The 456,162-nt window shown below is 72.7% G+C and carries 419 protein-coding genes, 5 pseudogenes and 1 riboswitch (2 of these 425 only partly in view); of the genes and pseudogenes, 219 read left to right on the top strand and 205 right to left on the bottom strand.

The window, feature by feature from the left end:
* Positions 1-739 carry the 3' portion of a hypothetical protein gene (locus HD597_RS29065; protein ID WP_253746034.1) on the top strand. 713 nt of this gene lie to the left of the window's left edge, so the window shows 739 of its 1,452 coding nt (coding positions 714-1,452); its start codon lies off the left edge, out of view; its stop codon occupies positions 737-739.
* On the opposite strand, the gene HD597_RS29060 is transcribed toward HD597_RS29065, so the two are convergent.
* From HD597_RS29060 to HD597_RS29035, 6 genes are all read right to left on the bottom strand, one after another.
* Positions 660-1,487, bottom strand: a complete 828-nt coding sequence (locus HD597_RS29060) for an amino acid ABC transporter permease (RefSeq protein ID WP_253746033.1) — start codon at positions 1,485-1,487, stop codon at positions 660-662. The genes HD597_RS29065 and HD597_RS29060 overlap by 80 nt on opposite strands.
* Positions 1,484-2,152, bottom strand: a complete 669-nt coding sequence (locus HD597_RS29055) for an amino acid ABC transporter permease (protein WP_253746032.1) — start codon at positions 2,150-2,152, stop codon at positions 1,484-1,486. Before HD597_RS29055 ends, HD597_RS29060 begins: the two co-directional genes overlap by 4 nt.
* Positions 2,152-2,979: a glutamate ABC transporter substrate-binding protein gene (locus tag HD597_RS29050; protein ID WP_253746031.1), complete on the bottom strand. Its 828-nt coding sequence runs from the start codon at positions 2,977-2,979 to the stop codon at positions 2,152-2,154. The genes HD597_RS29055 and HD597_RS29050 overlap by 1 nt, the downstream gene beginning before the upstream one ends.
* A gap of 9 nt (positions 2,980-2,988) precedes the next feature.
* Positions 2,989-3,732 carry an amino acid ABC transporter ATP-binding protein gene (locus HD597_RS29045; RefSeq protein WP_276083043.1) on the bottom strand — a complete coding sequence of 248 codons (744 nt, stop codon included), beginning with the start codon at positions 3,730-3,732 and terminating at the stop codon, positions 2,989-2,991.
* A gap of 81 nt (positions 3,733-3,813) precedes the next feature.
* The gene (locus tag HD597_RS29040) at positions 3,814-4,656 is read right to left on the bottom strand and encodes a glutamate ABC transporter substrate-binding protein (protein WP_253746030.1); all 843 of its coding nucleotides are present in this window, start codon (positions 4,654-4,656) and stop codon (positions 3,814-3,816) included.
* On the bottom strand, positions 4,653-5,336 hold the full coding sequence (locus HD597_RS29035) for a response regulator (protein WP_253746029.1): 684 nt from the start codon (positions 5,334-5,336) through the stop codon (positions 4,653-4,655). Before HD597_RS29035 ends, HD597_RS29040 begins: the two co-directional genes overlap by 4 nt.
* Before the next feature lie 155 nt (positions 5,337-5,491).
* Here HD597_RS29035 and HD597_RS29030 point away from each other — a divergent pair, with 155 nt between their 5' ends.
* The 8 genes from HD597_RS29030 to HD597_RS28995 all read left to right on the top strand — a co-directional run bounded on the left by HD597_RS29030 (position 5,492) and on the right by HD597_RS28995 (position 13,993).
* Entirely contained in the window at positions 5,492-8,383 is a 2,892-nt protein-coding gene (locus HD597_RS29030; RefSeq protein WP_253746028.1) for a hybrid sensor histidine kinase/response regulator, read from the top strand.
* A gap of 79 nt (positions 8,384-8,462) precedes the next feature.
* Positions 8,463-8,858 (top strand): hypothetical protein, encoded by a 396-nt coding sequence (locus HD597_RS29025; RefSeq protein WP_253746027.1) that lies wholly within the window; start codon positions 8,463-8,465, stop codon positions 8,856-8,858.
* Positions 8,858-9,736, top strand: coding sequence for a WXG100-like domain-containing protein (locus HD597_RS29020; RefSeq protein WP_253746026.1), 879 nt, complete (start codon positions 8,858-8,860; stop codon positions 9,734-9,736). The genes HD597_RS29025 and HD597_RS29020 overlap by 1 nt, the downstream gene beginning before the upstream one ends.
* Positions 9,737-9,753: 17 nt before the next feature.
* Entirely contained in the window at positions 9,754-10,065 is a 312-nt protein-coding gene (locus HD597_RS29015) for a YbaB/EbfC family nucleoid-associated protein (RefSeq protein WP_253746025.1), read from the top strand.
* 166 nt (positions 10,066-10,231) lie between these two features.
* Positions 10,232-11,137: an ATP-binding cassette domain-containing protein gene (locus HD597_RS29010; protein WP_253746024.1), complete on the top strand. Its 906-nt coding sequence runs from the start codon at positions 10,232-10,234 to the stop codon at positions 11,135-11,137.
* Positions 11,134-11,925 carry an ABC transporter permease gene (locus HD597_RS29005; RefSeq protein ID WP_253746023.1) on the top strand — a complete coding sequence of 264 codons (792 nt, stop codon included), beginning with the start codon at positions 11,134-11,136 and terminating at the stop codon, positions 11,923-11,925. The genes HD597_RS29010 and HD597_RS29005 overlap by 4 nt, the downstream gene beginning before the upstream one ends.
* A gap of 167 nt (positions 11,926-12,092) precedes the next feature.
* Positions 12,093-13,358, top strand: coding sequence for a sensor histidine kinase (locus HD597_RS29000; protein ID WP_253746022.1), 1,266 nt, complete (start codon positions 12,093-12,095; stop codon positions 13,356-13,358).
* Entirely contained in the window at positions 13,349-13,993 is a 645-nt protein-coding gene (locus HD597_RS28995) for a response regulator (protein ID WP_253746021.1), read from the top strand. Before HD597_RS29000 ends, HD597_RS28995 begins: the two co-directional genes overlap by 10 nt.
* 7 nt (positions 13,994-14,000) lie before the next feature.
* On the opposite strand, the gene HD597_RS28990 is transcribed toward HD597_RS28995, so the two are convergent.
* A complete protein-coding gene (locus HD597_RS28990) occupies positions 14,001-14,717 on the bottom strand; it encodes a sulfotransferase family protein (protein WP_308210712.1) in 717 nt (238 codons plus the stop codon).
* Positions 14,718-14,845: 128 nt separating this feature from the next.
* Here HD597_RS28990 and HD597_RS28985 point away from each other — a divergent pair, with 128 nt between their 5' ends.
* Entirely contained in the window at positions 14,846-15,667 is an 822-nt protein-coding gene (locus tag HD597_RS28985; protein WP_276083041.1) for an aldo/keto reductase, read from the top strand.
* An 82-nt stretch (positions 15,668-15,749) separates the two neighbouring features.
* Positions 15,750-16,874, top strand: coding sequence for an acyl-CoA dehydrogenase family protein (locus HD597_RS28980; protein ID WP_253746020.1), 1,125 nt, complete (start codon positions 15,750-15,752; stop codon positions 16,872-16,874).
* Positions 16,875-16,882: 8 nt separating this feature from the next.
* On the opposite strand, the gene HD597_RS28975 is transcribed toward HD597_RS28980, so the two are convergent.
* The gene (locus HD597_RS28975; protein ID WP_253746019.1) at positions 16,883-17,629 is read right to left on the bottom strand and encodes a maleylpyruvate isomerase family mycothiol-dependent enzyme; all 747 of its coding nucleotides are present in this window, start codon (positions 17,627-17,629) and stop codon (positions 16,883-16,885) included.
* A gap of 65 nt (positions 17,630-17,694) precedes the next feature.
* Here HD597_RS28975 and HD597_RS28970 point away from each other — a divergent pair, with 65 nt between their 5' ends.
* Positions 17,695-18,606, top strand: a complete 912-nt coding sequence (locus tag HD597_RS28970) for a helix-turn-helix domain-containing protein (RefSeq protein ID WP_253746018.1) — start codon at positions 17,695-17,697, stop codon at positions 18,604-18,606.
* Positions 18,607-18,670: 64 nt separating this feature from the next.
* Here HD597_RS28970 and HD597_RS28965 read toward each other — a convergent pair whose 3' ends face one another.
* Positions 18,671-19,936: an MFS transporter gene (locus HD597_RS28965; RefSeq protein WP_253746017.1), complete on the bottom strand. Its 1,266-nt coding sequence runs from the start codon at positions 19,934-19,936 to the stop codon at positions 18,671-18,673.
* Positions 19,937-20,002: 66 nt separating this feature from the next.
* Here HD597_RS28965 and HD597_RS28960 point away from each other — a divergent pair, with 66 nt between their 5' ends.
* The 3 genes from HD597_RS28960 (at position 20,003) to HD597_RS28950 (ending at position 22,929) form a co-directional block, all read left to right on the top strand.
* The gene (locus HD597_RS28960) at positions 20,003-20,959 is read left to right on the top strand and encodes a LysR family transcriptional regulator (protein WP_253759517.1); all 957 of its coding nucleotides are present in this window, start codon (positions 20,003-20,005) and stop codon (positions 20,957-20,959) included.
* A gap of 21 nt (positions 20,960-20,980) precedes the next feature.
* Complete coding sequence (locus tag HD597_RS28955; protein ID WP_253746016.1) at positions 20,981-21,325, top strand: hypothetical protein; 345 nt, start codon at positions 20,981-20,983, stop codon at positions 21,323-21,325.
* 62 nt (positions 21,326-21,387) lie between these two features.
* Entirely contained in the window at positions 21,388-22,929 is a 1,542-nt protein-coding gene (locus HD597_RS28950) for a benzoate-CoA ligase family protein (protein ID WP_253746015.1), read from the top strand.
* A 2-nt stretch (positions 22,930-22,931) separates the two neighbouring features.
* Here the strand turns inward: HD597_RS28950 and HD597_RS28945 are convergent, their stop codons facing one another.
* From HD597_RS28945 to HD597_RS28910, 8 genes are all read right to left on the bottom strand, one after another.
* On the bottom strand, positions 22,932-23,576 hold the full coding sequence (locus HD597_RS28945; RefSeq protein ID WP_253746014.1) for a class I SAM-dependent methyltransferase: 645 nt from the start codon (positions 23,574-23,576) through the stop codon (positions 22,932-22,934).
* Between the two features lie 123 nt (positions 23,577-23,699).
* On the bottom strand, positions 23,700-25,220 hold the full coding sequence (locus HD597_RS28940; RefSeq protein ID WP_253746013.1) for an acyl-CoA synthetase: 1,521 nt from the start codon (positions 25,218-25,220) through the stop codon (positions 23,700-23,702).
* Between the two features lie 33 nt (positions 25,221-25,253).
* Positions 25,254-26,231: an MsnO8 family LLM class oxidoreductase gene (locus HD597_RS28935; RefSeq protein ID WP_253746012.1), complete on the bottom strand. Its 978-nt coding sequence runs from the start codon at positions 26,229-26,231 to the stop codon at positions 25,254-25,256.
* A 29-nt stretch (positions 26,232-26,260) separates the two neighbouring features.
* Positions 26,261-27,019: an aminotransferase class IV gene (locus HD597_RS28930; RefSeq protein ID WP_253746011.1), complete on the bottom strand. Its 759-nt coding sequence runs from the start codon at positions 27,017-27,019 to the stop codon at positions 26,261-26,263.
* 6 nt (positions 27,020-27,025) lie between these two features.
* Entirely contained in the window at positions 27,026-28,012 is a 987-nt protein-coding gene (locus HD597_RS28925) for a hypothetical protein (RefSeq protein ID WP_253746010.1), read from the bottom strand.
* Positions 28,012-28,491 (bottom strand): SigE family RNA polymerase sigma factor, encoded by a 480-nt coding sequence (locus HD597_RS28920; RefSeq protein ID WP_253746009.1) that lies wholly within the window; start codon positions 28,489-28,491, stop codon positions 28,012-28,014. Before HD597_RS28920 ends, HD597_RS28925 begins: the two co-directional genes overlap by 1 nt.
* A gap of 81 nt (positions 28,492-28,572) precedes the next feature.
* Positions 28,573-29,538: an adenylate/guanylate cyclase domain-containing protein gene (locus HD597_RS28915; protein ID WP_253746008.1), complete on the bottom strand. Its 966-nt coding sequence runs from the start codon at positions 29,536-29,538 to the stop codon at positions 28,573-28,575.
* A gap of 29 nt (positions 29,539-29,567) precedes the next feature.
* Complete coding sequence (locus HD597_RS28910) at positions 29,568-30,320, bottom strand: FadR/GntR family transcriptional regulator (protein ID WP_253746007.1); 753 nt, start codon at positions 30,318-30,320, stop codon at positions 29,568-29,570.
* A gap of 88 nt (positions 30,321-30,408) precedes the next feature.
* Here HD597_RS28910 and HD597_RS28905 point away from each other — a divergent pair, with 88 nt between their 5' ends.
* The 8 genes from HD597_RS28905 to HD597_RS28870 are packed head-to-tail and all read left to right on the top strand — an operon-like array spanning position 30,409 to position 39,078.
* Positions 30,409-31,905: an ABC transporter substrate-binding protein gene (locus HD597_RS28905; RefSeq protein ID WP_253746006.1), complete on the top strand. Its 1,497-nt coding sequence runs from the start codon at positions 30,409-30,411 to the stop codon at positions 31,903-31,905.
* The gene (locus HD597_RS28900) at positions 31,902-32,840 is read left to right on the top strand and encodes an ABC transporter permease (protein ID WP_253746005.1); all 939 of its coding nucleotides are present in this window, start codon (positions 31,902-31,904) and stop codon (positions 32,838-32,840) included. Before HD597_RS28905 ends, HD597_RS28900 begins: the two co-directional genes overlap by 4 nt.
* Positions 32,837-33,670, top strand: a complete 834-nt coding sequence (locus HD597_RS28895; protein ID WP_253746004.1) for an ABC transporter permease — start codon at positions 32,837-32,839, stop codon at positions 33,668-33,670. The genes HD597_RS28900 and HD597_RS28895 overlap by 4 nt, the downstream gene beginning before the upstream one ends.
* Complete coding sequence (locus tag HD597_RS28890) at positions 33,657-34,571, top strand: ABC transporter ATP-binding protein (RefSeq protein WP_253746003.1); 915 nt, start codon at positions 33,657-33,659, stop codon at positions 34,569-34,571. The genes HD597_RS28895 and HD597_RS28890 overlap by 14 nt, the downstream gene beginning before the upstream one ends.
* Positions 34,540-35,340 carry an ATP-binding cassette domain-containing protein gene (locus tag HD597_RS28885; RefSeq protein ID WP_253746002.1) on the top strand — a complete coding sequence of 267 codons (801 nt, stop codon included), beginning with the start codon at positions 34,540-34,542 and terminating at the stop codon, positions 35,338-35,340. Before HD597_RS28890 ends, HD597_RS28885 begins: the two co-directional genes overlap by 32 nt.
* The gene (locus HD597_RS28880) at positions 35,337-36,515 is read left to right on the top strand and encodes a M20 family metallopeptidase (RefSeq protein WP_253746001.1); all 1,179 of its coding nucleotides are present in this window, start codon (positions 35,337-35,339) and stop codon (positions 36,513-36,515) included. The genes HD597_RS28885 and HD597_RS28880 overlap by 4 nt, the downstream gene beginning before the upstream one ends.
* Positions 36,515-37,636, top strand: coding sequence for a P1 family peptidase (locus tag HD597_RS28875; protein WP_253746000.1), 1,122 nt, complete (start codon positions 36,515-36,517; stop codon positions 37,634-37,636). Before HD597_RS28880 ends, HD597_RS28875 begins: the two co-directional genes overlap by 1 nt.
* Positions 37,633-39,078, top strand: coding sequence for an aldehyde dehydrogenase family protein (locus tag HD597_RS28870; RefSeq protein ID WP_253745999.1), 1,446 nt, complete (start codon positions 37,633-37,635; stop codon positions 39,076-39,078). Before HD597_RS28875 ends, HD597_RS28870 begins: the two co-directional genes overlap by 4 nt.
* Before the next feature lie 164 nt (positions 39,079-39,242).
* Here the strand turns inward: HD597_RS28870 and HD597_RS28865 are convergent, their stop codons facing one another.
* From HD597_RS28865 to HD597_RS28855, 3 genes are read right to left on the bottom strand one after another with little or no spacing between them, the layout of a single operon-like run.
* Complete coding sequence (locus tag HD597_RS28865) at positions 39,243-39,830, bottom strand: DUF4142 domain-containing protein (protein ID WP_253745998.1); 588 nt, start codon at positions 39,828-39,830, stop codon at positions 39,243-39,245.
* Positions 39,831-39,888: 58 nt separating this feature from the next.
* Positions 39,889-40,650 (bottom strand): SDR family NAD(P)-dependent oxidoreductase, encoded by a 762-nt coding sequence (locus HD597_RS28860; protein ID WP_253745997.1) that lies wholly within the window; start codon positions 40,648-40,650, stop codon positions 39,889-39,891.
* A 40-nt stretch (positions 40,651-40,690) separates the two neighbouring features.
* Complete coding sequence (locus tag HD597_RS28855) at positions 40,691-41,236, bottom strand: GNAT family N-acetyltransferase (RefSeq protein ID WP_253745996.1); 546 nt, start codon at positions 41,234-41,236, stop codon at positions 40,691-40,693.
* Between the two features lie 104 nt (positions 41,237-41,340).
* Here HD597_RS28855 and HD597_RS28850 point away from each other — a divergent pair, with 104 nt between their 5' ends.
* Entirely contained in the window at positions 41,341-41,865 is a 525-nt protein-coding gene (locus tag HD597_RS28850; protein ID WP_253745995.1) for a type II toxin-antitoxin system prevent-host-death family antitoxin, read from the top strand.
* A 13-nt stretch (positions 41,866-41,878) separates the two neighbouring features.
* Here HD597_RS28850 and HD597_RS28845 read toward each other — a convergent pair whose 3' ends face one another.
* A complete protein-coding gene (locus HD597_RS28845; RefSeq protein WP_253745994.1) occupies positions 41,879-42,070 on the bottom strand; it encodes a DUF1918 domain-containing protein in 192 nt (63 codons plus the stop codon).
* Positions 42,071-42,182: 112 nt separating this feature from the next.
* Between HD597_RS28845 and HD597_RS28840 the strand changes: the two genes are divergently transcribed.
* Complete coding sequence (locus HD597_RS28840; protein WP_253745993.1) at positions 42,183-43,196, top strand: zinc-dependent alcohol dehydrogenase; 1,014 nt, start codon at positions 42,183-42,185, stop codon at positions 43,194-43,196.
* Here HD597_RS28840 and HD597_RS28835 read toward each other — a convergent pair.
* A complete protein-coding gene (locus tag HD597_RS28835; RefSeq protein WP_253745992.1) occupies positions 43,193-43,846 on the bottom strand; it encodes a TetR/AcrR family transcriptional regulator in 654 nt (217 codons plus the stop codon). The genes HD597_RS28840 and HD597_RS28835 overlap by 4 nt on opposite strands.
* A 59-nt stretch (positions 43,847-43,905) precedes the next feature.
* On the opposite strand from HD597_RS28835, the gene HD597_RS28830 reads away from it, so the two are divergent.
* The 4 genes from HD597_RS28830 to HD597_RS28815 all read left to right on the top strand — a co-directional run bounded on the left by HD597_RS28830 (position 43,906) and on the right by HD597_RS28815 (position 50,113).
* On the top strand, positions 43,906-44,874 hold the full coding sequence (locus HD597_RS28830; RefSeq protein ID WP_253745991.1) for an NAD(P)-dependent alcohol dehydrogenase: 969 nt from the start codon (positions 43,906-43,908) through the stop codon (positions 44,872-44,874).
* Positions 44,875-44,946: 72 nt separating this feature from the next.
* Positions 44,947-45,453, top strand: coding sequence for a methyltransferase family protein (locus HD597_RS28825; protein ID WP_253745990.1), 507 nt, complete (start codon positions 44,947-44,949; stop codon positions 45,451-45,453).
* A 115-nt stretch (positions 45,454-45,568) separates the two neighbouring features.
* Positions 45,569-49,567, top strand: a complete 3,999-nt coding sequence (locus HD597_RS28820; RefSeq protein ID WP_253745989.1) for a hypothetical protein — start codon at positions 45,569-45,571, stop codon at positions 49,565-49,567.
* A 90-nt stretch (positions 49,568-49,657) separates the two neighbouring features.
* Complete coding sequence (locus HD597_RS28815; RefSeq protein WP_253745988.1) at positions 49,658-50,113, top strand: pyridoxamine 5'-phosphate oxidase family protein; 456 nt, start codon at positions 49,658-49,660, stop codon at positions 50,111-50,113.
* On the opposite strand, the gene HD597_RS28810 is transcribed toward HD597_RS28815, so the two are convergent.
* The gene (locus tag HD597_RS28810) at positions 50,110-51,318 is read right to left on the bottom strand and encodes a methyltransferase domain-containing protein (protein ID WP_253745987.1); all 1,209 of its coding nucleotides are present in this window, start codon (positions 51,316-51,318) and stop codon (positions 50,110-50,112) included. The two genes, HD597_RS28815 and HD597_RS28810, sit on opposite strands and share 4 nt — an antisense overlap.
* A gap of 139 nt (positions 51,319-51,457) precedes the next feature.
* On the opposite strand from HD597_RS28810, the gene HD597_RS28805 reads away from it, so the two are divergent.
* Complete coding sequence (locus HD597_RS28805) at positions 51,458-51,745, top strand: HesB/IscA family protein (RefSeq protein ID WP_253745986.1); 288 nt, start codon at positions 51,458-51,460, stop codon at positions 51,743-51,745.
* Between the two features lie 69 nt (positions 51,746-51,814).
* On the opposite strand, the gene HD597_RS28800 is transcribed toward HD597_RS28805, so the two are convergent.
* Entirely contained in the window at positions 51,815-52,801 is a 987-nt protein-coding gene (locus tag HD597_RS28800) for an acetylxylan esterase (protein ID WP_253745985.1), read from the bottom strand.
* 113 nt (positions 52,802-52,914) lie between these two features.
* Between HD597_RS28800 and HD597_RS28795 the strand changes: the two genes are divergently transcribed.
* The 4 genes from HD597_RS28795 to HD597_RS28780 all read left to right on the top strand — a co-directional run bounded on the left by HD597_RS28795 (position 52,915) and on the right by HD597_RS28780 (position 56,374).
* Entirely contained in the window at positions 52,915-53,190 is a 276-nt protein-coding gene (locus tag HD597_RS28795; protein WP_253745984.1) for a hypothetical protein, read from the top strand.
* Positions 53,191-53,223: 33 nt separating this feature from the next.
* Complete coding sequence (locus HD597_RS28790; RefSeq protein ID WP_253745983.1) at positions 53,224-54,642, top strand: alpha/beta fold hydrolase; 1,419 nt, start codon at positions 53,224-53,226, stop codon at positions 54,640-54,642.
* 134 nt (positions 54,643-54,776) lie between these two features.
* On the top strand, positions 54,777-55,319 hold the full coding sequence (locus HD597_RS28785) for a DUF4142 domain-containing protein (RefSeq protein WP_253745982.1): 543 nt from the start codon (positions 54,777-54,779) through the stop codon (positions 55,317-55,319).
* Positions 55,320-55,450: 131 nt separating this feature from the next.
* Positions 55,451-56,374 carry a DUF2382 domain-containing protein gene (locus HD597_RS28780; protein WP_253745981.1) on the top strand — a complete coding sequence of 308 codons (924 nt, stop codon included), beginning with the start codon at positions 55,451-55,453 and terminating at the stop codon, positions 56,372-56,374.
* A 119-nt stretch (positions 56,375-56,493) separates the two neighbouring features.
* Here the strand turns inward: HD597_RS28780 and HD597_RS28775 are convergent, their stop codons facing one another.
* Positions 56,494-58,191, bottom strand: coding sequence for an exo-alpha-sialidase (locus HD597_RS28775; RefSeq protein ID WP_253745980.1), 1,698 nt, complete (start codon positions 58,189-58,191; stop codon positions 56,494-56,496).
* A gap of 242 nt (positions 58,192-58,433) precedes the next feature.
* Here HD597_RS28775 and HD597_RS28770 point away from each other — a divergent pair, with 242 nt between their 5' ends.
* From HD597_RS28770 to HD597_RS28745, 6 genes are all read left to right on the top strand, one after another.
* Positions 58,434-59,339, top strand: a complete 906-nt coding sequence (locus HD597_RS28770) for a hypothetical protein (RefSeq protein WP_253745979.1) — start codon at positions 58,434-58,436, stop codon at positions 59,337-59,339.
* A gap of 69 nt (positions 59,340-59,408) precedes the next feature.
* Complete coding sequence (locus HD597_RS28765) at positions 59,409-59,663, top strand: hypothetical protein (RefSeq protein WP_253745978.1); 255 nt, start codon at positions 59,409-59,411, stop codon at positions 59,661-59,663.
* A gap of 67 nt (positions 59,664-59,730) precedes the next feature.
* On the top strand, positions 59,731-61,131 hold the full coding sequence (locus HD597_RS28760) for an FAD-binding oxidoreductase (protein ID WP_253745977.1): 1,401 nt from the start codon (positions 59,731-59,733) through the stop codon (positions 61,129-61,131).
* Between the two features lie 87 nt (positions 61,132-61,218).
* Positions 61,219-62,811 carry an MFS transporter gene (locus HD597_RS28755; protein ID WP_253745976.1) on the top strand — a complete coding sequence of 531 codons (1,593 nt, stop codon included), beginning with the start codon at positions 61,219-61,221 and terminating at the stop codon, positions 62,809-62,811.
* Between the two features lie 25 nt (positions 62,812-62,836).
* Complete coding sequence (locus tag HD597_RS28750) at positions 62,837-63,976, top strand: FAD-dependent monooxygenase (protein WP_253745975.1); 1,140 nt, start codon at positions 62,837-62,839, stop codon at positions 63,974-63,976.
* 230 nt (positions 63,977-64,206) lie between these two features.
* Entirely contained in the window at positions 64,207-65,256 is a 1,050-nt protein-coding gene (locus HD597_RS28745) for a fatty acid desaturase family protein (protein WP_253745974.1), read from the top strand.
* Positions 65,257-65,284: 28 nt separating this feature from the next.
* Here the strand turns inward: HD597_RS28745 and HD597_RS28740 are convergent, their stop codons facing one another.
* A complete protein-coding gene (locus HD597_RS28740) occupies positions 65,285-65,575 on the bottom strand; it encodes a hypothetical protein (RefSeq protein WP_253745973.1) in 291 nt (96 codons plus the stop codon).
* Positions 65,576-65,646: 71 nt separating this feature from the next.
* On the opposite strand from HD597_RS28740, the gene HD597_RS28735 reads away from it, so the two are divergent.
* The 3 genes from HD597_RS28735 to HD597_RS28725 are packed head-to-tail and all read left to right on the top strand — an operon-like array spanning position 65,647 to position 68,097.
* Positions 65,647-66,276 carry a hypothetical protein gene (locus HD597_RS28735; protein ID WP_253745972.1) on the top strand — a complete coding sequence of 210 codons (630 nt, stop codon included), beginning with the start codon at positions 65,647-65,649 and terminating at the stop codon, positions 66,274-66,276.
* Positions 66,180-67,115: a copper resistance CopC family protein gene (locus HD597_RS66005; RefSeq protein ID WP_253745971.1), complete on the top strand. Its 936-nt coding sequence runs from the start codon at positions 66,180-66,182 to the stop codon at positions 67,113-67,115. The genes HD597_RS28735 and HD597_RS66005 overlap by 97 nt, the downstream gene beginning before the upstream one ends.
* Positions 67,105-68,097: a hypothetical protein gene (locus HD597_RS28725; RefSeq protein ID WP_253745970.1), complete on the top strand. Its 993-nt coding sequence runs from the start codon at positions 67,105-67,107 to the stop codon at positions 68,095-68,097. The genes HD597_RS66005 and HD597_RS28725 overlap by 11 nt, the downstream gene beginning before the upstream one ends.
* A gap of 16 nt (positions 68,098-68,113) precedes the next feature.
* On the opposite strand, the gene HD597_RS28720 is transcribed toward HD597_RS28725, so the two are convergent.
* Together HD597_RS28720 and HD597_RS28715 are read right to left on the bottom strand one after the other, a co-directional pair.
* Positions 68,114-69,106, bottom strand: a complete 993-nt coding sequence (locus tag HD597_RS28720) for an aldo/keto reductase (protein WP_253759515.1) — start codon at positions 69,104-69,106, stop codon at positions 68,114-68,116.
* On the bottom strand, positions 69,106-69,705 hold the full coding sequence (locus tag HD597_RS28715; RefSeq protein WP_253745969.1) for an NADPH-dependent FMN reductase: 600 nt from the start codon (positions 69,703-69,705) through the stop codon (positions 69,106-69,108). Before HD597_RS28715 ends, HD597_RS28720 begins: the two co-directional genes overlap by 1 nt.
* Before the next feature lie 102 nt (positions 69,706-69,807).
* Between HD597_RS28715 and HD597_RS28710 the strand changes: the two genes are divergently transcribed.
* Complete coding sequence (locus HD597_RS28710; RefSeq protein ID WP_253745968.1) at positions 69,808-70,668, top strand: helix-turn-helix domain-containing protein; 861 nt, start codon at positions 69,808-69,810, stop codon at positions 70,666-70,668.
* Positions 70,665-70,766, top strand: coding sequence for a pentapeptide repeat-containing protein (locus HD597_RS67340; protein WP_486348742.1), 102 nt, complete (start codon positions 70,665-70,667; stop codon positions 70,764-70,766). The genes HD597_RS28710 and HD597_RS67340 overlap by 4 nt, the downstream gene beginning before the upstream one ends.
* Positions 70,767-70,910: 144 nt before the next feature.
* Here the strand turns inward: HD597_RS67340 and HD597_RS28705 are convergent, their stop codons facing one another.
* The 4 genes from HD597_RS28705 to HD597_RS28690 all read right to left on the bottom strand — a co-directional run bounded on the left by HD597_RS28705 (position 70,911) and on the right by HD597_RS28690 (position 75,183).
* On the bottom strand, positions 70,911-72,815 hold the full coding sequence (locus HD597_RS28705) for a hypothetical protein (protein ID WP_253745967.1): 1,905 nt from the start codon (positions 72,813-72,815) through the stop codon (positions 70,911-70,913).
* Between the two features lie 66 nt (positions 72,816-72,881).
* On the bottom strand, positions 72,882-73,499 hold the full coding sequence (locus tag HD597_RS28700; protein ID WP_253745966.1) for a pentapeptide repeat-containing protein: 618 nt from the start codon (positions 73,497-73,499) through the stop codon (positions 72,882-72,884).
* A 29-nt stretch (positions 73,500-73,528) separates the two neighbouring features.
* Entirely contained in the window at positions 73,529-74,692 is a 1,164-nt protein-coding gene (locus HD597_RS28695; RefSeq protein WP_253745965.1) for a cation:proton antiporter, read from the bottom strand.
* 8 nt (positions 74,693-74,700) lie between these two features.
* Positions 74,701-75,183, bottom strand: coding sequence for a cation:proton antiporter regulatory subunit (locus HD597_RS28690; RefSeq protein WP_253745964.1), 483 nt, complete (start codon positions 75,181-75,183; stop codon positions 74,701-74,703).
* A gap of 252 nt (positions 75,184-75,435) precedes the next feature.
* Between HD597_RS28690 and HD597_RS28685 the strand changes: the two genes are divergently transcribed.
* The 3 genes from HD597_RS28685 to HD597_RS28675 all read left to right on the top strand — a co-directional run bounded on the left by HD597_RS28685 (position 75,436) and on the right by HD597_RS28675 (position 77,713).
* Entirely contained in the window at positions 75,436-76,080 is a 645-nt protein-coding gene (locus tag HD597_RS28685) for a response regulator transcription factor (protein WP_253745963.1), read from the top strand.
* 94 nt (positions 76,081-76,174) lie between these two features.
* Positions 76,175-76,594, top strand: coding sequence for an ATP-binding protein (locus tag HD597_RS28680; RefSeq protein ID WP_253745962.1), 420 nt, complete (start codon positions 76,175-76,177; stop codon positions 76,592-76,594).
* Between the two features lie 120 nt (positions 76,595-76,714).
* Positions 76,715-77,713, top strand: a complete 999-nt coding sequence (locus HD597_RS28675; RefSeq protein WP_253745961.1) for a PAS domain-containing sensor histidine kinase — start codon at positions 76,715-76,717, stop codon at positions 77,711-77,713.
* Between the two features lie 9 nt (positions 77,714-77,722).
* Here the strand turns inward: HD597_RS28675 and HD597_RS28670 are convergent, their stop codons facing one another.
* Positions 77,723-80,020: a phosphoketolase family protein gene (locus HD597_RS28670; RefSeq protein ID WP_253745960.1), complete on the bottom strand. Its 2,298-nt coding sequence runs from the start codon at positions 80,018-80,020 to the stop codon at positions 77,723-77,725.
* Between the two features lie 53 nt (positions 80,021-80,073).
* On the opposite strand from HD597_RS28670, the gene HD597_RS28665 reads away from it, so the two are divergent.
* The 6 genes from HD597_RS28665 to HD597_RS28640 all read left to right on the top strand — a co-directional run bounded on the left by HD597_RS28665 (position 80,074) and on the right by HD597_RS28640 (position 86,460).
* Entirely contained in the window at positions 80,074-81,780 is a 1,707-nt protein-coding gene (locus HD597_RS28665) for an IlvD/Edd family dehydratase (RefSeq protein WP_253745959.1), read from the top strand.
* Positions 81,781-81,856: 76 nt separating this feature from the next.
* Positions 81,857-83,521, top strand: coding sequence for a glucose-6-phosphate isomerase (gene pgi, locus HD597_RS28660; protein WP_372513413.1), 1,665 nt, complete (start codon positions 81,857-81,859; stop codon positions 83,519-83,521).
* 1 nt (position 83,522) lies between these two features.
* Entirely contained in the window at positions 83,523-84,890 is a 1,368-nt protein-coding gene (zwf, locus tag HD597_RS28655; protein ID WP_253759513.1) for a glucose-6-phosphate dehydrogenase, read from the top strand.
* 67 nt (positions 84,891-84,957) lie between these two features.
* Positions 84,958-85,302 (top strand): spore germination protein GerW family protein, encoded by a 345-nt coding sequence (locus HD597_RS28650; protein ID WP_253745957.1) that lies wholly within the window; start codon positions 84,958-84,960, stop codon positions 85,300-85,302.
* Between the two features lie 7 nt (positions 85,303-85,309).
* Positions 85,310-85,849: a cupin domain-containing protein gene (locus HD597_RS28645; RefSeq protein WP_253745956.1), complete on the top strand. Its 540-nt coding sequence runs from the start codon at positions 85,310-85,312 to the stop codon at positions 85,847-85,849.
* A 5-nt stretch (positions 85,850-85,854) separates the two neighbouring features.
* Entirely contained in the window at positions 85,855-86,460 is a 606-nt protein-coding gene (locus HD597_RS28640; RefSeq protein ID WP_253745955.1) for a LysE family translocator, read from the top strand.
* On the opposite strand, the gene HD597_RS28635 is transcribed toward HD597_RS28640, so the two are convergent.
* The 3 genes from HD597_RS28635 to pulA form a co-directional block, all read right to left on the bottom strand.
* Positions 86,461-87,183: a VIT1/CCC1 transporter family protein gene (locus HD597_RS28635; RefSeq protein ID WP_253745954.1), complete on the bottom strand. Its 723-nt coding sequence runs from the start codon at positions 87,181-87,183 to the stop codon at positions 86,461-86,463.
* 652 nt (positions 87,184-87,835) lie between these two features.
* Complete coding sequence (locus HD597_RS28630; protein ID WP_253745953.1) at positions 87,836-88,483, bottom strand: hypothetical protein; 648 nt, start codon at positions 88,481-88,483, stop codon at positions 87,836-87,838.
* A gap of 151 nt (positions 88,484-88,634) precedes the next feature.
* Positions 88,635-91,808, bottom strand: coding sequence for a pullulanase-type alpha-1,6-glucosidase (pulA, locus tag HD597_RS28625; RefSeq protein ID WP_308210978.1), 3,174 nt, complete (start codon positions 91,806-91,808; stop codon positions 88,635-88,637).
* 317 nt (positions 91,809-92,125) lie between these two features.
* On the opposite strand from pulA, the gene HD597_RS28620 reads away from it, so the two are divergent.
* From HD597_RS28620 to HD597_RS28600, 5 genes are all read left to right on the top strand, one after another.
* Complete coding sequence (locus HD597_RS28620) at positions 92,126-93,415, top strand: extracellular solute-binding protein (RefSeq protein ID WP_253745952.1); 1,290 nt, start codon at positions 92,126-92,128, stop codon at positions 93,413-93,415.
* Between the two features lie 3 nt (positions 93,416-93,418).
* Positions 93,419-94,408: a carbohydrate ABC transporter permease gene (locus HD597_RS28615; RefSeq protein ID WP_253745951.1), complete on the top strand. Its 990-nt coding sequence runs from the start codon at positions 93,419-93,421 to the stop codon at positions 94,406-94,408.
* Positions 94,405-95,268, top strand: coding sequence for a sugar ABC transporter permease (locus tag HD597_RS28610; protein ID WP_253745950.1), 864 nt, complete (start codon positions 94,405-94,407; stop codon positions 95,266-95,268). Before HD597_RS28615 ends, HD597_RS28610 begins: the two co-directional genes overlap by 4 nt.
* A 63-nt stretch (positions 95,269-95,331) precedes the next feature.
* Complete coding sequence (locus tag HD597_RS28605; protein WP_253745949.1) at positions 95,332-97,572, top strand: hypothetical protein; 2,241 nt, start codon at positions 95,332-95,334, stop codon at positions 97,570-97,572.
* Between the two features lie 66 nt (positions 97,573-97,638).
* Positions 97,639-100,005, top strand: a complete 2,367-nt coding sequence (locus tag HD597_RS28600; protein WP_253745948.1) for a hypothetical protein — start codon at positions 97,639-97,641, stop codon at positions 100,003-100,005.
* Here HD597_RS28600 and HD597_RS66000 read toward each other — a convergent pair.
* Positions 99,925-101,088, bottom strand: coding sequence for a cytochrome P450 (locus HD597_RS66000; RefSeq protein WP_253745947.1), 1,164 nt, complete (start codon positions 101,086-101,088; stop codon positions 99,925-99,927). The genes HD597_RS28600 and HD597_RS66000 overlap by 81 nt on opposite strands.
* 106 nt (positions 101,089-101,194) lie before the next feature.
* Here HD597_RS66000 and HD597_RS28590 point away from each other — a divergent pair, with 106 nt between their 5' ends.
* The 4 genes from HD597_RS28590 to HD597_RS28575 all read left to right on the top strand — a co-directional run bounded on the left by HD597_RS28590 (position 101,195) and on the right by HD597_RS28575 (position 110,182).
* Positions 101,195-104,593, top strand: a complete 3,399-nt coding sequence (locus HD597_RS28590; protein ID WP_253745946.1) for a phosphodiester glycosidase family protein — start codon at positions 101,195-101,197, stop codon at positions 104,591-104,593.
* Positions 104,594-104,692: 99 nt separating this feature from the next.
* On the top strand, positions 104,693-105,838 hold the full coding sequence (locus tag HD597_RS28585; RefSeq protein WP_253745945.1) for an amidohydrolase family protein: 1,146 nt from the start codon (positions 104,693-104,695) through the stop codon (positions 105,836-105,838).
* A gap of 49 nt (positions 105,839-105,887) precedes the next feature.
* Positions 105,888-107,276, top strand: coding sequence for a M20 metallopeptidase family protein (locus HD597_RS28580; protein WP_253745944.1), 1,389 nt, complete (start codon positions 105,888-105,890; stop codon positions 107,274-107,276).
* Between the two features lie 95 nt (positions 107,277-107,371).
* Entirely contained in the window at positions 107,372-110,182 is a 2,811-nt protein-coding gene (locus tag HD597_RS28575) for a glycoside hydrolase family 2 TIM barrel-domain containing protein (protein ID WP_253745943.1), read from the top strand.
* A 213-nt stretch (positions 110,183-110,395) separates the two neighbouring features.
* Here HD597_RS28575 and tuf read toward each other — a convergent pair whose 3' ends face one another.
* Positions 110,396-111,571 (bottom strand): elongation factor Tu, encoded by a 1,176-nt coding sequence (gene tuf, locus HD597_RS28570; protein ID WP_253745942.1) that lies wholly within the window; start codon positions 111,569-111,571, stop codon positions 110,396-110,398.
* 224 nt (positions 111,572-111,795) lie between these two features.
* Positions 111,796-113,091: a UDP-glucose dehydrogenase family protein gene (locus HD597_RS28565; RefSeq protein WP_253745941.1), complete on the bottom strand. Its 1,296-nt coding sequence runs from the start codon at positions 113,089-113,091 to the stop codon at positions 111,796-111,798.
* A 204-nt stretch (positions 113,092-113,295) separates the two neighbouring features.
* On the opposite strand from HD597_RS28565, the gene HD597_RS28560 reads away from it, so the two are divergent.
* Together HD597_RS28560 and HD597_RS28555 are read left to right on the top strand one after the other, a co-directional pair.
* Entirely contained in the window at positions 113,296-115,161 is a 1,866-nt protein-coding gene (locus tag HD597_RS28560) for a S9 family peptidase (protein ID WP_253745940.1), read from the top strand.
* A gap of 116 nt (positions 115,162-115,277) precedes the next feature.
* A complete protein-coding gene (locus HD597_RS28555; protein ID WP_253745939.1) occupies positions 115,278-116,927 on the top strand; it encodes a PucR family transcriptional regulator in 1,650 nt (549 codons plus the stop codon).
* A 25-nt stretch (positions 116,928-116,952) separates the two neighbouring features.
* Here the strand turns inward: HD597_RS28555 and menC are convergent, their stop codons facing one another.
* From menC to HD597_RS28535, 4 genes are all read right to left on the bottom strand, one after another.
* Entirely contained in the window at positions 116,953-118,053 is a 1,101-nt protein-coding gene (menC, locus tag HD597_RS28550; RefSeq protein WP_253745938.1) for an o-succinylbenzoate synthase, read from the bottom strand.
* Positions 118,050-118,808, bottom strand: a complete 759-nt coding sequence (locus HD597_RS28545) for a GNAT family N-acetyltransferase (RefSeq protein WP_253759509.1) — start codon at positions 118,806-118,808, stop codon at positions 118,050-118,052. Before HD597_RS28545 ends, menC begins: the two co-directional genes overlap by 4 nt.
* 148 nt (positions 118,809-118,956) lie before the next feature.
* A complete protein-coding gene (locus HD597_RS28540; protein WP_253745937.1) occupies positions 118,957-119,520 on the bottom strand; it encodes an acyclic terpene utilization AtuA family protein in 564 nt (187 codons plus the stop codon).
* A gap of 89 nt (positions 119,521-119,609) precedes the next feature.
* A complete protein-coding gene (locus HD597_RS28535) occupies positions 119,610-121,190 on the bottom strand; it encodes a Na+/H+ antiporter (protein WP_253745936.1) in 1,581 nt (526 codons plus the stop codon).
* Positions 121,191-121,533: 343 nt separating this feature from the next.
* Here HD597_RS28535 and HD597_RS28530 point away from each other — a divergent pair, with 343 nt between their 5' ends.
* The 3 genes from HD597_RS28530 to HD597_RS28520 all read left to right on the top strand — a co-directional run bounded on the left by HD597_RS28530 (position 121,534) and on the right by HD597_RS28520 (position 124,041).
* On the top strand, positions 121,534-122,301 hold the full coding sequence (locus tag HD597_RS28530) for a bestrophin-like domain (protein ID WP_253745935.1): 768 nt from the start codon (positions 121,534-121,536) through the stop codon (positions 122,299-122,301).
* 2 nt (positions 122,302-122,303) lie between these two features.
* Positions 122,304-123,128: a hypothetical protein gene (locus HD597_RS28525; RefSeq protein WP_253745934.1), complete on the top strand. Its 825-nt coding sequence runs from the start codon at positions 122,304-122,306 to the stop codon at positions 123,126-123,128.
* A gap of 151 nt (positions 123,129-123,279) precedes the next feature.
* Complete coding sequence (locus HD597_RS28520) at positions 123,280-124,041, top strand: phosphotransferase (RefSeq protein WP_253745933.1); 762 nt, start codon at positions 123,280-123,282, stop codon at positions 124,039-124,041.
* Here HD597_RS28520 and HD597_RS28515 read toward each other — a convergent pair.
* Genes HD597_RS28515 through HD597_RS28505 form a run of 3 tightly spaced genes read right to left on the bottom strand, consistent with a single transcriptional unit; the run spans position 124,031 to position 127,164 of the window.
* On the bottom strand, positions 124,031-124,933 hold the full coding sequence (locus HD597_RS28515) for a carbohydrate ABC transporter permease (RefSeq protein ID WP_253745932.1): 903 nt from the start codon (positions 124,931-124,933) through the stop codon (positions 124,031-124,033). The genes HD597_RS28520 and HD597_RS28515 overlap by 11 nt on opposite strands.
* 3 nt (positions 124,934-124,936) lie before the next feature.
* Positions 124,937-125,848, bottom strand: a complete 912-nt coding sequence (locus HD597_RS28510; protein WP_372513412.1) for a carbohydrate ABC transporter permease — start codon at positions 125,846-125,848, stop codon at positions 124,937-124,939.
* Entirely contained in the window at positions 125,845-127,164 is a 1,320-nt protein-coding gene (locus HD597_RS28505; RefSeq protein ID WP_253745931.1) for an extracellular solute-binding protein, read from the bottom strand. The genes HD597_RS28510 and HD597_RS28505 overlap by 4 nt, the downstream gene beginning before the upstream one ends.
* Before the next feature lie 410 nt (positions 127,165-127,574).
* Between HD597_RS28505 and HD597_RS28500 the strand changes: the two genes are divergently transcribed.
* From HD597_RS28500 to HD597_RS28475, 6 genes are all read left to right on the top strand, one after another.
* Entirely contained in the window at positions 127,575-130,079 is a 2,505-nt protein-coding gene (locus tag HD597_RS28500; RefSeq protein WP_253745930.1) for a glycoside hydrolase family 3 N-terminal domain-containing protein, read from the top strand.
* The gene (locus HD597_RS28495) at positions 130,063-131,085 is read left to right on the top strand and encodes a LacI family DNA-binding transcriptional regulator (protein ID WP_253745929.1); all 1,023 of its coding nucleotides are present in this window, start codon (positions 130,063-130,065) and stop codon (positions 131,083-131,085) included. Before HD597_RS28500 ends, HD597_RS28495 begins: the two co-directional genes overlap by 17 nt.
* An 88-nt stretch (positions 131,086-131,173) precedes the next feature.
* Positions 131,174-132,232 carry an NAD(P)-binding domain-containing protein gene (locus HD597_RS28490; protein WP_253745928.1) on the top strand — a complete coding sequence of 353 codons (1,059 nt, stop codon included), beginning with the start codon at positions 131,174-131,176 and terminating at the stop codon, positions 132,230-132,232.
* 161 nt (positions 132,233-132,393) lie between these two features.
* Complete coding sequence (locus HD597_RS28485; protein WP_253745927.1) at positions 132,394-134,112, top strand: serine/threonine-protein kinase; 1,719 nt, start codon at positions 132,394-132,396, stop codon at positions 134,110-134,112.
* 92 nt (positions 134,113-134,204) lie between these two features.
* Positions 134,205-135,221, top strand: coding sequence for a coiled-coil domain-containing protein (locus HD597_RS28480; protein WP_253745926.1), 1,017 nt, complete (start codon positions 134,205-134,207; stop codon positions 135,219-135,221).
* A gap of 143 nt (positions 135,222-135,364) precedes the next feature.
* Positions 135,365-136,621 carry an iron-containing redox enzyme family protein gene (locus HD597_RS28475; RefSeq protein WP_253745925.1) on the top strand — a complete coding sequence of 419 codons (1,257 nt, stop codon included), beginning with the start codon at positions 135,365-135,367 and terminating at the stop codon, positions 136,619-136,621.
* A gap of 49 nt (positions 136,622-136,670) precedes the next feature.
* Here HD597_RS28475 and HD597_RS28470 read toward each other — a convergent pair whose 3' ends face one another.
* The gene (locus HD597_RS28470) at positions 136,671-137,411 is read right to left on the bottom strand and encodes a class I SAM-dependent DNA methyltransferase (protein ID WP_253745924.1); all 741 of its coding nucleotides are present in this window, start codon (positions 137,409-137,411) and stop codon (positions 136,671-136,673) included.
* Between the two features lie 153 nt (positions 137,412-137,564).
* On the opposite strand from HD597_RS28470, the pseudogene HD597_RS66960 reads away from it, so the two are divergent.
* Positions 137,565-137,687, top strand: a pseudogene (locus HD597_RS66960) (hypothetical protein); the annotation flags it as partial.
* On the opposite strand, the gene HD597_RS28465 reads toward HD597_RS66960, so the two are convergent.
* Positions 137,651-138,715, bottom strand: a complete 1,065-nt coding sequence (locus tag HD597_RS28465; protein WP_253745923.1) for a glycosyltransferase family 2 protein — start codon at positions 138,713-138,715, stop codon at positions 137,651-137,653. The pseudogene HD597_RS66960 and the gene HD597_RS28465 overlap by 37 nt on opposite strands.
* Positions 138,716-138,866: 151 nt before the next feature.
* On the opposite strand from HD597_RS28465, the gene HD597_RS28460 reads away from it, so the two are divergent.
* The gene (locus HD597_RS28460) at positions 138,867-139,406 is read left to right on the top strand and encodes a hypothetical protein (protein ID WP_253745922.1); all 540 of its coding nucleotides are present in this window, start codon (positions 138,867-138,869) and stop codon (positions 139,404-139,406) included.
* A gap of 68 nt (positions 139,407-139,474) precedes the next feature.
* Here the strand turns inward: HD597_RS28460 and HD597_RS28455 are convergent, their stop codons facing one another.
* Both HD597_RS28455 and HD597_RS28450 read right to left on the bottom strand, forming a co-directional pair.
* A complete protein-coding gene (locus tag HD597_RS28455) occupies positions 139,475-140,974 on the bottom strand; it encodes a sugar ABC transporter ATP-binding protein (protein ID WP_253745921.1) in 1,500 nt (499 codons plus the stop codon).
* A gap of 65 nt (positions 140,975-141,039) precedes the next feature.
* On the bottom strand, positions 141,040-141,840 hold the full coding sequence (locus tag HD597_RS28450; RefSeq protein ID WP_253745920.1) for a DeoR/GlpR family DNA-binding transcription regulator: 801 nt from the start codon (positions 141,838-141,840) through the stop codon (positions 141,040-141,042).
* 204 nt (positions 141,841-142,044) lie between these two features.
* Between HD597_RS28450 and HD597_RS28445 the strand changes: the two genes are divergently transcribed.
* Positions 142,045-143,967, top strand: a complete 1,923-nt coding sequence (locus tag HD597_RS28445) for a ligand-binding sensor domain-containing protein (RefSeq protein WP_253745919.1) — start codon at positions 142,045-142,047, stop codon at positions 143,965-143,967.
* A 64-nt stretch (positions 143,968-144,031) separates the two neighbouring features.
* Here HD597_RS28445 and HD597_RS28440 read toward each other — a convergent pair whose 3' ends face one another.
* Positions 144,032-146,038, bottom strand: coding sequence for an outer membrane protein assembly factor BamB family protein (locus tag HD597_RS28440; RefSeq protein ID WP_253745918.1), 2,007 nt, complete (start codon positions 146,036-146,038; stop codon positions 144,032-144,034).
* Positions 146,039-146,303: 265 nt separating this feature from the next.
* Here HD597_RS28440 and HD597_RS28435 point away from each other — a divergent pair, with 265 nt between their 5' ends.
* From HD597_RS28435 to HD597_RS28415, 5 genes are all read left to right on the top strand, one after another.
* Positions 146,304-148,820 (top strand): PA14 domain-containing protein, encoded by a 2,517-nt coding sequence (locus HD597_RS28435; protein WP_253745917.1) that lies wholly within the window; start codon positions 146,304-146,306, stop codon positions 148,818-148,820.
* Positions 148,821-148,881: 61 nt separating this feature from the next.
* Positions 148,882-149,949 (top strand): ABC transporter substrate-binding protein, encoded by a 1,068-nt coding sequence (locus tag HD597_RS28430; RefSeq protein ID WP_253745916.1) that lies wholly within the window; start codon positions 148,882-148,884, stop codon positions 149,947-149,949.
* A gap of 1 nt (position 149,950) precedes the next feature.
* Positions 149,951-151,600 (top strand): sugar ABC transporter ATP-binding protein, encoded by a 1,650-nt coding sequence (locus tag HD597_RS28425; protein WP_253745915.1) that lies wholly within the window; start codon positions 149,951-149,953, stop codon positions 151,598-151,600.
* The gene (locus HD597_RS28420) at positions 151,593-152,567 is read left to right on the top strand and encodes an ABC transporter permease (protein WP_253745914.1); all 975 of its coding nucleotides are present in this window, start codon (positions 151,593-151,595) and stop codon (positions 152,565-152,567) included. Before HD597_RS28425 ends, HD597_RS28420 begins: the two co-directional genes overlap by 8 nt.
* Positions 152,564-153,517, top strand: a complete 954-nt coding sequence (locus HD597_RS28415; protein ID WP_253745913.1) for an ABC transporter permease — start codon at positions 152,564-152,566, stop codon at positions 153,515-153,517. Before HD597_RS28420 ends, HD597_RS28415 begins: the two co-directional genes overlap by 4 nt.
* Positions 153,518-153,530: 13 nt before the next feature.
* Here the strand turns inward: HD597_RS28415 and HD597_RS28410 are convergent, their stop codons facing one another.
* The 3 genes from HD597_RS28410 to HD597_RS28400 all read right to left on the bottom strand — a co-directional run bounded on the left by HD597_RS28410 (position 153,531) and on the right by HD597_RS28400 (position 156,471).
* The gene (locus HD597_RS28410) at positions 153,531-154,445 is read right to left on the bottom strand and encodes a pirin family protein (RefSeq protein WP_253745912.1); all 915 of its coding nucleotides are present in this window, start codon (positions 154,443-154,445) and stop codon (positions 153,531-153,533) included.
* A 26-nt stretch (positions 154,446-154,471) separates the two neighbouring features.
* Positions 154,472-155,593 carry an MBL fold metallo-hydrolase gene (locus tag HD597_RS28405; RefSeq protein WP_253745911.1) on the bottom strand — a complete coding sequence of 374 codons (1,122 nt, stop codon included), beginning with the start codon at positions 155,591-155,593 and terminating at the stop codon, positions 154,472-154,474.
* A gap of 89 nt (positions 155,594-155,682) precedes the next feature.
* Positions 155,683-156,471 (bottom strand): oxidoreductase, encoded by a 789-nt coding sequence (locus HD597_RS28400; RefSeq protein WP_253745910.1) that lies wholly within the window; start codon positions 156,469-156,471, stop codon positions 155,683-155,685.
* Positions 156,472-156,582: 111 nt separating this feature from the next.
* Here HD597_RS28400 and HD597_RS28395 point away from each other — a divergent pair, with 111 nt between their 5' ends.
* Positions 156,583-157,158, top strand: a complete 576-nt coding sequence (locus tag HD597_RS28395; protein ID WP_253745909.1) for a TetR/AcrR family transcriptional regulator — start codon at positions 156,583-156,585, stop codon at positions 157,156-157,158.
* Between the two features lie 7 nt (positions 157,159-157,165).
* On the opposite strand, the gene HD597_RS28390 is transcribed toward HD597_RS28395, so the two are convergent.
* Positions 157,166-157,855, bottom strand: a complete 690-nt coding sequence (locus HD597_RS28390; protein ID WP_253745908.1) for a DUF3152 domain-containing protein — start codon at positions 157,853-157,855, stop codon at positions 157,166-157,168.
* Positions 157,856-157,934: 79 nt separating this feature from the next.
* Entirely contained in the window at positions 157,935-159,170 is a 1,236-nt protein-coding gene (locus HD597_RS28385; protein WP_253745907.1) for an NAD(P)/FAD-dependent oxidoreductase, read from the bottom strand.
* A gap of 150 nt (positions 159,171-159,320) precedes the next feature.
* Between HD597_RS28385 and HD597_RS28380 the strand changes: the two genes are divergently transcribed.
* The gene (locus HD597_RS28380) at positions 159,321-160,205 is read left to right on the top strand and encodes a hypothetical protein (RefSeq protein WP_253745906.1); all 885 of its coding nucleotides are present in this window, start codon (positions 159,321-159,323) and stop codon (positions 160,203-160,205) included.
* A gap of 11 nt (positions 160,206-160,216) precedes the next feature.
* On the opposite strand, the gene HD597_RS28375 is transcribed toward HD597_RS28380, so the two are convergent.
* The 4 genes from HD597_RS28375 to HD597_RS28360 form a co-directional block, all read right to left on the bottom strand.
* The gene (locus HD597_RS28375; protein WP_253745905.1) at positions 160,217-160,666 is read right to left on the bottom strand and encodes a hypothetical protein; all 450 of its coding nucleotides are present in this window, start codon (positions 160,664-160,666) and stop codon (positions 160,217-160,219) included.
* Positions 160,667-160,743: 77 nt separating this feature from the next.
* Positions 160,744-161,673, bottom strand: coding sequence for an AfsR/SARP family transcriptional regulator (locus HD597_RS28370; protein ID WP_253745904.1), 930 nt, complete (start codon positions 161,671-161,673; stop codon positions 160,744-160,746).
* A gap of 177 nt (positions 161,674-161,850) precedes the next feature.
* Positions 161,851-162,522 (bottom strand): TetR/AcrR family transcriptional regulator, encoded by a 672-nt coding sequence (locus tag HD597_RS28365; RefSeq protein WP_253745903.1) that lies wholly within the window; start codon positions 162,520-162,522, stop codon positions 161,851-161,853.
* Positions 162,523-162,737: 215 nt separating this feature from the next.
* The gene (locus tag HD597_RS28360; RefSeq protein WP_253745902.1) at positions 162,738-163,670 is read right to left on the bottom strand and encodes a zinc metalloprotease; all 933 of its coding nucleotides are present in this window, start codon (positions 163,668-163,670) and stop codon (positions 162,738-162,740) included.
* A 169-nt stretch (positions 163,671-163,839) separates the two neighbouring features.
* Between HD597_RS28360 and HD597_RS28355 the strand changes: the two genes are divergently transcribed.
* The 5 genes from HD597_RS28355 (at position 163,840) to HD597_RS28335 (ending at position 168,461) form a co-directional block, all read left to right on the top strand.
* On the top strand, positions 163,840-164,673 hold the full coding sequence (locus HD597_RS28355) for a MerR family transcriptional regulator (RefSeq protein WP_253745901.1): 834 nt from the start codon (positions 163,840-163,842) through the stop codon (positions 164,671-164,673).
* The gene (locus HD597_RS28350; protein WP_253745900.1) at positions 164,670-166,853 is read left to right on the top strand and encodes a prolyl oligopeptidase family serine peptidase; all 2,184 of its coding nucleotides are present in this window, start codon (positions 164,670-164,672) and stop codon (positions 166,851-166,853) included. Before HD597_RS28355 ends, HD597_RS28350 begins: the two co-directional genes overlap by 4 nt.
* A gap of 90 nt (positions 166,854-166,943) precedes the next feature.
* Positions 166,944-167,228, top strand: coding sequence for a hypothetical protein (locus tag HD597_RS28345; RefSeq protein ID WP_253745899.1), 285 nt, complete (start codon positions 166,944-166,946; stop codon positions 167,226-167,228).
* 67 nt (positions 167,229-167,295) lie between these two features.
* Positions 167,296-167,577: a hypothetical protein gene (locus HD597_RS28340; RefSeq protein WP_253745898.1), complete on the top strand. Its 282-nt coding sequence runs from the start codon at positions 167,296-167,298 to the stop codon at positions 167,575-167,577.
* Positions 167,578-167,696: 119 nt separating this feature from the next.
* Positions 167,697-168,461 carry a CAP domain-containing protein gene (locus HD597_RS28335; RefSeq protein ID WP_253745897.1) on the top strand — a complete coding sequence of 255 codons (765 nt, stop codon included), beginning with the start codon at positions 167,697-167,699 and terminating at the stop codon, positions 168,459-168,461.
* A gap of 358 nt (positions 168,462-168,819) precedes the next feature.
* Here HD597_RS28335 and HD597_RS28330 read toward each other — a convergent pair whose 3' ends face one another.
* The 5 genes from HD597_RS28330 to HD597_RS28310 form a co-directional block, all read right to left on the bottom strand.
* The gene (locus tag HD597_RS28330; RefSeq protein ID WP_253745896.1) at positions 168,820-171,804 is read right to left on the bottom strand and encodes a sugar-binding protein; all 2,985 of its coding nucleotides are present in this window, start codon (positions 171,802-171,804) and stop codon (positions 168,820-168,822) included.
* A gap of 14 nt (positions 171,805-171,818) precedes the next feature.
* Positions 171,819-172,619 (bottom strand): carbohydrate ABC transporter permease, encoded by an 801-nt coding sequence (locus tag HD597_RS28325; protein ID WP_253745895.1) that lies wholly within the window; start codon positions 172,617-172,619, stop codon positions 171,819-171,821.
* Between the two features lie 133 nt (positions 172,620-172,752).
* On the bottom strand, positions 172,753-173,631 hold the full coding sequence (locus tag HD597_RS28320) for a carbohydrate ABC transporter permease (protein WP_253745894.1): 879 nt from the start codon (positions 173,629-173,631) through the stop codon (positions 172,753-172,755).
* A 2-nt stretch (positions 173,632-173,633) separates the two neighbouring features.
* Positions 173,634-175,112: an extracellular solute-binding protein gene (locus HD597_RS28315; RefSeq protein ID WP_253745893.1), complete on the bottom strand. Its 1,479-nt coding sequence runs from the start codon at positions 175,110-175,112 to the stop codon at positions 173,634-173,636.
* A gap of 4 nt (positions 175,113-175,116) precedes the next feature.
* A complete protein-coding gene (locus tag HD597_RS28310) occupies positions 175,117-176,349 on the bottom strand; it encodes a PfkB family carbohydrate kinase (protein ID WP_253745892.1) in 1,233 nt (410 codons plus the stop codon).
* A 114-nt stretch (positions 176,350-176,463) separates the two neighbouring features.
* On the opposite strand from HD597_RS28310, the gene HD597_RS28305 reads away from it, so the two are divergent.
* Positions 176,464-177,237, top strand: coding sequence for a DeoR/GlpR family DNA-binding transcription regulator (locus HD597_RS28305; protein ID WP_253745891.1), 774 nt, complete (start codon positions 176,464-176,466; stop codon positions 177,235-177,237).
* A gap of 10 nt (positions 177,238-177,247) precedes the next feature.
* On the top strand, positions 177,248-178,588 hold the full coding sequence (locus HD597_RS28300; RefSeq protein WP_253745890.1) for a 6-phospho-beta-glucosidase: 1,341 nt from the start codon (positions 177,248-177,250) through the stop codon (positions 178,586-178,588).
* 10 nt (positions 178,589-178,598) lie between these two features.
* Here the strand turns inward: HD597_RS28300 and HD597_RS28295 are convergent, their stop codons facing one another.
* Both HD597_RS28295 and HD597_RS28290 read right to left on the bottom strand, forming a co-directional pair.
* Positions 178,599-179,360: an SDR family oxidoreductase gene (locus HD597_RS28295; RefSeq protein ID WP_253745889.1), complete on the bottom strand. Its 762-nt coding sequence runs from the start codon at positions 179,358-179,360 to the stop codon at positions 178,599-178,601.
* Positions 179,357-179,830 carry a MarR family winged helix-turn-helix transcriptional regulator gene (locus HD597_RS28290; RefSeq protein WP_253745888.1) on the bottom strand — a complete coding sequence of 158 codons (474 nt, stop codon included), beginning with the start codon at positions 179,828-179,830 and terminating at the stop codon, positions 179,357-179,359. Before HD597_RS28290 ends, HD597_RS28295 begins: the two co-directional genes overlap by 4 nt.
* A gap of 61 nt (positions 179,831-179,891) precedes the next feature.
* Here HD597_RS28290 and HD597_RS28285 point away from each other — a divergent pair, with 61 nt between their 5' ends.
* Entirely contained in the window at positions 179,892-180,953 is a 1,062-nt protein-coding gene (locus HD597_RS28285) for a hypothetical protein (RefSeq protein WP_253745887.1), read from the top strand.
* On the opposite strand, the gene HD597_RS28280 is transcribed toward HD597_RS28285, so the two are convergent.
* From HD597_RS28280 to HD597_RS28265, 4 genes are all read right to left on the bottom strand, one after another.
* Positions 180,877-181,836, bottom strand: a complete 960-nt coding sequence (locus HD597_RS28280) for an aminoglycoside phosphotransferase family protein (protein WP_253745886.1) — start codon at positions 181,834-181,836, stop codon at positions 180,877-180,879. The genes HD597_RS28285 and HD597_RS28280 overlap by 77 nt on opposite strands.
* Positions 181,833-182,387, bottom strand: a complete 555-nt coding sequence (locus HD597_RS28275; RefSeq protein WP_253745885.1) for an SMI1/KNR4 family protein — start codon at positions 182,385-182,387, stop codon at positions 181,833-181,835. Before HD597_RS28275 ends, HD597_RS28280 begins: the two co-directional genes overlap by 4 nt.
* Before the next feature lie 2 nt (positions 182,388-182,389).
* Positions 182,390-182,815, bottom strand: a complete 426-nt coding sequence (locus HD597_RS28270; protein ID WP_253745884.1) for a VOC family protein — start codon at positions 182,813-182,815, stop codon at positions 182,390-182,392.
* Positions 182,816-182,931: 116 nt separating this feature from the next.
* The gene (locus HD597_RS28265) at positions 182,932-183,357 is read right to left on the bottom strand and encodes a type II toxin-antitoxin system PemK/MazF family toxin (RefSeq protein ID WP_253745883.1); all 426 of its coding nucleotides are present in this window, start codon (positions 183,355-183,357) and stop codon (positions 182,932-182,934) included.
* 146 nt (positions 183,358-183,503) lie between these two features.
* Between HD597_RS28265 and HD597_RS28260 the strand changes: the two genes are divergently transcribed.
* Complete coding sequence (locus tag HD597_RS28260; RefSeq protein ID WP_253745882.1) at positions 183,504-184,283, top strand: acyl-CoA thioesterase domain-containing protein; 780 nt, start codon at positions 183,504-183,506, stop codon at positions 184,281-184,283.
* Positions 184,284-184,286: 3 nt separating this feature from the next.
* On the opposite strand, the gene gnd is transcribed toward HD597_RS28260, so the two are convergent.
* Both gnd and HD597_RS28250 read right to left on the bottom strand, forming a co-directional pair.
* Entirely contained in the window at positions 184,287-185,711 is a 1,425-nt protein-coding gene (gene gnd, locus HD597_RS28255) for an NADP-dependent phosphogluconate dehydrogenase (protein ID WP_253745881.1), read from the bottom strand.
* 62 nt (positions 185,712-185,773) lie between these two features.
* Positions 185,774-186,466 (bottom strand): HAD family hydrolase, encoded by a 693-nt coding sequence (locus HD597_RS28250; RefSeq protein WP_253745880.1) that lies wholly within the window; start codon positions 186,464-186,466, stop codon positions 185,774-185,776.
* Between the two features lie 23 nt (positions 186,467-186,489).
* On the opposite strand from HD597_RS28250, the gene HD597_RS28245 reads away from it, so the two are divergent.
* Together HD597_RS28245 and HD597_RS28240 are read left to right on the top strand one after the other, a co-directional pair.
* On the top strand, positions 186,490-187,134 hold the full coding sequence (locus HD597_RS28245; protein WP_253745879.1) for an SDR family oxidoreductase: 645 nt from the start codon (positions 186,490-186,492) through the stop codon (positions 187,132-187,134).
* An 88-nt stretch (positions 187,135-187,222) separates the two neighbouring features.
* Positions 187,223-189,733 carry an ATP-dependent Clp protease ATP-binding subunit gene (locus tag HD597_RS28240; RefSeq protein ID WP_253745878.1) on the top strand — a complete coding sequence of 837 codons (2,511 nt, stop codon included), beginning with the start codon at positions 187,223-187,225 and terminating at the stop codon, positions 189,731-189,733.
* 129 nt (positions 189,734-189,862) lie between these two features.
* Here the strand turns inward: HD597_RS28240 and HD597_RS28235 are convergent, their stop codons facing one another.
* The 8 genes from HD597_RS28235 to HD597_RS28200 are packed head-to-tail and all read right to left on the bottom strand — an operon-like array spanning position 189,863 to position 196,562.
* Entirely contained in the window at positions 189,863-191,686 is a 1,824-nt protein-coding gene (locus tag HD597_RS28235; RefSeq protein WP_253745877.1) for a phosphoenolpyruvate--protein phosphotransferase, read from the bottom strand.
* Positions 191,679-191,960: an HPr family phosphocarrier protein gene (locus HD597_RS28230; protein WP_253745876.1), complete on the bottom strand. Its 282-nt coding sequence runs from the start codon at positions 191,958-191,960 to the stop codon at positions 191,679-191,681. Before HD597_RS28230 ends, HD597_RS28235 begins: the two co-directional genes overlap by 8 nt.
* Positions 191,961-191,972: 12 nt before the next feature.
* Positions 191,973-192,977: a zinc-dependent dehydrogenase gene (locus HD597_RS28225; protein ID WP_253745875.1), complete on the bottom strand. Its 1,005-nt coding sequence runs from the start codon at positions 192,975-192,977 to the stop codon at positions 191,973-191,975.
* Complete coding sequence (locus tag HD597_RS28220; RefSeq protein WP_253745874.1) at positions 192,974-193,402, bottom strand: PTS mannitol transporter subunit IIA; 429 nt, start codon at positions 193,400-193,402, stop codon at positions 192,974-192,976. The genes HD597_RS28225 and HD597_RS28220 overlap by 4 nt, the downstream gene beginning before the upstream one ends.
* The gene (locus HD597_RS28215; protein ID WP_253745873.1) at positions 193,395-193,703 is read right to left on the bottom strand and encodes a PTS sugar transporter subunit IIBC family protein; all 309 of its coding nucleotides are present in this window, start codon (positions 193,701-193,703) and stop codon (positions 193,395-193,397) included. Before HD597_RS28215 ends, HD597_RS28220 begins: the two co-directional genes overlap by 8 nt.
* 3 nt (positions 193,704-193,706) lie before the next feature.
* Positions 193,707-194,807, bottom strand: a complete 1,101-nt coding sequence (gene mtlA / locus HD597_RS28210) for a mannitol-specific PTS transporter subunit IIC (RefSeq protein WP_253745872.1) — start codon at positions 194,805-194,807, stop codon at positions 193,707-193,709.
* A gap of 37 nt (positions 194,808-194,844) precedes the next feature.
* Positions 194,845-195,804 (bottom strand): 1-phosphofructokinase, encoded by a 960-nt coding sequence (gene pfkB / locus HD597_RS28205; RefSeq protein WP_253745871.1) that lies wholly within the window; start codon positions 195,802-195,804, stop codon positions 194,845-194,847.
* On the bottom strand, positions 195,801-196,562 hold the full coding sequence (locus tag HD597_RS28200) for a DeoR/GlpR family DNA-binding transcription regulator (protein WP_253745870.1): 762 nt from the start codon (positions 196,560-196,562) through the stop codon (positions 195,801-195,803). Before HD597_RS28200 ends, pfkB begins: the two co-directional genes overlap by 4 nt.
* Before the next feature lie 102 nt (positions 196,563-196,664).
* Between HD597_RS28200 and HD597_RS28195 the strand changes: the two genes are divergently transcribed.
* Complete coding sequence (locus HD597_RS28195) at positions 196,665-197,558, top strand: D-alanyl-D-alanine carboxypeptidase family protein (protein ID WP_253745869.1); 894 nt, start codon at positions 196,665-196,667, stop codon at positions 197,556-197,558.
* 6 nt (positions 197,559-197,564) lie between these two features.
* Here the strand turns inward: HD597_RS28195 and HD597_RS28190 are convergent, their stop codons facing one another.
* Genes HD597_RS28190 through HD597_RS28180 form a run of 3 tightly spaced genes read right to left on the bottom strand, consistent with a single transcriptional unit; the run spans position 197,565 to position 199,001 of the window.
* The gene (locus HD597_RS28190) at positions 197,565-198,176 is read right to left on the bottom strand and encodes a class I SAM-dependent methyltransferase (RefSeq protein WP_253745868.1); all 612 of its coding nucleotides are present in this window, start codon (positions 198,174-198,176) and stop codon (positions 197,565-197,567) included.
* A gap of 41 nt (positions 198,177-198,217) precedes the next feature.
* Positions 198,218-198,571, bottom strand: a complete 354-nt coding sequence (locus tag HD597_RS28185; RefSeq protein WP_253745867.1) for an MmcQ/YjbR family DNA-binding protein — start codon at positions 198,569-198,571, stop codon at positions 198,218-198,220.
* A gap of 13 nt (positions 198,572-198,584) precedes the next feature.
* Positions 198,585-199,001, bottom strand: coding sequence for a CBS domain-containing protein (locus tag HD597_RS28180; protein WP_253745866.1), 417 nt, complete (start codon positions 198,999-199,001; stop codon positions 198,585-198,587).
* Positions 199,002-199,167: 166 nt separating this feature from the next.
* Between HD597_RS28180 and HD597_RS28175 the strand changes: the two genes are divergently transcribed.
* Positions 199,168-199,380, top strand: coding sequence for a PNPOx family protein (locus HD597_RS28175; protein WP_253745865.1), 213 nt, complete (start codon positions 199,168-199,170; stop codon positions 199,378-199,380).
* Positions 199,381-199,458: 78 nt separating this feature from the next.
* On the opposite strand, the gene HD597_RS28170 is transcribed toward HD597_RS28175, so the two are convergent.
* The 3 genes from HD597_RS28170 to def are packed head-to-tail and all read right to left on the bottom strand — an operon-like array spanning position 199,459 to position 202,052.
* Positions 199,459-200,862, bottom strand: coding sequence for a pyridoxal phosphate-dependent decarboxylase family protein (locus tag HD597_RS28170; RefSeq protein ID WP_253745864.1), 1,404 nt, complete (start codon positions 200,860-200,862; stop codon positions 199,459-199,461).
* The gene (locus HD597_RS28165; protein ID WP_253745863.1) at positions 200,855-201,475 is read right to left on the bottom strand and encodes a helix-turn-helix domain-containing protein; all 621 of its coding nucleotides are present in this window, start codon (positions 201,473-201,475) and stop codon (positions 200,855-200,857) included. Before HD597_RS28165 ends, HD597_RS28170 begins: the two co-directional genes overlap by 8 nt.
* A gap of 7 nt (positions 201,476-201,482) precedes the next feature.
* The gene (def, locus tag HD597_RS28160) at positions 201,483-202,052 is read right to left on the bottom strand and encodes a peptide deformylase (protein ID WP_253745862.1); all 570 of its coding nucleotides are present in this window, start codon (positions 202,050-202,052) and stop codon (positions 201,483-201,485) included.
* A 140-nt stretch (positions 202,053-202,192) separates the two neighbouring features.
* Here def and HD597_RS28155 point away from each other — a divergent pair, with 140 nt between their 5' ends.
* Entirely contained in the window at positions 202,193-202,999 is an 807-nt protein-coding gene (locus tag HD597_RS28155; protein ID WP_253745861.1) for a methyltransferase domain-containing protein, read from the top strand.
* Positions 203,000-203,137: 138 nt separating this feature from the next.
* Here HD597_RS28155 and HD597_RS28150 read toward each other — a convergent pair whose 3' ends face one another.
* A complete protein-coding gene (locus HD597_RS28150) occupies positions 203,138-203,653 on the bottom strand; it encodes a hypothetical protein (RefSeq protein WP_253745860.1) in 516 nt (171 codons plus the stop codon).
* 84 nt (positions 203,654-203,737) lie between these two features.
* Complete coding sequence (locus tag HD597_RS28145) at positions 203,738-204,667, bottom strand: hypothetical protein (RefSeq protein ID WP_253745859.1); 930 nt, start codon at positions 204,665-204,667, stop codon at positions 203,738-203,740.
* Positions 204,668-204,799: 132 nt separating this feature from the next.
* On the opposite strand from HD597_RS28145, the gene HD597_RS28140 reads away from it, so the two are divergent.
* Positions 204,800-205,744 carry a GNAT family N-acetyltransferase gene (locus HD597_RS28140; protein ID WP_253745858.1) on the top strand — a complete coding sequence of 315 codons (945 nt, stop codon included), beginning with the start codon at positions 204,800-204,802 and terminating at the stop codon, positions 205,742-205,744.
* A 168-nt stretch (positions 205,745-205,912) separates the two neighbouring features.
* Entirely contained in the window at positions 205,913-206,218 is a 306-nt protein-coding gene (locus tag HD597_RS65995) for an arylamine N-acetyltransferase (RefSeq protein WP_308210709.1), read from the top strand.
* 358 nt (positions 206,219-206,576) lie between these two features.
* Here the strand turns inward: HD597_RS65995 and HD597_RS28130 are convergent, their stop codons facing one another.
* On the bottom strand, positions 206,577-207,218 hold the full coding sequence (locus HD597_RS28130) for a nucleotidyltransferase domain-containing protein (protein ID WP_372513411.1): 642 nt from the start codon (positions 207,216-207,218) through the stop codon (positions 206,577-206,579).
* Positions 207,219-207,263: 45 nt separating this feature from the next.
* On the opposite strand from HD597_RS28130, the gene HD597_RS28125 reads away from it, so the two are divergent.
* Positions 207,264-209,129: a propionyl-CoA synthetase gene (locus HD597_RS28125; RefSeq protein WP_253745857.1), complete on the top strand. Its 1,866-nt coding sequence runs from the start codon at positions 207,264-207,266 to the stop codon at positions 209,127-209,129.
* Positions 209,130-209,224: 95 nt separating this feature from the next.
* On the top strand, positions 209,225-212,053 hold the full coding sequence (locus HD597_RS28120) for an NACHT domain-containing protein (RefSeq protein WP_253745856.1): 2,829 nt from the start codon (positions 209,225-209,227) through the stop codon (positions 212,051-212,053).
* Here the strand turns inward: HD597_RS28120 and HD597_RS28115 are convergent, their stop codons facing one another.
* The 6 genes from HD597_RS28115 to HD597_RS28090 all read right to left on the bottom strand — a co-directional run bounded on the left by HD597_RS28115 (position 212,054) and on the right by HD597_RS28090 (position 217,297).
* Positions 212,054-213,214 (bottom strand): sensor histidine kinase, encoded by a 1,161-nt coding sequence (locus tag HD597_RS28115; RefSeq protein WP_253745855.1) that lies wholly within the window; start codon positions 213,212-213,214, stop codon positions 212,054-212,056. It lies immediately after the preceding gene.
* Between the two features lie 8 nt (positions 213,215-213,222).
* Positions 213,223-213,879: a response regulator transcription factor gene (locus HD597_RS28110; RefSeq protein WP_253745854.1), complete on the bottom strand. Its 657-nt coding sequence runs from the start codon at positions 213,877-213,879 to the stop codon at positions 213,223-213,225.
* A 94-nt stretch (positions 213,880-213,973) separates the two neighbouring features.
* Positions 213,974-214,567 (bottom strand): response regulator transcription factor, encoded by a 594-nt coding sequence (locus HD597_RS28105; protein WP_253745853.1) that lies wholly within the window; start codon positions 214,565-214,567, stop codon positions 213,974-213,976.
* A complete protein-coding gene (locus HD597_RS28100) occupies positions 214,564-215,691 on the bottom strand; it encodes a sensor histidine kinase (RefSeq protein ID WP_253745852.1) in 1,128 nt (375 codons plus the stop codon). The genes HD597_RS28105 and HD597_RS28100 overlap by 4 nt, the downstream gene beginning before the upstream one ends.
* Positions 215,688-216,407 (bottom strand): ABC transporter permease, encoded by a 720-nt coding sequence (locus HD597_RS28095; RefSeq protein WP_253745851.1) that lies wholly within the window; start codon positions 216,405-216,407, stop codon positions 215,688-215,690. The genes HD597_RS28100 and HD597_RS28095 overlap by 4 nt, the downstream gene beginning before the upstream one ends.
* On the bottom strand, positions 216,407-217,297 hold the full coding sequence (locus HD597_RS28090; protein ID WP_253745849.1) for an ABC transporter ATP-binding protein: 891 nt from the start codon (positions 217,295-217,297) through the stop codon (positions 216,407-216,409). The genes HD597_RS28095 and HD597_RS28090 overlap by 1 nt, the downstream gene beginning before the upstream one ends.
* 152 nt (positions 217,298-217,449) lie before the next feature.
* Here HD597_RS28090 and HD597_RS28085 point away from each other — a divergent pair, with 152 nt between their 5' ends.
* From HD597_RS28085 to HD597_RS28060, 6 genes are all read left to right on the top strand, one after another.
* Positions 217,450-218,598 (top strand): sensor histidine kinase, encoded by a 1,149-nt coding sequence (locus HD597_RS28085; protein ID WP_253745848.1) that lies wholly within the window; start codon positions 217,450-217,452, stop codon positions 218,596-218,598.
* Positions 218,595-219,245: a response regulator transcription factor gene (locus tag HD597_RS28080; protein WP_253745846.1), complete on the top strand. Its 651-nt coding sequence runs from the start codon at positions 218,595-218,597 to the stop codon at positions 219,243-219,245. The genes HD597_RS28085 and HD597_RS28080 overlap by 4 nt, the downstream gene beginning before the upstream one ends.
* 229 nt (positions 219,246-219,474) lie before the next feature.
* The gene (locus HD597_RS28075; protein WP_253745844.1) at positions 219,475-221,592 is read left to right on the top strand and encodes an MMPL family transporter; all 2,118 of its coding nucleotides are present in this window, start codon (positions 219,475-219,477) and stop codon (positions 221,590-221,592) included.
* Positions 221,593-221,718: 126 nt separating this feature from the next.
* Entirely contained in the window at positions 221,719-222,528 is an 810-nt protein-coding gene (locus tag HD597_RS28070) for a hypothetical protein (RefSeq protein ID WP_253745842.1), read from the top strand.
* A gap of 55 nt (positions 222,529-222,583) precedes the next feature.
* Positions 222,584-223,471, top strand: coding sequence for an arsenical pump-driving ATPase (locus tag HD597_RS28065; RefSeq protein WP_253745841.1), 888 nt, complete (start codon positions 222,584-222,586; stop codon positions 223,469-223,471).
* 21 nt (positions 223,472-223,492) lie between these two features.
* On the top strand, positions 223,493-224,377 hold the full coding sequence (locus HD597_RS28060; protein WP_253745840.1) for a hypothetical protein: 885 nt from the start codon (positions 223,493-223,495) through the stop codon (positions 224,375-224,377).
* Between the two features lie 75 nt (positions 224,378-224,452).
* Here the strand turns inward: HD597_RS28060 and HD597_RS28055 are convergent, their stop codons facing one another.
* Both HD597_RS28055 and HD597_RS28050 read right to left on the bottom strand, forming a co-directional pair.
* Positions 224,453-225,583 carry a UDP-N-acetylglucosamine--N-acetylmuramyl-(pentapeptide) pyrophosphoryl-undecaprenol N-acetylglucosamine transferase gene (locus HD597_RS28055; RefSeq protein WP_253745839.1) on the bottom strand — a complete coding sequence of 377 codons (1,131 nt, stop codon included), beginning with the start codon at positions 225,581-225,583 and terminating at the stop codon, positions 224,453-224,455.
* A 4-nt stretch (positions 225,584-225,587) separates the two neighbouring features.
* Positions 225,588-226,403 (bottom strand): formylglycine-generating enzyme family protein, encoded by an 816-nt coding sequence (locus HD597_RS28050; protein WP_253759503.1) that lies wholly within the window; start codon positions 226,401-226,403, stop codon positions 225,588-225,590.
* Positions 226,404-226,816: 413 nt separating this feature from the next.
* Between HD597_RS28050 and HD597_RS28045 the strand changes: the two genes are divergently transcribed.
* Entirely contained in the window at positions 226,817-227,779 is a 963-nt protein-coding gene (locus HD597_RS28045) for a Ppx/GppA family phosphatase (protein WP_253745838.1), read from the top strand.
* A 69-nt stretch (positions 227,780-227,848) separates the two neighbouring features.
* Positions 227,849-228,205, top strand: coding sequence for a hypothetical protein (locus HD597_RS28040; RefSeq protein WP_253745837.1), 357 nt, complete (start codon positions 227,849-227,851; stop codon positions 228,203-228,205).
* Positions 228,206-228,348: 143 nt separating this feature from the next.
* On the opposite strand, the gene HD597_RS28035 is transcribed toward HD597_RS28040, so the two are convergent.
* Both HD597_RS28035 and HD597_RS28030 read right to left on the bottom strand, forming a co-directional pair.
* A complete protein-coding gene (locus HD597_RS28035) occupies positions 228,349-228,768 on the bottom strand; it encodes an ATP-binding protein (RefSeq protein ID WP_253745836.1) in 420 nt (139 codons plus the stop codon).
* Positions 228,769-228,870: 102 nt separating this feature from the next.
* Positions 228,871-229,416, bottom strand: a complete 546-nt coding sequence (locus HD597_RS28030) for a TetR/AcrR family transcriptional regulator (RefSeq protein ID WP_253745835.1) — start codon at positions 229,414-229,416, stop codon at positions 228,871-228,873.
* A gap of 100 nt (positions 229,417-229,516) precedes the next feature.
* Here HD597_RS28030 and HD597_RS28025 point away from each other — a divergent pair, with 100 nt between their 5' ends.
* The gene (locus HD597_RS28025) at positions 229,517-231,082 is read left to right on the top strand and encodes an MDR family MFS transporter (protein WP_253745834.1); all 1,566 of its coding nucleotides are present in this window, start codon (positions 229,517-229,519) and stop codon (positions 231,080-231,082) included.
* A gap of 44 nt (positions 231,083-231,126) precedes the next feature.
* On the top strand, positions 231,127-232,059 hold the full coding sequence (locus tag HD597_RS28020; protein ID WP_253745833.1) for a GNAT family N-acetyltransferase: 933 nt from the start codon (positions 231,127-231,129) through the stop codon (positions 232,057-232,059).
* 4 nt (positions 232,060-232,063) lie between these two features.
* Here the strand turns inward: HD597_RS28020 and HD597_RS28015 are convergent, their stop codons facing one another.
* The 6 genes from HD597_RS28015 to HD597_RS27990 form a co-directional block, all read right to left on the bottom strand.
* Positions 232,064-233,362 carry an AAA family ATPase gene (locus HD597_RS28015; RefSeq protein WP_253745832.1) on the bottom strand — a complete coding sequence of 433 codons (1,299 nt, stop codon included), beginning with the start codon at positions 233,360-233,362 and terminating at the stop codon, positions 232,064-232,066.
* Entirely contained in the window at positions 233,353-234,792 is a 1,440-nt protein-coding gene (locus HD597_RS28010) for a hypothetical protein (RefSeq protein ID WP_253745831.1), read from the bottom strand. Before HD597_RS28010 ends, HD597_RS28015 begins: the two co-directional genes overlap by 10 nt.
* An 88-nt stretch (positions 234,793-234,880) precedes the next feature.
* Positions 234,881-236,011 (bottom strand): hypothetical protein, encoded by a 1,131-nt coding sequence (locus HD597_RS28005; protein ID WP_253745830.1) that lies wholly within the window; start codon positions 236,009-236,011, stop codon positions 234,881-234,883.
* Positions 236,008-236,790: a hypothetical protein gene (locus HD597_RS28000; RefSeq protein ID WP_253745829.1), complete on the bottom strand. Its 783-nt coding sequence runs from the start codon at positions 236,788-236,790 to the stop codon at positions 236,008-236,010. The genes HD597_RS28005 and HD597_RS28000 overlap by 4 nt, the downstream gene beginning before the upstream one ends.
* 84 nt (positions 236,791-236,874) lie before the next feature.
* Positions 236,875-237,561, bottom strand: coding sequence for a class I SAM-dependent methyltransferase (locus HD597_RS27995; RefSeq protein WP_253745828.1), 687 nt, complete (start codon positions 237,559-237,561; stop codon positions 236,875-236,877).
* 36 nt (positions 237,562-237,597) lie between these two features.
* On the bottom strand, positions 237,598-238,086 hold the full coding sequence (locus HD597_RS27990; protein WP_253745827.1) for an ATP-binding protein: 489 nt from the start codon (positions 238,084-238,086) through the stop codon (positions 237,598-237,600).
* Between HD597_RS27990 and HD597_RS27985 the strand changes: the two genes are divergently transcribed.
* The 3 genes from HD597_RS27985 (at position 238,085) to HD597_RS64810 (ending at position 241,552) form a co-directional block, all read left to right on the top strand.
* Positions 238,085-238,321, top strand: coding sequence for a hypothetical protein (locus HD597_RS27985; RefSeq protein WP_253745826.1), 237 nt, complete (start codon positions 238,085-238,087; stop codon positions 238,319-238,321). The genes HD597_RS27990 and HD597_RS27985 overlap by 2 nt on opposite strands.
* 176 nt (positions 238,322-238,497) lie before the next feature.
* Positions 238,498-239,166 (top strand): slipin family protein, encoded by a 669-nt coding sequence (locus HD597_RS27980; RefSeq protein ID WP_253745825.1) that lies wholly within the window; start codon positions 238,498-238,500, stop codon positions 239,164-239,166.
* Between the two features lie 223 nt (positions 239,167-239,389).
* Positions 239,390-241,552 carry a SpoIIE family protein phosphatase gene (locus HD597_RS64810; RefSeq protein ID WP_276083036.1) on the top strand — a complete coding sequence of 721 codons (2,163 nt, stop codon included), beginning with the start codon at positions 239,390-239,392 and terminating at the stop codon, positions 241,550-241,552.
* A gap of 3 nt (positions 241,553-241,555) precedes the next feature.
* On the opposite strand, the gene manD is transcribed toward HD597_RS64810, so the two are convergent.
* From manD to HD597_RS27955, 3 genes are read right to left on the bottom strand one after another with little or no spacing between them, the layout of a single operon-like run.
* Positions 241,556-242,764, bottom strand: a complete 1,209-nt coding sequence (gene manD / locus HD597_RS27965; RefSeq protein WP_253745824.1) for a D-mannonate dehydratase ManD — start codon at positions 242,762-242,764, stop codon at positions 241,556-241,558.
* Positions 242,761-244,686, bottom strand: a complete 1,926-nt coding sequence (locus tag HD597_RS27960; RefSeq protein WP_253745823.1) for a cellulase family glycosylhydrolase — start codon at positions 244,684-244,686, stop codon at positions 242,761-242,763. Before HD597_RS27960 ends, manD begins: the two co-directional genes overlap by 4 nt.
* A 14-nt stretch (positions 244,687-244,700) precedes the next feature.
* On the bottom strand, positions 244,701-245,837 hold the full coding sequence (locus tag HD597_RS27955) for an ROK family transcriptional regulator (RefSeq protein WP_253745822.1): 1,137 nt from the start codon (positions 245,835-245,837) through the stop codon (positions 244,701-244,703).
* 195 nt (positions 245,838-246,032) lie between these two features.
* Between HD597_RS27955 and HD597_RS27950 the strand changes: the two genes are divergently transcribed.
* The 10 genes from HD597_RS27950 (at position 246,033) to HD597_RS27905 (ending at position 256,556) form a co-directional block, all read left to right on the top strand.
* Positions 246,033-247,358: an ABC transporter substrate-binding protein gene (locus HD597_RS27950; RefSeq protein WP_253745821.1), complete on the top strand. Its 1,326-nt coding sequence runs from the start codon at positions 246,033-246,035 to the stop codon at positions 247,356-247,358.
* Positions 247,355-248,269, top strand: coding sequence for a carbohydrate ABC transporter permease (locus HD597_RS27945; protein ID WP_253745820.1), 915 nt, complete (start codon positions 247,355-247,357; stop codon positions 248,267-248,269). Before HD597_RS27950 ends, HD597_RS27945 begins: the two co-directional genes overlap by 4 nt.
* Positions 248,266-249,123 carry a carbohydrate ABC transporter permease gene (locus HD597_RS27940; protein WP_253745819.1) on the top strand — a complete coding sequence of 286 codons (858 nt, stop codon included), beginning with the start codon at positions 248,266-248,268 and terminating at the stop codon, positions 249,121-249,123. The genes HD597_RS27945 and HD597_RS27940 overlap by 4 nt, the downstream gene beginning before the upstream one ends.
* A 276-nt stretch (positions 249,124-249,399) precedes the next feature.
* Entirely contained in the window at positions 249,400-250,644 is a 1,245-nt protein-coding gene (locus tag HD597_RS27935) for an inositol-3-phosphate synthase (protein ID WP_253745818.1), read from the top strand.
* Positions 250,645-250,807: 163 nt separating this feature from the next.
* Complete coding sequence (locus HD597_RS27930) at positions 250,808-251,719, top strand: SCO3242 family prenyltransferase (protein WP_253745817.1); 912 nt, start codon at positions 250,808-250,810, stop codon at positions 251,717-251,719.
* Positions 251,716-252,582, top strand: coding sequence for a sugar phosphate isomerase/epimerase family protein (locus tag HD597_RS27925; protein WP_253745816.1), 867 nt, complete (start codon positions 251,716-251,718; stop codon positions 252,580-252,582). The genes HD597_RS27930 and HD597_RS27925 overlap by 4 nt, the downstream gene beginning before the upstream one ends.
* Positions 252,582-253,196 carry an EboA domain-containing protein gene (locus tag HD597_RS27920; protein WP_253759501.1) on the top strand — a complete coding sequence of 205 codons (615 nt, stop codon included), beginning with the start codon at positions 252,582-252,584 and terminating at the stop codon, positions 253,194-253,196. Before HD597_RS27925 ends, HD597_RS27920 begins: the two co-directional genes overlap by 1 nt.
* Entirely contained in the window at positions 253,196-254,050 is an 855-nt protein-coding gene (locus HD597_RS27915; protein ID WP_253745815.1) for a TatD family hydrolase, read from the top strand. Before HD597_RS27920 ends, HD597_RS27915 begins: the two co-directional genes overlap by 1 nt.
* Positions 254,050-255,177, top strand: coding sequence for a metabolite traffic protein EboE (eboE, locus tag HD597_RS27910; protein WP_253745814.1), 1,128 nt, complete (start codon positions 254,050-254,052; stop codon positions 255,175-255,177). The genes HD597_RS27915 and eboE overlap by 1 nt, the downstream gene beginning before the upstream one ends.
* Positions 255,174-256,556 (top strand): alkaline phosphatase family protein, encoded by a 1,383-nt coding sequence (locus HD597_RS27905; protein WP_253745813.1) that lies wholly within the window; start codon positions 255,174-255,176, stop codon positions 256,554-256,556. The genes eboE and HD597_RS27905 overlap by 4 nt, the downstream gene beginning before the upstream one ends.
* Here the strand turns inward: HD597_RS27905 and HD597_RS66955 are convergent.
* Complete coding sequence (locus HD597_RS66955; RefSeq protein ID WP_372513627.1) at positions 256,547-256,807, bottom strand: oligopeptide/dipeptide ABC transporter ATP-binding protein; 261 nt, start codon at positions 256,805-256,807, stop codon at positions 256,547-256,549. The two genes, HD597_RS27905 and HD597_RS66955, sit on opposite strands and share 10 nt — an antisense overlap.
* A 188-nt stretch (positions 256,808-256,995) precedes the next feature.
* Positions 256,996-257,133, bottom strand: a pseudogene (locus HD597_RS66950) (ATP-binding cassette domain-containing protein); the annotation flags it as partial.
* 76 nt (positions 257,134-257,209) lie between these two features.
* Between HD597_RS66950 and HD597_RS27900 the strand changes: the two are divergent.
* Both HD597_RS27900 and HD597_RS27895 read left to right on the top strand, forming a co-directional pair.
* Positions 257,210-257,674 (top strand): hypothetical protein, encoded by a 465-nt coding sequence (locus tag HD597_RS27900; protein WP_253745812.1) that lies wholly within the window; start codon positions 257,210-257,212, stop codon positions 257,672-257,674.
* Entirely contained in the window at positions 257,671-258,267 is a 597-nt protein-coding gene (locus HD597_RS27895; RefSeq protein ID WP_253745811.1) for a TetR/AcrR family transcriptional regulator, read from the top strand. Before HD597_RS27900 ends, HD597_RS27895 begins: the two co-directional genes overlap by 4 nt.
* A gap of 55 nt (positions 258,268-258,322) precedes the next feature.
* Here HD597_RS27895 and HD597_RS27890 read toward each other — a convergent pair whose 3' ends face one another.
* The 4 genes from HD597_RS27890 to HD597_RS27875 all read right to left on the bottom strand — a co-directional run bounded on the left by HD597_RS27890 (position 258,323) and on the right by HD597_RS27875 (position 263,533).
* Positions 258,323-259,318: a phosphotransferase family protein gene (locus HD597_RS27890; RefSeq protein WP_253745810.1), complete on the bottom strand. Its 996-nt coding sequence runs from the start codon at positions 259,316-259,318 to the stop codon at positions 258,323-258,325.
* A gap of 49 nt (positions 259,319-259,367) precedes the next feature.
* Positions 259,368-260,558 (bottom strand): acyl-CoA dehydrogenase family protein, encoded by a 1,191-nt coding sequence (locus tag HD597_RS27885; RefSeq protein WP_253745809.1) that lies wholly within the window; start codon positions 260,556-260,558, stop codon positions 259,368-259,370.
* Between the two features lie 40 nt (positions 260,559-260,598).
* Positions 260,599-261,381, bottom strand: coding sequence for a CPBP family intramembrane glutamic endopeptidase (locus HD597_RS27880; protein WP_253745808.1), 783 nt, complete (start codon positions 261,379-261,381; stop codon positions 260,599-260,601).
* Between the two features lie 184 nt (positions 261,382-261,565).
* The gene (locus HD597_RS27875; RefSeq protein ID WP_253745807.1) at positions 261,566-263,533 is read right to left on the bottom strand and encodes an alpha/beta fold hydrolase; all 1,968 of its coding nucleotides are present in this window, start codon (positions 263,531-263,533) and stop codon (positions 261,566-261,568) included.
* Between the two features lie 92 nt (positions 263,534-263,625).
* Between HD597_RS27875 and HD597_RS27870 the strand changes: the two genes are divergently transcribed.
* Complete coding sequence (locus HD597_RS27870; RefSeq protein WP_253745806.1) at positions 263,626-263,970, top strand: DUF6285 domain-containing protein; 345 nt, start codon at positions 263,626-263,628, stop codon at positions 263,968-263,970.
* 47 nt (positions 263,971-264,017) lie between these two features.
* Here the strand turns inward: HD597_RS27870 and mctP are convergent, their stop codons facing one another.
* The 4 genes from mctP to HD597_RS27850 form a co-directional block, all read right to left on the bottom strand.
* On the bottom strand, positions 264,018-265,625 hold the full coding sequence (mctP, locus tag HD597_RS27865) for a monocarboxylate uptake permease MctP (RefSeq protein ID WP_308210706.1): 1,608 nt from the start codon (positions 265,623-265,625) through the stop codon (positions 264,018-264,020).
* Complete coding sequence (locus HD597_RS27860; protein ID WP_185105968.1) at positions 265,622-265,831, bottom strand: DUF3311 domain-containing protein; 210 nt, start codon at positions 265,829-265,831, stop codon at positions 265,622-265,624. The genes mctP and HD597_RS27860 overlap by 4 nt, the downstream gene beginning before the upstream one ends.
* A 230-nt stretch (positions 265,832-266,061) precedes the next feature.
* Complete coding sequence (locus HD597_RS27855) at positions 266,062-266,691, bottom strand: carboxymuconolactone decarboxylase family protein (RefSeq protein ID WP_253745805.1); 630 nt, start codon at positions 266,689-266,691, stop codon at positions 266,062-266,064.
* Positions 266,691-267,239: a VOC family protein gene (locus HD597_RS27850; RefSeq protein ID WP_253745804.1), complete on the bottom strand. Its 549-nt coding sequence runs from the start codon at positions 267,237-267,239 to the stop codon at positions 266,691-266,693. Before HD597_RS27850 ends, HD597_RS27855 begins: the two co-directional genes overlap by 1 nt.
* 78 nt (positions 267,240-267,317) lie before the next feature.
* Between HD597_RS27850 and HD597_RS27845 the strand changes: the two genes are divergently transcribed.
* Positions 267,318-268,208 carry an SDR family oxidoreductase gene (locus tag HD597_RS27845; RefSeq protein WP_253745803.1) on the top strand — a complete coding sequence of 297 codons (891 nt, stop codon included), beginning with the start codon at positions 267,318-267,320 and terminating at the stop codon, positions 268,206-268,208.
* Here the strand turns inward: HD597_RS27845 and HD597_RS27840 are convergent.
* The 6 genes from HD597_RS27840 to HD597_RS27815 form a co-directional block, all read right to left on the bottom strand.
* Positions 268,199-269,140: a helix-turn-helix transcriptional regulator gene (locus HD597_RS27840; RefSeq protein ID WP_253745802.1), complete on the bottom strand. Its 942-nt coding sequence runs from the start codon at positions 269,138-269,140 to the stop codon at positions 268,199-268,201. The genes HD597_RS27845 and HD597_RS27840 overlap by 10 nt on opposite strands.
* A complete protein-coding gene (locus tag HD597_RS27835; protein ID WP_253745801.1) occupies positions 269,122-270,702 on the bottom strand; it encodes a CocE/NonD family hydrolase in 1,581 nt (526 codons plus the stop codon). The genes HD597_RS27840 and HD597_RS27835 overlap by 19 nt, the downstream gene beginning before the upstream one ends.
* A 58-nt stretch (positions 270,703-270,760) precedes the next feature.
* Positions 270,761-271,624 carry a DUF4394 domain-containing protein gene (locus HD597_RS27830; protein ID WP_253745800.1) on the bottom strand — a complete coding sequence of 288 codons (864 nt, stop codon included), beginning with the start codon at positions 271,622-271,624 and terminating at the stop codon, positions 270,761-270,763.
* A gap of 100 nt (positions 271,625-271,724) precedes the next feature.
* Complete coding sequence (locus HD597_RS27825; RefSeq protein ID WP_253745799.1) at positions 271,725-275,216, bottom strand: S8 family serine peptidase; 3,492 nt, start codon at positions 275,214-275,216, stop codon at positions 271,725-271,727.
* 136 nt (positions 275,217-275,352) lie between these two features.
* Positions 275,353-275,985: a TetR/AcrR family transcriptional regulator gene (locus HD597_RS27820; RefSeq protein WP_253745798.1), complete on the bottom strand. Its 633-nt coding sequence runs from the start codon at positions 275,983-275,985 to the stop codon at positions 275,353-275,355.
* Between the two features lie 118 nt (positions 275,986-276,103).
* Entirely contained in the window at positions 276,104-277,297 is a 1,194-nt protein-coding gene (locus tag HD597_RS27815; protein ID WP_253745797.1) for a cytochrome P450, read from the bottom strand.
* 260 nt (positions 277,298-277,557) lie between these two features.
* Here HD597_RS27815 and HD597_RS27810 point away from each other — a divergent pair, with 260 nt between their 5' ends.
* From HD597_RS27810 to thyX, 4 genes are all read left to right on the top strand, one after another.
* Complete coding sequence (locus HD597_RS27810) at positions 277,558-279,684, top strand: anthranilate synthase component I (RefSeq protein WP_253745796.1); 2,127 nt, start codon at positions 277,558-277,560, stop codon at positions 279,682-279,684.
* 46 nt (positions 279,685-279,730) lie between these two features.
* The gene (locus HD597_RS27805) at positions 279,731-280,909 is read left to right on the top strand and encodes an amidohydrolase family protein (RefSeq protein WP_253745795.1); all 1,179 of its coding nucleotides are present in this window, start codon (positions 279,731-279,733) and stop codon (positions 280,907-280,909) included.
* A 279-nt stretch (positions 280,910-281,188) separates the two neighbouring features.
* On the top strand, positions 281,189-283,762 hold the full coding sequence (locus HD597_RS27800) for a M4 family metallopeptidase (RefSeq protein ID WP_253745794.1): 2,574 nt from the start codon (positions 281,189-281,191) through the stop codon (positions 283,760-283,762).
* A gap of 138 nt (positions 283,763-283,900) precedes the next feature.
* The gene (gene thyX, locus HD597_RS27795) at positions 283,901-284,683 is read left to right on the top strand and encodes an FAD-dependent thymidylate synthase (protein WP_253745793.1); all 783 of its coding nucleotides are present in this window, start codon (positions 283,901-283,903) and stop codon (positions 284,681-284,683) included.
* Positions 284,684-284,782: 99 nt separating this feature from the next.
* Here the strand turns inward: thyX and HD597_RS27790 are convergent, their stop codons facing one another.
* Positions 284,783-285,094 carry a ubiquitin family protein gene (locus HD597_RS27790; RefSeq protein WP_253745792.1) on the bottom strand — a complete coding sequence of 104 codons (312 nt, stop codon included), beginning with the start codon at positions 285,092-285,094 and terminating at the stop codon, positions 284,783-284,785.
* A 3-nt stretch (positions 285,095-285,097) separates the two neighbouring features.
* A complete protein-coding gene (locus tag HD597_RS27785) occupies positions 285,098-286,177 on the bottom strand; it encodes a WD40/YVTN/BNR-like repeat-containing protein (RefSeq protein WP_253745791.1) in 1,080 nt (359 codons plus the stop codon).
* Positions 286,178-286,352: 175 nt separating this feature from the next.
* Between HD597_RS27785 and HD597_RS27780 the strand changes: the two genes are divergently transcribed.
* On the top strand, positions 286,353-287,153 hold the full coding sequence (locus HD597_RS27780) for a helix-turn-helix domain-containing protein (protein WP_253745790.1): 801 nt from the start codon (positions 286,353-286,355) through the stop codon (positions 287,151-287,153).
* Positions 287,154-287,279: 126 nt separating this feature from the next.
* Here the strand turns inward: HD597_RS27780 and HD597_RS27775 are convergent, their stop codons facing one another.
* Positions 287,280-288,734 carry a sialidase family protein gene (locus HD597_RS27775; RefSeq protein WP_253745789.1) on the bottom strand — a complete coding sequence of 485 codons (1,455 nt, stop codon included), beginning with the start codon at positions 288,732-288,734 and terminating at the stop codon, positions 287,280-287,282.
* Between the two features lie 95 nt (positions 288,735-288,829).
* Positions 288,830-289,948, bottom strand: a complete 1,119-nt coding sequence (locus HD597_RS27770; RefSeq protein ID WP_253745788.1) for a globin domain-containing protein — start codon at positions 289,946-289,948, stop codon at positions 288,830-288,832.
* 418 nt (positions 289,949-290,366) lie between these two features.
* Between HD597_RS27770 and HD597_RS27765 the strand changes: the two genes are divergently transcribed.
* Genes HD597_RS27765 through HD597_RS27755 form a run of 3 tightly spaced genes read left to right on the top strand, consistent with a single transcriptional unit; the run spans position 290,367 to position 292,759 of the window.
* Positions 290,367-291,053, top strand: a complete 687-nt coding sequence (locus HD597_RS27765; protein ID WP_253745787.1) for a gamma-glutamyl-gamma-aminobutyrate hydrolase family protein — start codon at positions 290,367-290,369, stop codon at positions 291,051-291,053.
* 9 nt (positions 291,054-291,062) lie between these two features.
* Complete coding sequence (locus HD597_RS27760; protein ID WP_253745786.1) at positions 291,063-291,977, top strand: alpha/beta hydrolase; 915 nt, start codon at positions 291,063-291,065, stop codon at positions 291,975-291,977.
* The gene (locus tag HD597_RS27755) at positions 291,977-292,759 is read left to right on the top strand and encodes an enoyl-CoA hydratase/isomerase family protein (protein WP_253745785.1); all 783 of its coding nucleotides are present in this window, start codon (positions 291,977-291,979) and stop codon (positions 292,757-292,759) included. Before HD597_RS27760 ends, HD597_RS27755 begins: the two co-directional genes overlap by 1 nt.
* Positions 292,760-293,163: 404 nt before the next feature.
* Here the strand turns inward: HD597_RS27755 and HD597_RS27750 are convergent, their stop codons facing one another.
* On the bottom strand, positions 293,164-293,751 hold the full coding sequence (locus HD597_RS27750) for a class I SAM-dependent methyltransferase (protein ID WP_253745784.1): 588 nt from the start codon (positions 293,749-293,751) through the stop codon (positions 293,164-293,166).
* Positions 293,752-293,879: 128 nt separating this feature from the next.
* Between HD597_RS27750 and HD597_RS27745 the strand changes: the two genes are divergently transcribed.
* The 13 genes from HD597_RS27745 (at position 293,880) to HD597_RS27685 (ending at position 308,691) form a co-directional block, all read left to right on the top strand.
* Positions 293,880-295,490 carry a sensor histidine kinase gene (locus HD597_RS27745; RefSeq protein WP_253745783.1) on the top strand — a complete coding sequence of 537 codons (1,611 nt, stop codon included), beginning with the start codon at positions 293,880-293,882 and terminating at the stop codon, positions 295,488-295,490.
* Positions 295,487-296,164 carry a response regulator gene (locus tag HD597_RS27740; protein WP_253745782.1) on the top strand — a complete coding sequence of 226 codons (678 nt, stop codon included), beginning with the start codon at positions 295,487-295,489 and terminating at the stop codon, positions 296,162-296,164. The genes HD597_RS27745 and HD597_RS27740 overlap by 4 nt, the downstream gene beginning before the upstream one ends.
* Before the next feature lie 138 nt (positions 296,165-296,302).
* Positions 296,303-296,716, top strand: a complete 414-nt coding sequence (locus tag HD597_RS27735) for a hypothetical protein (RefSeq protein WP_253745781.1) — start codon at positions 296,303-296,305, stop codon at positions 296,714-296,716.
* Positions 296,717-296,726: 10 nt separating this feature from the next.
* Entirely contained in the window at positions 296,727-297,314 is a 588-nt protein-coding gene (locus HD597_RS27730) for a phosphoribosylanthranilate isomerase (protein WP_253745780.1), read from the top strand.
* Positions 297,307-298,245: a GNAT family N-acetyltransferase gene (locus HD597_RS65990; protein WP_253745779.1), complete on the top strand. Its 939-nt coding sequence runs from the start codon at positions 297,307-297,309 to the stop codon at positions 298,243-298,245. Before HD597_RS27730 ends, HD597_RS65990 begins: the two co-directional genes overlap by 8 nt.
* 88 nt (positions 298,246-298,333) lie before the next feature.
* Positions 298,334-298,915, top strand: a complete 582-nt coding sequence (gene clsA, locus HD597_RS27720) for a cardiolipin synthase ClsA (RefSeq protein ID WP_253745778.1) — start codon at positions 298,334-298,336, stop codon at positions 298,913-298,915.
* Positions 298,916-298,919: 4 nt separating this feature from the next.
* A complete protein-coding gene (locus HD597_RS27715; RefSeq protein ID WP_253745777.1) occupies positions 298,920-301,424 on the top strand; it encodes a mannose-1-phosphate guanyltransferase in 2,505 nt (834 codons plus the stop codon).
* Positions 301,425-301,691: 267 nt separating this feature from the next.
* Positions 301,692-302,204: a double zinc ribbon and FHA domain-containing protein gene (locus HD597_RS27710; RefSeq protein WP_185105942.1), complete on the top strand. Its 513-nt coding sequence runs from the start codon at positions 301,692-301,694 to the stop codon at positions 302,202-302,204.
* Positions 302,205-302,256: 52 nt separating this feature from the next.
* Entirely contained in the window at positions 302,257-302,910 is a 654-nt protein-coding gene (gene ftsR, locus HD597_RS27705) for a transcriptional regulator FtsR (protein WP_253745776.1), read from the top strand.
* 132 nt (positions 302,911-303,042) lie between these two features.
* Complete coding sequence (locus HD597_RS27700) at positions 303,043-303,513, top strand: bifunctional nuclease family protein (protein WP_185105941.1); 471 nt, start codon at positions 303,043-303,045, stop codon at positions 303,511-303,513.
* A gap of 147 nt (positions 303,514-303,660) precedes the next feature.
* The gene (locus HD597_RS27695) at positions 303,661-304,281 is read left to right on the top strand and encodes a MerR family transcriptional regulator (protein ID WP_148432158.1); all 621 of its coding nucleotides are present in this window, start codon (positions 303,661-303,663) and stop codon (positions 304,279-304,281) included.
* Between the two features lie 224 nt (positions 304,282-304,505).
* A riboswitch (glycine riboswitch) is annotated at positions 304,506-304,603 on the top strand.
* 182 nt (positions 304,604-304,785) lie between these two features.
* Positions 304,786-307,614 carry an aminomethyl-transferring glycine dehydrogenase gene (gene gcvP, locus HD597_RS27690; protein WP_253745775.1) on the top strand — a complete coding sequence of 943 codons (2,829 nt, stop codon included), beginning with the start codon at positions 304,786-304,788 and terminating at the stop codon, positions 307,612-307,614.
* A gap of 267 nt (positions 307,615-307,881) precedes the next feature.
* Positions 307,882-308,691 (top strand): tetratricopeptide repeat protein, encoded by an 810-nt coding sequence (locus HD597_RS27685; protein ID WP_253745774.1) that lies wholly within the window; start codon positions 307,882-307,884, stop codon positions 308,689-308,691.
* A gap of 132 nt (positions 308,692-308,823) precedes the next feature.
* Here the strand turns inward: HD597_RS27685 and HD597_RS27680 are convergent, their stop codons facing one another.
* On the bottom strand, positions 308,824-309,165 hold the full coding sequence (locus tag HD597_RS27680) for a hypothetical protein (RefSeq protein WP_253745773.1): 342 nt from the start codon (positions 309,163-309,165) through the stop codon (positions 308,824-308,826).
* An 81-nt stretch (positions 309,166-309,246) separates the two neighbouring features.
* Here HD597_RS27680 and HD597_RS27675 point away from each other — a divergent pair, with 81 nt between their 5' ends.
* Complete coding sequence (locus HD597_RS27675; RefSeq protein WP_253745772.1) at positions 309,247-309,837, top strand: alpha/beta hydrolase family protein; 591 nt, start codon at positions 309,247-309,249, stop codon at positions 309,835-309,837.
* A 42-nt stretch (positions 309,838-309,879) separates the two neighbouring features.
* On the opposite strand, the gene HD597_RS27670 is transcribed toward HD597_RS27675, so the two are convergent.
* Positions 309,880-310,071 (bottom strand): DUF5999 family protein, encoded by a 192-nt coding sequence (locus HD597_RS27670; protein WP_080040273.1) that lies wholly within the window; start codon positions 310,069-310,071, stop codon positions 309,880-309,882.
* A 201-nt stretch (positions 310,072-310,272) separates the two neighbouring features.
* Positions 310,273-310,833, bottom strand: coding sequence for a TetR/AcrR family transcriptional regulator C-terminal domain-containing protein (locus HD597_RS27665; RefSeq protein ID WP_253745771.1), 561 nt, complete (start codon positions 310,831-310,833; stop codon positions 310,273-310,275).
* A gap of 116 nt (positions 310,834-310,949) precedes the next feature.
* Here HD597_RS27665 and HD597_RS27660 point away from each other — a divergent pair, with 116 nt between their 5' ends.
* Positions 310,950-311,348, top strand: coding sequence for a hypothetical protein (locus tag HD597_RS27660; protein WP_253745770.1), 399 nt, complete (start codon positions 310,950-310,952; stop codon positions 311,346-311,348).
* 56 nt (positions 311,349-311,404) lie between these two features.
* Here the strand turns inward: HD597_RS27660 and HD597_RS27655 are convergent, their stop codons facing one another.
* From HD597_RS27655 to HD597_RS27645, 3 genes are all read right to left on the bottom strand, one after another.
* Positions 311,405-312,754 (bottom strand): RNA polymerase sigma factor, encoded by a 1,350-nt coding sequence (locus tag HD597_RS27655; protein ID WP_253745769.1) that lies wholly within the window; start codon positions 312,752-312,754, stop codon positions 311,405-311,407.
* A gap of 177 nt (positions 312,755-312,931) precedes the next feature.
* Entirely contained in the window at positions 312,932-313,321 is a 390-nt protein-coding gene (locus tag HD597_RS27650) for a hypothetical protein (RefSeq protein WP_253745768.1), read from the bottom strand.
* Positions 313,322-313,364: 43 nt separating this feature from the next.
* Positions 313,365-314,513: an AMP-binding protein gene (locus HD597_RS27645; protein WP_253745767.1), complete on the bottom strand. Its 1,149-nt coding sequence runs from the start codon at positions 314,511-314,513 to the stop codon at positions 313,365-313,367.
* 49 nt (positions 314,514-314,562) lie between these two features.
* Here HD597_RS27645 and HD597_RS27640 point away from each other — a divergent pair, with 49 nt between their 5' ends.
* Together HD597_RS27640 and menD are read left to right on the top strand one after the other, a co-directional pair.
* Complete coding sequence (locus HD597_RS27640) at positions 314,563-315,507, top strand: o-succinylbenzoate synthase (RefSeq protein ID WP_308210705.1); 945 nt, start codon at positions 314,563-314,565, stop codon at positions 315,505-315,507.
* Positions 315,504-317,165, top strand: coding sequence for a 2-succinyl-5-enolpyruvyl-6-hydroxy-3-cyclohexene-1-carboxylic-acid synthase (menD, locus tag HD597_RS27635; RefSeq protein WP_253745766.1), 1,662 nt, complete (start codon positions 315,504-315,506; stop codon positions 317,163-317,165). The genes HD597_RS27640 and menD overlap by 4 nt, the downstream gene beginning before the upstream one ends.
* Before the next feature lie 31 nt (positions 317,166-317,196).
* Here the strand turns inward: menD and HD597_RS27630 are convergent, their stop codons facing one another.
* The gene (locus HD597_RS27630; protein ID WP_253759494.1) at positions 317,197-318,093 is read right to left on the bottom strand and encodes a 5'-3' exonuclease; all 897 of its coding nucleotides are present in this window, start codon (positions 318,091-318,093) and stop codon (positions 317,197-317,199) included.
* A gap of 142 nt (positions 318,094-318,235) precedes the next feature.
* The gene (locus HD597_RS27625; RefSeq protein ID WP_253745765.1) at positions 318,236-319,444 is read right to left on the bottom strand and encodes a PP2C family protein-serine/threonine phosphatase; all 1,209 of its coding nucleotides are present in this window, start codon (positions 319,442-319,444) and stop codon (positions 318,236-318,238) included.
* 157 nt (positions 319,445-319,601) lie between these two features.
* On the opposite strand from HD597_RS27625, the gene HD597_RS27620 reads away from it, so the two are divergent.
* The 6 genes from HD597_RS27620 (at position 319,602) to HD597_RS27595 (ending at position 327,179) form a co-directional block, all read left to right on the top strand.
* A complete protein-coding gene (locus HD597_RS27620) occupies positions 319,602-320,711 on the top strand; it encodes a M24 family metallopeptidase (protein ID WP_253745764.1) in 1,110 nt (369 codons plus the stop codon).
* A 179-nt stretch (positions 320,712-320,890) separates the two neighbouring features.
* A complete protein-coding gene (locus HD597_RS27615; protein WP_253745763.1) occupies positions 320,891-321,649 on the top strand; it encodes a protein phosphatase 2C domain-containing protein in 759 nt (252 codons plus the stop codon).
* A 78-nt stretch (positions 321,650-321,727) separates the two neighbouring features.
* Complete coding sequence (locus tag HD597_RS27610) at positions 321,728-324,826, top strand: helix-turn-helix transcriptional regulator (protein ID WP_253745762.1); 3,099 nt, start codon at positions 321,728-321,730, stop codon at positions 324,824-324,826.
* Between the two features lie 122 nt (positions 324,827-324,948).
* A complete protein-coding gene (locus HD597_RS27605; RefSeq protein ID WP_253745761.1) occupies positions 324,949-325,815 on the top strand; it encodes a terpene synthase family protein in 867 nt (288 codons plus the stop codon).
* A 257-nt stretch (positions 325,816-326,072) separates the two neighbouring features.
* The gene (locus HD597_RS27600; protein ID WP_253745760.1) at positions 326,073-326,666 is read left to right on the top strand and encodes a GTP-binding protein; all 594 of its coding nucleotides are present in this window, start codon (positions 326,073-326,075) and stop codon (positions 326,664-326,666) included.
* A gap of 24 nt (positions 326,667-326,690) precedes the next feature.
* A complete protein-coding gene (locus tag HD597_RS27595; RefSeq protein ID WP_253745759.1) occupies positions 326,691-327,179 on the top strand; it encodes an Lrp/AsnC family transcriptional regulator in 489 nt (162 codons plus the stop codon).
* Between the two features lie 157 nt (positions 327,180-327,336).
* Here the strand turns inward: HD597_RS27595 and HD597_RS27590 are convergent, their stop codons facing one another.
* Positions 327,337-328,533, bottom strand: coding sequence for an ROK family transcriptional regulator (locus tag HD597_RS27590; RefSeq protein ID WP_253745758.1), 1,197 nt, complete (start codon positions 328,531-328,533; stop codon positions 327,337-327,339).
* A 194-nt stretch (positions 328,534-328,727) separates the two neighbouring features.
* On the opposite strand from HD597_RS27590, the gene HD597_RS27585 reads away from it, so the two are divergent.
* From HD597_RS27585 to HD597_RS27570, 4 genes are all read left to right on the top strand, one after another.
* Positions 328,728-331,037 (top strand): HelD family protein, encoded by a 2,310-nt coding sequence (locus HD597_RS27585; RefSeq protein ID WP_504928501.1) that lies wholly within the window; start codon positions 328,728-328,730, stop codon positions 331,035-331,037.
* An 876-nt stretch (positions 331,038-331,913) separates the two neighbouring features.
* On the top strand, positions 331,914-333,827 hold the full coding sequence (gene lnt / locus HD597_RS27580; RefSeq protein WP_253745757.1) for an apolipoprotein N-acyltransferase: 1,914 nt from the start codon (positions 331,914-331,916) through the stop codon (positions 333,825-333,827).
* Positions 333,824-334,573: a polyprenol monophosphomannose synthase gene (locus HD597_RS27575; protein WP_253745756.1), complete on the top strand. Its 750-nt coding sequence runs from the start codon at positions 333,824-333,826 to the stop codon at positions 334,571-334,573. Before lnt ends, HD597_RS27575 begins: the two co-directional genes overlap by 4 nt.
* Positions 334,574-334,766: 193 nt before the next feature.
* Positions 334,767-335,276 (top strand): FxsA family protein, encoded by a 510-nt coding sequence (locus HD597_RS27570; protein WP_253745755.1) that lies wholly within the window; start codon positions 334,767-334,769, stop codon positions 335,274-335,276.
* A 417-nt stretch (positions 335,277-335,693) separates the two neighbouring features.
* Here the strand turns inward: HD597_RS27570 and HD597_RS27565 are convergent, their stop codons facing one another.
* From HD597_RS27565 to HD597_RS27540, 5 genes are all read right to left on the bottom strand, one after another.
* On the bottom strand, positions 335,694-336,038 hold the full coding sequence (locus HD597_RS27565; protein ID WP_043625492.1) for an RNA polymerase-binding protein RbpA: 345 nt from the start codon (positions 336,036-336,038) through the stop codon (positions 335,694-335,696).
* A 227-nt stretch (positions 336,039-336,265) separates the two neighbouring features.
* Positions 336,266-336,658: a VOC family protein gene (locus HD597_RS27560; RefSeq protein WP_253745754.1), complete on the bottom strand. Its 393-nt coding sequence runs from the start codon at positions 336,656-336,658 to the stop codon at positions 336,266-336,268.
* Complete coding sequence (locus HD597_RS64800; RefSeq protein ID WP_276083034.1) at positions 336,655-337,668, bottom strand: arsenate reductase/protein-tyrosine-phosphatase family protein; 1,014 nt, start codon at positions 337,666-337,668, stop codon at positions 336,655-336,657. Before HD597_RS64800 ends, HD597_RS27560 begins: the two co-directional genes overlap by 4 nt.
* A 32-nt stretch (positions 337,669-337,700) precedes the next feature.
* A complete protein-coding gene (locus HD597_RS27545) occupies positions 337,701-338,363 on the bottom strand; it encodes a response regulator (protein WP_253745753.1) in 663 nt (220 codons plus the stop codon).
* A complete protein-coding gene (locus tag HD597_RS27540) occupies positions 338,360-339,487 on the bottom strand; it encodes a sensor histidine kinase (RefSeq protein ID WP_253745752.1) in 1,128 nt (375 codons plus the stop codon). The genes HD597_RS27545 and HD597_RS27540 overlap by 4 nt, the downstream gene beginning before the upstream one ends.
* Positions 339,488-339,700: 213 nt before the next feature.
* On the opposite strand from HD597_RS27540, the gene HD597_RS27535 reads away from it, so the two are divergent.
* Positions 339,701-340,075 (top strand): DUF6223 family protein, encoded by a 375-nt coding sequence (locus HD597_RS27535; protein WP_253745751.1) that lies wholly within the window; start codon positions 339,701-339,703, stop codon positions 340,073-340,075.
* Positions 340,076-340,113: 38 nt separating this feature from the next.
* Here the strand turns inward: HD597_RS27535 and HD597_RS27530 are convergent, their stop codons facing one another.
* Both HD597_RS27530 and HD597_RS27525 read right to left on the bottom strand, forming a co-directional pair.
* Complete coding sequence (locus HD597_RS27530) at positions 340,114-341,157, bottom strand: LacI family DNA-binding transcriptional regulator (protein WP_253745750.1); 1,044 nt, start codon at positions 341,155-341,157, stop codon at positions 340,114-340,116.
* Positions 341,158-341,196: 39 nt separating this feature from the next.
* The gene (locus HD597_RS27525; RefSeq protein WP_253745749.1) at positions 341,197-342,543 is read right to left on the bottom strand and encodes a DUF1996 domain-containing protein; all 1,347 of its coding nucleotides are present in this window, start codon (positions 342,541-342,543) and stop codon (positions 341,197-341,199) included.
* A gap of 221 nt (positions 342,544-342,764) precedes the next feature.
* Between HD597_RS27525 and HD597_RS27520 the strand changes: the two genes are divergently transcribed.
* Positions 342,765-345,725, top strand: coding sequence for a discoidin domain-containing protein (locus HD597_RS27520; RefSeq protein ID WP_253745748.1), 2,961 nt, complete (start codon positions 342,765-342,767; stop codon positions 345,723-345,725).
* Between the two features lie 124 nt (positions 345,726-345,849).
* Here the strand turns inward: HD597_RS27520 and HD597_RS27515 are convergent, their stop codons facing one another.
* On the bottom strand, positions 345,850-348,657 hold the full coding sequence (locus HD597_RS27515) for an AfsR/SARP family transcriptional regulator (protein WP_253745747.1): 2,808 nt from the start codon (positions 348,655-348,657) through the stop codon (positions 345,850-345,852).
* Between the two features lie 200 nt (positions 348,658-348,857).
* Between HD597_RS27515 and HD597_RS27510 the strand changes: the two genes are divergently transcribed.
* Together HD597_RS27510 and HD597_RS27505 are read left to right on the top strand one after the other, a co-directional pair.
* Positions 348,858-349,397 carry a hypothetical protein gene (locus HD597_RS27510; RefSeq protein WP_253745746.1) on the top strand — a complete coding sequence of 180 codons (540 nt, stop codon included), beginning with the start codon at positions 348,858-348,860 and terminating at the stop codon, positions 349,395-349,397.
* A gap of 3 nt (positions 349,398-349,400) precedes the next feature.
* On the top strand, positions 349,401-349,862 hold the full coding sequence (locus tag HD597_RS27505; RefSeq protein WP_253745745.1) for a hypothetical protein: 462 nt from the start codon (positions 349,401-349,403) through the stop codon (positions 349,860-349,862).
* Here the strand turns inward: HD597_RS27505 and HD597_RS27500 are convergent.
* Both HD597_RS27500 and HD597_RS27495 read right to left on the bottom strand, forming a co-directional pair.
* The gene (locus tag HD597_RS27500; RefSeq protein WP_253745744.1) at positions 349,836-350,471 is read right to left on the bottom strand and encodes a hypothetical protein; all 636 of its coding nucleotides are present in this window, start codon (positions 350,469-350,471) and stop codon (positions 349,836-349,838) included. The two genes, HD597_RS27505 and HD597_RS27500, sit on opposite strands and share 27 nt — an antisense overlap.
* Positions 350,472-350,560: 89 nt before the next feature.
* On the bottom strand, positions 350,561-351,064 hold the full coding sequence (locus tag HD597_RS27495; protein WP_253745743.1) for a nuclear transport factor 2 family protein: 504 nt from the start codon (positions 351,062-351,064) through the stop codon (positions 350,561-350,563).
* 33 nt (positions 351,065-351,097) lie between these two features.
* On the opposite strand from HD597_RS27495, the gene HD597_RS27490 reads away from it, so the two are divergent.
* On the top strand, positions 351,098-351,577 hold the full coding sequence (locus HD597_RS27490) for a winged helix-turn-helix transcriptional regulator (protein WP_253745742.1): 480 nt from the start codon (positions 351,098-351,100) through the stop codon (positions 351,575-351,577).
* On the opposite strand, the gene HD597_RS27485 is transcribed toward HD597_RS27490, so the two are convergent.
* The 7 genes from HD597_RS27485 to HD597_RS27455 are packed head-to-tail and all read right to left on the bottom strand — an operon-like array spanning position 351,574 to position 357,906.
* Positions 351,574-353,007 (bottom strand): MFS transporter, encoded by a 1,434-nt coding sequence (locus HD597_RS27485; protein ID WP_253745741.1) that lies wholly within the window; start codon positions 353,005-353,007, stop codon positions 351,574-351,576. The genes HD597_RS27490 and HD597_RS27485 overlap by 4 nt on opposite strands.
* Positions 353,008-353,047: 40 nt before the next feature.
* A complete protein-coding gene (locus HD597_RS27480) occupies positions 353,048-353,845 on the bottom strand; it encodes a glycerophosphodiester phosphodiesterase family protein (RefSeq protein ID WP_253759490.1) in 798 nt (265 codons plus the stop codon).
* A 39-nt stretch (positions 353,846-353,884) separates the two neighbouring features.
* Positions 353,885-354,424: a TrmH family RNA methyltransferase gene (locus tag HD597_RS27475; RefSeq protein ID WP_253745740.1), complete on the bottom strand. Its 540-nt coding sequence runs from the start codon at positions 354,422-354,424 to the stop codon at positions 353,885-353,887.
* A complete protein-coding gene (locus tag HD597_RS27470; RefSeq protein WP_253745739.1) occupies positions 354,421-355,011 on the bottom strand; it encodes a class I SAM-dependent methyltransferase in 591 nt (196 codons plus the stop codon). Before HD597_RS27470 ends, HD597_RS27475 begins: the two co-directional genes overlap by 4 nt.
* 11 nt (positions 355,012-355,022) lie before the next feature.
* Positions 355,023-355,970 carry a VWA domain-containing protein gene (locus HD597_RS27465; RefSeq protein WP_253745738.1) on the bottom strand — a complete coding sequence of 316 codons (948 nt, stop codon included), beginning with the start codon at positions 355,968-355,970 and terminating at the stop codon, positions 355,023-355,025.
* On the bottom strand, positions 355,967-356,908 hold the full coding sequence (locus HD597_RS27460) for a DUF58 domain-containing protein (RefSeq protein WP_253745737.1): 942 nt from the start codon (positions 356,906-356,908) through the stop codon (positions 355,967-355,969). The genes HD597_RS27465 and HD597_RS27460 overlap by 4 nt, the downstream gene beginning before the upstream one ends.
* The gene (locus tag HD597_RS27455) at positions 356,905-357,906 is read right to left on the bottom strand and encodes an AAA family ATPase (protein WP_253745736.1); all 1,002 of its coding nucleotides are present in this window, start codon (positions 357,904-357,906) and stop codon (positions 356,905-356,907) included. The genes HD597_RS27460 and HD597_RS27455 overlap by 4 nt, the downstream gene beginning before the upstream one ends.
* 55 nt (positions 357,907-357,961) lie before the next feature.
* Between HD597_RS27455 and HD597_RS27450 the strand changes: the two genes are divergently transcribed.
* Positions 357,962-358,735, top strand: coding sequence for a hypothetical protein (locus tag HD597_RS27450; RefSeq protein WP_253745735.1), 774 nt, complete (start codon positions 357,962-357,964; stop codon positions 358,733-358,735).
* 50 nt (positions 358,736-358,785) lie between these two features.
* Positions 358,786-359,649: a DUF2268 domain-containing putative Zn-dependent protease gene (locus tag HD597_RS27445; RefSeq protein WP_253745734.1), complete on the top strand. Its 864-nt coding sequence runs from the start codon at positions 358,786-358,788 to the stop codon at positions 359,647-359,649.
* A 4-nt stretch (positions 359,650-359,653) separates the two neighbouring features.
* Here the strand turns inward: HD597_RS27445 and HD597_RS27440 are convergent, their stop codons facing one another.
* Both HD597_RS27440 and HD597_RS27435 read right to left on the bottom strand, forming a co-directional pair.
* Positions 359,654-360,298: a response regulator transcription factor gene (locus tag HD597_RS27440; RefSeq protein WP_253745733.1), complete on the bottom strand. Its 645-nt coding sequence runs from the start codon at positions 360,296-360,298 to the stop codon at positions 359,654-359,656.
* Entirely contained in the window at positions 360,295-361,656 is a 1,362-nt protein-coding gene (locus HD597_RS27435; RefSeq protein ID WP_253745732.1) for a sensor histidine kinase, read from the bottom strand. The genes HD597_RS27440 and HD597_RS27435 overlap by 4 nt, the downstream gene beginning before the upstream one ends.
* Positions 361,657-361,800: 144 nt before the next feature.
* On the opposite strand from HD597_RS27435, the gene HD597_RS27430 reads away from it, so the two are divergent.
* Together HD597_RS27430 and HD597_RS27425 are read left to right on the top strand one after the other, a co-directional pair.
* Entirely contained in the window at positions 361,801-362,364 is a 564-nt protein-coding gene (locus tag HD597_RS27430) for a ClpP family protease (RefSeq protein WP_253745731.1), read from the top strand.
* Between the two features lies 1 nt (position 362,365).
* The gene (locus HD597_RS27425; protein ID WP_253745730.1) at positions 362,366-362,983 is read left to right on the top strand and encodes an ATP-dependent Clp protease proteolytic subunit; all 618 of its coding nucleotides are present in this window, start codon (positions 362,366-362,368) and stop codon (positions 362,981-362,983) included.
* Positions 362,984-363,099: 116 nt separating this feature from the next.
* Here HD597_RS27425 and HD597_RS27420 read toward each other — a convergent pair whose 3' ends face one another.
* Positions 363,100-364,659, bottom strand: a complete 1,560-nt coding sequence (locus HD597_RS27420) for a pectate lyase family protein (RefSeq protein ID WP_253745729.1) — start codon at positions 364,657-364,659, stop codon at positions 363,100-363,102.
* A gap of 208 nt (positions 364,660-364,867) precedes the next feature.
* A complete protein-coding gene (locus HD597_RS27415; RefSeq protein WP_253745728.1) occupies positions 364,868-365,296 on the bottom strand; it encodes an SRPBCC family protein in 429 nt (142 codons plus the stop codon).
* Between the two features lie 222 nt (positions 365,297-365,518).
* On the opposite strand from HD597_RS27415, the gene HD597_RS27410 reads away from it, so the two are divergent.
* The 3 genes from HD597_RS27410 (at position 365,519) to HD597_RS27400 (ending at position 367,656) form a co-directional block, all read left to right on the top strand.
* Positions 365,519-366,556, top strand: a complete 1,038-nt coding sequence (locus HD597_RS27410; protein WP_253745727.1) for a helix-turn-helix transcriptional regulator — start codon at positions 365,519-365,521, stop codon at positions 366,554-366,556.
* 105 nt (positions 366,557-366,661) lie between these two features.
* The gene (locus HD597_RS27405) at positions 366,662-367,036 is read left to right on the top strand and encodes an STAS domain-containing protein (RefSeq protein ID WP_253745726.1); all 375 of its coding nucleotides are present in this window, start codon (positions 366,662-366,664) and stop codon (positions 367,034-367,036) included.
* Between the two features lie 143 nt (positions 367,037-367,179).
* Positions 367,180-367,656 carry a hypothetical protein gene (locus tag HD597_RS27400; protein ID WP_253745725.1) on the top strand — a complete coding sequence of 159 codons (477 nt, stop codon included), beginning with the start codon at positions 367,180-367,182 and terminating at the stop codon, positions 367,654-367,656.
* Between the two features lie 695 nt (positions 367,657-368,351).
* On the opposite strand, the gene HD597_RS27395 is transcribed toward HD597_RS27400, so the two are convergent.
* The 6 genes from HD597_RS27395 to HD597_RS27370 form a co-directional block, all read right to left on the bottom strand.
* The gene (locus tag HD597_RS27395) at positions 368,352-369,116 is read right to left on the bottom strand and encodes an SDR family oxidoreductase (protein WP_253745724.1); all 765 of its coding nucleotides are present in this window, start codon (positions 369,114-369,116) and stop codon (positions 368,352-368,354) included.
* Positions 369,113-370,087, bottom strand: coding sequence for a tyrosine-type recombinase/integrase (locus HD597_RS27390; protein WP_253745723.1), 975 nt, complete (start codon positions 370,085-370,087; stop codon positions 369,113-369,115). The genes HD597_RS27395 and HD597_RS27390 overlap by 4 nt, the downstream gene beginning before the upstream one ends.
* Positions 370,088-370,280: 193 nt before the next feature.
* Complete coding sequence (locus tag HD597_RS27385) at positions 370,281-370,484, bottom strand: hypothetical protein (protein WP_253745722.1); 204 nt, start codon at positions 370,482-370,484, stop codon at positions 370,281-370,283.
* Complete coding sequence (locus HD597_RS27380) at positions 370,481-370,765, bottom strand: hypothetical protein (protein WP_253745721.1); 285 nt, start codon at positions 370,763-370,765, stop codon at positions 370,481-370,483. The genes HD597_RS27385 and HD597_RS27380 overlap by 4 nt, the downstream gene beginning before the upstream one ends.
* Positions 370,766-370,863: 98 nt before the next feature.
* On the bottom strand, positions 370,864-371,799 hold the full coding sequence (locus HD597_RS27375) for a helix-turn-helix domain-containing protein (RefSeq protein WP_276083033.1): 936 nt from the start codon (positions 371,797-371,799) through the stop codon (positions 370,864-370,866).
* Between the two features lie 255 nt (positions 371,800-372,054).
* Positions 372,055-372,837: an IclR family transcriptional regulator gene (locus tag HD597_RS27370; protein ID WP_253745719.1), complete on the bottom strand. Its 783-nt coding sequence runs from the start codon at positions 372,835-372,837 to the stop codon at positions 372,055-372,057.
* A gap of 174 nt (positions 372,838-373,011) precedes the next feature.
* Between HD597_RS27370 and HD597_RS27365 the strand changes: the two genes are divergently transcribed.
* From HD597_RS27365 to HD597_RS27345, 5 genes and pseudogenes are all read left to right on the top strand, one after another.
* A complete protein-coding gene (locus HD597_RS27365; protein WP_253745718.1) occupies positions 373,012-374,286 on the top strand; it encodes an MFS transporter in 1,275 nt (424 codons plus the stop codon).
* Positions 374,283-375,218, top strand: coding sequence for a PDR/VanB family oxidoreductase (locus HD597_RS27360; protein WP_253745717.1), 936 nt, complete (start codon positions 374,283-374,285; stop codon positions 375,216-375,218). Before HD597_RS27365 ends, HD597_RS27360 begins: the two co-directional genes overlap by 4 nt.
* Before the next feature lie 12 nt (positions 375,219-375,230).
* Entirely contained in the window at positions 375,231-376,421 is a 1,191-nt protein-coding gene (locus HD597_RS27355; RefSeq protein WP_253745716.1) for a cytochrome P450, read from the top strand.
* Positions 376,418-377,503, top strand: a complete 1,086-nt coding sequence (locus tag HD597_RS27350; protein ID WP_253745715.1) for an S-(hydroxymethyl)mycothiol dehydrogenase — start codon at positions 376,418-376,420, stop codon at positions 377,501-377,503. The genes HD597_RS27355 and HD597_RS27350 overlap by 4 nt, the downstream gene beginning before the upstream one ends.
* Positions 377,503-378,121 (top strand): annotated as a pseudogene (locus HD597_RS27345) (MBL fold metallo-hydrolase). The gene HD597_RS27350 and the pseudogene HD597_RS27345 overlap by 1 nt, the downstream one beginning before the upstream one ends.
* A 1,168-nt stretch (positions 378,122-379,289) precedes the next feature.
* On the opposite strand, the gene HD597_RS27340 reads toward HD597_RS27345, so the two are convergent.
* Positions 379,290-380,219 (bottom strand): NADP-dependent oxidoreductase, encoded by a 930-nt coding sequence (locus tag HD597_RS27340; RefSeq protein WP_253745713.1) that lies wholly within the window; start codon positions 380,217-380,219, stop codon positions 379,290-379,292.
* Between the two features lie 94 nt (positions 380,220-380,313).
* Here HD597_RS27340 and HD597_RS27335 point away from each other — a divergent pair, with 94 nt between their 5' ends.
* Positions 380,314-381,270: a GlxA family transcriptional regulator gene (locus tag HD597_RS27335; protein WP_253745712.1), complete on the top strand. Its 957-nt coding sequence runs from the start codon at positions 380,314-380,316 to the stop codon at positions 381,268-381,270.
* Between the two features lie 99 nt (positions 381,271-381,369).
* A complete protein-coding gene (locus HD597_RS27330) occupies positions 381,370-381,576 on the top strand; it encodes a hypothetical protein (RefSeq protein ID WP_253745711.1) in 207 nt (68 codons plus the stop codon).
* 682 nt (positions 381,577-382,258) lie between these two features.
* On the opposite strand, the gene HD597_RS27325 is transcribed toward HD597_RS27330, so the two are convergent.
* A complete protein-coding gene (locus tag HD597_RS27325) occupies positions 382,259-384,496 on the bottom strand; it encodes an alpha/beta fold hydrolase (protein WP_253745710.1) in 2,238 nt (745 codons plus the stop codon).
* Positions 384,493-385,407, bottom strand: coding sequence for an ABC transporter ATP-binding protein (locus HD597_RS27320; protein WP_253745709.1), 915 nt, complete (start codon positions 385,405-385,407; stop codon positions 384,493-384,495). Before HD597_RS27320 ends, HD597_RS27325 begins: the two co-directional genes overlap by 4 nt.
* A gap of 169 nt (positions 385,408-385,576) precedes the next feature.
* Here HD597_RS27320 and HD597_RS27315 point away from each other — a divergent pair, with 169 nt between their 5' ends.
* Positions 385,577-386,803, top strand: a complete 1,227-nt coding sequence (locus HD597_RS27315; RefSeq protein ID WP_253745708.1) for a sensor histidine kinase — start codon at positions 385,577-385,579, stop codon at positions 386,801-386,803.
* Complete coding sequence (locus tag HD597_RS27310) at positions 386,767-387,438, top strand: response regulator transcription factor (RefSeq protein WP_253745707.1); 672 nt, start codon at positions 386,767-386,769, stop codon at positions 387,436-387,438. The genes HD597_RS27315 and HD597_RS27310 overlap by 37 nt, the downstream gene beginning before the upstream one ends.
* A gap of 1,358 nt (positions 387,439-388,796) precedes the next feature.
* Here HD597_RS27310 and HD597_RS27305 read toward each other — a convergent pair.
* Positions 388,797-388,943, bottom strand: a complete 147-nt coding sequence (locus tag HD597_RS27305) for a hypothetical protein (protein WP_253745706.1) — start codon at positions 388,941-388,943, stop codon at positions 388,797-388,799.
* A gap of 196 nt (positions 388,944-389,139) precedes the next feature.
* On the bottom strand, positions 389,140-390,090 hold the full coding sequence (locus HD597_RS27300; RefSeq protein ID WP_253745705.1) for a helix-turn-helix transcriptional regulator: 951 nt from the start codon (positions 390,088-390,090) through the stop codon (positions 389,140-389,142).
* 177 nt (positions 390,091-390,267) lie between these two features.
* On the opposite strand from HD597_RS27300, the gene HD597_RS27295 reads away from it, so the two are divergent.
* Positions 390,268-390,717, top strand: a complete 450-nt coding sequence (locus HD597_RS27295) for a carboxymuconolactone decarboxylase family protein (RefSeq protein ID WP_253745704.1) — start codon at positions 390,268-390,270, stop codon at positions 390,715-390,717.
* A gap of 30 nt (positions 390,718-390,747) precedes the next feature.
* Positions 390,748-391,482 carry a YdeI/OmpD-associated family protein gene (locus HD597_RS65985; protein WP_253745703.1) on the top strand — a complete coding sequence of 245 codons (735 nt, stop codon included), beginning with the start codon at positions 390,748-390,750 and terminating at the stop codon, positions 391,480-391,482.
* Positions 391,483-391,579: 97 nt separating this feature from the next.
* Here HD597_RS65985 and HD597_RS27285 read toward each other — a convergent pair whose 3' ends face one another.
* From HD597_RS27285 to HD597_RS67335, 5 genes and pseudogenes are all read right to left on the bottom strand, one after another.
* The gene (locus tag HD597_RS27285) at positions 391,580-391,942 is read right to left on the bottom strand and encodes an integrase core domain-containing protein (protein ID WP_308210704.1); all 363 of its coding nucleotides are present in this window, start codon (positions 391,940-391,942) and stop codon (positions 391,580-391,582) included.
* Between the two features lie 61 nt (positions 391,943-392,003).
* A pseudogene (locus HD597_RS66945) lies at positions 392,004-392,198 on the bottom strand (DDE-type integrase/transposase/recombinase); the annotation flags it as partial.
* Positions 392,199-392,342: 144 nt separating this feature from the next.
* On the bottom strand, positions 392,343-392,825 hold the full coding sequence (locus HD597_RS27280) for a hypothetical protein (protein ID WP_253745701.1): 483 nt from the start codon (positions 392,823-392,825) through the stop codon (positions 392,343-392,345).
* Positions 392,826-393,061: 236 nt separating this feature from the next.
* Positions 393,062-393,829, bottom strand: a complete 768-nt coding sequence (locus HD597_RS27275) for a glycosyltransferase (protein WP_253745700.1) — start codon at positions 393,827-393,829, stop codon at positions 393,062-393,064.
* Entirely contained in the window at positions 393,826-393,897 is a 72-nt protein-coding gene (locus tag HD597_RS67335; protein WP_504928500.1) for a hypothetical protein, read from the bottom strand. The genes HD597_RS27275 and HD597_RS67335 overlap by 4 nt, the downstream gene beginning before the upstream one ends.
* Positions 393,898-393,926: 29 nt before the next feature.
* Between HD597_RS67335 and HD597_RS27270 the strand changes: the two genes are divergently transcribed.
* The 5 genes from HD597_RS27270 (at position 393,927) to HD597_RS27250 (ending at position 399,274) form a co-directional block, all read left to right on the top strand.
* Positions 393,927-394,556 (top strand): TetR/AcrR family transcriptional regulator, encoded by a 630-nt coding sequence (locus HD597_RS27270; protein WP_253745699.1) that lies wholly within the window; start codon positions 393,927-393,929, stop codon positions 394,554-394,556.
* Positions 394,549-395,445 carry an ABC transporter ATP-binding protein gene (locus tag HD597_RS27265; RefSeq protein WP_253745698.1) on the top strand — a complete coding sequence of 299 codons (897 nt, stop codon included), beginning with the start codon at positions 394,549-394,551 and terminating at the stop codon, positions 395,443-395,445. Before HD597_RS27270 ends, HD597_RS27265 begins: the two co-directional genes overlap by 8 nt.
* Before the next feature lies 1 nt (position 395,446).
* Complete coding sequence (locus HD597_RS27260; RefSeq protein WP_253745697.1) at positions 395,447-397,006, top strand: ABC transporter permease; 1,560 nt, start codon at positions 395,447-395,449, stop codon at positions 397,004-397,006.
* Positions 397,007-397,175: 169 nt separating this feature from the next.
* Positions 397,176-398,402: a cation:proton antiporter gene (locus HD597_RS27255; protein WP_253745696.1), complete on the top strand. Its 1,227-nt coding sequence runs from the start codon at positions 397,176-397,178 to the stop codon at positions 398,400-398,402.
* A gap of 14 nt (positions 398,403-398,416) precedes the next feature.
* The gene (locus HD597_RS27250; RefSeq protein ID WP_253745695.1) at positions 398,417-399,274 is read left to right on the top strand and encodes an alpha/beta hydrolase; all 858 of its coding nucleotides are present in this window, start codon (positions 398,417-398,419) and stop codon (positions 399,272-399,274) included.
* 97 nt (positions 399,275-399,371) lie between these two features.
* On the opposite strand, the gene HD597_RS27245 is transcribed toward HD597_RS27250, so the two are convergent.
* Positions 399,372-399,776, bottom strand: coding sequence for an FAD-dependent monooxygenase (locus HD597_RS27245; protein ID WP_253745694.1), 405 nt, complete (start codon positions 399,774-399,776; stop codon positions 399,372-399,374).
* On the opposite strand from HD597_RS27245, the gene HD597_RS27240 reads away from it, so the two are divergent.
* Positions 399,768-400,169, top strand: a complete 402-nt coding sequence (locus HD597_RS27240; RefSeq protein WP_253745693.1) for a sensor histidine kinase — start codon at positions 399,768-399,770, stop codon at positions 400,167-400,169. The two genes, HD597_RS27245 and HD597_RS27240, sit on opposite strands and share 9 nt — an antisense overlap.
* A gap of 696 nt (positions 400,170-400,865) precedes the next feature.
* On the opposite strand, the gene HD597_RS27235 is transcribed toward HD597_RS27240, so the two are convergent.
* The gene (locus tag HD597_RS27235; protein WP_253745692.1) at positions 400,866-401,630 is read right to left on the bottom strand and encodes an SDR family oxidoreductase; all 765 of its coding nucleotides are present in this window, start codon (positions 401,628-401,630) and stop codon (positions 400,866-400,868) included.
* An 84-nt stretch (positions 401,631-401,714) separates the two neighbouring features.
* Here HD597_RS27235 and HD597_RS64790 point away from each other — a divergent pair, with 84 nt between their 5' ends.
* The gene (locus tag HD597_RS64790; RefSeq protein WP_276083032.1) at positions 401,715-402,371 is read left to right on the top strand and encodes a TetR/AcrR family transcriptional regulator; all 657 of its coding nucleotides are present in this window, start codon (positions 401,715-401,717) and stop codon (positions 402,369-402,371) included.
* Between the two features lie 424 nt (positions 402,372-402,795).
* Here the strand turns inward: HD597_RS64790 and HD597_RS27225 are convergent, their stop codons facing one another.
* Positions 402,796-403,635 (bottom strand): helix-turn-helix transcriptional regulator, encoded by an 840-nt coding sequence (locus tag HD597_RS27225; RefSeq protein ID WP_253745691.1) that lies wholly within the window; start codon positions 403,633-403,635, stop codon positions 402,796-402,798.
* Between the two features lie 133 nt (positions 403,636-403,768).
* Between HD597_RS27225 and HD597_RS27220 the strand changes: the two genes are divergently transcribed.
* Together HD597_RS27220 and HD597_RS27215 are read left to right on the top strand one after the other, a co-directional pair.
* Positions 403,769-404,212, top strand: a complete 444-nt coding sequence (locus HD597_RS27220; protein WP_253745690.1) for a nuclear transport factor 2 family protein — start codon at positions 403,769-403,771, stop codon at positions 404,210-404,212.
* A complete protein-coding gene (locus HD597_RS27215; RefSeq protein ID WP_253745689.1) occupies positions 404,209-405,144 on the top strand; it encodes an NAD(P)H-binding protein in 936 nt (311 codons plus the stop codon). Before HD597_RS27220 ends, HD597_RS27215 begins: the two co-directional genes overlap by 4 nt.
* A 211-nt stretch (positions 405,145-405,355) precedes the next feature.
* Here HD597_RS27215 and HD597_RS27210 read toward each other — a convergent pair whose 3' ends face one another.
* Positions 405,356-406,951 (bottom strand): carboxylesterase/lipase family protein, encoded by a 1,596-nt coding sequence (locus tag HD597_RS27210; protein WP_253745688.1) that lies wholly within the window; start codon positions 406,949-406,951, stop codon positions 405,356-405,358.
* A gap of 146 nt (positions 406,952-407,097) precedes the next feature.
* Between HD597_RS27210 and HD597_RS27205 the strand changes: the two genes are divergently transcribed.
* Entirely contained in the window at positions 407,098-407,679 is a 582-nt protein-coding gene (locus HD597_RS27205) for a TetR/AcrR family transcriptional regulator (RefSeq protein ID WP_253745687.1), read from the top strand.
* Positions 407,680-408,072: 393 nt separating this feature from the next.
* On the opposite strand, the gene HD597_RS27200 is transcribed toward HD597_RS27205, so the two are convergent.
* The 4 genes from HD597_RS27200 to HD597_RS27190 form a co-directional block, all read right to left on the bottom strand.
* Positions 408,073-408,705 (bottom strand): hypothetical protein, encoded by a 633-nt coding sequence (locus HD597_RS27200; protein WP_253745686.1) that lies wholly within the window; start codon positions 408,703-408,705, stop codon positions 408,073-408,075.
* On the bottom strand, positions 408,702-409,400 hold the full coding sequence (locus HD597_RS66940; protein WP_372513404.1) for an RNA polymerase sigma factor: 699 nt from the start codon (positions 409,398-409,400) through the stop codon (positions 408,702-408,704). Before HD597_RS66940 ends, HD597_RS27200 begins: the two co-directional genes overlap by 4 nt.
* A gap of 373 nt (positions 409,401-409,773) precedes the next feature.
* Positions 409,774-410,046 carry a hypothetical protein gene (locus tag HD597_RS27195; RefSeq protein WP_253745685.1) on the bottom strand — a complete coding sequence of 91 codons (273 nt, stop codon included), beginning with the start codon at positions 410,044-410,046 and terminating at the stop codon, positions 409,774-409,776.
* A gap of 251 nt (positions 410,047-410,297) precedes the next feature.
* Positions 410,298-410,831, bottom strand: a complete 534-nt coding sequence (locus HD597_RS27190) for a PadR family transcriptional regulator (RefSeq protein WP_253745684.1) — start codon at positions 410,829-410,831, stop codon at positions 410,298-410,300.
* 56 nt (positions 410,832-410,887) lie between these two features.
* On the opposite strand from HD597_RS27190, the gene HD597_RS27185 reads away from it, so the two are divergent.
* Positions 410,888-412,339, top strand: coding sequence for an MDR family MFS transporter (locus tag HD597_RS27185; protein ID WP_253745683.1), 1,452 nt, complete (start codon positions 410,888-410,890; stop codon positions 412,337-412,339).
* Positions 412,340-412,800: 461 nt separating this feature from the next.
* Here HD597_RS27185 and HD597_RS27180 read toward each other — a convergent pair whose 3' ends face one another.
* The 6 genes from HD597_RS27180 to HD597_RS27155 form a co-directional block, all read right to left on the bottom strand.
* Positions 412,801-413,148: a hypothetical protein gene (locus HD597_RS27180; RefSeq protein ID WP_253745682.1), complete on the bottom strand. Its 348-nt coding sequence runs from the start codon at positions 413,146-413,148 to the stop codon at positions 412,801-412,803.
* A 313-nt stretch (positions 413,149-413,461) separates the two neighbouring features.
* Positions 413,462-416,548, bottom strand: coding sequence for a DUF5722 domain-containing protein (locus HD597_RS27175; protein WP_253745681.1), 3,087 nt, complete (start codon positions 416,546-416,548; stop codon positions 413,462-413,464).
* Between the two features lie 6 nt (positions 416,549-416,554).
* Entirely contained in the window at positions 416,555-417,997 is a 1,443-nt protein-coding gene (locus tag HD597_RS27170; protein ID WP_253745680.1) for an ABC transporter substrate-binding protein, read from the bottom strand.
* Between the two features lie 35 nt (positions 417,998-418,032).
* The gene (locus HD597_RS27165) at positions 418,033-418,857 is read right to left on the bottom strand and encodes a carbohydrate ABC transporter permease (protein WP_253745679.1); all 825 of its coding nucleotides are present in this window, start codon (positions 418,855-418,857) and stop codon (positions 418,033-418,035) included.
* On the bottom strand, positions 418,854-419,744 hold the full coding sequence (locus HD597_RS27160; RefSeq protein ID WP_253745678.1) for a carbohydrate ABC transporter permease: 891 nt from the start codon (positions 419,742-419,744) through the stop codon (positions 418,854-418,856). Before HD597_RS27160 ends, HD597_RS27165 begins: the two co-directional genes overlap by 4 nt.
* A 13-nt stretch (positions 419,745-419,757) precedes the next feature.
* Positions 419,758-422,961, bottom strand: a complete 3,204-nt coding sequence (locus HD597_RS27155; protein WP_253745677.1) for a family 78 glycoside hydrolase catalytic domain — start codon at positions 422,959-422,961, stop codon at positions 419,758-419,760.
* 173 nt (positions 422,962-423,134) lie between these two features.
* Here HD597_RS27155 and HD597_RS27150 point away from each other — a divergent pair, with 173 nt between their 5' ends.
* Together HD597_RS27150 and HD597_RS27145 are read left to right on the top strand one after the other, a co-directional pair.
* Positions 423,135-424,175, top strand: a complete 1,041-nt coding sequence (locus HD597_RS27150; protein ID WP_253745676.1) for a LacI family DNA-binding transcriptional regulator — start codon at positions 423,135-423,137, stop codon at positions 424,173-424,175.
* A gap of 93 nt (positions 424,176-424,268) precedes the next feature.
* Positions 424,269-425,822, top strand: coding sequence for a DUF5722 domain-containing protein (locus HD597_RS27145; RefSeq protein ID WP_253745675.1), 1,554 nt, complete (start codon positions 424,269-424,271; stop codon positions 425,820-425,822).
* A 410-nt stretch (positions 425,823-426,232) separates the two neighbouring features.
* Here HD597_RS27145 and HD597_RS27140 read toward each other — a convergent pair whose 3' ends face one another.
* The gene (locus tag HD597_RS27140) at positions 426,233-426,733 is read right to left on the bottom strand and encodes an ArsI/CadI family heavy metal resistance metalloenzyme (RefSeq protein WP_253745674.1); all 501 of its coding nucleotides are present in this window, start codon (positions 426,731-426,733) and stop codon (positions 426,233-426,235) included.
* 82 nt (positions 426,734-426,815) lie between these two features.
* Between HD597_RS27140 and HD597_RS27135 the strand changes: the two genes are divergently transcribed.
* From HD597_RS27135 to HD597_RS27110, 6 genes are all read left to right on the top strand, one after another.
* Positions 426,816-427,235, top strand: a complete 420-nt coding sequence (locus HD597_RS27135; RefSeq protein ID WP_253745672.1) for an ArsR/SmtB family transcription factor — start codon at positions 426,816-426,818, stop codon at positions 427,233-427,235.
* Entirely contained in the window at positions 427,232-427,999 is a 768-nt protein-coding gene (locus tag HD597_RS27130; RefSeq protein ID WP_253745670.1) for an aquaporin, read from the top strand. Before HD597_RS27135 ends, HD597_RS27130 begins: the two co-directional genes overlap by 4 nt.
* A 93-nt stretch (positions 428,000-428,092) precedes the next feature.
* On the top strand, positions 428,093-428,494 hold the full coding sequence (locus HD597_RS27125; RefSeq protein WP_276084153.1) for an arsenate reductase ArsC: 402 nt from the start codon (positions 428,093-428,095) through the stop codon (positions 428,492-428,494).
* 4 nt (positions 428,495-428,498) lie between these two features.
* Positions 428,499-428,726, top strand: coding sequence for a GNAT family N-acetyltransferase (locus HD597_RS27120; protein ID WP_308210703.1), 228 nt, complete (start codon positions 428,499-428,501; stop codon positions 428,724-428,726).
* Positions 428,727-428,800: 74 nt separating this feature from the next.
* Positions 428,801-429,157, top strand: a complete 357-nt coding sequence (locus HD597_RS27115; RefSeq protein ID WP_253745668.1) for an ArsR/SmtB family transcription factor — start codon at positions 428,801-428,803, stop codon at positions 429,155-429,157.
* Positions 429,154-429,939 (top strand): methyltransferase domain-containing protein, encoded by a 786-nt coding sequence (locus tag HD597_RS27110; RefSeq protein ID WP_253745666.1) that lies wholly within the window; start codon positions 429,154-429,156, stop codon positions 429,937-429,939. Before HD597_RS27115 ends, HD597_RS27110 begins: the two co-directional genes overlap by 4 nt.
* A 188-nt stretch (positions 429,940-430,127) precedes the next feature.
* Here the strand turns inward: HD597_RS27110 and HD597_RS27105 are convergent, their stop codons facing one another.
* Positions 430,128-430,508 carry a MerR family transcriptional regulator gene (locus tag HD597_RS27105; protein WP_253745665.1) on the bottom strand — a complete coding sequence of 127 codons (381 nt, stop codon included), beginning with the start codon at positions 430,506-430,508 and terminating at the stop codon, positions 430,128-430,130.
* Positions 430,509-430,605: 97 nt separating this feature from the next.
* Between HD597_RS27105 and HD597_RS27100 the strand changes: the two genes are divergently transcribed.
* Positions 430,606-431,034 carry a hypothetical protein gene (locus HD597_RS27100; RefSeq protein ID WP_253745658.1) on the top strand — a complete coding sequence of 143 codons (429 nt, stop codon included), beginning with the start codon at positions 430,606-430,608 and terminating at the stop codon, positions 431,032-431,034.
* 167 nt (positions 431,035-431,201) lie between these two features.
* Positions 431,202-432,695, top strand: coding sequence for a multicopper oxidase family protein (locus HD597_RS27095; protein ID WP_253745656.1), 1,494 nt, complete (start codon positions 431,202-431,204; stop codon positions 432,693-432,695).
* 158 nt (positions 432,696-432,853) lie between these two features.
* On the opposite strand, the gene HD597_RS27090 is transcribed toward HD597_RS27095, so the two are convergent.
* Both HD597_RS27090 and HD597_RS27085 read right to left on the bottom strand, forming a co-directional pair.
* Complete coding sequence (locus HD597_RS27090) at positions 432,854-433,288, bottom strand: hypothetical protein (protein WP_253745655.1); 435 nt, start codon at positions 433,286-433,288, stop codon at positions 432,854-432,856.
* A gap of 337 nt (positions 433,289-433,625) precedes the next feature.
* On the bottom strand, positions 433,626-434,021 hold the full coding sequence (locus HD597_RS27085) for a hypothetical protein (RefSeq protein ID WP_253745654.1): 396 nt from the start codon (positions 434,019-434,021) through the stop codon (positions 433,626-433,628).
* 770 nt (positions 434,022-434,791) lie between these two features.
* On the opposite strand from HD597_RS27085, the gene HD597_RS27080 reads away from it, so the two are divergent.
* Positions 434,792-435,688: a CPBP family intramembrane glutamic endopeptidase gene (locus tag HD597_RS27080; protein WP_253745652.1), complete on the top strand. Its 897-nt coding sequence runs from the start codon at positions 434,792-434,794 to the stop codon at positions 435,686-435,688.
* Between the two features lie 35 nt (positions 435,689-435,723).
* Here the strand turns inward: HD597_RS27080 and HD597_RS27075 are convergent, their stop codons facing one another.
* Both HD597_RS27075 and HD597_RS65980 read right to left on the bottom strand, forming a co-directional pair.
* Positions 435,724-436,413, bottom strand: a complete 690-nt coding sequence (locus HD597_RS27075; RefSeq protein ID WP_253745651.1) for a response regulator — start codon at positions 436,411-436,413, stop codon at positions 435,724-435,726.
* Entirely contained in the window at positions 436,410-437,594 is a 1,185-nt protein-coding gene (locus HD597_RS65980) for a sensor histidine kinase (RefSeq protein WP_253745650.1), read from the bottom strand. The genes HD597_RS27075 and HD597_RS65980 overlap by 4 nt, the downstream gene beginning before the upstream one ends.
* Before the next feature lie 338 nt (positions 437,595-437,932).
* Here HD597_RS65980 and HD597_RS27065 point away from each other — a divergent pair, with 338 nt between their 5' ends.
* Positions 437,933-438,469 carry an RNA polymerase sigma factor gene (locus HD597_RS27065; protein WP_253745643.1) on the top strand — a complete coding sequence of 179 codons (537 nt, stop codon included), beginning with the start codon at positions 437,933-437,935 and terminating at the stop codon, positions 438,467-438,469.
* Positions 438,462-439,193 (top strand): hypothetical protein, encoded by a 732-nt coding sequence (locus HD597_RS27060; protein ID WP_253745641.1) that lies wholly within the window; start codon positions 438,462-438,464, stop codon positions 439,191-439,193. Before HD597_RS27065 ends, HD597_RS27060 begins: the two co-directional genes overlap by 8 nt.
* A gap of 245 nt (positions 439,194-439,438) precedes the next feature.
* Here the strand turns inward: HD597_RS27060 and HD597_RS27055 are convergent, their stop codons facing one another.
* From HD597_RS27055 to HD597_RS66935, 7 genes and pseudogenes are all read right to left on the bottom strand, one after another.
* Positions 439,439-440,335 carry a hypothetical protein gene (locus HD597_RS27055; RefSeq protein ID WP_253745639.1) on the bottom strand — a complete coding sequence of 299 codons (897 nt, stop codon included), beginning with the start codon at positions 440,333-440,335 and terminating at the stop codon, positions 439,439-439,441.
* A gap of 214 nt (positions 440,336-440,549) precedes the next feature.
* The gene (locus HD597_RS27050) at positions 440,550-440,732 is read right to left on the bottom strand and encodes a hypothetical protein (protein WP_253745637.1); all 183 of its coding nucleotides are present in this window, start codon (positions 440,730-440,732) and stop codon (positions 440,550-440,552) included.
* Between the two features lie 204 nt (positions 440,733-440,936).
* Complete coding sequence (locus tag HD597_RS27045; protein ID WP_253745635.1) at positions 440,937-441,647, bottom strand: class I SAM-dependent methyltransferase; 711 nt, start codon at positions 441,645-441,647, stop codon at positions 440,937-440,939.
* 629 nt (positions 441,648-442,276) lie between these two features.
* Positions 442,277-445,051, bottom strand: coding sequence for an AfsR/SARP family transcriptional regulator (locus HD597_RS27040; RefSeq protein WP_253745633.1), 2,775 nt, complete (start codon positions 445,049-445,051; stop codon positions 442,277-442,279).
* A 406-nt stretch (positions 445,052-445,457) separates the two neighbouring features.
* Positions 445,458-446,852 (bottom strand): ABC transporter permease, encoded by a 1,395-nt coding sequence (locus HD597_RS27035; protein ID WP_253745631.1) that lies wholly within the window; start codon positions 446,850-446,852, stop codon positions 445,458-445,460.
* Positions 446,849-447,745 carry an ABC transporter ATP-binding protein gene (locus HD597_RS27030; RefSeq protein WP_253745624.1) on the bottom strand — a complete coding sequence of 299 codons (897 nt, stop codon included), beginning with the start codon at positions 447,743-447,745 and terminating at the stop codon, positions 446,849-446,851. The genes HD597_RS27035 and HD597_RS27030 overlap by 4 nt, the downstream gene beginning before the upstream one ends.
* Positions 447,746-447,874: 129 nt before the next feature.
* Positions 447,875-448,258, bottom strand: a pseudogene (locus HD597_RS66935) (helix-turn-helix transcriptional regulator); the annotation flags it as partial.
* A gap of 7 nt (positions 448,259-448,265) precedes the next feature.
* Between HD597_RS66935 and HD597_RS27025 the strand changes: the two are divergent.
* Positions 448,266-448,541, top strand: coding sequence for a hypothetical protein (locus tag HD597_RS27025; protein ID WP_253745622.1), 276 nt, complete (start codon positions 448,266-448,268; stop codon positions 448,539-448,541).
* A gap of 79 nt (positions 448,542-448,620) precedes the next feature.
* Here HD597_RS27025 and HD597_RS27020 read toward each other — a convergent pair whose 3' ends face one another.
* Positions 448,621-448,905 (bottom strand): hypothetical protein, encoded by a 285-nt coding sequence (locus tag HD597_RS27020; protein ID WP_253745620.1) that lies wholly within the window; start codon positions 448,903-448,905, stop codon positions 448,621-448,623.
* Between the two features lie 356 nt (positions 448,906-449,261).
* On the bottom strand, positions 449,262-450,443 hold the full coding sequence (locus HD597_RS27015) for an NAD(P)/FAD-dependent oxidoreductase (RefSeq protein WP_253745618.1): 1,182 nt from the start codon (positions 450,441-450,443) through the stop codon (positions 449,262-449,264).
* Positions 450,444-450,721: 278 nt separating this feature from the next.
* Between HD597_RS27015 and HD597_RS27010 the strand changes: the two genes are divergently transcribed.
* The 7 genes from HD597_RS27010 to HD597_RS26980 all read left to right on the top strand — a co-directional run.
* The gene (locus tag HD597_RS27010) at positions 450,722-451,090 is read left to right on the top strand and encodes an RICIN domain-containing protein (RefSeq protein WP_253745616.1); all 369 of its coding nucleotides are present in this window, start codon (positions 450,722-450,724) and stop codon (positions 451,088-451,090) included.
* A gap of 141 nt (positions 451,091-451,231) precedes the next feature.
* Positions 451,232-451,531 carry a hypothetical protein gene (locus HD597_RS27005; RefSeq protein WP_253745614.1) on the top strand — a complete coding sequence of 100 codons (300 nt, stop codon included), beginning with the start codon at positions 451,232-451,234 and terminating at the stop codon, positions 451,529-451,531.
* Between the two features lie 119 nt (positions 451,532-451,650).
* The gene (locus HD597_RS27000) at positions 451,651-452,682 is read left to right on the top strand and encodes a LacI family DNA-binding transcriptional regulator (RefSeq protein WP_253745612.1); all 1,032 of its coding nucleotides are present in this window, start codon (positions 451,651-451,653) and stop codon (positions 452,680-452,682) included.
* A 134-nt stretch (positions 452,683-452,816) separates the two neighbouring features.
* Positions 452,817-453,737: a carbohydrate ABC transporter permease gene (locus HD597_RS26995; RefSeq protein WP_253745610.1), complete on the top strand. Its 921-nt coding sequence runs from the start codon at positions 452,817-452,819 to the stop codon at positions 453,735-453,737.
* Positions 453,734-454,642 carry a carbohydrate ABC transporter permease gene (locus HD597_RS26990; RefSeq protein ID WP_253745608.1) on the top strand — a complete coding sequence of 303 codons (909 nt, stop codon included), beginning with the start codon at positions 453,734-453,736 and terminating at the stop codon, positions 454,640-454,642. Before HD597_RS26995 ends, HD597_RS26990 begins: the two co-directional genes overlap by 4 nt.
* Positions 454,639-455,307 (top strand): hypothetical protein, encoded by a 669-nt coding sequence (locus HD597_RS26985; RefSeq protein ID WP_253745606.1) that lies wholly within the window; start codon positions 454,639-454,641, stop codon positions 455,305-455,307. Before HD597_RS26990 ends, HD597_RS26985 begins: the two co-directional genes overlap by 4 nt.
* Positions 455,304-456,162: the 5' portion of an ABC transporter substrate-binding protein gene (locus HD597_RS26980; RefSeq protein WP_253745604.1), read on the top strand. It continues 503 nt past the right edge of the window; only the first 859 of its 1,362 coding nucleotides appear in the window; its start codon is at positions 455,304-455,306; its stop codon lies off the right edge, out of view. Before HD597_RS26985 ends, HD597_RS26980 begins: the two co-directional genes overlap by 4 nt.

Here is a 456,162-nt window from a genome sequence, read left to right as displayed (position 1 = left end):
GGCCTACCCCGGTCAGTCCTGGCCCGTCGACTCGACGGTGGCGGTGGCCTCGCTGCGCCTGCACGACACGCTGCGGCCACCCCGGTACGTCGGCACGGTGGACCGCTGGCTGCGCGAGACCCGCGAGCGCCTCGACCCGCGCACCGGCCTGATCCCGCACCGGTCCGAGCCGGGCACCGGCGAGCCGGCCGAGGTGGCCAGGGGCACCTCGCAGAGCATGATCCAGCGTTTCCTGGTGGACATCGACCCGGCCTTCGCCGCCGGGCAGTACCTGCGCTTCCGCGACCGCTACGTGGTCACCCCGCTCGGCCTCGGCCCGGCCGTGCGCGAGTACCCGTCGGGGATGGACGGGCCGGGCGACGTCGACTCGGGGCCGCTGCCGCTGGGGGTGAGCCTGTCGGCCACCGCGGTCACCCTGGGCGCCGCCCAGGTGCGGGGGGACGCCCCGCTCGCCGGCGCCCTGGCGAACTACGGCGAGCTGGCCGGGGTGCCCGCCGGCACCCCGTGGACCAAGCGGTACGCCTTCGGCCTGCTGCCCGTCGGCGACGCCTTCCTCGCCTGGTCCAAGACGGCCCGCCCCTGGGTGTCGCGGCCCGGCGACCCGCCGCCGGCGACCGTCCCGTGGTGGTGGCGCGGGCCGCTGCTGCTCGCGCTGGCCGTCATCGGGACCGCACCCTGGGCGCCCGCGCTGTGGAGGAGGCGCCGAGGCGGCTCGCCAGCCGGTCCAGCCCCATGTTGATCACGATGAAGATGGCCGCGATGAGGATGGCCGCCGGGATGACGTTGGAGAAGTTCGCCGCGATCCCGTTCAGCCCCCTGTCCACCAGCTCGTCGTAACCCACGATCAGGCCCAGCGCCGAGTCCTTCAGCAGCACCACGAACTGGCTGATCAGCGCGGGCAGCATGGCCTTGACGGCCTGCGGCAGCAGGACGAGCCGCATCACCTGCCCCTTGCGCATGCCGACCGCGTACGCCGCCTCCCGCTGCCCCTTGGGCAGGCTCAGCACCCCGGCCCGGACGATCTCGGCGATGACCGACCCGTTGTAGAGGGTCAGCCCGAACACGACGGCGGCGAACGCCGAGACGTTCACGCCGATGAGCACGTACGACCCGAAGAAGGCGAAGAAGATCAGCAGCAGCAGCGGCACGGACCGGAAGAACTCCACCACCATGGCCGCCGGCACCCGGATCCAGCGGTGCTCCGACATCCGGGCGACGGCGAACACCAGCCCGAACAGCGCCGCCAGCACCACCCCGGCGACGGCCGCCGCCAGCGTGCCGGCCAGGCCGGGCAGGATGAACGTGGCCCAGACGTCGCCGCGCAGCAGCGGCGTCCACTTCTCCGCCGCCCACTGGTCCTTCTCGTCGAAGCGCACGTAGACGATGTACGCCACCGCCAGCAGCGCCGCCGCGACGAGGGCCGTCAGCACCCGGTTGCGGCGCACCCCGCGCGGGCCGGGCCGCTCGTACAGGTTCGCGTACGTCATCGCGCCACCGCCATCCGCTTGGACAACCAGCCGAACAGCAGCCCCATCGGCAGGCACAGCAGCACGAAGCCGGCGGCGAAGCCGAGGAAGATCTCGATGACCTGGTCACCGTAGGTCTCGATCAGCTCGCGCATCCGCACCGACGCCTCCGCGACGCCCACGACCAGGGCGATCGTGGTGTTCTTGGTCAGCGCGATGAGGATGCTGCCCAGCGGCGCCACCACCGCGCGGAACGCCTGCGGCAGCGTGATCAGCGCCAGCGTCCTGACGAAGCCGAGCCCCAGCGAGCGGGCCGCCTCCGCCTGCCCGACGGGCACCGTGTTGAGCCCGGAGCGCAGCGCCTCGCACACGAACGCCGAGGTGTAGGCGGTCAGCCCGATGACGGCGAGCCAGAAGTTGTTGGTCGCGATGTCGTCGGACAGCTCAAGGCCCAGGTTCGCGCCGATGCCGAGGCCGGTGAACAGCAGCACCAGCGTGAGCGGCGTGTTGCGGGCCACGGTCACGTACACGGTGGCGGTGGCCCGCAGGGAGCCCAGCGGGGCCACCCGCATGGCGGTCAGCAGCGTGCCCAGCACCAGCGAGCCGAGCGCGCTGACCGCCGTCAGCCGCACCGTCATCCAGAAGGCGGCCAGGATGGTGCCGCCTTCGGTCACCAGTGCTTCCATCAGTACCGCTCGAGCTGCGGGGCCTGCGGCAGGGTGAAGCCGGAGGCGCCCACGCTGGTCTGCAGCGCCTTGGTCCAGCTCCCGTCGGAGAACATCTTCTCCAGGGCGTCGTTGATCGCCTTGCGCCCGGCCGTGTCGTCCTTCTTCAGCCCGATGCCGTACTTCTCGGTGCTGAACGTCTTGCCGACCACCTTGAGCTTGCCGGAGTGCTGCGCGGCGTAGCCGGCCAGGATGACGTTGTCGGTGGTGATGGCGTCGAGCTGGCCGCCGAGCACGCGGTCCACGCACGCCGAGTAGGTGCGCTCCTCCTGGAGCTGCACCTCCTTGGCGTACTCCGACTTGACCTTCTGCGCGGGCGTGGAGCCGGCGACCGAGCACAGCTTCTTGCCGTTGAGCGCCTCGGGCCCGGTCAGCGCCGCCTCCTCGGCGCGGACCAGCAGGTCCTGCCCGGCCACGAAGTAGGGCCCGGCGAAGGACACCTTCTGCTTGCGGGCGTCGGTGATGGAGTAGGTGGCCACGACCATGTCCACCTGGCCCTGCTCGATGAACGCCTCCCGGTTGGCGGAGACGGTCTCCTTGAACGTGATGCCGCTCGGCTCGACCCCGAGCTGCTTGGCCACGTACGTGGCCACCTCGATGTCGAAGCCGGTGAAGGCGCCGTCAGGCGTGCGCAGGCCGAGGCCGGGCTGGTCGGCCTTGACGCCGATCACCAGCTTCTTGTCGTTCTTGGCCTTGTCCACGATGGAGGCGTGGCTGTCGGAGCCGCCCCCGCATCCGGAGGCGACGGCCACGACGGCGAACACGGCGAAGAGAGATCTGCCGAACATGACGGCTCCTTAGTGGGTCAGGATCTTGGCGAGGAAGGACTGGGCGCGGTCGCTGCTGGGCGCGCCGAAGAAGGTGTCAGGGGTGTTCTGCTCGACGATCTCGCCGTCGGCCATGAACACGACCCGGTCGGCCGCCCTGCGGGCGAAGCCCATCTCGTGGGTGACGACGACCATGGTCATGCCCTCACGGGCCAGGCCCGTCATGACGTCCAGCACCTCGTTGACCATCTCCGGGTCCAGCGCCGAGGTGGGCTCGTCGAACAGGATCGCCTTCGGGTCCATGGCCAGCGCCCTGGCGATGGCGACCCGCTGCTGCTGGCCGCCGGAGAGCTGGGCGGGGAACTTGGCGGCCTGGCCGCCGATGCCGACCCGGTCGAGCAGCTCCTGGGCCTTGCGCACGGCCTGGTCCTTGGGCCGCTTGAGCACGTGGACCTGCCCGAGGACGACGTTGTCCAGGACGGTCTTGTGCGCGAAGAGGTTGAACGACTGGAACACCATGCCGACCTCGGCGCGGAGCCTGGCCAGCTCCTTGCCCTCAGCCGGCAGCGGCGTCCCGTCGAGGCTGATCGTGCCGGAGTCGATCGTCTCCAGCCGGTTGATCGCGCGGCACAGGGTGGACTTGCCCGCCCCGGACGGGCCGATGATCACTACGACCTCGCCCTGCCGCACGGTCAGGTCGACGTCCTTCAGCACATGGTGATCGCCAAAGCGCTTGTTGACCTGGTCCAGGACGATCAGGTCCGCCTGGGTCATGCGTCACGCTCCTTGTCTCGGTCAGCGTTGGCGTAACCGTAGGAGCCGCATGTTCCGCGGAAAGGCTTGTGATCGTTCTGCTCAGCAATTGGCCGGGCGAGGCGCCGGCTTCGCCGATTCGGAGGTGGTGCCGGAGACCCCGACGGTGGCCATGTAGGCGCGGTCCCACTCGCCGTTGCACAGCCAGCGGGCGATCAGCCCGTTGAGGTAGTCGCGGAAGGCGGTGTCCTGCTTGCGCATGCCCATCCCGTACGGCTCGCGCGCGAACGGCTTGCCGACCAGCCGCAGCGTGTCGGGGTGCTGGGCGTACAGGCCGAGCAGGATGGTGTCGTCGGTGCTGACCGCGTCCACCCGCCCGGCGATCAGTGCGGGCACGCAGATGCTGTACGCGTCCACGACCTCCAGGTGGATGCCGGGTACCGTGGCGCGCAGCCGCTCGACCGAGGTGGAGCCGCGGGCCGTGCAGACGCTCTTGCCCTTCAGGTCGGAGACCTGGTTGATGGTGGAGTCGCCGACGCGTACCAGCAGGTCCTGCCCGGCGTAGTAGTACGGGTCGGTGAACGTGACCCGCCGGGCGCGCGTCTGCGTGATCGAGTAGGTGGCGATGACGAGGTCCACCACGCCCTGCTCGATGAAGTTCTCCCGCTCGCTCGACACCGTCTCGACGAAGCGGATGTTGCGCTCGCTGCCCGTCAGGTCCCTGGCGACCAGCCGGGCCATCTCCGCGTCGAACCCGGTGATCCGCCCGCTGGCGGGATCCTTGTAGCCGAAGATCGGCTGGTCGAACTTGATGCCCACGGTGAGGATGCCGCGCTCCCTGATGCGGGACATCGTGGTGTCCTCGGGGAAGGCGCTCGCCTCGCCGCAGGCGGCGGGCAGCAGGCCGACCAGCACGGCCGCGACCAACGCGCGCAGCGCCCTCATCGGATGCGGTACCGGTGCTGGGGCCGCCCCGTGGTCCCGTACTTCGGCCGCCCCTCGACCAGCCCCCGCTCGGACAGGTGCTCCAGGTAGCGGCGGGCGGTGGCCCGGCTGACGCCGACCTTGGCCGCCAGCTCGTCGGCCGAGGCGTCCTCGACCTCCGAGAGCGCGTCCAGCACCGCCTGCTCGGTGGAGGCGGAGATGCTCTTGGGGCGGGTGCCCACGTCGAGGTGGAGCGAGCGGAAGAGGTTGTCGATCTCCTGCTGGTCGGTGAAGCGGGACTCGGACTCGAGCTGCTTGACGGTGGCGGCGTAACGCAGCAGGGCCTGCTCCAGCGTGCCCGCCCGGGTCGGCTTGACCAGGTAGTTGAGCGCGCCGCGCTGGATGGCGGCGCGTACCGTCGCCGACTCCTTGCGCCCGGAGATCACGATGATGTCGGCGGGCGGCTGGTCCGGGCGGCGCAGCCGGTGCGCCACCTCCAGACCGGGCATATCAGGGAGGTGCAGATCGAGCAGGACCAGGCGGGGCGCGAAGCGTCCGGCCGCGGCCAGCGCCGCGTGCCCGGTGTGCGCGATGCCCACGACCCTGAACCCGAGCACCCGGTTGACCTGCGCGTGCAGGGCCGCCGTGACGACCGGGTCGTCGTCCACGATGAGAACGGTGATGTCCCTGAGCTCAGGCACCGCCACGCTCCTCGTCATTCAGGTAGATCACTGCAGCTTAAGCGGGTTTTATTAAAAAAGATCACCTTTTGCTCGTTCTGCTCACTGAGAACCGGCGCGCGCGCCGGTTTCCTCCTAATCTGTACCCGAGCGAGTGGGGGGAGGGACGGACGCCCGTGCGATGGTTGCTCGCGGTGACGGCCCTGTGGACGCTCCTCGGCCTGCTGCCCCTGGCGCTGCTCACCTCGTCCAGCATCTCGCTGTCGGAGAACGCGATGAGCGACGAGGTCCGCGAGCGCGTCAGGACCACCGCGTCCGTCAGCCGGGTCGTGGTCGAGCAGCAGATGGACTCCCTCAAGCAGCTCGTCACCGCCTTCGCCCAGCGGCCCCACGTGCGCGAGGCGGTGGACGAGGTCACCAGCGCCACGATGCAGGACTGGCTCGGCGAGCTGAAGGAGCTGCGCGACGGCGTCAGCGGCCTGATCGTGAACTCTCCCGAGGGCAAGATCAGGGGCGCGGAGCCGCCCACCGTGCTGCCGCAGGACATCACGACCACCGACTGGTACCGCGCGGTGCGCGACCGGCGCCAGGCCCACGTCTCGCAGGCGTACACACCGACCATGTTAGGGGTGTCCAGGGCCGTCGCGGTGGCCGCGCCCATCCCCAGCGCCGACGGCACCCGCATGCTCGGCATGCTCACCGTCGTCTACAGCCTCGACGCCATCCAGGAGTTCGCCGAGGACGCCGCCGAGGCGCAGGACATCCGGCTGCTCATCACCGACAGGGCCGGCGTGCTGGTCGCCGACCCCGGCAGGAAGCTGTTCGCGCTCACCTCCCTGCGCGAGGACCCCCGCGTGGACGCCGCGCTGGCCGGGCGGGCGTGGAGCGGCGAGTTCCGCGGCATCGACGGCACGGTCCTGTCGGCGTCCGAGCCGATCCCCGGCATCGGCTGGACGGTCACCGCCGAGGTCTCGGTCGCCGAGGCCCTGGCCTCCGCCGAGAAGCTGCGCACGAACGTGCTCACCGTCGCGCTCCTGCTCGCCCTGCTCATCCTCATCGGCCTCGGCCTGCAGATCCACAGCACCCGCGGCCGCCGCCGGGCGCAGGCCCAGCTCTCCACCTACGCCACCGAGCTGGCCGCAGCCAGGGACGAGGCACTCAGCGCCTCCAGCGCCAAGTCGGAGTTCGTGGCCAAGATCAGCCACGAGATCCGCACCCCCATCAACGGCGTGCTCGGCATGAACTCCCTGCTCATGGGCACCCGCCTGGACGAGGAGCAGCGCTACTACGCCAGCACCGCCCAGGAGTCGGCGCAGAACGTGCTGCGCCTGCTCGACGACTTCCTCGACCTGTCCAGGATCGAGGCCGGGCACCTCCAGGTCGAGGCCGCGCCGTTCGACCTGCCGCGACTGTGCGACGAGGTCGTGGCGCCGTTCGCGCCGCACGCGTACGAGCAGGGGCTCTGGCTCACGCTGCGGCTCGACGAGAACGTGCCCCGCCAGGTGGCGGGCGACCCGGCGCGGCTGCGCCAGGTGCTGACGAACCTGGTCGGCAACGCGCTGAAGTTCACCGTCCAGGGCGGCGTGGACCTGCACGTGGCGCTCGACGAGGGAGAGCCGGGCCAGGAGCGGGTGGTGCTCAGGTTCGCGGTGGCCGACACGGGCATCGGGGTCGGGCCGCGGGACCGGGAGCGGGTCTTCGGCGTCTTCCGCCAGGTGGACTCGCCCATCACGCGCAGGACCGGCGGCAGCGGGCTCGGGCTGGCCATCAGCAGGCAGCTCGTCGAGCTCATGGGCGGGCAGATCGGGCTCGACAGCGTGGAGGGCGTGGGCAGCCGGTTCTGGGCCACGCTGCCGGTGGACGTGCTCACCTGGTCGGAGCCGGGCGCCGGAGCGCTGGAGGGGCGGCGCGCGCTGGTCGCCGACGCGCGGCCCGAGGACCGCACGCTGGCCGCGCGCTGCCTGGAGCAGGCCGGGGCCGAGGTGGAGGAGACCAGGGACGAGGTGGCGGCGCTGGCCCGCCTGCGTGCCGCCGCCGCGGACGGGCGGCCGTACGAGCTGGCCGTCGTCGCCCTCGACCTCGGCACGGGACTCGGCACGGGACTCGGCACGGGACTCGGCCCGGGTGACCCCGGCGACCCCGGTGCGCCGCGCTCGCTCGCCGACTCCATCCTCAACGACCCGGCGCTCCAGGCCACCAGCGTCATCGTGGTCGTCACCCCCGGCCGGGCCGGCTTCGCCTGGCCGGGCGCGGCGGGGGAGCGGGCCGTGCAGTCGATCACCCGGCCGCTCAGCCGCCGCCGCCTGCTCGCCGCCGCGGAGAACGCCCTGGGCCTCGCGGAGTGCGACGGCGAGCCGCGCGACGGCGCGCCGGCCACCGGCCTGACCGAGGGCGCCCGCATCCTGGTGGCCGAGGACGACGAGGTGAGCCGCCAGGTGGCGATGCTCGTGCTGACCCAGGCCGGGCACGAGGTCGACGTGGTCGACGACGGCAGGCAGGCCGTGCGCGCCGTGCTGGCCGGCCGGTACGACCTGGTGTTCATGGACTGCCAGCTCCCCGTGCTCGACGGCCTGGCCGCGACCGAGGAGATCAGGGAGGGCGAGGAGGCCCACACCCCGATCATCGCGATGACCGCCGCGGCCATGCCGGACGACCGGATCCGGTGCCTGGAGGCCGGTATGGACGACCACCTGGCCAAGCCGGTCGACTGGCCGCGCGTGCTGGCCAGGATCCCGGAGTGGACGGCCTCCGCCGGGCTGCCGCCCGAGCTGGCGGGGCTGTCGCAGGAGGCGCTGGCCGACGTGGCGCGGGCGTACCTGGCGACCGCCACCCGCACGTTCGAGGAGCTGAGGCAGGCCGTGCGGGACGGCGACCTGGCCGCGGCGGCCGGGCTCGCGCACCGGCTCAAGGGGTCCTGCGCGACGGTCGGCGCGACCCGCGAGGCGGAGCTGTGCCGGCGCGTCGAGGACCAGGCCAGCGCGGGCGAGGCCGTGGACGGCGACGTCATGGAGGAGCTGGGCGGGATGCTCAGCGACCTGCCCGAGTGGATGAACGCCGCTTATTCCTGAGTTAACGCGGCGATTAACTCGCGGAAATTTATAGTCGTTAGCGTGCCTAAGTAGTCATTAATGCACGCTTGGAGGGTTGATGGCGGATTCGTCCGGCGAATCGGTCGCCGCGAGCGGCGACGGGGTCCTCATCGACTGGACGTCGATCCGCAGGCTCGCCCGGCGCTTCGACCGGACCGGCGACGACGTGACGGCCCTGCTGCGCGCCTCCTCGCCCCTGGCCACCACCTCCGGCCTGGTCGGCGGCGACGAGGAGGGCCGCGCGTTCGCCGAGTGGTACGCCGACGGCTACGACTCCCTCGCCGACGCCATGCGCCGCATCGCCGACAAGAGCTTCACCTCCGCCGCGGGCCTGCGCGACTTCGACGCCCTGTGGGACTACCTGGAGCTGCACATCATCAGCACCCTGCCCGCGATCCCCGACCTCCCCGGGCCGCCGGTCCCCGAGGCTCCGCCCCGGCAGGAGGGCGCCTGATGTTCGACCCCTTCCAGGCGCTGGCCTGGTTCGCCGGCGTGCACGTGCCGGCGGCCGACGCCGGCAACCTCCGGGCCAGGGCCGGCGCGCTGCGCGAGCTGGCCACCGGCATCGGCGCGCTCGCCCGCGACACCGCCACCGCCGTCGCCGAGGCCCGCGAGGCCAACGACAGCCGGACGGTCTCCCGCTTCGCCGACGTGTGGCCGCACGAGCTGGGCCCCCGCTACGCCGCCCTCCAGGAGGAGCTGGAGGATCTGGCGGCCGGCTGCGACGAGTACGCCGAGGCCGTCGAGCAGCACCGCGAGCAGCTTCTGATCATCGGCACCCAGCTCGCCGCCATGGCCTTCACCATGCTCTTCGGCTACCTCTACCCGGCCGCCAGGATCGTGGCCGAGCGGGCGTTCAAGTGGCTCGTGGCCCGGGCCAGGCTGGAACGCACGATCTTCCAGAAGATCACCAAGGCGATCCTGGAGCAGCGCGCGGGCAAGCGGCGCGTCGGCACGTACGTGGTGCGCGAGGGGCTCGACGCGCTGGCGGACTCCGTCCTGTGGGCGGGGCTCAAGACCGGCGTGCACGCGGCGAGCTCGGCCGCCACCGGGCAGCCCATGGGCAACCTCTGGGAGTACGCGGGCCGGCACTTCGTCGCCGAGATGGCCTACAACGGCGGCATCAAGGGCCTCAGCGACGCCCGAAGGTTCTTCCCCCCGGCGCGGCTCACCGAGACGGTGCTCGGCACCGGGCCCGCCGGCAGGTTCTTCCGCCGCACCCTGTCGGCGGCCACCGTCTACCCCCTGGTCGCCGGCGGGGGCCTGTCCGACGAAGGCGCCCTGCGCTCGGCGCTGGCCCACGCGCCCAGGGCGTTCCTGTTCAAACGCTGACACCTCCAGGAGCCCCCATGACGACACCGCCGCGTACCGGAGACCCCGAGCTCGACCGCGCCCTGGCCGAGCTGGCCGGCGGCGCCGCCCGCCTGGAGGAGGTGAGCCGCCTGCTGCGGGAGACGACCGGGCGCGGGGAGAGCGCCGGCGGCCAGGTCGCCGTCGAGCTGTCGGCCACGGGCTCGCTGGCCGGGCTGCACCTCGACCCCCGCGCGCTGCGGCTCGGCTCGCAGGCGCTGGCCGAGGCCATCACGGAGGCGTTCGGGCGGGCGGAGGAGGACCTCGCGAGCCGCTCCCACGACCTCGCCAGGACCGCCTTCGAGACGTGACGCCCGCCGGATCCCCTGACGCCTGCCGGATCCCCTGACGCCTGCGGGTCCGCTGAGGCCGGTCGGATCCCGGGGAAACGGCCGGCCGATTTACGGTTTCCCGCCATCGAGGTCGGCGGGCCGCCCCCATGGCCGCCCCGCCCGCGGGCACCTAGCGTGAGGGAACGTGATCAGTCTCAAGGGCTTGACCAAGCGGTACGGCGACCGGCTCGCGGTCGACGACCTCACGCTGGACCTGAAACCGGGCACCGTCACCGGATTCCTCGGGCCGAACGGCGCCGGCAAATCGACCACGATGCGCCTGATCCTCGGCCTCGACCACGCCACCTCCGGCACCGCCCTCGTCGGCGGCGTGCCGTACCGGCGCATCGCGAACCCGCTGCGCACCGTCGGCGCGCTCCTCGACGCGCGCGCCGTGCACCCCGGCCGCAGCGGCCGCGCCCACCTGACCGCGCTGGCCCGCAGCAACGGCATCCCGCGGCGGCGCGTGGAGGAGGTGCTGGAGACCGTGGGCATGGCGGGCGCGGCGCGCAAGCGGGCCGGGACGCTGTCGCTCGGGATGAGCCAGCGGCTCGGGATCGCGGCGGCGCTGCTGGGCGACCCCGAGGTGCTGATGTTCGACGAGCCCGTCAACGGGCTCGACCCCGACGGCGTGCGGTGGGTGCGCGGGTTCATGCGGTCGCTGGCCGCCGAGGGGCGGACGGTGTTCGTCTCCAGCCACCTGATGAGCGAGATGCAGCTCACCGCCGACCACCTCGTGGTGATCGGCAAGGGGCGGCTCATCATGGACGCGCCGCTCGCGGACGTCCTGGCGGGCAGCTCGCTGACGGCCGTGCTGATCCGCACCCCGCACGCGGGCGACCTCGCGGCGCTGCTGCGCGGGGCCGGGATGACGGTGGACCGGGTCGGCGAGAACGAGCTGGAGGTCACCGGCGCCGCGATCGAGCGGGTCGGCGACGTGGCGTTCGAGGCCGGGATCCGGCTGCACGAGCTGCGCGCCAAGGAGGCCTCGCTGGAGCAGGCCTATCAGGAGCTGACCTCGGGCAGCGTGGAGTACGGGGTGAGCCGGTGAGGATGTTGTGGCAGGCCGTCGGAGCCGAGTGGGCGAAGCTGTGGTCGGTCAGGTCCACGTGGTGGTGCCTGGCCTGCGCGTTCGCGCTCACCGTGCTGACCTCCATCACCCTGGCCGGGGGCGCCGCCACCGAGGCGCTGCGCGAGGGCGCGCACGGCGTGCGGATCGTGGCGAGCGAGGCCGTGATCTCCGGCACGTCGTTCGTGCAGTTCGCGCTGGTGGCCCTGGCCATGCTGGTGATCACCTCCGAGTACGCCTCCGGCGGCATCCGGATCACGCTGCAGGCCACGCCCGTGCGCGGGATGGTGCTGGCGGCCAAGGCGCTGGTGGTCGGGCCGGTGATGTTCGCGGTGGGGGTCCTCGCGGGCGCGGTGGCGGCGGTGGCCGTGTACCTGGTGCTGTCGATCGACGCGTTCGGCGGGCTCGTGGTGCTGCCCGCCGGCGAGGTCGTGGTGGACCTGCTGGGCACGGGGGTGTTCTACGCGCTGGTGTCCGTGACGACCGTGGGGGTCGGCGCGGCGATGCGCAGCGCGGCGGGCACGCTGACCGTGATGTTCATGCTGCTCATGGGGCTGCCGCTGGCGATCCTCATGACCGGGGTGCCGGCGCTGCTGGACGCCTCGCTGCGGATGCCGATGTTCGCCGGGCTGGCGTTCATGGGCAGCACGGAGAACCTCACCGGCGGGCCGATGCCGTACTCGCCGGGGGAGGGTCTGGTGTGGCTGCTCGCCTGGACGGCGGCCGCCGTGGTGGCGGGCCACGCCGTCCTGCGCCGCCGCGACGCCTGATGGGCGGCCGGGCGGCGGGACGCGGCGGGCGCGGCCGGGCGGGGGCGGACCGCGGCGCGCGTGGCCCGGCGGCGGCGGGGCGTGGCGGGCGTGGCCCGGTGGCGGCGGAGTATGGCGGAGGTGGCCGGTCGTTCCGCGGTGGCGCGGGGCGCCTAGACTTTCCGCCCGTGTCAGGCACCCGCATCGCCCGCCTCCTGACCGGAGCCCTGCTCGGGACGGCTCTCGGCCTGGCCGAGCTGGTCTTCCTGGCCGTGGCGGCGCCCGCCGCGCTGATCCCCGCGCTGCGGCCCGCCGCCGCGCGCGGGCTGGCCCGGCTGACCGCCCTCGAACGTGCCCGCCTGTCGAGCTGGCTCGGGCACGAGCCGGCGCGGCGCGACGGCGGGTACGCCTACCTCGCGGCCCGCGCCGCCCTGGGCGTCCTCGGCGGGTACGTCTGCGCCAGCACCCTGTTCCTCACCGTCCTGCTGCTGGCCGGCGGCGCGTGGGACCTGATCTGGGGCGAGTCCGAGCCGGTCCCGCTGGAGCTGCCCGGTGTGAAGATCGTCACCAGCGGCGGCGCGCTCGGCGTCACCGCCGGCCTGGCGCTGCTGGCCGCGCTGGTGCTCATGGTCGCGGCCGTCGCCGCGCTCGACCGCCGCCTGGCCGCGCACTTCCTGGGCCCGACCGGCGAGGAGCTGATGCGCCGGCGCATCGCCGAGCTCACCGAGACCCGTTCCGGCATCGTCAGGGCCGTGGACGACGAGCGGCGCAGGATCGAGCGCGACCTGCACGACGGCGTGCAGCAGCGCGGCGTCGCCCTGGCCATGCTGCTCGGCCGCGCCCGGCACGCCATTGACCTCGCCGCCAGGGCCCGCCGCGACACCACCGGCCGCGACACCACCGGCCGCGACACCACCGGCCACGAGGCCGCCGAGGCTGCCGGTCGCGAGGCCGCCGGTCACGACGTCACCGGCCATGACGCGATCGCCGGCCTGGTCGCCCAGGCGTACACCGAGTCCCGCCAGCTCCTCGACGAGCTGCGCAGCGTCGCCTGGCGGATCTACCCGACCGCGCTCGACGAGCTCGGCCTGCGCGCAGCGCTGGCCGGCGTCGCCGAGCGCGCGGGCGTGCCCGTCACCGTGCACCACGGCCTGGCCGCCCGCCCCGCCTCCGAGATCGAGACCGCCCTGTACTTCGTGGCCCGCGAGGCCATCACCAACGCGGTCAAGCACGCCGGCGCGCATGACATCCTGGTGGTCCTGAGCGAGGACGAGCGGACGGTGAGCGTGGCGATCTCCGACAACGGCAGGGGCGGCGCCGACCCGTCGGGCGGCGGCCTGTCCGGGCTGGCCCGGCGGGTCCTGGCACTCGACGGCACGTTCACCGTCGACAGCCCGCCCGGCGGCCCCACCAGGATCGCCGCCACGCTGCCGAAGGCGCCGCCGTGCGGGTGATCCTGGCCGACGACTCCGTGCTGCTGCGCGAGGGCCTGACCCGGCTGCTCGAAGACGCCGGCCACGAGGTCGTCGCCGCCGTCGGCGACGCGCCCGCGCTGCTCGACGCGGCCGCCCGGCACCGCCCCGACGTGGCCGTCGTCGACGTGCGCATGCCGCCCGGGCACAAGGACGACGGGCTGCGCGCCGCGCTGGAGATCCGCGAGCGGCTGCCGGGCGTCGGCGTGCTCGTCCTGTCGCAGTACGTCGAGCAGCACTACGCCGCCAGGCTCCTGGCCGGATCCACCGAAGGGCTCGGCTACCTGCTGAAGGACCGGGTCTCGGAGGTGGCGGAGTTCCTGGAGTCGCTGGAGAGGGTGCGGGCGGGCGGCACGGCGTTCGACCCCGAGGTGGTGCGCCAGCTCCTGGCCCGCACCACCCGTACGGACCCGCTGAGCAGGCTCAGCCCCCGCGAGGGCGAGGTGCTGCGCCACCTCGCCCAGGGCTTCGTCAACGCCGCCATCGCCGAGCGCCTGCACGTGTCGCTCAGCACGGTCGAGAAGCACGTCAACGCCATCATGGACAAGCTCGACCTGCCGCGCGACCCCGGCTACAGCCGGCGCGTGCTGGCGATCCTGCGCTACCTGGAGAGCTGAGCGGCGCCTACGCGTCGGGGACGAACGACGGGTGGGAGACGTCGCCCTTCATCAGCCGCCCGAGGAACTCCTGCATGGACCTGCCGTCGTTGAGATGCGGGAACGGCTCGGCCGGCACCTCCACGCCGAGGAAGCGGCACAGCGGCTCCCACCCCTGCCGCACGTCGAAGACCAGCAGCCGCTCCGGCGGCAGGCTCGCCCGCACCTCGGCCGTGTGCCGCTCGAACGCCGCCACGGCGCTCTCCTCGTCGACCGGCCCGTCGGCCATCGTCCTGCCGGCGCCGAACGTGCCGGCGGCCATGCGGTCGAGCACCGGCCCCATCCGCCGCATCCCCTCGAAGACGGCGCGCGCCGCCGGGGGCAGCTCCGCCTGCGTCTCCTGGGCCATGAGGGTGCGGGGCCCGTTGTCGATCAGCGTCATCATGCTCGCGTACCAGGCGCGCGGGTCGCGTACGGTCAGCACGACCTTGGCCTCCGGGTACGCCTGCGCCAGCTCCCGCCAGAAGTAGGAGGCCGGCCAGTCCTGAGTCGAGCGGAACCCGTCGAACAGCTTCTCCCAGTCGGGCCGCGCGCCCTCCGCCAGCGGCGCCCAGCCGGCGGCGCGGGCCGGCTCGGTCAGGATGTTGAACATGTGAAAGCAGGGCCCGAATCCGAGCCGCTCCAGTGCGGCCTTCATGGAGCTGGTCCCGGTGCGCGGGAACCCCGCGCCTATCACGGTCAGCACATCGCACCTCCACGAGTTGTCTACCGTACTAGTCGGAAACCCGGGCGCCAGTGTGACAGGGTGCGGCGGATTGGCCGGTGTGACCCGCGGGTAAGGGGCAGTGTCAACGTCACCAAGGGGGAACGATCATGACCGTCATGCTCGCCGACGGCCGCCCGATGCCGCGGCTGGGCCTGGGCACCTGGCCGATGAACGACGAGGAGGCCCGCCAGGCCGTCACCCACGCCGTCTCGCTCGGCTACCGGCTCATCGACACGGCCGCGAGCTACGGCAACGAGGCCGGCGTCGGCGCCGCCGTGGCGCGGGCGCCGGTGGCCCGCGAGGAGCTGTTCGTCACCACGAAGCTGCGCGGCTCCCACCACGGCTACGACGCGGCCATGCGCGGCTTCGAGGAGAGCCGGGCCCGGCTCGGCCTCGACTACGTCGACCTCTACCTCATCCACTGGCCGCTGCCCGGCCGCGGGCTCTACCTCGACACCTGGCGCGCGTTCGTGCGCCTGCGCGAGCAGGGCCTGGCACGCTCGATCGGCGTCTCCAACTTCACCCCGGAGCAGATCGGGCGGCTGGTGGCGGAGACCGGCGTCCCGCCGGCGGTGAACCAGGTGGAGATGCACCCCGGCTTCCCCCAGCGCGAGCTGCGCGACTGGCACGCGGGGCACGACATCGTGACCGAGTCGTGGAGCCCGCTCGGCCGCGGCTCCAAGCTGCTCGACGACCCCGTCGTCACCGACCTGGCCGCCGCGCACGGCCGTACGCCGGCCCAGGTGGTGCTGCGCTGGCACGTGCAGCTCGGCGCCGTGCCCATCCCCAAGTCGGCCGACCCCGAGCGCATGCGGCAGAACCTCGAGGTGTTCGACTTCAGCCTGTCGCCGGAGGACCTGGCCCGCCTCGACAACCTCGGCACCGGCGACCGCCTCGGCGGCGACCCCGACACCCATGTCGAGCTCTGAGCCCCTGTGCGCTTAGGCTGGGATGGCGCTCGCCACAACGGGAACGCCCTTCCTGCCGGACGGAGCACGAGGAGCGGCGCAGATGCGCGACGAGGACTCGTTCGAGGAGATGCTCACGGAGCTGGCCCGCCGCCGCGAGGAGTTCCGCGAGCTGCGCTACGTCCCCAAGGACTTCGTCGACCGGCTCAAACGGCTCGGCCTCTACCGGGTCTCCACGCCGCGGCGCTTCGGCGGCGAGCCGATGCCGCCGGCGGAGTTCCTGCGGATGATCGAGCGCGTCTCCGCCGTCGACGGCTCCACCGGCTGGGTCGCGAGCTTCGGCTCCCAGCTCGTCTACCTGGGCTCGCTGCCGCTGGAGACCCAGGCCGCCCTGTACGCGGACGGCCCCGACGTCGTCCTGGCCGGCGGCCTGTTCCCCGTCCAGGAGGCCGTCCCCACCGAGCGGGGCTTCCGGCTCAACGGCCGCTGGAAGTTCGCCAGCGGCTGCATGGCCGCCGACGTGCTCGTCGTCGGCATCCCCGGCGACGACTCCACCTCCGGCAAGCCGCGCGGGGCGCTGGTGCGGCCGGAGCGCCTGGAGATCGTGCGAGAGTGGGACGTCGTCGGCATGCAGGGCACCGGCTCCTTCGACCTGGTCGCCCGCGACGTCGAGATCGGCAGGGAGTGGACGTTCATCCGCGGCGGCGCCCCGGTGATCGACGAGCCGCTCTACCGTTACCCCGCCATCACCTACGCCGCCCAGTCGCTGTCGGTCGTCTCCGCCGGCGTCGCCCGAGCCGCCCTCGACCTGGCCGAGGGGGAGGGCAGCGGCCGGGGCAGCATCACCGGCGCGCCGCGCCTGGCCGACCGCCCCTACTACCGCGCCGGCATCGCCGGGGCCGAGGCCGCGCTCCGCTCCGCCCGCGCCTACTTCTACGAGGCCGCGCAGGAGGCGTGGCAGGCGCTCGCGGACGGCGGCGAGGTCGGCGACGAGCAGAACGCCCACCTGCGCCTGTCCGCCGCCCACCTGGCCAGGACCGCGGCGGAGGTGGTCGGCAAGGTCGTCTCGCTGTCGGGCACCGCCGCGATCTACCGCGACCACCCGCTGCAGGCCCTGCTCGGCGACGCGCTGGTGCCGCAGGAGCACGCCTTCCTCAGCCCGGCGATGTACGACGCCGCCGGCGCCGTCCTCATGGGCCTGCCGCCCACGGTGCCGGCCTTCCGCTGAGTCGGTGATCAGAAGGCGCTGTGCGCCAGCCAGTGCTCCAGCAGCGCCCGGTCCCCGCTGACGGCGGCGGGCGGGATCCGCCGCGAGAGCACCAGCATGATGTCGGTCACCGTTCCCGGCACCACCACGTCGCCCGGCCCGTTCCCGCGCTCCCAGCGCAGCCCCTCGGGCAGCCGGCTGATCACCCACCCGTCCATCCCGCGCGGCCGGAACGCCAGCCGCTCGCCCGCGCCCCGCATCAGCGCCAGCTCCGGCTTGAACGTCTCCGCCCGCGGATGCGACATCAGCTCCATGCCCTCGGTGACGACGTCCGCCGCGAGATCATCGGCGATCCCGTACGCGGCGCCGGTCGCCAGCGCCGCGTCGTAGCCGTGCACGGCGGCCTCGCAGCACATCCTGCGCAACCAGAACGCCGCGGGCGCCGGCCCCAGGAACGACCACACCTCGGCGTCCTCGCCGACCTTGCGCACGGCCTCGGCCAGCTCCTCCGCCCCCGCCCGCAGCCACTCGCCCCACCCTCCGGGCGCGCCGGGATCGACGCCGGACGGATCGGGCAGCGGCGCCGGCAGGCCCGTGCGGACGAGCCCGGCCCCCCACCGGCAGGCCTGCCCCAGGTGCGCGACCAGCGTGCGCAACCGCCACTCGGGGCAGGTCGGCACGACGGCCTCCGGATCACCGCCGGCCACCGCCGCGGCGAACACCTCCGTCTGCTCCCGCAGCCCCGTCACGAGCCGCGCGAAATCGAGAGCCGGCATCGGCCTCACTCCTCTTCATCGGGATACGCCGCTACCGTAGGAACTCCAGTCGGGTGGAGGTTCAAGTGCCGCTGCGGGAAGAAACGCTCGGGATCGGGGAGCTGGCCCGGCTGACGGGCGTCCCGGTGCGCACCATCCGCTTCTACTGCGACGAGGGCATCATCACGTCGGTGCGCAGCACGGGGAACCACCGCAGGTTCGACCGGGCGGCCGTGGAGCGGCTGGCCCTGATCAGGCGGCTGCGGGGGCTGGGCCTCGGCCTGACGCCGATCGCGCACGTGCTCAGCGGCGAACGCTCGATGGCCGAGGCGGTGTCCGCCGAGCGGGCCGCGCTCGACGTGCGGCTGGCGGAGCTGGCCTGGCGGCGCGCCTCGCTGCGGGCCGTCGAGGAGGCCGATCCGGCCGAGCGGGCCGGCAGGCTGGAGCTGCTGGCCGCCGTGGAGGACGCGAGCGCCGCGCGGGACCGGCTGGAGCGGTTCTGGCGGCGGCTCATGGTCTCGCCCGTCTCCGACGGGATCTACGCCTCGTTCCTGTCCATGGCCGTGCCCCAGCCGCCCGCCGACCCCAGCCCGCTTCAGGTGGTGGCGTACGCCGAGCTCGTCCACCTGGCCGGCGACCGCTCGCTGACGGCCGGCCTGCGTGCCAGGGCGCTGGCCAACGCCCGCACGATCGGCGACGAGGACCTGCTGATGCACGGCGTCGGCGAGGCGGTCACGCTGGCCCAGCCGTGCGTGGTCGCGGGCGAGCCGCCGCGCGAGGGGCCCGAGCTGGACCGGTTCGTGGCCGCGCACGCCACGGTCCGCGGCCGCGGCGACACCCCGGCCTTCCGCCGGGAGCTGATGGGCATCGTGGAGTCCGACCGCGATCCGCGCGTGCGCCGCTACTGGCGGCTGGTGGGAGAGGTGAGCGGGGAGCGGGCCACGATCGGCGCCATGGTCGGCTGGCTGACCGACTCCCTCGAACGCTCCGTCACGTGACGCGGCGTGCCCGGCCGGGCCGCGCCGGTGCGTCACCGCCGTGCGGGCCGGGCTCGGCGTGCTGTCAGGGAGCGGTGCGCCGGCGGCGCGTCACGAGGACGGCGAGGGCGGCCAGCAGCAGCCAGGCCGACGTCATGACGATCAGCCACGTCCAGCCCGCGTGGCCGTACACGACGGCGCCCGCCGTGCCGCCCGCGCCGCTGCCCAGGTAGTAGCAGAGCGTGTAGACGCCGGCGGCCCTGCCCCGGGCGGGCGGGGGCGCGTCGGCGGTCACCCAGGCGTTGGCGATGGCGTGCGCGGCGAAGAACCCGGCGGTCAGGACGGCGAAGCCGGCCGCGATGACGGGCAGCGACGGGTGCGCGGTCAGCGCGGCCCCCGCCACGGTCACGACCAGCGCAGCCACCAGCGCCGGGGTCCGGCCCAGGCGCGTGGCCAGCCGGCCGGCTGCGGCCGAGGACGCGGTCCCCATCGCGTAGGAGAGGAACACCAGCGAGGCGGCGGCCGGGGTCAGCGAGAGCGGCGGCGCGGCCAGCCGGAACCCGGCCGCGTTGTACAACGCCACGAACGCCCCCATGGCCAGCGCCCCCACGGCGAACGGCGCCACCAGCCCCACACCCAGCCGCACCCCGCCCCCCGGCGTTCCGGCGCCGTCCCGCGTTCCGGCGCCGTCCTGCGTTCGCGCCCGGTCCTGTGTCGGGGTCCCGTCCTGCGCGCCCGCTTCGCGGGAGGGCGTCCGGTGACCGCCGGCCGCCCCCCGGGGCAGGGTCGCGGCCGTGAACAGCGCGCACACCAGCGCCACTCCCGCCACCGCGACCAGGGCGCCGTGCCACCCCAGCGGGTCCGCGGCGAACCCGGCCCCGAGCCGTCCCAGCATCCCGCCGACCGAGTTGCCCGCGATCATCGCGCCCACCGCCCCGGCCAGCCGCGCCGTGCCCACCTGGTCGGCCAGGTACGCCGCCGCCACCCCCGCGAAACCGGCGATCGCCACTCCCTGCACCCCGCGCATCACGAGGAACACCGGGAAGGACGGCGCGAGTGGCAGCAGCAGGCCGATCACCGCCGACACCACCACCGACCAGAGGATCACCCGCCGCCGCCCGGCCACCCCCGCCAGCCACGCCAGCGGCAGCACCGCGACGGCCAGGGAGGCCGTCGCCACCCCGATGGCCAGCGAGGCGCTGCCCGGGTCCAGCCCGTACGCCGCCGCGAGCTGGGGCAGCACCGGCTGGGGCGCGTACAGCAGGGCGAAGGACGACAGCCCCGCCGCGGCCACGGCCGCGCTCACCCGCCGCGTGTCGACGATCGGCTCGGAAGCCTGGAGAACCACCACCCCCCAAACGCTAAGCAAGGCTAATAAATACGTCTAATACGCTGATGGGCGATAATTCATACCGTGATGGATGACTCCGACGATCGCCTGGCCGCCCGCCTGGCCCCGGCCCTCGCGCTGCTGGCCGCCGTGGGCGAGACCGGGCACGTGACGCGCGCGGCCGAGCTGCTCGGCATCCCCCAGCCCACCGCCAGCCGCCGCCTCGGCGCCCTGGCCGAGCTCGTGGGCGCCCCGCTCGTCCTGCCGTCCGGCCGTGGCATCCGCCTGACCAGGGCGGGCCGCACGCTGGCCGCCGCCTCCGCCCGCGCGCTGACGACCATGACCGCCGCCGCCCGCGAGGTGCGCGAGGAGATCGACCCGGGCAGCGGGCGCATCGTGCTCGGCTTCCTGCACCTGCTCGGGCGCACGCTGGTGCCCTCGCTCATCGGCGGGTTCCGTGAGCGCAACCCCGGCATCCGCTTCAGCCTGGCGCAGGGGTCGCGGCAGGACATGCTCGACGCCCTGCACGAGGGCGAGATCGACCTGGTGTTCGTCGCCCCCATGCCGCTCGACGACCCCGGCCTGGTCAGCCGGCCGCTCGCCGACCAGGAGCTCGTGCTGTGCGCGCCGCCGTCCCACCGCCTCGCCGCCAGGAAGCGGGTGCGGGCGGCCGAGCTGGAGGGGGAGGAGCTCGTGACGCTGGAGCACGGGTACGGGCTGCGGCAGATCACCGACGACCTGTGCGCGGCGGCGGGGTTCGAGCCGCGGATCGCCTTCGAGGGGCAGGAGTCCGAGACCGTGCGCGGCCTGGTGGCGGCGGGGCTGGGGGTGGCCGTCCTGCCGCGATCGGATCAGCCGCCGGCGGGAGGCGCGGTGGAGATCCCGCTGTCGCCGCCCGTGTTCAGGACGGTCGGGGCGAGCTGGCCCGCGGGGGAACGCCTCACGCCGGCCGCCCGCGCCTTCCGCGACCACGTCTGCTCCCACCCCACCGACCTCGGCCCCGCCTTCCGCCCGCCCCGCGCGATGCCGTCCGAGCTGCCGTGAGGTTGCGCGAGACTGAGCGCCATGACACATGACGGCGATGCGGGAGTGCCGGGGTCACTGGCGCGGGTCCTGACGGAGGTGGCGGCCGAGCGGGCGGCGCAGGACGCCCGGTTCGGCATGCAGCTGCTGCCCGACGGCACCGGCGGCGAGGGCGCGGTGGCCGCGTCCGACCTGGCCAGGGACGCGACGGACAGCGCGGCCAGGGGCGGGGCGCTGACCTGGCGGCACATCCTGGCGGAGGAGGTGATGGAGGCGTTCGCCGAATCGGACCCGGGCCGGCTCAGGGCGGAGCTCATCCAGGTGGCGGCCGTGGCGGTCAAGTGGACCCAGGCCCTCGACCGCCGCCCATACTCTACAGAACCTTGACGAGAGATCCATTCTGCGTAGAGGATTTGGCCACGATCGCCCGCCTGCGGATGGGGACGGCCATGACGTCAGAGTCGTTCAACGCCAGCGTCCAGCTCACCGACCGCCAGGTGGAGGCGGGCCGGGGCGACCACGTCGCGATCACCGGCCCCGCCGGCACCCTCACCTACGCCCAGCTCGCCGCGCGCGTCGCGGAGCTGGCCACCGGCCTGCGGGAGCTGGGCGTCAGGCCGGAGGAACGGGTCCTGCTCGTCATGTCCGACCGCCCCGAGACCGTGATCACCATCCTGGCCGTCATGCGGCTGGGCGCGATCGCGGTGCCGGTCTCCACCATGTACAACGGGGCCGAGCTGGGCGACCTCGTCAGGGACTGCAGGGCGCGGCTGGTCGTGGCCACCCCCGAGTTCGAGCCCGTCGTCCGCGAGGCCGTGGCCGGCGCGCCCGAGGTGACCCGGCTCCTGCTCACCGGCCCCGACTGGGACGCGGTGATGGCGGCGGGCAGGCCGGTCGCGCCGCCGTACGGCACCTGGCGCGACTCGCCCGCCCTGTGGCTCTACACCTCCGGCACCACCGGCGCGCCCAAGGCCGCCATGCACCGGCACGGCGCGATCAGCGACGTCTACGAGACCTACGGCCGCCAGGTGCTCGGCATCCGGCCCGACGACCGGTGCCTGTCGGTGGCGCGGCTGTTCTTCGCGTACGGCATCGGCAACTCGATGTTCTTCCCCCTGGCCGCCGGCGCCACCGCGATCCTCGACCCGGCCAGGCCCACCCCCGCGGGCGTGCTCGCGCGCGTGGCGCGGGAGCGGCCCACCCTCTTCTTCGCCGGCCCCACGTTCTTCGCGGCCCTGCTCGCCACAGACGCCCACGCGGGCGCGCCCGATGACGCCTTCGCCTCCGTACGGCTGGCCGTCTCGGCGGGCGAGGCGCTGCCCGCCGAGATCTACCGCCGTTTCACCGGCCGGTTCGGGGTGGACATCATCGACGGCCTCGGCTCGACCGAGGCGCTGCACATCTTCATCTCCAACCGCCCCGGCCAGGTGCGCCCCGGCACGTCCGGCACCGTCGTCCCCGGCTACGAGGCCCGGTTGCTCGACGAGCGCGGCGTCCCCGTCGAGACCGGCCGGCCCGGCCACCTGTACGTGCGCGGCGACTCGATCGCGACCGGCTACTGGTGCCGCACGGCCACCACGCGGCAGGTCTTCCAGGGGGAGTGGCTGCGCACGGGCGACACGTACGTACGGGAGGAGGACGGCTCCTACCGGTGCCTCGGCCGCTCCAACGACATGATCAAGGCGGGCGGGATCTGGGTGTCGCCGATGGAGGTCGAGGCCCGGCTGCTCCAGCACGAGTCGGTGGGCGAGTGCGCGGTCGTGGCCTACCTCGACGGCGAGGGGCTGGAGAAGCCGGTGGCCTGCGTGGTGCCCGCCCCCGGCCGGACGGTGGACCCGCAGGAGCTGATCACGTTCTGCCGGGACGGGCTGGCCTCGTTCAAGCGGCCGCGCGAGGTGCTGGTGCTCGACGAGCTGCCGAAGACGGCGACCGGCAAGATCCAGCGCGTGGTGGTCCGCCGCCTGGCCGCCGACCGCCTGGACAAGGACTGACCTCAGGAGGGTTTCGCGCCGTAGACGGTGACCGCGAACGGCCGGGGCGAGGCCGTGTGGACCTCCTCGCCGAGCCGCTTCAGCGACTCGTGCGCGTCCAGATAGCCGTGCAGCCGGTCGGCCTCCGGCCACGGATGCACGGCCACCAGCACCCCGTCGGGCACGAGCAGGGCGCTGAGCTGCTCGGCGGCCCGCTGCAGCCGCTCGTGCCGCCCCAGGTAGTAGAGCGTCTCGGAGCAGAACGCCAGGTCGTAGTGCCGCTCCGCCGGATGGGTGAGCAGGTCGGCCTGGACGAACCGCACGCGCCCGCCCTCCTCCGGCACGCGCTGCCTGGCCCGCCCCAGCGCCCGCCCCGAGACGTCCATCCCGGTGATCTCGGCGTCGGGGTAGGTGGTGGCGAGGGCGTGGGTGAAGACCCCCTCCGCGCAGCCGACCTCGACGATGCGCCGGTACGGCCGGGCCGGCACCTGCTCGAGCGTGGCGCGGTACTTGTCCTGCTCGTAGCCGTCGGACGCCAGCTTCCACGGGTCGGGGGTGCGGTGCCACCAGTCGAAGTAGCGGCGCAGGATCACGCCCTGACCCTTGGGGGACAGCAGGGAAAGCGTCCGGAAGAGCGTACGATGCGCGAGCTCGGGCAGATTGGGCACGGGCGGACTCTCTCGGTCGGGGACAAGGGGGTCGTCCGGGACTTGAGGTGCGGTCGTCGTCGAAAGGGAATGCCCGCTAAACGAGCGGGCAATGCCCAATCGTGCCCGTAACCATGAATGAAATTAGGAAATGTTGCTTCTCAACTCGCGCTTGAGTACTTTTCCGGAGGCATTTTTAGGAAGCGATTCTAGGAAAACAACTCGTTTGGGCGTTTTGAACGGCGCCAGCCGCTCCCGCAGGAACGCGAGCAGTTCCTGCTCCGTCACCCCGGCCCCCTCGCGCCGCACGACCGCGGCCGTCACCGCCTCGATCCACTTCGTGTCCGGCACCCCGAACACCGCCGCCTCCGCCACCGCCGGATGCTGGTAGAGGGCCTCCTCGACCTCCCGGCTGGCCACGTTCTCGCCACCCGTCTTGATCATGTCCTTCTTCCTGTCGACCACCGACAGGTAGCCGTCCTCGTCCAGCACGCCCAGGTCGCCGCTGTGGAACCAGCCGCCGCGGAACGCCTCCGCGGTCTTCTCCGGGTCGTTCCAGTACCCGAGCATGGCGTGCGGGCTGCGGTGCACGATCTCGCCCACCACGCCGGGCGGCACCGGCTCCCCGGCGTCGTCCACGATCCTCGTCTCGACGTTCAGCGCGGGCCGCCCCGCCGAGCCGAGCCGGGTGAGCTGCTCCTCGGGGCCGAGGATGGTGGCCACGGGCGCCATCTCGGTCTGGCCGTAGAAGTTGAACAGGCGCACGTCCGGCAGCCGCGCGGCGATCTCCTTCAGCACCTCCACCGGCATGATCGAGGCGCCGTAGTATCCCTTGCGCAGCGACGACAGGTCGCGGCGGCCGAAGTCGGGGTGGCGCAGCAGCGAGATCCACACCGTGGGCGGGCAGAACAGCTTGGTGGCCCGCTCGCCCTCGATCGTGGCCAGGATCGCCGCCGCGCTGGGCCCCGGCAGGATGATGTTGGTGGCGCCCAGGTAGACGCCCGGCGTCAGGAAGCAGTGGAGCTGCGCGCAGTGGTAGAGGGGCAGGGCGTGCACCTCGACGTCGTCGGCGCTCATCTCGCCGTCCACCACGCACGTCACGTACTGCGCGAGCAGGCTCCTGCTCGACAGCGTGGCCCCCTTGGGGCGGGACTCCGTGCCGCTGGTGTACATGAGCTGGATCGGGTCGTCGTCGGCGATCTCCACCTGGGGCTCGGAGTCGTCCTCGAAGGCCGACCACGCGGCGAACGGCTCCCACCCGTCCCGGCCCGCGCCGATCACGCCGCGCACCGCGACGGCGGGCGTGACCGCCTCCTCGGCCACCGGCAGCAGCGCCTCCTCGGCCAGGATCCCGGTGGCGCCGCAATGCCGGAGGATGTACGCCACCTCCTCGGCCCCCAGCATGAAGTTCACCGGCACGGAGATCGCCCCCAGCCGCGCCAGCGCGAAGTACGCCACGACGTACGCGTGGTTGTTGTGGCTGAAGACGGCGAACCGGTCGCCCTTGCCCACGCCTCGCGCGGCCAGGGCGTTGGCCGTCCTGTTCACCGCCCGGTCCAGATCGGCGTAGCTCTGGCGCAGGTCGCCGTAGACGACGGCGGTCTTGGAGGGATGCCGGGCGGCCGTGCGCCGCAGGAGGTCGCCGATGGCGTGCTGACGGATCATGCGAACACCCTTCAGAACGATGTTCGGGTGATCCTAACCCGTGAAGACGGCGGCGAGCCGCCGGTAGGAGTCCAGCCGCCGGTCCAGGTCGTAGGTGTTCATCGTGACCAGCACCTCGTCGGCGCCGCTCGTCTCCACCAGCGAGCCGAGCGCCACCGCGACCTCGCGCTCCGTGCCGTGGATCCTGCTCTTGAGCGCCTCGTCCAGGTACGCCCGCTCCCGGCCGCTCAGCTCCATCTCCGCGATCTCCGCGGCGGGCACGAGCGGCGGGAAGGACCCGCCGGTGCGCGAGCGCACGGTGGCCCACGCCTCCGGGAGGTGCAGGAGCGCCGCCTCCTGCGCGCTCGCGCCGACCGCGACGTCCGCGGCGACGATCACGTACGGCCGCGCCGCCCACGCCGACGGCCGGAACGCGGCCCGGTAGCGCGCCACCGCGTCGGGCATCCGCGCCCCGCCGCCGATCACCATCGGCAGCCCGTGCTCCGCCGCGATGTCCGCCCCCGCCCCCATGGCCAGCACGAACACCTGCGGCCGTAGCCCCTCCGCGGGCAGCGCGTGCACCCCCGGATGCGCGCTCTGCGTGCCGGTGAAGTAACCGAGCAGCTCGGCGAGCCGGTCGCCGAACCGGTCCGCGTCGTCCTTGCCGTGCCCGAGCGCCCGGCGGATGCCCCCGGTGAAACCCACGGAACGCCCCAGCCCCATGTCCACACGGCCGGGATGCAGCGACTCCAGCACGCCGAACTGCTCGGCCACGACCAGCGGCCGATGGTTGGGCAGCATCACGCCGCCCGTGCCCACCCGGATCCGCGAGGTGGCCGCGGCCACCGCCGCCGCCAGCACGGTCGGCGCGGACCCCGCCACCCCGGGCACGCTGTGGTGCTCCGACACCCAGAACCGGTGGTAGCCCAGCTCCTCGGCGCGCCGCGCGAACTCCACGGTCTCGCGCAGCGCGGCGGCCGGGGCCGAGCCGCGGCGGACGAGTGAGCGGTCGAGAATCGAGTAGGCGGTCATGTACGGGTGCAACACGCCCGCCCGCCGGATCAATCCACCGGATCGCCCGGCACGCTCTCGTAGTGCCCGACCAGCCGCGCCAGCAGCCCGGCGTCCTGGCGCAGCGGCACGCCGCCGACGCTGCCGACCGGCGTCACCCCCCACGAGTTGCAGAGGAACACCTGGTCGAAGCTCGTCAGGTCGGCCACCTTGACCGGCCGCCGCTCCTGCGGCACGTCCAGGTCCTGCAGCAGGCTCATCGTGATCCCGCGCAACATCGGCGCGTCCGGCCACACCAGCCGGCCGTCCGCGAAGGCACCCAGGTTCGTGATCGCGCCCTCGCTGATCAGGCCGTCCTCAGTGGTGAGCAGCGCCTCGTCGAAGCCCTCGCGGGCGGCCAGGCGCAGGATGTGGAGCTGCTGGAAGCCGAAGGCCTGCTTGATGTGCGGCAGATACCGCTGGTAGACCACCGGTTTGACGTGCAACGGGCCGCTCAGCGGCGGATGCGGCGGGTACGCGGCGGCCACGACGCGCGGCCGGCCGCCCGACTCCACGACGTTCACCCGCAGCCCGGCGTCCCGCACGCCGCCGTCCAGCACGGCCCTGATCGAGGCCAGCACCGCCGCCCGGTCGAGCTCCGCCCCGAACAGCTCCCTGTTGGCCGCTTCGAGCCGCTCGAAGTGCCGGTCGAGCCCGCGCACGCGGCGGTCCCTGACCTGCATGGCGGTGAAGTGCCCGTAGCGGGCGTCCAGCATGAGGCGCGCCTCGGCGCCGACCGGCTCGCCGTCCACGGCGGTGCGTTCCGTCACGCCGATCTACCTTACGTACAGGCCGGCGGACCAGCGAACCGGGCGGTTGGTGTACTCGCCCCACATGCCCGTTCGCACGGTCACGGTGATCCGCTCGCCCGGCGGCACCTCCAGCTCCGTGCTCGCCTTGGGGAACGGCCCCCGCGTCCAGGAGGGGCAGCCCATCCTCGCCCGGCCCTCCTCGCCGTTGACCCAGAACTTGAACCACATCCGCTGGGCCAGGTCGCCCGAGCAGAGCAGGTCGACGGTGACCGTGCCCGCGCCGCTGCCCGTCAGCGTGAAGGACGTGGCTCCCGGCCACGTACCCGACGCGCTGTCCGCCAGCCGGCGGCCGTCGAGGTGCGGGGGCAGGGCCTTGATCCGCGGGGGCTCGATGGTCATGGCCGGTGGCGTCCACTCGTAGACGGCGACGTCGCGGACCGCGGTGTCGGGCGGCTCCGGCACGCACGGCCCGTCCGCGGTCAGGCTGACGCAGCCTTCGGGGGTCCTGTCGAAGGTCAGCCTGGCCACGGTGGATCCCCGCGGCACGTCCACGGGCAGCAGGGGCGGGAGGCCGTCGCCGCAGCCGAACCCGAGGGCGTGGACCCGGCGGGAGTTCACGTAGACCACCGGCATGCGGTTGCGGCCGCCGTCGCACGGGGTGACCACCTCCAGCGGCTTCCCCGAGACCGGGACGTCGATCGACGCCTCGGCCCCCGTGAGGGTGACCAGGCCCACCCGGCGGTACTCGGTGCCGTCGGGGGAGGTGAACCGCTCGGGCAGCCCCTGAAGCGCCCCGGCGGGCGGCGTCCCCCGGGGAACGAGCCCGGAGGGGCCGGGGATCAGGTGGGCCGCCACGGCCACGACCGCCAGCGCCGCCGCGCCCGTGGCCGCCCTCCTGCGCAGGCGGGTGCGGCGGATGCGCGCGCGTACCTGGTCGTGGCGGTGCGGGTTGACGGGCGACGGGCCCTCGGCCCGCTCCCGCAGGACGTCACGCAGCTCCCGCACGCTCATCAGCGCCTCTCCTTCACGATCGACTCGTCCACTCGCAGCTTGGCCAGCGCCTTGGCGGTCTGGCTCTTGACCGTGCCCTCCTGGCAGCCCAGCAGCCTGGCCACCTCGCCGACCGGCAGGTCCTCGTAGAAGCGCAGCACGATCACCGCGCGCTGCCTGGCCGGCAGGCGCCCCACCGCCCGCCACAGCTCCTCGCCCTCCCCGGCCGCGTCGTGGGCCGGCCTGTCCGGCAGGTCGTCGCCGCTGGGCACCTCGCCGCGCCAGCGCCGCCGCCACCAGGAGATGTAGGTGGTGACCAGCACCTTGCGCACGTACGCCTCGGGCTCCTCGACGCCCGGCCACGCGAACCAGGCCTTGGCCAGCGACTCCTGCAACAGGTCCTCCGCGAGGCCCCAGTCGCGGGCCAGCAGGTACGCCGTGCGTAACAGCCGGTCCGACCTCGTCACCACGAAGTCCTGAAATATCGCCCTGTCCGCCAACTCGGCGCTCCTTCTGTGAGAGCGGCTAGCTGACGCTAGTGACGCGTCGTCGTCCCGGTCAGGTTGCCCGGGGGTGAGAACTCAGGCGCCCCCGGCCCGCATGACCGTGTACGGCGCCAGCTCGCCGAGCCCCCGCACCGACAGCCGGTTGACCTCGCGCAGCCGGAAGGCCCGATCGCCCTCCAGCTCCTCGGCGAGCTGCGGATCGGCCAGGATCGTTCCCGGCAGGGACAACGCGGTCAGCCTGCTGGCCAGATTCACCGTGGTGCCGAACACGTCGCCCATGCGCCAGATCACCGGCCCGGAGGCCAGCCCCACCCGCAGCTCGGGCATGTCCTTGCCGCGCGCGTGCGTCTCCACCAGCCGCAGCGCGATCTCCGCCGCCACGTGCGCCTTGTCGCTGACGAACAGCACCGAGTCGCCCAGCGTCTTGACCACCCGCCCGCCGGAGGACGTCACGACGTCGGCCGAGCGCCCCTCGAACCTGTCGATCAGCCTGGCCAGCTCCCCGCCGGTGATCTGCCGGCTCAGCCGGGTGAAGGCGACCAGGTCGGCGAAGCCGACGGCCAGGCGCACGGCGCTCATGTCCTGCTCGGCGATGCGCCCGGCCGCGGCGGCGAGCTGGCGCTGCCAGGCGTAGACCAGCAGCTTCGCCAGGTCGGGCACGACCCGCTCGGCCCGCCTGCGCCAGGCCCGGGGCCGCTCGGCCAGCGGCACGCCCGCGTTGTCCAGCGCCTCGGCGCCCAGCTCCGCCTGCGACTCGGCCAGCCTGGTCGTGGCCCGGCCCAGCGAGCGGGCGATGAGCAGCACGTGCTCCTCGTCGTAGACGCCCGAGGTCACCATGCCGATCAGCGTCCTGAGCGCCTCGACGTCGGAGTCGGTGAACTCCACGGCGTCGTCGGGCACGTTGGCGAACCCCAGGGCACGCCAGAAGCGCCGCGCGCGATAGACCGGCACCCCCGCCATCTCGGCGACCTGGTGACTGGTGTATCGGCGCGGCTCGCGCAGAAAGGCTTCCGCCAGCCCGTCCCCGTCCACCCGCGCCACCTCGGCAACATAACACCCTGTGGGCCAGATCACTCCAACAGTGCCCTCAGGGCACTCCGCTCACCTTCATCTACATACCCGGCGTAGTAGTCATACATTGCTTTTCTGGACAACCGGGCGGCCAGCGGCCCGTCGCCGGCCCGGACGGCGGCGATGACCTCCTCGTGGTGGCGGATGCTCCGCCGCATCAGCTCCTCCCGGTCCGGCGCCGCGGCGATCCGGTCCGCGATCAGCTTCAGCACGATCGAGCGCACCACGTCGGTGCAGACCTGGATCAGCTTGTTGCCGCCGGCCCGCGCCACCGCGTCGTGGAAGGCCACGTCCGCGGCCCCGAACGCCTCCTCGTCCTGATCGGCGGCGGCCCGCATGGCGGCGACCGCCTCGCCCATCTCGGCCAGCTGCTCCTCGGTGCGCAGGCGCGCGGCCAGCAGCACGGCCGACCCGTCCAGCACCATCCTGAACTGCACCAGCTCGCCGAGCGACAGCTCCGCCACCCTGGCCAGGGTGGTCATCGACTTGTGCAGCGCGGCGGGCGAGAACGGCAGCACCTCCGCCCCGTTCGGATCGCCGGGCCGCGAGCGCACCAGCCCACGGGCCTGCAGCACCCGCAGCGCCTCGCGCACGGTGGACCGGCTGACGGAGAACTGCACCATCAGCTCGCGCTCGCTCGGCAGCCGCCCGCCCGGTGCCAGGGCACCGCTCTCGACGGCCTCCTCGATCTGCTCCACGATCCGCTCGTAAGCGCGCACGGCACGCACCGGCTCGAAGCGCGGACCACCCATGCAAGCCCCCTTGACCCGAGCCGTCACCGGCTGGCAATGTGCGTAGCCTACTGGTCCGACCAGTACACTAGCCAGGAGGCTGTAGGACATGAGGCGAATCGGGATCTGGATCGCCGCGGGCGGTCTCCTGCTGGCCACCGCAGCCTGCGGGGGCGGCTCCGGCGGCGGAGGCGGCGACGGCGCGACGCCGGAGAGCCGGTCACTGTCGGTCGGCGCGGTGGCCGAGCCCGCCAACCTCGACTTCACCTCCACCGAAGGCGCCGCCATCCCGCAGGCCCTGCTCGTCAACGTCTACGAGGGCCTGGTCAAGCTCGACCAGAACGGGCAGATCGTGCCGCTGCTCGCCGAGAAGTGGGACGTCTCCGGCGACCGGAAGACCTACACCTTCACGCTGCGCCAGAACGTCAAGTTCAGCAGCGGCGCGCCGTTCACGGCCGACGACGTGGTCTTCTCGCTCGACCGGGTCAAGAGCGACTGGAAGCTCAAGATCAAGACCCAGCTCGACGTCGTCGACAAGGTCGAGAAGAAGGACGACTCGACCGCCGTCGTCACGCTCAAGCGGCCCAGCAACGGCTTCCTGTACGCGATGACCAGCAGGCTCGGCGCCATGTTCAGCCGCACCGGCGTGGCCGACCTGGCCAGCAAGCCCGTCGGCACCGGCCCGTACGTGCTGGGCTCCTGGCGGCGCGGCGACTCGCTCAAGCTCGACGCCAACCCCTCCTACTGGGGCGCCAGGCCCGCGCTGTCGTCGGTCACGCTGAAGTACTTCAAGGACGCCACGGCGATGAACAACGCGCTGCTGACCGGCGGCATCGACGTCATCTCCAGCGTGCAGGCGCCCGAGTCGCTGCAGCAGTTCGCCGACCCCAACCGGTTCGAGACCATCGAGGGCACCACCAACGGCGAGGTCGTGCTGTCGATGAACAACGGGCGCCCGCCGTTCGACGACAAGAAGGTCAGGCAGGCCGTGCGGCACGCCATCGACCACAAGGCGCTGCTCGACACCGCCTGGGCCGGGCGCGGGCAGCTCATCGGCTCGATGGTGCCGCCCACCGACCCCTGGTACGAGGACCGCACCGGCGACTACCCGTACGACCCGGCCAAGGCCAAGGAACTGCTCGGCGGCAGGACGTACGACGTCAAGATGCGCATCCCCAACCTGCCGTACGCGGTCAACAGCGCGCAGGTCGTCAAGTCGCAGCTCGCCCAGGTGGGCATCAACGCCGAGATCGAGCCGCTGGAGTTCCCCGCGCGCTGGCTGGACCAGGTGTTCACCAAGGGAGACTACGATCTGTCGATCATCAACCACGTCGAGCCCCGCGACATGGGCATATTCGCCGACAAGTCGTACTACTTCCGATACGACAACCCCGAGTTCGGCGAGCTGCTCGCCTCCGCCGACGAGGGCACCGAGCAGGAGCAGGCCGGCGACCTCAAGCAGGCCGCCAAGCTGCTGTCCGAGGACGCCGCGGCCGACTGGCTCTTCCTGTTCCCCAACCTGATCGTGGCGAAGAAGGGCGTCACCGGGCTGCCGAAGAACGCCATCGCGGAGTCCTTCGACTTCACCGGGCTCGCCAAGCAGTGATCCTGTACCTCGTCAAGCGGCTGGCGGTGCTGCTCGCGAGCACCGCCGTGGCCGCCGTGGCGGTGTTCGCGTTCATGGCGCTGCTGCCCGGCGACCCGGCCGAGATCGCGCTGGGCGTCAACGCCACCCCCGAGGCGGTGGCCGAGCTGCGCCGCCAGTTCGGCACCGACCGGCCGCCCGGCGTGCAGTTCCTCGACTGGTTCGGCGGGCTGGCGCAGGGCGACTTCGGCACCTCGTACGTGACCAGCGCCCCCATCGGCCCGCAGATCTCCGACCGGCTCGGCGTCACGGCCGTGCTCGTGCTCGGCGGCATGGTCGTGGCCCTGGTGCTGGCCGTGCCGCTGGGCACGTTCGCCGCCGTGCACCACCGCGACCCGCTCGGCGCGGCGATCAGCGCGGCCAGCCAGCTCGGCATCGCGATCCCCGCGTTCCTGGCCGGGATCCTGCTGGTGTTCGTGTTCGCGGTGCGGGCCCAGGTGCTGCCGTCCGGCGGTTACGTGCCCATCGCCGACGACCCGGGGGAGTGGCTGCGGAGCCTGCTGCTGCCGTGGCTGTCGCTCGGCCTGGTGCAGGGCGCCGTGCTCACCCGCTACGTGCGCAGCGCCGTGCTCGACGTCATGCGCGAGGACTACCTGCGCACCGCCCGCGCCAAGGGCCGCGGCAGCACCGGCGCGCTGTGGCGGCACGGGCTGCGCAACGCCTCCGTCCCCGTCGTCACCGTGCTCGGCCTGCAACTGGCCACGCTGCTCATCGGCGCGGTCGTGGTCGAGCGGGTCTTCGTCATCCCCGGGCTCGGCGACCTGCTGCTCAACGGCGTCGCCGGGCGTGACCTGCTGCTCGTCCAAGGCGTGGTGATGGTGCTGGTGGCCGCCGTGCTGCTGATCAACTTCGTGGTGGACGTGACCTACCACCTGCTCGACCCGAGGCTGCGATGAGAGGCAGGCCGAACGCCGCGCTGCTGGCCGGCGGCACGCTCGTCGGGCTCGTCGCCCTCGCCGCCGTCGTCTCGTTCTTCTGGACGCCGCACGACCCCACGCTCGTGGACGCCGCCCGCAAGCTGCGCGAGCCCGGCGGCGGCTACCTGCTCGGCGCCGACAAGTTCGGCCGCGACACCTTCAGCCAGCTCATGGTGGGCGCCCGCACCACCCTCTACGTCGGCATCGTCGCCGTCGGCATCGCCGCCGTCATCGGCACCCCGCTCGGCGTGGTCGCCGGGATGACGCCGCGCGGCTGGCTGTCCGAGCTGATCATGCGGGTCAACGACCTGGTGTTCGCCTTCCCCGCGCTGCTGCTGGCCGTCATGCTCGGCGCGGTGTACGGGCCCGGCACGCTCACCGCGATGATCGCGATCGGGGTGGCCACCGTGCCCGCGTTCGCCCGCGTGGCCCGCGCCGCCACCCTCCAGGTCATGGTGACCGACTACATCCTGGCCGCCCGGGCCGCCGGGCGGCGCCGGCCCGCCATCGCCGTACGGCACGTGCTGCCCAACATCGGCTCCGTGCTGATCGTGCAGGCGTCGGTGTCGTTCGCGATCGCGATCCTGGCCGAGGCGGCGCTGTCGTTCCTCGGCTTCGGCACCCGCCCGCCGATCCCGTCGTGGGGGCGCATGCTGCAGGAGTCGCAGGAGCTGCTCTTCTCCACGCCCCGCCTGGCGCTGTGGCCGGGGATCGCGATCGCCGTGGCCGTGCTCGGCTTCAACCTCCTCGGCGACGGCCTGCGCGACCACCTCGACCCCAAGCTCAGGAGGATCCGTGCTGAAGGTTGACGGCCTGACCGTCCGCGCGGGCGCCGTCGAGCTGGTGCACGACGTCTCCTTCGCCATCGCGCCCGGCGAGCGGGTCGGGCTGATCGGCGAGTCCGGCTCCGGCAAGTCGCTCACCGCGCTGTCGCTCATGGGCCTGCTCCCCGAGGGCGTCACCGCCTCAGGGCAGGCCAGGCTCGGCGACCACGACCTCGTCGGCGTGCCCGAGAGCCGGCTGAAGAGCCTGCGAGGCCGCGAGCTGTCCATGGTCTTCCAGGAGCCCATGACCGCGCTCAACCCGCTCATGCGGATCGGCGCCCAGGTCGCCGAGGTCATGACCCTGCACGGCAGCTCCCGCCGGCAGGCCCGCGAGCGCTCGGCCGAGCTGCTGGAACGCGTACGGCTGCCCGAGCCCGCCCAGCTCGCCCGCGCCTACCCGCACCAGCTCTCCGGCGGCCAGCGCCAGCGCGTCATGCTCGCCATCGCCCTGGCCAACAGCCCCGGGCTGCTCATCTGCGACGAGCCCACCACCGCGCTCGACGTCACCGTGCAGAAGCAGATGCTCGACCTGATCGCCGAGGTCGCGCCCGCGCTGCTGTTCATCACCCACGACCTGGCCGTGGTCGCCTCCATGTGCGAGAGGGTCCTGGTCATGTACGGCGGCCGCGTCGTCGAGTCCGGCCCGCTGCGCGAGGTCTTCACCCGGCCCCGCCACCGCTACACGCAGGGCCTGCTGGCCGCCTCCAGGCTCACCCCGCGCGGCACCCGCCTGCCCACCATCGCCGGCAGCGTGCCACCGGCGGGCGGCTTCCCCGGCGGATGCGTCTTCCGCAACCGCTGCCCGCACGCCACCCCCGCCTGCGAGACGACTCCGGCGCTGACAGGAGACGGCCATGCCTACGCATGCTGGCACCCCGCTGATTGAGGCGCAGGGGCTGAACCGGGTCTACCGCCGCCCCCGCACCTCGCTCACCAGGCCGGGAGCCGCCGTGCACGCCCTGCGCGACGTCTCCCTGACCGTGCGCCGCGGCGAGCGCCACGGCATCGTCGGCGAGTCCGGCTCCGGCAAGTCCACGCTGCTGCGCCTGCTCTGCGCCCTCGACCAGCCCACCAGCGGCACCATCCGCTTCGACGGCCAGGAGATCACCGGCAGGCCGGAGCGCCGGCTGCGCTTCCTGCGCGAGAACCTCCAGATCGTCTTCCAGGACCCGATGAGCTCGCTCGACCCGCGCATGCGCGTGCGCGACCTCGTCGCCGAGCCGCTGGCCGCCCTCGGCCTGCCCGCCGGCGACCGGGTCGCCGAGCTGCTCGACGCGGTCGGGCTGCCCGCCACGGCCGCCGACCGGTACCCGCACCAGTTCTCCGGCGGGCAGCGGCAGCGCATCGCCATCGCCCGCGCGCTCGCGCCCCGGCCGAAGGTGCTGGTCGCCGACGAGCCCGTCAGCGCTCTGGACGTCTCCGTGCGAGGGCAGATACTCAACCTGCTGGCAGACCTCGTGGACGAGCTGGGGCTCACCCTCGTGTTCGTCTCGCACGACCTGTCCGTGGTGCGGCACGTGTGCGAGACGGTCGCGGTCATGAGCCAGGGCGAGATCGTGGAGACCGGGCCCGTGGACGACGTCTGGGCCTCGCCCGCCCACCCGTACACGCAGGCGCTGCTTGCGGCCGTACCGACTCTGGAGGGACTGCTGTGATCGAAGTCGACGCCGATGGAGTGGTGGAGTTCACGCAGGCGCTGGTCCGCATCCCCAGCACCAACGACCCGGCGCGCGGCCGCTGCGAGCAGCCCGCCGCCGACCTCGTCGAGGCGCGGATGCGGGAGTGGGGCTGGGACCCCGTCGTGTACGAGGCCGCGCCCGGCCGCCCGAACGTGGTCGCCGTCGTCGAGGGCGGCGGCGGGCCCGGGCCGACCCTCATGTTCGAGGGCCACACGGACGTCGTCACCGAGGGCGACCTGTCCTCGTGGACCGTGGACCCGTTCGGCGGCGAGATCCGCGACGGCAGGCTGTGGGGGCGGGGCAGCGCCGACATGAAGTCGGGCCTGGCCGCCACCCTCTACGCCACCCGCGCCCTGCAGCTCGCGGGAACGTTCCCGGGCCGGATCAAGGTGTGCGCGCTGGCCGACGAGGAGGGCCTCATGCTCGGCGCGCACCACTTCGTCTCCTCCGGCCTGGCCGCGGACGTGGACGGGGCGATCGTCGCCGAGCCCGAGGCGGGCGAGATCTGCGCCGTGGCCAAGGGCGCGCTGCGGCTGCGCGTGGACCTGCACGGCCGGATGGCGCACGGCGCGATGCCCCAGCACGGCCGCAACCCCATCGCCGCCGCCGGCACCCTGCTGACCGGGCTGCGGTCGCTGCAGGATGAGCTCCAGCGGCGCCATCCGGCGCACGAGCACCTCGGCGAGGTGTACGTGACGCCGACCGTCCTGGCCGCCGGCTCCGAGGAGCAGGTCAACGTGATCCCGGCCGTCGCCTCCGTCTTCGTGGACGTGCGCACCGTGCCGGGCGCCGAGCACAAGGAGATCGCCGACCGGGTGGCAGCCCTGGCCGCCGCGGACGGGATCTCGGTGGAGGTGTCGGTGCTGGTGGACCGGCCGCCCGTGGACGTGCCCCGGTCCGACCCCGTGGTCGCCGCGCTGGCCGCCGCCCACCGCGCCGTGACGGGCGAGGAGCCGGTGTACGGCGGGGTGCCGGGCACGACCGACGGGACCGTGCTGACGCACTGGGGCGGGGTGCCGTCCGTGGTGTACGGGCCCGGCGGGAAGTGGATCGCGCACCAGGCCGACGAGTTCGTGGAGGTGGCGGAGATCGTGCGGTGCACGCGGGTGTTCGCCGAGGCCGCCAGGCGGTTCCTGACCAGGGAGTACTGATGGTGCCCGGCGTTCTGCCGCGGGCCGGGGCGACGAACTCGCTGGTGGACGTGGCGGGGCTGCGGGTGGGGCACGCCCGGCGCGTCGGAGGCGGCTTCCGTACCGGCACCACCGTCGTCCTGGCGCCCGCCGGCGGCGCGGTGGCGGGGGTGGACGTGCGCGGCGCCGCCCCCGGGACACGGGAGACGGAGCTGCTGGACCCGCGCAACCTGGTCGAGCGGGTGCACGCCGTGGTGCTGTCGGGCGGGAGCGCGTTCGGGCTGGGGGCCGCCTGCGGGGTGATGTCGCGCCTGGCGGACGCGGGCGTGGGGTTCCCGGTGGAGGGCGGGGTGGTGCCGATCGTGCCGGCGGCGGTCATCTTCGACCTCGGCCGCGGCGGCGCCTTCCGCGCCGTCCCTGACGCCGCCCTGGGCGCCGCCGCCTACGACGCCGCCCTCGGCCCGCACGCCGCCGCCTCTCCCGTCCCTTCCCCCAGAAGGACCCCGGCCCCGGACGGCGAGGCGGCCGCGGGCGGCGGGGACGGCGCCGTCGCGTGTCACGCGGGACCGGCGAGAGGATCGGTCGGAGCCGGGACCGGCGCCATGGCGGGCGGCCTGGCCGGCGGGACGGGCACCGCGAGCGCCGTGCTCCCCGACGGCACCACCGTGGCCGCCCTCGCCGTGGTGAACGCCGTCGGCTCCGTCCTCGACCACCGCGACGCCACCCTCGCCGGCGCCGCATACGGCCTGCCGGGCGAGTTCGACCACCTCGTCCCCCCGGCCCCGGAGGAGGCCGCCGCCTGGGAACCGGCCGACGCGCCCTCCTTCAACACCACGATCGGCGTCGTGGCCACCGACCGCACCCTCACCAAGGCCCAGTGCGGCAAGCTGGCCGCCGTCGCCCACGACGGCCTGGCCAGGGCCATCAGGCCGGCCCACACCATGACCGACGGCGACACGATCTTCGGCCTGGCCACCTGCGCCCGCCCCGCCCCCGGCCAGGACACGTTCCAGGACGTCCTCGCCGCGGCGGCCGACGTGTTCAGCCGCGCCGTGGCGCAGGCCGTCCTGGCCGCCACCGGGCGCGCGGGCGCGCCCGCCTACCTCGACGTCTTCCCCAGCGCACTGCGGAGCCGAGCATGACCTTCGACCAGATCTGGCCCACGGGCCTGCCCACCGGCCTGCCCACTGGCCTGCCCATCGGCGCCGGCTGGGTGGAGAGCGCCGGCACCACCGACGTGATCTTCCCCTACGACGGCTCCACGGTGGCCGCCGCTCCGCTCGGGACGGCCGCACACGCCGCCAGGGCCGTGGACGAGGCCCTCGCCGCGGCCCCCGCCATGGCCGCGCTGCCCTCGCACGCCCGCCGCGCCGCCCTCATGGGCGGCCACGACGCGCTGCGCGACAACCGGGAGGAGTTCGAGCGGCTGCTCGTGCTCGAGACCGGCAAGCCGCTGGTGGACTGCCGGGTCGAGGTCGCCAGGACCCTCCTGACGCTCGCCACCGCCGCCGAGGAGGTGGCCAGGCTGCACGGCGAGACCGTGCCGCTCGACCTGCTGCCGTCCGGCGAGGGTCTGATCGGGTTCTGGACGCGCCGGCCGATCGGCGTCGTCGTCGGCATCACCGGCTTCAACTATCCGCTCCTCCTGGCCGCCCACAAGATCGCCCCGGCGGTGGCGGCCGGCTGCCCGGTGATCGTCAAGCCCGCGCCCGCGACCCCGCTGGCCACGCTCTGGCTCGTCCACCTGCTGAGGGACGCGCTGCCCCCCGCCGCCGTGCAGGTCGTCACCGGCGGCGTCGAGGTCGGCCGCACGCTGGTGGAGGACCGGCGGATCGGCGCGGTGTCGTTCACCGGCTCCGCCGCCGCGGGCCACGCCATCGCGCGGGCCGCCGCCCCCACGAAGGTGCTGCTGGAGCTGGGCTCGAACGCGGCCCTCGTGGTCGCGGCCGACGCCGACCTGGAGGCCGCCGCCGACGCGGTCGTGCGCGGCGGCTACTACGCCTCCGGCCAGGCGTGCATCTCCGTGCAGCGGGTGCTGGTCGAGGAGCCGGCGGCGGCGGAGTTCCTGCCGCTGCTGGCCGACCGCGTCAAGAGCGTCGCCGTCGGCGACCCCCGGCTGCCGCAGACGCGGGTCGCCCCGCTGATCGACCAGGCCGCCGCGGACCGCGTGCTGGAGTGGATCGCCGCCTCCGGGGCCGACGTGGTCACGGGCGGGCACCGCGACGGGCGCGCCATCGCGCCGACGGTGCTGGCCGGCGTGCCGGACGGAGCCGCGGCCTGGGACGAGGAGATCTTCGGCCCCGTCGTGTGCGTACGCCAGGTGGCGGATCTCGACGCCGCCGTCACCGCGGTCAACAGGTCCAGGTACGGCCTGCACGCGGCGGTGTTCACGCGCTCGCTGGCCACGGCCTTCGCGGCGATCGAGCGGATCGAGGCGGGCGGGGTGGTGGTCAACGACGTGCCGGGGTTCAGGGCCGACAACATGCCGTACGGAGGGGTGAAGGACTCGGGGGCGGGACGTGAGGGGCCGCGCTTCGCGATCGAGGAGCTGACCGTCACGAGGATGGCGATCATCCGCCCGTAGAGCCGATGCCCGGAGAGCCCGATGCCCGTCGGGTCCGATGCCCGGAGCGGTAGAGCGCCGGTGCCCGGAGCCCGGGCCGCCTCGCGGGAGGAGAACTCCCGAGGCGGCGCCGGGTCCGGGCACGGCTGCCGACCGGCCGGGCCGGTCGGATCAGGGAACGCGGGCTACATCTCCGCGCGAACCATGCGGAGATGGTGGCGGATCACCGGGGCGCTGTCGCGCGCCAGGTCCTTCACCCAGTTGGAGTGCCCGCGCCGCAGCTCCCGCTGCCCCAGCCAGAGCGCACGCTCGTGCGCGTCCTCCTGGAGCCGCAGCCAGGCGCGGTCGAAGCGGTGACCGGACCTGGAGAGCACCGCGCGAAGGTCCCGGCGCTGCTCGGCGGTGGGGGAACTCGGGATACGGACGTCGAGCCGGTCGGCGACCCCGCGCAGGCGCGCGTCCAGCCTGCGATGGTCGCGGATCAGCCGCCAGGCGATGCCGCGGACGTCCCGGTCACGGGACTTGCGCAGTGCGGCCTTGCCCGCCTCGATCTCGGCGAGGTGGCCACGGTGCGCCGCCCGCAGGTACGCGACGTCCTGGGGTGCGGCGTGCAACGCCGCGCTCCACGCGCCGGTGCCGGCGACGGTACGCCCGGTCGTCTGGGAGACGCCCTGGGGTGCCGCCTGGGCCTGGGCCTGGGCGGCGGTCGGGGTCATGGTCAGTGCCAGCACGGCCGCGAGGCCCGCGGGTGCTAACTTCCGTGCTGTTCTCATGGGTCCCTCCTTTCCTGGGACCCGTGCCCGCTGCCCTATTCGGTCGGAAGTATTCGCCTCAATTCGGCGGATCGAAACGGCCGTCCACGGCGGTCCAGCCGCCGTCCACGTACAACACGGAGCCGGTCACGAAGCTCGCCGCGTCTCCTGCCAGGTAGACCACGGCTCCGGCGAGCTCGTCCGCCGTGGCCCACCGGCCGAGCGCGCTCTTGGCGGCGTAGGCGGCGTACCAGCCGGGATCTTCCTTGATCTGTCTCGTCAGCGGCGTCTCCACCACGCCGGGCGCGATGGCGTTCACCCGCACCCCGTGCGGCCCGAACTCGGCGGCGGCCGTGCGCAGGAGCTGCACCAGCCCGGCCTTCGTGGCCGAGTACACGCTCTGCCCCGGCTCGGTGACCGAGGCCCTGATGGAGGCGAAGCCGATGATCGAGCCGCGGCCCCGCTCGACCATGCCCGCGCCGAACGCGCGCACCACGTCGAAGGAGGCCCGCAGGTTCAGCCCCACCACCCGGTCGAACTCCTCGCCCGAGTAGTCGAGCAGCCGCTTGCGCACGTTCGTGGCCGCGGTGAACACCAGCACGTCGGCCGGCTCTTCCCCGGCCAGCGCGCGCACCGCGCCGGCGTCCAGCACGTCGAGCAGCCGGGCGTCGCCGCCGCAGCCCGTGGCGGTCTCCCGGGCGGCGGGCAGGTCGCGGTCGGCGCACACGACCGAGGCGCCGTGCGCGGCCAGCGCCAGCGCCGCCTCCCTGCCGATCCCGCTTCCTGCGCCGATCACCACGGCCCGCCGCCCGTCCAGGCGGAACAGCGCGTCATATCCCATACGACGCACCCTAACCACTGGTCCGACCAGTGCACCAGGCTCAGCGCCTGCGGGCGGCCTCCCAATCGGCGCGCAGCAGCTCGTACTCGACCTCGCCGTGCTCGGAGCCCTCGATCGGCTCGGGCCAGTCCAGGCGGAAGGGGCGTACGAACCGGAGCCCGCACTTCTCCATCACCCGCCGCGAGCCGACGTTCACCGCCATCGTCTGGGCGAACACGCGCCGGGCGCCCAGCTCGGCGAACGCCTTGTCGATCAGCGCGAGGGAGCCCTCGGTGGCGTACCCCCGGCCCCAGGCCGCCTTGTGCAGCCGGTAGCCCAGCTCGGGCTCCTCCTCGGGCCCGCCCTCGGCCGGGCGCAGGTGGAACCAGCCGAGGAACTCGCCGGACCGCCGCTCCTGGGCGGCGAAGAAGCCGCCGCTCACGAACCTGGGCACGGTCCGCTCCAGGATCACCTCGCGCGGGGTCGGCTTGCCCCCGTTGAGGTACCGCATCACCTCGGGGTCGTTGTGCAGGTGGAACAGGTCGTCCGCGTCGGACTCGGCGAAGCGGCGCAGGATCAGCCGGTCGGTCTCCAGGTAGCTGTGCACCAGGAAACCCTATTCGGTGCCTCTGAGGCCGTTCGACCGGTTTTCGGCCGCCGAGAAGGCGGGACGGGTTGCCGAAGTTTTGTAAGGCGGCTTACGATTCTGGCATGATCAACACGGATCCGGCCGCCTACGAAGCGCTGCGTGACCGTTTCGGCGCGCCCGTCGGAGTGGAGGAGGCACGCGCCCAGTGGGGCTCCCTCATCCGGGCGGCCAGGAGCGGCACCACCACGCTGATCACCCGCGAGCGATACGAGTGGGCCGCGCTCATCCCGCTGTCGGAGGTGTACGGCCTGCTCAGCGGCCTGCCGGTGGTCTCGCTCTCGACGGCCCGCGGCAGGCTCGGCGACCTGGTGCGCCAGACCGCCGGCCCGTACGACGAGGGCCCCGTGCTGCTCACCCGCCACCGCACCCCGGTCGCCGCCCTGATCGCGGCCCCGCGCCTGCTGGAGCGGCCCGCCGCCCGGCGCGGCCCCGACGCGGACACGCTGCTGGCGCGGGGGCACACGATCACGCTGGCCAGGGGCCCGGTGGACGGGATCACCGCCATCGCCCGCGACGGGGACGGCAACGAGGTCGCGGCCGGATCAGGCCGGGACGCCGCCACGGCGCTGCGGTCGCTGGCGCACTGAGCCCGCCCGGGGCCTACTGCGGCCCGGCCGGCTCGACGAAGGAGTCGGGCCCGGGGTAGACGAGCTGCTCGTGGCCGTCGTCGTAACGCACGAGGTACGGGGGCGTGCCGCCAGGGCCCCGGACCTCGACGATCTCGGCCTTCCTGTCTCCCTGGCCGACCACGTGACCGTGGATGATCAGCAGGTCACCGACGTTCGCGTGCATGTGGATTCCTCTCCGGCCGGTTCTGGCAACCACGAGGTTCCCTCCCACCTTGCACCAGACGGGCCGCCGCGGGAAGCGCGGCGGGCACGGGGGAGAGGGTAACGTCGCGATCATGCGTGCCTTCGTCATCACGGGTCCTGGACGTGCGGAGGTCCAGGAGGTCGAGCCGCCCGTGCCCGGCCCCGGCGAGGTGGTCGTCGAGGTCGAGCGGGCCGGCGTGTGCGGGACGGACATGGAGTTCTACTCGGGCGCGATGACGTACCTGCGCACCGGCGAGGCCCGCTACCCCGTGCGCATCGGGCACGAGTGGGCCGGGGTGGTGCGCGAGGCCGGCGACGGGGTCGACCCGGCCTGGCTCGGCCGCCGCGTCACCGGCGACACCATGCTCGGCTGCGGGGGCTGCGCGCGCTGCCTCGGCGGCAGGCAGCACCTGTGCGCCGGCCGGTACGAGATCGGCATCCGCAACGGCTGGCCGGGCGCGCTCGCCGAGCGGCTTCCCGTGCCCGTCCGCGCCTTGCAGCCCCTGCCCGGCGCCGTCGATCCCGTGCTGGGCGCGCTGGTGGAGCCCGGCGGGAACGCGCTGCGGGCCGTGGACGCCGCCGCCCTCGGCCCGGGGGAGCGGCTGCTGGTGATCGGGCCGGGCACGATCGGCCTGCTGGCGGCGCTGACGGCGGCGGCGCGCGGCGTCGAGGTGCACCTGCTCGGCCTGCCCGGGCCCGCGCTGGACTTCGCCCGTTCCCTCGGCTTCACCCGCACCTGGACCGGCCGCCCCGAGCTGACGTTCGACGGGGTCATCGACGCCTCGAACGGGCGCGGCTCACCCGCGCTCGCCGTGGAGGCCGTCGAGCCGGGCCGCCGCGTCGTCCTCATCGGCCTGTCCGCCGAGCGCAGCGACATCGACACGCGCGGGCTCGTGCTCGGCGACATCACCGCCGTCGGGATACTCAGCGCCTCCGGCGGCCTGGCGGGCGCCGCCGAGCTGTACGCCTCGGGCCTGGTCGATCCGCGGCCGCTCGTCGCGGCGACGGTCCCGCTGGAGGAGGCGGCCCTGGTGCTGGCGGGGCGGAGGCGGCCGGAGTGGGGGAGTGCCCCCAAGATCCACGTCGATCCGCGCCCGCGCGGTTAGCGCGCGGCCGGGGCGTGCAGGTGGCCGAGGGTGAGGGGCGGCGCGGGCGGCAGCGGCTCGGTGTGCTCGGCGCGGAACGACTGCAGCAGGTACGCCACCAGCCGTCGTGAGGCCGCACCCGCGACCTCCGCCGTGCCGGTGGCGGCGCCGCAGTTGGCCTTGAGCAGCAGGGTCAGATCGGCCAGGTCGAAGTCGGCGCGCAGCCGCCCGGCGGCCTTGGCCCGCCGCACCACCTCGGCGAAGCCCTGCTCGGCCCGCGCCCGCGTCCGCTCGTAGTCGATCGCGTCAGGGAAGGCCGTCAGGAACGCGTCGGTGAACCCCCGGTCGGCGACCTGCATCGCGCACACCTTCTCGATCGCCGCGCAGAACCCCCGCCACGGATCCGGGTCGGCCAGCGCCTCGTCCACGACCGACGCGCACGCGGCCAGCTCGTCGCCGAACACCTCCGTGATCAGCGACTCGCGGGAGGGGAAGCGCCGGTAGAGCGTGGCCACGCCCACCCCGGCGCGCCGCGCGACGGCGGCCATCGGCACGTCCAGCCCCCGCGCGGCGAAGGCCTCGCGGGCGGCGTCCAGGATGCGCGCGCGGTTGTGCCGGGCGTCGGCGCGCATCGCCCCGGCGGGCTCGATCTGAGAGGGATGGGCAGGCATGTCTCTCACCTTAACGTAAGTGGACGGTGCCATCCGTTTGGCGCGCTAGCTTCGATCGCATGGAGAAGAACGAGATGCGCGCGGCCCTGTTCGACCGGTACGGCCCCCCGGAGGTCCTGTACGTGGGCACGGTGCCCAGGCCGGTCCCCGCGCCCGGCGAGGTGCTGGTCCGCGTGCACGCCGCCAGCGTCAACGGCGGCGAGCTGCACGGCCGGGCCGGGAGGGTGCGGCCGGTGACGGGGCTGGCGCAGTGGGGCTGGCCCAAGCGCATGGGCCTGGACTTCACCGGCGAGGTCGCCGCCCTCGGCCCGGGGACGGCGGGCCCGCGGGTCGGCGACCGGGTGTGGGGCGTGCTGGGCCGCACCTTCGGCAGCAACGCGGAGTACCTGACGGTCCGGCCCCGCCACCTGTCCCTGGCTCCGGCGGGGCTCGACCTGGTGGAGGCCGCCGCGCTGCCCGTGGGCACGACGGCGATCACGGCGCTGCGCGACAAGGCGCGGCTGCGGCCCGGCGAGCGGCTGCTGGTGCGGGGCGGCAGTGGCGGCGTGGGCGTCGTGGCGGTGCAGCTCGGCAGGGCGCTCGGCGCCCACGTCACCGCGCTCGCCGGCGCGCGCAACCTCGACCTGGTACGCGACCTCGGCGCCGACGAGGCCTACGACTACGCCACCACCTCCCCGGCGGACCTCGGGCCCTTCGACGTGGTGATGGACACCGCCGGCACCGATCTCGCCGCCTACCGCCGCCTCCTGACGCCGTCCGGCCGCATGGTGGCGATCGCCTTCGACATCGGCAGGGTCGCCGCGTCCCTGGCGTACATCGCCGGCTCCGCCGTGCACGGCGGGCGCCGCGTGCGCTTCTTCAGCGGCAACCCCGGCCACAGGCTGTTCGCCGATCTCGCCGGGTACGTCGGGAGCGGCGCCCTGCGCCCGGTCGTGGACACGGTGTTCCCCCTGGACGACGTCGCCGGGGCGCACCGGGCGCTGGAGGCGGGCGGGGTCCGGGGCAAGATCGTCATCCGGATCGCCTGAAGTGCCAACAGGCGTTGACATGGCCGCGTCCCGCTTCCTAAACTCATCACATAGTGAAATAGGAGCGATGCCATGCGCAGAACGCCCGCCGCCGCCGTCAGCGCCACCTTCTTCGCCGCCGGTCCAGGAGTCGTCGCCGTGCTCGTCCCGTACTGGATCGGCGGGTGGCGCTTCCACGCCCCCTTCCCTGATCCGGTCATGATCCCGCTCAGGGCGCTCGGCGCGCTCCTGGCACTCGCGGGGCTGGCCATGGTGGCCGGCGCCTTCGTCAGGTTCGTGGTCGAGGGGTTCGGCACGCCGATCCCGGTCGCGCCGCCCGACCGGCTGGTCGTCGGCGGGTTCTACCGCTACGTCCGCAACCCCATGTACGTCGCGATCTTCGCCGCCGTCATCGGCCAGGCCCTGCTCTTCGGGGATCCCCGGCTGCTGCTCTACGTCGCCGTCCTGGCGATCCCGGTCTGCTCCTTCGTGCACTGGTACGAGGAGCCGCACCTGCACAGGACGTTCGGTGCCGAGTACGACGCCTATCGCGCCCACGTGCCGGGGTGGTGGCCGCGGCTGCGCCCGTACCGGCCTTGACAGAAAATTGGGGTCCCACGTCGGATCCTGTTTGACGCCCAGTGAGGAAATATGGTCATCTCGTGACCTATGTTTCTGATGGGATGAAATAGACAGGTCCGGGGGAGAACGTTTCATGCCGCACGCCCTCATGCGCGTGCTCACTTCGACGGCCATCGCCTGCACGGTCCTCGCCGGCGTGCCGTCCGCGGCCGAGGCCCAGATCCAGCCCGTTCACCCGCGCGTCGAGGTGCGGCCCGTGCCGGCGGTGCAGGAGCCGCCGGCCGCCACCGTCACCGTGCCGCAGCGGGCCTCGCTGGCCCTGCGGCCCGCGGGGAACGAGCGGGTCGGGCCGGAGGCGCCCGAGGTCACCACGCCGGCGGGCCCGGAGCTGAGCAACGAGATCACCTCCGCGGCCACCGCCGTCCAGGAGGCGCAGGGCTTCGGCAGGCAGGCGCCCGACGTGCGGGACGTGCTGCCGGACACCTCGCGCGCCGAGCCGCTCAACCTGAGCAAGCCGCTCGCCGCGATCGCCAGGACGTTCGAAGGGCTCGGCAAGGCCGTGCCCGGGCTGACGTACCGGCTGTGCGTGCGGAGCGAGGCCGTGCCGGTCGCCTGCTCGATCCGGCAGCCGGTCGGCGTGCCGGTGGCGGCCGACGTGACCGGCGACGGCAAGCCCGACCTGGCCGCCGACCTGGTGCCCGTCGCCGACCCGGGCGAGGGCTCGGCCGGGATCTCGTTCGCGGTCAGGCGGCTGTCCGGGCAGAGCGTCAGGGCGCAGGTCTGGGCCGAGTACGACGACAAGGTCTCGGTCGGCTTCGACGGCCTGCGCCGCGGCTCGTCGCTGTCGGCCGCCGACCGGGGCACGTTCACCGTGGACCTGGCGGGAAAGCGGATCAAGGCCGTCGTCGACCGGAAGGAACCGGGGCCCAGCGCCGCCGTCGTGGCCGGGCTGACCGGGCGCAGCGCCGTGAGCCTGCGCCAGACGCCGGCCACCGGCGAGCTCACCGTCGACGCCGCGCTCGGCACCCCCACCCTGAACGTCACCGCCTCCGCGCCCGCCGTGGTCGAGGCGGTGGCCGTCACCGGCCGCCGGTTCACCCGGGCCGTGCTCGACCGCATGCCCACCAGCGCCGAGGTGCGGCTGTCGGGAGGCGAGGTGCGCTTCTCCAGCCCGTCCTCCGTCGCCCGCGCCCAGGTGCACGACCTGTCCTACCGCGACGGCGGCCTGTCGAGGGTGACCGAGGTCGAGCTCCGGCGCCTGCCGCCGTCCTTCACCGCCAGGTACGGCACCGCGAACGGCAAGCAGACCCTCTCCGTCGCCACCGGCTCGGGCCGGGCGGGCGCGGCGAGCCTGCGCTACTTCGACCGGGCCGAGGCCAGGACCGTGCTGAAGGCCGAGCTCAGCGCGCTGCCCGCCAGGGTCCGCCTGGTCCACGACCTGTCCGCGCACCGCGTCACGCACACGACCAGCTCGCCCATCGGCAGGTTCGCCGTCGTGCTGCAACGCGGCGAGGGAGCCGTCTCCACCCCGCGCGGCGGCCACGTCACCATGATCAGGGACGGCGCCGCCGTGGGGGTCTCCGGGCTGCTGACGGGGCTGTCCGGGTTCGACGTCACGTACGGGGCCGCGCCGCACGTCCACCTGGCCACCGCCGCGAGCGGGCGCTCGTTCGTGGGCGCCGCCAGCATCGACCGCACCCACGTCGCCCGCATGGAGATCTCCAACACGCCCGCCACCGTGGACGTCACGCTCGACCCCGCCGCCAGGAAGGCCGTCTACCAGGCCAGCGGCGTGATCGAGAAGCTGCGGGCCGCCTACACCGACCTCAGGTCCGGCCCGACCATCGACGGCACCGTGCTCGGCGTGCACGACGACGTGAAGGCGTCGTGGGAGCTGGGCGAGCGCTCGACGGTCAAGGTCACGACGTCCTCGACGGTGGAGGAGGTGCGGATTTATGCCAATAAAGCGCACGTCACCCGGGCGACCGGCGAGGACCTGCGCGCCACCGTCGAGGGCGTGCGCGAGCGGGCCGAGCTCGTCGCCGACACCGGGGCCAGGACCCTGAGCTGGGTCTCCGACGGGCCGGTCGAGCGGGTCTCCGCGCTGGCCAGGGCCAGGCTCGGCGACCGGTACGCCAGGGCCGCCGCCGAGGTCACCGGCGTGCCCGCCCGCTTCGACGCCTCATGGAACGCGGCCTCCTACCGCTTCCGCGGACTGTCGGGCCCCGTGCGGACGGCCGCGCTGGCCTTCACCAACCACGACGGCGCCAAGGCCCCCGCGGGGCCGCACCTGGCGGCCCACTACGACCAGGCCACCGGCGACCTGGACGCCAGCGTGCTGGTCAACAGGCTCTCGCACGTCGAGTTCACCCCCGCCGCGCAGGGCTTCACCGCCGACTTCCGCTCGGCCACGCAGACCCTCGCCGTGGACGCCGACGTCCGGCAGGGCGACACCCGTTTCGGGATCGCCGGCACCGTCGGGCCCGTGCCGGGCCGGCTGGCCGTCACCTCGGCCGGCGGCAAGCTCACCTACTCCGGCTCCCGCCTGGACGTGCGCGCCCGCGCCTGGCTCGGCGCCGCCGCCGCGCTGGACCGCATGCGGGCCGCGCCCGCGATCCCCGGAGGCGTGTCGCTGGTGGACGGCGGCTGCGCGGCCGGCTCGCCCGGCTGCGCGCCCGGCCCCTTCTGCGTGCCGCAGCGCGGCTGCTTCGGCCTGCAGGGGTACCTCGACGTGACGGGCCTGCCCGACCAGGTGACGGTGGACCTGACCGGAAAGACGTTCGCGTTCTCCGGGTTCCGCCCGAAGCGCCGCAGCCTCGGCGTGTACCTGGCCAGCAGCGTCCTGTCGCCCGTGCCGATCAGGGCCAGGGCCACCCTGACCGGCCTGCCCTCCCGGATCACCAGCATGTCGGTCGGGCCGTTCGGGGTGGGGCAGGGGAACGCGGTGCAGGCCTCGTACCGGATCGAACCGGCCGCCACGCTGGGCGCGCTCGACGTGCGGGCCGAGGCGGGCGGGCTGCGCGGGCACGTCGCGATCGACCCGGTGCCCGCCGCGGTGACCGTCCAGGGCACGTATGGGGCCAGGACCCGCATCCGCGTGAACAACTCCGCGGCCGTCAAGCACCTCACCGCCAAGGTCACGCTGCCGGGCAAGGGCACCGGCGAGCTGCGCTTCTCCGACGTGCCCGCCGTCTTCGGCGTGGACGCCGACGCCTCGGCCGCCGGGCTGAGCGTGCCGGCCGTCACGTACAGGGCGGAGGGCGGCGCCAGCACGCTCGACGGGCACCTCGGCGTGGAGGGCGGCCTGGTGGACCCGTCGGGGCGGCTCGGGGACGTGTCGCTGACGGTCAGGGACCTGGCCGCCGACACCACCATCCGGCTGAACCCCGACCAGTCGCTCGACCTGGTCTCCCGGCCGGTCCCCACGGGCCGCATCGCGCTGCGCGCCGGGCTCAGGGTGGACCCCGTGGCCGCCCAGCGGCTGGCGGTGAGCAAGGAGGTGCCGTACACGAACGGCTTCCTCACCTACCACGTCGGCGGGCGGTTCGGGCTCGGGCGGAGCTCGATCGAGCGGCTCTCCCTGTCCGTCGCCCGCATGTCGTGGCTGCGGATCAGGCCCGGCAGGGCGCCGTTCGGCATGAAGGCGCCCCCGGCGCTCGGCTACGTCGCGCCGGGCTTCGAGGGCGACTACGGCACCGTGAAGGTCGCCGCCAAGGGCGTGAACCTGCGGCCCGACGTCGCGCTCGACGTCAGGCTGAGCAGGGAGATCGGAGAGGACGTCTTCCGCGAGTCGGTCAGGATCGGCCCGGCCACCTCGCTCGCCCTGCGCCGCTACGACCAGCGCATGCGCCGGATCGGGGCCGCCCAGGAGATCAGAGCGGCCGGCATCGGCCTGGCCTGCGTCACGGTGGACGCCAAGCCCGGCTTCGCCGCCGGCGCCGAGCGCGGCACCATCACGCTGCGCGGCGCCGACGGGCCGCAGATGCTCTCCCTGCTGGATCCCGGCGGGCAGGTGCCCGACTACGCAGTGGACCTGCTGACCCACTTCATGAGCCCGTTCGCCGGAGCGGAGTGGAAGGTGGCCGGCGCCAAGGCGGGCTCCTGCCGGTCATCGCGCCCCGACGAGCGTTAGATCCGTGCTCCGTGTCACATTCGTCCCCTGATCATCCTCAATAATGACGAGGGCGATCAGAGCCCTGTGACCGTTCGAAAGTGAGGCCCGATGTCCCAGCCCACCCCGCGCACCGCCGAGCAGCGCAAGCGGGACACCCTGCACCGCCTGGAGCACGACGTGGACGCCTGGGTGGCCACCGCGGGGGCGGACGGGGTGCCGTACATGGTGCCGCTGTCGTTCCTGTGGGACGGCGCCGCGCTGGTCATCTCCACGGCCAGCGCCAGCCCCACCGCCCGCAACCTGCTGGCCGGCGGCCGGACGCGGGTGGCGATCGGGCTGGTGCGCGACGTCGTGCTCATCGAGGGCACGGCCACGGCGACGCCCGCGACCGAGGTCTCCGACGAGCTCGGTGACGCGTTCGCGGAGAAGGCGGGCTTCGACCCGCGCAAGGAGGCCGGCGCCTACCACTACTTCCACATCGCGCCGCGGCGGCTGCAGGCCTGGCGGGAGGCGAACGAGCTGGCCGGGCGCGACCTCATCCGCGACGGGGCCTGGACCGTCTAACCGAAGCCCACCACCAGGGTGGTGTGCCGCTTCTCGATGACCACCGCGCCGGGCCCGCGCCCGGCGGCCGGCGCCGTGTCGCAGGCGCCCGGGTCACCCGCCGTGCCGCCCGTCGCCCGGCGCGAGGCCGGGTCGGCCGGGTAGGCCTCGATGCGCAGGGCGCTCGCCTCGGGGCGGCCGGCCGCGTCCCAGGCCCGGACGTGCGCGGCCAGCTCCGCCGCCAGCCCGGCCCCGCCCGCGCCGTGGCCGCGCGCGACCAGCGAGCCATCGGCGGCGAGCACCGCGACGCCGTCGGGCCGCACGATGCCGGGCCCCCCGCCGGGCCCGCCGCCGAGGTCGCCGTTCACGACGCACCAGTGCGGCTCGTGCAGCGCCAGCCACAGCGCCACCCCCGTGGCGACCGTCAACGGCGGCGCCGGCTCCTCGCGCCGCACCGTGATCTCGGTGGGCGCCGCCTCCAGCGCCGACCGCACGTCGCCGACCTCGCGCGGCTCGGGCAGCAGCAGCATCAGGCCGGGATCCCGGCGCACCACCACGATCGTCTCGGTCCCCGTCAGCGACCCGCGCATCCGCATGAACCCGCACGGCGCCACCGACCGGCTCACCCACCGCTCGCCGTCGCGCTCCATGGCCGCCGACACCTGCACGCCCCGCAGGTCGAGCGGCACCACCAGCCGCCCGCCCGGCCCGAGCTGCGCCAGCCAGGCGGGCGCGAGGTCCCACACGCCGACGGTGGCGATCAGCCGGTCGTACGGGGCCCGCTCCGGATGCCCGCCGGCCCCGTCGCGGCACACCACCTCGACCCCCGCCACCCCGGCCGCGTCCAGATGCCGCCTGGCCTCCTCCGCGGTGTCCTCGTCGAGGTCCAGGGCCACCACGTGACCGCCGGGCCCCACCAGGTAGGCCAGGAGCGCAGCGTTGTAACCGGTGCCCGCGCCGATCTCCAGCACCCGGTGCCCCGGCTCCACGCCGAGCTGGCCGAGCATGGTCGCCATGATGGCCGGCTGCGAGGACGAGCTGATCGGCAGCCCCCCGGCGTCGAGCTTGGTCACGATCGGCTCGTCGCGGTAGGCGGCCTCCGGCTCGACGCCGGGCACGAACAGGTGGCGCGGCACCGCCAGCATGGCCCGGGCCACGGGCTCGCCGACCTCCTGGGCCGTCCTGAGCCGCGCCACCAGGGCCTGCCTCTGCGCCGCGAAGTCCATGCGCCCATTGTTCCCGCGTGCGCGGGCCGGAGGCAGGCGGCCGGGAATTCTGGGTAAAGAAAACACCAAGGAGGGTTGAGGCCGAAAGAGGGGGGAAGGGCAGCCAACTCCTGAACGTCGACCGTGAGGAGGAGCCGTAGTGCTCACCCTGACAGCCAACGCAGCCCAGGCCATTCGTGACCTGACCTCGAATGCGCCCGAGCCGACCCAGAGCGGGATTCGCATCTCGTCTCAGGGGGAGGGCGCCAGCGCGCTCACCCTCACCCTGGCCACCGCCCCCGAACCGGCGGACGCCGTGGTGGAGGCCGAAGGGGCGCGGGTCTACCTCGACCCGGTGGCTGCGACTGTGCTGGACGACAAGTCCCTGGACGCCGGAGCCGATGACCAGGGAAGCGTGTCGTTCCTGGTCACCGAGCAGACCGCTTGACGCGCACCGCCGCGCCGGAGCGGATGGGCACTCCGGCGCGGCGGCCCCGCCCTCGTCCGGCCCTGCGGCCTATCCCTCGTTCTCGCTCAGCAGCTTGTGCAGGTAACGCACCTGCTCCTCCGACTGGTAGCCGCCGCCGCCCTCGTGGTTGTTCCAGGGCCAGACGGTGATCTCCTTCGGCCCCTGCCAGTGGTTGTAGGCGGCGAACACCGTGGACGGCGGGCAGACGTCGTCCATCAGCGCCACCGAGTAGAGCGCGGGCGCCGTGGCACGGGCCGCGAAGTTCATCCCGTCGAAGTACGCCAGCGTGCGGAACACCTGCTCGGCCGCGTCCCGGCGGGTGGCCAGGAACCTGACCAGCTCCTGGTACGGATCCCGCCCGGTGATCTCCACGGCCCGCCGGAAGTGCGACAGGAACGGCACGTCGATCAGCGCCGCCCGCACGCCCGGGTGCAGCGCCGCCGTGGCCTGGGCGATGGCGCCGCCCTGGCTGCCGCCCGAGACCACCACGCGCCCGGCGTCCACGGCCGGATGCGCGGCCGCCGCGTCCACCGCCCGGACGGCGTCGGTGAACACGCGCCGGTAGTAGTAGTCGGCGGGGTCGAGGATGCCCCGGGTCATCATGCCGGGCGCCTGCGGCCCCGAGCTGCCGTGCGGGTCGCCGGTGGTGCCGGGGCTGCCGACGTTCGCACCGCCGTGGCCGCGCGTCTCCATCACGAACACCGCGTACCCCGCGGCGGGCCACAGCAGGTGGTCCTTGGGGAACCCGCGCCCGCCGCTGTAGCCGATGTAGTGCACCACGCACGGCACCGGCCCGTCGGCACCGCGCGGCAGCAGGAACCAGCCGTTGATCCGGTGCCCGCCCCACCCGGCGAACGACACGTCGAACACGTCCACGCCCGTCAGCGGCAGGTCGTAGGGGACGTACTCGGCCGCGAGGTCGAACTCCCCGGCCTCGGCCAGGGTGGCGGCCCAGAACGCGTCGAAGTCGGCGGGCTCGTCACGGTCGGGGCGGTACGCGCGGAGTTGATCGAGCGGCAGGTCGAACAGTGGCACAGTGGTACTCCAGCCTGTAGAAAGGATGCTGATATTTCACCTCATGTCCATGGAAAGCGCTATCCCGGCCCCGGCTTAAGCTTGAAGCGTGAAATCTGGGTAGACGTTGACGCGTGAGCATGCATGTCATCGAGGTTCCCCATTCGCACCTGTATCCCGGTCTGATCCTCGACGCCCCCGCCGGCACCCATGACTTCCTCGTGCTGTTCGGCGACGACTCCGAGTCGCGGGCGCAACTGCTGCGCGACGACAGGGGGCGGCCGGTGCTCAGGATGGGCGGCTACATGACGGCCAGGGGCACGGTCATCGACGAGCGCGTGTGGACCGTGCGCGAGTCCGTGCAGCGGGGCGACCGCATCCGGTTGCGCCTGGGTCGGTCACTTCCCTGACCCGGGCGGGGAGTGTGCACTAACGTCCCTTTCGTGGCTTCCAACGCCGAACGCAGGACCGAACACAGGGCCGACGGCGGGGCCGGGCATCCGGCCGTGCGGCCCCCTGCCGGGCGCAAAACCGGGCACGGGGCCGGGCACGGGACAGGGCACGGGGCCGGGCACGGGACAGGGCACGGGACAGGGCACGGGACAGGGCACGGGACAGGGCGGAGGCTTGGACGCCGACTCCGGCGGCTGGCCGGGCGGGTGGTGGCGGGCGGGCTGGTGGTGGCGCTGTCGCCGGTCGCGGGGCTGGCCGCGCTGGCCGGGATGGCCCTGGTGGGCGCCGGTCCGAACGTGTTCGCCGTGGTGGGGCTGGCGGTGTTCGCGTCGGTGCTCTTCCTCGGGCTGCTCCTGTGCGTGCCCAGGCCACAGGTGGCGTGGGGGCGCTGGTCACGGGCGGCTGTGGTGCTGGGGGTGGAGGCGCTGGTGGTCTGGCAGGTCTCCGTGGCCACGCTCAGCCCTCTCGCGGAGCCGCCCGCCCCTGCCGAGGTGAAGGGGCAGCGCGAGTGGCGGTTGTCCACGGGGTCGCGGCTGGCGTACGTGCGGATCGCGCCCGAGCGGGTCACCCGGGCCCAGCCGGTCGTCTTCCTGCACGGCGGCCCGGGGGTGGGGGACCTGGAGGGGGACGCGGCGTTCTACGGGCGGCTCGCGTCCGCGGGCTTCCAGGTGTACGTGTACGACCAGCTCGGGGCCGGGCGTTCGGACCGGCTGGACGATCCCCGGGGCTACGGCCTGGCGCGGGACGTGGCGGACCTGGAGGCGATCCGGCGGACCGTACGCGCCGAGCGCCTCAACCTCGTGGCCCGCGACCACGGGGCGCAGCTCGCCGCCGCGTACCTGGCGGCGCACCCCGACCGGGTGGCCAGAGCGGTCCTGTACTCGCCGGCCGGCCTCACCTCCGCACGCGCCTCGTCCCGCCTGGCCGCCTCGGCCGTGCCCCTGGGTCCCGCCGCGCTGCCGCACCCCCGCACGCTGGCGGTCTCGGCGCTGCTGCGCGTGGACCCGGCCACCGCCCGCACGTTCGCCGGCGACCGCGAACTCGACGCGCACCTCGCGCTGCTCCTCCGCCGCCAGGCCGCACCGGCGTGCCCCGCCTCCCCGCCCGCTCCCGGCCTCGGGGGGTACGTCGCCCTGGCGGGGCGCGCCACGCCCGCCTCGCTCAGGAACGACCTGGTGCGGATCGCCGTGCCCGTGCTGATCGTCAAGGGCGCCTGCGACGCCGAGCCCTGGTCGGAGGCCACCGCCTACCGCCGCGCGCTCCCGAACACCCGCCTCGCCTACGTCGGCGACGGCGCCCCTCCCGGCCGCACCGACGCCTACCTCGAGGTGCTGCGCACGTTCCTCACGGGCCGCGAGCCGAACGCCTACGCGGCCGACGAGCCACCGCCCGGCTACCGCGGCCCGTGAAACCGCTCCCGGCGGCCCGGCAGGGGCTGGCGGCCGGTGGTCTGACGCGCCTGAGCAGGGCGAATGCCGGGCCATCGACTCCATGATGGTTACGCTCTGTATCGGAGACGTATCACCTTGTCCTAGGAATCCTCATGCGCACGAGTCTGACCCTGCCGCTGGCCGCCGCGACGCTGGCCCTCCTCACCGGCTGCTCCACCGACGTGGCGCCGAACACCGCGGCGGTGCCCGCGCGGACCGACACCGAGCCGTCCGAACAGGACAGGACCTGGATGCGGACCATCCACCAGGGCAACCTGTCCGAGGTGCAGGCGGGCCGGCTGGCGATGGGCAAGGGCACCACCAAACAGGTCAAGGCCGTCGGCAAGATGCTCGTCCAGGACCACACCAAGCTGGGCTCCAAGGTCACCCAGGCGGCCACGCAACTGGGCATCCAGTTGCCCACCTCCCCGAGCAAGGCGCAGCGGGCCGAGGTGGTGCGGCTGCGCAACTCCTCGGGGCAGGACTTCGACGAGGACTTCCTGTCCGGCATGATCAAGGCGCACAAGGAGGCGCTGGCGGCCACCAGGACGGAGGTCTCCAAGGGCTCGAACCAGACGGTGAAGGCGCTGGCCGGCTCGGCTCAGCAGTCCCTGCAACAACACTTGGACGCCCTGGAGAAGGCTCAGGAGAGCTGAGCCTCAAGCAGATCCGGGACCGTTTCGTGAAATAGAGCGAAACGTGCCCCACCCTTGTGTGGATATGTGGCGATTTAGGGTATTTGTCCCTTTTGAACCAGGACGGACACATCGGGGGGATCGTTGTGGCTATGCAAACAGAGATCCGCAACCTACTCGAATGCCACGTGGTGGGGTCGGACGGACAGTCGATCGGAAAGGTGGGCCAGATCTACCTCAACGATCACTCGGGCGAGCCGGAGTGGGTGACCGTACGCACGGGGTTCTTCGGGATGAAGCAGACCTTCGTCCCGCTGGCCAACGCCCGCCGCTCGGGAGACGAGATCCGGGTCCCCTTCGACAAAGAGATGATCAAGGGCGCGCCGAACATCGACGTGGACGACCGCCTGTCTCTGAGCGAGGAGGCCGACCTCTACCGCTACTACGGCATGCAGCCGACCGACATCCCGCGCCAGCGCACCGGCGAGGCCCGCACACGGGGCCCGGTAACGGGGGAGCGCGAGCGCAACGGCCTGACCGGCACCGGCACCGGCGCTGGCATGGCCGGTGACCGTACGGGGATGGCCGGCGAGCGGGCCGGGCTGACCGGCGAACGCGCCGGCATGGCCGGCGCGATGCCCGGCGGCGTGACCGAGGATCGCGACATCGAGATGACGCGGTCGGAGGAGCAGCTGCACATCGGCAAGGAGAGCAGGGAGGCAGGCCGCGTACGCCTGCACAAGTACGTCGAGACCGAGGACGTCCAGCAGACGATCCCGCTCTCGCACGAAGAGGTCGTGATCGAGCGCGAGCCCATCCGCGAGGGCCAGATCGCCGGGGCGCACGAGATCCAGGCCGAGGACCGCGAGATGATCCTGCACGAGGAGCGCGCCGTCGTCGGCAAGGAGACCAAGCCGGTCGAGCGCATCCACGTGCGCAAGCAGGACGTCCAGCACGAGGAGACCGTCGAGGGCAAGGTCCGCAAGGAGCGGGTGGAGATCGACGAGGAAGGCGTGACCAGGGACGAGAAGGACATGCCCTTCGGCCGTCGCGGCGACATGCCGCCGGGGCGGTAAGGGCTCGAAGGAGCCGCGCGGGGGTACCGGGAGCGGGCCCCCGCGGGCGTTTCGAATTCCCCGGCCTGACAACGTCCCCGAACTGGCAGAAAACTTTCTCGTTCAGGGTCGCGGGGCATTCATGAAAAGAGCTCGACCTCGTTCAGCACGGCGCACTTGTGGCCTATTTCCGGATCGCACCCCGCCGCGGGCTCGACGACGATCCTGACGTGCCGGGCGGTGCGGCCGATCTCGTCGTAGCGCAGCGCGTGATCGACCCTGTCCTTGATCGTCACGACCGGCTCGCCCCAGGAGCGGCCGTTGCCCGACACGTACACGCGCGCGCTCGCCGGCTGCCCGGGGCGCAGGCTCAGGCCGATCCTGGCCAGCGGGTACGGCCGGTCGAGGTGCAGCTCGTAGCGGCCCCTGCCCCGGGCGACGGCGCTGGACCAGTAGCCCGTGCTGCCGTCCAGCGCGCCGCCGGGGCGCGTCCTCGGCCGCCGGGGGCTCGTCCAGCGCATGTCGGTGGAGACGCGCAGGTCGCCGCGCCGGCGCAGCGCGGCCAGGTCCAGCCGGACGCCGGGGGTGGCGACGTCGAACAGCAGGCGCTTGACCGCGTACCGGCCGCCGTACTCGAAGCGCCCGTGGGCCGGGCACGCCGTCTCGTCGAGCAGCCCGTCCGGCCGCACCCCGGCCAGCTTGCAGTTGTCGAACACCTGGATGAAGCGGTGCGGGCCGACGGCGGCCAGCCCCGTGTAGCCGGAGGAGCCGCGCACGTCCACGATGCCGTCGCGGTTGTGGTAGGTCACCCGCGGCTCCAGCCACTCGTGCCCGAGCCCGTCGGGCGAGACCGTGAGCCAGTTGTCCGGCCGCCCCGCGCTCAGCACGAGCGCGCCGCCGGGCATCAGCAGCAGCCGGGGCGCCACCCCGCGCACCACGCAGTCGTAGCCGGACAGGCGCAGCTCCCGCACCGGCTCCCAGGTGTGCCCGCCGTCGCCGGAGCGGCTCTGGTGCAGCGTGGAGTACCTGCCGCCGTCGCGGCGCAGCACCGCCACCAGGCTGCCGTCCACCGCCTGCTCGACCGCCGCCTCGTTGTAGGCGAACCCGGGCTCGGGCACGGCGATCACCCCGCGCCGCTCGAACGTGCGCCCGCCGTCGTGGCTGGCGTACACCTCCGACCGGTACGCCCCGGTGTCGCTGTAGCGGGCGTAGACCGTGATGAGGATCGTCCCGTCGGCGAGCTGGATCGGCGTCCCGTGCGCGGCCCCGCCGTGCAGCAGGTCGCCGGGCGTGGTCAGGACGGCCTCCGAGCGCAGCCAGCTCTCGCCGTCCTCCAGCGTGGACGAGGTGAGCACGCCCAGGCGGGCCGTGTGCGGGCCTGTCCTGGCCGGGTAGTACTCCGTGGCGAAGAACCGGCCGTCGTGCAGCTCGATCGGCGACTCCCGCAGCGGCGTCTGGCTGGGCGGGCCGAAGGTGCGCCCGCCGTCCAGCGAGACGGCGGCGTCGTTGGTGAGGGTGACGACCTTGTCCACGTTCGTGGTGTAGGTGGCGATCACCTTCGTCTCGGGACGGCCGCGGGGGCCGGTCACGTCGAGGGCCGACACGTTCGGGAACCCGGCGAAGTCGAGCCGCTCCGCGCCCTCCGGCTCCGGTTCGGCCGGCGGCGGATTCGGATGAATCCAGTCTAGGAAGGAAGCAGTGGCGACGAGGTAAGGGCCGGACTGAATGGGGCGATCAGGTAGCACGCAGTAATCGCCTCCGGCCTGCGCCGGATCGTGGTACGCGGGCAGCCCGGCGGCCACCGACAGGGCCGCGACCATGGCACGGATCACCGGCACGGGCCCGCTCCTCGCCTGTCGTCCACGATCTGCCGCACCGTTCGGACTCTAGATCATCCACGCCCCGTAACCGCGTATTCACCTGCGGGAAGTCGCGGGTCGACGTTGCGGCCTCCACGGGCCGCCAGCGATCCATACCGGTTGCGTTAAGTGGGAGTTGACAGAAAACCCCCGCATAACGACGATCGGGACGGCACTATTAAGTGTCAATTTACGTAGGTCGGGTCGGGAGGTGGCCCCAGATGAGCATCGAGCCGAGGGCGAGAGTCGCCCCGGAACGCGTGCTGCCAGGCCCGGCGCCCATGGCGCCGGAGACAGTCGCTCAGCAACGCGTCGTACGGCGGATCTGTGCCAGGGTCGCGCCCGAGGGCATGGACGTCGGGGTCGCGGAGCTGCCCCCCGGCGGGCTGCAGGTATGGATCGACACGCCCGCGCCCGTGGGCGAGCAGGAGTCATGGGTGCTGCACCACCGCATGGCCCGCGAGGTGGCACTGGTCGGCTGGCACTGCGAGGCCGACGCCGACCGCCTGCTGGTGCTCGGCTGGAGCGCCGCGTGCCTGCACAACCGGATCCGCCTGCTGCAGAGCGGGCTGCGCCGGCTCACGGACTTCGGGCCGACCGCGCAGCGCGCCGTCCAGCTCGACGGCCGCGCCCCGGACGACGAGCCCGCCGCCCAGGTGGTGAGCGGCGTGTGCGCCTCGATCGAGCGGCGGCTGCGCTGGCCGGAGCGGCTGGCCGAGCTCGACGGGTTCGAGCGCAGCTCGGCCCTGCCGCACCTGCAACTGCTCCTCGCCCAGGTCATCGGCCTGGAAGCGAAGATCGCGGGCGCCTGCCAGGAGCACCTCGTGATGGCACGGGTGCTGGCGCGGGCGGTCTGCGAGCACTACGCGCGGCACTCGGACCTGGCCCGCGCGCAGCGTGAGGTGCTGGCCGAGTCGCGCCGCTGGGTGCACGCCAGCTCCATGATCACAGGCTCGGCCGGCGCCCGGCCGGGCTCCACCGGTGCCGGCCGTCCCCACATGGGGCTGGCGGAGCGCCGCATCGCCGCGAGCGTCATCAACCACGGTGTGCCACGAGCCGCCCCTGCGGCCGTCGCTCCACGGGCCGGTTACCCCGGCTTCGAGGAGACCGAGGAGGGTGCGCGCTGACCACCAGCCGCTCAACGGCGAGCGGTCGCCAGGAAAACCCCGTTCCAGCCCGGTAGGAGAGCTCCCGTCATGCGAACCCCCCCGCACCTGCCCGCCCGCTCCCGTCACGAGCGCGCCGACCACGTCCGGCGCCACCCGTACAGCCTGCACGAGGTGCCCGCGCAGAGCGCGCCCCGCGGCACGCTCGACTTCCCCGGCACCGCCCCGCTCCCCGAGGCGCCGCCGGAGGAGAACGTCCACGTCGAGCAGCGCCTGCTCGGCATCAGGGAGCTGTCCAACCAGGCCATCGGGTCGATCGACGACCTGCTCCAGCACACCGTCTGACGTGTGCCCCCACAGCGGCTCCGACGCAGGGAGCCGGAAGAGCGAATCTCACCCCTTGAGGAGAGTCATGCAGGGACTATCGCGACCCGAGCTGAGGTCGCGTGACGTCGGGGGCCACCAGCCGCGCTCCGTGGCGGGCGTCGAGACGCCGCGCAGCCTGGACGAGGTACGCACACTCGTACGGCAGGCCATGGCCGACCGCCGCCGCCTCTATCCCATCAGCACGGGCAGGAACTGGGGCATGGGCTCGGCCGTGCCGGTCACCGACGACAACGTGGTCGTGGACCTCGGCGGCATGAACCGCATCCGCGGTCTCGACCTGGAGGCCGGCTTCGCGGTCGTCGAGCCGGGCGTCACCCAGCGGCAGCTCGCCGCGGTGCTGCGCGACACCCCGTGGATGCTCAACGTCACCGCCTCGTGCGCCGACACCTCGGTCCTCGGCAACGCCCTCGACCGCGGCGACGGCTGCGTCCGCTCCCGCGTCCACGACGTGGCGGGCCTGGAGGCCGTGCTGGCCGACGGCAGCGTGGTCACCACCGGCGGGCTGGACCCGGCGGGGCGCTACCACGGCCGGGTCGCCGGGCCCGACCTGACGCAGACGTTCGTCCAGCACAACCTGGGCATCGTCACCGCCATGGCCGTCTCGCTCGTGCCGCGCCCGGAGACCATCGGGCTCGTGCACGGCCGGATGCCGCGCGACCAGGTCGGCGTGGCGCTCGGCGCGGTCACCGACTTCCTGCGCCGCGGCAACCCGGCCGACGGGCTGCTGCGGGTGCGCGAGCTGTCGCTCGTGCCCGACCACGGCGACTGGATGCTGCCCGCCGGCGTGGACCCGGGCCTGTTCACCATCCTCGGGCCGCTCATGGGCAGCGACGCCACGGTCGAGCTGGCCGAGGAGCTGCTGCGCAAGGCGCTCATCGAGGTCGAGGGCGCCGAGGCGCTGCGCGTGGTGGACGCGGCCGAGGTCGGCCCCGAGGACCCGCTCCACCCCCGGGCGCTCATGGCGCAGGGCATCCCCACCTGCCGCGGCGTGCACAACGCGCTCGGCGTGACGTCGTGCGACCGGATCGACGAGGGCGCGATGGGCTTCCTGGCGCTGCTGCCGCTGATGCCCATGCACGCCCGCAGGACCGACCAGATCCTCGCCGCCATGCAGGGCGCCGTCAACCACCACACCACCGCCCTCATGGTGGAGTGGAACCTGGTCGGCAAGCACATGGCCAACGGCGTCATCCAGATCTTCTTTGAACGCGGCGCGCCCGACGCCCCGTACCGCGCGCACCAGCTCCGCAACGACGGCAACTGCCTGCTGCGCGGGCACGGCTGCGCCATCTACCGCTCCGACATCGACCACGCCGCCGCCGACGTCTGGTCCGAGACCAGCACCGCGGGCCTCGGCATGCTGCACAGGCTCAAGACGGCGCTCGACCCGGACGGCATCATCTCGCCCGGCCGCTACGGCGCCTGACCACGGTACTTCGCCAGACCCCCACGTCAGCTCCGCACCGAGCACCGCCGGAGGGTGCGCGAGGCGGGAACCTTCATAGGAGGACACGTGCGTTCGTCACCAGCGGCCGTCCGGGGGACGGGCACGACCGGCGCGGACCGGCGTCACGGTGTGATGCTGCGCCTGGTCGGTGCGGGTGTCATGTTGACGGTGATGGCCGACACCACGGCCACCACCCTGGCAGTGGGAGTGCTGCGGTACACACCCTCCGGCGCCGGCATGCCGCTGGGTGACCTGGTCTGGCTGACCAGCGCGGCGTTCATCCCGATCGCGGCCCTGCTGGCCACCGCCGGCCGCTGGGCCGACCTGTTCGGGCGCCGCCGCGTGCTCGCGGTCGGGCTCGTGGTCTTCGTGCTGGGCGGGATCGCCACCGTCACCGTGGAGCCCTGGTCGTACGTGCTGGCCGCACGGGCCGTGCAGGGCGCCGGAGCCGCGGCGATGATCCCGGCCAGCCTCGGGCTGCTGCTCGGCGAGCTGCCCGAGTCACAGCGCCGCGGCGCGATCGCGCTGTGGAGCTCCGCCTCCGGGCTGGGCTGCCTGCTCATGCAGGCGGGCGGCGGCTGGCTGGCCGCCACCGTCGGCTGGCGGGCGCTGTTCGTCCCCGACGTCATCATCGGAGTGGCGCTGCTCGTCGCGTGCGTGGCGCTCCCGTCCGGCCGGCGCACCCCCGCCAAGGGCATGCCGGACATGCTCGGCGCCTGGCTGCTGGCCGCCGGGATCGCCGTCGTGGTCCTGGCCATCTCCAAGGCCATGGCCTGGGGCATGGACGTGGTGTGGCTGGCGCTGGCCGCGCTGGCCCTGCTCGGCGGCGCGCTCGCGCAGGCCAGGCACCACCGCCTGCCCGCGATCGACCTGGCCCTGTGGAGGCGGCCCCGGTTCGTCTGGGGCTGGCTGGCCACCTGGGGGTTCGGCGCGCTGTCGTACGGGCTGCTCACCGTGCAGCCGCTGTACCTGCTGCACCTCGGCTACCCCATGCTCGAAGTCGCCATGTGGCTGACCCCCACGTCGGTGGCCGTCGTCGTGACGAGCTTCCTGGCCGGAAAGGTCGTCAAACGGGTCGGCGCGTACGGCCTCATCTACGCCGGCTCGCTGCTGTGCGGCGGCGCCTGCGTGCTCGTGCTGACGCAGGCGGGCCCCACCGTGTGGGGCCTGGTCGCCAGCGTCGTGGTCGGCGTGGGGGTCGGCGCGCTCGCGCCCGGCACCTCCGTCGCCACCACCCTGGCCGCCCGCCCCCACCAGTACGCCTCCGCCGTCGGCGCGGCCACCATGGCCCGCATGGTCGGCGGCGCCGTCGGCATCGCGGTCGTGTCCGTCGTGATCGACCACCCGTTCATGACCGGCCCCTTCGCGGGCCTGGCCGGCGCGCTCGCCCTGTGCGTGGCCATCTCTGTGCTGATCGGAGCACTCGCCCTGACCAAGATCACCCGGATGCGACCGGATCCGGACGACGTCATGGTCAAGGTGCCCCGCCGGCTGCTGCTCGAGCTGCGCATGACCCTCGCCACCGTGGCGGCGGAGGCCGACGCGCTGCTGCCAGTCGAGACCCGCACACCCCCCGCAGACCCCTACATGGACCCGGTCCCGCGGCCGCGATCGGCCGAACCCGGCCCCCTCGCCGGCACCCGCGGGCATACGAACTAGTTCAACCATTAGAAGGGCTCTCGTCATGGCAACCACATCGTGCGACGTAGCCATCGTCGGCGCCGGGCTGGGCGGCTGCTTCCTGGCCTTGCTGCTGGGCCGCCGTGGCCTGAACGTCGTCGTCATCGAGCAGGGACCCTCGGTCCCGAGCGCGGGCGCCGACTTCCTCAAGCCCCCCGGCCTGCGGGTGCTGGCCCGGCACGGGCTGGCCGACCTCGTCGAACGCCATGGTTTGCGACGCGACATCATCCGCTACTACCACGATGGCGACCCCATCAAGGAGTGCCGCTTCCCCGACGGCGGCTTCCTCATCCGTCCCTACCGGGAGCTGGTCGAGCTCATCTACACCTCCTGCGCGATGCAGGGCGTCGAGTTCTGGTTCGACGCCAGCATCGCGGACATCGCGGTGGGCGAGGACCGCGTTGAGGAGCTCATGCTGCTGGACGGGAGGCGGTTGCGGGCCGGGGTGGTGATCGGCGCCGACGGCACCAAGTCCGCCGTGCGGCAGGCGCTGGGCATCGAGCAGGTGACGATGCCGTACGAGCGGCTGCTCATGCGGGTGGCGACCGTGCCGCTGAGCGCCAGCGTCGCCCAGCTCAACCGGCTGTACTTCAGCTCCGAGGGCTGGCTCACCTACCTCTATCCGATCAGCAGGGACCAGGCCCGCGTGTTCGTCGGCCTGCCGCCCGAGGACGACAAGGAGATCTTCCAGGACGGCATCCCCGCACTGATCGACGAGCTGAAGAAGTTCGTGACCGAGAGCTCGGACGCGTTCGACTTCCTGCAGCCCGCCACCTGGCAGCGGATCAAGGTCTCGTCGCTGCGCGTGGAGGCGTACCACAAGGGCAACGCCGCCCTGCTCGGCTCGGCGGCGTTCGCCTGCCACCCGATGACCGGCATGGGCATGAGCTACACGCTGCACGACGCCGAGATCCTGGCGGACGTCATCTGCGCCGCGGGTGACGACCCTGTGCTGCTCGACCGGCTGCTCCACGCCCGGTACGAGCCGCGCAGGCACGCCCACCGCCAGCTCATCGACTACGGCGACGCGCTGGCCGCGACCTTCCGCGACCGGGAGGCGTACCTGGCCGCCTTCCGCCCGGAGTTGCACGTCCACGGCGAGGCCGCGGCGCCGGAGCCGATGCCCGCCCTGCAGCTCGCCTGAGCCGGCGCCCCCGCCGCCCGCCATTCCCCACCAGGTGAGAGAGTCGTCGTCCAGTGCCACGCTGAGTGCGATGGGCCGGCCCGATCCCCCAGGCGGCGGGGACGCCCAAGGGCGGGCTCCTGGTAGGGCCTGCCCTACCGGCAGGACGGGTGACAGCGGGGGTCCGCCGGGCCACCGTCGCTCGCGATGCTGAGGAGAGATCATCCCCTCCTCGGCATCGGAGACGAAACGTGACTGTGGCAGAGACCTCCCACCCGGCCCCGGAACGGCGGGGCACCCGACGGGGAAGTGACTTCGCGCGGCTCTCGCGCCGCGTCGCCGAGGCCGGGCTGCTCGACAAGCGGCCCGGCTACTACGCGATGCGGATCGGCCTGGTGGCCGCCCTGTTCGGGGGCACGTGGGCGCTGTTCGCCGCGCTCGGCGACTCCTGGTGGCAGCTCGGCGTCGCGGTGCTGATGGCGGTGGCGTTCGCCCAGGTCACGCTGCTGGCCCACGACCTGGCGCACGGGCAGATCACCCGCTCACGGCGCGTCAGCAGGATCGCCGGGCTGATCGTCGGCAACCTGGCCGTCGGGCTCAGCTACGGCTGGTGGATGGACAAGCACACCCGCCACCACGCCAACCCCAACCACGAGGACCACGACCCCGACGTGGCGCCCGACGTCCTCATCTGGTCCCAGCGGCAGGCCGAGGCCAGCCGGGGGCTGCCCCGGTTCGTCGGCCGCTGGCAGGCGTTCCTGTTCTTCCCCCTGCTCACGCTCGAAGGCGTGAACCTCAAGGTGTCGAGCTTCCGCGCGCTGCGCCGCCCGTCGCTGAAGCACCGGGGGACCGAGGGCGCGCTGCTGGCCGCGCACGTGGTGGCGTACCTGGCGGCGATCTTCGTGGTGCTGCCGCCGCCGATGGCGCTGCTGTTCGTGGCCGTGCACCAGGCCGCCTACGGCGTCTACCTCGGCTGCACGTTCGCGCCCAACCACAAGGGCATGCCGGTCCTCACCGCCGAGGACGAGCTGGACTTCCTCCGCAAGCAGGTGCTGACCTCCCGCAACGTGCGCGGCGGACGCCTGGTCAACACCGCGCTCGGCGGCCTGAACTTCCAGATCGAGCACCACCTGTTCCCCAGCATGCCCACCGCGAACCTGCGCAAGGCCCAGCCCATCGTGCGCGACTACTGCGCCTCGCTCGGCGTCGACTACGTCGAGTGCGGCCTGCTGGAGTCATGGGGGCAGGCCCTGCGCCACCTGCACGAGGCGGGCCGCCCGCTGCGCGCGGCCAGGTCGTGACGACCGCGGGACCGTGACGAGTGCGGGTTCAGGCCGTGACGACCAGCTCCAGGCCGTTGAAGTCCTCCCTGACCTGATGACCCGCCTCGATCAGCACCGTCCGCAGCGCGAGCAGGACCGCGGAGCGGATGGTCGCGTGCCGGACGAGCTGGTCGGCCGAGGTGCCCCAGGTGACGACCACCCCGCGTGTGGGGTCGTGCCAGACTCCGAGCCCGCCGTCGGCGGACATCAGCGACGGCTCGACGGTGAAGCCCGCGTCCATCAGCTCGTGGCGGACCGTGCGTTCCAGGTCCTGGCCGGCGCTTGTGGCGATGTCCATCGAAGTCCGCTGCCCCCGCACACGCGTTTCGAACCTCAGCGGGCGCGAAACCTTGTGAAAAGATGTCGGCTGTGTCCACCCTGTCACCCTTCGCCCCGCATCCGGGAGCCTCGGAGGCGCCCGCAGCGGCGTCCCCGGTGGCGACCCCGGTGGCGTCTGTGGCGCTGCGGCTGTCGAGGGCCGTCGTGTTCGCGACGGTCTGCGGCGCCGTGTCGGCGGGCGGGCACGCGCTGGGCGGCGGGGGTCTCGTGCCGTTCGGCGTCTACCTGGCCGGGGTGCTGGCCGCGTTCGGGCTGGCGTACCTGATCGACGGCCGCGAGCGCGGGCTCGCGGCGGTGCTCGCCGCGACCGCCGGCACCCAGACGGTGCTGCACCAGCTCTTCGAACGGCTCGCGCCCGGCCCGGCGGCCGATCCCGCACATGGGCATCCCGCGCCCGGCATGGTGCTGGTCCACCTCGTGGTGGCGGGGCTGACGGCGTGGTGGCTGCATCGCGGTGAGAGCGCGTTGTGGCTGATGATCCGCCTGTACGGCGCGCCACGCCCGGCCGTGCGGCTGCTCGTCATCGCTCCCGTGGAGGACGGGGCGGGGGAGCCGCCGCTCGGGTGGCGACCGGCGACGCCCGGCGCTCTCGTGAGCTTGGGCCGGATGGTCCCGGGCACGATCAGCAGGCGAGGGCCACCCGCGGCACCACGTCACTGACGCCCTCGACCTGTGTCGCGATCCCCTTCGCGTGCTTCGCGATCCCCTTCGCGTGCTTCGCGATCCCCTTCGCGTGCGTCGCGATCGCTCCTTCGCGTGCGTCGCGGCACGTCCTGAGCGGCTTCGCCGCCCTCCGCGCGGTGGCCGCCGTTCCCTTCGCCCTTGCCTGTGTCCGGACGTCCGGCGCCACGGGCGCGGTCGTCCGGAAGATCATTCGGAGACCCGTCATGGCACTTTTCCGCAAGGCCGCCACAGCCGCGCTCGCCTGCGCGCTGATGCTTGCTCTGCCCGCTTCGCCCGCCTTTGCCCACGACACGCTCAAGCGCAGCTCGCCGGCCAAGAACGCGGAGGTCAGTTCGATCGAGGAGATCGAGCTCGAGTTCAGCGCGAGCGTGAAGTTCCCGTTCGTCGTGCTGCACGACGCGACCGGCAAGGAGGTCGCGCTCGGCGAGCCCCGGCTCGACGGGCCGCTGGTGTCCACCGCTGTGCCGGAGCCGCTCACGCCCGGCTCGTACGCGATCGCCTGGCGTGTCGTTTCCTCCGACGGACATCCCATTGAGGGCGAAATTCCCTTCAGCGTGAAAGGATCATCTTCGGCATCGGCCTCGGCCTCGGCCGGCGGCCCGGCGGCGGTGACACCGTCCGGCGCACCGTCAGTCACGGAGGCCGGCCGGCCTTCCGCGGCGGTCGCGGAGCCGGCCGCGGGGCGGTCCGCGGAGCCGGCCGGGGTTCCCGGCTGGATCTGGGGCGGGCTGGCGGTGCTGGTGGTGCTGGGCGCGTTCCTGCTGTTCAGGAACGCGCGCCGGAGGCCCGATCGGGAGGAAGTGAATGCGGATTGAGCAGGCCAGGCAGGTCGCACGGGAGTGGGTGCGGGAAGAGGGCGCCGGGCTGCCCGGGTTCGACGGGGCGTTCCTGACCGGGTCGGCGTTGTGGGCCGGCCCGGAGGACGAGCTGGCGCCGACGTCCGACGTGGACGTCATGGTGGTCACGGAGCCGGCCGCGCATCTGGGGAAATTTCCGTACAAGGGAGTGCTGCTGGAGGTCTCCTCCACGGCCCCGCTCGGCTCCTCGCACGAGGTGCTCAGCGACTACCACCTGGCGGGCAGCTTCCACCTGCCCTGCGTGCTGGCCGACCCGTCCGGACGGCTGACCGAGCTCCAGCGGGTCGTCTCCCGCGACTTCGCCGAACGGCCCTGGATCCTCGCGCGCTGCACCAACGCCATGGACCGGGTGCGGGGGTGGATCAACGGCATGGACGAGTCCGCGCCGCTGCCCGACCAGGTCGCCGCCTGGCTGTTCGGCACGGGGGTGACCGCGCACGTGCTGCTCGTGGCCGGGCTGCGCAACCCCACCGTCCGCCGCCGGTACGCGGCCGTGCGCGACCTGCTCGCCGAGCACGGGCGGCTCGACTTCCACGAGCACCTGCTCGACCTGCTCGGCTGCGCCGGCCTCGGCGCCGGCCAGGTGCGGCGGCACCTGGCGGCGCTGGGCAAGGCGTTCGACGCGACCGCCCCGGTGCGGGCGCCCGGCTACCGCTTCGACTCCGACATCTCCGCCGCCGCCCGTCCGGCCGCCATCGACGGCAGCATGGAGCTCATCGAGCGGGGCCTGCACAGGGAGGCGGTCTTCTGGATGGTGGCCACGTACGCGCGGTGCATGGCCAAGCGGGAGGCGGCCGGCCTGCCCGCCGAGTACGCGGACGAGTTCCACGAGCTGCTGGCCGACCTGGGCGCGGAGACGTTCGCCGCCCGGCGGCGCCGCGGGGACCGGGTCCTCGCGGCACTGCCGGGCCTGTGGCAGACGGCCATGGCCCTCTGCTGACCACCCGCCCCGGGAGTCAGCGGCCGTCGAGGCGGGGCAGGGCGTCGCCGTAGATGTCCGGGCTGCGGTCCACCTCGCCGACGAAGTCGCCGGGGAAGCCCAGATCGAACTCCACCGCCGACTCCAGCCGCCGCAGAGCCTCCTCCGGCAGCGCCCGGGCCGCGTCCGAGGCCCCCAGGTCGTCCTTGAGCTGCTCGGCGCTGCTCGTCCCGAGGATCGGATGCACGCCGCGCCGCAGCGCCCACCCGATCGCCACCTGCGAGGCCGTGACGCCGAGCTCGCCCGCCACCTCCAGCACGGCGCGCACCGCGGCCCGGTCCCGCTCGCTGATCGACTCGGGCGAGACGCGCGAGGCCGCCGCGCCCGGCTCGGCGTACCGGCCGGACAGCACGCCGTGCGCGAGCACCCCCCACGCCGCCACGCTGATGCCGAGCGCCCGCGCCATCGGCAGCAGCTCCCGCTCGATGTCGCGCCTGAGCAGGTTGTACGGCACCTGCAACCCCGCGAACGGCGTCCACCCCCGCCACTGCGCCAGCATGTCGGCCCGGCTCACCACCCACGCCGGCGCGTCGGAGATGCCCACGTAGAGCACCTTCCCCGACCGGACCACGTCGTCCAGCGCCCGCATCGTCTCCTCGATCGGGGTGTGCCGGTCCCACACGTGCACCCAGAACAGGTCGATGTAGTCGGTACGCAGCCGCCGCAGGCTCTGTTCCAGCGACAGGACGAGGTTCTTGCGGTGGTTGCCGGCGGCGTTGAGGTCGGTGCGGTCACGGGTGGGCGTGTACTTGGTGGCCAGGACGAAGCGGTCGCGGCGGCCCTGGAGGAGCTCGCCGACCACGCTCTCGCTCTCGCCGTACATCGAGGCCGTGTCCACGACGTTGCCGCCGGACTCGGCGTACAGGTCGAAGACGCGCCGCACCTCGGGCGAGGCCTCGCGGTAGGTCATCGCGCCGAGGAACAGCTCGGAGACCCGCAGCCCGGTGCGGCCCAGCAGCCTGTAGCGCATCATGCCGCCTGGTAGGGGACGGCGAGCCTGGCCTGGCGCAGCGCGGTGCTCCACCAGCCGAGCTGGTCCAGCAGGGATTTGGCCGCGGCCTGCGCGCCCTCGGCGTCGCGGGTGAGCCGGCCGTCGGCGTCGAAGCGGGTCCAGTGCTGGTCGAAGCTGATCCAGTTGCGGATCGTCACGGCGTGCAGCTCGTTGAACACCTGCCTCAGGTGCTCGGCCGCGCGGATCCCGCCGCCCTGCCCGCCGTAGGAGATCAGAGCCACGGGCTTGGCCTGCCACTGCGTCAGGTGCCAGTCGATGAGGTGCTTGAGCGCGGCGGGGTAGCTGTGGTTGTACTCGGGCGTCACCACGGCGAACGCGTCCGCCCGCTCCAGCCGCCCGGCCAGGCGGCGCATCTCCTCCGGCCGGCCGGCCACGTCGAGGAGCAGCTCCGGCGAGATCGGCAGCGCCGCGGGCAGGGCCGTGCCGGCCGGGTCGATCACATCGAGGTCGAACAGCCCGTGCGTGCTCGCCTGCTCGCTGAACCATCGGGCGATCCCGGGGCCGTAACGTCCTTCGCGGACGCTGCCCGAGATCACCGCCAATCTCATCTTCGTCATGGACGCCAGCCTGCCGAGCCGCCGCGCGCCGAGGAAGGCCGTGCTCAGACTGGCCCCGGCAGGGCCACGATAAGCGCGGGCACGATCCGTAAAATCCTCATCGTGAGCGAGAACGAGCTCGGCGCCTACCTGCGCGCCCGCCGCGAAGCACTCAAGCCGGCCGACGTGGGCCTGCCCGGCGGCGGGCGCCGGCGCACCCCCGGGCTGCGCAGGTCGGAGCTGGCCACGGTGGCGGGGGTGAGCGTCGAATACCTGACCAGGCTGGAGCAGGGCCGCGATCGCAACCCGTCGGTGCAGGTGCTCGTCTCGCTGGCCGACGCTCTGCGCATGACGCCCGACGAGCGCATGCACCTGCGCAACCTCGCCAAGGTGGCCAGTGGCGGCATCGCGCTGTGCCCGGCCGCCACGCAGGCGCCCGCCCGCACCGTGCGCCCGGCCGTGCGCGCGCTGCTCGACCGGCTCGAGCCCGCGCCCGCCGCGCTGTTCAACCGGCTGGGCGAGGTCATCGCCCACACCACCGGCTTCGAGCGGCTCTTCGGCCCCATCGGGCTGCTTGACGGCGAGCCGCCGAACCTGACCCGCTACGTGTTCGTGGACGTGCGGGCCAGGATCGCCTTTCCCGACTGGGACAAGGTGGCCGACGAGCAGGCCGCCGCGCTCAGGTACGAGACCGGGCCGGACGACGTGTGGGCGGGGGAGCTGGTCGACGTGCTCTCGTTCGCCGCGGGTGAGGCGTTCACCGGGCGGCTGGCCGCCTCCGCCGCCGGGCCGCCGCGGGCGGCGCCCGTGCAGCGCATGGCGCATCCGCGCGCCGGCGAGCTGCGGCTGGCCAGGGAGCCGCTCGACCTGCTCGGCGACGACCAGCGGATCGTCGTCTACCTGCCGGCCGACGCCGAGACGGCCGCCGCCCTCGACCGCCTGACCGGCCGCCACCCGGGCGCCCTGCGCGCGGTCAGCGCCTGAACCCGCTGCTGAGGCCCGCTGCTGGGGCCCGCCTGAGAGGGGCCCGCTTGAGAGGGGCCCGCTTGAGAGGGGCCCGCTTGGGTAGCGGACCGGCATGAGGCGGGGGAACTGGGAGGTCAGACCGCTGGGCGGCTGGATGGGCTGCCTGGCGATGATCCTCATATCGCTGGTCCTGTCGGTGGTGCTGACGATCGTCATCAACCTGCTGCTCTGAGCACGCCGCCCGAACCAGGCACGCGTGCTCAGGCGCGGCGCAGCGTGCGGGTCAGCCCGGCGGCGATCGTCGTGGCCAGCACCCAGCCCGCCGCGATCAGCCCGTACGCCAGCCACTGCGTGCCCCCGCCCGGGTTGAACGCCTTCTCCTGCCCGAAGTCGATGATCGGCAGCAGCAGGTCGAGGCTGTAGACGAACGAGTTGAACTCCGGCGCCTCGCCGCGCTTCAGCGGCGGCGGCACGGCCATCCCGAACACCACGGTGCCCACCGCCAGCAGCGCCACCAGCCAGCCGGCCGCCCGCAGCGGGCGGAAGCCGTACCCCACGGTGACGTCCTGCAGCAGCCCCCAGAACCTGGCGTACCCCGGCAAGGTGCCGCGGCGCTGCTGCTGCCCGGCCAGGAGCGTTTCACGGGCGTCGGCCTCGCTGCCCAGCCGCCGGTACATCGCGGCGAGCTGCTCGTAGGCGTTCGGCAGGTAACCGTCAGGGTCGCGGCGCAGCCAGCCCAGCCGCTCGGCGGCCGGCAGCATGGGCTCCAGCACCTCGTACGACAGCCCGTCCATGCACTGCTCGTCCGGCCACACCGCGGGGTCGTCCTGCAGCACCCCGATGCGCGCGTGCCGCAGGTCGACCGCGCCCCGCACCGGCTTGGCCGTCCGCATCGCCAGCTCCCGCGCCTCCAGCCGGCGGCAGGTGAGCGCCTTGCCGCCCGGCGCCTCCAGCGTGGCGTCGTCGAAGCACAGGCGGCTGCCGATCTGCGCGTACGTCAGCCGGATCCGGCCCTGCGCCGAGAAGCCCTCGCACAGGTTGAGCACCTTGCCGACCGTGATGCCGTTCGCCGACAGGGCCGGGCCGCCGGGGTTGACCAGCGTGGCGCCCTTGAAGTGCGCGGGGCCGGTCACCGAGGAGTCGGTCAGGCTGATCTCGCCCTCGGCCGACATGCCCTCGCGGGCCAGCAGCGCGCCGTCCACGGCGATGCGGTCGCCCCGCAGCGCCACGCCGCCGGGGGCGCGCAGGCGGGCGCCGTCCAGGTTGAGCGCGCGGCCGACGGCGGCGCCCTCCAGCCAGACCGTGCCCTCGGTCTCGACCAGCGACAGGTACAGCCCCGCCTCGGCGTTCAGCCCGCCGCCGTGCAGGGCCAGGCCGCCCGGGTTGCGCAGCACGGAGCGCCGCAGGGTGAGCGGCCCGGAGACGCGGGCGAACCGCAGCGAGAACTCGCCCTCCACGCTCATCTCCCGCGCGAACAGGCCCACCTGGGCGACCAGGTTCGACCCGCCGAACGCCAGCCCGCCGGGGGCCCGGAGCCGGGCGCCTTCGAGGTTCACCGCGGCGCCGATCCTGGCCGCGGTGAGGATGATCTCGCCGTCGCAGGCGAACCCGTCGCGCAGCAGCAGGTTGCTGCCGACGTCGAGGTGCTCGGCGTTGAGCGCGCTGCCGGCGGCGGGCTCCAGGCGCGCGCCGTTCAGCGAGAAGTTGCTGCTGATGCGGGCGCTGCGCAGGCGCAGCTCGCCGGTGACGTGGCAGCCGGTCAGCCGCAGGTCGCCCTCGACCTGGAGGTTGGAGGCGATCAGGCCGGGCAGGGTGGAGCCGGCGAAGCTGAGGAAGCGGGTGCGCGCCTGGTACAGGTCGGGGGTCTGGTCGAAGAAGCAGTCGCGGAACGTGACCGGCAGGTCGATCTCGCCGAAGGCCAGGTGTAACAGGCCGGTGACGCGGGCCCCCGACAGCCGCAGGGCCGGCTTGTCGGCCGGGTCGGTGTACTCGCCGAGCAGCAGCTCCGCCAGCACCTCCGCCCGTACGGCGCGGCCGGCGCCCCAGGCGGCGGCGTTGGCGGGCGAGTCGCTCGCGGGATCGCCCGAGCGCAGGTCCACGTCGTGGCCGCGGCGGACGGCGGCGGCCACGGCCTGCTCGGCGGCGGTGAGTTCGGCGTTCGGCACACGCACATCCTGCTGCAATCGCACCCCTCCGCGAACCCGCGAGGCCGTCAGCGGCGGCCGTCGTCGTCAGTCCCGTACGTCGAAGCCCAGCGTGCCCGCCACCACCGTCGCCTGGAACGCGTCGATGACCGCGTCCTTGAGCGTCACCTCGCGTGGGTCGAGCGTGCTCAGATCGCTGCCCCGCAGGTCGCATCTCGTCAGGTCGGCCCCGTGCAGCCACGCCCCCGACAGGTCGGCCCGCCGCAGCTCGGCGCCCTCCAGCCGGGCCCCGGTCAGGTCGGCCTCGCGCAGCCGGGTGCCGTGGAAGGCGCTGCCGCGCAGGTCGGCGCCGGGCAGCCCGGCGTAGGACCAGTCGCCGCCCGTCACCTTCAGCAGCCCGAACGTGCAGCCGTCGAACATGCTGCCCGTCAGCTTGCAGCCGCTGAACGTGGCGTCGAAGAACGAGCAGCGCGAGAACGTGCAGTTGACGAAGCGCGCGTCCTCGTGCACCGACACGTTGAACCGCACGTTCCTGAACTGGCACTCCTCGAACGAGGAGCCGCGGTCGACGAGCTCGGTCATGTCCACGTCCTGGAACAGGACCCGGTGGTGGCTCTCGCCGTCGATCTCGCGGCCGTCCCAGTCGGCGGACCTGATCGTGGTCTCCGTCGGGGGCGCCTGGACGCCGTACCTGCGCTCTGCCATGCGAACAAACTAGCGGATCCGGCCGCCCCTCAGGCGGCCCGCTTGGCGATGGCGGTGATGAAGGGCTGCACCAGCTTGGCCGCCAGGGGGCCGAACGCCGCCAGGATGAGCACGTACGCCGCCGCCAGCGCGCCGAGGTCGGGATGCACGCCCGCGCCCACCGCCAGGCCCGCGATGACGATGTTGAACTCGCCGCGCGGGATGAGCGCGATGCCCGCCCGCGCCTGGCCCGCCTTGGCGATGCCCGCTCGTCTGGCCGCGTACATGCCGGTCAGCAGCTTGGTGATCATGCTGACCAGGGCCAGCAGCGCGGCCAGCCCGGCCACCGGCAGGATCTTCGCCGGATCGGTCTGCAGGCCGAAGAAGACGAAGAACACCGCGGCGAACAGGTCGCGCAGCGGCGCCAGCAACGCGTGCGCGTCCTCGGCGAGCTGGCCCGACAGCGCGATGCCCACCAGGAACGCGCCCACCGCCGCCGAGACCTGCAGCTGCTGCGCCAGACCGGCGACCAGCAGGGCCAGCCCGACGACCTTGAGCAGCAGCACCTCGGAGTTGGGGCTGGAGACGAACGCCTCGATGAACCGCCCGAAGCGCAGCGCCACGACCAGCACCACGCTCACCGTCAGCAGCGCGATGCCCACCGAGACCGCACCCTGCACGAAGCTGAGCCCGGCCAGCAGGGTGGTCAGGACAGGCAGGTAGACCGCCATCGTCAGGTCCTCGAAGACCAGCAGCGACAGCACGGTCGGGGTCTCGCGGTTACCGATCCACCCCAGGTCGGACAGCACCTTGGCGGTGATGCCCGACGAGGTGGCGTAGGTGACGCCCGCCATGGCCACGGCCGCTACGGGGCCCCAGCCGAGCAGTAACGCGCAGATGGCGCCGGGTGCGGCGTTGAGCACCAGGTCCACGATGCCCGCGCGGGCGTTGCTCGTCAGGCTCGTGACCAGCTCGTCGGCGTTGTATTCGAGGCCCAGCGTGAGCAGCAGCAGGACCACGCCCAGCTCGGAGCCGATCTCCAGGAAGTCCGTGCTCGTGGCCAGCGGCAGCACGCCGCCGGTGCCGAAGGCCAGGCCGGCGATCAGGTACAGCGGGATGGGGGAGATGCCCCCGCGCAGCGCGAGGGCGCCCAGGATTCCCAGGCCGAGCAGGACAGCACCGAACTCAAGAAAAACGATCGCGGTATGGTGCACCCGCGGCCCTACCCGTTCGCCAGGATGTCGGCGACCTCTGCGGTGCTCTCCTCGCCGCCCACGACGACCACGATGTCGCCGGCGTTGAAGGGGAAGTCGGGCCCGGGGCTGGCGAACACCTGGCCGCTGCGCACCACCGCGACGATGGAGGCGCTCGTGCGGGTCCGCACCCGGGCCTCACCCATGGGGCGGCCCGCGTAGGGGGAGCCGGCCGGGATGGGGAGCTGCACGCTGACCAGGCCCTCGACCTGCTGGTGCAGCTGGTTGAGCCGGGCCACGATCCGGGGGGCGCCCAGGAGCTCGGCCAGGGCGTCGGCCTCCTCGTCGTTGAGCTTGACCGTCTGGCAGACGGCGTCCGGGTCTTCCTTGTCGTAGATGACCAGGTCCCGGCGGCCGGTGCGGTGGGACACGACGCCTACCCGCTGTCCTTTGCGGGTGGTGAAGTCGTGTCTGAGCCCGATACCCGGCAGTGCTGTTTGTTCGACCTCCACCTATCCCACCCGTCCAGATCCGCACATTTCCGGATAACCCTACCAACGTCATACCCCGGTCTGTTCTGGGTCAATTGCCCGCCATGCCGCACTTTGTGGTCCCGCTGCGGCCCAGGCCCACCCGCGCCCGACGTGCGACGGCCCCCTGCGGCGACGCGGCGTACGTGCAAGACTGCTCTTGGGCGCCTGGACCGGTGAGATCGCGGCAGGCGCCGTCCGGCACGCAGCCAACACCACAAGGGACAACGCACCATGCCGACCGCCCCTCCGATCCGGCTGGTTCTCGTGGAAGATCACGCCATGGTCGCGGAGGCCATCGGCCTGGCCCTGGGCAGAGCCCCCGACATCGAGGTGGTCGCCCAGTCGGGCACCATCGCGGCCGCGCTGGCCGACACCGGCAGGTGCCAGCCCGACGTCGTCGTGCTCGACCGCAGGCTGCCCGACGGCGACGGCGTGGCCGCGATCGGGCGGCTCGCGGCGGTGGCGCCCAGGGCACGGGTGCTGGTGCTGACCGGGGAGGCGACCGCGTCCGTGGCCGCCCGGGTGGTGGCGGCCGGAGGGGCCGGGCTGGTGGTGAAGTCGTCGCGGCTGGGCGAGCTGGAGTCGGCCGTGCGGGAGGTGGCCGCCGGAGGGGTGGTGTTCGCGCCCGGGCTGCTGCCCGGGGTGCTCGACCGGCTGACCGGCCGCGCCGGGCACGTGGGGTCCGCGCTGACGGCCCGCGAGCGCGAGACGCTGCTGCTCCTGGCCGAGGGCGCCAGCACGTACGAGATCAGCGCCCGGCTGGGCGTGGCCCGCAACACGGCGCGCAACCATGTCCAGCACGTGCTGGAGAAGCTGGGCGCCCGCTCCAAGCTGGAGGCGGTGGCGCTGGCCCGGCGGGACGGGCTGTTGGATTGACGCGTTTGCACTAGTCCGAGTCCCACACGTGCATCAGCCGCCCTGAAGCGCTTGCGTCTCGTGACCAGCCGCGCGGCTCCCCGAGAGTAGAGGCGTGGAAAGTGAGGAGGCCGAGCGTTACCAGGTGAACACCGATCTGCCGGAGGAGATGGGCAGCATCACGGTGGCACGCCGCCTGGCGGGAACGGTCCTGAGTGAGTGCGGCTACCAAGGGCGTCACGAGGACGTCCTGCTGGTGGTCTCGGAGTTGGTGACGAACGCGCTCGTCCACGGGGACGGCCCGCCGGCCTTTCGCGTGAGCGCGAGCACGTCGCGGGTGCGCGTCGAGGTGGGCGACACCGGGGTGGCGCTCCCGGAGACCCGCGAGCCGGGCCCGATGAGCGGCTGGGGGCTGCACGTCGTCCGCCTGCTGTCCACCGGCTGGGGCATCTCGCCAGGCGAGAGCGGCAAGGTGGTGTGGTGCGAGCTGGCCGCGCGGCTCACGCCGGTGCAGGCGAGCCCCTCCGAGGCGTGAGGCGGCGGACAGCGGTCTGAAGAGGCATGATCCGGGCTCGGCCAGGTAGATCGGGTTTGGCGCTACGGTCATGTCGTGCAAGGCTGCGGTATGCCCGAGCATGACCAATCGCAGGAGGATATGCGGCTGCTCGTCCAGAGCATCCGTGACTACGCCATCTTCATGCTCGATCCTCACGGCGTGATCGTCAGCTGGAACGACGGTGCCGAACGCATCAAGGGATACACCGCCGGCGAGATCGTCGGCAGCCACTTCTCCGTCTTCTACCCGCCCGAGGCCGTCGCCGAGGGCAGGCCCGCCAGGGGCCTGCGGCAGGCCGCCACCGAGGGCCGCTGGGAGGAGGAGGGCTGGCGGGTGCGCAAGGACGGCACCCGCTTCTGGGCCAGCGTGGTCATCACCGCCCTGTACGACGAGACCGGCGACCTGCGCGGCTTCGGCAAGGTGACGCGCGACCTGACCGAGCGGCGCAGCATGGCCAGAGCCCTGGACGAGCGCGGCATGCTGCTGTCCCGCCTGGTCCAGGCACAGGAGCGGGAGCGCAGGCGCATCGCCTCCGACGTGCACGACGACACGATCCAGGCCATGGTCACCGTCGGCATGCGGCTGCGGATGTGGGAGCAGGAGCTGCCCGAGGAGCACGCCCGCGCCGTGGCCGCGGTCGACGCCGCCGTGGACGCCGCCGTGCGCCGCCTGCGCGAGCTGGCCTTCGACCTGCATCCGCCGGGCGGCGGCCTGGTGGCCAGCCTGAACGCCTACCTGCGGGAGACGATGCCGGGCGACGGCGTGGCCTTCGACCTGAGCCACCGCCTGGACGCCGAGCCGCCGTACGAGGCCGTGGTGACCGTCTACCGCGTCTGCCAGGAGGCGCTGACGAACGTGCGCAGGCACGCGAGGGCCAGCCGGGTCAGCGTGGAGCTGGCCTCGCTCGACCGGGGCGTGCACGTCCGCGTCAGGGACGACGGCGTCGGCCTGGCCTCCAAGGACGGCGAGGTGATGCACTACGGGCTGGTCGAGATGCGGGAGCGGGCCGAGGCGGCCGGCGGCTGGTGGACCATCGACGGCCCGCCGGGCGCGGGCACGACGGTGGAGTTCTGGGTCCCCGCCGTGCCCCGGGCCTGACGAGCGTCCTCAGGACGTGCCCGGCCAGGTCCACGACCTGATGTCGGCGGGGTCCTCGCCGTGGTCACGCGTGTGCGCGCGGGCGCGCAGCCGCTCGTCGCTCATCCGCTGGCGCAGGTGCGCGGCCTTGCTGCCGAGCCCGGGCACGCGGTCGATCACGTCCATGACCAGATGGAAGCGGTCGATGTCGTTGAGCATGCACATGTCGAACGGCGTCGTCGTGGTGCCCTCCTCCTTGTAGCCGCGCACGTGGATGTTGGCGTGCCCGTGCCGCCGGTAGGTGAGCTGGTGGATCAGGGACGGGTAGCCGTGGAAGTTGAAGACGATCGGCCTGTCCGTGGTGAAGAGGGTGTCGAACTCGGCGTCCGGCATGCCGTGCGGATGCTCCGACGGCGGTTGCAGCCGCATCAGGTCGACCACGTTCACGACCCGGACCTTCAGCTCGGGCAGGTGCTCGCGCAGCAGCGCGGCGGCGGCCAGCGTCTCCAGCGTCGGCACGTCGCCGGCGCAGGCCAGCACCACGTCCGGCTCGCTGCCCTCGTCGGTGGAGGCCCACGGCAGGATGCCGAGGCCGCGCGTGTTGTGGGCGATGGCCTCGTCCATCGTGAACAGGTCGAGCACCGGCTGCTTGCCGGCCACGATCACGTTCACGTAGTCCCGGGAACGCAGGCAGTGGTCGCCCACCGACAGCAGCGTGTTCGCGTCCGGCGGCAGGTAGACCCGCACCACCGAGGCCTTCTTGTTCACCACCACGTCGAGGAAGCCCGGATCCTGGTGGCTGAACCCGTTGTGGTCCTGCCGCCACACGTGCGACGACAGCAGGTACGTCAGCGACGCCACCGGCCGCCGCCACGGGATCTTCTGCGACGACTCCAGCCACTTGGCGTGCTGGTTGAACATGGCGTCCACGATGTGGATGAACGCCTCGTAGCAGTTGAACAGACCGTGCCGCCCGGTCAGCAGGTAGCCCTCCAGCCAGCCCTGGCACAGGTGCTCGCTCAGCACCTCCATGACCCGGCCGCCCGCGCCCAGGTTCTCGTCCGTCGGCAGGGTCTCGGCGTCCCAGGCCCGGTCGGTGACCTCGAACACCTCCGACAGCCGGTTCGAGGCCGTCTCGTCCGGCCCCATCAGCCGGAACGTGCTGGGGTTGGCGGCGATCACGTCCCGCAGGAACCCGCCCAGCACCCGCGTCGGCTCGCTCGCCTGCTCGGCCGGCGCCTTGACCTCCACCGCGAGCCGGCGGAAGTCGGGCAGCCGCAGCGGCTCCAGCAGCTCGCCGCCGTTGGTGTGCGGGTTGGCGCTCATCCTGCGCTCGCCGCGCGGCACCATGGCCAGGACGTCCTCGACCGGCCTGCCGTCCGAGCCGAACAGCTCCTCCGGCCGGTACGAGCGCATCCACTCCTCCAGCATGGCCAGGTGGCCGGCGTTCTCGCGGACCGTGGACAGCGGCACCTGGTGCGCCCGCCACGTGCCCTCGACCGGCTTGCCGTCCACCTCCTTGGGCCCGGTCCACCCCTTCGGCGTGCGCAGGATGATCATCGGCAGGCGGTCGGCGTCGCCCGCCTTGTACGCCGCCATCTCCTCGAACGCGGTGTCCAGCGTGCCCGCCATCTCCTCGTGGTCGGCGCCGACCAGGTGGGGGCGGTAGCCGTACCCCTCCATGAGCTTGACCAGCTCCTCGGTGGGGATGCGGGCCAGGACGGTCGGGTTGGCGATCTTGTAGCCGTTCAGGTGCAGGATGGGCAGCACCATCCCGTCGCGGCGGCGGTCCAGGAACTTGTTGGAGTGCCAGCTCGCGGCCAGGGGGCCGGTCTCGGCCTCGCCGTCGCCGATGACGCACGCCACGACCAGGTCAGGGTTGTCGAAGGCGGCGCCGTACGCGTGCGCCAGCGCGTACCCCAGCTCGCCGCCCTCGTGGATGGAGCCGGGGGTCTCCGGCGCGACGTGGCTCGGAATGCCGCCGGGGAAGGAGAACTGGCGGAACAGCCGCCGCATGCCCTCCACGTCCTGCGACACGTCCGGATACCGCTCGGAGTACGACCCTTCGAGCCACGCGTGGGCCACCGCCGCTGGACCGCCGTGACCCGGGCCCGCGATGTAGATCATGTCCTGGTCCCGCTCGCGGATCACCCGGTTGAGGTGCGCGAAGCAGAAGTTCAGGCCCGGCGTCGTACCCCAGTGGCCGAGCAGGCGCGGCTTGATGTGCTCGGGCCGCAGCGGCTCGGTGAGCAGGGGGTTGTCCAGCAGGTAGATCTGCCCGACGGACAGGTAGTTCGCCGCCCGCCAGTACGCGTCTATATGGTCCATGCCCCTGCTGATTCCTCGACAGCGCCGGATGAATCCCCGATAGGGTGCCGAACATGGAGTTCAGGAGTTCGCGCTGGTATTCAGGAAATGACCGAAACTCCTACATCCACCGGGCCTGGATGCGGCGCGGCCTGCCGCGCGAGGCGTTCGAGGGCGGCAAGCCGCACATCGCCATCGCCAACACCGCCTCCGACCTCACCCCCTGCAACTCCCACCTGAACGAGGTGGCCCAGAGCGTCGCGCACGGCGTGTGGGAGGCCGGGGGAGTGCCGCTCGACCTGCCGGTCGTCTCCCTCGGCGAGACGAACGTGCGCCCCACCGCCATGCTCTGGCGCAACCTCGCCGCCATGGCCACCGAGGAGATGCTGCGCGCCAACCCCATCGACGGGGTGGTGCTGCTCGGCGGCTGCGACAAGACGATCCCGTCGCTGCTCATGGCCGCCGCCTCCGTCGACCTGCCCGCCGTCGTGGTGCCGGGCGGCCCCATGCTGACCGGCCACTTCCGCGGCGCCCCGCTCGGGTGCGGCACCGACGTGTGGCGGCTCAGCGAGGAGGTGCGCGCGGGCACCCTGTCGCGCGAGGCGTTCCTGCGCTCCGAGTCGTCCATGATCCGCAGCCGCGGCCACTGCAACACGATGGGCACCGCCTCCACCATGGCCTGCATGGCCGAGGCGCTCGGCATGACCCTGCCCGGCACCGCCGGCACCCCCGCCCCCGACAGCCGCCTGCTCGAGCTCTCCCACGAGAGCGGCCGCCTGGCCGTCGAGCTCGTCCTGCGCGACCGCCGCCCCAGCCAGGTCATGACCAGGGGCTCCTTCCTCAACGCCATCGTCACCCTGGCCGCCGTCGGCGGCTCCACCAACGCCGTCGTCCACCTGCTGGCCATCGCCGGGCGGCTCGGCGTCGAGCTGAGCCTGGACGACTTCGACCGCACCGGCTCCGGCGTGCCGCTGCTGGTGGACCTGCAGCCGGCCGGCCGTCACCTCATGGACGACCTGTTCAGGGCGGGCGGCCTGGCCGCCGTGCTCAAGGAGGTCGAGGACCTGCTCGACCCCGGCGCGATCACCGTCACCGGGCGCCCCCTCGCCGAGCACCTCGACGGCGCCGAGATCTGGGACGAGGACGTCATCAGGCGCCGCTCGAACCCGCTGCTGCCCGACGCGGGCATCGCCGTGCTGCGCGGCAACCTCGCCCCCTCCGGCGCCGTGATCAAGCCCGCCGCCGCCTCGCCGGAGCTGCTGCGCCACCGCGGCCGCGCCGTCGTCTTCGACAGCGTCGAGGACGTCCACGCCCGGCTCGACTCGCCCGGCCTGGACGTGGACGAGACCTCGGTGCTGGTCCTGCGCGGCTGCGGGCCCAAGGGCTACCCCGGCATGCCGGAGGTCGGCAACCTGCCGCTGCCCGCCAAGCTGCTGGAGAAGGGCGTGCGCGACATGGTGCGCATCAGCGACGCCCGCATGAGCGGCACCGCGTACGGCACGGTCGTCCTGCACGCCGCGCCCGAGGCGGCGGCCGGCGGGCCGCTGGCCAGGGTGCGCACCGGCGACCCGATCGTGCTCGACGTGGCCGCCCGCCGGCTCGACGTGGACATCCCCGACGCCGAGCTGAACGCGCGCGAACCGGTCATGACCGGGCACGCCAGGCCCGTGCGCGGCTGGGAGCGCCTCTACGTCGAGCACGTCCTCCAGGCCGACCGCGGGGTGGACCTCGATTTCCTCGCCGGTTCTGGCGGCGACCACGTGGGACGCGAATCCCACTGAGCGTCTAAAGACTCCGCTCCGCCATGCGCGGAATCAACGGCGGGGGGTAGGCAGTTACGGGACGATGGAACCAGGCATGATCGGTTTGGCGACGCGAGGAGGAAGACGCGTGAACGGCGACATCACCCAGAGCCAGGAGTGGGCGGCCCTGGGCAAGCACCACGAGGAGCTGGCGGGCAGGCATCTGCGTGAGCTGTTCGCGCAGGACCCGGGCCGGGCGCGGCGCATGACGGTGACCGCCGGCGACCTCTACCTCGACTACGCCAAACACCGCGCCACGCAGGAGACCATCGACCTGCTCACCGCGCTGGCCGAGCGGGCGGGGCTGCGCGAGCGCATCACGGCCATGTTCTCCGGCGAGCACATCAACGTCAGCGAGGACCGCGCCGTCCTGCACGTCGCGCTGCGCCTGCCGCGTGACGCCGAGCTGGTCGTGGACGGCCAGGACGTCGTGGCCGACGTGCACGCCGTGCTCGACAAGATGAGCGCCTTCTCCGACCGGGTGCGGTCCAAGGAGTGGAAGGGCGCCACCGGCAAGCCGATCGAGACCGTCGTCAACATCGGCATCGGCGGCTCCGACCTCGGCCCCGCCATGGCCTACGAGGCGCTGCGCGACTACGCCGACGCCGGCATCGCGGCCAGGTTCGTCTCCAACATCGACCCGGCCGACATCACCGGCAACCTCGCCGGCCTCGACCCCGCCACCACCCTGTTCGTGGTCAGCTCCAAGACCTTCACCACGCTGGAGACGCTCACCAACGCCCGGGTCGCGCGCCGCTGGCTGGTCGACGCGCTCGGCGAGGACGCCGTCTCCAAGCACTTCGTGGCCGTCTCCACCAACGCCGCCAAGGTCGCCGAGTTCGGCATCGACACCGACAACATGTTCGGCTTCTGGGACTGGGTGGGCGGCCGCTACTCCTACGACGGCGCCATCGGCCTGTCCCTGATGATCGCCATCGGGCCCGAGCGGTTCCGCGAGATGCTGGCCGGCTTCCACACCGTCGACGAGCACTTCCGCACGGCCCCGTTCGAGGCCAACATGCCGGTGCTGATGGCCCTGCTCGGGATCTGGTACACCGACTTCTTCGACGCCGAGACCCGCGCCGTCCTGCCCTACAGCCAGCGGCTGCACCGCTTCCCCGCCTACCTGCAGCAGCTCACGATGGAGTCCAACGGCAAGTCCGTGCGCGCCGACGGCACCCCCGTCACGGCCAAGACCGGCGAGATCTTCTGGGGCGAGCCGGGCACCAACGGCCAGCACGCCTTCTACCAGCTCCTGCACCAGGGCACCCGGCTCGTTCCGGCCGACTTCATCGGCTTCGCCGAGCCGCACGACGACCGCGAGGGCATGCACGACCAGCTCACCGCCAACCTCTTCGCCCAGACCACGGCGCTGGCGTTCGGCAAGACCGCCGAGGAGATCGCCGCCGAGGGCACCGCGGCCGAGATCGTGCCGCACAAGGTGATGCCGGGCAACCGTCCCACCTCCACGATCCTGGCGCCCAGGCTCACCCCGTCCACGCTGGGCCAGCTCGTCGCCCTCTACGAGCACATCGTGTTCGTCGAGGGCACGATCTGGGGCGTCGACTCCTTCGACCAGTGGGGCGTCGAGCTGGGCAAGAAGATGGCGCTCGACCTCGCGCCCGCGCTCACCTCCGACGAGCCGCCCACCGCCTTCCCCGACACCTCGACGGAGCAGCTGATCCGCAAGTACCGGGAGCTGCGCGGAAGGCGTGTCTGAGATGGCGCAGGCCGGCGCGCTCGTCCTGTTCGGCGTCACGGGCGACCTCGCGCGCAAGATGCTGCTGCCCGCGCTCTACCGCCTGACGGCCGACAGCCGGCTCGATCTGCCGGTCATCGGCGTCGCCAAGACCGACCTCGACCTCGACGGGCTGCGCGAGCACGCCCGCGAGGCCTGCGGCGGCGTGCGCGACGCGGCGTTCGAGAAGCTGGCGGGCAACCTGCGGCTGGTGGCGGGCGACTACCGCGACCCCGCCACCTTCGAGCGGCTGCGGGAGGAGACCGCGGGCAAGGGCTTCCTCGTGCACTACCTCGCCGTGCCGCCGGCGCTGTTCGCCCCCGTCGCCGAAGGGCTGGCCGGGGTCGGCCTCAACCACGACGCGCGGCTCGTGGTGGAGAAGCCGTTCGGGCACGACCTCGGCTCGGCGCGCGAGCTCAACGGCGAGCTGCTGCGTCACTTCGACGAGGACCACCTGCGCCGCGTCGACCACTTCCTCGGCAAGGAGCCGGTCGAGGACCTCATGGTGTTCCGCTTCGCCAACACGCTGCTGGAGCCCATCTGGAACCGGTCCCACATCCGCAGCGTGCAGATCACCATGGCGGAGGACTTCGACGTGCGCGACCGCGGCGCCTTCTACGACGCCAACGGCACCGTCCGCGACGTGGTCCAGAACCACCTGCTGCAGCTCCTGGCCATCCTCGCGATGGACCCGCCGCCGTCCACCGACGCCCGGGCCCAGCTCGACGAGAAGTGGCGGGTGCTGCGCGCCGTCCAGGCCGTCGACCCCGCCGACGTCGTACGCGGCCAGTACACCGGCTACCTCGACACCGACGGCGTGCGCCCCGGCTCCACCACCGAGACCTACGTCGCCCTGCGCGCCTACATCGACAACTGGCGCTGGGCCGGGGTGCCCTGGTGCATCCGCTCCGGCAAGGCCCTGCCGACCACCGACCTGGAGGTCGTCGCGGAGCTGCGCCGGCCGCCGGTGACGATGTTCGCCAACGGCGACGCTCCCGAGAGCCCCAACCTCATCCGGTTCCGGCTGCAGCCCGACGCCGGGGTGACGTTCGACCTGCTGGCCAAGGAGCCGGGCAAGATGCACGCCCGGCCGGTGCCGGTCAGCGTCGACTTCACCAAGGTGCTCGGGCCGATGGAGGCCGCCTACGAGCGCATCCTGGTCGACGCGGTCAGCGGCGATCCACGCAGGTTCGCCAGGTTCGACCTGGTGGAGGAGTCGTGGCGGATCGTGCAGCCGGTGCTCGGGCTGGACGAGGCGCCGCTGCCGTACGAGAAGGGGTCGTGGGGGCCGGAGGCGGCGGCGCAGATCGCCCCGGGCGGGTGGCACGAGATCTCCACGACGTTCGACTGACCGCGGGCCCCTGGCCGGGGCGTTCGACGGGGCGGCGTCCCGGGGTGACGATGGGGGGATGGACATCATGGAACTGGTGGAACAGTCGAAGGACGCCGCGACCGTCAAGCGCGTCTTCGGCGAGCCGATCCAGCACGGCGACATCGTCGTCATCCCCGTCGCCAGGGTCGCCCAAGGGGGCGGCGGAGGCCAGGGCCAGGGCAAGGGCGAGAAAGGCGAGGAGGGAGGAGGCAGTGGCGGCGGCTTCGGCTTCGGCGCCACACCGGCCGGCGTGTTCGTGCTCAAGAACGGCGACGCCCTGTGGCGGCCCGCCGTCGACGTCAACCGCATCGTCATCGGAGGACAGCTCGTGGCGGTCGTGCTGCTGCTGACCCTGCGGACCATCTTCAAGAAGCGCCGCCGCAGGCGCTGACGCATCCGTGCTGATCGACCTGCTCGATGACGCCGAGCTGCCCGGCCATCCCTTCCTGGTCCCCGGCTCCAACCTCCCGGTACGGCTGGCGAGGCTGGGCGGCTCGGCCACGCTCGTCCGCTTCCCGCCCGGCTGGGTGCGGCCCGAGCGCGGCCACTACCTGGCCGGGGAGGAGTTCGTGCTGCTGTCGGGCGAGCTGCACGTCTCGGGCATCACGTACCTGCCGGGGCAGCACGGCTGGCTGCCCGCCGGCACGCTGCGCCATTCGAGCGCGGCCCCGCACGGCGCGCTGGCGTTCGTCTCCTTCTCGGGCCAGGCCACCTGGGTCCGCAGCGACCGCGACGAACCCGACGGCCCGGCCCGGCGCACGCCCCTGGAGAGCGTCGTCATCCCGCGCGGCGGCCTGCCGCTCACCCCGCACTCCGCCCTGCTCGACACGCCGATCCCGCTCGAGCGCGACGCCGAGGTGATCACGGTGCCGACCTGGACGTGGGAGCGGTCCGCCTTGATCCCGGAGGGCCGGGTGCTCGTAAGGTGGACGCCATGACAGCTATGGCGCAGATCGCGGCTTTCGGCGTGATCGTCGTGTACGGGGCGATGTCACCCGGCCCGGATCTCGTGGTGGTGGTGCGCCGCTCGGCTGTCTCGGGGCGCGGGCACGGCATGGCGGCAGCGGCGGGAGTCGCGGTTGGGGCGTTCGCCTGGGCGGTGGCCGCCGCCGGCGGCGTCGGGGAGCTCTTATTCGGGGCGTTCACTGCGGTGAAAGTGGCCGGAGCCGCCTACCTGTTCTTCCTCGGAGCCAGGTCGTTGTGGAGGGCCTGGCGCGGTAGCGAGGCGCTGCGGCTGGACGCCCCTGCCCGCGACGGGCGAGGCTCGTGGGCGGCCTTCACCGAAGGGCTGCTGACGACAGTGCTCGATTGGAAGGCGGCGCTGTTCTTCATGGCCCTCGTGCCGCAGTTCCTCGGCGGCGATGTCTCCGTGCCGACGCTCGGCGTGGTGGCTCTGGTGAGCACAATCGCGTGGTTCCTGCTGGTGGCATGCCTCGTGGGCCTCCTCCACGAAGTGTTCGCCATACCGCTCATCCGCCGGGCGGTGGACGGCCTGGCGGGTGTCACCCTCATCGGCCTTGGCACCGTACTGGCCTTCACCCGCCCATGACTAGGAGACGGTGACGCCGAGCAGGTGTCCCAGGCCGAACGTGACGGTCGCGGCTCCCACGCCCAGCGCGAGCTGACGCAGCCCGCCCAGCCACCACGGCCGCGCCGTCATCACCGCCACCGCGGCCCCGAACCCGAACAACGCCACCACGCTCAGCACCAGCGCCACCATCAGCCCGGACGCCCCGAACAGGAACGGCGCCAGCGGCACCAGCGCCCCGGCCGCGAACGCGCCGAACGACGACGCGGCGGCCACGTAGGGGGACGGCAGGTCGTCCACGTCCACACCCAGCTCCTCGCGCACGTGCACCCGCAACGCCTGCTCGGGATCGGCCGACAACCCCGCCGCCACCCGCTCGGCCAGCTCGGGGTCCAGCCCCCGCGCCCGGTACAGCGCCGCCAGCTCGGCCTGCTCGCCCACGGGGTTCCTGGCCAGCTCCCGCCGCTCGACGGCGATCTCGGCACGCATCAGCTCGGTCTGCGACTTCACGGAGGTGTACTCGCCGGCGGCCATGGAGCACGCGCCGGCGATCAAACCGGCGAACCCGGCCAGCACCGCTCCCTGCCCGGCCCCTGCCGCGCCGACGACTCCGGCGATCAGGGCAAAGTTGGAGACCAGGCCGTCCATGGCGCCGAACACCGCCGGTCGCAGCCAGCCGCCGGTCACGTCGCGGTGGCTGTGGTGGTGTTCTGCAGATTCCGGGCGGACTAGCTCGATAGTCATCAAATCCTCCGAATAGTGATCCCTTTCCTTAAATCTGGCATATCGAACAGGGGTTCGCAACGAAGGAAAGGCTAGCCTGACCTGCAACGAGTTGCATAACGTGAATACACGTTCGCTTTGAGTGGTGATCCAGGTCAAGCGATGGCAATGTCGTCCCGTCACTCATCGTGATCGCGCGAACGCGGATGGCCGCGAGGGATCATGGCGTGCGAGTCGGCATATGGAAGGTGGCGGCCACGACATGAGTGCTCAGCCGATCGAGGGCTGGTTGGTCGCGCATCCGCCGCCCAGTCATACACTCCTGTTCCCGCTCGCCAAGGCCGCCGGTTACACCATCGATGACTGGCACGGCCTCTTCCCTGATGTCATTGCAGTGGCCGAGGCTGTGAGTCCCGGCGTCGGGAATCGGAAACGCGATGACGAGATCAAGCCACCCAAATACGCCCCAGCCGGGATCCCACCTTCATTCGTGTCGAGATCGAGGGTGATGGGGCTCCGTGGGTTGAAGTGTTCCACCTGTGTAACGGGCGCTACGAGCTCGCGACAGCGGCCAAAGCGGGCGAAGCGCTCACCTTGACCCAGCCGCTCCCCGTCTCCTTCGACCCAGCGATCCTGACCGGCCGCCGCAGACCCTGAGCGGCGGCCCAAGAGGTCAGACGTGTGCCGGTGACGTGACGGCCGGCGTGTCGGCGGTGTGCTCGCCGCGGATCAACGCGTCGCACTCGGCGATCGTCTCCTCCAGCAGCCCGCGCAGCAACGCGTCCGGATCGGCGATGCACGCCTGTACGATCCCCACCACCGCCAGCTGCACCGCGTTCGGCGCCGCGTACCGGCGGAAGCCCTTCTCGGTGATCCGGGCGGCCCGGCTGAAGCGCCTGGCCTGCTCGGCCGCGTGCGGCACCTCGTCCATCGCGCGCCGGCTGCGCTCGCTCAGCCGCCCCGACGGGGCGCCGTCGAGGCGGGCCAGCATCTCCTCCGCCGCCAGCACCGAGACCGCGAGCGCGAGCTGCCGCTCGGCCGCCGCCACCGGCAGGGCGGTGGTGGCGCAGCGCAGCGCGATGTGCGCGTCCACGCGCAGGTCGTCGCTGGCCAGGCCGATGATGGAGGGCACCAGCCGGACGAGCTTGGCCCGGCTCTCGTCACTGGTGTTGTCGTTCACCAGGCGGGCGAGTGCGGCCAGCAGCGGGTGCGTGCAGGCCGGATGGTCGCTCCAGCGCTCCCCGGCCAGGTAGGAGGCAAGCTCCATGAAACAGGCGCCGCGCTTCGGGTTGCGATGCCTGCCGCGGGAAAGGACCGGCATGTGATCAAGGTGATTGTCCACGGGTGCTCCACTGCTCCACGCGATCGCCGTCGCTCCAGCGCCGTTCATCCAGTCTGCGCCGGAGTGCGGCTCAATGCCAGTGATGCGGGGTGTTCTCGATGAACGTTCCCCCTACCCGCCCGCGTCACACTCACACGCCCACGAAGACGGCCACCGTGCGGGCCGGAACTGTCAGCGTGCCCGTGGCGGGGTCGAAGGACGACGTGCGGACGACCGGGTCGGCCGAGCCCGCCTGCACGGGGTGCAGCGTCACCTGCCTGCCCGCCGGCGACGGCATCGCCTGCGTGTGCTGCGACGGGGTCGCGTTGAAGACGACCGTCACCGACGTCCAGCGCGGGTCGAGCCCGCCGGTGTCCACGTGCATGGCGATCACGCCCTCCGCCGAGGCGGGGAACGACAGCCGCCGCTGCACCTCCTCCAGCGTCCCCAGCGCGAACGCCGGTGACGACGCCCTGATCCGCAGCAGCTCCCCGTATCGCGCGCGGGCGGCCTCGATGTCCGCGCAGCCGGGCCTCAGCGCCGGGTCGGCGAGCAGCGGGCGGGCGTAGGGCCACTTGGCCTCGTTGTCGGCCCGGGGCGGCAGGCCCGCGCCGAAGCCGTTGCCCTGCGCGCAGTCCCACAGCAGCCGGTTGAACCAGTCACCGGAGTCGTAGGAGTTGCGGTCGAGCGACTTCGAGCGCAGCCGCTCGGTGCCCGCGTGCACGAACGTCGTCCCCTGCGACAGCACGGCCGTGGCCAGCGACAACGTGTGCATGCGCACCCGGTCCGCCATCGGCGTGTCCTGCGGCAGCTTGTACGCCAGCGCGTCGAACAGCGTCTCGTTGTCGTGCGCGTCCACGTACGTCACCGCCTCGCCCGGCGCGGCGGTGTACCCGGCGGGCGAGCCGTTGTAGTCGATCTCCGAGCCCTTGGCGCCGGACGGCAGCACGTAGTCGCGCAGGTTCCCCGTCAGGCCGATCCTGACGATGTCGGAGTAGTTCGCCAGGCGGGCCCGCTGCTGCTCCGCCGTGCCGTTGGCGGGTGAGCCGTTGGGCGCCCCGGCCAGCCCGGAGCCGAAGCCCTGCACACGCGGGTCAGCGTCGAACGGGGTGCCGCCGCGCACCGCGTCACGCAGCCGGTCGGTGAACGTGCCGATGCCGGTGCCCGCCAGGTTCGCCTGGGTGGCCTGCTCGAAGCGGGCGTCGTTCGCCACCTCGCCGAAGTTCCAGCCCTCGCCGTACAGGATGATCGACTTGCCGTCCACGCCGTCATCGGCCAGGGTCAGCTCGTCGAGGGCCCGGCGGACGGCCAGCAGGTTCGCCTTCGGGTGGTGCCCCATGAGGTCGAAGCGGAAGCCGTCGATCTTGTACTGCTTCGCCCAGGTGACGATCGAGTCGACCACGAGCCTGCCCATCATCAGGTGCTCGGGCGCGGTGTTGGCGCAGCAGGTGGAGGTGGCCACGGCGCCGTCGTCGAGCAGCCGGTGGTAGTAGCCGGGCACGATCGGGTCGAGGACGCCGGTGGAGTGCGTGTGGTTGTAGACCACGTCCATCACCACGCGCAGCCCCGCCCGGTTGAGCCCGGCGACCATGCCGCGGAACTCCTTGATCCGCTCGTCGGGCCGGGTCGCGTACGAGCCCTCGGGCACCGTGTAGTGCAGCGGGTCGTACCCCCAGTTGAAGGAGTCCTTCGCGGCGGTGCGCGCCACGCACTCCTGCTGCTGCTCGGAGTCGGGCGGCAGCGCCGCCAGGTCGCAGGACGGCTCCGTCCGGTCGGCCGCCCGCTCGGGCACCGTGGCGAAGTCGAACGCGGGCAGCAGGTGGACGTGCGTCAGGCCGTCGGCGGCCAGCGCCCGCAGCGCGCGCATGCCGGCGCCGTCGCGCTGGAAGGCCGCGTACGTGCCGCGCAGCGCGGCCGGGACGGTGGCGTCGGAGGCGGAGAAGTCGCGCACGTGCAGCTCGTAGATCGAGGCCCGGTCCTGCGGCACCGCGGCGGGCTTGGCCAGCCGGTCCCAGCCGGGCGGCCGGTGCGCGGCGGCGTCGAGGCTGACGAGCCTGCTGCGCTCGCCGTCCGGGGTGACGTCCAGGCTGTACGGGTCGGTCACCTCGTTCGTGACGACCTCGCCGGCCTCGGGGGAGTAGACGGTGACCAGGTAGGTGTACTCCCGGCCGAGCCACGTCGGCAGGCCACGCACCGACCACACGCCCGTCTCGTCGTCGCGCCGCATGCGGTGTACGGTCCGCCCGCCCGGGCCGTACAGGGCGAGCTCGACCATGCGCGCGGTCGGCGCCCACAGCCCGAGCCTGGGGACGACCTGCCCGGACGGGCCGAGCGCGGCGGTGGCGGCCTTGGCGTACAGGTCGTCCAGCACCCCCGGGATCTGCACGCCGGTCGCGGCCACCAGCGTGCCGGCGGCGTCGCGCGCCACCGCCACGACCTGGCCGCGCAGCGCGTCGCGGACGAGGTCGGCGTCGCGCGGGTCCACCTTCAGCGCCGGGTACGCGGCCAGGTGCGGCCACCGGCGCCGCTGCTCCTCGCTCAGCGTGCCGGGCGCGAGCCGGATGAGCCGCAGGTCGCCGGTCAGGTCGCCGTCCTCGTACGCGATGCCGCCCGTGGCACTGAAGGCCAGGGAGTGCCGCAGCGACGGCTCGGCCCGCCAGGCCACCGTGTCGCGGTCGATCCAGTGCGCCCTGGCCTTGCTCAGGTCGGCGTCCGCGGCGGTGGCGGCGGGCCGCGGCAGCAGCAGCCCCTCGGTGCCGGCCAGCCGCCACACCTCGTGGCCCGACGCGGACACGTCGAGCGACTGGTCGGCGGGCAGATCCTTGTCGTCGCCCTTGTGGATGATGTAACTCAGGCTCTTCGCCCCCTCGGCGAGCGGCACCTCGAACACGGCCCCGAAGCCGTCGGCGCGCGCCGGTGGCAGCGGCGAGGCCCAGTCGGTGGGGGCGGCGGCACCGCCCCACACGTGCAGCCCCCAGCCGTCATGATTCCCGTCCGGGCGGCGGTAATGCAGGACGACCTTGTTCTCGGCGGCGGCCCTGGTCGGGTGGACGGTCCGCGTGCCGCAGACGACGTACGCCTCCGGCTGCGCGGCGGGCGTGAAGTGCTGGTCGGGGCCGGGGTCCTTGGTGTCGCCCCGGTGGATGACGTACCCGGGCGGAAGCGCCGCGTCCTTCAGCGGCACCCGCCAGTGCGCGCCGAAGGCGTCCACGCCGTCCGGCATGCGGGGGTTCGCCCAGTCGGTGGCCGTGCCGTCGGCGATCGCGTCGCCCCACAGGTGCAGGCCCCAGCCGTCGTAGGCGCCGTCGGGGCGGCGGTAGTGGATCGTGGCGTGCCCGTCGGCGGCGTCCCGGCGGGCATCCGGCCCGATCTTTGCAATCCTTTCAGGAAATTACTGAAATGAGGCAAACCCCGCTCTCACGGACAAGGGGGCTGACGCGCGGCGCGCGAGGGTTCACAATGGAGAGCGGCCCTCTGGTGAAGGGGTGTCACCAGCGCAAACGCCGACAGGCAAGGGGATCGCGCCTTGGAAGAGCTCATGTAACAACTTGCAGAAACCTTGCGTCGCCATCTAGAGATGAGCGTCACGTCGGCGTAACCTCCGGCTTACTCCGACCTCCGACTGAGCTTGAGGAGAAGGACATGCGACGACTCTTACCGTCCGCGGCGGCCGTTGCGGCACTCGTCCTGACGGTTTCCGCCTGTGGCGGCGGCGGTGGTGAGACCGCGGCTCCGCCCACCCAGGTTTCCGACCCGTCGAAGGTGAGCGGCGAGGTGACGTGGTGGGACACGACGCGGCCCGACAGCGAGGGGCCGACGTTCCAGGCGTTGATCAAGGAGTTCCAGGCGAAGTATCCGCAGGTCAAGGTCAACTATGTGAACGTGCCCTCGGACCAGGCGCAGAACCAGTTCCAGACGGCCGCCCAGGCCGGGACGGGCGCGCCGGACGTGATCAGGTCGGAGGTGGCGTGGACGTCGCAGTTCGCGTCGCTGGGCTACCTGCAGCCCCTCGACGGCAGCCGCGCCGTCGACCAGCCTGACGACTTCCTGCCCGGGCCGCTGAGCAGCACCGAGTACAACGGCAAGACGTACGCCGTGCCGCAGGTCACCGACACGCTCGCGCTGATCTACAACAAGCGCCTGCTGAAGGAGGCCGGGCACGAGGAGCCGCCGAAGACGATCGCCGAGCTGAAGCAGACGGCGCTCGACGTCAAGGCCAAGACCGGCGCCGCCGGCCTGGCGCTGAACGTCGACTCCTACTTCCTGCTGCCCTTCATGTACGGCGAGGGCGGCGACCTGCTCGACGTGGCCAACAAGAAGATCGTGGTCAACTCCCCGGCGAACGTGAAGGCCATGGAGACCGTGGCCGACCTGATCAGCTCGGGCGCCGCGCCCAAGCCCGCCACCACCGAGAGCTACGCCAACGCCATGACCGCCCTTAAGGAGGGCAAGGCGGCCATGATCTACAACGGGCCGTGGGCGCTGTCGGAGATCTACCAGGGCAAGGAGTTCAAGGACAAGGAGAACCTGGGCATCGCGCCGGTCCCGGCCGGCTCGGTCAAGGCGGCGGCACCCACGGGCGGCTGGAACCTGGCCATCTACGCCGGCTCCAAGAACATCCCGGCCGCCTACGAATTCGTCCGGTTCATGACCACGGCCGAGGCGCAGGCGAAGATCGCCAAGGAGATCAGCCTGCTGCCCACCCGCACCTCCGCCTACAGCAACCCCGACGTGCAGGGCAACTCGGACGTCGCGGTGTTCAAGCCCATCATGGACACCGCGGTGCCGCGCCCGTGGATCCCCGAGGGCGGGCAGCTCTTCCAGCCGCTGCTGGAGGGTTACCAGGCGCTCGTGGGCGGCAAGTCGGCGCCCGCGGACATGCTCAAGGGCGTCGACGAGCAGTACCGCGGGATCATGAAGGACTGGAGCTGACCGGTGACGGTCTCTCCTCCCAAGACGATGACCGCGGGTGAGGCCACCCGCGGTCATCGCCGCGAGCGGCCCGGGCCGCTGCGGCGCTCGTTCGGCACCCACTGGTACGCCTGGGCGATGGTCACCCCCGTGCTCCTGGTGATGCTGGTGCTGATCGGCTGGCCGCTGGCGCGCGGCGTCTACCTGTCGCTGACGGACGCCACCGAGGCCAACATCGGCCGCACCATCGGCGTCAACGTCATCCCGGCCAGTTACGAGTTCGTCGGCCTGGAGAACTACGCGCGGATCCTGACCAGCGGCGTGTTCTGGGACAAGCTGGTGTGGACCGTGGTCTGGACGGCGGTCTGCGTGGCCCTGCACTACGGCATCGGCCTGGGCCTGGCCGTGATGCTCAACCGCCGCCTGCGCTTCCGCTCGGTCTACCGGGTGCTGCTGATCCTGCCGTGGGCCGTGCCCGCGTTCGTGGCGGCCTTCATCTGGCGCTACCTCTACAACAGCGACTACGGCGTGATCAACGGCTTCCTCAAGATGGCCGGGCTGGGCGGCGTCGGCTGGCTGGACGACCCGACGACGGCCAAGATCGCGGTGATCGCCGTGAACGTGTGGATCGGTGTGCCGTTCATGATGGTCGCCCTGCTCGGCGGGCTGCAGTCGATCCCGGCCGAGCTGTACGAGGCGGCCGAGGTGGACGGGGCGAGCGCCTGGCAGCGGTTCACGGCGATCACGCTGCCCGGGCTGCGCCAGGTGTCGAGCACGGTCGTGCTGCTGGGCACGATCTGGACGTTCAACATGTTCCCCATCATCTTCCTGGTCACGCGGGGCGGGCCGGGCAGCGAGACGGAGATCCTGGTCACCTACGCCTTCCGCGAGGCGTTCACCGGGATCCGCAACTACTCCGGGTCGGCGGCCTGGGGTGTGATCATCCTGGCCATGCTGGTCGTGCTGGCCGTCGGCTACCGCCGTACCCTGCGCAGTCAAGGAGATCCCTGGTGACCGGCACAGTGAGCACCCGTACGCGCGGACGGGGCGAGCGCGGCCCGCTGGCCTCCATCGGCCTGCACGCCGGGCTGCTGCTGGCCGTCGCCGTCTCCCTGTTCCCCGTCGTCTGGCTGGTGCTGACCTCGCTCAAGCCGCGCGACAGCTGGCTGTCGACGGAGCTGCAGTTCTTCAACGACTCCTCGCTGGACAACTACACGCGCGTGCTGACGGAGACCGAGTTCCCGCAGTGGCTGCTCAACAGCGTGCTGACGGCCGGGCTGACCATGGTGCTGGGCGTGTTCCTGGCGGCCACCACCGGGTACGCGGTCAGCCGGTTCCGCTTCCCCGGCCACCGGTCGGTCATGTGGATGCTGCTGATCACCCAGATGTTCCCGGTGGCCATCCTCATCGTCCCGCTGTACAACCTGATGGCCGGGCTCGGGCTGCTCAACCAGATCCCGGGCCTGGTGATCGCGTACATGACGATCGCGGTGCCGTTCTGCGCCTGGATGATGAAGAGCTACTTCGACACCGTGCCGATCGAGATCGACCAGGCCGGCATGGTCGACGGGCTGACGCCGTTCGGCACGTTCTGGCGGGTGGTGCTGCCGCTGTCGCGGCCCGGCATCGCGGTGACCGCGTTCTACTGCTTCATGACCGCCTGGGGCGAGGTCGGGTACGCCACGGTGTTCATGTCGCAGGAGGACAAGCGCACGCTCGGCGTGGGGCTGCAGCAGTTCATCGGCCAGCACTGGTCCGACTGGGGGCTGATGACGGCCTCGGCGGTGCTCATCGCCATCCCGGCGGGCGTGGTGTTCCTGCTGGTCCAGCGGCACCTGATCACCGGGCTCACGGCCGGAGCCACCAAGGCCTGACCTACCCTTTGGTAATCGAACAATCACTTTGCGTAATCGTGGTCTTGGCTGGATCCTGGTCCCATGGACGGATTCCTCGACGAGACCTGCGGGGGTGTGACCGAGCTCCGGGTGCACGGCGTCTCGGGCACGCCCCCGGCCGGCACCCTCGGCCACCCCCATCCCCGGCTCGTCGCGGGCGACGGCACCACCGGGTTCTACCGGAGGTGGTGGGAGGGCGAGCGGCCGTCCGGCGACCATCCGGACGTGCCCGGCGTGCGCCGGAGGGAGGCGTACGCGTGGGGCAACCTCACCTCCGGAGGGCGCGCGATCGCGCTGTGGCTGCTCCTGCTGCCGTTCTCGCTGGCGAACCTGTCCTACTTCATGCTGCCCAGGCCCGCGCGGGGCGTACGGCTGCGGCACGTGACCGAGTCGGCGCAGCGGCTGTTCGCGTTGCTGCTCACCGGCACGCTCGTCGGGGCCGTCACCCGGGCCGGCGTCGACCTCGTCGGCTGGCAGTGCACGGCCGCCGGGCGGGCCTGCGCCTACGACACCGCGCCGGGGTGGGTGCGCTGGCTCGCGGTGCTGTGGGGCGACGAGCCGTCCAGACGGCTGGCCGTCACCGCGCTCGTGCCGCTGCTGGTCGTGGTGCTGCTGTGGTGGATCGCGCGGCGCACCTGGCTGCGGGACGAACGCACGATGCCGCCCGAGACCCCGGCCCAGGGCGGGGTGCTGCTGGCCAGGCCGAGACTGTGGCACGGGGCGGCGCCGGTGTGGCGGCTGCGGGTCGTGCACGTGGCCTTCTCGATCGGCTCCATCGCGGTGGCCGTGTCGGCGCCCTTCGCGGGCACGGCCACCGGCCTCGCGCTGACCGTGGCCAACGCGGGCGTGATGCTCGCCGCCGCCGTGCTGGCCGCGCTGCCGTCCATCGCGCGGCGGCTGGATCCGCACACCGGGCAGCGGGCGCCCGCGTGGCTGACCGTCGCGTGCCACGCGCTGCGGGTGGCCGCGCCGGTGGCGTTCCTGGCCACGGCCGGGGCGGCGCTGGCGGGAATGCCGGCCCGCGTGACGGGGACGAGCGCATGGTTGCTGCCCGGCGTCGGGATTGGAGCGTTCCAATACGCGGTCACGGTGGCCCTGGCGCTGTTCATGCTGGTCACGACGGCCGCGCTGGCCCGCATGGACCGGCAGGGCGGGCACGGAGGTCGGGGGGAGGGGCGGGCGCTGGGCGGGATGGCCGCGTGGGTCGTGCTGATGCTGGCCGTGGGCAGCGCGAACGTCATGGCGCTCGGGCTGCTGTTCTGGACGGCCACGTTCTTCGGCGTCCCCGCGCACCCCGCCGCGGCGCAGCCCGTCGGCGGGAAACTGTTCCTCGACGAAGCCGTCTGGTGGACCGCGGCGCTCGTGCCGCTGCTGCTCGCCGGGCTCGTCGTCGTGGCCGCCGGGCTGTGGCTGATCCGCCGGGCGGAGGCGGGGCGGCTGGCGCCGGAGCTCAAGCCGTACTATCTGGAACGCGACGACGCCCGCGTGGTCGCGCGCACGTGGGCGCTGGCCTCGCTCACCGACCGCGCCGGGCTCGTGCTGGGGGTGCTCACCGCGATCGGGGTCGCCGGGTCCGCCGCCGTGACCGTGATCCACCGGCTGGGGCTCTTCACGCCGGACGGCGGCATCGCCGGGCTGCTCGCCTCGATGGGGAGCTGGGCCATGGTGGCCGTCCTGGTGGCACTGGTGGTGGTCGGGCGGCGCACCTACCGCGACACCCGGCTGCGCAGGACGGTCGGGATCCTGTGGGACATCTGCACGTTCTGGCCGCGCGCCATCCACCCTCTCTCGCCGCCCTGCTACACCGAGCGGGTCGTCCCCGAGCTGATGACGCGCGTCGGCCGGCTCGCCCCGACCGACCGCGACCAGGTCGTGCTGTCGGGGCACAGCCAGGGCAGCGTCCTCGTGGCCGCCCTGGTGCTGCAGCTCGATCCGGGGCAGCGGGCGCGCGTGCGGCTGCTGACCCACGGGTCGCCGCTGCGCCGCCTGTACGCGCCGTTCTTCCCCGCCTACTTCGGCGGTGACGGGCTGGGCGCCGTACGGGAGCGGGTGAGCTGGTGCAACCTCTACCGGTTGAGCGACCCCATCGGCGGGCCCGCCTTCCGCCGCGTCGATCCCCTCGCGGGCGGGCAGCGGGACGCGGTGGACCGGTTCTGCTGGGATCCGCTCCGGCCAGGGCCGGGGGAGCCGCTGCCCGAGACGCGGTGGCACTCGGGCTACTGGCTCGATCCCTCCTACGACGCGGCTCTGGATCGGCTGATCACCGTCAAACCCGCCGTCTGAGGCCTCGGCGCGGGTAGGGTGGCCCGCGTTCCGAATCGATCGTCGCATCCGGATGGGGGCCCGACGGTGAGGTGGGTACTGCTGCTGCTGGTGGCCGCGGCGATGTGGTGGCCGAGCCCGGCCGCCGCCGTCGCCGGGGCGGGCCAGGACGCCGTGACCGGTCGGGGAGCCGGGGTGGGTGAGGGTGCCGGTGGGCGGGTGGCGTTCATCGGGGTGCCGGGGTTGTTGTGGGACGATCTCGATCCGCGTGACACGCCGCGGCTGTGGGAGCTGGCCGGGCAGAGCGGGCTCGGGTCCCTGTCGGTCAAGGCCGTCGGCACCGTGACCTGCCCGTACGACGGGTGGCTGAGCGTCTCGTCGGGGGTGCGCGCGGCCGTGGGGCGGCGCTGCGGGCTCTCGCCCGAGCCGGTCGTCCGGGGACGGGGCGCGGTCGTGCCCGGGATGGGCGAGCTGCACGCCACCCGTGACGGCGCCAGCGCGGGGACTCTCGGCGCCGCCGTGCACGCCGCCGGTCACTGCACGGCCGCCGTCGGCAGGGGCTCGGCGCTCGCGCTGGCCGACAGGGAGGGCGAGGTCGACCTGTACGCCGCCACGCCCGCCGAGCTGAGCGACTGGTCGCGCTGCCGGGTGCTGGCCGTGGACGTGGCCGCGCTCATCGAGCCGTACCTGGTGGACGGCAGGCTGCCGCAGGAGCCCGAGGCGCTGACGCCCGGGCGGCGGCGCGACCTGGCCCGCCAGGCCGACGCCGAGGTCGGCGCCGCGCTGGACCGGCTGCCCGCCGGCACCGAGATCGTGCTGGCCGGCATCGGCGACCACGGCTCCACGCCGCACCTGCGCGTGGCCCTCTGGAAGCGCGCCGGCACTGCAACGCCCGGTGCCACGACGCCCGGCACTGCGACGCCCGGCACTGCAACGCCCGGTGCCACGACGCCCGGCACTGCGACGCCCGGCACTGCGGCGCCCGGTGCCACGACGCCCGGCAGCAGCGGCTCCGGCGCCATCCCGGCCGCGCGCGCCGAGGGCGTTTCCCCCGGTGACGCGGGCGTGCGTTCCGGTGCCGGTGCGGGGGTGCGGGATGGTGGTGGGGAGGTGGTGGGGCCGCGGATCGGGGGGAACTCGGCGCGGCGGGACGACATCGTGCTGCTGCCCGACGTCACCCCCACCGTCCTGACCGCCGCCGGCATCCCCACGCCGCCGAACGTGATCGGGCTGCCGTGGCGGCTCGGCGAGCCGATCAGCTCGGCCGATCTCGTGCGGGCCGACCTGGCCGGGACCACCGTGCGCGGGATGACCGGCTACTTCTTCACCGGTTTCGCCACCCTCACGGTCGCCTTCTACGTCCTGTCCTACTTCCTGCTCTCGCGCCGCAGGAGGCTCGGTTTCGTCGGCGTGGCCGCCATCGCGATGGCCTGCGTGCCCGTCTCGACGTACGTGGTCAACCTGCTGCCGTGGGACCACAGCCCGTCGATCCCCCCGACCCTGATCGGCTGCGTGCTGGCCGTGACGGCGGTGCTCAGCGCGATCGCCCTGCTGGGCCCGTGGCGGCGCGACCCGCTCGGCCCGCCGGCGGTGGTCTGCGTGATCAACTTCGCGGTGCTCGTGGGTGACCTGCTGACCGGGACGAACCTGCAGTTCAACGCGCTCATGGGATACACCGCCGTGGTCGGCGGGCGGTACTACGGGCTGGCGAACATCCCGTTCGCACTGCTGGCCACGTCCGTGCTCATGGGCGCCGCCGTGGCCGCCGAGCATCTGGTGCGCGCCGGGCGCAGGCGCCTGGCCGTGGCCGTGGTGACCGGTCTCGGCGTGGTCGCGACGCTGCTGGCCGGCTGGCCGGGCGTGGGCAGCGACTTCGGCGGCGTGATCGCGTTCGCGCCCGGGATCGCCGTGACCGCGCTGCTGGTGGCGGGCAAGAAGGTGTCGGTGCTGAAGCTGGCCGGGTTCAGCATGCTGGGCGGGGTGGCCGTGTCGGTGATCGCCGTGCTGGACTGGCTGCGGCCGCCGCAGTCGCAGACGCACCTGGGCAGGTTCGTGGGGCAGGTGCTCGACGGGACGTTCTGGCCCATGATCGGCCGCAAGCTGGGCGCCATGTTGCACACGCTGCTCTCGCCTAACCTCATGCCGATCGTGCTGGCCGGGCTGGTGTTCCTGGTGTTCGCGGTGCTGCGGCCCGGGCAGGTGAGCGCGGGCCTGGTGCCCCGGGCGTTCGCGCGGGCGCCCATGCTGCGGGCCGGGCTGGTCGGCGCGCTGGCCAGCGGCGTCGTCGGCATGCTGGTCAACGACTCCGGCACGGCTGTGCTTTCCATGGCGGTGGCGCTGGCCGTGCCGCTGGTGCTGCACGCCGGGGTGCGCCTACCAGCCGAGGAGGAGCCGCTCGGGCGCGCGGTGGATGAGCGTGGCCGCCATGACGACGTCCTGGCGGGCGAGGTGTAGGCCGGGCAGCTCGCGGACGAGCAGCTCCAGGGTGATCGTGAGCTGCTCGCGGGCCAGCAGCGAGCCCGGGCAGCCGTGCACGCCGTGCCCGAACGACAGGTGCCGCACCGGCTCCCGGGTGATGTCGAACGTGTCCGGCCGCTCGAACACCGTCGCGTCCCGCCCCGCCGAGCCGAACGACACGAACACCGTGTCGCCCTCGGCCAGCTTCGTCCCGGACAGCGTGAGCGGCCGGGTGACGGTGCGGCGGAAGCCCTGCACCGGCGCCTCGTACCTGGCCGCCTCCTCGATCGCGGCCGGGACGAGCTCGGGCCGCGCGCACAGCAGCTCCCACTGGCGGCGGTCGAGCAGCAGGTGGTGCACGGTGCTGCCGAGCAGCGCCGTCGTGGTGAGGTGGCCGGCCAGCATGAGGTTCTCGGCGTTGGAGACGATCTCGTCGCGGTCGTCCAGGCCGCGGGCCAGCTCGCCGGTGAGGGTCCGGGCCGTGCCCGAGGCTTGGGCGTGGGCGTCCAGCAGGCGGCGCAGCGCGGCCACCTCGCGGGCGGCGGCGACCTGCTCGTCCTCGGGCATGGGGGTGAACAGCAGGTCCTCGGCGCGGTGCCCGGCCCGGACGGCGGCGGGGACGTCGGCCGGGTCCAGGCCCAGCAGGTGGCCGATGACGATGGCGGGCAGCGGCCTGGCGTAGGCGGCCATCCACTCCACCTGGCCGGCCTTGGCGAACGAGCCGATGAGCCCGGCCGCCGTGTCCCGCACGAACGGGAGCGCGGCCGTCACCCTGGCCGGTGACAGGCCCCTGGTCAGCGGCCTGCGGTAGCGGGCGTGGGCCGCGCCGTCGGTGCTCAGCACCACGGGGGCGCCGCCGGGGACGCCCGCCAGCTCGGCGAACGCGCGCGGGCCCGGCAGCACGTCGGGGCGGAGCGCGCCCCGGGAGGAGAAGTCGCCCGGCCTGCTCAGCACCTCGCGCACGTCGGCGTACCGGGCCACCAGCCAGGCGTCCAGCTCCTCCACGAAGGTCAGGCCGGCGGCCGCGCGGGCCCTGGCGTAGACGGGATGGGGGCCGCGGTAGAGCGCCTCTCGATCCACGTCCTCCATCCTGAAACGCGAGGCAGGAGGCGTACAAGATCTGAAATTTTCTTTTAGTTCACTCTTTGGTCTTGAAAGTTATATCCACGGGCGATTGAGTTCGGTCGTGCAGACCCTCCGATTGCTGGCCGCCGCCGCGCTCGTGTTAGGCCCTGTGGCCCTCAGCGCGCCCGCGCAGGCCGATCCCACTCCTCCCGCAGAGGACGCGCTGGAGACGGCGTCGTCCTACCAGGCCTCCTCCACGTTGCTCGCCCCCACCGCCGCGGCGCCGCAACGGCTGGAGACCGCCAAGAAGACCCGGCCGGTGGCGCCGGGCATCTCGCTGACCTCGTTCGACACCTATGACGCGCTCGGCTGGCTGCGCGCCGACGCCGTCACCGCCGACCTCGGCGGCGCGAAGGCGGACTACGTCTTCTCCGGCGAGGTGTCGAAGACCGAGCCGCTGTCCGGGCCCGCCAAGCGCTCGCGCGCCGTCGCGGCCGTCAACGGCGACTTCTTCGACATCAACAACTCCGGCGCCGCACAGGGCATCGGCGTGCAGGACGGCACGCTGGTCCAGTCGCCGGTCGCCGGCCACGAGAACGCCGTCGCGGTCACCGGCGACGGGGTCGGCCGCGTGCTGAAGATGTACTTCGAGGGCACCGCCACCCCGTCGGGCGGCGCGCCGGTCAAGCTCACCCAGTTCAACCAGATCATCCAGCGGGACGGCGTGGGCCTGTTCACGCCGCTGTGGGGCTCCTACACCCGGGCCCGCGCGGTCGAGGGCGCGGCGTCCGTCGCCGAGGTCGTGCTGGTGGACGGGGTCGTCTCCGAGGTACGCGCCTCCGCCGGCACCGGCCCGATCCCCGCCGGCACCACGATCCTGCTCGGCCGGGACGCCGGGGCCGCCGCCCTGTCCGCGCTCGAGCCCGGCGACAAGGTGGACGTGGCCTACCAGCCCAAGCCCTCCGACGGCAGCCCGGTGAAGGCCGCCGTGGGCGGCAACCAGGTGCTGGTCAAGGACGGCGTCCTGCAGAACTCGACCGACCCGGCCGCGCACCCGCGCACCGCCGTCGGCTTCTCGGCGGACGGCAGGAAGATGTACCTGCTGACCGTGGACGGCCGCCAGGCCGACAGCCGCGGCGTCACGCTGAACGAGCTGGCCGCGATGATGCAGGACCTCGGCGCCGCCAACGCGCTCAACCTCGACGGCGGCGGCTCCTCCACCATGCTGGCCCGCGAGCCGGGCTCCGCCGACGTGCAGGTGGAGAACAGCCCTTCCGACGGCGGCGAGCGCCACGTGCCCAACGGCCTGGCGCTCTACGCGCCCGAGGGCAGCGGCAGGCTGAAGGGCTTCTGGCTGGAGACCGCGACCGACCCCGCCAAGGCGCCCGGCGTCGGGCCCGTCGCCGGTGGCCGCCCCGAGCGGGTCTTCCCCGGCCTGACCAGGCGGCTGACCGCCGCCGGCTACGACGAGACGTACGGCCCCGCCGCCGGCACCCCGTCCTGGCGGGCGAACCCGGCCGTGCACGGCGTCATCCGCGACGGGAAGTTCCACGCCCTCGTGCCGGGCACCACCACCGTCACCGCCTCGCGGGGCAAGGCCAGGGGCACCGTCGAGCTGACCGTGCTGCAGCCGCTGGAGCGGCTCGGCGCCACCGCCGACCGCCTCGGCATGGCCGGTGAGGGCGGCACCGCCACGTTCGGCGTGGTCGGCTACGACCGCAACGGCAACTCCGCGCCCATCGAGCCCGGCGACCTCACGCTCGACTACGACGAGAACCTGTTCGAGGTCACCGCGGCCGAGCACGGCTCCTTCACCGTCAAGGCCAGGCAGGCCACCGGCTCCGGCCTGATCACCGCCAAGGTCGGCAGGATCAGCACCGCGGTGCCGGTGACGGTCGGGTTCGAGTCCAAGCCGGTCGCCGACTTCGAGGACGCCTCCAGGTGGACCTTCGCCGCCGCCCGCGCCACCGGCTCCCTGTCGGCCGCGCCGGGGCAGAGCGGGGGCGGGCTCAAGCTGTCGTACGACTTCACCACCTCCACCGCCACCCGGGCCGCGTACGCCAGCCCGCCCCAGCAGATCGTGGTCGAGGGGCAGCCGCAGGCGTTCGGGCTGTGGATCAACTCCACCGGCAAGGGCGAGTGGCCGAGCCTGGAGTTCTACGACGCGCTCGGGCAGTCGCAGATCCTGCGCGGCCCGTACCTGACGTGGACCGGCTGGAAGTACGTCGAGTTCACCGTGCCGCCGGGCGTCAACTACCCGCTCAAGCTGCGGCGCTTCTACGTGGCCGAGACGAAGGCCGACGTGAGGTACACCAACGAGATCCTCATCGACGGGCTGGTCGCCAAGGTGCCGCCGTCGGTCTCGGCCCCGGCGGTGCCCAGGAAGGCCGACCCCGTGGTCAGGAGCGAGGTCTCCAGGATGCCGTGGCGGTTCGCGGTCATGTCGGACGCGCAGTTCGTGGCCAGGAACCCGGACAGCGACCTGGTGAGGAACGCGCGCCGCACCCTCCAGGAGATCAAGGCGGCCGGGCCGGACTTCCTGGTGATCAACGGCGACCTGGTGGACGAGGCGTCGCCGGAGGACTTCGCGCTGGCGAAGAAGATCCTCGACGAAGAGCTCGGCGGAACGGTGAAATATCACTACATCCCGGGCAACCATGAGGTCATGGGCGGCAAGATCGACAACTTCAAGGCCGTCTTCGGGGACACGTACCAGACCTTCGACCACAAGGGCACCCGCTTCATCACCCTGGACACCTCCCGCCTGACCCTCAGGGGCGGCGGCTACGACCAGGTGGCGCAACTGCGGTCCCTGCTGGACTCGGCGGCGAAGGACGGCTCGATCGGGTCCGTCGCCGTCCTGTTCCACGTGCCGCCGCGCGACCCCACGCCCGGCAAGGGCAGCCAGCTCGGCGACCGCAAGGAGGCCGCGCTCGTCGAGGGCTGGCTGGCCGACTTCCAGCGCAGCACCGGCAAGGGCGCCGCGTTCATCGGCGCGCACGTCGGGACCTTCCACGCCGAGCACGTGGACGCGGTGCCGTACTTCATCAACGGCAACTCCGGCAAGAACCCCGCCACCGCCCCCGAGGACGGCGGGTTCACCGGCTGGTCGCTGTGGGGCGTGGACCCCGTGACGCGGGCCGAGGCCGAGCACGTCAAGCGGAACTGGTTCGCCGACGCGCCCGACTGGATCGGCACGCAGGTGCGGCCGCACGTGGACGAGCTCACGCTCACCGCCCCGGCCACGGTCGCGGTCGGCGCGCCCGCCCCGGTGACGGCGGCGCTCGCGCAGGCCGGCCGTACGGTGCCCGCCGCCTACCCGGTGTCGGTCACCTGGTCCGGCTCGCCGAACCTGCACGTCGGCGCCCGCACGTCCGCCAAGCCCTGGCACGTCGCCGTGCTCGACCCCGGGTCCGGCACGCTGACGGCGCTGCGGCCGGGACAGGTGACGGTGGCCGTCACCGTCAGCGGCGTCACCAAGCAGGCCCAGGTGGCGCTGACCGCCAAGGCGGCCGCCTGACGATCGCGGCGAGGGCCCCGCGGGACGGTGATCGTCCCGCGGGGCCCTTCGCGTGTCCGCTCCCGGGGCCGCGGGTACGACAGCGGGGGAGGTTCGCCGATGACCATGGAGTTCGACCTCGTGCCCGCCGGGCTGGCCCGCGCCATCGAGGAGCTGCCGCTGGTCGACCACCACACGCACGGGGCGGTGGCGCGAGACCTGTCGCGCACGGCGTTCGAGGAGATGATCAGCGAGTCCGACCGGCCCGTGCCGGGCTGGACGACGCCGTTCGACTCCCAGCTCGGCTTCGCCGTCCTGCGTCACTGCGCGCCCGTGCTCGGGCTCGACCCCTTCTGCGCGCCCGAGGAGTACCTCGCCAGGCGGGCCAGGCTCGGCGCCGACGAGGTCAACCGGCTGCTGCTCGGCGCCGCCGGGCTCGGGCACCTGCTCGTCGAGACCGGCTACCGGGGCGAGGAACTGCTCGGGCCCTCGGGCATGGCGCAGGCCTGCGGGGCGCCCGCCGACGAGGTGGTGCGCCTGGAGAGCGTGGCCGAGCAGGTGGCCGCCACCGGGTGCGCGGCCGGCGCGTTCGCCGGGCGGTTCGCCGAGGCGCTGGGCGAGCGTACGCGGACGGCGCGCGGCCTCAAGAGCGTGGCCGCCTACCGGTGCGGGCTCGACTTCGACCCCGCGCCCCCGTCACGGACGGAGGTCGCCGAGGCCGCCGGGCGGTGGCTGGACGGCGGGGGCGGGCGGCTGTCGGACCCCGTGCTGGTGCGCCACCTCATCTGGGAGGGGCTGGAGCTGGGCCTGCCTCTGCAGTTCCACGCCGGCTTCGGGGATCCGGACCTGGACCTGCGGCGGGCCGACCCGCTGCTGCTGCGCGGGCTGATCGAGCTGGCCGAGCCGACCGGGGTGCCGCTGCTGCTGCTGCACTGCTACCCGTACCAGCGGCACGCGGGGTTCCTGGCGCAGGCGTACCCGAACGTCTTCTTCGACGTGGGGCTCGGCGTCAACTACACGGGGGCGCGCAGCGCGGCGCTGGTGGCCGAGAGCCTGGAGGTGGTGCCGTTCGCGAAGCTGCTCTACTCCTCCGACGCGTGGGGGCCGGCCGAGCTGCACCACCTGGGGTCGGTGTTGTGGCGGCGGGCGATGGCGCGGGTGCTGGGCGGGTTCGTGGCGGACGGCGAGTGGTCGGTGGCTCAGGCGGTGCGGGTGGCCACCATGGTGGGGGTGGAGAACGCGCGGCGGGTTTACGGGCTGGGCTGAAAGGTGATTTCGGGGCTTGAGCGCCGCCGCAGGGGGCAGCGTTAGGGATTTGGGCCGGTTCGACGGGTTCGACCGGGGGAAGCTGTTGCGGTTTGGGGGGTTCATGGCGGGGACGTTCGTCGACGGTCGCAAGGTGGGCGTGGAGGTGGCGTTGCGGGCGGCGCTGCGCCGCGAGCTGCCCGCCGCGGTGGCGCTGCGGCGGGAGCTGCACGCCGTGCCGTGCGTGTCGGGAGAGGAGGGGCCGACGCTGCGGCGGGTGCTCGCGGCGTTGCCCGGCGGCGTGGTCGAGCACGTGGCGGGCACGGGCGCGGTGCTGCGGGTCGGCGGGCCGGGGCCGGCGGTGGGAGTGCGGGGCGAGCTGGACGCGCTGCCGATCGAGGAGCGCACCGGCGTGCCCTGGGCCGGCGTCAACGGCGCCATGCACGCCTGCGGGCACGACGTGCACCTGGCCGCCGTGGTCGCGCTCGCCCGCGCCGTCGCGGACGTCACCGCCGGGGACGTCCCCGTCGCCACCCCCTCCGATCCCCTCGCAGGTCCCGGGGCGGCCGGCGCGGGCGTGGTGGAGGCCGTCGAAGCCGACGGAACCGTGGAGGCGGCGGAGGGCGTGGCCGGGCTCGTGCCGCTGCTCGCCGTGTTGCAGCCGCGCGAGGAGAGCTTTCCCTCCGGCGCGCTCGACGTCGTCGCCTCCGGCGTGCTCGGCCGGCACGACGTGCGGGCCATGATCGGCGCGCACGTGCAGCCCGTGCTGCCGGAAGGCACGATCGCCTGCGCCCCCGGCCCGGTGAACGCCGCCTCCGACGAGTTCAGGGTGACCGTCAAGGGAGGCGAGGGGCATGCCGCGTACCCGCATCTCACCCGCGACCCCGTGCTCGCCATGGCGCAGGTGATCGTGGCGGCGCAGCAGCTCGTCAGCCGCGTCGCCGACCCGATGGCGCCGACGGTGGTGACGTTCGGCACGGTGAACGCGGGCAGCGCGCCCAACGCCGTCCCTGGCGAGGCGGTGGCGCGGGGCACGCTCAGGACCATGTCGCAGGAGTGGCGCGGGCGGCTGCACCGCAGGTTCAAGCAGGTCGCCGAGGACACGGCCAGGGCGTACGGATGCAACGCCGTGGTCGAGATCCTGCCCGGCGAGCCGGTCCTGATCAACGACCGGCCGCTGGCCGCCAGGACGGGGGAGCGGCTGCGGGAGCTCGGGTGGGCGGTCAACGACGAGCTGCGCTCGTGCGGGGCCGACGACTTCGCCCGGTACGGCGACGTGGCGGCGTCGCTGATGATGTTCGTGGGCGTGGACACCGAGAGCGGCCTGCACAGCCCCGCCTTCCTGCCCGGCGACGCCGCCGTGGGCGCGGTCGCGGAGGCGCTGCTGGCGGGCTACCTGGCCGCCTCGTCGAGCACGGCGGCCATCCGGCCCTGCCGCCATCGGGCGCCCGGGGGCTGACGCGCCGCCTCCCGGACCGGGGAGGCGTCCCCGTACCGGACGGACATCGACCCCATCGCTGACTGAATCGCCCCGAACCTCTAGGCTCGGCGGAGATGGACCTCGAAACTTTCTCCCCCGCTTCCGGCCGGCTCGAACCCAGGGCGGCGCTGCGCTCCGACGCTCCCTCCCTCGACCTCAACGGCACGTGGCGCTTCCGCCTCTCACCCACCGCCGGCGTCCCCGACGACTTCGCCGGCCCCGACTACGACGACGCGGGCTGGGACGACCTCCCGGTCCCGTCGCACTGGGTCCTGGAGGGGCACGGCGCCCCCGCCTACACTAACGTCTCCTTCCCCATCCCCATCGACCCGCCGCACGTCCCCGACGAGAACCCGACCGGCGACTACCGCCGCGCCTTCGACCTGCCCGAGGGCTGGACGGGCGGGCGGCTGCGGTTCGAGGGGGTGGAGTCGTTCGCCCGGATCTGGCTCAACGGGCACGAGCTGGGCTTCACGACCGGCAGCCGGCTGCCCGCCGAGTACGACGCCGCCCCGTACCTGCGCCCCGGCCGCAACGTGCTGGCCGTGCGCGTGCACCAGTGGTCGGCCGCCACGTACCTGGAGGACCAGGACATGTGGTGGCTGCCCGGCATCTTCCGCGACGTCACGCTCACCCGGTCCACCGCCGACGTCTTCGTCCGCGCCTCCTACCAGGACGGCCGCGGCACGCTGAGCTTCGAGGGCGCCGGCACGCTCAGCGTCCCCGAGCTCGGCATCGACGCCCTGGAGCCCGGCGCCGAGATCACCGTCGACGTGGAGCCGTGGACGGCGGAGACCCCGCGCCTGTACGAGGCCGTGGTGACCTGCCCCGGCGAGACGGTGCGCGTGCGCGTCGGCTTCCGCACGATCTCCATCGTGGACGGCGTGCTGATGGCCAACGGCCGCCCGCTGCTGCTCAAGGGCGTCAACCGGCACGAGTTCCATCCGGAGCGCGGGCGGGCGGTGCCGTACGAGACGATGCGCGAGGACGTGCTGCTCATGAAGCGGCACAACGTCAACGCCGTCAGGACCAGCCACTACCCGCCCCACCCGGACTTCCTCGACCTGTGCGACGAGCTGGGCCTGTGGGTGATCGACGAGTGCGACCTGGAGACCCACGGCTTCGGCCAGGTCGGCTGGCGCGCCAACCCCACCGACGACCCCCGCTACGCCGACGCGCTGCTCGACCGCATGCGCCGCATGGTCGAGCGGGACAAGAACCACCCCAGCATCATCATGTGGTCCCTCGGCAACGAGGCCGGCGTCGGCCGCAACCTGGGCGTCATGGCCGCCTGGACGCGCGAGCGCGACCCGTCCAGGCCGCTGCACTACGAGGGCGACCGCTCGTGCGAGCACACGGACGTCTACTCCCGCATGTACGCCTCCCACGCCGAGGTCGAGGCCATCGGCCGGCGCGAGGAGGACCCGCTCGACGACCCCGAGCTGGACGCGCGGCGGCGGGCGATGCCGTTCATGCAGTGCGAGTACGCGCACGCCATGGGCAACGGGCCCGGCGGGCTGGCCGAGTACCAGGAGCTGTTCGAGCGGTATCCGCGGCTGGCCGGCGGGTTCATCTGGGAGTGGATCGATCACGGGCTGGCGCATCCCGAGCACGAGTACGCCTACGGCGGCGACTACGGCGAGCCGGTGCACGACGGGAACTTCGTCATCGACGGGCTCGTGTTCCCCGATCGCACGCCCTCGCCCGGGCTGCTCGACCTGAAGAAGGTGTTCGAGCCGGTCCGCTTCGAGTTCGGCGACGGGGTGGTGCGGGTCGCCAACCACCACGGCTACACGGATCTGTCGCACCTGCGGTTCACGGCCACCGTGCAGGCCGAGGGGGAGACGGTCGCCGAGTACCCGCTCGACGTGCCGGTGGCGGGCGGCGAGTGCAAGCTGCCCGAGGTGGCGGCCGGGCCGGCCGGCGAGCGCTGGCTCACGGTACGCGCGGTGCTGGCCGAGGACCTGCCGTGGGCGCCGGCGGGGCACGAGGTGGCCTGGGGGCAGGCGCTGCTGGCGCGGCACGAGCCATGGGAGCACGTGGCGACCGTGGCTTTCACGCGTGACGGCGTGCGCGCCGGCGCCTGGGACGGCGCTCGCGACGGTGGCGAGCTGACCGTCGGCGAGTGCGCGTTCGACGCGGCGACCGGGCGGCTGGTCCGGCTGTTCGGCACACAGGTGGAGGGGCCCAGGCTGGACCTGTGGCGGGCCCCGACCGACAACGACCGGGCCGCCGGCCTCGAGGCTCGCTGGCGCGGGCTCGGCCTGCACCGGCTCACCCACCGGGTGGACGACATCTCGACCGGCGACGGGCTGACCGTGCGGACCCGGGTCGCGCCGGCGGACACCGACCTCGGCATGGTGGCGACGTACCGGTGGAGCTTCGACGGCGGGCTGCGGCTGCTGCTGGACATCGAGCCGGAGGGCGGCTGGCGCGACCCGATCCCGCGGCTCGGGGTCACGATGTCGCTGCCGGGCCCGGCGGTGGACCGGGTGACCTGGTTCGGGCTCGGGCCGGGCGAGGTTTACCCGGACACGGGCATGGCCGCCCGGGTGGGGCGGTGGTCGGCCACGGTCGAGTCGATGCAGACGCCGTACGTGTACCCGCAGGAGAACGGGCACCGCGCCGACGTGCGGTGGGCCGAGCTGGGCGGCTTCCGGGTGTCGGGCGAGCCGGTGTTCGGGCTGACCGTGCGGCGGTGGAGCGCCCTGGAGCTGGCCGATGCCCGCCACCGGCCCGATCTGGTGGCGGGGGAGCGGGCGTACGTCCACCTGGACCTCGCCCACCAGGGCATCGGCACGGCCACCTGCGGTCCCGGCCCGCTGCCGGCGTACGACCTGATGGCCCGCCGCGCCACCCTCCGCGTCCGCTTCGACCGGCCCTGACGACGGCGAAGGCGGGCCTTCACCGGCGATGCTCCGCGCGGGGCCCTGCCCTGCCGCGGCACCCGCCCCGCTCCACGCGGCGCGCGCGCCGCGACCGGGCGGTGCGGCCCGGGGCGCAGCGCGCGCGTGCGCGGCCGGGCGGTGCGGCCCGGGACGGCGCCCGGACGGCGCCCGGGGTGGTGCGGGACCGGGGCCGGTCCCGCACCGTGGGGGTCAGGCGTCCGGGACGGTGAGGACCGTGCCCGCGCCGACCGTGAGGCCGCCCTCGCGGATGGCGAAGCCGAGCCCCGGCTCGACCGCGACGGCCTTGCCCAGCTCGACCGTCACCTCCACCGTCTCCCCCGGCAGGGCGCCGGAGCCGTCCGGCAGGACGAGCTCGCCCGGCACGTCCGTCGTCCGCAGGTAGAACTGCGGCCGGTACCCCGACGTGACGGGCCGCCGCCGCCCGCCCTCCTCCGGCGTCAGGAGGTAGATGCGGGCGGTGAAGCGCCCGCGGGCGTGCTGGGTGCCGGGCGCCGCCAGCACCATGCCCCGCCGCACCTGCTCGCGGCGCACCCCCCGCAGCAGCACGGCGGCGTTGTCGCCGGCCTCGCCCCGCTCCATCGTCTTGCCGAACGTCTCCACGCCCGTCACGACGGCGGAGAACCCGTCACCGAACCCGACCACCTCGACCGCGTCGCCGACGCGCACCGTGCCCCGCTCGATGGCCCCGGTGACGACCGTGCCGCGGCCGGTGACCGTCAGCACGTTCTCGACCGGCATCAGGAACGGCGCGTCCACGTACCGCACGGGCACGGGGATGTGCGTGTCCACCGCGTCGAGCAGCGCCTCGACGGACGCCGTCCAGACCGGGTCGCCCTCCAGCGCCCGCAGCCCGGACACCCGGACCATCGGGACGCCGTGGTAGCCGTGCTCGGACAGCAGCTCCTGCAGCTCCAGCTCGACCAGGTCGGTCAGCTCCGGGTCGGCGCCGTCGGCCTTGTTGACGGCCACGACCAGGTGCTCGACGCCGACCCGCTTGGCGAGCAGCACGTGCTCCTTGGTCTGCGGCATGATGCCGTCGTGCGCGGACACGACGAGGATCGCGCCGTCGAGCTGCGCCGCCCCCGTGATCATGTTCTTCACGTAGTCGGCGTGCCCCGGCATGTCCACGTGCGCGTAGTGGCGGGTGGCGGTCTCGTACTCGACGTGCGAGATGTTGATCGTGATCCCCCTGGACGCCTCCTCCGGCGTCCGGTCGATCCGCTCGAACGGCGTGTACGTGGCCTGCCCGCGCTGCGCCAGCACCTTGGTGATGGCCGCGGTCAGCGTGGTCTTGCCGTGGTCGACGTGCCCCATCGTGCCGATGTTGAGATGCGGCTTGTTGCGTACGTAGGCCTGCTTGGCCATGGGTTCCCTTTCCCAGAACCTGGATCCGTGGTGACCCGTCAGGGTCGTCGACCTCCCCCCGCCGGGTCACTCTCGGAGCTAACGGGAAGAGGTCAGCGCTCCAGGCCGTCGCACGCGAACGAGCCCGGCAGCGATGCTGCGGGAGTCGCGAGGCGCGCGTACGGGAACATGAGGAACATAGTGCGGGCATCAGCGCCGCACCGCAACGGATTATTCCGCGAGGGCTACGGCCTGCCGACGCCCATGTACGTGTAGCCGAGCGCGCGCATCCCGGCCGGGTCCAGCAGGTTGCGGCCGTCGAAGAGCACCGGCCGCCGCATCGCCGCGGCCGCCCGCGCCCAGTCGACCTCCTTGAGCTGCGGCCACTCGGTCACCACGACCGCCGCGTCGGCGCCCGCCATGGCCTCCTCGGGCGTGGCGTGCCGGGTCGTCGAGACCCACGGCTCCACCTCGCCCGGCCGGGCCATCGGGTCCCAGCAGCGCACCTCGGCTCCCTCGGCCAGCAGCCGGGAGGCCAGCACGGTGCTGGTCGCCTCGCGCATGTCGTCGGTGCCCGGCTTGAACGTCAGCCCGAGCAGCGCGACCCGCATGCCGGCCAGCGTGCCCAACTCGTCCTTCAGCTGCTGGATCGCCCGGCGCTTCTGCAGGTTGTTGACCTCGATCACGGCCGACAGGAGCTGCAGGTGGTAGCCGGTGTTGCTGGCGAGCTGCCGCAGCGCCTCGGAGTCCTTCGGGAAGCAGGAGCCGCCCCAGCCGATGCCGGGCCGCAGGAAGTGGGGGCCGAGGCGGTGGTCGAGGCCGACGGCGCGGGCCACCTCCTCGACGTCGGCGCCGGTCTTCTCGCACAGCGTGGCGATCTCGTTGATGAAGCTGATCTTGGTGGCGAGCAGCGCGTTGGAGGCGAGCTTGACCATCTCGGCCGAGCGCACGTCCATCACGACGACCGGGCCTTCCACGCCGTGGTGCAGGTCGGTGATGAGCTGCGCCGTGGCCTCGTCGCTCGCGCCGATGACGATGCGGTCGGGCCGCATGAAGTCGGTGACCGCGCGGCCCTCGGCGGTGAACTCCGGGTTGGCGGCGTACCCGACGTGGGCCAGGCCCGCCGCGTCGAGCGCGGCCCGCACCCGGGCGCCGGTGCCGACCGGCACGGTCGACTTGACCACCACCGCCTTGAGGTGCGTGGCGCCCTCCAGCGACTTGACCACCGACCAGATCCGGGACAGGTCCGCGTCGCCGGAGGCCGAGGGCGGCGTGTCCACGCACACGTACGCGATCTCGGCGCCGTCGAGCGTCTCCCCGAGGTCCAGCGTGAAGGTCAGCCGCTCCTTGTTCCTGGCGATCATGTCGCCCAGGCCCGGCTCGTAGATCGGCACGTCGCCGGAGCGAAGCAGGGCGACCTTCTCGGGGTCGATGTCCCGGACCACCACCCGGTGCCCCAGCTCGGCGAGGCAGGCACCGGTCACCAGACCGATGTACCCGGCACCGAACACGGCCACCTGCCGTTCCGGCTTGCCAACCATCGTTGACCGTCCAATCTCGCGAACGCCGCCACAGGGCGGGCCCGCTGCTCGGGAAGTGAGGTGCCGAAACCGGCGGAGGATCATCACACCTTAACGTCCTCCCCAACATTGTCCTCGACCCGGTTGGCGCGTGGCACAACGCGGGCCCCGCTGTTCGTCGGGCAGACCGAAGCAGACCGGGTGACGATGCCCTACCGTGCGGATATGCCACGCATCGGTCTCGACGACGTCCACCGTTTCGCCGTGCCCTCCGATCCCGCGCTGCGCCCCGACGGCGGCGCGGTCGCGTACACGCTCACCACCACCGACCGGGAGGCCGACGAGAACCGCGCGGAGGTCTGGCTCGCCGCCCCCGAGGCCGAGCCGCGCCGCCTGGCCGGGGGCAGCGCGCCCCGGTGGTCGCCCGACGGGCGCACGCTGGCGTTCCTGCGGCCGGTGGACGGCAGGCCGCAGCTCCACCTGCTGCCCATGGACGGCGGCGAGCCGTACGCGCTGACGCGGGCCCCGCTCGGCGCCGGGCCCGCGCGCTGGTCGCCGGACGGCACCCGGATCGCCTACGCGGGACCGGCCGGCCCGGAGCCCGATCCGAACGCGCCCGTCGTCACCGACCGGCTCGGCTACAAGGCCGACGGGGCCGGGCTGCTGCGCGGGGTCACCACGCACCTGTTCGTGGTGGACGTCGCCTCGGGGGAGAGCGCCCAGGTCACCGAGGGCGACTTCCACGCGGGCGAGCCGTCCTGGTCGCCGGACGGGACGCGGCTGGCGTTCGCGGCCGACCTGGACGCCGACCGCGACCTGCGGCCGGGCGGCGCCGCGTACACCGTCCCGGTCTCCGGGGGCGAGCCCGAGCGCCTGACCGGCCCGGAGCTGCTCTGCGGCGGCGTGTGGTGGCTCGGCGAGCGGCTGGTCGCCGCCGCGCTCAAGGGCGGCCCCGTCGGGCACGTCCGCCTGTACGAGCTCGGCCCCGGCGGGGCGGCCGAGATCGAGACCGGCCTGGACCGCAACGTGATGACCGGCCACCCCGGCTACCCCGGCGCCTCCCCGGCCCTGCTCGGCGACGACCTGGTGTTCTGCGCGCGCGACGGCGGCTGCACGCACCTCTACCGCATCCCCGGCGGCGAGCTCGCCACCAAGATCGTGCCCGAGGAGGTCAGCGTCGCCGGCGCGAGCACCGCTGCCGGGCGCGTCGCGTACGTGGCCGCGACCCCGCACAGTGCCGGCGAGATCTACCTGCTGGAGCCCGGCGAGCCGGCCGCGCGGCGGCTCACCGCCCACGCCCTCGGCGACCTCGACCTGTACGTGCCGCAACGCCGCACGTTCACCGCCCCCGACGGCACCCTCATCGAGGGCTTCGTCTGGCGTGACGAGAGCGCCGCCACCCCTGGGCCGCTCCTGCTCGACGTCCACGGCGGCCCGCACAACGCCTGGGCCCCCGTGCTCGACGGCTTCCGCGTCTACCGCCAGATCCTGGCCGCCCGCGGCTGGACCGTGCTGGCGATCAACCCCCGCGCCAGCGACGGCTACGGCGAGTCCTTCTACACCGCCGCCGTGGGCGCCTGGGGGCTGGCCGACACGCAGGACTTCCTCGCCGCCGTGGACGCCCTGGTCGCCGAGGGGATCGCCGACCCCGGGCGGCTGGCGGTCACCGGCTACAGCTACGGCGGCTACATGACCTGCTGGCTGACCGGCACCACGGACCGGTTCAGGGCGGCCGTGGCCGGCGGCGCCGTCACCGACCTGACCAGCATGAGCGGCACCTCCGACATGGGGCTCGCGCTCAAGGAGCACGAGTGCCCCGGCGACCTGGCCGCCCAGTCGCCGCTCACCCACGTGGGCCGGGTCACCGCGCCCACCCTCCTCCTGCACGGCGAGAGCGACGACCGCTGCCCCATCGGCCAGTCCGAGCAGTGGTTCGCCGCGCTGCGGGAGCGGCGGGTGCCCGTGACGCTCGTGCGCTACCCGGGGGCGAGCCACCTGTTCCAGGGCGGCGGCCGGCCCTCGCACCGGCACGACTACAACGACAGGATGATCGCGTGGCTGGAGCAGTGGGTGGGCGGCCCGGAGAGCTGATCTCCGGCGACGGGGCGCCCGGTGGCGGTGCCGGCGCGACTGCCTGAGGGCGCTCGCGCGGCCCCCAAAGGTCCGGCCGGAACGGACGTGCCGCGGGCGTGGACTATCTTGATGGCATGAGGGACCGCCCGCGCGCCAGCCTCGGGCGGATCATCCACGACCTCGGCACGACCGTCCTCGACGTGGCCGCCTCACCCGGTCACCTCGACGCCGAGGTGACCGGCGTGCACGTCTACGATCCCCTCGACGAGCTGATCGTGCCCGCGGGCGCGATCCTGCTCGCGGTCGGCGTCCAGGGCGCCGCCGACATCTGCGGGCTGCTCGCCCGGGCCCCGCACGCGGCGGGCGTCGTGGTGAAGCTGCCGGTGGACGTGGACGAACGGGTGCGCGCCGCGGTGCTGGAGAGCGGCGTCGCCGTGCTCGGCCTGACCCGGGCCGCCTCCTGGGCGCAGGTGGCGGCGCTGCTGCGCTCGCTGCTGGCCGAGGGCGAGCTGGCCGAGCCCGGCGAGAGCGCCCACGGCGACCTGTTCTCGCTGGCCAACGCCGTCTGCGCGCTGCTCGACGCGCCCGTCACGATCGAGGACAGGTCCTCCCGGGTGCTGGCCTACTCGGGGCGGCAGGACGAGGCCGACCAGGGGCGCGTCGAGACCGTGCTCGGCCGCCAGGTGCCCGAGCGCTACCTGCGCCTGCTCGACGAGCGGGGCGTCTTCAAGCGGCTCTACCAGAGCCAGGACCCGATCCACATCGAGCTCGACGACGGCAGCCCGCTCAACCGGGAGGCCGTGGCGGTGCGGGCGGGCGACGAGATCCTCGGCTCGATCTGGGTGGCCGTGCGCGACCCGCTCAGCGCGCAGCGGCGGCGCGCGCTCGCCGACGCCGCCAAGATCGTGGCGCTGCGGCTGCTGCACGAGCGGGCAGGTGCCGACACCCAGCGGCGGCTGCGCGCCGACCTGCTGTCCACGGTGCTGGCCGGCGGCGCCGGCGCCGCCGAGGCGGCCGGCCGCCTCGGCATCGCGACCGCCCGCCTGTGCGTCCTGGCCGCCCAGCTCACGGGCAGCCCGCACGGCGTCACCGCCCGGAGCGCCGCCGCGAGCGTGGCCGAACAGGTCGCCGATCACGCCGCGGAGAGCGCCCGCGCCGAGAGCGAGCGGCAGCGCTTCTGCGACGCGCTCGCGCTGCACGTCGCCGCCATCCACCCGAAGGCCGCCGCGGCGCTGGCCGGCTCGGTCGCGTACGCGGTGCTGCCGCTGACACCCGGCGGCGACGAGGAGGCCAGGGCCGTGCGCGTGGCCGAGAGCTTCCTGGCCAGGGTCGGCCCCCGGCACGCCGCCAACATCGGCGTCGGCCGCCTCGCGCTCAGCCTCGCCCAGGTCGCCAGGTCACGCGCCGACGCCGACCGCGCCCTGCGGGTCCTGCGCACCCGCGGCGTGTCCGGGCAGGTCGCCGGATACGCCGCGGTGCACTTCGAGTCGCTGCTGCTCCAGGTCGCCGACGTGGCCGCCGCCGAGGAGCAGGCGCCCACCGGCCCCTACCGGCGGCTGCTCGACCACGACGCCGAGCACGGCACCGAGCTGGCCGCCACGCTGGAGGCCTACCTCGACGCGTTCGGCGACGTGAGCGTGGCCGCCGCCCGCGTCCACGTGCACCCCAACACCTTCCGCTACCGGCTCAGGCGCCTGGCCGAGATCGGCGGCCTCGACCTCGGCGACCCCGACGCCCGCCTCACCGTGCAGCTCCAGCTGCGGATCTTCGGCCGGCGAGACTAGGGCCGCCGGCCGCGGCGCCCCGGGATCAGAGGGTGATCCACTCCGTGGACGTCGTCACCTCGTCCAGCACCGACGGGATCGGCTCGACCCCGAGCCCCGGCCCCGTGGGCACCTCCAGGTGGCCGTCCACCAGCTCGAACGGCTCGGTGATGTCGGTGGCGAAGTAGCGGCGCGAGCCGGAGGTGTCGCCGGGCAGGGTGAAGCCGGGCAGGGCGGCCAGCGCCACGTTCGCCGCCCGGCCGAGGCCCGTCTCCAGCATGCCGCCGCACCACACGGCCACGCCACTGGCCCGGCACAGGTCGTGGATGCGCCGCGCCTCCAGGTAGCCGCCGATCCGGCCCGGCTTGATGTTGATGATCGAGCAGGAGCCGAGCGCGATCGCGGCGGCGGCGTGCTCGGCCGACTCGATCGACTCGTCCAGGCAGATCGGCGTCCTGAGCCGCTGCGCCAGCCTGGCGTGCTGGACCAGGTCGTCGTTGGCCAGCGGCTGCTCGATCAGCAGCAGGTCGAACGCGTCCAGCTTGGCCAGCCGGGGGGCCTCGGTGAGCGAGTAGGCGGCGTTCGCGTCCACCTGGAGCAGCACGTCGTCGCCGAACCGCTCGCGCACGGCGCGGACCGGCTCGACGTCCCAGCCGGGCTCGATCTTCAGCTTGATCCGCACGTACCCCTCGTCCAGGTACCCGGCGACGGCGTCGAGGAGCTGCGGGACCGAGTCCATGATGCCGACCGAGACCCCGCACGGCACCCGTGTCCTGGCCGCGCCGAGGAAGCGGCCGAACGACTCGCCCGCCGCCCTGAGCTGCGCGTCGAGCACCGCCGTCTCCAGCGCCGCCTTGGCCATGCGGTGGCCCTTGATCGGCTCCAGGGCGCGGGCGACGTCGTTCGCGCCGAGGTTCTTCGGCAGCGCGGGCAGCAGGAACCGGCGGATCACCTCGGCGGCGCCGTCCACGTACTCGGGGGAGTAGAGCGGCTCGGACATGGCCACGCACTCGCCCCAGCCCTCCGCGTCGGGCGTCACGACCCGCACCAGCAGGACGTCCCTGGCGGTCTCGGTGCCGAACGAGGTGCGGAACGGCGCCACCAGCGGCATCGCGATCCGGCGCAGCTCAACTCCAGTGATCTTCACGCTTTCTCCACTACGTAGTACCGCTTCCCGGAGAACCCCGTGACCGCGTGGCCCTCCGCCATCAGACCCCCGAGCACCTCGCGTACGGCGTGCCGCCACGCCTTGCCCGCGCCCGGGTCGGCCCGGCGCAGCCCCTCGATGTCCTCGGGGACCGCGACCAGCACCGTGCGCCGGTCGTCGCCCACCGGCGCGGCCACCGGCCGCCCGTCCTCGTCGGCCAGCGCCACCATCGCGTCCCCGGGGTCCGGCTGATCGTACGGCTCCCGGCGTGCCTGCGTCTCCACGTGCGGCGCGGTCAGCGCCCACGAGGCGAGCAGCCGGTCCGACTCGTCGCCCTGGTTGATCGCGTCGTCCAGGACGCCGTAGAAACACGGCAGGTACTCCACCGGCCTGGCGCCCAGCTTGGCCAGGTTGAAGTGCGCGTTGCGGCGCACCAGGGGATCGTAGGTCCAGGTGATGCGCTCCAGCCCGCGCTCCAGCGCCCAGCGGCGCTGGTGCAGCTTCAGGTCGAGGCCGGCGCCGCGCCGGGTCGCGCCCGTGACGTGCGAGTGCAGCGTGCGGTCCGCCGCGAGGAAGGCCACCGAGGCGCCGACGAGCACGTCGCCGTCGAAGGCGCCGGCGACGTAGCCGCCCGCGTGCGACAGCGCCCGCATCAGCTCGATCGTGATGGGCGGCGCGCCGGGGCCGAAATGCCAGATGTCGTCGAACAGCGCGTCGACACGCTCGAGCTCCACCATCTCGTGGAGTTCCCTCACCTCGATCAACGATCCACCCCTTCGTCACCACGATCCCCTGCGACGGTATGCCATCGCGGGCCGTGCGGATTCGTCGTGGACCACCAAGAGGGCGAGCCTTTTCGTCGCACCGCCCCACCACACCGGGCCGGCGGTCAGCGGGGGGCGGTCAGCGGGCGGCGGTCAGCGGGGCGGTCAGGGCGATGCGGATGCGGCTGGGCGCCTCCTGGCTCAGCCGCACCGACTCCAGCGGCACCGTGACCTCGGGCGTGCGGTAGCGGCCGCCCGCGAAGCGATCGGCGAGGTCGGCGCGGACCGCCGCCGCCGTCACGTCGCCGTCGAGCGAGCTGCGCCCGTCGCGCCAGATCTCCACCATGCACGGGCCCGGCTGCGCCGCCAGCGCCAGCCCCGCCACGGTCGCCCCCGCCAGGGCCCCGCGGTCGCGGCGCGTCCAGCCGTAGTGCCAGATGCCCGCCGCCACCACCGGCGCGGCCGGGCAGCCGCCCGGCGCGGTGCGGACCACGTCCATGCCCCGCGTCAGCAGCTCGGCGATCTCCTCCGCGCTGCGCGCGATCGGCTCGCCGACCTGGAGCCCGGGAAAGGGCGGCACGGGGCCGGGCAGGCCGTAGATGAGCTTGACGCCCGTCCCGAGAGGGCCGGGGCCGTCGTCGTGCCAGCCGCAGGCGATGACATCGACCGACTCGGGAGACCTCCACGTGCCGATACGCAGCATGTCTATTGACTACCCTTTGCCGCGAACCGTCACACACCGTTACACGCTTGAGGCTGCTGTGGTTGTGTCCTGAAGCGTTGACAAGCCCGTCATCGCAGGCTCCTGGCATCGAGCTGCCGCAGCACCCGCGACACCACCACCGGGTCCGCGCCCGGGTCGCGCCGCGCGTCCAGCACCACCTGCCTGGCGGCCGACATCATCTCGGCCTGCACCCGCCGCATCAGCCTGACCCGCCGCGCCCGCTGCTCGAACGCCTCCCGCCGCTCCTCGTCGGCCACCTCGGGGCTGATCCGCAGCCCGATGTCCAGCATCCGCCTGCTCAGCACCTCGACGACGTCCTCGGGCAGCTCCTCGGCCTCGTCGATCTCCCGCAGCCGCCGCCTGGCCGCCTTGGCGGCGGCGACGGCCAGCCGCTTCTCCAGCTCCCGCTCGGCCGCGGTGTCGGCCTCGACCCCGAGGCGCCTCACCAGCCACGGCAGCGTCAGCCCCTGCGCGATCAGCGTGGTCAGGATGACGGCGAACGCGATGAACACGATGACCGGGCGCTCGGGGAACGGCGTGCCGTCCGCCGTACGCAGCGGGATGGCCAGCGCGAGCGCCACCGACGCCACCCCGCGCATGCCCGCCCACCACATGACCACGGTCTCGCGCCAGCTCAGCGGGATCTCGGTGTCGTCGCCGCGGCCCACCCGCTTGGCCAGCCACGCGGCCGGCAGCAGCCACAGCAGCCGGACGAGCACCACGACGCCGACCACGACGGCGCTCCAGGCGAGCAGGGTGCCGAGCCGGCCGTGCACGGTGCCGAGCACGGCATGCAGCTCCAGCCCGATCAGCCCGAACGCCACCCCGGTCACGAGCGTGTCCACGACCTGCCAGAACGTCGTCGAGGCGAACCTGCCGAACACGTCGTCGGCCTCGAACATGCGGTCGCTCAGATAGAACGCGCTGGTCAGCACCGCCAGCACCCCGGAGCCGTGCCACTCGTCGGCCAGCGCGTACGCCGCGAACGGCACCAGCAGCGACAGCCCCACCTGCAGCGTCGCGTCGCCCAGCAGCGCCATCAGCCGCCCGCCCAGCCAGCCCAGCGCCAGCCCGACCAGCACCGCCACCACGGCCGACAGCACGAACTCGGCCAGCGCCCCCGGCCAGGAGAACGTGCCCGTCACCACGGCCGCGATCGCCACGTGGTAGAGCACGATCGCGGTCACATCGTTGAACAATCCTTCGCCTTCGAGCAGCGACACCATGCGCCGGGGCAGCCCCAGCCGGCCCGCCACCGCCGTGGCCGCGACCGGGTCGGGCGGCGCCACCAGCGCGCCCAGCGCCACGGCCGCCGCCAGCGGCAGCCCCGGCACGAGCACGTGCGCCGCCCCCGCCACGGCCGCCGTCGTCACGAACACCAGCGCCACGGCCAGCAGGAAGATCGGCTGCCAGTTGGCCGCGAACTGCCGCCACGAGGTGCGCTGCACGGCGGCGTACAGCAGCGGCGGCAGCAGCAGGGGCAGCACGATGCCGGGCGGGACGTCCACGTTCGGGACGAAGGGCAGGACGGCCAGCAGGATGCCCAGCAGCGTCATCAGCACCGGCGGCGGCAGGCCCAGCCGCTCGCCCAGTGGGACCGTGACCAGGGCGCCCAGCAGCACGAGCATGAGCAGCACGAACTGGTCCACGACGCCCCCCCGGTGATCGTCGGCACCAGCGTAACCGCGCCCCTGCCGGCAGGGGGCCGGAAACCCCGGTCAGCCCCGGTCGGCCTGGATCTTGGTGGTGAGCGCCACCCGCGAGCTGACGCCCAGCTCGCTCCAGCCGGCCGCGGGCCCGTCCCGTGGCGGTTTCATCCGGCTGCGGAGCCGTGCCCGGCCGGGGCCGGGGCCGCGCGGATCACGGGGCCGCGCGATGCCGGGCCCGGCCGTGGCGCTTGCCCGGGACTTTACCTTTCAGGCCCTCACGCCATCATTGCGCTGTGTGATAGTAATGTGACACTGCGTATCCGAACAGATCCGGGAGATCTTCATGGTGGCGTACATCCTCTCGATCTTGGCGGCGGTGGGCGCGGTGGCGCTCACCGCGCTGCTGTTCAGGCGGGTGAAGACGGCCGGCGAGGACCGTGACCCCAACGGCCCGTCGGCCGCGCACGCCGGCGCGATGTTGTCGGCCATGTTCCTGCTCGTGTTCGCCATCGCGATCATCGTTCCCTGGACCACGGCCGACGCCGCCAGGCTCAACACCCACGCCGAGAGCCAGGCCTCGGTGGACGCCTACTGGGCCGCCTCGGGGCTGCCGGGCTCCGCGCCCGAGGAGGTGCGCAGGTCGCTGCGCGACTACGTGTCCTTCGTGGTCAGGGACGAGTGGCCGCTCATGGCCGGCGGGCGCATGCATCCCGTCGGCGACGAGCGCATGGACGACCTGCGCGGGCGGGTCAACGCGCTGCAGCCGGGCGACGACGAGGAGGAGGACGCCAAGGCGACCGTGCTGGAGCACGTCAGCGCCATCTCCACGGCCCGCGCGCAGCGCACCGCCGACGCCGGCGCCGCGCCGCCCGACGGGCTGCTGTTCCTGACGGTCCTCACCGGGGTGCTGGTCGTGGTCTTCCCGTTCCTGGCCGGGGCCAGGCCGCGCGGGCCGGCCATGCTGCCGCTGGTGGCGACGGCGGCGCTGATCGGGTTCGGCACCTACCTGACGTGGGACATCTCCCGCGCCTTCGACGGGCCGCTGGCCGTCGGGCCGGAGGCGTTCCGTGGGGCGCTGGAGGAGTTCACGCGGATCAGCGGGGGGATGTGACCGTGGGCGTCAGGCGCGCGCCCCTGCTGCTCGCCGCCACCCTCGCGCTGGCCGCCGCGGCCGGCCCGGCCGCGGCCGGCCCCGAATCGCTGACCGGCCTGACCCCGGCGGCCGAGTGGAGCGCTGTGTCCGCGCAGGGGCTGTTGCCCGAGCGGGCGGCGGGCCGCCGTTCCGGGCCGGAAGGCGTGCGGGCGGCGGCCCGGCGTTCCGGGCCGAAGGGCGTGCGGGCGGTGGCCTCGCTTTCCGTGCCGGTCGGGGCGCGGGCGGGGGCTCCGCGGGCGGTGCCGATGGCGGGGCGGGTGCCGCCGCCGCGGGCGGTGCCCGAAGCGGGCAAGGTGCCGTCGCCGCGGCCGGTGCCGCGGGTGTCCGTACGCAGGCCCGAGCCGCCCAGGAGGGTCACCGTCGGCCCCACGGTGAAGGTCCCGCGGGTGATGACGCGGCGGTCGCCCGGCCCCAAGGTGTCGATCTCGATGCCGCGCGCCAAGCGGCGGGCGGCGCCCGAGGTCACGGTGCCGCAGGTGACGGTCTTCCCCGACGGCGTGTGCGCGGGCGGGGTCGTGCTGGGGGAGTGCCCCCGCGGCCGGCCGCGGGCGGCGGAGCCGAGGGCCGTCGCCCCGCCCGTGGTGCCGGTCCGCGTGCTGCCGCCGCCCACGCCGGCCCCGACCCCGACGCCCACCCCCAGCGCGACGCCCTCGGCCCGGCGGCACGTCCGGCAGGCCGAGCCGCCCGGCCGCCGGCGCAACCCGATGAACACCGTCCTGCTCACCGTCGTGCTGGTGACGGCGATCACCTCCACGACGGCCGTGGCGTTCCGGGCGCGCCGGTGATCACTCCGGTGCGCTGAGCCCCTTCGTGAGGGTCCCGTCCGCACGTCTCCGGCGGCGCTCCCGTCCGGCCCGTACGCCTGCGACGCCGGGAAAAGGGGGCGCGGAGCCCGGAGGCGTCGTGGCACACTGACCCGGCGATCGAGGAGGTGCGGTGCCCGAGGAAGAGGTGCTGACGGGTGGCGGCGTCAACCACGTGGTGCGGGCGGGCGACACCGTACGCCGCCCGCCGGGCCCCTGGACCCCGGCCGTGCACGCGCTGCTGCGGCACCTGGAGGCCCGCGGGTTCACCGGCGCCCCGAGGAGCCACGGCCTCGACGAGCGGGGGCGGGAGGTCCTCGACTTCGTGCCGGGGCAGACGGCCGACTACCCGCTGCCCGGCTGGGTGCGCACGGACGAGGTGCTGGCGGCCGTGGCCCGGCTGCTGCGCGACTACCACGACGCCACGGTGGGCCTGCCGCACCAGGACGTCTGGTACTTCCCGCCGGTCGAGCCGGCCGAGGTGATCTGCCACGGCGACGTGGCCACGTACAACTGCGTGTTCAGGCAGGGCAGGCCGGTCGCGTTCATCGACTTCGACACGGCGCATCCGGGGCCGCGCGTCTGGGACGTGGCGTACGCGGCCTACCGGTTCGTGCCGCTGCACGATCCGGGTGACGGCGACGGGATCCCGGTGGCGGAGCAGGCGCGGCGGCTACGGCTGTTCGCCGACGCGTACGGGCTCGACGAGGCCGGCAGGCAGGCACTGGTGCGGACCGCGATCAGGCGCCTGGAGCACCTGGTCGGCTTCATGCGCGAGCGTGCCGCCGCGGGCGACGCGGCCTTCGCCGGCCACGTCGCCCGCGGCGACGATCGTTTCTACGAGCTGAACATCGAGCACCTGCGCCGCCACGAGAGCGCTCTCACTACTTGCTGAAGCCCGCGGTCAGCCCGCTGAGGAGCTGGCGGCGGCCGACCACGTACAGGATGAGGATGGGCAGCGTGGTCAGCACGACGGAGGCCAGCACGGCGGGCACGTTGATGCTGTACTCCTCCTGGAAGGACCACAGCGCCAGCGGCAGCACGCGCTTGTCCGGGGTCTGCGTGAGCACCAGCGGCAGCAGGAACCCGTTCCAGATGTGCAGCGCGTTGTAGATCGTGACGGTCACCACGGCCGGGCGGACCAGCGGGAACGCCAGCCGCCAGAGCATCGCGCGCTCGGTCGCGCCGTCGATCCGCATCGACTCGAACAGCTCCTTCGGCACGTCCCTGATGAAGTTCGACAGGACCAGCACCGACAGGGGGATCGCGAACGCGATCGACGGCAGGATCATCGCCATCAGCGAGTCGTACAGGCCGAGCTGGATGATGATCAGGTAGACCGGGATGATCGTGGCCTGCAGCGGGATGGCCAGCCCCATGAGGAACAGCGAGTTCGTCCAGCGCAGCAGCCTGCTCCTGCCGCCGCGCACGATCGCGTAGGCCGCCATGAAGCTGACCGCCACGGCCGGCACCACGGCGCCGATGGTGACGATGACGCTGTTGACGAAGTACTGCACGAAGTCCGACTCGATGACCAGCCGGTAGTTCGCCAGCGTCGGCTCCGACGGCAGGGCGAACGGGTTCTCCAGGTAGTACCTCGACTGGGACTTGAAGCTGGTGATGACGATCCAGTAGATCGGCACGACCACGATCACCAGCCACAACACGCTGGTCAGCCCGGCCAGGTAGTTGGGCCGCTCCTTGCCGCGCGAGGTGACGCGGCGGTGGCGCGGGTCGGCCCTGGCGGTTTCGAGGTGCTCCGGGGCCCTGGTGGGGACGGTCGTCATGCGTCAGGCCCCTTCTAGCTGGCTGTGGCTGGAGTCGCGCCCGCCGAGCCTGCGCAGCAGCAGCGAGAGGGCCAGGCCGACGAGGACGAGGACGATCGCGATCACGCTGGCCGGGCCCATGAGGTTGGCCATGAAGCCGCGCTTGTACATGTCGACCGCGAGCACCCGGGTGGCGTCACCGGGGCCGCCGGCCGTCAGCACGAAGATCAGGTCGAACAGCGTCAGCGAGCCGACCACCATCAGCGTCGAGGACGTGATGACCGTGTACTTGAGCTGCGGCAGCGTGATGCTGAAGAACCTGCGCACCCGGCCCGCGCCGTCCAGCTCCGCGGCCTCGTACATCGAGCGGGGGATCTGGCGGATGGCGCCCTGGTAGATCAGCGAATGGAACGGGATGTACTGCCACGACACCACGAAGATCACCACGCTGAAGGCGAGCACCGGGTCGCCCAGCCAGTCCTGGATCAGGATGTCGATCCCCAGGCCCGCGCCCAGCCCGAAGTTCGGGTCGAGCAGCGCCTTGTACGTGATCGCCAGGGCGGCCGAGCTGAGCAGCAGCGGGACGAAGAACACCACCGACAGGACCGCCCGGTAGCGCTGGTGCCCGGCCAGGAACGCGCCCATCAGGATGCTCGCCGGTGTCTGGACCGCCCACGACACGGCCATGAGGAGGAAGGTGACCCAGAGCGCGTGCGGCAGGCCGGGATCGCTCAGGATCGTGACCCAGTTGCTGAGGCCGGCGAGGCTCATCGCCCCGATCCCGTCCCACGTCACGAAGCTCAGAGCGAGCACGCCGATCAGCGGGATGATGGCGAAACCGAGGAAGAACACCAGCGCCGGGACGGTCATCCACGCGAGGGAGCCGCCACGGCCCGCCTTGGAGGCGGGCCTGGCGGCCGTGGCGGTCGCGCTCACTTGCCGATGACCGCGTTCATGTTCGTGGCGAACTCCTGCGGCGAGATCGACAGCTGGAACAGCTTGGAGATGTTGTCCAGCAGCACCTCGGCGGCCGTCGGGCTGAGCGCCTGGTCCCACGACTGTCCGAAGGACTTGGCGTTGACGGCGATGTTGTAGACGAAGGTCAGGAAGTCCTTGTCCTTGGAGGTAGCGAAGTGCGCGTCCGCGCCCTTGAGGATCGGGACGGCGCCCGTCCCCACCCACTCCTTGGCCGAGGTGTCGTCGATCAGCGCGCCGGAGAAGAACTTCTTGGCGATCTCCTTCTGCTCGGGCGTGGCCTTGGAGGAGATGGACATGTACTGGCCGGGGTTGCCGACCGTGTTGCCGGGGTCGCCCTTGCCGCCGTCGACCGGCGGGAAGTTCATGTAGCCGAGGTTGCCGCCGGAGACGAAGTCGCCGCCGTCGGTGGACATGCTGCCGTACGTCCAGCCGCCGTGCAGCATCATCGCGGCCTTGCCGGTGTACAGCAGCGCCTGGTCGGCGTTGGAGTCGGCGGTGATCGAGGAGAAGCCCTTGACGAACCCGTCGGCCTTGACCAGCTTCTGCACCTCGCCCAGAGCCTGGATCGCGAGCGGGTTGTTCCAGGCGTCCTTCTCGCCGTCGAACACGGCCTGGAAGATCTCGGGGCCGCCGATGCGGTCGAAGAGGAACTCCAGCCACATCATGTTCGTCCAGCGGGACTGGCCGCCGAGGGAGAACGGCGCGATGCCCTTGGCGTTGAACTTGGGCACCAGGTCCAGGATGTCGCCCCACGTCTGGGGCGGCTGGGCGCCGATCTTGTCGAAGGCCCGCTTGTCGTAGTACAGGACGATGGGCTGCAGGGTCTCGCACGGCATCGCGTAGATCTTGCCGTCGACGGTGGCCGCGCCGAAGGCGGAGGGGAACAGCTTGTCCTTCACGGCCGGGTTCTGGTCGAACCACGAGGTCAGGTCCTCGACCTGGCCCGCCTGCACATAGCTGCGCAGGCCGCCGCCGCCCCAGCCCCAGATCAGAGTGGGGGCCTGGCCGGCGCCGATGGCCGTCTTGATCTTCGTCTTGAACGCGTCGTTCTGGAAGGTCGTGCCTTCGATCTTCGCGTTGGGGTTGGCCTGGTTGTGCCGCTCCATGGTCCTGGTGCGCACGCCCTCCTGGGGCTGCGTCGACAGGTACCAGTACGTGGCGCTGTTGCCGCCGCCACCACCGGTGGTGGCGTTCCCGCCGCCGCCACCGGCGCCGGTCTGGGTGGGTCCTGTGCCGCCGCAGGCGGCGAGTGCTGCTCCGAGGGGGACACCCATGGAGACGAGGCTGAGGAAATTGCGGCGAGAGGTTGTCCTGGACTCCACGCTGATCTCCGTACTTGTATGCCGCGGGCTGGGGTTCGCGGCTCGTTGATCACTGCATGCGATGGCCGGCGGCCGTGGATCGGCATCGTCGCGATGCCACTTTCCACTCCTCCTAAAGTCAGCTCATCGAAACATTTTCGACATGACCGCGGGGTTCGCCAATCTAGGTTTCGGCAATAAAGGTGTCAAGACCTTGTCGATCAGGAAACCTCTGGATTTCCTGGAGCTCACGTGTAAGGTAACGTCGCGCCAACCTTCACCAGGTCCGCGGCACGGTGGAAGGTTCGCGCCAAGGTGGCCCACCGGTGTCGAAACATTTCGAAAACTTACGGCAGCACCGCACCTTTTAAGGAGCGCAGTACATGACGGCTCTTGATCGGACCCCGACGGCGGAGCGGGCACTGCGCCCGTGGCAGGACCCGGCGCTCGCCGTGGCCGACCGAGTCGATGCCCTCCTTGCGGAGATGACCCTTGAGGAGAAGATCGGCCAGCTCGGCAGCCGGTGGCTCGGCAACGACATGAGTCACGACGCGTCCGAGACCGGGCCGGAGCCCGGCGCCGAGCCGCTCAACGTGGCGCCGATGCAGGACGTGTTCGCCGCCTCGGGGACGGTGCCGCTGGAGGAGGCCGTCCGCCACGGGCTGGGGCACCTGACCCGCGTGCACGGCAGCGCCCCCGTCACCCCGGCGCAGGGCGCGGCAGAGGTGGTCCGCCTGCAGCGCGCCGTCGTCGAGGCGTCCCGGCACGGCATCCCCGCGATCGTGCACGAGGAGTGCCTGACCGGCTTCACCGCCTACGGCGCCACCGTCTACCCTGCGGCCATCGCCTGGGCCGCCACGTTCGACCCCGGGCTGGTCGAGCGGATGGCCGCCGCCATCGGCCGCGACATGCGGGCCGTGGGCGTGCACCAGGGGCTGTCTCCCGTGCTGGACGTGGTGCGCGACTACCGGTGGGGGCGCGTCGAGGAGACCATGGGCGAGGACCCGTACCTCGTCGGCACGCTCGGCGCCGCCTACGTGCGCGGCCTGGAGGGCGCCGGCGTCATCGCCACGCTCAAGCACTTCGCCGGCTACTCCGCCTCGCGCGCCGCGCGCAACCACGGCCCCGTGCCCATGGGCCGGCGCGAGCTGATGGACATGATCCTGCCGCCGTTCGAGACCGCCATCGCGCTGGGCGGGGCCCGCTCGGTGATGAACTCCTACGCCGACGTGGACGGCGTCCCGGCGGGGGCCGACCCGTGGCTGCTGACCGAGGTGCTGCGCGAGGAGTGGGGGTTCACCGGCACCGTCGTCTCCGACTACTGGGCCGTCCCGTTCCTGGCCACCATGCACCTGGTCGCCGCCGGCCCGGAGGAGGCCGGCGCGCTGGCGCTCGGCGCGGGCATCGACGTCGAGCTGCCCGACACGCTCGGGTTCGGGCAGCACCTGGCCGAGCGGGTGCGGCGGGGCGAGCTGTCCGAGGCCCTGGTGGACCGGGCGGCACGCCGCCTGCTCACGCAGAAGGCGCAGCTCGGCCTGCTCGACCCCGGCTGGACGCCGGAGGGCTCGGTCGCCGGGGCCGGGGCCGTGGACCTCGACTCGCCCGCCAACCGCGCCCTGGCCAGAGAGCTCGCCGAGCGGTCGATCATCCTGCTGGACGCCGGGAACGTGCTGCCGCTGCTCGGCGAGGACTCCGCTGCGGGAGCACCCGCGAGCACGGGTGCGGACATGAGCGCGGGCGCCGGAACGAGCGCGGACGAGCGGCGCACGGCGCCGCGCCGCGTGGCCGTGGTCGGGCCCGCCGCGCACGACCCGCGCACGTTCATGGGCTGTTACGCCTTCCCCAACCACGTGCTGCCCCGCCACCCCGGCCTCGGCCTCGGCGTCGAGGCGCCCACCGTGCTCGACGCGCTCACCGCCGAGCTGCCCGGCGCGCAGATCAGCTACGCCAAGGGCTGCGAGGTGCGGGGCGAGGACCGCTCGGGCTTCGACGGCGCGGTGGCCGCCGCCCGCGACGCGGACGTGTGCGTGGCCGTGGTGGGCGACCTGGCGGGCCTGTTCGGCCAGGGCACGTCGGGGGAGGGCTGCGACGCCGACGACCTGCGGCTGCCCGGCGTGCAGGCCGACCTGCTCGCCGAGCTGGCCGCCACCGGCACGCCGCTGGTCGTGGTCGTCGTCTCGGGCCGCCCGTACGCGCTAGGCGAGGTGCACGCGTACGCCGCCGCGCTGGTCCAGGCGTTCATGCCCGGCGAGGAGGGCGGCGCCGCCATCGCCGGGGTGCTGTCCGGCCGCATCCAGCCCGTGGGCCGGCTGCCTGTGCAGATCCCCCGCGGCCCCGGCGGCCAGCCCGGCACCTACCTGCAACCCCCGCTGGGCACCGACAGCCACGGCATCAGCAACCTCGACCCGACGCCGCTGTTCCCCTTCGGGTACGGCGCCTCCTACACCGCCTTCGAGGTGACCGGCCTGCGCCTGAGCCACGAGGAGGTGCCCACCGACGGCGAGTTCACCGCGACGGTCACCGTGCGCAACACCGGCGGCCGGGCCGGGGAGGAGGTCGTCCAGCTCTACCTGCACGACGTCCTCGCCCAGGTCACCAGGCCCGTGCGGCAGCTCACCGGTTACGCGAGGGTGCGGCTGGAGCCGGGCGAGAGCGCCGAGGTGTGCTTCCACGTGCACGCCGACCGCACCGCGTTCACCGGCCGCGACCTGCGCCGCGTCGTCGAGCCGGGTGACGTCGAGGTGCTCGCGGGCACGTCGGCGGCGGACCTGCCGTGCCGCGGCGTCGTACGATTGACCGGCCCGTCCAGGCACGTCGGCCACGACCGGCGGCTCGTCACCCCCGCCGAGGTGCGGGGGCGAGGGGGTGCGGATGCCATCCAGTCCTAGACGCGCCACGCTGGCCACGGTCGCGGCCTCGGCCGGGGTGTCGGTCGCGACCGTCTCCAAGGTGCTCAACGGCCGCAGCGACGTCTCGCCCGCCACCCGCTCGCTGGTGCAGTCGCTGCTGCAGCAGCACGACTACGTCGCGCCGGCGCCCCGCCGCGAGCCGCCCGGGCTGGCCACGGTCGAGCTGCAGTTCGACGCCGACCTGAACGCGTACTCCACCGAGATCATCCAGGGCGCGGTGGCCGCCGGGGCGGAGGCCGGGGTCGGGATCGTCGTCAGCATCAGGAGCGGCACCGCCCGCACCACCGCCTGGGCGCGCGGCCTCGTCGCGGCCGGGCGGCGGGCGCTGATCGCCGTCACCGGCCAGCTCACCTCCGGGCAGCCGGCCGCGCTGGCCAGGGCGCGGCTGCCGCTCGTCCTCATCGACCCGCTCAACCTGCCGCGCACCCAGGTCACCAGCATCGGCTCCACCAACTTCGCCGGCGGCCTGGCTGCCACCCAGCACCTGCTCTCGCTCGGGCACCGGCGCATCGCCTACATCGGCGGGCCGGCCACCGCGGGCTGCAACCAGGCGCGGCTGCACGGATACCGGGCGGCCATGGAGTCGGAGGGGGCGCCGGTGCTGCCCGGGTTCGTACGCTCGGGGCACTTCCGCTACCACGACGGGATGGTCGGCGGGGCGGCGGTGCTCGACCTGCCGCACGCCCCCACGGCCATCTTCGCCGGCTGCGACGAGGTGGCCGTGGGCATCATGGAGGCGGCGCGGGCGCGGGGGCTGCGGATCCCCGAGGACCTGAGCGTCGTGGGGTTCGACGACACGCAGATCGCCCAGCTCACCTCGCCGCCGCTGACGACCGTCCGGCAGCCGCTGCGCGAGATGGGCGGGGTGGCGCTGCGCACGGCGCTGCGGCTGGCGGCCGGGGAGAGGGTGGACTCCCATCACGTGGAGCTGGCGACGGAGCTGGTGGTGCGCGGCTCGACCGCCCCGGTGCCGCGCCTGGCCTGAGCCCGCCGGCCCGGCCCCACCACCGTCGCACGCGCCGGGCCGCCGCCAGGCGGGAAGAGGCGGCGGCCGATCACGGTTGCAGCCTGTCGTGGAGCTGAGCGAGGCCGTGATCATCGGCGCCGGGCAGGCAGGGCTGTCGAGCGCCTACTTCCTGCGCCGGTACGGCATCGAGCCGGTCGTGCTGGACGCCGGGCAGGGCGCGGGAGGTGCCTGGCGCCACCGCTCGCCCACGCTCACCATGGAGAAGGTGCACGGTGTCTTCGACCTGCCCGGCGTGCCGCAGCAGGAGGCCGGCGGGGACGGCGGGCGGCCCGCCGCCGAGGTGGTGCCCGCCTACTACGCCGCGTACGAGAGCGGCACCGGCCTGAGCGTGATCCGCCCCGTCAGGGTCACCGCCGTACGGGAGGGCGCGGCCGGGCGCCTGGCGGTCGGGACGGACGCGGGGGAGTGGGCGGCCAGAGCCGTGATCAACGCCACAGGCACCTGGACCAGGCCGTACTGGCCGTACTACCCGGGCGCCGCGCGCTTCGCGGGGCGGCAGCTGCACTATGCCGCGTACCGGGGGCCGGAGGAGTTCGCCGGGCGCGGCGTGGTCGTGGTGGGCGGCGGGGCCTCGGCGATGCACGTGCTGTCCGAGCTGGCGGGGGTGGCGGCCGCCACCTTCTGGGTCACCCGCAGGCCGCCCGTCTTCAGGGACGACGACTTCGGCCTGGACGCCAGGCGGGAGGCCGTGGCCCGGGTGGACTCCCGCGTGCGCGCGGGCCTGCCGCCCCAGAGCGTCGTCAGCGTCACCGGCCTCACCTACAGCGCCGTCGTCCGCGAGGCGATGGCGAAGGGCGTGCTGAACCGGCTGCCGATGTTCGAGCGCCTCGTGGAGGACGGGGTGTCGTGGGCCGACGGCACCCGCCTGGCCGCCGACACCATCGTCTGGGCCACCGGCTTCCGCGCGGCCCTCGACCACCTCGCCCCGCTGCGCCTGCGCGAGCCCGGCGGCGGCATCCGCGTGGACGGCACCCAGGTCGTCAAGGAGCCCCGCCTCCAGCTCGTCGGCTACGGCCCCACGGCCAGCACGATCGGCGCCAACCGGGCCGGCCGCACGGCCGCCGCCAACGTGCGCGCGCTGCTGTCCGGCCGCCTCGCCGCCTGACGGAACCGCGGTTTCCGCGGAGCCGCAAATCTACTATCGGCGATAGTGAGAATACCGATTGCGACAGTGCGCCGGTTACTCGCGCGAAGGGCCTCGACACGGGCGGTGACGCCGGGATAGCGTCCTGACATACGGATCTTTATCGGCTCAGGAGGTCCCGCATGGAGGTTCCCGGCTACACGGAGATCCGGGAGCTCGGCCATGGAGGGACCGGCCGGGTGATGCTCGCCGTCCGCGAGTCCGACGGCATGGCCGTCGCGATCAAGCACTTATCCGACCCGTTACGCGAGGACACCGCCTTCGTCGCCAGGTTCCGCTCCGAGGCCCTGGTGATCCGCGAGATCGACAGCCCGCACACCGCCCGCGTGCTCGACTACCTGGAGTCCGGCGACGACGCCGTCATCGTCATGGAGCTGGTGGAGGGCGTCACGCTGCGGCGGCTGCTGGAGCACGAGGGCGCGACCGGCGCCGAGGCCGCCCTCGCCGTGCTGAAGGGCGCGCTGCTCGGCCTGGCCGAAGCGCACCGGCACGGCGTCGTGCACCGCGACTTCAAGCCCGAGAATGTCATGATCACCCAGGACGGCGACAGCAAGCTCGTCGACTTCGGCGTGGCCGCGCACGTCGGCGAGACCGCCGAGCTGTCGGGCACCCCCTCCTACATGGCCCCCGAGCAGTGGGACGACGCCCCCGCCGGGCCGCAGACCGACGTGTACGCCGCCGCCCTGGTCTTCTACGAGTGCCTGACCGGCCACCGCGCCTTCCACGCCGAGAACGTAGCCGCCCTGGCCTACCAGCACCAGCACGTGCCGCCCCCGATGGAGGACGTCGAGGAGCCGCTGCGCCCGCTGGTCGAGCACGGCCTGGCCAAGGACCCGGCGGACCGGCCCGAATCGGCGGAGGCGTTCCTGGAGGAGCTGGAGGAGGCGGCGCGCGGCGTGTACGGGAACGACTGGGAGCTGCGCGGGCGGACCGGGCTCGGCATCCTGACCCTGCCGCTGGCCGCGCTGCTGCCCAGGCCGCAGGCGACCGCCGACGCGGGCGGCGCCACCAGCATGTTCCACAACACGCTCTCGCCCGTCGGCAAGCTGGCGGTGACCGGCGGGCTGGTCATGACGACCGCGGCGGCGGTGGTGTCGGCGTTCGTGATCCTGGGCGGCGGGCCCGGGCAGGAGAGCGGGACGGCCCTGCCGCCCGCCGCCTCCGCCCCGCCGTCCTTCGGACCGTCCACCCTGCCGCCCGCCCTGCCGTCCACCCTGCCGCCCACCACAGTGCCGGGCTCGCCGACGCCGGAGGAGCCGGTCCCCACGTCGGGCGAGCCGATCGTGGTGACGCCGCCCCTCACGTACGGCGCGCCGCCGACCTTCGCGCCCACCCCCGGTGGGCCGTCCGGGACCGGGCAGCCCACCGGCGGGCCGTCCACCCGTGAGCCCACGCGCGAGCCGACCCGCGAGCCGACCCGGGAGCCGACGGGCCAGCCGACGGGCCAGCCGACGGGGACCGGCGCGCCCGCGCCGAGCACCCGTCCGCCCGCCACCTCGCCCCCGGACGACGACCCGCCCGGCGACCCTCCGGGCAACGGCGAGAACCCGCCCGCCACCACCCAGGCCCCGACGACCCGCGCCCCCGACCCCGAGCCCGCCCCCACCAGGCCGAAGGAACCGCTCATCTCGATCTCGGTCAGCGTGTCGCTCGGCCTGCCGGTGCTCGGCGGCGACGGCGACGGGCTGGTGGACGCCGACGTCGGACTGGGGGTCGGCTCCAGCCTGCTGGGCCTGATCGTGGTGCCCGGCTCGGCGCTGGCCGGCCGGCAGATCGTGGCCCGCAGAGTACGCAGAAGCCGCGAAGCGGAAATAGCCGAAGTTGCGCGCAAGGATGGGTGATCCTCTACTATCGTGCGTCGAATAGAGGGCATTCCGCCGGTCTGATTACTTCATGACCGGAATCCGCCCTGCGGCTCGGGCTAAGGAGAAGCGTGGCGGTTGCGTCCTCCGCCGTCCGGTTGCGCCCTGCCCGGGCCTGCGCCGCCGGGCTGCGCCGCGGCTGCGCCGTCGCGGTCGCCGCGATGCTGCTGCTCGCCGCCGCTCCGGCGCGGGCCGAGCCCAAGCCCACCGTCAAGCAGCTCAAGAAGGAGCTGACGACGCTGCAGAAGGACTCCGACAAGCTCATCACCGAGTACTACAACAGCCGCCTCGCCCACCAGAAGGCGGAGCGGGCCGAGAAGGCGGCCAAGGAGAAGCTGGCCGCGGCCCAGGAGGTCTACGACCGGCACTCCACCGAGCTGCGCTCCATGGCCGTCGCCCGCTACGTCGGCGGCGACCCCGGCCCGATGGACCTGCTCGCCGGCGACCAGGACCCCGCCACGCTGCTCAGCCGGATGGCGCTGACCCAGCACGTGATCGACGAGGAAGAGGCCATGCTCCGCGGCTACGCCGAGGTCAGGGACGCCCGCGGGCGGGCCGAGCAGGAGGCCGCCGACCGCGCCGAGGAGCTGGAGGGCACGGTCGGTGACCTGGAGGAGCGCAAGGAGAAGGCCGAGAAGCAGATCGAGAAGATCAAGGACAGGATCGACCAGCTCTACACGGCCCCCGGGATCCGGCGGCCCGACGGCACCTGGGTCCCGCAGCTGCCCCAGGGGGCCGACAACATCACGCCCCGGATGGCGCTGGTCAAGAAGCTCATCCAGGAGAGGTTCGAGGTGCCGTACGGGATCGGGTGCTACCGCGCGATCCAGGACGGCGGCGAGCACCCGCTCGGGCGGGCCTGCGACTTCATGCTGAGCCGGGGCGGCGCGTTCCCGTCCGCGGCCGAGCAGAGGCGCGGCGACCAGATCTCCGCCTGGGCGATCAAGAACGCCAAGCGGCTGGGGATCATGTACGTGATCTACCGTCAGCGCATCTGGCACGTCAGGACCGGCGGGTGGCGCACCATGTCCGACCGCGGCGGCGCGACGGCCAACCACTACGACCACCCGCACATCTCGGTCTACTAGCCGCGCCCCGCCTGACCAGCGGGTTTGCGCCGCCTGATCGCGGGCACTCGCTGGGTGCGAGAAGGGGGGCCACTCGTGAGAACGGCTGTTGCCGGGGACGGGCGCGGCCGCGCGGGGGAGCCGGCGGCGGGCGGGGGCCCGCCATGAGGCTCCCGGCGGCGCGCGGGCCCGTCACCGCGATGCTCTTCGCCCGGCTGACCCGCCCACCGGAGGACCGGCCGCCTCCGCTGGACCCGGCGCTGCTGGACGCGACGCTCCCTCACCTGCACCGGCCGGACGCCCTACCGCCGGGTGCGGCGCGGCCGGGTGCGGCGGGACCGGATGCGGCGGGACCGGATGCGGCGGGACCGGATGCGGCGGGACCGGATGCGGCGGGACCGGATGCGGCGGGGCCGCTCCTGGACCGCGCCGGAGCCGTCCTGGCCGACTGCGACTTCCAGCTCGCCTTGTTCGCCTGCTACGAGCTGCACTACCAGGGCTTCGACGACGTGGACGACCGCTGGGAGTGGGATCCGGCGCTGCTGGCCGCCAGGGCGGTGCTGGAGCGGCGGTTCGAGGAGGCGCTCGCACGCGCCGTGCCGCGCCCGTACCTCGACGGCCCGCAGGGGGTGCGGCGCGCGCTCAACGAGCTGGTCGCCGCGGACGACGGCCCGTCGCTGTCCGGGTTCCTGGCACGCAGGGCCGACCTGCGCCAGTTCAGGGAGTTCGTCATCCACCGGTCGATCTACCACCTGAAGGAGGCCGACCCGCACACCTGGGCGATCCCCCGGCTGGCGGGCGGGCCGAAAGCCGCGCTGGTGGAGATCCAGGCCGACGAGTACGGCGGTGGCCGCCGCGAGCGCATGCACTCCGAGCTGTTCCGCGCCACCATGCGCGGCCTCGGCCTGGACGACTCCTACGGCGCCTACCTGGACCGGGTGCCGGGCGTCACGCTCGCGATCTCCAACGTCATGTCCCTGTTCGGCCTGCACCGGCGGCTGCGCGGCGCCCTGGCCGGGCACCTGGCCGCGCTGGAGATGACCTCCTCCCTGCCGAACCGCCGCTACGGCGACGGGCTGCGCCGGCTCGGTGGCGACGCCGGCACCGTCCGCTTCTACGACGAGCACGTGCAGGCCGACGCGGTGCACGAGCAGATCGCGGCCCACGACCTGTGCGCCGGCTTCGCCGCCGCCCACCCGTCCCTCGCCGGAGACGTCCTGTACGGCGCCGCGTGCGCGCTGGAGCTGGAGCGCCGGTGGGCGGGGCACGTGCTGGCCTGCTGGGAACGCGGGGCCACCTCGCTGGCCGGGCCGCCGGACGCGAACCGCGCCGAGCCCCGCGCCGAGCCCTGCACCGAGGCCCGCCCCGCCCCGCCCGCAGCCGAGTCCGGCCGGCCCGCGACCGCCCGGACCGGCCGCTAGCAGGCCAGGCCGGCCGGTGGCGAGAGGACGGGCGGCTGCCGGGAGGCGGTCAGCCGGGTGGGAGGCGGTAGACGGTGACGTGGGTCCGGCTGTCGTCGGCGAACGGCGTCCTGTTCCAGTCGGACCACCGGTGCTCCCGCTCCATCCCCGCCAGCCGCCCCATCAGGTCGAGCTCCGCCGGCCAGGCGTAGCGATGGTTGGCGGGCAGCAGCCGCACCCCCTCGGCGGTCAGCCGCACCTTCGTGGTGGCCATGAGCTGCTCGGCGGGCGAGATCCTGGCCGCCTCCGCGACCACCACGTCATGGCCGAGGGCCAGCAGCCGCAGCGAGGCGCCGCGGTGGAAGGCCGCGGGGTCGGGCACCCACGCCTCCACCACGAACCTCCCGCCCGGCCGCAGGTGGGCGGCCGCGTTGCGGAAGCAGGCGACCTGCGCGTCCTGCGAGGGCAACGCGAAGATCGTGTTCGTGGTGAGCGCGACCAGGCTGAACAGCCCGTCGACCCTCGTGGTGGCGAAGTCGCCCACGGCCACCTGGAGGTGCTCGCCGCCCGGCTTGGCCCGCAGGACGGCCACCATGTCGGGGGAGCCGTCGATGCCGGCCACCGTCACCCCGCGCGCGGTCAGCGGCAGCGCCAGCCGCCCCGTGCCGATGCCGAACTCCAGCACGGGCCCGCCGTCCGCCAGCAGGTGGAGCAGCTCCACCGTCGCCTCGGTGGGCAGGTGCTCCACGGTCTCGTCGTAGATGTCGGAGATGCTCCGCCCGTAGGCCGACGGGTCGAACGGGGAGGCCATCACCGCACCCCCACGCCGGAGCGGGACGGGACGGATGATCGGCGCACGGCGGCTCCTCGCGTTGACGGCGGGGGCCACGGAGTCTGGTACCCGTCCGGCTCGCGGGCCAACCTCGCAGGTGAACGGGTGTTCCTGAGGGGAAGGGGGAGGAGCATGTCGCATCGGGAGGATGACAGGGTGACGGTGACGCCGTGCGAGGACGGCCCGCTGCTGCTGCGGGGGCCGTTCGAGCTGGTGACTCAGGGCGGCGAGCCGATCCCCGCGGACCGGGCCACCGTCGCGCTGTGCCGCTGCGGCCTCTCGTCGGAGAAGCCCTTCTGCGACGGCTCGCACAAGGCGGCCGGGTTCCGCGCCGCCAGCGAGCCCGACCGGCGCAGCCACCGCACGGAGTGAGCCGCCCGCCGGAGCCTGCGCCCGGCGTACGGCACGCCGCCGCACAGCGCCGCCCCCAGGGCCAGCCAGCTGCAGGTGGCCCGCTCCAGCACCCAGACGGGAGCGAACAGCGCCGCGGTGCGCGGGAAGACGCGCCCGCCGCCCGCCCTGCGCCGCCCGACCTCCGCGAGCGCCACGGCCACGCCCGCGCCGGCGGCCACGGGGCCGTACCTGCGGCGCAGCACGCAGCCGGCCACGGCGGGCAGCACGGACAGGAACAGCGCCATGCGCGCGGGCTGCGCCAGGTCGTCGTAGGCCTGGCGGACGCGCTGGCTCCAGAAGCGCGCGGCGCCGGGCGGCAGGCGCGGCACGTAGAGGTCGAGGGGCCGCAGCTCCTTGCCGCCGTGCGCGCGGACGGTGCGGATCAGCTCCAGGTTCTCGAACAGCACATCCCCGTCGTAGCCGCCCATCCGGGCGAAGAATGAGCGGCGCACGCCCAGCGTGCCGGGGTAGTCGGCGCCGAAGGCGCGGTTGAGCAGGGTCCTGGCGGTGTCCCAGCGGGCGTGCCACGGGGAATGGGAGAAGTGGTTCTGCGGGCGGACCAGGTCGGCGCCGGCCAGCAGGGCGTCCATCCTGGCCAGGGCGCACCCGTCGTAGCGCACGTCGTCGTCGGCGATGACGACGTGCTCGGCCGTGGCCAGGCGCAGGCCGGTGATCACCCCGTTGACCTTGCCGTTGGCGAAGCGCAGGTCGCGAGCCGGCCGGACGTGCGCCGCCAGCCCGCGCCAGGCGGCGGCGTGCCGTTCGAACAGCTCCTGGGGTGAGCCGTCCACGACGATGACCCGCGCGTGACGGCGCAGCTCGCGCAGGTAGGCGGTCAGCTCGCCGAGGCCGGAGTCGTTCTCCCAGCGCAGGGGCAGCACGTAGTCCATCGGCGCCCTCCGTCGTCGAAACCCGATCGGTAACAGAAAGCTACCTTGTAATTGCTGAGAGTAATCGTGATGGTGGTGCAGGAAACATCGTTCGTGGCAGGTGAGCGCGGCTGAACCCCCGCACGCCTGCCCATCCGGGAGGAGCCCCCTTATGTCCGTCCTCACCAAGACCCTGTCCGCCGTCGCCGCCCTCGGCCTGGCCGCTGTCGCCGTGGCGGTCACGCCGGGCAGCGCCCAGGCGGCGGTCTCGATCTCCTGCCAGGCCTCCGGCAGCACGTCCTTCAGCCCCGGCGTCCAGGCCGTGCCGATGAACCAGCAGATCAGCTACCGCGGTGACAGCCGGACGTGCGCCGACCACAGCGGCTCCGGCATCCGCTCGGCCCGCATCACCGCCGACCTGCACGACATCGAGCTGGGCTGCGTGGCCAGCAGCGGCGGCACCGGCAGCGGGTCGGCCACCATCCAGTGGGAGCCCGGCGGGCAGTCCAGCGAGGTCGACATCACCGTCGACAGCTCGGTGCTGGCCACCGGTCAGGTGTCCGGCACCGTGACCAGGGGGCCGTTCGAGGGGCAGCGGTTCACGGGCGAGTTCGAGACCTCGCTGGTCCGCGGCGCCTTCGACTGCTCCGTCGGAGCCTTCGCGGGCGGTGTGCGCAGGGGTAACTTCACGGGTCGGTTCACCATCGGCTGACCTCGCGCGGGCGCGGACGGCCGGCCGTCCGCGCCCCGCTGCCGGTCCGTCCGAGGGTCGGCCGGGCGTCAGTCCCTGGCGAGGGCGGTCAGCAGGCGGTCCTCGGTGACCTCGGGGCCGGTGAGCTGGTCGGTGATGGCGCCGTCCCTGAGCACGACCACGCTGTCGCAGTTCTCGACCAGCTCGGCCACGTCCGAGGAGATCAGCAGGATGGCCAGGCCGTCCACGGCCAGCTCGTCGAGCAGCGCCTGCATCTCCAGCTTGGTCGCCACGTCCACGCCCCTGGTGGGCTCGTCCAGCAGCAGCACCTTCGGATGCATGGCCAGCCACCTGGCCAGCAGCACCTTCTGCTGGTTGCCGCCCGACAGCTCGCCGGCCGGCTGGCGGGGCGAGACCGCCTTGATGCCCAGCCGCCGCATGAACGTCGCCACGATGCTGTCCACCTGCGTGTCCGACACGATCCCCGCCCGCGACAGGCGGGGCAGCGCGGCCAGGGCGATGTTGTCGCGCACCGACAGGGTCGGCACGATGCCCTCGGTCTTCCTGTTCTCCGGCACCAGGCCGATCCCGGCGCGCACGGCGCTCCTGATCGACCACTTGCGCGCCTGTGCCGACGAGCGGCCCGCCACCGTGACCTGGCCCGCGTCCACCGGCAGCACGCCCGCGATGGCGCGCGCGGTCTCGCTGCGCCCGGCGCCGAGCAGGCCGCCCAGGCCGACGACCTCGCCGGCCCGCATCTCCAGCGACACCCCGTCGAGCATGTGGTGGCGGGTCAGGCCCTTGGCCTCCAGGACCGGCGCGTCGGCGGGCACGTCCGGCTCGCCCGCCTGTGGCGCGGCCTGCACCGGGTGGAAGGGGCGGCCGAGCATGAGCGAGACCAGCCGCAGCCGGTCGAGCCCGGCCAGCGGGCCCGTGTGCACGACGCGGCCCTCGCGCAGCACCGTGACGCGGTCGCAGATCCCGTACAGCTCCTCCATGCGGTGCGTGACGTAGATGACCGAGCGGCCCTGCTCGCGCAGCCGGGCGACGGCGGCGAACAGGGTCTCCAGCTCGGCGTGGTCCAGCGCCGTGGTGGGCTCGTCCATGATGACCAGCCGGGCGTCGGCGGAGGCGGCCCGCGCCAGCGCGACGATCTGGCAGGCGCCCTCGCCCAGCGACCCGAGCGGGCGGCGCACGTCCACCTCCAGCCCGTACGCGGCCAGCACCTCCTCGGCGCGGGCGTGCACGGCCGCCGTGTCGATCAGCCCGAGCCGGCCCCTCGGCTCCCTGCCGAGCAGCAGGTTGCGGGCCACGCTCATGGTCGGGACGAGGTTCGTCTCCTGGTGGATCGTGGCGATCCCGGCCCGCCTGGCGTCGGCCGGCCCGGCGAACCCGACCGGCTCGCCGAGCAGGCGCAGCTCGCCCGCGTCGGGCTGGTGGACGCCCGACAGCACCTTCACGAGAGTGGACTTGCCCGCGCCGTTCCCGCCGACCAGGGCGTGCACCTCGCCGGCGCGCACCGACATGGTGACGTGGTCGAGGGCGGTGACACCCTGGAACGCCTTGAGAACGCCAGCGACCTGTAGCACGGTTGCCTCCGCCTCGATCGTGATCGAGAAAGGAAACGTTCCAGTAACGGGCTTGTCACATTCGATCAGAACTGGGCGACATGCAGTCGCACGCCGCGCGCGCTCAGATCGTCGAGCACGTCGCGGGGCGCGGCGTCGTCGGTGACCAGGTGGTCGATGCGGTCGGGCGGCACCGTCTGCACCATGGTGTCGACGCCGACCTTGGTGTGGTCGGCCAGCACCACGACCTCCTCGGCCGCCGCCGCCAGCGCCCGGTCGACGCCCGCCACCTGCATGTTGGGGGTGGACAGGCCGCGCTCGGCGCTCAGGCCGTTGCCCGAGATGAAGGCCCTGCGCACGCGCAGCCCGGCCAGCGACTGCTCGGCCGCGCTGCCCACCAGGGCCAGGATCGGGCCGCGCAGCGTGCCGCCGGTCAGCATCACCTCGATGCGCGGCGAGCCGGCCAGCACCTGCGCGACCAGCAGCGAGTTGGTGACCACGGCCAGCTCGGAGTGCCTGGTCAGGCGGCGGGCGAACTCCTGCGTGGTGGTGCCGGGGCCGATCACGATGGCGTCGCCGTCCTCGACGAGCGCGCCGGCCAGGTCGGCGATGGCGGCCTTCTCGGCGGCCTCCAGCGAGACCTTGTGCGCGTAACCGGCCTCGCGCGACAGCTCGCCGGGCAGGGTGGCGCCGCCGTGGTGGCGGTTGAGCAGGCCCTCCGACTCCAGCGCGCGCAGGTCACGGCGGACGGTGACCTCGGAGGAGTGCACCGCCTGGGCCAGCTCGCGCAGCGACACGGCGCCGTTGGCACGCACCAGCTCCAGGATGCGCTGCCGGCGCTCGGCGGCGAACACGGGCCTGCGTCCGTCACTCTGCGTGTCGCTCACGACCCGATCATAGTCGATCGGGCAACCGGCGGGGTTCACGTGTGATCGATCGAGAACGAAGCCGATCGACGCGTGCCCACCGCGTCCCGGCAGGACGGTCTCTGGACAGGACGCGCCCGGCAAATTACGGTCAAGTCCGTTATCTCGCTGTTGGAGGGTCACGTGCGCGTCATCGCAGCAATACTCCTCGTCGCCTTATGCCTCATGCCTCCGGTCCAGGCCGAAACCACGGCAGCGCCACCCACGGGCTGCGGCTTCAGCAACCTCGGCACGCTCCCGCTCAAGGGCATCACCACGGCGGGCACCGCGCTGGACGCCGGGCACCCGCAGGGCCCGCGGATCTACTCCGTCACCTCCGCCGCGTCCCGCCAGGCGCTGCTCGGGATCAGGGACGCCCGGGACGGGAGCCTGATCGCCGAGCGTCCGCTGCCGCTCGCGCTGGGCTCCTGGGCCGTCACCGTCGCCCCGGACCACTCCGTGTACGTGGGCGGCTACAACGGCACCGCCGGCGCGATGGGCCGCCTGTTCCGCTACGACCCGTCCACCGACCAGGTGAGCGAGCTCGGCATGGCCATCCCCGGCGAGAGCTACATCTGGTCGGTGGCCACCTCGCCCGACGGCTCGGCCGTGTACGGAGGCACCTCGCCGACGGGCAGGCTCTTCCGCCACGACGTCGCCACCGGGACGTTCACCGACCTGGGCACCCCGGTGCCGGGCGACCAGCTCGTCAGGGACCTGGCCGTGGGCGAGGACGGCACCGTGTACGCCGGCGTCGGCGCCCGCAGCATGAAGGTCGCCGTGCTCGCCCCCGGCGGCGGCACGGTGCGGCGCGTGATCGACCCGCCCATCGAGGGCACCGGCTACGCCTACGACGTGCACGTCTCCGGCCGCTACCTGCTGGTCCGCTACTCCACCTCCACGGGCGCCAACCCCATGGGCGTGTACGACCTGCGCGCGCGCGAGTGGAAGGACGTCGTGTCCGACGTGGACAACCTCACCATGGGCGGCGGCCGGCACGGTCACGACCTCTACCTGTTCCGGAACGACGAGCTCGTCAAGTACGACCTCCGCTCAGGAAGGATCGCCCGGCTGGGCTTCACCGGTTACGGCGGGGGCGCGGCCCGCCCGCTCGGCTGGCTCGGGCCCGTGCTCGTCGGCACCAGCTCCACCGGCCACATCTGGCACTTCGACCGCAGGACCGGGCGGGGCAAGCTGATCGAGAGCACGCTGACCCCCCTGCACGTCACCGTCCGCTCCATGGGCGCGGGCCCCGACGGCCGCCTGTACGCGGGCGGCTTCTTCACCGGCGGCCTGGCCGCCTACGACCCGGCCACCGGCGAGTCCGAGTTCTGGCCCGAGGTCGGCCAGAGCGAGGGCATCGTCACCCACAAGGGCAGGCTCTACCTCGGCGTCTATCCCGGCGCCCGCATCTACGAGTGGACCGGCACGGCGCCCAGGCTCCTGCTCGACCTCGGCGCCCAGGAGCAGGACCGCCCCTTCGCGATGATCTCCGCGGGCGACCGGCTGGCGTTCGGCACCGTGCCCAAGGCCGGCACCCACGGCGGCGTGCTGGGGCTGCTCGACCCCGCCACCGGGCGCAGCGTGATCAAGCGGGACATCGTGCCGGGCCACAGCATCCTCGGGCTGGCCTACCGGGACGGCGTCGTCTACGGGGCCACGTCGGCCTTCGGCGGCACCAGCACGCCGGCGGGCGAGGCCGCGGCGTTCGCCTACGACATCGCCACGGACTCGGTGCTGTGGCGGACCACGCCCGTCGCCGGCGACCTGGCGCTCGGCTCGATCACCTTCGACGGCGCCGGGCGGCTGTGGGGGCTCAGCCCGGACACGCTGTTCGAGCTGGACCCGGCCACCGGGCGGACCGTCAGGGCCGTCCAGCACCAGTCCTACCCCTGGTCCACCGCCACCCAGGTCTGGCTGGACACCCACCTCGTCTTCCACCAGGGCTTCCTGTGGGGCAAGGTGCAGAGCAAGGCGTACCGGATCGATCCGGCGACGATGGCGTTCGCCCGGATCGTCCACCCGGTCTCGAACCTGGCGCTCGGCCCCGACGGGCACCTCTACCTGTCGCGCTACGAGAACTTCTACACCTACCGGATCTGCGCGTGACCTTGACCTCGCGTGCCCCCTCTTCAGGGGGCACGCGAGCTCTTCAGGGGGCACGGGGCGCGGGCTAGCGGGTCACGCGGAACAGCCGGGACCCCTCGGCGAAGTAGACGTCGCCTGACCGGTGCACGGTGAGGTGGTGCACGGTCCCCTGCCGCAGCACGGTGTGCCGCCCGGTCCGCGGGTCGAGGGAGAAGACGTCCTGACCCGCGTGCGCGCCGTACAGCCTGCCGTCGCGCCGGTTGTAGGCGAGCTGCCCGCCGGAGCTCCGGCTGCCCGACAGGGTGACCCGCTCGACGACCTTCCTGGCGGCCGTGCTCACCGCGAACACCTCACCGCCGGCGATTCCCCACAGCCGCCCCCGGCCGTCGAATGTCAGCGCCGGGATGGCGGGCTTGCCCGGAGCAGGGACGATCTCCCACAGCAGCCGGTCCTCCTTCACCGACCACGCGAACAGCTTGGCCTCCGGCTGCGTCGGCACCGGGAGCGACTGGCCGCCGTGGACGGACGTGCCGCCGTACAGCACGCCGTCGCGGTAGGCGAGGGAGACGATGCTCTGGTCCTGCACGACGTTGCGCCGCGCGTGTTTGAGCGCCCCGGTACGCGGGTCCCAGACGGCCAGGACGCCGCCGAGGTGGCCGAGGTCGGGCATGGTGCCCGCGGCCAGGTAGCGGCCCGCCGAGACCAGCGCCCGCGGCCTGATCTGCTTGTCGGCGGCCAGGTCGAACAGCCTGGCCGGGTTCGGCGCCTGGCCCGGCTCGGGGCTGGGCGAGTACTCGGTGCTGTTCCACGGCAGCGCGGGGTCGTAGGCGTAGACCCGGGCGTCCGGATAGGCGCCGACGTAGAGCTTGCCGTCGTGGGCGACCATGTCCTCGCTCTGGGAGAAGGTGTGGAACTCCTCCCGCTGCCCCGTCTGCGGGTTCACGGCGGCGAAGCCGCCGTTGAGGAAGCCACCGGCGTAGACGCGGCCGTCGGGGCCCTGCGCGAGCGCGGTCACGTCGATGGGCTCGCCCTGGACCGCCGTCTGCACGAACGACTTCGCGCCGGTCTGCGGGTTGTAGCGGAACATCAGGCCGCGCCAGAGCAGGCCGACGACGCTCCTGCCCGGGTAGTCGGGCAGGCCCAGCTCGGCCCAGCCGATGCCGCGCGTGTTGGCCACCCGGCCGGTGAACGGCATCCCGGTGCCCGTGACGGCCCCGGTCCGGGGGTCGTAGCGGACCAGCTCGCCGCCTCTGACGAGGTGGACGGCGCCGTCGGCGTCCGGTGGCGAGACGTCCAGGCCGTGGGCGGACTCCAGCGCGCCGGTCCACCGGCCGGCGGCGATGTCCCAGACGCGCAGCGGGCCGGGGTTCGCGCTGCCGTAGCGGACATGGAGGTAGCCGCCCGCGGCGTTCACGTCGTAGGCCCACTTGTCCGCCGGGTCCAGGCCCTCGGGGGTCGGGAGCTGCCTGGTCGCGCCCGTGGCGGCGTCGATCTCGAAGACGGCGGCGGGGGCCTCGGTGCCGGCGTAGATCTTGCCGCCGGCGTAGGAGACGCTGCGGATGTAGGAGTGGGCGGGCGAGATCCGGCCGTAGTCGCGTACGCCCGTCGCGGGGTCGTAGGCGAACAGGCGGCCCCCGGGGAAGGTGCCGCCGTAGACGGTGGCGCCTTCCCCGGCGGCCACCGTCCAGATGAAGTTCTCCGAGGCCAGGGGCCGGCCGAGGTCCTGGACGCCGCCTTGCTCGGTCCAGCGGTAGAGGCGGCCGTCGCCGTACGTGCCGACGTACACGCTGCCGTCCTGGGCGGCGTCCACGGCCCAGGAGCCGCCGGCGCCCGGCAGGTCGTACCTGGCGACCTCGGCCCCGGTCACGGGATCGACGGCGTTGAGGTGGGCGGGGGCGCCCGAGGACGCGCCCCACAGCACGGTCCGGCCGCCGGGACCGGGTGCCACCACGCCGCCGATCAGCAGGACGTCCTGCAGGGGGACGCCGAGATCCTCCACCCGCGGTGCTCCCGCGTTCGCCGGGGTTGCGCCGCCGAGCAGGGCGAGGGCGACGGCCAGGCCGCACGCCGCTAAGCGCTTGATTAGGGTCATGACCGAAACCTAAGGAAGCGCGAGCGGTGCTGGCAATAGGCGATTACGGCAATGGAACTAATCTCCGCAGAGGGGATCTGCGCCCGCCGCGGACGCGGGTGACGACGGCAGTGTGGCGCGCACAGCGGTCCGGTTCGGCTTTGACCGAACAAGAACGAATCTGATCGAAAATCTTGACCACCTCGGTCCGCCGGTGCTTACTTTGGAGCCTGTCAGGGTCAAAAGCTGTCCGAACCTGATCGGCTGCGTTGCGAAAGGACCCCCCGTGCGTAAGCGCCTCGCGTTGCTGCTGGCCGTACTGATGTCCGTGTTATGGCAGATGCCGACCCCAGCCTCGGCGGCCCTTCCCGAGCGGAACGGGCTGCGCGGCGACTACTACCTCGCCTCGGCGGCGGGGAAGTTCGACTTCGCCGAGCTGAAGGCCAGCATCATCGATCCCAACCTGGAGCTGGCCGACCTGAACCCCACGTTCAAGCTGCTGACCGGCAGGGAGGACGACGTCACCGTCCGATGGACGGGACAGATCACGCCCAGACACTCCGAGACCTACACCTTCTCCATGATCGGTGACAACGGCTTCCGCCTGTGGATCGACGGGCGGCCGGTCATCGACCACTGGGTGGACGACTGGGACAAGGAGCAGGTCGGCACCCCCATCGCCCTGGAGGCGAACAGGAAGTACGACATCAAGGTCGAGTACTTCGAGCACTTCGGCGGCGCCCACCTGCGCCTGCGCTGGCAGAGCCCCAGCCAGCCGAAGGCCGTCGTGCCCATGGACGCGCTCACGGTGCCGGCCGACTTCCAGCCCGACGGGCCGTACGACGCCAGGCTGAACGCCGCCGGCGACGTCGCCACGCTGACCTACGCCAAGCCGCTCGCCGCGCTGCCCGCCAACGCCGCGCAGAAGCTGGCCGTCACGGTCGGCGCCGCCGCCTGGCCGGTCACCTCGGCGACGCTGAAGAGCCCCGAGACGGTGGAGCTCAAGCTGGGTGCCCAGGTCCCGTCGAAGGCGGGCAGCACCGTGCGCACCTCCTACGACGGCGCGGGCGGCATCACCTACGCCGACGGCACGCCGCTGGCCGCCTACCCGTTCGCGCACGTGGTCAACGCCTCCGCCTACGTGCTCAGGACCAAGTGGGCCGACCAGGTGGACAGGAACAACCCGCTGCCCGAGTACCCCAGGCCGCAGCTCGCCCGCGAGCGCTGGCGCAGTCTCAACGGCGTCTGGCAGTTCGCGCCGGCCAGGGAGGGCGAGGCCGCGCCCATCGGCAAGGACCTGGCCGAGAAGATCGTCGTGCCGTACCCGGTGGAGTCGCAGCTGTCCGGCATCGGCCGGCACGAGGAGCGCATGTGGTACCGCAGGACGTTCGAGGTGCCGCGCGGCTGGCGCGGCGAGCGGCTGATGCTGCACCTCGACGCCGTGGACTGGGACGCCACCGTCCACGTCAACGGCAGGCAGGTCGCCACGCACAAGGGCGGCTACGACCGGATCAGCGTGGACGTCACCGGCGCGCTCAAGGGCTCCGGCCCGCAGGAGCTGGTGGTCGGCGTGTTCGACCCGACCGACAACGGCGCCCAGGCCATCGGCAAGCAGCGGCTCAACCCGGGCGGCATCTGGTACACCTCCGTGTCCGGCATCTGGCAGACCGTCTGGATCGAGCCGGTCGCCAAGGACCACGTCGAGCGCGTGGACACCGAGCCCGACCTGCGCGGCCAGGCCCTGTACGTGACCGTCCACGGCTCGCCCGGCACCGCCACCGTGATCGCCAGGGACGGCCACAAGGTCGTCGGCACCGTCCGCGGAGAGACCGGCAAGGAGCTGCGCCTGCCCGTCCCGAACCCCAGGCTCTGGTCGCCCGACGACCCCCACCTGTACGACCTGGAGGTCAGGCTCAAGAACGACAAGGTGGACTCGTACTTCGGGATGCGCGAGATCTCCGTCGCCGGCTGGCGCATGCTGCTCAACGGGCGGCCCGTCTTCCAGATCGGCCCCCTCGACCAGGGATTCTGGCCCGACGGCATCTACACCCCGCCCACCGACGAGGCGCTGCGCCACGACCTGGAGCAGACCAAGGCCCTCGGCTTCAACGCGGTGCGCAAGCACGTCAAGGTGGAGTCCGACCGCTGGTACCACCACGCCGACAAGCTCGGCCTGCTCGTGTGGCAGGACATGCCGGCCGCGTTCAGGACCACCGACAGGCCGCAGTACGAGGCCGAGCTGAAGGAAATGGTCGACCAGCACCGCAGCAGCCCCTCGGTCATCATGTGGGTGCCCTTCAACGAGGGCTGGGGCCAGTACGACCAGGCGCGCGTCGCCAACCTGGTCAAGAGCTGGGACCCCTCGCGCCTGGTCAACAACATGAGCGGGATCAACTGCTGCGGCGCCGTGGACGGCGGCAACGGCGACGTCAAGGACTTCCACATCTACCCCGGCCCCGGCAACCCCGGCAAGCCGTCCGGCAGCAGGGCGAACGTGATCGGCGAGTACGGCGGCCTGGCCCTGCCCGTCGTCGGCCACACCTGGTCAGGCGGCGGATGGGGCTACGCGGTCGAGCCGGACCCGGAGGCCCTCACCACCCGCTACGTGAACATGGCCGAGGAGCTGGAGAAGCTGCACGCCTGCGAGCAGCTCAGCGCCGCCATCTACACCCAGACGACCGACGTCGAGACCGAGATCAACGGCCTCATGACGTACGACAGGGCGATCACCAAGCCCGACGTCAAGCGTGTCCACGACGCCCACAAGGCGCTGACGAGCGCGATCGACCCCACCTGCAGCTGATCCACCGCCGCGCCCGGGGCCTCGTGTCCCGGGCGCGGCACCTGATAGGAAAGGAACCGCGATGACCCCCCACATCCGGACGGCCGCCCTGGCGCTGGCCGTTCTCCTCACCGCGGCGGCCTGTGCCAAGGCGGAGGAGCCGCAGGCCGCGCCCGCCGCCACCGGCACCGCCGGGCAGCAGGTCGTCCAGAGCCCGGCCGGCACGGCCGGCCCGACGTGCACGCTGCAGCAGTTCGGCGGCACGAAGTTCGACCTCAAGACGGCCGTGGTCGGCTTCTCCCAGTCGGAGAAGGAGGCCAACCCGTTCCGGATCGCCGAGACCAAGTCGATCAAGGACGAGGCGGCCAAGCTGGGCATCACGAACCTCAAGGTCACCAACGCCCAGTCGCAGTTCTCCAAGCAGATCACCGACGTGCAGCAGCTCATCGCCCAGGGCGTGCAGCTCCTGGTCATCGCGCCGCTCAACTCCGACGGCTGGGAGCCGGTGCTCCAGCAGGCCGCCGCCAAGAAGATCCCCATCATCACGGTCGACCGCAAGATCAACGCCAAGGCGTGCAGCGACTACCTGACGTTCATCGGCTCGGACTTCTACGAGCAGGGCAAGCGCGCCGCCGACCGCATGATCGAGGCCCTGAACGGCCAGGGCAAGGTGGCCATCCTGCTCGGGGCGCCCGGCAACAACGTCACCACCGAGCGCACGAACGGCTTCAAGGACCGCGTCAAGGAGAAGGCGCCCGGCATCACCATCTCGTTCGAGCAGACGGGCGAGTTCGCCCGCGAGAAGGGCCAGCAGGTCACCGAGCAGCTCATCCAGTCCAACCCCGACATCAACGGCATCTACGCCGAGAACGACGAGATGGCGCTGGGCGCGGTCACCGCCCTGAAGGGTGCGGGCAAGGAGCCGGGCGACATCAGGATCGTGTCGGTCGACGGCACCCGCAGCGCCGTCCAGGGCATCGCCGACGGCTGGCTGCACGCGGTCATCGAGTCGAACCCGCGCTTCGGCCCCCTCGCCTTCGAGACCGCCCGCAAGTTCCTCGACGGCGAGGCCATCCCCGACAAGGTGATCATCTCCGACCGGGACTACACCACGGAGAACGCCGAGAGCTCCCTCGGTGAGGCGTACTGAGTTGGAAGCGGTACTCGAGGCCAAGGGGATCAGCAAACGTTTCCCCGGCGTGCTCGCCCTCGACGACGTGTCCCTCGCCCTGCGCCCGGGCGAGGTGCACGCGCTGGTCGGCGAGAACGGCGCGGGCAAGTCCACCCTGATCAAGGTCTTCACCGGCGTCTACCAGCCGGACGGCGGCGAGCTGCGCCACCGCGGCGCCCCGGCCGCCTTCGCCACCCCCATGGACGCGCAGCGCGCCGGCATCCAGACGATCTACCAGGAGGTCAACCTCGTCCCCATGATGTCGGTGGCCCGCAACCTGCTGCTCGGCCGCGAGCCGCGCGGCAGGTTCGGGGTGATCGACGCCGCCGCCATGTACGGCGAGGCCGAGCGCGTGCTGTCCGGCTACGGCGTCGAGACCGACGTGCGCCGACCGCTGCGCACGCTCGGCGTCGGCGCGCAGCAGATGGTCGCCCTGGCGCGGGCCGTGTCCGTGGACGCCCGGGTGGTCATCATGGACGAGCCCACCTCGTCGCTGGAGCCGCGCGAGGTCGAGACGCTGTTCGGGGTGATCAGGAGGCTGCGCGACAGCGGCATCGCCGTCATGTACGTCAGCCACCGCCTCGACGAGCTCTACCAGGTGTGCGACCAGGTGACGGTGCTGCGCGACGGCCGCCTGGCGCACACCGGGCGGCTGGCGGAGCTGGAGCGGATCCGGCTCATCTCGCTCATGCTCGGCCGCGACCTGAACGAGGTCCGCTCCCGGGGGCTGACCAGCTTCTCCCGCGACCGTCACGCGGGCGGTGAGCCGGTGCCGGACGCTCGCGAGCGGGCGGACACGAGCGGCGAGCCGATGGCGGACGCTCGCGAGGGGGCGGACACCGGCGGCGGCCCGGCCACGAACGGCCCGGCCACGAACGGCCCGGCCGCGGACGGGCGGGCTCCGGTCGTCGAGGCCCGCGGCCTCACCAGGCGGCACGTGCTCGACGGCGTGGACGTGAGCGTCAGGCCGGGCGAGGTCGTCGGCCTGGGCGGCCTGCTGGGCGCCGGACGCACCGAGACCGCCAAGGCCATCGTCGGCGCGCTGCCGCTGGACGGCGGCCAGGTGCTCGTGGCCGGCGCGCCGCTGCGCGCGGGCTCCACGGCGGCGGCGATCAGGGCCGGCGTCAGCCTGCTGCCCGAGGACCGCAAGGCGGAGGGCATCATCCCCACCCTGTCCGTCCGCGAGAACATCGCCCTGGCCGCCCTCCCCGCCCTCGGCAGGGCCGGCGTGGTGTCCGAGGCGAAGATCGACAAGGTGGTCGAGATCTTCATGCGGAGGCTGAGGATCAAGGCCGCCTCGCCGCACCAGCTCGTCTCCGAGCTGTCCGGCGGCAACCAGCAGAAGGTGCTGCTGGCCCGCTGGCTGGCCGTGCGGCCCAAGGTGCTGCTGCTGGACGAGCCCACCCGCGGCATCGACGTCGGCGCCAAGGCGGAGGTGCAGGCGCTGATCGACGAGCTGGCCGAGGAGGGGCTGGGCGTGCTGCTGATCTCCTCCGACCTGGAGGAGCTGGTCGAGGGCGCCGACAGGATCCTCGTGCTGCGCGAGGGCACGGTCGTGGGCGAGCTGTCGGGCGACGAGGTGACCGAGGAGAGGATCATGGCGACGATAGCGGAGCAGGCGGATGGCTGAGCTCACCTCCCGCCAGGGCGGCGGGCGCGTCGCCGTCCTCAAACCCCAGGTGTACGCCTGGGTGCAGGACTACGGCGTGTACGCGGCCGTGCTGGCGCTGCTGCTGTTCAACGTGCTGTTCACCCCGCACTTCCTGGACGCAGCCAACTTCCGCACCCAGCTCGTCCAGGTGACGCCCATCGTGATCGTCTCCCTGGGCATGGCGCTGGTGATCGGCACGCAGGGCATCGACCTGTCGGTCGGCTCGGTGATGGCCCTGGCCGCCGCGCTGACCGTGCTCTACCTCGGCTACGGCTGGCTGCCCGCGCTCGTCGTGGCCGTGATCGGCGGCGCGGTCGCCGGGGCCGCGGGCGGGGCGCTGGTGGCGTACGTCGGGGTGCAGCCCATCGTGGCCACCCTGGCCCTGCTGGTCGGCGTGCGCGGCCTGGCCAATGTGCTGGTGCCGCAACTCGTCGAGTTCCGCAACCCCGGCCTGATCGCGCTGGGCAGCAGCTCGGTCGCGGGCGTCCCGGTCATCGTGCTCATCGCGGCGGCGCTGACCGTGATCGTGCTGTTCGTGGTGCGGCGCACCACGTTCGGGCGGCAGGTGGTCGCCATCGGCGGCAACCGCTCGGCCAGCGAGCTGTCAGGGCTGCCCGTGAAGCGGGTGCTGCTGACCGTGTACGTGATCTCCGGCCTGCTCGCCGCCCTGGCCGGGGTGCTGGCCACGGCTCGCCTCCAGGCCAGCGACCCGACCTCGCTCGGCCTGTTCATCGAGCTGTCGGCGATCACCGCCGTGGTGGTCGGCGGCACCCCGCTGACGGGCGGCCGGATCAGGGTGCTCAGCACCGTCATGGGCGCGCTGCTCATGCAACTCCTCGCGGCCACGCTGATCAAGCACAACCTCCCGCAGTCGTGGACCCAGATGGTCCAGGCGGTCATCATCCTGGCCGCCGTCTACGCCACCAGGAAGCGGGGGACACGATGAACCGCGAGCAGACCAGCCGGCTGCTCCAGCAGCACGGCGCCGTCATGGTGCTGGGGCTGCTGGTGATCGTGGGCAGCCTGGCCTTCGACTCCTTCGCCACCCCGGCGAACGCCGCCAGCGTGGTCGTGTCCTCGTCGTTCCTGGCGATCATCGCGATCGGGATGACGTTCGTGATCATCAGTGGCGGCATCGACCTGTCCGTGGGGTCGCTGTTCGTGCTCGGCGGGGTGCTGGCGGCCTACGGCTCCCGGTACGGCATGGCGGTGGCTCTCCTGCTGCCCCTGGCGGTCTGCGGTGTCGTCGGCCTGCTCCAGGGCCTGGTGATCGCGCGGACGGGCATGGCGCCGTTCATCGTCACCCTGGCGGGACTCCTGGGCGTCCGTGGCCTCATGCTCGCCATCTCGGACGAAGGCGCCACCACCCATCTCGTGAAAGATCAGGGATTCGCCGCTCTAGGCCAGGGCGAACTCCTCGGCCTGACCTACCCCGTCCACATCACCATCGTCCTGGCCCTGCTCGCGATGGTCCTCCTGCAGCGCACCGGCTTCGGCCAGAACGTCTACGCCATCGGCGGCAACGAGCAGGCCGCGGCCCTGATGGGCGTGCCCGTCGCACGCACCAAGGTGCTCGTGTACGTCATGTCGGGCCTGCTGGCGGGCCTGGCGGGCGCGCTCAACGCCGCCCGGCTCTCCTCCGGCGTGACCATCCTCGGCATCGGGCTGGAGCTCGACGCGATCGCCGCCGTCGTGATCGGCGGCACCCTGCTGACCGGCGGGGCCGGCGGCATCTCCGGATCGGTGGCCGGGGTGCTGCTGCTCGGCGTCATCCAGAGCCTGATCAACCAGGTGGGCAGCCTGACCTCGGCGTTCCAGCAGGTGGTCAGCGGGGTGTTCCTGGCTCTGGTGGTGGTGGCGCAGCGGCTGCTGAGCAAGGCCCAGCGGCTCACCTGACCACGATGCCCGGTCAACGGACCCGGCCGCGCGGCTTGAGGCGCGTGCCGGGCAGGACGGGCGCGGGCAGCGGCGCGCCGTCGAAGCCCTCGACGGCGCCGAACCCCTCGCCCTCCATCCACTCCTTGCGATGGGCGGCGATCTCGTCGTGGGAGCGCCCGACGAAGTTCCACCACATGACGATCTCCTCGCCGAACGGCTCCCCGCCGATCAGCAGCACCCGCCCGCGCCCCGACAGCCGCACCCCGGAGCGCCCCGGCGGCAGGTACACCAGCGGCCCCCGCCCGACCTGCGCGACCTCGCCGTCGAGCAGCAGCAGCCCGTGCTCGAACGCCAGGTCCACCGGCACCTCGCAGTCGCCGTCCACCGCGACCTCGGCCCCCACGAGCGGGGTGTGGGCGGTGGCGGGCGAGGTCACCCCGCCGAGCGCCCCCATCACCACGGTCGCCGCGTAGCCGGGCCCGGACAGCACCGGCAGCGCGGGATGGTGCTCGAAGCCAGGCTCCACGTGCCGCGACCCCTCCGGGAGCGCCACCCAGAGCTGCACCCCGTGCAGCACCGTCTCGGGCGACTCCTCCGAGTGGGAGATGCCCCGTCCGGCCGTCATCAGGTTGAGCTGACCGGGGCGGACCTCCTGCAGCGTGCCCAGGCTGTCGCGGTGCAGCACCTCGCCCGCGACCAGCCAGCTCACCGTCTGCAGCCCGGTGTGCGGATGCGGCGGCACCCGCATGGCGGCCCGCTGCGGCCCGTAGGCGTCCACGAAGCACCAGGCGCCGATCATGCGCCGGTGCACGCCCGGCAGCGTCCTGCTCACGGCCATCGCGCGCGGCCCGCCCAGCGGCACCTCGCGCCCCTCCAGCACTTCGCGGCCGGCGCCCTCGTCGGCGCCGCAGCGGATCTCCCGCGGGTCAAGCTCCAGGTTGCTCACGGCAAGAACTGTACGTCCCGGGGCGGTCAGTGCAGCATCTCCCACCAGCCTTCCACGGCCGGGGCGGCCGAGGCGTCCACCGCCTCCCCGGGCCGCGGCACGGCGATCTTCACGTCGCGGGCCTTGGCCTCCCGCCACAGCCGCTCCACCGGCTCCGCCCACGGGTGCAGCGCCAGCGTGAACGTGGCCCAGTGCACCGGCAGCAGCAGCTTGCCGCCCAGGTCGAGGTGGGCGTTGACGGCCTCTTCCGGGTTCATGTGGATGTCCGGCCAGGCCGGGCTGTAGGCGCCGATCGGCATCAGCGTCAGGTCGAAGGGCCCGTGCGCCGCCCCGATGCCGCGGTATCCCTCGAAATACCCGGAGTCGCCCGCGTAGAAGACCCGCCTGGCCTGCCCGGCGACGACCCACGAGCCCCACAGGGTGTCGTTGCGGGTCAGCGACCGGCCGGAGAAGTGGCGGGCGGCGGTCGCGACGAAGCGCAGGCCGGCGACCAGGGCCTCCTCGTCCCAGTCCAGCTCGATGATCCGGTACGCGGGCACGCCCCACCGCTCCAGGTGCGCCCCGATGCCCAGCGGCACCAGGAACGGCGCCTTCTGCGTGCGGGTCAGCGAGCGCACCGTGGCCAGGTCGAGGTGGTCGTAGTGGTCGTGCGAGATCGCGATCGCGTCCACCTGGGGCAGCTCGCCCAGCTCCACGGGCACGGGGTGGTGCCGCTTCGGGCCGACGAGCTGGGAGGGGGAGGGGCGCCTGCTCCACACCGGGTCGAACAGCACGCGCCTGCCCTCGATCTCCACGAGCGTGGAGGCGTGGCCGTACCAGATGGCGCGCACCCCGTCGGCGGGCGGCGGGCCGGTGGGCGGGACGCGCAGCGGGATCAGGCCGGTGGGGTGACGCTGCTCCCTGTCCTTGGCCAGCTCGCCGAGCAGCCCGACCGGCGGCGCGGTCACGAGCGTGGTCTGCTCGGGCATCGTGTTCACGAACGAGCCGTCCCTGAACTGCGGCGAGCGCCGTATCCGCGCCGCCCGGTCGGGCCCCGACGCCAGCGGCCGCACGCCCAGCTCGGCGGGCACCTGACGCAGCGCCCACCCGGCCGCGGCCAGGGCCGCGCCGCCCACCAGGATCCGCCGTGCCGTCCGCATCCCTGCCATCGCCCACTCTCCCCTGGATCTTCGTCTGTCCCGGTCCAACCGGACGGGACTCCCCGGTGTTCCCCGAATCTACGATATATCGCGATAGGTCAGACGGTCTTGATCGTTCCGCCGTCGATGACGTAGTCGGCGCCGCTGACGCTTCCCGCGTGCGGCGATGCCAGCCATGTCACCAGAGCGGCGACCTCGTCCGGTTCGACGAACCTACCGGTCGTCATCCCGGCGTTCGACGGCAGCCCCGCCAGGAAGTGTTCGTGGTCCACGCCGTGGGCCTGGGCCAGCGCGGCGCCGTACCCGTCGGGGGCCTGCCACATCGAGGTGAGCACGGCTCCGGGGGAGACCGTGTTGACCCGCACGCCCTGCGGGCCGAACTCCTCCGCCAGGGCCTTGCCGAAGGCGGTCAGCGCGGCCTTGGCCGTGGCGTACGCGATCGGCCCCATGCTCGGCAGCCGGGCGCTGTTGGAGGAGATGTTGATCACCGTGCCGTGACGGCGTAGCAGGTCCGGCATGGCGGCGCGGGCGGCGCGCACGGCGCTGAGCAGGTTCAGCTCGTGGACCTGGTGCCATGCCTCGTCGCTCACGGTCAGGAACCCGCCGACCAGGGTGGCGTCCGCGTCGCCGCCGCCCACGTTGTTGACCAGCAGGTCGATCCCGCCCAGCTCGGCCGCCGCCCGGCCGATCACCTCGGCGGGCCCCTCGGGGGTGGACAGGTCGGCCGTCAGGATGACGGCGCCGGTCTCCTCCAGCGCGGGAGACGTCGTACGGGCGGCGGCCGCGACGCGCACGCCCTCGGCCGTCAGCGCCCGCACGATGGCGAGGCCGATGCCCCTGCTCGCGCCGGTCACCACAGCGGTCTTGCCGGTCAGTCGCATGTCCATGCTCGAGTGCTCTCCGTTAGTCGCATCAGTTGTGACGCGGTCAATCTAGAACTTGCAACACCTATGACGCAAGTTCGAGGCTAATAAGGACGATGCCGTAACCTGTCCGGTGTGAGTGAGACGACGCGAGCCCTGCGGTCCGACGCCGAGCGCACGGTGCGCACGATCCTGGAGGCCGCCGAGCGCGTGCTCAGCAGAAATCCGGCGGCCAGCATGGAGCAGATCGCCGAGGCGGCCGGGGTGGCGCGGACCACCGTGCACCGGCGCTTCGCCTCGCGCGAGGCGCTGGTGGACGCGATGGCGGCGTGGGCGAACCAGCGCTTCGCCGAGGCCATCGACGCCGCCCACCCCGAGACCGCCCCGCCGCTCGTCGCCCTCTACCAGGCCACCGTCAACGTGCTGCGGGTGAAGATCGACTGGGGCTTCGCGATGAGCCGCATGTTGTCCGACGACCCGGAGGTGGCCAGGGTGCACGCCGAGGTCGACGCCCGCTGCGAGCGGCTGTTCGGCAGGGCCAGGGAGGCGGGCGTGCTGCGTGCCGACGTGGACCCGCTCTGGGCCAGGCGGGTCTACTACGCGCTGTGCCACGAGGCGGCCCAGAGCCGCGACGGCGAGCCCGACGCCCTGGCGGCACGCCTGATCGACACGCTGCTGCGCGGGGTCGGCACCGGGCAGGGCCTGGCCTGAGAGCCCGCTACCGCTCGTCGGGGCCGCGGTGGGGGAAGGGCCACGGGTTGGGGCGGCAGCGGCCCAGCGACTTCGACTGCTGCGCCATGACCGGGGCCGGCCGCCCCGGGCCGGGGCAGCGCCGGTGGTGCTGGCCCAGGCCGTGGCCGACCTCGTGGCTGATCAGGTAGCGGCGGTAGGCGGCCAGGTCGCCGCCGTACTGCGGGACGCCCTCGGCCCAGCGCAGCGCGTTGATGACCGAGCGGCGGCCGTTCCAGCAGGACAGCTCGCCGCCCGTGCGCAGCGGCAGGCACTGGCGGATGGTCAGGCGCGGGCTCGACAGCGCGACCCGCACCCGCACTGGGCCGTGGTCCACCCGCTGGAAGCGGCCCCAGCCGCGTACGTCGTTGAGCGTGCGGTGCACCTCGGCGGCGAACTGCGCAGGATCGAACGGCAGGCCGCGTTCCACCTCGACGAGGTAGCGCATCACCTGCCCGCGGCCCCGTCTGGCGGGCGCGCCGCCCCGGACGACCGCGTAGCGGCCGGAGGCCGAGTGCGGGACCCGCACCTTCTCGGGCGCGGGGGCGGGCGCGGGCGCGATGGGCCTGGGCGGTGGCACGGTCCTCGGCGGGGGAGGGGGCGGGGGCGGCGCCGGCGGCTGGGCCGCGCACCCGGCGGCCGCCACGAGCAGCAGCAGGAGCAGTGCCGGCAAGCGCAAGGCGGCCTCCCCACATCGTCACGGTGGGGAGGTATCCGATGCTACGTTGCCGCTTGTCCCGCTTGAGGGGCCGGGGTGCCTATAGTCCGATTCGAGGGGGCGCGTACGGCGTGATGTCGAGCGGCGGCGCCTCGCCGAGCGCGAGCGCCGCGGCGATCCCGCCGGTGAACGGCCCCGCCGTCAGCCCGTACGCGCTCAGCCCCGTCGCCACCACGACCCGGTCGGTCAGCGGCCCGATCAGCGCCCGCCCGGGTGCGTACACGGGCCGCAGGCCGACCCTGGTCTCCGTGACCGTCGCGCTGAACAGCCCGGGCGCCACCCGCAGCCCCGCCTCGATCACCTCGTCCAGGCCGCCCATCGTGACCCGCGGCGAGAACCCCACGTCCTCGACCGTCGCCCCGACCACCACCCGGGAGTCGGGGAACCCCAGCAGGTACGGCCCGGTCCTGGGCAGGATGATCGGCCACCACGCGGTGTCCACGCCCTCCATGGTGGCGTGCAGGATCTGCCCGCGCCGGGGGAAGACCGGCAGCTCCACCCCCAGCGGCCGGCACACCTCGCCGGTCCACGCGCCGGCGGCCACGATCACCGCGTCGGCCTCGACCGGGACGCCCTCATCCGTCAGGCGCAGCGCCTCCGGGCTCGCGGGCGTCACGGGGGCCGGGGCCGCGCTCAGCGGTGCGGCCTGCCGCCACGACGTGTGCTCGCCCTCGTCCGCGGGCGCGCCGGCGGCCGCGGGGCTCCACCGGGTGCCCTCCCCGGTGTCGTCGGCCCGGTGCAGCAGCACCCGGCCGTCCGGGGTGAGCGTGGCGACGCCCGTACGCACCTCGGCGCCCCTCGCCACGGCGGCCCGCAGCAGCGCGTCGCGCACCGAGCAGCCGTCCACCCGGGCCGCGCCCGGCACGAGCAGCGCGCTCAGGCCGTCCGACAGCGGCGGGAACAGCTCCGTCGGCGTGTCCACGTCCACCACGTCGCCCATCTCGGGCGCGGCGGCGTGGCGGCGGCGCAGCAGCGCGCGCACCGGCTCCAGGTCCACCGGGTCCTCGGCCACCAGCAGGGCGCCCACCTTGGCGTACCCGATGTCCTCGCCCAGCTCCTCCACCAGCGCCGGGTAGGCGCGGGCGCCCTCGCGGGTCAGGTGGTACCAGTCGTCGTCCTCCGGGTGGTCCACCCACGGGCACACGATGCCCGCGCCCGCCCGCGTCGCCCCGCCCTGGCAGCCGGCGTCCACCACGGTCACCGCTGCGCCCCGGCGGCTCAGGTGGTACGCCGCGCCGGCCCCCACGATGCCGCTCCCGATCACCACAACACGCATAATCACAATGATCGCAGCCGGGGTGACCTGGGCCGACGACCGGATGGCGCACTTGCCGCGCGGTATACCCCGTCACGGGCTACTCCGTGCCTGAGAGGGAGATTCGATCACGACTGTCCTGCTCGTGCCGCGGCGGTCTAGTCTCAGCGCATGGATGTCGCGGTCACCAGGATCGAGCTGCCGCGCCCCGTCCACGCGGCGGCGTCCGACGGGTCGACCGTCTGGTGCGCCGCGGGTGACGGGGTACGCGTGTACACGCCGGCAGGCCGGCCCCTGGAGGGCGGCGGGACGGCGACGGAGCTGCGCTCGCTGGCGGCGGTGCCCGGCACGGTGACCGCCACGGGCGCGGTGCCGGGCACGCTGGCGGAGACCGTGCTGGTGCCCAGGGCGTTCATGGGGCCGTCCGCGCCCGACCCGCTGCCGGACGGCACGCTCGCGGGCGCCTCGCCCGGGCTCGTGCACTGGCTCGACCCGTCGGGAGCGCCGATCGCGGGCGCCCGTTTCGAGGGCCGGGTGGTCGCGGGCGGCGGGGCGATCTGGGCCGTCGGCGGCGGCGTGGCGCGCCGGCTGGTCGAGCCGGGCCGGCTGGGTGAGCCCCTGGAGTTACCTGGGCTGGACGCGTGCGCCGTGGAGGGCGAGCGGCTGTGGTGGACGTCCACGCGCGACGACGTGCTGCGCGGCGGCCCCAAGGAGGTCGAGCTCGGGCGGCGCGAGCGCGGCGCGATGACCGTGTGCGCCGGGTCGTTGTGGATCAGCGTGACCGGCGGGCTGCTGCGGGTCTCGGCGTGGTCGGGCGAGCCGGGGCGGCGGGTGCGGGCGCCTGAAGGGCCCGTGCCGTTCCTGGTGTGCGCGAACGGGGTGCTGGTGGGCGCCGGCAGTGAGCTGTTCGTGCTCGCCCCGGCCGCCGGCGCCCCGCTCCGCGTGATCAGGCTGGGGCTGGACGCGCCGCCCGCGCTGATGATCGCCGCGGGGCGGCACGTCTGGGTGTTCCCGGAAGGGCGGCCCGGCGCGCTCATCGTGACGCCGTCACCCTGATCCCGTGTTCCTTAGGGGATCTTGTACTCCTGGGCCTTGCCGCAGTAGCTGATCCCCATGGGCGAGTTGCTGTGCCGGCACACCTGCACGACCGCCCGGTCGATGCTCAGCAGCCCGTTGCTCAGCTGGAAGGCGAACTTGACCTGCTCGTCGTCCGCCTTGTACGTCTCGGAGTCCACGAGATCGGCGCCCCGGTAGCCGCTGATCGTGACCGTGGAGTGCAGGTCGTCGGGGAAGCAGATCGTCGGCAGCGCCTCGTCGGACAGTAAGCCTTCCACGTTGACGACGGGGCGGATGACCGGCCCGTCGTACCGTTCGAGCGTGCCCTCCGCCACGCCGCGGCGGCACGTGTCGCCCGAGTCCGCGGCGAACTTCACGGCCTCGGCGGCCACGGCGGGCGGTGCGGCCAGCAGCCCGGCGGCGAGCACGGCGGTCATCGTCAACCCTGCGAGCAGACGCACGACATCACCTTCCGTTGTGTGAGGGGAATCCGGTCACCCATCCTGGACGGCGCCCGCCGCCCTGCCTGTGCCCTCGGTTACACCGCGCTCCACACGAACGCCAGGAACCTGCGGTCCCCCTCGCCTCTGCCCGAGATCACGCACAGCCCTTCGCCCTTGCCCGGCATCACGCACACCCCCTCGACCTTGCCCGAGATGTCGCACGCCCCCGCGCACGGCTCCACGACGCCCGAGAACATCGCCACGCCCGGGAACGTCGCCACGTCCGGCGGCGGGCCGGGCCGCAGCAGGGAGGCGTGGATGCGGCGCAGCTCGGCCGAGGGGTCGGTGCCCAGCTCGTCGGCCAGGCGGCGGCGCAGCCGTTCGTACAGGGCCAGCGCCTCGGCCTGCCGCCCGCACGCCCCCAGCACCACGAGCAGGCGACCCCACAGCGACTCCCGCAGCGGATGCCCGGCGGCCAGGCCGAGCAGCTCCGCGACCAGCTCGCCGTGGCGGCCCGCCGCCAGCCCCAGGTCGACCCGCCGCTCCACGGTGCTCAGGTGCAGCTCCTGCAGCGACGGCGAGACGGTCGCGCGCAGCCAGTCGGAGTCGACGTCCTCGAACGGCTGGCCGCGCCACAGGCGGCTCGCCTCCTTGACCAGCGCCGGCTCCGCCGCCGTACCGCGCGACCTGCCCGCCTCGGCCACCAGCGCGCGGAAGCGCAGCACGTCCACCTGACCGGGATCGACGTCCAGCAGGTAACCGTCCGGGGCCGTGCGGATCGCCGCCGGGCCGATCGCCCGGCGCAGGCGGGTGACGTACGTCTGGACGCTGCGCCGCGTGTTGGCCGGCAGCTCCTCCCCCCACAGGGCCAGCGCCAGCCGCTCCACGCTCACCGCGTCGCCCGCGAACACCGCCAGCACGGCCAGCAGCGTCCGCAGCCTGCTGGTGGTGAGCCGGACCTGCGCCCCGCCCCGCCGCACCTCCAGCGGCCCGAGTAACGCGATGCTCAGACCTCCTCCATCCATACGATCCACTGTCGCGCGGCGGCCGGATCGGGGCATCCGCCGCTCGGCCCTCGCTCCGCTACGCCGCGCGCCGTAGCGACGGCCTACCGAGAACCGCCCTGCTGGAGTACGCGGGCCGCGCGGCCGCTACGACTGTGGGGCCGTTACGACTGCGAGCACGCTACGACCATCGGACCGTTACGACGGCGGGGGTGTGGCGGCCTTGGCGGCCGTGCGGCGGGCCGCGAGGCCGTCGAGCACGAGGCCGAGCTTGCGCGCCAGGTGCTCCCCTGGCGCGTCGATGATCCGCTCGACCGCGGCCCGCACGCCAGGGGAGTAGTGCCGCAGCGTCACGGCCATCGACGGGGAGGGCCGTGACGGGTCGTCGGGGTCGCGCAACCGGGCCAGCTGCGCGGCGCCGTCGTGCATCAGGTCTACCACCGCGTCCACCGCCAGCACGGCCTCCTCCACCGGGAACCCGAGCCCCACCAGGCCCTCGACGAGCAGCTCGAAGCGGCGACCGGCCACCCCTGCCAGGCCCGCCGAGCTCTCCGGCACCAGCCCGGCGTAGCGGGTGAGCAGCTGCAGCCGGGTGGCCGCCTCCTCCTCCAGGTACGCCCGCCACCCCCGCTCCGGCGAGGGCAGCGGCGTCGCGGCGAACACCGTCTCGACGGCGGCGGCCACCAGGTCGTCGAGGCTGTCGACGTAGCGGTAGAGGCTTGCTGGGGCGGCGCCGAGCGCGGCGGCGACCGAGCCGATGGAGACGTGCTCGACGCCGAGCTCGACGGCCGCCTTGACGATCTTCTCCCGGCTGAGCCTCGGCTTGGGACCCGGCCGGGGACCGGCTCGGCGGGACGCTTCTGGCAGCACCAGCCGAGCCTAACGCGCCGCGCCCGGCGCGAGCATTCACAACGGCACGCGACCAAGGCCCGCCTGTCGCGGGCACTCACAGCGGCACGCCCTCCGCCCACCTGCCAGGGATGTTCGCAGCGGCATGCGCCCGGGCGTGACGGAGCGCCGGGCGGCGCACCGGGCAGGGCCCGCCGGTCAAGCCGGGGAGCGGTGTGCCGGGCGGGCCCCGCCGGTCAAGCCGGGGAGCCGAGTCGCATGCTCTGCCTGACCTGCGGCGACAGGAACGACGACCGCGGCCCGGCCAGCGCCGCGTCCATCCGCTCCGACTGACCCTGCGTGAACATGTACATGGACGCGTCCTCCACGTAGTCCATGTAGTTCATGAACATGTCGCCGTTGGGCCCGTTGTCGCAGCTCAGCTTGGGAAAGGCGGGCGTGCCGCGGTTGTGGCCGCCCTGGTTGGGGGTGTCGTCCACGAAGTCGCTGCCCGAGCAGCCGTCGCCGTCGTCACCCCAGATGTGCCGGAGGTTGAACCAGTGCCCGATCTCGTGGGTGGCGGTGCGGCCGCCGTCGTACGGAGCCTCGGCCGTACCGGTCGTCCCGAACGCGCGGTGCAGGATCACGACCCCGTCGATCTCGGCGGGCCCGCCGGGGAAGGTGGCGTACCCGAGCGCGCTCCGCAGCTCGCACACCCACACGTTGAGGTATCGGTCGGCGGGCCAGGCGCCGGACCCGCCCCGGTCGCCCAACTTGACCCCGTGATCCGGCTCGAACCCCTCGACGGAGGTCTCCTTGCGTACGACGCCGGAGGTGGGGTTGCCGTCGGGGTCGGTCTCGGCCAGCTTGAACTCCAGTCGCGCGTCGGCCACGAGGTCCCTCCACACCTCCGGCACCTTGTCCACGTCCGGGTTGGCCCGCCTGAAGTCCTCATTGAGCACCTTGAGCTGGCTGTCGATCTGCTCCTGGCCGATGTTCTGCTCGGGCGTGTGGTGGACGACGTGGACCACGACCGGGATCGTCACCACCTCCTCCCTGGCCGCGGCCCTGGCGTTCTTCCTGGCGAACGTCTCGTTCTCGATGGCGGCCAGCGCCACCGCGTAGCGCGGGGACGTGGCGATGAGCTGGTGGTGCACGGGCATGGTCGCGCAGCGGTCGTCACTGGGCACGGGGGCTCCCTTTCCATGGCCGCGGGGGGCGTACGCCGGAGGGATCGGGGGACGCCGCACCACCCGCTGGGGATGTTGGCTTTCCGCATCCCTACCCTCTATGTAGTCGTTCAATCACACAGAGTGAGGAGTTGAACCTCCCGCCACGTGAGGTCCTACCGTCGTACCCGTGACCGGCAACGACGACGGTGAGCGTCGATGGAGCATCGGTGAGCTGGCCAAGGCCAGCGGGGTGACCATCCGCACGCTCTACCACTACGAGGAGATCGGCCTGGTCCCGGCGAGCGAGCGCACCCCGTCGGGCCACCGCCGCTACACCGAGGCCGACCTGCGGCGGCTCTACCGCGTGCGGGCGCTGCGCGGCCTCGGCCTGACCCTGGAGGAGATCGGCCGCGTCCTCGACCGCTCCTCCGACGACCTCACCGCGCTGCGCGCGCTCCTCGGCGCCCAGCTCGCCGAGCTCGACCTCCAGGCCGCCCGCGTCGAGCAGCTCAGAGAGCGGATCGGCGGCCTGGTGACGCTGCTCGACCAGGCGGTCATGCCCGACCCCGAGCGGGTCATGGCGGCGCTCGAGCTGCACTCGGTGTACGAGTCGTACTTCGACCAGGAGCTGCGCGACCACCTGGCCCGCCGCAGGGCGGAGCTCGGCCAGGACAGGATGGCCGGCTACCGCGCCGAGTGGCTGGCCCTGCTGCGCGAGGGCCGCAGGCTCATGCTGGCCGGCACCCCCGTCGAGGATCCTCAGGTGCAGGAGCTGACCGGGCGCTGGGAGGCCATGGCGGCCGGCGTGCAGGTGGGCGACCGGGAGGTGGCCGAGCAGCTCAATGACGCCGGCATGGCGCTGTGGCGCACGGCGGGCGCCCGGCTCAGCGCGGAGATCAGCCGCCAGATCGACTGGCTGGAGGCCGACGACCTGCCTGCCATCATCGACTACTTCCAGCGCGCCAGGGCGGCGCGGGGTCCCTTCCCCGGGCTTCGACCATCGGCAAGGAGAGTTCCATGAGCATGTCGTATCCCGCCGCGCCCGTGCGGCCGGAGCGCAACGAGGTCGGCGGGCTGGTGTTCGACGACCCGTACCAGTGGCTGGAGGCCGACGACGGCGACGGCGTGGCCGCGTGGCAGCGGGCCCAGGACGAGCTGGCCCGCTCCCACGTGCACTGGTGGCCGCACTACGAACGCCTCGCCGCCCGCGTCGGCGAGCTGGTCGAGCAGATGGACGCGCGCAACCTCGTGGTGCCCGTCCGGTACGGGCCGCGGTGGTTCCGCGGGCGCGTCCCGGACGGCCGCGACCTCATGACGCTGGAGGTCGCCGACGCCGTCACCGGCCCCTGGCGGACGGTGCTCGACCTCAACGAGCTGTCCTCCGGCGGCACCTCGCTGCGCATGAGCCCGCAGCCCTCGCCCGACGGGCGGCTGCTGGCGTACTCGCTCGACGCGTCCGGCCGGGAGCTGCCCGAGCTCAAGGTGATCGACATCGACACGGGCGAGGTGCTGCTGGACGGCGTGCCGCAACAGCGCCCCGGCCTGGTCGCCTGGCTGCCGGACGGCACCGGCTTCTTCTACATGGCCAACGCCGAGCCGGATCCCACGCCCGGGTCGGGCTCCGGGCGGGCGGCCGGGGCCGGTCGGGCGGTGGCGGGTCGGGCGGTGGCGGGTCGGATGCCGCTGCGCTGGCGGCTGTTCTTCCACCGCCTCGGGCAGCAGCCGCCCACCGAGCCCGAGCCGCTTGACATCCCGCACATGTACGCCATCCCCAAGATCTCCCGCGACGGCCGGTGGGCTCTCCTCCAGGTCGACCACCTGCGCCCCCGCCCCCACTTCCTGGCCCGCCTCGACGGGCCCGAGGGCGGGAGCGGGCCGCCGTCCTGGCAGTGGCGGGAGTTCATCACCGACACCGAGCACCTCTACAAGGGCGTGCTCACCGGCGACTCCTACGTGGCCGTCACCACGGCGGGCGCCCCGCGCGGCCGCCTGGTCCGCATCCCGCTCGACAGCCCGGGCGACCCCGCCTCCTGGACCGAGCTGATCCCCGGAGGCGACGCCGTGCTCACCGGCGTCACGCTGGCAGGCGACCGGCTGGTGCTCGGCGAGCTCGTCGACACCGTCTCCCGCATCCGCGTCCTTGATCTCGACGGCAAGGAGCTCGGCGAGGTGCCCCTCCCCGGCCCCGGCTCGGTCAGCTCCGTCGCCCAGGGCGTCATCGCCCTCGGCGTGATGGACCAGGTCATCGGCTGCGACGACGCCATCACCTTCGCCTACACCTCCTACACGCAGTCCCCGACGGTCTACCACTACTGCCTCGGCACCGGCGTGCTGACCGAACTCCAGGGGTCGGGCCACACCCTGCCCGGCCTGGTCACCACCCGCATCTGGGCCACGTCCGCCGACGGCACCCGCGTGCCCTGCACCCTGGTCCACCGCGCCGACCTCGACCGCTCCCGCCCGCAGCCCGCCCTCATCCACGGGTACGGCGGCTTCAACGTCGCCGAGCTCGCCTCGTACCTGGGGCCGGTGGCGGCGTTCGTCGAGGCGGGCGGCGTGTACGCGCACGCCCACGTGCGCGGCGGCGGCGAGTTCGGGCTGCGCTGGTGGGAGAGCGGGCGGCTGCACGCCAAGCAGAACAGCTTCGACGACCTGTACGCCATCGCCGAGCGGCTCATCGCCGACGGGATCACCGCGCCCGACCGGCTGGCCGTGCAGGGCGCCTCCAACGGCGGCCTGCTCACCGGCGTGGCGGTCACGCAACGGCCCGCCCTGTGGCGGGCGGTGGTCTGCGGCGCGCCGAAGCTGGACCTCATGCGCGTCGCCCGCGACCCGGTCGGCACGGCCGCCACCCTCCCCGAGTACGGTAACCCGAACGACCCCGCCGACGCCCCGGTGCTCATGGCCTACTCGCCCTACCACCACGTGCGGCCCGGCACCCCGTACCCGGCGATCCTCCTCGACGCCGGCGCCAACGACCCGCGCTGCCCGGTCTGGCACTCCCGCAAGTTCGCCGCCCGCGCCCAGGCCGCCACGACCTCCGCGCATCCGGTGCTGCTGCGGGTCTGGCCAGGGGCTGGGCACGGCGGGGCGACCTGGACGACGATCGTCGAGCAGCAGGCCTACTGGCTGGCGTTCGTCATGCGCGAGCTGGACGTCGTCCCGCTTCCCCGCCCGGCCGCGGACGAGACCCGGCGGTGATCGTCCTGTCGCTCCGATGCTCTACCGTACGGGCGTGGGCGCCGCGCACGCGCGGCCCCGGCAGCGACGAGACCCCGGAGGAAGCGCCGAGTGGACCACCAGTGCATGCGCCCCGGCTCCATGAGCCACAGCCCCTGGCAGTGCCCGGAATGCGGCACCTCATGGAAGCCGCTTCCGCTCGCGGCGGTGTATCCGGCACCCGAGCCCGACAGACCCCGCATCAGCAGGAACACTCTGGTGGTCGTGCTGTCCGTCGCCGCCGGGGCGGTGTGCATGGCCGCGGCGACGATCTCGATGGACGCGTTCACCATCGCGGTGTGCGCCGTCGTCCTGGTCGCCCTGATCTGCGCGTACCGGCTCAACAGCCGGCAGTGAGGAACGCATACACGGAGGTGACGAATCACATCTGGGTGCCCCCGGCGGCGGCTTCTACGGTCAGGGCATGACCTTCCGACGACGGGCCGCCCGCGCGGCGGGGATCGCCGTTCTGACCTTATCCGCGCTGTCCGCCCCGGCTCGGGCGGACGGCTCCCACGAGTGCTTCTCCGGGGAACGCAGCCCGGCGGGGGGCGCGTACACGCTGACCGGCTGGGGGTGCAGCGGGGCCGGGTACGCCGACGTGACCGTCATCATCCGGCTCGGCGCCGCGGCGGGCACCTACGTGTGCGATCACGTCTTCCCGTGGAACGGCACCCTGTCGGGGAACGGGTGCCGGATCTCCTGATGGCGGGCGCACGAGGGCGGTCGTCCGCCTTCGACCGGCCCCTGTTTGAGTAAGGGCTACTCATGCCCGCGGCCCAGGCCCGGCCTTATCACTGGAGGACCCAATCAGAAGGGGTCCTCATGAGTGACCTTTCGCCCATCGTCCAGACCCGGGCCCGGCACGTCCAGACCCGGGCCCGGCACGTCCTGCGCCTCCTCGCCGCCGCGGCCACCGCCAGCGCCGTCGCGTCGGCAGTCCCGGCGCTCAGCGGTACGGCGCGGGCCTCGGCCGCTGCGAGCGGAGCCGTGTCGGGTGTTCCGGCGCTCAGCGGCACGGTGCAGGTTCCGGCCGCAGGGGGTGGTGCGGTGCAGGATGCGTCCGGGGCGGGGATCGGATGTGATGTGGCGGCGGCGTACTACGACGTGGCTCCGCAGAGCGGCAACATCGCCATGGTGCGCCAGGCGGTGCTCTGCCTCATCGACGCCGAACGGGTCAGGGCCGGGCTCCGCCCGCTCACCCGCAACAGCGCCCTGGACGCCGCGGCGGCCTCGCACGCCGACGCCGCCGCCCGGCTGAAGTGGTGGCGGCCGGGCGCGAACTCGCACACCAACCCGCAGACCGGCTCCACCCCGGGCAGCCGCATCACGGCCGCCGGCTACTGCCCGAACCCGCTGTCGTGGGCGTACGCGGAGACCACGTACACGGGGTGGGGCGGCTCCGGCACGCCGAGGGCCGCGGTGCGCTGGTGGGTGCACGTCAGCACGTACGGGCACCGCCAGATCGTCCTGAGCCCGACCCTGGCGGACGTCGGCGTCGGCGCGGCGGCAGGGGCGGCGGATCCGGCCGGGGCCGGGGCGAGCGGCGGGGGCACGTTCGTGGTGGACTTCGGACGCTGCCAGCGATAACGGCACCCTCCGGCGCCCTTCCAGGCACCCCGGCGCTGCTTGTGATCTGGGAACATGCCGTGGCGCTGCTGCTCGTGTCAGTCAACGCGGGTGCGCTCTCCGCGTTGGGCATGAGGCCGCCATCGCGAGCGTGCTGCATTGCTCTCGTCCGGTTTTGCGCTCGCCCTGGTCCGCGTGCTGCACTGCCCGTGTCCCGGGCACGGGCCCGCCATCGCGCCGCGTGCAGCGCTGCTCTCGTCCGGTTTTGCGCTCGCCCTGGCCCGCGTGCTGTACCGCCCGTGTTCGCGCAAGGGGCGGTCGCCCCACCCGGTCACGTGTGCCGGGCGGGGCGACGGCTTGCACGCCTACCCTCCCCAGCTCACCGCACGGGCACTTGCGAGGCGGCCGTTGCGCCGCCTGGAGCCTGCCAGCCGGCCACCACCGTCGGGCGTGCGTCCAGTGCGCGGGTCAGGGGGACGGTGACGGTCGTGGTGCCCCTGGTGGAGATCGTGATGACGCGGCTGCCCGCGGTGCCCCGGCCGTCCCGTACGAACAGGTGGGCCTCACCGCGTGAGGCGGCGCGCAGGGTCACCTTCACCGCGTCGCGACCTCCGGTGGCCGAGACGGCGCGGCCGGTCTGCGCGGGCGGGGCCGCCGCGCCCGAGGGCGGGACGTGCACCCGTACGGACTGCTCCAGCGACTGCGGCGAATCGAGGCTCGACAGGGCCGTGTCCGGGATGACCGGGTCCGGCGGGGTGGTGGGGCGGTCCGGCGGGGGCTGGTAGCCGGGCAGGGTGGCGACGCCCCACCGGTACGGGTCGCCCTGTACGCCGCCCCACGTCGACCAGCCGATACGGGTCTGGCCGGTTCTGTCCTGGGTGTCGGAGTCGTAGACCAGGATGTTCAGGCCCAGGTGCGCCGGGTCGACGGCGCCGGGCAGGACCGCGAGGGGGATGGACATCTCCACCGTGTACTCCCCGGCGGAGACCTTCGAGGCCACCCGCATCCCCGGGGCCGTCTCCTCGCCGGGCCCCTGGCGGTTGTCGGCGTCGCGCAGGTGGCAGGGCGGGCCCTCGGCGGTCGCCGGCAGCACCGCGGTCTTGAAGGTGGTGGAGGTGTTCTCGGAGGTGCCGCGCGGGTCGAGGGTGACCTCAACCGAGTCGGTACGCCAGTGCCGCTTGCAGTCGGAGGCCGCCAGCCGGGTGCCGAGGACGTCGTCCCGCACGTGCACCAGCACGTACAGCGTGTCGTCGTGCCAGGTCAGCTTGGCCGTGCCGGAACAGTCGGCCGCCGAGGAGCACGCGGTGCCCTCCCAGAGGCGGGAGATGTCCAGGGCGGGGCCGCCGTACTCGCCGCCGGCCTCGGCGCCGTCCACGGCGGGAGCGGCGGACGCCTGCGGCACGGTGGCGGCGGGGACCAGCTCCAGGGCGGGGCGGCTGGTGGTGGTGCCGTCCGCGCCGGTGGTGGTGATGGTGTAGGCGTAGTCGCCGCCCTCGTTGGAGGTCTTCAGGGTGGGGTCGGAGTTGGTGACGGTGAACGGCAGCGTGGTCGTCGCTCCCGCCGCCAGGCCGGTGTACGACGCCTGCGCGCGGTCGGCCGTGAAGCCCGGTGGCAGGTCCACGCGTACGGTGCCGGAGGCGGGCGCGTCGCTGACGTTCGTGACCACGACGCCGACCTGCCTGGTGCCGCCCGACGGGAGGGTGAGGACGGGGGTGACCAGGCCGCGCAGCTGTGGCACGCCCGTCTTGGCGGTCCACTGCTCGTACTGGGCCACCTGGGGGAGCGGCTGCTGGGCAGCTCGTACGGAGCGGACGACCTCCACCTGCCGGTCGGTGTAGCCGCCGCCCCGCTCCGTGGTGAGCGTGGCCGCGATGCGCGCCCGGCCGAGGGCGGCCTGCGCCGGCGGTGTCACCTTGAACACCGCCGTGCCGCTCCGCCCGGCGGCCAGCCTGCCCAGCTCCACGCCGCCTCGGGCGGCGGGGGAGGTGCTGCTCGGGGTGGCAGAGGAGCTGTCCGGTGTGGTGGCCGCGGTGCTGTCCGGGGTGGTGGGGCTGGGGCCGTCCGGGGTGGGCGAGGCGCCGCCGCCGGCCGCGGAGAGCGGGGCGGCGGTGCCGGTGCTGACCTGCCAGCTCTCCGGGACGCGCAGCGTGACCGAGGAGCGGCCGAGCGGCTCGCGAGGCGGCGCCTTCACCGGTACCTCCACGGTGAACGGCGTGCCGGGGCGCACGTCGAAGGTGCTGGTACGCAGGCTGAGCAGGGTCCCGAGCGGGGCGGTGCCGCTCGCCCTGGTCAGCGCCCCGTCGAGGATGGCCGTCGGGGCCGCGGCGGCCGGGGTGCCCGGCTCCGGGAACGGCACCCGCGCGTCCACCTGCGTGAAGAAGTCGCAGCCGAGCTGGGCCGGATCGGACGGCACGTCGGGGAAGCCGGCCCAGCCCTGGGAGGCGTACACGCGCTGCGCCTCCCGCTCCACGGCCGCCCACGTCCTGCCCCGGCTCGGCGAGGCACGCCCGCTCCACACGCCGAACACGTTCTGCGCCGCGTTCGCGGGACGGAACGTGGAAGCGCAGCCGGGGCCGGTCTGCGAGGTGCCGCGCGCGCCGCCGGTGAGCAGGCGCGCCGGCGCGAAGGGGCGCAGGCCCTCCTCGCCGATCTGCCCGGGGAACGCCTTGGGGTCGGCCGCCGCGTGGAACGCCTCGATGGCCAGCCGGGCGGCCTCCTGGTGGTTGCCGTGATTGCCCGGCGTGGGCGCCGGGTCCATGGTGAGCAGGATCTCCGGACGGGTCAGGCGGATGAGCCGTACCACCTTCTCCAGGGTGTCGCCGCCCCACACCTGGTCGGTCAGCGGGGCGCTGACCGTGTAGTAGAAGTCGACGTCGTCGAGGTTGAACACCTCGCTCACGCCCGCCTTCCCCACCGCCGTCCGCTCCTCGGCCTCGCGCAGCAGCCCGAGCGCCGGGCCCTCCTCGGGCCCGACGGCGTTCCCGCCGCCCTCGCCCCTGGTGACGGTGACGACGCCGGTGCGCACGTCGTGGTCCTCGTTCCACTGGCCGAGCGTGGACAGGGTGAACGCCTCGTCGTCGGGATGAGCGCCGATGAACAACGCGTCGAGGTCCACGGGCGCCGCGGCCCCGGACGGGGCGGATCCAGACGCGGCTCCGGGGGTGGAGGGTTCGGACACGGTCCGGGCGGAGGACACCCCGGATGCGGCCCCGGCCGGGGGCGCCGCCGAGGCGACGGGCGTGAGCGCGGCCGCCGGCACGGCGGGTGCGAGCGCGAGGGCGAGCGCCGCCGCGACGGCCGGCGCCGCCCGGCCGCGCCGGGAACGGGCGTTGGGCGCGGGTCCGGTGAGAGCGCTGACGTGCATCGGAACCTCCCGGGTTACTCGCGGACCGCCCCCTGGAGCAGCCCGCGGACGAAGTGGCGCTGGAGGAACAGGTAGAAGATCACGACAGGCGTGGCCACGATGACCGAACCGGCCGCCAGCAGGGTGAACCCGGAGGTGTACTGCCCCTGGAAGAAGGCCAGCCCCAGCGGCGCCGTGCGCAGCGACTCGCTGGTCACCATGATCAGCGGGATGAGGAACTCGTTCCACGTCCACATGAACACGAGCACGGTCAGCGTGACCACCGCGGGCCGCGCCGCGGGCAGCAGGACCTGCCACAGGATGCGCCAGCTCGACGCGCCGTCGATGCGGGCCGCCTCGACGATCGCCCGGTTCGAGGCCAGGAAGTACGCCCGCATCCAGAACGTGCCGAACGCCACCGACAGCGCCACCTGCGGCAGCGAGATCGACCAGAACGTGTCGATCAGCCCGAGCGAGCGCAGGTCGAAGTAGAGCGGCACCGCCACGGCCTCGCTCGGCATCATGATCCCGAGCATGAACAGGTAGAACAGCAGGGACCGGCCGCGGAAGCGCATCGTGCCGAACGCGTACCCGCTCATGACGGACAGCACCACGCTGACGACCACGACGAACACCGACACGGCCAGGCTGGTGCGCAGGTAGGAGCCGAACCGGCCGATCTCCCAGGCGGCCGCGAAGTTCGCCAGGCCGGCGGTGCCGCCGCTGTCGGCGGGGCCGAGCGCGGCCGACAGGATCACGACGATCGGGTAGAGGGCGAAGGCGGCGAACACCGACAGGATGACGTAGTTGGCCACCCGCTCCCCGCGCGAGATCACCACGCCCTCCCGGACGCGCGACGACGCGGGTTCACGTGGCCCTCCTGCATGTGGGAGTGTGGCGCGGGTTCACGTGGCACTCCTGCGAGTCCGGCGCGGGTTCACCGAAGCCCTCCCGTAGGGGCGGCGCGGTTCACGAGATCCTCCTGTCGGCGAAGCGGTTGATCCCGAACGAGATCACGAAGATCACCACGGTGAGCGTGACCCCGATCGCCGCCGCCGAGCCGACCTGTCCCAGCCCGAAGGCCCGGTGGTAGACCTCGTACGACGGCACCGAGGTGGACTCGCCCGGGCCGCCGCGCGTGGTGACGTACACCAGGTCGAACGTGCGCAGCGCGGCGATCACCGTCAGCGTCAGCGCCACCGCGATCTCCGCGCGCACCGACGGCAGCGTGACCGCGAAGAACTCCCGGACCGCCCCGGCCCCGTCCAGCCGCGCCGCCTCGTAGAGCGACGTGGGGACGCGGCTCATCCCGGCCAGCAGCAGCACCGTCACCAGCCCCGTCTCGAACCACGTGCCGACCACCCCCACCGCCGGCAGCGCGAAGGTGTAGTCGCCCAGCCAGCCGCGGGTCAGCGAGTCCAGGCCGAGCGCGCCGAGCAGCGAGTTGAGGGAGCCGTCGGGGGCGTACACGCGCCGCCACGCCACCGCCACCACCACCATGGCGATGACCTGCGGCAGGAACACGACGGTGCGGAAGAAGCCCAGCCCGCGCACCTTGGCGTGGTTGAGTACCGCGGCCAGCGCCAGCCCGATGACCAGCGGCCCGGCGGCGTAGAAGACGATGAGGACCAGGGCGTGCGCGAACGCCGCCCGCAGTCCCTCGTCCGCGACGATGGCCACGTAGTTGTCCAGGCCGGCCCAGGTGCCGAGCGACAGGCCGTCCCAGTCGTACAGGGAGATCTGCACGGCCCGGCCGATCGGGTACAGCAGGAACAGCGCGTAGACGGCGAAGGCGGGCAGCAGGTACAGGTAGGCGACGCGACGGGGCTCGCCGGGGGGTGCCGCCATGCTCAGCCGTTGCTCTCGGCGAAGGTCTTGTAGTCCTTCTCCAGGGTGGCGAGGAACTCCTGCGGCGCCGCCTTCCCGGCGAGCAGGTCCTGAAGGGCCGCGCCGAGGGTGTCGGCGAAGGTGGGGGTGGCGTAGTCGAGGTACGGCACCAGCCCGTCCTTCCCGGTCACCGTCCCGAACGCGGTGAACACGTCCTTCTGCGGCCCCTGCGTCACCGTCTGCGCGGAGGTGTCGGCGACCGGCAGGTTGCCGGTCTCGGTGAGCACCTTCATCGCCTCGGCGTCGGTGATGAAGTCGATGTACGCCGCCGCCGCGTCCGGGTGCGGGCTCTTGGCCGTGATCGCGAACGGCAGCCCCGTCCCCCCGGTCGCCACCGGCGCGGCGTCGGCGGTGGCGCCGGGCGGCAGCATGAACCCGAGGTCCGCGCCGAGCGCCTTGTGCAGGTCGGCCAGCAGCCAGGTGCCCGCGATCAGGAAGACGCCCTGGCCCTTGCCGAACGCCTGCCACGCCGCGTCGTACCCCTGCCCGTTGAAGCCCTTGGCGAAGTAACCCTTGTCGACCCAGCTCACGAGCTGCTCGGCGGCCTTGACGTTCTCGGGCGTGTTCCAGGAGGCGCCCTTGCGGCCGAAGGCGAGCGTGCCGATCTGGGCGGGCGGCACGGTGCGGCCCTGCACGGTGCCGAACACGTGCACGGCCGGCCACTTGTCGAGGTTGCCGAACTGCAGGGGCACCTCGCCGGCCGTCTTCGCCCTGTCCAGGGCGGTCTCGAACTCGGCCCACGTCCTCGGTGGCTCCAGCCCGAGCTCCTTCAGCCTGGCGGCGTTGTAGAAGAGGCCGACGACCTCGCCGACCTGCGGCAGGCCGTACAGGTTGCCCTCGCCGAAGAGCTTGCCGTCGGCGCTGTAGCGGGAGTACCGCAGCACCGACTCCGGGTAGCGCTGCTTCCAGCCGTACGCCTCGGCGTAGGCGTCGAGCGGGCGGAGCTGGCCCGCCTTGACGAACGCCCCCATGGAGGAGCGGCCGTTGTTGGCCTCCACCACGTCGGGCGGCTCGTTGCCGCTCAGCGCCAGGCGCAGCGTGGTGTTGAGGTCGTCGAAGGAGCGGGAGACCCGGTTCAGCTTGATGTTGGGGTACTTGGCCTGGAAGGCGGCGTTGAGCTTCTCCATCTGGGCGGCCTGGCCGCCGCGGACCTCCTGGTCCCAGACCGTCAGGGTGACGTTGCCCAGCGCGGCGGCGTCGGTGCGGACGGCCGTGGCGGTCGGCTTCGAGGCGGACGGGGGAGGGGCGGAGGAGCCGGGCGCGCACGCGGCCGAGCTCACGGCCACCACGCCCGCGGCGGCCAGCGCCAGCACCCTGACCCGCCCCCGCGAGGCCGAGGCCGAGGTCGAGGCCGGGGTCGGGGCCGAGGCCGAGGTCGGGGTCGGGGCCGGGGTCGGGGGCAGCGCTCCGGCGTCGTGCGGCTGTCGCTTCTGGGGGGTCAACGGCTTACTCCTTCTGCGCGGGCGCGCGCGGCGCATCCGGGTCCCCGTCGCCGGAGGGGCTCTCGCCGGCGGGGTGGGTCACGGTCTGGTCCGCCCGCTTCCCCGGCACGGCCGGCATCATGCCGACGTCGGCGTACCGGGCGATGGTGGCGGCGGCGCGGCGCACGGCCCCCACCGGGACGGACGGCACCAGCCGGTCGAGGAAGGCGTAGCGGCGGGCCAGCGCGCTGCCGTAGGCGCCGCTGTGGTCGGCGGCCGCCCGCACCTCGTGCCACCAGTCGGCGATGTCGCCCCACCCCGGCGCGGCCAGCGAGCCGCCGAACTGCTGTACCGCCAGCGCCGCGCACACCCCGGCGAACGCCAGCCGGTCGGCCAGCGGCCAGTGGCTCAGCGTGCCGAGCACGATCCCGGCGCCGAACACGTCGCCCGCGCCCGTCGGGTCGAGCGCCGTCACGCGGGGCGCGGGCACGAACGCCTCCTCGCCGGTCGTCGAGTCGATCGCCAGGGCGCCGTTGGGCCCGTCGGTCACCACGGCCAGCGGCACCTTGTCGGCGATCGCGTACAGCGCGTCCCTGGGCGTCTCCGTGCCGGTGTAGGCCATCGCCTCGGTGGCGTTCGGCATGAAGGCGTGGCAGACGTCGAGCTGGTCGAGCACCGAGCGCGACCAGGTGCCCGACGGGTCCCAGCCGACGTCGGCGAAGACCAGCGAGCCCTCGCGGCGCGCCAGCTCCGCCCAGTTGCACGCGCTGCCGGGCTCGCCCAGCGGCTCCTCCGCCGACAGGCTCACGATCACCGCGCGGGAGCGCGGCGGCGAGCCGATCATCTCGGAGGTCGTCATGGGGGCGGGATGGCCGTGCGTGACCATGCTGCGGTCGCGGTCGACGGCCATGGAGACCGTCACCGGCGAGTGCCAGTGCTCGAACCGCCTGGACCTGGACAGGTCCACCGCCTCCTGCTGCTCCAGCGTGCGCCAGCAGAAGTCGCCGTAGTCGTCGTCGCCGAACGCGGCGGCCAGCGACGTGCGCAGCCCCAGCCGGCTGGTCGCGATGGCGAGGTTGGCGATGCCGCCGGGGCACGAGCCCATGCCCTCGGCCCAGATCTCCGTGCCCGCGGCGGGCATGGCCGGCAGGCCGGTGAAGATGATGTCGAGAAAGACGGTCCCGGCCAGGAAGACGTCGAACTGCGGACCCTCCGGGGTGCGCTCGCCGGCGAGAGGGTCGTACGCCTGGACAGACACGGGAATGGGTCCTCCTCGACACACCGTCGGTTGTGCGCAATCTTGCACGTTTGCTCGAACACTTCAAGTGCATGATGCTCACTTCTGCGCGAATTTGACTGATAGGATCCCGCTGTGCTCCAGCGCCTCCGGCATGCCGAGATCATGCGCCGCGTCCGCGCCTCAGGCGCCACGAGCGTGCGCGATCTGGCCAGCCAGCTCGGCGTGAGCCCGTCCACCATCCGCAGGGACCTCGAGGTGCTCGACCGCGACGGCACCCTGCGCCGCGTCAGGGGCGGAGCCCTGCCCTGCACGGAAGGGCTGCACGCCGACGCCGACGCGGACCGGCCGTTCGCCGAGGTGGCCGGCACGGACGGGCAGGACAAGGAGGCGGTGGCCGCCCGCGCCGCGCGGCTCGTCGCCGACGGCGAGGTGGTCCTGCTCGACATCGGCACGACGACGATGCGGCTGGCCAGGCGGCTGCGCGGGCGCCGGATCACGGTCGTCACCTCCAGCCTCGCCGTCCTCGACGTGCTGCGCTCCGACCCCGAGGTGGAGCTGCTGCTGCTCGGCGGGATGGTGCGCAGGCCGTACCACTCGCTGGTCGGGGTGCTGACCGAGGCCGCGCTGAGCCAGGTGGTGGCCGACCGGGTGTTCCTGGGCGCCAGCGGGGTGCGCCCCGACGGGCAGCTCGTGGACACCACGCTGGCCGAGGTGCCGCTCAAGCGCGCCATGATCGCGGCGGCCGGGCAGGTGGTGCTGCTGGTGGACCGGCACAAGTTCCCCGGCACGGGCGCGCTGCGGGTGTGCGGGCCCGAGGACATCGACATGATCGTCACCAACGACGGCGCCGACGAGGCCACGCTGCGCGCCTGCGCGGCCGCGGGCGCCGAGATCCTGCTGGCGTGAAGGGGTGAGGATGAGGCTGGCCGTTCTCGGCGGCGGGGGGTTCCGGGTCCCGCTGGTGTACGGCGCGCTGCTGCGCGACACCGGCGCACCGCGGGTGAGGGAGGTGGTGCTGTACGACGTGTCGCCCGAGCGGCTGGAGGCCGTCTCGCACGTGCTGCGCGGCCTGGCCGCCGGCCACGACGACCCGCCGGCCGTCCGCACCACGACCGACCTCGACACCGCGCTGCGCGAGGCGAGCTTCGTCTTCTCCGCCGTCCGGGTGGGCGGGCTGGCCGGCCGCACCGTCGACGAGCGCGTTGCGCTGGACCTGGGCCTGGTCGGGCAGGAGACGACCGGGGCGGGGGGCGTCGCGTTCGGGCTGCGTACGGTGCCGGTCGCGGTCCACGTGGCGGAGCGGGTGGCGGCGCTCGCCCCGGACGCGTGGGTGATCAACTTCACCAACCCCGCCGGGATGATCACCGAGGCGATGCGCCGGGTGCTCGGCGACCGCGTGATCGGCATCTGCGACTCGCCCGTCGGCCTGGTACGACGGGCCGCTGCCGCCCTCGGGCTCGACCCCGCGCGCGTCTCGCCCGGCTACGTGGGGCTCAACCACCTCGGCTGGCTGCGCGGCCTGACGTTCGAGGGGCGGGACGTGCTGCCCCGGCTGCTCGCCGACGACGACCTGCTGCGGCAGGTGGAGGAGGCGCGGCTGTTCGGGCCCGGCTGGGTGCGGGCGCTGGGGGCGCTGCCGAACGAGTACCTGTACTACTACTACTTCACGCGGGAGGCGGTGGCGGCCGCCTCGGGGCGTACCCGGGGGGAGTCGCTGCTGGAGCAGCAGGAGCGCTTCTACGCCGCCGCGCTGGCCCGGCCGGGGGAGGCGCGGGCCGAGTGGGCGCGGGCGCGCAGGGAGCGGGACAGCACGTACATGGCCGAGGCCCGCGACACCACGGGCGCCGGCGAGCGCTCGGCCGCAGACCTGGAGGCGGGCGGGTACGAGGGCATCGCGCTGGCCCTGGTGGCCGCCATCGCCCGCGGCGAGCCCGCCACCATGATCCTCAACGTCGGCAACGGCACGGCGGTGCCGGGGCTGCCGGAGGAGGCCGTCGTGGAGATCCCCTGCACCGTGGACGCCGCCGGCGTCCGCCCCCTGGCCACCGGGCCGCTGCCCGCGCGTTTCCTGGGGCTGATGCAGCAGGTCAAGGCCGTGGAGCAGACGGCCATCGAGGCGGCCATGACGGGCTCGTCGCGGCTGGCGGTGGCGGCGTTCGCGCTGCACCCGCTGGTGGACTCGGTGACGACGGCCCGGCGGCTGCTGGACGGCTACCGCGCCCGCGTCCCCGAGCTCGCGGCCGTCTTCCCCTCCTGACCGGCCCCGCTCAGGGGGCGGTGAAGGGGGCGCGGCGGACGAAACGGGCCGTGGCGAAGCGCCAGGCGATCTTGCCCGGCGTCAGCCACCGCACCCGGGCCCCGTTGCGCGCCCGGCTCACCACCCGGTCGGCCAGCCACGGCGCCACCGTCTCCACCCGGTCGGCCAGGATCGACAACACCCGGGCCGAGCGCCGCCGCTCCTCCTGCGAGTACCCGTGCGTGAGCAGATCGGTGACCACCATCCCGGGGCTGAGCAGGCCCACGCTCACGCCGCCTGGCACCTCCTTGGCCAGCGCGCCGGTCAGGTAACCGACGGCCCGCTTGGTGGCCCCGTACACGCCGAGCCCCGGCACCACGCGCCCGTCGGTGCCGAGCCCCTCCAGGTTCCACACGTGCCCGCCGCCCTGCGCGGCCATGCCGCCGATGGCGACCGCGCAGCCGTTGAGCACCCCGGCGAGGTTGACGTCCAGGACGTGCCGGGCCTGGTCGGCGGGCAGCCGCCAGGCGGGCTCGCGGGCGTGCGAGACCCCCGCGTTGTTGATCCACACGTCCACCCGGCCGTAGGCGCCGGCCGCGCTGTCCCACAACTCCTGGAGCTGACCGCGATCCGTCACGTCGGCGACCCGGGCGGACACCCCGGCCACTTCGGCCGCCCGCACCCGCCCGGGGTCGGTCCCGCACACCATGACCTGGTGCCCCCGCTCCACCAGGGCCCGCGCCAGGCCGAGCCCGAGACCGCGCGTGCCGCCCGTGATCACGATGCTGCTCATCGGCCCGTCTCCAGCCTGGCCGCCGCCGTGGCCTTGATGCCGCTGTCCAGGAACCGCCCGATGACCTGCCGCTCCTCGGCGGTGAACGCCCCGATCGCCTCCGTCAGATGCCGTCCGAGCGGGGCGAAGAAGCGGCGGGCGAGCGCGGCGGCCTGCTCGTTGAGCGCGACCTCGACCTTGCGCCGGTCGGTGGCGCTGCGCCGCCGCTCGACGTGCCCGGCGTGCTCCAGCCGGTCGATCAGCGCGGTGGTGGCGGGCGGGCTGAGGTTGAGCGCCGCGCCCAGGCCGCCCGGGGTGAGCGGGGTGCCGGCGCGGGCCGCGTCGAGGATGGCGACGAGGGCGTTGAGGTCCGTGCGGTGCAGCCGGTGCTGCGCGGCGAAGCGCTCGGCGAACCGGTCGCTCTCCACGTTCAGCGCCCGCATCAGCACCATCAGCTCGAACGCGTCAGGCGCGTCCTCGTTCGCTGTCATGCCCACTATCATTCCATGATGGAAACTTTCCATGGTGGAAATACTTGAACGGAGTCCTCCCATGACGGCGCTGCGGAACCTCAGCGCGGGCCGCGCCCTGCTCGTCGGCGTGGCGGCCAGCGCCGCCATGACCGGCCTGATCTGGCTGCTCGGCGGGCGATTGCAGGGCATCGAGCTGCTGCCGGACCAGGGTGCGTCCTGGTACTACTGGAAGCTCCCCGACCCCACGCTCTGGACCCGGCTGTCGGCCTGGCTCGGTTACGCGGCCCACCAGATCGCGTTCTGGTGGCTCATCCACTACGCCCAGACCAGGGTCCGCCGCTACACCGGCGGCCTGCACCCGGTCAACGTCGCCGCCCTGGCCGTGAACACCGCCTTCATCGCCCTGCACGTCCTGCAGACCCATCTGTTCTACGACGGGCTGGCCCAGGACGTGTCGATCTTCAGCTCGCAGGGCTCGGTGATCCTGCTGCTGGTGGCCGTGCTGCTGATGGAGAACCGGCGGCGCGGCCTCTTCCTGGGCAGGCCCGCCCCGCTCGGCCGGGCCGTCGTCGACTTCGCCCGCCGCTACCACGGCTACCTGTTCAGCTGGGCCGCGGTGTACACCTTCTGGTACCACCCGGCCGAGGCCACCTCCGGCCACCTGATCGGCTTCTTCTACATGTTCCTGCTGCTCCTGCAGGGCTCGCTCTTCCTCACCAGGGCGCACACCAACCGCTGGTGGACCTTCACCCTGGAGGCCATGGTCGCCGTGCACGGCACGCTGGTGGCCGTCATGAGCTCCGGCCCCGACGGGGCGTGGCCGATGTTCCTGTTCGGCTTCCTCGGGGTGTTCGTGATCACCCAGATGCACGGTCTCGGGTTGTCCGCCGCCGTCCGGTGGGTGCTCGCCGCCTGCTACGCGGGCGCCGCCATGCTCGTGTACGGGCTGCGCGGCGAGCTCGGGGCCGCGGCGAGCGAGGCCGTCAGGATCCCCGCCATCGAATACGTCCTGGTCGGCGTGCTGGCGCTGCTGCTCTGGCTCGGCCTGCGCGCCGCCGCGCTCTTCAGGCGCCCTGCCCCTGCACCCGGCCCCGCACCGGATCCGTCAGCAGCTCCGCAAGATGCTCCGCGAGCCCGGTGAGCCGGTCCAGCGGCGCTCCGCCCCGCGCGACGCGGAACCCGTGGCGGCGGCCCCAGAAGCCGCCCTGCACGGCGTGGAACTGGGCCCACCGCCGCACCCGCTCGCGATCGAGCCCGGCCGCCGCGGCGAAGCCGTCGAGCACGCGGTGCACGGCCGCGCCCACGTCGTCCGCCTCGGCCAGCTTGAGCGCGAGCGACTTGAGCAGCGTGCCGCCGTCGTAGGCGGGGTCTCCGGCGTGCCCCTTGGGGTCGACGGCCAGCCACGGCTCGCGGCCGGCGCGCAGGATGTTCCTGGGGTGCAGGTCGCCGTGGAGGAGCAGGTCCGGCTGCACGGGGCCCAGCTCGCGCACGGTCGCCACGGCGGCGTCCACCACGCGGGCGGGCAGGGCGTGCGGCAGCTCGCCGGCGTCCTTGCGCAGCTCCTCCTCCCACTCGCCGGCCCGCTCCCGCAACCGGGGCAGGCCGGCCGGCGCGAGGATCGCCAGCCGGCGGCTGAGCCGCCCCGCGACCGCCACCATCTCGTCCAGGTCGCCGGTCTCGGCCAGGGTGGCCGGGCTGACCTGCTCCAGCAGCATGGCGAAGCGGTCGTCGGCGCGCTCGTACAGCCGGACGGCGCCGCGCCCGCCCCAGGCCGCGAACGCGTCCGGCTCGTGCACGTTGCCGGGATGCGGGAACGACACCTTGATCACGGCGCCGTCGCCGGCGGCCCGCCGCACGGGGACGATGACGCCCACCCCGCCGTGCAGCACCTCGCCGGCGGGCACGCACGCCCACCGCTCCAGCAGCTCCGCCACGATCCCGGGCAGCGCGGCCAGCCAGGCCGCGCCGGGCGCGCCCTCCCGCTCGACGGTGGCGCGCTCGAACGCCGGGGGGATCGTGATCACTTGTCGTACCACGGCTTGCCGCCGGCCCAGTGCCGTACCCAGCCGGCGAAGCCCGCCTCGGCCGTGGTGTGGCCGAACTCGGCGCCGAACGGGGCGGCGCCCTCGCCGGAGATGTTCCAGATGTGACCGCGGTGGGGGCCGGTGACGACCAGGTGCCAGTACATGCCGCACCCGTCGGTGCCCAGCACGATCGAGCCGTGGTCGTAGACCGGCCCGAGCAGCGCCTCGATCTCCTCCTCGGGGCGCGGGTCGTCCTCCCAGACCCACGGCTCCGTCAGCGGGAACGGCTGTGCCGGCACCCGCTCGGGCCGGCCGTCGCCCCAGTCGTCGGGCAGCTCGGCCAGCGGCTCCAGGCCGAAGTCGGGCGGGCCGGTGCAGGAGCCGTCGCAGATCTCGGCCACGAACGTGCGGTACGGCTCGGGCAGGACGATCCCGTGCTCGGCCTCGAAGGCGCGCACGGCGTCCCACCCCAGCGGCTCGCCGTCGGGGAAGGCGGCCCGCAGGGCGGCGAGGTCGTCGGGGCCGGCGTGGTCGGTGTTCACGGACACCATGATCACACCTCGCCGGGATCGGTGACGCCCGTGACCGACCCGGTCCCGTCGGTCGTGTACCGCCCCCTGGACAGGTCGAGCAGCACCAGGGCGTTGCCGAACGGATCGGTCACCACCGCGACCCTGCCGACCGGGATGTCGGCGGGCCCGGCCAGCGTCCGCCCGCCCGCCGCGACCACCGCGGCGGCGGCCTCGTCGGCCGAGGCGACCAGCCAGGCCGGCGCCAGGTCAGGGCCGGTGGACAGGACGAGCTCCGCGTCGCTCTCGGGCAGCGCCAGCCCGGCCTGCCCCAGCTCGTCGTTGCGCCACAGCAGCTCGTGCCCCAGCCCGTCCCGGTAGAACCGGAGCCCGGCGTCGAGGTCGGGCACCGGGACGGCGACCGAGTCGATCTTCCTGATCAGCGGGGACGCCCGCCGGCCGGCGCTCAAGACTCCCACGGCGTCAGGTGCCGGCGGCCGGTGACGGCCGTGGCCAGGCGCGGGGCGCTGTTGCTCACCAGCAGTCCCGCTGCGAACGACCGCGCGGCAGGCGTGAACCTCACCGGTCAGGCCCCCCATCCGTGGGTCTTCATGAGCCGGGCCGCGACCCGGGCGAACCGCTTGCCGTCGAGCACCGCGCCCTCGCGCCTGATGTCGTCCTCGTCCAGCACGAACACCCGGTCCAGCCGCAGGTACGACACCCGGCCGTCACGCCCCCACGCCCCCACCTCCAGCCAGTCGGGCCCGTCGTCGCCCTTGCTGGAGAGCATCATGCCCAGCAGCCTGCGGCCCGTGCGCCCCACGACCAGCAGCGGCCGGTCCTTGCCCCGGGCCGGGTCCTCCTCGTACGGCACCCACGCCCAGACGATCTCGCCGGGGTCGGCCAGGCCGTCGAGGTCGGGGGAGTAGGCCAGGGTGACGGCCTCCCGCAGGGAGTGGATCTCGCGTACCGCACCCCGGACCGGCCGGGGGTCCTCACCTAGATCGCGCATCCACCGGAGCATACGGACCCGCCGGGCCTCAGGCCAGCCCGGACGACCAGCGCCCGCACGTCCCGCGCGAGCAGGCCGGGCGCCTTGAGGGCGGCTCCCGCCCCCGCGCTCGGCAGCCGCCTGATCTCTGTCTAGAATATCGTTCTGTGACGTCAGCGTTCTTCACGCGCAAGCGGGACGAGCTCGTCCCCGCGCCCCACGCCCGCGGCCCCTGGTCCCCCGACATGCTCCACGGCCGCCTGCTCGGCGGGCTGGCCGCCCGCGCGCTGGAGGAGCGCTACGCCGAGCCCGGCCTGCGCTTCGCCCGGCTGACCGTCGACCTGTTCCGCAACAGCCCGATGTTGCCCGTCACCGTCGAGACCACCCTGGTCAGGGACGGGCGCAGGATCCGCGTGGCCGACGCCGTGATCTCCACCGAGCAGGGCGTGATCGCGCGGGCCGGCGCCGTGCTGCTGCGCGAGAGCGAGCAGCCCGGCGGCGAGCGGGCGCTGGTCACCCCCTCCTGGGACGAGCCGCCGCCCGCCGCGCCCCCGGCGCAGGGCGACGGCTGGCGGCCGCCGTTCGACCTGTGGTGGGTGACGCCCTTCGGCGAGCCGGGGCGGGCCTGGATGCGCGAGCGGCACCTGCTGGTCGACGACGAGCCGCTGACCCCGTTCGTACGGGCCGCGCTGGCCGCCGACTTCGCCAGCCCCCTCGCCAACGCCCAGCGCGACGGGCTGCGCTTCATCAACGCCGACTACACGCTGACGCTGGCCAGGCTCCCCGAGGGCGACCTGGTCGGCGTCGAGTCCACCGGGCACGTCAGCGCCGGCGGCGTCGCCACAGGCCAGGTGACCATGCACGACACCGCCGGGCCGATCGGCTTCTGCGTGGTGACGGCGCTCGCCAACCCGGTGATAGGCGGCGGGCGCCGGACGGAGGGATGAGGGCTACGCCGGCCGCTCCGCGCGGTCGCCTGACCAGTCGGTGTGGAAGGTGCCCTCCTTGTCCACCCGGCGGTAGGTGTGCGCGCCGAAGAAGTCGCGCAGTCCCTGCACCAGCGCCGCCGGAAGGCGGTCGCGGCGCAGCCCGTCATAGTAGGCCAGGGCCGAGGAGAAGCCGGGCGTCGGCACGCCGATCTGCACCGCCGTGGTGACCACGCGCCGCCACGACTCCTGCGCCGCCTCCAGCGCGCCCGCGAACGTCGGGTCGGCCAGCAGCGTCGGCAGGTTCGGGTTCGCGTCGTACGCCGACCGGATCCGGTCCAGGAACTTCGCCCGGATGATGCACCCGCCCCGCCAGATCGTGGCCATGGCGCCCAGGTCGAGATCCCAGCCGTACTCCTTCGAGGCCGCCGCCATCTGGTCGAAGCCCTGGGCGTAGGCCACGATCTTGGAGGCGTACAGGGCCTGCCGCACGTCCTCGATCAGCTCGCGCCCGCCGACCCCCGACAGCGCCGGCCCGGCCAGCGACCGCGCCGCGGCCCGCTGCTCCGGGTGGCCCGACAGCGCCCGCGCGAACGTGGCCTCCGCGATGCCCGTCACCGGCACGCCCAGGTCGAGCGCGCTCTGCACGGTCCACCGGCCCGTGCCCTTCTGCTCGGCCTGGTCCACCACGACGTCCACGAACGCCTTGCCCGTCTCGGAGTCGACCTGGTCGAGCACCTCGGCGGTGATCTCGATCAGGTACGAGTCGAGCTCACCCCGGTTCCACTCCCTGAACACCTCGGCCAGCTCCGCCGGCGTCGCGCCCAGCGCCTGCCGCAGCAGGTCGTAGGACTCGGCGATGAGCTGCATGTCCGAATACTCGATGCCGTTGTGCACCATCTTCACGAAGTGCCCGGCGCCGTCGGGGCCCACGTGCACCGAACACGGCACCCCGTCCACCTTGGCCGAGATGTCCTGAAGGATGGGGCCCAGCGCCTCCCACGACTCCTTAGAGCCGCCCGGCATGATGCTCGGGCCGTTCAGCGCGCCCTCCTCGCCGCCGGAGATGCCGGTGCCGACGAAGTGCAGGCCGCGCTCGCGCAGCGCCGCCTCGCGCCGCCGCGTGTCCTCGAAGTGCGCGTTTCCGCCGTCGACGATCATGTCGCCCGGCTCCATCAGGTCGGCGAGCTGGTCGATCACCGCATCGGTGCCCGCGCCCGCCTTCACCATGATGATCGCGCGCCGTGGCCGCTTCAGCGAGGCCACGAAGGCGGCGAGGTCCTCCGACGGGATGAACGTGCCCTCCCCGCCGAACTCCTTCACCAACGCCTCGGTACGGCTGTGCGACCGGTTGTGCACGGCCACCGCGTACCCGTGCCTGGCCAGGTTCCTGGCCAGGTTGCGCCCCATGGTCGCCAGACCGGTGACGCCGATGTCTGCCAAGTCCATCTCAGCTCCTCTTCGGGGAATACGCATGATCCAGCTCGCGGGTTCGCAGGGATATTCCCACGTCAGTCACTTCCGCGGACCCCGAGCTCGTCGAGCCTGTTCAGCATGTCCGCCGGGTCGGCGTACACCATGAACGCGCCCGCGCGCTCCAGCTCGTCCCTGCCGTAACCGCCCGACAGCAGCCCGATGCCCAGCGCGCCGGCCCGGCGGGCGGCGAGCAGGTCCCAGACGCTGTCGCCCACCACCATGGCATGCGCCGGATCCACCCCTGCCAGCGCCGCACCGGCCAGGAACAGGTCGGGGTCCGGCTTGGCCCGCCGCACCAGGTCGCGCGTGACCATCGGCGTGTCCTCCGGCAGGCCGAGCATGCCCAGCGCGAGGCGGGCGGTGCGGGCGTACCCGCTGGTGCAGATGGCCCACGGCACGCCGCGCGAGGTCAGCTCGGCCAGCAGCTCGCTCGCGCCGGGCAGCGGCTTGACCGAGTGGACCTGCTGCTCGTACGCGTCGGCGTGGTGCGTCTGCAGCTCGTCGATCTGCTCCCGGGTCAGCTTGAGGCCGGTCTCGCGCAGCAGCGCGCTGACGAACAGGCCGCCGCTCATGCCGATGCGCCGGTGGATCCGCCACACCGACAGGTCGATGCCCATCCCGGACAGCGCCTGCCGCCAGGCCACCACGTGCTGGTAGACGCTGTCGATCAGGGTGCCGTCCAGGTCGAACAGGAACGCGGGTGTGGGTGCCTCCGGGAAGTCGTACATGCGTCCATGACACCATGGGCGGCATGCGGATCATCATCGCGGGGGGACACGGGAAGATCGCGCTGCGGCTGGCCGCCCGGCTCGGCTCGGGAGCGGTGGGGCTCGTACGCAATCCGGCGCACGTCGCCGACGTCGAGGCGACCGGGGCCGAGGCCGTGGTGTGCGACCTGGAGCGGGCGAGCGTCGAGGAGGTCACGCGGATCGTCGAAGGTGCCGACGCCGTCGTGTTCGCGGCCGGCGCCGGCCCCGGCAGCGGCGCGCCGCGCAAGGACACCGTCGACCGCGGCGCGTCCGTGCTGCTCGCCGAGGCGGCAGAGCGCGCGGGCGTGCGGCGCTTCGTGCAGATCTCCTCGATGGGGGCGGGCAGGCCGCCCGCGCCCGGCCGCGACGAGGTGTGGGCCGCCTACATCAAGGCCAAGACCGAGGCCGAGGACGACCTGCGCGCCCGCGACCTCGCCTGGACCGTCCTGCGGCCGGGCCGCCTGACCGACGAGCCCGGCACGGGGCTGGTGCGGCTGGCCCCCGAGGTGCCGCCGGGCGCGGTGCCGCGCGACGACGTGGCCGCCGTCATCGTGGCGCTGCTGGAGAACCCGGCCACGGCCGGGCGGACGCTGGAGCTCGTCTCCGGCGACACGCCGATCATCGACCTCGTCGCGTCGGACGAGTGACGCCCGCGGCCTGAAGGCTTTGCCGATTGCTGGCATTGACATGCGGCAGGTCCGGCTAGATGTCCCCTGAGCACGAGGGGGACCTGTGATGTCGGACATGCCGTTCAGATCGTTCTTTGGCGGAGACCCGTTCCGCGGCTTCGAGGAGCTCACCGGTCGCGTGTTCGGCGGCATGGAGGGCTGGCCACCGTCCCGCCCCGGCGTCCAGCGGGTGGACGTGGGCAGGCTGCTCAGCGCCGAGGCCAGGCAGGTGCTGAGCGGGGCGCTGGAGGCGGCGGGACAGCGCGGCGCGGCCGACCTCGACGTGCTGGACCTGCTCGACGCGCTGATCGACACCGACTCGGGGCAGGCGCTGCTGCGCACGGCCGGGGTGGACGTGGGACGGCTGCGCGACCGCATCGACGCCGCCGCCGGCCCCGGCGAGCCCGCCGAGCCGCCCACCACGCTGTCCCCGGCCACCAAGCGGGCCATCCTCGACGCCCAGCGCATCTCCCGCGCCCTGCAGTCGTCGTACATCGGTCCCGAGCACCTGCTGCTCGCGCTGGCCGCCAACCCCGACTCCACCGCCGCCCGCCTCCTCCAGGCGCAGGGCGTCTCGGCGAACGAGCTGCAGCAGGCCCTGATGTCCGGGGCGGCCAGGCAGCACGGGGCCGCCGGCGGCCCCCGCGCCAGTGACACCCCCTCGCTCGACGAGTACGGCCGCGACCTCACCGAGGAGGCCCGGCAGGGCCGCGTCGACCCGGTCGTGGGCCGCGAGGACGAGATCGAGCAGTGCATCGAGGTGCTGTCGCGGCGCACCAAGAACAACCCGTGCCTGATCGGCGAGCCCGGCGTCGGCAAGACCGCGATCGTCGAGGGCATCGCCCAGCGCATCGTCAACGGCAGCGTGCCCGACACGCTCAAGGACCGCCGCGTCGTCGCGCTCGACCTGACCGGGATGGTGGCCGGGTCGAAGTACCGGGGCGAGTTCGAGGAGCGCATCAAGAAGGTCATCGACGAGGTGCGCGAGCACGCCGACGAGACCATCGTCTTCATCGACGAGGTGCACACCCTGGTCGGCGCCGGCTCCGCCGAGGGCGGCATGGACGCCGCCAACATCCTCAAGCCCGCCCTGGCCCGCGGCGAGCTGCACGTCATCGCCGCCACCACCATCGACGAGTACCGCAAGAACATCGAGAAGGACGCCGCGCTCGAACGCCGCTTCCAGCCGATCCTGGTCCCCGAGCCGACCGTGGACCAGACGGTCGAGATCCTGGCCGGGCTGCGCGACGCGTACGAGGCGCACCACCAGGTCCGCATCACCGACGAGGCGCTGCACGCGGCGGCGAGCCTGTCGGCCCGCTACATCTCCGACCGGTTCCTGCCCGACAAGGCCATCGACCTCGTCGACCAGTCCGCGGCCCGCGTGCGGCTGCGCTCCCGCACGCCCGGCAGCGACGTGCGGGAGCTGGAGGAACGCCTCGAAGGGCTGCGCCGCGACAAGGACCAGGCCGTCGCCGGCGACGACTTCGACCGCGCCAAGGAGCTGACCACGCAGATCGACAAGCTCCGCCCCGAGCTGGAGCGGGCCAGGCACGGCGCCGACAGCGGCGCCGGCGCGGTGCCGCAGGTCATGGTGGAGGACGTCGCCGAGGTCGTCTCCCGCCGCACCGGCATCCCCGTCACCCAGCTCACCGAGCAGGAGCGCGACCGCCTCATGCGGCTGGAGGAGCACCTGCACGAGCGCGTCATCGGCCAGGACGAGGCCGTCGTCGCCATCGCCGAGGCCGTACGCAGGGCCAGGGCCGGCCTGTCGGACCCGAACCGCCCGATCGGCAGCTTCCTGTTCCTCGGCCCCACGGGCGTCGGCAAGACGGAGCTGGCCAGAGCCCTGGCGGCGGCGCTGTTCGGCGGCGAGGACCACATGGTCCGCATCGACATGAGCGAGTTCCAGGAGCGGCACACCGTCTCGCGGCTGATCGGCGCGCCGCCCGGATACGTCGGCTACGAGGAGGCCGGGCAGCTCACCGAGGCCGTCCGCCGCCGCCCGCACTGCGTGATCCTGCTCGACGAGATCGAGAAGGCCCACCCCGACGTCATGAACATCCTGCTGCAGATGCTCGACGACGGCCGCCTGACCGACGGCCAGGGCCGCACGGTCGACTTCACCAACACGATCGTCATCATGACCAGCAACATCGGCGCCCAGCTCATCCTGGAGGCCACCGGAGACGTCGAAGCGCAGCTCATGGACCTGCTGCGCCGCTCGCTGCGGCCCGAGCTGCTCAACCGCATCGACGAGACGATCGTCTTCACGCGGCTGGAGCGCGAGCAGCTCCGCCAGATCGTGGACCTGTTGCTGGAGCGCACCCGGCAGCGGCTGCGCGGCCAGGACGTGGCGCTGGAGGTCACGGACGCGGCCAAGGACTGGCTGGCGGCGCGCGGCTACCAGCCCGAGTTCGGCGCCCGGCCGCTGCGCCGGACCGTGCAGCGGGAGCTGGACAACCGGCTGTCCACGATGCTGCTCACCGGGGAGGTGGGGGAGCACGGCAGGGTGACGGTGGACGTGGCCGACGACCAGCTCCAGCTCAAGGCCCACAACCCGGAACCGGCCGCCTGACGGCCCGCCCGCCTGACGGCCCGCCCGCCTGACGGCCCGCCCGCCTGACGGCCCGCCCGCCTGACGGCCCGCCCGCCTGACGGCCCGCCCGCGTGGCGGGCCGGTCGCAGGGCGGGCGTGGCGCGGGGGTCAGGCGAGTGCGGCGCGGGCCTGTTCGCGGCATTCGTCCAGGGTGAGGGCGGCGAGCGCCTCCCGCACCTCCGGGACGCAGACGGGGGCCATGGACAGGCTCGTCACGCCCAGACCCACCAGCAGGGGCGCGAGCAGCGGGTCGCCTGCCGCCTCGCCGCACACCCCGACCGGCTTGCCCGCCTGCCTGCCCGCCTCCGCGCACAGGGCGATCAGCTCCAGCAGTGCCGGCTGGCGCGGGTCCAGGAGGTCGGCCAGGGCGGAGTGCTGGCGGTCGGCGGCGAAGGTGTACTGGGCCAGGTCGTTGGTGCCGATGCTGAGGAAGTCGACCTCCTGCAGCAGCCGGCCCGCGCGCAGCGCCGCCGCCGGCACCTCGACCATCACGCCCACCCGCGCGATGCCCCTGGCACGGGCCCGGCGGGCGAAGTCGCTCGCCTCCCCGACCGTGGTCACCATGGGCGCCATCACCCACGGCTCGGCGCCCGCCTGGCGCGCCGCCGCGGCGATCGCGTCGAGCTGGGTGTCCAGGACCTCCGGCAGCAGCCGGTCCACGCGCAGGCCGCGCACGCCCAGCGCCGGGTTCTGCTCCCGCGGCAGGCCGAGGAAGGGCAGCGGCTTGTCGGTGCCGGCGTCGAGCGTGCGCACGATCACGTGCTCCACCCGGCCGAACACCTCCGCGTACGCGGCCACCTGCTCCTCGAACGACGGCGGCTGCCTGCGATCCAGGAACAGGAACTCCGTCCTGAACAGCCCCACCCCTTCAGCACCCACCCCTTCAGCACCCACCCCTTCAGCACCCACCCCTTCAGCACCCACCCCTTCAGCACCCACCCCTTCAGCACCCGTCTCCGCGGTGCCCGTCTCCGCGGTGCCCGCGCCTGCGCCGTGCGGGGCCAGGTCGGCGGCCGAGCCGATGTTGAGCAGCAGCTTGACCGCATGCCCGTCGGCGGTCCTGCCCGGGCCCCGGCTCGTCCGGAGGCGGGCCCTGCGGGCGATCTCGGCCCGGCCGACGTCGGCCGTCTCCCGCTCGGACAGGCCGATCGCGATCTCGCCCGTGCCGCCGTCCACGCCGATCACCGTGCCGTCGGCGAGGCCGGTGACGCCCTGGCAGGCCACGACGGCGGGCAGGCCCCTGGCCCTGGCCAGGATCGCGGTGTGGCTCGTCGGCCCGCCGTGCTCGGTGACCAGCGCCACCACGTCGGGGCCCAGGCCCGCGGTGTCGGCGGGGGAGAGGTCCGTGGCGACCAGCACGTACGGGTGCCCGGGGGAGGGCAGGCCGGGCATCGGCAGGCCGAGCGCGGCGGCCACCGCGCGGTGCCTGAGGTCGTCGAGGTCGGCGGCCCGCTCGGCCAGGTAGCCGCCGAGCTGCGCCAGGGCCTCGCGGTGCCCGGCGAAGGCGGCGTCCAGGGCGTGGGCCGCGTCGGCGCCTTCGGCGGTGAGCCGCTCGGCCTCCTCCAGCAGCATCGGGTCCTCGGCGATCATGGCCAGCGCCTCCAGGATCTCGGCCGCCTCACCGCCGGCGGCCAGGGCGCGCCGGTTCAGCTCGGCGGCGACCGCCTCCAGCGCCTTGGCCGCGGTGGCCGCCTCCGCGCCGGGGTCGGTGACGGCCCTGGGCGCGGGCAGCTCCGGCGGATCGCCCAGCCGGATCACCGGCCCCGCCGCCCGCCCCTGGCTGACCCCCAGCCCGCCGAGCCTCCCCCCGGCACCCTCCCACGGGCCGCCGCCCCCGGCATGAGCGCCGCTGCCCGAGGCCGGGGAGGCGCCTGTCGCGGCGTGATCGCCCGGAGTCGCGGGGCCCGGGTGCGGGGTGAGGCTGTCAGGCATCGGGGGCCTCGTCCGCGTCCAGGTCGCGGGCCAGCAGCGCGGCCAGCGCGTCCAGCGCCTCCTCCGCCCCCGGCCCCTCGGCCTCCAGCGTGACCTCCGTGCCCTGCACGACGCCGAGCGACAGCACCCCCAGCATGCTCTTGGCCGGCACCGCCTTCTCCCCGGCCCGGATCGTCACCGGCACCCCCGACTTGACCGCCGCCTGCACGAACAGCTTCGCGGGCCGGGCGTGCAGGCCGCTGGCAGAGGCCACGGCCACCGTTCGCTGCGCCATCACAACCTCCTCCTAGGGTTCTATGGTGACCTTGATGGCCGCGCCCCGGCTGACCAGGTCGATCCCGTCCAGCACGCGCGGCAGCGGCAGCCGGTGGGTGATCAGGTCCGACACCGGCACGGCGCCCTCGGCCACCAGCCGCAGCGCCTGGGCGTTGTGGGCCGGGCTGGAGCCGTTCGCGCCGATGATGGTCAGCTCCCGGTAGTGCACGAGGTTCGAGTCGAGCGCGATGATCGGGTCGTCCTTGGGCAGCCCGCCGAAGAAGCTGATCCGCCCCTGCCGGGCCGCCATCCGCACGGCCTGCTCCTGCGCCGCGCCGGAGGCCGCCGCCGTGATCACCACGTCGGCGCCCCGGCCGCCGGTCAGCTTCAGCACCTGCTCGGCGGGGTCGGCGTCGATGGCCGCGTCGGGACGGACGAGCTCGGCGGCCATCGCCAGGCGCTCGGCGTTGACGTCCACGAGGAACACCCGGTTCGCCCCGCGCGCCCGCGCCAGCCGCACGTGCAGGCAGCCGATCGGGCCCGCGCCCATCACGACCACGTCGTCGCCGGGCCCCACGCGGGCCAGCTCCTGGCCGTTCAGCACGCACGCGAGCGGCTCGGCCACCGACGCCTCCGCGAACCCGACGCCGTCGGGGATGGCGTTGACGCCGTCCACGGCCGGCACCTTCGCGGGAATGATCATGTATTCGGCGAACCCGCCGTCGTAGTGGTAGCCCATCGACTCCTGGTTCGGGCACACCGTACGGCGGCCCGCCGCGCAGTCGGGGCACGTGCCGCACGGGATCGCGGCGATCACCTGCACCCGCGCGCCCGTGTCCACCACCTCGCCGGCGATCTCGTGGCCCATCACGCGCGGCGGCACGATGTGGTGGTGGCCGAACTTGAAGATCTTGGCGTCGGTGCCGCAGGTCGAGCAGTTGCGTACCCGGATCTTCAGCTCGCCCGGACCGGCGACCGGCTCGGGCGCGTCCTCGATCCTGATGTCGCCGGGCGCGTGGAAGCGCGCGACCTTCATGCTGTCAGCTCCTTGATGACGTCGGAGACCTCGGTGGCCTCGCGCAGTGCCCGCGCCCGGTCCGGGTCGAGCAGGATCTCGGCCAGCGCCGCCAGCAGCGGCACGTGACCGTCGTTCTTGGCGGCGATGCCGACGCAGAGCGTGACGTGCTCGCCGTCCCAGTCGACGCCGCCGGGGAAGCGCACGACGCAGATCGCGTCGCGCAGGACGTCCCCCTTGGCGGCGTTCGTCCCGTGCGGGATGGCCACGCCCTCACCGACGTAGGTGGAGATCGACCGCTCGCGCTCCAGCATCGCCTCGATGTACGGCTCCGCGACCGCCCCCACGTCGGCCAGCGCCCGCCCGCACCGCCGGATGGCCGCGGCGCGGTCGGGGGCGCTCTCGTGCAGCAGCACGGCCCGCGGGTCGAGCAGGTCGTCACGCATCGACCGTGCCGCCGTTCTTGATGGTGTTCACCAGCCGGGTCACCGCCGGGTCGCCGAGGAAGATCTGGAACGACACCAGTACCTTCCCCGGCGCGGCCGCTTTCGCACGCGCGGCCAGGCCCGCGTGGCACAGGACCACGTCGGCGTCGTCGGGGATGGAGTTGACCGGGGTGTGCTCCACGGTCACGCCGGTCTCCTTGAGCTGCTTCTTGAGCTGGGAGGCGAGCATGACGCTGCTCCCCATGCCCGCGTCGCAGGCCACGATGATCTTGCGGATGTCCTTGCTGTCGATGCCGGCCATGGCTCAGCTCTCCTTCTGGGTGGTTTCTGCGGTTTCGGCCTCTTCGGCTTCGGCCTTCTCGCCCCTGCCGAAGCCCATCAGGACGGCGGCGACCGCGAACGTCACGCCCGTCGCCACGAGGATCCCCAGGCTGGAGCCGAGCCAGCCGCCCTTCGGGGTGACCGCGAGGTAGGCGAAGATGCTGCCGGGCGACGGCGTGGCGACCAGGCCGGCGCCGGTGACCATGAACGTGAACACGCCGGCCGCGCCGCCCGCGATGACGGCCAGGATGAGGCGGGGCTTCATGAGGACGTACGGGAAGTAGATCTCGTGGATGCCGCCGAAGAAGTGGATGATCATCGCGGCGGGCGTGCTCGGCCGCATCGCGCGCGGGCCGAACAGCAGGAACGCCAGCAGCAGGCCGAGCCCGGGCCCCGGGTTCGACTCCAGCATGAACAGGATCGACTTGCCCGTCTCCGCGGCCTCGGCCACGCCCAGCGGGCTCAGCACGCCGTGGTTGATGGCGTTGTTCAGGAACAGCACCTTGGCCGGCTCGATCAGCACGGAGGCGATCGGCAGGAGGTTGTTGGTGATCAGCCACTCCACCGCGTTGCCCGCGGTGGTGGTGACCGCCTGCACGACCGGGCCGATGCCGTAGAAGCCGACGATGGCCATGGCGCCGCCCACGATGCCGGCGGTGAAGTTGTCCACCAGCATCTCGAACCCGGCCTTGGTCCGCTCCTCCGTGAACTTGTCCACATATTTCAGGATCAAGGCGGTGAGCGGGCCGATGATCATGGCGCCGAGGAACATCGGGGACTCCGTGCCCACGACGACGCCCATCACCGCCACCGCGCCGACGACCGCCCCGCGCTGCCCGTGCACCATCCGTCCGCCGGTATAGGCGATGAGAACCGGGAGCAGGGTGCCGATGATCGGGCCGACCAGCTTCGCGAGGTCCTCGTTGGGCAGCCAGCCGGTGGGGATGAACAGGGCGGTGATCAGGCCCCAGGCGATGAACGCGCCGATGTTCGGCATGATCATGCCGGCCAGATGGCCGCCGATGCGCTGGATGGTGGCCTTGACTCCGGTCCCGGTGACCGGAGGGGTGTAGGTGTCGGCCATGGACGTGCTCCTTCTGGGGGGTTGAGCAGCCGCTTTCTTATCGGGGGGATGCCGTGGTGAGGGGGCGGGCGGGGTCGGTCGGGCGGATGGCGACGGCGGCCAGGTCGATGTCGGCGGGGCCGGGCATGCGGCTGCCGGGCAGGCGTACGGCGGCGGCGCCCCAGGCCAGGGCCTGTTTCAGCGCCTCGGGCCCGGAGCCTCCCGCCGCGAGGAAGCCGGCCAGCATGGCGTCGCCGGCGCCGACGGAGCTGCGCGGCTCGCTCACGGCGGCCTCGCCGTACCAGCTGCCGCCCTCCTCGACGAGCACGGCGCCGTCGGCGCCCAGGCTGGCCAGCACCGTACGCGCTCCGGCGGCCCGCAGCTTGCCCGCGGCCTCGGCCACGTCGCCCAGGCTGCGGATCGGCATGCCGGTGGCCGCCGACAGCTCCTCCAGGTTCGGCTTGACCAGGGCGGGGGCGGCGGCCAGGGCGCAGGACAGGGCGGGGCCGCTGGTGTCGACGGCCACGTGGATGCCCGCCCCGGCGAACCTGCGGCACAGCCGGGCGTACACGTCGGCCGGCACCTCGGGCGGCAGGCTCCCGGACGCCACCACCCAGTCGGCCCCCTGACCGCCCGCGTGGGCGGCGGCCAGCACGGCGTCGGCGATCGTGTCCAGCTCGGCGGGCGACAGCGCGGTGCCCGGCTCGTTGATCTTGGTGACGGTGCCGTCGGGCTCGGCGAGCGTGACGTTCGACCGGGTCGGCCCCGTCACGGGGACGGTCACCATGTCGAGCCCCTCGGCGGCCAGCAGGCGGACGAGCTGCCTGCCCTCGTCGCCGCCGTACGGGACCACCGCGCGGCTGGCGACGGCGTTGGCCAGCAGGGCGCGCGAGACGTTCACGCCCTTGCCGCCGGGGTCGAGGTGGGCGGCGGCGGCGCGGATGACCGCGCCCCGGTCGAGGGAGGAGATCTCGATCGTGCGGTCGAGGCTGGGGTTCAGGGTCAGGGTGAGGATCACGCCCTGATCACCTCCGGGCCCGCCCCCGCCAGGTCGGCGGCCAGCGACATGTCCAGCCCGGTGTCGGTGATCACCACGTCGATCTCGCTCAGCTCGGCGAACGTGGACAGGTACGTGTTGCCGAACTTCGTGTGGTCGGCCAGCAGCACGCTGCGCTGCGCGGCCTTGACCATGGCCCGCTTGATCGCCGCCTCGGCCGGGTCGGGCGTGGTCAGGCCCCGGCTCAGCGAGCAGCCGTTGGTGGCCATGAACGCCACGTCCACGTTGAGGTAGGCCAGCGGGCGCAGCGCCCAGTCGTCCACCGTCGCGAGCGTCTTGCCGCGCACCCGGCCGCCCAGCATGATCACGTGCAGGTTGGCGCGGGCGGCCAGCACGGTGGCCAGCGGCGGGGAGTTGACCACGACGGTCAGCTCCCGGTCGGCGGGCAGCACCTGCACCAGGCGGCCCGTCGTGGTGCCCGCGTCGATGATCACCGATCCGTCCTCCGGCAGCTCGGCCAGCGCCGCCTTGGCGATGCGCTCCTTCTCCGCCGTCATGACCTCGTCGCGGGTGGCCAGCGCGGGCTCGAACCCCAGCCGCTCCACGGGGATCGCGCCCCCGTGCACGCGGCGCAGCACGCCCGCCCGCTCCAGCGACGTCAGGTCGCGGCGGATCGTCTCCGTGGTCACGTCGAGCTCGGCGGCCAGCGTCACCACGTCGACGCGGCCCGCGGCGCGCGCTCTCCGCAGGATCTCCTGCTGCCGTTCCTCGGCGTACATGATGTTGATTCACCGCCGTTTCGAGTTGGTTTCCCCTGTGTTTATACCCGCTTTCGTTGGTTGGTCAAGGGTGGGCAGGCGGAATCTGGTAGTTATAGGCGGGTGCGAATCAAGCCCCTGGCCGTAGTCCCCGTCGTCATGGCCGCGCTCGCGGCCCCCGCCCACGCCGCCGAGGCGGCCGCGCCGCCCCGGGTCCCGGCCGGGACGACGGCGGCCTGGGTGGTCTTCGACCGTCAGGCCGGCAAGATCGTCGCGACGCGGAACGCGCACCGCAAGTACCGCTCGGCCTCCGTCGTCAAGATCCTCATCGCGATCGACTACCTGGAGCGGCGCAAGAGCGTGCCCGCGGCCGACGCCAAGCTGCTGAAGGTCATGCTGCGCTCCAGCGACGACGACGCGGCCTCCGCCTTCTGGGACCGCCTCGGCAAGGGGCAGATCATCGTCAGGCAGGCGCGCAGGCTGGGACTGTCCGACACGACGCCGCCGCCCGCGTCCTATCCCGGGTTCTGGGGCTACACCTCGCTGAGCGCGTACGACATCGTGCGCACCTACCGCTACCTGCTCGACCGGGCCGAGCCCCGGGTCAGGGACACCATCCTCGGCCACCTGCGCCGGTCCACGCCGTGCGGCACCGACGGCTTCGACCAGACCTTCGGCATCCCCGACGGCGTGCCGCGGCCGTGGGCGGTCAAGCAGGGCTGGTCGGGCTTCGGCACGACGCCACCGGTCAGGTGCGATGCCAGGACGGCGGCCGTGTCGTACCGGAGCGACGCCGCGGCCACCGGCGCGCCCATCTCGTGGATCGCCCAGCGGGCCACCGGCACGGGCGTGCCCGACTACGGCCGGCCCGTCCTGCACACGACCGGTCTGGCCGGGCAGGGCGACCGCTACGTCCTGGCCGTGCTGACCGCGCATCCGGCGGGCGGCACCTGGAGCTCCTCGGTCAAGCGCACCACCACGCTCACCCGCGACCTCTACCGGAGCGTCACCCGCTGATGGTCGTCACCGCACGAAGGTGAACATCCGCGCGCCGGGCTCCAGCGCCACCGGCGGCCCGGCGTAGCGATGCACCCCGACCCCGTACTTCGTGCCCTCGCCCTCGACCGCGACCCGCTCGAACCCCTGGCCCTCGAACCATTCACAGATCGCCGGCACCAGGTCGGGCTCGTGCCGCCCCCTGGTCCAGATCACCATCGCGCCGGGCGCGCAGAGCTGCGGCAGGGTGGCGACCGTGCGGCGGACGTCGTCGTCGGTGATGTTCCCGAAGATCCCGCACGCCAGCACGAGGTCCGCCGGCACGGCGCCCGCGTACGAGCCCGTCACCGCCGCGTCCCCGCACACCACCTCGACCCCCTCGGGGGCCGCGCTCCTGGCGGCGGCGACGTTCCGCTCGTCCAGCTCGACGAGCCGCGCCCGCACCTGGCCGCGCCGGGGGTGCCCGGCCAGCACGGGCAGCAGGTCGCGCCCCTGCCCCGCGCACAGGCTCACCGCCCGCGACGCCCCCTCGTCGAGCGCCGCCGCGACCCACCTGCGCACGATGTCGAGGCGCTCCTTCAGCGACGAGCCCGGCTCGTCGTAGGCGTCATGCCACCGCATCCAGTCCTGCTGCGTCATGATCGATGATCCTCGTGCAGGACGGCGGGGCGATCAAGCGGTCAGTGCCGCCCGGCGGCGAGCTCCTGCTCCAGCCGCACCTTCCTGGGCACGCACATCCGCCAGGCCTCCAGCACCAGCTCCCGCATCTCCGCGGCGTCGATGGCGGCAGCCCGCACCACCACCCAGTTGAAACGCAGGTCGGACTCCCGCGGAAGGAGGAACTTGGCGGGCTCGGCGGCCACCAGGGCCGCGCGTTCCTCCTTCGGGAACCCGAACCCCATCAGGGTCTCGTCACGCGAGAACGCCACGTAGACGATCTTGCCTACGCGGAACTTCACGCGGTCCCTGATGAGGTGCTCCGAGGAGCGCGGGAGCGTGCGCGCGAACTGCCGTACGTCATCGACCGTGAACACACGGCAGACGGTACTACCGGTTGCCCTCCGCCGCCGAGATGTCCGCGAGCGCGGAGTTCGGGTCACGCTCGACGGCCAGGTCGCCGAGGCTGACGACGCCGACCGCGCGGCCGTCCTCGACCACCGGCAGGCGGCGCACGGCGTGCGTGCGCATGAGCTGGACGGCCTGGTCGATGCTGGTGTCGGGGCCGACGGCCTCGACGGACGGGCTGCACGCTTCGCGTACCGGCGTGTCGGGGCCGCGGTCGTCGGCGACCACGCGCACCGTGATGTCGCGGTCGGTGACGATGCCCTTCATGCGGCCGTTGTCGTTGACGATGACCGCTCCGGTGTCGTTGTCGCGCATGAGCGACGCCGCGACGGACACCGGCTGGTCGGCCTCGACCGTCGCCGGGTGGGAAGTCATCACATCTGCCACGGTCTTCGCCATGGGATCCTCCTGTAGATCGGTCCAGCCGACCCCCTACCCGGGCGAATGCGCATCTCACAGGGCATGGCCGGTTTCCCGAGGGGACGCCCCGACGTGCCGGAGGCTTCACCGGCGCCTGGCGACCTACCCTGGGAGAACCGGATCACCCATGGACGAGGATGCCGCCATGTCGAAGCCGCCCCTGCCGCCGGCAGCCGTCGAACTGCTGCGCCGTCCGAACCCCTCGGTCATGGCGACGTTGCGCGCGGACGGCACGCCGGCGCACTACCCGGGCAGGCCCTACCCCGACCGGGCGCGCGCTCGCGTCAGCGCCCGGATCGAGGTCGGGCGCTGGCACGGCTGGGGCGAGCTCAAGGACAGCGACCAGGCCTCCACCTGAGACCCAGGTCGGCGATGCGCCGCGATTGCGCGTGATCCGGCGGTCACAGCGCCCTGGCCGCTCCGCGTGATCCGGCGGTCACAGCGCCTTGGCCGCCAGGCGGATCTCGTCCAGGAGCACCACCAGGTCCTGCTCGGTGGTGTCCGGGTGCAGGATGCAGGTGCGCAGCGCGTCGCGCCCGGCCAGGCGGGTGCCGGTGAGGAACGCGTTGCCGCGCGCCTGGACGGCGACCGGGATGGCCCGGTTGAGCTCGTCCAGCCCGTCGGCCCGCGGCGTGTGGCGGAAGGCGGTGATCGAGGTGGTGACCGGGGCGAGCAGCTCGAAGTCCGGGGCCGCCTCGATCATCGCGCCGAGCGTGCGGGCCAGCCCGGTCGTGTGCTCGACCAGTCGCTCGACGCCCGACCTGCCCAGGTGCGACAGGGTCGCCCACGTCTTCAGCGCCCGGAACGGCCGGGTCTGCTCGGGCCCGTACTCGGCGAACCAGCCGAGGTCGCCGGCGTTGTCGTCCACCAGGTACGACGGCACCAGGCTGAACGCGGCCCGCGCGGCGCCGGGGTCGCGCAGCAGCGCGCAGCCGCAGCCCACCGGCACGCCCAGCCACTTGTGCGGGTCCAGGGCCAGCGAGTCGGCCCGCTCCATGCCCGCGTAGTGCGCCGCCGCCCCGCCGGCCAGGACGCCGAGCGCGCCGTACGCGCCGTCCACGTGGAACCAGAGCCCGTACGCGGCCGCCACGTCCGCGATCTCGTCCAGCGGGTCGACCGCGCCGGAGTTCACCGTGCCCGCGCTGCCCGCCACGCAGAACGGCCGCAGCCCCGCGTCGAGGTCCTCGGCGATCATGGCGCGCAGCGCGCGCACGTCCATCCGGTAGGACGCGTCCACAGGCACCAGCCGGACGTTGCGCGCCCCGAGGCCGAGGAGCTGGGCCGCCTTGTGCAGGCAGCTGTGGCCCTCCTCGGTGACGTACATGACCATGGGGGGCCGCCCTGACAGGCCCTCCTCGCGCGCGTCCCAGCCGTCCGCGAGCGCCGCCTGCTGGCGGGCGGTGGCCAGGCAGATCACGGTGGCCATGGAGGCGCCGCTGGTCAGCAGCCCGCCGCCGGGCGGGTGCGGGAAGCCGACGAGGCCGGCCAGCCAGCGCACCACCGTGCGCTCCAGGTGCGGTCCCGCGTGGTCGCCGCCCGCGCAGCTCGGGTTCAGCGCCGCGGCCAGCGGCTCGATGAGGACGCCCGCCGGATTGGGCGGCGAGTTCACCCAGCCGAAGAAGCGCGGGTGCCCGTTGCCCATCGGGTACGGCAGCACGTGCTCGCGCGCGTCCTCCAGGAGCTCGTCCAGCGCGCGGCCCGTCTCCGGCAGGTCCTGGCCGGTGAGCCAGGCCAGCTCGCCGCCGGGCACCGGCCGCCACACCGGCCGCTCCGCGACGCCCTCCAGGTGGTCGGCCATGATCTGGGCCGCCTTGGCGCCGGCCTGACGCAGGTCATGCATCGGGGGATTCCCTCCGTGGTTCGTGGTGCCCGACTCCACTCACCTCCATGGCGAGGTAGAAGACGCAGTCGGTGGTGCCGTGGTTGGCGTAGGCGTGGCGGCAGTCGCCGGGGTAGTAGGCCGAGTCGCCGGCCGCCAGCTCGTACGGCCTGCCGTTGATCGTCAGCCGCAGGCTGCCGTGCTCGACGGCGAGATATTCACGCGAGCCCGGAGCGTGCGGCGCGAACTCGCCCGCGTCCACGCCGGGGCCGATGGTCGTGCGCATGAACTCGAACTCCACCTCGCCCAGCACCGGCGACAACACCCGCCGCTCCCACCCCGACGGGTCGCGCAGGACCCGCTGCTCGGTGTGGCGCAGCACCCGCATCGCGCTGTGCGCGGGCTCGTCGAGCAGCCGCGCGATCGACGTGCCCAGCGCCGTGGCCAGCCGGTCGAGCACCAGCACGCTCGGCGTCTTCGTGCCCCGCTCGACCTCGGAGACCATGCTCCTGCTGATGCCGCTCAGCTCGGCCAGCCGCTCGATGGACAGCCCGCGCGCCTGCCGCTCGCCGCGGATGCGCTGCCCCAGCTCGGCCATGGACAGGCCGCTGGACAGGACCCCTTCGCCTTCCATTCCTCCACTATAGCGGTGCTTTATCCGCTTTAGCGGATTCCTGGCCCCCGGTGGGCTCCTGCTCCTTGGTGGACTCCTGGTACGCCGCCAGCACCTGCTTGCGGCGCTTGGCCGGCAGGCGGTCGATGTAGAGGTAGCCGTCGAGGTGGTCGGTCTCGTGCTGCAGGCAGCGGGCCAGCAGGCCGGTGCCCTCCACCGTGACGGGCTCGCCGGCGGCGTCGAGGCCGCGCACGGTGGCGCGGTCGGGGCGGGGGAGTGGCGCGTACTGGCCGGGCACCGACAGGCAGCCCTCGTCGCCGGGGTCCAGGTGCCGCTCGCCGAGGCCGGGCACCTCCAGCTCCGGGTTCACGACGACGCCCCTGTGGCGCACGCCCTCGTCGTCCGGGCAGTCGTAGACGAACACGCGCAGCGGCACGCCGATCTGGTTGGCGGCCAGGCCCACGCCCTCGGCCGCGTACATGCTGGCGAACATGTCGTCCACCAGCGCCGCCAGGTCGCCGTCGAACCGGGTGACCGGCTCGCACGGGTGATGCAGCACCGGGTCTCCCACGGTCACGATCGGCCGGACCTCTCCCACTGCCAGCGCCCCTTCCTCGTCTGATATCGCGACAAGTGTACGTACTTCCTGTGCTATCTCGAAATATAAGACATTTTCTCTTGAATGGTGAGACAGGCGCTATGGTGATCGCATCGTCGTCGAAACGAAGGGGTTCTCCGATGGACGCCGTCTACACGCATGGTCACCACGAGTCGGTGCTGCGCTCGCACCGCTGGCGCACCGCCGGGAACTCGGCCGCGTACCTGCTGCCCCACCTCAAGCCGCACATGAAGGTGCTGGACGTCGGCAGCGGCCCCGGCACGATCACCGCCGACCTGGCGGCCCGGGTGCCGGACGGGCACGTGACGGCCTCCGAGGTGACCGAGGACGCGCTGGAACTGGCCAGGGCCGAGGTGGCGGCCAGGGGGCTGGCGAACGTCGGCTTCGCCGTCGCGGACGTGCACGCCCTCGACTACCCGGACGACACGTTCTGCGTGGCGCACGCCCACCAGGTGCTGCAGCACGTGGGCGACCCGGTGCGGGCGCTGCGGGAGATGGGACGGGTCACCAAGCCGGGCGGGCTCGTGGCGGCGCGCGACAGCGACTACTCGGCGTTCACCTGGTGGCCGCGGGTGCCGGCGCTGGACGAGTGGATGGCGCTCTACCAGCGGCTCGCCCGCGCCAACGGGGGCGAGCCGGACGCGGGGCGGCGGCTGCTGTCCTGGGCCCGCGCCGCGGGCTTCGAGGACGTCACCGCCACCTCCTCCACCTGGTGCTTCGCCGACCCGGAGGACCGGGCCTGGTGGGGCGGGATGTGGGCCGACCGCATCCTGCGCTCGGCCCTGGCCGAACAGGCCGTGGCCACCGGCGCCGCCACGGAGGCGGACCTGCGGCGCATGTCGGACGGGTGGCGGGAATGGGCGGCGGCCGAGGACGGGTGGCTGTCCGTCCTGCACGGCGAGATCCTCTGCCGCGTAACCGCCTGACCCGCCGGGGCTGCCCCGGCGAGCGGCCGGCGGGCGTCGGGTCAGCGGCCGGTGGTGCGGGCGGCGAGGTCAGGGGTCGGTGGCATGGTGGCGGTCGAGCGCGTCCAGAGCCCGAAGGGGAGCGAAGGTCGAGCGCGGTCAGAGGCCGAGGGTCCGGGCGCGCTGCCACTGCGGGTCGCGGTAGAGGACCATGTCGGTGCCCACCATCTCGTCGGGCGCCGACAGCATGGTGATCTCGCCCGCCGCCTGCAACTGCAGCAGCAGGTCGCGCACCCGTGGCCCGACCGGCAGCCGCCCCGCGGGCAGCCCCAGCCCGTTGCGCACCGTGTCGGCGACCTCCGACAGCCGGAACGGCCCGTCGAGCCCCGCCACGACCCCGCGCACGACCGTCATCGTGATCAGATGCTCGGCCTCGGCGTGCGCGAGCTGCCAGGTGACCTGCTCCCTGCGCCGCCCGCTGCCCACGCAGGAGTTGCAGGGGCGTCGAAGGCCGGGCACCACCTCCTCCTCGGTCGCGCCGAGGCAGGCCGAGCACAGCCCGTTCTCGGCCGCGTGCAGCTCGGCCGCCATCCGGCCGCCGAGGACCACACCGCAGCCGCAGGCGTACGCGTCGCCCAGGATGCCGGTCTGAGGGGAGATCACATGCTCACTCACTGAGCCGACTCTACCGCCGCCCCGGCCGTCACGGCTCCACGCCCATCATCACCACCACCCGTCCACGGCAGAGCCGCCGTCCACTCAGCCGCGCAGGTCGGCCAGCCCGCGCAACCGCCGCAACGCCTTACGGGCCGCCGCCACCACCCGCTCGTCCGGATGGTGCTCGATGAACACCCGCAGCACCTGCCCCGTCCACGGATGATCCCCGAACGCCAGGATCGCGATCGTCCCCGCCTGCTCCTCCGGCTTCATCCCCATCGCGATCGACTCGATCACCTCACCGGTCTCACCGCCGAACTCCAGCAGCGCCGCCGCCATGTCCACCAGCACCCAGGCGATCTCCTCCGGCGACGGCTGCCGCTCATCCCGCCCGAGCCTGGCCGCGATCACCGCCCCGAGCTTGGGCTCCTCCAGCAGCCGGTGCAGGGCCTGCCGCCCCTCCTCGCCGAACGCCGTCGACAGCAGCTCCACGCCGACCGCCCGGCTCAGCGGGCTCACACCGCCCAGCACGGACGCGATCTCGTCCGCCGCCGCCTGCCCGTCACGGCCCTCCAGCCACCCGGCCAGCTCCTCGCCGCGCTCGCTCTCCGGGTACGACCGCAGCCCGTGCAGCAGCGTGGCCGCGTCGGCGTCGGCCAGCGACCCCATGACCGGGATGTCCTGCCCGGTGGTCTCGGCGATGATCTGCCGCGCCACCCACAGCCCCAGCCAGCTCAGCGTGTACGGCTCCGCCTGCCGCACCAGCCCGAGCCCCGTCAGCGTCCCGGACGCCTCGCCCCTGAGCGGCTCCCTGGACAGGAACAGCCGGACCAGCTCCAGCAGCAGCACCTCGTCGCCGGCCAGCCGCTCGCGGCAGTGCTCCGCCCAGAAGGCCAGCACCTCCGTGTCCTCGCCTTCCGGCTTCAGCTCGCCGGCCAGGGGAGCGGCGCGCACGGCGGCCGCCAGCGTGGCCTTGCCGGGCAGCCGGATCGGGGGCTGGAGGGGCAGCGTGTCGTCGTCGTAGGAGCTCACCCGCCCATCCTGTCGCGAGATGTGCGCTACAGTGCCCGCTGACGCCGACAAGTCGGAAGAAAGGAGGCGCAGCGAGATGTTCGGCCTGTTCACGGGCGCTCCATGCGCCCGCTTCTGCTTCTCGGAGGATTCATGCGTTTCCGTCCCGCCGTCGAGGACGATCTAGACCGTCTGCTCGGCTGCGTCGTCGACGAGTCGATCAGCTGGTCCCATCCCGACCGGCTGCTGTCGTTCCTGGAGGACGGCAGCTACCGCTACGACCGCATCTGGCTCGCCGAGGCCGAGCCGGGCGGTGAGATCATGGCCCGCGCCGTGTGGTGGAGCTTCCCCGGCGGCGGCAAGCCGCTCGCGCTCGACTGCCTGTACGTCGCCCCCTCGGCGCCCGACCGCGTGGGCCTGGCCGCCGAGCTGCTGCGCCGGGCGCATGCCGCCTACGGGGAGGCGCCCGCGTACCACGTCTTCGTCGCCGGCGGCTGGCGCGAGGACCCGAGGGCGAGCGCGGCCCTCGCCTGGCGGTGGGAGGCCGCCGGGCACGCCGGGCTGACCGACGAGCTCGAACGCCTCCGCTACGAGTGGACGGCGGCGGACGCGCCCGTGCCCGAGCCGTCCGACCGGCTGTTCTTCCGCGCCGATGACGACGACGAGGCGTTCGTGGCCGCGTTCGTGCGGGTGGCGGCCGGGACGCTCGACCACCACACCCGCCAGGCCGTGGCCACCATGGGGCCGGAGGCGCAGGCGCGGGAGGACGTCGCGGACTACCGGGCGATGCCGGGGGACCGGGCCTGGTGGCGGCTCGCCTACGACAAGGCGGGAGAGCTGGTGGGCGTCGCCCTGCCGTCGGCGAACAACGGCGGGCCCGTCGTCGGCTACCTCGGGGTGGTGCCGGAGAAGCGCGGCCACGGGTACGTCGACGACCTGCTCGCCGAGATCACCCGCTGCCACGCCGAGCGCGGGGTGCAGCGGATCGTGGCCGACACGGACGCGGGCAACCGGCCGATGGCCCGGGCGTTCGAACGGGCCGGTTACCGGAATTTCGCCATCAGGATGATCCTGTCGGCGGATCCCGTGAACACGTGATGCGCCGCGGCCCTCGCACCCCCCATCGTTGATCACATGACATGGGACATCGAGAAGCTCGACCTGGACGCCTACCCTGGGGCGGATCGGGTACGACGGGCCGCGCGCCGCGACGGCGCGCACCCTGCGCGCCGTCCACCTCGCGCACGTGCGCGCCATCCCCTTCGAATGCCCCGCTCCCACGCCATGCTCACCGTCGTGGCGGAGGGGCGCACGTGGCTCGCGGACGTCGGGTTCGGCGGTGAGGGGCTGGTGGAGCCGATGCCGTTCGAACAGGGGGCGGGTCTCCGCCCACCCGCAGTCACCGTTCACCCGCCACGTGCTCGCCCAGCGGACCACCGCGGACGCTCGGGTGCGGCTGGAGGGCTGAGCTTCGCGACGGCGGGGGAGCTGGCGGGGTGGTTGCGGGCCGAGCTCGGCATCGAGCTCACGGAACCGGACGCCCGAGCCCTGCTCCCCATGCTCCCGGCCTGACGTACTCTCCGGCCCCGGCCGTCCTGGGGCGGAGGTCCGTCAGGGGGTGGGTGGCTCGTGGGTGAGGGCCTGGCGGGTCAGCTCCACCCGGCTCTTCACGCCCAGCTTGGCGAAGGGGTGGCGGAGGTGTGGCGGAGGTGGGTGTCGATCGTGTGGGGGACAGGAACAGGGCGGCGGCGGCCTCCCTGTTCGTCATGCCCCGCGCGACGAGCCGCACCACCCGCAACTCGGCCGCCGTCAACGCCGCCCAGCCCGGCAACGGGGCTCTTGCCGATCCCCGCCGCCCCCTCGACCACCACACACCCGGCCGCCCCGCCCAGCAGCGCATCCTCCCGGCCCACCGACGTCACGGACGCCATCATCCCCGCCCCGGCAGGTTCTCCTCCCGGACCCGCACCAGGAACTCCTCCACCCGCTCCCGATCGGGCTGTGCGGGCAGCACGCCGGGCTCGGCCGCCAGTTCGGCGGACAGCGCGGCCCGCCAGGCGATCAGCGAGTCCCAGGGCACCTCGCCGCGCCGCACCGCCAGCAGCCGCTCCCGGTGCGCCTGCATCCCGACGAGCGGTTCGCCGTGCCGCACCAGGTGCAGCCCGCTGAGCAGCAACCGGATCATGTGCATGGCCTGCTTCCAGTTGGGCCGTCCGGGGTCGAGCCGCCGTAGCTGCGTCTCGGCGTACCCGGCGAAGGAGCGGTGCGCCCGTTCGGACAGGAACGCCTCCCGCAGGTCCCGCAGCCGCCGCCCCGTGGGGGTGATCACCTCCACGAGCGGGGACCACAGGCACTCCAGAACGGTGGGGTTGGCGTCCAGGGCCAGCCGGCAGAAGCGCTCCACCTCCCACGAGAACTGCTCGGGCAGCGGCCCGTCCCGGTGGGTGGCCGGTTTGTCCAGCCGCCAGAACGCCGAGGTAGGCGCCACGAACACGCCGCGCCGGTCGGTGTCGGAGCCGTCGGTGTACGCCCTCGACCCCGCCACCACGGAAAGGATCACGTCATCGTCCACCCGCATATCTTGCGTCATGGGGCCGCAGGCTGTTCTGATCGACGGGTGAGCGGTTTTGACGAGGTCTACCGGCGCAGTATCGAGCAGCCCGAGCAGTTCTGGGGCGAGGCGGCCCGCGGGATCGACTGGGACGTGGCGCCCGCGACCGTGTACGGCGAGGGCCGCTGGTTCCCCGACGGCCGGCTCAACACCTGCCACAACGCCCTCGACCGGCACGTCGAGAGGGGCCGCGGCGATCAGCCCGCGCTGATCCACGACAGCCCGGTCACCGGCGTCACCCGCGTCCACACCTACGCCGAGCTGCTGGACGAGGTGGCCAGGACGGCGGGCATGCTGCGCGGCCTCGGCGTGACGGCGGGCGACACCGTGGTGATCTACATGCCTATGGTGCCGGAGGCGGTGGTCGCGATGCTGGCCTGCGCGCGGCTCGGGGCGGTGCACTCGGTGGTGTTCGGCGGGTTCGCGGCCAGGGAGCTGGCGGTGCGCATCGACCACGCCAGGCCCAAGGTGGTGCTGTCGGCGTCCTGCGGGATCGAGCCGGCGCGGGTGGTGGCGTACAAGCCGCTGCTGGACGACGCGCTGGAGCAGGCGGAGCACCGGCCCGGCCGGTGCGTGATCCTGCAGCGGCCCCAGTGCGAGGCCGAGCTGCGCGAGGGGCGCGACCTCGACTGGGCCCAGGCCGTGCGGGGCGCGGAGCCCGCGCCGTGCGTGAGCGTGGCCGCGACCGACCCGCTCTACGTCCTCTACACCTCGGGCACGACCGGCTCGCCGAAGGGCGTCGTGCGCGACAACGGCGGCCACGCGGTGGCGCTGCACTGGAGCATGTCCCACGTGTACGGCGCCGCCCCCGGCGAGGTCTACTGGGCCGCCTCCGACGTGGGCTGGGTGGTCGGCCACTCCTACATCGTGTACGCGCCGCTGCTCGCGGGCTGCACCACCGTCCTGTACGAGGGCAAGCCCGTCGGCACCCCGGACCCCGGCGCGTTCTGGCGGGTGGTGGCCACGCACGGGGTGCGGACGCTGTTCACCGCCCCGACCGCGATCCGCGCCATCAAGAAGGAGGACCCCTCCGGCAATTTCGCGAAAAAGTGGGACCTGTCGGGGCTGCGGTACCTCTTCCTGGCCGGCGAACGGCTCGACCCCGACACCTACCACTGGGCCCGCGACCTGCTCGGCATCCCCGTCATCGACCACTGGTGGCAGACCGAGACCGGCTGGCCGATCGCCGCCAACTGCGTCGGCATCGAGCCGCTGCCCGTCAAACCCGGCTCCCCGACCAGGCCCGTGCCCGGCTGGGACGTGCACGTGCTCGACGGCGACGGCAACGACTGCCCGCCCGGCGTCGAGGGCGCGGTCACCGTGAAGCTGCCGCTCCCGCCCGGCGCGCTGCCCACCCTCTACCGCGACGAGGCCCGCTTCCACCGCTCCTACCTGGAGCGCCATCCCGGCCACTACCTGACGGGCGACGGCGGCCACCTGGACGCCGACGGCTACCTCTACGTCATGGGCCGCATCGACGACGTGATCAACGTGGCCGGCCACCGCCTGTCCACCGGCGCCATGGAGGAGGTCATCGCCTCCCACCCGGACGTGGCCGAGTGCGCGGTGATCGGCGCGGCCGACGAGCTGAAGGGTCAGCTCCCGATGGGGTTCGTGGTGCTGAAGGCGGGCGCGGAGCGCGACCCGGAGGAGATCGAGCGGGAGCTGGCCGCGCTGGTGCGCGAGCGCATCGGCCCCGTCGCCGCCTTCCGCCGCTCCGTCGTGGTGAGCAGGCTGCCGAAGACCCGCTCGGGCAAGATCCTGCGCGCCACGATGCGGAACATCGCCGACGGCCACCCGTACGACGTCCCGTCCACCATCGAGGACCCGGCCGCGCTGCCGGAGATCGCACAGGCGCTGAAAGGAACGTGACGCGCGGGTGACGTCTCGGTCGTCCTGGCGAACATGCCTGCGCGGATCGGGGCGTACAGCGCATGATGGGACATCCCACTCCCAGGGAGAAGGCCATGATCGACACCCCGAGCTACGCCGACGCCCTGAGAATTCTCGGATGCAAGGACGGCAGGCTCGTCAAGGTGATCGGGTTCGCCGCGGAGGCCGAGCGCACCGGCTGGGCGCTGGCCGGCGGCACCCGCCTCACCTCCAGCCTGCGTGACATGCGCGACGGCGTCGTCGCCTACGGCGAGGACGTCGTGCGCCGCCTGCCGGAGCTGAAGGGCGGCGTGAACCGCTTCACCCGCACCCAGCGGCTGGCGGCGGCGCACGCCGCGATCGTCGTGGCGGCCTGGTTCGAGGCGCTCGGCGAGGCGAAGCTGCCGTTCACGCTGGACCAGCTCGACCGCGGCGAGCGCATCTCCCACGGCGTGCCGACGGCCGAGCGGTACGCCAGGCTGGTGGCGGGCCTGCTGCTGGAGCGGCTGCCCACGCCCGAGCCGCACGTGCCCTACGGCGAGACCCGCGCCGCCGTGGAACGTGCCTACGTGCGCATGTCCGAGGCCATGACGGGCTACGTCGGCGGCCTGTCCGTCTGGGACGAGCTGGCCGTGGACGACCAGCTCGCGCTGCCCCGCCTGCTGTCGGAGGCGCCGACCGCGCACGCCCTGCGCATCTACGACGAGGACTACCGGTCGCTGGCGCTCGACAGCCACGAGTTCGGGGTGCGCAGCCTGGTCACCGAGCGGCCGCAGCCGGCCACGGCGCTGTCGCGGGTGGCGTGGCTGCTGGCCGAGCTGGCCCCGCCCCGGGTCGGCGACCGCCCGATGATCCACCAGGTCCGGATGGCCGCCAACGCCCTCGACCAGCCCCTCCTGCTGGCCGGCAAGCTGCCGGAGGACGTCTACCTGCCGCTGCTCGGCGAGGGCTACCTCAGCCCGCGCTGCCGGGTCGCGGAGCTGACCCGCGAGTCCTCGCCCGCGGAGCGGAGCTGGTGGGGCCGGCAGCGGCTGCTGCCCGACCCCGAGGCGTTCCTCGTGGGGCACCTCACCTCGCTGCGCGCCACGCAGGCGCCGCTGCTGGTGCTGGGCGAGCCCGGCTCGGGCAAGACCAAGCTGACCGAGGTGCTGGCCGCCCGGCTGGCCAGGTCGGAGTTCCTGCCGTTCCGGGTGGAGCTGCGCGCCGTACGGGCCCGCGCCGATGTGACCGGGCAGATCGAGCAGGCCGTCGGCGAGGTGCTGGGCGAGGAGGTGCCCTACGCCGACCTGGTGGCGGCGGGCGGCGGCGCGATGCCGGTGATCCTGCTGGACGGGTTCGACGAGCTGGTGCAGGGCGGGCTCAACCGCTACGACTACCTGGAGCGCGTGCGCGAGTTCCAGGCCAGGGAGGCCGGGCTCGGGCGGCCGGTCGCGGTGATCGTGACCAGCCGCACGGTGGTGACCGACCGCGTCCGCTTCCCCGACGGGCTGCTGGCGCTGCAGCTCCTGCCGTTCGACGACGACCAGGTACGCCAGTGGCTCGACGTCTGGGACCAGGCCAACCGCGCCCTGCTGGCCAGGCGCGACCTGAAGCCGCTGCCCGCCGAGGCGGCGCTGGTCCACGGCGAGATGGCCAGGCAGCCGCTGCTCCTGCTGCTGCTCGCGCTCTACGACGCGGGCGGTAACGCGCTGCAGCACGACCACGGCCCCCTCGGCCGGGCCCGCCTGTACGAGGTGCTGCTGCGCGACTACACCGAACGCGAGACCGGCGGCGCCCGCCGGGTGGCCATCGACCAGGAGCTGGTCCTGCTGGGCGCGGTGGCGCTGTCCATGCTGGCCCGCGGCAGCCAGGTCATCACCGACGAGCAGCTCGACCGCGACCTGCCCGCCCTGTGCCACGGCGGCGAGGACGACCAGGACGACGAGGAAGAGCGCGTCGACTGGGCGCGCAAGGCGACCGAGCGGTTCTTCTTCGTCAGCAGGAAGGGCCACGCGTTCCTGCACTCGACGTTCGGCGAGTTCCTGGTGGCCTGGCTGACCCTGTACGCGCTGCGCGACCTCGACCGGCGCCGCCGCCTGGCCGGCGACGAGCCGCTGGCCGTGGTGCAGGCCGTGGACGACGACCTGCTGTACGCGGTGACGTCCCACTCGTGCCTGGCCGAGCGGGGCCCGACGATCGGCTTCGTGCTGGAGCTGCTGGAGGAGGTCCCGGCGGCGGTGCGGGCGCGCTGCGCCGAGCTGCTGGCCGGGCTGCTGCGGCGGGCCCTGTACGAGCGGCCGCGCCGCCACTTCACCGGCTTCCGCCCGGTGCGGCACACGCTGACCCGCCGCCTGGCCGCCTACTCGGCCAACCTCACCCTGCTCATCGTCACGGCCTCCCAGAAGCCCGTCGCGGTCTCGTCGATCCTGCCCGGGCCCGACCACCTGGAGCGCTGGTCGGCCCTGACCCACCTGTGGAAGGGGCAGCTCGGCGCGGACGGCTGGGCCGGGCTCGTCACCGCCCTGTCCGCGCACCGGGTCGTCACGGACGGGGTGGAGGACGTCGTGCTCGGCGGCACGGAGCCCAGCGGGATGGGCGACGTGGTCGTCGCGGTCGCCACCGGGCACGCGCCCCGCCACCGCAGGCTGCTCGACCTGCTGCTGCGGGCGCTGGGGGAGGGGCAGGCGCTGCCGTTCCGCGACCGCGTCGGCATCCTGGCGGAGCTGCTGCGCACGGTGGACGTGCGCTCGCCCGCCATGCACCGGGCGCTGGGCGCGATGTGGCACGAGGAGGGCGCCGACCGGGCCGCGATCAAGCCCCTCCTGCGGGCGATGCTCGCCGACCCGGCCGACCGGATGACGACGTGGGAGCTGCTGGTCAAGTCCGGCGTCCCGGAGTCGGCCCTGTGGGAGATCCACCAGGACGTCCTGCACCCCGACGGCTGATCAGGTCACGGACGGGTCGGCGGGCAGCTCCACCGTGATCGTCAGCCCGCCCTCGTCGCGCGGCCTGGCCACCACCGTCCCGTCGTGCGCCTCCGCGATCACCCGGACGATCGACAGCCCGAGCCCGCTGCCCCGGTCCGAGCGCAGCCGGTCGCCGTGCAGCCGCCGGAACGGCTCGAAGATCGTCTCGATCTCGTACGGCGGCACCTGCAGCCCGGTGTTGGCCACGACCAGCTCCACCCGGTCGGCCCGCCCGCGCGTGGTCACCCACACCTCGCCCTTGGGGTGGTTGTGCCGGACGGCGTTCTCCACCAGGTTCTGCACCAGCCGCTCCACCAGCACCGCCTCGCCCGCCGTCGGGGCGGAGTCGAGCAGCCGGTGGATGGTCACCTCGCGCCCGGCCGCCTCGCCCGCCGCCTGGTCGAGGACGTGCTCGGCCACGTCCGTCAGGTCGAACGGCCGCCGGTCCAGCACCGCCTGCTCGCCCTCGGCCAACGCGAGCAGCCCGTCGATGAGCCGCTCGTGCCGGGCGTTGACCAGCAGCAGCGACTCGCCGAGCCGCTTGACGTCGTCGGTCGCGTCGGGGCGGCGCACGGCCACGTCCACCAGGGTGCGGTTGATCGTCAGCGGGGTGCGCAGCTCGTGGGCGGCGTTGGCGACGAACCTGCGCTGGCCGTCGAACGAGCGGGCCAGCCGGGTGTGCATCGTGTCGAAGGTGTCGGCCAGCTCCTTGATCTCGTCGCGCGGCCCCTCGAACCCGATCCGCTGCTTCAGGTCCTGAGCCAGCAGGACCCGCTGCGCCGTGTCGTTGACCGACCTGAGCGGGCGCACCACCCATCCGGCCGCCCGCCAGCCCAGCCCGAAGGCGAGCCCGGCCCCGCCCAGCACGCCGACGGCGCCCCAGAGGCGGACGTTGCCCAGCGTGTCGGCCTGGTAGACGGCGCGGACCTGGTCGGCCCGCTTCCTGGCGACCTCGTACTGCTGGGAGAACCGCTCGAACCAGCCGGGGCCGTACTGCGCCGGCACCTGCACCTGGATGTGCGACGGCGTCAGCAGGCCGTTGCGGTACTCCAGGCTCTGCCGCACCACGAAGTAGACGACGGCCACCACGACGACGCCCAGCACCAGGAACACGCCGGCGCAGGCCACGGCGAAACGCATGCGCACGCTCATGGGATGCGGTACCCCGACCCGGGCACGGTCTCGATGACCTGGGGCTCGCCGAGCTTCTTGCGCAGCTTCATCATGGTCGTGCGCACGGTGTTCGTGAACGGGTCGATGTGCTCGTCCCACACCTTCTCCAGCAGCGTCTCCGCCGACACCACCGCCCCCTGGGCCCGCAGCAGCTCGGCCAGCACGCCGAACTCCTTGCGGGCCAGCGGCACGTACCGGCCGTCGCGGAACACCTGCCGGTGCGCCCAGTCCAGCCGCACCCCCGCCCGCTCCAGCATCGGCGGGTCCGCCCTGCGCGCCCGCCGACCCAGCGCGTGCACCCGCGCCACCAGCTCCTCGAACGCGAACGGCTTGGGCAGGTAGTCGTCGGCACCCAGCGACAGCCCCGCCACCCTGGCCCGCACGTCGGAGGCCGCCGTCAGCATGAGCACCCGCACCAGCCAGCCGTGCTCCACCACGGCCCTGCACACCTCGTCGCCGTGCGTGCCCGGCAGGTCCCGGTCGAGGATCAGCACGTCGTAGTCGTGCACCCCGAGCCGCTCCAGCGCCGCCTCGCCGTCGTAGGCCACGTCCACGGCCAGCGCCTCCCCGCGCAACCCCTCGGCGATCGAGTCGGCGAGCATGCGCTCGTCCTCGGCGATCAGAACACGCACCGCGCCCCCAAAGATCTTCAAATGCCGTTCAGTGTGGTCGTCCCGGCATAACGCCGACATAACCACCTCATCCGGCAGGTTAGCGGGGTTCGCGTCAGAGCCAGCCGCGTTCCTCCGCCACCCGTACGGCCTCCGCGCGGTTGCGCGCCCCCGTCTTGCCGATGGCCGAGGACAGGTAGTTGCGCACCGTGCCCTCCGTCAGGAACAGCCGTCTGGCGATCGCCGCCACGGTCGGCTCGCCGGCGGCTACGCGCAGCACCTCGGCCTCCCGCTGGGTGAGCGGGCTCGGGCCGGTGGTCAGCGCCGTCACGGCCAGCTTGGGATCGATCACCTGCTCGCCTGCCATCACCCGGCGCACGGCCGCGGCCAGCTCGGCGGCCGGGGCGTCCTTGACCACGAACCCGGCCACGCCCGCCTCCAGAGCCCTGCTGAGATACCCGGGCCGCCCGAACGTGGTCACGATGATCACCCTGCGGTCGCGCAGCCGCTCGGCGACCTCCAGGCCCGACAGGCCGGGCATCTCGATGTCGAGCAGGATCACGTCGGGGTCGTGCGCGCGCGTCGCCGCGGGCACCTCGTCACCCCGGCCGACCTCCGCCACCACCTCGATGTCGTCCTCCAGGCCGAGCAGCGCGGCCAGCCCGCCCCTGACGAGGTCCTGGTCGTCGGCGATGAGCACTCTGATCATGAGGTCTCCACCGGGACCTGCGCGTACAGGCGGTAGCCGCCCTCGGGCAGCGTGCCGACCTCCAGGCGCCCGCCCGCGGCGCCGATCCGTTCGGCCAGCCCGGTCAGTCCGTTGCCCCTTCCGCCGGCCTCCTCGCCTCCTCCGGCGGGGCGGCCGTCGTCGCGGACCTCCACCGCCGCCGAGGCGCCGCTCACGCGCAGGCGGATCTGGCAGCGGCGGGCGCGGCTGTGGCGCAGCACGTTCGTGGCGGCCTCCCGCACGGCCCAGGCGAGCTCGGCCTCGGCGGCGGCCGGGATGGGCCCGGCGGCGGGGGAGACCGTCACCTCGATGCCCGCCACCCCCAGGTTGCGGGTGGCGGTCTCCAGCTCCTGCGACAACGACGGCGCGCGATACCCGGCGATGGCGTGCCGCACCTCGTCCAGCGCCCGCCGCGCGGCCTGCTCCACCTCGCTCATCTCGCGGGCGGCCCGATCGGGGTCGGCCGGGGCCAGGCGGGCGGCGAGCTGGCTCCTGATCGTGATGGAGGTGAGCGTGTGCCCCAGCGTGTCGTGCAGGTCCCTGGCGAAGCGCAGCCGCTCGTTCTCCACGGCGAGCTGCGCCACCTCGACGCGCGCGGCGTTCAGGCGGGCCACGAGCAGGCCCATGTGCTTCATCGCCCACACGGCCATGGCCTGCGCCGCGATCACCAGCGGCACCCACCACACCTGCGCCGCCGGCGCGCCGTACGCCAGCAGCGCCACCACCTCCACCGCCGCCGTCGCGGCCGCCGCCGCGGCGAAGGCCGGGGTGGGCAGCGACGCGGCGAACGCGCTGATCAGGAACACGAACGACGCGTACGCCCACGGCGCCCCGAACAGCGGCAGCAGCGCCAGCGCCGACCCGGTCAGCCCCGCCAGCGCCCAAGGCCGCGGCGTGCCCGCCCACGGGCTCAGCATCCGCCACATGATCACCAGCCAGCAGGCCGCGAACACCGCCACCAGCCCCAGCGCCGCCACCACCGCCGGCGGCTCAGGCCCCCCGCCCAGGAACGACCAGAGCGGCCAGCCGGCCAGCAGCAACCAGGCGCCGGAACCCACCCGGGCCGCCGCCCGGCCCCTGCTGACATCGAGCTCCGCGACCGTCATAGTGCCCGACGGTAACGCCACAGGGCCAGCGCGGCGAAGAGCAGGGTCCACCCCGCCAGCACGGCCAGCGACGAGCCCGCCGGCGCCAGGCCGTCCAGCGCCCGCCAGCCCAGCGACCCCGCCGCGTAGGCCGGGCTGTACTCGGCCACCGCGCGCATCCCCGCCGGCATGGCCTCCACCGGCAGCCACAGCCCGCCCAGGATCGTCAGCACGAAGTAGACGATCATCATGGCCAGGTTCGCGGCCTGCCCCTCGATCGCGTAGCCGAACGCGGTGCCGAGCGCCGCGAACGGCAGCACGCCCACCCAGATCAGCACGGCCAGCAGCGGCCACGTGCCGAGCGGCAGCCGCACGCCCGACAGCAACGCCCCGCCCGCCAGCACCACGACGATGCTCGGCAGCACCGCCACCGCGCCGCTGACCAGCTTGGCGCTGACGTAGCCGTGCGCGGGCAGCGGCGTGATCGCGAGCTGCGCCAGCCACCCCTTCGAGCGCTCCAGCGCGATGGCGCCCCCGATGAACAGCGCCGACCCCATCGCGCCGTACGTGGCCATCGACACCATCGCGTACGCCGCGAAGTCGTCCACCCCGCCCGGCGCGACGTTCAGCAGCCGCGTGAACACCAGGTAGATCCCGAGCGGGAAGACCGTCGTCATGATCAGCCCCATCGGGTTGCGGAAGCCGCGCGTCAGCTCCAGCCGCAGGTACGACCCCATCAGTTCCGCCCTCCCGTCAGGCTCACGAACGCGCTCTCCAGGTCCGCGCTCTCCACCCGCACGTCCCTGACGTCGTCGAACATCGCGAACAGCCCGCGCAGCGTCGCGTCCGAGTCCTTCGTGCGCAGCGCGACGGAGCGGCCCTCCACGCTCACCCGCAGCACCCCCGGCAGGATCTCCAGGTCGGCCAGGTCCGCGTCGTACAGGGTGCAGCGCACCTCGTTGCCGCCGACCAGCGACTTCACCGTGGCCACGGAGCCGTCGGCGACGACCCTGCCTCCGGCGAGCAGGACGACCCGGTCGGCGTAGTCGTCGGCCTCCGCGAGGTAGTGGGTGGCGAAGACGGCCGTGCGGCCCTGGCCCGTCCTGGCCCGCAGCTCCTGCCACAGGGCGCGGCGGCCCTCCACGTCCAGGCCGACCGTCGGCTCGTCCAGCACCAGCAGGTCCGGATCGCCCACCACGCACAGCGCGAACCGCACCCGCTGCCGCTGCCCGCCCGACAGCCGCCCGACGCGCTGCCCGGCGAGGTCCTCGACGCCGGCCGCGCGCATCGCCCGCTCCGGCGCCAGCGGCTTCGGGTACATCCCGGCGACCGCCGCGACCAGCTCTCCCACGCGCACGTCCTCCAGCAGCCCTGACTCCTGCAGCAGCACCCCGACCCGGCCCGCCCGCAACGCCTCCATCGGCGGGCGGCCGTGCACCCTGACAGTGCCGGAGCCGGCGGCGCGCAGCCCGAGCGCGATGGACAGCAACGTGCTCTTGCCCGCCCCGTTCGGGCCGAGCAGCGCCACCGTCTCGCCCTCGCCGACCACCAGATCGACGCCGGCCAGCGCGGTGACCGGGCCGTAGTCCTTGGTCACGGCCCTCATCTCCAGTGTGCTTCCCGTCATGCGTCCAGCCTGCGGGAACGCGTCCGGGCGGGTGTAGTGCCGTACGTCAGCCGGGCCCGTATGACGCATGTCATGGGTACGGCGGCGGGGGTACCCCTGATACCGCGCCGGCGGTATCGCCCGCCGGCGCGGGCGTGCACTACCGTGCCACCATGCGGACGATTGCCCTGGTGTGCGGCATGGGCGTGGCCGTCTACTCCTCCACCGCCATGGCGTTCGGCAACCAGCCCGACGCCCGGCCGCTCGACACCGCCGGCTGCGTGCTGCTGGCCGTCACCGTGCTCGGGCTCGCCTGGCAGCAGCGGCGGCCGGAGGCGGCGCTGGCGGTGTGCGCGGGGGCGGCGGCGGTCGTCTTCACGCTCGGGTACGCGCTCGCGCTGTGGCCGATTCCCGCGCTGATCGCCCTGTTCGCCACCATCGCCGACGGGCGCAGGGCGGCCGGATGGGCGGGAGCCGCGTTCCTCGTCGCGGTGCCGGGGACGGTCGCGGTCGCGCGCGGTGAGGCCGACGTCGTGCTCGCCGTGGTGGTGTGGACGCTGCTCCTGCTGACGGTGGCGCAGGCGGCGGAGGTGTCGCGGGCGCGGCGGGCGTACACGGCCGAGGTGGAGCGACGGGCCGCCGACGCCGAGCGGACACGCGAGGAGGAGGCGCTGCGGCGGGCCCAGGAGGAGCGGCTGCGGGTGGCCAGGGAGCTGCACGACGTCACCTCGCACACGGTGTCGGTGATCGCCCTGCACGCGGCCGTCGCCGCGGAGGCCGTCGAACGCGCCGGCGGCCCGCCGGAGGCCGCCGCGGCACTCCAGGTCATCCGCACCTCCAGCAGGCAGGCCCTGTCGGAGATGAAGGCCGTCCTCGGCGTCCTGCGCGACGGGACGGCCCGGGAGAGGCCGTCCTACCCCGGCGAGGGCGACCACGTCCCGCAGCCCGGCTCCGCGCAGCTTCCCGGCCTCCTGCGCAACGCGGGCCTGCCGGTGACCCTCGACGTCGAGGGCGAGCGCCGCCCCCTGCCTCCCGCCGCCGACCTGACCGTCTACCGTGTCGTGCAGGAGGCGCTGACCAACACCATGCGCCACGCCGGCGCCAGCACGGCGCGCGTGACGCTGACGTACGAGGCGGGGGCGGTGACCGTACGCGTGGACGACGACGGGCGGGGCGACGGCGGGCGGGGCGACGGCGGGCAGGCGCCGCGCGGGCACGGGCTCACCGGCATGGCCGAGCGCGTGGCCGCCGTGGGCGGCCGGCTCACCACGGGGAACGCCCCGCAGGGCGGCTTCCGCGTCACCGCCCGGCTGCCCGCGTGATCACGATCCTGCTCGCGGACGACCAGCCCCTCGTCCGGGCCGGCCTGCGGGCGCTCCTGGACACCGAGGACGACCTCGCCGTGATCGGCGAGGCCGCGGACGGCGCCCAGGCGGTGCGGCTGGCGCGTGAGCTGCGGCCCGACGTCGTGCTCATGGACATCCGCATGCCGGAGCTCGACGGGCTCCAGGCCACCCGCGCCCTGGCGGGGACGGGCGTGCGGGTCGTCGTGGTCACCACGTTCGACCTGGACGAGTACGTTTACGAGGCGCTGCGCTCCGGGGCCGGCGGCTTCCTGGTCAAGGACGCGGAACCGGCCGAGATCCGGCACGCCGTCCGCGTGGCCGCCCGGGGGGACGCGCTGCTCTCGCCGGGGGTGACCCGCAGGCTCATCGAGGAGTTCACCGCGCGTCCCGCCGTCCTGGACGACGACCGGCTCGGGCCGCTGACGGGGCGCGAGCGGGAGGTGCTGGCCAGGGTCGCCAGGGGGCAGACCAACGCGCGGATCGCGGAGGAGCTCTTCATGAGCCCGCTGACGGTCAAGACGCACGTCAACCGGATGATGGCCAAGCTGTCCGCGCACGATCGCGCCCAGCTCGTCGTCATCGCCTACGAAACCGGCCTCGTCCGCCCGGGCGAGGCCACCTGACCTCGTGACCCGCGCCGGGCGCCGGTGGCGCACGGGCGCGAGAGGTCCGGGCGCCGGACGGTGGCGGACGGGCGCGGGACGCGGGGCCGGGCGTCCGGGATGGCGGCGCGCGGCGCGACGTGCACGGCGCGACGCGCGGCCGGGTGCTCGGGCCGTACCGCGATCGGCGTAGGCGGCGGCCCGCCGCGGGACGACGACCGCGGGTGCCCCGCCTTCCTAGCGTCGCCGCATGATTCGCTTCTGCATCCGCCACAGCCGGCTCGTCGTCCTGCTCTGGCTGGCCCTGACCGCCGCGCTCATCGCGGCCGCCGCCACCTGGCCGGCCCCCGCCGACGACGGCTTCTCGCTGCCGGGCTCCGAGAGCCAGCACGCCGCCGAGCTCCTGGGCGGCGCGGCTCCGGAGCCGTCGGGCGCGCTGGTCGTCTCCGCCCCGTCCGGTCTCGCCCCCGCCCTCGCCAGTGATCCCGCCAGTGATCCCGCCAGTGATCCCGCCAGTGATCCCGCCAGTGATCCCGCCAGTGATCCCGCCCGTGATCATGCCCGCGACCACGCCACCGCGGCGGGCGGCGCATCCGCATCGGATCCCGTCATCGCTCTGATCGCCAGGATGAACACCGTCCCCGGCGTCCGCGTGGACACCGGCGCGCGCCGCGTCTCCCCGGACGGCACCGTCGCCTCCATCCCGATCGACCACCCAGGCCAGGAGGCGGCGGCGGAGCTCAGGACGCTGCGCGAGGAGTTCCGCCCGCCCGCCGGCGTGACCGTCGAGCTGTCGGGCGACGACTTCGCCGGCTTCACCCCCGGAGGCGTCACGGAGCTCGTCGGGCTGGTGGCCGCGGCGGTGGTGCTGCTGTTCGCGTTCCGGTCGCTGATCGCGGCGGCGGTGCCGCTGGTCGTCGGGGTGATCGGGGTGGCGTGCGGGGTCGCGCTGTTCACGCTGCTCGGCCACGTCGTCGGGAGCCCCGGATTCGCGGTCTACCTGACGATCATGCTCGGGCTCGGCGTCGGCATCGACTACGCCCTCCTGATCGTCACCCGCTTCCGCTCCGCGCTGGGGGAGGAGCCGGAGACGAAGGACGTGGAGGAGGCCGTCGAGGAGGCGATGCGCACCGCCGGAAGGTCCGTGCTGTTCGCCGGCCTCATCGTGATCGTCACCGGCGCCGGGATCCTGCTCCTCGGCCCGTCGCTGGGCGGCGGGGTGGCGCTGGCCGCCGGGTGCGGGGTGCTGATGGTGATGTTCGCCGCCCTCACCCTCCTGCCCGCCCTGCTGCGGATCATCGGCAGGAGGATCGACAGGTTCGCGCTGCCGAGGCGGAAGGGCGGGGTGCCGCTGTCGTACCGGTGGAGCCGCGTCGTGCAGCGCCGGCCCTGGCAGGCGGGGGCGGCGGCGCTGGTCGCGCTGGTGGCGCTGGCCGTGCCCGCGACGCAGTTGCGGGTCGGCTGGTCCGACGCGGGCAACCGGCCGGCGACCGACACCACGCGCCGCGCCCACGACCTGCTCGCCCAGGGGTTCGGCCCCGGCGTGACAGGCCCCCTGATCCTGGTGGCCCGCCCCGGGAGCGAGGACCTGGGCGGGGCGATCGCGCAGGCCGCCCGCACGCAGGGCGTCGCGCGGGCCTTCCCCGCCGGCGGGCGGACGGCCGTGGTGATCCCCCGAACCGGCCCTCAGGACGAGCGCACGGACGACCTCATCCACCGCCTGCGCGCCGCCCTCCCCGAGCCGGTGCTCGTGACCGGCTCCACCGCCGCCGCCCTCGACTACGCCCGGCACACCGCCGGCCGCCTCCCCTGGGTGGTGGGCCTGGTGCTGCTGGCCGCGTTCGCGCTGCTCGTGCCCGTGTTCAGGAGCCTGGTCATCCCCCTCAAGGCGATCGTGGTGAATCTGCTGTCCGTCGGCGCGGCCTACGGCGTGGTCGTGGCCGTCTTCCAGCTCGACGTGCTGGGCCGGGGCACCGGCGGGCCGATCGACGCGTGGGTGCCGGTGATGCTGTTCACGATCACGTTCGGCCTGTCGATGGACTACGAGGTGTTCCTGCTGTCCCGTGTGAGGGAGGAGTACCTGAGGGACCGTGACAACACCCGCGCGGTCGCCGCCGGGCTCGCCGAGACGGCGCGGGTCATCACCGCCGCGGCCACGATCATGTTCTGCGTGTTCGCCGCGTTCGGCGCGTTCGACGATCGCGCGCTGCAGGTCATGGGCGTCGGGCTGGCGGTCGCGGTGCTGGTGGACGCCACTGTGGTGCGCCTGGTCCTGGTGCCCGCCGCCATGGAGGTGATCGGTGATCGCAACTGGTGGTTCCCTGAACTGACCTTTCGGAGGCTGACATCGAGGCGTAATCGTACGTAATATCCAGACATCACGAGCGTTGGGGGCGCCAGGGTGCCAGGACAGAACGTGGGTGTGGTAGTAGATCCGCAGGTGCCACGCGAAGTGGCCGGTCTGTTACGCGCCAACGCCCCCTTACTGTCCAGGGTGAGAGCCGGATGGCGGCCCCCCGCGTCCGCGTCGCCGGGGCGCCGCCGCAGCCCTTCCAGCGCGCTGCTGCTGGCCGCCACCCCGCTGGTGATCGCGCTGATGGCCGTCCTGCTGGCCTCGCAGGCCACGGCGGCCGGGTTCGTCCTGCTCGGCACGTACGTCTTCATCGTCCTGGTGAAGATCGCGTCCATGAACGAGACCCCCGAGGACGAGCGGCCGCAGGACCGCGGCGTGTACGAGCAGGCCCGCTGGTACGACGGCCGCTACCTGCTCCCCGAGGACTTCGACCACGACGCCAGGCTCGTCCTGGCCAGGGCGCAGCGCGCCATCGGGTCGGTGCTGCGCTCGCACGTCAACGCCGAGGGCCTGCTCGACGACGCCCGCAACGCGGTGATGCTGCCCGCCCAGGAGTGGGAGATCGCCCGGCTGCTGGCCAAGCTGTCGGCGCTGCGCCTGGAGCACCGCGAGCTGCTGGCCAGGGGCATCGCGCCCGAGGTGGCCGCGGTGATCGAGCCGCTCGAACGGGCCCTGGTCAACAGCGAGGCCGCCGTGGTCGCCCGCGTCGAGGCGCTGGAACGTTACGCCGGTCACGTCGCCGAGGCCGAGCGCGCCTACCACGCCCGCGGCCAGATCGAGGAGCTGCGCGCCCGCCTGCCGCGTTACGAGGAGCTGCTCGCCGAGGCGGGCGCCGACCGGCTCGGCGTGGCCGAGATCGAGCGGCTGGCCGAGGACGCCGACGTGCTGGAGCGCACCTTACGCCGCAGCGTCGAGTCCGCCCACGAGGCGTTCCGATACCTGGAGAGCTGACCCATCGGACAGAACGTTACTGAGGATCGATAAGGTGCCCGGACGTCATGCGAAGGTGATAGTCGATCCCGCGGTGCCCGGCGACGTCGCGGCCCTCCTTCGTGACAACCGCAAACTCCTCCTGCGCATCCACTCGGGCTGGGTGCCCCCGCACCGGGGGCGCTCCCCGGTGGTGAGCGCCGCGGCCAGGCTGGCGGCCGCCGTGACGGCCCTGGCGGCGGCGGTGTACGGGCTGGCGCTGTTCGTCGCCGAACGCTACACGCCCTTCGTGGTGATCATGACCGGGTCGGCGCTGCTGATGGTCAGCGTCCTGCTGCGGCCCAGGCCCGACGCCGAGGTGGAGCGGCGGCACGCCCGGGAGCGCGAGGTGTACGAGACCGCTCGCCGCCACGAGGGCCGCTACGTCGTCCGCGACCGGCTCGACGACCCCGCCAGGGGGCTCATGGCCCGCGCGCAGGTCGCCGTCGACCAGGTGATGGACTCCACCGTCAACGCCGAAGGGCTGCTCGACGGCGCCCGCAACGCGGTGATGCTGCCCGCCCAGGAGTGGGAGATCGCCCGGCTGCTGGCCAAGCTGTCGGACCTGCGCGCCGAGCACCAGGAGGTGGTCTCCGAGGGCGTCACCCCCGAGGTGGCCGCCGTGGCCGAGCCCCTCGCCCGCGCGCTCGACAGCAGCCAGGAGGCCGTGCTGGCCCGCGTCGAGGCCCTGGAACGGTACGCGGGTCACGTGAGCGACGCCGAGCGCGCCTACCGCGCCAGGAACCAGATCGAGCGTCTGAGCGCCAGGCTGCCCCGCTACGAGGAACTGCTGGCGGAGTCGGGCGCGGACGGCTCGGCGGTGCCGGAGCTGAGCCGGCTGTCGGACGACGCCGACCGCCTCGAGCAGGCGCTGCGCGACAGCGTCAGCTCGGCGCATGAGGCTTTTCGCCACCTAAGTAGCTGACTTCGCTTAGGATCCGGATTCGTGGCGGATGTGGTAGTAGACCCCGAAGTACCACCCGACGACGCCCGGCTTCTCAGGGAGAGCCGTCAGGTCCTGATCAAGATGCGCCAGGGCTGGACACCCCGGCCACGACGGCCGGTCTCCAGCACCCACCACCGCATGATGGCGGGGTTCGGCGGAGCGGTCCTCTTCGGCCTGCTGCTGGGCTTCGGCTCGTTCGTCCGCGGCCTCGGGTTACTGATGCTGGTGCTGTTCGGCATCCCGCTGATGATCGTGCTGTTCGTGCGCAACGACGTCCCCGAGGAGGACGACGACGCCTACGAGCGGGAGGTCTACGAGCAACTGCGCTGGTACGAGGGCCGCTACGTGCTCACCGACGACCTCGACGAGTCCTCGGCCAGGCTCCTGGCCCGCGCCCAGCACGCCATCGCCGCCGTCACGCGCTCCCGGGTCAACACCGAGGGCCTGCTCGACGACGTGCGCAACGCGGTGATGCTGCCCGCCCAGGAGTGGGAGATCGCCCGGCTGCTGGCCAAGCTGTCCGCGCTGCGCGCCAAGCACAGGGAGACCGTCTCGCAGGGGCTCACCCCCGAGGTGGAGGCGGTGGCCCAGCCGCTGGCGCGGGCGCTGGACAACAGCGAGGACGCCGTGCTGGCCCGGGTCGAGGCGCTGGAACGCTACGCGGCCAACGTCGCCGACGCCGAGCGCGCGTACGTGGCCCACCACCAGATCGAGGAGCTGCGCAGCCGGGTGCACCAGTACGAGGAGCTGGTCGCCGAGACGGGGGCCGACGCGTTCGCCGTGCCGGAGCTGGAGCGCCTGGCCGCCGACGCCGACCGCCTGGAGCAGGCGCTGCGGCGCAGCGTCAGCTCGGCCCAGGAGGCGTTCCGCCACCTGGAGCCCTGAAGCGTCCGGGGCCGCAGGAGGTGTCCCGCCACCTGGAGCCCTGGGAGGACCAGGGCCGCAGGCGGCGGACGGTCGTCAGGCGTGGTGGGCGGCCTGCAGCAGCACGTCGCACAGGGCGTCGGCGGCGTCCACGCGGCCCAGCTTGGCCGCCGCGTGCCCCATCGCCTGCCGCAGCCCGGGGTCGGCCAGCATCGGCATCAGCTCGGCCAGCAGCATCTCGGCCGTGGGGTGCGGCTCCAGCAGCGCCCGCGCCGCGCCCGCCGAGGCCAGGTAGCCGGCGTTCTTGCGCTGCTCGTCGCCGCCGGTCGGGATGAGCGGGATCAGCACCGACGGCTTGCCGATCGCGGTCAGCTCCGACACCGTGCCCGCGCCGCTGCGCGAGATCACCACGTCCGCCGCGGCGAACAGGTCGGCCAGCTCCCCGCCCACGTACGGCACCGGGTGGTAGCGGTCGGCCAGCTCCGGCGGCAGCGCCACGGCCCGCATCTGGTCGATCCACGCGGGCCCGCACTGGTGGACGATCTGCGCGTGCGGCAGCAGCCGCGGCAGGACCTCCGCGATCAGCGTGTTGATCTGCTTGCTGCCCTGCGCGCCGCCGGTCACGTAGATCAGCGGCACCTCGAACGTCAGCCCGAACAGGTCGTAGGCCGCCGCCCGGTTGCCCTGCAGCAGCTCGGGCCTGATCGGGTTGCCCGTCACCACGGCCTTCGACCGGGCCGAGGCGGGCAGGTACTGCAGCGACGACTCGTGCGACAGCGCGATCCTGGTCGCCAGCCTGGCCAGGATGCGGTTGGCCAGCCCCACGACCGTGGTCTGCTCGTGCATCACCAGCGGCCGACGGATGATCTTGGCCGCCACGCCGATGGGCACCGCCACGTAACCCCCCGTCGACAGCACCACGTCGGGCAGGTAGCGCGCCGCGTGCCCGATCGCCTGCAGCACCCCGACGGGGATGCGGAACACGTCGGCGATGTTGGTGCCCAGCTCCTTGAGGTTCGGACGGCGGCGCAGCTTGCCCGTGGTGATCGCCTTGAACGGGATGCCGTGCTCGGCGGTGATCCGCGCCTCCAGGCCGTTGGCGGTGCCCACCCAGAGCACGTCGTGCGGCACCTGACGTCGCTGGACGGCCGACAGGGTCGTCAGAGCCGGATAGGTGTGACCACCGGTGCCGCCGCCGGTGATCAACAGTCGCAGGGTTCGTGACATGCGATCAGACTAGGGCCGCGCAGCGGAACCCGGTGTGCCCGGTCGAGGAGTCGGGCGTGTTCGAGGTGCGCGCGGCCACCCGGTAGCGGTTGCAGTAGGAGTCGTGGCACATGTACGACCCGCCGCGGATCACCTTGGCCGTGCCCTCGGCCGGACCGGCCGGGTTGTCGGCCAACGGCTCCCACTCCACGCCCCACCAGTCGGCGGTCCACTCCCACACGTTGCCCGAGACGTTGTAGAGCCCGTAGCCGTTCGGCTGGAACGACTTGACCGGCATCGTCCCCTTGCTCGGCGCCGTCGGGAAGCGGCCCTGCCAGATGTTGCACCGCTGCCGCCCCTTGGGCGCCAGCTCGTCGCCCCACGGATAACGCCTGCGCTCCAGCCCGCCCCTGGCCGCCATCTCCCACTCCGCCTCGGTGGGCAGCCGCTTGCCGGCCCACGCGGCGTACGCGGCGGCGTCGTTCCACGAGACGTGCACGACGGGGTGGTTCTGCCGGTCGCCGACCGTCGAGCCGGCGCCCTCGGGGGAGCGCCAGGTGGCCCCCTCGACGCCCGCCCACCAGGGGGCGCCCGGCACCGTGGCCTCCATGACGCCGGCCGCGGCGAACTGGCGGAACACGAACGACCAGCCGATCCGCTCGGCCTCGGTGACGTACCCGGTCTCCTTGACGAACGTGGCGAACTGCGCGTTCGTCACGCACGCGGGATCGATCCAGAACGGGTCGACCCGCACCTCGCGCACCGGCCCCTCGCCGTCCTCCGGGCGCCCGTCGGGGTCGTCGCCGCCCATGAGGAACGTCCCCCCGGGAATGCGCACCATGCCCCGCGGCGGCCCGCCGGGCGCGGGACGCCGCGCGACGAGCTCGACGGCCTCCTTGACCTGCCCGGCGGCTGAGTCGCGGCTCGGGCCACAACAAGCGCTCAACGATCCCCCCAAAGTGTCACGACACCAAGGAAGGGTAGTCCCTGGAACATGGCCACGATCACGCGCCCGGCCGGGGTGACACCCGGGGCGCCGGCCACCACGCCCGCCCTGCCCGCTCCGGCCCGGGGAGCCGTCACGCCCCGGCCGCCCATGGAGCGCCCGGCGGCGCCCGATCGCCCCGCTGGGGCACGCTCCTGCGTGAGCACTCAGTCACCTCGTCCGTCACGTTGGAGGATCCCGTGCCCGTCGCCCTCGGCCACATTCAACTCAGTTTCGCCGTAAAAGCCGCAGACCGGTAGCTTTCTGTCATGCGACTCGGCGTGCTGGACATCGGCTCGAACACCGTCCATTTACTGGTCGTCGACGCCCATCGCGGCGCCCGGCCCATGCCTGCCTACTCCCACAAGGTCGACCTGCGCCTGACCGAGCACCTCGACAAGGACCAGAAGCTCGGCAGGGAGGGCATCGAGCGGCTCGGCAGCTTCGTCGAGGAGGCCGTGCACCTCGCCGAGGACAAGGGGGTGGAGGACCTGCTGGCCTTCGCCACCTCGGCCGTGCGCGAGGCGGCCAACGGCGAGCAGGTGCTCGCCGAGATCGACAAGCGCTGCGGCGTGCACATCGCGGTCCTGTCGGGGCGCGACGAGGCCAGGCTGACGTTCCTGGCCGTGCGGCGGTGGTTCGGCTGGTCGTCGGGGCGGCTGCTGGCCTTCGACATCGGCGGCGGCTCGCTGGAGATCGCCGCGGGGGTGGACGAGGAGCCCGACGTGGCCGTGTCGCTGCCGCTGGGCGCGGGACGGCTGACGCGCGACTGGTTCACCGGTGACCCGCCCGCGGCGGACGAGGTGCGCAAGCTGCGCAAGCACGTACGCACCGAGATCGCCCGCACGGTCGGCGACGTCGTCAGGTTCGGCGAGCCCAACCGCGCCGTGGCCACGTCCAAGACGTTCAAGCAGCTCGCCAGGATCGCCGGGGCGGCGCCCTCCAACGAGGGCCCGTACGTCTCGCGCTCGCTGTCGCGCCAGGACATGGCCGACTGGGCCGCCAAGCTCACCTCCATGAAGTCGGCCGAGCGGGCGCAGCTCTCCGGCGTGTCCGAGGGGCGGGCGGCGCAGCTCGCGGCGGGGGCGCTGGTCGCCGACGCGGCCATGGACCTGTTCGAGGTGGACCGGCTCGAGGTGTGCCCGTGGGCGCTGCGCGAGGGCGTGATACTGCGCCGGCTCGACCTCCTGCCGGGACGGTTGGACCAGCTCAACGGCGGGTCAGACCAATAGAGTCAAAGTAAGGTCGATATATCCCCATTCATTGGCATAAAGCGCTGGTGGGCGGGCATTTTCCGCCGAATGATGACAGTGCTCGGCGCGATCGGATCCCTGGCAGTCGTCCTGCTCCTCATCGTCCTGGCGGTGCTGCTCGTCTCGGCCGTCGCGATGATCACCCTGCTGGCGATGGCCGCCTCGATGACCCAGTGGAGGAGGATCTGGAGGCGGCTGGCCCGGCGGGAGCCCCGGCTCGAGCTGAAGCTCAGCGGGGAGACGGTGCCCGAGCGGCGGCGGGCGGAGCTGAGCGGCGGCGAGCCCCGGGTGCGCCGCCGCTTCCTGCTCGGCGGCGCGCAGCCCAGGGAGGCGAGGCGGGGCGGCGGCGCCCTGCGCGGCTACCGCCTGCACCGGCAGCCGATCGAGCGCCGCACCGGGGTGTAGGGGCCTCCCGCCGGGCAGGCCCGGCCCCAGCGCCGCACCGGGGTGTGGAGCCTCGGGGCGAACGGGCCCCGGCACAGCGCCGCACCGGGACCCGGAGGTCCCGGTGCGGTCGCGGGATCCGGCAGCAGATCCGCCAAGAGGCCTCAGGTGGCCATGAGGTGCTGCCCGGCAGCGCCCGGCGCGTAGCGCAGGCGCTTCTCCAGGCAGACCACCGAACCGTGCTCCTGCCGGTTGGTGAATCGGATGTCGTCGGCGAGCGCCCGCATGATCTGCAGCCCGCGCCCGTGCTCCGAGCCGGGCTCGGGCTCGGCCACGTTACGAGGGTCAAATCCGTCGCCGTTGTCGACCACCTTGATCACACACAGGTGGTCGTGGACGGACGCGCTGACCGTGTAGTCGTCGCTGGGCCCCGCATGCTTGATCACATTGGAGCACGCCTCGGTGAGCATCAGCTCGATGTCATCTCGGACCTGCGGCTCGACGCCGAGCGACCGCAGCGTGCCGTCCAGCATCTGCCTGATCAGCGGGACGCTCGCCGCATCCCTGGGCAGTCGGAGTGCCATCGTAGCCTCCACTGCGCCTCCTCCCGTCTGGATGCGTGCGACCCTCCTGCCCTCGAATCCGTGTCCCAATCGTGGCTTTCGGACGCGAGGGCCCGAAAATCGCTATCGCTCCAGGAGCCGGTGGGCCACTTCCAGGCAGGCCGTGTGGATCTCCTCGTCGGAGAGCTCACCCTCCTTCATCAGCCACTTGCCCGCGTGCAGGGCGAAGAGCGCGAGCGAATGGCTGATGCGCTCGGCGGGCGGGGCGCCCGGCTCGCTGATCTCCGACGTGAGCTGCATCATGCGCTCGCGGATCCTGATCAGCGTCGGGTGGTCGCGCAGCGCCGTCTGGTTGCGCTCCAGGAACCTGGCGATGCCGAGGTGCCGGGTCGCGCGGATGTTGTCGGCGTAGCGATCGACCAGCTCGCGGCGCGTCTGCGGGGTCCTGGGCCGGCTCCTGACCCACTCCAGCAGCTCGTCCAGCTCGGTGAGGCGCTTCTCGACCAGGCTCGCCACGATGTCGTCCTTGGTTTTGAAGTGGTAGTAAAGAGCGGCTTTCGTCACGCCGAGCTCCTCGGCGATCTCCCGCAGGGAGGTCGCCTCGTAACCCTGCTCGGTGAACAGCCTCAGCGCGATCTCCTGAATTCGGGTTCGCGTGTCTTCCCGCACTTCGCACCTTTTCTACTTGACGGCCGGCAAGTAAGTATCTACCTTATTCTACGCTTGCCGGGCGGCAAGTAAGCAAATGTTCAACCAAATGGGGGTAAGGGTGGCGGAAGGAGCCGGTCGCCGCCGCGAGGTCATGGTCGTCCTGCCCGGCCTGATGCTCGCGATGGTCCTGGCCATGCTGGACAACATGATCGTGGGCACGGCCATGCCGCGCATCGTGGGAGAGCTCGGCGGGCTGACCCACCTGTCCTGGGTCGTGACGGCGTACGTGCTGGGCACGACCGTCTCCACCCCGATCTGGGGCAAGATCGGCGACCTGTACGGCCGCAAGAGCATCTTCATCGTCTCCATCGTCATCTTCATGGCCGGCTCGGTGCTCTGCGGCATGGCCGGCTCGGCGCTGTTCGGCGGCCCCGAGGGCGGCATGGCCGAGCTGATCGCCTTCCGGGCGGTGCAGGGCCTGGGCGCGGGCGGCCTCATGGTGAACGTCATGGCCATCATCGGCGACCTGGTGCCGCCCCGCGAGCGCGGCCAGTACCAGGGCATCACGGCCGGCGTCATGTCCCTGGCCATGATCGCCGGGCCGCTGGTCGGCGGCTTCATCACCGACCACCTCGACTGGCGCTGGGCCTTCTACGTGAACCTGCCGGTCGGCGCCGTCGCGCTGGCGCTGATCATCGCCAAGCTGCACCTGCCGCCCGTCGACAGGACGGACGTGCGCATCGACTGGGCGGGCGCGATCCTGCTGTCGACCAGCATCACCGCGATGGTGCTCATCACCACCTGGGGCGGCAACGACTACGCCTGGGGCTCGTGGCAGATCCTCGCCCTGGCCGCGCTCGCCCTGCTCACGCTGGCGGCGTTCGTCCTGGTCGAGCGGCGCACCGCCGAGCCGATCATGCCGCTGCAGCTCTTCCGCAACCGCAACTTCACGCTGATCTCCGTCATCGGCTTCCTGCTGGGCTTCGCCATGTTCGGCGCGATCAACTTCCTGCCGCTGTTCCAGCAGCTCGTGCAGGGCGCCACCGCCACCAACTCCGGCCTGCTGATGCTGCCCATGATGGGCGCCGCCATGGTCGTGTCGATCTTCGTGGGCCGCGCCATCACCAGCACCGGCAAGTACAAGATCTATCCGGTGATCGGCGGTGTCGGCATGGTCGCCGGCATGTGGCTGCTGTCCACCATGCACGTCGCCACGCCGTCCTGGGAGACCGGCCTCTACATCGCGGTGCTCGGCCTCGGCATGGGCTTCCTCATGCAGACCACGATGCTCATCGCGCAGAACAGCGTCGAGCAGCGCGACCTCGGCGTCGCCAGCAGCGCCAGCACGTTCTTCCGCTCCATCGGCGGCTCCTTCGGCGTCTCCCTGTTCGGTGCGATCTTCAACAACCACCTGCTGTCGGAGCTGACCGCCCGGTTCGGCGAGCGGGAGGCGGCGGGCATGGCCGGGAACGGCGCCAGGATGGACCCCGCGGCGATCGCCCGGCTCCCCGCCCCGGCGCGCACCGGGCTGATGGAGTCGCTGGCCGTCTCCATCTCCGGCGTGTTCTGGTGGGCCATCGCGTTCGCCGTCGTCGTGCCGGTGGTGGCGGTGTTCGTCAAGGAGATCCCGCTGCGCGGCGCCAGCCCGTCCGGGGAGAAGGCGGCCACCCCGGCGGCCGGCTGAAAAATGGGAGGCGCAGGAAGGGCGCCTCCTGGACAATCCCTCCCATGCATACCATCCGCCGGCCCCGCGTGGACGACGCCGCGGCCATCCACGAGCTCGTCGCCACGTGCGACACGGCCGCCATCGGCGCTCCCGACTCCACGCTGGAGGACATCGCCGACGAGCTGGTCGAGCCGGGCTTCGACCGCGACACGGACGGCTGGCTGGCCCACGACGCCGACGGCCGGCTCGACGGCTGGGCCTGGGCGTGCCGCAACGGCGACAGCGACCTCGTCGACGTGGAGGTCATCGTCCGGCCCGGCGTGAGCGGGCTGGCCGGCGAGCTGTGGCCCACCGTGCTGACCCGGGCGGCCGAGCTGGGCAAGGAGCGCGGCCACGACGCCGTCACCCTGCACATCGGCGTCTACCGCGGCGACGAGGCCAAGCGGGCGCAGGTGGAGGCGCTGGGCTTCGAGCCGGGCACGAGCTACCACCGCATGCGCATCGACCACCACGGCCCCGTCGAGCCGCCCGCCGCGCTCCCGGGCCTGACCCTGCACTCGGGGGAGGACGAGGAGGTGCGGCGCGAGGCGCACCGCGTGCACCAGGAGGGCTTCGCCGAGCACTTCGGCTTCGTGCCCATCGGCTACGACCAGTGGTACGAGCGCAGGCAGGCCGCCAGCACGACCGACTGGAGCCAGCTCACGCTGGCCCGCCTCGACGGGCGGCCCGCCGCGGTGCTCATCGGCAGCAACCAGTTCGCGCTCGACGAGGAATGCGGCTACGTGGCCACGCTGGCCGTGCTGCCCGGGCACCGGGGGAGAGGGCTGGGGCGGTTCCTGCTGCGGCACGCCTTCGCCGCCGACGCCGCCCGCGGCCGCAAGGGCACGATCCTGCACGTCGACTCCAACAACACCACCCCGGCGCTCGGCCTGTACGAGTCGGCGGGCATGCGCCTGGTCATGGCCATCGACGTCTGGCAGCGCCGCCTGCCCTAGCCGCTCAGACGCGGTGCCTGGCCAGGTGCTCCAGCACCGACTGGTTGGCCTCCCACCCGTCGGGGAACTTCACCGGCACGCCGAGCTGCACCGGCTCCGCCGAAGGGTGCGCGTCCAGCAGCTCGGCGATGCCCGCCCTGGCCACCACCACGCACGCGTGCCGGTGCCGTGACGCCAGCACGCACAGCCGCCCCGACTCCAGGTGGAAGGCCGTGGCGTCCCTGCGGCCCGACAGCGGGTGCAGCACGATCGTCACGTCGTACTCGCGGCCCTGCAGCCGGTTGGCGGTGTCCACGGTGATCTCCGCCGGCAGGCCCGCCGCCCGGATGGCCGCCACCTGGTCGCGGTGCGCCGCCCCGACCGCGATCCGGTCCGCCGTCACCGGCCGCTCGCCCTGCTCGGAGCCGGCCACCGCGCCCCGCTGCAGCAGCCGCTCGGCCAGCTTCGCCACCGCCTGCACGGCCTCGCCGTCGGTCCGCACGGTGTGCCGGTTGGGCAGCTCCAGCAGCGCCCACCCCGACCGGGCCGCCTCCTCCAGCGCCCGGTCGTGCACCCCGCCCAGGCCGCCGGTCGACAGCTCCAGCCACCGGTCGCCGTGCCCGGTGCCCGAGCGGAACCCGGTGAACGGGTAGAACGCCTGCGACACCACCGGCGCCGCCGAGGCGGGCAGCCGCCACGAGACCGGCAGCCGGTGCACCGGCAGGTCCGGGTTGTGCCGCAGCAGCACCGACACCGCGCTCTGCAGCGGGTCCCACGACAGCCCCGACCAGCGGTCGCCGTCCACGATCGAGAACGGGTCGAGCTGCCCGGGATCCCCCACGAACAGCGCCCGCTCGAACAGGCCCGCGATCCGCAGCAGCTTGTCCGAGCGCATCTGGTACGCCTCGTCCACGATCGCCCACGGCCACACCCGGTCGCCGATCCACGCCCACTTGTCGGCGGTGGCGATGACGATGTCCGGGTCGCCCAGGTCCTGGATGCGGGTGCCGACCCGGACGCCGGGCAGCTCCAGCATGCGCAGCGGCGGCACGTACCCGCCGGCCGACAGGCGGCCCACGGTCAGGTGCGGGTGCTTGTCGCTGATCCTGGCCACCAGGTCGTCGACCTGCTCGTTGGTCTGCGCCACGATCATCAGCGGCTCGCCGGTCGCCGCGATGTGCGCCGCCGCCCGCACCACCAGCGTGGACTTGCCCGCCCCGGGCGGCGAGTCGACGACCACGCCCCGATGGCGGGGCAGGTCGGCCAGAACGTTCCTGATGACCTGCTCGGGCCCGATCATCGGCTGCTCGCCGGTCACGACCATTCCTCCTGGGCGTCCTCGTCGTCGGGCACGTACTCCTGCGGCGGGCCGCCGTGCGTCCACGGTGTGGCCTCGGGCTCGGGCAGGGCGGGCGAGCCCTGGAAGTCGTCGGTCAGCGAGGTGTAGCAGACCCGCTCGCCCACCTCGGGCACCGCGCCGGGCGCCGCCGTCTTGCCCCGGCCCATCCCCTTGGTGATCTTCAGGGTGACCAGGCCCTCGGCGGCCTCCACCAGCTCCGCGCCCTGGCTGCGGCGCTGCGGGGTGCCCAGCGACGTGCCGGGCGGCAGGCGTACGGGATCGTCGGTCTTGATCACCACGAGCGGGCGGAGCTTGCGCGAGCGGCCCTCACCCTCGGTGTTGTCGGGCACCGTCTCGATCACCTCGCCCGCGAACGCCTCGCCGGTCAGCCGGTACTCGGCCATCACCAGGGGGTCGTCGTAGGCGCGCTGCACGTCGTAGCCGGCCTGGGCGCGCTCCATGCGGGCCAGCCTGGCGGCGGCGGTGACCGCGCCGTCGCGCCGGGCCTGCGGCGGCGCGCCCTCGGCGATGTGCACCGCCATGCCGCTGAAGGAGCCGCGGTCCTGCTCCCACCGCTGCGCCACGCTCGCGCCCTCGGGCAGCGCGGCCAGCAGGTCGATCGCCTGCCACATGAGCCGCCACGTGGGCTCCAGCTGGGTGCGCAGCGCCTCGGTGATGCGCCCGGTGAGGTGTTCGGGCGACTCGCTGTCCATCGCCGGAGCCAGCACCTCGGCGTCGAAGCCCGGGTCGGTGGCCGGGCCGGCGGGCGGCCAGACCAGCGGGTCCTCGGCCTCGTCGGTCGGGCCCGTGGTGATCCAGGCCAGCAGCGCGGCCAGGTTCGCGTCCTCCAGCGAGCTCTGCCCGCTGGCCCAGTGGCGGCCCAGCTCCTCGGTGGCGGCCAGCATCAGCGACGAGCCCGGGTACGCCGCCCGCTCCCCGAGATAGGTCAGCCACCGCCCGAGCAGCGGCACCGACTCCGGCACCGGGTAGGGCCCGTCGGTGCGGCGGAAGCGGGTCGAGCGGCCGAGCAGCCGGGTGAAGGCCACGCCGCCCTGGTTCGGGACGACGAGCTGCGGCGCGTCGATCGCCCGCTCGTACGGGTCGGCGCTCTTGCGCTCCACCGTCTCGGTGTCGTTCATGAAGCCCTCGATGTAGGGCAGCAGCACCCCGGCCAGCTCGGCGGCCCAGGCGAAGCGCAGGTCGCGGTTGCGGGGCTGGGTGACCACGAGCAGCCGCGGCCGGTCCCGGTCGGTGCCGAGCATCGCGGCCAGCGGCGCGGCGGCCTCGCCCGACAGCTTGAGCGGGATGAACACCATGGGACGCTCGGACAGGTGGCAGTGCCTGACGGTCGCGACGGGCTGCGCGATGCCCTCGTCCAGGGCGCGCAGCCGGGCTAGCGAGGTCAGCAGGCTCATGTCGGGCGTCTCCGCGGCGGGCGGGTGGCCGGCGGCGTCATGCGGGGCGTCTGCGCGCGTCCGCGCGGCAGGCGGGTGGTCGGCGGGCTCAATTCAGGCACTCCCTGCGCAGGCGTTCGGCGTTGCGGAGCAGCCGGGCGATCTCCTCCTGCCCCTCGGCCGGGTCGCGGGACCCGTCGGCCAGGCCCAGCGCCTCGGCCACCGAGGCGACCCCGCCCAGCTCGTCGCGCACCTGACGGCCCAGCAGGTCGGACGCGCCCTCCTGCCGGGCCTCGTCGCGGCAGAAGAAGCACAGGTCGCACGTGGACAGGCAGTCGGGCGCGTACCGGGCGGTGGCCCTGTGCAGCGCGTCGGCCAGCTCGGCCACCGGTCTGGTCGGCCGGCCGTCCTCGTCGGGCCGCAGGTCGAAGGTGAGATCGTCGGGCAGCCCGTCGAGCAGCCGGTCGAGCGTGGTCATCCGGGCGAGCTGGCGGCGCAGCACCGCGAGCTGCTTGCGCACGTCGACCAGGGTCGCGACCGGCCGGTTCGCGAAGTTCTCCGGGCAGACCAGCACCACGTCGTGGGAGACCTGCAACGGGTCGTGGCCCAGCTCCGCCAGCAGGTTGCGCAGGGCGAGCACGTACACCGCCGCCTGCCGGGCGGCCGCCGCCACCGCCGACGGGTCGGCCTGGCCGTCGATCACCGCGAACGACTTGATCTCCACGATGTGGAAGCGCCCGCCGAGCTGGAAGGCCACCACGTCCGGCTCCAGGTAGGCGGTGTGGCCGGCGATCTGCAGGCTGAGCAGCGGATGGTCGTACAGGGTGCCGGCGTCCTGCCCCTCGCGCGCCGCCCGGTCGAACAGCGCGCGGGTGTGCGCGTGGCGCAGATGGGCGCCCACGTTCTCCACGTCGTGGTAGGACACCTCGGCGACGGGCAGGCCGAGCACCTCGCGCAGCATGCGCAGCAGCTCCGCGCAGCCGTCGGCCTTGACCAGCGCCTCGAACATGTTGCCGCGCGTGATCGCGAACGGCGACTGGCCGAACGGGGCGGGGAAGCCGAGGTGCCGGGCGGCGGCGTCCTTGGCGATGCCGGCGCCGTCCATGAGGGCGCGGCGGGTGCAGCCGGGGTTCGCAGCCAGGGCCGCGATGGCGCGCGCGTCGTGTGGCTGCTGCGGCGTGGTGCCCCGCAACGCCTCCAGCCGGTACACGTGGTCGCCTTCGCGCTTCAAGCCGCTCACTTGGCCTTCTCCTTCTTGATCGTGCTCAGCGTAGCGGCGCCGAACAGCCGCGCGGCGTCACCGAGCTGCGCTGTGGCGCGTTCTGCCAGCTCGGCGCGATCCCGCGTGTCGCGATCCGCGTGCACGCGCAGCTCGGCGAGGGCCGCCTCGGCCACCCGCGCGGGGTCCGGCGGGCCGAGCGTGCCGTCGGTGGCGCCGGGGACGTTCCTGGCCATCCGGACCAGTAAGCGTTGCGCCCGCTCGTCGCCCGAGCCCTCCTCCGCCTGATGCCGGGCCACCGCGATGGCGCAGGTCAGGAAGTCGACGCGGGGGCTGAGCGGCCCGACCACGCGCCGCTCCAGCGGCCAGGTGCTGAGCGTGAGCAGGCCGCGGGCGGGGGAGAGGCGGTCGGTGAGCGCGGCGCACAGGTAGTACGGCCGCCCGAACGGTGAGGACCGGAACGAGCGCTCCTCGTCCCTGCGCAGGCTGGTGAGCTGGTTGCTGCGGATCGTGCCGCCGAAGAACGCGTCGCTGACGGCCACGATCAGCCGTGGCTGGGCGGACGCCCCCAGCAGGCGCAGCCCCTGGTGCACCTGCTCGCGCACGGTGACCAGGGTCGGCGGCTCCTCCTTGGCCTGCGGCTGCCGGCCGCTGACCAGGGCGTCCCAGGCACGCTCCGCGCTGCGCAGCTCGGCCCGCAGGGCGCGGGCGGCCGCGCCGTCCCTGACCCGCATCGCCTTGCGCACGCCGGCCCGCAGCTCGTCGATCCGCCGTTCGAGATCGTCCAGCCGGTCACTCATGGCGCGACTGTACCAGCCGTCCCAGCATTTTCCAGTATTTCTGGAAAAATTGGATCTACATCGTAAAGGCGCCCGGCGCGGTGATCAGGCGGGCACGGCCACCACCCACGTGCGGTCCTCCGTGAGGAAACGCTCCAGCCGCAGCCCCTCGGTCCGCAGCGCCGCGGCGAGCTCCCCGTCGGTGAGGCGCTTGGAGGAGAACGACTGGGTCCACACCTGCTCCCGGCCGTCCTCGCCGTACGTGTAGCGCATGGTCGCGTGGAAGACGCCGGGGGAGACCTCCTCGACGGCCGCCATCGTGATCGACACGTCGCCGTCCTGGCGGCCCATGCCCACGTGCCAGCGGTCGTGCGCCTCGGCGGGCATCCACTGGATCAGCACCGCGCCGCCCCGCCCGACATGCCGCGCGCAGGCCGCCAGCAGCGCGTGCCGGGAGGCGTCGTCCACCGTGTTCACGAGCTGGGAGGCCAGCATCACCGTGTTGAAACGTTCGCCGAGCCGCAGCTCCTGCACCCGGGCGGCCACCGTGCGCGCGCCGCGCACCCGCGCCAGCATCTCGGGCGACTCGTCCACGGCCACCACGTCGAAGCCCAGGTCGATCAGCGGGTGCGTGACCCTGCCGACGCCGCAGCCCAGCTCCAGCACGGAGCCGCCGGGAGGGGTGACCTGCGCGACGATCTCGGGCTCGCCGCCGGCCCTGAGCCTGCTGTAGAACTCGACGGGGGATCCGTCAGGCGTGATCGGGCCGGGGCCCGTTCCTGTGTTCCGCATACGTCGAACCTAGCTCTGGATCAACGTCGCGGGCGATCAGCTGCTGCTCGTCTGCAGGCGCCGGCTCCCGTTCGCCGCCCTGCCGTTCGCGGGGCTGCCGTTCGCGGGGCTGCCCTTCGCTGGGCTGCCCTTCGCTGGGCTGCGATCGCGTACGCACAGGCTCAGCAGCGAGCCCCGCTCGACGAGCTCCAGCACGACCTCGTCGCACAGGTGCTGGATCAGCCACAGGCCATAACCGTGCGACGCGGTGCGGTCGAGCCTGGCCGCGGCGAGATGGTCGTGGGTCAGCAGACCGGCGAAGTCGAGGACGTCCACGACGACCTGACCGCCGGCGGCGCGGGCGGTGACGATGCCCGACTTGCCGCCGTGGTCCAGCACGTTGGTGACCGCCTCGTTCACGGCCAGCACCAGATCCTCGAGCCGCCGGTCGGGAAGGCCGCTGTGGCGGCCGTGCAGGCGTACCAGATCCCTGATCAGGCCGAGGTCGGCCGTGATGGGACACCGTAGTTCGAACTCGAAAACCATGACCATTCTGCCCGCCGAGGGCCGGGGAGAGACTCCGCGGGCCCTGTTCCAGCTTTCCACGCTGGAGATCGGCAAACGTCGGCGACGCGCCGGGCGCGGACGGCCCGCGCGGCGAAAACCGGTGGAGCGGCTGCTCGCGGCCCGGCTAGCGTTGAGGCCGGAAGGGCACGCGGAACAGCGGCGCACCGGCATCGCCGGACGGCGTCCCGCGCATCGGCGTCCCTCCGACTGGTGAGGTCCTGCACAGACCGGGGTTCGACTCCCTCACGGGGCGGCCCCCGGGCACCGAGCCCAGGCAACGACGGCGAGGCCCTGCGGACTCCCGGCCGCCGCCCTCCGGGGGGCGCCGGGGACGTCCCCGCCGAGCCGCCGGCGGTGCCCGGGGGCCGTTTCCCACGGAGGTGAGCAGAAGTGGCACACGTGACCGTGATGGCGTGGCAGCGCGTCCTGATGTACGTGGACGGGCGGCTCAAGCGCGTTCTGGAGCCGGGGCGGCATCGCTACCGCCCGCGGCGCACCACCCTGCTCACCGTGGACCTGCGGCCCCGGCTGCTCAGCGTGCCCGGCCAGGAGCTCATCACCGCCGACGGGGTGAGCGTGCGGGTCACGGTGACCGCGCAGTGGCGGGTCACCGACGCCGCCGCCTACACGGAGGCGGCCTCCGTGCCCGACCAGTTCCTGTACTCGGCCGTCCAGGACGCCATCCGGGAGCGCGTCCCGGCGCTCACCCTGGAGGCGGCGCTCGCCGACCGCGCGGCGCTGTCCGAAGGGCTCACGGAGCGGGTGCGGGAGGAGGTGTCCGGGCTCGGGATCGAGGTCGGCGACGTACGGACGCGCGACGTCATGCTGCCCGGTGAGCTGCGGCGGGCGGCGATGGACGTGGTGATCGCCAAGGAGCGGGGGAAGGCGGCGCTGGAGGAGGCGCGGGCCGAGGCGGCGGCGCTGCGGTCGCTGGCCAACACGGCCCGGCTGCTGGAGGAGCACCCCGCCCTGCTGCGGCTGCGCACGCTGCAGGTCGCCGCCGAGCGCCAGACGACCCTCGTGCTCGACCCTCGCTCGGGCACCGACGGCCCCGCCTGACCCGGCCATGGCGGCATCGGCCCTCGCGCCGCCGCAGCCCGTACTCGGGGCCCGGCCCCGACGCCGGGCCGCCGACCCTGCGTGACAGGACGGGCGGCGCCGACACCGCGCCGCTTGTCCGCATATGTCGGGGCAAGGCTTGGTCAAGGGAGGGTTGTCCCAGGTAGGCGCGGCTATTCTGGGGCTCGGTGAGGCTCGTTCACGAGCACGAATGGGTGATGACATGGGCGCACCCGGCAGCGACAGAAGAGGCGCGTTCCCGGCGGTCGCCGTGATCGACGGCGAGGGCATCATGATCGGCTGGTCGCCGGCCGCCGAGGAGCTCACCGGCTACGCCGCCGCCGACATCCTCGGCCGCCCGGTGACGACCCTCCTCCTGCGCACCGGCACGGAGGCCCCGGACGTCAACGCGGCCCGCGACGACGGCACGGAAGCGGGTGCGGCCCGCGACGACGGCACGGACACCCCTGCGGCCCGCTCAGACGGCCCCGGGGCCCGCGCCGGCCGCTCGCACGGCCCGGCTACGGAGCCAGGGCCGGATGACCGGGCCGGCGGCGAGTGGTCGGGTCTGCGGGAGACGAAGGCCGGGCTGGTGGAGGTGCGTCGGCGCAACGGCGAACGGATCGTCGTGCGCGCGGAGGTCGCCCCGCTGGCCACCGCCAGGGCGGGGGAGTCGTGGCTCGTCTCGGCCATCCCCGCCGCCGACGACCTGTCCGGCGGCACGGGCTCCCTCATGGAGTCGCTGATCAGCCTCTTCCCCGTCGCCATGGCCATCTGGGACAGGGACCTGCGCTGCGTCTGGCTGAACGCGGCGGCCGGCTACCTGGAAGGCGTCTTCCCCCACTACCACATCGGCCGCTCCCTGACGGACCGCATCCCGGGCACGGACACCGAGGCCGCTCAGGAGGCGATGCGCAAGGTGCTCGCCGACGGCACGCCCATGATCGACCGCGAGGCCCGCTGGGTCTCACCCGACGGGAGCGAGGAACGCACGCTGTCCACCTCGCTGTTCCGCCTGGAGGGCCTGGACGGGCAGCCACTGGGCGTGTGCTCGCTGGCCCTGGACATCAGCAGCAGCAGGGCGAGGGACCGTCTGGCCCTGCTCCGCGAGGCGAGCGTGCGCATCGGCAGCACGCTCGACATCAGGAAGACCGCGCAGGAGCTGGCCGACCTGGCCGTGCCGATCCTGGCCGACTACGTGACGGTCGACCTGTCCGAGGTGATGCTCCCCGACGCCGAGCCACTGCAGCGGCTGGCCGCCTCGGACGTCAGCATCCCCGTCTTCCGGCGGGCCGGCGTGGCGTCGGTGCACGACGGGGTGCCCGAGTCGTTGTGGCCGATCGGGGAGGCCGTGTTCGTGCCGCCCGGCTCCCCGTTCACGGAGGTGCTGGCCACGCGGCGGCCGCACTTCGAGGCCGTGCTGGACACCTCGCCCGGCACCTGGCTGGACCAGGATCCGGCCCGGGCGCGGATCATCCACGGCACCGGCATGCACTCCCTGCTCATCGTCCCGCTGGAGGCGCGCGGCGACATCCTGGGCGTGGCCGTGTTCGTCCGCAACTCCAACCCGGCCCCGTTCACCAGGGACGACCTGGTCCTGGCCGAGGAGCTGGTCGCGCGGGCCGCGCTGAGCCTGGACAACGCGCGCCGGTACACGCGCGAGCGCAACACCGCCCTGGCGCTGCAGCGCGACCTGCTGCCGCGCGACCTGTGCGGCGGCGCCGCCGTCGAGGTGGCCTCCCGTTACCTGCCCTCCGACGTGCACGAGGGCGTCGGCGGCGACTGGTACGACGCCATCCGCCTGCCCGGAGCCCGGATCGCCCTGGTCGTCGGCGACGTGACCGGCCACGGCATCAACGCCGCCGCCACCATGGGCCGTCTGCGCACCGCCGTGCGCACGCTGTCGTACCTGGAGCTGCCGCCGGACCAGTTGCTCGCGCACCTCGACCGGCTGGTGGCCGACGACGCCTGCGGCGATCTCGACGTCACGGGCGCCACCTGCCTGTACGCGATCTACGATGCCGCCACCCGCCGCTGCACCATGGCCGCGGCCGGGCACCCGCCGCCCGCGGTAGTGACCCCGGCGGGCGAGGTGATCTTCCCGCCGCTGCCCAGCGGCACCCCGATCGGCCTCGGGATGGGCTCGTTCGAGTCGCACGACCTCCACCTGGCCGCCGGGACCGTGCTCGCCCTCTACACCGACGGCCTGATCGAGACGCGCCAGGCGGACCTCGACGCGGGCATGGCCAGGCTGGGCACGGCCCTGGCCGGCGCGGCGGCGCTGCCGACGCTGGAGAGCCTGTGCGCCTCCGTGGTCGGCGCCATCGTGGGCGACGGCCCCGCCGAGGACGACGTCGCCCTGCTCATGGCGCGCACCCGCGCGTGAGGCTCACCAGTTGCTCATGGTGCCGTCCTCCAGCCGGCTGACCGGCAGGTAGGCCCGCTGGTACGGGAACCGCTCCGCCAGGTCGTCCCGGTAGTCCACGCCCAGCCCCGGAGCGTCCCCGGGATGCAGGTAACCGCCGGAGAAGGCGTAGGCGTGCGGGAAGACCTCGTCGGTCTCGGCGGTGTGCCGCATGTACTCCTGGATGCCGAAGTTCGGGATGGACAGGTCGAAGTGCAGCGCGGCGGCCATCGCGACGGGCGACAGGTCGGTGGCGCCGTGGCAGCCGGTCCGCACCTGGTGCACGTCCGCGTACGCCGCGGCCGTGCGCAGATGGGTGATCCCGCCGCCGTGCACCACGGTCATCCGCAGGTAGTCGATGAGGTACTCGCGCAGCAGCAGCGTCGCGTCGTGGACGGTGCTGAAGATCTCCCCGACCGCGAGCGGCGTCGTGGTGTGCCCCCGGATCAGCCGGAAGGCCTCCTGCTGCTCGGCCGGCGCGACGTCCTCCAGCCAGAACAGCCGGTACGGCTCCAGGTCCCGCCCCAGCCGGCCCGCCTGGATCGGGGTGAGCCGGTGGTGGGCGTCGTGCAGCAGGTGCACCTCCTCGCCGTACTCCGCGCGCACCCGCTCGAACAGCGACGGCACCGTGGCCAGGTACCTCTCGGTGCTCCAGACGTCCTCGGCGGGCAGCCCGGCCTCGGCGGGCTCGTAGAACAGCTCGCCCCTGCCCACGCCGTACGTCCCCGCCAGCCCCGGCACCCCGGCCTGCACGCGGACCGCCTTGTACCCCAGGTCCAGGTAACGCCCGACCGCCTCCACGGCCTCGCCGGCGCTCTGGCCGCTGGCGTGCCCGTACACCAGGACCCCGGTCCTGCTCGCGCCGCCCAGCAGCTCGTAGACCGGGACGTTCAGCGCCTTGCCCTTGATGTCCCACAGCGCCGTGTCGACCGCGCCGATCGCGGTCATCGTGACGGGGCCGCGCCGCCAGTAGGCGCCGCGGTAGAGGAACTGCCAGATGTCCTCGATCTGGAACGGGTTGCGGCCGATCAGGCAGGGGGCCACGTGGTCGCGCAGGTAGGAGGCGACGGCCAGCTCGCGGCCGTTGAGCGTGGCGTCGCCGAGCCCGTACACGCCCTCGTCGGTGTGGACGCGCAGCGTCACGAAGTTGCGTCCCGGGCAGGTCACCAGGACCTCGACGTCGGTGATCCTCATGCCAGCTCCAGCACGCGCACGCCGTATGGCGGCAGCTCCACGACGCTGACCGGGGCGCCGTCCTCGTCGCGCAGCACCCCGCCGCGCACGGACGGCGCGGCCTTGATCTCCGCGCCGGACTGGCTGACGCACCACACGAACACCCGGCCGTCCTCGTGCCGCATCAGCGCGGCGCTGACCAGCGGCGTCTCGAACGAGACGGGGCTTTCCACCCCCGAGGCGCGAGCCAGCGCCCGGTACAGGCGCCAGGTGGGCTCGGGGTTGGCGTCCGGCGTGATCGCGGCCATGTACTCCAGGGGGTAGGTCGCCAGCACCATCCAGCCCGCTCCCACGGCGTGCCGCAACAGGGCGGGCCGTCCGCCGTCGTCGCGGGCCAGCACCTGCGCCCCGTCGGGCTCGACCGGCAGGTACGAGCGCGAGTTGGCGGTGCCCGCCACCGGGAAGGTCAGCTCGTCCCCGGCCCTCAGGTCGCCCAGCGCGGCCTCCATGGTCAGGGTGACCGTGTCGCCGGGGATGGGCTCGACCAGGCCGTACCGCGACTGCTTGCGCACCCCGAACATCTCGTCCAGGCCCGGCCACCAGGAGCCGCGCTGGTTGGCGTGCTCGCCGGCGAACCAGGAGGCGTACACGGTGGCGCCGGCGCGGGCCCGCTCCAGCAGCGCGCGCCAGCCGGGCGCGGTGAGCTGCTTGGCCGACGGCAGCAGGTACAGCCGGCAGTCGCCGGGGATGCCGTCCTTCTCCCTGGCCACGCCGACCGCCAGATCGGCCTCGCGGGCCGCCACGTACGCCTGCCGGCAGACGTCGAAGACGACGGTGGCGTCACCGGGCTGCGTGAACGGGTACCGGCTCTCCAGGTAGGAGGAGACGACCAGCGCGGCCTGCGCGTCGGGGCGGGCGCAGCGCCGCAGGTCCACGCGCTCGATCAGGGCCGCGAAGTCACGCACCTCGCGGGCCTGCGCCTTCGGCCGCCCGGCGGAGTCCACCAGCCCGAAGTGCATCTCGAACGGGTGGTGGCTGTACGGCTCGGCCTCCCACAGGTCGTCGTAGTCGGTGTTGTTCCAGGCCAGCCAGCCGGTCGCGCCCGCCAGCAGGGTGTTGTGCAGGACCTGCCGGTAGTAGTGGGCCGCGTTCGCCTCGCTGGTGTAGTCGCTGGTGAGGCCGAACTCCTCCATGACCACCGGCTTGCCGCCGAGGTCGAGCAGCTCGCACACGAACGCGGCGCCGAGGTGCTGGCGTACGGCGTCGGTCTCCATGCGGTAGACGTGCGGGCCGAGGAAGTCGACCAGCCCGGCCAGCTCGCGCACCCGGAAGCCGTTGTCGTTGCCGGTGACCTCCACGCCCCAGGCGCCGTCGCCGATCGAGACGGGCTGGGTGCCGCCGCCGGCGCGGACCGCGTCGATGAGGATCTGGGCCCAGCTCGCGACCTGTTCGTGGTCGAGGGTGCCGATGCCGCGCGAGCGCCAGTCGCCGTAGATGGGGATCTCGTTGGTCAGCAGCCAGGCGGCCACGGCCGGGTGGTCCTTGAAGCGGGCCGTCAGCTCGCGCACGTACCAGGCCTGGCGGGCCACGAACCACACGTCGCCGAACAGGTCGCGGCCCTGCCGCCAGGCCGGGTCCCAGTTCTGCCCGGACATGTGGCCGACGATGAACGTCGGGATCGTGCGCATGCCGAGCGCCTGGTGGCGGTCGAGGAAGTCGGCGTAGCGGGCGACGAGCTGCTCGTCGAGGGTGTCGGGGGTGGGCATGAAGTCGGGCCAGTAGAAGAAGCTCCTGGTGACGGTCATGCCGTGCTCGCGCATGACCTCCAGCTCCGCGGAGACGACGCCGGGGTCGTACGAGCGCCACATGCGCGGCCCGCCCGCCCTGGACCAGAAGTTCACGCCGACCCAGGGGTCGCCGAGCCTGGCCGAATGCCGCTTCACCTGTGATGTCCTCCTCAGTCGCTGCCGGTGACGAAACTCTGGATGGCGACGACGGCGCCGCCGCGCGCCCACTCGCGGAAGTCGTCGGCCTCGACGACCACGTTCACCGAGCCGGGCACGTCACGCCGGAAGGCGGCCAGGGCCCGGGCCAGGTCGTCCTTGGCCAGGCGGGCCAGCTCCACGCCCTCGCCCGCCAGCACCACGGTCTTGACCATGGAGACCGTCGAGACCAGCGCAATGAGCCTGCCCAGGGCGTGCGCGGCCTCGCGGACCAGGGTGAGGCACACCCGGTCGCCGGCCGCCGCCAGCCGCATGACCTCGTCGTAGCCCACCTCCCGCCGCAGCGCCAGCGCCGCGGCGGCCTCGATCGACCCGCTCGACAGGTACGCCGCCGCGCACCCGCGATGCCCCTCCGGGCACATCGGCCCGCCGGAACGCAGCACCAGGTGCGCGAACATGCCCAGGTCCGCCTCCGAGGCGGCCACCAGGTGGTCGTGCACGATGAGCGCGTACCCGATGCCCGCCCCGATCGTGACCAGCGCGAAGTCGCGCAGCCCGCGTCCCGGCCCGAACCAGTGGTGCTGGTGCGCCAGCGCCGCGACGTCGTTCTCGACCGCGCACGGCACGCCGAGCGCCCGCTCCATCAGCGGTTTCAGCTCCACCTGCTCCCACCCCAGGTACGGCGCGTCCACCAGCCGCTCCCCGCCGACCCCGGCCGAGGCGCGGTTGTTGCCCCCGAGCGTGATCCCGGCCCCCACCGGCGGGCCGCCGGCCAGCTCGTCCAGCAGCCCGCGCGCCTGCCGGCACACGGCCTCCGGGCTGTGGTCGGTGATCGGCTCGTCGCGGCCCGCGATCACCTCGGCGCGCAGGTCGGTGACGACCGCGTGCACGCGGTCCGCGGTCAGCTTCAGCCCCAGGAACCGGTGCTCGGCGGCGGCCACGTCCAGCGGCCGGGTCGGGCGGCCGTTGACCGGGTCGTGCACCACCTCGCCCTCGACCAGGAGCCCCGCGTCGATCAGGGGCTTGGTCAGCCGGGTCAGGCTGCCGGTGGACAGGTGCAGGGTCTTGGCCAGCGCGGTCCTGGACTGGGGGCCATGGATGATCAGCTCCTTGACGATGGAGCGCGCGGCGTCGGGCAAGGCGTCCCACATGCCGCCCCATCTTCGGGGCCCAACGGCCATCAGCGCCAGCCTCCCTCTCTTAGCTTCGCCGCAAAGCTAACACGAGATTCATCGCACATAACATCCGTGAAATTTGTGCACAAGTAGTGACATGCGCCTCACTTCTTCTCTAAGTTGGCTTCCCTGCAAAGCCATCTCTGGGACTTTGCGTGGAAGGAGACGCGGATGCGTATCAGTGGGGTCTCCGGCTCGATCGCGGCGCTCGGACTCGCCGTCGTCCTGGCCGCCTGCTCATCGGGCACGGGCACGGGCACGGGCGACGGGGCCGCCGCGACGCAGGCGGCGCAGACCGGGCCGGTCACGCTGAACTTCTGGTGCTGGAGCGCGGGCCAGAAGGAGAAGGTCGCGGCGTTCAACAAGGCCCATCCCGACATCCAGGTCAGACACACCGACGCGGGCGGCGGCACGGACACCGCGACCAAGCTGCTCACGGCGAGCCGGGCGGGCAACGCCCCCGACGCCACCTGCCTGGAGTACCAGACGATCCCCGCCATGATCGTCGCCGGGGCGCTGGCCGACATCTCCGCCCACACCGCCGACATCAAGGGCGCCTTCACGCCCGAGGTGTGGTCGCTGACCAGCTTCGACGGCGCCGTCTACGGCGTGCCGCAGGACGTCGGGCCGATGGTCATGGTCTACAACAGGAAACGCTTCGACGAGCTGAAGATCTCCGTGCCGAAGACGTGGCAGGAGTTCGCCACCGTGGCCGCCGACGTCCGCAAGAAGGACCCCGACGCCTACCTGGCCACGTTCGCCCCCGCCGAGTTCGGCAACTTCGCCGGGCTCGCCCAGCAGGCCGGCGCCACCTGGTGGAAGGTCCAGGACCAGACCTGGACGGTCGGCATCGCCGACACCGCCTCCACCGAGGTGGCCGCCTACTGGCAGGGCCTCATCGACAAGGACCTGGTCAAGGCCCAGCCGCTGCTCACCCCCGAATGGAACAACCAGCTCAACAAGGGCAACATCCTGAGCTGGCCGAGCGCCCTGTGGGCCCCCGGCGTGCTGTACGGCATCGCCGAGAAGCAGGCCGGCGACTGGGCCATCGCGCCGCTGCCGCAGTGGACCCCGGGCGACGACCGGGTGGCCTTCCAGGGCGGCAGCGCCATCGCCGTCACCAAGAACTCCAAGCACGCCCAGGCCGCCGCCACGTTCGCCAAGTGGATGAACACCGACAAGGCCGCCTACGACATCCAGATCGCCGCCGGCGAGTACCCGGCGTCGCTGGCCGGCCAGCAGGCCACCGCCTCCAGCGAGCCGCCCAAGCTGGTGGCGAACCAGAAGGACTACTGGCAGGTCGCCACCAAGGCCGCGCAGCGCACGATCCCGCACATCAGCTGGGGCCCGAACGTCGGCACCGCGCAGAGCGCCTTCCAGGACGCCATGGCCGCCGCCGTCCGCGACAGGACGCCCCTCCTCCAGGCCCTGCAGAAGACGCAGCAGGTGGTCGTGGACGACATGAAGGCCACCGGCTTCAAGGTCGCCGGGCAATGACGGACGTCAACGGCGCCCGCCGCGGGTCGCGGGCGCCGTACGTGTTCGTCGCCCCGGCGGTGCTGCTGTTCCTGGCCTTCCTGGCCGCCCCCATCGGGTACGCCGTCTACCTCAGCGCCCGCGGCCTGCGGCTGACCGGCACGGGCATCTTCGGCACCCGCCAGGAGGTCTTCGTCGGGCTCGACAACTACGCCAGGATCCTCACCGACGCCGAGTTCTGGGCCGGCTTCGGCCGGCTCGCCCTCTACGGGCTGATCAGCGTGCCGCTCACGCTCGGGCCGGCGCTGCTGTTCGCGCTGCTGCTCGACTACGCGGGCGCGCGCGGCCGCCGGTTCGCGCGCACGGCGATCTTCCTGCCGTACGCCATCCCCAGCGTGACGGCCTCGCTCCTGTGGGGCTTCATGTACCTGCCCTCCACCAGCCCCTTCAGCTACCTCACCCGGGAGCTGGGGCTGGGCGAGATCCCGTTCCTCGCCGGCGACGGCATCTACCCGTCGCTGGCCAACATCGCGGTGTGGGGCGGCGTCGGCTTCAACATGATCATCATCTTCACGTCGCTGCGCGGCATCCCGGCCGAGCTGTCGGACGCCGCCCGCATCGACGGCGCCTCCGAATGGCGCATCGCCTGGCACGTCAAGATCCCGCTGGTGGCGCCCGCGCTCGTGCTGACCGGCCTGTTCGCGCTCATCGGCACCCTCCAGGTGTACGGCGAGCCGACCACGCTGGCCCCGATGACCACCGAGATCTCCCAGAGCTGGGTCCCGCTGATGCACATCTACCGCGACGCGTTCATCCGCGACGACCTGCCCCTGGCCTCGGCCGCCTCCGTCATCCTGGCTGCGGGCACCCTCGTCGTCTCGGTCGTGCTCCTGAAGGTCACCCAGAAGCGCGCCTCCGGAGGCCTGTCATGACCACGCGCACGCACCTGCTCCCGCACCAGCGCGCCAAGCTCCTGCCGACGATCGTCCTGCTCGCCGGCGCCCTCTACTGCCTGGTGCCGGTCGCCTGGGTGATCGTCGCCGCCACCAAGGCCAGCGGCGAGCTCTTCTCCACCTTCACCTTCGCCCCCGGCACCGGCCTGCTGGACAACCTGCGCGACCTGTTCTCCTACGGCGACGGCCGGTTCGTCCTCTGGGCGGCCAACAGCGCCCTGTACGCCGTCGTCGGCTCCGCCGCCTCCACCCTCATCTCCACCCTCGCCGGCTACGCCATGGCCAAGTACGACTTCCGCGGCCGCACCGTGCTGTTCTACGCCATCCTGGCCGGCGTGCTCGTGCCCGGCATGACGCTGGCCATCCCGCAGTACCTGATCATGTCGGAGACGAACCTGGTCGGCAGCTACTGGTCCGTCCTGCTGCCCGGCCTCATCTCGCCGTTCGGCATCTACCTGGCCCGCGTGTACGCCCTGTCCTCCGTCCCGGACGCCACACTGGAGGCGGCCAGGATCGACGGGGCCGGTGAGTATCGGATCTTCGGGTCCATCGGCCTGCCGATGATGCTCCCGGGCATGGTGACGATCTTCATGCTGCAGTTCGTGGGGACGTGGAACAATTTCCTGCTGCCGTACATCATGTTGTCGGACGAGTCGAAATTCCCCATCACCGTCGGCCTCTACACCCTGCTGGCCAAGGGCTCCTCCGAGCCCGCGCTCTACGGCATCGCCATCGTGGGCGCGGCCGTGTCGGTCGTCCCGCTCATCGCGCTGCTGCTGTTCCTGCAGCGCTTCTGGCGCCTCGACCTGCTCAGCGGCGGCCTCAAGGGCTGATCCCACCGGCACGCGCCGCACCGGTGCCGGTTTTTCGACCCCCAGAGCCAGAACGAGCGCCGGTCCCGCTTGAACGGCGGCGCTTTCGAGCGGATCCTGGTCACAAGTCCGATCATGACGTGTGCGGCTCCCGGCAGCCGCGCCCGACCTTTATGGAGGACGCGTGACACAGGCCGATCACGCGGTTCACCGGCTGGCGGGCCACCCCGCCCTCCTCGGCCTTCGACGCTGAACACCCCCCGGGACGGGGGCCGTCCCGGCCGCGAAGGAGACCACATGAGAACGGGAACCTGGCTGATCGGCGCACGTGGATCGGTCGCCGTCACGAGCATGATCGGAGCCCTCGCCATCCGCGCGGGCCTGACCGCGCCGACCGGCTGCGTCCTGGAGACGCCCGCCCTGCGCGAACGCGTCCGCCCCGGCATCGGCGACCTCGTCTTCGGCGGGCACGACGTCACCTCCGTCCCGCTGGAGAAGAAGGCCGCCGAGCTGGCGGGCTCGGGGGTGGTGCCGGCCGCGCTGGCGCTGGCCGTGAAGGACGACCTGGCCGCCGTCGAGCAGCAGGTACGGCCGCTGCCCGCCGCCGCCACCCAGGCGGAGACCGCGCGCGCCATCGCCGCCGACCTCGACCGCTTCCGCCGCGACCACGGCCTGGACCGCGTCGTCGTCATCAACGTCTCCACCACCGAACCCGTCCCGCCCCCGCACCCCGCCCACGCCTCGCTCCAAGCACTGCGCACCGCGCTGTCCGGCCCCCAGCCCGGCTCGCTGTCCGGCTCGCTGTCCGGCTCTCAGCCTGGTCCCCAGACCGGTCCCCGGACCGGCCCGCCGCCTGGCGTCGAGCCGGTGCTGCCGCCCAGCTCGCTGGCCGCCTACGCCGCCCTGTCCGCCGGCTGCCCGTACGTCGACTTCACCCCCTCGACGGGCGCCCGCCTGCCCGCGCTCGACGAGCTCGCCCGCGAGCAGGGCCTGCCGTACGCGGGGCACGACGGCAAGACGGGGGAGACGCTGGTCAAGTCCGTGCTCGCGCCCATGTTCGCCCAGCGCAACCTCAAGGTGCGCACCTGGTCGGGCATCAACCTGCTGGGCGGCGGCGACGGCGCCAACCTGGCCCGGCCGGGCGCGAACGCCGCCAAGTCCGCCAGCAAGCAGCGCGTGCTGCCCGAGACGCTCGGCTACCTGCCGCAGGGCGAGACCCGCATCGACTACCTGGAGGACCTGGGCGACTTCAAGACCGCGTGGGACCTGGTCACCTTCGAGGGCTTCCTGGGGACCGGCATGCGGATGGAGTTCACCTGGCACGGCTGCGACTCCGCGCTCGCGGCGCCCCTCGTCCTGGACCTGGCCCGGCTCACGGCCGCCGCCCACCGCGCCGGCCGCTCGGGGCCGCTGCCGGAGCTGGCGTTCTTCTTCAAGGATCCGCTGGGCGAGGTGCCGCACGGGCTGGCCGGCCAGTGGCAGACGCTGTGCGACCTCGTCACCGACCTCGCCACCGCCCTCGGCCAGGAGCCCACCCCGTGACCCCGCCCCCTGGGCGCCGACCGTTACGCCCTCCTGCCACGCCGCGCCCGAGAACCCCTTCCACCTGGGAAGACGCGGGAGCGACACGGCCGCCGACGAGGGACGCCATGATCGGCGCGCGGTATAGTGCCGCTTGCCGATCCGGGGTGAGAGAGGCACGTCGATGACCGCGCTGCGGGACCTGCTCGAGCTCGTCCGGGCGCCGGCCGCGCTGTCCGTCCCCGGCGACGTGGCCGCGGGCGCCGCCGCCGGGCGCGCGCTCGGCCCCCGCACGGCCGGCCTGGCCTGCTCCTCCGTCTGCCTGTACTGGGCGGGAATGGCCGCCAACGACTGGGCCGACCGCCACCTCGACGCCGCCGAGCGCCCCGAACGCCCGATCCCCTCCGGCCGGGTGAGCCCGGGCACGGCCCTCGGCATGGCCGCCGGACTCACCGCCGCGGGCCTCACCATCGCCGGCCTCACGGGCGGCCGCCGGGCCCTGGCGGTCGCGGCGCCGCTGGCCGCGGCGATCTGGGCGTACGACCTGGCCGCCAAGAACACCCGCGCCGGCCCGCTGGTGATGGCGGCGTGCCGCGGCCTCGACGTACTGCTGGGCGCGACCCCGCGCGGGGCCCTCCGCGGCTCGGCGGCCGTCACGCTGCCGGCCGCCCTGACCCCCGCGCTGCCCGCCGCCCTCACCGTCGCCGCCCACACCTACCTCCTCACCGCCCTGTCCCTGGGCGAGACCTCCGGCACCGCCCGCCACCGCCCCGCCGCCACCCTGGCGGGCACCGTCGCCCTGGCCGCCACCACCGCCTGCCGGCCCTCCGGCGGGGACCCCGGGACCGCCGGGGTGAGCGCCGCGCGGGCCGTCCTGGCGAGCTGGTACGCCTCCCAGTTCGGCACCCCGCAGGCCCGGGCCGTCGCGGACCCGTCGCCGCAGCGGGTGCGGGACGCCGTCACGGCCGGCATCGTCAGCCTGCCCGCGCTCCAGGGCGCCCTGGTCGCGCGGGCAGGAGCGCCTCGCATCGGGCTGGCCCTCGCCGCGGTCGTCCCGCCGGCCCGCCGCCTGGCCAGAAAGTTGTCCCCGACATGATCAGATTCGGTTACGGCACCAACGGCTTCGCCAACCACCGCCTCCCCGACGCCCTCGACGTCATCGCCGGCCTCGGCTACACCGGCGTGGCACTCACCCTCGACCACCACCACCTCGACCCCTACGCCGACGGGCTCGCGCTGCGCGTGGCCAAGGTCGCCGACCGCCTGCGGGCACTCGGCCTCGGGGTGGTCGTCGAGACCGGCGCCCGCTACCTGCTCGACCCCCGCCGCAAGCACGCCCCCACGCTGCTGGACGACGACCGCGGCAAGCGCGTCGACTTCCTGCGCAGGGCCGTGGCCGTCGGCGCCGACCTGGGCGCGGAGGCGGTGTCGTTCTGGTCGGGGGTCCGGCCGGCGCACGTGCCGCCCGACCTGGCCTGGAAGCGGCTGGTGGACGGGTGCGCGCGGGTGCTGGAGCAGGCCGGCGGGGTGCCGCTGGGGTTCGAGCCGGAGCCGGGCATGCTCGTCGACACGATCGCCGGCTGGCACGCGCTGCGCCGGGAGCTCGGCGCGCCGGACGGTCTCGGCCTCACCCTGGACATCGGCCACTGCCGCTGCAACGAGCCCGACCCGGTGCCCGACTGCGTGAGGGCGGTGGGGCCGTACCTGGTCAACGTCCAGATCGACGACATGCGCCGGGGCACGCACGAGCACCTGGAGTTCGGCGAAGGGGAGATCGACTTCCCGCCGGTGCTGCGCGCGCTGGCCGATTGCGGCTATCGCGGCCTGGTCGCCGTCGAGCTGCCGCGCCACTCGCACGCCGCCCCCGACGTCGCCGCCCGCTCCCTCGCCTTCCTCCGCGACGCCGAACGAGCCTCCGCCCGCCCGGCCGGGCGGGAATCCGAAGGAGGCGGAACGTGATGCCACCCGAGCGGCTGCACGCCGCACTGCGCGACACCCCGAACGGCGCCTGGCTGGACGAGGCGCTGGCCAGCCCCGCCACCGTCACCCGCTCGTTCGCCGCCGCGGGAAGACGCGCCGGCCGGGCCCCGCTGCCCGGCGCGCCCGGCTGGACGGCCGACGAGGCCGCCAGGGCCCTGCTGCTGTCGGCGCTGCCACCCGGCCGCGTCGCCGCCGAGGCCCGCGACCTCTACCACCACGGCGACGCCGACGAGAAACGCGCCGTGCTCAAGGCCCTGCCCCTGCTCCCCATCGGCCGGGACGCGGTGCCCCTCCTGCTCGACGCCATCCGCACCAACGACGCCCGCCTGCTGGCCGCCGCCCTCGGCCCGTACGCCGCCCACCTCGACCAGGCGGCCTGGCGGCAGGCGGTGCTCAAGTGCGTGTTCACGGGGGTCCCGCTGGCCGAGGTGGACCGGCTGGAGGAGCGGGCGGACGCCGAGCTGGCCGCCATGCTGGCCGCGTTCGCCGAGGAGCGGGAGGCGGCCGGCCGGCCCGTGCCCGGCGACGCCGCGGCCCTGCTCAGCCGTCTCACCAGCCGTTCCACCGGCGACCTGCCCATCGAGGAGACCTGATGCGCATCTTCGACCCGCACATCCACATGACCTCGCGCACCACCGACGACTACGCGCGCATGGCCGCCGCCGGGATCACGGCCGTCGTCGAGCCGTCCTTCTGGCTGGGCCAGCCGCGCACCGGCCCCGGCTCGTTCGCCGACTACTTCGACTCGCTGCTCGGCTGGGAGCCGTACCGGGCCGCCCAGTTCGGCGTGGCCCACCACGCCACGATCGCGCTCAACCCCAAGGAGGCGAACGACCCGCGCTGCCGCCCCGTCCTCGACCTGCTGCCCCGCTACCTGGACAAGGACCGCGTGGTCGCGGTCGGCGAGATCGGCTACGACTCCATGACCCCCGAGGAGGACGACGCCTTCGAACGCCAGCTCGCCCTGGCCGTCGAGCACGAGCTGCCCGCGCTGGTGCACACCCCGCACCGCGACAAGGCCGCCGGCACCCGCCGCACGCTGGACCTCGTCAAGGCCTCCGGCATCGAGCCCGGCCGCGTCGCCGTCGACCACCTCAACGAGGTCACCATCGACCTCGTGCACGGCACCGGCTGCTGGACGGGCTTCTCCATCTACCCCGAGACCAAGATGTCGCCGCCGCGCATGGTCGAGCTGCTGCGCAAGTACGGCACCGAGCGCGTGCTGGTCAACTCGGCCGCCGACTGGGGCGTCTCCGACCCGCTGCTCACCCTGGCGACCGCCGAGGCGATGCTGGCCGCCGGGTTCGGCGAGGACGACGTGGACCAGGTCATGTGGCGCAACCCCGTGGAGTTCTACGGCCAGTCGGGCCGCCTCGACCTGACCGGCGTCACCGGAGCGGCCGAGCCCACGTTCGCCGGCAGCTCCATCAAGCGCGGCGGCGAGTGATGCGGCTGCGGCACCGCTCCGGCACGACGCTGCACCTCGGCTACTGCACCAACGTGCACCCGGCCGAGGACCTCGACGGCATCATCGCCCAGTTCGACACGTACGCGGTCCCGGTCAGGGAACGGCTCGGCAGCGACGTGCTGGGGCTGGGGCTGTGGCTGGCCGCGCCCGTCGCCGAGGTCCTGGCCGCCGATCCCGGCCTGCGCGCCAAGCTGCGCGGGGAGCTGACCGCGCGGGGCCTGGAGGTCGTGACGCTGAACGGCTTCCCGTACCGCTCCTTCCACGACCCGGTCGTCAAGCACGCCGTCTACCGCCCCGACTGGACCACCAGGGAGCGGCTGTCGTACACGTTCGACCTGGCCCGCATCCTGGCCGACCTGCTCCCCGACGACGCCGCCCGGGGGTCGGTCTCCACCCTGCCGCTCGGCTGGCGCGACCCCTGGAACACCGCCATGGCCGACCAGGCGGCCCGCCGCCTCGACCAGCTCGCCGCCGGGCTGGCCGCCGTCCAGTCGGAGACCGGGCGGGTGGTGCGGGTGGCGTTCGAGCCCGAGCCGGGCTGCGTCGTGGAGACGACCGGGCACGCGATCACCCACCTGGCCCGCGCCGACACCGGGCGGCTCGGCATCTGCCTGGACCTGGCCCACCTGGCCTGCGCGTGGGAGCAGCCCGCCGTCGCGCTGAAGGCCCTGCGGGCGAAGGGCCTGCCGATCGTCAAGGTCCAGGTCTCGGCCGCCCTGGAGAGCGCCGACCCGCGGGCGCTGCGCGAGTACGCCGAGCCCCGCTTCCTGCACCAGACCCGCAACCCGCACGGCGGCGCGGCCGACGACCTGGACGAGGCGTTCGCCCGCGGCCTGCCCGGGCCGTGGCGGGTGCACTACCACGTGCCGCTGCACGCCGAGCCCGCCCCGCCCCTGACCACCACCACGCCGGTGCTGCGCGAGGCGCTCAAGGAGCTGACCGGCGGGCCCGAGCCGCTGTGCGACCACTACGACGTGGAGACCTACACCTGGGGCGTGCTGCCGCCAGCGCTGCGCCCGCAGACCCCGCAACAGCTCGCCGACGGCATCGCCGACGAGCTCGACTTCGCCCGCACGCAACTGCGCGACCTCGGAGTGACGGCATGAGCAAGCTGCTGGTCCTTGACGTGGTGGGGCTGACCCCGAGACTGCTGGCCCACATGCCGCGCCTGCGCGCGCTCGCCGCGGGCGGCTTCCAGGCCGGGCTCGGCACCGTGCTGCCGGCGGTCACCTGCTCGGCGCAGTCCACGTTCCTGACGGGCCTGCCGCCGTCCGGGCACGGGATCGTGGGCAACGGCTGGTACTTCCGCGACCTCGGCGAGGTGCTGCTCTGGCGCCAGCACAACGCGCTGGTCGGCGGCGAGAAGCTGTGGCAGGCCGCGCGCCGCGACCGGCCCGGCTACACGGTGGCCAACGTGTGCTGGTGGTACGCCATGGGCGCCGACGTCGACTGGACCGTCACGCCCCGCCCCATCTACCGCGCCGACGGCCGCAAGGACCCCGACTGCTACACCGACCCGCCAGGGCTGCACGACGAGCTGACCGCGAAGCTCGGCGCGTTCCCGCTGTTCAGCTACTGGGGGCCGGGCGCCGGCATCGCGTCGTCCGCCTGGATCTGCCGGGCCGCCGAGCACGTCATGGCCGCCCACGACCCCGACCTGACGCTCGTCTACGTGCCGCACCTCGACTACGACCTGCAACGCCACGGCCCCTCCGACCCCCGCGCCGCCGCGGCGGCGGCCGAGCTCGACACCGTGCTGGCCCCGCTGCTGGACGCGGCGTCGGACCGGACCACGGTGGTGCTGTCGGAGTACGGCATCACCGACGTCTCCCGCCCCGTGGACGTCAACCGCGCCCTGCGCGCCGACGGGCTGCTGCGCGTGCACACCCAGGACGGCATGGAGTACCTGGACCCGTGGACCTCGCGCGCGTTCGCCGTGGCCGACCACCAGATCGCGCACGTCTACGTCCGCGACCCCGCCGACGTGCCGGCCGTGGCCAAGCTGTGCGCCTCGATCGGGGGCGTCGCCACCGTGCTCGACCAGGACGGCAAGGCCGCGCACGGCCTGGACCACCCGCGCTCGGGCGAGCTGGTCCTGCTCGCCGAGCCCGACGCCTGGTTCACCTACTACTACTGGCTCGACGACGCCCGCGCCCCCGACTTCGCCCGCGTCGTCGAGATCCACCGCAAGCCCGGCTACGACCCGGCCGAGCTCTTCTTCGACCCGGCCGCCCCCGGCGCGGCCAGGCGGCGGGCCGGGCTGGCGCTGCTGCGCAAGAAGGCGGGCCTGCGCTACGTCATGAGCGTCGTCGGCCTCGACGCGGGCGCCCGCGCCGTGCGCGGCTCCCACGGCCTCCTGCCCGCCGACCCGGCCGACGCGCCCGTCCTGCTCTGCTCCGGCCCGGCCCCGGCAGGTGCGCGGGCCAGGCCGCAGTACGCGGCCACGGAGGTGAAGGACCTGCTGCTGCGCCTGGCTCAGTCGTAGAGGTGACAGGCGACCTCGCTGCCGTCCGCCGAGCCGCCGCAGCGGAGGAGCGAGCGTGTGCACACCTCCATGACGCTGGAGCACCGGCTCCGGAACGGGCAGCCCGTCCCGCCCCGCGGGACGGGCAGCTCCTTGCGGTCGGCCCGGTGCCCCTGCCGCCGCGCCCGGCGCCGCTCCCGCCCGTCCGGGTGGGTGGCCGGGCTCGCCGCCGGCAGCGCCCGCGTGTACGGATGCTTCGGCGAGCCGAACAGCAGCCCGCCGGCGCCGGCTCCACCAGCCGCCCGGCGCGCAGCACGGCGATCCGGTGCGACAGGTGCCGGACGATCCGCAGGTCGGGGGTGATGAACAGGTAACTCATCCCGGTCGAGCCCCGCAGGCCGGCCAGCAGGTTGACGATCTGGCTCTGCGTGGAGACGTCCAGCGCGCTCACCGCCTCGTCGCAGACCACCAGCCGGGGGCCGGGGGCCAGCACGCGGGCGATGGCGACCCGCTGCCGCCGGCCGCCCGACAGCTCGGACGGGTACCGGTGCGTGCAAGCAATCCATGCACGCCGGACCACTTGTCCCCTTGCGTCCATGATTCATCCGGCGCCCGCCTGCGGAAGATCGGATATCGGCCCGGACCCGGCCGCCCCCGGCGTAAGGTGTGCCGATGTGAAGCGCGACCGCCGCCCCCGCTCCCTCCTGGCAGCCGCGGCGGGCCTGGCCGCCCTCGCCCCCGTCTACTACCTCACCGAGGCAGCCGCCCGCTGCCTGCGCACCGGCCACGCCGCCTTCGCCCCGGCCCCCACCGGCCTGGCCTACCTGGCGGCGGTGGCCGTCATCGTCACGCTGCTGTCCGCCTGGCCCGCCGCCGCGCTCGGCTGCGGGGTACCGCTGATGGCGGCCGGCGTCCTGTTCGCCCTCGACCTGGACGCCGCGATGGGCCTGGCGGCCACCCTGCCGTGGGCGCGCACCGGCGGCCTGCCGTGGTCGCCGCCGGGCGGCGCGCCGTGGGCCGAGCTCGCCGAGCCGCCCGGCACCCTGGCCGGCATCAGCGGCCTGTACGCGCTCATCGGCGCCCTCCTGGTGCTCTCGGCGCTGCCCCGGCCCCGCCGGCGATCTATCCTGGACCTGTGAGCGGGCGGGATCCGGATCGGCGCAGGGCGCTGCTCGACGCGGCCGACCGGGTCATCATGCACCAGGGCCCCGGCGTGTCGATGGCGGCCATCGCCGCCGAGGCGGGCATCACCAAGCCCGTCCTCTACCGCCACTTCGGCGACAAACACGGCCTCTACCAGGCCCTGGCCGACCGCCACGTGCGCACCGTCATCGCCCAGCTCCGCCCCGGGTTCGCCGCGACCGGAGCCGACCTGCGCGGCAGGGCGAGGGCGGCCATCGGCGTCTACCTCGACCTGATCTCCGCCAACCTCAACCTCTACCGGTTCCTGTTCCACCGGGCGGGCGCCGAGGACAGCAGGATCCGCTCCCACATGACCTCGCTGGTGCGCAGCCTGGGAGAGGAGCTCGGCGGGGTGCTGGCCGCCGAGCGGGTGGTGCCCGACCCGACGCGCGCCCAGGTCCTCGGGCACGCGTTCGTCGGCATGGTGCAGACGACCGGCGACTGGTGGCTCGACCATCAGGAGGTGGACCGCGACCAGGTGGTGGAGAGCCTGGTGGACGTGATCGCCGGCGCGCTCACCTCCTGGAACGCGGGAGCCGGGCACGCCTGAGCACCCGCGGCCCCGCGCCGGTCAGGAGCCCCACCGCGGACGGGCCCCGGCGCGTTCACCAGCGCACGCCCGGCAGCGGGTGCTCCGGCCGCTCGCGCAGCAGCCGCAGCAGGTCCCACTCGTTCTCGCACACCCGCCGCCCGATCGCGGCCAGCTCCACCGAGCGGGCGCCGCCGCGCAGGTGCCGCATCGTCTGCATGACGCAGATGACGCCCCACTTGAGCACGCCGAACGTCTCCCACCAGCGCAGCGCGTCACGATCGACGGCCTGCCCGCCGGCCTCCTCGTAGGCGTGCACCAGGTCGCTGTAGCCGCCGAACCCGCCCACCGGCAGCGGCGAGCCGAACCGCCACGCCTTCACGCACAGCCACCCGAGATCCTCCAGGGGGTCGCCCGCGTGCGCGAGCTCCCAGTCGAGCACCGCCCTGATGCCCTCCGGCCCGACGATGAGGTTGCCGTTGCGGAAGTCGCCGTGCACGACCGTATGCCGCCGGCCGCGCGGGCGCGTGGCCGCCAGCCGCCGCAGCGCCAGCTCGAACACCGGGTGCGGCTCGCCGAGCTGGTCGAGCACCTCCCGCCACTGCAGCAGCGGGTCCTGCGGCTCGGCCTGCCGCTCGTCCGGCGGCGCCGGCGGCTGCAGCGCCGACAGGGGCATGCGGTGGATGGCGGCCAGCGCCTGGCCGCACTGCCGCGCCAGCCGCGGCCTGGCGGCCGCGTAGGCGTCGTCGCGCAGGATCTTGCGCGGGATCGTCTCGCCGGGGACGCGGGTCATGAGGATGTACGTCTCCCCGCAGGCGATGATCCGCGGCACCGGCACCCCGGCCCCGGCCGCGGCCCGCATCAGCCGCGCCTCCGCGGCCAGGCCCGCGCCGGCCTCCGGCGCGGCGCCAGGGGAGTCGAGCCGCAGGATCAGCTCGTGCCTGCCGCCGCCGGGCGTGCTCACGTCCAGCGCCCACGTCTCCCGCGAGGCCCCGCCGGGCAGCCGGACGGCGGCCTCGATCGCCGCCTCGTCCCCGAACGCCTCGCGGACGATCGTGTCCCGGTCGTTCATCGAGCCACCTCTTGGCCGGTGATGTGCCTGGCGGTGATGTGCCTGGCGGTCATCGCAGGCCGAACTCCCAGGAGCCGCCCGCCGCGTACTCGCCCAGGATCCGCCGCCCCACGGAGTCGATGTGCACCTCGTCGGGGCCGTCGTAGATGCGCCCGGCCCGCGCGTGCCGGTACATGCGGTCCAGCGGCGTGTCGGGCGTCAGGCCCGCGGCGCCGTACACCTGGATGGCCCGGTCGATCACGTTGTGCAGCATGCGCGCGCCCACCACCTTGATCGCCCCGATCTCGACCCGGGCCTCCGAGCCCCGGTCGATCGCCTCGGCGGCGTGCAGCGTGAGCAGCCGCGCGGACTGGATCTCGGTGTAGGAGTCGAACACGTGCTGCCGCATGAGCTGCTTGGCCGCCAGCGGCTGCCCGAACGCCGTGCGCTCGTGCAGCCGCAGGCACATCAGGTCGAAGGCCCGCTGCGCCTGCCCCAGCCAGCGCATGCAGTGGAAGATTCGCCCGGGCCCGAGCCGCCGCTGCGCGATGACGAAGCCCTTCCCGCGCTCGCCGAGCAGGCTCGACGCCGGGACGCGGACGTCGTCGTAGCGCACCTCGCAGTGCGCCCCGTCCAGGCCCAGCACCGGCGTCTCCCTGACGATCGTGTACCCCGGCGTGTCGGTCGGCACCACGATCATGGAGAACGCCAGGTGCGGCGGCGCGTCCTGCTCGGTCCTGCACATCACGGTCGTGTACGCCGCCCGCGACGCGCCGGTCGTGAACCACTTGTGCCCGTTGATCACCCACTCGCCGCCGTCGAGCTCGGCGTGCGTGCTGATCTGCGTGGGGTCGCTGCTGGAGACGCCCGGCTCGGTCATCGCGAAGCTGGGCGAGATGTCGCCGCGCACCAGCGGCTCCAGGAACCGCTCGCGCTGCTCGGGCGAGGCGTGCTCGTGCAGCATCAGAGAGTCCTGCAGTGTGTACGTGCCCAGCGCGAGCTGCCCGTACTCGCTGCGCCCCTGCACCTCGTTGACGTAGACGTAGTCGAGGAACGGCAGGCCGCCGCCGCCCAGCTCGCGCGGATGGCCGAGGGCCCACAGGCCCTCCTTCCTGGCCTGGGCGCGCAACTCGTCCAGCGCCGCCGCGGCCGCCGGCCCGCCCGCGTGCAGCACGGGCTCGGCGGGCTCGACCCGCTCGGTCATGAACGCGTGCACGGCGTCGCGTACCGGCCGGACGCTGTCAGGGACCGCGAAGCTCATGATTCGAACCCAACCCGAAAGCCGGGCGCCGGTCAACGGTTCAGGGCAGCCAGCTCACCCGGCCGCGCAGGAAGGCGTACCCGACGAAGGCGACGGCGTCGATGAGCGTGTGCGCCATGATCAGCGGCATCGACCGCCCCCACTTCTGGTAGGCCCGCCCGAACACCAGCCCCATCACCACGTTCCCGACGAACCCACCGAAACCCTGATACAAGTGGTACGACCCGCGCAGCAGCGACGACACCACCACCGCCTTCCACGGCGTCCACCCGGCCTGCCCCAGCCGGTGCAGCAGGTACCCGGCGACGATGACCTCCTCCAGCACCCCGTTCTGCGCGGCGGCCAGCAGCAGCACCGGCACTTGCCACCACTCCTGCGGCAGCGCCCCGGGCACGACCGTCAGGTTCACGCCCGCCGCCCACACCACCAGGTAGAACGCCAGCCCGGACCCGCCGATCGCGGCGGCGAGCAGCGCGCCGCGCGCCAGGTCGCCGCCCGGGCGGCGGAAGTCCGCGCCGATCGTCCGCAACGACTCGCCCGAGCGCACCATCAGGTACGCCACCAGCCCCACCGGTGCCACCGCGATCGCGATCTGCACGAGCTGCAACGCCAGGTCCAGCCAGGGCCTGCCGGGCGCCATGGACCCGACGAGCACCGCCTGCTGGCCCTTGAGCTCGCGCGGCGCCGTCAGCGACCCGATCAGCCGCACGAGCGCCACCAGCGCGCTGGCGCCGAGCGAGACCGACATCACGACGAAGAGCTCGGCCTTGATGAGGCGGGGTCCGAGCACGTGAGCCGGTTCGAGGGGGGACTGAGTGTGCATGTGCGCAGACTAGCCGGTACATGATCCGATGCTGATAAGGGCGACATGTCCCCCCGGCTCGCCGGGGGGACATGTCGGGTCTCGGGGTGGCGGGGGGACGTGTCGGGTCACGGCTTGCCGGGGGATATGCCGGGTCACGGGGCGCCGGGCTCGCTCCCCCCCGGGGGTTGTGGGGCTGCGGCGATCAGCGTCGCTCGCGGGCCTCGAACCGCGTCCCGTCGAAGGAGCCGGACAGCGCGGGCCGCTCCCGCGCGGTGAACGCCTCCCACTCCAGCTCGATCCGGTGCGCCGCGCCGCCCGGTACTCCCGCCTCCGTGACGCCGAGGGAGGCGGTGGCCCTGCCGTCCGGCGCGAGCGTGATCCGGCCGCTCACCGCCACCCCGGGCACGAAGGCGGCCCGGTCCAGGTCGATGGTTCCGTTCCCGAAGGCGACCTGCCCGCCTCGCAGCCCGGGCTGGGTCGTCAGCCGGGCGTGGACGAGGTTGTACGGGTTGCGGCGCGCCACGGCGTCGGCTGCGGTGGCGTACACGGCCGCCAGCACCCGCCGCCGCCCCACATCCAGCCCCACGTCCGGTCCTGCGCCCGGCCCCGCGTCCGGTCCCGCGCCAGGCCCCGCGTCCAGGTCCGCGGCCGGCACCGGTTCGACCTCGTCCAGGGACCGGGGGAAGGCTCCGGCCGCCCGGTAGTTCTCCGCGCCGCACCGCTCCCGCGGCACCCGGTGATCGGTCACGAACGACCGCAGCATCGTACGGACGCACTCCCCGGCCTCCCCGGCGCCCCAGGCGAGGCTGTGCGTCCCGAACGGGACCCGCACGAACGTCGCCCGGGGAAAGGCGCGCATCGCGCGGGCCACCTCGGCGGGCGTCTGGGTGTCGAAGTCCCCGCCCGCCACCAGCACCGGCATGGCGGGCAGGGCCGCCCGCGGCGGCAGCACGGGGCTGTGGCGCGGCGTCGGCCAGTTCACGCAGAACTCCAGCCCGGACCGCACGTCCAGACCGAGATCGGCGGGCGTGTACGGCGCCAGCGGCCGCTCCCGCTCGTGGTACCGCCCGAGCTGCGCCAGCCGCTCCCCGGGGCTCGCGTCCCGGTCGTAGGGGAAGGCCCCGTCGCCGCAGCGGTAGGCCAGGTAACCGGCCCACTCGGGGCCCTCGACCGGCTGGGCGGGAGCGCCCTTCAGCACGCGGGCCAGCCGCCGCAGCGGCTCGGGGTCGCCGGCCAGGTAGGCGGTGGCGGCGGCGTTGGCCTCCCGGCCGAACACCGGCTCGGTCATCCGTTCCACGCTCCGGAGGGCGAGGAGGGGCACCTCGGGGTCGGGGTGCTCGCGCAGGCGCGCCACCAGCCGCGCGTAGGTGCGTCCGGGGCCGCCGGGCAGGGCGCGGCAGGCACGGGAACGCTCGCAGACGAAGCCCATGAGGTCCGGCCTGGAGCGCATCGGCCACAGCGCGTAGCCGCCGGGTGAGGTGATCGTCGTGCTGTCCAGGAACGCCGCGGCCAGGCCCTCGGGGTGGCGGGCGGCGTACGCCTGGGCGTACACGGTGCCGTAGGAGTTGCCGTAGAAGGTGACGGGGCCGGCGCCGAGCGCGCGGCGTACCGCGTCGAGGTCGTGCGCGGCCTGGTCGGCGGTGTAGAAACCGATCCTCGGCCCCAGGCGGGCGGCGCAGGCGGCGATCGTGTCCGGCTCGGTGAGCTTCAGCCCCGGGCATCGCAGCGGCGACGACTTGCCCAGGCCGCGCGGGTCGACGACGAGCAGGTTGTGCTGCTCCAGCACGGGGCCGAGCGCCTCCCGCACGCGCGGCAGGGCCGGCAGCGCGGGCAGGGGGCCGCCAGGGTTGGCCACGACGGTGCCGGTCGCGCGTCCGGTGGCGCGTCCGGTGGCGGGGAGCCAGGCGAAGGCGACCTCGATGCGCTCCGAGGAGGGGTCGCTCCAGTTCAGCGGCACACTCACCGTGCCGTCGCACCGGGCCGTGGCACGGGCACACTCGTGCGCCGCCACCACGAACGCACCGGCGGTCGCCCGCGCCTCCCCAGCGGAGGCCCCGATGGCGGTGACGCGCGCAGGCGTCTGCCCTGCGGACGTCTCGGCTGTGGCGACGGCGGGCGCGAGCGCCGCCGACAACGCGAGGCCCGCGGCCACGAGGGCTCTGATGTCCATGCCCCCACCCTCACCCGCGATCTGCGCCGATTCCTCCGGCGCGGGAACGATTTCGCCTTGGGAGCAGGCTCCCACTCTGCTAAGGAGGAGCTGTGAACGCTCCGCACGACGTCCCCACCGCGGCCGAGCTGGTCGCCGCCGTCCGCGACTTCCTCGAGACCGACGTGCTCCCGGCCGTGGACGGCCGGGTCCGCTACCACACCCGCGTGGCCATCAACGTGCTCGGCATGGTCGAGCGGGAGATCGAGCTCGGCCCCGCCCAGGCCGAGCGGCACGCGGAAGGCCTGGCCGCGCTCGGCGTGGCGGACGACGCCGAGCTGGCCGCGGCCGTCCGCGAGGGCCGCCTGGCCGACGACGACGCCCTCCTGGCGGTCCTGGAGCGGGCGGTGCGCGCGAAGCTGGAGGTGGCCAACCCCGGTTATCCGGCCCGGGAATGACCGCGCGGCCCGCCCCCGGAAGGGGACGGGCCGCGGCGGTGAGAGGGTCAGTGGGATCCGGTGAGGTCCAGGTCCTTGACCTTCGGGTCGCCCTCGTCGACGAAGTAGTCGTCGCGGGCGGTGGCGTCCTCGCCGTCGGCCACCTTGACGGCCTTGAAGATCATCGTGCCGAGGACGGCCACCACCAGGTTGACGGCCAGCGCCAGGAACCCGGCGTAGATCGTCATCTTGGTGTCGAAGCCGAAGTTCGACAGCGGGAACGCCGAGCCGCCGAAGTGCGCCTTGCCGTTGGCCGGGTTCGGGATGAGGTACAACATCCACATGCCCGCCGACAGACCGGCCGCCCAGCCCGCGATCAGGCCGCCCTTGTGGAACCAGCGCGTGTAGAGGCCCAGTCCCACCGACGGCAGCGTCTGCAGGATGATCACGCCGCCGATGAGCTGCAGGTCGATCGAGAACTGCGGGTCGAGCAGCAGGATGCACAGCACCGCGCCCACCTTGACCACCAGCGACACCAGCTTGGAGACGTTGGCCTCCTGGGCGTCGGTGGCGTTCTTGTTGAGGTACTCGCGGTAGATGTTGCGGGTGAACAGGTTCGCCGCCGCGATCGACATGATCGCCGCCGGGACGAGGGCGCCGATGCCGATGGCCGCGTACGCCACGCCGGTGAACCAGTCGGGGAACATCTGGTCGAACAGCACCGGCACGATCGTGTTCGTGTCGGTCTTGCCGTTGGCCGTGACCGGCTTGGTGCCCGCCGCGATGGCCATGAAGCCGAGCAGCGCGATCAGGCCCAGCACGAGGCTGTAGGCGGGCAGCGCCGACATGTTCCGCTTGATGACGTTGCGGTTCTTGGAGGCGAGCACGCCGGTGAGGCTGTGCGGGTACAGGAACAGCGCCAGCGCCGAGCCGAACGCCAGCGTGATGTACTGGAGCTGGTTGTTGGCGTTGAGGATGTGGCCGTCGCCCGGTGCCGGGCTCGCGTCGAACTTGGCCTTGGCCGCGTCGAAGATCGAGTCCCAGCCGCCCAGCCTCGACGGGATGTAGATCACCGCGGCCAGGATCACGATGTAGATGAGCGCGTCCTTGACGAACGCGATCAGCGCGGGCGCGCGCAGGCCGGACTGGTAGGTGTAGGCGGCCAGGATCGCGAACGCGATGATGATCGGCAGGTGCCCGGTGATGCCCATCGCCTTGAGCACGGCCTCGATGCCGACGAGCTGCAGCGCGATGTACGGCATCGTCGCGACGAGCCCGGTGATCGCGATCACCAGCGCCAGCGTCGGCGACCCGAACCGGGCCCTGACGAAGTCGGCCGGCGTGACGAACCCGTGCACGTGCGAGACCGACCACATCCGGGCCAGCACCAGGAACACCAGCGGGTACACCACGACGGTGTACGGCAGGGCGTAGAACCCCAGCGCCCCGGAGCTGAACACCAGCGCGGGCACCGCCACGAAGGTGTAGGCGGTGTACAGGTCGCCGCCGATCAGGAACCAGGTGATCCAGGAGCCGAAGCTCCGCCCGCCCAGGCCCCACTCGTTCAGGCTGGCCAGGTCGTTGGGCCGCCGCCAGCGCGAGGCCACGAAGCCCATGCCGCTGACGATCAGGAACAGCACGATGAAGACGACCAGCTCGGTCGTGTGCCCGCTCACTTGGTCATCCTGTAGACGATGGTCGTGGTCACGACGCCCACCACGATGAACGCCATCTGGAGCCAGTAGAAGAGCGGGAAGCCCAGCAGGCGAGGCTCGTCGGCGTTGAACAGGAACGTCAGCAACGGCAGCACGATCGGTACGACCAGCAGCCAGTTCCACGGGCTGCGGTCGGTGCGTGGCTGCCCGGGTTCCCCGGTAGTCATCGTCCCTCCGATGAACGGATCAGGACCCGGCTGTTGACCGGGTCCTGACGTGTGTGTCAATGGAGGGAGGTTAGCTTTTCGGGGATATTAAACCCAATGTCCGCGATGTTACGGTTTGGCCTAAATGTCGAGATGAAATCTCGCTATCTGAGACAGGCGCGCCACGCGGACCAGCCGAGACTCTAACGAGGGGCGCCGGTGAACGGGATCGCCGATCGGCGGGCGGTCGATTACTCGCGACGAATGGTCAGGTCCTCGGCGATGTCCCGGGCGCCGTACCCGTCGGGCGCCGGCACCTCCACGATCGGGTCCGGCCGGTCGTCGAACTCCAGCCGCAGCGCCCGCGCCATCGTGGCGTGCATCTCGTACAGGCACGTCACGTACGTCAGCTCCAGGATCTGCTCGTCGGGCAGGTGCCGCCGGAGCGCGCCGAACACCTCGTCGTGCACCCGCCCGCCGTCCAGCACCAGCGCGTCGGTGTAGGCCAGCACCGCCCGCTCCGGCTCGTCGAACAGGTCGCTGACCGCCCAGTGCGCGACCGCCTGCACCTTCTCCTCCGGCACGCCGAGCGCCCGCAGCTGCTTGCAGTGCTGGGAGTAGACGAACTGGCTCTGCCGCGCCCACCCGGCCCTGACCTGCCCCAGCTCGCGCAGCACCGGGTCCAGCGCGGTGCCGCGGTAGAGCTCGAAACCCTTGACGCAGTGCCGGAAGATCTTCGGGTCGAGCGCGAAGACCTCCCACCAGTCGCCCGGCGAGCCGGTGGCCGTGCCGGAGCCGTCGGGCAGGATCAGCCGGTCGTGGAAGAACGCGACGACCGGGTCGGTCATCTCCTCCCGCGGCACCCGGCGCAGGCGCGCCATCACACGGTCCGGTCCGCCGCGGTCCTGGGCTCGTGCCGCACGTCGCCGGGCCGGCCGACCTGCCGGGTCCAGGCGGCGAACTCGACCAGGATCCCGTCGGGGTCCTTGAAGTAGATCGACCTGACGAACACCCCGTCGTGCGGCTCGGGCGCCACGCCGAACTCGCTGTCGTCGTGGTTGAGCAGCACGCCCACGTCGATGCCCTTGGCGATCAGCCGGTCGCGGTACTCCTCGATCTTCTCCGGCGGCACGTCGAAGGCGAGGTGGTTCATCGAGCCGACGGCCGACAGCAGCTCGCCGCGGTCGGGCAGGTTCTTCGGCGCCGACACGCCGGGCACGCCGTCGGGCGCGTCGGGGAACCAGAAGAACGCCAGCGCGTTGCCGCCCCCGCAGTCGAAGAAGAAGTGCTGCCCCCAGCCCATCGGCAGCTCGATGGTCTTGATCAGCGGCATGCCCAGCACGCCGGAGTAGAAGTCGACGGTCTGCTTCATGTCCGAGCAGACCAGCGCGACGTGGTTGACCCCGCGGAGCTCGAATTCGCCGTTCATAGTAATTCCCTACTTATCACAGGGGTTCGCCGAAAAACATGACATGAGGTGTCGGCTTTGCCGGGCACGCTGGGCCGCATGATCGCATTGGTGGCGGGCGCGACCCGCGGAACGGGACGGGGCATCGCGGTGGCGCTGGGCGCGACCGGCGCGACCGTCTACTGCACCGGCCGCAGCACCCGGGAGGGGCGCTCGGAGATGAACCGGCCGGAGACCATCGAGGAGACGGCCGAGCTGGTCACCGCGGCCGGCGGCGCCGGCATCCCGGTGCGGACCGACTTCCTGGAGCCGGACCAGGTCGCGGCCCTGGCCGAGCGCGTACGCGGCGAGCAGGGCCGGCTCGACGTGCTGGTCAACGACGTGTGGGGCGGCGACCACCTCTGGTCGTGGAACACGCCCGTCTGGGAGCACGACCAGGACAAGGGGCTGCGGCTGCTGCGGCTGGCCGTCGACACCCACCTCATCAGCGCCCGCCACCTGCTGCCGCTGCTCATCGGGCACGAGGGCGGCCTGGTGGTCGAGGTCACCGACGGCACCTGGGAGTTCAACCAGAGCCGCTACCGGGAGAACGTCTACTACGACCTGGCCAAGATGTCGGTCAACCGGCTGGGCTTCGCCTGGTCGAACGAGCTGCGCCCGCACGGGGGCACCGGGCTGACCGTCACGCCGGGCTTCCTGCGCTCGGAGGCCATGCTGGACAACTTCGGCGTCACCGAGGACAACTGGCGCGAGGCCGAGGCGGACCCGAGCTGGATGGTCTCCGAGACCCCCGCCTACCTGGGCAGGGGCGTGGCGGCCCTGGCCCTGGACCCGGACAGGCGGCGCTGGTCCGGCAGGTCGGTCTCAAGTGAGGAGCTGGCCCAGGCGTACGGCGTGACCGACGTGGACGGCAGCCGCCCGCGCGTGTGGAGCTACATCACCGAGGTGCGGGAGAAGGACGGCGAGCGCGCCTGGGAGGACTACCGGTAGAGGCGGGTCATGCGGGCGGCGGCCTCGGCGACCATCGCCCGCAGCTCCGGCGGGTCCAGCACCTCCGCCTCCGGCCCGAACCGCAGCACCTGCGAGAACGCCACCGGCACCGACTCCACCGCCAGCCGCACGGTCCCGTCGGGCTGGAGCGAGGCCAGCGCGTCCTCCAGCGCCGCCGGGTCGGCGACGTGCCGCAACATCCGCTGCCCCCGCTCGCTGAGCCGCAGCGTGACCACCTCGCGCAGCAGCGACCGGGTGAACCGCGCCGCCTGCTCGGCCCAGAAGGCCGCCAGGTCGAAGCCGGGATCCCGGTCGAACTGCTCCTCCAGCACGGAGATCTCGCCGAACCGGTGCACCCGGAAGATCAGGAAGCGGGTCCGGTGCCGCGCCGCCAGGTACCAGACCCCCGCCTTGAGCACCAGCCCGTACGGCTCCAGCACCCGCGGGCTGTCCTTGTAGACGGCCGAGACACGCCGGTCCCGCCACACGGCCCTGGCCAGCGGCGCCAGCGTGGCCGGCGGCGGGTCGCCGCCCGCGAACCAGCCGGGCGCGTCCAGGTGGAAGCGCTGCGCGGCGGTCACCGGGGCGTCGCGCAGCGCGGGCGACAGCGCGGCGGCCGCCTTCAGCCGCGCCGTGGCCGCCACGTCCTGCAGCCCCATCTCGCGCAGCGCCGCCGGCACCCCCGACAGGAACAGCGCCTCCGCCTCGGCCCTGTCCAGCCCGGTCAGCCGGGTGCGGTAGCCGTCGAGCAGCCGGTAGCCGCCGCCCCGCCCCCGGTCGGCGTAGACCGGCACCCCCGCCTCCGACAGCGCCAGCACGTCGCGGTGCACCGTGCGCTCGGAGACCTCCAGCTCCCTGGCCAGCTCGGCCGCCGTCATCCCGCCCCGGCCCTGCAGCAGCAGGACCAGCGACATCAAGCGTGCGGCGCGCACAGCGGCAGCACCACGGCGGAGGGATGGCCGGGGGAGTGGAAGACCTCGACGTCGGCGGGCGCCATCGTGCCGGCCGCGCCGAGCGGGCCGCCGGTGCCGTGGTTGCGGGCGATCGTCGGGTACGCCCCCGCCGCCACGTGCACCCTGATCCGGTGGCCGCGCCGGAACCGGTGCGCCATCGGCCACAGGTCCACCTCGACCCGGCGTACCCCGTCCGGGCCGCCGACGAGGCGGCGCACGCCCTCGCACACGTTCATGGAGCGCCCGTCCGGGTGCACGTCGCACACCCGCACCACCACGTCCGAGGACGGGGTGCTGGAGCGCACGAACAGCTCCGCGCGCACCGGGCCGACCATCTCCACGTCCGACTCCAGCGCCGGCGAGCTGTAGACCAGCACGTCGCGGCGCTGCTCCAGCCGCCGCTGGTCGCGCGGCCTGGAGTCGCCCAGCAGGACGGGGCCGCCGAGCGACGGCGTCGGATGGGACGGGTGGTAGCGGAAGCGGTCGGGCTCCGCCTCCAGCGGCCCCTCGACGCCGAGCCCGGACCCGTGCTGCAGGTGCCAGCGCTGCTCGCGCACGCCGGGCACCGGCCAGTCGGGGTGCTCGCGCCACTCCTCGGCCCCCGTCACGTAGATGCGCACCGGGTCGGGGCGCAGCAGCGAGCGGTCGCCCAGCAGGTGCGCGCGGAACCACGCCGACGCCTCGGCCATCGTCGGCCGGCCGTGCCGGGTGTCGATGTGGTACCAGGGCCCGATCGTCAGGTACGGCCGCCGGCCCGCCGCCCGCAGCGCCGCGTAGTCCTTGAGCTGCCAGGGCAGGAACACGTCGTACCAGCCGCCCAGCATGGTGACCGCGGCCTCCACCTCGCCCACCTTGGAGGAGAAGTCGCGCTTGTCCCAGTAGGGCACGGCCGGGTCGGCGTGATGCGCGAGGAGGTCCTGGTAGAACGGCAGTGGCCGCCCCGCCGAGGCCAGGTCGAGCTCCGCCACGGGGCGGCCCGACAGCACCGCCCTGCGGGTGAGCCGGGGCGCGGTCAGCACCGAGGTGCTGCCGCCGAAGCGGCGGGACATGCCGTCGGTGAGCGTGGTCCAGCTCAGCGCCGACTCCAGCGCGAACGCGCCGCCCACGTACGCCGCGTCCCTGAACTGGGAGGCGGTGATCTGCAGGGCCATGGCCTTGAGCTCCGATCCGGCGTAGGGCGCGACGGCCCACTGCGTGTAGCCGAGATAGGAGGGGCCGAACATCGCGAACGAGCCACCGTACCAGGGCTGCGCGCGCAGCCACGCCACGGTGGCCAGGCCGTCCTCGTGCTCGTCGCCGAGCGGGTCGAGCAGGCCGCCGGAGCCGAAACCGCCCCGGCAGCTCTGGATGACGACGTGGAAGCCCTGCCGGGCGAACCCGCGGCCGTAGTACCAGCCGAACAGGCCGCGCCGGCCGTACGGGGAGCGCATCAGGATGACGGGGGCCCGCTCCCCGCCCGCGGGGGCGTAGTGGTCGGCCAGCAGCCTCACGCCGTCGGGCATCGGCACCGGCAGGTCGCGGTGGAGCCGTACGCGTCTCATATACCAACCAGTAACATAGCCGCCCGGCGTGCGGTAGCCCGGGGCGGCGGTCGCGCGATCAGCCGAGCTGGACCGCGATGTCGCTGACCTGGCGGTCCGACGGGAACGTTCCAGCCACCGTGGCCGCGCCGGTAAGCACGTCCACCGTGTAGAAGCGGTACCCTCCGCCCGCCCTGAGCGTGGCGTAGCCGGTGTTCGACACCGTCACGCCCTTCTTGAGCCGGCTGTAGACGTCGAAACCGGCGTCCGCCGCGGCGTCCACGCCCAGCTTGCCCGTCGGCGCCAGGTTGCCCGCGTTGGCGGGAGACTGCGCCGAGACCTGGTCGGCCGTCGTGTCCACGTCGAACAGCGTGGTCGCGGTGGCCGCGTCGAGGTCGTTGTTGGTGTAGCCGGCACCGGTCACGCCGAGCGCGGTCGCCCCGGCCGTCGCGGGCGGCACGGGCGGGTTGGTGAGCGGGCCGTCGGTGGCGGTCTGCCCCGAGGCGGGCGCGCCGTTCGGGTCGTCCAGGTTGTGCCGCAGGTTCTGGCCGGTGTCGCTGATGACGCGCAGCCGGTTGGCGGCGGGGTTGAAGTCGACCCCGAAGGTCTGGCCGTTCAGCGCCACGGTGAGCTGGGACACCTTGCTCGCCCTGGCCCTGCCGTCCACCGTGTAGACGCCGCCCTTGTCGCCCACCGCGTACAGCTTGCCGTTCTGCACCCGGTAGTCGATGCCGACGACCTTCGTGTCACCCTTGAGGCCGCTGATCCTGCCGATCCGGTTCACGCTCTTCGGGTTGCCGGCGTCGAAGGTCACCAGCTCGCCCATGGTGGTCAGGCCGGTGACGCGGGGGCCGTCGGCCCGGTTGTGAGCCTGCGCGGGCGAGGCCGCCACTACCGCGCCCGCGCCGAGCACCACTGCGGCGAGCGCCAGTTGCTTACGCATCAGATCTCTCCTTTGAAGGTGTTGCCTGCCTCCCTTCTTCGCATGAGCGGCGTTCACGGATGTCGCGGGCCCGCCACGGAGGCGGGCCCGCGACCGGGTTCTACGGAGCCGCCTTGTCGGAGCGCTCCGAGATGCGCAGCCCGTTCACGATCGTCGCGCCCTGCCGGGTCGCGAAGCGCACGTTGAGCTGCCCGTCGGTCACCTTCACCGTGTACTGCCTGGTCACCGCCGTGTACGTGCCCGACTCCAGCGCCAGGTCGAGCGCCGGGATCGCGAGCTGCCCCTCCACCAGGACGTCGAACACGCGCTGGCCCATCCGCATGTTCCTGATCTCGGCGAAGTTCAGCTCGACCGTGTACGTCCCGGCCGGCACGTTGTCGAACCGGTACTCCAGCATCGACTCCCTGGCCGTCCTGAACAGCGCCTGGTCCGCCGTGCCGGCGATCGTCCTGGACGTGCTCTGCGTGCGGTTCTGGCTGGTCAGGTAGCCGTAGCTCCCCGCGACGTACTTCTTGTCCGGCGTCCAGGTGTCACCGGCGGCGTCCACGAAGTTCCTCGTGGCGGCCGTGTCGATGGCCACCTGGTGCCTGGGCACCACGACCGTCACCTTCACCTCGATCGTGGGCTGCCTGCCGCTGGCCGACTTGATCAGCAGCTTGCCCTCGCGGAACGTGCCGGGCGCCACGCCGGCGCCGGACAGCTCCACCTTCAGGCTCACCGCCTGCCCCTTGGCCAGCTCGCCCGCCGCCGGCGTCACCGTGAACCACGGCTCGCCGGTCACCGTGTACGGCGTCGGCGAGCCCAGGTTCGTCAGCTCCAGCGCCCGCGTCCGGCTCGACCCGGTGGGCATCACCACGGTCAGCTCGGCCGCCGACGCGCTCACCCGGCCCGTGACCAGCGCCGTGTCGATCCGCGTCACCGCCGTCGCGGCCACCGTGACCTGCTGGGTGAACGTGCCGTAGTGCTCCCTGGACACCACGACCTCGTAGTCGCCGGCCAGCACCTGCCCGTAGAAGGTGCCGTCCGCGGCGGTCGTGAACGTGGCCACGCCGCCCACCTTCACCGTCGCCCCGCCGATCGGGTCGCCGTCGTTGGCGTCGGTGACCTTGCCGGTGACCAGGCCGTGCCTGCTGGCCGTGAACGTCAGGCCCTGCCCGGTCGCCAGCACCGGCTCCTCGTAGGAGTACAGCAGCGCGTCGTTGCCGGCCGCGTTCTCGACGCCGATCGTGGCGCTGCCGCCCCGGTCGCGCTCGCTCTCGATGTCCTTGTACCGGAACGCGATCGAGCCGTCCTCGCCCAGCAGCGCCGAGAACGACACCCGCTGCGCGCCCTCGTTGTAGAAGGTGACGTTGCGCCACTCCACCACGAACACGCGGTGCGGCGCCGTGCCCGTCACCGCCGTGTGGATCCCGGCCTGGCCGTCCACGATGAGATCGTCCCAGTAGGGGTAGACGGCGTTGTTGGGCGTGCCCGACGCCGGCAGCCGGCTGTTGCTGCCGGTCGTGACCCGGTCGGCGGCGAACGTGACGAACCCGTTCGTGCCGATCCACGCCCTGGTGTGCCCGGTGCCGTAGAACGGGACCGGGAACGGCAGCGTCACCTGCTGGGCCTCGTCGTCGCCGGTCAGCGCCAGCTTCTCGGCGCCCGCCACGTACTCCTGGGCGCCGCTCCTGCACGTGTAGCCGAAGTTGTCACCACGCAGCGGCAGCTCGATGTCCCTGGTCACGTCACCGGCCACCGTCACCGGCGCGGTCGCGGCGCTGGAACAGCGGGAGGAGGGCGTGACCGCCAGCTCGTACGAGCCGTGCGGCAGCGTCATCGAGTACCGCCCCGACGCGTCGGTCACCGCGCTCACCGGCGTGCCGGCGGCCTCGACCGTCGCGTTGGGCTCCGGCGTGCCGGCCGTGGCGACCGTGCCCGACACCACGCCCGTGGGCAGCACCGTCATCGGCACGTCCGCGGTCGCGGCCTGACCGGCGGTGATCGTGACGGCGGCGGTGGCGGTGGCGTGGCCGAACTTGGCCGCGCTGACCTCGTACTCGCCGGCCAGCAGGCGTGGGATGGCGTAGCGGCCGTCGGCGCCGGTGACCATGGTGCGCCGCATCGGTCCGGCGACCGTGACCGTCACGCCGGACACCGGCTCGCCGCCGGTCGTCACCGTGCCGGACAGGTCGCCCAGCCCCTCGTCGGGCGCGGCCAGCACGGCGGCGTAGGTGTCGAGCCTGCCCTCGCCCCAGATGTTGTTGTCGGCCGCGGTGCCGCCGCAGCTGGTGTCGCTGACGTCCACGGCGGTGCCGTCCAGCAGCGGCCGGGTGGCCGCCACGTTCCCCTGCAGGCCCGGCGAGCCCGACCAGATCAGCGCCACCGTGGCCGCCACGTGCGGGGAGGCCATCGACGTGCCGGTGAAGCTGTCGTAGCCGCCGGGGACCGAGGAGCGCACGTTGACGCCGGGGGCGGCGATGTTCGGCTTGATCTCGCCGTTCTCACCCTCGCCCTTGCTGGAGCGCGCGTAGAGCGCGTTGTTGACGTCGAAGGCGCCCGAGCTGTACGCGCTCTGGTACTGGCCCGGCGAGCCGCTGGTGTCGCAGGCGGGGCCCTCGTTGCCGTTGGAGAAGGCGGGGAAGATGCCGGCCGCCAGCCACGAGTCCACGACCTCCTTGTAGAACGGGTCGAACCCGTCGCCGCCCCAGGAGTTGTTGACGATGTCCGGCGCCAGGTCGGGGCGCGGGTTCAGGCCGTCGAGGTCGGTCGGGCGCACCACCCACTCACCGGCCTTGAGCAGGGAGGCGTCGGTGCAGGTGTTGACCTCGCAGCCCTTGACCGCGATCCACTTGGCGCCCGGCGCCACGCCGAGGCCGTTCGCGCCGACCATGGTGCCCATGACGTGCGTGCCGTGGTCGTTGTTGTCGCACGGAGCCGCCGACGGGCAGACGCCCGCGGGGTCGTACCAGTTGTAGTCGTGGGTGTAGGTGCCGTCCGGGTTCCTGCCCCGGTAGCTCGCGGCCAGGTCCGGATGGTCGAACTGCACGCCCGAGTCGATGTTGGCGACCACGATGCCCTCGCCGCGGTTGCCCAGCTCGTCCCACACCCGGGGGGCGCCGACCCGGTCGATGTTCCACTCGACCGCGTCGACTCTCGCCTGGGGGGTGCCGGCGACGGGCTCGGGCAGGGTGAGCGTGCGCACCGGGTCGATGCGCTCGACGTCGGGCAGGTTCGCGATCTCGGCGGCCAGCTTCCCGCCCGCCGTCACCTTGACCGCGTTGACGATCCAGAACGGGGTGTAGTCGGCGTGATGGGAGTCGAGCAGCTTGCGCAGGTCTCGCTGGGAGGACTCCGCCTGCTCGGACTTGGCCTCGAAGACCTGCTCGGCCTTCGCCTCCTTGGTCAGGGCCCGGCGGGCGCCGCTCAGGTCGGCGTCCCCCTTCATCCGCACCCAGAAGGTGGCCTTGTCGTCCTGGGCCAGACGGGCCTGGACTGTTGCGTCGATCTTGCCGGGATCCGGCGCCGCCTGCGCCGCGGCCTGCGGGACCAGCAGGCCGGCGACGGTCACGATCCCGGTGAGGATCGCGCGTAAGCGGGGGGTGTGGGGCACTGTCTCTCCTTCACGACACGGGGAGAGGTGATCTTTACGCCTCTGTCGAGAAGGGTGAAGAGATCTTGTTCGGAAAGCAAGAGGTGTCGTGAAAAGTTACTTTGCAGGCTGAAATGTAATCTGGTCAGTTGAAATATCAGCGTTCGGTGGGCATTGTCGCCCGATAACCGACCTGCTCCATGAGCTCCAGGAAGTGCGCCGCGATCGCTCCGGCGTCCTCCCGGTCGGGCTGGACGCCGACCTCGTGCAGCACCGCGCCGGTCAGCATCCGCTGCACCACGTCCACGTCCACCTCCCGGGGGAGCTGCCCGAGGTCGCGCGCCCGGCACAGCGTCTCGCGCACCACGGCCGCCCGCCGCCCGCCGTTGACCGTCCGGTACGTGCTCACCAGCTCCGGGTAGTCGTCGACGCTGCCGTACAGGCGGCGCAGCAGGCGGCGGTGGCGCGGCACCGCCAGGTAGGCCGCCCAGTCGCCGAACATGTGCTCCAGGTCGGGCCAGCCGGTGAAGCCGGGGTCGTGGTCGTGGTTGGCCCACTCCAGCGCCCGCACCAGCAGCTCCGTCTTGTCGGCGAAGCGGCGGTAGACCGTCGCCCGCGTCACCCCGGCCCGCCTGGCCACCTGCTCGATGCTGGTCAGCGCGGCGCCCTGCTCGATCAGCAGGTCGAGCGCGGCCGACAGGATGGCCAGATCGGCCTCCTGGCTGCGCGGCCGGCCGGGCGGGCGCGCGGATCGCGCGCCGCCGGTCGTCTCGTCCTGCTGCTCGGTCATGCCCCTCGCGTCACCATCTCGTCGTGCTCGTTCATGCTCGTCCCGCCCGATACCGCCCGGTACCGCCCGTCGTGCTCGTCCCGCTCGCCGGGCAGTCGCGCGGGCGGTCGGCAGGAGTCTATTGACCCGTGTCCCAGGTGACGGGCAGGCGGTGCACGCCGTAGATGAGCATGTCGGTGCGCAGCGGCACCTCCCCGGGCTCGACGGCCAGCCGCAGCGACGGGAACCGCTCGAACAGCGCCGAGAAGCCCGCCCGCATCTCCACCCGCGCGAGCTGCTGGCCCAGGCACTGGTGCACGCCGTGGCCGAACGCCACGTGCCCGCCGCTCGCCCTGACCAGGTCCAGGCGGTCGGGGTCGGCGAAGCGGCCGGGGTCGCGGTTGGCCGCCGCGATCGAGATCGTGACCGTCTCCCCGGCGCCGACCCGCTCGCCGCCCAGCTCGACGTCCTCCAGCGCGGTGCGCACGAGGAAGGGCACGACGCTGAGATAGCGCAGCAGCTCCTCCACCACCTGGTCCACCCCGCCCGGCTCCGAGCGCAGCACGGCGAGCTGCGCGGGGTTCCGCAGCAGCGCGAAGGTGCCCAGGGCGAGCATGTTGGCCGTGGTGTCCAGGCCCGCGCCGAGCAGCATGAAGCCGATGTTCGCCAGCTCCTCGTCGGTCAGGTCGCTCCTGGTCAGCCCGCTGAGCATGTCGTCGGTGGGCGCGGCCCGCCTGGCGAGCACCAGCTCCTTCATGTGGGCCTGCATCGCGAGGTAGGCCGCGATCTTCTCCTCGTGCGGGACGTCCGTGCGCATGAGCGTGGTGCCCTGCGCCATGAACCGCTCGCGGTCCTGCTCGGGCACGCCGAGCAGCTCGCAGATCACCACGGCGGGGATCGGCGCCGTGAACGCCGCCACCAGGTCGGCGGGGGGACCCTGCCGCTCCATCGCGTCGAGGTGGACGCGGGTGATCTCCTCGATGCGCTCGGCGAGCCGCCGCATCCTGCGCACGGTGAACTCGCCGGTGAGCAGGTGCCGGTAGCGGGTGTGCACGGGCGGGTCGGTCGAGATGAACATCCCGGGCGGAGCGGGCTGCCCGGCCTGCCCGCCGGAGTCCACCGGCAGGTGCCGCAGCTCGGAGCGCGCGCTGAAACGCCGGTCGGCCAGCACCTCGCGGACCAGTGCGTGACTGGTCACCAGCCAGCCCTGGTGGCCGTCGGGGTAGGCCAGCGGGGTGATCGGCCGGCTCTCGCGCAGCTCGCCCAGCTCGGCGGGCGGATCGAACGGGGTGGGCCGCCCGGTGGGCAGCACGATCGCCTCGGTCGGCGTCATGGGAGGCTCCTTCCAGCTTCGTACAAATACAGTACAGCGCTGTATTGAAACTACCGCAACAGGGTGGGCGCGCCGCGTTGCGCGATCATGGTCGGGCGGTTACTCTGGACGTCATGCGAAAACACGCTCAGCTCCAGTGGTGGCGCCGCTCCTAGGCGGCGCGTGTTTCGCATTCCTTCAACGGACGGCCGCCCCGGATAGGCGGCCTTTCTCGTGTCCGCCCCGGGGCTCGATCATTTGATGTGGTAAAGGGGCAGCAAGTGGAGACGAGCGGATATACCACCGCCGCGGGCATCGGTGTCGAGCGTGAGACACGCGAGGTGGACGAGGCCGCCCTCGAAGAGATCGTGACGTCCCTGTCGGAGCGGCGCGGCGGCGCCTTCTCCTCCGGCATGGACTACCCGGGCCGCTACAGCCGATGGGCGTTCGGCTACGTCGATCCGTGCCTGGAGCTGGTCGCCAAGGGGCGCAACATCTCGGCGACCGCCCTCAACGAGCGGGGCCGCGTCGTGCTGCCCGCCGTCACCTCCTGCCTGCTGGCCGCGGGCAAGCCGGTCACCGAGCCCACCGCCGACCGCGTCGAGGTGTACGTGGCGGAGTCGGAGGACCTCCTGCCGGAGGAGATGCGCAGCCGCAGGCCCACCGTGTTCACCGCCATCCGCGAGGTCATCGCCGCCTTCGCCGGCGACGACCCGCACCTCGGGCTCTACGGCGCCTTCGGCTACGACCTGGCCTTCCAGTTCGAGCCCATCAGGCAGGAGCTCGTCCGCCCCGACGACCAGCGCGACCTCGTGCTGCACCTGCCCGACCGGCTGGTCGTGATCGACCGGCAGCGGGAGACCAGCTTCGAGTACCGCTACGAGTTCACCGTCGACGGCGCCACCACCCGCGGCCTGGAGCGCACCGGCACCTCCGCCCCGCCGGTCACGCCCGCCGAGCTGCCGAAGGACCCGGAGAAGGGCGAGTACGCCAAGGTCGTGGCGGCCGCCAAGGAGAAGTTCAAGCGCGGCGACCTGTTCGAGGTCGTGCCCGGCCAGGTCTTCCACGCCACCTGCGCCGACCCGTCCGCCTTCTACCGCGGCCTGCGCCACAGCAACCCCGCCCCGTACGAGTTCATCATCAGCCTGGGCGAGGGCGAGCACCTCGTCGGCGCCTCACCCGAGATGTACGTCCGCGTCACCGGCGACCGCGTCGAGACCTGCCCCATCTCGGGCACGATCGCCCGTGGCAGCAACCCGGTCGAGGACGCCGAGGCCATCCGCACCCTCCTGTCCAGCGTGAAGGAGGAGTCGGAGCTGACCATGTGTACCGACGTCGACCGCAACGACAAGTCGCGCATCTGCGTCCCCGGCTCCGTCAAGGTCATCGGCCGCCGCCAGATCGAGCTGTACTCCCGGCTGATCCACACCGTCGACCACATCGAGGGCCGGCTGCGCCCCGAGTTCGACGCCCTCGACGCCTTCCTCACCCACATGTGGGCCGTCACGGTCACCGGCGCGCCCAAGACCTGGGCCATGCAGTTCATCGAGGACCACGAGGCCACCACCCGCCGCTGGTACGGCGGCGCCATCGGCTTCATCGGCTTCGACGGCTCCATGAACACCGGCCTGACCCTGCGCACCGCGCAGGTCAAGAACGGCGTCGCGACCGTCAGGGCCGGCGCCACGCTGCTGTTCGACAGCGACCCCGAGTCCGAGGAGCGCGAGACCGAGCTCAAGGCCAGCGCCCTGCTCGGCGCCCTGGCCGCGGTCAACCAGCCCGAGGCCGTCAAGGGCCCCGAGCCCAGGGAGCAGCCGGGCCTGGGCATGAAGGTGCTGCTCGTCGACCACGAGGACTCCTTCGTCAACACGCTGGCCGACTACTTCCGCCAGGAGGGCGCCGACGTCGTGACGCTGCGCCACGGCTTCCCGGCCGCCGTGCTCGACGAGATCGCGCCCGACCTGGTCGTGCTCTCGCCCGGCCCCGGCTGGCCGACCGACTTCGGCATCTCCGCCCTGCTCGACCAGGTCTACGCCCGCGACCTGCCCGTCTTCGGCGTCTGCCTGGGCCTGCAGGCCATGGTCGAGCACGCCGGCGGCACTCTGGAGCTGCTCGACTACCCCGAGCACGGCAAGCGCGGCCAGGTCGGCAGGCTCGGTGACAGCGCGCTGCTGGAGGGCCTGCCCGAGGAGTTCACCGCGGCCCGCTACCACTCGCTGCACGCCAAGCGGCCCGGCGTGGTCGGTTTCACCCCGACCGCGCTGACGCCCGACGGCAACGTCATGGCGATCGAGGACCCGGCGCGCCGGCGCTTCGCCGTGCAGTTCCACCCCGAGTCGATCCTGACCCAGGAGGGCGGCGCGGGCGCGAAGATCATCGCGAACGTGCTACGTCTGTCCCGCAGGTAGGCAAAACCCGGGCGGGGGCGTGCGGGGCTCCCCTAGAGTTCCCCGCATGCTCCCCGTAGACCTGCCCGGCACGGTGCGTGACGCGCTGCTCGCCCCGCTCGTCGACCATCACTGTCACGGGGTGCGGCGGGACGACCTGAGCAGAGCGCAGTTCGAGCTGCTCAGCGGCGAGGGCGGCAGCCCCGCGCCGCCCGGCACCACCCACTTCGACACGCCGTTCGGCGCGGCCGTGCGCCGCTGGTGCGCGCCGCTGCTCGACCTGGAGCCGCACGCGCCTCCGGCCGTCTACCTGGCCCGCCGCGCCGAGCTGGGGGCGGCCGAGGTGAACCGGCGGCTGCTGGCCGGGGCCGGCGTGGTGGCGTTCCTGGTGGACGCCTCCCACGAGGACCTGGAGGTGCTGACCGCCGCCGAGATGGGCCGTCACGGCGGCGCCGCCGCCGACGAGCTCGTCCGGATCGAGCGCATCGAGCGCGACGTGGCCGCCACCGCGGAGCTCGCCGTGGACTACCTGGACAACCTGGGCGAAGCCCTGGCCGCCAGGGCCGCCAGGGCGGTCGGCCTGAAGACGGTCATCGGCGCCCTGTGCGGCCTCGACTTCGACCCCGCCCGCCCCACCAGGGGAGCGGTGATCGCGGCGGCCAACCGGCGCCTGGCCGACCCCAAGGAGCCGCTGACCGACCACGTCCTGCTGCGCTACCTGCTCTGGAGCGCGGTGGACGTGGCCAGGGAGCGGGGGCTGCCGGTCCAGTTCCACACCGGGTTCGGCGGGCTGCCGGTCCACGTCCACTCCGGGTCCGGCGGGCCGGCGGGCGAGCCGCACCGCGCCGACCCGGCCAGGCTGAGCGCGTTCGCCGCCGCGCTGCAACCGCTCGGCGTGCCGGTGATCCTGCTGCACTGCTACCCGTTCCACCGCCAGGCCGCCCACCTGGCGTCCGTCTTCCCGCACGTGTACGTGGACGTCGGCCTGGCCCTGCCGCACGGCGCAGCAGCCGCGGCCCGCGTCATGGACGAGCTGCTGGAGCTGGCGCCCTTCCACAAGCAGCTGTTCAGCTCGGGCTGCCGCGGCCTGGCCGAGACCGGCTACCTGGGCGCGCTGACCTACCGGCGGGCGCTGGCGGGGGCGCTGGAGACGAGGATCGAGGCGGGGGAGTGGAGCACGTCCGACGCGGCCCGCATCGCCCACATGATCGGCTCGGGCAACGCCCGGCGGATCTACCGCTTGTGAACCTCCTCCTCACGCAGGAAGCGTGATCCGGCGTCCCATCGCGGCTCGCCGGAGTACGCGCCGCTCTTCTCGGCGATCGCCTCGGTCACCGCACTCCGCCGCGATATCACGGAAAATCCATCATTCCACTTCGGTTTGATCGAATTGTGATTTGTCTCCTTGTCAATGTCCCGGTGATGATCGGGGGCGCCAGAAAACCATCACACACCTGGAGGTGTCGTGTCCTGGCGTCCCATTACCCTCATTGCCGCGTTATGCGTGGCTTTGTCAGTGCCGGGAATGGCGGCGGCGGATGATCCGCCGCCCGAGGTGGAGACCCGGGCGGGCACGCAGGCCCCCGCGCGGGTGTCCGGCCTGTCCGAGCCCGCCCAGGCGGGCGACCCCGTCGCGGCGGCCAGGGCGCACCTGGCCGGCCCGCGCTACCACCTCGACCCCGCGGATCTCGCCCCGCTCCAGACCGTCGTGGACGGCCGGGACGAGACGGTCAGGTTCGCCCAGCGCCACCGCGGCCTGCCCGTCTTCGGCGCCCACTACCTCGTGCACTTCCGCACCGGCGGCGGACAGCGAGAGGTGATCGGCGCGGGTGGCCGCTTCCTCACGGAGCTGAGCGTCGACCCGGCCCCGTCGGTCACCAAGGAGACCGCCGCCAAGATCGCGCGCGGCCTGATGGCGCCCGCCTACGGCGTGGCCGAGGGCCTCACCGCCCGGCCCGGCGAGCTGGTCGTGGTGCCGCGCGGCGACGGCGTGCTGGCCTGGCACCTCGTGCTGAGCGGGCGCGCCGCCGGCAGGCCGCTGCTGCTCGACGCGTACGTGGACGCCCACTCGGGCCGTCCCCTGTTCACCGTGGACCGGCTCCGGTTCGAGGGCCCGGTGCAGGGCAGCGGGCGGACCGCCCACGGCCGTGCCGTCACGCTCAACGCCTACCAGCGCGCCGACGGCGCGTACGAGCTGCGCGACCGCTCCCGCCCGATGTGGAACGGCGCCACCGGAGAGATCCTCACCTACGACGCCCAGGGCCGCGACGTCTTCGACTTCCTGGGCTCCGGCATCCCGCCCGGCACCGAGCTCGCCCGCTCGGCGACCCCCGAGTTCGGCCCCGAGCACACCGGCAGCGGCGCCGTGGACGCCCACTGGGGCGCCGGGCAGGTGTACGAGTACTACCGGGGACTCGGCCGCGACGGCCTCGACGGCCGGGGCGGCACCATGTACTCCGTCGTCAACGTCACCATGGAGGGCGAGCCGTTCGCCAACGCCTTCTGGGACGGCACGAAGATGGTCTACGGCGGAGGCGGCCCCGACTTCCACTCCTTCGCCGCCGGCCTCGACGTGGTCGGCCACGAGATGACCCACGGCGTCATCGAGCACAGCGCGAACCTGGTCTACCTCGGCCAGTCGGGCGCGATCAACGAGGGCCTGGCCGACTACTTCGGCAACGCCGTCCAGGTGGACACGCTCGGCATCCCGATGACCGACCCCGACGCGAGCCTGCTCGGCGAGGGCCTGTGCAAGACGCTGCCGCCGGCCGAGTGCGCCGGCCGCGACCTCGACGACGCGCGGGTGGCCGCCGAGGACTACCTCGGCGTGACGGTCGGCTTCGACAACGGCGGCGTGCACCTCAACTCCACGATCTTCTCCGGCGCTCTGTGGGACGTCAGGGAGCGGCTCGGCGGCCAGAAGGCCGACAAGCTCGCCTACAAGGCGCTGACCGAGTACATGACGCCGCTCGACGACTTCGCGGACGGCCGCCGCGCCGTCGAGTCGGCCGCCCGCGCCCTCGGCTGGTCCGTCCGCGACCGGCTGACGGTCGCGCTGGCGTTCGAGCGGCACGGCATCAGGCCGGGCTGGGAACGGGCCATCCCGACCGACAGCCGCGTGCTGATCGACGGCATCACCGACTTCAACGCCATCCCCGACGTGGCCGCGGACCGCTACGTGGTCTCCAACTCCTCGCCCGACGGCGCGGCCCCCTCCCGGATCCTCACCGGGCGGTTGCGCGGCGGCAGGACCGTGACCCTGTCGCAGGGCGACCGGTGGAACTACCACCCGGCGACCGACGGGGTGCAGGCCGTCTGGGCGTCGTACGACACCGCGGGCACCAGCTTCCAGATCCACGCCCGCCCGCTCGACGCGAGCGCCCCGCCGCGCCTGGTCCACCAGGCGCCCGATCTGGTCACCGACCTGGACGTGGGTGGCGAGTTCATCGCCTGGGAAGGCTTCGACCCGGCGAGCGGCGAGGTGGAGATCTGGGTCAAGCGCGGCGGCGCCGCGCCGGTCAAGGTGACCGCGGCGGCCGGCGTCAGCGGCTTCACGCCGTCGATCAAGGGCGGCAGGCTCGCCTACCTGCGCGTCTGGGAGGAGGGCGGCGCCTCCCACGGCACGCCCGTGATCCACGACCTGGCGAGCGGGGCCGAGGTCGTCGTCCCCGAGGTGCCCGGCGCCGGCGGCCTGCCCTCGGACAGCGCCCAGCCGGTCATGCTCAGCCGGCACGTCGTCTGGGCCGTCGACACCGACGCCGACGGCCGCTACGGCATCATGCGCGCCGCCGCCGCCGACGGCACCGGCACCACCGCCGTCGTGCCCGACGGTCCCGCCGCGCCGTCTCCCGTCTGGTTCCACGCCGGGGACACGAGCGTGGCCATCGGGGCCTGGCCCGACGGCGACACGCTGGAGAACGCCACCCTGCCCAAGATCTTGCAGGCGCCGGTCACCGGCGGGGCGCTGCGGCGCCACTCCTGCAACCGGGGCCTGCAGGACTACTTCGCCGTGGGGGAGGGCGGCACGATCGTCTGGCTCGACGGGACCGCGGGGGACACCGATCTGGTGACCCGCGACAGGCCCGCCGTCCGCTGCTGAGCCGAGCCGTACCAGGCCGCTGACCTGGTGAGGCGCCCGCCGTGCCATGGTGAGGGGGCGGCGGGCGCCGACTCGCGCGCGGGGCCGTGACCTGGTTTGCTTGGGCCGTCACACTGCCGATCCGAGCGGGGGCTCCCCATGCGCACAGTCGAACCCGAGGTCTTCATCGTCGCCCGTCCGTCCCTGGACTACGACGAGCTGGCCCGCTACCTGCGCGAGGTCGGTGGCGAGAGCTGGCTGGAGCGCCTCGACCGCGGCGACCTCGACGCCCAGAACCTCGCCGAGTTCGCCGGCCGGCTCTGCTACCGCTCCTTCGAGCCCGGCCTCAACCCCAACGTGGTCAGGATCAGGGAGAACCAGGACGACTACCTGCGCAACATCCTGGCCAGCGCGCACGGATCGGTCCTGGAGCACGTCAGCTTCAGCTTCGTGCTGCACAACGTCAGCCGGGTCCTGACGCACGAGCTGGTCCGGCACCGTCCGGGCGTGGCCATCTCGCAGGAGTCGCTGCGCTTCGTCCGGCTCGACGAGCTGCCGTTCTGGTTCCCCGAGTGGGCGCAGGCCGACGAGGAGCTGATGAAGCGGGCCACGGCCGTGCTGGAGCAGCTCGAGCAGTTCCAGCTCTGGATGGCCGGGCACTTCGGGCTCGACGAGGAGGGCGTGCCGTTCTCCGAGAAGAAGCACCGCACGTCGTTCATGCGCAGGTTCGCCCCCGAGGGCCTGGCGACCGGGCTGGTGTGGACCGCGAACGTGCGCACGCTGCGGCACACCATCGAGGCCCGCACCGCCGCCGGCGCGGAGGAGGAGATCCGCCTGCTGTTCCAGAACATCGGCGAGCTGATGCGCAAGGAGGCTCCCGCCCTCTTCGGCGACTACGTCGTCGAGGACGGGGCCTGGATCCCCGGCTGGCGCAAGGTCTGAGCACCCGCCCGAGCGCCGCACGCCCGCGCCAGGGCTCGGGCTCGGCCCGGGCTGAGGTTCAGGCTGGGGCTGAGGCTCGGGCTCGGGCTCGGGCGAGCGTCAGGCCAGCGCGGGGAGCACGTACACCTCGGCGCCCGGGGGCAGGGCACAGTCGAGCCCGCCGAGCCCCTGGGCGTTCTCCCCGCACACGATCATGCTGATGTGCCTGCGGATGCGCCCGTACTCGTCGCGCAGCCGCTCCTCCAGCATCGGATGCGTACGCCGCAGCATGTCCAGCGCCGAGCGCAGGGTGGGCGGCGAGTCGCGGTCGGCGCCGACGGCGAAGACCTTGACCTCCGTGCGCCCGCTCACCCACCTGCGCAGCGCGCTGGGCAGCACGAACACCACCATCGTCACCGGTTTCGACACCATGCGCTAGAGCACCGCCGCCCGCACGGTCAGCACGTCGGGCAGGTGGCCGGCGACCAGCGACCACGTCTCGCCGTCGTCGCGCGAGCCGTAGACCTCGCCGTCGCGGGTGCCGAAGAACACCCCCGCCTCCGACGCGGTCATCGCGTCGCGCAGCACGGACGCGTGCACCGGGCCCTCGGGCAGCCCCTTCGAGAACGGCTGCCACGTCCGGCCCGCGTCGTCGCTGCGGTGCGGCTGGTAGCGGTGACCGACCGGCGTGCGGTCGATGTCGGCCGTCAGCGGCAGCACGTAGACCGTGTCAGGCCGCGACGGGTGCACCACGATCGGGAACCCGAAGTCGGACGGCAGCGACGAGCCGATGTCGTGCCAGCTCCCGCCGAAGTCGTCGCTGCGGTAGACGCCGAAGTGGTGCTGCAGGTAGAGCCGCTCCGGCCGGGACGGGTGCATGGACACCTTGTGCACGCACTGTCCGAACTCCGGATACTGCTGCCCCTCCGGCATGAACGGGGCCCGGATGTTCTTGTTGGCCGCCTCCCACGACAGCCCGCCGTCGGTGCTGCGATAGAAGCCGGCGGCCGACACCGCGACCGCGATCAGCTCGGGGTCGGTGGGGTGGGTGACGATCGTGTGCAGGCACAGGCCGCCGCCGCCCGGCTGCCACTGCTCGCGGTGCGGGTGCTCCCAGAGCCCCTCGACGAGCTGGTAGGTGACCCCGCGATCCTCGGAACGGAACAGCGCGGCCGGCTCGACCCCCGCCCACACCACGTCGGGCTCCGACGGCGACGGCGCGAGCTGCCAGACCCTGGTCAGCGTCGCCCCCGTCTTCTCGGGGAAGGCGATCGGCGGCTGCTCGGCCTCCTGCCAGGTCGCGCCGAGGTCGTCGGAGTACATGACGGACGGGCCGAAGTGGCCGTACTCGATGCCGGCCAGCAGCCGGGGTGTGGCGCCGCGCGTGTCGATCGCGACCGAGGGGACCGCGACCGTGGAGAACTGGATCGGCTCGATCTGGAAGGGGCCGCCGCCGATCGAGCGGGCGAGGAACAGGCCCTTGCGGGTGCCGATCGCGACCACTGCGTCACTCATAGCATCGCTCCCATGTTGGCTTGCGGCCATCGTGCCACGCGCGACCGACAGTTACCGAGGACTGGGAGATTCCCCGCGCAAGCAGGGCGCGGGCCCCGGTGCGTCACCTGACGGGCCTCGTGCATTACCTGGCAGGTAATCGAGGCCCTTCCCTCCTGCCGCTACCGTGTCCGGCATGGGAGCTGTTGCCGTACATGAGGATTCTTTCGGTGAGTTGCTGCGGTCGTGGCGCCAGCGCAGGCGGGTGAGCCAGCTCGACCTGGCCATCGAGGCCGATGTGTCGGCGCGGCACATCAGTTTCCTGGAGACGGGCCGCGCCCGACCGAGCCGCGAGATGGTGATGAAACTGGCCGAGGAGCTGGAGGTGCCGCTGCGGCACCGCAACAGGTTGCTGGTGACGGCCGGGTTCGCGCCCGTCTACCCCGAGCGGGAGGTGCGCGCCCCCGAGATGGAGGTGGTCCGGCGGGCGCTGGACAAGATCCTGGCCGGGCACGAGCCGTACCCGGCGGTCGTGGTGGACGCCACCTGGAACCTGGTGGCGGCGAACGCGGCGGCGGCGATGTTCATGGAGGGGGTGCCCGACGAGCTGCTGCGGGAGCCGATCAACGTGATGCGGCTGTCGCTGCACCCGCAGGCGATGGGCGGGCGGCTGCTGAACCTGGCCGAGGTGCGGGCCCACCTGCTGCACCAGCTCCGCAGGCAGGCCGAGATGTCCGGGAACGGGCAGCTCGCCGAGCTGCACGACGAGCTGGCCTCCTACACCTATCCGGGGGTGGACCTCAACGTGGCGCACGTGCCCGGGCCCGCCGACATCCTGGTGCCGCTGCGGATCGCGGCAGGGGACCGGGTGCTGTCGATGTTCACCACGATCGCGACGTTCGGCACGCCGGTGGACGTGACGGTGTCCGAGCTGGCCATCGAGACGTTCTGGCCGAGCGACGAGGAGACCGCCGCCGCCTTCCGCAAGAGCGGCTAGACGACCCGGCCGGACGACCCGGCAGGACGACGGGGCCCGGACGACGGGGCCCGGACGACGGGGCCCGGGCGGCGGGGCCCGGGCGGCGGGGCCCGGGCGGCGGGCCGGACCGTGGGGGACGGGGCGTCAGCGGGCGGTGGCGAGCGCGCCCGCCGGGGGTTCGCCGCTGGCGACGGCCGCCTCGATGGCGATCGTGGGCGGCTCCCCGCCCGAGACGGGCAGGCCCCCCGTGACCGTGTGCGTCCGCACGTTGAACGCCCCGCCCGCCGGCGCCCCCGCCACCGCGAACGCCGGGAAGGCGGCGCCGCCCGGCACGACCGAGGTGGAGATGTAGTCGCCCACCGTGCGGCCCTGCGTGCTGTTGGCCAGCCAGTCCAATGGCATGCCCGCGTGCAGCTCCAGCGGCGGCGACCAGCTCGCGCCGCCGTTGGCGGAGGAGGTGTAGGCGACCGTGAGCCGGCAGGCCGCGGGCGCGCAGGCGGCGTCGGGGTAGCGGTAGTAGGCCAGCGCCAGCCGCGCCCCCTTGCCCGAGCTGGCGCGGTCCACGCCGAGGCCGGGGATGAAGTGGTCGCCGCCGTCCTCGGTGACCCGGAGCACCTCGCCCCACGTGGCGCCCGTGGCCGACGTGCTCAGCACGATGTCGTTGCCGGCGCACGTCACCTGGAAGCGGCAGTCCTGCCAGACGACGTACACGGTGCCGGCCGCGTCCACCTCGGCCGACGGCAGCGGCGCGGCCCGCAGCCCGCCCGCGACCGTGTGCCGCTGCACCCGCGAGACCAGCACGCTTGCGCCCCAGCTCGCGCCGCCGTCGCTGGAGCGGAAGGAGCGGATCTCGCCGCCGTCGCCCAGGTACGGCACCACCACGGCGCCGTCCGGCCGCACCACCGGCTGCCCGCCCAGGCCGTTGGCCGAGGTGCCGGTCACGGCCCAGGTCAGGCCGCCGTCAGACGAGCGGGCGACCTTGACGGCGTTGCCCGCGGCGTGGTCGTCGAACACCGCGTAGCAGGTGCCGCGGAACGCGCTGTCCGCGCCGTTGTCGCAGACGGCCCAGCTCTTGTCCGGGTCGCCGCCGGTGGCGATGGTGACCGGCGTGCTCCAGGTCAGGCCGCCGTCGGTGGAGCGGCTGGTCAGCACCGCCGCCCCGGTCACCCCGCCCGCGTCGGTGAGCGCCAGCGAGGTGATCAGCCAGGCGCCGTGCTCGGCGTCGAAGGCCACCGACGGGTCGCTGACCCGCCCGTACGGGCCGCCGCCGAACGTCGTGATCGCGGGCAGCGTGCCCTTCGTCCAGGTGCCGCCGTTGTCGGTGGACGTCGCGAACGTGATGCCGGACGCCCCTCCGTCGTGGAACCGGCCCGCCTGCTGGGCGGTCACGATCGTCGAGTCCCACTGGTAGGTGTCGGGCCCGGCCGAGGTGCCGTACTGGCCGGTGCTGTTGGCGTACGTGTCCGACGCCAGCTCGGTCAGCGGCACGGCCTCCGACGCCGTCCGGGCCGCCGCGGCGGGGGACGGGGATAACAGCAGGATCGCGGTCATGACGGTGACGAGTCCGCCGATCACTCGGCGCCGGGCGGGCGATGGCACGGTTCACCTCACATGGCGTGTCAACATCCACTTGGCACCGTCCAGCGCCCGCTGTCAACCTCCCGATCTCCGAATCGCCCTTTTCCGGGGGCGGGTCAGTGTTCGCCGTGGATGATGTCCCGGTGGATCCGCGCCAGCGGCACGCCGTCGATCTGCAGGTTGCGCACGGTCTCGTTGACCATGGAGGCCGGGCCGCACACGTACACGTCGTGCTCGGCCCACGAGTGGAAGCGCCGCGTCACCTCGGGCAGGCTGCCGCGCATGCCGTCGTAGGAGGGCTGGTCGGACACCACCGGCAGCACCCGCAGCCAGGGGAACGACGACTCCATCCTGATCAGGTCCGGCAGGTCGTACAGCTCGTCGGAGGTGCGGGCGCCGTACAGCAGGTGGATGTTGGGGCGGCGGCCGGAGGCGATGACGGACTCGATGATCGCCTTCAGCGGCGCCAGGCCGGTGCCGCCGGCCACGCACAACATGTCGCGCACGCTGTGCTCGCGCGGCGCCATCGTGCCCATCGGCGGGCCCAGCATGAGCGTGTCGCCGACCCGGGTGTGGCCGGCCAGCGTGGTCGAGACCCAGCCGCCGGGCACCGAGCGCACGTGCAGCCTGATCGTGTTGTCCGGGCGCGGCGCGTTGGCGATGGAGAACGTCCGCCACACGCGCGGCCAGCGCGCGGTCTGCACGTTGACGTACTGGCCCGGCGTGAACGGCAGGCGCTGCGTGGGCCGCAGCGTGAGCACCGCGATGTCCCGGTGGCGCAGCTCGTGGTCGACGACCTCCGCCAGCCACCAGGCGGGGGAGACCCCCGAGTCCGACTCGGCCGACTCGATCATGAGGTTGGCCGCCGCCGTGTACGCCGACACCCACGCCGCCTCGATCTCGTGGTTCCAGACGTCGGCCGCGAACCGGCGGATCGTGGCCAGCAGGGCGTTGCCGACGGCCGTGTAGTGCTCCGCGATCACGCCGTACTTGCGGTGGTCCCTGCCGAGCTGCCCGAGGAAGGCCGCCAGGCTGTCCGGGCTGTCCAGGCTCCACACGATCCGGGTCAGCGCGCCGAACAACCGGTCCCGCTGGACGTCCATGGCGGGCGGGAACATGCCTCGTAACTGTGGATTCTCGGCGAACAAGCGACCGTAGAAGTAGGCCGTGGCCTTGTCGGCCACGGGCTCGACGACGGAGAAACTCTCCTTGACCAGACGCGGATTCAACGACATTTATCCCGCCCCACCTTTGACCGGAACCGCATTCCGGTCTCGACCTGCACCTCCCTGACAGTCCGGGTCGTGAGCGCGGGCCCTCCCCGGCCATTCCCGTGCGCTCAAAATTGAGTCTTACACCACTGATGACGCGTCACAACCGATTCCCACCAATTTCGCGCAGTTTCGGTCGGCAAATGCGAAGGCAAATAATATTCGTATTCGGCGGGGCGGCCGGCCCGGCTCCGTGTGCGGCGAGCCTCGCCCCCGGGGACGAACGGGGCGAATCGCGGAAAGCCCGTGCGGGGGGAGACACGGGATCTTTGGGAGGGGTGACATATCGGAAAGCGAGTGCGCCATGATGGGGCATGGGGTCGTCACCGAAGAGTCCGAAGCCGACGGCCGCCCGACTCCACCATGCCCCCCGGGAGATCGCATGTCCCGACCGCTGATCGGTATCACCGCCTACTTCGAAGCAGCCCGCTGGGGCGACTGGGTGCGGGAGGCCGTGCTCTCGCCGCCCTCCTACGCCAAGGCGGTCGGGCGGGCGGGGGGCGCGCCCGTGATGCTGCCGCCCATGGCCCCCAGCGCCGTGGACGACTACGTGCGCGGCCTGAAGGGCGTCGTCCTGGCCGGCGGCGTCGAACTCGGGGCCGACACCTACGGCGGCGAGCAGGACGAGCGGGTGCACGAGCCGCAGGCGCACCGCGACCGGTTCGAGCTGGCCCTGGCCAGGGCGGCGGTGCGCGCCGACGTGCCCATCCTGGCCATCGCCAGGGGCATGCACGTGCTCAACGTCGCCCAGGGCGGCACGCTGATCCCCTGGCTGCCCGACGTGCTCGACAACGACCGGCACGCCGAGCCCGGCGGCGGCCACACGATCCAGGTCAGCGTCTCCAGCAAGCTCGGCAAGGCGGTCGGCGACCGCGTCGAGACCAGCGCCCCGCACCACCAGTCCGTACGCCGCCTGGGCTCGGGCCTGCTGGCCGTGGCCTGGGCCGAGGACCAGATCGTCGAGGGCATCGAGCTGCAGGGACACCGGTTCGGCGTCGGCGTCCAGTGGCACCCGGAGAGGAACGCCGACACCCGGCTCTTCGATGCGTTCATCGAGGCGGCCCGCTAGGCTGCGATCATGCCGCTGCACCCCCAGGCGCGGGAGTACCTCGCCCGGTACCCATCGGATCTGAACGCCGACCTGGCCGCGCTCGACCTGGACGCGATCAGGGAGATGCGCGCGCAGGACGCCTTCGCGGCCTACCGAGGGCCGCTGACGAAGCTGCCGTTCGTGCGCGACGAGGAGGCCGAGGGCGTCCCCATCCGCATCTACCGCGCCGACCCCGGCGACGACCCGCTGCCGGTCGTGGTCTACTTCCATGGCGGCGGCTGGGTGCTCGGCAGCGTCAGGCGTAACGACGCGGCCGCCCGCGACCTGGCCATCCGCACGGGCGCGGTCGTGGTCTCGGTCGACTACCGGCTGGCGCCCGAGCACCAGTTCCCGGCCGCCGCCGACGACGCCTGGACGGTCGTGCGCGACATCTTCGCCAGGCCCGCCTTCTACCAGAGCAACGGCAGCGTCGCGGTGAGCGGTGACAGCGCCGGCGGCAACCTCGCCGCCGTGGCCGCCTGGCAGGCGCGCGACGCCGGCCTGCGGCTGGCCCACCAGGTGCTCGTCTACCCGGTGCTCGACGTGGCCATGGACACTCCCAGCTACGCCGAGTTCGCCAAGGGCTTCGGCCTGGACGCCGAGGAGATGGCCTGGTTCGCCCGCCAGTACGCGCCCGGCGCCGACCCGGCCGACCCGAGGCTGTCCCCGCTGCGCCTGCCCGACGTGTCCGGCCTGGCCTCCGCCACCGTCGTCACGGCCGGCTGCGACGTCCTCAGGGACGAGGGCGAGCGCTACGCCGCCCGCCTGGCCGAGGCGGGCGTGCCGGTCGGCCTGCGCAGGTTCGAGGGCGCGGTGCACACCTTCTACGTCCTGCCCGGCCTGTTCGACCAGGCGATCGAGGCCCGCGAGTACGTCGCGGAGCGGCTGCGGGAGCACCTGTGATGGAGTCCTACACCAAGCTCAAGCTCGACACCCCGGCCGAGGGCGTGCTGCGGATCACGATCAGCGAGCCCGCGCGGCTCAACGCCGTGGACGCCACCGCCCACCGCGAGCTGGGCGAGGTCTGGCGTGACGCCGACCGCGACGAGAGCGTGCGCGTGATCGTGGTCAGGGGAGAGGGCCGGGCGTTCTCGGCGGGCGGCGACCTGTCCATGATCGAGGAGATGATGCGCGACCACGCCACCAGGCTGCGCGTGTTCGCCGAGGCCCGCGACATCGTCTACAACGTGCTCAACTGCTCCAAGCCGGTCGTCTCCGCCATCCAGGGCCCGGCCGTCGGCGCCGGGCTGGCGGTCGCGCTGCTGGCCGACATCTCCGTGGCGGGCCGTACCGCGCGGATCATCGACGGCCACACCAGGCTCGGCGTCGCCGCCGGCGACCACGCCGCGATCATCTGGCCGCTGCTGTGCGGCATGGCCAAGGCCAAGTACCACCTGCTGCTGTGCGAGCCCGTCACGGGCGAGCAGGCCGAGCGGATGGGGCTGGTCAGCCTGTGCGTGGACGACGACCAGGTGCACGACAAGGCCATGGAGATCGCCGTCAGGCTCGCCGCCGGGGCCCAGGAGGCGATCAGGCTCACCAAGTACTCACTCAACAACTGGCTGCGCCTGGCCGGGCCGTCCTTCGACGCCTCGCTCGCCATGGAGTTCCTCGGCTTCACCGGCCCCGACGCGGCCGAGGGGGTGCGCGCCCTGCGCGAGAAGCGCCCCCCGGCCTTCGGCTGATCCGGCCCGCACGCCGGCGAAAAGCGGCCCTCCGGCCTTCGGCTGATCCGGCCCGCACGCTGGGCCGGAGCGCCCTCCGCGCCTTCGGCCGGGCCCGGATCCGGATGCGGGACGAATGCTTCCCCCGGCCTCGGGTAGTCGGGCTTCACGGAGGACGACGACGGGGGAGGAGGTCATCCAGCGCGGCTACCGTCGCGGGAAAGCCGCGGGGCGGTCCGAGTGCCCGCGCCGCGAGGGGTTGAGCAACCAGCTCCCCGCTTACATGGCGTGGCCCGCCCGATTTCGGCGCCAATCGGGCGGCCGGGCTCCCCGCCCTCCTGGGCCCGGACCTACCAGGAACGGACCTGCCGGGAACGGACCTGCCGGGAACGGACCTGCCGGGAACGGACCTACCGGGAACGGACCTACCGGGGACGGCGGGCGTGGAACACGAAGGCCGGCGGAGTGTTCCGCCACACCGTACGGCCCGGCACCACTTCCTCGAACCGCTCGGCCAGCAGAGCGCGGAAACGCCGCGCCGAGCTGAGCGGGATGGCGTGGATGTAGGAGAACGTGGTGAACGCCGCTCCCGGGCTCATCGCCCCCGTCACGGCATCGAGCAGGTCACGCTGCAACTGGTCGGGGAACGCCGCCCAGGGCAGCCCGCTCACGACCACGTCCGCCATTCTCAGCCCGCGGTCGGCCAGCAGCTTGCCCAGGCGCGTGGCGTCCTCGTTGGCCACGTCCACCGCCGGGAACCGCTCGGCCAGCAGCCGGGCCATGCGCTCGTTCAGCTCCACGGCCAGATGGTGGCCGCGCCCGCTCAGCCGGTGCTGGATCTCCGCGGTGAACGGGCCGGTGCCCGGCCCGAGCTCGACGACGATCGGCTCGCCCTTCTCCGGGACGGGCGCGCAGACGGCCGCGGCCAGGTGCCGTGAGCTCGGCGCGAGCGCGCCGATCGCCGCGGGGTTGCGCAGGAACTGTCCGAGGAACAGCGCGGTGTCGTTGGCCATGCACCGAACTTAGGCGCTGATCGGGATTGATCGCTCCACCGTCCGGGCGGACCTCCGGCCACTTGGAGGAGGCGCGCTCCTCCACCAGGAGGACCGGGCTCGTCCGGCGGGGCGGATACGGTGTGTGCATGCGTTGGCGTGGTGTGCCGCTGGATGTCCTGCTCGCGGCCTCTGGAGTGGGTCTCGACCTGCTGACCACGGCGCACGCGGGCGACACGGAGTACCTGCCCGCCGAGCTGAACATCCTCATGGCCCTGCTGGTCGGCCTGCCCATGGGGCTGGTGCGCCGCCGGCCGGTGATCGTCAGCCTCTACCTCGCGGCCGCCCTGTTCGTCACCGACCAGCTCGGCTCGTTCACCTCCAACACCGCCCAGATCCTCGTCTGCGTGTCGCTGGGCGTGGCCGGCTACAGCTCGAAGGTGCGCGGCACCGCCGTCGCCGTGGCCGCCTCGATCTTCGCCACCGCCTTCAACATCGCCGATCCGGGTGTCGCGCTCACCGGCAACATGTGGATGTACTCCATCCTGCTGCCCGTCTTCCCCGCCGTGCTGGGCTCGTACCTGCGCAGCTCGGCCGAGCGCCTGGAGGAGCGCGAGGTCACCCCCGACGCGCTGCTCGCGGCCGGCGGCGTCGCGATCACCGTGCTGAGCACGTGGACCACCTGGCACTCCGGCACCCAGCCCGTCTGGGTGGTCGGCCTGCTCGCCGTGGTGGGCGGCCTGTCGCTGGGCATCGCCCGGCGGCTGCCCGGCCTGGTCTTCCTCCTTCAGGGCGTGCTGCTCGTCTCGGCCGACACCTATCTGAACGACGCCGTCAACACGTGCGTGATCCTCACCCTCATCGCCATCGGCGTGTTCGCCATGAGGGTGGTGTCCTGGGCGTGGACGGTGGCCGCGTACGTCACCGGCTGCCTGCTCACCGCGATCGCCGTCGTCGGCGACGGCACCGAGGTCACGCCGTTCCGTGTGGGGGTGCTCATGACGCTGGTCGCCACGCCCATCGCGATCGGCCGCTACCTGGGCGTGCGCAGGGAGGCCGCGGCCACCGAGAAGCTGGTCGCCGAGGAGGCCGCCCGCGCCGCCGTCGCCCAGGTGCGCGCCGACCAGCTCGCCGAGCGCGAGCGCATCGCCCGCGACGTGCACGACATCGTCGCCCACCACGTCGGCGCCATGGTGCTGCGGGCCAGCGCCGCCCGCTACGCCGCCCCCGACGGGCCCGTCGCCGACGCGCTCAACGACATCCGCGAGACCGGCCACCAGGTGCTGCAGGACCTGCGCGACCTGCTCGACCTGCTGCGCGACCCCGACCGCCAGCCCGACCTGCTGGCCAACCCCGCCGACGTCGTCCGCGAGTCCGCCGAGCGCATGGCCGCCGCCGGCCTCCTCGTCGACCTCGACCTCGACCCGGCCACCGACCAGACGCCCCTCATCGCCCGCACCTCAGCGGCCCGCATCGTTCAGGAAGGATTGACGAACGTGCTCAAGCACGCAGGCCCCGGCACCCGGGTCCGCGTATCCGTGACGCCCTCCGAGGAGGGCCTGGACGTCGAGATCCGCAACGGCCGCCCGCCCACCGCCATCGAGCGGCTGCCCTCCTCCGGGCGCGGCCTGGCCGGAATGCGCGAGCGCGTGCGCACCCTCGGCGGCACCCTCAGCGCCGGGCCAGACGGCGAGGGCGGCTGGCTGCTGGCCGCCCACCTGCCCGCCCACACCCGCGTGTCCCCGGGGAGCGCGGCGTGATCCGCGTGCTGGTGGCCGACGACCAGGCGCTCGTCCGCGCGGGCGTGCGCATGCTGCTGCAGGCCACGGGCGACATGGAGGTCGTGGGCGAGGCGGAGGACGGCGCCGAGGCCGTCCGCCTGGCCGAGCGCCACCTGCCCGACGTGATCCTCATGGATCTGCGCATGCCCAGGGTCGACGGACTGGAGGCGATCAAGCGCGTGCTGTCCGCCCGGCCGGGCACCAGGATCGTGGTGCTGACCACGTTCGCCGAGGACGGCAACGTCTACGCCGCCCTGCGCGCCGGCGCCGTCGGGTTCCTGGTCAAGGACGACGAGCCGGAGCGCATGGTCGACGCCGTGCGCAGGGCCGCGGCCGGCGAGCAGCTTCTCGCGCCCTCCGTGCTGCGCCGGGTCGTCGAGCGCTTCCTGGCCGCCGAGGAGCAGGCCGCCCCTTCCGCCCCGCCCGGGCTGACCGAGCGCGAGCTGGAGGTGCTGGCGCTGGTCGGCACCGGCCTGTCCAACGCCGAGATCGCCGAGGAGCTGCACGTCGGCGTCACGACGGTCAAGACGCACATCGCCGCCGCGATGGAGAAGCTGGGCCTGCGCAACCGCATCCAGGCCGCCGTCGTCGCCCACCGCACCGGCCTCGTGGACGCCTCCTTCCGTCCCGTCCGCCCGCCGCGCGGCGGCTGAGGTCCGTCGCTCCTTCCGGCCCGTGCGGCGGCTGAGGTCCGCCGCCGGGCGTACCGGTGAGTCATCCGGCAGGCTGACGACCCCCGGCGGTGCCCGCCGCGACCATGTGGTCCCTCACCTTCGGCGAAAGGACCTTCCATGGCCATGCGCGACACCGTCACCCTGCCCCGGCCCGAGGGCCGGGTCTCCTCCGGCCTGCTCTACAGCCTGCGCGTGGCCGTCACCGCCCAGGCGGCGGCGCTGCTCGTGGCCGCCTCCTTCGCGGGCCAGGCGGTGGAGTCGGAGCCGATGATCGAGGCGCACCTGCTGGCCGGCATGGCCGTGCACCTCGTCGCCCTCGTCCAGATCGTGCTGGCCGTCCTGGTCTGGCGGCCCGGTCGCGGCGCCGGCTGGCCCGCGCTGGCCAGCGTCGCGCTGTTCGTGGTCGGCGGGCTCCAGCACGTCACCTGGCTGTGGCTCGGGGCGCACCTGCCGGCCGGGGTGACCCTGTTCGGGCTGATCGTCGCGGTGCTGGTGTGGGCGTGGTCACCGGCAGCCGCCCGCCGCCGCTAAGGTCGGAGACGTGTATGTGAAGATCTGCGGGCTGAGCGAGCCCGAGCACGTGGCCACCGCCGTCGAGGCCGGGGCCGACGCGATCGGGTTCGTGCTGACCAGGAGCCCGCGCCGGATCACCCCCGAGCGGGCCGCCGAGCTGGCCGCGCAGGTGCCCGGGCACGTGCTCACCGTCGGCGTCTTCCGCGGCGAGGCCCCGGAGACGGTCCGCGCGGCGGCGCTGACCGCCGGCGTGCGCGCCGTGCAGCTCCACGGCACGCATCCGCACGGCGACTTCACCGCGCTGAAGGACCTCGGCGTCACCCTCATCAGGGCCGTCGACGCCCAGGCCGACCTGCGGTGCGGTGCTTTCGACGAGGACCTGCTCCTCGTGGACGCGCCCCACGCGGGCTCCGGCCGGCAGTGGGAGTGGGCCGCGGTGCGCGGCCGGGCGTCCGGGCGGTGGATGCTGGCGGGCGGGCTGGCCCCCGGCAACGTGCGCGAGGCGATCGAGGCCGCCGGCCCGTGGGGGGTCGACGTGTCCAGCGGTGTGGAGACCTCGCCCGGCGTGAAGGACTCGCGGCTGATCGAGGAGTTCCTGCGGAACGCCCGTGGATGAGGCGGCCCGCGGGCCGGCCCTGGAGCGCGGGGGCGCGGCGGCGGACCTGGCGCGGGCCCTCGGCTTCCTCCAGGGCTTCGCCCGGCGCAGGGCGCCCGTGGTGGTGCCGGTGGAGGGCGGGTTCGGGGTGCTCGACGAACGTTTCCCCGGCTCCTACGACGACAACAAGCTGATCATCACGACGTCCGGCCGGCCGGCGGCGGTCGGCGCCGAGGAGCCGTCCGGGCGGCCGCACTCAGCCGGCGACGAGGAGCCGGCAGCCGGTGCTGAGGGGCCAGAGGCCGGTGCTGAGGGGCCAGAGGCCCGTGCTGAGGGAGCGGCGGACGGTGCTGAGGGGCTGGCCGGGCGGTTGATGGCGGCGGCCGACGAGGTGCTGGCCGGGCGGGAGCACCGGCTCGTGTGCGTGGACGACGACCGGCTGGGCACGGCGTGCGCGCCCGCGTTCACCGCCGCGGGCTACGAGCACGAGACGAACCTCGTCATGGTCTTCCGCGGCAGGATCCCGGCCGATCCGCCGCCGGCCGAGCGGCTCACGCTCGCGGAGCTGGAGCCGGTGCTGCGGCGCGACTGGCGCCGTACGCTGCCGCAGGCGCCCGGCGCGGTGATCGACGGGCTGGCCAGGCGGGTGGAGTCCCGGCTGCGCGGCGCCGACACGGTGGGCTTCCGCGGCGTGCGCGCCCCGTCCGGCGAGATCGCCGCCCGCGCCGACCTGTACACGCACGGCGGGGTCGCCCAGATCGAGAGCGTCTTCACCGGCGAGGAGCACCGGGGCAGGGGGTACGCGCGAGCCCTGATGCACGCGCTGCTGGCCGAGGCGGCCGAGGCCGAGCTGATCTTCCTGGTGGCCGACGCCGCCGACTGGCCGCGCCACTTCTACGGACGGCTCGGCTTCGAGGAGGCGGGCCGCACCCACTCCTTCCTCCGCACCTGAAGGCGGCCCCGCACCGGGGTGTGGGGCCGGAGAAGCCGGGGGCGGGAGGCGAGCGCTGCGCCCCAGTTCACGCAGTAGGGTCTGCTGCGTGAGCGAAACTTCCGCCGAGGACCGGATCTGGACGGTTCCTAACCTGCTGAGCTTCCTGCGCCTCCTGGGCGTCCCCGTGTTCCTCTGGCTGGTTCTCGTACCCCAGGCGGACGGCTGGGCCATCGGCGTCCTGGCGGTGGCCGGCTTCACGGACTGGCTCGACGGAAAGATCGCCCGGGCGTTCAACCAGACCAGCAAGCTCGGCCGGCTCATCGACCCGGCGGCGGACAAGCTCTACGTCTTCGCCACCATCTTCGCCCTCCTGCTGCGCGAGGTCATCCCGTGGTGGCTGGTCGTGGTCATCCTGGGCCGTGAACTCTTGGTCGCGAGTTTCTTCCCCGTACTTCGCAAATACGGGTATAAGGCACTTCAGGTGCATTTCCTGGGCAAGGCCGCCATGTTCAACCTCATGTATGCCTTCCCTCTCCTCTTCCTTGCCTCCCACTCTGGGTGGTATGCCGAAATAGCCCGGATTGTCGGGTGGGCCTTCGCGCTCTGGGGAACGGGCCTGTACTGGTGGGCGGGGGTGCTGTATGTGGTACAGGTGCGCCAACTCGTAACCGCGGCCAAGAAGGGGTGATCGGGTGAAGGCGGTCGTCATGGCGGGCGGGGAGGGCACTCGGCTGCGTCCCATGACCGCCAACCAGCCCAAACCCCTGCTCCCCGTGGCCAACCGCCCGATCATGGAGCACGTGCTGCGCCTGCTCAAGCGGCACGGCGTCACCGAGACGGTGGTGACGCTGCAGTTCCTGGCCGCGCTCGTGCGCAACTACTTCGGCGACGGTGACGAGCTGGGCATGAGCCTCCAGTACGCCACGGAGGACGTCCCGCTCGGCACCGCCGGCAGCGTCAAGAACGCCGCAGACCGCCTCCGCGACGATCGTTTTCTGGTGATCTCCGGTGATGCCCTGACGGATATCGATTTATCCGACATGATCCGTTTTCACCGGGAAAATGGGGCCCTTGTTACGATCGGCCTCAAACGCGTCCCGAACCCTCTCGAATTCGGGATCATCATCGTGGACGACGAGGGCCGCGTACAGCGCTTCCTGGAGAAGCCCACCTGGGGCCAGGTCTTCTCCGACACCGTCAACACCGGCATCTACGTCATGGAGCCCGAGATCCTCGACGCCGTCGCGCCCGGCGAGCCCGTCGACTGGTCCTCCGACGTCTTCCCCGCCCTCCTGGAGCGCGGCGCCCCCATCTACGGCTACGTCGCCGACGGCTACTGGGAGGACGTCGGCACCCACGACAGCTACCTCAAGGCCCAGGCCGACGCCTTGTCGGGCAAGGTCGAGCTGGACATCGGCGGCTTCGAGCTCTCCCCGGGCGTCTGGGTGGCCGACTCGGCCTCGGTGGACCCCGACGCCGTGCTCAAGGGCCCGCTCCTCGTCGGCGACTACGCCAAGGTGGAGGCGGGCGCAGAGCTGCGCGAGTACACCGTGCTCGGCAACAACGCGGTCGTGCGCGAGGGCGCGTTCCTGCACCGCGCGGTCGTCCACGACAACGTCTACCTCGGCCCCGGCGCCCACCTGCGCGGCTGCGTCATCGGCAAGAGCACCGACGTGATGGCCGGCGCCCGCATCGAGGAGAACGCCATCATCGGCGACGAATGCGTCATCGAGGCCGAGGCGTACGTCTCCAGCGGCGTCAGGGTCTACCCGTTCAAGACCATCGAGGCCGGCGCGGTCGTCAACACCAGCGTCATCTGGGAGTCGCGCGGCCAGCGCAACCTGTTCGGCCCGCGCGGCGTCAGCGGCCTGGTCAACGTCGAGATCACGGCCGAGCTGTGCGTGCGCCTGGCCAGCGCGTACGCCACCACCCTCAGGAAGGGCGAGTACGTCGTCACCTCCCGCGACTGCTCCCTGGCCGCCAGGGCGCTCAAGCGGGCCGTCATCGGCGCGCTCACCGCGGGCGCCATCAACGTGCTCGACCTCGAAGCCGCCCCGATGCCCGTCACCCGCTTCCACACCGCCCGCGAGTCGGCCGCCGGCGGCATCGCGCTGCGCACCACGCCGGGAGACCCGCAGAGCGTGGACATCGTCATCATGGACGACCGCGGCGCCGACCTGCCGCCGGCCGCGCAGCGCAAGCTGGAGCGGGTCTTCTCCCGGCAGGAGTTCCGCCGCGCGTTCCCGGGAGAGATCGCCGAGCTCGCCTACCCGGCCAGGGCCTTCGAGGACTACACCCACGAGCTGCTGCGCAACGTCGGCGTCGGCGGCGTGCGGGACATGAAGGTCGTCGTGGACTGCGCGGGCGGCACCTCCTCGCTGGTGCTGCCCACCCTGCTCGGCCGGGTCGGCGTCGAGGTGCTCACCGTCAACGCCCGCCTCGACGACGTCTCGCCCACCGAGACGCTGGCCGAGCGCCGCCGCGACCTGCAACGCCTGTCGGAGCTGGTCAGCAGCTCGCGGGCGGCGTTCGGCGTGCGGTTCGACCCGGTCGGCGAGCGCATCGGCCTGGTGGACGAGAAGGGGCAGCTCATCAGCGAGGAACGCGCCCTGCTGGTCGTGCTCGACCTGGTCGCCGCCGAGCGCAGGGGCGGCCAGGTGGCGCTGCCGGTCACCACGACCCGCGTCGCCGAGCAGGTGTGCCGCTTCCACGGCGTGCAGGTGCAGTGGACCTCCACCGGGCAGGACGCCCTCACCTCGGCCGCCGCCGGCCCCGACATGATCTTCGCGGCCGACGGGCGCGGCGGCTTCGTCGTGCCGGAGTTCAGCCCCGCGATCGACGGGCTGGCCGCGTTCATCCGCCTGCTCGGCCTGGTCGCCCGCACCCGGCTCTCCCTCAGCCAGATCGACGCCAGGATCCCCGAGGTCAAGCTGCTCAGGCGCACCGTGCCCACGCCCTGGGCGGCGAAGGGCGCCGTCATGCGCTCGGTCATCGAGGCGGCCGAGGCCGAGACGGGAGGGCACCGCGTCGACACCACGGACGGCGTGCGCGTGGCCCGCGACGACGGGAGCTGGGTGCTGGTGCTGCCCGCCGCCGCCGAGCCCGTCACCGACCTGTGGGCCGAGGCCGGGGACGTGGACGGCGCCCAGGCCCTCATCGAACGCTGGGCCCGGATCGTGGAACAGGCCGCGGGGTGATAGCGTCACACGCTGTGATCGGAAAGGGTTTGCCGAAGATGTGACCGGGCAGTGCCGCAAGATCGTAATGTAGAAACGCGCGGCGGCATGGACCACGGGGCGGGGGCGGCGGTAACTTTGTCTGCGTCCAAACCAACGTGCAGCGCCCCGCCTTGACCTTTGCCGCTGATCAGCGTAAGTTGCGGCATTCGCAAACTTGAAAAAGCGAAGCGAGGCGCGCCCTGAGCACCGTCGCCGCGTCTTCGCGGTAGGAGGCCGAGCCGATCGATGCCGAGCGTCTACTGCACGCAGTGCGGGCACGCCAACCCCGAGGATGCCCGTTTCTGTTCCCGCTGTGGGTCACCGCTGACCAGACCCGAGGTCTCCGGGGATACCACATCGACGATCTCCGTCGCGGGAATCGAGGCGTACGAGGCTGAGACAGGCGACATGCTCCTGGCCGAGCGGGCGCTGGTCGAGCAGCTGCCGCCCGGCGCGGCGTTGCTCACGGTGACCAGGGGGCCCAACCAGGGCAGCCGGTTCCGGCTCGACAAGGACCTGACGACGACCGGGCGCCACCCGGAGAGCGACATCTTCCTCGACGACATCACGGTCTCCCGCCGCCACGTCGAGTTCTACCGCCACCGCGGCGGCCAGTTCTCCGTGCGCGACGTGGGCAGCCTCAACGGCACCTACGTCAACCGGGAGCGTATCGAGGAGGTTCCCCTGCACTCCGGAGACGAGGTGCAGATCGGCAAGTTCCGCCTTCTCTTCCTGATGCGGGGCAACTCCGGCGCATGAGCGGGCGCAGTGAGCGACTCAAGGTGACGGGCGGCCGTTCGCGGGAGGCCGGATGAGCTCTCAGGCGGCACGCTCGCACATGAGCATCGGGGAGGTGCTCGCGCTGCTGCAGGGCGAGTTCCCCGACGTGACGATCTCCAAGATCAGGTTCTTGGAGGGCGAGGGGCTGATCGAGCCCGAGCGCAGCCCCTCCGGCTACCGCAAGTTCACCCACCTGCACGTGGAGCAGCTGCGCTTCATCCTCACCGAGCAGCGTGACCACTACCTGCCGCTGCGGGTGATCAAGGACAGGATGGCCGAGAGCTTCGGCCGCCCGCGCGCCCTGCAGCAGCCGCAGGAGACCAGGCTCAGCCGGGCCGAGCTGATCGAGGCCGCCGGGATCGACGAGGAGACCCTCGCCGAGCTGGAGGACTACGGACTGCTGGCCCCGGTGGCCAGGCGCTACGACGAGGAGGCGCTCAAGGTGGCCCGCACCGTGGGCGCCCTGGCCCGCTTCGGCCTGCACGCCCGCCACCTGCGCGCGGTCAAGGCGGCGGCCGAGCGGGAGGCCGGTCTGGTCGAGCAGACGGTCGCTCCCATACTCAAGCGGCGCCGCCCGGGAGCCATCGGCGAGGCGGACGAGGTCGCCAGGGAGCTTTCCACGTTGCTGCTCGACCTGCACGCATCCCTTGTGCGCACGGGCGTGCGCTCGGTGCTGGGGCGCTGAGACCGTAGCGAGCTGGGAGGCGGGGGCACATTCCAGGCCCGCTGGGTGTTACGTTGAATTGCGAAGCCAAGTCAGCAGAAGCGATGATCGAAGAGCTGTGCCGGGTGACCGGTCAGGAATACGGAGCAGCCCGTGTTGCAGATGGAGGTCGTGGGCGTTCGAGTTGAAATGCCCACTAATCAGCCGATCGTCTTGCTCAAGGAGGCACACGGGGAGCGGTTCCTTCCTATATGGATCGGCATGCCTGAAGCCACGGCCATCGCGCTGGCGCAGGCGGAGGAGCCCCCGCCGCGGCCGCTCACCCATGATCTCTTCCGCGACGTGCTGAGCGCCCTGGGCGTCGGCCTGCGCGCGGTCAACATCGTCGCGCTGCGCGACGGCATCTTCTTCGCCGATCTGGTGTTCTCCAACGGCGTGGAGGTGAGCGCGCGGCCCTCCGACTCCATCGCGCTCGCCCTGCGCACCGGGGCCCGCATCTTCGCCAGCGAGGAGGTCGTCCAGGAGGCCGGAGTGATCATCCCGGACGACCAGGAGGACGAGGTGGAGAAGTTCAGGGAGTTCCTTGACACGATCACTCCCGAGGACTTCGGCAGGGCGGGGTAGGTATTTCAGTGCATTTACGCTTCACGACGCGCCGAGCCGGATCGTTGACTGAGCATGGTCACGGTCCTACGGTGCAAGTGAAACCCGTGGTCGCCCTTTACGAACCCCCAGATCAGGCCACGGGATGAGAGAAAGCCGGAGGTCCGCGTGGCGGTCAGCAGCGGCGAGGGAAAGACGGCCGGCCAGGAAGATCCGGTGCGGCGCGAGAGCGCGCGGCAGCGTGCCGGAGAGCAGGGTCTGCTCTTCGACGAGCAGCCGACGGCGCTGCCGGGCGACATCGGATACCGCGGGCCGACGGCCTGCGCCGCGGCCGGCATCACCTACAGGCAGCTCGACTACTGGGCGCGCACGGGCCTGGTTGAGCCGACGATAAGGGCGGCGCACGGCTCGGGCTCCCAGCGGCTCTACAGCTTCCGCGACATCCTGGTGCTCAAGGTCGTCAAGCGGCTCCTCGACACCGGGGTGTCGTTGCAGCAGATCCGCACGGCGGTGCAGCACCTGCGTGACCGCGGGGTCGCCGACCTCGCGCAGATCACGCTCATGAGCGACGGTGTCAGCGTCTACGAGTGCACCTCGGCCGACGAGGTGATAGACCTGCTCCAGGGCGGCCAGGGCGTGTTCGGCATCGCGCTCGGGCGGGTCTGGCGGGAGGTCGAGGGCTCCCTCGCGGAGCTGCCGGGGGAACGCGCGGCGGTCGAGGACACCGTCCCGGCCGACCATCCCGCTGACGAACTGGCCCGCAGGCGCCGCGCCCGCCGCACCGGCTGAGCCGCCCCGGGCTCCCGCGCCGGCCGGTCAGGCCGGGGCCGCCCGCCCGCAGTCACGCCCGCGCACCCACGCCTCACACCCCCCAGGCGACCTCCCGTGCCCGGCCTGACGCGGAGCCTCTTCATGTGCGCTTCCGGCATTCGTACGAGGCGCGCCGGTGGCCGGAGGTGGTCCGGTGAGCAGTTATCGGGGCCTACCGTAGTAATCTAGGACAGTAAGGCTGACGACCCCGTGCGGGAGAGTCCCCGGGCACCTGGTCCCGGGGCGCCGAAGGAGCAACCCTCCCCGGAATCTCTCAGGCATCCAGTACCGCTCGGGTGAGGCAACTCTGGAAAGCAGGCGCACCCGCCAGGCGCGCCTCACCGACGGTGCAAGCCCCACCGGGGGTGAAGCTCTCAGGTCGTGGCGCCGCCGCACATCGCGGGGCCGCGCTGACAGAGGGGGAGATCCGGCACTCGTCCGCGCCCTGGCGCCGGTCTCCATACGCCTCGGGAGGCACACCCCATGACCGATCTGTCAGCTCCGCCGTTCTCGTCCAGGCACATCGGCCCGTCCGAGCCCGAGCAGCAGCGCATGCTCGAGGCCGTGGGCTTCGAATCCGTAGCGGACCTGGTGGCGGTGGCCGTCCCGGAGGCGATCAGGGCCAAGGACAGGCTCAAGCTGCCCGCCGCGATCGGCGAGGCCGAGGCCATCGCCGAGCTGCGCGCACTGGCCGGGCGCAACCGGGTGCTCACCTCCATGATCGGCCTGGGCTACTACGACACCGTCACGCCCGGCGTCATCCGCCGCAACCTGCTGGAGAACCCGGGCTGGTACACCGCCTACACCCCGTACCAGCCGGAGATCTCGCAGGGCCGCCTGGAGGCGCTGCTGAACTTCCAGACGGTCGTCTCCGACCTCACCGGCCTGCCCGTCGCGGGCGCGTCGCTGCTCGACGAGGCCACGGCCGCGGCCGAGGCCATGACGCTGGCCCGCAGGGCGGGCAGGTCCAAGAGCGACGTGTTCGTGGTGGACGCCGACGCGCTGCCCCAGACCAAGGCCGTGCTGGCCACCAGGGCGGAGCCGCTCGGCATCACGCTGGTGGAGCACGACCTGGAGGGGGAGCTGCCCGAGTGTTTCGGGCTGCTCGTGCAGTACCCCGGCGCGTCCGGGCGGCTGCGTGACTTCCGCGCCGTGGCCGCCGCCGCGCACGAGGCCGGCGCGCTCGTCGTGGCCGCCGCCGACCTGCTCGCGCTGACGCTGGTCGCCGCCCCCGGCGAGCTGGGCGCCGACATCGCGATCGGGTCCTCGCAGCGCTTCGGGGTGCCGTTCGGGTTCGGCGGGCCGCACGCCGCGTACATGTCCGTACGGGAGGGCCTGCAGCGGCAGCTCCCGGGCCGCCTGGTCGGCGTGTCCGTGGACGCCGACGGCGATCCCGCCTACCGCCTGGCCCTGCAGACCCGCGAGCAGCACATCCGCCGCGAGAAGGCCACCAGCAACATCTGCACCGCCCAGGTGCTGCTCGCCGTCATCGCGAGCATGTACGCCGTCTACCACGGCCCCGAGGGCCTGCGCGGCATCGGCCACCGCGTGCACCGCCACGCCACCGCCCTGGCCGAGGGGCTGCGCGGCGCGGGCGTGGAGGTCGTGCACGGCGAGTTCTTCGACACGGTGCTGGCCCGCGTGCCCGGCAGGGCCGCCGCCGTCGTGGCCGCCGCCGCCGAGCGGGGCGTCAACCTCTGGCAGGTGGACGCCGACCACGTCTCCGTGGCCTGCGACGAGAAGACGGGCGCCGCCGAGCTGGCCCAGGTGTGGGCCGCGTTCGGCGTGAGCGCCGAGGTGGCCCCCGAGGACGCCGCCGACGCCCTGCCCTCCGGCCTGCTGCGCGAGAGCCCGTACCTGACCCACCCGGTCTTCCACAGCCACCGCTCCGAGACCGCGATGCTGCGTTACCTGCGCAAGCTGCAGGACAAGGACATCGCGCTGGACCGCTCGATGATCCCGCTCGGCTCCTGCACGATGAAGCTGAACGCGACCACCGAGATGGAGCCGATCACCTGGCCCGAGTTCGCCGCCGTGCACCCGTACGCGCCCGACGACCAGGCCGAGGGTTACCGCGAGCTGATCGGCACGCTGGAGGGCTGGCTGGCCGAGGTGACCGGTTACGACGCCGTCTCCATCCAGCCGAACGCCGGCTCCCAGGGCGAGTTCGCCGGGCTGCTGGCCATCCGCGCCTACCACCGCGCCAACGGGCAGGGCGAGCGCGACGTGTGCCTCATCCCGTCCTCCGCCCACGGCACCAACGCCGCCAGCGCCATCATGGCCGGCATGCGCGTCGTGGTCGTGGCCTGTGACGGCGACGGCAACGTGGACCTGGCCGACCTCGACGCCAAGATCGACAAGCACCGCGACGCGCTGGCCGCGATCATGGTGACGTACCCGTCCACGCACGGCGTGTACGAGGAGACGATCACCGAGGTGTGCGCCAAGGTGCACGACGCCGGCGGCCAGGTGTACGTCGACGGCGCCAACCTCAACGCCCTGGTCGGCCTGGCCAAGCCGGGCGAGTTCGGCGCCGACGTGTCCCACCTGAACCTGCACAAGACGTTCTGCATCCCGCACGGCGGCGGCGGCCCCGGCGTCGGCCCGGTCGCGGTCCGCGCCCACCTGGCCGCCTACCTGCCCGGCCACCCGCTGCACAACGGCACCCCGGTCGGCCCCGTCTCGGCCGCCCCGTACGGCTCGGCGGGCATCCTGCCGATCTCGTGGGCGTACGTCAGGATGATGGGCGCCGACGGCCTCACGGCGGCGACCGAGCAGGCCATCCTGTCGGCCAACTACCTGGCCAGGCGGCTGGCCCCGCACTACCCCGTGCTCTACACGGGACGCGGCGGCCTGGTGGCGCACGAGTGCATCGTCGACCTGCGGCAGATCACCAAGGAGACCGGCGTCACCGTGGACGACGTGGCCAAGCGCCTCATCGACTACGGCTTCCACGCGCCGACCATGTCGTTCCCCGTGGCAGGCACCCTGATGATCGAGCCGACCGAGAGCGAGGACCTGAACGAGCTCGACCGGTTCGTCGACGCCATGGTCGCGATCCGCGGCGAGATCGCCAAGGTGGCCTCCGGCGACTACGACAAGGTGGACAACCCGCTGCGCAACGCGCCGCACACGGCCGAGTCCGTCAGCGCCGACGAGTGGCCGCACCCGTACAGCCGCTCGGAGGCCGCCTACCCGCTGCCGTCGCTGCGCGACGGCAAGTACTGGGTGCCGGTGCGCCGCATCGACCAGGCCTACGGCGACCGCAACCTGGTGTGCTCCTGCCCGCCCCTCGAGGCCTACGAGGACTGACCCGCGGGCCCCCACGTCGGCCCGTGTCGGCCCCGTGTCGGCCTCCTGCCTTTTCGTGCCGGCCCTTGTGGCCGGTCCGGAGGCCGACACGCGCGGGCGCGGAGCAGCGCCCCGCTTTGCCGGGCTTGTCCCGGAACGTGTTCCGGCAGGTCCTGGTACGCCCGCCGGCCAGGGGCGGGACCCGTGCCAGTCCAGAGCTGTCAAGTGAGCAGACATGATCGCCGATAGTCGTTAGGCTCGGTGCGACCGCCGCCCCAAGGAGCTCTCTTGACGTCCTCAGAGCTGGAGACCCCGCCCCTCGACACCGCCCGCCTGCTGGCCGAGCGCGGTGACCTCGACGCCGCCGCCCGCATACTCGGCGAGCTGGCCGCCGACCCCGACGGGGCCGACAGGGCGCAGGCCGCGGTCGGCCTCGCCGTGGTGCTCGAACAGGTCGGCGACGTCGAGGGGGCCAGGGCCGCGGCCAGGACCGCGCTGTCCACCGGCCATCCCGAGTACGCCGCCCAGGCCGCCTGCCACCTGGCGCAGGGGTTCGAGCGCGAGGGCCGCGACGAGCAGGCCAGGGCCGCCTGGCAGGCCGTGCTGGGGGTGGGCACGGCCGCGTACGTGCCGCTGGCCCACCTCGCGCTGGCCAGGCTGGCCACCCGGGCGGAGCTGCTGGAGGAGGCGGAGAAGGAGTTCCGCGCCGCCATGGAGACCGGCGCGCGGGGCGGCGAGGAGCGGGTCGGGGCGCACGCCGCGGCGCAGCTCGCGGAGCTGATGATGGAGCACGCCGAGCCCGGCGCGGCGGCCGAGGTGCTTCTGGACGCCCTGGAGTTCGCCCCCGGGGACGAGGTGCCCGGGCTGCGCGTCCAGCTCGGCATCGCGCATCTGGAGCTGGCCTGCGCCGAGTTCGCCGAGAGCGTCGAAGGCGGGGCCGACGCGCAGACCGGCGCGCTGGCGATCGAGCTGCTGGCCCGCACGCTGCCGCTGCGCGGGCGCGCCGAGGACGCCGGACGGGTCTGGTCGTACGGGCTGGAGCACGAGGACGAGACGCTGGCCGCCGAGGTCCGCCTGCGCTACCACCGCGACGCCTGAGGAGCCGGGCCGAGCCGGATCAGCACGGTCCCGGGCCGTGGCTCGTGCACGCACCGCGACGCCTGAGCCGGGCCTGGGCCCGTACGCGCGCCGCGGCGCCTGAGCTCCTGCGCGGGTCAGGTGCGGCGCGGGTCAGGTGCGGCGCATGATCGCTGCGGCGGCGGCCACGTTGATCAGCACGATCGACAGCCACGCCACCAGCAGCCCCGCTCCGCCCACGCTCGACGCGATCGCCGTCAGGGGCACGCCGATGCCCAGCGAGCCCAGCACGATGGGGACCATCGGCGACCCCTGGTTGCGGCGCCTGGCCGGCGCGGGACCGTGATGATCGAGCTCGGCCCGCACGCGCGCGGCGATCGTGGCGTCGAGCCGCTCCACGAACGACTCGACGAGCGCGGTCTCGTACTCCGGACCCAGATCGCGGCGCGCGTCGAGCGTGGCCTGCAGATCATCCCTGAGGCGTTTGTCTGGCATAGGAAAATCATCCCTGCCGCGCGCCGCGCCGTCATCCGCCCTGAGGGCTAGGGGCTCATCCTCCCCAGGTACGGTGCTGCCATGCAGGTGATGACGCCGCGAGGGCCGGCGCTGGTGGAGCTCGACGAGGCCGCGGACCCGCGGCTGCTGCTGGTGCTGACCCACGGATCGGCCGGGACGGTCGACGCTCCCGACCTGCTGGCGGTGCGCGACGCCGCGCTCGCGGCCGGGGCCAGCGTGGCGAGGGTGACGCAGGCTTTCAGGGCGGCGGGGGCGCGGGCGCCCGGCTCGGCGGTCAAGCAGGACGAGGCGTGGGAGATCGTGCTGCGCGAGCTGCGCGCGGGCAGGTCCGGGGTGCCCCTCGTGCAGGGCGGGCGGAGCAACGGGGCGCGGGTGGCGTGCCGTACGGCCAAGGCGGTCGGCGCGGCCGCGGTGGTGGCGCTGGCCTTCCCGCTGCACCCGCCGGGGCGGCCGGAGCGTTCCAGGGCCGAGGAGCTGCGCGGGGCCGGAGTGGACGTGCTGGTGGTCAACGGGGATCGGGACCCGTTCGGGATCCCCGACGCGGCCGACGCCGCGCGGCTGGTCGTGCTGCCGGGGGAGAACCACGACCTCAAGCGCGACCCCGCCAGAGTGGGCGAGGTCGTCGCCGAATGGATCATGCGCTACGCGTAGCCGGGACGTCGCTGCGCGCGCGGGCGAGGATGCTCGCCGCGGTCAGGCGGCGCCGACTACGGGCCGGTGCGGTGCGATGGCGGTGCCGCTGGGCAGGAGCTCGCCGGTGTCCTCGAACAGGACGACTCCGTTGCAGAGCAAACTCCACCCCTGCTCGGGGTGGCAGGCGAGGGTGCGTGCCGCCTCGCGGTCTGGCGCCTCGGCATCCGGACAGGCCGGGTCGTGCGGGCACATCGGCGTGCCTCCGATATCTCGTGGGATGCTCCCGTCGTGGAGGGTCGGGAGCCGGCTCGGGTAGTTGTGCTGGCAAGTGTGCGGCGTATGTCACTCGTTCCGACATAGCCCGTTCGGACTGTTACAGGAGGATCCCTGGATCGTGTGACCTTCGACACAGCGTGCCTTATGCAGGATAACGGTCCAAGCGCGACACGCGCATCACGTTTGCAATCCCTTGAGAAGAGCGTCGAGTCCGCGCTCGAAGTCCAGATCCGCTCTTTCGTCCCGCCTGACCCATTCATCGACTTCCGGGTCGGCCCACCCCGATTGCTGCACCTCGACCGCCACGCTGCCGAACACGAAGGCCCGCAACGCGCGCACGGCCTCCCCGGCGGCCTCCAGGCCCCCGTCGGAGAGCTGCTCGACCTGCTCCCTGATGGCCAGGGCCGTGGCGCCCTTGGGCGGCTTGGTCAGCGCCAGCGCCAGCACGCCCGGATGGTCGCGCAGCAGCTCCCTGCTGGCCCGGCACCACGCCTTGGCCGTCTCCTGCCAGGTGGGCCCCTGCTCGACCTGCACGGCCGTCACGTGCTCGGCCAGGGCGTCCATCAGCGCCTCCTTGCCGCGGGGCAGGTGGTGGTAGATGGCCATGGCCTCCACCTGGAGGGCGTCGCCCAGCCGGCGCATGGTCAGGCGCCGCAGGCCCTGGCTGTCGGCGATGTGGAGCGCGGCCTCGATGATGCGCTCGCGGGACAGGGGCACCGGCGGTCTCTTGGCTGGCATGGTGATCATCTTACTATGTAAAGGCGCTCGCTCCGGGGCGATTTCCGTACGTGTCGCCGGACGGCGTACGCTTGGCGGTTGAACGAGTACCGACAGCTTGTGAAGGGGCCGGGTCGATGGCGTTTTTCCGTCCGCGGGTGAGCCGGGAGGCAGAGGTCCGCTACCACGCGGACCAGGAGATCTCCAAGAGCTTCCCCGAGTTGCTCGACAAGGCCAGGCAGGCCGAGCTGACCGTGCGTGAGCTGCGTGCCGCCGCGGCCGACGAGATCGAGCTGCTCGCGGCGGGGCGGGCGTTCGACAAGGCGCTGACGGAGGCGCTGAGGGCCGCCGAGGCGGGGCAGCGGGCCACGTTCGGCGTGAAGGCCTACGACGACCGGATCGCGCGGCGCAAGGCCAAGGCCACGCCCGCGGGCGCCATGTGGACCTCCGAGGTGGAGCGCCTGCGCACGCTGCGCGAGGACAACCGGCTGTGGGGCATTCCGCGGGTCCCGCGCCCGCTGCCCGCCACCGCCTGAGCCCTGATCAGAGGCGGAGAAGCCCCGGCACCACGTGGGTGCCGGGGCCTTTCGCGTCAGCTCGCCCAGTCGAGCAGCGGGCGGGTGTTGCTCGGGTGGCGCAGCTTGGACAGCGACTCCTTCTCCAGCTGGCGGATCCGCTCCCGGGTCAGCCCCAGGTGCTTGCCGATCTCGTCCAGCGTGTGCGGCTTGCCGTCCACCAGGCCGAAGCGCAGCGCCATGATCTTCGACTCGCGCGGCGACAGGTTGTCGAGCACGCCCCGGAGCTGGTCGCCCAGGAGCTGGCGATCGACGATCTCCGACGCCTCGGGGGAGTCGACGTCCTCGATGAGGTCGCCGATGGTGGTCTCCCCGTCCTCGCCGATGGTGGCGTTCAGCGAGATCGGCTGGCGGCTGGTGCGCAGCAGCTCCTCGATCTGGTCCGGCGTCTTGTCGAGCTCGACGGCCAGCTCCTCGGGCGTGGGCTCGCGCCCCAGGCGCTGGTGCATGTCACGCTCGACCCGCGACAGCTTGGAGAGCATCTCCAGCACGTGCACGGGCAGCCGGATCGTCCGGGCCGAGTCGGCGAAGCCGCGCTGGATGGCCTGCCTGATCCACCACATGGCGTACGTGGAGAACTTGAAGCCCTTGGTGTAGTCGAACTTCTCCACGGCCCTGATCAGCCCGAGGTTGCCCTCCTGGACGACGTCCAGCAGCGACATCCCGCGGTCGGTGTACTTCTTGGCCACCGAGACCACGAGCCGCAGGTTGGCCTCCAGCATGTGGTCCTTGGCCTGCCTGCCGTCCTCGATCACGAGGTGCAGGTCCTCCTGGGCGGAGGGGGAGAGGTCGGGCTGGGTCTCCAGCTTGTACTCGGCGTACAGTCCGGCCTCGATCCGCCTGGCCAGCTCGACCTCCTGGGCGGCGGTGAGCAGGGTGCGGCGGCCGATGGACTTGAGATAGGTGTGCACGGAGTCGCCCATGACGGACTGCGTGTCGTCCAGGTCGAGCGGCTCGCTCTCCAGCTCGGCGTCCTCGCTCAGCAGGACGTCGTCGGGCACGTCCTCCTCGTGCTCCGGCTTGGCCTCGGCCGGCGTCGCGGCCCTGGCCGCGGCGGACGTGGAAGTTTTTGCCTCGTCGGCCTTGCGGCCGGTAGTCTTTGTCCGCGTGGTCGTCTTCTTGGCGGTGGACGGCTTCTTCTGGGTCTTCTTCGGGGCGGTGGTGCTGAGAGACGGTTCGCCCTCGGCGGCCAGGCTCACGCCGGCCTCTGACAGTTCACGCAGGATCGTGCGGCCTTCAGAGGGGCTGATGCCGGCCTCGGCGAATGCGTCACGCAGCTCCGCCAGAGAAAGGTGACCCTGGGCTCGCCCTCGTTCAATCAGCTGGTCGAGAGTTGCGGGTGGGGTCGCCACGGCGGTTCTGGGCATGAGGACACCTCCTCCGTACGGAGTGGAAGCGATCAGGCAGGTTGTGGTGGGGCGGTTTCGCGTCCGCACGGCGCACCAGTATCAATAACGCCAATCGCCGTCATTTGTTCCCGTACGCCCCTGCGGGATGGAAAAGGGGCGGATCGCCCCATATGCGCAACCACCCCGGCGGCAGGTCTATTCCGTCGGCCCCTGTCCCTGCTCCTCCTGGCCGGGCCCGACCTCGACCTCTCCTGGGCCGACCTCGAACTCGCCGGGCGCCACCTCGGGCATCGGCATGGGCTGGGCGTCTTCCATCCGCTCGTCCGTCCAGTACTCGATGACCTCGCGCGGATCGGGGTTGACCTCGGTGGAGACCACGATGCCGTCGTCGGCGGTGGTCTCGGGGGCCGGAACCTGCCCCTCCTGCGGCTGGCCGGACGGTGACGCCTTCTCCACCACGGCTCGGGTCTCCCTCGCGACCTGGTCGAGCTTGCCCGCCGAGGCGGCCGCCGCGATTGAGGCGCCCCCGACGACGATGACGCCGACGACGGCCGCGGATGCCCACATCTTGCGGGTCTGGTTCATGAAGGCTCCCTCCTTCTCCCCAATTGGACGCAGCCGCAACTCGTCAGGTTCCTGCTCTCAGGCGTACCAAATCGGTCTTGCCGTTCGGCAGCAGCGGCAGCCGGGAGACGAACCGCAGCTCGCGCGGGGCGGCATGAGGGGGAAGCCTATCGCGGCAGTACGCCCTCAATTGCTCAAGTGTGAGGGGTGTGTCGGAGTTGACGGGGACCACGATGGCGGTGACCAGCTCGCCCCATTCGGCGTCCGGCGTGCCGATCACGGCCGCGTCGGCGATCTCCGGATGGGCGCACAACACGTCGGTCACGGCGCCGGCCACGACCTTCTCGCCACCGGTGTTGATCACGTCGTCGGCCCTGCCCAGCACGCGCAGGCGGCCCTCACGCAGCTCGCCGAGGTCGGAGGTGACGAACCAGCCGCCGTCGAGCGGGGCAGGCGGCACGCCGAAGCGGTAGCCGGAGAACAACACCGGGCCCGCGATCCTGATCAGCCCGTCCTCGCCGATCTTGACGTCCACGCCCTGCAAAGGCCGCCCGTCGTACACGCAGCCGCCGCTCGTCTCGCTCGACCCGTACGTCGTCACGATCCGCGCGCCGCGCTCCCTGGCACGCTCCAGCAGGCCGGGACGGGCCGCGGCGCCGCCGAGCACGATCGTCCTGAACACCGACAGGTCCGCCCCCGTCTCGACCAGCCGGTGGAGCTGGGTGGGCACGAGGGAGACGTGATCGGCGCCCGAGCCGAGGACCGCGAGGGGGTCGAACGCCGCATGGATGATCGGCTCGCTGCCCGACAGCAGGGCGCGCACCAGGACCTGCAGGCCGGAGACGTGCGAGACGGGCAGGCAGCACAGCCAGCGATCGCCCTCGGCCGCCTCCACGCGCCGCAGCGAGGCCGCCGCGGAGGCGCGCAGGGCGGCGGCGGAGAGCATCACGCCCTTGGGCGCTCCGGTGCTGCCGCTGGTGGCGATCACCACCGCCACGTCGCCGGGCACGCCCTCGCCGCCGGCGCGCGGGGCGCCGTCGAGATGCGTGGGACGCAGGGCGGTCAGCGCGGGCTCCGCATGCCCCGGGGACAGCGGGAGGACGGCCGGCCCGTCACCGGACAGGGCGTCGCGCACCGCCGTGAACAGGGCAGGTCCCGGAGGCTGCACAATGGCATGCAGCGGACGGTCCGGATGCGACGGGTTCCTCCACATGCTCGTAAGGTTAATGGCGACAGGTCGGACAGCGGCGCAGGGGAGGGTCGTGACGCGTTCTCCCGTGGCCCCGGAGGCCCCGGTGGTCTTCAGGATCCCGATGCGCACGCGTTTCCGGGGGCAGACCGTCAGGGAAGGGCTGCTGCTGCACGGCCCGGCGGGGTGGGGCGAGTTCTCGCCGTTCCCCGAGTACGGCGCCCGCGAGTGCGCCCGGTGGCTGGCGTGCGCCCGCGAGGCGGCCTTCGAGGGCTGGCCGGAGCCGGTGCGCGACAGCGTGCCCGTCAACGCGACCGTGCCGGCCGTGGACCCGGAGGAGGCCCACGCGATCGTGCGCCGCTCGGGCTGCGCCACGGCGAAGGTCAAGGTGGCCGAGAAGGGCCAGGCCTTCGGCGAGGACCTCGCCAGAGTGGAGGCCGTGCGCGACGCGCTCGGGCCCGCCGGGCGGCTGCGCGTCGACGCCAACGGCGCCTGGGACACCGACGAGGCCGTGCGCCGGCTCAAGCGGCTCGACCGGTACGACCTGGAGTACGCCGAGCAGCCGTGCGCCACGCTGGAGGAGCTGGCGGCGGTGCGGCGGGCCTGCGACGTGCCGATCGCCGCCGACGAGTCGATCCGCCGGGCCGAGGACCCGCTGCGGGTGCGCGCGGCCGAGGCCGCCGACGTCGCGGTGGTCAAGGTGCAGCCGCTGGGCGGGGTGCGCGCCGCGCTGCGCGTGGTGGAGGCCTGCGGGCTGCCGGCCGTGGTGTCCAGCGCCGTGGAGACGTCCGTGGGGCTGGCTGCCGGGTTAGCGCTCGCGGCGGCGCTGCCCGCGTTGCCGTACGCGTGCGGGCTCGGCACGATGTCGCTGCTGTCGGGCGATGTGGTGGCGGACTCGCTGGTGCCGGTGGACGGCCGGATCGCGGTCCGGCGCCCAGCGGTAGATTTTCAACATTTGTCGGCTTTTGAGATTGACTCTCCCCAGTGGCTTCGCCGGATGCAGGAGGCCTCACGTTGAACCCCGCTACCGCGCTGGCCACCGTACTGGTCGACGAGCTGGTGCGCTGCGGCCTGACCGACGTGGTGCTGGCCCCCGGCTCCCGCTCCGCCCCGCTCGCGCTGGCCCTGCACGCCGAGTCGCGGGTGCGCCTGCACGTGCGCGTGGACGAGCGCTCGGCGTCCTACCTCGCGCTCGGCCTCGCCAAGCGCTCCGAGCGGCCCGTCGCGCTGATCTGCTCGTCCGGCACCGCCACCGCCAACTTCCACCCGGCCGTCATCGAGGCGAGCGAGTCCGGCGTGCCGCTGCTCGTGCTCACCGCCGACCGCCCGCCCGAGCTGCGCGGCACCGGCGCCAACCAGACGATCGACCAGATGAAGCTGTACGGCACGGCCACCCGCTGGTTCGCCGAGGTCGGCGTGCCCGAGGACCGGCCGGGGCAGGTGGCCTACTGGCGTTCCCTGGCCTGCCGCGCCTACCAGCGCGCCGCCGGCGCCGGCAACCCCGGCCCCGTGCACCTCAACCTGGCCTTCAGGGAGCCGCTGATCCCCGACGGCGACACCGGCTGGTGCGAGCCGCTCGACCTCGGGGCGGGCGGCCCCTGGGTGCGCACCCGCGTCGCGCCCCCGCCGATCGCCCTGCACATCCCGCCCACCAGGCGCGGCGTGCTCGTGGTCGGCGACGGCGCCGCGAACGTGCGCCGCTACGTGGCGGCGGCTGGCATGGCGGGCTGGCCCGTCCTGTCCGAGCCGAACGGCGGCGCCCGCTACGGCGACCACGCCATCTCCGCCTACCACTACCTGCTGGGCACGCCCGAGTTCGCGGACGCGCACCGGCCCGACGTGGTGGTGACGCTGGGCCGCCCCGGGCTGTCGCGGCCGCTGCTGTCGTGGCTGCGGCGGGCCGGCGAGCACATCGTGGTCTCCCCCGACCTCGACCGCTGGCCCGACCCCACCCGGTCGGCCACGCAGGTGGCCCAGGCCGTGGAGATCCCTGTCGCCTCCGGCGACGACTCCTGGCTGCACGCCTGGCGCCAGGCCGACCTGGCGGCCCGCGCGGCCATGGACGAGGTGCTCGACCTGTCGGGCACCAGCGAGCCGCGCCTGGCCAGGGACCTGGTGGACGCGCTGCCCAACGGAGCGCTGCTGTTCTGCGGCTCCTCGATGCCGATCCGCGACCTCGACCAGGCGATGCGGCCGCGGCGGGGCATCCGGCTGATGGCCAACCGGGGCGCCTCCGGCATCGACGGGCTCGTCTCCACGGCCATGGGGGCGGCGCTGGCGCACAACGGGCCGTCGTATGCGCTGCTGGGCGACCTGTCGTTCCTGCACGACCAGAACGGGCTCATCCTCGGCCCCCGCGAGCCGCGGCCCGACCTGTGCATCGTGGTCGTCAACAACGACGGGGGCGGCATCTTCTCGCTGCTGCCGCAGTCGGCCGTGCGGGATCCGTTCGAGCGGGTCTTCGGCACGCCGCACGGGGTGGACCTGGCGTACGTGGCGGCGGCCACGGGCACGCCGTACACGCTCGTGGGGGATGTCGGGGAGCTGCCCAAGGCGTTGCGGGGGGAGGGGCCCCGGGTGGTCGAGGTGCGGACGGACCGGGAGGAGAACGTCCTGGTGCACGCGCGGCTGCGCGACGCGGCCCAGGACGCCGTGCGCGCGTACCTCGCGGGCTGAGCCGCACCGCCGCCTCCCCGGCGCGGACGCGTCAGCGGCCCAGGACGTCCAGGAGCCGGTTGAGCGGGCTGTCCAGGCCGTAGCGGTCGGCGAGGCGGACGAGCGCCTCCGGATCGCGGGGCTTGGCGGGCAGCGTCAGGTCGGCGGCCGGGAGCGGCGCGTCCGGGGCCACCCTGACCACGGCGGGCGCCGCGTCCAGGTAGTCGCGGGCGGCGGCCAGGCGCGTGCGGCTGCCGGCCGGGAAGCCTTCCGTGACGCCCGCGTCGAGGGCCTCCAGGAGGGCGGGCAGGGACCCGAAGCGGGTGATCAGCGCGGCGGCGGTCTTCTCGCCGACCCCCGGCACGCCCGGCAGGCCGTCGCTGGGGTCGCCGCGCAGGGTGGCGAAGTCGGCGTAGGAGCGGCCCGGCACGCCGTACTTGGCGGTGACGAACGCCTCGTCCACGATCTGCAGGTTGCGGATGCCGCGCGCGGTGTAGAGGACGCGTACCGGACGGGCGTCGTCGACGAGCTGGAACAGGTCGCGGTCGCCGGTCACGATGTCCACGGCGCCGTCGCCGGCCTGGTGGGTGAGGGTGCCGATGACGTCGTCGGCCTCGTAGCCGGGCGACTCCAGGCGGGCGATGCCGAGGGCGTCGAGCACGTCCTGGATGACCGCGATCTGCGGCACGAGCGTCTCGGGCACCTCCTCGGTGTCGCCGTGGGCGACGCGGTGCGCCTTGTAGGTCGGGATGGCCGCCACCCGGAACGCGGGCCGCCAGTCGGCGTCCATGGTGGCCGCGAGCGCCGTGGGGGAGTGCTGGCGCACGAGGGTGGCGATCATGTCGATGAGCCCGCGTACCGCGTTGACCGGCGAGCCGTCGGGAGCCTTGATCGACTCCGGGATGCCGTAGAAGGCGCGGAAGTAGAGGGAAGGGGTGTCCAGAAGCATCAGCACCCGTCCATGGTCGCACTCCGCGCGGATCCCCGCAGGTCCTCGTCACGCCGGTTCGAGGACGCCCGCGTCCCGGCGCGGGCCCCGGCCGTCCGGCAGGCGGGCTCCCCTCCGTCCGGCCCCGGCACGCGGGTTCCCCTCATTCCGTCTCCAGCACCCCCAGCACCAGCAGGCAGGCGTCGTCCTCCGGGTTGGGGCCGCCGATGTCGGCGAGCAGGCGGTCGAGCCCCGCGTCCAGGTCATGGCCCTCCAGCTTGCGCGCGGCCGTGGTGGCCAGGTCGAGGCCGACGTCGATGTCGCGGGTGCGCCGCTCCACCAGCCCGTCGGTGAACATCAGCAGCAGGTCCCCCGGCTGCAGCCGGGTGGTGGCCAGCTCGTACGGGCTGCCGGACGCGGCCCCCAGCAGCACGCCCCTGGGCTGGGGAAGCTGGCTGGCCACGCCGTCGCGGACCAGGATGGGCGCCAGGTTCCCCGCCTGCGCCCAGGCGAACACCCGGGTCCGCGGGTCGAAGTGGCCGATGATCGCGGTGGCGGTGGTGTCCTTGAGCTGGTGCAGGACGAGCTCGTTCAGCCAGTCGAGCAGCCGGTTGGCGGCCTGCCCCGTCATGGCCAGGCCGACCAGGGCGTGGCGGAGCTGGGCCATGCGGGAGATGGCTGGCAGCCCGTGGCCGGAGACGTCCCCGATGGCCAGGAGCCGGCGGCCGTCGGGGGCGGGCGCCGCCTCGAACCAGTCGCCGCCCAGGTTCGCGGTCTTCTCGGCCGGGACGTACCGGACCGCGATCCTGGTCTGCGGCAGGTCGAGGCAGCCGTCGGGCTCTGGCAGGATCGCCTCGCGCAGCGCGAGCATGACGTGGCGGTCCTCGGCGGCCCGCTCGCGGGCCTCCAGGAGCTGGCGGCGCGACTCCGAGACCATGCGCTCGGCGCGGCGGCGGCCGGTGATGTCCTGGATGACGCCGTGCATGCCGATCGTGCCGCCCGGCCCGGCCAGCGGCTCCAGCACGACGCGCAGATCGCGCAGGTCGCTGGACCCGACGCCGCGCCGGATGCGGAACTCCGCCTGCACCGGCTCCACGCCCTGCATGACCGACCACAGCAGGCGGTCGAGCGTGGCCACGTCGCCGGGCTCGACGTGCTCGGCCAGGTCGGGCAGGGCGATGGGGCCCTCCTCAGGGTCTCGGCCGAAGATCACGTACACCTGGTCCGACCAGATCGTCTCCCCCGTGTGCAGGTGCCATTCGGCCCAGCCCATGTTGCCGAGCCGCTGGGCGTGCGCCAGCCGTACGGCGGCGAGCAGCTCGGCGTCGCTCTCGTGCCCGAGCAGCTCGGCCGCGCCTATGACGTCGACCATGTGTCTCACTCTCGACGCGGGGTGGAATCCGACAATTGGCCCCACACTATGTGATCGACCGTGAACGGTGTGTAGTGGAAGCTTGGTGCGTGGTCAGACCTTTCCGTGGATTTTAGGAGCGGATTTTGGCCGGGCCGGTCCGGAGTAGATTGTGCCTGTGACGTCCTCAGACCTGTATCCCGTGTCCCGTCTCGCCGCCGCCCAGGAGGCCACCGCCAAGGCCGGCCTCGACGCCCTGTTGCTCACGCCCGGCCCCGATCTGCGTTACGTCAGCGGCTACGACGCCAAGCCGCTGGAGCGGCTGACGTGCCTCGTGGTGCCCGCTTCCGGCGAGGCGTACATGCTGGTGCCCCGCCTTGAGCTGGCCGCCGCGCAGGCCTCGCCCGCCTCGCGGCTGGGGCTGGAGTTCGTGGCGTGGGACGAGACCGACGACCCGTACGCGATCGCGGCGGCGCGGCTGGGCCGGGTGGGCAAGGTGGGGCTCGCCGACCGGATGTGGGCCATGTCGTCGCTGCGCTTCCGCGAGGTGCTGCCCGAGGCCGAGCAGGTGCTGGCCGGCAGCGTGCTGCGGGAGCTGCGGATGCGCAAGTCGCCCGCCGAGGCGGCGGCACTGCTCGAGGCCGGGCAGGCCATCGACTCCGTGCACCGGCAGGTGCCCGGGCTGCTGCGGCCCGGCCGCACCGAGCGCGAGGTCGCCAGGGACATCGCCGAGGCGATCCTGGGCTCCGGGCACCAGACGGTCGACTTCGTGATCGTCGCCTCCGGGCCCAATGCCGCCAGCCCCCACCACGAGGTGTCCGACCGGGTCATCCAGGCGGGCGAGCCGGTCGTGGTGGACATCGGCGGGCAGCTCCACAACGGCTACTGCTCCGACTCCACGCGCACGTACAGCGTGGGGGAGCCGCCGGCCGAGTTCGCCGCGTACTACGAGGTGCTGCGGCGGGCGCAGGAGGCGGCCTGCGCGGCCGTGCGGCCCGGGGTGTCGTGCGAGTCGATCGACGCGGCCGCCCGCGAGATCATCGCCGAGGCCGGCTACGGCGAGTACTTCATCCACCGCACCGGGCACGGCATCGGCATCGAGACGCACGAGGAGCCGTACATCGTCTCCGGCAACGGCGAGCCGCTGGAGCCCGGGTTCGCGTTCTCGGTCGAGCCGGGCATCTACCTGCCGGGCCGTCACGGCGCCCGGATCGAGGACATCGTGGTGTGCACCGAGAACGGCGGCGAGCGGATGAACGACACGCCGCGCGAGCTGGTGATCGTCTAGGCTCCTGGCGCGCGCCCGGCGATCGGGCGCGCCTTCTCCCCGTCCGTCAGCCGCGCCGGCGCGTTCAGCGAGCGCGCCGTCCGTCCCCGGCAGGCGGCGCGGGTGCGGGTCGGCGAGAGGCGCGCTTCCAGGGGACACGCTGCCACGACGGGGCGTGCGGCTGTGGCACAGTCGCTGTCATGTTCGCGGAGATCACGTACGCCACCAGGCCAGGCTCGCGGCGGCCGAACGAGGATCTGGTGATCGCCGGGCCCTCCTGGATCGTCGTCCTCGACGGGGCCACGGCCGCGGCCGGGGTGGACAGCGGCTGCGTGCACGACGTCGCCTGGCTGGTGGGGCGGCTCGGGGGAGCGCTGGCCGCCCGGCTGGCGGCCGGTGACGGGGCGCCGCTGGCGGACGTCCTGGAGTCGGCCATCGAGGAGACGGGAGCCGCGCACGCGGGCGCCTGTGATCTCGGCAACCCCGACTCGCCGTCGGCGACGGTGGCCATGGTGCGGGCCGGCGAGCGGGTCGAGTACCTGGTGCTGGGGGACTCGGCGGTGGTGCTCTCCCGGGCGGACGGGGCGGCCCTGGCGGTCAGCGACGACCGGCTGGAGCGGCTGCCGGGCGGGCGGCCGTACAGCCTGGAGCTGGTGCGGCGGATGCGGAACGCGCCCGGCGGGTTCTGGGTGGCCGGCGCCCGGCCGGAGGCGGCCAGGCAGAGCGTGACCGGAGAGACGGACGCCGGGGAGGTGTCCGGGGTCGGGGTGTTCACCGACGGGGTGGCGCGGCTGCGCGACTGGTACGGGTGGAGCTGGGAGGCCGTGCTCGGCCTGCTGGCGGGCCGCGGGCCCGAAGCGGTGATCGCGGCCGTGCGGGAGCTGGAGACGGCGCGAGGGCCGGTGCGGGGCAAGCGGCACGACGACGCCACCGCCGCCTGGGGGCGGCTGGTGCGGTGAATCGGCGGACCCTGCTGAAGGTGTATCAGGCGCGGTCCGCGCCGCTCTGGGACTTTGAGGGCGGCGGAGGGAGGGCGCATGTTCGTCGGCAGGACGGCGGAGCTCGCCTCACTGCGCGCGGAGCTGCGCGCGGCGGGCGGCGGATCCGCCAGGAGGGCGGTGGTCGAGGGGCCCGAGGGCATCGGCAAGACCGCGCTCATCCACCACGCGCTCGACGGGGAGGCGGGCGTGCGGGTGCTGGCCGTCAGCGGCGAGGAGAGCGAGCGGGAGCTCCGGCTCGGCGTCGTACGGCAGCTCATGGACGAGGCGGCCCTGCTGGACCCCGGGACGGACGAGGCGTCGGGCGTGGGGACCCGGGCGGCGGACGAGGCGGATCCCTGCGCGGCGGGGCAGGCGGTGTGCGAGCTCGTCGCACGGCTGTCGGCGCTGGGGACGCTGGCGGTGGTCGTCGACGACGCGCAATGGGTGGACAGGGCGTCGCTGCGGGCCCTCAGCTACGTGTTGCGGCACGTGCGGGCGGGACGCGTGCTCGTCCTGGTCGCCTGCCGCGATCTGGCCGACCCCTGGCTGCCGGACGGCCTGCGGCGGCTGCTCGCCGGTGACGGCACGCTGCTCATCACGCTCGGCGGGCTGAGCGCGGGCGACCTGGCCGAGCTGGCCGCCGACCCCGCGCTGACGGCCGCACGCCGGGAACGCGGCACGTACGGGTCTCCGGCGGACGCGGCACGGGAGGCACTGGCGGCGCTGCGATGGGACGCGCTCCAGCCGGACGTGCGGCCTGACATGGGGCGGCCTGATATGGGGCGGCCCGATTTGGGGCGGGCTGACGTGCGGAGGACCGACCTGGGGCGTTCGGGCGCGGGACGGACTGAGACGGGACGGGCCGAGACAGGACGGACTGAGACGGGGCTGCTGGAGGAGCGGTGGCCCGGGGTGACCTCGGGGGCGCGGCGGCTGCGGGAGCACACGCTGGGCAACCCGCTGCACGCCCGCGCCCTGCTGGCCGTCCTGACGCCCGCGGCCCTCGCCGACCCCGGCGTGCGGCTGACGGCGCCGGAGACCTACCGGCGCCCCTTCGCCCGCCGCCTGCACGCCTGCGCCCCCGCCACCCGGCGGCTGGTCGCGGCCTGCGCCGTGCTGGGCGGGGGCTGCCCGCTGCACGTGGCGGCGGCCGTGGCCGCCGGGATCGACGAGCCGCTGAACACGCTGGAGGAGGCCGTCACGGCCGGGCTGCTGCGGGAGCTGCCCGGCCGCCTGATCGACTTCCCCGAGCCGCTGGCCAGGGCCGCCGCCTACGACGGGATCGGCGCGGGCACGCGGGCGCGGCTGCACCTGGCCGCCGCCCGCCTGGCCGACGACGACGGCGCGGCGCTGCGGCACCGCGCCGCCGCGGCGGGCGGGCCGGACGAGGCGCTGGCGGAGGAGCTGGCGAGGTTCGCGGCCAAGGCCGCACAACACGGGCTGTGGCACGAGGCCGCCGCCCACCTGGAGCTGGCCGCCGGTCTCACGGAGTCGCCGGCGCGCCGCGACGAGCTGCGCACGGCCGTTCTGGAACACGTCCTCATCGGGGGCGATGTGATCCGGGCGGCCGAGCTCGCCGCCGTGCGCAACGCCGATCCGCGGCCGGTGCGCCGGTACGTGCTGGGCCGCCTCGCGCTGGCCGCCGGGCGCTTCGACGAGGCGTCCGAGCTGCTGGCGGAGGCGTGGCGGCACGCGGAGCCCGGGTTCGCCGCCGACGTGGCGGAGCAGCTGTCCTGGCTGCATCTGGTCACGGGGAACCGCGCGGGGGCGGCGAGCTGGGCGCGCCTGTCGATCGAGCAGCCCATCGCGGGGCCGGTCGCCAGGCCGTACGACGTGCTGGCGCTGGGAGGGGCACCCGGTGCCGGCGCGCCACCCGGCAGCCTCGCCGAGGCCGTGGCGCACCTGGCACGCGACGAGGCGGGCCAGGCGTGCGCGGTGCTGAAGCGGGCCGTGACCGCCGCGGGCGCGGCGGGGCTGCCGCACCACCGGCTGCTGGCCACCGCGCTGCTGTCCGTCGCCGAGCACGGGCTGGCGCGCTGGGACGAGGCCGTGGGCCACGCGGAGGCCGCTCTCGCCGAGGCGTCCGTCCTGGGGCAGCGCTGGCTGCTGCCGTGGCTGGAGGCCGCCTGTGTGGCGCCGCTGGCCGCCAGGGGCGACCACGAACGAGCCCTCGCCCACGCCACGGCCGCCGGCGCGGCCGCCCGCAGGATGCGGCACGCGGCGGGGGAGCACCAGGCGGACCTCGCCATGGCCCTGCTCGGCGCCGCCGACCTCCCCGCCCCGCAGCCCGGCGCCGCCGACCTCCCCGCCCCGCAGCCCGGCGTGGGCGACCTCCCGGCCCCGCAGCCCGGCGTGGGCGACCTCCCGGCCCCGCAGCCCGGCGTGGGCGACCTTCCCGCCGCGCACGCCGGCGTGGGCAATCCTCCGGTCGTGCACCCTGGCGTGGGTGACCTTCCGGTCGTGCACCCCGGCGTGGGTGACCTTCCGGTCGTGCGGCTCTGTGCGGGTGCCGGTGGTGTGGTGCCGGATCCGTGGCCCGGGCGCATCGAGGCGCTGGTCGCCGATGGGCGGCTGGAGGAGGCGGAGCGGGCGCTGCACGCGTACGAGCGGGCGGGGCCGGGCGGCGGGCGGCGCAGGCAGGCCGAGCGGATCAGGCTCGCGGGCCTGCTCCTGGCCGCCAGGAACGTTCCAACGCGGGCCGAGGAGGCGTTCGGGCAGGCGCTGGAGCTGGTCGGGGCCGGCGTGTGCCCGCTGGAGGAGGCGCGGGCGCTGCTGGACCTGGGCAGGCTGCTGCGCCGCACCGGTAGGCGCAGGGCGGCGGCCGACCGGCTCGGGGCGGCGCGCGCGATCTTCGACCGGCTGGGCGCCCGCCCGCTGGTCGAGCGCTGCGCCCAGGAGCTGGAGGCGTGCGGCCTGGAGCCGCCCGCCACCGTCAGGCTCGGTCTGACGCCGCAGGAGCTCAGCACCGCCACGCTGGTCGCCGGCGGCCTGACGAACCGCCAGATCGCCAGGGAGCTGCTCATCAGCGTCAAGACCGTGGAGTACCACATCGGCAAGATCTACACGAAGCTCGGCATCGGCTCCAGGGTGGCGCTGGCCGCCAAGCTCGCCTCGTACGGTCCGGAGGTATCGTTCCCGGCGGGCGAAGCAGGCTGATCGGCCACTCAGCTGATACCTTGATCGGCAGATCATGATCATGAAACAATTACCTCATTGGTGTATCTCCGGGTATGGGGGGACGTCGCCGATGGTCCGCGAGTCGATCGAACGGCCCTAGGATGCGGGACGACGAGCTGGACGTGGCGTTCGAGCTCGGCAGGACGTGCGCGCTGGCCGCGGAGTGCGGCAGGGACCTGCGGCGGTGCGCCCAGATGTACGCGGACCTGTTCCCCGACGCGGCCTTCGGCGCCGACTTCTTCAGCTCGCTCACCCTGGCCACGGCCTTCAGCGCCCCGTGGGCCGGCGCGGACCGGCTGAAGGCCGTCAACCGGGCGGCCCTGTGGGTGACGGCCGTGGACCGGCTCGTCGACCGCGCCGTGACCACCCGCGAGCAGGTCAACCGCCTGACGCGGGAGTGCCTGTCCGTCGCGGAGGGCGCGGTGCCGCGCTCGGCCGTCACCCGGTTCCTCGCCGACCTGCGCGACGAGCTGGCCACGGTCGAGGACTTCGGCGACCTGCAGGGCATCTGGCGCGACCAGCTCGCCCGGATGCTGGCGGGCATGGCCAGGACCTGGGTGTGGCGCGACACCCACACCGTGCCCACCCTGGCCCGGTACGTCGACAACGCCGACAGCCGCGGCTCCTGCTTCGTCGACCTGTCGCACTGGATCTACACCGCCGACGACTGGGCCCGGGCCAACCTGGAGGACCTGCGGGCCGTCAGCCGGCAGGTCCAGCGGTACCTGCACCTGCTCGGCGACGTCGCCTCCTATCGCAGGGACCTGAGCTGGGGCGATCTCAACGCGCTCGCGCTTGGTGCGGACGGCGCCGAGGTCGCGGCCGCGATCACGAACCTGGCGCGCGAGGCCGAGCAGCTCATCGGTCCGGTGTGCGAGCACAGCCCGCGCACGGCCTCCTACCTGCGAAGACGACTCGGGTTCCAGGCGGGTGTCACCGGCATTACGGACCATCAGCGAGCCGTGTAAAGGACTCGTCTGATTCCATGACAGACAAACTTGACACTAGCCGTGTTAGATTCGCGAAAAACGTGGCTTGGGACGACAAACCGTGACATTTTGTTTCTTGTAAAACATTGCGACTTGAGTGGAAAATGTGGCGTTGCTAGGGTGTCTCGATGCCAGGCATGTGGATCGACCCTCTCAGGCGAACCTTGACAGGTACCACTGACCGGCACCTCAGGGGCGGGGTCGCGCATGCGCGGGATATGTACGGGCGGTGCTGGATGGAATTCGGTCGCTCAGACCGTTGGCGGCTGCCGACTGCGATCAAGATCTTGGTCGCGGGGGGATTCGGCGCGGGCAAGACCACGATGGTCGGCGCCGTCTCGGAGACCAGGCCTCTTCGCACCGAGGAGGCGCTCACCCAGGTGGGCACCCACATCGACGACCTGTCGGGTGTCGAGCGCAAGCTGACCACCACGGTCGCGATGGACTTCGGGCGCATCACGATCCGCAACGACTACATGCTCTACCTGTTCGGCACCCCCGGCCAGGAGCGGTTCTTCTTCGTGTGGGACGAGCTGGCCATGGGCGCGCTGGGCGCCGTCGTGCTGGCCGACACCCGCCGCCTCGACGACTGCTTCCCGTCCGTCGACTACTTCGAGAAGCGCGGCCAGCCGTTCGTCGTGGCGCTGAACTGCTTCGACGGCGTCTCGCCGTTCACCGTCGGCGAGGTGCGCTCGGCGATCGGCCTGGAGCCGGACATCCCCATCGTGCGCTGCGACGCCCGCCGCCGCGACTCCGGCAGGGAGGTGCTCATCACCCTGGTCGAGCACGCGATGCGCAGGGGAGCCACCCCGGTCGGGACCATGTCGTGACCATGACCGGCTACCTTTGATGCGATGGAGGAGATCGACCGCCGTATCGTCACGTTGCTGGCCCGCGACGGGCGCATGAGCTTCACCGACCTGGCCAGGGAGACGGGGCTCTCCGTTTCGGCGGTGCACCAGCGCGTACGCCGCCTGGAGAAACGCGGGGTGGTGCGCGGCTACGCCGCGATCATCGACCACGACGCGGTGGGGCTGCCGCTGACCGCGTTCGTGTCGATCAAGCCGATCGACCCCGCGGCGCCCGACGACGCGCCCGAGCGGCTGGCCCACCTGGCCGCCATCGAGGCCTGTCACAGCGTGGCCGGCGACGAGAGCTACATCCTCAAGGTGCGGGTGGCCTCGCCTGCCGCGCTGGAGGACCTGCTGCAGCAGATCAGGGCCTCGGCCAACGTCTCGACCCGCACCACGGTCGTGCTGAGCACCCCGTACGAGCACCGCGCCCCCGACGTCGAGCCCGACGCGGCCGGCGATCCCGCCACCGGCCCTGACGGCCCCGCCTGACCTTCGCCGGCGAGCCCGCCGCCTGCTGGGCCGCCCGCCACGATCAGGACGAGCGGGACGGCCGGCCGGAGTGAAGGAAGCCACATCATCACGCGGCGCTCGACTCCGGCGGATCCGGCATGTGACACGGACCGTTCGAGAGGTCACCGCCCGCGGGTCATGACGGAACGGTCGAGCCGAACACCTCGTCGCGGGCGGTGGCCAGGGCGAGATCGAGCGCGCCGGCCAGGACCGGGTTGCCCTCGACGGTGGACAGCCGCACGGGCGGCCGGGGGATGGTCAGCGCGTGCAGCTCGTGCTCGACCAGCTCGCGCAGCGTCTCGCCGCCCGGCAGGACGGCGCCGCCGGTCAGCACGATCAGCTCGGGATCGACGACCGCCGTGATGGCGGCCAGCCCCACGGCCAGGCGGGCGGCGACATCGCGCAGGCCCGCCCTGGCGTCCTCGGCCTTCTGGCCGGTGCCCGCCGCCGCGCGCACGGCGGCCGCGACGGCGTGGCGGAAGTCGGTGCCGCGCACGCCGTACGAGCGCAGCAGCTTCAGCACCGCCTGCCCGCCCGTCAGCGCCTGGTATCCGTGGTCGGCGTAGCGGCCGGACTCGCGGGCCGTCGGCGCGCCGGGCGCGGGCATGTAGCCGACCTCGCCGGCCCCTCCCGTGGCGCCGCGGTGCACGCGCCCGCCGAGCACGATGGCCGAGCCGATGCCCGCGTCGGCCCACAGCAGCACGAAGTCGCGGTGGCCGCGGGCCGCGCCGTGCGCCTGCTCCGCGACCGCGACGAGGTTGACGTTGTTCTCCACGGCCACGGGCACGCCGAGCGCGGCGCTGAGCGCCGGCACCAGGTCGGGGATGTGCCAGCCGGGCACGTCCTTGGCGGCGGCGTACCCGAGCCTGCCGGTGGACGGGTCGATCGCGGCCTGCACGCCGATGACGACGCGGCGCAGCTTGTCCGGCGGGCGCGCGCCGAGCAGGGCGGCGTTGAGCCGTTCGGCGAGCTCGCCGTGGGGGCGGCGCGGGGTGGGCAGGGTGTGCTCGCCCACGATCGTGCCGGTGATGTCGGCCACCCTGGCCTCGATGCGGTGCGGGGTGACGTCGAGCGCGCCCACGTACGCCGCCGCAGGGTTGATCCGGTAGACCTCCGCGGTGCGGCCCGGCAGGCCCTCCCTGATGCCGTCCAGGACCACCAGGCCCGCCTGCTGCAACCGGGACAGCAGTTGTGAGGCCGTGGGCTTCGACAGCCCGGTGAGCGTGCCGATCTGGGGCCGGGTCAGCGGGCCGCGTTCGAGCAGGACCCGCAGGGCGGCGCGATCATTGATGGCGCGTAGCAGACTGGGGGTTCCCGGAACCGGATCGCTCACGCCGCCCTCCCGTCATCCTGAGTTAGTAAAGTTTCCTAACTTATATGACATCCAGAGGTGGCGGTCAAGAGATGAAACCAGGACGTGACCCGGCGGGGGAAGCGGGAAAGTGATGAGAGTGCCTCTACGGGCATGCTAATGTCGTCGTTTGTCGTAACAACAAGCAGAATGGCCCGGAGTGTCCCATTAACCACATTAATGGTCAGGCGGCAACTCGTCAAACCGAGCTCGCCAAGGAGCAGGCGTACGTCACCCGCCTCTACGACCGCCTCGACACGCTGCGCGAGCGCACCCAGCGGCAGTTGAAGGAGGTGCTGGCCTCGGGCGCCGTCGGCACGATGCAGAACAGGTCCGAGCGTGACACGTTCGCCGAGATGTACGCCACCCGCCTCGCGCGGCTCTGGGCGGTCGAACGCGGCCTGGTTTTCGGACGGCTGGATCACCTCGACGAGGGCCGGCTGTACATCGGCAAGCTCGGCATGACCGACGACGAGCAGCAGCGCCTGCTCATCGACTGGCGCGCGCCGGTGGCGCAGCCGTTCTACCGCGCCACCCCGGCCGCGCCGATGGGCGTCACCAGGCGCCGCCACCTGCAGACCAGGGGCCGCGCCGTGGTCGGCGTGGACGACGACCTGCTCGACCTCGACTCGCTCACCGACGACGACCGCGCCACGCTCAACGGCGAGGCCGCGCTGCTCGCCGCGCTCGACGAGCGGCGCACGGGCCGCATGCGCGACATCGTCGCCACCATCCAGTCGGAGCAGGACCGCGTCATCCGCAGCGACCTGAACGGCGTGCTCGTGGTGCAGGGCGGCCCCGGCACCGGCAAGACCGTCGTGGCCCTGCACCGGGCCGCGTACCTGCTCTACACCCACCGCGAGCGGCTGGAGCGCCGCGGCGTGCTCATCCTCGGGCCGAACCTGACGTTCCTGCGCTACATCGAGCAGGTGCTGCCCTCGCTCGGCGAGACCGACGTGCTGCTGTCCACGGTCGGCGAGCTCTACCCCGGCGTGAACGCCACCGCGCGCGAGCGGCCCGAGGTGGCCGCGCTCAAGGGCGACACGCGGATGGCCGACGTGATCGCCAAGGCCGTACGCGACCGGCAGCGGGTGCCGCGCCAGCCCATCGAGCTGACCATCGGCCGCATCACGCTCACCATCGACCGCAACATGCTGGAGGCCGCGAAGAACAAGGCCACCCGCTCCCGCCGCCCGCACAACCAGGCCCGAGCCGTGTTCGTCCGGTCGCTGCTCACCGCCCTGGCCAGACAGCAGGCACGCAAGATCGGCAAGGGGCTCATCGACGAGGACGACCTGGCCGACCTGCGGGAGGAGCTGCGTACCGAGCCGGTGGTCAAGTCCGCGCTGAACCGGCTGTGGCCGTACCTGACGCCGCAGCGGCTCCTGCTCGGCCTGTACGGCTCCCCGGAGCGCCTCGGGTACGCCGCCTCCGCCCTGACCCCGCAGGAACGCGCGCTGCTGCGCCGCACCGGCGGCGAGTGGACCGACTCCGACGTGCCGCTGCTCGACGAGGCCGCCGAACTGCTCGGCGACATCGACGAGCAGGTGCTGCGCGCCAGCGCGATGCAGGCCGAGGAGGAGCTGGCCGCCGCCCGGCAGGCCGAGGAGAGCCAGCGTGAGGCCGAGCTGGCCTACGCCCGCGAGGTGCTGGAGCTGACCGGGCTGTCGGACGTCATGGAGGCCGAGCGGCTGGCCGAGCGCCAGCGCGGCGAGGGCCCCTACCTCACCACCGCCGAACGCGCCGCCGCCGACCGCACCTGGGCCTACGGGCACGTGATCGTGGACGAGGCGCAGGAGCTGTCGCCGATGGCCTGGCGGGCCGTCATGCGGCGCTGCCCGACCCGGTCGATGACGATCGTCGGCGACATCGCCCAGACCGGCTCGGCGGCCGGGGCCCGCTCGTGGGAGGAGGTGCTCGACCCGTACGTGGCCGGGCGCTGGCGGCAGGAGCGGCTGACCGTCAACTACCGTACCCCCGTCGAGCTGATGGAGGTGGCCGCCCGCGTCCTGGCCACCATCGACCCGGCCCTGGAGGCGCCCGCCTCCGTGCGCGAGGCCGGCGCCCGCCCCTGGGCGGCGCCGCTGACGGCCCTGCCGGAGCTGGCCAAGGAGGAGGCGGGCGAGGGCGGCAAGGTCGCGGTGGTGGTGCCCGACTCGCTGCTGTCCGGCCTCGGTACGGAGATCGCCGCGAACGTGCCGGGCACCGTCGTCGTCGCGCCGGGCGCCGGCCGGGCCCGCGGGGCGGAGGCCCTGGACGCGCCCGTCGCCGTGATGGGGGTGGCCGACGCCAAGGGGCTGGAGTTCGACTCCGTCATCGTCGCCGAGCCCGACCTCATCGCCGCCCAGTCGCCACGAGGGCCCAGTGACCTGTATGTTGCTCTCACGCGTGCGACACAGCGGCTCGGGGTCGTCCACGAGCGGCCGCTGTCGCAGGCGTTGCGGGACTTGCCGAGCCGTTCTCCGGCGCCCGCAAATGGGCTTTGACCGGCTATGCGAACACCGGCCGAACATGTCCCACCTGCGGAAACTTGATGTTTCTGCTGATCGGGACACGGTTGACATCTGAGGTGGAGTCGGTAGTTTGCTGCGCAGTCCAGCACGGGACTTGGCCGGTTGGCCGTCTCTGACATCGCCGGATCCTGCGTCCGTGACGGAGCGTGACTCCGTCCACACAGCCAGGTGCAGGGCCGTCGGTCCGTCGAGTCGGGGCACCCCAACCGGGCGGGGGGTTGGACCCGGGACGGGTCCGGGAGCCCAGTAGACAACGGAATTCCGAGCTCGCCGCCGACGAGACGGGTCCGGTCCGAAGGGTTTCCGGGCCCTCTTCCCGCTCCCGTGCCATCGGACCGCCATCGCGCCGGGTGGTCCCGTTCAGCCGCGGGATCACCCTGCCGCCCCTCCCTTTTCCGGCGATGTTCCGATCTTCCGCGCGCCTCGCCGGTCTGAGTGCGGCCGGGGAGCGGTAGCGTTTTCGCAAGCAAGCCGTTTGTGAGGTGGCGAGGAGACCCCGGAGTGGTTCAGGACAGAACGGGCCTACCGCCCGCGGCCGGGCAGGAGCCCGGTCGTGCGGCCGTGGCGGCGTCGCCTGGTGACGGCACGCCGGAAACCGGCGCCACGCTGGCCGCTGACCCGCCACCCGCTTCCGCCGGCCCGTCCGGGCCGGCTTCGGGCGAGGGCTCCGTCGGCGCCGAATCGGCGGCCGACGCTCTGTCGCGCGCCGACGCCCGGCCGGATGCAGACACTCGGCTGCGCGCCGATGCCCGGCCGGGTGCCGGTGCCGTTGAGCCCGGCCTTGACTCCGAGCCCGAATCCGAGCGCGAGCCTGGATCCGGGCGCGAGTCTGAGCCTGAATCCGAGTCCGTGCCCGAGCCGGTACCAGGGTGCGTCGCCGAGGCGGCCGTCCCGGCTGCCGGGCGTGCCGCTGAGGAGCCCGTGCCGGGGGCCGGGCGTGCCGCTGAGGGGCCCGAGGCGGAGGTCGGCCGTGAGGCCGGGCGTGGAGCCGAGCCCGCGCCAACGGCCGAGGACGGGGCCGGGCAGGGCGGGGAGGCCCAGGGGCAGGCGGCCGAGGCGGTGACCAAGCCGGAGTCGCGGTGGGTGCTGCTGGGCAGGGTCGTGGCGGCCGCCGCCGGCGGGCTGGCGCTGTTCGCCGCGTTCCCGCCGCTCGGCTGGTGGCTGTGCGCCCCGCTCGGCATCGGGCTCATCGCCGGCTCGCTCCACGGCACCCGGCCCAGGAGAGCCGCCTGGATCGGTTATCTGGCCGCCTTGGTGTTCCTGCTGCCGGCGCTCGCCTGGGTGCGCAGCATCGGCGACGACGTCTGGTTCATGCTGGTCGGTACGGAAAGCCTGTTCTACGCCGCGATGGCCGCGATGGCGGCGCTGGTGTTCAGGCTTCCCGCGTGGCCCTTGTGGTTCGGCGGGCTGTGGGTGCTCATGGAGTGGGCTCGCAGCCTGGTGCCGATCGGCGGGTTCCCGTGGGCGCGGGCCGCCTTCAGCCAGGGCGAGTCGCTGTTCACCCCGTACGCGGCGCTCGGCGGCGTCCCGCTGGTGTCGTTCGCCGTCGCGCTGTGCGGCGCGCTGCTGGCCCAGGCGGTCCTCGGCAGGCACACCGCCCCAGGCAGGCGCCTACACGCCGGTAGTCGCACGGACCCCGGCAGTCGCACGGATTCCGGCAGTCGCACGGATTCCGGCGGGCGTACGGATTCAGGCAGTCGTACGGACCTCGGCGGGCGTACGGACTCTGGCAGGCGCACACCGCCCGGCGGGCGTGCCGTGCTCGTGCGCAGGGCGGCGCCTCTCGCGCTGGCGCTGGCCGTGCCGCTGCTGGGCCTCGCCGTGCCCAGGCCCGGCGACGAGGGCCGCGCCATCAACGTGGGCATCGTGCAGGGCAACGTTCCCGGCGAGGGCATGTACGCGCTCGGCGACGAGCCCGCCGTCGTGCTGCGCAACCACGCCAACGAGACCAAACGCCTCGCCCAGGCCGTACGCGAGGGCAAGCTGCCCAGGCCCGACCTGGTCGTCCTGCCGGAGAACTCCACCGACATCGACCCCTACCGAGACGAGTACGCCCGCCAGATCATCCACGACTCGGTCCAGGACGTCGGCGTGCCCACGCTCGTCGGGGCGGTCGTGGCGATCGGCACCGAGCACCGTGCCACCCGCAGCCTGGTGTGGGACCCGGTGACCGGGCCCGGCGACTACTACGACAAGCAGCGCCTGGTGCCGTTCGGGGAGTACACCCCGTTCAAGGAGATCGTGCTGGCGCTGTGGGAGCGGGCCGGCCTCGTCGGCAGGCAGTCGGTCCCCGGCGACCAGCCGGGCGACCTCAAGCTGGGCCGGGTCACGATCGGCGCGGTCAACTGCTACGAGGTCGCCTACGACGACACGGTGCGCGAGACCGTCCGCGCCGGGGGCACCCCGCTCGTCGTGCAGACCAACAACGCCTCCTACGCCCTGTCCAACCTGCCGCCCCAGCAGCTCGCCATGTCCCAGCTGCGCGCCGTCGAGCACAACCGGGCCGTCGTGACGGCAGCGACCACCGGGATCTCGGCATATGTCACACCTGACGGTAAGGTCTCCTGGCAGACCCGCGAGCGTGTCGCTGACATGAACGTGGTCCGGGTGCCCGTACGCACGGAGCAAACGCTTGCCACGAAGGTGGGGGCGCTCCCTGAGTGGGCATTGATGGTGATGGGAGCCGCGGCGGCCGCAGTCGCCGCGTGGCACGGCAGGCGGCGGGGCGGTCGGATGGGCGGTCGGATGAGGAACGACGGATGATGGAGACTCTCGGCAGGGTGCTCGTCGTCGTGCCCACCTACAACGAGCGCGACAACCTGCCGGCGATCGTCGAACGCGTGCGTGCCGCCGTCCCCGACGCCCACGTGCTGGTGGCCGACGACAACAGCCCCGACGGCACCGGGGAGGTCGCCGACGGGCTCGCCGCCGGCGACGACCACGTGCACGTCCTGCACCGGCCCGGCAAGCAGGGCCTCGGGGCCGCGTACATCGCCGGGTTCCGCTGGGGCCTGGAGGAGGGCTACGACGTCCTGGTCGAGATGGACGCCGACGGCTCCCACCAGCCCGAGGAGCTGCCGAAGCTGCTGGAGGCGCTGGCCGACGGCGCCGACCTGGCGATCGGCTCGCGCTACGTGCCTGGCGGCAAGGTCGTCAACTGGCCCCAGCGCCGCGAGCTGCTGTCGAAGGGCGCCAACATCTACACCCGGGTGATGCTCGGCCTTCCCGTACGCGACGCGACCGCCGGCTTCCGCGCCTACCGGGCCGCCACGCTGGAGAAGGTCGGCCTGTCGGGGGTGGAGTCGCAGGGGTACTGCTTCCAGGTGGACCTGACGCTGCGCACGTCCCGGCACGGGCTGCGGGTGGTGGAGGTGCCGATCACGTTCGTGGAGCGTACGGTCGGCAAGAGCAAGATGAGCGGCAAGGTCATGTCCGAGGCCCTGTGGCGGATCGGCATGTGGGGCGTCGCCGGGCTGCCCAAGCGGCTCAAGGGCCCGTCCCACGACTGAGCGCCCTCCCGTCCCGGCCTGCGGCCGAGGTTGCGATCCGGGCTGGAGCGGTCGGGGCGGCCATGTGGACTAGGTGGTCGCGGGGCGGCCGGCCGGATGAGAGCGGCCAGGGGCCGTATCCGGGACATCCCTGATTTGCCGCCGTCCCTGGAACGCCCGGCGGCCTCCCAGCGTTGTTCCTGCTGTAACGCGCGTGCGAATCGAGGAAACGATGCGGCTCCTGCTCTTCCTGGCCTTCCTGGTCGTGCCCGTCCTGGAGATCTGGCTGCTGATCCAGGTCGGGTCGGTGATCGGCGGGCCCGCGACCGTCGCCCTGCTCATCGCCGACAGCCTTCTGGGCGCCTGGCTGGTACGCCGCGAGGGCCGCCGGGCCTGGCGGGCGCTGCGGACGGCGCTGGAGTCGGGCCGCATGCCCGACAAGGAGCTGGCCGACGGCGGCATCATCCTGGTGGGCGGCACGCTGCTGCTGACGCCGGGGTTCTTCACCGACGTGTTCGGGTTCCTGTGCCTGATCCCGTTCACCCGGCCGATGATGCGCCGGCTGGGGTCGTGGTTCTTCGAGCGCCGGATCAAGAAGATGGCCGCCGCGTCGCCGTACGCGAACCTCTTCCCGCCGTCCTCGGGCTTCCCCGGCGCGGACGCGCCGCAGGGGAACAGCCGGGTGGTGCACGGCGAGGTCATCCGCGAGGACCGCGACTCGTAGCTGCCTCTCCCTCGCCACGGGACCCATGGGCCGGCAGCCTCGGGCCCCGCAGGGGCCGCCGTCGGGACTGGTTCCGGAGCAGGGCCAGGAGGGAGGGGGCCGGTAGCGCCCGCCCTGGGCCCGGCGTGCCGGCCCGAGTGCGCTCGTCCGCGCGTCAGGTGGCGGTTCATGAACGAGTGGGCAGGCTCCGAGCTTGATCGTGCACGCCCGTGCGGCTTTTACGTGCTTGCCTTGAGCGCCGACTTGACCGTGCGTGCCCGCGCTGCCGTCCCTTCGCGCCGCGCCGCCCCCACCGGGGCCGACGCGGGGCTGTGGTGAGCGGTCAACCAGCCCCTGGCCTGATGCCGTACACCCCTGATGCCGTACACCAAAGAAAAACCCCCGGGCAGTGCCCGGGGGTTTCACCGTGAGAGGAGGTCAGGCGCTCTTACGACGCTGTGCCCGCAATACCGCGAGCCGCTCGTTGAGCACCTCCTCAAGATCCTCGATGGATCGCCGCTCCAGAAGCATGTCCCAGTGTGTCCGTGGGGGCTTGGTCTTCTTGGACTCCGGCTGCTCGCCGTCCACCCGCACCGCGGTCGCGCCGCACATGCGGCACTCCCAGGTCGCGGGGATCTCAGCCTCGGCGGCAAGCGGAACCTCGAAGCGATGGCCCTTAGGACAGGTGTAGGACACCTCCTGGCGCGGGGCCAGATCCGTGTTACGGTCGTTCTCGTAGCTGGTTGCCCCGAGCCGGGTGCCACGAAGCGCGCGCTCGCCCATGTCTAAATGCCTCCTACAGGGCCCCCTTGCGTGGGGGGTCTGTCTCCCACGGTGTCTAACGCTTGGTACCGTGATGGGATTCCCACCCTCGGGGTGATCCAATCGCGCTTGAGGCCTCGGTTCTTCACAAGATCGGTGATCAGGCCCGCACCCTGCGGTGATGCGCTGGTTCTGACTCGGGTGCGCATACCGGTGCCTGTGTTTCGGGCAATATGTCGTACGTGTTGTCAGGTTCTGGCCGGAGTTCGGGCCGGCTGGAACAGCTCGACGAGGTTGCCTGCCGGGTCGGTGAGCAGGATCTGGCGGCCGCCGGGGCCGGAGATCGCGTCGCCGAGGAAGGACAGGCCGGCGTCGCGGAGCCGGTCGATCTCGGCGTCGAGGTCGTCGACGATGAGGTGGATGCGGTTGCGGCCGGCGGCGGTGCCGTCGGGTGTGGCGCGGGCACCGGAGCTGGCCGGGCCTGACAGCAGCAGCCGCAGCGGGCCGCGTACGACGTCGGCGAAGGCGGGCGCGGCGTCCAGGCGCAGGGTGAACCCGAGGTGGGTGGTGTAGAAGTCGACGGCGGCGGCCACGTCGTCGACGAGGTAACGCACGCTGGCGAGCTGGTCGGGTGCGGTCATGACCGGGCCTCCTGTGGCATCAGGATGGGCAGCAGGTAATGGATGCGGGTGTCGATCTCCGCGGCGGTACGGGCGAAGGGCGGGATGGTGCGGGGGAAAGCGCCGGGCGGGGTGGCGCGGGGGAAAGCGCCGGTGCTCGCGAAGCCTGGACGTGCGGCGCTGCCCGCTGCGGTGGGATCGGGCATGGCCGTGGGATCGGGCATGGCGGCGGCATCGGGCATGGCGGTGGGGTCGGTGGCCGGGGCGGGGATGCTCCAGTGCAGGCGGCGGGGGCTGCCGGGGAAGTCGGGGAAGGCTTCGCGGACCTTGTCGCAGAGGCTGATCACGAAGTCGAACCGGCGGCCGGAGACGGTGTCCAGGTGCCGGGGGTGCTGGTCCCGCACGTCGATGCCGTAGTGCTCGCGCAGGACGGCGACCGCGTCCGGGTGCAGCCGCCGCCTGGGATGGCTGCCGGCGCTGACCGTCTCGACGTTCCCGCCGGTGCGGTGGCGCAGCAGGGCCTCGGCGATCGGTGAGCGGGCGCTGTTGCCCGTGCAGGCGAACAGCACGCGCGGCCGGCGCGCCGCCGGCGACGCGGCTTGTGGCGGGGCCGGGACGGTGGGCGGTGCGTGCGCGGGTCGCGCGGGAGTGGTGCCCGGGGCGTTCGAGGGCGGGGCAAGGGAGAGGGCCGGTCCGTGCGGGGAGAGGCCGAGCGCGGGGGGCCGGGCCGGGGACAGGCGCAGCGCGGGGTGGAGGGCGGCACCGGTGGCGGCGAGCGCGTGGGCGCAGCGGTCCAGGTCCAGGTGATAGTAGCTGTCGCGGGCGTCGTGGGAGCTGCGCCGGGCGGTGACCAGCCCGCCGTCGCGCAGCAGCCGCAGATGGTAGGAGACCAGGTTCTGCGGCTGGCCGATGAGCTCGACGAGCTCCCGGACCCGGTAGTCGCTCGCGGCCAGCTCGCTCAGCAGCCGCCACCGCAGGGGATGGGCGGCCAGCCGGAGAAAGGCCGGGGTGGCTGGGGGAGAGCTCACCATGGCCCGATAATACATCAAATGGATTTGATGTATCAGGAGCCGCCGGGGGAGACCAGGCCGGACTCGTAGGCCAGGATGACGAGCTGGGCGCGGTCCCGGGCGTGGAGCTTGGTCATGGCCCGGTTGACGTGGGTCTTGGCGGTCAGCGGGCTGATCACCATGTGGTCGGCGATCTCGTCGTTGGACAGCCCGCGCGCCACCAGGACCACGGCCTCGCGTTCGCGGTTGGTCAGCTCCTCCAGGCCGGGCCCGGCGGCGGTCCGGCGCGGCTGGGTGACGTACCGGTCGATGAGCCTGCGGGTGATGGACGGGGCGAGCAGGGCGTCGCCGCGGGCGGCGACGCGTACCGCGTGCAGGAAGTCCTCGGGCACGATGTCCTTGACGAGGAACCCGGCCGCGCCGGCGCGCAGCGCGTCGAAGACGTACTCGTCGAAGCCGTAGTTGGTGAGGATGACGACGTGCACCCCGGCCAGGGCCGGGTCCGCGGCGATGCGCCGGGTCGCCTCGATGCCGTCGACCACCGGCATCTGGATGTCGATGAGCGCGATGTCGGGCAGGTGCCGCCTGGCCAGGGCCAGGCCCTCCAGCCCGTCGCCGGCCTCGGCCACCACCTCGATGTCGTCCTCGAGGTCGAGCAGCGCCCGGAACCCGCTGCGCAGGAGCGGCTGGTCGTCGACCAGCAGGACCCGGATCATGACGCCCGGTTCACCGGCAGCTCGGCCTGGACGGTGAAGCCGCCCTCGCCGCGCGGCTCCGCGCGCAGCCGGCCGCCGAGCGCGGTGACGCGCTCGCGCATCCCGGTCAGCCCGACGCCGGGGGACGGGGCGGTATCCGGGGTGGCCTGGCCGTCGTCGTCGATGCGGATCGCCAGCACGTCCGGGCGGCAGTCGATGCGCACCGACACGGTCGCGGCGGCGGCGTGCCGGGCGACGTTGGTGAGCGACTCCTGGACGATCCGGTAGACGGTACGGCTCACCGCTGTCGGCACCGACTGCCGTTGCCCCTCGATCGTCAGGGTCGCGTCCAGGCCGGTCGCGCGAGCGCGTTCCACCAGCTCGGCGACGTGGTCCAGGCCGCGCGGGGGGCTCGTGTCGTCCTCGCGCAGGGCCTCCAGGGTGGCGCGCAACTCCCGGGTCGCCTCCCGCCCCGCCTCCTGGATCGCCAGCAGGGCCTCCGGGACCTGCTCGCCGCGCCTGCGGGCCACGTGCACGGCGACCTCCGCCTGGACCTTGATGATCGAGATCTGGTGGGTGAGCGAGTCGTGCAGCTCGCGCGCGATGCGCAGCCGTTCCTCGTCGGCACGGCGCCGGGCGGTCTCCTCGCGCGTGCGCTCGGCCTCCTCCGCCCGCCGCTCGGCCTGCCGCAGCGCCTCTCCCGCCGCGCCGGCCGCCACCAGCCAGGCCAGCTCCAGAGCGCCCCTGGCCTGCGCGAACGCCTCTCCCGTGTCGTGCAGGCCGGCGGCCATGGCCGCCAGGGGGAGAGCCGCCAGCACGATCACGCTCGCCGCCACCGTGGTCGCGCGATGTCCGGCCCGTACGGCGGCGTACACCGCGAACAGGTACGCGACCGCGGGCACGTCGAAACCGGCCGCCTGGTAACCCACCGCGCACAACCCTGTGGCGGCCAGGACGACCACCGGAGCCCGGCGCCGCGCGGCGAGCGCCAGGCCGCCGCCGGCCAGCAGCGCGTACCCGAGCAGGCCGAGGCCCGTCGCGGCAGGCCGCTCGGACAGCCCCGTGACGAGCAGCGCCGCCGCCACGCAGGCGGCGATCGCCCAGTCGAAGACATCGGCCCGCAGCCTGGACCGTCCCGCACTCATGCGCGCACCTTAGCGGGATACCGCCGCGGGGCGAATCCCGCGAGGGGCTGAGTGGGCTGCTACCGCGGCCGCGGTACCGGGGACGGTACTGCCGCGTGCGCGGTAGGCCGCTGCTGCTCGCGTGGCAGTGCGGAATGCCTGCCTGTGCCGGACGACCGGCGGCCGGTCCGGCGGACATCATCGGGTCACGTCCAGTCAGAGGAGGAACCAGCCATGTCGATCCGATATCTGCTCGCCGCGCACGTCCTGGCCCAGCCGGACCCCGTCTCCGCCTACAGCCTCACCTCCGGGCGCCTGTGGTCGCTGGTGGCCGCGCTGCTGGGGCTGGCCGGCGTGGCCGCCGGCGGGCTGGCCCTGTTCCGCTCCCGGGCGGGTGGCAGGAGCGGGCGGACGGGGGCCTTCGCGGCCGTGGTGGCGGGTGCGGCGGGTGCGGTCATCGGCGGGCTGGTCGTGGCCGCCGCCGAAGGCGGTCCCGGCACCGGCTACGGCATCGTCGGCGGGTACGTCGCCCTGGTGGTGGGGCTGGCCGCCGTGGTCGTCGGCGGGCTGGGCCTGGCCCGCCTGCGCCGGCGCCTCACTCGCTCCTGATCACAGCTCCGGCCGCGCGCCCGGGGTGGGGAGAGCCGTCACGAGGAGTCGCGGATCACCAGGGACGGCTCGAAGATGATCGAGGTGGGACGGCGCCCAGGCTGCCCGACGTGCTCCAGCAGCAGGCGGGCCAGCTCCGCCGCCATGTCCTCCACCGGATGCCGTACGGTCGTCAGCGCCGGCCGGCACGCTGTCGCCGCGCTGCTGTCGTCGAAGCCGACCACGGCCACGTCGCCCGGCACCGCGCGGCCGTGGTGCCGCAGCACCGGCAGGGCCCCCTGCGCCATCAGGTCGTTGGCCACGAAGACGCCGTCGAGGCCGGGGTGGTCGGCCAGCAGGCGTTCCATGGCCCGCTCGCCGCTGTGATAGGTGAAGCCGCCTTCGGCGCAGGGCACGAACGGGTGGCCGTGCGCGGCCATCGCGTCGCGGAAGCCGGCCAGGCGGGCCTGGCTCGCCGGCACGTCCAGCGGCCCGGAGATGGTCACGATCTGCTTCCTGCCGCGGGCGACGAGGTGGTCGGCGGCGAGCCTGGCCCCGGCCCGGTGGTCGACGTCGACGTAGCTGATCGGCACGGGCTCGGCGGGCCTGGCGAAGAGCACGGCGGGCAGCCTGGCCTCGGCCAGGAGCCGCGGCAGCGGGTCCTCGGCGTGGGTGGAGACCAGGACGGCGCCGTCGGCGTCGCCCTGCCGCAACGAGGCGAGCACCTGCGCGCGGGCCTCGGCGGTCTCGGCGAACATCAGGACCGGATGGATGCCGCGCGGGCGCAGGTAGCCGACGACGCCGCCGGCGACCCGGCCGAAGAAGGGGTCGGCGAGCACCTCGACGGGGAAGGAGCCGCTCTCGCCGCCCGCGCCGGAGACGACCAGGGCGATGCTGCCCGTACGGCGGGTGACGAGCGAGCGGGCCGCCCGGTTGGGCACGTATCCGGTGGCGGCGACGGCCTGCCTGACCGCCTCCTGGATCGCGGAGTCGACGTTGCGGATGCCGTTGATCACCCGGGAGACGGTGGCCCGGGAGACCCCCGCCGCCCTGGCGACGTCCTCCAGCGTGGGGGACGGCGGCGGCGGGGGATCTTGGGTCATGGCGCCTTTATAGCACACCGATGGGAGAGCGCTCTCCGATCAGGCTCCGGGGAGCTGGAAGTCCGGGGTGAGCGCGGCGCCACGGTGCGGTTTGTACAGGTCGTACCCGCGGGGGTCGCACTGGAGGCCGCCGTTGATGCAGTGGGTCACCAGCGCGTCCAGGATCGCGGGGTCGTCCCAGGCGTTGAAGAAGTCGTAGTGCCAGGAGTAGCCCCGGCCGCTGGACAGCCGCGCCTGCGACAGGTCGCCGTCCGCCGGGAAGGCGATCTTGAACTCGAGCATCGGCACCGCCACCGGATGGCCGGCCGGGCAGTAGCCGCCGACGGGGTAGGACATGTGGCTCTTGTGGTCGGGGCTGTCGAGGCGGACGCCGTCCCAGCAGCTCGGCGCCTGGTAGCGGACGTTCACCTGGGTGCCCGCCGCGCACGAGGCGGGGATGTCCCAGCTCCTGGACAGGTCGCCGCACTCGAAGCCCTCGACGGCGCCGGGGGAGTCGCGGAACTGCTCCAGGCTCGCGCCCGGGCTGCCGGCGACGAAGCGCAGGCCCTGCGGGAACGGCTGCACCCGCCAGTACTCCAGGATGCCGGACTTGTAGTAGACGACCTGGTTCCCGGTGGGCTCGACGAGCCGGTCGCCCTTGTGGAAGCTCGGGAACCAGTAGGCGGAGCGGTCGTGCGGGTTCGTGCACGAGGTGCCGCCGGCGAGCAGCGAGGCGGTCGTGCTGTGCGCGTTCGTGGTGCGGTTGCCGATGAAGGTGTGCAGGTGGGAGGCGCCGGGCAGGCCGGGGTAGACGATGGGGTCGTCGGGGCGGTTCGCCGTCACCGAGCAGTTGGCCTGGAACTCGTGGTGCGTCACCTCGTCGGTGAAGGTGGGCCGCGGTCTCGGGGTGGTCGGGGCGCCGCCGGTGCCGTAGACCTGGAACTCCCACAGGGAGTAGCCGTAGCCGGTGCCTCGGGCGGTGCCGTACAGGCGGACGTGGCGGCCGGTCGCCCGCACGTCGAGGCTCTGGACGCCGCCGGCGCCGGTGGTGGTGGCGTACGCGTCGGTCCAGGTCGTGGCGTCGTTCGAGGTCTGGATCCTGAAGGATCTGCCGTACGCGGCCTCCCACTCCAGGACGACGCGGGAGATCGTGGCGGGTGCGCCGAGGTCGACCTGGAGCCACTGCGGGTCGGCGGCGGCGCTGGACCAGCGCGTGGTGCGGGTGCCGTCGAAGGCGGCTCCCGCGCTGTGGCCCGCACCCTCGGTGGAGGACGCCGTCGCGGGCCGCCCCTCGGAGATCAGGGCGTCGGCCGCGAACGCGGGCGTGACGGCGGCGACGCAGGCCGCGAACACGGCGGCCAGCGCGATGGCCACCGGCCATCGCGGGATCCTGCTGGACGGGTGCATGGGTCTCTCCTTCGGTCGGGAACGGTCGGAGAGCGCTCTCCGAGATTGACGCCTGCGCCGGGCGCCTGTCAAGAGGGCCTGGCGCAGGCAGATTTCGCCGTCGTGACCGGCGGATTTCGGGCCGCCGAGCGAATGGGGCCTTGACGCACCCTCGCGGCCGGAGGAACCTCGGGTGTCGGAGAGCGCTCTCCCTGACACGACACCCGTACGGAGGAGAGGTCGTGCATCCCCTTCGCAGATCGGCGGTCATGGCCGCGCTGGCGGCCCTGATCCTTTCCGGCCTGACACCCGCCGCCCCGGCCCGGGCCGCGGACCCCCTGCTCTCGCAGGGCAGACCGGCGACGGCCTCCTCCTCGGAGGGCGCCGCGTGGAGCGCGGCGGCGGCCGTGGACGGTGACACCGGCACCCGCTGGTCCAGCTCGTCCGGCGATCCCCAGTGGCTCCAGGTCGACCTCGGCGCACCCGCCACGATCTCCCGCGTCGTCCTGGAGTGGGAGGCCGCGTACGGCAGATCCTTCGCAATCCAGACCTCGAACGACGCCACGACCTGGACCGACGCGTACGCCACCACCACCGGCACCGGCGGCACCCAGACCATCGACCTCACCGCGACCGGCCGCTACGTCCGCCTGTACGGCACCGCCCGAGGCACCGGCTACGGCTACTCCCTGTGGGAGCTCCAGGTGTACGGCCACGCCGGCGACTCCTGGACCGACGTGTGGTCGGACGACTTCACCGGCCCGGCCGGCGCCTCCCCGTCCCCCGCGAACTGGATCCCGCGCACCGGCACCTCCTACCCGGGCGGCCCCGCGAACTGGGGCACCGGCGAGGTCGAGACCATGACCGCCGCCACCGCCAACCTCTCCCTGGACGGCGCGGGCCACCTCACGATCAAGGCGATCAGGGACGGCGCGGGCGACTGGACCTCCGCCCGCGTCGAGACCCGGCGCGCCGACTTCGAGCCGCGGCCCGGCGAGCTGCTCAGGTTCAGCGCCCGGCTCAGGCAGCCCGGCGTCGCCAACCCCCTGGGCTACTGGCCCGGTTTCCGCGCCACCGGCGCCGCCTACCGAGGGAACCACACCAACTGGCCGGGCATCGGCGAGACCGACATCATGACCGCCGTCAACGGCCGCCACCAGTACTCCGCCACCCTGCACTGCGGCACCGCCCCCGGCGGGGTGTGCAACGAGTACGACGGCCGCGGCAGCGGCCTGGCCACCTGCGCGGGCTGCCAGGACGGCTACCACGAGTACACGCAGATCATCGACCGCACCAGGACCGACGAGGAGATCCGCTTCTACCTCGACGGCAGGCAGACCTGGGTGGTGCGCGAGAGCCAGGTCGGCGTGGCCGCCTGGAAGGCCGCCGTGCACCACGGCTTCTACCTGCGGCTCGACCTGGCCATCGGCGGCTCGCTGCCCGACGCCGTCGCCGGGTCCGCCACCCCAGTCCCCGGCACGACGTCGGGCGGCGAGCTCAGCGTGGACTGGGTGAAGGTCTCCCGGCAGGCCGGCGCCGTCCCCGCCACCATGACCGACCCGCCCGTGCCCGCCGGGCCGAGCGTCGTGCGCGTGGCCGGCACGCAGGGCGCCTGGCGGCTGGCGGTGAACGGCGCGCCGTACGAGGTCAAGGGGCTGACGTACGGGCCGCCGCAGGACGCCGCCGACGGCTACCTGCGCGACCTGGCGGCCATGGGCGTCAACACCATCCGCATCTGGGGCGTGGACGACGCGCACACGCCCGGCCTGCTCGACACCGCCGCCAGGCACGGCATCAAGGTCATCGTGGGCCACTGGCTCAACCAGGGCGCCGACTACGTCAACGACACCGCGTACAAGAGCAGCGCGAAGAACGAGATCGTGGCCCGCGTCAACGCGCTCAAGAACCGGCAGGGCGTGCTCATGTGGGACATCGGCAACGAGGTCATCCTCACCATGCAGGACCACGGCCTGCCCGCCGACGTGGTGGAGCAGCGGCGGGTGGCGTACGCGAGGTTCGTCGACGAGGTGGCGCGGGCCGTCCACGCCGCCGACCCGAACCATCCGGTCACCTCCACCGACGCCTACACCCACGCCTGGACCTACTACAAGGCCCACTCCCCGGCGCTCGACCTGCTGGCCGTCAACTCCTACGGCGCCATCGCCACCGTCAGGGACGACTGGATCGAGGGCGGCCACACCAGGCCGTACATCGTCACCGAGGCCGGCCCGGACGGCGAGTGGGAGGTGCCGGACGACGTCAACGGCGTCCCCGACGAGCCGGGCGACCTGGCCAAGCGGGACATGTACACCGCGAGCTGGAACGCCGTCCGCGCCCACGCGGGCGTCGCGCTCGGCGCCACCGAGTTCCACTACGGGCTGGAGAACGACTTCGGCGGCGTCTGGCTCAACACCACGCCGGGAGGCTGGCGACGGCACGGCTACCACGCGCTGCGCAGGGCGTACACCGGGCAGGACTCCCCGAACACGCCCCCGGAGATCACCTCCATGACGGTGGCCTCGCGCACCGCCGTCCAGGCGGGCTCGGCGTTCGGCGTCGAGGTGGGCGCCGCCGACCGCGACGGCGACCTGGTCCGCTACAACGTGATGCTCAGCGACAAGCACATCACCGGCAACCGCGGCCTGTCCCACGCGAGCTTCACCCAGACGGGGCCGGGCACGTTCTCGGTGACCGCGCCGCAGCGGCTGGGCGTGTGGAAGGTGTACGTCTACGCCTACGACGGTCATGGCAACGTCGGCATCGAACAGCGTTCCTTCCGCGTGGTGCCGCCGGTCGTCGCGGGCACGAACGTGGCGCGCGGCAGGCCGACCACCGCCTCCACCCACCAGGCGGGCGGCGACGGCGGCCCGTTCACGCCCGATCGGGCCACCGACGGCAGCTTCGCCTCCCGCTGGGCCAGCGACTGGGCCGACCAGCAGTGGCTCCAGGTCGATCTCGGGCAGCCGACCGCGATCAGGCACGTCCAGCTCGGGTGGGAGAACGCGTACGCCAGGGCGTACCAGGTGCAGACCTCGCTCGACGGCACGGACTGGACCTCCGTCCACACCACCACCTCGGGCGACGGCGGCTTCGACGAGATCGGCCTGAGCACCTCCGCCCGCTACGTCCGGCTGAACCTCACCCGGCGCGGCACCGCTTACGGCTACTCGCTGTGGGAGTTCGGCGTCTACCAGACGCCTTGAAGTGTGCCGGGAATGGGCTTACCCGCCAGAGGCGGCTCCCTGCGCTTCCTCGCGTCGGCCGGCCTGCCGCACCTGGCGGCCGGCCGTTACGCCCGCCTGCACGACCTCCGCCTACCGGTGAGCCTCAGAGCTGGTTCCTGATGGGCTCCGGCGTGTCCGGGACGGGCTGCGCGAGGTGGGCCGCCACCTCGGCGGCGGTCAGCAGGCGGGCCTCGCGCAGGAGATCGAGCGACACCCGCCAGGAGGCCCACGCCTCCTCCGGCCGCCCGAGGTCGTGCAGGGTGCGGCCGAGCCACCAGGAGGACACGGCGGTGTAGAGGGTGAAGCCCATCTCACGCTGGAGCTTGACGGCGTAGCGGTACTGCTCCACGGCTTCCTCCAGCCTGCCGGCGGCCCGGTAGGCGTCGCCCAGGGTGTCGTGGGCGATGCCGAGGCTCCCGGTGTCGTCCAGCTCCTCCGTCATGGCCAGGACGTGCCGGGCCTCCTCGACGGCTTCCTCGAACCTCCCCTGACGGTAGTGGACGTGCACCCGGTTGTTGCGGACGAAGGACTCGTGGTCCCCGCGGCCGGTGCGCACGGTGATCGCGAGTGCGCGCTCCAGCGCGGCAAGGGCGTCGTCGTAGCGGCCCGTCATGGCGTAGAGGATTCCGAGGTCGTTGTACAGCCCTGCCTTGCGGTCCGGCTTCCCGGCCAGGTCACAGCAGACCAGCCCCGCCTCCAGGTGGCGCAGGGCCTCCGCGGAGCGTCCGAGCTGACTCTGGGCGGAGGCGATCCCCTGGTGCAGGAACGCCTTGCCCGCCCAGTCCTTCATCTCCTCGGCGCCGCGCAGGGCCGGCTCGCTCACCTCGATCAGTTCGGAGAACCAGCCCCGCCGGTCGAACAGCCACTGGGTGGCGTTCGCGAGCACGGCCGCCGTGCGATCGGCCAGGTCACCTGCCGCCTGGCGGACCGCGGCCAGCAGGTTGTCCCGTTCGCGCCCGACCCACGCGTTGGCGGCCGCCACGGTGGGGAGCTCCTCTCCTGGCTGCTCGGCGGGCAGGTGGTCGAGGTCCCCCTTGAGTCCGCCCACCAGCCCTTCGGCGTGCACGGCCGTGGCCAGGTAGTGGTGCAGCGCGCGCCGGATCGCGGCCGCCCGCTCCTGGGCGGGGAGCTCCTGCTCCCGGGTGTAGAGGCGGACCAGGTCGTGGAACTGGTAACGGTGCGGCCCGGCGGGTTCGAGCAGCCGGGCGTCCAGCAGGCGCTCCAGGGCCGCCTCCGTGCGGTGTTCGGGCCAGCCCGCCAGGGCGGCGGTGGCGGCGGTGGTGTGCGTGGGCAGTTCGAGCAGGCCGAGCAGGGCCAGCAGGTGCGCGGCGTCCCGTCCGGCCGGCTCCTCGCGCAGGTGCTGGTGGCTGACCGCGATGCCGGCGCGCACGGCCAGGTCGGCGTACTCCAGCAGGTCCAGGCGGCGGGTGGCGTCGGCGAGCCGGACCGCGAGGTCGGAGATCGTCCCGTCGGGGCGGGCCGCCAGCCGGGCGCCGGCGATCCGGAGCGCGAGCGGGAAGCCGCCGCACAGCCGGACGATCTCCGCCGTGGCCTCCGGCTCGGCGCGCACCCGGCCGGCGTCGACGACGCGGGTGAGCAGCGCGGCGGCGTCGTCGTCGGCGAGCGTGCCCAGGTGCAGGTGGTGGGAGTTGTCCAGGACGGTGAGCGGGTCGCGGCTGGTGATGAGGACCCGGCAGCCCGTCCCGCCGGGGATGAGCGGGCGGACCTGGCGTACGTTGTGGGCGTTGTCGAGGATCACCAGCAGGTTGCCGGCCGCGGTGAGCGAGCGGTAGCGGGCGGCGGCCTCACCCGGGTCGGCGGGTACGGCGGCGCCGTCGAGACCCAGCGAGCGCAGCAGGTGGCGCAGCGCCTCGATGGACGTCAGCGGGGCGAGCCCGGCGGTGGCGCCATGCAGGTTGACGTAGACGACGCCGTCGGTGAAGCGGCCGGCAACCGCGTGCGCGACGTGGACGGCGAGCGCTGACTTGCCGATGCCGCCGGGCCCGTCGATGACCGTGATCGTGGGGCCGCCGCCCGTGACGAGGGCGGCCCGCAGCCGCTCGACCTCGGCGGCCCTGGCGGTGAACGCCTGCGTGCCGGCGGGCAGCTCGGCGGGCACGATCGGCTCGGTCAGCGTGCCGCGCTGCGCGGGGGTGCCGAGGTCGAGCGCCGGGTCGCGGGCGAGGATGGCCTGGTGGAGGCGGCGCAGCTCGTTGCCGGGCTCGATGCCGAGCTCCGTCACCATGAGGCGGCGGGTGTCCTGGTAGACGTCCAGCGCCTCGGCGGACCGCGCGTCGCGGTGCAGGGCGAGCATGAGCTGGATGGCGAGCCGCTCGCGCAGCGGGTGCTCCTTGACGTGCGCGGCGAGCTCCCGTGCCACGGCGGGGTGATCGCCCGCGGCGAGCCGCAGGTCGATGTGCTCCTCCAGGACGGAGAGCCGCTCCTCCGCCAGCCTGCCGGCCTCGATCCTCGCCCACGGCGCGTCCACCTCGTCCAGCGCCGGCCCGCGCCACAGCCCGAGCGCCTGGCGGAACAGCGTGTCGGCGGTCGCCGCGTCCTGGGCGCGGGCGGCGCGCGCCCGCAGGACCAGCCGGCTGAACAGGTGGGCGTCGACGCGGTCACGGGGGAGGGCGAGACGGTAGGCGCCGGGCAGGGTCTCGATGAGGTCTTCGCCGGCGTGGGCGGCCAGCGTCTCGCGCAGCTTGGAGATCACGATGTGCAGCTGCTTGGCCGCGGTCGCCGCCGAGCTGTGCGCCCACACGTCGGCGAGGAGGCGGTCGGTGTGCACCGCCTGGCCCGTGTTCACGGCGAGCCTGGCCAGGACCCCGATCCGCCGCTGCCCGGCCAGCTTGATCACGTGATCGTCCGCGGCGATCTCCCACGGACCGAGGAACCTGATCTCCAGACCCATGCGAGGGCTCCCATTCGTCACCGGAGTCGCAAGCGTAACGATGGTCCGGAAGGTCCGGGGCCGGTTCCGCTGCTCAGCCGTTAAGTCGTTTGCAAGCGGTTTCCCAGTGTTGATCGAGATCCTCTTGCCCGCGATCTGCGCCGGAGTCACGATGGCCCGGGACGGCAGTGATCCATCGCGACGCGAACACGAGGTGAGAAATGGCGACGACCACGACGGCGATCAGCGTCTCCACGCTCAACGGGCGCCATCACAAGACGGCGCTCACGGTCTTCATGGTGATCGTGGTGGCCCACTGGGCGGAGCACTTAGTCCAGGCCGTGCAGGTCTACGCGTGGGGGTGGCCGCTGGCCGAGGCCCGGGGCGTGCTCGGCGTGCCGTTCCCGTGGCTGGTGACCTCCGAGTGGATGCACTACGGCTACGCGCTGATCATGCTCGTCGGCCTCGTCCTGCTGCGCAAGGGCTTCACCGGCAGCTCGCGCACGTGGTGGAACATCTCCCTCGGCATCCAGGTGTGGCACCACATGGAGCACCTGCTGCTGCTCCTGCAGAACCTCAGCGGCCTGCACCTGATGGGGCGGCCCGTCCCGACGAGCGTGCTGCAGCTGATCTGGCCCAGGATGGAGCTGCACCTGTTCTACAACGCGGTCGTCTTCGCGCCGATGGTGGTGGCCATGCTGCTCCACCGCCGTGCCGGGTCGCACTCCGGTGCCACCTGCACCTGCGCGGTCGCGCACTAGGCCATGCGGGTCGGGCGGCGCCTGAGCGCGTTCACGGTGGCGCTGGCCGCGCTGGGGCTGTTGCTGTTGTTCTGGTCGGTCCCGGAGCTGGGCCCCACCATCAAGGCCGCGCGGGCCGACGGGGTGAGCGGCGTGTTCACCGCCGGGGAGTTGCGGTGCATCCAGCATCCCGGGCACGAGTCCTGCGTCTGGGCGGGGGATTTCGCCTCCGACGACGGGCGGGTGCTGCGGCGCGACGTCGAGCTGTACGGCAGCGACCGCGGCACGCTCGCCGCCGGGCGGACCACGCAGGCCGTGGACACGGGGCGGGCGAGCCGCGTCTACGGCCTGGACGGCTCGGGGGAGTGGCTGTTCACCACCCTGCTCGCCCTGGCCGGCGCGGCCCTGCTGGCCGTGGCGGCCAGGCGCGTGTGGCGCCGGCCACCCGCGCGCCGGCCGTCAGGAGCCGGCGACGGGGAGGGCTGACGGGCGGTGGGCGGGGCCGGCGGCCCGCCACAGGGCGGCCGCCGCCCAGAGCCCGCCGGCCATGACCAGCGCGCCGTGCGCGACGCGCACCGGGTACGGCGTGAAGAACTGCGGGAGGAACAGCACGAACCCCAGCGCCAGCACCGTGCCGCTCCACCGCGGCAGCGTGCCGGAGCGCCAGACGGCGGCCGCCGCCATGACGGTGCCCGCGGCCAGCAGCAGCAGCCCGGCGGCGAACATGCCGACCGCGACGGGCCCGTACCTGAACTCCGCGGCCAGCTCCATCAGCGCCGGCGTCCCGTCGCGCAGGGAGCGCCGGGCGATGACGTTCAGGCCGAAGTCCTCGGCCCCGTAGTACGGCAGCGTCAGGCCCGCGCCGGCCCAGGTCACCGCCGCGGCCCGCAGCGACAGCCGGTCGCCGAGCACCTGGTGCAGGCCGAGGACCGCCAGGCCGAGCAGGGTGAACCCGGCCATGGCGGCGGCGTGCCCGGCGACCCACGCGGCGGAGGCCATGGCCGCGGCGTCGTCGCCGGACGGGCGCAGAGCGATGTAGAGCAGGAAGAGGGCGCCGCTGCCGGCGAAGGCCGCGGACGTGAGCCTGGGGGACATCGATGCTCCTTTAGAGGGCGTTGCTCCGTTATGTGAGCAATGCTCTCTGTCCGGCGCACCGATGTCAAGAGCGGTGCTCTCTCTTTGGATCAGCGAGCACGGGTCACCAGCGGGACGAGGGTCCTGTCGCCCAGCGCGGTCATCGCGGCCAGCGGCCTGACCGCGGCCGCGACCAGCAGGGACATGGCCGGCCTGCCCGCGGCCCTGGCCAGCCCGGGGCCGAGCGCGGCCATCATCGCGGTCAGCGCCGGCAGCGGCCGGATCCACAGGGTGAGCTCCCTGATCAGCCCGTCCTCGCCGAACTCGGCGACGGCGGCCTCGTGGATCTCCCGGTCGCCCAGCCGTGCGGTCGCGGTGAGCGCGCGCGTCCGGGAGTCGCCCACGTCGCTGTGGTAGCACATGTCCGACAGGACGTCGAACACGACGGTGAACAGCTCCAGCACCTGCTCCTTGCCGCGGAACCCGGCCGTGGCGGACAGCGGCGAGTGGAAGACGACGTCCTCGGACAGGGTGGCGGCCAGCGCGCCGAGGTCGTGCGTCTCACCGGCCCGCCGGTACGCGTACGCGGGTGAGTCCTGAATGTGAACTGTCATGGGTTCACTTTATCAACCCACTATCCTGGGTCCATGAACAGGTTCGGTGAGATGCACTGCTCCATCGCCCAGGCCGTCGGCGTCATCGGCGAGCCGTGGACCCCGCTGATCCTGCGGGACCTGTTCCTGGGCCTGCGCAGGTTCGACGACCTGGCGCAGGACCTGGGCATCTCGCGCAACCTGCTGACCCGCAGGCTGGAGCACCTCGTCGCGGCGGGGGTCGTGGACAAGCGGCTCTACCAGGAGCGCCCGCCGCGCTACGAGTACGTGCTGACGGAGGCGGGGCGCGACATCGTGCCCGCCCTGATGACGCTGATGGCCTGGGGCGACCGCTGGGCCACCCCGCCCGGCGGGCCGCCCGCGCTGCTGGTGCACTCGTGCGGCGAGCGGTTCACGCCCGTCGTCACGTGCCCGCACTGCGGCGGCGCGGTCACGGCGGACACGGTGACGGCCGTGGCCGGGCCCGGGGCGGCCCAGGGGCCCGGCACGATGGTGCTTGCGGCGGGGGCCTAGACGCGGGCGGGCACCTCGTTGCCGGCCGCGCGGATGGCCCTGGGCAGGTTCGTCATGGCCAGCAGCACGAACCCGATCACGAAGAAGACGACCATCGACAGGATCGCGATGCGGTAGCTGTTGGTGAACTGCAGCGCGAGCGTGATCGTCAGCGAGCCGATGAACGCCGAGCCCTTGTCGCTGATCTGCAGCAGGCTGAAGTACTCGGCCTCGCGCCCCTTCGGGATCACCTGCGAGAACAGCGAGCGCGACAGCGCCTGCGTGCCGCCCAGCACGATCGCGATCGCGAACGCCATCAGGTAGAACTGCAGCGCCTGCCCCTCGGCCACGAACATGGCCATCGCCACGATCGCCGTCCACAGCACCAGGCTCGCCAGCACCGTACGCTTCGTGCCGAAGCTGCGCGCCAGCCGTCCGAGCAGCAGCGCCCCGAAGAACGCCACGAACTGCACCATGAGGATCGCGGTGATCTGCACCTCCTGCGGCAGCTTGAGCGCCTCGGAGGCGAAGGCCGCGCTGTTGCCGATGACCGTCTGCACGCCGTCGTTGTAGACCAGGTAGGCCACCAGGAACAGCAGCGTCAGCGGGTAGCGGCGCAGCTCGGACAGGGTGCGGCCGAGCTGGCGGAAGCTGCCTCCGACCGAGCGCAGCGCCGTCGTCTCGTGCGCGGGCACGGGCCGGTTGCGCAGCCGCAGCAGCGGGACGATCGTGAACGTGGCCCACCACAGGCCCGCCGACATCATGCAGATGCGCACCGCCATGCCCTGGGTCAGCCCGAGGCTCTCGTACTGCAGGTAGAGCACCAGGTTGAGGGCCAGCAGGAGGCCGCCGCCCAGGTAGCCGATCGCCCAGCCCCGCGAGGAGACCCCGTCGCGCTCCTCGGCCGTGGAGATCTGCGGCAGGAACGAGTCGTAGACCACGATCGAGGCGCCATAGAACAGGTTGGCCAGGATGAACAGCACGCCGCCCAGCAGGTAGCGGTCGCCCTCGACGAAGAACAGGCCCACCGCCGACAGCGCCCCGGCGTAGGCGAAGATGCCGAGCATCTCCTTCTTGCGGCCGGTGTGGTCGGCCAGCGCGCCCACGATCGGCAGGATCACGATCTGCAGGAACACCGCGACCGTGGTGATCAGCCCGAAGTAGGCGGCCGGCCTGATGTCGGCGCCCAGCACGTCCACGTACCCGAGCCCGGGGCCGGCGGCGGCGAGCTGGTCGAAGGTGTCCACGCACCTGCCGGACTCCACGGCCGGGAAGTCCTTGGCGCAGGCCGCCGTCTTGGCGACCGGGATGAGGTACGGGCCGAGGAAGACCGAGATGACCACCGTGTAGAAGGCGGAGTTGGCCCAGTCGTAGAAGTACCAGCCGCGCTGCTCGCGCCGGCGTGCTCCGGGGGAGTCGTCGAGGGCCGCGGGGGGTGCGGGTACGGGCATGGTGTCGGATCGCTCCTTAACGGAGAAGGGGGGATGATGCTCAGGCGGCCAGGTGCCCGGGATGCCACAGCCCCCGGCGCTCCAGCACGTCACGCAGGCCGGTGACGTTGTCGGTCATGATGCCGTCCACGCCCAGGTCGAGCAGGCGCTCCATGCGGGCGGGGTCGTTGATCGTCCACACGTGCACCTGCATGCCGATCGCGTGCGCCGTACGGACGAGGCGGCGGGTGGTGACCCGCAGCCCGCGGAAGCCCACCGGCACCTGCGCGCACGGCACCCCGGCGCGCGAGAGCCGGGCCAGCAGGCGCCCGTAGCCCGAGGTGGTCGCCGCGGCCCGCAGCGCGGCCACGGCGCGCGGCCCGAGCGCCGAGCACACCTCCCTGCCGATCGCGGCCCTGGCCAGCACCAGCCGCTCGTCGGAGAACGAGGTCAGGCAGATCCGGTCGTAGGCGTTGGTGCGCCTGATCGCCTCGGCCAGCGGGGCGATGGCCGCCGCCTCCTTGACGTCGATGTTGAAGCGGATCTCCGGCCAGCTGCCGAGCAGGTCCTCCAGCAGCGGGATCTCGTGCACGCCGCCGATGCGGGCCCGCCTGACCGCCCGGTAGGGCAGCTCGGAGATGCGGCCGCGCCGGTCGGTCACCCGGTCGAGCGTGTGGTCGTGGAAGGCCAGGAGCACGCCGTCGGAGGTGGCGTGCGCGTCGGTCTCCAGGTAGGTGTAGCCGAGCGCGACCGCCCGCTCGAACGCGGCGGCGGAGTTCTCCGCGCCCTCGGCGGCCCCTCCGCGGTGGGCGAAGGCCAGCGGGCCCGGATGGTCGAGGAAGGCGAATCGACGGCTCAGCACGTCCTGAAGTATGCCCTTCCCGAGTGAACGGTTCGGTTACGAATCAGGGAGATTCTGCCACTCCTGGCGGCGCGCCTCGGCCAGCGCGATCGCCGCGGCCACCGCCACGTTGAACGAGCCGACCCGCCCGACCTGCGGGATGTAGCAGGCCCCGTCGACCGCGTCGAGCAGGGCCGGGGAGCAGCCGTGGTCCTCGCTGCCGACCACCAGGCACACGTCGCACGACAACGCGGCCCTGTGCAGCGGCGTCGCCTCGGCGGTCAGCTCGATCGCCAGCACCGCGTAGCCGCTCTCCCTGGCCGCCTTGACCGCCTCGACGGCGGGCACCGCCTCGTGCCAGGTGACCAGGCGCTCGGTGCCCAGCGCGGTCTTGCCCGCCTTGGGGTTGGTGGGCGGGGTGGCGTTGCCGGCCAGCCAGATCTCGTCCACGCCGAACGCGGCGGCGCTGCGGAAGATCGAGCCGATGTTGAACGGGCCGGTGACCGACTCGATGATCAGGCCGAGACGGTTCTGAGTGTTCCTGCGCCAGGTGCGGTTGAGCCGCTTGACGTCGGTGGGGCGCAGTTGCCTTCTCACGGGGTCACCTTCAGGATCCGGTAGGCGGCCCGGCTGGCCTCGCGGGAGGCCTGCCAGCCCTGCTCGCCGAGCCAGCGCTGCAGGGAGTCCGAGCCGAGGTGTTTCTGGACGACCAGGTAGGCCACGCCGTCGGGCGTCAGCCGGGTGAGCCACCTGGTGAGCATCTCGTGCAACGCCTGCTTCCCGATTCGGATCGCAGGATTAGACCAGATGGCCCGAAATTTCACTTCATCTGGCACTTCATCGATATGCACTGACCTTACTTTGTCAAGGGCGGCGGTCCGGGCGTTCCGCTCCGTCAGCTCCAGGCTGCGCCGGTTCACATCGACGGCCCACACCGTCGCCCCGGGCGCCCGCTTGGCCATGGTCAGCGCGATCGGCCCGTAGCCGCAGCCCAGGTCGAGCAGGTCGCCCTCCTGCGGCGGCGGCGGAACGCTCTCCAGCAGCACGCGCGTGCCGACGTCCACCCGCTCGGGGGAGAATACGCCGCTGTCGGTCTCCAGCCGCAGGTGCAGATCGGGCAGGACGAGATCGACGGAGCCCGGCCTGCTCGCGGTGCTCGGCTGCTCGGAGAAATAGTGGGCCACGTCGCCAAACGTTACGGGATCCGTGAACCGAACAGGACCGCGGCGCCCGCCACCAGCAGCCCGGCCAGGATGGCGGCCACGATGAACCACTGGGTGATCTCCTGGTTGACCAGCTTGTAGCCGAGCGAGGTGCCGATCTGCTCGTAGACCTCGCGCAGCTCGCTGCCGGACTCGGCGGCGTAGGCGCGGCCGCTGGTGCCGTCGGACAGCGACTGCAGGGTCTGCTTGTTGACCGGGACGTTCACGGGCCGCCCGTCGATGCTGACCGTGCCCTCCTGGGTGCCGTACGCGATGGTGGAGACCGGCACGCGGGCCTGCTGGGCGGCCTCGATGGCCTCGTTCACCGAGCGGCCGGAGGTGTTGTCGCCGTCGGAGAGCAGCACGATGGCGGCGGGGGGCGGGTCGGTGGCGGCCTGCTGGTCGAAGGAGCGCACCGACTCCAGGGCGTTGAAGACGGCCTCGCCGATGGCGGTGCCGGGGCGGGTGGTGAGGTTGCCGATGGCGGTGACGACGGCCTGGTGGTCGGTGGTGGGGGAGATGACGACGTTGGCCGAGCGGGCGAAGGAGACGACGCCGACGTTGAAGCGGTCGGGCAGCTCCCTGGCGAAGGCCTGGGCGGCGGCCTTGGCGGCGCTGATGCGGTCGGGCTGGACGTCGTCGGCGTCCATGGACAGGGAGACGTCCAGGGCGATCATGATGGTGGCGCGGTCGCGGGGGACGCGTACCTGGTCGGCGGGCTTGGCGGCGCCGATGACCAGCAGGGACATCATGACGAGGAAGAGCGCGGGGGCGACGTGGCGGCGCCAGCCGGGGCCGGCGGGGGCGACGAGGTTGAGCAGGGCCAGGTTGGTGAAGCGCACGGTGTAGCGGCGGCGGGCGAACATCGCCAGGATGTAGCCGGCCACGAGCAGCAGCACCAGCACGAACAGCCACAACCAGCCGGGGGCGAGGAACGTCATGGGGTCGGCCTCCGGTGGGCGAGGTGGCTCATGCGGCGCTGGCGCAGGACGAACTGCGCGACGTCGAAGACCCAGTCGCGGTCGGTGCGCAGCACGAGGTGGGCGATGCCGGCGCGGCGCAGGGCCAGGCGGGTGCCCTCGCGCTGCAGGGCGGCTGCCTCCGCGTACACGCGCCGAATCTTGGGCGAAAGGTGCACTTCGCGTACGTTCCCGGTCTCGGGGTCGGCGAACGCGACGCGGCCCACGTCGGGGAGTTCGAGCTCGCGGGGGTCGATGACCTCGACGGCCAGCACCTGGTGGCGGGCCGCCAGCCGCCTGATGGGGCGCTCCCAGGGGCGTTCGGCGTCGGGGTCGAGGTCGGGGTGGGCATCGAGGAAGTCGGAGACGACCAGCCGCATGCCGCGCCGCCTGCGGGTGGCCGAGAGGATCTCGATGCCTTCCGCGAGGTCGGGCGGGTCGGGCACGACGCTGCCGCGCGGGGCGTCCATGAGGGAGTGCAGCAGGCCGTAGAGGGCGGGGCGGCCGGTGCGGGCGGGCATGCGGTGCACGAACTCGTCGTGGATGACCAGGGCGCCGAACCGGTCGCCCATCCGGCTGGACAGGAACCCGATGGCGCCGACGGCGGCCACGACCAGGTCGCGCTTGTCGGTGTCGGCGGTGCCGAAGTCCATGCTGGGCGACAGGTCGGCCAGCGCCCAGGTCTCCAGCTCGCGGTCGGCGATGAGGTCGCGCACGTGCGGGACGGTCGTGCGGGCGGTGACGTTCCAGTCCATGCGGCGCACGTCGTCCTCGCCGGGCACGTAGAGGCGGCTGTCGCCGGCCTCGCTGCCGGTGCCGGGCAGCAGGCCCCGGTGGGCGCCGTGCAGCAGGCCGTCGAGCCGGCGGGTGACGGTCAGCTCCAGCCGGCGCAGCGCCTGCTCTGCTGTGGTGGGGCTCAACGGTTCTGGTTCCAGACGACGAGGGGCGGGGGCACGGCCTGAAGGATCTGCTTGACGACGCTCTCGGGGTCGACGCCGTCGGCGAGGGCGTCGAAGGTGAGCATGAGACGGTGGGACATGACGTCCACGGCGACGTCGCGCACGTCGTCGGGCAGCAGGTAGTCGCGGCCGCGCAGCAGCGCCAGGGCCCGGCCGGCGGAGACGAGGCCGAGGGTGGCGCGGGGGCTGACGCCGATCTCGATGGTCTCGGTGAGGTCGGCCAGGCCGTACTCGGCGGGGGCGCGGGTGGACATGACGAGCCGGACGACGTAGTCGGCGACGAGCTGGTGCACCGAGACCTGCTCGGCGGCCTCCTGAAGGGCCAGCAGCTTGTCGGGGTCGAGCACCCGCTCGGGGACGGGCGGCTTGACGCTCATGCGGTGCAGGATCTCCAGCTCCTCGTGGGCGCTGGGGTGCGGCACCCGCACCCGGAACAGGAACCGGTCGCGCTGCACCTCGGGCAGGGGGTAGACGCCCTCGGACTCGATGGGGTTCTGGGTGGCCAGCACGATGAACGGCCTGGGCAGGGGGTGGGTGACGCCGGCGAGGGTGACCTGGCGCTCGGCCATCACCTCCAGCAGCGCGGACTGGACCTTGGCGGGGGCGCGGTTGATCTCGTCGGCCAGCAGGAAGTTGACGAAGACGGGGCCGAGCTCGACGTCGAACTTCTCGTTGGAGGGGTGGTAGACGCGGGTGCCGACGATGTCGCTCGGCACGAGGTCGGGGGTGAACTGGATGCGGGCGAACGTGCCGCCCACGACGGTGGCCAGGGTGGAGGCGGCGAGGGTCTTGGCGACGCCTGGGACTCCTTCGAGCAGGCAGTGCCCACGCGCCAGCAGGGCCACGAGGAGCCTTTCGACCATGTGGTCCTGCCCGACGATGACACGCCGGACCTCGTCGAGACTCTGACGCAGCAGTGCCGCGTCGGTTCCGCCTGGCAACTCTTCGGCGACGCTCATGACGCCATTCCACCAAACGCGCCGCAAACGTGCACGACGCCACGTCTGTGCTTTCATGGCAAACGTGGCAAGTCCCCTGCAGTACGGTGATCCTCCCCGGCTGGGGCCCTACGTGGTGCAGGCGCGCCTGCACACGGCGCCGGCCGGGTTCGTGTACCTGGGCCAGGCGCCCGACGGGCGTGCCGTGTCGCTGGCGGTGCTCACCCGGGGTGCCGCCTACGACGCCGCGGCGCGGGACCGGTTCATCACGGCGGTGCGCGAGGCGGGCGGCAGGGAGCGGTCCGGGATGCGGGGGTGGCTGGGGCGTTCCGGGCGGCCCCGGGGCGCGGTGCTGGAGGGCATGCCCGAGGTGCTGGCCTTCGACGGGGGGCGGGCGCCGTGGGTGGCGGTGCCGTACGCGGCGGGGCGGCCGGGGGCCGAGCGGTTCCTGGAGCCTGTCATGGTGGGCGGGACGTTCATCGGGGAGGCGCACGGGCCGGACTTCGTGCCGTACTGGCTGACCGATCGCGCGCCGGCGCTGCCGGGGCCGACCCGGCGGCGGCTGCCGCCGACGGAGACGCGCAAGCGGGTGCTGCTGGCGGCGCTGGCGCTGGTGCTGCTGCTCGTGCTGGTGACGGCGATCCTGCTGTTGCTGCTGCTCGGGCGGCAGGACAACGAGCAGCAGCCGCGGCAGTTGCCGCCGACGGTGTTCGTGCCGACGCCGCCGCCGACCCCGGAGACGCCGGTGCCGCAGCCGTCGCCCTCCCAGTCGCCGTCGCCGACGGAGAGCGGGCAGAGCACGCCGGGGCGGTCGCCGGGGGAGGACCCCGGGGACGAGTCGCCGCTGTGAGCCGTTAATCGCTTGAGCCTGACGTAGCGTGAGGCTTTAGCGTCCCCGGCATGGAAATCCTTGTTGAGGACACGCTCACGGCGATGGCGGACCTGCTGGAGCAGCCGCTCGAGCGGCGGCCCGACGCGGTGCGGGAGATCATGGCGCCGACGCGCTCGTCGATCCCGATGCCCGGTGACATCGTCGACATCCACCACAACGGCGGCGGCTTCCGGGCCGACGCCGACGACCCGCGCTACCTGCCCGCCGTGCGGCGGATGATCGAGCGGGACGTGCTCGGTCAGGTGCGGCGCGAGCTGGCCCTCGCCTCCGAGCGGCTGGGCGGGGCCAAGCAGCCCGACCTGGTGAAGGTCATGTTCATGCTGGGCAATCCCGACCACGAGCACCTGATGAAGATCGCCGGCGGCTACTACGGCATGGGCGGCGGCTCCGAGTGGCTGTACCTGCTGGCCTGGCCGTCGGAGGAGGTGATCGGGCGGATCGGGGCGCTGGCGGTGCACGAGTTCCACCATCTCGTGCGCTTCGCCAACGTCGTGTGGGATCCGGTCGCCGTGACCGTCGGGGAGCACGTGGTCGCCGAGGGGCTGGCCGAGGCGTTCGTGCGTGAGCTGCTGGGGCCGGAGGCGATGGGGCCGTGGTCGTCGATGGTGACGGGGCCGGAGTACGAGCGGGCCCACGAGCTGATCATGGCCGACTTCGATCTGGCCGGGATGCAGCACACGCCGGCGTACGTGCTGGGCGACAGCGCCACGCGCAACTTCGGTGGCGAGCCGCGCGGCATTCCCGACATGGCGGGATACGCGGTCGGGCTGAACCTGGTCGACCGCGCCCTGGCCGCCACCGGGCTGAGCGCGGCGGAGGCGACCGTGCTGCCCGCGGCCGAGCTCATGCGGCGCGGGGGCGTGCGCCCGTAACCGGTCAGCTCGGGGAGACGAAGCCCGACTCGTACGCGGCGATCACCGCCTGGGTGCGGTCACGCGCGCCCAGCTTGGCCAGCACGTTGCCCACGTGCGTCTTGACCGTCTCCGGGCTGACGACCAGCTCGGCGGCGATCTCGGGGTTCGACAGGCCCCTGGTCATCAGCCGCAGCACGTCGCCCTCGCGGCCGGTCAGCCGGTCGATGCCGGGCACCCGCGCGGGGGAGGCGCCATGGCGGCCCGCCAGGGCGCGGATCGCGGCGGGGAACAGCAGCGACTCGCCCGTCGCCACCAGCCGGACGGCCCGCACCAGGTCGTCCGGTCTGGCGCGCTTGAGCAGGAAGCCGCTCGCGCCGGCCCGCAGGGCGTCGTAGACGTGGTCGTCGTTCTCGAACGTGGTCACCACCAGGACCTTGGGAGGGTCGTCCAGGGCGAGCAGGCGCTCGGTCGCGCGGATGCCGTCGAGGGCGGGCATGCGGACGTCCATCAGCACCACGTCCGGGCGTTCCCTGCGCACCACCGGCAGCACCGCGGCGCCGTCGGCGGCCTCCCCGACCACCTCCAGATCCGGCTCGCTGTCGAGGATGATGCGCAGACCGGTGCGGATGAGGTCCTCGTCGTCGGCGATCACGACCCTGAGCGTCATGGGGACGACCGTAGCGGCAGGCGGGCCGATACCCGCCATCCGGTCTCGGTGGGGCCGGCCTCCAGCTCGCCGCGCAGCAGCCGGACGCGCTCGTGCATCCCGGCCACGCCCCTGCCGCCCGTGCGGGCGCGCTCCCGTCCGCGTGCCCGTGCCGCGCCGCCGTCCCCCGTGTGGCCGCGCGTTCCCGCCGCACGCCCGCCGCCGCCGTTGACGACCTCCAGGCGCAGGTCGTCCCCCTCGACGGCGGCGCTCAGGCGGACGGGTCCTTCGCCGTGCCTGATCGCGTTGGTGAGGGCCTCCTGGAGGATGCGGTACGCCTCGCGGGAGACCACGGCGGGCACCCCGGCCAGATCGCCCACCTCCTGCCGCACCGGGGCGCCGGAGGCGGCGACCAGCCCACCCAGGTCGGCCAGCGTCGCCTGAGGAGCGAGGCGATCACGGTCGTGCTCATCGGGTGAGTCTGCCGCGCGACCGCCGACGCTGTCGCGATCGGCGCCGACGCTGTCGTGGCGGCCATCCCGATGAGCACGGTCGTCGCGGTCGTCGCGGGCGTCGCGGTCGTCGCGCAGGACGCCCAGGACGTGGTCGAGGTCCTCCAGGGCGGTGCGGGCCGAGTGCTCGATCGCGGCCAGCGCGGTCCTGGCCGTGGCGGGGTCGCGGTCGAGGACCCGGCCGGCCGCCGCGGCCTGCAGGGTGACGACGCTCAGCGCGTGCCCGACCGAGTCGTGCAGCTCGCGGGCCAGCCGGTTGCGCTCGGCCAGCGTACGGGCGTGCTCCTCGGCGGCGGCCAGCCGTTCGGCGGGGGTGGGCCCGAGCAGGACGGGAGCCAGCCGCGCCAGCAGCTTGCCGGCGCCGGCGGCCAGAGCCACCAGCGCCCCCAGCAGCACGAGCCCGCCCACCGCCCACCCCACGGCGTTCCACCCCGGAGTGACGACGAAGCCGAGCACCGGCGTGGATCGCCCCGTGACCGGCAGCACCAGCGTGAACAGCGTGAACGGCACGATCGCCAGCGTGCAGCCGCTGACCACCCCGCCGACGGCCAGGTGCAGCGTGAACCAGGCGGCCGTGCGCCGCCGCTCCTGCCAGGACCGCCCGGCCTGCCGCGGCGGCGTCTCCACCCGCGCTCCGAGCAGGCCCTGCGCCGCGTTCACCGACAGCCCGCGCACCGGCAGGAACAGCCCGGTCGCGGCCACCACGGGCAGCACCGCGGCGAACACCCCGGCCTGGACGGGCAGCAGCAGGTTGGCGGACTCGCCGCTCACCAGGCCGGAGACCAGCACGCCGACCATCATGTACGGCATCAGCAGCGCCCCGCCCAGGACGAGGCACGCCCAGCGGCGGGGAAGGGTCCTTCTCACATCCGAGATTGTATGTCGATGAAAATTCGCTGTCGGAGTAATGCGCTTTAAGGGAAATGCGCCGCCAGCGAAAACTTTCTTTGGTTCCGCGCGGCGCGGTCTAGCGTTTTTGCAGAAAGGCATGCAGAGAAGGGACCGCCCGACATGACGGAGACCCAGCGCGCGGCCTGGCCTGACCAGCTCAGCCAGCGCCTGCTCAAGGAGCGGATCGTCGTTCTCGGCCAGGAGGTCGACGACGAGATTTGCAACCGGCTCTGCGGGGAGCTGCTTTTGCTGGCGGCCGAGGATCCACGTCGCGACATAACGCTTTACATCAATTCACCGGGCGGCTCCGTGCAGGCCGGGATGGCGCTCTACGACATGATGCAGTTCATTCCGTGCGACGTGCAGACGGTGGCGATGGGCTTCGCCGCGTCGATGGGCCAGCTGCTGCTGACGGCCGGCGCGAAGGGCAAGCGCTACGCCCTGCCCAACGCCCGCGTCGTGATGCACCAGCCGCTGGGCGGCATCGGGGGCTCGGCCACCGACATCCAGATCCAGGCCGAGAACATGCTCTACACGAAGCGGCGGATGGCCGAGATCATCGCCCACCACACGGGCCAGCCGCTGGAGCGCATCCAGGCCGACTCCGACCGTGACCGCTGGTTCACGGCGCAGGAAGCCCTGGAGTACGGGATCGTCGACCACATCGCCGAAGGGATGAACTGACATGAGCGGCCGTTACGTGCTGCCCTCGTTCACCGAACGCACCTCCTACGGCATGAGGGAGATGAATCCCTACAACAAGCTGTTCGAGGACCGCGTGGTGTTCCTGGCGGCGCCGATCGACGACGCCGTCGCCAACGACGTCATGGCGCAGCTTCTGACGCTGGAGTCGCTCGACACCGACCAGGACATCAACCTGTACATCAACTCGCCGGGCGGTTCGTTCACCGCGATGACGGCCATCTACGACACGATGCAGTTCGTCCGCCCGGAGATCCACACGGTCTGCATCGGCGAGGCGGCCTCGGCGGCGGCGGTCCTGCTGGCGGCGGGCGCTCCCGGCAAGCGTGCCGCCCTGCCGCACGCGCGGGTGCTCCTGCACCAGCCGCACACCGAGGGCGGGCGCGGCCAGGGGAGCGACCTGGAGATCCACGCGAGGGAGATCCTGCGGATGCGCGACCAGCAGGAGGAGATGCTCTCCCGGCACACCGGCAGGGGAGTGCTGGAGATCAGGAAGGACATCGAGCGGGATCGCGTCTTCACGGCCGAGCAGGCGCGGACGTACCAGCTGATCGACGACATCTACGCCTCCAGGAAGCGGACGCCGGTGCCGGCCCGCTGACGGGACGGTCCGGCTGGACGGCGCACGGGCCCACGTGAGGTGTGGTGTCAGGAGCCGGGGCGGGGCCGTCGGGGTGAGCGGCCCCGCCCCGGTGCGCGGTGGCGGAGACCCGGGGGTTATCCGGCGTAGGTCTCGAACTCGGCGACCTTCGGCGTGCTGGACGAGCCGGTGATCCTGAAGGTGATCTTGCTCAGCGAGGCCGGGGTGAAGGTGATCGCGCCCGCCCCGCTGCCCGACTTGAGCACGGCGCCGGTGCCGGCGTTGAGGAGCTGCCAGGCGCCGATGCCGCCCTCGGAGCCGGGCGCCTCGCGGATGACCACCCTGGCGACCGTCGTGGCGGATCCCCACTTGATGGAGATGTCACCGGTCGAGCCCGACGGCGACCAGTAGGTGCTCAGGTTGCCGTCCCGCACGTTGCCGTAGCTCGTCCCGTCGGCCTTGCTGGAGCCGTCGGAGCCGGCTCCGATGCTGAGGTTGGGCCCGCCGGGCGTGGGGGTGACGGTCGGGGTGACGGTGGGCGTCACGGTGGGGGTGACGGTGGGTGTGGCCGTCGGCGTCTGCGGCGTGCAGTTGCCGTTGGACTCCTGCAGCCCCTTGTTGGCCCCGGCCGTCTGCCTGACGATGGCCGGCACGCAGCTCGCCGCGTCGAGGGCGTAGGAGTACGGGACGGAGACCGTGGTGGTGGAGCGCAGGTCGGGCCCGGCCGGGTTGGTGTCGCTGCCGGGGGTGGACCAGGTCACGTTGTCGAGGATGTTGCCGGCGACCTGCCAGTAGCCGGCCTCGCTGGTGTAGAAGGTGCCCAGGACGTCCTTGGAGTCCTTGAAGTGGTTGTTCTCCACCTTGGCGCGGGCTCCGGCGCGGGAGTTGATGCCCGATTCGTGGAGGCTCACGTAGGAGTTGTTGTAGATGTGCGCGATGCCGCCACGCAGCAGGGGGGTACGGGAGTCGATGTTCTCGTACAGGTTGTGGTGGAAGGTGACGTAACCGTTGGAGAGGTCGCTCTCGCTGGACCCGATGAGCCCGCCCCGGCCCGAGTTGCGCAGGATGCTGTAGGACAGGGTCACGTACTGGGTGTCGTCCTTCATGTCGAAGAGGCCGTCGAAGCCCTCCGACTCGCCGCCCGAGGCCTCCAGCGTGAGGTGGTCGGCCCACACGTTGCGCACGCCGCTCTCCATGCCGATGGCGTCGCCGCCGTTGGACGTGGGCGAGCCGGACTTCTTGACGTTGCGGACGGTCACGTTGCGGATGATGATGTTGCGGGCCTCGCGGATGTGGATGCCCACCTGGTCGAAGACGGCTCCGCTGCCGACGCCGACGATCGTGACGTTGCTGATCTGCTTGAGCTCGATCACGCCGGCGGCGGTGTTGCAGCTCGGACCCGACACCTTGGTGGTGTTGCCGTGGTTGATGGTGCCCTCGACCTCGATGGTGATCGGGGTGCTGCTGCTGGCCCGGCCGCACAGGGCCGCGTGGATCGCGGTGCCCGTGGTGGCCCGCACCGTCTGCCCGCCCGCACCGCCGGTCGTGCCGCCGTTGCCGGTCGCGTAGCCGGTGGCGCCGCCCGCCGCCGCCGACGCCTGCGTCAACGGCAAGGCCACGGCGACCGCGCCGGCCGCGGCGGCGGTGGCCACCGCGGCCAGCACCGCGTGGAGTCGCGACGCGACTGCTCGTCTCATCCCTGGTTCACCTGCTCCTTCGAACAACGATGGCGTGCGTGCTCCGCACGGTCGCTGCCGCCACGACGTTCCTGCGCTCCGGTGGCGCACGCGCCGCTCACGTGAGCGGGCACGTTCGTGCCGGCGGACAGCGACACCGTAGGAAAGCGCTTTCCGCGTTGTCAACGACGCGTGAAACTTTCATGAGGGGAGCCGGTTCCGGCGGGGATCACCTCGCCTTCAGCGGCTCGCCGAAGGACTTGCGGAGCGAGGACGGCGCGGCGAGGGGGAGGAGCGCGGCGAGGATCTTGCCCTTGAGCGTGCGGGGCTTCCGGGTGAGCTCGACGGTGACCCGGGTGCCGTCGCCTTCGGGGGTGAGCCGGATGTCCCAGCCGCCGCCGGGGCCGAAGAGCTTGGAGTCGAGCGTGGTGATCAGCACCCGCCCCTTCTCCGCGTCCCACTCGTAGCGGGCGCGCTCCCACGCGGCGGCGGTCCCTTCGGTCGCCTCGGCCCAGGTGTCGCCGAGCTGGTGGACGGTGAAGTGCTCGGTGTCGATGCTGGGCCAGCTCTGCGCGCGTGCGGGGCCGAAGTCGGTCAGCACCCGCATGGCCGCCGCGGGGGTGAGTGAGGAGAGCAGGTCGAAGCGCACAACGGTCATGGGAGGTTCCTTAGGGGAGTCACCGGTTCAACTGGTGATGATCCTTGCACGCAAATTCGTCACCTGTCAAAGCGGTGACGCATCGGAAGGGGAGACGGCATCGAGCTTTCCGCGCTCCCCGGGCGGAGCGCCGGACTACCATCACGGTGTGGCCGGTTGTCTGACCGACCTCGCCCCGGCGCCCACGGGCGAGGCTCGCGCGAACCAGGGATGGAGCGTGCCATGCAGCCGCTGACCTTCGACAGCCACGACCTCGGCCAGACCGAGGAGTTCCTCAGCAGGGCCTACGCCAGGATGCGCATCGAGGCCGACGTGGACAGCCCGCGGACCAAGATCTCGCGCCAGGTCATGGGGGCGGTCAGCGTCGATCGGGTGCGGCTGGAGTTCGGCATGAGCTACGACGTGCATCCGCTCGGCAAGGTGTGCCTGTGCCTGGTGGAGTCGGGGCACATCGCCCAGCAGGTCGCCGGCTGCGAGGAGGAGGTGCTCGGGCCGGGCGACGTGGTGTCGCTGGCGCCGCCCGACCGGCCGTACTCGGGCGAGGTCCGCGACTCGGCCTACACCATCGTCATGTTCGGCGACGCGCTGCTGCAGGAGGTGGCCGGCGCCCGTCCGGGCCGCCGGCCGGAGCCGGTACGGCTGCTGGGCCACCGGCCCGTCTCGGCCGCCGCCGGCCGGCACCTCCAGCGCACCATCGCCTACCTGCGCGACGACGTCCTGGCCGACCCGGGCCTGGCCGGCGAACCCCTCGTGGTCTCCACGGCCGGGCAGCTCCTGGCCGCCAGCGTCCTGACGGCCCTGCCCAGCAACGCCGCCGCCGAAGCCACCGGCACGGACCGGCGCGACGCCCATCCCCGTACGCTGCGCCGCGCCCTCGACTACATCGAGGAGAACGCCGGCACGCCCATCGGGGTCGACGACATCGCCACCGCCGCCAGGGTCACCCCCCGCGCCCTGCAGTACGCCTTCCGCCGGCACCTGGACACCACCCCGCTGGGCTACCTGCGCCAGGCCCGCCTGGCCCGCGCCCACGCCGAGCTGGAGGCCGGCGACCCGGCGGCCACCACGGTGGCCGTGATCGCGGCCCGCTGGGGCTTCTTCCACCCCGGGCGCTTCGCCCTGGCCTACAAGGCCGCCTACGGGCGCCCGCCCGGCGGCACCTTGCGGAGCTCGGCAGGGCCGGTTTCGCTCCCTGGACAGCAGCGGAAGGAAACCTTCGCCCGGCGTGCTGACCGGGCACGGCCGCAGGGCCAAGAGTGAGGACGGGAAAACGATCGCCAGGATGGGGCTCACGCTGGAAGAGACGTACGCGACCGCGCACAGGCCGGAGCCGCCCGCACGGCGGCCGCAGGCCGGCCAGGCGCCATGTCGCCCCTGAGCCTCAGTTGCCGGGACGTGCCCGGCGGAGCGCTGATCACCGTCACAGGTGAGCTCGACTCCACCAACGCCGACCAGCTGGAGTCCTACGCCGAGCGGCACCGCCTGCCCGGCCCCGGCCTGGTCCTCGACCTGACCGGGCTGACCTTCATGGACAGCCGCGGCCTGCACGTGCTGCTGCGGCTGAACGCCGCCGTACGCGGTCAGGGCGGCCTCCTGCGCCTGGCCGCCGTGCACGACGTGCCCGCGCGCGTGCTGCAGATCACGGGGGTGTGGCTGGCCCTGCACATCCATCCCGACGCACAGCACGCCGCCGCCGCGATGCACGAGCATCAGGCGGACGGCGTCCGGGATCGCCAGTAGGATCCAGCCGCGGACGTCACCCTCGTTCCTGTCACGCTGCGCCGTGCTGTCCGGTCCCAGAGGTGTGACACCGGCGACGGCAAGGAGGGCCTCGTGAACTCTCGCGGAGGAGACCGCGGCTCCGGCCGTGGCCTGGCCGCCTGATGCAGGCCCTCCTGCACACGGTGGCGGCGGGGGCCGGCTGCGTGCTGGCGCTCGCCCCCGCCCTGCTGCCCTCGGGGCGTGCCGGCAAGCGGTGGCCGTACGTCGTCATGGCGTTCGGCATGGCGGCCGGGCACCTGGGCGGCCCGTTCCTCGCCGCCGCGGTGCTCGCGCTGCTGACCGCCGGCTGGCTGTGCGGCTCGCCCGCCCGCCGCGCGGAGATCGGCCATCACCTCCAGGACTTCGTGATCATGTCCGTCCTCCTGGTGCTGGCGGCGCTCGGCGGCCCTTCCACCGGGCACGCGCACGGGGGCGGGTCGCTGGCCGCGGTGGCTCTGCTCATCGGGCTGGGCTGGACCGGCGCCCGGCTCATCAGCGTCCTCCCGGGACGGGGCGGGGATCGCCGGGCGCTCGGCCGGGACGCGTGCTCGGCCGGGATGGCGGCCACCATGGCGTTCATGGCCGCGCTGTCCCTGTGACATCGCCCGGGCGCACCGCGCCCATGCCCGGCTACCGCCCGGGCCGCATCCGGAACGCGACGGCCGGCGCCAGGGCGGCCACCACGGCCATGCCCAGGAAGACGTCGGAGTAGGCGGCGCCCTCGTGGCCGGCGTACAGCGGATTCACCGCGTCGCCGCCGCTGCGCTGCCGCTGCGCTGCCGCGCGGTCACCCAGCGCGCCGAACAGGGCCGGCCCGGCGCCGGCGCCGAGGAACTGCGCTCCCTGAAGGATCCCGAGCCCCGCCCCGGCCTGCGCGCCGGGCAGCGCCCCCGCCGCGGCGCTGATCAGCGGGCTCAGGACGAAGATGAAGCCGGCTCAGCCCGAAGATCCACGCCCCCGCGGGGACCGCCGAGGCGGCGCGCCCGTGAAGGTGGAAGGAACAGGGCGAACACCCCCATGACCGCCAGGCCGGCGAGCACGAGAGGCCGGGTGCCGACGCGGTCGGCCAGCCGGCCGATCAGCGGCGACACGACGGCGACGTCGACGCCCGCCTCGCCCGCCTCGCCACCCCCGCGACGACGCCGCTCTCGCTGCGCGTCCTGGTGCTGTCGATCGCCGTCACCGTGGTCAGCACCCCCCTGAGCCTGTTCCTGCTGCCCATGTGACGACGGGGAGTGCATGACGTCCACTTCGCTGCTCGACGCGAGGTCCGGCTGCTTCCGTGCGGGTCGGGCTACTTGCCGTGCGGGTCGGCGGCGTTGAGTGCCGCCACGACCTGGTCGTAGTCGCCGCGCGCCTCGCCGTACCGCAGGAACTTCACCCGCTCGACCTGGATCTCCTTCGCGTCCGGCCGGGACTCCAGCAGGGAGACGACCTCCGCCACGAACTCCTCCAGCGGCATCGCGAACTCGCTCGTCTCCTGCCCGGGCAGCAGCGCGGTCCGGACGGACGGCGGCTCCAGCTCCACGACCTGCACGCTGGTGTCGGCGAGCTGCAGCCGGATCGACTCGCTGAGCATGTGGATCGCCGCCTTGGAGGCGTTGTAGCTCGGCGTCGCCCTGAGCGGCGCGAACGCCAGCCCCGACGACACGGTGACGATCGTGGCGTCCGGCTGCGCCTGCAGGTGCTCGACGAACGCGGCGATGAGCCGGATCGGGCCGAGCACGTTCGTCGTCACCACGGCCTCGGCGGAGGCCAGGAACGACTCGGGCCGGTGCCAGTCCTCGACGCGCATGATGCCGGCCATGGTGACCAGCACGTTCAGGCGGGGGTGTCGGGCCAGCACCTGCTTGGCGGCGGCGTCGATGCTCGCCGCGTCCGTCGTGTCGATCTGTACGGTGTCGATGCCGGGATTCCCGGCGGCGATCCGCTCCAGCAACTCGGTGCGGCGGCCGCCGATGATGACGGTGTTGCCCCTGGCCTGGAGGGCGAGGGCGAGCGCGAGGCCGATGCCGCTGGTGGCGCCGGGGATGAAGACGGTGTTTCCGGAGATGTTCATGCTTCGAGATTGGCGTGTCCGCCGGGGCCGGTGCAGAGAGCGGTCATCGGGGGATCGCCGATCCCCCTTTGCCGTGGCTGACTTCTATGGTCACTGTGCTGGGCACGTCGCTGACCTCCTGCTTCTCCTCCGGTGGACGGGGCGGATGGGACGATGGGAATCGAGGGGTGGGCGGGGGAGACCGAAGGGAGACCGCGGGGCGCGGACAGGTTGCGCAGGCCGGCCGCCCGGGGCACGAGGGCGGCGCTGGCCTCCGCTGCGGCGTGCGCCACCTCGGGCAGCACGGCGGTGTAGAGGTCGGAGGTCATGGCGAGGCTGGAGTGCCGCAGCATCGCGGAGATGATCTTCATGTCATTGCCCGCGGCGAGCGACAGCGTCGCCGCGCCGTGGCGCAGGTCGTGCAGCCGGATCGGGGGCAACCCGGCGGCGAAGGACAGCCGTTCGAAATGCTTACTGACCACGTCGGGGTGCAGCCGCGAGCCGTCTTCCTTGGTGAAGATGCGCCCGCTGTCCTGCCAGGCCGGGCCCCAGCGCAGCTTATCGGCCAACTGCCGGGCGTGGTGGATGCGCAGCACGTCGAGGGTGGCCGTGTCGAGGGCGACCAGGCTGTCGGAGGACTCGGTCTTTGGGTCGCCCTCCTCGACCTTGCCATTGACGACCGTGAGCTGCGTGGCCACCGCCAGCGTGCCCTCATCGGCGTCGAGGTCGGTCCAGCGCGCTCCGCACGCCTCGCCGCGGCGCAGCCCGCGGAAGGCGATCAGGTGGAACAGCGCGTACAGCCGATCGGTGAGGGCGTGGTCGAGGAACGCGCCGAGCTGGGCCGGTGTCCACACCATGACGGGAGAAGGGCGCAGGTCGGTGCGGGCCCACACCGTGATGGTCTTGAGATGCCGGAGTTCGGGGTCAGCGCGCACCGCTTCAAGGCGTTCGGCGAAGGCTTGGTCGAATGCCTCGATTCGGCCTTGGTCCATACCAGGCCCTTGGGCTTCCGGCCCGGGGGCAGGTTGACCAGGGCGGCGGCGTTGAAGGTGACCAAGTGTTCGCGCACGGCGTCGGCCAGCACGCGCCTGATCGTGGCCTTGATGCGGTGTTTGGTGACGGGCCCGGTCGGGCGTTTGCCGCGTACCGATGCGCGGATCTCGGGGTCGTCGGAGTGGCGGGCGGTCAGGATCTCGGCGTTTTCTCGTCGATGCGGGCGAAGACTCCTTCGATGGTGGGCACGAAGATGCGGTCCAGCCGGACTTCGTCGAGGATCGCGCCGAAATGCACGTCATGGTGGGTGATGTAGTGCGTCAGCGTGGACCTGCGGATGTCCTGGAGCCGCCGGCGCCGCTCCACCCACCTACTCCAGTACTCGCCGAAGGTCATCGACTGCAGCGGTTGCCCGGTCCGGAACTTGCGCTGCAACTCCTCATGGTCAGGGGCGCGTTCTTCCGGTGCGCCGCCTTGATCATGGCGAGGATTTCCATCCGCGCCTGGTGACCCGCCGGGCCGGGGTCCGGCAGGTCGAGCAGGCATCCGGCTTTTTCATAGAAGGCGGACAGTTCGGTGTGGGTGGCGAAACCACCCAGCCGCAGGTAGATGCGCTTGCCGTCCGGTCCGGCCGGCACCTCTGCCTTACCGTGCCAGGTGCCGTGATGCGGTTCCACGAGCCGTTGGCCCGCCGTAGCTTGGGGCATTCGGCGCCGAGCTCGCGGCCGTCTTCGCGGCATTTGCGGCGTTTGTAGCCGTTGCCGGTCATCACGATTCATCTCACCCCCGTTTCTCGATATCTCTCACTGATCTTCTTTGCCTCGCGGTAGTCCTCTGTGGTGACACCGAGTCCGGCGGCCAGTTCCAGCACCGGCTCCTGGGGTTGGACACCCTGGTGTCGCAGCCCGATGCGGGCGGCCAGGCTTTCGAGGTAGTCGTTCCGGTCGTGTGGTTCCCGCTCGGCGATCTCCTGCAGTCGGCGGTCGATCTCGGCGACGACGTCGTCGGCCGGGTGGGGGATGCCGCGGGCGTAGGAGTCGATGACCGGGACGGCCGCCGGGAGCATGGCGGTGCGGACCAGGGTGTCGGCGAAGCGGTAGATGAGGTCCGGCACCACGCGGGCCGGGGCGCCGGGGATCCGGGTGGTGAACAGGTCACGCAGGCGCAGGAGGTCGGGCACCGTGCTGGAGCGTTCGCGTGGGTCCTGGGCGGGCGGGGTCAGGTCGTGGCCGGTGCCCATCGCTTGCAGGAGGTGATGCAGGGTGTCGTAGGCGGTGGTGGCGTGCTGCCAGGAGGACGCATCGAGCCAGAACGCGATCGCGTGCCGGGCGGTGTCGGCGTCGATCTTGCGGGCGGTCAGGAAGTCCTCGTAGGCGGTGCGGCTGTCTTCGCTGGTCAGGCGGTGGCGCAGGCGGGCCCAGGCGAGCAGGTACTGGGCGTACTGGTGGGAGGCGTTCCTGCCCTCGTGGGTGACGGTCCGGGTGAGGTCGTGCAGGTCGCGTCCTTCGCCGCTCTCGGGCGGCAGGGGAAGCTCTTCCAGGGGGATGCCGAAGACACGGGCCATGGCGATGGCTTCGTCCACGCTGATGGTGCGGCGGTTGCCATCGGGCTTCAGGTTGATGATCTTGGAGATGGCCGATTGGTGGGTGGGGCAGCCGGCGTTCGTGAGCTCCTGGGCCATGCGTTCCTGTGACCAGCCTCGGCGGCGCATCTCCCAGGCCAGGCGCAGGGCGACGTTGTCCTCGCTGTAGTGGCGGACGTCGTGATCGCGGTGGTGCGGGGGTGTTGCGGGAGCCGCGGCGCTTCCTGCCAGCCGGTGGTTCCAGCAGGCAGGTCTCCACGTAGAAGCAGGAGCTCCAGTCGCTTGCCGATCCGTTCTGTCCGTGCACCCTCGACCTCAATGGTGAGGTTCACCTGGCCATCTGGGGCCCTGGATCGCGGCCGTCCAGCCGCTAACTGGATGACGTCATCCATCCTGCTCCGCTGTATCCGCGAGCCGTCCCGGCTGCATGTCGAGGGCCCGTTCGAGGGCAAGACCGGTGAGTTGCAGCGGGCGGACCAGAGGCCAGGCGTGTTCGTCGTTGGGCACCACCATGCCGAGCGCGGCGACCACATGGCCGGACATCCGGACGGGGACGGAGATGCCCGTGGCGTCGGGATGGATGTGGCCGGGGCAGAAGGCGAACCCGTTGCGCCGCACTTCGGCGAGCGTCGCGCGCAGGGTCCTGGCGTCAGTGATCGTGTGTGGCGTGTACGCCTGCAACGGCTGGCGCAGCACGCGTTCCCGCAGGTCGGCGGGGGCGTGCGCGAGCAGGACCAGGCCGCCGGAGGAGGCGTGCAGCGGCAGCCGCCCGCCGATCTGGGTGACGGTGACGACCGCGCCGGGCGCGATCAGGCGTTCGACGAACAGCACCTCCTCGCCGTCGAGGATGCCGAGCTGTACCGAGTGCCCGACCACGTGGTGCAGGTCGCCCATGAACTGCATCGCGGTCTCGCGCAGCCGGCGCACCGGTGAGGCGCGCTGGGCCAGCTCCCACATGCGGTTGCCGATCCGTACGCGGCGCTGCTCGTCGCGGGCCAGCAGCCCGTGCCGGGTCAGCTCCTCCACCAGCCGGACGGTGGTGGCCAGCGGCAGCGCGGCCCGGCGGCTGATCTGGCTGACCGTCAGCACCGGTTCGGCGGGATTGAACGCCTCGAGGATGCGCACGGCACGCGTCAGGACCGACTCGCCGCTGGGTGACCTGGCCATGCGTCACATCATCGCTGGTCGAGGCCAATTTGCGGATGACCTCATCCATTCAATGGATCCGTCGTGGAAACACGCTGGTAACCAGCTCATCATCGACAGCTAACCACCCCCCGAAAGGCCGGTTAGATGTCAGTTCATCCCCCGGAGCTGCGTACCCGCATCGACGATGCCCCCATGACGCGCCTGCAGTGGTCGGCGATCGCCGTGTGCGTCCTGCTCAACGTCCTGGACGGCTTCGACGTCCTGGTCATGTCCTTCACCGCGGCTGCCGTGTCCGCCGAGTGGGCCCTTTCGGGCTCCCAACTGGGCCTGCTGCTCAGCGCGGGCCTGGTCGGCATGGCCCTCGGCTCGCTGTTCCTGGCGCCGCTGGCCGACCGCATCGGACGGCGTGCCCTGATCCTGGTCTGCCTGGTCATCGCGTCGGCCGGGATGTTGCTGTCGGCCGCCGCCCAGGATGCCGTGCAGCTCGGGCTGCTGCGCGTGCTCACGGGCGTCGGCATCGGCGGCATCCTGGCCAGCAGCAACGTCCTCGCCGCCGAGTACGCCAACGCCCGCTGGCGCGGCCTGGCCGTCAGCCTCAACTCCACCGGCTACGCCGTCGGCGCCACCGTCGGCGGCATCGTCGCGGTCGCGCTGCAGAGCTCGTCCGGCTGGCGGTCGGTGTTCGCCTTCGGCGGCGTCGCCACCGCCCTGCTCATCGGCGCCGTGCTCTGGCGCCTGCCGGAATCGCTGGACTTCCTGCTCACCCAGCGCTCACCGCGCGCGCTCGACCGGCTCAACACCGTGCTGGCTGCGATGAGGCTGCCCGCTCTGGACGCGCTGCCCGAGCCGGAGCCCGCCGAGCGCAAGCCGAAGCCGCGCCTGGCACAGATCCTGTCCCCGGCCCAGCGCCGCAACACGCTGCTGATCTGGGCCGGCTTCTTCGCCGTCATGTTCGGCTTCTACTTCGTCACGAGCTGGACGCCAAAGCTGCTGGTGGAGGCCGGGATGTCGGCCGGCCAGGGGATCACCGGGGGAGTGCTGCTGAACCTCGGCGGCATCTTCGGCACCACGCTGCTGGGCCTGCTGGCCGCCCGCTTCCCACTGCAACGGGTGCTGCTCGGCTACACGCTCGCCACGGCGCTGCTGCTGGCCTGCTTCGTCACGCTCACCTCGCAGTTCGCGCTGGTGCTCGCGCTGGGGACGCTGATCGGCCTGTTCGTCAACGGCTGCGTCGCCGGCCTGTACGCGCTGACTCCCTCGCTCTACCCCGTAGAGGTACGAGCCACGGGCGTCGGCTGGGGCATCGGCGTCGGCCGCATGGGCGCGATCGTCTCCCCGCTCGTGGCCGGCTGGCTGCTGGATGCCGGCTGGACGCCGGGCCGGCTGTTCCTGCTGGTCGCGGCGGTGCTCGTGGCCGGTGGGCTGGCCGTGCACGCCTTCCGTCTCACCACCCGGGAGCATGCATGATCTTCAGATTGGACCTGCGGGTCGCCGCCAAGACTCCGGTCGCCGACGGCGTGGTCGCCCTGACCCTGACGCACCCGGACGGGGGGCGGCTGCCGGACTGGACGCCCGGCGCGCACCTCGACCTGATCCTGCCGAACGGCGTGACCCGCCAGTACTCGCTGTGCGGTGACCGGTGGGACCCGCACGCCTACCGCATCGGGGTGCTGCGGGAACCGGACGGCCGGGGCGGCTCCGCCTACGTCCATGACGAACTGGCCGTGGGCGACACGGTGGCGATCGGCGGGCCGCGCAACAACTTCCCGCTGGCCCCGTCCGAGCGGTACCTGTTCGTCGCCGGCGGCATCGGCATCACCCCGCTGCTGCCCATGATCTACCAGGCGGAGCTGCTGGGCGCTGATTGGCGGCTGCTCTATGGCGGCCGTACGCGTGCCTCGATGGCGTTCATGGGCGAGCTGGCCCGTTACGGCTCCCGCGTCGAGGTCGTCCCGCAGGACGAGCGCGGCCTGCTCGACCTGCCCGCCGAGCTCCCGCCGGACACGAAGGTGTACTGCTGCGGCCCGGCCGGTCTGCTGGACGCCATGGAGCGGCACGCCGCCGGCTGGCCCGCCGGGACGCTGCGCACCGAACGCTTCGTCGCCAAGGACCTCGGCGTGCCGGCCCGCGCCGAGCCGTTCGAGGTGGAACTGCGCCGCACCGGCACGACGGTGACCGTCACGTCCGGCCGGTCCGTGCTCCAGGCCATCAACGACGCGGGCGTGAACGTGCTGTCCTCCTGCCGCCAGGGGTTGTGCGGCACCTGCGAGACCACCGTGCTGGCTGGTGAGGTGGACCACCGTGACGCGTTGCTCGACGACGCCGAGCGGGCGGTGGGCGACTGCATGTTCGTCTGCGTCTCCCGCGCCCGCTCCGACCGCCTCGTCCTCGACCTGTAAGAGGAGCCCTTCATGTTCGCCCTGGACGCCGACCCGTTCGCGCCCGAGACGCTGGAAGATCCCGAGCCGCTGCACCACGCCCTGCTGGCGGCCGGGCCCGTCGTCCACCTGCCCCGCTACGACGTCTACGCCCTGGCCCGCTACGAGCACGTGCACGCGGCGCTGACCGACTGGCAGTCCTTCCCCTCGGGCGCGGGGGTGGGGCTCAGCGACTTCCGCAGGGAGAAGCCGTGGCGCCCGCCCAGCCTGCTGCTGGAGGCCGACCCGCCCCGCCACGACGCGCCGCGCGCCGTCCTGGTCAAGATCCTCGGCCCGCGGGCGCTACGCAAGCTGCGCGACCGCTGGTTCGCCGAGGCCGCGGAGCTGGTGGACAAGGTGCTGGCCGAGCCGGAGTTCGACGCCGTCCCCGCGCTCGCGCAGGCGTTCCCGCTGCGCGTCTTCCCCGACGCCGTGGGCCTGCCACCCGGCGGGCGCGAGAACCTGCTGCCCTACGGCGACCACGCCTTCAACGCCTTCGGCCCCGTCAACGACCTGGTCGCCAAGGGTCAACCGCGCGTGGCCGAGCTGTCGGCCTGGGTCAACGCCCAGTGCAGGCGCGAGGCCCTGGCACCGGACGGCTTCGGCGCGCGCATCTGGGCGGCGGCCGACCACGGCGACCTCACGCACGAGCAGGCGCCGCTCGTCGTCCGCTCCCTGCTCACCGCCGGCGTCGACACCACCGTGCACGGCCTGGCCGCCGCCCTGTACGCCTTCGCCACCCACCCCGGCCAGTGGCGGCGCCTGCGGGAGCAGCCCGCCCTGGCCCGGGTGGCCTTCGACGAGGCCGTACGCTGGCAGTCGCCGGTGCAGACCTTCTTCCGCACCGCCGACCGCGACGTCGCCATCGGCGGCACCGTCGTCCCCGAAGGCCGCAAGATTTTGATGTTCCTCGGCGCGGCCAACCACGACCCGCGCCGCTGGCACGACCCGTACACCTTCGACCCGTCCCGCGACCCCTCCGGCCACGTCGGCTTCGGCATGGGCCTGCACCAGTGCGTCGGCCAGCACGTCGCCCGCCTGGAGGCCGAAGCCCTGCTCACCGCCCTGGCCCGCCGCGTCGAACGCCTCGAACTCGCCGCGACGCCCCGTCGCCACCACAACAACACCCTGCGCGCCTGGGAGTCCCTCCCCGTCCGCGTTCACCTGGAAAAGAGCACCCGATGACCTACGAAGTCCAAGCCGTGATCGCCCGGGGCACGGGCCAGCCGGTATCCGTCGAAACCATTCTCGTACCGCAGCCCGGCCCCGGCGAGGCGGTGGTGAACGTGCAGGCCTGCGGCGTGTGCCACACCGACCTGCACTATCGCGAGGGCGGGATCAGCGACGACTACCCGTTCCTGCTGGGACACGAGGCGGCGGGCACGGTGGAGGCGGTCGGTGAGGGGGTCACCGGCCTGGAGCCGGGCGACTTCGTGATCCTCAACTGGCGCGCGGTGTGCGGCCAGTGCCGTGCCTGCCTGCGCGGCCGCCCGTGGTACTGCTTCGCCACGCACAACGCCACGCAGAAGATGACGCTCAAGGACGGCACCGAGCTGTCGCCCGCGCTGGGCATCGGCGCGTTCCTGGAGAAGACGCTGGTCGCGGCCGGCCAGTGCACGAAGGTCTCGGCCGAGGCCCCGGCGCAGGTCGCGGGCCTGCTCGGGTGCGGCGTGATGGCCGGCATCGGCGCGGCCGTCAACACCGGCGGGGTCACCCGGGGCGACAGCGTGGCGGTGATCGGCTGCGGCGGCGTCGGCGACGCGGCGATCCTCGGCGCCTCGCTGGCGGGCGCCGCGAAGGTCATCGCGGTGGACGTGGACGACAGGAAGCTGGAGTGGGCGCGCGGGTTCGGCGCCACGCACACGGTCAACTCCCGCTCCGCGGACCCGGTCGAGGCGATCCGCGACCTCACCGGCGGCAACGGAGCCGACGTGGTCATCGAGGCGGTCGGCCGGCCCGAGACGTACGAGCAGGCGTTCTACGCCCGCGACCTGGCCGGCACGGTCGTGCTGGTCGGCGTGCCCACTCCCGACATGCGCATCGACCTGCCGCTGCTGGACGTGTTCGGCCGCGGCGGCGCGCTGAAGTCCTCCTGGTACGGCGACTGCCTGCCGAGCCGCGACTTCCCCATGCTGATCGACCTGTTCCTGCAGAACAGGCTGCCGCTCGACAAGTTCGTGTCGGAGACGATCGGGCTCGATCAGGTCGAGGAGGCGTTCGGCAAGATGCACCGGGGCGAGGTGCTGCGTTCGGTGGTGGTCCTGTGATCGGCCACACCGTGACCTCAGGAACCTTCAGCCTCGGCGGGCAGACGTTCGACGTGGACAACAACGTGTGGGTGCTCGGAAACGACTCCGAATGCGTGATCTTCGATGCCCCGCATGACGTCGAGGCCATCATCGACCTCGTAGCAGGCCGCAACGTGCTCGCCGTCCTGGCCACCCACGCCCACGACGACCACATCGGACACGCCCCGCAACTTGCCGAGCGGACCGGCGCGCCGATCCTGCTGCACGCTGCCGACCTGCCTCTGTGGCGCCTGACCCATCCTGATCGCGAGCCCGACGGCATGCTAGTGGCCGATGAGATCGTCAAGGTCGCAGGAACGAGCCTGCAGGTGCTGCACACGCCAGGGCATACCCCAGGCGCCTGTTCCTTCTACGCCCCGGACCGTCGGCGCCGTCTTCACGGGAGACACTCTCTTCCAGGGAGGGCCTGGTGCGACCGGCCGCTCGTTCTCCGACTTCGACCTGATCATCGACTCCATCCGCCATCGGCTGCTCACCCTCCCACCGGAGACGGTCGTGCACACCGGGCACGGCACCGACACGACGATCGGCGCTGAGGCCCTTCACCTTGAGGAATGGATCCGCCGAAAACACTAAGTCCGTACGTGAGCAGGCCTGGGCGCTCGCCTGTTCCCGGCCCACCTGGACGGCCGCCTCGCGCAGCCACACGTGGGCGGCGCGAGAGGGTGGTCCAGTTAGGAGCTCGAACGCGGCGCTGTCGTAACCCAGCATCCGCCTGGCCGGCTCTGGACGGCCACCATGGCCGTGCCGTCTGCATGGATCGAGGTGCCGGCTCCGTGGCCTCCGCGGCCACGGAGCCGGCGTCGATGGGGGTGGTTGCGCGGGGGAGGCGCCGTGCTCGCGAGGCGCGCCGGGCTTCCTTCGCGCTGCGGCGGGGACACGTGATGACGGTGTCCGGCAATGGCCTCACGAGCGCGGCGGAAGCCGCCCTGAAGCCTTCCCGGCCTCGGTCCACGTTCGTGCAGGCGAACGGCGGCCGAGAGCGGCTTTGGCGTGATTTCAGTCGCGGGCAGCACCGCTTCGTGGTTGGCTTCGGCCGTGGCATTCAACAGGCGCAGGCCAGCCGCTGCCGCGGCAGCTTCCCCCGAGGCGTTGTTGTCCTTGCTGCCGGCCGATCCGTCGGCTCCGCAGGAGTTGTGGGTGCGGCAGGCAGAAGTGCTGCGGACCTATCATCGCGATCATCGTGCCAGCAAGGCACAGCATCTGCGTGCCCAGCCACCACGACCGTCCTAACCCGCTGGCACTCGTCAGGTGAGGATCATGACGCCCCCGGGCAAGGACGGCGGGCGTCGTGCTGACGGCACGCAACCAGGGGTGCCGTTAACCAGCGTGGCATCAGTCGCCATATAGGCCCTGGCCTGGGAAGTCAGTGTGCTCTACCCGCTCGCGACTCGCGCGTCCCGACCTGTTCGGTCCGATGATCTGCGGTACGCCGCGGAAATGGGATCGCGTGACCAATGGCCACGACACAATGCGGATATGACAGAGAGTAGCGATCCGCAGCGCCATGCACAGACCTCGTACATCCGGGTGATCGCCGAGACGATTCGTCGACGCGACGGAGTCCGCCTCATCGGCTACGCGACGTCCGGCTACGACAGCGAGCATCGCGGCGAGGTGCCGGTCCACTTGGCCTCGAGGCCGGTGTGGATGACGGCGCCTCGCAGGACGTCGCCGGTGGTCAGCGCGAAGGGGAAGGATCCCGGGAGGGTCCTGCGAGGCGATCGAGAAGTCCGCGAGCACCTCAGCGCACGGTGAGCACCAGTTTGCCGGTGGTACGTCCCGTCTCCCCCAGTTCGTGGGCCCGTGCGCCTTCCGCGAGGGGGAAGGTGCCGGAGACGTGGGCGCGGAGCCTGCCGCGTTCGACGAGGTCGGCGATGGCGCGCATGCCGGCCTGGTCGTGCTCGACGATCATGACGATGGCGCGGACCCGCGCCTTCTCCGCCGCTGCCGGGGTGTCCTCGGCGCCCGGCACCAGGGAGACGAGGACGCCGCCGGGGCGGAGCACGTCCACGGAGCGGGTGGCGGTCTCCCCGCCGAGGGCGTCGAGGACGACGTCGTAGCGCTCGCCGGTGTCGGTGAAGTCCTCGGTGCGGTGGTCGATGCAGGCATCCGCGCCGAGTTCGCGCAGGAAGTCGTGTTTGGGGGCGCTGGCCGTACCGGTGACGTGGGCGCCGCGCTCCTTGGCGATCTGTACGGCGAGATGCCCCACCCCGCCCGCCGCTGCGTGGATCAGCACCCGCTGCCCTTCCCGCAGACCCGCGGTCTCGGCGAGGGCCTGCCAGGTGGTGAGCGCGGCCAGTGGCAGGGCGGCGGCGTGCACGTGGTCGATCCCGGCGGGCTTGGCGGCGAAGGCGCGGGCGGGGCCGGTCACGTACTCGGCGTGGGAGCCGGCCCCGTGCGGGTAGGGCAACATGCCGAACACCTCGTCACCGGGCTGGAAAAGGGTGACGCCCGGGCCCGTCTCGACCACGGTGCCGGAGACGTCCCAGCCGAGGGTCAGCGGCGGGGGCGGCAGGAAGATGCGCCGGGCGCGGTGCTTGAAGTCCGTGGGGTTGAGTCCGGCGGCGTGCACCGCGACCAGGACCTCCCCGACGCGAGGCACGGGCCGTGGCAGCTCGGTCAGCCGCAACACCTCCGGTCCGCCGAGTTCGGTCTGGTGCAAGGCAAGCATCTTCGGAACGTTCGTCAAAGTCATGCCTCGATCCTGGCCGTACGGTCATGCCCCGGGCGATGGCAAGAAGGTCATCCTCCGATACATTCTTGCCATGTCCTCCCACAAGGTCGTCGTCCTCGCCCTCGATGGCGTCTACCCCTTCGAGCTGGGCATTCCGCACCGCGTCCTGGGTTCCGCCAGCGGCCGCTACGAGGTGGTGAGCGCGAGCGTGGACGGGCAGCCCGTACGCACCGACTCCGATTTCGTCATCACCCCCGCCCACGGCCCCGAGGTGCTGGCCGAGGCGGACACCGTGGTCATCCCGCCGTACGCGCTCTCCCGCGACTCGGCTCTGTCCCCCGACCCGCGGGCCCTGGCCGCCCTGGCCCGCGTACGTCCCGGCACCCGCCTGGTGTCCATCTGCACCGGCGCCTTCCTGCTGGCCGCCGCCGGTCTCCTGGAGGGGCGGCGGGCCACCACCCACTGGGCGCTCACCGACGTCTTCCAGGAGCTGTTTCCGCAGGTCGAGCTGGATGCCGGGGTGCTGTTCGTGGACGACGGCGACGTGCTGACCTCGGCGGGGGCGGCGAGCGGAGTGGACGTCTGCCTGCACCTGGTACGCCAGGACCACGGCACGGAGGTGGCCAACCAGGTCGCCAGGTCCTGCGTCGTGCCCTCGTACCGGGACGGCGGTCAGGCCCAGTACATCGAACGGCCGCTGCCACCGGCGAGCGAGACCGGCACAGGGCCGACCCGCGACTGGGCGTTGCAGCGGCTGGAACTGCCCCTGTCGCTGGAGGAGCTGGCCGCGCACGCGGCGATGAGCACCCGCACCTTCGCCCGGCGCTTCCGGCAGGAGACCGGGATGAGCCCCGGCCGCTGGCTGACCCAGCAGCGGCTGCGGCGGGCGCGGCATCTGCTGGAGTCCAGCGACCTGCCGGTGGAGCGGGTCGCCCACGAGGTCGGCTTCGCCACCGCCACCTCCCTGCGGCGGCACCTGGCAGCGGAGGCCGGCGTGGCGCCATCGGCGTACCGGCGCACCTTCCGCGCCTCGGGCCCGGTCGGGTAGCACCTCGGGGAACGGCCGGTATGCTCCAGCCGATGGCCGAAAATCACCCTGAATGAGGAAAAATACCGACGCCGACGGGATGCGAAAGCGTTCCGCGCGGTGAAGTGGATCCCAGAACTGTGCGACGACGCAGTTGATCAGGCCTGCGACGACATCGTCGCCCGCTACGGCGATGAGATCCCCGCCGATCTCGCGCTGCTGGACATCAGCGCGCTGTCCTTCATCGGCGTCACCGCCTGGAACGAGTACGGCATCGGGGCCCGTGCTGAGAACGTCACGGCTCTCGCTCAGTGTGAGCTCCGGTGATTTGGCTTCCCTGTCGGCGAGCTCGCGCAGCACAATGACCTCCACGGCCGCTCTTCATGATGCTGATCTTGGCGATCCAGATCGTGACAGGGCGGCCGTGTTCATCCACGGCGAGTTACAAGATCGCGATCTACTCCCACAAGGCCATCGGGCCCCGCGGCTCCCGAAGGTCGCACTGCGTGATCACTTCCCGCCAAGTGCGCCAGACCCTGACTAATGGCCAGGAAGTTCCGGCGTTATCCGGCCGTACCCGAGGCGAGTGGTGGCGGTGTCGAGAGAGTGGAGGAACGTCTCGACGGCTCCGGCGACGGTCTGTCCGCCGGCCCGCTCGCTACCGGGGGTGGCCGGAGGACCCGCTGGGGAAGGCAACGACCGGCATGACCGTGCCTCCACGGGGCTGATGTGACAGATAACGCTACCGAGTCGGCCTGGCGGAGGCGAGCGGTGGGCTGGGCGGACGCGGCCCGCGCGGGCCGGGTGTGACAGGTAATGCGAATTCTCTGTCAGCCGAGCCGCATGCAGTTGGCCGGGCTCGGGGCGTTCCTTTCAGCGGGCGGGACAGCTGACCCGGTAGGGCTTACCGGTAGGCGGCCATCGCTTGAGCGCCACTGTTCCTGTCCGAACGGTGCCCCGTCCCGGCCCGCCTCGGCGAGGTCCCCGCCGCAGCTCACCATTTCCGGGATCAGGGCCCGGCCGGGGGGCACACCGCGCCGGCCGGAGGCAGGTCAAGGCTGATGAGATAGCGGTTGACGTGGGCGATTATGCAGGAGTTGCCGGAGTTGTAGAGGCCGTGCCCGTTCCCCCGGTACTGGATCGCGCCCGAGCCGGGGACGTACCGCACGATGCCCGCCGCTTGGTCGAAGTCCGTGAGGGAGCCGACGCCCAGGTAGGGCGGCAGCTCCTTGGCAGGCAGCGGCGCGGGCGGGTTGGTGGCGGAGACCGGCCAGCCGACGCAGCCGAGCGAATGCCACAGCTCGGTCCCGGCGAGGTTCGGCAGTAGACGCTCGCCCTCGCGTCGCTTGTCCTGGTACTCCCCGTAGTCTCGGAAGCCGAGGCCGTCCAGGCAGTGGGTCATGTTCATCCCGACGAACGAGGGAACCTTCAGGCTCTTCGTGCTCTGCCGGACATAGTCGGCGAACCCCGAGGCGTCACCGTCGGCGGCTCGGGCGATCGCGTCGGCGAGCTGCGTCCAGCGGGGGTACTCGGGCGCGGGGCCCGGTTGGATGACGCTGGGGGCGGCAGCCTCCTTGATGTCGAACCCGGTGTAGGCGACACGCGGCGAGCCGCTTCTGACGGGCACCGGGTCACGGTCGGCCCGCGCCACCAGGGCACGCCAGACCTCGCCGACGTCCTGGCCGTGCAGCGCGCAGGCGGTATCGGCCGCGCACCAGGCGGCGAAGCGTGTGAAGGCCTCCTCATGAGCCAGCCTGCCGTGCGCGCGATCCACCCACGGGTCGACGGAGCCGTCGAACACCATCGCGCGCACCCGGCCCGGGAACAGCCGGGAGTAGTCGATCCCGGGCCTGCCGCCGTAGGAGTTGGCGACGAAGCTCAGCTGCTCCTCGCCCAGCGCGGCGCGGATCGCCTCCATGTCCCGCGCCACGGAGGCCGAGTCCATGTGGTCGAAGAACTCGGGGTCGGCGCCGCGGCACCGCTCGGCCGCCGCCCGGTTACGCCTGCCCAGCTCGGCGTACTCCGCGCGGGTGTCGGGCCAGGTGATCCAGGGGCCGGAGACGAGGCAGTCGTAGGGCAGCACGCCCTTGTCGATGGTGTTGCGGGGTTCGACGCTGACCACGTCGAACCGGGCGCGCAGCTCGGCGAAGCTGTCCGCGCTCGTGCTCAGGGCCGCCACGCCGGAGCCGCCCGGCCCGCCCGGGATCGCGAACACCGTGCCGATCCGGCGCTGGGCGCCGGTGGCCGGCAGCAGGCCGACGGTCAGCTCGATCTTCCGCCCGGACGGCTCCGCCCAGTTCAGGGGCACGGTGATCGGGGCGCAGCGCATCTCCTTGACCAGGTCCTGGTCCGTGCAGTCGGCCCAGGCCAGCGCCGGGGGACCGGCGCCAGGCGAAGCGGCCACGGGCACCGCCGGGACGACGACGGCCACTGCCGCGCCGATCGCCAGCGCTTGGATTCGGCGTCCGGATGGAGCGATCACCGTGGCGCCCGCCGTCAGCGCGGCGGCCACGTACCCGAAAAGCAGTCCCGCCGCCACGGCGGGCGGCAGGTTGCCGCCGCCGGTGCCCGCGATCTGCAGCGGCAGGTTCTCGATCATGAACGAGCCGGCCTGCGCGCGCAGCGGCATGGGCAGCGTCTTGGCCACCACCGGCAGCACCACGATGATCACCGTCAGCACGACCAGCGCACCGGGGGTGGACCGGACGGCGGCCCCCACCCCGAGCCCGATCAGCGCGACCGCGGTCATCGACAGCCCGGCGGCGATCACCGAGGCGAGCACGCCCGGCTGCGACAACGACGTGCCCAGCGTCACCCCGCCGCGCAGCAGCTGCCCGGCACGGTCGCCGAGCACCGCCATGGAGGCGGCGTGCATGGCGAAGGCCAGCACCTGGCCCGCCACCAGCGTGACCGCGGCCAGCCCCGGCACCTTGGCCAGCAGCAGCACCTGCCGGCGCGGCACCGCGACCAGACTCGTCCGGATCATCTTGGTGCCGTACTCGGAGGTGATCGTCAGGGCGCCCAGCACGGCGAGGACGAAGTAGGCGACCGCGATGCCGTTGCCGATGCCGTCGCCGTTGGTGGGGAAGGCCAGTCTCTCGTCCGCCGTCTGGTTGCCGAAACCGCGGCCGATCATGAACGCGATGCCGGCGCAGGCGCCGACGGCCGCCACCGAGCAGGCCAGCAGGTAGAAGTTCGAGCGGAGCGAGCGCAGCTTCAGCCACTCCGAAGCGATCACGTCGATCATCGCGCGGCCTCCTGCGCGGTCCGGTACTCGGTGCTGTCCCCGGTGAGCCGCATGAACGCCTCCTCCAGCGACGCGCCGCGCGGAGACAGCTCGGCCAGCGCGATTCCCGCCGCCAGCGCCAGCGCGCCGATCTCGGCCGCGGCCAGGTCCCGCACGGACAGGGCGCCGTCGTCCCCGTCCGTCACCTTCGCGCCGTGGCCACGCAGGACGGAGGTGAGCCGCCCGGGATCAGGCGTTCGGACGAGCACGTCGCCCTGAAAGCATCCGGCCAGGGCGTCCATGGAGGTGTCGGCGATCAGCCGGCCCCGCCCGATGATGAGCACGTGGTCGGCGGTGAGCGCCAGCTCGTTCATCAGGTGGCTGGACAGCAGCACGGTACGGCCCTCGCCTGCGAGCGTGCGCAGCAGGTGGCGCAGCCAGCGGATGCCCTCCGGGTCCAGGCCGTTGAGCGGCTCGTCCAGCATCAGCACCGCCGGGTCGCCGAGCAGCGCCGCCGCGATGCCCAGCCGCTGCTTCATGCCCAGCGAGAACCCGCCGATCCGCCGATCCGCGACGCCGGCCAGGCCGACCTGCTCCAGCACCGCTGCGACCCGATCGGCGCCGATGCCGTTGCTGCGGGCCAGCCAGGCGAGGTGGGCGCGGGCGCTGCGGCCCCCGTGCACCGCCCCGGCATCCAGCAGCGCGCCCATCGTGCGCAGGGGGCGGCGCAGCGACACGTACGCGCGCCCGCCCACCAGGGCCTCTCCCGCCGCAGGGCTCTCCAGCCCGAGCACGGCCCGCATGGTCGTGGACTTTCCGGCGCCGTTCGGGCCGAGGAATCCGGTCACCAGGCCCGGTTTCACCGTGAAGGTCAGGTCGTCCACGGCGACCGTGCGGCCGTACCGCATGGTCAGGGCCCGCACTTCGATCACAACTTCCCCCTGTTGACGGGACTCGGACTTCAGGTGTCGTGATCAGCCTGCTGGCCGCGACAGCGGGCCTCCATGGGGCTCTGCCCACCGGGCGGGTAGGCATTTCCCACCTGCGAGGGTGGGGCTGGCCCCACCCCCGCAGGTGCGGCGGCAGGGCAGACTGCACTATGTGAGGTGGACACGACCCGCGCCGGGCGGCGCCACGGGCAAGGCCGGGCGACGGCCGGCGGGCCGAACGCTGAGCATGGCGGCCGGGCTGCGGGACCTTGGGCTGAACGCCGTCACCGGGCTGGCCGCGCTCGCGCTGTTGGTGCCGGTGGCGGTGGGCGCCGCCCTGGCACCCGTGACCGGCTCGCGGGTGGCGCCGCCGGCCCGCGTACTCGGGCTCGCCCGCCGTCTGGCCGCCTTCCAGCGCCGCTGGGCGAACCGGGTGCTGAGCCGGGAAGGGGGCGCGGACGGCGGTGTGTCTCCTCCGGCCGGGCCCGGCACCCGGCGGACGCTGCTCTGGCTGGCGGTGCACAGCGTCGCGGGCCCGGCTCCGCTGGTGGCGACGTGCGCGATGCTCACCGCCCTCGACTACGTCTTCTTCCGGATGCGCCCGATGGACACCAGCACGCTGAACACCTTCGCCATGAGCATGTCCATCGTGGCCATCGCCGCGGTCATCCTGCTGTCGGTCGCGCTGTTTCGTACCGGGCAGGCCCGCTTGGCCCGGCTGCTGCTGGACCCCGCCCGGGCCGCGGACACCCGGATCCGGGAGCTGACCGCGTCACGGGCCGCCGTGGTGGACGCGCGTGCGGCCGAGCTGCGCCGCATCGAGCGCGACCTGCACGATGGAGCCCAGGCCAAGCTGATCGCCATTCGCATGCACCTGGCACTCGCGCGCAGCTGCGGCGACCCCGACGAGAGGCTGCAGGTGATCGACGAGGCGCGTGAGATCGCCGGTCAGGCCCTGACCGACCTGCGCGACCTCGTACGCGGTATCCACCCCCCGGTGCTGGCCGACCGCGGCCTGACCGGCGCGATCGAGGCGTCCGCGCTGCTGTGTCCCGTGCCGGTCGCGCTCGATTTCGACCTGCCAGGCCGCCCGCAGCCGCCGGTCGAGTCCGCCGTGTACTTCGCCGCCGCCGAGGCCCTCACGAACGTGACCCGGCACAGCGGCGCCTCCCGCGCCTGGGTACGGTTGCGGCACACCGTCGGCGTACTGCGCCTGACCGTGGGCGACGACGGGCGGGGCGGCGCCCGCCGCGACGCGGGTACCGGCCTGCGCGGCATCGAGAACCGCCTGTCCGTCTTCGACGGTTCGCTCACCCTGAGCAGTCCGCTGGGCGGCCCCACCGAACTGATCATGGAGATTCCGTGCGCGTTGTCATCGCCGAAGATCTCGCACTCCTGAGGGACGGGCTGGTCCGCCTGCTCACGGCGAACGGCTGCACCGTCGTGGAGGCGGTCGACAACGGTCCCATGCTGCTGCGGGCCCTGGTCGAGCAGCGCCCGGACGTGGCAGTGATCGACGTACGGCTGCCGCCCGGCTTCACCGACGAGGGCCTGCGCGCCGCCCTGGAGGCGCGGCGTCGCGTCCCGGGCCTGCCCGTGCTGATCCTCTCCCAGTACGTCGAGCAGCTCTACGCCAGAGAACTGCTGTCCGACCGCTCCGGCGGGGTCGGCTACCTGCTGAAGGACCGGGTGGGCGACGTGGACCGGTTCGTGGAGGCCGTACGCCAGGTGGCCGCGGGCGGCACCGCGATGGACCCGCAGGTCGTCGCCCAGCTTCTGACCCGGCACGGCCGCGGCGAACCGCTGGCCACGCTGACACAGCGAGAGCGCGAGGTGCTCGAACTGATGGCAGAGGGGCTGTCCAACCTGGCCATCGCCGCCCGTTTGGGGGTCACCGACAAGGCGATCGGCAAGCACACCAACAACATCTTCGCCAAGCTGGGCCTGCCCCCGTCCGACGACCACAACCGCAGGGTGATGGCGGTCCTGGCCTACCTGCAGGCCACCCCCGCGCCGCCGCGGCCAACGGTGTGACGCGCCCGCCCGCGAAGATGATCGAGAGCGGTGTTGGGCCGCCTGCACGGGATGCGGCGATCGTTCTCGGCTGGCCAGTTCGCTCAGATCAACGGGTGCCCTCGCGTATGTCTGGCCGGTGTCGATGCGAGTCAGCTACAGCAGGTCGTTGACGAGCGTCAGGAGACGATCGACGCTGTTCTAGGATGCTCCGCGCGGTGGCAGGCCAGGCGGCGTCGTGCGGATGCGACAGTGCCTCTTCGATGTGCAAGCGCATGGCGGTGATGGCTGTGCGCAAGCAGTGCGAGGCATTGGCGGTCAGGCGCCGTTCCCGGTGCAGCGCCTTCTCGAGCAGGTCCAGTGTGGTGTTCACCGTGAGGGCCAGGTCACGGATCTCGTATCGACCGACCTGTGGTGTCGGAACTCGTTGCCCGAGGTCCGACGAGGTGATCTGGCGGAGGCTGACCGCTGCTGACCGCTTTGGCTTCGACCGGCTTGAACGCTCTGTCGGCGATGCGACGCGCGCACACGATACTCATCACGCGTACCGCCGCCCAGGTCAGCGTGGTCCGCACCGGCCACCAACGCCATCGCATCGTCATCTGCTTCCCCCACCCTCAGACCAGGTCCTCAACCCTCACCATCTGATGGGGGAACGGAGAACTCGGTTGCGTCCCGTCGGGTGGTGTAGATCGGGCTACGAACGGCGCGTCGCCTTCAACGACAGAGGGCCATCGCGTGAGTCTCTGTGTGAAACCGCCAAGTGACACCCAGAGGAGAAACCCGCGATGGCCCTGGACCAGTCTGCCCTGTTAGAAGTTCTTTCGGTACTGAAGAAGACCTTGACGCCGCCTTGGCCGGGAACGGCGATTCCCGCGCGATGGTCGCGGGGTAGACCCCAGCAGCGGCAACCGCCACCTCCCCTCGATGTACTCGTCTTGGAGGAGGCCCACGTCTCCCGCAGACGCTCGTGCGTGCCCGCCCGGCCGCCGCCGGCCAGCCGCGGCGCTACGCCTCGCTGCGGCGGGCCTGCTGGGTGGCCACGACCCGGGCCAGCCAGTCCCGCTCCCTCGCCGACGTCGACTCATCCGGGTGCACGGCCGCCCGCCGGCCCGGTCCGGCAGGGCGTGACGGCGCAGCACGCCCGCTGGAAGACCTCCGGCGGCTCCGTCATGATCCCGGCACGGGTAGACAGCACGGTGGAGCCCTCAGAGGGTCGCTGAACGCCGATCTGGGCCTGCCCGGTGTCTTCGGGTGCTGGGAACGGTCGGGGGTGTCTTCTGGGCGCGGCCGGCTCCGGGGCGGCGGACCGGTCTTTCCCGTGCCGGAGGTCATCACGTCCCCCTCGGCGGGAGCGGGGTCGCGGCTAGTCGTCGCGGCTACGGCTTGCCCGTGGGCGGGGAGGCCGAGGCGGCGAGGTGATCGTGCAGTTCGGCGTGGCGGAACTGATACAGCGGGCCGACGGCGCGCAGCAGCCCGAGGCGGTGCATGTTGTCGTCCAGGAACGGGATCAGCCTGCGGGGCAACTGGCGTCGGGCCAGGAGGGTGATCGTGCAGGCCAGCCACGCGTGATAACGCCCGACCAGGAGCGCGCCGAGAAGTCCGGCATAGACAGTCCCTGGACACCTCGGCGTGCTCGCGGTAGGCCCCGCTCAGAACGCTCCGTGCCCGTAGAAATCTTGTCGAGGTCCAGGCCGTGGCAGCGATCGGCGGGTGTTTGTGCTACTGGTTGTCGTTGAGGAGTTGTTGTGTGCGGGTGAGGAATGCCTGGCGGACCTCTTCTGGGTGCAGTATCTGGAGTGGTCGGCCGAGGCTGAGCAGGTAGCGGGCCAGGCCGTCGGCGTCTGGCCCGCCGATGTCGATGATCGTGGCGTCATCGCCGTCCGGGTGGTGGACGCCGACGGTGGGTGGTACCAGCCTGCGGGCCTCATCGGCCGGTACGGCCAGGCGGATGGTCACCCGCACCGGGTAGGGCCTCAGCGCGATGCCCGTGCTGACCATCTGTACTGGATCTGGCGGGTTGGGCAGGGCGGTGGCCTGCCCGGTGGCGGTCGCATCGATGATGCGATCGGTACGGAAGGTGCGCCAGTCCTGCCGGGTCAGGTCGTAGGCGAGGAGATACCAGCGGTGGCCGGTGTAGAGGAGCCGGTAGGGGTCTACTCGGCGGGTGGACGTTGTTCCGGCCTGGTCGCGGTAGGTCAGCTGGGTGCGTTCGCCTCGCCGGCAGGCGGTGGCCAGGTCGAGCAGCAGCGCGGGTGAGATCTGGCTGTCGTCGGGTCGTGCGGTGTGGGTGAACGCGGCGTCCAGCTCGCCGAGCCGGTCGGCGATCCTGGCCGGCAGCACCTGGCGTAGTTTCAGCAGCGCCGACAGGGCTGCCTGATCGCTGCCGGAGACTCCGCTGAGGGCGGCGGTGCGCAGCCCGACAGCGACCGCGAGGGCTTCCTCCTCGTCGAGGATCAGTGGCGGGATGCTGGTTCCGGGTCCGAGGTGGTAGCCGCCCCAGGGGCCCATCTCTGATTCGATGCCGTAGCCGAGTTCACGGAGCCGGGCGATGTCCCGGCGAACCGTCCGTTCGGTGATCCCCAGCTGGGCGGCCAGTACAGCGCATGTCCAGGACTGCCGCGTTGACAGCAAAGACAGCAACTGCAGCAGCCGCGCCGAGGTGTTGACCATGGCTGACAGTCTGCTCGATAACCAGGACCGTTTCTGACCGGGTCATACCGTAACGTCGCCGGCATGACCGAGAACTCCTCGGTCCGAAAAGTCCAGTACGACGACGATGATCTCCGCCAAGGCGCCGTCAAATGACAGGCTCGGATGGGCGCACGTAACCGATGAGGGGCAGGATCCATGGAAGCACGCATGAAGAGCGTGGCGAATCCCGACGTGATCACCGCGATCCAGCATCTCCACAAGGCGATTCACGCCGGTGGCGTCGACCCGCTCGTGCTCGAGCTGGTCCATCTGCGGGCCAGCCAGATCAACGGCTGCAGCCCGTGTGTGTTCGCCGGCGTCCAGTCGGCGAAGAAGCATGGAGAGACCGAGGAGCGGCTGCACAACGTAATCGCCTGGCGCGAGACCCCGTTCTTCACCGAGGAGGAGCGGGCAGCGCTCGCGCTGACCGAGGCCGCGACCCGGATCCAGGACAACGCGCCGGGCGTGACCGACGAGATCTGGGACACTGCTGCCACCTACTTCGACGAGAACCAGATGTCGGCGATCATCCTGAACATCGCCATCACCAACTTCTTCAACCGGATCAATCACACGATCCAGGAGCAGGCCGGCAAGGCCTGGTGAAGGTGGGCGCGCGTCGGACGCGGTGGCGACGTGGCGAAGGAGCTGATCGGCCGACTCCACCGCCGGCCGATCCGGCGCCACTTCCGGCAGGCCCCGTCCTGGGGCTCCCACCTTCGGGTGAGCGCCGACCACCATCCCTTTAGTGATCATCAGGGGTATATGACGATGAGCAAGGAACTACTAGAACTGACCGTTACCGATGCCCGAGCCTGGCGGGAGTGGCTCAGCAGGCACCACGACAGCTCGGCAGGGGTGTGGCTGGTCCTCGCCAAGCAGAACACGACCCGGCCCACCAGCCTGACCTATGACCAGGCGCTCGACGAAGCCCTGTGCCACGGCTGGATCGATGGTCGGCTACGACGGCGCGATGAGATCACCTTCTGTCGGCGCTTCACCCCTCGCGGAAGGCGAAGTCCCTGGTCAGCGCGGAACGTTTCCCTCGTCACCCGTCTGATCAGCGAGGGCCGGATGCATCCGGCCGGAATGACCGAGGCCGAATGCGCCAAGGCCGACGGCCGCTGGTACGCGGCCTACGCGGGACAAGCCGGCATCGAGGTACCAGCCGACCTGGCCGCCGCATTGGACGCGAAACCCCGGGCACAAGCGATGTTCGACATCCTCACCTCCCAAAACCGCTACGCCGTTCTCTATCGGATCACGAACGCCAAACGCGCCGAGACCCGAGCCCGCCGTATCACCCAGTTCGTTGACCTGCTCGCCCGCGGCGAGACGATCCACCCACAAAAGCGCGCACTCGGCAGTTGAACGCCGGACCACTCCACTCCCCCTCGCTCGCCATAGGCGAGTCGCGGAACCGGGTCGATCGCCTCCTGATACAGGTCCTCGGCCTCCGGGCCAGTGCTCAGCAGCGCTCGCGAGCGCGTCTCCGTCTCGAGCGCCAGCCTGCGCGACATCGCCGCCCGGCTGTCAATCCCCTGAAATCGTGGAAAGGATTCCATGCCACAGCGGTCCTCAGCAGGACCGATGAGGCTTGTCTCTTCTCGATCATGTGGCGTTCGAAGGTGATGGGCGGCAGGTCGTCGTTGGCGCTGTGGCGCCGGGTGGTGTTGTAGAAGTCGGCGATCCAGGTGGCGATCTTCAGGCGGGCCTCGGCCCGGGTGCGGAAGCGGTGGCGGTGCACGTACTCGACCTTGAGGGTGCTGTTGAACGCCTCGGCGGCCGCGTTGTCGAGCGCGCAGCTCACCCGCCCCATGGACTGGACCACGCCCAGGCGCCGGCACAGCTCCTGGTAGCGGGCAGCGACGTATTCCGACCCGCCGGTCGGAGTGGAAGATCACCCCGTTCACGTCACCGCCGCGGGTGGCTGCCGCCATCTGCAGTGAGGCGCAGGTCAGCGCGGCGTCGTGGTGCTCGGACATGGCGTAGCCGAGCAGCCGGCGGGAGAACAGGTCCTCGACCGTGGCCAGATACAGCTTGCCCTCGTCGGTGTCGATCTGCGTCACATCGCCGCACCACAGCACGTCCGCGGCGGGCGCGGTGAACGTGCGCCGCAGCAGGTGAACCCGTCCGGATTTGATGGGACCTCCATCAATGCCAGACGGGTTCAAAGGCACGAACCCGGGGGTCGCCGCACTCACTCGTGCGGTGCCCCCCGGAACGGTTCGTCAGCCGCAGTTGCCGTACGATCCGCGTGCGCCAGAGGCGAGTGAGTAGTCGACACGGGTGTCGGCGATCCTGCCGGCGAAGTCGACACACTTGCCCGCGGCAGACCTCACAACGGCAGCGTAGTACTGGTATTTCCGGGCGGTGAGCGACGGCGGGTCGCTGTAGCTTCCGACGCCTTGGATCTTGAGCGTGGCCTGCGTGTAAGTCGCCACCCCGACGAAAGATGTCTTGATCGTGGCTACACAGTTGGTGCCGCGCGAGCCGTTCCACAGCAGGTAGACCCTGCCCCACGTGCTGCTGCCGATCTTGACGGGACGGCTGTCCAGACCGGTCCAGCCACCGTAACCCACTGTTTCGGTGCAGGCGGCCTCCGGGGAGTAGGCCGCTGCCTGCGCCGGTCCTGGGTTGGCGAGGACGGTGGCGGAGACGAGGGCGGTGGACAGGATGAGGGTTTTCGCAGGCTGTGACTTGCGTGTGCGCATGAATGGCCTTTCGATGGGCTATCAGGCGCTGCCATATGATCACAACTCATAGGAGCGCCTCCATATCCAAGATCGCAGGCGGGGTATGCAGAACTGCTGCAAGAAATCTGCAGCCGCTCCGCCTCCATCCCGGCGGAATCGGGTCCGGGTTGTTGGCTCGGCGAATGGACCAGGGGCCGAAGCGTTCTCATGGTGTGAACCCGAGTCGAGGGCGGCGGCGATGTTGGTCAAGCCGATCAGCCGGGCCAGGCCGCAAGGTCGGTGCGTTCTCGGCTCGTGAGACGGCTACGCCCCTGTGCCGGGTGGGCAGCTGAGGGCACCCCGATGGAGAGATGGCAAACGCGACCCCTGATGATCATCGGTGTCCAAGCCAGCCGATCAAGAACAGGGGCCGCGTTCGCGTGCGGGCTCCAGGCGTGCAGGACGCCGCCCGCTGCGACCAGGCCGGCCACCGGCCGCATGCCGGCGTTCAGGCCGAGCGTTGCGGTTCGCCAGTCCCGCACGGTGCCGCTGTAGGGGGCCTCGACGGCGGAGGAGACGCGCCAGCTCGCCCGGTTGAACATGCGCGGCAGCCGTACCGGCAGGATGGGGGAGGGGAAGGCGGCGGTGGGCAGGTAGAGCGGCAGCAGCAGGCCGGCCAGGGCGGGGACGCCGAGCTTCTCGGCGACGTGGGGGCCCCCGAGGGACTTCGGGTGATGGATCACCACGTCGGCCTGGTGCGCGGTGAGGGCGGCCTGGTCGTCGAGCAGGCGGCGGAGCATCGGCTTGACTGTGCGGGCGGCGGTGATGGCGGCGCGTACGCCCTGCCCCTGAACCTTGTCCTGCAGGGCGAGCATCTCGTCGTTCAGCGGCGCGAAGTCCACCCCGCGGGCGGTGGCGAGCGGCTCGAAGCGCCGCGGCGCTGCCAGCAGTGGCCGGTGCCCGGCGGCCACCAGCCCGCACGCCAGAGCGAGATACGGCTGCACGTCGCCACGGCTGCCCACGGTGATCAGTAAGGGTCTCATCGCCGCTCCTTGAGCTCGTCCCACTCGTTCAGCAGGCGGGGGAAGCGGTCCATCATGAACGCGTACATGTCGCGCATGAGCTCCAGCCGGCGGCGGCGTGGATCGGGAGAGATCGCTGGACGACCTCACCGCCCGTGCCCGCATCAGGGACGCGGCGCTGGCGCAGTTCGCCGAGCACGGGGTCAGGGCCGCCAGGCTGCAGGACATCGCGCGCGCCGCCGGCGTCTCGGTCGGCTTGGTGCAGCACCACTACGGCACCAAGGACGGGCTGCGCGACGCCTGCGACTCGCACGTGCTGGAGCAGCTCGTCCAGCGCGTCAAGGACGAGGCGGCCCGACCTGACCCGGGCGGCCTGGCCGCCCTGTACGAGGGCGGCGAGCTGATGGTGCGCTACCTGGCGCGCGCCCTGGCGGACGGCTCGCCGGCGGCGGAGGTGTTCTTCGCGGGCGCGGTGCGGGTCACCGAGGAATTCCTCACGAGCACCTGGCCCGACCGCTTCCCCGCAGGTTCGGCCAAGGCGCGCGACGCGGCCGCCGTGATGAGCGCGATGCACGCCGGCGCGATCGTCCTGCACCCCTACCTGAGCCGCCGCATGGGCGTGGACGTGCTGGCCCGCGAGCACGCGACCGTCATCGGCGCGGCCATGACCGAGGTGTACGACGCCATGGGCGAGTTCGCCCGGTCCGAGGCCGGGCGCCACCTGACCGAGGAGCACGGCGATGACTGACCCGATCGAGATCACCGGCCTGGTCAAGGCCTACGGCCGCACCCGCGCCCTGGACGGCCTTGACCTCGCTGTCCGGCAAGGCGAGGTGCACGGCTTCCTCGGCCCGAACGGCGCGGGGAAGACCACTACGTTACGCGTCCTGCTCGGGCTGTTGCGCGCCGGCGCCGGTCGCGTCCGGCTGCTCGGCGGCGACCCGTGGCGGCAGGCCGTCGAGCTGCACCGCAGGCTCGCGTACGTGCCGGGTGACGTCACGCTGTGGCCGAACCTGACCGGGGGAGAGGTGATCGACGTGCTGGCCAGGCTGCGCGGCGGCGTCGCCCCCGCCCGGCGGGCGGAGCTGATCGAGCGGTTCGCGCTCGACCCCGGCAAGAAGGCGCGCACCTACTCCAAGGGCAACCGGCAGAAGGTCGCCCTGGTCGCGGCCTTCGCCTGCGACGCCGAGCTGTTGGTTCTGGACGAGCCGACCTCCGGGCTCGACCCCCTGATGGAGGCCGTCTTCCGCGACTGCGTGGCGCAGGCCAGGGCCGGCGGCCGGACGGTGCTGCTGTCCAGCCACATCCTGTCGGAGGTCGAGGCGCTGTGCGACCGGGTGTCGATCATCCGCGCCGGACGTACCGTCGAGGCCGGCACACTGACCGAGCTGCGGCATCTGACCCGCACCTCCATCACCGCCACCCTGCCAGGGCCGCCCGACGGGCTGGCCGCCCTGCCCGGGGTGCACGAGCTGGTCACGGCGGCGGACGGCCGGGTGCGCTGCCAGGTCGACAGCGCCGGACTGGCCGGGGTGCTGGCGCGGCTGGCCGCACTCGGCGTCCGCGACCTGACCGCGCGGCCGCCCACGCTGGAGGAATTGTTCCTGCGCCACTACGAGACCAAGGCGGCGGCCTGACATGGCGGGGACGGGTGTTCTGGTCCGGCTGGTCCTGCGGCGCGATCGGCTCTGGCCGGCCCTGTGGGTGGTGCTCATCGCGGCCTTCGTGTACGGCACCGTCAGCACGATCGGCACGCTGATGCCCACCGAGGAAGCGCGCCGCGAGTATGCCGGGAAGATCGCCGCCAACCCCGCGGTGCTTCTCATCCAGGGGCCGGCGTACGACCTGAGCGTGGGGGCCATCGCCGCCCAGCAGCGCGCCGCCGCCACCATGATCTTCGCCGCGCTCGGCAGCGTGCTGTTCCTCGTCCGCCACACCCGTTCGGACGAGCAGGCCGGGCGGTGCGACCTGATCGGCGCCGCGCCGGTCGGCAGGCACGCGCCGCTGACCGCCGCGCTGACGGTGGTCCTCGTGGCGGACGCGCTGCTGGCCGTGCTGATCACCGCCGTGCTGGCGGGCGCGGGCATGCCGTTCGCCGGCTCGCTGGCCTGGGGCCTGATCGCGGCCTGCGGGGGGTGGGTGGCCGCGGGGATGGCGGCGGTGGCGGTGCAGGTGACGCCGGGTGCGCGGCCGGCCGGGCTCGGCGCGCTCGGCCTGTTCTTCGCCCTGTACCTGCTGCGGGGGGTGTCCGACGTGGCCGCCCCCTGGCTCGGGTGGGCGGTGCCGACCGGTTGGCTGCTGCGCTCCCGGCCGTTCTCCGGCGAGCGATGGTGGGCGTTCGCCCTGGCCGCCGCCCTGGCCGCGGTGCTGGTCGCGCTGGCATACCGGCTGGCGGGGCGGCGGGACGCGGGCGCCGGGCTGCTGCCCGAACGCGCGGGGAGGGTCGCCGCGGCCGCATGGTTGCGCACGCCCCTGGCACTCGCCTGGCGGACACAGCGGGCCACGGCCGTCGCGTGGCTGGTCGCGGCCGTGCTGTTCGGGCTGGCGCTCGGGTTCGGCGGGCGTGAGGCGGTGAAGGAGTTCGGCGCCAGTGCGGGGCTGGCCGCATGGGCGGCCCGGATGGGCGCTGAAGCCGACCCGGCCCAGGTGTTCTACGGGCTGGTCATCTACGTGTTCGGCGCGTACACCGTGTCCCTGTACACGGTGCTGGCCGTGTCCAGGCTGTGGCAGGAGGAGACGGGCGGCCTGGCGGAGGCGGTGCTGGCCGGGCCGACCGGGCGGCTGCGCTGGGCCGCCGGCCACCTGCTGGTCGCGGTCGCCGTTCCCGCCGCCCTGCTGGCCGTCGTCGGACTGCTGTGCGGGCTCGGCTCGGGCGACGTGGGCGGCCTGCTCGCGCTCACCCTGCCGCTGCTGCCGGCCGTCTGGGTCGTCACCGGCGTCACGGTCTGCGCCTACGGCCTGCTCGGCCGGGCCGGGGCGGTGGCTGTCTGGGCGGTGTTCGGCCTGGTGGTGGCGTTGGAGTTCGGCTGGGAGATCGGCCTGGTCACGGACGCGGCCTTCCGGCTCTCGCCTTTCGCTCATGTCCACTACTCGGCCCTGGCGGAGCCTGGGCCGGCCACCATCGCCGTGCTCACCGTCGCGGCAGGGGTCTTCACCGCCTTGGGGCTGACCGCTCTCGGCCGCCGGGACATCGGGTAGGCGGGATGGCTGGGTTCGGTGGCGGGGGCGCCCGTCAAGAAGGCGTCTGTCGTCGTGGCAGCGCCCCTGTTAGGGTGGTTGCGGAGCGCCGGGAAGTCTGGTCGGCAAGATCGTGCACATTGATCCGATCGGAAGGCCGTTCCATGACGACCCCCGTGCGGTGCCCCTGATGGGCGTGCTGCTGACCGCGTTCGCGTGCGTGCTCCTGCTGGCCGTCCTGCTGTCCGGGCTGGCGCACCGGACCATCCTGTCCACCGCCGCACTGTTCCTCGTGGCCGGGTTCGTGCTGGGCGACGGCGTGCTCGGCGTCGTCTCGCTCAAGCCCGGTGACGACCTGGTGGCCACGCTGGCCGAGCTGGCGCTGTTCACCGTGTTGTTCACCGATGGCATGCGGGTCGGCTGGGCCGAGCTGCGCAGCGCCTGGCGGCTGCCCGGCCGGGCGCTCGGCTGGGGCCTGCCGCTGACTCTGGTCATCACCGCGGTCGGGGCGCACTACCTGCTCGGGCTGGGCTGGGTCGAGGCGCTGCTGATCGGCGCCATCCTGGCGCCCACCGACCCGGTGTTCGCCGCCGCGCTGGTCGGCAACGAGAAGGTGCCGCCCCGGCTGCGGCAGCTGCTCAACGTCGAGTCCGGTGTCAACGACGGTCTGGCGTTGCCGTTCGTCATCCTCTTCCTCGCCGTCGCGGCCGGATCCGACGATCTGCATCTGGGCGAGCTGGGCCTGGAGCTCGGGCTCGGCATCGTCATCGGGGTCGCCATCCCGTGGGTGGCGATCAAGCTGGAGCAGACTCGCTGGTTCGCCGCCTCCACCCCCTACGAGCCGCTCAACGCGCTGGCCATCGGCCTGCTGGTGCTGGCCGTCGGCAAGGCGACGCACGGCAACCTGTTCCTGGCCGCGTTCTCGGCCGGTATCACGGTGGCCACCTTCGGGCCGCGGCAGCGTGAGTCGTTCGAGCACTTCGGCGAGCTGATCGCCGAGGTGTTCAAGCTGGCCGCGCTGCTGGTGTTCGGCGCGCTCATCACCCCGGCGCTGCTCGGCTCGGTCGGCTGGCAGGGGTGGCTGTTCGCGGTGCTCGCGCTGATCGTGGCCCGGCCCGTGGCGATCTGGGTGTCGTTCCTGCGCTCGGGGCTGAGCGTACGCGAGCAGGCGGCGGTCGCCTGGTTCGGGCCCAAGGGGTTCGCCTCCGTCGTCTACGGGCTGCTGGTGCTGGGCTCCGGCATCGCCGCCGCCGTGCCGGTGTTCCAGTACGTCGCCGTGACCATCGTGCTGTCGATCCTGCTGCACTCCTCCACCGACATCGTGGTGGCCCGCTGGTTCGACGACGAGCGCGAGGTCCCGGCCTGGTACGGCAACGTCACCCGCAGGATCCGCCGGCCGGAACGACCGTCCCCGTGACGCAAGGAGACGCCATGGCGTCCACTTCCCCCCTTCACCCCGTGGCGGGTCTGCCGGCCGGCCCGGTGGAGTATCGCCTGGAGGGAGACGGCCCCAGGACAGTCGTGGTGTTCCACGGCGGCCACATGCGGGCAGGGCTGGCGCTGGGCGAGGAGATCTACGCCGACGCCGACTGCGCCGTGCTGGCCCCCTCACGCCCTGGATACGGGCGGACGCCGCTGACCACCGGCACCACGGCGGCCGGCTTCGCCGACGTCACCGCCGAGTTGTGCCGGGTCCTGGGCATCGAACGACTCGCCGCGGTCGTGGGGATCTCGGCCGGTGGGCGCACCGCGCTGAGCATGGCCGCCCGCCATCCGCACCTGGTCGAACGGGTCATCCTGCAAAGCTCGGTCGGGTTTCTGCCCTGGCCCGACCGGCTGACCCGGCTGGGTGGCCGGGCGGTGTTCAACGCCCGGGTGGAGGCCGGCACCTGGGCGATTTTGCGGCTCCTGCTCCGCGTGGCACCCTCCCTGGGATTGCGCCTGCTTGTCCGCGACCTGTCAGTCCTGCCCGTGGGTCAGGTGCTGAGGAACCTGTCCACCGCTGAGCGAAGCCTGCTCATCGGCCTGTTCACCTCGATGCGCTCGGGTCGCGGCTTCGCCGCCGACATGCTCCCCGTGGCGGACTGCGCCGCGCAGGTCAGCCAGCCCACGCTGGTCATAGCGACCCGCCATGATCGGTCGGTGCCCTTCGCTCATGCCGAGTCCCTGGTCGCGACAATACCGAGAGCCGAACTGGTGGTCAGCCAGGCCGACAGCCACATGATCTGGTTCGGCCCCGACTATCCCCGCGTTGCCGCGAGGATCGTCGATTTCCTCGCGGCAGGGTGAGCGCTGACGGGAAGGCGGCGACTACAGCGAAGGTAGCGCCTTCGATGCACCGAGCAGGGGCCCGGCGGCGGCTGATCCGGTGGCGAGGCCGTCCACGTCAGGCGTGGGTGGTCGGCTCCGGCAGGCGCGGTGGCGGCCACCGCCAGGTGGCGTTGCCGTCGGCCGCGATGCCCTTGCGCCACAGTGGTGCGGGCATGAGCCGGATCATCGTGGCCAGGACCCGGTGCGCCGCCGTGGATGTGGTGCGGCGCCCGTCCGCGCGGGCGCCCCGAGCGGTGGCCTGGGTACGGGGCAGCCGCTCGGCGTCGTAGCGGCCCAGTGCGGCCTCGATACCGGGCCCGGCGTGGAGGGCGGCGGCCGGCACGACCGCGTCCTCGACGGACTGACCGGACCCCTGACCGCGGTCGGGACTCATCGCGTGGGCGGCGTCGCCCAGTAGCGCCACCCGGCCACGGACGTACGTGGGCAGCGGGTCCAGGTCCCGGATGTCGATGTGGATCACGGCCTCGTCCGGGGTAGCCGCGACCAGGTCGGGGATCGGGTGGTGCCAGGCTCAGCCCAGCGGCTCGGTCTAACCGCCCACCTCACCGTGCGCACCGCAGAACCGCGCTTCTCTCCGTCGGCGGAGAAGACGATCTACTTCTTCATCAGCGAGGCTCTCACCAACGTCTACAAGCACGCCCAGACTGATCAGGTGTGGGTCAGCCTGCGCCTCGTCGACAAAATAATCATCGCCGAAGTTCGCGACGACGGGGTGGGCGGAGCCGCACCAACTGGCCGGGGCCTGACCGGAATGCACGACCGTATCGCGGCATTCGGCGGGCACCTGGACATCGCCAGCCACCCGGGACAGGGCACTCGTTTGACCGCAAGCCTTCCCGCAGAAGCAAGCTGACGTTCAGGCTGGCCGCCAAGATCTACCCGGTGGAGACGTCGCGGGAGCGGCGCGCGCCGCCCTGCTGGCCCGCTGCCGGGAGGAACGGACCGAGCCGCCCGCGCCCAAGCAGATCGAGCGGCTGGCCGGCGCGGCCGAGGCGCTGTTCGAGCGGCGGCCGTGATGGTCTCGGCGTGCGTGGGGTCGAGCTTGGCGGCCAGCGCCGGGAGCCGGTCGACGTGGGCGGCCAGGCGGCGGCGCAGCCAGTCCAACTCTTGGGCGGCCTGCTGCAGGCGGCCACGGGCGCGGTGTGCGGCCGGCTGGCAGGGTACGCCGGCCTCGACCTGCACCAGCTACGCCACAGCGCCGCCACCACCTCGGCGAGGCCGAGGTACCGCTGCAGCTCATCATGGGCAAGACCCGGCACAAGAACCCCCGCACCGCCCTGTGCTACGTCCAACCCGGTGCCGAAGCCATCGCCAAGGTCACCGAGGTCCTGGCACCCCCGCCGCCGTACTCACTGAGCAGCGATCTCCCTGGTAGGGCAGGACACTGCCCTTTCTCTTGTACTTGGTACTGGCCCTCGTCCAGACGAGCCGCGACCGCCTGGCCGAGGTGGTGCGGGAGCGGTGCCGGAGCAGGGGCCGGCGATGATGCCCGGGCCCGCAGGGGGTACGAGGGAGCCGCGCCTCTTGACCTTCGGCGCCTTGCCGGTGGTCAGACCTGGCCGATCCCGCCGTCGACGGGCAGGTCGATGCCGGTGACGAAGCTCGAGTCCGCGGAGGCCAGGAAGAGCGCCGCGGTGGCGATCTCGTGCTCGTCACCGAGGCGGCCGACGGGCACCCGCGAGGCAATCTGCTCCTTGAACCCCGGCGGGAGGTCCGCGAACGCGGCGGTGTCGATCGCGGCGGGGCTGAGGACGTTGACCCGGATTCCGCGCTGCTTCAAGTCGGTGGTCCAGGTCCTGGCGAACGACCGCAGCGCCGCCTTGCTCGCGGCGTAGACGGTCGTTCCCGGATCGCCCTTGTCCGCGGCGCCCGACCCGATGAGCACGATCGAGGCGCCGTCGGACAGCAATGGCAGCAGTTTCTGCACGGTGAAGAACGTCCCCCGCACGTTCACCCCGAACACGGCGTCGAACGACTGCTCGGTCACGTCGCCGATGTGCTCGTTCCACGTCCAGACGCCGGCGCTGGCGATGAGCACGTCCACCCGGCCCGCTTCGACCGCCACGACCTCGGCCAGGCGGGCCGCGTCGGAGATCTGGCCGACGTCGCCGAGCACGCCGGTCACGCCGTGGCCGATGGCGGCCACCGCCGCGTCCAGCCGGTCCTGGCGGCGGCCGGTGATGACCACGTGCGCGCCCTCCTGGACGAACAGCTTCGCCGTCGCCAGTGCCAGCCCCGAGGTTGCGCCGGTGATCACCGCGACCTTCCCGCCGAGCTTCGTCATGTCGCTCCCCTTGTCTCGAAAAATGAGCATGCTCTCATTTTGGTGCTGCTCACTGTAGCGAAGATGAGAGCACCCTCAAAGTTGAGACGTATCGCACTTTGCTACGGTGACCTCATGCCTGCCACGGGGAACCCGCTGCCCGCTCGCCGGGATGCCCGCCGCAACCGCGAGCGGCTGCTCGAGTGCGCCCGGCGCGCGTTCGCCGGGCAGGGCGCGCAGGCCGCCCTCGACGGCATCGCGCGCGAGGCGGGCCTGGTGGTCGGCACCCTCTACCGGCACTTCCCGACGCGCCTGGATCTGCTGTGCGCGGTGCTCGAGCCGAAGCTGCGCCACGTGATCGAGGAGATGGAGGCCGCGCTCGGCCTGGAGGATCCGTGGCAGGCCTTCCGCGGCCTGCTCGAAGTCCTGTGTACGGCCCAGGCCGGGGACCGGGCGTTCGCCGACTTCCTGGCGCGGCGCTTCCCCGGCGACGACCGCACCGAGACCGCGCACAGCGAGATCTGCGCGCTCGCGCAACGGGTGCTGGGGCGGGCGCAGGCGGCCGGCGTCGTCCGCCCGGACGTCACCGGCGCCGACCTCTTCCTGCTGTTGTGGGCGAGCAGCACGGTAGCCGAGGCCACCCGGCACGCCGCCCCGTCCCTGTGGCGGCGCCACGTTCACCTGGCGCTGGACGGGTTCCGGGCACCGGGCCGGCTCGACCTGGGAGAACCCGCGTGGGACGCGGACCGGCTCTGCCGCGCGATCGCCACCGGGCCATCATGGCAGCCATGACGAAGCTTGTGATCGCGGTTCCGCTGGTCTTCCTTCTGGCCGTGCTCGGGTGGAGCGCGCGAACGCCTGCGTGAGCAGGTGGCCAAGCTCAAGGAAACTCCGCAGGGAAGACCAGGACGAGCTGTCCCGGCTACGCGCCGACATCAACGCCCTCGTCCGCGTCGTCAACCAGTCGGCTCTGGAGAACCGGCAACTATGCGGTGGCGACTCAAACTGATCACGATTGACCGCTGACCGTACGTACGCCTACCGGCCGAAAGGGGTGCCAAGATCGGCTCATGGCCGTATCTCGGCTGGATACCCGATGTGGAAACGAAATCCGGGCGTCAACGGGGTTTCCACTGGTCAGTGAGTCTTTGTTGGCTCCCGCTTACGGAGGAGGCTTGCGCCGGGATTCCGATCGATCTCACAGCGTGACTTCGATCTACGTGTCGCGTGCGGCGAGCCGGGCGAGCGCGGCGGCGCTGGGGCTGCCCGGTCGCGCGGTGTAGATCACCATCCGCAGATCGGTGCCGGGCAGCAGCAGAGTCTGGCAGTCCAGCTCCAGGGCGCCCAGCTCGGGGTGGTGCAGGTGCTTGCGCAGCGTCGGTATGGGGCGTACCTCGTGGTTGCGCCAGCTGGCGGCGAAGTCGGGGCTGTGCGCGGCGAACTCGTTGACCAGCTCGCCAAGTACGCGTTCGGCCGGGTACCGGGCGCTGGCCGCGCGCAGCTGGGCGGCGGTCTGCCGGGCGTATTCGCCCTGCGAGCCGTCGGCGGCCGAGCAGAGGGTGCCGTTCAGCCGGATGGACAGCCGCACGGCGTTGCGTTCCCCAGCGGACAGTGACCCGAAGTCGGTGATCAGGTCGGCTGCCGCGTTGTTCCAGGCCACAATGTCCTGGCGTTCGTCGGTGAGGTAGGCGGGCACCGGCCCGAGCCGGTCCAGCAGCTCGCGGGCGAAGGCGGGCACCGGCGCCGGGCCGGTCTCCGGGGCGGGCGGGGCCTGCCCGGCCAGCCGCGCCAGGTGCTCGCGCTCGGCGTCGGTGAGCCGCAGTGCCGTGCCCAGCGCAGCTATGACCTGCGGCGACGGATGCGGAGCGCGGGCCTGCTCAAGTCGTTCGTAGTAGCTGGTGGAGACCCCGGCCAGCGTGGCCACCTCTTCGCGGCGCAGGCCGGGAGTACGGCGGGCGCGGCGGCCTGGCGGGTGGACGGCCGTGGCCGGCAGCTGGTCCGGGCGCAGCGCCTCCCGCCGGCGACGGAGAAAGTCGGCCAGTTCAGCTCTGCTCACCCGTCCAGGCTGCCACAGTGGCGGCCTCCTTAGCCACGGACCAGGGGTCCGGGGCTTACCCGTCCGTTCCGCGGCGCCCGGATCCGCGGCCAGGCTGGCATGACCACATTTCACGGGACACCGGAGGACTAACATGCCACGCACTCCTGAGGAGACGGTCCGCCGACTGCTGGATCTGCTGCTGGCCAAGGACATGGATGCCATCGCCGATCTGTGGGCGGAGCAGGGCACCGGCGAGTTCCCGTTCGCTGCGGGAGACGCGCCGCGGCGGCTGGCGGGGCGGGATGCCGTCCGTGACTATCTGGCCGGATATCCGCAACGGATGGACGTACGGGAGATACCTGTAGTGACCGTGCATCACACGAAACGACCGGACACCATCGTGGTGGAGTTCATCGCGCACGGGTACACGGTGCGCACCGGCGAGCCTTACCGCATGGACTACATCTCTGTGATCACGGTCCATGACGGCCTGATCACGCACTACAGGGACTACTGGAGCCCGCTGGCCGCCGCCTCGGCGACCGGGACGCTGCCCGAGTTGCTCGGCTCGCTGCGCTCGGGGGCCGCCCGATGAGCGGCGTGCTGGTCACCGGCGGCACCGGGAAGACCGGCAGCGTGCTGGCGGAGCTGCTGCGGCGCAACGGCGTACCGATCCGGGTGGCCGCTCGCAACCCATCTGCAGGGGATCCTGACGCGGTCCGGTTCGACTGGAACGAACCGGGCACGCATCGGGCCGCGCTGCACGCGATGGACCGCGTCTATCTGGTGCCTCCGGTGAACGCCGTGAATCCGATGCCGCTGGTCGAGCCGTTCCTGGACGAGGCGGAGCGGCTCGGCGTGCGCCGCGTGGTGCTCCTCGGCTCCGCCATCGTGCTGCCGAACGCCCCCGGCGCGCTTGAGCTGGCCGCGCGGGTACGGACCCGGCCCGGGTGGGTCGTGCTGCGCGCGTCCGGGTTCATGCAGAACTTCCTGCGCCCGCATCCGCTGGGCGAGCGGCTCCGGCGGCACGGCGAGATCCACACCGCCGCCGGTGGCGGCCGGCTGGGCTGGATCGACGCGCGCGACATCGCGGCCGCCGCCTCCGCCCTGCTGACCAACCCCGATGACGGGTCCAGCGAGAGGCCCAGTGAAGGGCAGGGTGAGTGGCCCAATGAGAGGCGGGGTGAGTGGCTCAGTGATGGGCCGGGCGACCGGCGCGACTACCTGCTCACCGGGCCGAAAGCGTTGAGCTACCAGGACGCGGCGGCGATCATTACCGCCCGCACCGGCAGGCCGATTCAGGTGCTGCCCGTCGAAACCGACGAGCTGGCGGCCGGTTACCGGGCCGCCGGCATGCCGGCCGAATTCGCCGCCGCCCTTGCCGCCGTGGACGCCGGCCTCAGCGCCGGCCGGGACGACCTGGTCAGCACCGCGGTGCTGGACCTGACCGGCCGCCCGCCCCGCTCCTTCGACGAGTTCGTCCAGGACCACGCGTCCGAGTGGGCGAACGGCGTGGCGCCCTGGTAGGCCCGTCTCACCCTCATAGCCCGGGTCAGTCCGGCGCAACTGCAGGTACGGGCGGTAGATACGGGGGTCGAGGCCGGCTGGTCGGGCAGGACGTACCCGGTGATGGTGTAGTTGGTGGGCGTCATGAAGACCGTTGCCCGGCCCCCGAGGGCTTGGGGCCCGGGGAACGGCCCGTACGTGATGTCGCGGCCGCCGGAAGCTCTCGAACATCTCAGCTGTTCAGTGAGGTCCAGAAGTCGTAGCGGTGGTCGCGGGCGAAGTCGGCGGGCTTGATGCCGTCATCGCCGGGGGCCAGGGACTGGACATGGGGGCGTGCGGTGGTGAAGGGATGCCAGGCGGGTGCGCCGGAGCCGTTGGGGTCGCCGGTGCGGGCGAAGCGGGTCCAGTAGCCGATCACGTGGTCGGCCAGGTGGCGCTGCGGGTCGGTGAGGGGCTGGTTGTAGCCGACGTCGAACAGGTAGGGCAGGTCGGCGGCGTGGTAGGCGCCCATGTCGTACGGCTTGGGGAAGGCGGCGAACCACGGCGCTGCGGGGTCGGCGAACTCGTAGGCGTACGCGCGGGTGTGCCGTGACAGCGCCTTGCCGGTGTCGAGGGCGGGGCGGGCGTACTCGGCGTCGGTCAGCGCGGAGGCCAGCGCCTGGCTGGGCGAGGCGTAGGCGGAGAGAGGGTAGCGGGCCAGGATCTTGTCGGCGTTGGCGCCGAAGGCGGCGCGGACCTCCTCGTCGTAGCGGTCGGCGGGGATCGGACCTTGGTACTTGGCCATCTCCAGCCCCCACACGTGCATGCGCTCCTCGTGGCGGTTGATGCCGTACAGCACCGGCACCCGGGCGAAGCGGCCGGTGGCCACCGCGCGGGCCGGGTCCAGCGGGAGGAACGCGCCACCGACGGCCGGGCCGAAGCCGGGCTGGGCCACGTCGGAGGCGGCCTGCAGCAGCTTGTCGGCCGGGACCGCGCGCAGCTGCCGTGCGGTCGCGGAATCGCCGAGGCCCAGGCGCTTGGCCAGGGCTCGGCCGTCGCGTTCGGCCTGCGCGAGCGGGCGGGGGTTGCTGGCCATGGCCAGCGACGGCGACCACGGGGCAGTGCAGGGGGCGCTTTGCAGGATGGCGCGGTGGAACAGGCCGGCAGATCCGGGCGCGGCCAGGTGGGCGCAGACAGCGATGGCGCCGGAGGACTCGCCGAACAGCGTGACGTTGCGCGGGTCGCCGCCGAAGGCGGCCGCGTTGCGCCGGACCCAGCGCAAGGCGGCCTGCTGGTCGGCCAGCCCGTAGTTGCCGGACAGGCCGTCGGTGTCGCGCAGGGCCGGGTGGGCCAGGAAGCCGAAGGCGCCGAGCCGGTAGTTGACGCTCACCACGATCACGTTGCCTTGGACGGCCAGGCGGCGGGCGTCGTACAGGTGGCCGGCCCCGTCCTTGAAACTGCCGCCGTGGAGCCACACCATCACCGGCAGCTTCTGCTCTGCGCGGGTGCGGGGGGTGGTCACGTTCAGGTACAGGCAGTCCTCGCTGGTGCTGCCCGCGCCCAGGTGGTCACCGGTCTGCGCGCACATGGGGCCGGGAGTGGTGGCCTGGCGCGGCTGGGTCCAGGCCGGGGCGGGGCGGGGCGCCCGCCAGCGCAGCTCGCCCACGGGCGGGGCGGCGTACGGGATGCCCAGGAACGAGCGGTGGTCCTCGGCCAGGATGCCGCGCACCGGCCCCCGGTCGGTGCGGACCAATGCCTCGCTGTCCGCGGCCGCCGCCGAGGGGCTCAGGAGCGCCCCTGCCACGCCCAAGGCTGTCAGTCCCGCTGTGAGCTTGTCCTTGCCGGTCATCTGTCCAACTCCTCACATCAGTGATCTTTCCGACGCCGAGAACAGTACAACCGACTTAGGCGAACGCGCAAGACGAACGAATAAGACGATCGCCTTATGCGCTCGCCTGAGGCGTTCGTTTGATTCTTGGGGTAGGCTCCGATCTCATGGGCAACCGCGAAGATCTGATCGCTGGGGCCAAGCGCTGCCTGTACGACAAGGGCTACGCACGCACCAGCATCCGTGACATCACCGCCGCCGCCGGCGGAGTCAGCATGGCGGCCATCGGCTACCACTTCGGCTCCAAGGAGGCGCTGCTCAACGAGGCCCTATCGCAGGCCTCGCAGGAATGGGGCGAGCACCTCGGCCAGGCGCTGGCCGCCGTTGCGGCCGACCCCAAGGCCGGCCCGCTGCAACGCTTCGAGGCGGCCTGGGCCCAGATCATCAAGTCCTTCGAGCTCCACCGGCCGCTGTGGGCCGCGACCTTCGACGTCATCGGACAGGTCCAGCACGCCGAGCAGGCTCGCGCCTACCTGGCCACCGGCCTGGAGCATGCCCGCCTCGGCCTGGCCCAGGTGCTCGCCGGTCTCGACCCCGCCGACCCGAACGCCTGGGCGGTGGGCGGTTTCTACCAGGCGCTGCTGACCGGGGTCATGTCCCAGTACCTGATCGATCCCGAACGGGCTCCCACCAGCCACGACCTGGCCGCCGCCCTGGCGTTGATCACTGGCCGGCCTGCGACGGAATGAGACGCTCCATGGCCCTCCCCGACGTTCGGTTCGCCCGCAACATGGCCGCGAAGCGTCCGGGGAAGCCGGACCCCTCCCCAGGAGGAAGGGTCCGGAAAACCCGGGCGAAGGGTCCGGAGAAACCGGCGAAAGCGTCCCGCAAGCCCGGACCCCATCCCCTCAACCACCTCAAGAACCCTCATCATCGCGGCCCCGGCCTGCGCCGCGCGGGCGGTGCAGGCCGGCCCCCGCCGGCCCGCCGCGGTTGAGGCGATGCCGGACACAGGCAGAGATCACCCGGCGCGGCGCTCCGGCGCATCCACCGCTTCGGCCGCGTCAGAGTCTTGCGGCCATGGCGCTGTGGACGTCCGGAGTCTGATCCCGCCTCACTGCGTCGACCGAACGCCGTCCGCCCTACGGGCGAGCGCCTGGCTTGCCGACGACCTTGGCCGCCAGTTGCGCGGTCCATGCCACAGGGATCCCTGCCTTGACCGTATGCGTCGCACCGCCGGGAAGGTCGAAGGTCCGATCGGCAACCGTCTCGCCGTAGGTCCCCAGGAACCGGTAGTCCTGCGCACTCACGATGATCTCGGAGCGCTCGTAAGCTCCCGTGTAGACGAACGCGACGCCGTGGCGCCCTGCCGCGTCGACCGCGCCCTGCTTGACCGCGACCCCCTGGATCAGAGGCAGCGCCCGGAACAACGCGGCTCGCGCGTCGGCGGCCAGCGGTTGGCCGCTCAGCAACGAGGAGATCGTCAGGAAGATCCGCTCCTGTCTCGTTACGTGGGCCTCGTCGAACGCCGAGGCGGGGGTCGCGTCGATGCTCGCCCCGATCCTGCTGATCATCTCCTCCGGGGTGACCGGTGCCGTGCCCAGGTCCGCGCTCGTGACGCCGGGGCCGACCGGCGCGATGACGAGCTTGCCTCGTCCGTCGTCCAGCGCGGTCTGCTTGCCGTCCAGGCTGTGCCAGGTCTCGAGAGTGACCTGCTTGTCGCGATCCACTTCGGGCTCCGGCTCCTGGCGGAGCGGAGCGATCGTGTTCTTCACGTACAGCCACTTGCCGGGCGATGGCGTGATCTCGTACGGGGTCGGTCGCGGCGCTCCTGGCCGCCTTGTCGCCAAGATCTCGTACGCTTGCGACCGGAATCACGGCGGTTTGTTCGCCTCCGCGTACCACCAGAGCGCCCACGCCGGTGGCCAGCGCGACCGATGCGGCCAGCGCCAGACGCCAGGCCAGGCGCGGCCGGCGCCGCCCCGGCACGGAACCGGCGCTGTGGCGGCCGGTTCGTGCATGGCTTGCAGCAACCTGCTGCGCGCCGCGCCTCGGCGACCTCCTCATAGGTCAGCTCTCCCAGCGCCACCAGCAGCAGCACGTCACGATCGGCGCTGGACAGAACCATCAGCGCCCCTGCGAGGCGGCGGTCCTCCCCCTGTGCGGCGACCCGCCCGATCACGGCATCGGCCATCGGCTCCGGCTGTGGCTCCGCGCCGGTTCGTGACAGCGCACGCAGAAACCGTTCCTCGTCACGCCGGTGCCTGGCGATGAGGTTGGTCGCGATGCCGTAGAGCCATGGCCTGGCCAGCGGCCGCGTGTGGTCGTAGGAGGCGCGGCGGCGGAAAGCCGTCAGGAATGTCTCCGCGGGCATGTCATCGGCGGCCTGAGCCCCAAGCCGTCGCGCGGCATAGCGGTGGATCTGCTCGACGTGGCGGTCGAACAATCCGGGCAAACTGCTCCGGATCATCGATTGACCGGCGGATGAGCTCGGCGTCGTCCGCCTCGATCATTTCCGCCGATGGTGTTCGTGTCATGCCCGCTGTTTCCCGAAGGAGCGGATCGAGTTCTCGACGGCCACACCGCCCGGCGACTTCGGTGATCGGCGTGAGGCCGGGTGCAGGGGAGGTCATCGTCGTTCAACGAGGCAGGGCGTCGAGGACCAGCGGTCGGCCGGCCGATGGGTCAGATCCTGGCGGAAGGCGCTCCTCACGGGGCTTCACCCGGGTCGGCGCAACCAGCCCCAAAGTAACTCTCCGTAATTTCCATCACCGTGTGTGTCCGGCCCGCTGAATCGGTTCGCGACTCGCACCCGCAGCTCCGCTCGGCCGCCAGTCGGTTGATCAGTGGGTACGGCGGCGGGGTGCCAGGACCTCGGTGACCTTGGCGATGGCTTCGGCGCCGGGTTGGACGTAGCGCAGGGTGGTGCGGGGGTTCCTGTGCCGGGTCTTGCCCATGATGAGCTGCAGCGGGACTTCGGCTTCGCCCAGGTGGGTGGCGGCGCTGTGGCGCAGCTGGTCCCGGTGCTCGCCGCGAAGAAGCGGGTGGAGGGAGAGACCGCCGCGGGTGGACTGGGCGCACGAGAGGCTGCCCGCGCGGACGGTGAAGGGCGACACCTACCGGATCGACCGTCACCGCCCCCGCGTCGAGGGCCTCTTCGCCCGCATCGAGCGCTGGACGAACTGCCGCATGGATACCGGATAAATAACGAGAGTCTGGAGTGCATCACGATCTGGACGGAACTGGGCACGGCGCGTGAGTCGTCAGGCAACGCGCTGATTGACGGGAGCCTCAAATGGCGGTGTGAGGGCTCAGTACCTGCTCGACTCTCGACCTCACACGCCAAGGCGCTGAGACCGGTGCCGGGCTATGCCCCTTGAGAGGCGCCCGGCACCCTCCTCCCCTCGAGTGTCGCCAGCGTCGCGTTAGCCCAGTCGATCATCGCCTGCGCCTGCCGGCGCCCGAGGTCCAGGGCGAACCGTCCGGTGAACGCCTCCGACGCCGGAGTCCCCAGGCACTCCAGCCCGGTGAGGCGCGCCTGAGCGTGGGCCTTGATCTGAGTGACCACCTCGATCGCCTCGCCAGGGCCGAGGAGGGTGAGCAGGAACGCCTTCAGCGCCGCTTCGCTGCGGACCACCGTGGACGGGTCGTGCCCGACCAGCCACTCGTGCAGCCACGCCGTGCCCTCACGCGTAATCGCGTAGATCTTGCGCCCGCGCGCGCCCTCCGACTCGACCTCCACCAGGCCGTCGTCGGCCATCTTCACCAGCTCCGGGTAGATCTGGGTGTGGCCGGCCTGCCAGACGTGATTGAGCGACCTCTCGAACGCCTTGGCCAGGTCGTAGCCGCTCGCCGGGCCTTTCGCGTCGAGTAGCCCGAGCAGGGCGATCCGTAGGGACATGCGGCTCAGCATACCTGCGGATTGACATGTCAATACTTACATGTGAGCCTTAACCTGTGATTGCTGACATAAAGCCTCGTGGGAACGGGCTCCTCCTGCTCGCCGTGGTCGGCGGCATGTTCCTGGCGATGCTCGACCAGACGATCGTGGGCACCGCGCTGCCGCGCATCACCGCCGAACTGGGCGGCACGGCCCTCTACACCTGGGTGGTCACCGCCTACCTGCTGACCGCCACCGTGACCGTGCCGCTGTACGGCAGACTGTCCGACCAGCACGGCAGGAAGCCGCTGCTGCTCATCGGCATGGCACTGTTCGTCACCGGGTCCGTGCTGTGCGGCCTGGCGCAGGACATGCCGCAGCTCATCGCCTTCCGGGCGTTGCAGGGCCTCGGGGCGGGCGCGCTGATGCCGCTGTCCATGGCGCTGGTGCTCGACCTGTTCCCGCCGGACCGCAGCGCTCGCGTACAGGGCGCGCTCGGCGGGGTGATGGCGCTAAGTTTCCTCGCCGGCCCGTTCATCGGCGGCGTCTTCACCGACCAGGCGAGCTGGCGCTGGGCCTTCCTGGTAAACGTGCCGCTCGGCCTCGCCCTGATGGCGATCGTCGTCCTGCGGCTGCCCCGGCTGCCGGGCACCGGCGGCGGACGCCCCGACTACCTCGGCATCGCCGTCTTCACCGTCGCCGTCAGCGCCCTGCTCATCGGGCTCACCCAGAAGGGCGATGGCGGCAACACCTGGACGAGCGCGCCCGTCGCGCTACCCATCCTGGCCGCGCTGGCGCTGCTGGTGATGTTCGTGCTCGTGGAGCGACGGGCCGCCCATCCGATCATGCCGCTGCACCTGTTCGCCAACCGCGACTACACACTGGTGATGGTGATCTCGTTCTGCACCGCGTTCTGCATGTACGCCGGGGTGGTGTTCCTGCCCCGCTACTTCCAGGAAGCCCTCACGGCCAGCGCCACCGAGTCCGGGACGCGCATCTACCCCCTTACCATGGCCATGGTCCTCGGCAGCGTCCTCATGGGCGCGCTGATGAGCCGCACCAGCCTGCTCAAGCCATGGCTGGCCATGGCCCCGTTCCTGCTGGTCGCGGGCACTTGGCTGTGCGCGAACCTGACGACCGCCACCTCCGGCTGGCTCCTGGCCGGATGGATGGCGCTGATCGGGCTCGGCATGGGCCCCATGCTCTCCGGCCTGACCGTGGCGGTCCAGCAAGCCGTGCCGCCCCGGCACATCGGCATGGCCTCGGCCAACCTCACGTTCTTCCGCCAGATCGGCGGTTCGGTCGCGCTCGCCGTCGGGGGCACCGCCTACAGCTCGGTGATCGGCCGGGAGACGCCCCTGCGCGGGCCTGCCGCCGCCCACGCCGAGGCCGCCGCAGTCGTCATCCCCCTGCTGGGCGTCACCGGCGCGCTCGTCGCGCTGGCCGCCATCCTCGCCCTGCGCGGCGGCAGGCTCGAACGGACGACCGCGGCTGACCGGCAAGACACCGCCCTGGCCGCACAGGTGTGACCCGATCGCCCAGCCACCACTCCCGGCCCCGGTCGAAGACCAGGTGAGCACGGCGGGCTCGCCCAGCACGGCTGGGCGAGCGGCGTCGACCGACCAAAAGCCCCGGACAAATCCGCAGCTCACAGCCACGCACGGAGTATGGACACGCTTCCGGGCGCGCTGACGGGATCGGCCCACATCGCCGGTCGATCCGCCTTCGCTGTCGCGGCCTCGACACAAGCCGGCGCCGTGTCGTGACGTCCATATGTCCGGCCGCATGGGAACTGGATCCTGGTACAGCTCTTCCACGGCCCGGTGCTGCTCCGGGCTCTTGTGGCGATCCGGCGAGCGCGGGTGGGGGAGCCGTGGCGAGCCAGCCACCCGTCCTGTGGATCGGGTCCGACCGGAGACTGCATCTGGCCGTGAAGTCGAACCGTGCGGCTTGTCCTGGTGCAGCCCATGGTGCGGCGCACAGCGCTCGATCAGCTGAGATTTGCTCGGTGGTGCACTCCTGCCGGGCGGCGGTCCGGGAGTGCCGCCTCTTGGAGGCGTGCTTCGCGGTGCCGGCGCAGGCTGGTCACGCCGAGCCGGGCCCGCATCTCGGCGAGCAGCGCGCGGCCCTTGATGGCGCGTACGTAGACGGATTCCCGCCGCATGCCAAGGATCTTCGCCAGTTCTCCGAAGGAGTAGCCGCGGGGCTTTTCCTGGTTGAGTGCGATGGCGATGTTCATGGCGTCTCGCAGGTGCTCACGCAAGGGCTCTACATGTACCAGGCCGACCGGGTCGTCGGAGAGCCTCCTGGCGAGTGCGTCCACCATGCGGTGCAGCATCGCGACATACTCTTCGGTCTCGACGGCACGGCGACGATGCCGGCCGCCTGCGGAGGGCCTCACCGTGCCGGCCCTTCCTGTCCCGGCTGCCCGGCAATAACCTCCGCCACCGGCTGCTGATGCGGGGGAGGAAGCGCTTCATGAGGGACGGTGGATCGGTTCTGCGCGGTACTCGGAGACCGGATGAAAGCCTTCGCCGGACTAGGACGTGTCGAGTGGGTAGCGCTGTGTGTGTCCAGGCAGGCGTGATCGATGCGGTGGCCGGGCCTAGCGCCGTGCCGGGTCGGCCGGCACGGCGCTGCGGGTGTGCCTGTCAGGAGATGCTGCGGCCTTCCACCGCGTCGAGCACCAGCGCGCTGGAGCCGGCGTCGCCGCGGACGCCGAAGCCGTAGCTGTATCCGGCCCTGACCTCCGGGTCCGACAGCGCGGGCAGGTGTTCCAGCGTGGCGGCGGTGACGAGTTCCCAGCCGGAGCCGGTGTCGGCGTACATCGCCGCCCGCTGCCCCACCAGCGACAGCGCGAAGCGGCCGCCGTCGGGGATGCTCACGCCCTGCTTGACGCCGAAGACCGCCAGGCCGCCCGGCACCTGCGCCCCGCGCACCTCGAAGCCGGCGAACTTCTGGGTGTTGACGTAGAACGCCGCCACATCCGTCTTGCCGTCCTTGACGAGGCCCGTGTAGACGGTGTCCATGTCGGTGGAGTCGCCCTGGAACTTCTTGATGGTGATGGCCGTGCTGAACGCCGGGTTGCGGGGTGACACGCCCGACGACATCAACCCGAACCAGCCTGCCGTCGGGTGCGCCGCCGACAGCGCGCCGCCCGCGTAGGTCACCTGCGGCAGTTCCTTGTTCTCCGGCTCCACCCGGTGCACCTGGTAGTCGCCGGCCTGGTCGAAGCCGTCGGCGAGCTCCTGGTTGGCGAAGGCGTCGGGGGCGGGCGGCACGTACGCGGCCTCCGGCGGCAGCCGGAACGTCACCCGCTGGTCGTGCCCCAGGTAGGACGCGCACACCACCGGGTAGTCCTGGTTCGCAGGACCGTACGCGGTCAGCGTGGTGTCGAACGAGCGGCTCTGCCCGGTGCGCAGGCCCGTCACGCCGAGGGAGGCCGGATCGACGGCCACCCCGTCGCACGTGGTGAGCCGCACCTTGCCGGCCATCGGCAGCACGTCCCGGTTGGTCACGGTGAAGGCCACCGTGGAGCCGATCCGCCCGCGCTCGCCGGTGGCCGCGGTCACCTCGGCGTTGCGCCGGTCCTTGCCGGGCAGCGCCACCGCGGCCAGGCTCAGCCGGTCGATCTCGTACGAGCCCGCCCAGTCCGAGCCCACCGAGCCCCGCACCCAGACCTTGACCCGGGAGATCGCGGCCCGCGGGGCCCAGCGGGACAGGTCGAGCGTGAGCCGGTTCCAGCCGAGCGCCGGGTCGATCGCGCCGACGCCCTCCGCCACCGCGCCGTCGCGCCCGTACGCGCGGATCTTGGCGGTGAAGACGTTGCCCGGCTCGAAGCCGTCATCGGCGCTCTCGGGCACCCGGATCGACACGGAGAGCTGCGTCGTGCGGGAGGCGTCGAGCGGCTGGCCGAACAGCACGTCGGCGCCCTTGTACGACTTGGCGTACTGCGACCAGCCGGGCAGGTCGCGATCGAAGCGCACGCGCAGCGCGTGCCCGCCGTCCACGGCCACCCGTTCCACGGCGGCGGCGTTGTCGGAGGGCCGCCAGCCGCCGGTGTCGCTCTCGAAGCCGGAGATCACCCGCTCGGCCACCGGCTTGGCGTCGAGCTGCGTCCCGACGGTGGCCGGGGGCTCGCGCACCGCCAGCGCGGCCGGGTCGAATCCGGGGATGACGTCCTTCCAGTCGGAGATGCCGATGATCTTCTTGGCGAACTCGGTCACCTCCAGCGACCGCTCGGTGTCGATCGCGGCGAACACCTCGTGGACCGGCTTGCGCTCGCCCGCGTTGGACGGCGCGCTGTGCTCCTCGTCCCACGTCCACAGGCCGAGCCGGAGCCCGCCCTCCTGCTTGTGGTCGACGTGCCGGTGCAGGATGAAGGAGTCGATGCCGTCGGCGAAGGCGACCTTGTAGTAGGCGTACGCGTAGGCGGCGGCCTGCAGCTCCAGCTCCTTGGCGGAGTAGTCCTGGGAGTTCAGCCCCTGCTCGGACAGGATCACCCGGCGCCGCTCGCCGCCGTAGGTCAGGTGCTCCTGGGCCAGGTAGCGCGGCAGCAGCTCGATGTTCTTGAAGGTGATCCGCATCGTGTCGAAACTGTCCGTGGCGGTCTTGTCGTTCCAGAACGCCGGGTTGAACAGGTTCTCCGGGTACGGGTGGTAGGCGATGTTCCAGGCGAAGTCGCCCTGCCGCTTGGTGAGCGCGTTGAGGCCGTCCACGACGTCGCGGCCCTTGTAGGTGTACTTCGGGTCGTCGTTGGCGGCGCCCGTCCAGAAGTGGGTCAGCGACGTGTAGACGCGGGCGTTGGCGTCGGCCTTGCGCACGGCCTGCGAGGTCAGCCGCATCGCCTTGGTGTACTGCTCCAGGAAGACGTCGCGGTCCTGCGGGCCCATGTTGTACCAGAACTGCTGGGCGTCGATCTCGTTGCCCACGATCCAGCCCCACGCCCTGCCGTACCGCTCGTCCGCCTGGCTGTAGCGCTGGGCGAAGAACTCCATGGCGGCCGTGAAGTACGCCTCGCCCTCGGCCGTCTTGGTGTTGAACGCGTACACCGTGCCCTTGCCCAGCTCGGCGTCGGGGTGGATGAGCTTGCGGGCGGCCGAGTTGGCGGCGCCGCTGTTGTAGACGAGCACGATCAGGTTGACCAGCACGCCGTTGTCCGACAGCGGCTTGACCTGGGCGTCCAGCCCGGCGACGGCGCCGCGGTCGAAGTAGTAGGTGTTGCCCTGCGAGACGAACTCGATGGTGTTGCCCGGCGCGCCCGGCCCGGCCATCATGACCGAGTCGAGGGCCAGGTTGATGCCGGCGTGCTGGACGCCGATCTCCTCGGCGTCGTCGGTCATCTGCACCTGCAGACCCTTCTTGCCCGGCAGCTCCGGGTACGGGGTCTGGCTGGCGGCGGCGAAGCTCAGCTTGTCGGCGTAGTGCACCTCACCCAGCGGGCCGCCGGCGCCCACCGCCAGGAACTTGTCGTAGAGCCGGTCCTGGTCCCCGTCCATCCGCGGCACCTCGACGCGGAACTCGCCCGCTCCGACGGTCGCGACCGGTTCCTCCCCGGAGTGCGTGTCCTGCCAGGTGTCCAGCGCGTACAGCTCGGCCGGTCCTGAGGCGGTGCCGGTGACCGTGATCGTGCTCTCGCCGACCTCGACCCCGCTCACCCCGCCTTCCACCGCCGCATGGGCGGGCACACTGACGCAGAGCATCGCCAGCGTCAGGGCGATCAATAAACGCATCGTCATGTCCTCCTACTTGGCCCAGTCCTCGTCGCCCCAGGCGTTCTTCTTGATCCCCGCCTCGATGCCGCGGTCCCACCACTTGGCGAGGTCGGCCAGCTCCTCCTCCAGCGAGCGCTCGCCCAGGAGGTAACCGTCGAACACGTCGCGGAACGAGGTGCCCTCGGGCCCGCCCGGCAGCGCCGTCACCCGGAACGGCTTGCCCCACTCGCCCTCCATCAGCCCGGCGGTCTCGGCCGACGGCTCGACGCCCTCGATGGCGGGCAGGCCGCCGGTCGCGTCCAGCCAGGGCTTGACCGCCGGCGAGCTCATGTACTGGAGGAACTTGATCGCGGCCGCGTACTTCTCGTCCTTGACCGTCGAGGGGATCATGTAGCTGGTGCCGCCGATCGACGCGCCGTAGCGGGCCGGCGCGTCGGACGACAGCGGCGAGCTCGCCTTGGTGATCGTCGGGAACGGCATCGTGGCGAGCGCGAACTTCGCGTCCTTCTTCAGCGCCTCGAAGGCGAAGTCGGTGCCCCACGACATGGCGGCCTTGCCGGAGACGAAGTCGCGGTAGCCCACCGTCGCGCCGCCGTCGGCCACGCCCGTCCAGTTGGGCGTGCCGCAGTCGAAGAACTCCTTGTAGAGCTTGAGCGACTCGGCCACCTCGGGCGTCTTGGTGGTGAGCCTGCCCTCCTTGATCACCTTGCTCATCGACTTCTCGGTCACGGTCGGCGCCTTGCCGGGCTTGCCGGTGGCGTCGAAGACGTTCCACTCGTCGTGGTACTTGTCGATGAGCTGGGTGCTGACCGCCTCCCACGTCCAGCCCGCGGCCAGGCCGCCCTTGTCGAGGGCGACCGGGTCGAAGCCGGCGTCCTTCAGTTTCGCGCAGGCGCTCCTGAAGTCCTCCCAGGTGGCCGGGGGCTGGTCGATGCCCGCCTTGGCGAAGGCGTCCTTGTTGTAGAACAGGCCGATCGCGACCAGGTTGAACGGGATGTACTCCAGCTTGCCGCTCTCCTTGCTGAGCGCCTTGGAGACGGCTGGGCCGAAGTACTCCTTGCGGAACACGTCGATCCAGCGCTGGTTGCCCGGCACGTACGGGTTGGGCTTCTGCAGCTCGGCGTCGAGCGCGTGCACCTCGTGCGCCTTGTGCGGCGGCTGGTTGAAGACCAGCTCGGGCGCGGTGCCGGCGGCGAGCTGGGTGGTGATCGTCTGCATGAAGCCGTCGAGCGGCAGCACCTGCGTCTTGACCTCGATGCCGGGCTCGCGCTTCTCGAAGGAGTCCACGAGCGATTCCCAGGCGGGGCCGAAGCTGCTGCCGCTGGCGTTCCACTGGTTGGGGCCGGCCAGGGTGATCGTGACCTTGCCTTCGGTCCCGGGACCGGACGAGCCGCCCGGGCCCAGCAGGCCGCAGCCGGTCAGCGCGAGCAGCATCGCGGCAGCCGCCAGCCCGCCCTTGGGGGGTGTTCGCATGAGAGCAGGTTCCTTTCTTGGTTGATACGTTTCAATCACTTGCCGGAGACGACGCCGCCCTGGATGCCCGCCAGGAACCACTTGGACAGGAACGTGAACAGCACCACCAGCGGCAGGCTGGCCAGCACGTATCCCGCGAACAGCGGGCCCCACTGCTGCGCGTTCTGACCGGCGAAGAAGGCCAGCCCGGCGGGGATCGTCCGGAACTCGTCGGTCTGCACCGTGAGCAGCGGCCAGAAGTAGTCGTTCCACACGCCCAGCACCGTCATCAGCGCCACGGTGCCGATGACCGGCCGGGCCAGCGGCAGCATGAAGGCCAGGAACAGCCGGACGCCGCCCGCCCCGTCCACCCGCGCCGCCTCGAAGATCTCCTCCGGGATCTGCGCCATGTACGTGCGCATGACGACGATGCCGAACACCGTGTTCGCGGTGACGTGCGGGACGATCAGCACCAGCCGGCTGTCCAGGATGCCGAGGTCGCGCATCAGCACGAACAGCGGGATCAGGCTGGTGATCGAGGGCACCATCAGCAGCGCCGCGACCATCCCGAACAGGACGGTGCGGCCCGGGAAGCGGTACCGGGCGAACACGAACGCCGCGGCCGGGGCCAGCACCATCGTGCCGGCGATGGCCAGCCCCGCCACCACGAACGAGGTGAACAGGTACGGGCTGACCTGCTCCCAGGCCGCCGCGTAGTTGTCCAGGTGCAGCGGCCAGGCGGGCGCCCAGTAGCTGGTGAAGAACTGCTCGTTGTCCTTGACCGAGGCGGCGAGCATGAACAGGTACGGGAACAGCCCGGCGAAGGCCAGCACCGCCAGCAGCGCGCCGGCCACCAGGTCGATCCTGCGGGTGCGGCTCATGCCTCCGCCTTCCTGCCGAGCACCAGCGCGACCAGGCTCACCCCGAGCGTCAGCGCGAACAGCACGGTGCCGAGCGTGGCCGCGTAACCCCAGCTCGTGTCCAGGAAGGCCGCGTCGAGCATGCGCAGGACGGGCACCTGCGTGGCGTTGTCGGGGCCGCCTCCGGTCATGATGTGCGCCTGCATGCCGTACTGCAGGACCGAGATCACGGCCAGCACGAACAGCAGCTTGACGTCGCGGAACATCATCGGCAGGTCGATGCTCCAGAAGCGGCGCAGCCGGCCGGCGCCGTCCACCTCGGCGGCCTGGTAGATCTCCGCCGGCACGTTCTGCAAGGCCGACAGGAAGACGAGGAACGGCAGGCTCGCCACCCACGGGAAGCCGATCGTCATCAGGGCGACGAGCGCGGTGTCGGGGTCGCCGATCCAGTTGCCCGCCAGCCCGTCCAGGCCGACGGCGCGCAGCAGGCTGTTCACGACGCCGTCGCGCGGGTCGTACATGAACTGCCACAGCAGCACGTTGACCACGGCGGGGAAGGCCAGCGGGAGGATGAGCAGCGTGCGGAACACGAAGCGCAGCCGCTCGCTGGACAGCGACATCACCAGCTCGGCGGCCAGCAGCGGGAACACCCACATGAGCGTGACGGCCCAGACGAAGATGACGCCGATGTTGCGGAAGGAGGCCCACCACAGGTCGTCGCCGAGCATCGTCCGGTAGTTCTCGAAGCCGACGAAGGGCGAGTCGAAGCCGGGCCGCCACTCGAAGAGCGAGTGCACCATGCCGTTGAGCGCGGGATAGTACGCGAACGCCGCGAGCAGCGCGAAGGTGGGCAGGAGGACGAGATAGACGCTCCACGGGATCCGGCGGCGCGCCTTGGTGCTGGTCACGATGGAAGGCCTTTCAGGAGGTACGGAAGGCGTAGGAGCCCGAGCCGACCCGGTAGACCGCGGCACCGTCGTCGAGCCGGTCGAAGCTCACGCACTCCGCCTCGGCCGCCGGTCGGCCGCCCTCGGTCACGCGCTCCGGCGGGGCGGGCACGTGCACCTCGGCGCGGGTGTTGGGCGGCACGACGACGTCCAGGGCGAAGCCGCCGTCCGCCAGCCGCCAGGAGATCTCCACCCGGCCGTGCCTGGTGCGGTGCGAAGTCCTCGCCCAGCCGATGCCGCCGCCGGGGCGGGGGCGCACGACGACGTCGGCGTATCCCGGCGACCCCGGGGCCAGGCCGCCGACCGTCCGGTACATCCAGTCGCCGACCGCCCCGTAGGCGTAGTGGTTGAAGGAGTTCATGCCCGGGTCCTGCAGCCCGCGGTGGTGGCTCCAGGAGTCCCAGCGCTCCCACATGGTCGTCGCGTCGCCGTGCACGACCGGGTAGAGCCAGGACGGGAAGCTGTCCTGGGTGAGCAGCCGGTAGGCCACGTCCAGCCGCCCGGTCGAGGTGAGCGCGTCCAGGAGGTACGGCGTGCCGAGAAACCCGGTCGACAGGTGGTCCCCCCGCGCCTCGATGTCGCCGGCGAGCCGGGCCGCGGCCCGGGGCAGCTCGTGCTCCTCCAGCAGCCCGGCCGTGATGGCCAGCACGTACGCGGTCTGCGTCCCGCTCGCCAGCACGCCGGGCCCCTCGACGAAGGCCGCCCGGAACGCCCGCCGGACGTGCTCGTACAGCTCCAGGCAGGCCCGCTCGTCCGCGTCGCGGTCCAGCGCGGCGGCGAGCCCCGCGAGCTGCCGGGCGGACAACGCGAAGATCGCGGTGCCGACGAGCCGCTTGGGGGTCTCCGCGCCGATGGACAGCCAGTCGCCGAAGCCCTCCTCGGGGAAGATCCCGCCGTCGGAGCGTTTGTCCAGGTACGCCAGCCAGCGCAGCATCGGCTCGAAACAGGCCGCCACCACCCCGGTGTCACCGCGCAGCCGGTGCAGCGCCCACGGCAGCAGCACCAGCGCGTCGCCCCAGCCGGGCGAGCCCGCCTCCCTGGCGCTGGGCGACAGGCCGCGGCCGGACAGCACGTCCGGCACCACGTGGGTGACCGCGCCGTCGTCGCCCTGCGCGTCGATCACGTCGGTCAGCCAGCTCCGCAGAAACGCGGCGGCGTCGTAGTTGAACAGCGCGGTCGGTGCGAAGGCCCAGATGTCGCCCGTCCAGCCGAGCCGCTCGTCCCGCTGCGGGCAGTCGGTGGGGACGGCCAGGAAGTTGCCCCGCTGCCCCCACACGATGTTGCGCTGCAGCCGGTTCAGCCGCTCGTCGGAGCAGGTGAACTCCCCGGCGGGCGCCATCGCCGCGTGGGCCACCCTGGCGGTGATCGCCTCCGGGGCCGCGCGCAGCCCCGACACCTCGACGTAGCGGAAGCCGTGGAAGGTGAACCTCGGCTCGAAGGTCTCAGGTCCGTCCCCGCGAGGCAGGAACTCGTCCGTGGCGCGGGCCGAGCGCAGGTTGGCCAGATGCAGCCCGCCCTCGTGGTCGAGGACCTCCGCGTGCCGCAGCACTACGGGCCGCTCGCGCCCGGCGCGGCCGGTGAGCCGGACCCAGCCCACCAGGTTCTGCCCGAAGTCGGCGATCCACACGCCGGGGCGCCGCTCCCACACCGCCACCGGCTCCAGCTCCTCGTGCACCCGGATCGGCGGCGCGACGGCGGCGGTCAGCCGGCCGGCGGGCGGGCTCACGGGCACGACGGGCAGCCAGCCCGACTCGTCGAACCCGGCCGCGCTCCAGCCGAGCGGCTCGGCGGCCAGGTCCTGCCGCTCGCCGTTCTGCAGGTCGGCGTAGCGGATCGCGCCCGAGGACGCCCGCCACTCGGGGTCGGTGCCGACCCGGGTGAGGGTGCCGTCGTCGTGCAGGATCTCCAGCTCCGCGCGGAAGGCCAGGCGGCGGCCGTACTGGAAGGAGCCGAACCAGCTGATGTTGCCCGCGTACCAGCCGTCGGCCAGGACCGCGCCGAGCGCGTTGCGTCCCTCCGACACCAGCGCCGTGACGTCATAGGTCTGGTACGTGATGCGATGGCGGTAGTCGGTCCAGCCGGGGGCCAGGTGGTCGGCGCCCACCCGGGTGCCGTTCAGGTGGACCTCGTAGACGCCGAGCGCGGTGGCGTACAGCCGGGCCCTGCGCACCGGCGACGGCACGCCGAACTCGCGCCGCAGGTACGGGCTTGGCCGGTCGCCGATCGGCTCGCGGCCGAGCGGCGGGTCGCCGTGCAGCCCGGCCTCCTCGGCCAGCGGCCACGCCGCGTCGTCGAAGCCGGGCTGCTCGAACCCGTGCCCGGGGTCGGCGACGGCCCGCCACCGGCCGCCGGACGTGACGGTGACCGTGCTCTCCCCGGCCACCGGCACGAGCTGCGGCAGCGCCGGCCGGCCCTCGACCACGACCTCCAGCCGCACGCACAGTCCCGGCCCGGCGGCCTTGATGGCGAGCACGTTCTCCCCGGAGGCCACCAGATCGCCCGCGTCGGCCACGAACGCCCCGTCCCGCCGTTCCCCGGCGACCGGCATCCCGTTGACGTACGCCTCGGTGCCGCCGCCGGTGTTGTCGCCGGCGGTGTCGCCGGTGTCGCCGGTGTTGTCGTCGGTGCTGTCGCCGCCGCCGATCACCAGCCAGGCCGACAGCGGCCGAGCGCCGCCAGCCACCGTGAACCGGGTCCGGAACGCCCCCGTCGGCGAGGGGGAGGGCCCCAGCCGGTCGGCGACCCAGATGCGCGGCACGTTCTCCAGCGAGGGCAGACGCTCCGAGCCGGGCACCACGGGCGTGCCGATCCAGCCCGCCGTCCATCCGGTGGCGTCGCCGAGGCCGGTCTCGAACCAGTGCGCCGGGCTCCAGCCGGACCACGTGCCGCTCTCGTCGGCCACCATGACCCGCCACTGGTAACGCGTCCGCGGCCGCAGGGCCGCGCCGCCGTACGGCAGGTCGTACGTGGCAGGCGAGGTCACAACGCCGCTGTCCCACACCCGCTCGGCGCCCTCGGCCGCCGGGTCGCACTCCTCCGCCACGATCAACCGGTACGCGCTCTGCGCCCGCCCCCGCCCGGCACCGGTGATCCGCCAGGAGAACTCCGGCGCGCTCACGTCGAGGCCAAGGGGTTCGGCCAGTCCTGCCACGCGCATGTCGGTCACGGCGAGCTGCATGAGAGGGCTCCCAAAGAGGAATTGAAACCTTTTAAGTACAGCGCACCGTAAGCAGCACGAGCTAGTCACGTCAATGCCCTCACACATGCAGGACACGGAACCGTCGTCTAACTGAAACATTTCAAGAGGTACACTGACGGCCTCTGCCAGGTGACGAGAAGGGCTGCCCGTCGGTGACCGACATCCACAAGCCGGCCGAGCGTCGGCGGCTCAGCATGGTCGACGTCGCGGCCCACGCCGGCGTGTCCGTGGGAACGGTCTCCAACGCGCTCAACCGGCCCGAACTCGTCGCCGAGCGGACGTTGCGCCGGGTCCGCGCCTCCATCAAGACGCTCGGGTTCGTGCCCAGCGCACCCGCCCGGCAGCTGCGCGGCGGCACCGGCCGGTCGGTGGGCGTGATGGTGCGCGACATAGGGAATCCGTTCTTCAGCGAGGTGCTGCCCGGCATCGAGACCAGGCTGTCGCAGGAGCATCTGCTCCTGATGCTCTGCAGCTCCAGCGACTCGCTCGAGAAGGAGGCCTACTACCTCCAGGTCCTGGAGCAGCACCGGGTGCCCGGCATCCTCATCACGCCCGCCGGGCCCGACATCTCCCACCTGGTGGAGCTACGCGGGCGCGGCGTCGGCGTGGTGCTGCTCGACCGGCCGGGGGCCGACTCGCAACTGTGCGCGGTCGCGGTCGACAACGTCAGGGGCGGCGAGCTGGCGGGCGCCCACCTGCTGTCCCTCGGGCACCGGCGCATCGCCTTCCTCAACGGCCCGTCGATCGTGCGGCAGTGCGCCGACCGGCGGGAGGGGCTGGTCAAGGCGGTGCGCGCCGCCGGGCTCGACCCCGAGGAGGTGATCACCGAGATCACCCTGCCCGCACTCACCCCCCATGAGGGCGAGGCCGCGCTGGAGCGGCTGCGCCTGGGCGGGAAGGGGCGTCCGACGGCGCTGTTCTGCGTCAACGACACGGTGGCGCTGGGCGCGCTGCGCGGGCTGGAGTCGCGCGGCATCGGCGTGCCGCGCGACATGGCGGTCATGGGCTACGACGACGTGGAGTTCGCGGCGCTGCTGTCACCCTCGCTGACCTCGATTCGCCAGCCCAAGCAGCAGCTCGGCCAGGCGGCCGCCGAACTGCTGCTCACCGACGCTCGCGGCGACGCGAACCACTGGCACCAGGAGATCGTGTTCCAGCCATCGCTCATGGTCAGAGCGTCCACAAGTACCTAGACACGTTTCAAGAAGCAGTTCCCGCTGAAGACAGGGGCTTGATCGGCGGCCTTCCGGGCCTCATTGTTGAGACGTTTAAATCCAGGAGGTCCCATGCGTTGGGTTGTCCGTCTCGCCGCCGCCCTCTTACTCGTCCTCCCCGCAGTCCCGGCCGCCGCCTCGGCCGCGCTGCCGTACCCGACCCGCTCCGACTACCGGATCAAGGGCCTGCAGCCCGACTTCTGGCCCGACAAGGACGAGATCGCCGGCAACAACGCCGGCGGCGTCGCCATGAACCTCGTCTGGGCCGACTGGGAGCCCAGCGTCAAGGCCCCGCCGTGCGCGGCGGGCACGCAGGAGTTCGGCGGACGCTGCTACACCGTCAGCACCGCCGTCGACGCCGCCATCAGGGACTGGACCAGCAGGGGTCTCGTCGTCACCGCCGTCGTCTACGGCACCCCGGCCTGGGCCCGCCAGGGCCGCACGTGCACGCCGGCCGCCGCCGGCTTCGAGATGTTCTGCGTGCCGAACGATCCCGCCGAGTACGGACGGTTCGCCGGCATGCTGGCCCAGCGCTACGACGGCCGGCACGGCAACGGCCGCATCGCCGACTTCGTCGTCATGAACGAGGTCAACAGCAACACCTGGTTCGACATCGGCTGCGGCCAGGGCACCACGTGCAACACCACCGCCTGGCTGGACGCCATCGCCGCCACCTACAACGCCGCCTACGACGCGGTCCTCGCCCAGCAGCCCACCGCCAAGGTGCTCACCTCGCTCGACCACCACTTCGGCACCGCCTACGACCAGCCGGCCGCCTCGGAGGCGAAGCTGTCGGGCATGACCGTGCTCAGGGGCCTCGCGGCGCGGGCCGGCGCCCGCGCCTGGCGGGTCGCCTACCACCCCTATCCGCCCAACCTGCTGGCGCCCCAGTTCTCCGCCGACGACTTTCCCCGGGTCACCTACGGCAACATCGGCGTGCTGGTGGGCTGGCTGCGGCAGCAGTTCCCGAACACGCCGTCGGCCTGGCAGGTGCAGCTCACCGAGAGCGGCGTCAACTCGCTGCCGCCTTCGTCGGAGTCGGCGCAAGCATCGCAGTTGTGCAATTCCTTCCGCAACGTCCTCGGCACGCCGGGCATCGAGAGCTACATCTGGCACCGCATGACCGACCACCCGGACGAGACGGCGGCCGGGCTGGGCGTGGGCCTGCGCCGTACCGACGGCTCCGCCAAGCCGGCCTGGTCGACGTGGGCACTGGCCAACCGCAACGACCTGTCGCCCCCGCGGCTGTCGTGCGGCTTCGAACTGCTTCCCCACACCCAGCTGCGCCGCGGCTACCACGCGGTCAGAGGTCACGTGGCCACCTCCCGGCTACTGCCGCCCGGCTTCACCCAGGAGCGCGCATGGAAGCTGCTGCGCAACCCGGCCTCCGGCACCGTGCCGTTGTACGAGTGCAAGGTGGGCGACCACACCATGCTGAGCCGCGATCCCGGTTGCGAGGGCCAGTTCGCGATGGGGCCGGTCGGCCACATCTACACCAGCCAGGTGGCCGGCTCGGTCGCGCTACACCGCTGCCGTCTCACCTCGAACGGCGACCACCTCGTCACCGACCAGGCGGACTGCGAGGGCCTGGCGTACGAGCAACTCCTCGGTTACGCGCTGCCCTGAGCCGGCGCGGGACGCGCCCAGGGTACCCCCGGGGCTGAGCCGACGGTGATCCCGTCCCGGAGCGGCCGGTCGCCGAAACGGCGAACCTCGTGCTTCGCCTGCACCGGCCCGTAGGTCGCCCGTGCCCGTACGGCGACGCCGCCACCCCGAAGGAGGCCCGCGCACGAGCCGCGGGCACGTCACCCCACATCCAGGAGCGGCGGCCCGCCACCGAGGACGGCTCCCGCAGCGTTGCGGGAGCCGCTACCTGCGCGGCCGGCTGCATCTCGCGAGCCGCTGACCGAAGAGTGGTGGCCAGTGGCAGCTGCGGGAGAGACGGGCTCGTCCCGCAAGCTTCATCGCGGTGATCAGGCGATTCTGAGTCACGGAGGGGCGCGGGCGTTCGCGTGCCCCTCCGGGCGCAAGGGCTGTCAGCAGCAGGCCGGCCGCTGGGCCTGTCCGGCGTCCTGGCCGGTCCCGGCCGTCGCCTGCTCGGCGGCCGCCGCTCGGCTCACGGTCTCGGACGTGGCGCAGCAGACGGAGTCGTTCTGCTCGGTCATCGATTCGGCCTCGGCCTTGACCACGTACACCTCCCACGGCTCGGCGCCCGGCCCGTGCACCCACACCTTGTCCTGAAGGGCGTAGCAGCAGGTGGTGTCGTTCTCCTCGAAGGTGGCCAGCCCGGCATCCTTCAGCCGCTGGGTGGCGGCGGTGACCTGGGCGGTGTCGTCGACCTCGACCCCCAGATGGTCCATCCGGGTGGGCTCGCCCCCCTCTCCCTCGATGAGCACCAGCTTGAGCGGCGGCTCGGCGATGGCGAAGTTGGCGTAGCCGGGGCGGCGCTTGGCCGGTTCGGTGCCGAACAGCTTGGAGTAGAAGGTGATCGAGCCTTCCAGGTCGGCGACGCGCAGGGCGAGCTGGACGCGGGACATGACGATCTCCGATCTTGATTCGACGGACGTCTAAGCAGTCCCGAGTTTGCGCCTCTGCTTAGGAATCTGTCAAATTAGAGATATGTCGAAGCAGGAGTTGCCGGTGCTCGGCTCCGGATGCTGCGCGCCCCTGGTCGCCGAGCCGGTCGGCGAGGCGGAGGCGGCCGACCTGGCGCGGGTGTTCAAGGCCCTCGGTGACCCGATCCGGGTGCGGCTGCTGTCGCTGATCGGCGCGCACGAGGGCAGCCGGGTGGCCGGCGCGGGGGTGTGCGTGTGCGAGCTGACCGGAGCGTTCACGGTCACCGCGCCGACCATCTCCCACCACCTGAAGGTGCTGCGCGAGGCCGGGCTGATCGACAGCCAGCGGCGCGGCACCTGGGTCTACTACTGGATCATCCCGGCCACGCTCAAGCGCCTCACGGGCGTGCTCGCCCTGCCCGAGACGCTCACCCTGCCCGAGACGCTCGCCCCGAGCGAGACGCTCACCCTGGCCGAGCGGTGAGCCCGCCCGGAGCAAGCAGCGCGAACACGATCGCGCGCCGGGCGCTGGCCGAGTTCACCGGCACCGCCGCCCTGGTGGCCGTGCTGGTCGGCTCCGGCATCATGGCCGCCGGCCTGTCAGGCGACGTGGGCGTGCAACTGCTGGCCAACAGCCTGGCCACCGCGGCGGGCCTGGCCGTGCTCATCACGGTGTTCGCGCCGGTGTCCGGAGCGCACTTCAACCCGGTCGTCTCCCTGGCCGCCTGGCTCCTGACCCGCCGCGAGCCGGTTGCGGCCGTGCGCGGCCGGGACCTGGCCGCCTACCTGCCCGCCCAGACGGCCGGAGCCGTCACCGGGGCGGTGCTGGCCAACGCGATGTTCGCGCTGCCCGCCGTCCAGCTCTCCGCCCGGGACCGCTCGGCGCCGCACCTGCTGCTGGGCGAGGCGGTCGCCACCGCAGGGCTCATCGTGGTCGTCTTCGCCCTGGCCCGGCAGGACCGCGCGAGACTGGCGCCGGTCGCGGTCGGCGGCTACATCGGCGCCGCCTACTGGTTCACCTCCAGCACGAGCTTCGCCAACCCGGCCGTCACCCTGGGCCGGGCCGTCACCGACACCTTCGCCGGGATCGCGCCCGCCTCGGTGCCCGGCTTCATCGCCGCCCAGCTGGCCGGGGCCGCGCTCGGCGGCCTGCTGCTGGCCCTGCTGTATCCGGCCACCCCGCGGCCCGGCCCCGCACCCGCCCCTGACGAGGTACGCCGGACGGCCGCGGCCGACCTGCCCCGATAGGAGACACAAGTGCCCGACCAGCCCGACCAGCCCGACCAGCCCGACCAGCCCGACCAGCCCGACCAGCCTGATCAGCCCGGCCCGCACGGGCGGCTGCCGCAGGTGCTGTTCGTGTGCGTGCACAACGCCGGCCGCTCCCAGATGGCCGCAGCCTTTCTCGTCCACCTGGCCGGCGATCGCGTCCGGGTGCGCTCGGCCGGCTCCGCGCCCGCCGACCAGGTCAACCCGGCCGTGGCCGAGGCGATGGCCGAGGTCGGCATCGACCTCACCGGCGAGATCCCCAAGGTGCTCACCGCTGACGCCGTCGCCGACAGCGACGTGGTCATCACCATGGGCTGCGGCGATGCCTGCCCCGTCTTCCCGGGCAAACGCTACGAGGACTGGGCGCTGGAGGATCCCGCCGGGCGCGGGGTGGAGGCGGTGCGGCCGATCCGGGACACGATCGAGGCCCGGGTACGCGACCTCATCGCCGGCCTCGCTCCAGTGCCGGAGTGAGCCGGTGAGCCACCCCGCGGCCGGTCGGGTGCCCGGCTGGCGCGCCGCCTCGGCCGAGGCCGCCGGCGTCTGGACCGTCCAGTGCGGGATCTTCCCCGAGAGCGCCGCCGGCCTGGCCCTGCACGCCCGCGCCGGGTTCCGGGTGCTCGGTGTACGCGAGCGCATCGCCCGCCACCACGGCCTCTGGCGCGACGTCGTGCTGATCGAACGCCGCAGCCCCGCCATCGCCTGAACCCCGTTCTCCACCCACGCGCCCTCATCCGAGGCCTACCCTCTCCTCCTTTCATCGTCTATCGTCGATTAACGATGAATGAGGAGAAGGGGCCGCTCGACCGGCCCACCGCCGTCGAGTACGCCGCCTGGTTCAAGGCCCTGGCCGACGCCACCCGGGTGCAGATCGTCTCGCTGCTCGCGCGCCGCGGCGCGCCGATGAGCGTCGGCGAGATCGTCGCGGCCGTCGAGGTCGGCCAATCCACTGTCTCGGCCCATCTGAAGGTCCTGTCCGAGGTGCGGTTCGTCCTGGTCGACCGGGTCGGCACCGCGGCCTTCTACCGGATCAACACCGCCTGCGTGGAGTGCTTCCCCAGCGCCGCCGACCTCGTCATGGGCCGTCCGGCCCCGTCACCGCCCGCCTGCGCGCCCCCATCAGGAGATGCCCGATGAGCGAATCCGCCAACTCCGCCTCCGCCCGCGAGGCCACCATCCAGCGCTACTCCGGCCTGGCCCGGCTCGCCGCCGCCGGCGGCACCCCGCTGGACTGCGAGCCCGACGCCTTCATCGGCGGCTGCTTCGGCGCCGCCGCCTACAACGAAGGCGAGAAGCCCGGCGTGCCCGAGGCCGTGCTGCGCGCCAGCCTCGGCTGTGGCAACCCGCTCGCCGTCGCCGACCTGCGCCCCGGCCAGACGGTCCTGGACCTCGGCTCCGGCGGCGGCCTGGACGTGCTGCTCTCAGCCCGCCGCGTCGGCCCCGCCGGCCACGCCTACGGCCTGGACGCCAGCCCCGACATGCTCACCCTGGCCCGCGCCAACGCCGCGGCCGCCGCGGTCACGAACGTGACCTTCCTGCACGGCCACATCGAGGCCATCCCCCTGCCCACCGCCGTCGTCGACGTCGTCATCTCCAACTGCGTCATCAACCTGTCCACCGACAAACCCGCCGTGCTGGCCGAAGCCTTCCGCGTACTGCGGCCCGGCGGCCGGCTGGGCATCAGCGACGTCATCGCCGACGAGGGCCTGGACGCGACCGCCCGCACGGCCGCCGAGCACCGCGTCGGCTGCGCCAACGGCACCCTGACCGCCGGCCGGTACGAGCACCTGCTGCAGGCGGCCGGCTTCACCGGCGTCCGGATCACGCTCACCACCGACGCCGGCGACGGCCTGCACTCGGCCATCGTGCAGGCGGCCAAGCCGGACGCCGCACCGGCCTCACCCGGCAGTCCCATCTGACCGGGCCTCGGAAGTCGACCGGCACGCCAGCGAAAAGCGCGTCAGCGGGCTGAGCGGCACCGGCTGGCGTGACCCTTCGATCCCGGCTGGCCCCTACAGGAAGGGAGCCGAATTCCGGCGCTACGGGGCGGTGAGGATCACGGGCGTGAGGGCCGCTCGGGTTGCAGCGACAGGACGCACCGTAGCGCTCAGCGGTCGGCGTGCCCGTATGCAAGGCGGCATTGGCCGGCGTGGCAGTCCCGCAGGCTTTGTGCAGCGGCATGTCGTGCCCTGGTCAGCTCGGCGATCTTGGCGTCGAGCCGGTCCACCACCGCCTCCAGCCGCCAGCGTACGCTGTCGCAGGTGGCCCCGCCCTGGTCATGGGCGCTCAAGGCGCCGGCGACCTCGTCCAGAGTGAAGCCCAATTCCTGCAGGGCCTTGGCCATCCGGATGCGCTCCACCGCTGCGGCGTCGAAGACGCGATAGCCCGAGGGCCGGCGCTCGGCGGCAGGCAGGATGCCGCGCCGCTCGTAGAAGCGGACGGTGTCCACGGTGACCCCCGCCTCGCGGGCGACCTGCCCGATTTTCATGCGGCTTCACCTCTTGACTCTGGACTTAAGTCCAGACTTTACGGTTCAGGTGACGGCGCCACAAGAGCGCCGGCCACCCGTCCCGAAGGAGCCCACCGTGGACATCCCCGCTGCCTCCACACCGATCGTCTGCGACATGACCACCGCCCCCGACACCGCCCAGCAGCGCCTGGACGAATACCAGCACCTGTTCGGCCGGCACCTCATCAACCGCGAGAGGACCGGCCAGGGCGTCCGCTTCCGGCTGCGCGCCGAGCCCGGCGTGGCGGCCTGGGTGCGGGACCTGGCCGCGCGGGAGAAGGCCTGCTGCGCGTTCTTCGCCTTCGACGTCACCGTCGAGGGCGAGCAGGTGATCTGGGACTGCGCGGTCAGTGACGACGACACCGCCCGCGCCATCCTGGAGGAGTACTACCGGCTGCCCGATGCCGCCCCGCGAAGCCCCGGCGCGTTGGAGGAGCGCCTGGCCGTCAAGGGGCTGCGCTTCGTCGCCGGTGCGGCCGGCCCGCTGAGCGACATGGTCGGCTGAAACTGCGCCTGGAACCGCGCCCGCAGGTCACCGCACCCCCTCACCCGAGGCGATTACCTATTGTCATACATTGGGTACTAAAAGTACGAGTTGTGTGGCTGCGCCTGTCGCGAACCCGATGCGTGCCGGGGCTGGACCGTGAAGGGCGACGGGGAAGGGAGCACACCATGTCGATCGCTCGTCGCGACGTGCTCAAGCTGGGCGGTGCGGCCCTGATGGCCGACGGCATGGCCAAGACGCTCACCGCCTTGGACTCCACCGCGACCGCGTCCGGCTTCGCCCTGCCGGACAGGTTGTCCGGCAGGGCGGATTACACGCTGCGGATCGGAACCGGGCTGATCGAGCTCGCGCCCGACACGATCATTTCCACCACGACCTACAACGGCCAGTTTCCCGGGCCGCTGATCCGGTTCACCGAAGGCCGTCCGGTGGTGGTGGACGTTCACAACGACACGGATACACCTGAGCAGCTGCACTGGCATGGTCAGATCGTCCCCGTCGATGTCGACGGCTCCGCGGAGGAGGGCACCCCGTACATTCCGGCACAGGGCATGCGGCGGCTGTCGTTCACGCCGCGGCCGGCAGGTTTCCGCTTCTACCACACCCACGTGGTGCCGCGTAACGATCTGTCCAAGGGCCAGTACACGGGCGAAGTGGGCCCCGTCTACATCGAGCCCAGGAGCCATCCCGGCGCCTACGACCAGGAAGTATTCCTCGTGCTGAAGGAGTTCCAGCCCGCCTTCAGCCAAGGCGGGGACATGGCTCAGGACTTCCTGGCCGGCTCACCCGTACCGGCGCTGCGGCAGCGGGGCGAGAAGGCGATGGCCGAGTCCATCCGGCGGGGAATGCCGCACGGCTACGAGGTCGGCTACAGCGCCTTCAGCATCAACGGCCGCAAACTGGGCCACGGCGAGCCGATCAAAGTGAAGGCCGGGCAGCGCGTGCTGTTCCACGTCCTGAACGGCAGCGCCACTGAGATCCGCAGCCTGGCCCTGCCCGGCCACTCCTTCCGGGTCGTCGCGCTGGACGGCAACCCGGTGTCGCGGCAGGCCGAGGTGCCGGTGTTGTGGATCGGCACCGCCGAACGCGTCTCAGCGCTGGTGGAGATGAACCATCCCGGTGTGTGGGTGCTGGGGGATCTGTCCGACGACGACCGCAGGAACGGCATGGGCACGGTGGTCGAGTACGCCGGCCACAGCGGCTCCCCGCAGTGGAGCACGCCCGCCAGGTTCACCTGGGACTACCGCGCCTTCGCCCAGGCCGGCCCGCCGGCCGTGCGGCCCGACCAGATGATGGACTTCCTGATAGAAAAGCGCAACGCCGCTGACCAGGGATTCAACATCTGGACCCTGAACGGCACAGCGTTCAGCATGCACACCAACGAGCCGATCCTGCGGGTCCAGCGCGGCAAGCGCTACCGGTTGCGCCTCCGCAACGCCACCGACGACATCCACCCTCTCCACCTGCACCGCCACAGCTTCGACGTCACTCACATCGCCGGCACGCCCGTCCACGGGCTGCTCAAGGACGTGGTCATGCTCGGCGGCTACCAGAGCCTCGACCTCGACTTCACCGCCGACCAGCCGGGTCTGTCACTGTTCCACTGCCATCAGCAGATCCACATGGACTACGGGTTCATGTTCCTGCTGCGCTGCTCCTGACAGCGGCGCCCCCGGCGCGCGGTCAGTGACCGCCGGCCACCGCACGCCGCGCCAGGACGGAGACGAGCTCGCGGGCGGCGTAGCGGAACAACAGCCGGAACCCGTCGGGGCGGGCCATCAGTTTGAGTCCGGCCTTCCAGCACATTGCGTACGTGCGGCTAGTCCCGGCTCCAGATTTGAGTGGCTCGAGGGAGGTCCCTGAGGCCGCCACCCTCCGGGATCATGCCCCACAGAAAGGGCACCAGGTATGTGGGCGATTCGCCCAGGAGCGCGGGCAGTTCGTCCTCGGCGACGGTAAGGGTGAACGCCGGCCCCCGCTGCCCCGGGTTCCAGCCTTGATCCAGCGCCCGCCGGACACAGCCGGCGACGAGGACGGGACGGACCACGATCGTTCGCTCTCCTTGCCAGTTGTCCGGCCGGGCGCAGGGGAGTGAGACCACCAGGACGCCTTGCGGCTCCTCGGCTCGTTCGACGGCGAAGGTGAGAGGAGCCCAGCCGCCGTCCGGGTCGAAGGCCGGCTTGTGGCTGACTCGCCAGCGGTAGACGGCTCCATCGACCGTGATGAGCCGTGAACCCTTCTTCGGCATGGCCACAGGCGCCTCCAAACGCTACCAGCGCGACGTCGCCAGCCTAACGGGTGCTCATCGCGATGATCGAGTTGTTTCGCCTGTGACGGCACAGGGGGCTGCGGACCGGCGAGGATCTCGTCGGGCCCTGGCCGGCGGGATGCCGAGGGCGCCCTGCAGAAGATCATGGAAACGGGTGAGCTTCTCCCGGCGCACGTGGCCGGGCTCTTCCTCGTGTCCCACCAAGTGCGCGGCCGGGGACCTCCACGGTCACCCCCGCGCTACCGCGCACGTCCGATCCCCGAGCACACCGGACAGCCGCGGCTCGAGCACGGCGGTCGTCCCACGCCCTGAAGCAGCCCCATCACCGGGCCCGCAGCGTGAACGCCGCGGCGACGGCGAACCCCATCGGCAGGATGAACAGCGCCAGAGCGGGAGCCACCACGAAGATTCTGGCCGCGGTGTCGAACCCGCCGGGCAGCCAGGCGAGCGCCTGCCCGGCGATCAAGGCGACAAGCCAGCCGTAGCATGTCGTACCACCGGGCCGGGGCAGTCCCACGAGGCGACCGGCGAGTGCGCCGAGAGGCAACGCCAACAGGAAGTAGACCGGCATCAAGGGAATGATGAGCCAGAGCATTTGGGGGATGCGGTTGACCAGTGCGACGAGACCGACAACCGCACCCGTCGTTGCCACCCCGGCGGTTCCCGCCCAGACTATCCGGGACTTGAGGATCGACCGGCAGGTCGTGATCAACGCCATATGATCAAGATACGCCTGGCCTCCCACCGGTGAACTCACCGGAAGAACGGATCTCTCACGCAGGCGAGACACCCCGCCGATCCGTCGCTCCCTCATCGACGTGGCCGCTGCATGCGATCCCGCGCACCGAACGCGCGTGATGACAGGCCTGTGACCGGCTTCGGCGAGAGGCGCTGCTGCTGCGCCGCGTGACGGCCCGCTCCCTGTGGTGGCTGCTCAAGCCCTTCTTCGCCGCGGGCGCCACCGTGCGCGACGTGCTGCACGCCGTGGACGTGCGCCTGGACGACAGCCGGTGGACCTACACCTGGTCGAGCACGGCCGAGATCCGTCACGTGCCCAGCGGCCATGGCGCAGCGGCGAGCGCCCGGGGAGCGCGGTGCGGCATCGGCCCGCCGGCTGCCGCAGGAGCGGGGCTACCGGTGATCAGCCCGTTCTCCCGCCACGCCGCGCCTCTGCGTCGGCGGGGGATCTGGGCCGGGCCATCTCGCTGTACGAGGCGACGCCGGCCTCGCTCGCGGCGGGGCCGGGAGCGGGCTGTGGCGCGACTGGTCGCCGGGCTACGACGCCGCCGACGACATCGGCCACGTGCGCCGCAGCCTCGGCGGGGCCGCCAACATGGGGCCCGCCATCGGCTACTACGCGAGATCATCCATCCCCCATGAGAGCTACCGCGATGTCCGTTCCAGGGGGATGGCACGCCCGGCTCCGATCCCTAATCTTTCTCAAGCCGCGGAAGACACCGCGGAAACTTCATCGAAAGGATGGCGATCGTGGCGTCTCCGGAGCACCCGGAAAACACCCTCCCGCAAGCCGGCTCCACGACGGGCCGCGGCCGGTTGCGCAGGCTCCGGTTCCCCGTCCTGCTGATCGCGTTGTTCGGTGTGATGGTGGTGGCGGGCGGGATCACCCAGCTCGTCCTGCCCGTACCCCTCCTCGCCCTGCCGGTGGGGGCCGGCCTGGCCATCGCCGCTCTGACCTGCTACCGCTGGTTGTGCCGGGCCGTCGAGCTCCGCCCGGACATCCCCGAACTCGGCAAGCCGGGACGCTGGTCCCAGCTACGGCGCGGGACGCTGATCGGGCTCGGCATGTTCGCCACGCTGATGGCACTGATCGCGGTGTTCGGTGGCTGGCAGCAGGTGTCCTGGGGTTCCGCCGGCGGCTTCCTCGGCGCCGCGGGCCTGATGGCGAGCGTCGCCGTCACCGAAGAACTGCTGTTTCGCGGGGTGGTGTTCCGCCTCATGGAGGAACGTACCGGAACGGTGATCGCCCTGACCGTATCCGGGCTGCTGTTCGGCGCGATGCACCTGGTCAACGCCAACGCCACCCTGTGGGGCGCGTCCGCGATCGCCTTGACGGCCGGAATCATGCTGGCCGCCGCCTACATCGCGACCCGCTCGCTGTGGCTGCCCATCGGCCTGCACTTCGCCTGGAACTTCACCCAAGCCGGGATCTTCGGTGTCACGGTCTCCGGATCGGCCGTACCGTCCCAGGGCCTGCTGAACGTCACCCTGTCCGGCCCATCCGCACTGACCGGCGGCGCCTTCGGCCCCGAGGCCAGCCTCTTCGCACTGCTGATCTGCATGGTGCCCACCATCCTCCTGCTGCGGCGGGCCGCCCGCACCGGCCAGATCCGGCCTCGCCCGCACCGCGCCAAGCTCTCCACCTGACCCCACCGATGCCGGCCGCCGCAGCCGGCGCTGCGTCAACCCTGATCGGCGGCCACCAATCCCACCCGATAGGCGAGAACGACCGCCTGCACCCTGTCCCGCAGGTCGAGTTTCGTCAGGATCCGCGACACGTAGGTCTTGACGGTCTCGGTGCTGATGGCCAATCGTCTGGCGATCTCCGCGTTGGACAGGCCCTCGGCAAGCTGTTCGAGTACTTCCAGCTCCCGCTGCGTCAGTGCCCGCACGACCTCTTGCAGGGCCGGCCGGGAGGAGTCGGTGGGGCGCAGGCGCTCGGCGAAGTGGCCGATGAGGGCGCGGGTGACGGCGGGTGCGAGCAGGGAATCACCGCGCGCGATTGTGCGTACGCCGTCCACCAGTTCTTCCGGCCGCGCGTCCTTGAGCAGGAACCCGCTGGCGCCTGCTCTGAGCGCTTCGTAGGCGTACTCATCGACGTTGAACGTCGTCACCACCAGTACCTTCACCGGAGCGGCGACGCCTGGCCCGGCCAGTTGCCTGGTGGCCGCGATGCCGTCCAAGACGGGCATCCGGATGTCCATCACGACGACGTCCGGCAGCAGCCGCCGGGCGGCCTCGAGCGCCGCGCGGCCGTCCGCGGCCTCCCCGACGACCTCCATGTCGGGCTGGGCGGAGAAGACCGTGGTATAGCCGGTACGCACCAGTTCGTGGTCCTCACAGATGAGCACCCGGATCGGCGTAGTGCTCATGCGGTGTCCCTGAAGGGGATGAAGGCCCGGACACTGAACCCGCCCCCGGGCCGGGCGGCGGTGGTCAGCTCACCGTCCAGCAGGTGCAGGCGCCGGCGCAGCCCGTCCAGCCCTCGTCCCCCGGACGGCACGGCGGGGCCTTCTGCGGGAGCGGACCCCTCGGTGGTCACCTCGATGTCGAGGTGAGCGGCGCGGTAGTGGACCGTGACCCTGGTGGGCCGGCCCGTCGCGTGCTTGATGGCGTTCGTGAGGGCTTCCTGAACCACCCGATACGCGGCCAGTTCGACGTCGATGGGCTGGGGCGGACGCTCGCCGTCCTCGGCCAGGTCGACGGGCTGGCCGGAGACGCGGGCCTGTTCGACCAGGTCGGCAATACTGCCGAGGGCCGGCGTACGGTCCGTGAAGGCGGCGTCGCCGGTCGCCTCCAGCACACCGAGCAGATACCGAAGTTCCGTCAGCGCCCGCCGGCCGGTGTCGCTGATGGCGGCCAGCCCTTGCCCTGCGCGTTCCGGCGCGGTGCCGACCAGGAACTGTGCCGCGTCCGCCTGCACCACTATGGCGGTCACGTGATGCGTGACCACGTCGTGCAGCTCACGGGCGATGCGGGCGCGTTCGTCGGCGCCGGCCGCCAGCGCGCCGAGCCGCCGCCGTTCGGCCTCCTCGGCCCGCCATCGGCGCATCCCGGCACCGGCCGTCCAGATCACCACCAGAACCAGATAGAAGGCGAGAAAGTCGGAGATCCGGCTGGGAGATCCTAACTGGCTCAGGACGACCGCCAGCGCGGCATAGCCGGCGCTCACCGCCGCCGCGAGCTCGCGACGGTGCCGGGGCTGCTGGGCTCCAGCCGTGTACAAGGCCAGGTAGAAGCCGATGCTGGCGAACGTATGCGGATAGCAGAGCGCCTGATGAACGGCGAAGGCGGCGCCGATGACGGCGAGGCACACCGCCGGGTGACGGCTGCGGAACGCCAGCGGCGCCGACTGCGCCACGGTCAGCACCACCGCCAAGGCGTCGGCCGGGCGCCTCGGCAGGTCGCCGAGCTGAGCTCCGATGACGGACAGCGTCGGCACGAATGCCAGCGCAGTGAGCGTCGCCGCGAGCGCGCCGTCCTTGACCGAGGCCGGCCGGGCTCTCCACCAGACCGGCCATGAGCGCACGGCCAGGGGAACGCTCGTGATCACCGGTGTAGTCTATTGGCCCTCAGCCCGTACCCGTGGCACTCGGGACCTTTCGCTGTCGCGCGCGGGAAGCAACCTAAGCCCGCTGCACTGGTAGAAGCGCCGCTCGATGACCCTTGACAGGGCCAGGCGCTGCAGTGCGCCCTCCGTCCGCCGGTGGCGATGGGGTTGGCCTCCTGGGGCGCGATCAGTCCGCCGCTGCCGTTCGGCATGCCTCGCAGGGGTGGTGAAAGCTTTCCGGCACATCGGGCAATCAAGGGTGACCGCCTTGTCGAATTGGACGGAGAGCCGTTGAATCCGCCGTGCCTGACCCCATCACAGAGGCCCACGGGGCCGCTCGCATGAACGTTCCCGCCCAGCTGGGACTGGACCTCGATCGCATCTTCGATGCGCACTTCGCCGAGATCCACCGCTACATCGCTCAGCGGCTTTCCAGAGACGACGCCGACGACCTGGCGGGCGAGGTCTTTCTCATCGCTGCCGGAGGGGGATATGAATCCTCGCGCGGCGAGGTCAGACCTTGGCTGTACGGTATCGCCACGAAGCTCATCTCGAGACACCGCCGTAGCGAGATCCGCAGATGGAGAGCGCTCAGCCGGACCTCAGAACGCGAGGCGCAAAGCCACGAGGACACGACGCTTACGCGTGTCACGGCTGGAAGGCTCACTGGCAGGCTCGCGGCGGCGCTTGCCGGTCTGAACAGCGGCGACCGGGACGTGGTGCTGCTGGTGGCGCTGGGCGAATTGACCCACCAGGAAGTCGCAGCCGCCCTGAAAATTCCTTATGGCACCGTCGCGTCCCGGCTCAACCGGGCACGCAAGCAGCTTCGCAAGGCACTAGGCGACGTCAACCCGCTGAAGGAGACGCACGGTGGATGAGATCAGGCTGCTCGCCCAGGCGATCCCGGATGAACCGCCGCCTTCAGCCGAGACCGTGGCCAGGGCCCGTGCGCGGCTGATCGCCGGCAAGGCCGGGGCACGTCAACCCCGCCCGCGCCGGCGATGGGGCTGGGGCTGGACGGCGGGCGCCGCCGTCGTCACCGCGGCGGTCGTCATGACAGTGGTCATGCTGGTGTCGAACCTGGTCGGCGTGCCCGAACCTGCGCCGCTGACCCCGCCCACGACCCCGCCGGCCTTCGAAGAGCCACCACGCGCCTATCAAGGGCTGAACCGTCTGTCGGCAACGACGGTGCCGCGGTCGGCGACGAAAGAGCGCCTCCGGTTCCGTCCCACGAGCGAGAACATCAAGATCGTGATCTTCTGTGAGAAGCCGGGCTCCATTTTCTTCACCCATGAGGGAACGAGCAGTGCCGGCGGCACATGTGGCCCGGACGGCGGGCTCAGCATGCTCGCGGACAAGGCGCACGAGCCGGGCTGGCTCGGCCGCGATCACCAGATCACCATCTGGGTCTTCCCCCCAGATGCCCCCGTCGCGCGCGGACGCGGTTCGTGCCCATCCAAGGATGCGTGCAAGGGGAGGTATGCCCTTTCCGACCCGACGACAGCCGACCGGCTGGCCGCCAAACTCGGCAAGCGTTCCGGGGCCTGGTCGATCGCGGCGTACGACGCCTCCGCCGTGCCAACGGTTTCATCCGTGGACTAAGGGCTGTTTCCCGGAAGCTTCCGGCCCAGGCGCTGAAACCGGCCTCGCTGATGTTCATGCCCGGCAATGTTCATGACCTGCACTGTGTCGCCCCGGTGATCGGGCACCCCATGGCCGGCGCTGCCTAGGACTCCATGGAGACTTGGGTCTGCAACTCCGGGGCGGTACGCCGGCCTGGGCAAGATGCTGTGGCGAGGCAGGCGGGTGGACTGCGTGGCCGGCCACGGCGACCTCATCGGGCCTTGTCAGCGCGGGCGATCGTCCGCCCGCAGGATGTCGATGATCTCGTCTACCGCAGGGCCTCGCCCCGGTGTCGCCTTGGGCGCGGTGATGGAGACCTTGGCCTGCCAGTCCCAGAACCGCGTGGCCAGGCGCACCGAGCGGATCCGGTTGTCCCCCAGCCCGATGGAGTCGGCCTTCGTGGTCGTCCGGAAGTGCCAGACGAGCCGGTCCGGCAGGCCGCGGTCGTCGTACAGGTATTGCCACCAGATCTCGTCCTTGCCAACGGCCGAGGTGCCCGCCGCCTCGCGGAAGGTGGGGGAGACCCGGTAGAGCTCCTTGAGGGTGATCGTGCCGCTACGGGTGTAGATGCGCTGGTTGCGGCCGGTGGTGCGGTTCTTGTGCCAGGGCGTGACCGATGAGCGGTCCCCGGTGGACAGCAGCTTGGCCAGGGTGGCGGGCTCCAGCACGTTGATGATCTGGTCACCGTACGCGGCGGCGCCCCCGCCGGCGCGGCCGGTGCGGAGCCACGTGCGGGCCTTCGGCGGCAGGTGGTAGAGCCAGCCCTTCGTGCTGATCATGCGGGTCGTTCCAGCGGATTTGAGCAGGCCGGCGAAATAGGCGTCTCCCTTGGCCGCCTCCTGCTTCATCAGGACCTGTCCGCTCAACTGCACCACGCGGGTGATTTCGGAGGCCGTCACACCAGCGGGGCCCAATTGGAGCTTGCCGGTGCCCTTCAGACCTACACCGCCGGATATCTGCTCGCGAGTGGCGTCGTTCTGCCAGAACAGATCGGTGCCGGTGCTGCCAAGAAACTCCAGCGTGACCCCGGCATTGCGGGCCAGAAGGGCCCGTACGGCGGCCACCGGGTCGGGAGCGGCAGCGGCATGGGCGGTCGCGGGGACCGCGGTGGCGAGAGCCACCGTTGCTATGAGGGCCTTCATGTCCTGTCCAGAGAGGGGAAGCCAAGATCACCGTCCATTGTGGCGGAGAGCGGAAGGGCTGTCGATCTCCTTGAGGGGGCCGTGCCCTCGCGTGCGACCGGCTCGTGGTGCCGCTTCCTCGGTTCGGTCTCCGCCAGGCCGGGGACAGCACTCGTCGCGCGCCTACCGGGGGGCGTCGCCTCCGGGCGCGGCCTCACATCCGGGACCTCAGCACGTCGACCTCGCAGCCCGGCAAGGGACGGGTCCCAGCCGGCTCGACCAGCCAGTGGATCGCCGGCAGGCCGCGCCACGACCACGCGCAGATCACCTGTAGATCGACGTCGGCGCCGTTGCCGGCGATGACGTCGCCAAGGCGCTCCTCGTGCCCGAGCGCCAAGGTGGCGAGGCAGGGAGGCGCACCGTTGGCTTGAGGCGATCTACGCCGTCGGCGCCCGCGCCGGCCTGGGCGGAGCCCGGCTCAACGTCAGCTCCGGTTACGCGTTCGAGCGGATCGAACTGGGCGTCCGCTGACCGATTTCCGTGGAGCGGGCGGCCGGTGACCCTCGCCCGGCCGCCCGTTCGTCACACCAGGGCCAATCCTTCAGCGGCGGGTGCCCGACAGGACGACCAGGGAGCAGGTGACCGGCCCGGGCGCGCGATCACGCCAGGAGAACAGCGCGGGGTCGGCGGTCCCCTCCCAGGTCAGCCATTCGACGTGGACGTCGGCGAACCCGGCTTTCGCCATGATCTCGGTGTACGTTTCAGGCAGCCAGTAGTAGTCGTGGATCTCGGTGTCGCCCACCTGGACCGTGATCTGCTCGCCTTCGGCGGCGGGCCGCCGCGCCAGGAGGGTGGAGCGCGAATGGTCCATGTCCAGGACCGCGAACCGCGCGCCGGGGCGCAGCACCCTGCCGACCTCGTCGGCCAGCTCCTGAAGGGCCGCCCGCGACGGCTGCATGAGCAGCACGAACGCGGAGTAGGCCGCGCCCATGGAGGCCGTGTCCAGGAAGTCCAGCCGCCGCCCTTCGGCCTGGTGGTAGGTCACCGACGGGTCGGCATGCTCGCGCCGGGCGACCTCGAGCATCGCGGGCGACGCGTCCACCGCCACCACCGGGCTCGCGAAGCGGCGGGCCACCTGCACCGCCACCTCGCCGTGGCCGCAGCCGACGTCCAGCACCGGCCCCCGGCCGCCGCCTTCCTCCAGCGCGCGCAAGAGGAAGGGATAGCCCAGCAGCCAGGCCAGCTCACGCGCGCGCCACGTGGCGTACGCGGCAGCGACGTCAGGATCATCGAAGGAACTCGTTACGCCCATTCTCCCAGGTAAGCACGTGCGGGCAGCCGGCAGACCCGACTTGAGACAAAGCCCTTCCTGGATTTCCGCCGGACTGCGACCCAGACCCCCGCGCCGTGGGGTGGGCGACGGCCATGACGCCGTGCACGGCCTGCCGGATCCGGCCGACGGCCTGCTCAGGGCCGTGCCGGCCGACATCGAGCCACGCGATGACGGCCGGCGCCCTGGTTCCTGCGCGCCGCCGTTCACTCGTGGATTGATCCCCGAGGTCCCTGACGTGATGACGCCCCGTGAACCGAGCTTGCCGCCGCGGCCGTGCGGGAGCGGAAGGGGTGTTGATACCGCAGGTGAGGCCAGCTGGGCTCGTGGCGTTCGCCGTAGGGGTCTGCACGACCAGATTGGCCCTTCGGGGCCGACGCTGCCATTCACATGCCGACGTCCGGCAACGGAGCGCGAGAACACGCCTGTGGGTCTGATCTGGGCTTCAACGGACGAGCGGCAGATCCTTGCGGGCCTGCTCCAGGTCCGTCCGACCCTGACGCAGGCCCGGTGTACATCGCCCGCGAGCTGCTCAAGATCCTTACCAGCCCTGGGGCGGCGAACAAGACCTCCCTGCATCCACTTGACAACCATGGGAGCACCGACGCGGTTCACTGACTCCCACCGCTCAATGGAGGCCGCCGGCGGAGTTTGGCGGCGTCTGGATGACCCAGATCCTCCAGTATGCGCAAGGCACTGCGCCACACCTGATCCGCTCCGCTGCGATCACCTGAGGCCAAGAGGTTCTCTCCGAGGTGAGTAAGGGTGTCGGCCTCATTGTATCGATCACCCAGACACCTATAGAGATCAATCGAACGCTGATAGCAGGCCGTTGCCTCCGCGTAGTTGCCCAGGTAGCGATGAGCTAGCCCAAGGCTGTCATACGTGTTGGCTTGCCCGTGACGGTCGTCGATCTCAAGATGCAACTCAAGCGCACGCGTGCAGCTGTCGATGGCCAGATCGTAGTCACCCAGATGCAGCTGGTACCAGCCTGTCGCATTCAGTGCCCTGGCCATTCCCGCCCGATGGCCTGCTCGCTCGAAGAGCTGGAGAGATTGCAGCGCGCAATGAAGCGCCGCGTGGTGATCCTCTTGGAGGACATGCACGGCCGACAGGTTCCCGTATGTGTGCGCTTGCCCCACCACGTCATGCTCGGCCGCATAGACATCGAGAGCAGCAGAGTAATGATGGTGGGCGTCGTCGTACTGGGTGAGCCGCAGATGCGCGCGCGCGAGATTCCGGAACGCCGCGGCTCGCCCCAAGGGGTGGCCACTGCGCTCCGCGGCCTCGACGGCCAGGCGCTGACAGGAAAGCTGGTCCTTCCAATGACCCTGCCGATCCAGATAATCGGCGAGACTCCACGCCAGTTGCCAGACATGCGCGTCCAAGGCGAGCTTAATGGCCAGGTGGACGGCCGCAAGGAGGGCGTCATGCTGCGCCATGAACCATGAGAGGGCTTCGTCGTGATCGGCGAACGGTTCCAAGTGCACGCCAGGAAGGACCGGAGGCAGGACGATCGGATCGCGGTGCGGGCTCAGAAGCTGTGCGGCGTCGTGCGCGCTGTGCAGGTAGTGCTCAAGCGCTCGACGTGCAGCAGCACGCCGGTCGACTGAAGGGTCGACGGCTTCGGCCAGCTCGGTTGCGTAGGTACGCAGAAGATCATGGACGGTGAAGCGGCCCGGACGGTACTCGTCGATCAGGTGCATGTCGGCCAGTTCGGCCAGTTGAGCCTGTGCATCCTGGAGTCGCGCCCCGGTCAGCGACGCTGCCGCCGCCGGGGTGAAATGGGCGCCGGGGTACAGGCTGAGCATGCGGAACAACCGAGCAGCCGGCTCGCTCAGCGCCCCGTACGACCATGAGAACACCGTACGCAAACACGTCGCCGCGTCACCGCAATCGAACGCGGCGAGACCGGCCTTCAGCTGATCGGCGATGGCCCTGAGCGGGAACTCATGCTGAACAGCGCTGCGGGCTGCGGCGATGGCCAGGGCAAGAGGCAAGCGCCCGCAGGCGGTGATGAGTGCCTCAACGGCCGCAGGGTCGGCTTGCAGCCGTTCGCGATCAATGCGGCGCGCCAGCAGTTCGTATGCCTCATGGGTGGTGAAAAGGGCGAGCCGCAGGAGGCGAGCGCCTTCGGTGGCGACCAGGCCGGACATCTGACGGCGACTCGTGACAATGACCAGACACCTCCCACCGCCGGGCAGCAGCGGACGCACCTGCTCAGCGTCACGGGCGTTGTCCAGCAGGATCAGCACCCGCCGATGCGCGAGCACACTCCGGAACTGCGCAGCCGCCTGATCCGTATCAGTCGGTATCTGTTGGGAGGGGACATGCAGGGCATCGAGAAATCCGCGCAGCGCATCGGCGGCTTCCACCGTGTTCGCGAGTCCATATCCGCGGAGATTGACATACAGCTGTCCATCAGGGAATCGATCGCGGACTCGGTGCGCCCAGTGCACCGCAAGTGTCGTTTTGCCGATCCCCGCTGTTCCCGCGATTGCCACAAGGGTGGCGACGGGCGGCGCGCCGTCATCGGGCAGAAGGGCATCGAGATGTTTCACATGCTCTTCGCGACCGGAGAAGGATACGATGTCGGCCGGAAGTTGCATCGGTGGCAAGGACGCGACGCCGGCCAGGTCGAGTGATGAGGGCTGAGCGACGAGGGAAGGATCCGCCCGGAGAATCGCTAGCTCCAACTGGATGAGCTCCTCTGCCGGGTCGAGACCGACCTCCTCCATCAGCCTGTTCTTCATCCGCCTGTAGCACTCCAGGGCCTCGTCGCTTCTCCCCTCCCGATGCAGGGCCAGCATGAGCTGACCTGTGATCCGCTGCCGGTACGGGTATGCGGATGCCAGAGCGGAGAGCCTGCCGACCACGGAGCGGTGGCGGCCGAGCCGTAGTTCGGCGTCCATCTGGTCCTCAATCGCCCGTAATCGCAGCTCGGCCAACTCCTCACGCAAATGCTCAGCCGCAACCTCATGCGTGAGACCATCGCCGCGCCACAGGCTGAGTGCCTCGGAGTACAAGGCTGCCGCCGTGTTGTCGTCAGCGTCCCGTGCGGCGGCGAGCAGATCGCGAAATCGGTGCACATCAACGCTGGCCCGATCCACCGTCAACCGGTAACACGCCCCCTCGCGCTCAATGTTGAGTGCCTGATCGATCATGCGTAGCCGCGCACGCAGCCGGGAGATCAACGACTGGACAGTGCGCCGGGCGGATTCCGGGACCTCCTCCGTCCAGGCCAGTTCGACCAGCCTGCCGATAGGAACCCACCGGTTGGCCTCCAGCAACAGCACAGCGAGCACAAGGCGTTCCTTGCGTGAACCTATGGGAATACGTCGCCCGGCGGCGAAGATCTCCATCGCGCCGAGAAGCCGGAATTGCATCAAAGACCTACCTCAAACAGCAGATTTCTTGCAGCCGCCGCACGTATCACCGCTCAGCATGCTGAACAAGGAGAACGACATCCGCACGAACCCAACGGAAGCACGCCCGTCACCAGAGGTCTGTTCACGGGTCGGCACGCTCGCAGCTTCTAGCCCAAGACCCGAGTAGGATCTGGAGTGCACGCTAGATCAAGCTAGACCGATACGACATGTTCAAGGACGCGGACAGCCTGTCCATCGACGCGAAGTCATCGACCTGCACATACACCGACGAGACCGGCTCGGCGGTGCCCTCCGCGCATACCCACCTTCAGCTACACCTGCATGAATGAAATCATCGCCAGGCGCAGGTACGGAGAGATCCGGCCGGGGCATCGGGGCAGATCGCCGCGACGATCCTTGAGGCTCAGCCGACCGCTCTGCGCCTGATGGCGGCGAGGCCGGTCGCGGTGAGGGCGGTGGTGATGCCGGCCATGATCAGGACGGTGGTGGCGGTGAAGGGCTCGCCCGAGATGACCATGGGCAGGTTGGGGTAGGGCACGGCGTACTTGGCGATCCAGTAGTCGATGCCGAGGATCGGGCCGAGCACTTCGCCGAAGAGGTTGACGAACAGGAAGGCCGTCCAGGAGATCGCGGCGGCGGCGCGGGGGAGCAGGCCGAAGGCGAGGGCTCCGGCTCCGGCCAGGATCCAGGTGGCGGGTGCCTGTACCAGGGCTCCGGTGAGGACCTTGCCGGGGGCTCCTGCCACCAGGCCCATGGTCAGGCCGGCGGCGGCGAGGATCAGGACGGTTCCGGCCAGGGCGAAGAGCAGGTGGCCGGTGACCCAGCGCAGGCGGGAGACGGGGGCGGACAGGAGCAGTTCGGCGTGGCCGGTGGTCTCCTCGTTGCGTAGCCGTAGCAGGGCCAGCAGTGGGTAGAGGGCGGAGACGTAGCCGAGGCTGAGCACGATCAGCCACAGGTAGGCGTCGGTCATGGTGGCCTCGGGGGAGGCGGTGTAGCGGCGGAAGAACTCCTCGACGGCGGCGCCCTGCCGGGCGACCTCCTCGATGGAGGTGGCCAGGGCGCCGAGGACCAGCCCGGCGATGGCGTATCCGGCGATCCAGCCGCCGAGCAGGCCCTTCTGCAGCCGCCAGGCCAGGCTCAGCGGGCTGCGCAGCCGGTCGGAGGAGGCCGGGCCGGGACGTTCGGGGATGAGGCCGTGGCCGAGGTCGCGCCGGGTGAGCAGCCGGTAGGCCAGGGCGACGGCTGTGGTGGTGAAGGTGAGGCTGAGCAGCAGCACGGCCACGTTGTCGTCGCCGTAGGGGCGTACCAGGTGTGACCAGCCCTGCGGGGACAGCCATGTGAGGGCGGTCAGGCCGCTGCCGTCGGCGAGGAAGCGCAGGACGTAGCTGAGGCCGAGGCCGAGTGCGGCCACGCCGACGGCGGTGCGGGCGGTCTGGGTGAGCTGGGCGGCCACCGCGCCCAGGCCGGCGCCCACCAGTTCGGCGCGGCCGGACTCCTCTTCGCCGCGGCTGTGCCGGATGACGGTGAGGATCATGATCAGGCCGAGGATGGTGTAGATGGCGTCGGCGTTCTTCCAGACCGCCATGCCGGCCAGGGTGGCGGAGTGCACCTGGCCGGCGAAGGCGGTCAGGGCCTGGTTGGCGGCCATCTCGCGGGCGAAGGCGGCGATGTCGGGGATGGCGGTGGCGTAGCGCTGGACCTGTCCGGCCGCGAGGGCGGCCAGCAGCAGTATCCAGAGCGGGGCGATGAAGCGCTCGCGCCTGAGCACGAGTTTGGTCAGGGTCCAGGTGCCGTTCATCGTTCCGCCTTGGTGCTGTTGTAGTGGCGCAGGAACAGGTCCTCCAGTGAGGGAGGGGTGCAGGTCAGGTCGCGTACGCCGACCCGGATGAGCTCGGCCAGTGCCGCGTCCAGCCGGGTGCGGTCGACCTCGAAGGAGATCCGGTTGCCGTGGACCCGCACCTGGTGCAGGTCCGGCATCCGGGTCAGGCCGTTGGGCGGGCAGGCCAGCTCGGCGGTGACGCGGTTGCGGGCCAGGCCGCGCAGCTGGGACAGGGGGCCGGCTTCGACCGTGCGGCCGCGCCGGATGATGGTGACGCGGTCGCACAGCGCCTCGACCTCCGACAGGATGTGGCTGGAGAGCAGGACGGTCCGGCCGCGCTGCTTCTCCTCGGTCACGCACTGCTGGAAGATCGCTTCCATCAGCGGGTCCAGGCCGGAGGTGGGCTCGTCTAGGACGAGCAGTTCGGCGTCGGAGGCGAACGCGGCCACCAGGGCGACCTTCTGCCGGTTGCCTTTGGAGTAGGTTTTGGCCTTCTTGCGCGGGTCCAGCTCGAAGCGCTCCAGCAGCTGCGCCCGGCGGGCCGGGTCCAGGCCGCCGCGCAGCCGGCCGAGCAGGTCGATCACCTCGCCGCCGGTCAGGCCCGGCCACAGGCTCACGTCGCCCGGCACGTATGCCAGCCGCCGGTGCAGCGCGGCCGCCTCGCGCCACGGGTCGCCGCCCAGCAGCACGGCCCGGCCGGAGTCGGCGCGCAGCAGGCCCAGCAGGGTCCTGATGGTGGTCGACTTGCCGGATCCGTTCGGGCCGAGGAAGCCGTGCACCTCGCCCGCTCGTACGCTCAGGTCCAGCCCGTCCAGTGCCCGGGCCCGGCCGAAGGACTTGACCAGTCCTTCCACTTCGATGGCCAGTTCCATGGCCGCCACGCTCCTCGTCTTGTTCCCCTTGGTACTGGTCAAGACGGTAGAAGCGCGGGTCATCCGAAGGTATCGGGCATGTGCCCTAACCGAGGCTGGGGCGGACCGGCTCGGTCCGGACGGAGCGCCCAGCTTGGGGAAGGCGCGGTAAAGGTGATGGCCGACGGACTTAGGGCTGAGGAACAGCCGCGCGACGATCTCCTTGTTCGTCGCGCTGGTCGCCGCGAGCCTTACCACCTGCAGCTCCTGCGGGATGCAGCGCGCCCAGTGCGCCGCCTGCGCCGGCCGCGACGATCCCGTAGACCGCGGTGGCCGCGATCGTGAGGGCCGTGGGCGAGGGCGAAGGCGACGCCCGAGAGAACCAGGGTCGGGAACGTCGCCGCGTACGACCAGTCCATCCCGATCGGCAGGGACGACCAGCCGCGCAGTTCCTGGAGGTAGAGCGTGACGATGAACGGGAAGCCGAAGAAGGCGCCCCAGGAACAGCCGCGCGGCGACGTTGGCCCGGACCATCGCCGTCTTGCGGAAGATCTGCAGCCCGACGAGCGGCGCCGCGGCCCGCCGTTCGATCCAGGCGAAGGCCGCCACCGGCGCCAGCCCGGCAGCAAGGGCGCCGGCCGGAAACACCGGGGCGAAGAACACCCAGCGCCAGCCGAGCTCGGTCAGCAAGCTACCCAAGATCAGCCCCAGCCACGACCAGCAGATCGGCGGCACGGCCGCCGAGCAGGGTGAACTCGGCGTAGCCGAGCACGTAGGCGCTCATCACCCACGCCGCCGTGCCGGTGGTCAAGGCTGAGGTCGGCGCGGATCACGGGGGACGGCGACGGCCAGCATGGCGACGTCGTGGCCGGTCGGCGGCTCCTGGCCTCCGGCGCTCAGGGTGAGCGGGTTGAGCCCCACGAGGCGTGGCTCGTCGCCGGGACCGCCCAGTTGCGCGGCGACCGTGGCGGCGCCTGGCCGGCCGTGTTGCCGGGGCGTATGGCGCGCAACCCGGCCGCGTAACCGGCCATGGCCCGATCGAGGGCGTCGGCCACGGGGCCGGTCGGCTCGCCCAGTATGAGCGGTATACGCCCTCTGACTTCGAGGAAGCCGTACGTGCAGCGGATCTCGACCGGCACGACGTCGCCAGGGGAGATCGGCCCCGCCGCCGGTACTGACACGGACGTGGGTGTGGCGCCTGGCACATGACCGGTGGACAGCCCGGCCGCGGCCGGCTCGCTCTCGCGGGCACCCGGCACCCGGCACCCGGTCGCAGCGGGTCCATCACCGCGTCCGTCACCGCCCCGGCGATGCGGGCGCCCTGGCACAGGATCGCGAGTTCCTCGCCGGAGTGCCGGACTACGCGGCGGAAGTCTCCAGGCCGGACCGAGGTCGTCGCCGGTCCCGTCGCCACCGGTTTCGTCGTCGATTCGGCGCCGAGCCAGACCGCCGGCTTCGGCCCGGCTTTCGGCCTTGCCGGTGGTCTAGTCGTGCTCGGCGGCCTGGCCGCGATGACACTCATCCAACCGGACCAGCCTCACAGCTCCATGAAGGGCTCGCGGGTGGCGCGGCCGCCCCGCGAGAGGCTGACCGGGGCCGGGTAGCGGTGCGTCTTCACGTAGGCCTTGGGCGGGGTGCTGCTGACCCACTCCTTGTAGAGTACGGCGGCCTTGCCCTTCAGGAAGAAGCGGCCCGGGGTGTCGTCGTGGCGGGTGAACTGGATGAGGGCGTCGTTACGGCCCAGGCTGAGCGGCTGGTGGAAGTACCCGAACCGGAACGGCTTGACTGCGCGACCCCGCAACTCCCGGGCGATGGAGTCCGCAGCGTGGGCACCCGACGGTATACCGCTCTGGCAGGTGCCGTGGATCGCTCCCCAAGCCTGGCGGGCCGCGGCGGCGTCGCCGATCGCGTAGATCTCCGGGTGGGACAGTGACCGCAGCGCCGGGTCGACCAGGATCAGGCCCTTGCGGTCGACCTTGATGCCGGACTCGGCGGCGAGCGCGTGAGCCTTGACCCCGGCCGTCCAGAGGCTTACGTCTGCCGGGATCAGGCGGCCGCCGGCCACCTCGACGCCGCCCGGCAGCACCTTGGTGATCCGCGCGCCGGTGTGGACGGTCACACCGAGCCGGTCGAACGCGGAGTACAGGTAGGCGCGCGCCTTCTCACCCATCATCCAGCCGGGCTGCTCCGTGCTGATGAGGGACACCTGCAGGCTCGGGTGGTTCTCGGCGATCTCGGTGGCGGCCTCGATGCCGGTCAGCCCGCCGCCGCAGACGGCGACGGTCCCGCCGTTCTCCGCCAGCGACGCCAGGTGCAGTGCCATGGAGCGGGCCGGCCGGGAGCCGTTCAACGTATGGGCATGGTCGTCGGCGCCGGGGACGACGCTCGTGTCGGTGTAGCTGCCGAGCGCGTACACCAGCTTGTCGTAAGGCAGCGTCCGCGAGCCGTCGCCGATGTCGACCGTGACCTCGCGCCGCGCGGTATCGATCGCGGTGGCCCAGCCCCGCACGAACGTCACGCGCTCGCCGAGCAACTCGGGAATCCGGAAGTCGGCCAGCTCATGGCCCGCCGCGACCTGATGCATACGCAGCCGCTCGGTGAACCGCTCCGACGGGTTGACCAGAGTGATCGACACGTCGAGCTTACGGGTGCGCAGCGCGAGCCGTACCGCGCACATCACCCCGGCATAACCGCCGCCGAGGACAACGATGTTCTTCACGTGTTTCTCCCTGCATTCGTCGTTCTTGCAGGTCAAAACGCTACGGGCGTGGCACCGCTCGGGGTATCGGATGTCTGCCCTATATGTTCAGCCGGACGTATCGGACACGGCGACCCGATACGCGAGCGCGCCTCGGCAGCGGCCACTCCGTCAAGTACGGCCACGCACGCCAACGCTCTCTCGGCGCGGTCACGGCCCGCCGCGAGCCGGCTCGCCCACTCGGCCTCCGCCCGGCCCCGCACCTCCCTCGGCCCCTCGCGGGTCCGATCTCGGGCCGGGTGGCCCAGTACGCCTGCGGTGGCGGGGCCGAGCAGGCCTTCACCTTCAAGCGGGCCGGCGCCAGGATCTACACCATCGTCAACGTCAAGAGCGGCGAATGCCTGGCCGTCTCCGGTGCCGGCACGTCCAACGGTGCGGCAGTCGTACAACAGACCTGCGCGGGTACGGCGGCGCAGAAGTTCGAGCTCAAACCGGTCTCCGGCACTCAGGGCCATCTGCTGCGGCCCACGCACAGTTACAAGTGCGCGGAGGTCACCGGGGCGCGGACCGCCAACTCGGCGAAGGTCGCCCAGAACGCCTGCCAGGCAGATCCTCTGGTGAAGAAGAACCAGGTCTGGCGCCTGTCCGGGGCGCCCGGCCACCTCTAGGCCGCTGGTTCCCGCGCAACGAGCGGGCGCCGGCCACCGGGATCCGGGACTCCGGCTCGCGGGTGGGCGTACCTGCGCGAGGGCGGCGCCCGGTTCGAGGGCGACGACCACGGCGAGGCCGGCAAGTTCCGCCGGCGGCGAGTGGCCGGGCGGCCGGCCGGCCGGCGCTCGGCCTCCGCCGCCGCCGACATCTGGTCGTTGCCCGCCGACGTCGCTCCGGCCGATCGGCATGTGGCGTCCATCGGGGGCAACCAGAACTTCGCGTCCAACTTCGCCGGGATCGTCAGCCCGATCATGATCGGGGTGCTGGTGGATCGCACGTCGTCGTTCACCGTGCCGCTGACGGTGATCTCGGGGGTGGCGTTGCTGGGCGCGTTCACGTACGCGGTGATACTGAAGCGGGTGGAGCCGATCGGGCTGCCCGCGCAAGAGCGCGCGTAGCATCGAACCCCGGCCGGGCTATCCTGAGGCCGCCCGATGGCGCGATGATCATCGCGTTGATCATCGCGATGCCGCCTCCGCCACGGGCACGCGGCACCGGCCGAAGGGGGGAGAGGGACATGCGGGGGGAGCGGGAGCGGCCCGGCGCGCGCCGGGTCCGGATGATCGACGTGGCCGACTCGCTGGGCCTGTCCCGGGCCACCGTCTCGCTGGTGATGCGCAACAGCCCGCTGGTGTCGGCGGCGACCAGGCAAGCGGTCCTGGCCGAGGCCGAGCGGCTCGGCTACATCTACAACCAGGCGGCGGCGAACCTGCGGACCCAGCGCAACGACCTGGTCGGCCTGGTGATGCCGGACGTGATCAACCCGTTCGTCGGCGAGGTGTCGCTGGGCGTGCAGGAGGTGCTCGGCGAGGTCGGCTTCTTCGTCATGATCGCGAACATGGTCGACGACCTGGACCTTCAGGAGCAGATCCTGCGCTCGCTGGTGGAGCACCGGGCGGCGGGCGTGGTGACCATTCCGGCGCTGACCTCGAAGGCGGAGCACCTGGCCGGCATCCGCCGCAGCGGCCTGCCGACGGTCCTGCTGCTGCGCCACATCGAGGGCGTCGACCTGCCCTTCGTCGGCACGGACGAGGCGGCCATCGGCCGGCTCGGCGCCGAGCACCTGCTCGGCGTGCACGGGTGCCGCCGGGTCGCCTACTTCGGCGGTGACACGCTGGCGTCGCCGCGCGTGGGCAGGATGGACAGCTTCCGCCGGGCGGTCGCCGAGGCGGGCGCGGGCTGGGACGAGGTGTGGTCGCAGCCGCTGGAGCCGAGCGCGGAGGCCGCCTGCCGCCGGGCCGTGGAGCTGCTGGCGGCGGGGCCGGCGCCCGACGGGGTGCTGTGCCACAGCGACAACGTCGCCTACGGGCTGGCCAGGGCGCTGCGGCTGGGGGAGCGGGACGCGGTGCCGTGCGCGGTGCTCGGCATCGACGACCTGCGCCAGTCGGCGATGTGGAACCCGCCGATCAGCAGCATCGCGACGGATCCGGTCGAGCTGGGCCGGGTCTGCGGCCGGGTGCTGCTCGCGGAGATGGGCCTGCCGGTCGAGGGCAGCCCGGTTCCTCCGGCGCCCGAGGTGCACGCCCGCGCCTCCTGCGGCTGCCATTAGAACACGTCGCACCATTTCCCTTGTTTACCCGTGGGTTTTATGCAGTATGGTTGACCCGCCGGGTTAGATCGATCTAAATTTGCCCGCACCGCGCCGGTGAGGCCCGATCGGCGTACGCGATGAAGGAAGGGCAGATGTCCACAGTTGTCCGCTCCCCAGGGAGACCGCGGTGGCACCGGCGCGAGGACGGCGTCGCCCGCCTGATGCTGCTACCGGCCCTGCTGCCCTACCTGGCCTTCGCGCTGCTGCCGATCGGCTGGCTGTTCTGGTTCAGCCTCCAGCGCTGGAACGGGTTCTCGCCGCCGCAGTTCACCGGGGTGGCCAACTACCAGCGGATGATCGGCGACGGGCAGTGGTGGCTGGCGGTGCTGAACACGCTGAAGTTCGGGTTCGGCCGGCTGGTCGTCGAGATCCCGCTGGCCCTGGTGCTGGCGTACGTGTTCTTCCGCGGGGTCCGCGGCGGCACCGTGTACCGCACGATCCTGTTCCTGCCGCACGTGCTGTCACCGGCGATCGTCGGCATCATCTTCGTCTTCCTGCTGCGGGAGACCGGCGGGCCGGTCAACCAGCTCCTCACCGGCTGGGGCCCGCTGGACGAGCCGATCCGGTTCCTCGGCGAGGCGGGCAACGCGCTGGGCAGCCTGATCGGGGTCGGCGTCTGGGCCCACCTCGGCATCAACCTGCTGCTCTTCTTCGCCGGCATGATGACGATCCCGAACGCGCTGCTGGAGAGCGCCGCCCTGGAGGGCGCCGGCCACTGGCAGACGCTGCGGCACATCGTGCTGCCCATGCTGGCCCCCGTGACCCGCGTGGTCGTCCTCATCTCGATCATCGGTACGCTGCGCAGCTTCGACCTGGTCAAGACGCTCACCGACGGCGGCCCCGCCGGGAGCACCGAGGTGATGTTCACCTACCTCTACCGGTTCTTCTTCGAGCCCGAGTCGGTGCCGCAGATCGGGTACGCCGCCGCGCTCGGCGTGACCGCGAGCGTGGTCGTCGGCATCATCTCCGTGGCCTACCTGCGGATCAACCGGAGCGGGAGGACCCCGGCATGAGCGCACCCGTCATCACCGGAACCCGGGCCGTCGCGGCCGCCCCCGAACGGCCCGCCCGGCGCGGGCGCCGCATCCGCCCGGCAACGGTGCTGCTGCACACGATCCTGGTCACCGCGGCCCTGATCATGCTCTCGCCGCTGGTGTTCGGCCTGTTCGCCGCGGTCTCACCGCTGGACCAGATCCTCAGCAGGAACGGCGGGATCCTGCCGCGCGTCTGGGAGTGGGGCAACTACGTGCGGGCCTGGACCACGGCCAGCTTCTCCCGCTACTTCGTCAACAGCGTCGTCGTCACCGCCCTGGTCGTGATCCTGGACACCCTCGCCTCCAGCATGACCGGCTACGTGCTGGCCCGCCGCCGGCTGCGCGGTCAGCGCCTGCTCGAAGGCCTGTACGTCGGCACCCTGTTCGTCGGCCTGACCACGGCCACGCTCTACCCGCAGTACGTGATCGCCCAGGCGCTCGGCCTCGACAACCTGCTCGGCATCGCGCTCGTCCAGCTCGCCGGCATCATGCTGGTGCACGTCTTCCTGATCAAGGCGTTCGTGCTCGGCCTCGGCACCGAGATGGAGGACGCGGCCCGGGTCGACGGCTGCGGCCGGTTCGGCACGTACTGGCGCATCGCCTTCCCCCTGATGCGCCCCATCCTGGCCACCACCGTGATCCTCGGCTTCCAGGCGTCCTGGAACAACTACCAGGTGCCGCTGGTGTTCTCGCTGGCCGCGCCGGACCTGCGCACCCTCGTCGTCGGCGTGAGCGCCCTGCAGTACGACGCCGCGGACGGGATGACGCCGTACAACACGGTGCTGGCCGGCGCGAACATGGCGCTGGTGCCGATCGTGGTGATCTTCATCGTGCTGCAGCGGCACTTCGTCCGCGGCTGGACGGACGGGTCGGTGAAGGGATGACCCTCCTCACCCCCGACGGCGCCCTGATGCGGGCCTGGTCACGCTGGTGGCTGTGGGCCTGGACGAGCGGCTGCTGGCTGCTGCTGAGCCTGCCCGTGATCACCGCGCCCGCGGCCACCCTGTGGCTGGTCGCCCAGCAACGCCGCCGGGCCGCCGGCGAGGCGCCGCTCGGCGCGGCGGAGACGGCCCGGTTCCTGGGCCGCCAGCTGCTGCCCGCGCTGCGCCTGGCCGGCTGCCACGCGGGCATCGCCGCCCTGGTGCTGGCCGGCCTGCTCGGGCCGTCGCCCGGCGGGCCCTACGGCTGGCTGGTGCTGATCACCAGCGTGGTGGCGGGCGCGACCTGGCTGCTCGTCGCCCCCTGGTCGGTGCCCGCCTTCGCGCAGACCGGCCGCGCGCTCGCGGCGCTGCGGGCGGCGTACGTGCTGGCACTGTCGCGGATCGAGTCGGCGCTGCTCGCGACGGCGGCCGTGATCGCCGCCGTCGCGGCGCCTCTCGTCGCGATCCGCGTGCCCTACCTCGGCCCGCTGCTGGTGGTCGCCCTGCCGGCGGCCACCGCCAGTCTCGTGATCTCCCTGTACGACCGGGCCGCCGCGGCGCGGACCCCCTCTTCGCCGGCCGGGCCCCGCCCGGCCCCGCTCCTCACGCCCGAGAGAGGCCCCCGATGAACCACACCACCCTGACCCGCCGCGGCTTCCTCGGCACGCTCGCCGCCGGAGCCGCCGCCACCCTCACCGGCTGCGGCGGCTCCACGGCCGGCTCCACCGATCCGGGCGAGCTGACCACCATCGTGGTCTGGGACCGGGCCGGCGCGCACGCCAAGGCCCGGCAGGAGTTCTTCCGCACCTGGAACGCCCAGCAGGGCAAGGCCTTCGGCATCGAGGTGCGCTACGAGCCGCAGGCGACCGACAAGTACGAGGAGATCGTCCGCCTCGGCTTCCAGACCAAGCGGGCGCCCGACGTCTTCCACAGCCCGTCGGCGCAGCTCGGGGCGTTCGTCGCGGCCGGCTGGGTCCGCCCCCTGCGGGAGCTGGTGGACAAAGGCGTGCTGGACGCCGCCGAGCCGTACCACCGCAAGAACAGCGAGCTGGTCTGGGGCGGCCAGCCGTACGCCATCCCGACCACCTCCTTCACCAACCGCATGATCATCAACGTGGAGCTGTTCGAGAAGGCCGGGCTGGACCCCGACGCGCCGCCCGCCACCTTCGGCGAGGTCCGCAAGGCCGCCGCGGCCATCACCAAGGCGGGCGGCGGCGACGCGTTCGGCATGATCGTCCCGATCAAGGCGACCGGGTTCCGGCAGTGGAGCGTCGACGTCCCGGTGATGGCGGGCGACGCGGCACTCGCCCAGTTCGGGCTGTTCGACGCGGCCACGCAGAAGTACGAGCCGGCCAAGTACGAGCCGGTGCTGGAGCTCTACCGGGCACTGATCACCGACAGGACCGCCTACCCGGGCGCCGCGACCCTGGCCGCCGACGTCGCGATCAACGCCTTCGGCAAGGGCGAGGCCGGGATGTACATCA

Origin of the sequence: Nonomuraea thailandensis, from assembly GCF_024172165.1 — a bacterium.
Taxonomy (GTDB): domain Bacteria; phylum Actinomycetota; class Actinomycetes; order Streptosporangiales; family Streptosporangiaceae; genus Nonomuraea; species Nonomuraea thailandensis.
The sequence above is the reverse complement of the archived record's forward strand: the minus strand, read 5'-3'. Positions and strand labels throughout refer to the sequence as shown.

Bases quoted from the DNA above. Each gene is read 5' to 3' on its own strand.
- HD597_RS29060 (WP_253746033.1), bottom strand. From the start codon at position 1,487: ATGACGTACGCGAACCTGTACGAGCGGCCCGGCCCGCGCGGGGTGCGC.
- HD597_RS29055 (WP_253746032.1), bottom strand. From the start codon at position 2,152: ATGGAAGCACTGGTGACCGAAGGCGGCACCATCCTGGCCGCCTTCTGG.
- HD597_RS29050 (WP_253746031.1), bottom strand. From the start codon at position 2,979: ATGTTCGGCAGATCTCTCTTCGCCGTGTTCGCCGTCGTGGCCGTCGCC.
- HD597_RS29045 (WP_276083043.1), bottom strand. From the start codon at position 3,732: ATGACCCAGGCGGACCTGATCGTCCTGGACCAGGTCAACAAGCGCTTT.
- HD597_RS29040 (WP_253746030.1), bottom strand. From the start codon at position 4,656: ATGAGGGCGCTGCGCGCGTTGGTCGCGGCCGTGCTGGTCGGCCTGCTG.
- HD597_RS29025 (WP_253746027.1), top strand. From the start codon at position 8,463: ATGGCGGATTCGTCCGGCGAATCGGTCGCCGCGAGCGGCGACGGGGTC.
- HD597_RS29020 (WP_253746026.1), top strand. From the start codon at position 8,858: ATGTTCGACCCCTTCCAGGCGCTGGCCTGGTTCGCCGGCGTGCACGTG.
- HD597_RS29015 (WP_253746025.1), top strand. From the start codon at position 9,754: ATGACGACACCGCCGCGTACCGGAGACCCCGAGCTCGACCGCGCCCTG.
- HD597_RS28985 (WP_276083041.1), top strand. From the start codon at position 14,846: ATGACCGTCATGCTCGCCGACGGCCGCCCGATGCCGCGGCTGGGCCTG.
- HD597_RS28980 (WP_253746020.1), top strand. From the start codon at position 15,750: ATGCGCGACGAGGACTCGTTCGAGGAGATGCTCACGGAGCTGGCCCGC.
- HD597_RS28975 (WP_253746019.1), bottom strand. From the start codon at position 17,629: ATGCCGGCTCTCGATTTCGCGCGGCTCGTGACGGGGCTGCGGGAGCAG.
- HD597_RS28960 (WP_253759517.1), top strand. From the start codon at position 20,003: ATGGATGACTCCGACGATCGCCTGGCCGCCCGCCTGGCCCCGGCCCTC.
- HD597_RS28955 (WP_253746016.1), top strand. From the start codon at position 20,981: ATGACACATGACGGCGATGCGGGAGTGCCGGGGTCACTGGCGCGGGTC.
- HD597_RS28950 (WP_253746015.1), top strand. From the start codon at position 21,388: ATGACGTCAGAGTCGTTCAACGCCAGCGTCCAGCTCACCGACCGCCAG.
- HD597_RS28940 (WP_253746013.1), bottom strand. From the start codon at position 25,220: ATGATCCGTCAGCACGCCATCGGCGACCTCCTGCGGCGCACGGCCGCC.
- HD597_RS28935 (WP_253746012.1), bottom strand. From the start codon at position 26,231: ATGACCGCCTACTCGATTCTCGACCGCTCACTCGTCCGCCGCGGCTCG.
- HD597_RS28925 (WP_253746010.1), bottom strand. From the start codon at position 28,012: ATGAGCGTGCGGGAGCTGCGTGACGTCCTGCGGGAGCGGGCCGAGGGC.
- HD597_RS28910 (WP_253746007.1), bottom strand. From the start codon at position 30,320: ATGGGTGGTCCGCGCTTCGAGCCGGTGCGTGCCGTGCGCGCTTACGAG.
- HD597_RS28905 (WP_253746006.1), top strand. From the start codon at position 30,409: ATGAGGCGAATCGGGATCTGGATCGCCGCGGGCGGTCTCCTGCTGGCC.
- HD597_RS28895 (WP_253746004.1), top strand. From the start codon at position 32,837: ATGAGAGGCAGGCCGAACGCCGCGCTGCTGGCCGGCGGCACGCTCGTC.
- HD597_RS28885 (WP_253746002.1), top strand. From the start codon at position 34,540: ATGCCTACGCATGCTGGCACCCCGCTGATTGAGGCGCAGGGGCTGAAC.
- HD597_RS28875 (WP_253746000.1), top strand. From the start codon at position 36,515: ATGGTGCCCGGCGTTCTGCCGCGGGCCGGGGCGACGAACTCGCTGGTG.
- HD597_RS28870 (WP_253745999.1), top strand. From the start codon at position 37,633: ATGACCTTCGACCAGATCTGGCCCACGGGCCTGCCCACCGGCCTGCCC.
- HD597_RS28865 (WP_253745998.1), bottom strand. From the start codon at position 39,830: ATGAGAACAGCACGGAAGTTAGCACCCGCGGGCCTCGCGGCCGTGCTG.
- HD597_RS28860 (WP_253745997.1), bottom strand. From the start codon at position 40,650: ATGGGATATGACGCGCTGTTCCGCCTGGACGGGCGGCGGGCCGTGGTG.
- HD597_RS28850 (WP_253745995.1), top strand. From the start codon at position 41,341: ATGATCAACACGGATCCGGCCGCCTACGAAGCGCTGCGTGACCGTTTC.
- HD597_RS28845 (WP_253745994.1), bottom strand. From the start codon at position 42,070: ATGCACGCGAACGTCGGTGACCTGCTGATCATCCACGGTCACGTGGTC.
- HD597_RS28840 (WP_253745993.1), top strand. From the start codon at position 42,183: ATGCGTGCCTTCGTCATCACGGGTCCTGGACGTGCGGAGGTCCAGGAG.
- HD597_RS28835 (WP_253745992.1), bottom strand. From the start codon at position 43,846: ATGCCTGCCCATCCCTCTCAGATCGAGCCCGCCGGGGCGATGCGCGCC.
- HD597_RS28830 (WP_253745991.1), top strand. From the start codon at position 43,906: ATGGAGAAGAACGAGATGCGCGCGGCCCTGTTCGACCGGTACGGCCCC.
- HD597_RS28825 (WP_253745990.1), top strand. From the start codon at position 44,947: ATGCGCAGAACGCCCGCCGCCGCCGTCAGCGCCACCTTCTTCGCCGCC.
- HD597_RS28820 (WP_253745989.1), top strand. From the start codon at position 45,569: ATGCCGCACGCCCTCATGCGCGTGCTCACTTCGACGGCCATCGCCTGC.
- HD597_RS28815 (WP_253745988.1), top strand. From the start codon at position 49,658: ATGTCCCAGCCCACCCCGCGCACCGCCGAGCAGCGCAAGCGGGACACC.
- HD597_RS28810 (WP_253745987.1), bottom strand. From the start codon at position 51,318: ATGGACTTCGCGGCGCAGAGGCAGGCCCTGGTGGCGCGGCTCAGGACG.
- HD597_RS28785 (WP_253745982.1), top strand. From the start codon at position 54,777: ATGCGCACGAGTCTGACCCTGCCGCTGGCCGCCGCGACGCTGGCCCTC.
- HD597_RS28780 (WP_253745981.1), top strand. From the start codon at position 55,451: ATGCAAACAGAGATCCGCAACCTACTCGAATGCCACGTGGTGGGGTCG.
- HD597_RS28770 (WP_253745979.1), top strand. From the start codon at position 58,434: ATGAGCATCGAGCCGAGGGCGAGAGTCGCCCCGGAACGCGTGCTGCCA.
- HD597_RS28765 (WP_253745978.1), top strand. From the start codon at position 59,409: ATGCGAACCCCCCCGCACCTGCCCGCCCGCTCCCGTCACGAGCGCGCC.
- HD597_RS28760 (WP_253745977.1), top strand. From the start codon at position 59,731: ATGCAGGGACTATCGCGACCCGAGCTGAGGTCGCGTGACGTCGGGGGC.
- HD597_RS28750 (WP_253745975.1), top strand. From the start codon at position 62,837: ATGGCAACCACATCGTGCGACGTAGCCATCGTCGGCGCCGGGCTGGGC.
- HD597_RS28740 (WP_253745973.1), bottom strand. From the start codon at position 65,575: ATGGACATCGCCACAAGCGCCGGCCAGGACCTGGAACGCACGGTCCGC.
- HD597_RS28725 (WP_253745970.1), top strand. From the start codon at position 67,105: ATGCGGATTGAGCAGGCCAGGCAGGTCGCACGGGAGTGGGTGCGGGAA.
- HD597_RS28720 (WP_253759515.1), bottom strand. From the start codon at position 69,106: ATGCGCTACAGGCTGCTGGGCCGCACCGGGCTGCGGGTCTCCGAGCTG.
- HD597_RS28715 (WP_253745969.1), bottom strand. From the start codon at position 69,705: ATGACGAAGATGAGATTGGCGGTGATCTCGGGCAGCGTCCGCGAAGGA.
- HD597_RS28700 (WP_253745966.1), bottom strand. From the start codon at position 73,499: ATGGCAGAGCGCAGGTACGGCGTCCAGGCGCCCCCGACGGAGACCACG.
- HD597_RS28685 (WP_253745963.1), top strand. From the start codon at position 75,436: ATGCCGACCGCCCCTCCGATCCGGCTGGTTCTCGTGGAAGATCACGCC.
- HD597_RS28675 (WP_253745961.1), top strand. From the start codon at position 76,715: ATGCGGCTGCTCGTCCAGAGCATCCGTGACTACGCCATCTTCATGCTC.
- HD597_RS28670 (WP_253745960.1), bottom strand. From the start codon at position 80,020: ATGGACCATATAGACGCGTACTGGCGGGCGGCGAACTACCTGTCCGTC.
- HD597_RS28665 (WP_253745959.1), top strand. From the start codon at position 80,074: ATGGAGTTCAGGAGTTCGCGCTGGTATTCAGGAAATGACCGAAACTCC.
- pgi (WP_372513413.1), top strand. From the start codon at position 81,857: ATGATCGGTTTGGCGACGCGAGGAGGAAGACGCGTGAACGGCGACATC.
- zwf (WP_253759513.1), top strand. From the start codon at position 83,523: ATGGCGCAGGCCGGCGCGCTCGTCCTGTTCGGCGTCACGGGCGACCTC.
- HD597_RS28650 (WP_253745957.1), top strand. From the start codon at position 84,958: ATGGAACTGGTGGAACAGTCGAAGGACGCCGCGACCGTCAAGCGCGTC.
- HD597_RS28640 (WP_253745955.1), top strand. From the start codon at position 85,855: ATGGCGCAGATCGCGGCTTTCGGCGTGATCGTCGTGTACGGGGCGATG.
- HD597_RS28635 (WP_253745954.1), bottom strand. From the start codon at position 87,183: ATGACTATCGAGCTAGTCCGCCCGGAATCTGCAGAACACCACCACAGC.
- HD597_RS28630 (WP_253745953.1), bottom strand. From the start codon at position 88,483: ATGCCGGTCCTTTCCCGCGGCAGGCATCGCAACCCGAAGCGCGGCGCC.
- HD597_RS28620 (WP_253745952.1), top strand. From the start codon at position 92,126: ATGCGACGACTCTTACCGTCCGCGGCGGCCGTTGCGGCACTCGTCCTG.
- HD597_RS28605 (WP_253745949.1), top strand. From the start codon at position 95,332: ATGGACGGATTCCTCGACGAGACCTGCGGGGGTGTGACCGAGCTCCGG.
- HD597_RS28585 (WP_253745945.1), top strand. From the start codon at position 104,693: ATGACCATGGAGTTCGACCTCGTGCCCGCCGGGCTGGCCCGCGCCATC.
- HD597_RS28575 (WP_253745943.1), top strand. From the start codon at position 107,372: ATGGACCTCGAAACTTTCTCCCCCGCTTCCGGCCGGCTCGAACCCAGG.
- tuf (WP_253745942.1), bottom strand. From the start codon at position 111,571: ATGGCCAAGCAGGCCTACGTACGCAACAAGCCGCATCTCAACATCGGC.
- HD597_RS28565 (WP_253745941.1), bottom strand. From the start codon at position 113,091: ATGGTTGGCAAGCCGGAACGGCAGGTGGCCGTGTTCGGTGCCGGGTAC.
- HD597_RS28560 (WP_253745940.1), top strand. From the start codon at position 113,296: ATGCCACGCATCGGTCTCGACGACGTCCACCGTTTCGCCGTGCCCTCC.
- HD597_RS28555 (WP_253745939.1), top strand. From the start codon at position 115,278: ATGAGGGACCGCCCGCGCGCCAGCCTCGGGCGGATCATCCACGACCTC.
- HD597_RS28540 (WP_253745937.1), bottom strand. From the start codon at position 119,520: ATGCTGCGTATCGGCACGTGGAGGTCTCCCGAGTCGGTCGATGTCATC.
- HD597_RS28530 (WP_253745935.1), top strand. From the start codon at position 121,534: ATGGTGGCGTACATCCTCTCGATCTTGGCGGCGGTGGGCGCGGTGGCG.
- HD597_RS28515 (WP_253745932.1), bottom strand. From the start codon at position 124,933: ATGACGACCGTCCCCACCAGGGCCCCGGAGCACCTCGAAACCGCCAGG.
- HD597_RS28505 (WP_253745931.1), bottom strand. From the start codon at position 127,164: ATGGGTGTCCCCCTCGGAGCAGCACTCGCCGCCTGCGGCGGCACAGGA.
- HD597_RS28500 (WP_253745930.1), top strand. From the start codon at position 127,575: ATGACGGCTCTTGATCGGACCCCGACGGCGGAGCGGGCACTGCGCCCG.
- HD597_RS28495 (WP_253745929.1), top strand. From the start codon at position 130,063: ATGCCATCCAGTCCTAGACGCGCCACGCTGGCCACGGTCGCGGCCTCG.
- HD597_RS28485 (WP_253745927.1), top strand. From the start codon at position 132,394: ATGGAGGTTCCCGGCTACACGGAGATCCGGGAGCTCGGCCATGGAGGG.
- HD597_RS28475 (WP_253745925.1), top strand. From the start codon at position 135,365: ATGAGGCTCCCGGCGGCGCGCGGGCCCGTCACCGCGATGCTCTTCGCC.
- HD597_RS28470 (WP_253745924.1), bottom strand. From the start codon at position 137,411: ATGGCCTCCCCGTTCGACCCGTCGGCCTACGGGCGGAGCATCTCCGAC.
- HD597_RS28465 (WP_253745923.1), bottom strand. From the start codon at position 138,715: ATGGACTACGTGCTGCCCCTGCGCTGGGAGAACGACTCCGGCCTCGGC.
- HD597_RS28460 (WP_253745922.1), top strand. From the start codon at position 138,867: ATGTCCGTCCTCACCAAGACCCTGTCCGCCGTCGCCGCCCTCGGCCTG.
- HD597_RS28445 (WP_253745919.1), top strand. From the start codon at position 142,045: ATGCCTCCGGTCCAGGCCGAAACCACGGCAGCGCCACCCACGGGCTGC.
- HD597_RS28440 (WP_253745918.1), bottom strand. From the start codon at position 146,038: ATGACCCTAATCAAGCGCTTAGCGGCGTGCGGCCTGGCCGTCGCCCTC.
- HD597_RS28430 (WP_253745916.1), top strand. From the start codon at position 148,882: ATGACCCCCCACATCCGGACGGCCGCCCTGGCGCTGGCCGTTCTCCTC.
- HD597_RS28420 (WP_253745914.1), top strand. From the start codon at position 151,593: ATGGCTGAGCTCACCTCCCGCCAGGGCGGCGGGCGCGTCGCCGTCCTC.
- HD597_RS28415 (WP_253745913.1), top strand. From the start codon at position 152,564: ATGAACCGCGAGCAGACCAGCCGGCTGCTCCAGCAGCACGGCGCCGTC.
- HD597_RS28405 (WP_253745911.1), bottom strand. From the start codon at position 155,593: ATGGCAGGGATGCGGACGGCACGGCGGATCCTGGTGGGCGGCGCGGCC.
- HD597_RS28400 (WP_253745910.1), bottom strand. From the start codon at position 156,471: ATGGACATGCGACTGACCGGCAAGACCGCTGTGGTGACCGGCGCGAGC.
- HD597_RS28385 (WP_253745907.1), bottom strand. From the start codon at position 159,170: ATGCGTGTTGTGGTGATCGGGAGCGGCATCGTGGGGGCCGGCGCGGCG.
- HD597_RS28380 (WP_253745906.1), top strand. From the start codon at position 159,321: ATGGATGTCGCGGTCACCAGGATCGAGCTGCCGCGCCCCGTCCACGCG.
- HD597_RS28370 (WP_253745904.1), bottom strand. From the start codon at position 161,673: ATGGATGGAGGAGGTCTGAGCATCGCGTTACTCGGGCCGCTGGAGGTG.
- HD597_RS28350 (WP_253745900.1), top strand. From the start codon at position 164,670: ATGAGCATGTCGTATCCCGCCGCGCCCGTGCGGCCGGAGCGCAACGAG.
- HD597_RS28340 (WP_253745898.1), top strand. From the start codon at position 167,296: ATGACCTTCCGACGACGGGCCGCCCGCGCGGCGGGGATCGCCGTTCTG.
- HD597_RS28335 (WP_253745897.1), top strand. From the start codon at position 167,697: ATGAGTGACCTTTCGCCCATCGTCCAGACCCGGGCCCGGCACGTCCAG.
- HD597_RS28330 (WP_253745896.1), bottom strand. From the start codon at position 171,804: ATGCACGTCAGCGCTCTCACCGGACCCGCGCCCAACGCCCGTTCCCGG.
- HD597_RS28320 (WP_253745894.1), bottom strand. From the start codon at position 173,631: ATGGCGGCACCCCCCGGCGAGCCCCGTCGCGTCGCCTACCTGTACCTG.
- HD597_RS28300 (WP_253745890.1), top strand. From the start codon at position 177,248: ATGAGGCTGGCCGTTCTCGGCGGCGGGGGGTTCCGGGTCCCGCTGGTG.
- HD597_RS28295 (WP_253745889.1), bottom strand. From the start codon at position 179,360: ATGAGCAGCATCGTGATCACGGGCGGCACGCGCGGTCTCGGGCTCGGC.
- HD597_RS28290 (WP_253745888.1), bottom strand. From the start codon at position 179,830: ATGACAGCGAACGAGGACGCGCCTGACGCGTTCGAGCTGATGGTGCTG.
- HD597_RS28285 (WP_253745887.1), top strand. From the start codon at position 179,892: ATGACGGCGCTGCGGAACCTCAGCGCGGGCCGCGCCCTGCTCGTCGGC.
- HD597_RS28275 (WP_253745885.1), bottom strand. From the start codon at position 182,387: ATGGTGTCCGTGAACACCGACCACGCCGGCCCCGACGACCTCGCCGCC.
- HD597_RS28265 (WP_253745883.1), bottom strand. From the start codon at position 183,357: ATGCGCGATCTAGGTGAGGACCCCCGGCCGGTCCGGGGTGCGGTACGC.
- gnd (WP_253745881.1), bottom strand. From the start codon at position 185,711: ATGGACTTGGCAGACATCGGCGTCACCGGTCTGGCGACCATGGGGCGC.
- HD597_RS28250 (WP_253745880.1), bottom strand. From the start codon at position 186,466: ATGTACGACTTCCCGGAGGCACCCACACCCGCGTTCCTGTTCGACCTG.
- HD597_RS28245 (WP_253745879.1), top strand. From the start codon at position 186,490: ATGCGGATCATCATCGCGGGGGGACACGGGAAGATCGCGCTGCGGCTG.
- HD597_RS28240 (WP_253745878.1), top strand. From the start codon at position 187,223: ATGTCGGACATGCCGTTCAGATCGTTCTTTGGCGGAGACCCGTTCCGC.
- HD597_RS28235 (WP_253745877.1), bottom strand. From the start codon at position 191,686: ATGCCTGACAGCCTCACCCCGCACCCGGGCCCCGCGACTCCGGGCGAT.
- HD597_RS28230 (WP_253745876.1), bottom strand. From the start codon at position 191,960: ATGGCGCAGCGAACGGTGGCCGTGGCCTCTGCCAGCGGCCTGCACGCC.
- HD597_RS28225 (WP_253745875.1), bottom strand. From the start codon at position 192,977: ATGAAGGTCGCGCGCTTCCACGCGCCCGGCGACATCAGGATCGAGGAC.
- HD597_RS28220 (WP_253745874.1), bottom strand. From the start codon at position 193,402: ATGCGTGACGACCTGCTCGACCCGCGGGCCGTGCTGCTGCACGAGAGC.
- HD597_RS28215 (WP_253745873.1), bottom strand. From the start codon at position 193,703: ATGGCCGGCATCGACAGCAAGGACATCCGCAAGATCATCGTGGCCTGC.
- mtlA (WP_253745872.1), bottom strand. From the start codon at position 194,807: ATGGCCGACACCTACACCCCTCCGGTCACCGGGACCGGAGTCAAGGCC.
- HD597_RS28200 (WP_253745870.1), bottom strand. From the start codon at position 196,562: ATGTACGCCGAGGAACGGCAGCAGGAGATCCTGCGGAGAGCGCGCGCC.
- HD597_RS28190 (WP_253745868.1), bottom strand. From the start codon at position 198,176: ATGACGCAGCAGGACTGGATGCGGTGGCATGACGCCTACGACGAGCCG.
- HD597_RS28180 (WP_253745866.1), bottom strand. From the start codon at position 199,001: ATGGCGAAGACCGTGGCAGATGTGATGACTTCCCACCCGGCGACGGTC.
- HD597_RS28175 (WP_253745865.1), top strand. From the start codon at position 199,168: ATGTCGAAGCCGCCCCTGCCGCCGGCAGCCGTCGAACTGCTGCGCCGT.
- HD597_RS28170 (WP_253745864.1), bottom strand. From the start codon at position 200,862: ATGCATGACCTGCGTCAGGCCGGCGCCAAGGCGGCCCAGATCATGGCC.
- HD597_RS28165 (WP_253745863.1), bottom strand. From the start codon at position 201,475: ATGGAAGGCGAAGGGGTCCTGTCCAGCGGCCTGTCCATGGCCGAGCTG.
- HD597_RS28155 (WP_253745861.1), top strand. From the start codon at position 202,193: ATGGACGCCGTCTACACGCATGGTCACCACGAGTCGGTGCTGCGCTCG.
- HD597_RS28140 (WP_253745858.1), top strand. From the start codon at position 204,800: ATGCGTTTCCGTCCCGCCGTCGAGGACGATCTAGACCGTCTGCTCGGC.
- HD597_RS65995 (WP_308210709.1), top strand. From the start codon at position 205,913: ATGCCCCGCTCCCACGCCATGCTCACCGTCGTGGCGGAGGGGCGCACG.
- HD597_RS28120 (WP_253745856.1), top strand. From the start codon at position 209,225: ATGATCGACACCCCGAGCTACGCCGACGCCCTGAGAATTCTCGGATGC.
- HD597_RS28115 (WP_253745855.1), bottom strand. From the start codon at position 213,214: ATGCGTTTCGCCGTGGCCTGCGCCGGCGTGTTCCTGGTGCTGGGCGTC.
- HD597_RS28105 (WP_253745853.1), bottom strand. From the start codon at position 214,567: ATGATCAGAGTGCTCATCGCCGACGACCAGGACCTCGTCAGGGGCGGG.
- HD597_RS28100 (WP_253745852.1), bottom strand. From the start codon at position 215,691: ATGACGGTCGCGGAGCTCGATGTCAGCAGGGGCCGGGCGGCGGCCCGG.
- HD597_RS28095 (WP_253745851.1), bottom strand. From the start codon at position 216,407: ATGGGGTCGTACCTGCGGCTGGAGCTGACGCGCGGCTTCCGCAACCCG.
- HD597_RS28090 (WP_253745849.1), bottom strand. From the start codon at position 217,297: ATGACGGGAAGCACACTGGAGATGAGGGCCGTGACCAAGGACTACGGC.
- HD597_RS28085 (WP_253745848.1), top strand. From the start codon at position 217,450: ATGCGGACGATTGCCCTGGTGTGCGGCATGGGCGTGGCCGTCTACTCC.
- HD597_RS28075 (WP_253745844.1), top strand. From the start codon at position 219,475: ATGATTCGCTTCTGCATCCGCCACAGCCGGCTCGTCGTCCTGCTCTGG.
- HD597_RS28055 (WP_253745839.1), bottom strand. From the start codon at position 225,583: ATGTCACGAACCCTGCGACTGTTGATCACCGGCGGCGGCACCGGTGGT.
- HD597_RS28050 (WP_253759503.1), bottom strand. From the start codon at position 226,403: ATGGTGCGCATTCCCGGGGGGACGTTCCTCATGGGCGGCGACGACCCC.
- HD597_RS28045 (WP_253745838.1), top strand. From the start codon at position 226,817: ATGCGACTCGGCGTGCTGGACATCGGCTCGAACACCGTCCATTTACTG.
- HD597_RS28040 (WP_253745837.1), top strand. From the start codon at position 227,849: ATGATGACAGTGCTCGGCGCGATCGGATCCCTGGCAGTCGTCCTGCTC.
- HD597_RS28035 (WP_253745836.1), bottom strand. From the start codon at position 228,768: ATGGCACTCCGACTGCCCAGGGATGCGGCGAGCGTCCCGCTGATCAGG.
- HD597_RS28020 (WP_253745833.1), top strand. From the start codon at position 231,127: ATGCATACCATCCGCCGGCCCCGCGTGGACGACGCCGCGGCCATCCAC.
- HD597_RS28015 (WP_253745832.1), bottom strand. From the start codon at position 233,362: ATGGTCGTGACCGGCGAGCAGCCGATGATCGGGCCCGAGCAGGTCATC.
- HD597_RS28010 (WP_253745831.1), bottom strand. From the start codon at position 234,792: ATGAGCCTGCTGACCTCGCTAGCCCGGCTGCGCGCCCTGGACGAGGGC.
- HD597_RS28000 (WP_253745829.1), bottom strand. From the start codon at position 236,790: ATGAGTGACCGGCTGGACGATCTCGAACGGCGGATCGACGAGCTGCGG.
- HD597_RS27995 (WP_253745828.1), bottom strand. From the start codon at position 237,561: ATGCGGAACACAGGAACGGGCCCCGGCCCGATCACGCCTGACGGATCC.
- HD597_RS27985 (WP_253745826.1), top strand. From the start codon at position 238,085: ATGACCATTCTGCCCGCCGAGGGCCGGGGAGAGACTCCGCGGGCCCTG.
- HD597_RS27990 (WP_253745827.1), bottom strand. From the start codon at position 238,086: ATGGTTTTCGAGTTCGAACTACGGTGTCCCATCACGGCCGACCTCGGC.
- HD597_RS64810 (WP_276083036.1), top strand. From the start codon at position 239,390: ATGGGCGCACCCGGCAGCGACAGAAGAGGCGCGTTCCCGGCGGTCGCC.
- manD (WP_253745824.1), bottom strand. From the start codon at position 242,764: ATGAGGATCACCGACGTCGAGGTCCTGGTGACCTGCCCGGGACGCAAC.
- HD597_RS27955 (WP_253745822.1), bottom strand. From the start codon at position 245,837: ATGTGGGACGCCTTGCCCGACGCCGCGCGCTCCATCGTCAAGGAGCTG.
- HD597_RS27950 (WP_253745821.1), top strand. From the start codon at position 246,033: ATGCGTATCAGTGGGGTCTCCGGCTCGATCGCGGCGCTCGGACTCGCC.
- HD597_RS27945 (WP_253745820.1), top strand. From the start codon at position 247,355: ATGACGGACGTCAACGGCGCCCGCCGCGGGTCGCGGGCGCCGTACGTG.
- HD597_RS27940 (WP_253745819.1), top strand. From the start codon at position 248,266: ATGACCACGCGCACGCACCTGCTCCCGCACCAGCGCGCCAAGCTCCTG.
- HD597_RS27935 (WP_253745818.1), top strand. From the start codon at position 249,400: ATGAGAACGGGAACCTGGCTGATCGGCGCACGTGGATCGGTCGCCGTC.
- HD597_RS27930 (WP_253745817.1), top strand. From the start codon at position 250,808: ATGACCGCGCTGCGGGACCTGCTCGAGCTCGTCCGGGCGCCGGCCGCG.
- HD597_RS27925 (WP_253745816.1), top strand. From the start codon at position 251,716: ATGATCAGATTCGGTTACGGCACCAACGGCTTCGCCAACCACCGCCTC.
- HD597_RS27920 (WP_253759501.1), top strand. From the start codon at position 252,582: ATGCCACCCGAGCGGCTGCACGCCGCACTGCGCGACACCCCGAACGGC.
- HD597_RS27915 (WP_253745815.1), top strand. From the start codon at position 253,196: ATGCGCATCTTCGACCCGCACATCCACATGACCTCGCGCACCACCGAC.
- eboE (WP_253745814.1), top strand. From the start codon at position 254,050: ATGCGGCTGCGGCACCGCTCCGGCACGACGCTGCACCTCGGCTACTGC.
- HD597_RS27905 (WP_253745813.1), top strand. From the start codon at position 255,174: ATGAGCAAGCTGCTGGTCCTTGACGTGGTGGGGCTGACCCCGAGACTG.
- HD597_RS27890 (WP_253745810.1), bottom strand. From the start codon at position 259,318: ATGAACGACCGGGACACGATCGTCCGCGAGGCGTTCGGGGACGAGGCG.
- HD597_RS27885 (WP_253745809.1), bottom strand. From the start codon at position 260,558: ATGAGCTTCGCGGTCCCTGACAGCGTCCGGCCGGTACGCGACGCCGTG.
- HD597_RS27880 (WP_253745808.1), bottom strand. From the start codon at position 261,381: ATGCACACTCAGTCCCCCCTCGAACCGGCTCACGTGCTCGGACCCCGC.
- HD597_RS27875 (WP_253745807.1), bottom strand. From the start codon at position 263,533: ATGGACATCAGAGCCCTCGTGGCCGCGGGCCTCGCGTTGTCGGCGGCG.
- HD597_RS27860 (WP_185105968.1), bottom strand. From the start codon at position 265,831: ATGACTACCGGGGAACCCGGGCAGCCACGCACCGACCGCAGCCCGTGG.
- HD597_RS27855 (WP_253745805.1), bottom strand. From the start codon at position 266,691: ATGGCGCGCCTGCGCCGGGTGCCGCGGGAGGAGATGACCGACCCGGTC.
- HD597_RS27850 (WP_253745804.1), bottom strand. From the start codon at position 267,239: ATGAACGGCGAATTCGAGCTCCGCGGGGTCAACCACGTCGCGCTGGTC.
- HD597_RS27845 (WP_253745803.1), top strand. From the start codon at position 267,318: ATGATCGCATTGGTGGCGGGCGCGACCCGCGGAACGGGACGGGGCATC.
- HD597_RS27835 (WP_253745801.1), bottom strand. From the start codon at position 270,702: ATGAGACGCGTACGGCTCCACCGCGACCTGCCGGTGCCGATGCCCGAC.
- HD597_RS27830 (WP_253745800.1), bottom strand. From the start codon at position 271,624: ATGCGTAAGCAACTGGCGCTCGCCGCAGTGGTGCTCGGCGCGGGCGCG.
- HD597_RS27820 (WP_253745798.1), bottom strand. From the start codon at position 275,985: ATGACCGAGCAGCAGGACGAGACGACCGGCGGCGCGCGATCCGCGCGC.
- HD597_RS27815 (WP_253745797.1), bottom strand. From the start codon at position 277,297: ATGACGCCGACCGAGGCGATCGTGCTGCCCACCGGGCGGCCCACCCCG.
- HD597_RS27805 (WP_253745795.1), top strand. From the start codon at position 279,731: ATGCTCCCCGTAGACCTGCCCGGCACGGTGCGTGACGCGCTGCTCGCC.
- HD597_RS27800 (WP_253745794.1), top strand. From the start codon at position 281,189: ATGGCGGCGGCGGATGATCCGCCGCCCGAGGTGGAGACCCGGGCGGGC.
- thyX (WP_253745793.1), top strand. From the start codon at position 283,901: ATGCGCACAGTCGAACCCGAGGTCTTCATCGTCGCCCGTCCGTCCCTG.
- HD597_RS27790 (WP_253745792.1), bottom strand. From the start codon at position 285,094: ATGGTGTCGAAACCGGTGACGATGGTGGTGTTCGTGCTGCCCAGCGCG.
- HD597_RS27785 (WP_253745791.1), bottom strand. From the start codon at position 286,177: ATGAGTGACGCAGTGGTCGCGATCGGCACCCGCAAGGGCCTGTTCCTC.
- HD597_RS27780 (WP_253745790.1), top strand. From the start codon at position 286,353: ATGGGAGCTGTTGCCGTACATGAGGATTCTTTCGGTGAGTTGCTGCGG.
- HD597_RS27770 (WP_253745788.1), bottom strand. From the start codon at position 289,948: ATGTCGTTGAATCCGCGTCTGGTCAAGGAGAGTTTCTCCGTCGTCGAG.
- HD597_RS27765 (WP_253745787.1), top strand. From the start codon at position 290,367: ATGTCCCGACCGCTGATCGGTATCACCGCCTACTTCGAAGCAGCCCGC.
- HD597_RS27760 (WP_253745786.1), top strand. From the start codon at position 291,063: ATGCCGCTGCACCCCCAGGCGCGGGAGTACCTCGCCCGGTACCCATCG.
- HD597_RS27755 (WP_253745785.1), top strand. From the start codon at position 291,977: ATGGAGTCCTACACCAAGCTCAAGCTCGACACCCCGGCCGAGGGCGTG.
- HD597_RS27750 (WP_253745784.1), bottom strand. From the start codon at position 293,751: ATGGCCAACGACACCGCGCTGTTCCTCGGACAGTTCCTGCGCAACCCC.
- HD597_RS27745 (WP_253745783.1), top strand. From the start codon at position 293,880: ATGCGTTGGCGTGGTGTGCCGCTGGATGTCCTGCTCGCGGCCTCTGGA.
- HD597_RS27735 (WP_253745781.1), top strand. From the start codon at position 296,303: ATGGCCATGCGCGACACCGTCACCCTGCCCCGGCCCGAGGGCCGGGTC.
- HD597_RS27710 (WP_185105942.1), top strand. From the start codon at position 301,692: ATGCCGAGCGTCTACTGCACGCAGTGCGGGCACGCCAACCCCGAGGAT.
- ftsR (WP_253745776.1), top strand. From the start codon at position 302,257: ATGAGCTCTCAGGCGGCACGCTCGCACATGAGCATCGGGGAGGTGCTC.
- gcvP (WP_253745775.1), top strand. From the start codon at position 304,786: ATGACCGATCTGTCAGCTCCGCCGTTCTCGTCCAGGCACATCGGCCCG.
- HD597_RS27680 (WP_253745773.1), bottom strand. From the start codon at position 309,165: ATGCCAGACAAACGCCTCAGGGATGATCTGCAGGCCACGCTCGACGCG.
- HD597_RS27675 (WP_253745772.1), top strand. From the start codon at position 309,247: ATGCAGGTGATGACGCCGCGAGGGCCGGCGCTGGTGGAGCTCGACGAG.
- HD597_RS27670 (WP_080040273.1), bottom strand. From the start codon at position 310,071: ATGTGCCCGCACGACCCGGCCTGTCCGGATGCCGAGGCGCCAGACCGC.
- HD597_RS27665 (WP_253745771.1), bottom strand. From the start codon at position 310,833: ATGCCAGCCAAGAGACCGCCGGTGCCCCTGTCCCGCGAGCGCATCATC.
- HD597_RS27660 (WP_253745770.1), top strand. From the start codon at position 310,950: ATGGCGTTTTTCCGTCCGCGGGTGAGCCGGGAGGCAGAGGTCCGCTAC.
- HD597_RS27655 (WP_253745769.1), bottom strand. From the start codon at position 312,754: ATGCCCAGAACCGCCGTGGCGACCCCACCCGCAACTCTCGACCAGCTG.
- HD597_RS27650 (WP_253745768.1), bottom strand. From the start codon at position 313,321: ATGAACCAGACCCGCAAGATGTGGGCATCCGCGGCCGTCGTCGGCGTC.
- HD597_RS27645 (WP_253745767.1), bottom strand. From the start codon at position 314,513: ATGTGGAGGAACCCGTCGCATCCGGACCGTCCGCTGCATGCCATTGTG.
- HD597_RS27630 (WP_253759494.1), bottom strand. From the start codon at position 318,093: ATGCTTCTGGACACCCCTTCCCTCTACTTCCGCGCCTTCTACGGCATC.
- HD597_RS27625 (WP_253745765.1), bottom strand. From the start codon at position 319,444: ATGGTCGACGTCATAGGCGCGGCCGAGCTGCTCGGGCACGAGAGCGAC.
- HD597_RS27615 (WP_253745763.1), top strand. From the start codon at position 320,891: ATGTTCGCGGAGATCACGTACGCCACCAGGCCAGGCTCGCGGCGGCCG.
- HD597_RS27610 (WP_253745762.1), top strand. From the start codon at position 321,728: ATGTTCGTCGGCAGGACGGCGGAGCTCGCCTCACTGCGCGCGGAGCTG.
- HD597_RS27605 (WP_253745761.1), top strand. From the start codon at position 324,949: ATGCGGGACGACGAGCTGGACGTGGCGTTCGAGCTCGGCAGGACGTGC.
- HD597_RS27600 (WP_253745760.1), top strand. From the start codon at position 326,073: ATGGAATTCGGTCGCTCAGACCGTTGGCGGCTGCCGACTGCGATCAAG.
- HD597_RS27595 (WP_253745759.1), top strand. From the start codon at position 326,691: ATGGAGGAGATCGACCGCCGTATCGTCACGTTGCTGGCCCGCGACGGG.
- HD597_RS27575 (WP_253745756.1), top strand. From the start codon at position 333,824: ATGATGGAGACTCTCGGCAGGGTGCTCGTCGTCGTGCCCACCTACAAC.
- HD597_RS27565 (WP_043625492.1), bottom strand. From the start codon at position 336,038: ATGGGCGAGCGCGCGCTTCGTGGCACCCGGCTCGGGGCAACCAGCTAC.
- HD597_RS27560 (WP_253745754.1), bottom strand. From the start codon at position 336,658: ATGACCGCACCCGACCAGCTCGCCAGCGTGCGTTACCTCGTCGACGAC.
- HD597_RS64800 (WP_276083034.1), bottom strand. From the start codon at position 337,668: ATGGTGAGCTCTCCCCCAGCCACCCCGGCCTTTCTCCGGCTGGCCGCC.
- HD597_RS27545 (WP_253745753.1), bottom strand. From the start codon at position 338,363: ATGATCCGGGTCCTGCTGGTCGACGACCAGCCGCTCCTGCGCAGCGGG.
- HD597_RS27540 (WP_253745752.1), bottom strand. From the start codon at position 339,487: ATGAGTGCGGGACGGTCCAGGCTGCGGGCCGATGTCTTCGACTGGGCG.
- HD597_RS27535 (WP_253745751.1), top strand. From the start codon at position 339,701: ATGTCGATCCGATATCTGCTCGCCGCGCACGTCCTGGCCCAGCCGGAC.
- HD597_RS27530 (WP_253745750.1), bottom strand. From the start codon at position 341,157: ATGACCCAAGATCCCCCGCCGCCGCCGTCCCCCACGCTGGAGGACGTC.
- HD597_RS27525 (WP_253745749.1), bottom strand. From the start codon at position 342,543: ATGCACCCGTCCAGCAGGATCCCGCGATGGCCGGTGGCCATCGCGCTG.
- HD597_RS27515 (WP_253745747.1), bottom strand. From the start codon at position 348,657: ATGGGTCTGGAGATCAGGTTCCTCGGTCCGTGGGAGATCGCCGCGGAC.
- HD597_RS27510 (WP_253745746.1), top strand. From the start codon at position 348,858: ATGGCGACGACCACGACGGCGATCAGCGTCTCCACGCTCAACGGGCGC.
- HD597_RS27505 (WP_253745745.1), top strand. From the start codon at position 349,401: ATGCGGGTCGGGCGGCGCCTGAGCGCGTTCACGGTGGCGCTGGCCGCG.
- HD597_RS27500 (WP_253745744.1), bottom strand. From the start codon at position 350,471: ATGTCCCCCAGGCTCACGTCCGCGGCCTTCGCCGGCAGCGGCGCCCTC.
- HD597_RS27495 (WP_253745743.1), bottom strand. From the start codon at position 351,064: ATGACAGTTCACATTCAGGACTCACCCGCGTACGCGTACCGGCGGGCC.
- HD597_RS27490 (WP_253745742.1), top strand. From the start codon at position 351,098: ATGAACAGGTTCGGTGAGATGCACTGCTCCATCGCCCAGGCCGTCGGC.
- HD597_RS27485 (WP_253745741.1), bottom strand. From the start codon at position 353,007: ATGCCCGTACCCGCACCCCCCGCGGCCCTCGACGACTCCCCCGGAGCA.
- HD597_RS27465 (WP_253745738.1), bottom strand. From the start codon at position 355,970: ATGACGTTCCTCGCCCCCGGCTGGTTGTGGCTGTTCGTGCTGGTGCTG.
- HD597_RS27455 (WP_253745736.1), bottom strand. From the start codon at position 357,906: ATGAGCGTCGCCGAAGAGTTGCCAGGCGGAACCGACGCGGCACTGCTG.
- HD597_RS27450 (WP_253745735.1), top strand. From the start codon at position 357,962: ATGGCAAACGTGGCAAGTCCCCTGCAGTACGGTGATCCTCCCCGGCTG.
- HD597_RS27445 (WP_253745734.1), top strand. From the start codon at position 358,786: ATGGAAATCCTTGTTGAGGACACGCTCACGGCGATGGCGGACCTGCTG.
- HD597_RS27440 (WP_253745733.1), bottom strand. From the start codon at position 360,298: ATGACGCTCAGGGTCGTGATCGCCGACGACGAGGACCTCATCCGCACC.
- HD597_RS27430 (WP_253745731.1), top strand. From the start codon at position 361,801: ATGACGGAGACCCAGCGCGCGGCCTGGCCTGACCAGCTCAGCCAGCGC.
- HD597_RS27425 (WP_253745730.1), top strand. From the start codon at position 362,366: ATGAGCGGCCGTTACGTGCTGCCCTCGTTCACCGAACGCACCTCCTAC.
- HD597_RS27420 (WP_253745729.1), bottom strand. From the start codon at position 364,659: ATGAGACGAGCAGTCGCGTCGCGACTCCACGCGGTGCTGGCCGCGGTG.
- HD597_RS27415 (WP_253745728.1), bottom strand. From the start codon at position 365,296: ATGACCGTTGTGCGCTTCGACCTGCTCTCCTCACTCACCCCCGCGGCG.
- HD597_RS27410 (WP_253745727.1), top strand. From the start codon at position 365,519: ATGCAGCCGCTGACCTTCGACAGCCACGACCTCGGCCAGACCGAGGAG.
- HD597_RS27405 (WP_253745726.1), top strand. From the start codon at position 366,662: ATGTCGCCCCTGAGCCTCAGTTGCCGGGACGTGCCCGGCGGAGCGCTG.
- HD597_RS27400 (WP_253745725.1), top strand. From the start codon at position 367,180: ATGCAGGCCCTCCTGCACACGGTGGCGGCGGGGGCCGGCTGCGTGCTG.
- HD597_RS27395 (WP_253745724.1), bottom strand. From the start codon at position 369,116: ATGAACATCTCCGGAAACACCGTCTTCATCCCCGGCGCCACCAGCGGC.
- HD597_RS27390 (WP_253745723.1), bottom strand. From the start codon at position 370,087: ATGGACCAAGGCCGAATCGAGGCATTCGACCAAGCCTTCGCCGAACGC.
- HD597_RS27385 (WP_253745722.1), bottom strand. From the start codon at position 370,484: ATGACCTTCGGCGAGTACTGGAGTAGGTGGGTGGAGCGGCGCCGGCGG.
- HD597_RS27375 (WP_276083033.1), bottom strand. From the start codon at position 371,799: ATGCGCCGCCGAGGCTGGTCACAGGAACGCATGGCCCAGGAGCTCACG.
- HD597_RS27370 (WP_253745719.1), bottom strand. From the start codon at position 372,837: ATGGCCAGGTCACCCAGCGGCGAGTCGGTCCTGACGCGTGCCGTGCGC.
- HD597_RS27365 (WP_253745718.1), top strand. From the start codon at position 373,012: ATGACGCGCCTGCAGTGGTCGGCGATCGCCGTGTGCGTCCTGCTCAAC.
- HD597_RS27360 (WP_253745717.1), top strand. From the start codon at position 374,283: ATGATCTTCAGATTGGACCTGCGGGTCGCCGCCAAGACTCCGGTCGCC.
- HD597_RS27355 (WP_253745716.1), top strand. From the start codon at position 375,231: ATGTTCGCCCTGGACGCCGACCCGTTCGCGCCCGAGACGCTGGAAGAT.
- HD597_RS27350 (WP_253745715.1), top strand. From the start codon at position 376,418: ATGACCTACGAAGTCCAAGCCGTGATCGCCCGGGGCACGGGCCAGCCG.
- HD597_RS27340 (WP_253745713.1), bottom strand. From the start codon at position 380,219: ATGCTTGCCTTGCACCAGACCGAACTCGGCGGACCGGAGGTGTTGCGG.
- HD597_RS27335 (WP_253745712.1), top strand. From the start codon at position 380,314: ATGTCCTCCCACAAGGTCGTCGTCCTCGCCCTCGATGGCGTCTACCCC.
- HD597_RS27325 (WP_253745710.1), bottom strand. From the start codon at position 384,496: ATGATCGACGTGATCGCTTCGGAGTGGCTGAAGCTGCGCTCGCTCCGC.
- HD597_RS27300 (WP_253745705.1), bottom strand. From the start codon at position 390,090: ATGGTCAACACCTCGGCGCGGCTGCTGCAGTTGCTGTCTTTGCTGTCA.
- HD597_RS27295 (WP_253745704.1), top strand. From the start codon at position 390,268: ATGGAAGCACGCATGAAGAGCGTGGCGAATCCCGACGTGATCACCGCG.
- HD597_RS27280 (WP_253745701.1), bottom strand. From the start codon at position 392,825: ATGCGCACACGCAAGTCACAGCCTGCGAAAACCCTCATCCTGTCCACC.
- HD597_RS27275 (WP_253745700.1), bottom strand. From the start codon at position 393,829: ATGAGACCCTTACTGATCACCGTGGGCAGCCGTGGCGACGTGCAGCCG.
- HD597_RS27265 (WP_253745698.1), top strand. From the start codon at position 394,549: ATGACTGACCCGATCGAGATCACCGGCCTGGTCAAGGCCTACGGCCGC.
- HD597_RS27260 (WP_253745697.1), top strand. From the start codon at position 395,447: ATGGCGGGGACGGGTGTTCTGGTCCGGCTGGTCCTGCGGCGCGATCGG.
- HD597_RS27255 (WP_253745696.1), top strand. From the start codon at position 397,176: ATGGGCGTGCTGCTGACCGCGTTCGCGTGCGTGCTCCTGCTGGCCGTC.
- HD597_RS27250 (WP_253745695.1), top strand. From the start codon at position 398,417: ATGGCGTCCACTTCCCCCCTTCACCCCGTGGCGGGTCTGCCGGCCGGC.
- HD597_RS27235 (WP_253745692.1), bottom strand. From the start codon at position 401,630: ATGCTCATTTTTCGAGACAAGGGGAGCGACATGACGAAGCTCGGCGGG.
- HD597_RS64790 (WP_276083032.1), top strand. From the start codon at position 401,715: ATGCCTGCCACGGGGAACCCGCTGCCCGCTCGCCGGGATGCCCGCCGC.
- HD597_RS27220 (WP_253745690.1), top strand. From the start codon at position 403,769: ATGCCACGCACTCCTGAGGAGACGGTCCGCCGACTGCTGGATCTGCTG.
- HD597_RS27215 (WP_253745689.1), top strand. From the start codon at position 404,209: ATGAGCGGCGTGCTGGTCACCGGCGGCACCGGGAAGACCGGCAGCGTG.
- HD597_RS27210 (WP_253745688.1), bottom strand. From the start codon at position 406,951: ATGACCGGCAAGGACAAGCTCACAGCGGGACTGACAGCCTTGGGCGTG.
- HD597_RS27205 (WP_253745687.1), top strand. From the start codon at position 407,098: ATGGGCAACCGCGAAGATCTGATCGCTGGGGCCAAGCGCTGCCTGTAC.
- HD597_RS66940 (WP_372513404.1), bottom strand. From the start codon at position 409,400: ATGATCCGGAGCAGTTTGCCCGGATTGTTCGACCGCCACGTCGAGCAG.
- HD597_RS27190 (WP_253745684.1), bottom strand. From the start codon at position 410,831: ATGTCCCTACGGATCGCCCTGCTCGGGCTACTCGACGCGAAAGGCCCG.
- HD597_RS27180 (WP_253745682.1), bottom strand. From the start codon at position 413,148: ATGCTGCACCGCATGGTGGACGCACTCGCCAGGAGGCTCTCCGACGAC.
- HD597_RS27175 (WP_253745681.1), bottom strand. From the start codon at position 416,548: ATGACGATGCGTTTATTGATCGCCCTGACGCTGGCGATGCTCTGCGTC.
- HD597_RS27170 (WP_253745680.1), bottom strand. From the start codon at position 417,997: ATGCGAACACCCCCCAAGGGCGGGCTGGCGGCTGCCGCGATGCTGCTC.
- HD597_RS27165 (WP_253745679.1), bottom strand. From the start codon at position 418,857: ATGAGCCGCACCCGCAGGATCGACCTGGTGGCCGGCGCGCTGCTGGCG.
- HD597_RS27155 (WP_253745677.1), bottom strand. From the start codon at position 422,961: ATGCAGCTCGCCGTGACCGACATGCGCGTGGCAGGACTGGCCGAACCC.
- HD597_RS27145 (WP_253745675.1), top strand. From the start codon at position 424,269: ATGCGTTGGGTTGTCCGTCTCGCCGCCGCCCTCTTACTCGTCCTCCCC.
- HD597_RS27140 (WP_253745674.1), bottom strand. From the start codon at position 426,733: ATGTCCCGCGTCCAGCTCGCCCTGCGCGTCGCCGACCTGGAAGGCTCG.
- HD597_RS27135 (WP_253745672.1), top strand. From the start codon at position 426,816: ATGTCGAAGCAGGAGTTGCCGGTGCTCGGCTCCGGATGCTGCGCGCCC.
- HD597_RS27115 (WP_253745668.1), top strand. From the start codon at position 428,801: ATGAATGAGGAGAAGGGGCCGCTCGACCGGCCCACCGCCGTCGAGTAC.
- HD597_RS27110 (WP_253745666.1), top strand. From the start codon at position 429,154: ATGAGCGAATCCGCCAACTCCGCCTCCGCCCGCGAGGCCACCATCCAG.
- HD597_RS27105 (WP_253745665.1), bottom strand. From the start codon at position 430,508: ATGAAAATCGGGCAGGTCGCCCGCGAGGCGGGGGTCACCGTGGACACC.
- HD597_RS27095 (WP_253745656.1), top strand. From the start codon at position 431,202: ATGTCGATCGCTCGTCGCGACGTGCTCAAGCTGGGCGGTGCGGCCCTG.
- HD597_RS27085 (WP_253745654.1), bottom strand. From the start codon at position 434,021: ATGGCGTTGATCACGACCTGCCGGTCGATCCTCAAGTCCCGGATAGTC.
- HD597_RS27075 (WP_253745651.1), bottom strand. From the start codon at position 436,413: ATGAGCACTACGCCGATCCGGGTGCTCATCTGTGAGGACCACGAACTG.
- HD597_RS27065 (WP_253745643.1), top strand. From the start codon at position 437,933: ATGAACGTTCCCGCCCAGCTGGGACTGGACCTCGATCGCATCTTCGAT.
- HD597_RS27045 (WP_253745635.1), bottom strand. From the start codon at position 441,647: ATGGGCGTAACGAGTTCCTTCGATGATCCTGACGTCGCTGCCGCGTAC.
- HD597_RS27040 (WP_253745633.1), bottom strand. From the start codon at position 445,051: ATGCAATTCCGGCTTCTCGGCGCGATGGAGATCTTCGCCGCCGGGCGA.
- HD597_RS27035 (WP_253745631.1), bottom strand. From the start codon at position 446,852: ATGAACGGCACCTGGACCCTGACCAAACTCGTGCTCAGGCGCGAGCGC.
- HD597_RS27030 (WP_253745624.1), bottom strand. From the start codon at position 447,745: ATGGAACTGGCCATCGAAGTGGAAGGACTGGTCAAGTCCTTCGGCCGG.
- HD597_RS27000 (WP_253745612.1), top strand. From the start codon at position 451,651: ATGCGGGGGGAGCGGGAGCGGCCCGGCGCGCGCCGGGTCCGGATGATC.
- HD597_RS26995 (WP_253745610.1), top strand. From the start codon at position 452,817: ATGTCCACAGTTGTCCGCTCCCCAGGGAGACCGCGGTGGCACCGGCGC.
- HD597_RS26990 (WP_253745608.1), top strand. From the start codon at position 453,734: ATGAGCGCACCCGTCATCACCGGAACCCGGGCCGTCGCGGCCGCCCCC.
- HD597_RS26985 (WP_253745606.1), top strand. From the start codon at position 454,639: ATGACCCTCCTCACCCCCGACGGCGCCCTGATGCGGGCCTGGTCACGC.